Origin of the sequence: Clostridium neonatale, from assembly GCF_001458595.1 — a bacterium.
Lineage (GTDB): Bacteria > Bacillota > Clostridia > Clostridiales > Clostridiaceae > Clostridium > Clostridium neonatale.
On the sequence record NZ_LN890328.1, the window covers coordinates 1,384,117 to 1,845,489 of the forward strand.

Sequence of the window (461,373 nt, forward strand, 5' to 3'; positions counted from 1 at the left end):
ATGGCTTCTTTATAACTGCAGATGGAGAGTCGATTCAAATAATTCTATATAATTATCAACATTATTCAAAATTATATGCATCTGGTGAAGTATTCGATATGACTTTTAAGGATAGATATACACCATTTCCAAAAGCGAATACATTAAAAGTAGTTCTTCCACTTACAAATCTTTCGGAAGCTAGCTATCAATTAACAGAAACTGTTGTAAATAAGAACCATGGAAGTTCTTTTGATAAATGGCTTGAATTAGGAGCTCTGCCCTTAGAAAGTAAAACTGATATTGAATATTTAAAATCTGTATCACTTCCAAAAATTCAGAAAAAAATATTACATTCAGAAAATAACTCCTTAACAATAACTGCCGAATTGGAGCCTCATGAAGTACGTTTAATTGAAATTAAACCTCTTTATGAAGATTTAGCATAATCATTCATAAAATAATTTATATTATTAATTGCAAAATTAAATTGTATTAAATTTAATTTAGTGCTATACTTAATTCATGAAGAAAATAAAAATTTTAGAAAAAAAGGTGATTATTATGAAAGTTAAATTTCAAGAAAAATATAAATTATTTATTAATGGAGAATGGAGAGATGCTTCAGATAAAGCTACAATAAAAACTTACAATCCAGCTACTGGCGAATTTTTAGCTGAAATCGCAGATGCTTCAGAAAAAGATGTAGATGATGCAGTAAAATCTGCAAGAAAAGCTTTTGCTACATGGAGTAAAACTACCCCAGTTGAAAGAGCCGCTGTATTAAATAAAATTGCTGATATTATCGATGAAAATGCAGAATATCTAGCTACAATAGAAACTATGGATAATGGAAAACCAATTAGAGAAACATCAGGTGCTGATATTCCATTAGCTTCAGATCATTTTAGATACTTTGCAGGAGTTATTCGTGCAGATGAAGGCTCATCATCAATGATAGACGAAAATACTTTAAATTTAATATTAAGAGAACCACTTGGTGTTGTAGGACAAATAGTTCCTTGGAATTTTCCATTTTTAATGGCAGCTTGGAAACTAGCTCCAGTATTAGCTGCAGGAGACGTTTCAGTTTTTAAGCCATCAAGTAGTACTTCACTAAGCGTATTAGAGCTTATGAGATTAATACAAGATATTATTCCAAGTGGTGTAATCAATGTAATTACAGGTAAGGGTTCAAAGAGCGGTGAATACTTACAACATAATAAAGGAATTGATAAATTAGCATTCACAGGATCTACAGAAGTTGGTAGACAAATTGGACTTGCTGCTGCAGAGCGTATCATCCCTGCTACTTTAGAGCTTGGCGGAAAATCTGCTAATATCTTCTTTAGTGATGCAAATATGGACCTTGCACTAGAAGGAATTCAATTAGGTATTTTATTTAATCAAGGACAAGTTTGTTCAGCTGGCTCTAGAATCTTTGTACAAGAAGATTTCTATGATGAATTCATGGAAAAAGCAATTAGTGCTTTTGAAAAAGTTAAAGTTGGAAATCCATTAGATCCTAACACTCAAATGGGTGCTCAAGTTAGTGAAGCTCAACTTAAGAAAATTCTTAAGTATATAGAAATAGGTAAACAAGAAGGTGCTAAGGTAGCCACTGGTGGTGAAAGATTCATTGAAGGTGATGCTAAGAATGGATACTTTATGAAACCTACACTTCTTACAGATGTAACTAATGATATGAGAGTCGCTAGAGAAGAAATATTTGGGCCTGTTGGTGTTGTTATTAAATTTAAGACTGAGGAAGAAGTTATTGCCATGGCAAATGATAGTGACTACGGTCTAGGTGGTGGAGTATTTACTACAAACTTAAATCGTGCAATAAGAGTTGCTAGAGGTATAAGAACTGGCCGTGTATGGGTTAACACTTATAATACATTCCCTGCTGGAGCAACTTTTGGTGGATATAAAGAATCAGGAATCGGCAGAGAAACTCATAAAACTATATTAGAAGCTTATACTCAAAAGAAAAATATTATAGTTAATTTATCTGAAATCCCTGGTGGAATGTACGTAAAATAATATAAATTTTAAAAACTTACTTTTCACCAAATATATTCTTTATTATATTTATCATTTTGTGAATAATAATTTTATAAGTCTAATAGAAATGGCTGTTATTAACGGTTGATAAATCCGTTAATAACAGCCATCTTTTCATATTTTTTACGTTTTTAAACTTTTATAACTTTCTTGAAAATTTCATCTATATTATAAAAAACAGCTGATTTTATATTTTTTCTATATTTTATAAAATCAGCTTTATAACTAAAAAAGCAAATAAGACTATTTTAATTTAATCTTATCTGCTTTTCCTGCTTATAAAAATATTTAATTAAATAACTTTTCTATATCTACTTCAAACTCTTCTATAAGTTTAGATTTAACAACTCCAACTTCTGTTTTCACTATTGTTTGTTCATATACATTTTCTTTATTTAAAGAATATAGCATAACCGTGTTTAATATAGGATTAACTATCCAATATTCTTTTACTCCATATTTCATATATAAATTTAACTTAGTTACTAAATCATGTGATTGATTTGATGGACTTAAAATTTCTATTATTAAACTAGGAACTCCTATATATTTATCTTCAGTAAAACCACTTTTGTCACATATTACACATAAATCTGGTATTACCAGCCTTTCACCTTCTATGTCATCCCTTTTTAATACTATATGAAATGGAGCATGAAAAACTTCACAACTCTTTTCTTCTAAAATATTAAATAATTTTGCATGTAATTTACTAGAAATTCTCTGATGCTTTGTAGATGGAGATGGTGACATACATATTACACCATCAATATATTCTAATATCTCTTTACTTTGTTCTTTTATTTTCAAAAATTCATCATAAGATACAACAAGATTTTTTGCTAATGGTGCCATAATTATCACTCCTTTAAATAACCGCTCAAATATAATCTTTTCTATATTATATCCTATTTTTCATCTTTCTTAAAGTAAATAATCCACTGTAGCCATGACTATATCAATTACCTAGTATACCTTAAACTTATTTCTTTAAGATTTCTTGTTTATGTTTGAAGTGCTTCATCTGAATAATCATATTCTTTCCATATTTAAACTATAAACAGAAAATTTTCTACTATTTCTTCATTTTCTAAATTTTTATTATTTTCTAAGTTTTATCATTTTTCTTTAAAATCTAAACTTTTTATAAACATACTGATTTTTATAAATATATTAATAAAAAAGATAAATATAAATTTTTTCATTATTATCATCTTTTCATTAAAATATTTAAAATTTGCTGCATTATTATTATATTGTATATGATTCTTGAAAATTTCACGTTTCTTTATCATAATATATAAAATCAAAAAAAAGAACCTGCTTTTACACAAGTTCTTATTCATTAACTGCTTTTCATTGCTTAAAATATATCTAAGGCTAATCTCATTTAATATGCCAAAATATCATGAATATTATTTATTTAATTGTTCTTTGAATGTAGTTATATATTGTTTTATCGTATTACTATCGTAATTGTTAGATTCCATGAGATTTATAAAATTTGAACCTACAATACACCCATCAATAATATCTTTAAAGCCTTCTACATCTTCTGCATTTTTTATGCCAAATCCCATCATAACTGGTATTTTAGATACTTCCTTTACAGATTTCAAATAATTTATAACATCTTTATGGAAATCCGAATTCTGCCCTGTAACACCCATTGAAGAAACGCAGTAAACAAAACCTTTTGCATTTTCTACAATCATTGGTATTCTTTCTTTTGAAACTGGTGAAACAAGTGGTATTAAATATGGTGCATCTTCATATCTTTCTAAGAATTCATTTATTTCAAATGTTTCTTCGTATGGGAGATCTGGAATTATTATTCCATCAACACCACATTCAATAGATTTCTTAACAAAATTTTCAACACCATAATATAATATTGTATTGTAATATAACATAAATATTATAGGAACTTCGCAATCTTTTCTTACACCTGAAACTAAATCAAATGCTTTTTTTAAGTTTGTACCTTTTTGAATAGATCTATATGAAGCATCCTGAATCACAGGGCCATCAGCTATTGGATCAGAAAAAGGAACTCCAATTTCAATAATATCAATACCAGATTCATATTGAATCTTTATGATTTCACTGCTTCTTTTCATATCTGGAAGACCTGCTGTCATATAAGTGATAAAGGCTTTTTTATTTTCCCTTTTTAACTCATTAAGTCTCTTTTCGATTCTATTCATTTATAGCACCCCTGCTTTCCATATATTCTGCTATTGTATTAACATCCTTATCACCACGTCCTGATATACATACTATGACAATATCATCTGCTGTGAAATTTTTGCATAATATAGGAAGATAGGCCAGTGCATGTGAACTTTCAATAGCTGGTATAATTCCCTCCAATCTGCATAATTCTAAAAGTGCTTCCATAGCTTCTATATCAGTAACACTATCATATGTTACTCTTCCTATACTTTCAAGATAAGCATGTTCTGGTCCTACACCTGGGTAATCAAGTCCTGCTGAGATAGAATAAGCTAATTTGACATTTCCATCATCATCCTGCAATAGGTATGATCTCATCCCATGTAGTATTCCTACTTTTTTATCTGACATTGCAACTGCATGCTCTCCAGTTTCAATCCCTTTTCCAGCAGCCTCAACCCCATATAGTTTTACATCTTTATCATCTAGAAATTCAGCAAACATTCCAATTGCATTAGAGCCACCTCCACAACAAGCAACAACTGCTGAAGGAAGTCTACCCTCTTTCTCTAAAATCTGCTTTTTAGCTTCTCTACTGATTATGCTTTGAAATTTCTTTACTATTTCAGGATATGGATGTGGTCCTGCTGCTGTACCTAAAACGTAATATGTATCTTCAGCTTCTTTTGACCATGTTCTTATTGCTTCGTTTGTAGCATCTTTTAATGTATTGCTACCTGATGTTACAGGAATAACTTCTGCACCAAGCATCTCCATTCTAAGGACATTAAGTTTCTGTCTTTCTATGTCTTCTGTTCCCATATATATTTTGCATTCCATATCAAATAATGCAGCACCAGTTGCTGTTGCCACCCCGTGTTGTCCTGCTCCAGTTTCTGCAATTACTTTTTTCTTTCCCATACGTTTTGCAAGTAAAATCTGTCCAATAACATTGTTTATTTTGTGTGCGCCTGTATGATTTAAATCTTCTCTTTTCAAATAAATTTTAGGACCATATTTCTTACTTAATTTAGGAGCAAAGTATAATGGGTTTTCTCTTCCAACATATTCTTTCATATAATAATCATATTCTTCCCAGAACTTAGTATCATTTACCGCTTCATTATAAGTTGACTCTAATTCTTTTAATGTACTCATTAATGATTCTGATACATATTGTCCACCAAATTCTCCATACTTCTTATTCTGCATAATTTTCATTCCTTCCTTTAAATAAACCTTTATTTTATACTAATATATGGTATAATAAATTTCAATTAATGAAATTTATTTCACTCACATGTATAGAAAGGAAAATACATATGGCAATTTATGATAATAAACGTCTTGTTATAAAAGCATGCAAATTATTTTATGAGGATAATATGAGCCAAAAAGATATAGCTATTCACCTTGGAATTTCCAGGCCTCAGGTATGCAGAATGCTTAATTTTGCAAAAGAAAATCATATTATTGAATTCAATATAAATAATCCATATCATCAAGAATTTCAATTAGAAGAAAAACTTATGGAAAAATACTCGTTAAAAGAAGCTTTCATATTTAATTTTTCATATGAATCTACTGGAGAAGAAATTGATAAATTAGGTCAATGCTGCTCAGAACAGCTTGATAAATACTTTTTAGATAATTCTACTATAGGCGTAATGAGTGGACGTACAATAGCTTCCATATCAAACTATGCACACAAATTAACAAGAAATGGTTTAACCTTTGTTCCTTTAGTTGGGAATATGGGTTCAGAAGGTCACAGCTGGCATGCAAATACAATCGCACAAAGCTTTGCTGAAAGAACTGGTGGAAGCTACTGCGTAATGAATGCTCCTATTATTTTTCAAAACAAAAATACCTGTGATCTTATGAAGAAAGAGCCATCAATTTCTCGGATATTAGAAAAAGGTAAAACATGTAACATTGCACTTGTAGGTATTGGTGAAATAAATTTATCATCTACTTCTTACTTATGTGGTGCATTTTCAGAAAATGATGTCTGTGCACTAAATAATCAAAATGCTGTTGCATCTGTCTGTACTTCCTACATCTCAAGAGATGGCAAAATAATTGATACTGAATTAAGCTCCCGTTCTATTGGAATCTCTCTAGATGAACTTAGTAAAAGCACTGTTATTGCTATATCTACTGGAGTCGAAAAAGTTGAAGCCACAAAAGCCGTTTTAAAAAGTAATTATATTGACATTTTTATGACTTCTCAAGACATGGCACAAAAACTGCTTCTATAAATGATTAAAAAACAATGTTACTAAATTTTGATTATACATAAAGTATTTTCTTAAACATAAAATAAAAATAATCCCACTAAAATGAACTGCTCCCTGTCAAGTAGACAGGTGGCAGTTCAAAATCAAATACTCAGATTTTTCACGGGCTTTGTGGTAAGGTGATATGTCACTTTCATATCAGGCAACTTATTTTTTAGATTTTCTATTTTCTCATTATTTATGACTGCTTTTACATATAATTTATTCACTTAAAATAAAAATTCATTCTCCCAATCAAAATCACCAGCCTTTTCATAAGACACCGGCCAGTGACTGCACCATTTAGGAACATTAGGTTTTTCTACTCTCTCTATACTTGGAGTATAAGGCTTTATATCTACGATGCTACTATTATTCATTGCATCAATATAAGTAATATAGATTCTGCCATTATCATAATCAATATGTGTTATTTCTGTTATGGATAATGCTATTGGATTTGGCCTTTCAGGTGACCTAGTTGAAAAAATACCTAACCTTTCTGGAGCTTTTTTATATGGTTTCTTCACTTCAATAACTCTCCTGCTTTCATTATTATCACACTTATCAAACCACCAAAGTACATCAATATGAGAAAAATCTCCTAATCCTTGAATACCTCTTATATACTCCTTATTGATTTGAAGAAACATCTCTTCTCCTTCCACATTAATTTTACCAATTTCTTTTAATTCCATAATTTTTACCTCCTAGATATTTATCTTACAAAAAAATAATAGACCCTCACATAATGTAAGAGTCAACAAATTTTATTTTAATGGGATCTGTATTTCAGTCAGATATTCTTCAAGATTTTCAGTAACATCTGCACCCACATGACATATCTGCCTGGAAGGCTTATTTGCCATCTGCTCATTATGGCTTTCAAGATAATATGCTAGCATTTCATACGCTTTTGCTAAATTTTCATATGGTCCATATACCATTGCATAAGCCATTTTTTCTACAGCTTCAACTTCTCTATATATAAATCCATCTTTGTTTTCTCCTAATTTATCTACTATAATCCCAACTTCAACATCTACATTTTCATCTTTATGTTCAATATCATGATATATAGCTACATTATTGTACATGTCCTGTTTTACAGAAATATTTTCTTTACTTATAAAATTACATAACCTCTTCCATAAAACTCCCTCATGAAAATAATCCGGAATTATATCTCTAGCTGATAATATCAATATTTTATCAACTTTTTTAAAATTTATATTGCAATGAATCTTGAAATTATTGCTTGCTATTTCATTTATTGCATTATCTATTTTCATTATTCTCCGCTTTTCTATATCAATTTCCTTCTTAATTTCCATCTTCTTTGTTTCTAATTCATCTATTATATTTATTTCTTCATTTGTTAGTATCATATCTTTTATTTCTGATGTTGAAAATTTTGTATCCCTTAATAAAATTATTTTTTGAAGCAATGGTATCTGATCTGCAGAATACATTCTATACCCTGTAAACAAATCAATACTTGCTGGTTTTAATAATCCGATTTCATCATAATATCTTAACATTCTAATAGACACCTGAGTCAATTTTGAGAATTCTCCAATTTTAAACATAATCTCCTCCATACAGCAAACAAAATATTTCTGATATATTTCATAATTATACCATATTAGTATTATAAAAACCTTTTCTATATCTACAAACTAATTATGATTTTCATAGGCTTTATGGTGAAAACTAAGTTTAGCCTTTGAAATCTGCAAAATCGTTTTTTATGAATCTCCCCCCATTAATTATCTTACCACCATAGATTTTTTAACATTTATATATTCCATTTAAAAACAAATCAGCCTCTGCACTTCTTCTATTTACAAGCCCTGGGAGCACTTTTCCATCAGAACATTTAACATACCTTAAAAAGTTTTCTTTTATTATGGAATGATCTCTTATTTTATTTTTTATATTTCTCCAAAGAGTTGAGCTTTCAAGTGCTAATATACCGCAATTAAAAGCAAAGGATATTAATGCTTCACGCTCAAATCTGTTTAACATAACATTATTTACAGAACATAAAATATCAACTTCTTCTAAAAATGTCTTAACATCCTTTCTAAATTCTTCATATGATCTTTCCTTTGTAATAGTTCCAAGTCTTGTCACTTCATTTCTTGTACATCCAATTCCTATGGTTTTTACACCGCTTGGACAATAATACGCTTTAAGCATACATCCCTCAAAGAAAGCTACAAATTCGCAAAACTCATCTGAAACCTCACCTTTATTTGAAATACTATATTTTAAATCCTCCCCAAGCCATTTTCCATTATAATCAAACTTTTGATATTTATTATTTATAAAGAATGCTCCATTAGAGTACATAGCGCCTAAATTTTCTTCATTATTTTCTTCAAAGTAATACCATATATCTTTTAATTTAAGCCAGCCTGTACATATCTGTCCTTCATAAAATATCTTATTTTCATTTATTGTTTCTTCACTAAATGCATAGTACCAATTATTATCTCTTGTAGTTTGAAACCATCCTTTTACCATTCTTCCGTCTTTCTCTAAATAATACATTCTATTTTGTTGCAGAAGCTATAAAAAATCTTATGGAGGCCTCTACAAGAGATTCTTTCTTAAATGAGACATCAAGCCTTACTCAAGCCTAATTTTTAAGCATTTTACATTAGACTCTCAAAATTTTCTTGACTAATTCATGTAAGAAATCTCCAATGCGACTGTACCGGAGTCTATTTAAAGGAACTAAACTCAATAAAGAACAATTACTTGAATAAAAAATGCTCTGTAAAAAAATTTGCAGAGCAAGAGTCTTAAATTTATAAAATTCAATTTTAGGAGGAATATAATATGGATTATACTTTAACAATGACATTCTTAACTTCTGGTGGACAAAAGAGCACTTTTTCTATAAGTGGTATAAAACCTGATATTACTACTGATGAAATCAAAACTCTTATGAATACAATAATAGAAAAAAATGTTTTCTTTGCTGAGTCAGGCTCACTTGTAGCAATCTCAGCTGCTCAAGTAACTCAAAAGAAAGTTACTAAATTTGAAGTAGCATAAGTTATCTTAAGTCTCACTAATAATTGAAAATTTACATTAGAACTTTTAAAAAAGATGTAGCATAAATATTATCTTAAAGCTTATTCCTTAATATTTTATAAAAAATGACTGTATCAAATTATTTTTTGATACAGTCATTTTTATTTTGTCAAAAACAGATAGTTTTATATCTCTATACTATATTTCTTTTTACTTTAGCCAGCAGGTACAAATCCTGAAAGGTTCTCTTCCTGTTCTTCAAGGCTCATGTTAATATAAATTTTAAATTGTTCTCCATAATATGTTAAGATAATCTTTTTTCATGAAGCATGGCTATGTAGCATTAGATTTGTCAGAATATTAATCACAACATTATATATTTAACTTTATTGTATTTCTGGAGTTTCTTTATTAAACTTAGTTTTTAAGAAGCCAATTATAGCTGGCATTATTGATATAATTATTATTGCCATTATAACAATTGTGAAGTTATTTTTAACTGCTGGAATATTTCCAAAAAAATACCCAAGGCTTGATACTAATAATACCCAGCATATCCCCCCTATTGCATTAAATGATATAAAATTTTTATAATGCATTTTTCCTATACCAGCTACAAAGGGTGCTAAAGTCCTGACTATTGGAATAAATCTTGCAAAGATTATAGTCTTTCCACCATATTTTTCATAGAATTTATTTGTTTTATCTAAATGTTCCTGCTTTATAAGCCTGCCATTCCCAACTTTGATTATCTTATTTCCAAATCCTCTGCCTATTTCATAATTTACAGTATCACCCAAAATTGCCGCTATAATTAAAATAGCTACTAATATATGAATATTAAGCATTCCTATAGCTGCAAATGTTGCTGCTGCAAATATTAATGAATCCCCAGGCAAAAATGGGGTGACTACCAAACCTGTCTCTAAAAATATTATTAAAAATAATATTAAATATGTTTCAAAACCATAATTATTTATTACTAGCCCAAGATATTTATCAAGATGTAAAAATATGTCTATAACATAAGTTAATGTATTCATTTTTTCTCCTTCTCTTTCTAATTTTATAACTACCACATGGAATTTTATTACTTAAAATCTAAATATATTAATACACTTCCTATACTCTACATTTTACTACATAACCTGTAGGTACATTTCTTAAAGTTCTATTAATTTTTAACCTTTCTTTGATTTTTAAAATATTCTAATACTTTCCTCCAATCTAAATTTCTTTATGTTTATTACACGTATAAAATAAGAAAAGGTTGATATTTTTTATTATAATTATGCCTTATAATATTAAAATAGTGAAAATTAAAACTATCATATAGTCTATAACTAAGTTGAATATTATTAAATACTTATCAACTTTTTTAAATCTGCAACGTGTAATTAATTAGAAATGGGGGGGATGAAATATTGGATGAAACAAAGTTAATACAAAATTGCCAAAAGGGTGAAAAACAAGCTTTTAATGAACTTATTAAATTCTATTACCCTTATCTTTCTAAATTTCTCTTAAAGCTTACGAGTGATCAGGTTTTAAGTGAAGATTTATTACAAGAGACTTTTATGAAAGTTATTAGAAATATCGAAAAATTTGATATTTATGGCAAAGCTACTTTCTCCACATATATTCTAACAATTGCAAGGAACTGCTATATAGATTATTTAAGAAAAAATATAAATATGAACTTAGATATTTATGAATTAGATGTTGATGATGGTATTAATCTTGAAAATACCGTACTAAATCATATTGAGGTGTCTGAAATTCTCAAAGAAATGGATAAGCTTCCATATGAACAGGCAGAAGCCATAAAAATGAAGTATTTAGAACAGCTTACTCTAAAAGAAATCGCTGAAAAATTTAAAACAGAACCTAAAACCATAAAGAGTAGAATACATAGTGGAATAACAAAGCTAAATAAAATTTTGCATACAGGAGGAAAAAAATATGGATGAGGATTTGAACAAGTTACTACTAAATCTTGATAATGAAATTGAAAGAAAATGTTATCAGATAAAAGAAAAGAAAAAAGATGAAAAAGCAAAAAAACTATTTATGCTTGTCGCTTTTTTATTCTTAACTATACCATTTTTATTTGTTTTTATGGGAATTAATATTTTAATAGTTTGTTTTCCAGTTATGTTGTTTTTAATGATTTCTACAATTATTCTTTCACCGATTATATTAAGAATCTGAATTAAAATATATTCTACTTTTTATAATTTCTATTTTTATTAATACAGTACATCAAATTTATTATAAATATAATTTTATTACAAATTTAAATTTGTAAAATATATATTAGCAAAGGGGAGATTTATAAATGAAAAATATTGACAGACTTATCGATAAGCTTAATTTTAAAAAAATAACTGTTGCATATATAATATGTGCATTCATTGTTGGAATATTTTCTATTTCCTTTTTAGGGTATAAATTTAAAGAAAAGATTATTTTTGCCATAAATTATAACAAAATTAGTGAGAAATTTGAGGATAAAAAAATTGGAACTGATTCTATAACTGCTGATATTATTGACTTTGCAAATAAGTCAACTGATATTGCAGATATTTTAATAATAAATAAAGATAATAAGGTTTTATTCTCTGCTAAAAACTCACAATTCAATCAATCTGAATTTAATTTAGAATTATCTAAAAAAGATGAAAGAACTTCATATTTAACTTTAGCTAATGATTCTAATATAAACTTTAAATTGGTAAAATCCGAAGAACTTATTTTAAGAGCAGCTTTTCTTGGGAATGAAAAAGAAATAGAACATGATCATAATAATGAAATATTTTTTAGAGACAATTTTAATAATGAAAAGCTGTACTTATTAAGTTATAGTGCTAATAAAAGCACTGGAGATAAAATCTATTTTATCAGTGACATACATCCCATTCAAAATGCTGAAATGTATATAAAAATTGTCTGCGCTGCTGCTATGCTTTTCTTTATGATGTATTGGGTTTTACTTTCTATTTTCATATATCAAAATGCAAAAAAATCAAAATTAAGTCCTGCCTTATGGGGAATAATTACATTGTTCACAAACTTAGCTGGAGTCTTTGTTTATTTAATCTACAAGCAAAATAATCAAAGTTGCTTTAAATGTGGTGCAGTTCAAAGTAAAAATAATATTTATTGTATCCATTGTGGAACAAAAATAAGTAACACTTGTAATAAATGTGGCCACGTGGTAAACAAAGGAGATAAGTTCTGTAATAATTGTGGTAACGAACTTCCATCTGAAGAAAAGAGTGATGAATAATGGAAACAATATTAAATATAGATAACTTTATATTGGAATTTATTAGACTTAATATACAAAATAACATACTAGATAAGATAATGCCTTTAATCACAAAATTAGGAGATATGAGTATTTTATGGCTTATAATTTCTTTTATTTTTTTAATAAATAAGACATATAGAAAGTATGGAATATTAATAATAGCTTCATTGATACTTTGCATAGTTGTATGTAATTTAATTATGAAACCACTATTTGCAAGAGTAAGACCTTGTGATGCAAATAGTATAATGAATTTATTAATCTCTAGACCAAAAGATTTCTCATTTCCTTCTGGACATACTATGTCTTCCTTTGCAGCTGCAACTATAATCTTTAGTGCAAATACAAAATTAGGAGTAATTTCTCTATTAGTTGCTACGTTAATAGGATTTTCAAGACTTTATTTATACGTTCACTATCCATCCGATGTATTAGTTGGATTATTCATGGGAGTTTTCTTAAGTATATTTACATTATATATATCCAAATTAACTTTCATAAATAATTTATTAGCTATGCATAGTTAATAATAAATGTAATTCTGCCCATCTTCGGCTTATCTTTATTACAATATAAAATGTTTGTTCTAGACCTTACATGGTTTTATATACAAAATGGAACTTTATTATCTGTGGAAGTATATCTATAAATATATAGCCATTTTATCTATAGAATTTATTCCTTTAAGAGCATAAATTTATGTGATTAAATATGGTCTACCACATACCTACTTTTCTAAATCTAGTAATAGGTGTGGTTATTTAAATAAAGTATAGGAGGCAGATAATTAACATGTGCACAGCAATGACGCTACAATCAAAACAGTCGGAAAACTTTTTTGGCAGAACCATGGATTTTTCTTATGATATTGATCCTGAGCTTTATATTGTACCTAGATATTATGTACGGAACAATGCTCTTAACATGCATAAATCTTATAATCCCTATAGTTTTATAGGAATCGGACAGGAAATAGATGGAATCCTTGCCTTTTTTGATGGGGTGAATGAAAAAGGATTTGCAGCTGCAACATTATATTTTGCAGGTTATGCAAAATACAAAACTCAATCAAACTATATTGATAAGGAACCTATTTCATCTTTAGATTTTCTCGATTATATTTTAGGAAGATGTGGTTCAGTAAAAGAACTTAAAGAAATCCTACTAGAAATATGTATTGTAGGTTTTGAAGATCCAGTAACACATACAGTCGCACCTTTACATTGGATTGCCACAGATAAAAGCGGAGAGTGTATTGTTATTGAACAAACAGAAAAAGGTCTAAATATATTCCAGAATCAAATTGGAGTTATGACCAACAGTCCTGATTTTCAGTGGCATATGACTAATTTAAGAAATTACATGAATGTATCACCAACACAAGACGATGATGCATACTGGGGAAAAATTAATTTAAAACCATTTGGGCAGGGTGGAGGAACTATGCAGTTGCCAGGAGGTTACACGTCCCCAGAGAGATTTGTAAGAACAGCATATCAAAAAACGCATATTCAGACACCTAATAACAGTTTAGAGGCAATAAACGCATGTTTTCATATTATGGAAAGTGTTTCTATTCCAAAAGGAGTAGTAATAACAAATAGAGCTACTTATGACTATACAAAATATACTGCCTTTATTAATACAAATACTTGTGAATATTTCTTTAAAACTTATGACAATACCAATATTACAAGTGTATGCCTTTGGGAGAACTACAAAGATAGTGCTAAGCCAATCTCCTTAGGAAAGTTAAAACGTCAAGTTAAGTTTGAAAAAATACAAAAATGAAGTACTCATTCCTATTTGTAAATTGCTGCTTTTTAATACACTCCTTTTTTATTCTGCTATAAGATAAAGCTTTCTATAAATGTCTAAAAACTAAAATAAACCACGACCATATGTAAGCAGCTATTAAAGCTACATACTTATTTTCGTGGTTTTAATGGTGAAGGTGAAGCACAATTAACCTCTCTCCTATATTTAATTATCTAATTTTAGTAAAAGCATTATTTATGATACGATTCACCATATCAGTAATAGTTGATGTAAAGAAATCACTAAGTCACATTTAGATGATTATAACAACGATGGCTCGAATGAAAAACAAGAATTACGAAACATGAACTGTCACTTTAGATTGTGACGATTTGCCTTTCTTAGAAATAACCAGTTGGCTTTATTCTCCATCACCTATGACACCTCGTCCGCATATTAGTCTTTATTATAATTTCTAAGAAAATAAAAAATCACTACATTCTTTATAAAATGTAGTGATTTCATCCTTTTAGACTTTATATTAATTTGAATCCCATACCATCAGTAATGTAATCTAAGTATTTTATATCTGAATGTATTACACATCCAATAATATTAACTTTAGGCTCTATATCAAGGTCTTTTCTTGCTATTTCTAGTTCACCAGAATATCTTAGATATTCTGAATTTCCAATGGATATGCTACCTTTTCTGCGTTCCTTAATATTATCTGGCGAAAATACTTTTCCTTGGGAACTAAATTCACGAGATTCCTGAGATCTAATTACATATTCACTTGAATCAGGTCTCTCATGGTGAATCATATTTTTTACAAATGAATATTTTTCATATATTTTAGTATTTAAAGATATATATCCTTCTGAAAGTTCCTTTAATTTAGTATAAGCTTCATCAGTACTATCTATATCTCCAATTAAGCATATATCAGTTTCAGCATCTTTTATTAATTGAAGTATATTAAATAATACATCTCCATTTCTATGTTCTTCTACTGTTGGAAGCCCCATATGAAGAGGCCCCCTTAATTCTTTATCTCCAGATACAAAAGCCATTGTAGTAATTCCTAAGTTCTTTAATCTTTCATTAATTTTAGCAACCTTTTTTAAAGATAGCCCAGTTAATGGTTTAGGATAAAAGTTATGACATGCATAAAACTTTGAAAAATCAGCATTTAACTTTTTTAATTCGTTTATATCTTTATCTAGTAGAGTTGATGCATTAAATACAATATTAAAATCTTTTGATAATTCAATTATTTCTTCATAGGTAAATCCATAATCTAAACGCAAATGAGTTATGCTTGTTTCCTTGAGTTGTTTAAAGTTATTAAATCCAAGCTTCTTTAATGTTCTTGGTCCTACGTCTACTATTAAATTAATTTTATTAGTATTACATAGGTTTAATAACTTCTTTACTTCAGCTTCATAATTCTCTAAATTTTCTTCAGGAATATGAAGAGATGTAAACGCATATTTTGCATTATTTTTAACAGCTTTTTCAATTATAATTTTATTTCTTTCATATCCTGTCCCAAGATATATTGATATACCAAATTCATTCATATTAAGCACCTTTTTCTATTATTTATTTTCCATAAACATCATCAATTCTTTGGTGATCAACTCCAAAGAAGTATGTTAATATGAAGCCTCCTATATAAGCTCCTACCATAGCAATTATATAAAAAAGTTGTGTTCCAGGTACAACTATTAATAATCCAAACAATCCTGATACTCCTTGTGATACTGTACCTAAATGGAATAGTGAAGCTAATATTCCGCCAAGTCCTGAACCTAAACAAGCAGTTATAAATGGTTTTCCTAGAGGAAGAGTTACTGCATACATCATTGGTTCTCCGATTCCTAATATACCAACAGGTAATGAATCTCTAGTTAATTGTTTTAATTTTTTATTTTTTGTTTTTAGATATAATGCAAAACCAGCACCAACTTGTCCTCCACCGGCCATCATAAGAATAGGTAATAAATAATTTATTCCTTGTGTTGCTCCATTCGGATCATTTAGCATAGCATGAATTGGAGTTAATGCTTGATGGAGTCCAACTGCTACTAAAGGTAGGAATCCAGCTGATAATATATATCCTCCAACAACCCCTAATTTATCATATATAAAGTTTAATATTACGAAAATTCCTGTAGTTAAGAATGCGCCTAGTGGTTGAAGTACTAATAATGTTACTAAACATCCAATAATAACTGTTAATAAAGGGGTGAAAAATGTTTGAAGTATATCTGGCATGATTTTTCTAATTTGACGTTCTAATAATGCAAAAAACATACCACTTATAAGTGCAGCTAAAAGTCCACCTGCTGCTGGATTAAATACTTTATTTGTAAGAGGTAGTATTACTTCTGCATCATTAAATTTTGCTAAAAGGGGCATTGCTGCATTTGCAATTGACATAGCGCCTGCCATAGCTCCAAGAACTGGAGAGCCCTTAAATTCTTTAGCAGCATTCATACCTACAAGTATAGGTAAATAAGCAAAAAGTGCCCATCCCATTGTTCTTATACATTCATACCACCATTGCCCACTTAAAGAGCCATGTGAAGATACATTAATAACATTTGTTATACCATTAATAAGTCCTGCTGCAATTATTCCTGGAAGTAAAGGTACAAATATATTAGCAATTTTTCTTAAGAAGACTTGTACAGGATTTGTCTGCTTTGCTTTATTAGCAGCCTTATTTTCTCTTGCAAGGTCTTCTGCATTTACTTCATCAGATGTTCCAAGAGCTATACCTGTTAATTCAGAAAATTCTTGACCAACTTTAGTTACCTTTCCTGGTCCAAAAACAATTTGTAAGGTATCAGATTCAACAACGCCCATAACTCCTTCTACTTTTTTTAGATTTTCTAAATCTACTTTAGATGAATCCTTTAAAGTAACACGAAGTCTTGTCATACATGTAGCATTTCCATAAACGTTATCTCTTCCACCTATTAAGGTTAAAACTTCTTTAGCAATTCTTTTATAATCCATAAATAACTCCTTTCTGCTACTTGACTAAATATATAGTAAACGTTGTCGGTGATGAAAATAATTTTACCAATATATTTATTTTTCAGTAACATTTACAAAATTTATTTTATAATTTTATTATAGTCTCTCATATGGTATTGTCAATAATATTTCAATAAAAAATATTATATATTAAAATATTATTTTATTCCTAAAGTTATATGTATAAATTTTATTTTTATTCCTAAATATAAAAAATATAGATTTTTTAAAATATATATTCTTATGCATCAACATATATAAAGTACTGTATATCTATCAATTTATATTAAATTACTATACTAGTTTTAAATTTTATATAATATGAAATTTAAAATTAGTATTTTTCATAAATTTTCTCTTTTTGAAAAAAATAATTATTTTTTTATTTAATATATTGAAATTAAATTTTATTATTTATATAATAATAGCAAGGAGTGATGTTTATGAAAGTTGATTTAAATGTTCTTGATACAGAAACTATAAATGAAAATACTGTAAATATTGATACTATGAATACAAAAGACATTTTAACAACAATTAATTCTGAAGATAAAAAGATAACTTTTGCTGTAGAAAAAGCTATTCCAAGTATCGAAAAATTAATTGACTTAGCATATGAAAGAATGCTTCTGGGTGGTCGTATAATATATATTGGAGCTGGAACAAGTGGTAGACTAGGAGTTTTAGATGCTAGCGAGTGTCCCCCAACTTATGGTGTAGATCCATCATTAGTACAAGGTATAATTGCTGGTGGATATGAAGCATTATTAAAAGCTAAAGAAGGTGCTGAGGATTCATTAACTCTTGCTAAAGATGACCTAATTAAAATTAATCTAAATAAAAATGATACTGTTATAGGTCTTGCTGCAAGTGGAAGAACTCCTTATGTAGTTGCTGGATTAGATTATGCTAATGAAATTGGAGCTTTAACAGGAGCAATTTCATGTGTTCATAATTCCATAATAGGTAAACATGCAAAAGTATCTATAGAAGCTGTAACTGGTGCTGAAGTTATTACTGGAAGTACAAGAATGAAGGCTGGTACTGCTCAAAAGATGATTTTAAATATGATTTCTACATCTCTTATGATCAAACTTGGTAAGGTGTATCATAACTTAATGGTTGATGTTCAGCCTACTAATGAAAAATTAATAGAACGTGCTAAGAATATCATAGCTAAAAGCAGCGAATGTACTTTAGAAGAAGCAAATAAATATTTAATTGAAAGCGATTATAATGTTAAAATTGCAATTTGCATGGTTCTAACAAAGAAAGATAAAAATATATGTTCAAATATTTTAGCTAAAGAAAACGGTAATATATCTAATGCTATTAGAACAATAAAAAGTAATTCTTAATGTAAATTACAATAAAATTTGATACAATACATTATATAAAGATATATTTTAACTTAAGTGAGGTCTTAGTATGAGCTGTATTTATAAAATTAAAATTTGTGATAATCTAACCAAAAATGAAAAAAAACTTTCCACTTACATTTTAGAAAATGTTAATGAGGTAATTTATGACTCTATTCAGAGCATTGCATCTAAAACCAATACTTCCCCAGCTGCTATTATAAGATTTTCAAAAAAGCTTGGATATAATGGATTTAGTGAACTAAAAGTTGATCTTGCCAAAGATAACACCGATGAATTACCTTTATTTTCTGAAGAAATTTGTGCGAAAGATTCATTAAATACTATTGTAAAAAAGTCTATGACCTCCGATACTTCAACTGTCGAACAAACTTATAAGCTTTTAAAAATAGAAACTTTAGGAAATGCTGTTGAAGCAATGAAAAAAGCAAAAAAGATTTATTTATTTGGAATAAGTAGTTCTGGAATCTGTTGCTATGATTTAGCACAAAAATTATCTCGTATCGGATATGATGTAGTTTTCTTTAATGATTTTCATATGCAACTTGCTGCAACAACTTATATAACTAACGAAGATGTAGCGCTTGCTATAAGCTATAGTGGAAATACAAAAGAAGTAAATGTAGCTATGGAATATGCAAAAAGTCAAGGTGCGGCAACTATTGCAATAACTCAATTTATAAAAAGCCCATTATTAAAATTCTCAGATTTAGTTTTATATGTTCCTTCTCAAGAAAAAGATTTGAGGCTTGGTGCAGTTTCTTCAAGAAATGCATCTTTAATTCTAACTGATTTGTTATATTTAGGCATGATAAAAGATGATTTAGATGAATACAAGGATAATCTAATATCCTCCAGAAAATTGGTAAAGAAACTAAGAGTATAGTATATATTAATATTATGTAAGTATAGCCATTGCTTATGCTTAGCTATAAAAATTTGTTCATTTCATATAGCACGATTTTCCTTAATGATGAATATCATGTATCTGAAAGGAGATGATTTAGAAAATGCTATTAGACGGATTTGACTCTAGCAACAGCACACAAAATTTAAAAAGCAAATGCAAAAAATACTTATACTATAATGTTACTTTAATAATGTCAGATGGAAGCATATTTGATGGAATGATTGAAAATATAGATCAAGATCGTATTGTCATGTTGGTTGGCGAGGACGTAATTGATCTAGATGATGATGATGAATCTAATTATGATGGAAACAGACAGCATGGAAATGTTGGATTTCATCGTCGTCCACGAAGAAGATTTAGACGTTTTAGACGTAGATTTTTCCCATTCGCTAATGTGGCTGCATTAGAATTATTACCATTCTTTCCTCCACACCCTTATCTTTTTTATTAAGAAAAAGAGAGAGACTGTCGCATTAAAAAGTTTTCTACAATACATTGTAGAAAACTTTTTATTAGTTAGACAGCCTCTTTTATATATGAATTATTATTAGATTTTAACTATTACACCGAAAAATCATAATTTACTTATTATTTTTCAACCACATAATTGCACTATATGCATGCATAGCTGCTCCTGTAGGTAATATCTCTTCATTAAATACAACTTTAGGATTATGCATTGGCTTGCCATATAAAGCATTTTCCTCCTTTGTGCCTGCCCCTAACATGACATATAAACTTGGAACTTCATATGAATAAGAAGCAAAATCTTCTGAACCCATTCCTCCAGAGTTAAATAATATCACTGAATTTTCACCTACTAAATCCTTTATATAATCAGTAATTTCATGAGCTAAATTATTATCATTACTTAATGGAGGTACTGAAGATAATTCTATTAATTCAGCTTCTCCCCTAAACATCTTAGCAGTAGAAGTTACTATTTCATTCATTCTATTAAATATGAATTCACCTATTTCTTTATTTAAGCTTCTAATAGTACCTTCCATAATAACTTCTTTAGGTATTATGTTTGGAGCATCCCCTCCAGTAAATTTTCCTATAGTTATAACTGCTGATTCAGTAGCTGATATTTCTCTGCTTGTTATCTCCTGTAAACATATGTATATATGAGAAGCTATATTTATTGGGTCTACACCTAGCTCAGGCATAGCCCCATGACATCCAGTACCCTTTACAACAATTCTAAACCTGTTACACCCAGCTATACTAGTACCTAAGCCACATAATACTACATTTGAAGGTGTTCCTGAGTGGACATGCATTGCCATAGCTGCATCAACTTTAGGATTTGTAAGTACTCCTGCTTTTATCATCTTTTTAGCTCCAGTGAATCCTTCTTCATCTGGCTGGAATACTATTTTAACAGTTCCTTCTATTTGTTGTTGATTTTCTTTAAGTAATCTTGCGGCTCCTAAAAGCATTGCTGTATGCATATCATGGCCACAGGAATGCATACATCCATTAGTTGATTTAAAATTACATTCAGTTTCTTCACTCATTGGTAGTGCATCCATGTCAGCTCTTAATAAGAATGTCTTTCCTGGTTTAGGTCCTTCAATTGTTGCTACTATCCCACTTTCGCATATTTCTTCTGGATCATAACCAAACTCTTTTAACTTATTAATTACATACGTTTTAGTTTTTGACAATTCTGAGCCTACTTCAGGATTTCTGTGAATAGCTCTTCTATAACTTATAAGGTCATCCTTCAATAATTTAGCTTGATTCATTATTTCATTCATAACTCCACCTCATTTCATCTTAATTTTAAATATATTTTTTACTTTAATTTTAATATTAATTCATTAATATATTCAAGAGTTTCTATTAAACCATTTAATACAATGTGATAAACTAATCTTTTAATTTAATAATATTACTTAGCATATAATTTAAAAATTATTCTTATATATTAAATAACTTTTCATTAATATATTTTTATCATTTTTTAATTTTTAACTGCTTTCTTCATTTTTATTAAGAATCCGTTTTAAATCAATATTAATAAATACTATAAATAAAGTGAACATCTAAAAAAATGTCCACTTTATTTATAGTTTGTATAGTTTAACTGTTATTTAATAAATACTTTAATAAGTAATAAAGCTATCATTAACCATATTAATATGATTGGTATTGAAAAACACCATTTTTTAGTTTTCCCATTATTCCAGAGATTTTCTGCTTCATCTCTACATTTATTAAATATCTCTTTAGGTATAAATTTAACTGTTATTGCTATGAGTAGTGGAAGTAAGATTAAATCATCTAAAAAACCTATAATAGGTATAAAGTCTGGTATCAAATCAATAGGAGATAAAGCATATCCAACTGTAATTAAAGCAAAAACTTTTGCAATTATAGGTGTTTCTTTCTTTTTTAATGCAATGTATACAGCGGGTATGTCTAATTTTAATTTCTTTGCACTGCTTTTTAGATCTACCATCTTACTCTCCTAAATCTATATTATTGAAATCATTTATACAATATATTCAATATTATTTTCATCGCACCACTTAATAGCAATTTCTCTTTCTCTATATTCTCTATAATCATACCATTCACTTAAAAGATTTTTATCTTGAATTATTTTCCTTAAATCTTCTTCTTTTTCAATTTTATCTGGCATACTAATATCGCTAAAAGAATTACAAAACTCCATCATTATATTTAATTCGTATGACTCATCCTTTACAGGAAGCTGAATATAATCTTCTGGGTTCTCTTTTAAATCATGTAAATTAATTACAAGCTCTCTTTCCCACTCTTCAAGTTCATCAAGCCTTTTTATATCTTCTGCATTATAAGATGCTGTAGTAAAATCTTCTTTATAAATAATTACCCCAGTCTTTTTATTATAAAAATGATTTAATAATTCATTTTCAAATTCTATTGCCTCTATTACATCATTAAGTTCAACTTTCATTTTATTCTCCTTATATAAATTAGAAATGTTCTAATTTATAATTATACATAAAATTATAAACTAAGTCCATTTCCAAGATACTTAGTTTCTGCACAATTTATTCCAAGACTACGTGCTATCAAATAGCATAATTCCTCTGCTATCCAATTGCCTTTTGTTTGCTTTCTTGTGTTTTGATACGCATAATAATAAATACACCGCTAAGCATAATTAGAGCATTTCCAATTATATTCGCCATTCCATATGCAAATAGAATGATACTGATAACAGATATACTATACCCTGTTTCTTGACTCAGGTATTCTGATAAATAACTATAGACACCAAAGATTGAACCATTTAGCAACATTACACCTACAATCGAAATCCAAACATTCTTTTCTTTTAAAGCACCTAATTGTTCTCCATAAGACATCCTATGTTCTACTGGTGAAGTAGGAATAAACATGATGGTAGCTATTAATGCTAATCCATTTACTATTGCAAAAAATAACATAGCAATAGTAAGTGATGTTACATTAGCGATATAACTGTCAACAATGAGATTTCAGGCTGGTTAGGCAAAGATTTTGAAAAATTGAATGTTATTGCAACATACAATTTGATTTATAATGCTTCTTTAATGGTTGAAGAAGGAATAGGATATGCTCTATGTCTTGACAGACTTGTAAATACTACAGGCAATAGTCCTCTATGCTTCAAACCATTAGAGCCAAAATTAGAGGTTAATCTAGCAATGGTTTGGAAAAAGTATCAAATATTTTCACGTACATCAGAATATTTTTTAAAGTCTGTTAAGAATGAGATAGCACAATTAAAAAAATAAAGTCATGAAGCAAATTAAAATGTTCCCTAACTTGTAATGTGTTTATATTTATAATAGCTGATTGAAAAGAGCACTACTTTTTCTTTCCAGCAGTGCTCTTTTTTATTATTTACATATTCCCATTGTGTATGCCTTCCAGGCTATAGCCAATACATATTCATTTATTTATGTAATTTAAATTCCCAAAATAGTTTGTCCTTGATCCCTTGAAAAAATCCCTTCTGCTCCATTAATAAGATAAATATATGCTATTATACTTATTAGATTACTAATAATAATATATATATTAGGTGCAAGTGAATAATTAATCTCTTGATTCAGCTTCCTTTTATATAAAATATTATATTTAGCAATGGCTATTCCTGTAGATATTAATTGAGCTATAAAGAAAATATACACTGCTTTTAAACCTGTTTTATCCGCTCTTGCAGCTGTATTATTTATATTATCATTATAATATTGACTAAAAATCAGTTCAATACCTTCTAGTGATGATCTATACAAAAAAATATATCCATAAATATTAATATATATTAATAATATTTGTAACCCTAATAACTCTAAAGTTTCAATATCACTTTCGCTCATTTCATAAAAATTTTCTGAACCATTGTTACACTCATCATATGTATCTCTATTCATTTTTTCATCATAGTTATATTTTTTATTTTTCATAAAATTATTTCCTGAATTAATGCTCATATATTATAGTATTTATACTTTCATTATTGGCGCCAAAATTTAGCTTTTTTATTTAAGATAATTTTACAAACTATACAAATAAATTTATTCCTGAATCATCAGCAGCACCTAAATAAGATGCAACGCCTCCTATTTCTACACCATCAATAAATTCTTCCTTCTTTATTCCCATAAGCTCCATGCTCATTGCACAGGCAACTATTCTTACGCCCATATTTATTGCATTGGTTATTAATGTTTCTAAATCATCAACATTATGTTTTTTCATAATCTGTTTTATCATTGCAGGTCCCATACCCATCATATTCATTTTTGATAATGGTAATTTTTCTGCATTACTTGGAAGCATTATATCGAACATCTTTTCCATTGCATCCTTCTTTACTTTTGCTTTTTCCTTCTTCTTCAATATATTTAATCCCCAGAATGTAAAGAACATTGTAACCTCTTTACCCATTGATGCTGCTCCTGTAGCTATTATAAATGAAGCAATTGCTTTATCAAAATCACCACTGAATACTACAAGTGTAGCTCCATTTTTATCTTTAGTCTGAACCTGAGCAGTTTCTTTATTCTTTGTACCTTTTTGAACTATAGCAACGAAATTCTTATTCTTTTTATCAAATTCTGATTTTAAAAGAGTATTACCTGTCTTTTCACACCATGATTTTATATCTTTAGTGAAGCCAGGATCACTTGCTTTTACTTCAAGTACTTCTCCTTCATTCATTTTATTAATTTCTTCAAATACTCTTCTTATAGGTCCAGGGCATTGAAGTCCGCATGCATTTAATGTTACCTTTGCATTAATTTCACTTACATCTAAATCGTTAAGATTCATTACAGCTACCTCTTCTTTTATTTCTTCTTCTCTTTTATTGTTAAATTGATTTTTTATACTTTCCTCAGCTCTCTTTACATAAAGATAAGTTTTCATTCCTCCATCGATGTTTACTGCATTAATACCATAGGATTTTAGAATTCTGCTTGCCACATATCCTCTCTGACCAACCTGGCATGTTACATAGACATCCTTATCTTTTGGTATTTCATCTATTCTATCCCTAAGCTCTCCTAAAGGAATATTTATTGAATTCTCTAATGTTCCAGTAACAAGTTCAAATTCTTCTCTTACATCTACTATGATTGATTTATCTTTATGGAGTTCATCTATCTTATCCCATTCTATTACTTCTACTAAGCCATCAATTATATTAGCTGCATAAAATCCTAGCATATTTACTGGATCTTTTGCTGAATTATATGGTGGCGCATAACAAGGTTCAAAATCCTGCAAATCAAATACATTAAGATTTCCTTTAATTGCTGCTGCAATTACATCAATACGCTTTTCAACTTTATCCATGCCTACACCTTGTGCACCTAAGATTTTTCCGGATTTAGGATCAAACAGCATCTTAAATGCTATTGGAAAAGATCCTGGATAATATCCAGCATGAGAGCTTGGATGAATATGAATCGCTTTATAATTGATTCCTAATTTATTTAATGTTTTTTCATTGTTTCCAGTAACTGCCACTGTATAATCAAATACTTTGGCTACAGATGATCCAAGGCTTCCTTTATATGAAGATTCTCGTTTGCATATATTATCTGCAACTATTCTTCCCTGACGATTTGCTGGCCATGCAAGTGGTATCATTGCTGGCTCTTTATTTACAAAGTCTGTAACCTGAATAGCATCTCCTAATGCATATATATTATCTTTTGAAGTTTTCATATGATCATCTACTATGATTCCACCACGTTCATTAACCTTGATTCCTGCTTCTTTAGCTATTGAAGTTTCTGGTTTTACACCAATAGATAGTATTATTAGGTCTGTATCTATTTCCATACCACTTGATAGTACGACTTTTTTACCATTGTTTTTAAATTCTTTAACTCCATCATTTAAAATCAGATTAACACCATTATCTATTAATACATCATGAATAATATGTGCCATTTCTATATCAAGAGGTGCCATAACCTGTTTTCCTGCTTCCACAAGTGTAATTTCAATTCCTCTTTCATGAAGATTTTCAGCCATTTCAAGGCCAATAAATCCTCCTCCGATTACTACAGCTTTCTTCGGTCTTTCATTATCAACATAGGCCTTGATTTTATCTGTATCTGGAATGTTTCTTAATGTAAACAAGTTTTTACATTCCTGTATTCCAGGTATAGGAGGTTTTATAGGACTTGCACCTAATGATAAAACCAATACATCATAATTTTCTTCATAGACTTCATTGTTTTTAAGATTTTTTACAGTTACCTTGTTATTTTCCTTATCTATTTTTATTACTTCACTTAAATTTCTAATATCTATTTTAAATTTACTGCTCATTTCATCAACAGTCTGAACAATTAACTTTTCTCTTTCATTAATAACTTCTCCAATGTAATATGGAAGTCCACAGTTTGCAAATGATATATATTCACCTTTTTCAAACATTATTATTTCTGCATTTTCATCTAATCTTCTAAGTCTTGCTGCTGTTGACGCTCCTCCTGCAACTCCACCTACAATTATAATTTTCTTAGACATGCTATCAACTCCTTAAACTCTCGCTTATTATTTTAAAGTAAAATTTTTCTAATTTCATGTCCTAATTATAATCTGGGATTTGAAAGTTATCAGTGACATTGTCACATATAATTTATTATTTCTTTATGTGTGATAAAATTTATTATACCTTATATGTACTCCTCTATCCCAATGTATAGCTAACATATTGTTAATTTCCTGTAATCTTATTTATAAGATTTATTTGTCTGTATTCCAAAAAGGAATGCCCAAAGTTATTATTACTCTAAGCATTCCTCACTATTTTTACATTATTATAATATATAAGTTTCAATAAAGTTACTTCATATGAGCCATATATCCTTTTTGGGCTTAGGGCAGATTTTAATGAATATTCTTAATTAGAACATATATATTTTTTTAGAACATATATATTTTTAAAATATTTAATTACTACACTTAAATCGCTTTCTATCTGCATTCAATGTTATTATTTCCATTATAAAATTTATGATACGGTTCTCCATACTATAATCAAGTTATAATATTTTTATGGCTCTACTTCACATCAAGCAAATCCATAAAAAACATATATAAGGGAATAGCCAGTATCAGTCCCCATACTCCCATAAGTTTTTCTCCCATCAATAGCAAAAAAAATGTCATAAATATTGGTAAATGAGATTTGTCAGACATTAATTTTGGACTTATAACATAGCTTTCACATGCATGTATGATAATAATAAGAATTATCACTTCAATAATCTTTTTAATTCCACCAATCTGCAATGCTATAAGGCATAATGGAAACAATGATATTATTGTTCCAAAGACAGGTATTAAAGATAAAAATAATATCATAATACCAAGAGACATAATTTCAGGAAAACCTAAAAAATATAAACCTATCATTGATATAATTGAATTTATCAAAGCAACAGTTATCTGTACCTGCATGACTTTCCCAAAAGAATTCATAAATTTTTTAAATAAGTTTTTATATATTGTGTATAAAAAGGATACCTTGCTGCTATTGAACTTTCTACAATACTTTACCATAGCGTCCTTACTTAATAAAAACAATAAGCTTAAAATTAAAGAAGAAAATACTGTTATTGTTTCATCTTTAAATGTTAATATAGTTTTTAATATGTTATCTGTATTATCTTTAAAATAGTTAATAAAATATTCTGTATTTGACATCTTTAAAATATAATTGTTCATAAAATCATTATTAATCTTCATATTGTCAAGCAGTTTAAATAATTCACCATTTAATCCAAGCAATTCTTCAATTAATTTGGGAATATATATAGATCCTGCAGCAATAAATAACACAAGTATACCTGCAAGTACAATATATGTTATTATTTTTTTACTTATATTAAGCATTATTATTTTATTAACAAAATAATCTATAATTTTTTCTATCTGACACAAAATATATGAAATGATAAATGTTAATAACAACAACTCTCTAAATGGCATTAAGCATAACGCCCCTGCTATTAATATAGCCACTGCAAATATCTTTTTTGCTGCATCTGTTTTTAATAATTTCTGTATTTCCAATACATTTTCCCCCACACCTTATTCATCTTAATCTCTATCATAATATTAAATTATTTCATCACTCTAAACTTTATGTGATCTTTCATTTCTTATAAAGCTACTATGACAATTACTACGGCATTAATTCCCTTTTACTTATTCTATCATATTTTTGTTATTTTTTTAAATTATTATATATTTATATATTCTTTTTCCATTTTCAATTGTTCTATAAAGCTTTGGCATTTAATAAACTTAGCACTTCCAATGTTACTCTTACTTTTATCACAATGTATAATGATGTACATTTATGGTATCTTTGTATCATATCGATTAATGGGTAAGAATTATGATTCAGCCGTAATGGTAGCAGGTTTAACTGGGTTTGCAATGGGTTCTACATCAAATGCAATGGCCAATATGAATTCAGTTACTGAAAAATATGTATATTCAAGGACTGCATTCTTCATTGTACCAATAGTAGGATCATTATTTATAGACTTTATAAACATTGGAATTATCTATGGATTTATTAGTTTTCTTTCTTAGAGATATACATAAAATGTGGACACCTGTTCTTTCATAGTTGTATTTTCTAATACAAAAAAATTTTTCTAATATAATCTAAAAATCGTTTGACTGCAAGTGATGTTATCTTTTTATTTATCTAGTATTTCTATTTTTTGTTTTTATCTTTTAACTAAAGGAAATGCAATAACATCCTTTATTGTATTTGATCCAGTCAGAAACATTATCATTCTATCGATACCAATACCTAAGCCTCCAGTTGGTGGCATTGCTGTATCAATAGCTATAGCAAACTCTTCATCCATTGGACTTGCTGTTTCTAGGCCTCCTCTTAGTTTTTCAGCTTGGTCATGTAATAATATACGTTGTCTTAATGGATCATTTAATTCTGAATAAGCATTTCCAAGCTCTACCCCATAAGCATATGGCTCAAATCTTTCAATTAAATCTGGATTTTCCCTATGAACTTTACAAAGTGGTGATGATTCTTTTGGAAAGTCTATAACAAAAGTAGGTTGTATTAATTTCTTCTCGCTATATGCTTCAAAAAGATTTACTATTAATTCTCCTTTAGAAACTTCATTTATATTTAAACCTTCATTTTGTTCCTCAATCAAAAGAGAATTCTCTTTAATTTTATTGATAATTTCTTCTTTAGTTAAATTCTCTACATCAATACCTGTATCTTGTTTTACAAGATTACACATAGTTTCTCTTTTCCATGGGGCTTTAAAATCAATTTCTTCTTCACCATATTTTATTTTGGTAGAGCCGTTAATGGACATAAATACATATTCATATATTCCTTCCATAATTCTCATCATATCCTCATAATCCGCATAAGACATATAACATTCCATTAGAGTAAATTCTGGATAATGTGTTCTATCAATTCCTTCATTTCTAAAAGATCTTGCAAATGTATAAACTCTTTCTATTCCTCCAACAATAAGTCTTTTTAAATATAATTCTGGAGAAACATTCATATATACTTCACAGTCTAAATCATTAACAAAAGTTTTAAATGGTTTTGCTTCTCCTCCACCATATTTAGTATCAAGTACAGGAGTATCACATTCAATAAAATTCATATTATTTAAATATTCTCTAATTGCAGTAACTGCTTTAGAACGTTTTATAAATCTTTCCTTAACTTCTGAATTCATTATCATATCTAAAGATCTATGTCTTTGTTTTAAATCTGAATCCTGAATTCCATGATATTTTTCGGGAAGGGTTCTTATTGATTTAGATAACAATTCAAATTTGTTTGCTCTAATAGTTATTTCTCCAGTCTTAGTCTTAAATACATTTCCTTCTATCCCAACAATATCCCCAACATCAATTAATTTTAAAATATTATAATTTTCATTTCCAATTAATTTTTTACTAAAAAATATTTGTATATTTCCTCTTTCATCTACTATATTAGCAAAAGTTGCATTTCCCATTCTTCTAAGAAACATTATTCTTCCTGCTAAAGAAAATATCTCACCCTCATCAATAGTATCAAAATTATCACATATGTCTTTTGTATAAGTTTTTTTGCTATAATCGTAATTATAAGGATATGGATTTATTCCTAATTCATTAAGCTTATTTAGCTTTTTTATTCTTTCTGTTATAAATTCATTTGCATCTGTCATTATATTTTCTAATTCATCTAAATTTTCATATTGCTCATACATTTTTGTTACCACCTTTACTTATTTTATTGATTAATTTGATTCAAATAAAAAAACTTTCACCTCCAAGATTTCTAATCTTGAGGACGAAAGTTATAAATTCGTGGTACCACCTCAGTTTATGCATGCGTTGCCGTATACACCTCTTCAAGTACATCAAAAAACGAGATACTCTATACCTATAACGGGGTATTCCGTCACATCCTACCTCTACAAAGTAGACTCAGTGTGCAGCTCCAAGACCTTCTTCAATAAAAATCCATTGCTCCATTTCACCATGCAGAGCTCTCTGAAAATGAACTATTTTACCTACTCTTCTTTTCATTGCTTTTAATATATTTTATAATATAAGTTTGTTTTTGTAAATATAATACCTAAAAATTCTATTCTTAGTATTTATCTTCAATTAAATATTAGTATAATCACTTTCTATTCTCATATCCAATTTCAATAAATTTATAATTTACTTATGATACAATTCTTATTAATTTTATTATTTTATCAGCTTTAGTTAGATTTCCATTCATTATAATAGTTAATGGAAATTTAATTATTTAGAATGTTTGCATACATGTTTTACAACAAGTTCATATAATGTTTTAACAGGTGCTCCTGTTCCTCCCTTAGGTGTACAATCATTTCCATTATCTGTCCAAGAAGTTCCAGCAATATCTAGATGTAACCATGGCTTATCTTGTACAAACTCTTCTATAAACATACCAGCTGTAATTGTTCCAGCATTACGTCCACCAGTATTTTTTAGTTCTGCAAAGTCACCCTTATATAATTTTTTAAAGCACTTATCATTTGGAAGTCTCCAGAATTTTTCTCCGCTTCTCTTTCCTGCTACTAATAATTCATCATAAAAATCATCATTATTACTTATTACACCTGTTATTTCAGTACCAAGGGCTACTAATACTGCTCCTGTAAGTGTTGCTACATCTACTATTTTTTCTACATTTTCTTTTTCAATAATATAAGTAATAGCATCAACTAATGTTAATCTACCCTCTGCATCTGTATTTAGTACTTCTATATTCTTACCTGCCATAGACCCAATAATATCTCCTGGTTTATAGCTTCCACCTGAAATAGCATTTTCACAAGCTGCTACTACCGCTATTACATTCTTTTGTACTTTATTCTTTGCTAATGCTTGCATTGTGCCAATAACAGCTGCTGCTCCACCCATGTCACTTTTCATAGTGTCCATAGATGTTGATGGTTTAAGAGAATATCCACCTGTATCAAAAGTAAGACCCTTACCTACAAGCCCAATTTTTTCATTATTCTTAGGATTACCCATATATCTCATAACTATTAATTTTGGCTCATGAATAGATCCTTTTGCAACCTCTAAAAATGCCTTCATTCCTAATTTTTCTATTTCATTTTTATCTAATATTTCTACTTCAAATCCACTTTCTTTTCCAACTAAGGCTGCACGTTCTGCTAAAGTTTCTGGATATAATATGTTGGCAGGTTCATTTACAAGATCACGAGCTAAAATTACACCATCAATAACATTGCTAGCTTCTGCTATTTTTTCTACCATCTTTCCTGCCTTTTCCTTTGGTGCACCTAATATAGTTACATATGGATTATAGCTTTCTTTCCCTTTATTATACTTGCTAAACTTGTAGCCTGATAATTTCACACCTTCAACTATAGCTTTTGTAGTAGCACCTGTACATAACTCTTTAACTTTTATAAAGTAAATACCAAGGTTATCTACATTTAACTTTTCAGCTTGTTTCATAGCTTTAGCAATTGCATTTACAAAGTCATTTCTTTCTAGCTCTTCATATTTGCCTAATCCCACAAAAATCTCATAATTTAAATCATTAGTCGTTCTATAAAATATTTGTTCACTTTTTCCTTCAAATACTTTTTTTGACTTCAATCTTTCTAAAATCTTACTATCTGTTTGTTGATCTTCATATACAAAAGTAATAGTACATTGTAAACTATCAACATTTAAATCTTTTACTTCTATCATCTTATGTTTCTCCTTTATTAATTAATAATCATTATTATTAATTATTATAACATACTTTTAAAAATTTATTAAATGATTCGTACATATATTTTCTTTCATTTGTTTGAATTATTTTGATCTACATCTGCTAAAAAATCTCTTTAATATTATTTATACTTTTCTTTTTTATTACTTAAATAAAAAATTAATTAAATCATATATAGCTTTTATTTCATGAACTAAATATTTTTTTATTATCTAACTCCCATACAGTAATATCTTCATAAGGATTAGTCTTAGATAAAGCAATTCTTGTTACCATGCCGCTAAAAATAGTAAAGTTCTTTTCTAACTCTTGGAATGCTGCCATCAGTTCTTCCCTAGTCAGCTTTTTTGCAATAGTTGTATGGGGCATCCACTGAAATGGCATATAATATTTACTAATACATATATTTTCTACTAAAGATATACTTTCATATATACTAACTGATAAATTATGCAGATATTCATTTAAAATTGGTGCTAAAAATATAACAGATGACTTAAATAGTCCTATTGATCCCCAGTTTATTATTCCTATTTCAATATCTTTAATCCTTTTATCTAATATTTCTATGATTTTGTTTTCTTCAGCAGCTTGAAATGATGCAATAGTTATATGTGGTGGAACCTTTCTGTCAATCATAAAATTATTACCACTTTTAATTGCTACTTTATTTATAAATCCTTGTATTTTTCTTGATGCTTTATCATCAAAATATAGAGATACTAAATACATATTTTCCTCCACTCAACGAAAATTTCTTCTATAAACTTACATTATAGATAAAGGCACTAGATAATAGTCATATCTAATGCCAAACTTTTATTTCAACACTTTTGATTTTGTTAACTTGCTTTAAATCAGCATGTAAATGGGATATTAAAACTTTTGGATACTTTAGAAATCCAAATATATTTTTTAACACAAAATCAACTTTTGTGTCTAGCAAGCCTCTCATAAAATTTTACCTCACGTATTTTAATTATTTATATTATAGCCTATATACAAACAATCTTAAATAAGTTAATGCATGTTTGGCATACTACTAATAAGTTCAGGATTTATCATACCAAATATCATTGCAATATGTGAAACAACTAGAAATCCGCCAATAAGAATAAAGTGAATCTTCATCTTTTCATCAATAGTCTTATTTCTAAATATTAATCCTAATTCCATTAATGTAATTGGCAGAAGAAATATAACTCCTGCTAAATAAAATGCCACAGCTACCACGTCTATAGCTCCATGCCATCCTCCAAATTTAGTTAAGGGTATCACAACTGTTACTAATAAATAAATAAAAATACCACTGAAATATACTCCATCAAATATTCCTACAATCTTATTGAAAGTTCTTAATGTTCCACTTTTCTTTCTATCAAAGATTATGAAAAACTCTGATATTGTAAGAGCTTCTGCGCAAATTACAGGTATCGCCATAAAAATAAGTAGATTCCAAGGCTGATTATCTGCTAGTAAAGACATATAATGGGTCATGTTCATATCTATCACATCTCCTTAAAATATTACTAGTTCATTGTACAAACTTCATATGAATATTTTATGAAGAAACACAATTTATGGAAAAGATTCAAATTAGGTCTTTATATTATTTATCTAAACAAAATACTCTTGCCTACATTTTATTATAAGCAAGAGTATTCTATACTATATATTCTAAGTTAATATGGTATGCTTGGATGAAATCTTAATTATTTCTAGGCGAAATATGTAATCATTTTAAGATTTAATATCTAGTTTCCATATATTAATATCAATATCAGTTTTTCCTTCAGCAAAAAGACTGATTCCATTACTTTTTTCATCAGTAAATATTCTTGATGTAAATACTTCTTCTCCATCATTTACAAAAATTTCAACAGATGATATATCTACAAAAATTCGTAGCTTTAAGCTTTCATTTTTATAGTCGCACTTTCTTTCTCTACCATATTCTACTGCAAAATCTTTTCCTGATTTACTTCTATCTAAAACTAATTTATTATCTTTTATATCATAATAAAATACTGTTTCTTCATCTTTTCCTTTTCTTAATTTTATTCCTACACTTGTACCACTAATATTTCTAAAATCGCATTCTACTTCATACACTTTTCCATTGAATCCTTCAATGCCTACTTCTTCATTATCTAAAGCATATGATTCACTTCTTTTATTTTTCCTTAATCTTTCAAGCTCTCTTATTGGGTTTTGAATTAACTTATCACCATGTAACGTTAACTCCCTTGGTATAGTCAAGCAATGAGCCCATCCATTTTCATCGGTAGGATACTCTATTTCAGGTAATCCCATCCATCCAATTAATATATTTCTTCCATCATCACTTTTTGTAGTTTGCGGCGCATAAAAGTCAAATCCTCTATCAAGTTCTAAAAACTCTCCATGCTTAAATTCACAGTTATCAAAATTAATTTTATCTCCTACTAGATATCCCGATTGGAATATATTTTTATACTTATCCCCTTCTGGCTCTAATCCTTGAGGACAGAATATAAGAACACCTTTATCACCAAATTTTATATAATCTGGACATTCCCACATGAATCCATTACCAAAAAAGCTGCTTTTTATCTCACTTTTAAAGTTCCAATTTAATAAATCATCTGATTCATATACTACAACAGTACCAAGATTATTTTCTTTTCTTTCAGCACCTATTAAACAGTAATATTTATCATTTTCCTTAAATACTTTAGGGTCTCTGAAATTGTCAGTATATGACTCTGGAAGTTCTTCTATAAAAGGTTTCTCATTTTTTATTATTTTATTATCACTATCCATAACAGCCAAGCATTGGTAAGGGTGTCTAACCCATTCATCATTTCTTGTATTTCCTGTATAAAATAAGTGTAACTTATCATCTTTAACTATTCCACTTCCAGAAAAAGCACCATGACTTTCAAAATATTCTGTAGGAATTATTCCTACACCACAATCATTCCAATGAACTAAATCCTTTGATGATACATGATACCAATGCTTAATTCCATGAACAGGGCCTAGTGGAAACCATTGATAAAACAAATGATATTCTCCATTATAATAAGAGAATCCATTTGGATCATTTAATAACCCTGTTACAGGCTGAATATGGAACTCCTGTCTATATGGACAATTGTCAACCTTATTTTTTAACTCTTTCATTTCTTCATCTGTAGCTTCTAATATTGTTCTATATCTTTCTTTTCTTGACCATTCTTTCATTCAAATCTATCTCCTTATATTAAAATAATCACTTATAAACTAAAAAATATTTATATATTAATAGCGTAAAATAGAAGGTATTAGAATAATCTAATCCTTCTACTTTTTTATTTATTATCTTATGCTTGCTTCTTTTCATTCATAAACTTAGCTAGCATAATAGTAGAAATAACTGCAACAGCCATTGATATTACCATTCCTATTATATAGTTAACCATTGAATCTGGTCTTATTGAAATAATACCAGGCAGTCCTGCCGCTCCTGGAGCTAATGCAAGTACCTTTGTTAACATTATATACGCTGATGAAACTGCCGATCCTATCATTGCACCAAAGAATGGATAACGTAACTTTAGATTTACACCAAATATAGCCGGTTCAGTGATTCCAAGTAAAGCTGAAATACCAGAAGCTGATGCTATTCCCTTCATTTTATTATCATTTTTAAGAGTAAGTATTACTGCTAAAGCAGCTGCTCCCTGAGCAACATTTGACATTGCTGCAACTGGGAAAATAAATGATCCGCCTGTTGTTGCTATATCTGCAAGTAATTGAGTTTCAACTGCTGTAAAACTATGATGCATACCTGTTATAACTATTGGTGCATAGAAGAAACCAAATATAGCTCCACCTATTGGCCCTAATGTATCAATTAATCCTATTAACCCTGCTGTTATTCCATTACCTACTATTCTCATAACAGGTCCTATAGCTACAAATGTTAATAATCCAGTAATAAATACAGTAAATAATGGGGTTAATAAGTTATCTAAAACTGAAGGTATAATTTTATGTAATGTTTTTTCTGTTTTTGCTAACACAAAAGATGATGCTAAAACTGGAAGCACTGTTCCTTGATAACCAACCTTAAGGATAGAAAAACCTAATATATTCCAAGATGGTACAGTTCCTTCAAGAACAGCTGCTGGATAACTGTAACCATTTAATAAATCACCATGAATCATAAGCGCTCCTATACAAGCACCTAAGTATGGATTACCACCAAAAGCTTTTGTAGCTGAAAATCCTAAGAATATTGGTAAAAATGCAAATCCAGTATTAGCAAATGTATTAATCATTTCTGCTAAATCTTTAAACTGTGGATAAGCTTCAATTAAAGATTTTCCTTCTATAAATAATCCTTGTGAAGTTAATATATTATTTATACCCATTAATAATCCTGCTGCAACAAGTATTGGTAATACAGGTACAAATACATCTGCTAAAGATTTTATTAATTTTTGCAATGGATTTAATTTCTTATCTGCTTCCTTTTTTAATTCTTCTTTACTACCTTCACTTATATCTGCTAGCTTTATAAATTCCTTATAAACTTCATTAACAGTACCAGAACCTAAAATTATTTGAAACTGCCCAGAATTATTAAAATTACCTTTTACTATTGGCATTGCTTCAATTGCACTAATATTAATCGTGCTATCATCTTTAAGAACTAATCTTAATCTTGTAGCACAATGGGCTGCGCTAACTACATTATCTTTTCCCCCAATATGCTCTAAAATTTCTTCACTAATTTGCTTATAATTTTTACTCATGTTACTCTCCCTCCCATACAAAAATGTATTCTGTATGAATATGAATTTTTCTTTCGTGAAACGTTTCATTTTTCCTCGTTTAAATATTAATACGTTTTCAGATTATAGTCAAGTATTTTTTTGAAAATTAATTAGATTTCACTAAATAAATATATTTAAGTGAAATCTATTAAAACATATAATTATTATTTAGTTGTATAGCCCTTTATAAAATCTATAGGAAGAATTATTTCCTTTTTAACACTTTTCTTTTCAATAATATCTATAAGGGCATTGACAGATTCCTGTGCTATAAGTTCAATAGGCTGTCTTATTGTTGAAATTTTAAATTCATCTTTAGCACATGATCTCATTCCATCATAGCCAATAACCTGAACATCTTTTGGGATATTTATATTTAACTTTTCTAGTCTTTTAATAAAATCTAAAGCATAATTATCTGTTACAGCAAAAATCCCGTCAATTTTTATATTATCTTTAAAATTCTCTTCTATAAATTTATCTAACAAAATTTCAAATTCTTCTTGTGATCCAAATAATTCACAAGTATCATATGAAATATTTTTTGCCTCACAATATCTTATAAAACCTTCTTTTCTTTTTCTTGTTGCATTATCTATTTTAGAGCCTCTTCCTATATAGGCTAAATTCTTACATCCAGATTCAATTAATTTTTTAGCTGCTAATTTACCGCCGTTAAAATTATCACTAGAAATATATGTAATGTTATTTGAAAAATACCTATCAATACTTACAAATGCAATATTATCAGAAACATATTCATCTATATTATTATAAGTTATTGCAATAATTCCATCCATCTTGTTTTGCTTAGCCATTAATATATACTCAATTTCACTTTCTTTATTCTTTTCAGAATTACAAAGAATCATTTTCATTCCTACTTTTCTTAAGCATTTCTCTATGTTATAAGCTAATTCACTAAAAAAAGGATTCCATATTGTTGGCAAAATTACTGCAATAGTATTAGTCCTGTTAGTTTTTAAACCTCTAGCATAAATATTAGGTTCATATTTCAATTTTTTTATAGCATTTTCCACTAAAACTTTAGTTTCTGGTTTAACAGCTATATTATTTATAACTTTAGAAACAGTACCAACTGCTACTCCTGCTTCTTTTGCAACATCTTTAATTGTCGCCATACTCATATACTCTCCTGCTTTTTTTCTTATAATTTTAACATATTATCACTTTTAATTAAATACTATTGATAATTAATATTCTAATGCTTTCATTAGCTTTCGATAACAAATTTAATTCATCAATTTCACTTTCATAACCATTAATTTTTTTAAAATATATTACTTTAATAATGTTCATCCTCTTATCAGGAAATCATTGTAAGGAAAGTTCATCACAAATTGAGCAAGCCATTTCACGTACTTTATTATTTTCATTATTGCATGCATTTATAATAAGTGATTTATAACTTTCCTTATAGTTATTACGCATATAGCATAATACATCTACCTTCCATTTCCAAAGATCATCTGCTGATAAATAGAAAAATTTAGGTTGAACTTTATTACGATAAAAATCTTCTTCCATATTTAAAATATTCTCTGGGATTAATGAAGGAACTAATTCCTCAAGTCCAGAGAATTCTTCCTCGTCCTTCCATTTTCCTTTGTTCATAGGGCATGCATCTTGACAAATATCACAACCATAAATGCAATTTCCAAATGTTTTGCTTAACGGCTCATGTGGTAAATCTCGTCCACCAAAAGTTGTCAGAAAAGAAATACATTCTGTAGGTGACATAGTATATGGATCAGAAAGAGATTTTGTAGGACACGATGCTATGCAGCGATTACATGACTTTGGACACTCTACAACATTATTTGTTTCCTTTAACTCCATTTCTCTATCAGTTACCCATGCTTCAAGATGAACCCACGAACCAGACTCTGTGTATAAAAAGTTATTTCTACGAATAATACCAAGTCCCGCTTGCAAAGCTGCCCATCGCATCCCAACCACTCCAAATTTTTGGTTTGTCTCTACCTTTAATCCCAGTTCCTGCATATATTTTTCCAATGCACGATTATTCTGATATTCTTTTGTATTTTCATCCACACGTGTATCAAATAAATAAGCCTTAGCTATGAGCCCATTTAGCATCTCTGGAACTTTGTATTTTCCATATGCTACTGTAAGCACCACCACAGATTTTGCCCATGGATATATTTCTCTAAATTTAGCCAAACGCTGCTGATTTTCATAGAACATCTTTGATTTTGGAATTTTTTCAATACGTTCATTAAATTTTTCTGTATATCCATCCATTAAACCAATTGGAATAATACCACCTTTCTCATATCCCAATTCATAAGCCTTTTTTTGAATCATTTGCTCAATGGTATCCATATTGAACACCTCCTTTGATAAATTTAATTAAATAAATCTATTGTCACTACAGTATTCCCTATTCTCTTTCAACTACTAGAGCTGTTCCCTGGCCTCCACCAATGCATAGTGTCGCAAGTCCTTTCTTTGCATTCCTTTTTTCCATAGCGTATAGTAATGTTACTAAAATACGTGCACCCGATGCACCTATAGGATGTCCAAGTGCTATAGCTCCACCATTAACATTAACTTTACTCATATCTAAATTTAAATCTCTAGTTACTGCTATGCTTTGAGATGCATATGCCTCATTAGCTTCAATTAAATCTAAATCTTCAGGTTTTAAATTAATTTTATCTAAGGCTGCTTTAGTTGCATAAAAGGCACCATATCCCATTATTGCTGGGTCTAATCCAGCTGATCCATAAGAACTAATTTTAGCAAGTGGCTTTATTCCTAGAGATTTAGCTTTATCAGCACTCATTATTACTAATGCTGCTGCTCCATCATTTAAACCAGATGCATTTCCTGCTGTAACTGTACCATTTTCTTTAAGAATAGGTTTAAGTTTTTTTAGAGCTTCAATAGTATTACCAAACCTAGGAAATTCATCTTGTGCAAATACTATTTCACCTTTTTTAGTATTTATTACTACAGGAACTATTTCATCTTTAAATTCACCATTTTTAATGGCTTTTTCAGCTTTTTGCTGTGATAGAAGTGAAAATTCATCCTGCTCTTCTCTTGTTATATTCCATTTTTCTGCAACATTTTCTGCGGTTACTCCCATATGATATTCGTTGAAAGCATCCCATAAACCATCTTTTATCATTTCATCAACTAGTTCTCCATTTCCCATTCTCTGTCCCCATCTTGCATTCTTTAATAAAAATGGTGCACTAGACATGTTTTCCATACCACCTACTACAATAGCGTCTGCATATCCAGCTTTTATTATTTGAGCTGCTAAACTTACAGATCTTAATCCTGAACCACAAACCTTATTAATTGTAAATGCAGGAATTTCTACAGGTAATCCTGCTTTTACAGCTGCTTGTCTTGCTGGGTTTTGTCCTAATCCTGCTTGAAGTACATTTCCAAAAATAACCTCATCAACTTCCTCATGCTTTATATTTGCTCTTCTAACTGCTTCTTTTATTACTATAGATCCTAAATCTGTTGCAGGTACATCTTTTAAAGTTTTTCCATACGCTCCTATTGCAGTTCTTACTGCACTTACTATTACAACATCTCTCATATTTTTTAACCTCCTAAAATATAATTAATTTTCTAGTCTTTATACTAGATATAAATGACCTATAGAATTTAGTTCAGCACATATTATAAAAGCATTATCCAATCATATTATTAGTATTTCATAACCTTCATTGACATCTCTCAATCAATCTCTATTTTTTAGAACGATCATTCAATTAAATGTATAGGTATTCCTCTGCTTCCATAAAACAAACATGCTATCTAGCCATATTATAAGTGTTCAAAACAGGTTTACTTTTTTGTACTTCCTTAACTCTATGAATTTATTATATATTTTCTTGAACAACCAGTCAAGTATTTTTAAAAAAACAACAATTCACATTTTAGAATTGTTGTTAATCTAATATAGATAAAGTTGCTTCTATAATATTTTCAAATACTTTTCGATCGTTAAGTGTTTTTCCTAAAACTCTGATTCCTGTCCATGAATTCAAAAAATATTGAGCTAACATTGTAGCGTCCTTGTTCGCTCCTATTTCTCCTGTTTCTTGGCCTTGCAATAATAGTTCATAAAAAAGAGTTTCAATGTTCTTATAGTGCTCTATAGATCTTGTTTTTGCTTCATCATCACATGCTGAAAGCTCTACTGCCATATTAACAAATAGACATCCATGTTTACGAAACCTTTCATTATCAATAATCATATAAAATAAATTCTTTATAATTTCTTTTATGGATGATCCTTGTATTAATTGTTTTTTTATATTTCTCTCAACAATTTGTTGATAGCGTTTTACAGCTTCCATATACAGTTTATGCTTATCACCAAAAGTATCATATAAACTTTTCCGATGGATCCCCATAACATCTAAAAGGTCCTGAATCGAAGTTTTTTCATATCCATTGCTCCAAAACAATTCCATAGCCTGTATTAGTGCTTTATCTGTATCAAACTCTTTACTACGTCCCATTTTAGTCCTCCAAAAAATAATTATATATAAGAACTTTAAATATATCTTATAAAATTTCTCTGATTATATTGATTTAATAAAATTAGTATACAAATTCTATACTGCCTAGTCAAATATTTTATTTACTGATGATAAATAAGCCATTCTTATGTGATTTACTTATTTTGCACCAAATTATATCACATAGTGAATGGCTTATAGATAATTATGCATTTATAATTATCATATACTACATTTTAGTTTTTATGATACTTTTTATTTGATTCATACTTAGGTTCACAAGTTAAATGAACACCAAGTCTCTTAAATGTCTGCTCATCTACAGATGAAAGAATTACTGATGAATGTACATCACAGTTCTTTAATTTAGAAACCTGAGCTAAAGCAAGCTTTGCATCACTACTTGTAGCAGCACTTATTGAAAGTGCAATTAAAACTTCTTCTATATGAAGTCTAGGATTTTTACTGCCAAGGCAAGATGTCTTTAAATACTGTATTGGTTCAATTGCAGATGGTGATATTATTTTTGTACTATGATCTATTCCAGCAAGCTTCTTTAATGCATTTAAAACCATGGCAGCAGATGCACCTAAAAGTTCGCCTGTTTTTCCTGTGATTATTTCACCATCTTCAAGCTCTATTGCAACGGCTGGATTATTTGTAATTTTTTCACGCTCTAGTGCCATATTCACTACTTTTCTATCATATTTAGAAATGCCCATCTGCTTTAATAGTAATTCAAGTTTATAAACAGCATTTTTTGCATCTTTACCACGCTTTACATCACAAAGAGCAGTGTAATATCTTCTTATTATTTCCTGTTTTGAGGCTTGACAACATACTTCATTGTCAATTATGCAGTTTCCTACCATATTTACACCCATATCTGTTGGAGACTTATATGGACTTTCGCCTAAAATCTGTTCAAATATTGCATTAAGTACTGGGAATACTTCAATGTCACGATTGTAGTTAACAGTTGTTTTATTATATGCTTCTAAATGGAATGGATCAATCATATTAACATCATTTAAATCTGCAGTAGCTGCTTCATAAGCAATATTTACAGGATGCTTTAGTGGAAGATTCCATACAGGGAATGTTTCAAACTTAGCATATCCAGCCTTTACTCCCCTTTTATGTTCATGATAAAGCTGTGAAAGACATGCTGCCATTTTTCCACTTCCTGGACCTGGAGCTGTAACAACAACTAATGGACGAGTTGTTTCTATATAATCATTTTTTCCATAACCTTCATCACTTACTATAAGCTCTATATTTGATGGATAATCTTCTATTTTGTAAAGTATGTACGATTTAACATTTAATTCTTTTAAACGCGATCTGAATTTATCAGCTGCAACTTGACCACTGTATTGTGTAATAACTACACTTCCAACCATGAGTCCAACACTTGCATAAGCATCAATAAGACGAAGAACGTCTGAATCATATGTTATTCCAAGGTCCCCTCTTACCTTATTTTGTTCAATTGCTTCTGCGCTTATTGCAATTACTATTTCTGCTGAATCTTTTAAATTAAGAAGCATTTTTAGTTTACTGTCGGGCTTAAACCCTGGAAGAACTCTAGATGCATGATAATCATCAAAAAGCTTTCCTCCAAATTCCAAATATAGCTTGTCACCAAATTTTGCGATACGCTCTTTAATATGCTGTGACTGCATCTCTAAATACTTATTATTATCAAAACCAATTTTCATAAAAGGCTCCTTTTCTATAAAATGAATAATCATTTCTGTATATTTTATATGAAAAATTTCTATGAAACATATTATCATTTTGATGAATAATTTTCAACTAAAATTATTATATTTAGTTACAAATTATTCATATTTTTTTAATAAATCACTATATTTATAAAAAGACATGAGGAATGGTAAACTAAATCTAATTTTACTATTAAGGCTACTTTTTTACCATTCTTTCTTAAAAATCCTGCTAATGCTTTACCACCTTTTCCAAATCCAATAATAATTCCATCATATCTATTCATAATTTATCTTTCCATTACTACTTACTTTCAACTTTTAATATATGTTTAACATTTCAAATTTGCAGTAACGCTATGAATTAATCTCACTATTACTAAAAAATTATTATTTAAAATATCTTAAAATGTTTTTTAAATAATGTCTTTTAATCCTTCACTTTCAAATTCCTTTTCATTAAATATGCTTTACCATTTTTAAATTCTCCCAACTTTTGAGTTGTTATTTCTAACTTGCCTTTATTATAATCACTAAAATCTATGTGAACAATTAATCACTTTTTATTAACTACTTTGTAGTTGTCTAAAACCTAATTAGTATTTTAAATTGCATTTTTTTGAAGTCTATAATATTTACCATATAAAATCAAATGTTATTTTCATGCTTTATTCCCTAGGTATTCTTTTGACACTTCTATAACTTTTATTTCAAACTAAATCTGGATTTTATCATGTTTCTTTTTATTTAGATTTTAATTCTTTGTTCATATATCCTTACTTTATTTAAATACTTAAACAACTTTTACCATAAATAGCGCATTTATCTATAATTATATCTTTTTCCTCTTTAATATTTATATTTCTACATAAACTATATTACCAAATCAGCTATTATATGGTATTATATAATAATTAATATTTAACTATAAATTATTGACTATTCCAATAAAATTTAGACAAGCATACTAGGAGGATATTAAATGAAAAAAAAATCTAAAGAAAATTTAATTTTTAAATTTTTCGAAAAACAAATTAAAGACAAAAATATTAATCAAAAACTAAAAATTACATTTGTTTCTATTATGGCACTATTCATATTAGCAGTTATTTCATCCTTTATTGCATTACAAATTGTTGGGAATAAAATCAAGACATTTTATGAACATCCATTTAATGAAGTATCTTTACAATTGGAAATAAGAAAAGATACACAAGTGTTTGTAAAAAATGTTCTATTAGCAATAACAACAGATGATGAAACCAAGACTAAAGAATATGTTTCAGAAGCAAATAAATATAGTGAAAATGTTTCTAATAATATTGAAAAGTTAGAAAAAATTTTTTCTAATGAAGAGCTCATATCACAGTTAAAAGAAGATAGAGGAGATCTATTAGTCATAAAAAATAAATTGATTGAATTAGCAGCTGAAAACAAAAATGCTGAGGCCCTTAAACTTTATAATTCAGACTATGAAAAATCACTTGATAAGCTCCAAAATACATTAATTGAAATTGGAAATGAAGCAGAAAATAACGCAGTAAATACGTATAATGATTCTGTAAAAATAAAAAATTTAGCATTTATAATATTAATTTTAATTTCAACTATTAGTATAATAGCTTGCATTTATATGGCTCTTGTTTTAGTAAAACTTCTTACAGAACCAATTCTTGAGTTAGAAAATGCTGCAAAAAAATTAGAAAATGGATCACTTGATATTAATATTGAATATAAATCAAAAGATGAATTAGGAATTCTAGCAAACAGCTTCCGCAAAACATGTTCTTTCTTAAAAACTATAATTTTAGATATTAACAACATATTAGAAGAATTATCTAATGGTCACTTTAATATTACAAGCTCTTGCACTGATCAATACATAGGTGATTTTACAAGCACTAAAGATTCACTCGAAAAAATCGTAAAATCTTTAAATGAAACATTCTATGAGATAAAAGAAGCAACAATACAAGTAAAAGGTGGTTCAGAACAAGTTGCGCAGACATCTCAAACAATCTCAGAAGGAGCAACAGAACAAGCAAGTGCAATAGAAGAGTTAACTGCATCAATGGGTGAAATTACTGAAAAGGTAAAAAATTCAACTGGTCATGCTAAAAAAACAAATCAAATTGTAAATGAATTAGGTCTTCATATAAAAGAAAGCAATGAAAAAATGACTGAAATGGTAACTGCAATGGATGAAATAGAAGATTCTTCTAAGAACATTAAAGAAATAATAAATACTATAGATAGTATAGCAAAACAGACAAATCTTTTAGCTCTCAATGCAGCAATAGAAGCTGCGAGAGCTGGAGAAGCTGGAAAAGGATTTGCTGTAGTTGCAGAAGAAGTAAAAAAACTTGCAGAAGAAAGCTCACAGGCAGTCAAAGATACGGCAGAATTAATTGAAAGCTCAATAAAATCAGTGAATAATGGAAAAGAAATTGCAGATACAACAGCAGTTTCATTGGAAGATGTTGTTGAACATACTAAGGAAGCTGTACAATTAGTTGATAATATAACTAAATTATCAGAAGAACAGGCCATATCTATAGAACAAATAAATGGAGGAATAGATCAAATAGCTGATGTAGTACAGTCAAATTCAGCAATAGCAGAAGAAAGTGCAGCAGCAAGCGAAGAATTATCTGCTCAAGCAGAAACTTTGGAAGTTATGATTAGTAAATTTAAATTAAAATAATATCTTTGATAAATTAATAAAAGGCTCTGTAAAAAATTTTGTGTAAACTTAATAAAAATAACTCTTTCTTGGCAATAATTGAGATAACAAATTGTTACAAGAAGGAGTTTTTTTATATGGGAAATATGTCGAAAGAATTATTAAGAGAATACATCAAAGAACAGAATTCCAGTAGCATTGGTAGGTTTAAAAGAAATGTTTAGGGATGTATTGCAAGAATCATTAGAAGCTGAAATGGATGAAGCTTTAGGATATGGAAAATATAATAATATGGATAAAAATAATGATAATAGCCGAAATGGATATTCAAAAAAGACTGTAAAAACAGAACTTGGTCCTGTGCAGATTAATATACCAAGAGATAGAAATGGTGATTTTGAGCCTAAAATTGTGCCAAAGCATCAACGTTCCGTTAATGGAATCGAAGATAAAATCCTAGGTCTTTATGCAACTGGAATGACAACTAGAGACATTTCAGAACAGATAAAAGAATTATATGGTGTTGATATAAGTGCAGAAACTGTGTCAAACATAACAAATAGAATATTGCCATTGGTTTCAGAATGGCAAAATAGACCACTAGAAAAGACATATTCATTTATATTTATGGATGCTATACACTATAAAGTAAGAGAAGATAAACAAATTATAGTTAAAGCTGCTTATGTTGTAATAGGGGTAAATATGGATGGTGAAAAAGAAGTTTTAGGAATATGGATAGGTGCTAATGAAAGTAGTAAGTTTTGGTTATCTGTGTTAAATGACCTTAAAAATAGAGGTATTCAAGATGTTCTAATATTCTGTGTTGATGGCTTAAACAGCTTCAAAGAAGCTATCGGAGCTGCTTTTCCTTTTGCTAAAATACAAAGATGTATAATCCATCAGATAAGATTTAGTATGAAGTATATTCCTTATAAAGACAGAAAAGCCTTTATAGCTGACTTAAAAGGAATATATAGAGCTGTTAATGAGGAAGTTGCTATGGATAAATTGCTATCATTAAAGGAAAAATGGTCGAGTAAATATCCAAATGCAGTTAAAAGCTGGGAAGATAATTGGGATAATTTAAGTACATTCTTTGCGTTTTCTGATAACATAAGAAAGATAATCTATACAACTAATACTATAGAAAGCTTGAATAGCCAATTCAGAAAGGTAACAAAGACAAAACTAATATTTCCTAATGACGATAGTTTACTAAAAATGCTCTATTTAGCCGTTAAGCATGTAGCTAAGAAATGGACCAGAAGCTATTCAGATTGGGACCTAGTGATTAATCAATTAAAAATAGTTTTTAGTGATACACTTTCAAAAGATGCATAACAAAAGGACTCTAAAGTTAAGAATACTTAACTAATAAAGTCCCAATAAATATTTGCCCTATTGCATATTATCGCCATATTTTGGTTATAATATACAATATGAGTAATAGAAACAATATTGCATATTACTACAATTTCAGACGAAATTGTTTAATAAATTTTAAGTTAAAAATTTCGATTATTTTTAAGAAAAAGTTAGGAATACACAAAATTATTTACACCCTCTAATAAAATAAATAATAGTCATCATATATAGAAAGTTTTCTTACATATTAATTAATTCTAATTATTCATAAAAAAATAGCTTATAATGCAAAAAATTATATTCCATTTTTAAGGGAAATCGAGAATGATTTCCCTTTATTCATATTTTGTAAACTATATTAAATTATCGAAATAAATATAGCATACTAACTTACAACGTTAATTCAATATAATAATCACTATTCTAATAAGGTTTATTAAAAAACTTTCTCTATACAAATAGATCTTATATTATAATTTAACATTTGGATTTAAATATCTCTTTCTCTTTTCTGTCTTTCCAGCATAATTTATTGCTTCGCTTGAACAGCTCTGAATACATGCTAAACACAATTCACATTTATGATTCCAGACAGGCTTTCCTTCATTTATTGTTATATTATTTACTGGACATCTTTTTACGCATAAACCACAGCTTATACACTTATTATTTACAGTGAAATTTCTATCTGCTTCATGAAAATTTGCAACATCTTTATAAAAATGATTTGTGAATACACGGTCAATAATCAAATGGCTTTTTTCAATATCACTCTTTTTTCTATTCCTTACAAGGCTTGATATATTCTTAACCTTTTTCTCTTCTTTTTCAAACATTTTTTCTGAGTTTGTTTACTTTGTGCACCATAACCTATAATATAATTTCCAGGCATATTAATTAAAAATCCACCTGATAATATTCTATTTTTATCTTTCAAAATATCTTCGCACTGGTCAAGTGCCCTTCCTGGAGCTCCTCCATAATTAGCAATAGCATATATAAATGTATCATTTGAAACATTTAATTTGTTTAAAAAATCACAAATTATTAAAGGCAGTCCCAAGTTATATACTGGAAATACAATTCCTAATGTATCTGAATTTATATTTTCTCCAGAATATTCAGCTATCTTATGTGTTGTACAATCACCCAGCTCATTACTTAAATTCTCTGCTATCTGCAAACTATTTCCTGTTCCTGTAAAGTAATATATATTATTCATATGAACTCTCCCAATAATTAATTACGTTCTGTTAAGTTATATGAACATTTCTCTTCTCAATTGAAGTGAATACAATAAGTTTGTCTAAAACTAAATATTCCCCCTTGAAAGGAGAAGAACAATTAACAAAACAAAAATTAAATTTCCTCGCTGTCACTCTGACCAACTATATAAGTTTGACTTAGATAAGCAGGCTAATCAAAAATATCAATGTAAGAACTGTAAGAGGCAATTTGCTCCTAACTACATCAGTAACCGAGTTGCAAAAAGCTATCCTAAATGTCCAAAGTGTAGCAAAGCAACATACCTACACCACACTTATAAATATTATAATCGTTATAAATGTGGTAATAGAAAATGTAACCATATAATAGTACAACACCATAATTTAAATATTAATAATGCGTCTAGTCAAAATATAACCGGCACCCTTTCTATGAAATGAATGCGATTTCTATTACATGCTATACTCACAGCTTTAACCTTTTATTTTTTAATAATACATCCACAAGAGCTATTTCACACTTTCTATATACAACAGCAAGTATAAAAGTTTCTCATGTAACAATATTCAGTTGTCACATAAATTTACGCCTTTTTTCGAACAAAAAGCTGATTCATTTAAATCACAATTAAATTTGCAATCTGACGATTTGCACGCTGATGAAACAGTTGTATTTATAAATGGTGAACGTTATTATTTGTGATTGGCTATCAATTCAGAAACTCGTTTTATATTGGCATTTCACTTAACGAAATCACGCAGTGAAGATTCTGCTTTCACATTAATTAATGAAGCAAAAAAGTTTGGTGAACCTAGTAATTTTATAACTGATAGATTACCTTCATATAATCAAGCTGTAGCCAAAGTATTACCCAATACTAAACATATTCCTGTAGCACCAATGTCTAGCGATACGAATAACAATCTTATAGAGTCTTTTAATAAAACATATAAAGCTTGTTATAAAGCTAAAAAAGGATTTAATTCATTTGAAAAAGCAAATAACTTAATATACTTATTTATCTTTCATTATAACTTTATAAGACCTCATGGATCTCTAAACAGCCATACTCCAGCTGAAGTTGCCGGCTTCGCTAGCAATAGCAAGTCTAAAAAAATCATGGTTTGTTGCCGCTTAAATTAATTAATCAATATCTTTGATTAACCTGCAAAAAATCTTGTCTATTGCAGGTTTATTTGTCATGCAATAAATTGATCAAACTTATATAATTTTTAAAGATCGGGAAATTCTAAGAATTATTAAGCTATTTTTTCATAATAACCTAACAGAATCTTATTAAGCTTCGCATTTTTTATAAATTTTATAAATAAAGAGGCAACTAACATCATATTACTCAATTAGTTGCCTCCCCATTACATCATCTAAATTTTAATAAATGATACTTATGAAATTAATATGCTATATCTTTATAAAATTAAAATTTATCTAATCCAAGCTCCATTTGCATCTAATTTATAACCATAAATTACAGTATTATATGCCATTGATCCATCAGCATTTAAATAGTACCATTTTCCATTTACTTGCTTCCAGCCTGTTGCCATTGATCCATTAGTATTTAAATAATACCAAGTTCCGTTCACTTGCTTCCAACCTGTTGCCATTGATCCATTAGTATTTAAATAATACCAAGTTCCGTTCACTTGCTTCCAGCCTGTTGCCATTGATCCATTAGTATTTAAATAATACCAAGTTCCGTTCACTTGCTTCCAGCCTGTTGCCACTGATCCATCTACATTTAAATAGTACCAAACACCATTTATTTGCTTCCAGCCCACATCAACTGTTTCTTGTTGTGAATTTGAATTAGTATTAGTTACATTTGTATTGGCTTCATTTTCATTCTTATTTTGGTTTGATGAAGACGAACTTGATGATGAGCTTGAACTACTACTTGATGAGTTTTTTACAATCTTTGAAGTAATAGCTTCAAAAGTTTTATTGCCAACAGTAACCACTACTTTTATATATTTCCCTCCATCTTTTGACACTAGTTTATAGCTTTTATTTGTCCCAATTAATTCTGCATTATCAAAGTTTGTATTAGTTGATCTATACCACTCATAACTTACTGTTTCTGAAGTACTCACTGCACTTCCATTTTTATTTATTAGTTGTGCACTTAATGTATTTCCAACTTTCTTTGCTCCATCAATTATTACTCCTGTTGGCACTGATTGTTCTTCTGAATTACCGTTGCCCCCTTCTGATGAATCAGCTTCAAACACTGCATTTACATTTATATCTGCGCCTAAATTAGTGTCTGTTCTATCTGCATTAGTAACACCATCACTCCAACGTACAAAATGATATCCTGAATTAGCTATAGCTGTGACTTTACTTCCGCTCTTTCCGTAATCAACTGTTTGTGACGTATCTCCTTGAATAAATCCACCTTCTCCTGCTGTATACGTAAATGTACAGCTTTGTTGATTTGGTGTTTCTGTTTCAAATTTCCAATAATCCATATTAAATAAATTGATGTTTTCTTTACCAAGAAATTCAAAGAAGATACTATGAACTCCATTTATATTTTCAACTTTGCACTCTATCTCTTTCCAGTTTTGTTCACCACCTGTAGAATTTACATCAAGTGTACCAATCACTTTACCCTCTAAGCTGTCTAAATGTATTTTTATTTGTCCTCCAGCTCTTGATGCAACATTAGCCTTGAAAGTTGTTGTTGCCTCTTTTGGTACTGAACCAAAATTAGCATTTGCTACTGCAATCCAGTCGCCATTGTTTATATCTGTAACATTAAGATTAATACTTTTCACCTGACTGCCTGGTGCTGTGCAATCCTCTGTTGAGATTCCTGAATTCCAGCCAATAGTTTCTGCTTCATTTCTAGTATATGGATTAAGATTAGCTGTTTGTGGCACACCTTTCATATCTGCATCAACTACTTTAATTTTTCCACTATCATAATAGTTTACTTCGTTAATATGAGGAGAACGGTATCCCTTCGTACTACTTAACAATTCTCCACTAACAGTTTGTGCATGATATACTACATATTCTTTGCCATTATATTCGAAAATACTATGGTGATTGTTGCCTCCATATCCGAAATACTCTGCTGGATTCTTTAAGAAAGCTCCACCATAAGTAAATGGTCCCATCGGGCTGTCACTTGTCATATATGCAATTTGTCCAGCTCGCATATTATCTGGATGTGTTCCAGCAAAATTTAAACAATATGTGTAATAATATGTGCCATTATGCTTATGAATTCCACTATCTTCAAACATATATGGTGCATTAATTTCTTCTGCCGCACCTTCAATACTTGTCATATCATCACCTAATTTAATAACTCTAGCAGTTTTTGGATTTGCAATTTGTTCATCTGTTGGATTGTTCCCACCAGGTATTCCGCCTCCAAAATATAAATAGCCTTCTCCATCATCATCTACTAACACAGCGGGATCAAAAAGCCATACAACTCCATTTCCAACTCCATCTGTCCTTGAACTTACCAACGCTTGACCAATTGGGTCTGTCCATGGACCAATTGGACTATCTGCTGTAAGTACACCTATTCCACCTCCACCATTTGCAAAATAAAGGAAGAATTTATCTTCACCATTAATAACCTTATGAGTAGCAGCCGGAGCCCATGAACCACCTGCCCATTTTGCAATCCCATCTTTTCCTGCTACTGGAATGTAACCATGGTCAGTCCAATTAATCATATCATCAGAAGATATAACCAAAACTCTGTTAAGATTAGCAAATGTGTTTTCTTTAATGTTTCCATTATCATCATACATATACTCATCACTTGACAAATATACGTATACTCTTCCGTCATATACTATTGCATATGGATCTGCTCCTAATTTATGAGTTATAAGAGGATTGCCATATCCCGGAATTTTAGCAATTGCATCAGTACTTAAAGCTTTTAATGTAATATTAGATACCGCATTTTTAATATTGTATCCTGTATTTCCACCTTTAACATTAATATAATCTGTAGTAATTGTTTCAGTTATATCTGATTCAACGTAATTTGCAACTTTTAACTTAATGGTTGCAAACAATCTATTAGAAGTATTATTTTTATAATTTACTTCATTGCCAGATACATTTAATTTAAGCTGATTATTTGAATAGGTATATGAACAATTTCCTGTTATATTATCAGTATTAAAAATAACATCTGCTACTGATAAATCTTTTGGTATACCAAAAGATGCAGAAATATTTGTATAATTACCATTTGGCAATTCATCCATTGTTATTGGAACCTCAAAATCTACATTAGGAACTCCTAGAACATCTGAAACATTTCCAAGTTCTGCATTCAATGTATCATTGGAAGGAACTTCTCCTGTCATTTCGCCATCTAATCTAAAATAGTCAAAATCAACATAACCACCTGTTGTCTTTGTAGCATAATTAAATAATCCAAATCGATATCCCATAAAATGAGGTAAAGTATAAACTAATGACAAATCCTCCCCCATTTTGTTCCATTCTTTTCCATCTAAACTGTAATAGAAATACGCTTTATTAGTATTATTTTCATAGTTAAAGTCTATTTTCAAATATACTTTTTCTTGATCAAGAGGAATTCTTGCTATTTCTACTGGCTCACTTTCTTCAGAAGCATCATTTGTACTTCCTCGCATCATAACAATATATTTGCTGTTACCTTCCATTTTTACACCAACAGTTCCATAATAAAATTGGAATGCTGCTAATCCTGCATAATCACCATCTTTCATATTACTTACATCTATCGCAACGTCTCCTGAACATTGTGGTCCAAATGTTCTTTGCGTAAGTGTATTTCTTGCATCAAGAATACTTGTACTCTTTCTTCCTGTAGTAAGTCTTAAATATCCATCTCTATCTGTAAGTGACCAGTTATTGTTATCTGGATTATGATTCCACTGCCATACTAGTCCAAGATTAGAACCATTGTAATCATTTTCACCATCCTTAATACCTGATCCTCCAGTAGATACTGGCTCTAACAAAACATCATCAACATAAAAATCCATTAAATCATTAGTTGCATCCGGATTTGCTGTCCATGGAGTTTCTAAGAAAATATACGTATCTGTTGATGTATCTGCACCATCAGGAATTGTATATGTGCCTTCTATAACTCCCCACTCACCTTTAGTTATATTAGCCGATCCCATAACTTTTGTATCACCATTTGTATGAATTGTATAATTAAAGTATTTAGAATCTGGTCCATCATCATATTTTACTTTTGCTGAGAATTTATATTTTTCTCCAGCCTTAACTTTTCCTGAAAGAGGCTGTAATGGACCTCCTCCAGTTCGTGTTCTGTCATATACATGTACTACTCCATCATCATTCCATTTAACTTTGCCAGCCCAAGTACCTTCCCATGATTCTATATCACTGTCAAATTCGCCATTCTTAATTATATTTGCATCTACTGTCATATCTACGAATGAAACATCATCTACATAGAAATCCATTAAATCCTTGTTCTTATCTTGCTCTGGTGTCCACGAAGTCTCAATAAAAATAAATACATTGTCTGGATCTACATCTTCAGGCATGGTATATGTGCCACTTATTGTTCCCCATTCACCTTTTTTTATAGATTTCGATCCTAAATTTTTTCTATACCTATAATCGGGACCATTCTGCATAGTAAAATTAAATGTTCTATTATCAGGAGCAGAATCTAATGCATCATATTTAACTTTTGCAGAAAAATAGTACGTTTTACCTGCTTCTAATTTTCCAGTGAGATTTTGTTTAGGACCAGAAGTTGTACCCTTTCTATTAGAAATTTTTAAAACTGCTGTACTATTTGTATAAGAAGTTTTTAAAACTACGGAATCATCAGTTGTAGATGACTCTCCACTTTCATTAGCCTCCCAATTATGTGTTCCATATAAAACTACGGAATCATCAGTTGTAGATAACTGTCCACCTTCATTAACCTCCCAATCATCTATTCCATCATCAAAATCCCCGTTTTTTAACAACTCTTTTCCATCTGCTGGATCATCTAATACTAAGTCTCCGCCTTCTGAATTTTCATCATCACTTGTTTCCAATACAGTATGTGAATATCCTATTTTTTCTGATCCTTGATAAAATTCATCAGAGGAAACTATATTAGTTTTTGAAAGATCCAGTTTAATTCCTGTATCCTCAGGAACTTTACCATCTACTCCAAATATTGGCCATCCATCCTCCCATGTAACTGGAACAAGATACGGCATGCGTCCTACTGGACCAGAATCTCTAAACAACATTCCATACCAATCTCCATCTGGCGTATCGACAATTCCACCTTGAGCAATACCATTGTAATTTAATACAACCTTTCCTTCATAATCACCATCAATGCTATCGGCGCGGAAGCATAGCTCCTGACGACTTCCACCTGTTGGCCATGTTATAAGAAATACATAATACTTTCCATTTATTTTTTGAATATGTGCGCCTTCTGCTAGAAGTCCTACATTAGAACCTGCAAGCAAACTTGCATCTTTAATAATAGTTTTATCAAGACCACCTTCCTTTATTGCTGTCGCATCTGAAATGAGTTCAGTAATATGAATATCTCCAGAACCGTCTACCATATATACCCTGTCATCATCATCAAATAGCAACGACATATCATGAAAAAGACGATCAATAGTTGAATGTTTCCAAGGACCATTTTCTATATCTTCGGTTTGATATATATATGTTTTGCCTGTAGAATTAGATGAAAAAGCTATATAATAAGTTCCATCATGATATCTAAGACTACTTGCCCACGAACCTTCTCCATATTCATTTTCTCCATTAGTAAGAGTCTGTTCATCATCTCCATCAAGCACATCATAAACATAATTTACGATTTTCCAATTAACAAGATCATAAGATTTCATAATTGGAACTCCTGGATTCATGTGCATTGTAGTACTTGTCATATAATAGGCATCTCCTACCCTAATAACATCATTATCAGGTACATCTGCCCATATAAATGGATTTTGGGCCCTATCACTTGTTTCTGTTGCTAATACTGATATTGCTGGTACTAAGCTAAATGAAAATGTACTCGCTAATAAAACAGAACCTAATTTTTTATACATTATTTTCTCCCTCTTTCTTTTAAAAGTTCTTTCCAATAGTTTTCACAACCTTTTTACATTACTTTTCTTCCTCCTTTACTAAAACATATACTAATCAGTATCTTGCAGAATTCCACAATCATTGCTTTATCTAACTTTTTTAAAGTTAGATATTTATAATTTCCTCCATTATGTCAAAATATAATTGAAAAGAAAAAGTATAACAGAATGAAGGTAAACATCACGATTTCTATGAGAAAATCTAAACAATTAAACTTATTTGCTGAAATTCTTTAGCTAAGTTACCTTATATTCTAATCACATAACTAGTTTTATTAACTTAATTTCAATTAAGTTCTTCTATACAGTCTTTCTAGATATCGTTTTCAATGGTTCATAAAGTATCATTTATTTTATTATATATACTTATTTTAAAAAAGTATTTATAATATTCAGCACTTTTTTATACTTTTTGATACTTTTACATATAAATTTTATATATACCAAAATAGTTATAAATTCTCAGACATTCTCACATATATTTTATACTACTTGCATCATTTCATTAGTATTTTAAGTATATTTATTATTAATGTTTGTATTTAGTTATTAAGAATAAAATAAAAGGATAGCTGCTATGCATTGAAAGATTTTTATCGTTAACCTCCTCTCAATTATGACAGCTATCTTTTAAATTTTTCTATTAGCTTAAGTTTTATTAAACAATTTCCTCTATATCAATTATCCTATCTGCCCACTCTTCATAAAAAGCAGCTTCGGTAGAAACTAATACTACAGTTCCTTCATATGATATTAAAGCTTCTTTTAATGCCTCTTTAATATATAGCTCTATTTATTCACTTATTACATTCTTATTTGTTTTCACATTAGCTAACTATACCAATATAGTTAGCTAACATTTTTCAAAATTCAGTATTCCATTAAATATTATATTAAACACACTGTCCATGGCCTCATTGTATTTTTTATTATTATCATGAAGCATATTACTATCAAGCAGCTTTTCACTCATTACATCAATCATAAGAGCTGAAATAAATAAATCTGCGTTTTCTTTAATTTCGCCATTAGATTTTGCCTGCTGAAAAATTTCTCTAATTATATTTATTTTATAATTTCTAACTTCCATAAGCTTATTCCACTCTTTTTCATAGTATATTTTTATTTCACTGATTATTGAAGATGGCATTTTATATTTATGATAAGTATGAATAATCTTATTACATTTTTCATTTAATGGCATATTTTCATTAATTATATTTTCACAGCTCTTCATATCTGCATTAAATACTTCATTTATATATGTTTCTACAATTTCATCCTTACTATTAAAATATTTATATATTGTCTTCTTGCTTATTTTTAAATTACTACATATATCATCCATTCTGAATTTCCTTAATCCACGTTCTTGTATGATTTCACATGCAGCCTGTAATATTTTATCTCTCATTAAATCTCTCCTTTTTTACATATGTCTTTACAATAACAGCTCCTGCAATTCCTGCTATACAAAGTACAATAAATGAGTATATTTCACTTATTGACCATATTTTCGCAACTACTAGTGAGCCTATAAATGATCCAATATATTGAACGCTATTTAATATTCCATTGCCTGCTCCCCTATATTCATTTGCTAGCAAATCATTTCCAAGGTTTGATAATACAGTTGATATTCCAATATAACCACTCATAAATAACATTGTTCCAATTAATATTAAAATAAGTGATGATTTATTAAGATAAAATAACACTCCAACTGCAGTTAGTATAAAATTAATTATAAGAAATTTTATACTTTTTACATTATCACATTTCTTTACTACATTCTGAATTACAATTATTGCAATTATCACTGATGGCATAAATACCTTCCACATTCCATCAAGTCCTGTTATGTTTTCAAGATACTGTGGTATACAAAAAAATACGCCTGTCATTATAAAATTATTTAATAATCCTGCAATATTCAATGCATCAAAGCACTTGTCCTTAATCAGGATTTTCATTACATGCTTTGTTGATATATTATTATTATTTACATTTTTATTATCCTTCAAAAATACAGCTATTACAATGGATGCGCCTAAAATAAGCACGGCTGAATACATAAACATATTTTCTACACTTACAAATTTATTTATTATTGACCCCAAAGCAAAAGATGCTGCAGCTGCTCCACTTACCATCATGCTAATGATACTTAATGACTTAAGTCTTTCTTTAGAATTTGTACATACTCCAGAAACCCATGAATATCCTACAGCAATAACAGCTCCACTTCCTTGCATAGCTCTTGCAAATATTAAAGCATATATGTTATCTGCAAAATGTGCAATTACAAGACCTATAACTACCTGCATTAGACCACATAACATGACTCTTTTATTACCTTGCTTATCGCTCCAGATTCCATAAAATATCTGAAATACTGCCTGCATAAGCCCGAAAATTCCAAGTGCTACACCTGCTAGAACTGGTGTATAATATTTTAATTGTTTGCTGTAAGTACTTATAAATGGCATAACCATAGTCATTGCCATTTGACGCATACCTAACGCAAAGCCTAAAGTAGTAACCAATAATAAATTAGTATTTTTTATATTTTCCTTTTTCACAAAGCTCCCTCCATTTGTTTAGGAAACTATTTTTCTTTTTTGAGTTTCTAATAAATAAAATAATAGGAAACCATAATTAAACTTTCAGTTTCCTATTACAATAATATTCCAAAAGATGAAGGCTGTCAAATATATATTTAATTAAAATTATGATTTAAACTTATAATAAAAATTTCATCAATTTCATAAATATATGTATATTATCAAAAACTCATAAAATCAAATTTTACCATAATTTTATTTTTTTATTTTTTGCAACAAATAAAGTAAAAATCTGTTTTTTACGAATTCCTGCATTTCTTATATTTTTTATCCTTTTGACTATAGAATGTTCATCAATGCTAAACTTACACTTAAATAATTATCTTCAAAATTACTAATATTTTATCAGTAAAAAATTTCATTTGATATTTTTCCGCCAAACATTAATCATAGAAATTCTTAATTTTATCAAAAGAAAATAAAGACATCTTAAATCCTGAAGTTTTAATTATAGCTGAGATTTTGTTAAATATTTTCATAACTTCACATTCATAAAAATTATTTTCTTTATATTTATCATCATTTCCTTTTTCCGGATTATATTCTTCATCAATTATATTCCATGCAGTAATTTTATATTTTGTTCTATTTTTATAAAAGAAAAATTCATTACTCTCTCCATCACATGATCCATTATCAAGATTTTCAGGTATGCTTTCAATTTTACTTTCATTTATTATATTCAATATTTTTTCTACAACATCAGACTTTAATGTATATCGCTCTTGTTTTAAAAGTATATTTTGAACAACATATTCAGAATACTCTATCTTACCATCATAAAATATCTCTATTTTAAAACCTTCATATTGTCCATATTGACAGCATGCAGCATTTCCCAATCTATAAGAAAAAATTACAGTACGATCTATCATAATAATTTTCCTTTCAAATATATAATTATTGTTTCTAAACTAATGAAAATATGTATAATAAAGATAATTACCTTTAATTATACATATTTCTAATCCTTACCTCAACCTTATAACTTTTTTGATAAATGAACATGAGATATAGACGTATATTTTTACTCTATCCATTCCCATCCATCTCTACCAGCACCTAATTCAAAATGACATTTAACAATTCCTAAATCTAGTTTGCTATAAAATGCAGTTAATGCTTTAGCTCTTACTTTATTACCTTCTAAACTAATCAAAAACTTTTGCTGGTTCATTGCTGTTGGAGCTAACATTGCTGCCTCCATTCCTTTTTTAAACCAATCTGGCATTTCTCCATTGACTTTAGAGAGTTCTTCAATTGACTTACTTTTATGGCTTACGCCTTGATTTTCTCCATATCCTAAGGCTATTACACAAATAAGTTTTTCTCCTTTTTCTACTTTAATCATAGCCTTTGATTTGCTATATGTCATAGCCACCCAACATGTATTTAATCCTAACTCAGCAGCCTTAAGAACTATCTTTTCACCATAATAGCCACCTTTTTCTTGAAGTTTATCTTCCTTTTTGCCAACTATAGCAATATAGTTTTTTACATTACTAAATTTACCATAGTGCGCCATAAAACTATCAAAAGCCTTTGGTTCATCTGTGCATAATTGGATATGCATATGTCCTTCATTATTACATTCATCAATAATTTCCATGAGCTCTTTCTTAACGTCCTCATCTATTTTCTTATCAGTATAACTACGAACAGAATGACGTTTTTTCATTATTTCTAAAATATCCATAATCAATTCCTCCAAGTAATAATATTTATAATGTTTTTAAATTAAACCTTTTTTCATAGCTTCTCTTTCAGCATCACTTTTAAAGCAATCATTTTCTTTTGATACTTCTTCAATTATTTCATTGATATTATTCATTAACCCTGAAAGCTGTTTCCATACTGTATCACAAGCATTTACAAAGTAATAATTTTTAGTACCTTCTCTATACATACTTATAACCCCAGCATCCTTAAGTATTTGCAAATGGTGAGATACTGCAGGTCTTGAAAGATGTGTTTTCTTAGTAATTTCCCCAACTCTAATACCATGGGCATCACTTTCAAGTAAAGCTATTAACATTTGCTGTCTTGTTTCATCTCCTAATGCTATAAATGCCTTTCTACAAGCTTTAAAATCTTCAGCTACTTTCACTCTTCTCTCATAACATCTTTCCATTTCTACACTCCTTCAATTAAAATTCATCTTATAGTATTACTATTTTTTCTTTAACATCTGGATCATGAGTAGCAAATACGCCTACACATTCTTTTTTATGTGCCATATTTTTAACCCATTTTAAAGAAGTGATCATATCATCTTTATTAACTAAGGGGCCTGGCATACGAAGATTTTCCCATGAATCCTTAGCATATCCACAATCTCCTGTAAGCAAAATAAACTTATTATTATTTTTTACCATAACTACAATATTCCCTTCTGTATGTCCCTTAGCATCTAATAATAGTATTGTTCCATCTCCGAATACATCATATCCTCTATTAAATGGTCCATATTCAAGTTTATCCATTTTAAAAGATTCTACATTTACACCATTCCAAAATCTTTTAGCATATCTAACATTACCTTTATTTATTGCCTTCATTTCTTCCTCAGATATCATTATTTTATTAGCATCTTTAACTAAACCTAGGCCACTTGAATGATCACAGTCCATATGAGTGACAAATACATAATCTAAATCTTTAGTTTGTATATTCAGCTTTTTTAGCTGTTCATTTACAGCTTCTTCTTCAAGTAATTTAGGCTTACTTGCCATATATAATAATGGAGATAAATGCTTTATAGGATTAGTTCTAACATCACTATGCCATCCAGTATCGATTAATATTTTTCCATTTGGATGCTCTATTAAATATGCTGTAACAGGCAACCATATTCTTAATTTTTTACTTCTTCCTATACCTGTATATGCTATAGGATTTTTAGATACATCTCTAAAAGGTACTGCTGGATCAACACCCACTTCTCCACAGTTTAAAATATGAACTTTAATATTATTCATAATAAATTCACCTCTATGTTATAATTTTAAACTTTGTCTATTGGTCTAAACTTTATTCCTTAGTTCTAATTCTAATTTTTAGTTTATACTTAGTTTATTGGTTTATACTTTTAAACAATTATAGCATTAATTTTTTTCTGTGGTTCAATGGTTAAGAAAATCAAGACCATTACCTTTTTTCAAAAACTCCATTATTATTTCATATGCTTAACACTTGGAAAAAGGATGCTTTTTATAGCACCCTTCAAAGCTTATCTAATTATTTATTGTTTTCTTATATTCATAACTATTTTTTAATAGAATTCATGTTTTAAAAACATATATTGCATCATCACCAAATTTGAATTTAATGATATATACTAATTCCCTATAATTTATATAGATTTCTTATTATACTTTTTCATTCCAATCTATCTTTGGATAGCTGTCATTTTCTTCAATAAGTAATTCTGATAAATTTACAGATGCCAATTGGCTGTTAAATGCTTTAATTCCTAAATCAATAGTATCAATCACTTTTTTCTTACTTTGTTTAGTATGTTCATCATCATTAAAAACATGTTCAGCTAAATCTGATACATCAAAAGTGATTATATCCGTTTCAATTGCATTATATACATCATATAATGTTATTTGTTTTAACGACTTTTTTAATTGAAACCCGCCATCTTTACTAGCATTGGATGTAATTAATTCTGCTAAAACCAGTTTTCTTAGAATTTTCTTTAAATAAGAATCTGATACCTGCAAAATAGTACTCATTACATTACTTTTTACTGTTTGATTATCTTTTTGCAACCCTAGCATCAAAAGAACGTATATACCTTGTTCAAAACTTTTACTTATTTTCACAGCAAAACTCCATTCTTATCTTGTCAATTTAGTAATTAATTCATTAGCTACATCTTCTACACGAACAGGCTTTAATTTTTTAGAAAATACTCCTAAACATTTAAAAATAGGAACCATCTTTGCTAATGCGTCATTTCTATCTTTACCATAAACGACTGTAGGCTCTACATACTCCACTCTTTTTTTGCTTGATTGAAGCATCTTGATTATATCAGCTTTAATATCTGTAAAACTTTTAGGTCCTAAAACACCACCAATAAAGCCCATTTTATCAACATTATAGTTTTTAGCAATATTAAGCATTACTTCTGCTGGTTGTTTATTAATTTTGATAAGTTCCTTACTATCTTTTTCTGGACGACCTATAAAATCTATAATACATGCAATATCTTTAGGTAATACACTTGCTACAGAATCATAATCAGTTACATCAGCACATAAATTATGTATTCTTTTGTCCTTTAATTTATTATTACCTGTTCTCGAAATAATATAAAATTCTGCACTTGAATCTTTTTCTAACCACTGTCTTGTTACCTCTCTACCAATATATCCATTTCCCCCAAGTAGTACTATATTTTTCATGAAACATCTCTCCGATCTTTAGATTTATATTATCTATAGATATTATAAATCCATAGATATAAAATATCAATGGATTTATAATAAAAAATAACAAAACCTCTTTGAAATTTTTCTATTAGCTTAATTAATATTAAATCATTTCCTCTATATTAATAATTCTGTCTGCTAAGTCTTCATAAAAAGAAGCTTCATGAGAAACTAATACTACAGTTCCTTCATATGATACTAAAGCTTCTTTTAATGCTTCTTTAGAAGCTAAATCCATATGATTTGTTATTTCATCTAAAATCAAAAGATTGCATAAGGTAAGTGTAAGACGACAAAGTTTAACCTTAGACTGCTCTCCCCCACTTAAGCTTTTTATACTCTGCAAAGCTGTTTCACTTTTTACTCCACACTGTGAAAGGTGTTTTCTAATTTCATTTTGGGTCATTTTAGGAAACTCATCTGAAATAATTTCTATAGGATTCATTCCATCATTTTGCCATTTCAGATCCTGTTCATAATATCCTGGTTTTATATTCTCACCAAATTTAACTTTTCCAGCTAAACTTTTAATTTCACCAACAATGGTTTTTAAAAGAGTAGATTTTCCTATGCCATTAAATCCTGTTATAACAACTTTCTCTTTATTTTTTATACTAAAATTCATTTTAGGAAGAATTGCATATCTGTATCCAACTTCTAAGTTTTTAACGCTAAGAGCAATATTTGGAGTTGCCTCAGCATATTTAAATTTTATTACTGGCTTTAATGTTCTAAAGGATGGTGCATCAATTCTTTCAATTTTATCAAGCTGTTTCTGACGTCCTTTTGCCATTTTGGCTGTTGATGCTCTTACTTTATTCTTAGCAATATATTTTTCTAGCTTTTCTATTTCTCTTTGCTGCTCACTATATCTTCTTACATAATCCTCCTGTAATCTTTCTTTCTGCTTAAGAAATGTACAGTATCCACCATTATATTTTCTTATATCTTTATGGTCAATATCACATATACATGTTGTTATTTTATCCAAAAAGTCAAAATCATGAGATACTATTATAAAGGCTCCTTTAAAATCTTTTAAATATTCTGAAAGCCATTTAATATGCTCTTTATCTAAAAAATTAGTAGGCTCATCAAGTAATAATATATCTGGGCTTTGCAGTAGAAGTTTTGCCAGTATTACTTTTGCTCTTTGACCTCCACTTAATTTGTTTAGCTGACTATCATAACCAATTGCATCTATTCCAAGTCCAGTTGCTACTTTCCTTATAGAACTATCTATACTATAAAACTCCTTTTCTTCAAGGATTTCTTGATATAGTGCTGCTTTTTTCATAATATTTTCATTTATATTGCATGCCATTTCTTCATATGATTTATTTAATTTTTCTTCAATTTTATACAATTCATTAAATGCAGTCTTTAAATAATCATATACGCTGTAATCTTCAATTATTTCTGCATACTGATCCAAAATTCCTATATTTATATTAGGCTGCCACTTTATTTCTCCTTCATCTGGAATTGCTGTACCACAAATGATTTTAAGTAACGTACTTTTACCAGCACCATTTACTCCAACAATCCCCATATGCTCACCCTTATATAATTCAAATCCTGCATTACTGTATAGTTTCTTATCTCCATAAGTGTGTGATAAATTTTTTACTTCTAATAAACTCATTTTTCTTTCCTCCTATAATACAAAACAATATATTCTGCTTTCAGGTTTGGAATCTTTTGCACATTTTGAAATTCATATATTTAAGCATCATATAACTTATAAAGCATTAATATATAATTTTATAAAAAACAAAAAAGCAGAAGACTCAAAGTTTACAGCCTTCTGCTTAAGTGATAGCCCAAATTTTGCATTTGGATACTAGAACTTACTACTACATATGTATATAAGTAGTGAGTTTCATTTTAACACTATTATATGCTAAAATAAACAAAAGCTGAAAGCAGAGATACATTGCTTTCAGCTTTTAATAATATAATCATAAATCAATAAAAATTTCTACAACAAATAAAACATAGTAATATCCTATATTTTTAAAGTTATATACAATTTTTAATTCCTCAAAAGAGGATGATTTATGATTACGCTCCTCACAATGCATCTATCACTAACATTGATTGGAGCTACTGCCGAAGTCTTTGTCATTATAACTTTATTAGTATACATATAAATCACCCTCTTTCTTGTATTATTTATTTTATAATATACCTATCTTCTTTTTTTGTCAAACTTTAGAAATTAAAAAAGTGTCATTTTTATCACTCCATGATATTTTACTCACTATATAAAAAAATATAAATTCATATATTTTTCAATTTATATTTAATATTTAAATAATTTTGCTTTTTTATGAAATTCTATAATTTTTAACTTTTTATGATTTTCTTTAAAATCAAAACTTTTTTAAGTTTACTGCTATAATGGCTTTTAAAAATTAATTTTAAATATATAATCATTTTTATCTAAATCTATAAATTTTCTTCAATCTTTCTAACATTTCAAAAACTACAGGACACACACTTGCAGACTCAATAATACTAAGCAAGCTAAATAATCTTTCAGGTTTATTTGTAAAGGGATATTCTCTGCATCCTTCTGGTTTACAGTTTTCAATTTTACAAGTCCCATCTTTTTCATTTAAGAAACAGCATATTTTATCTTTTGATTCATAACCGTTGCCAGTAATTTTTATATATTTATTTATAACTTCATCTTTAGTTATTTTAAGTTCTTTAGCAACTGAATTTATATCACTTTCTTCAAATGTCATTACATATTCTCTGCAACAATTTCTGCATTTATTACAGTCATAATTTTTGAATAATTCATTATGAAGTTCTAAAAACTGCTCATCCAATTCATCTTCATCTGCATGTATTTTTAAATATGTTCTAAATCTATGGTTTTCTTTCTCAACCTTTTTAAATTCATCTTTTATCCTAGATGGTTCTATCATAACTTTTCTCCTTGATTTTTAATAAATAATATTATCAATACTATTAAAACATATTTTCATCAAAAAAACACTATTTGTGAGTACTGCACTAATTATACAAAAATAAATCGTCCTATTCTTCCATTATCATCTTGAAACGGTTGCATACATCCAACCAATAAATATATACAATAAATTACAGTTTAATAATTCCATATATGGTATAATATATTCAAAATATTTTTTAAACTAAATAACTAAATTATGAGGTGTTTTATGAAAAAAAGGTTAGCTACTTTACTACTAGCATTTATGTGTATTATCATATTAACAAGCTGCCAGCAAACAAAAGCCACTAAATTAACTTATAAACCATTTTCTGATGATGAACAATATTTACTAAGCTTAACTGACAATAAAATATTGATGTATGACTTAAAAAATCTTCCAACTGACAATAAGTATACTCTTACACTTACATATGAAGTATATAAAGATTCTAAAAAAATTAAAGATGAAATTATAACACAAGCTTATTATGATGGCTCTTCAAAGAAAGATACAAAAACTGAAACCATTGGAATAAATATTACTTCTGATAAAATACGCTGTATTACAGCTACTGATTCCGCATTCTATACTAACAAGCTTGATATTGATGAGGATTTATCTAAGTGTTCACAAGCATTGTTATCTAATGATGTAGATTTGCAGCCTGAGAAAGACGTCTATCTTTTCTATGCTACAACTTCAACACCCATTCAAGATAGTCTTACAGATGGAACGCCTGTAGATGAGAATAAGATAAATGAGATTGTCAAAGATAATGAACTTCATGCTTTTATTAAATTGAAGTTTGAAAAAAATTAATATCCTAATATAAACAACACAAGGCAGATAAGATTTTTATTCATAATCTTATCTGCCTTATAAAATCCACTTTCTTTTCATAACTCATATTATACTTCTTTTAAAGTACATTCAAAATCAAATTCAATTGCATTAGAACCTTTAAATAAATTTCTAATTTCAATATTCAGTTTATATATTATCTTTTTTACAAAATCACAATTTTTTAAATTTTTCTTATTTTCTTTAAAACTCAAACTTTATTCATTTTTATTAAAAATTTTACTTTTTATAAAATAACTTAAAAATCACTTTACTGTGTTTTTCCATAATGCATATTCATCTTAAGCCCATTTATATCTTCCATTGGATTTTCTAAAATACAGCCAAAACCATTTTCTAAACCTAAAATTCCATTAATAGCTAAACACAGCGCATCTAGTACATCATCAATCTTCTTTCTAGATTTCACATCATTTAGAAATTTACTAACAACCTTGTCTGTGTCTTCATAGTATCTAGACAATATATCTATTCTCCTATTTTGTCCTTCAATTTTAGTTTTGTTTTCTAAAATAGGCTTTTCATTATTTAATTTAGCAAAACACACTTCTGGATGCCCTTCAAGAAGTCTATTCTTCCACTTAGGATTTTTATTTAAAAATTCATCAACTTCTCTTATTTTAGAGCATACATTATATGATTGCTTGCTTAAGCCTACACCTAAAATGCTTCTATTTTTATTACATGCTTCTTCATAACTGTCTGAATATACAGCTTCTCTACATGGGACATTAAAAATACTTGAACTCTTTCCTTTTAAATATCTTCTAGCTGTACTTTCTGGTCTTACTTCATTAGTATTTTCCACAAGACCAATAGGCATATCTATAATCATACTGTCAGAATTACTATACCTTTCACAAATTTCATCTATTGTATTAAATTTATCTACTTCAAATGAATTTTCATTTAAAGCAACTGCCACCCATTTTCCTTTACATCCATCTATTCCAACACTTAAATATTTATTTAAATTATCCATTTACTACACCTCAGTCGTTTGGATTATCTTTTGATAGATTTTTAATTTTTCTATAAATTCTTCATTTTTTAGATTTTTCTTATTTTATTAAAAATCTAATTCTTTTTCATTTTTATAAAAAACTTAACTTTGTTATACTTTTAATAAAATATATCTAATACTTACTTCTGTTTTATTTTATCATAAATTTCACCAATAAATAAAAGGCAGATAAAATTCTTAAAATTATATCTGCCATAAAATTTTGATTAATTAATGCCACTTTTCAAGTAATTATATTGTCATAAAATAAAAGGAACCAAATACCGAATTCTTGCACAAAATAGTCATAATCTTAATGCTATTATTTAACAAGGATTGTATTTTGCTCTATGAATAGTATTGGCAATAATTCAGTATAGTATTCTCTATTCTCATAGAATACATTATATTTTCAAAAGAAGAGAACCTGTTAAAAGCAAGCTATCCTATAATACTTTAACATCTTCTGCTAAATGTTCGTATTCTTTTCTGATTCTTTCTCTAAATTTCTCTGGTGTATTATCTGTTATTATTTGTTTACCTGGTATAAGTCCCAATTGATTTACCAAAAATTTATTTAATGCTAGATTATACGTACTATCACCAACAACAGCATAGCTAGCTGGAAGACCCCACCAATACTCTGCATAAAAATCGCCAAATTGCTCTAAATATGAATAATAATTTTTTTCTTCAGATTGAATGAACTTTTGCGCTATTTCACTATCTATCTTAGCAAACTGTACTACTTCATTTAAAAACCTGCTTGTCTCCTTTGCCCCTATTGGTAATACTGGTACATGAAGATATGACTGATTATACTTTTTTTCTAATAACTTAGCTATTTTTACTCCCATCCATGGGGATATTACTAAGTTAAATTGTGCATTAGGTATCTTTTTCCATTCACTGACACCTGCACTTTCATTTCCAAATAAAATATTTACTTTAAAACCTGCACCTTCTAGTATTCTTTTAATTTCTCCTAAGTCACCACGCCAAAATGTATTTTGATATGGCAATTCACTCCACACATTAATTAACCCTTTCTCTTTAACATCTTTATTCTCTGCAAACTTATCTACATATTGATTTATAATTGATTCAACTATAATCTCATGTCCAATAAAATTATTTCCTTTAAATCCACCTGTTTCTGCATAAACTATATGAATATCTTGTTTTTGAAACTCTCCAACTACAGAACCAATATCATCACCAACAATTTCACCTATACATCCATTTAAAACTACAAATAATTCAGCATCTAATATGCGCAAAGATGATTTAATAAGTTCACGTAACCTGTTTTCTCCTCCAAAAATAACTTCTCTTTCTCCTGCATTTACACTTGGTGTAACTGAACCTCCTGCATATCCGCCACCTTGAAACCCATTATAAAAAGCTAAACTTGTATATTGTTTATCAACACATCCTGGCCCACAATGAGTTATAGGCATGGCATCTGGTATTGCTACCACACTATGTAATGCCCCAAGTGCACAGCCATATCGAACTTGATTTATAGAATTTGTTTGACCATTTACACATAAATTTTCTGACATAATAAAAATTCCTCCTCCAAATACTTATTCCAAATAACTTTCTATTAATTCAGGCTGTTTAGCAAAAATATATGGATCTTTTTGATCCAGCCACCATTTTTTATATGGAAGTTTTACGTGATCTTTTATATCATCATGAAATTTTTTATGTGATAAAATCTCTAATATGGTTTCTCCTAAATTAATAATTCCCTCATATCCAATTGCAATATGCTCATCTCCAAGAGGTGCTGCTGGTATACCTATTTTAGAAGCTAAAGGAGCTAATCCATTATGTCTTATTAACATAAAATCAGGTTTTGTCTCCTTAAGAAAAGCATAAAGCTGATATTGTTGTCTGTTACTTACGTTAAAATATTTCACATCACCATAATGTTCAATTAAATGTCCTAATGAATCTTCCCTTATATCTCCGCTATCATATACAGGATCATGATGAAATACCATAGTTCCATCTACTTCTACCTCAAGTTCTCTTAACACTTGAACTAATCCATGTGCATATGCTGAACCTGTTGCAACATATCCTCTTGTACCTTTTAACTTTTTCTTCAATTCTTCAATTTTAGGTTTGACTCTTTTATGTTCTTTTTCTATATACTTTTCAGCCAGTTCGCTTCTATTTGTAACTCTTCCAATCTCTCGTATCCATTCATCTGTTCCATGAAAACCATATGGCATTGGAGCCTTTACTTCTGGCACTCCAAATTCCTGTTCCAGTGCAGCAGCCATGTAAGATGATAATGTATAGCAAAAGCCAACTGTTGCAGCAGCTTCAGATAAAATTTCTAAGTCTTTAACCGATGCTAAATCAACAACATAATTTACCCTTAAATCCAGTTCCTTTAACATTGGTGTAAAAACATCAGATCCCCATAAATTTATAACATTAACTAAGTCCTCCTGCTTTTTAGGATTTTTCTTAACTATTTTTCTTAAAATTCCATGTTGCGTAGCATCAAATCCAGTGCTCCAATGTTTTGATCTAAATCCTTCACATTGAAGCGGAATAATTGGTATACCATATTCTTTTTCCTTCATATTAGCCACACTTTCAATATCTTCTCCTATAATTCCTGTTGCACATGAAGTTCCTATAAAAATTGCTTCTGGTTTAAATCTTTCATAAGCATCATCAATAGATTGCTTTAATTTATTTAATGCCCCAAACACCATATCATCTTCTTGTAAATTTGTATTTATTATTCTAATATTTTCAACTGGATGATTTCGCATGGCTAATCCATTTCTATATATTGAATTATATGGTACCTGGCCAGCACCACATCCAATAGGAGCATGCTGTATTAAAACCGCATTTCTTACGTTTCCTGCTTGACATTCTACCATTTGTTCACTACACACTGACCCTTGTGTAAATGGGCCTTTAGCCTCACAAAGCCTGCATCCTTTATTTTTGCCACATCCATCGCCCCTTCTTTCATATGAAGACTTCTCTGATAATTCCGAAGCACTTCCAGTCCATGCTATTATAGTTCCAAGTCGTTGCTCTCTGCTTTGAACTTCAGAAAGATTCAAATTTATTTTTTTAGCCATTTCTATCTCTCCTATACTAATTAATTTTATATTAATATTATTTATCAATATATTTTTACTGAAAAAGAAATAGCCTCCAGTTTTCTAGTCGACCATTTAAATCAAATCCTGTTAAATGCATATACTTTTTATGCTGCCAATAACTATTGTTTTCATGAGCTTTTCACCACCTTTCAAAACTATCTAAATCTTATCTTTTCATTTTTATCAATTTGGATAAGGACTCCATCCTGTATTTTTAATGTTAAAAAACCATATTTAAGATTTGATATTAAATCTTGTATTAATGTAATTTCGTCAGTTTTTAAAATTCTCTCATTCTTTAATACTTTAATTTCATTATTAACCATCTTTCTTTCCTCCAATCCTCATAATTAATGTTTATCACTTAAATAATGCAAAAGGGGATGATCTTATATTGTTAGATATAAAATCATCCTCTAGATTTCTAGTCAGATATAATCTTTCTTATTTAATTCTTTTATTATTCAGTAATCCTATTTCAATATTTAAAACTATCTTAATAAAAATTATTCTATTATTTGATCTTTAAAACTTTTTTACTTTTCCATATTACACTTCATTAACTCTTCTATATAAAAAAACTGCCTCCGCTAAAAGCTAACAGAGGCAGATAAATATCCACGATTCCACTCCGATTATTATACGAATAAGTACAACATCTCATTTATGCTGTAACAGGCATACCTGCTAAGACTACTATTACTTCACCTTAGATGCTCCCGGATGCACTTCCATTAATCTCTATTTAGAATTCCTTTCAGCTTGTTTAAGAATTCCTCTCTGAAAACTTTAACTAATGTACTCTTTCCATTCAACGCATTACTTTAATTCCTATCTTTTTAATATGATTTACTTTAGTATATTTTCTTTTTTATTTCTTGTCAATATATTCCTTGATAAAATTTTGAAATTATATCATTTTATTCTGAGATTCTTATGATTATATATTTTTTTAGGATTTTATTAATTTGATTACGTAAATATTTCAACTAAAAATTTTAATAAAAGAGGTTGCACTCAAAACAGTTTGATTCAACAGAAAGTATTGGACAAACAATTTTGCAAAAACCTCTTTCAAAGAATTTAATGCAATACTACTCATAATCAGAACCCAAATCTTGCGGATTCAAATCCGAATGTTTGAAATTCGGATCTTATCTTTTGTAGCAAAGCTAGCATAATCAGAGAGCCCAAATTTTGCATTTAGTGCGAATCATTTGCTAAGCGAGAAACATGAGAGCTTCATTTTCGTTATTTCACTCTAAACCCAGTACTATCTTCATTTATAGTGTATTTAAATAAACTTTTAATATCATGAAATATCCTTATCATTTTTCATGTTAAAGACTTCATCTTTATCAATTTGCAATTCCTCACATGCTCTATAAAAATCGCAACCATTCTCATCCATATACTTTGCAACATAACTATTGATATCAATTTGAGCATTTTTTAAATCCATATTATTTTCCCCCTAAATATTTTATTCATACTTCAAATCTACTAGTCATTTGTTATATATCTATATTATTAAAACGTTTTTAATAATATTCTTACTAAAGCAAAGAACTTTAATACTTCATATTTCTACATATAATTAAGATATAAAAATAACTAAGAAAAACTTTTATTGTTTTTCTTAGTTCATTTTGTCTAGTGTTATACAAATAACACTTATCTTACTAACATAATATATCTTTACATTTTGGAAGAATCACCAAGTATAGTTACTTTAACTGATTTACTTCCCCAATTATAGCATTCAGAAAGACTATTAAAATAGACATCTATCTTATTTCCTTTAACTGAACCGCCAGTATCTGCCGCAACAGCATATCCATATCCTTCGATATACACCATAGTTCCAAGTGGTATTATACTTGGATCCACAGATATTGTACTAATTCCATCTGGATCTCTTTCGCAGCTCATTCCAGATGATGTTCTTCCACCTCCAGTATAAGCTGTAGCTGAACATATTATTTCTTTATTATTTACAGTCACATTTGATGCCACTTGATGTGCTGGAACAAATGTAGCATCTCCTTCAGTGTCATAACTAGAAGATATGTTAGTAGTTGATGCTTGTACACTTATTAATGCATCATTTCCTCCAATAAGTGCAATTGAGTTAATTATTGCATAAGCTGCAACAATCTTTAATGTCATTACTTTCGCCTTTGTAATGTCAGAGAAAACTTTCCTCTTAAAATCTTTTGAATTTTTCAGCATTATTTTTTCTCCTTTGGCTAGTATTTAATTGTAAAATATACACATTATTAATTTATAAACAATTATGTTTTATATTTTACAATACTTTTCCTCCTTTGTAAACGTATTTCTATGAACATATTTTTTTATGACTCATTAATTAATAAAATTATTCACTTCTAAAATCCCCATTCAACCTGGATTTTTTCAATTAATCATAAATATATTTTTTAATAATATTAATACATTCTATTAATGAATACATATATTAAAATAATCATATTTTTACTATGTGTGTATTTTGAAAGGAGATAAAAATTGGTTAAAGTATATAATATTTCAATGAAAACTCCTATAGGAACTCAAAGTGGAAAACTTACTTTTGTAATAAATGAAAATTCTTTAAGTGGTACCATAATTGGCAATAATATTAGAAGCAGTTTTAATAATGGAAAAATATCAAATAATAATTTTGAGTTTTCAGGAACAATAAATAAAGGATTTCTTTATATATCATATTATGCTAAAGGAACTTTAAATAAAGATATAATTACTGGAACTGTAAAAACAAAGTATGGGACTTTTTTACTTGAAGGAAATATAATTAAGTAAAAAGATTATTCTTACTTAACTATATAAATAAAAAATAGCTCAAGGTAAACTTGAGCTATTTTTTATTTATTAAAGTTAATACATACTCTGGATCATGGTTAGATTGAATCATCATAGACTCTGTAGAATTTATTAATATATTAGATTTTACACTCTCCATAGCTTCATATGCCATATTAGTATCTCTTATTCTTGATTCAGAAGCCGATACATTTTCTGATGTATTATCTACTGATTTTAGTGAGTGCTGTAATCTATTTTGAACTGAACCTAGATCGACTCTTCTAGTTGATACATCATTTATGGCTTTTGATAAAGAACTTAAAGCTTTTTGTGCATCATCTTGAGTTTTTACATTTAACTTATCAATTCCTAACGAATCACAAGCTATGCTTTCTATTGGTTTAAAAGAAATTATAAAGCCTGGGTTTTCTCCAACTTGTATATCAAGTCTTTCTCCAGTAGTTCCATAACTTCCATCTAATACTTTTTTACCATTATACTCAGTATCTTTTGCTATTCTATCAATTTCTTGTTTTAGTTGTTGTACTTCTTTATCTGCTAAATTCCTGTCATCATCTGTTAAAATTCCATTTGAGGTCTGTATTGCTAAAGATGTCATTCTATGAAGAATGTCATGTACCTCTGTTGTAGCACCTTCAATAGTTTGCACTAATGCAATTCCATCTTGAGTATTGACGCTTCCTTGGTCTAACCCCCTAATTTGACTTCTCATTTTTTCTGATATTCCTAGTCCAGCCGCATCATCAGCAGCATAATTTATTCTCGATCCAGACGTTAACTTTCTGACTGCTTTAACATTATCTAAATTATTTTTATTTAGCGTCCTACATCCAGATAGAGATGCCATATTATTTTTTATTCTCAATTTAACCACATCCTTGTTATAAATCTTACCTTTATTATTTCTCGTATAAGTTAATAAAAACTTTATAAATGTTTTTAGGATATCATATTATGTTTTACAATATGATATCCTAGCTTATGAAAATAAATATATTCAATTAATTATCCTATTGAATATCCTGTAAACTTAAGTCCCCATATAATACCTATAAATGATAATGGAATTGTACTCATTATCATAAGTGGCTCTCTTAAATGACCAAACTGCATTACAAAAATTAAACAGATAATTACTAGTGCAAGTATTGATGGAGTTATCATTGATGTAAATGTACTTGACTGTTCTTATTTTTCTCCACCTATTTCAAGAGTGTATCTATTCGGAGGCTTGTACACAATGGCCTTCATCAACAGTTATATCTGTTATTGTCCCTGGAATCTCAAAAGACAATTTTACAGTTTTTGTAGACGTAATGTTTCCACTTAAGGAAATAATGTTAGAATGATTACTAGCACCAATTAACTGAGTTGATACTTTTCTTTCAGTTTTCAAAATAACCTCTTCTTCACTTCCGCATCCTGTCAAAAATACACAAGAAATTAGGGATATAATAAATATTTTTTCATTATACAAATCCCCTTTCCTTTCTACATATGTATAATAATTATTCCTTGTATATGAACTTTACAAGTGTATATTTATAATTTATACTGTTACTATAAAGTGTACAAGAGTCATTTTTTTGATTTTTGTATATAAAACTACAGAATAAGCTTTTTTGTATAAATCCGCTCCAAAATCAGCTTATTTTTTCATCATTATTTTAATATTATTAACTTTTTATTAAATTGCAGAGAGGATCTGATAAAATGAAACATACTCACAAGAAAGATGATTTAAGGATTAGGAGAACATACAAATTGCTCTCTGAATCACTTTTAGATTTATTGTCTGAAAACAAATTTGAAGATATTAGCGTCACTGATATTTGTGAAAAAGCTATGATTCATCGTACAACTTTTTATAAACACTTTGAAGATAAATATCAACTTTTAAAGTTTTGTGTTAAAGAATTTCAAATAAATTTTTCCAAAGAAAATAACTTTGATTATAAATTTAACAATTTAACTGATTATTATATCAATACTATGAAAAATATTTTAGAGTTTATAACATCTCCAAAGAATAAATCTCAGTTTGTAGCTTTACTTAAAAACAATCGTAATTCAATACAAACAATATTTCATGAAACAATAGTTGAAGATGTTATTTTAAAATTAGAAGATGTTAAAAAAAACGGAAATGAGTTCTCAGTCCCAATACCTATGATTGCAGAATTCTATGCAGGAGCAATAATTTCTGTAATAAGATGGTGGTTTGAAAGTGATATGACAATATCTGTAGAAGACTTAATAAGATATTCTACTTTTCTATCTCAAAAAAATCTTTTTATTAACAACTAGCTATATAAGTTATAATTATTACTACAAAATTTTATTGTAATAATAATTATAACTTATTAACTTATTGCATATTCTAGCAAATCAATAGCCTCATCTTTAGATAAATTTTTAGCAATAGATATTTCCTCAATAACTATTTTTTTTGATCGGTAAAGAAACTGTCCTTCTGTGGAATTTAATTCATGTTTAATCTTCAATTTTGTAAGTATATATATAACCTCTAAATAATTCTCAATTGTTCCTATTTTCATTTTTTCAATAAACTTTTCTTTTCTATCTTTATAATTGTAATCAGCAAATTCTGAAAAGTTAGCCAGCCTATTTGAAATATCCATTAAAATGTAGTCTATAGTATCGGTATCACTTATAAGTCTCACATGAAAATTTTCTACTTTATCTAATGGTAAAACAATTTTCATTGGATTATTTATGAGATGAAATTCATAGTAACTTTTTGTTTCTCCGTTAATTTCTTTTTCCTCTATACAATCAATTATTCCTACACCATGTTGTGGATAGAATACTACATCACCAATTTGAAACATATAAACACCTCACTAATAAAATTTTTTTCAATATTTAGTATCATCAATTTTTATAATTTTATTCCTTTTAGAATTATATTTACCTAAAATACATATAAAAATTATGATCTTTTCATATTAAAATAATTCAATATTTTTAATTCTGTTATTAGTTTAATGAGTATATATATGAAAATTCTATATTTCAAATTTATATTTTCATTCATCATATTTAAGATAAATCCAATAATGCATCACAACAAATAGCTCTTCTAAATCGTTAATATCATAATGCCTTTCCATCCCCCATACCTATTTTGTAAATTTGCATTTCTAATTATATTTTTTGCAGTATTCTTTACCTTTTTAAGTGATATGCATAATTTTTTATTCTTTTTATAAATTTAAAATTGTTAATATGCAAAAAAGAGTAGAATAGACTTCATAAATATTGAAATCTTATTCTACTCAACTTTAAAACTTTTATATAATTAACTAGACTTGTGCAGTAAATAGGAAAAATTTAAGCTACTAGTCCTAATTTGGCAATAGTAGACTGTAAATCAATCCCGTTATCTGCACATTCATGTGCAAAAGAAACTATTTTTACCAAATAGTTGTTTCGGAAGTGTAATATTACATCTCCAATATTTTTAAATTTATATAATTTTTCACATTTGACTCTGAAAATCTCAAGAAAAGTATACGTTAAAAATATCATGCTCCAATATCTATGTATTGATTTTAAAGATTGAATTTGAAATTCATCAAAACCAAGAGCTGTTTTATGATATCTATAACTTACTTCAATATCCCAACGCTTTTCGTAATATGAAATTATGGTTTTATTATCGAGTGAAACATCCGTACTTATAATGAATGCTGGATTATCAGATAAATCGTTTTTAGTCCAGCTTATAAGTACAACTACATTCTCAATATCATTAAGTTTTCCTTCATATCTATAAACATAGTACTTGTTATTACTAGCGGTAACTAAGCTAGTCTCATTAGTCCTAATGTATGAAGAAAACTTTTTGACATTTGTTTTAATGCCAGCCGGATATATTACTCTGTTAGATTTTATTCTCCCTATAGTGTGACAACCATTTATTAAACCGTGAAGCAAAATTTTTGCTGAAGTATACCATGAATCAACTAGTAAATAATTGTTTTTAGTTACAGGAGTGAATTCATTAATCAGTTCCATCGCAAGTTCATTTTTATCTAGAAATTTTTTAGATAGTTTTTTACTCGATTCCTTTCGGTGATATTGTCTAAAATCTAAAGGTATAGAATAATCATTAATCTTATAATGCGATGTAACTAAGCAGTGTGACCATTTAGGTTTATTGCCATCAGCATGTGAATTGTGAAAATCTAAGCCTTCAATTTTTTTAGTTGAAGTATTTTTCTTAGTTAAGGTATCATCAATGATTAGGAATCCAACATCACTATCTTCACAAGTGTTGGAAATTTCAGATATTGCATGAAATATGCGTTCTTGCGTAACATATTCATGATTCCATGAATATGAACTTAGGAACCTTGAACCAGTACTTCGATCTCTATTGCATGTAATTTTATTATGAACAGATGAAATAGTTTTGCTTCCTTCTGTTACAATAATTCCAGATACTATATTTACCATATGATTCTTTATCGCAGAAGAATATGGCAGATTTAACTCTGAAATATAGTTGATAATTGTTTCATTTTGGTTTAATATTGTTGTCAGCATATAAATCTCCTTAGATTTGGTTTCGCAACAATAAATCTAGCATGTTTGAGGTTTATATGCTACTTTTTTATTTAAAATTATACTGGTAAAATGTCAATAAAAATCCAATGGTAAATTTTCTCAAATTGATGCACAAGTCAAGTAATTAATAATTTTTTCTCCATATTGATGGGCTAAACATTATAAGCATTGGATAAATTTCTAATCTTCCTGCCAGCATACAAAAAGATAAAACAATTTTACTTAAAGGAGAAAACTCCGAAAAGTTTCCAATCGGTCCAACCATTTCAAGACCTGGTCCTATATTACTTATTGTTGCAATAACAGATGTTGATGTTGTTACCAGATCAAATCCATCTAAAGCTACAATAAACATTGCAATAAGGCTTATTATTATATATCCGCCTAAAAATAGAAAAACACCATGTATTGTATCTTCATCTATAACTTTTCCGTCCATCTTTACACTTTTTACTCTTTTAGGATGAAGTATTTTATCGATTTCTCTTTTAATTGCTTTAAATATTATTACTATTCTAACTGTTTTTATTCCACCACCAGTAGAACCTGCCATGGCACCTGCAAACATAAGCATAATCAGTATCATCTTACTTAATGTAGGCCATAAATTAAAATCTGCAGTAGCATATCCCGTTGTTGTTATAATAGATGCTACTTGAAATGATGAATCTCTAATAGATTTTGATATATCTCCTCCATTAAAATCAATAATATTTATGGCTATTAAAACTATTGATACCAATACCATAAGAATATAATATCTTAATTCTTCAGACTTTAATACATCTTTTTTATTCCCTTTAATCATTTGAAAATATAGTGCAAAATTAACACCAAAAAGTATCATAAAAATTGTAATAATCCATTCAACTGCTGGATTATTAAAAGCCGCTACACTTGCATTCATATTAGAAAATCCACCAGTACCTGCTGTTCCAACTGCATGAAGTGCTGAATCAAACCATGAAAGTCCAGCTATCTTTAAAAGAACTGTTTCGATCATAGTTAATATAAAATATATTACATATAATATTTTAGCGGTATCCTTTATTCTAGGAACTATTTTTCCTGGATTTGGTCCTGGACTCTCAGCCTTCAATAAGTGAATTGAATTATTTCCAAGTGAAGGTATAAGCGCAAGTATAAATATTAAAAATCCCATTCCACCTATCCAATGTGTAAAACTTCTCCAAAATAAAATTCCGTTTGGAAGTGATTGTACTTCTGTTAAAATTGTTGCACCAGTTGTTGTAAATCCTGATACTGTTTCAAAAATAGCATCTACAATTGAAGGAATGCTACCACTAAAAACAAATGGCAGTGCGCCAACAAATGAAATAGTAATCCATGTGAGTCCTACTGTTAAGAATCCTTCTCTCGCATACATTTCATTTTTTGTAGTCCTAACTTTACATAATGCTATTGCTATTGGAGACATGAGTAATATAGTAAATATAAATGATTTTACTTCAGCTTCCTTATAATAAAGTGAAATTACTATAGGTATTATTAATAATCCAAGTTCATATTTCAAAACATTTCCTATAATTTTCATGACCATTTTATAGTTCATTTTATTTCATACCTCCAGAAAAAATCCCGCTAAGACTTAATAAGTTTGCGTTTTGAGTGACTACTATAACCCTATCGTCAGGATTTAGATGATCATCTCCTGTTGGTATTATTATTTTATTATCTCTAACTATTGTTGCTATTAAACTATTTTCAATAAAACACATATCCTTTAATTTAACATCTATGTACTTAGTGTTATTACTAACTATAAATTCTATTGCTTCAGCTTTTTCATTACATATTTTATATACATTTTCAATAGGACATGTTTTCTTATTTTTTAAAGTTCTAACGTATCTTATTATTTTCCCTGCCGTAACACTTTTAGGACTTATTGTAGAATTTATTCCTACTGTTTGTGCTATTTCAGTATAATTATCTCTTGTTATTTTAGTTATTATATTTTTAACATCATTTTTAGATGCAAAAAGCGATGCTATTAAGTTATCTTCATCTCTTCCCGTAAGTGCAATAAACGCATCACTATCTGTAAGATTTTCTGACAATAATAAATCTTGATCCATTCCATCCCCATTTATTATAATTGAATCTGGAAGAAGTTCTGTAAGTTCTTCACACTTTTTCAAATCTGATTCTATTATCTTACTATGAACTCCTACTTCACTTATAATCTTTGCAAGGTAATAACTAATTTTTCCTCCACCTATTATCATGGCACTTTTTACACGCTTTTTATATTTCCCAAGTCTTTTGAAAAACTCTTGTATATCATTATGTTCCCCTATTACATACACTCTATCATCATTATGGAAAATATAATCTCCTCTTGGAATTAAGAACTTTCCATCACGTTCCACTCCACAAAATATTAAATTTCCTCTTATAAAATCTATCTCACTAATCTTTTTATTAATTAGTCCGCTACTTTCAGAAACATTAAATCCAACCATATTAACTCTATTGTTTGCAAAATTATCTATACTGCTTACTGATGGATATTTTATTAGTTTTGCAATTTCTGTAGCTGCTGCTTTCTCAGGATTAATAACTAAGTCTATTCCAACTGCCTCAGTTAAAAGTGTTATTTCCTCATCATATCCTGGATTTCTCACCCTTGCTACAGTATATTTTGCGCCTAATTTTTTTCCTGAAAGTGAACAAAGCATATTAAGCTCATCACTATTTGTAACAGAAATTAAAAGATCTGCTTCTCTAATTCCAGCCTCGTAAAGTACTTTTAAACTTGTACAGTTTCCTTTAATGCACATTACATCTAAATTATTATTTATTCTTTCTAGTGCCTGAATCTTATCATCAATAATTGTTACATCATCATTACCTTGTGACAAATACTTAGCTATATTATAGCCTACCTTACCCGCACCTACGATTATAATATTCATTTTCTATCTCCTTATTAAAAATCAACTTAATTATTTTTAAATTACAATTATACATTATACAACAAATTCTCTTAAAGTTAATACTATATTCTTTAAAATGTCTACAGTTTTCTACTTTTTATTAGATAATTAAAAATTCCTTTAATTTATTATTCCACTGTTTATATAGAATTATAACTATTTAACAAATCTATTTAATTTTTAACTCAGTAGATTTTATTTCTATATTAGCATATGATATAAAAAGTAATATTTTCAAGGTACAAAATGAGATACATTTTAAACAAAAAAGATTGCAAATTTCTAGGGAAAGGTAAAGAGGGTGAAGTTTATCTTACACCTGAAGGATACGCTTTAAAGATTTTTTATAAAAAGAAGAAAGCTAAAGAAGAAGTAAAATTATTAGAAATAGCATCAAAAAGTAGATTTTTCCCAAACGTGATTTTCATTGCTCAAAATATGATTTTAAGAGAATATATAGAAGGTATAAATTTAAAAGAATATATAGATTTAAATGGACTAAGCTATAATCTTTCTTGTGAAATTATAGATTTAGTTGAAAATTTTAAAAGTATGAAATTCACAAGAATAAATATACGAAATGCTCATATTTTTGTAGATAACCATGAAAAAATACACGTTATTGATCCAAGAAAAGTTTTTTCCAAAAACACACCTTATCCAAAAGATATAGTTAAAATTCTTGTAAAAAGTAATGTTTTTGATGATTTTGTAAAATATCTTTTAGATTATAAGCCTGAACTTATTAATTACTGGATTGCAGCTTATGACTATTATGTCTATAATTCAAAGAAAACATTACGTATTGATATGTATGCATGAAAATAATAAAAGCAGGTGACATTTCCTGCTTTTATTATCTTTAAAAATATATTTTTTTGTTGTCTCTTGTAAACGTAATAACTTCTAACACTTCATCTCAAGAATAATTTATTAACTAATCTTATCAATATTAAATAATTAAATTTTACATAAATAAAAGCTGACTTATTACCAGCTTTTTAATCATTTAAATTATATGTAATTATAACTGTTTAGACAAATCTTTTAATAATGCCACAGTTGAATTCAATTCTTCAAGTGATGCCGAAATTTGTTCAAGTGCCGCTGATTGGTTTTGAGAAACAGCATTAGTCTTGTCCAAATTATCATTAATGCTTTGTATAGATGTAGATATATCTTTTATTATTGTATCAATCTTATCAATAGATTCTTTTGAAGTATTAGAAAGTTTTCTTATTTCTTTCGCTACAACTGAGAATCCCTTACCATATTCCCCTGCTCTAGCAGCTTCAATTGATGCATTTAGTCCTAATAAATTTGTCTGACTTGAAATTCCTTGTATAATGCCTACAATTTGATCTGTATCTTTTGCATTATTGTTAGCTTCTATTGTTTCTTGAAGTAATTGGTTATTCATTATTGCTAAATCTTGTACGCCTGTATTTACCTCTCTTATACCTACTGATATTTGTGAAAGTGATTCAGTTAAATTGTCTATAATGCTAATCAACTGATTCTTTTTATTCATATTATCTATATTTTTATCAGCTATGTTTTCCATTCTAATTAGCTCCCCCTTTGTTTACCTTAAAATATTAATACAAGTAAATTATATCATTAATATCGTTTTTTGAATATTGTTTTTTGCCTATATATTCATAAATTTCTTTATCTTATTATATAATTATGACTTCTCTAATTATGATGTTTTATTTCCTAATAACATAAAAATTGTTATAATAATTTTCATAAAACAAAATGAGGTGGTTTTGTGATTTTTTCTAATTTAAAACTAAATAAAAATGAACCGATATATATTCAAATAAAAAATCATGTTATAGATAGCATAAATAAAGGTGATTTAAAAAAAGATAGTAAACTTCCTTCAACAAGAGAAGTATCTAAATTTTTAAGTATAAGCAGAAATTCAGTTATTGCAGCTTATGAAGAACTTGAAAGTGAAAATATTATTGCCACAAAACGTGGTATTGGAACCTTTGTGCTAGCTGAAGGTAGAAATAATAGTCATGAATACTTTATAGATTATTCTAAATCTTTTAACAAGTATGCTTATTCCTTAAAGCATCTAGACATAATAAAAAGTGAACTTCCATATAAAAAAAACATGATTTCATTTAAATCTATTGCACCTGATAGCAGTTTATTTAATTTAGATGATTTTAAAAGATGCTTTTTAGATGCATTTGCTTATGAAGGCCCTAATCTTTTAAATTACGGATATGCTAAGGGTTACAAGCCTCTTATTGATTATCTGTTCTCTTATATGGAAGATAAAGGAGTAAATTCTATAAATAAAGACATATTAATTACAAATGGATTTACAGAAGCTCTTCATATGATACTAAGCTCCTTAACAAGTACAAATGATATTATAGTATGTGAAAAACCAACACATAATACTGCACTTAAAATAATGAAAAGTCTTGGTCTTGAAATAATTCAAGTTGAATTAGATGCAGAAGGTATGAATTTAAAACAACTTGAGAATACATTAGAAAATAATAATGTAAAATTTGGCTATTTAATTCCTTCATACAATAATCCAACCGGTATCGTTACTAAAGTTAAGAGAAGAAAGGAAATTTACAACCTATTTAGAAAATACTCTGTTCCAATAATTGAAGATGGTTTTAATGAAGAACTTCTTTATTCTAGTTCTCCTATTGAACCAATTGCTTCACTTTCTGGAGAAGGAAACGGTGTTGTATATATTGGCAGTTTATCAAAAATTCTTTTTCCTGGACTTAGAATTGGATGGATACACGGTGATGCTCAATTAATTGAAACTTTGGAAAGCGTGAAACGTGGTATAAATATTCATTCATCCTTTCTAGATCAAAGTACATTTTATTATTACTTAAAAAATGGTTCTTTTAATAAACACATTAAAAATGTGAGAAAATATTATAAAGATAAATATAACTTAGTTATGGAAATGATCGAAAAACATATTCCTTATGAATCTGTTTTGGGTGAAGGTGGCCTTCATGTTTTCATTAAATTAAAAAATAATCTAAATGCAAGAGAACTTTTGGAACTTTGTTATAATGATAATGTTCTATTTATGCCTGGAGATATTTTTTATAAAGACTTTTATGACACTAATGGCTTAAGCATAGATGGTATTAATACTTTTAGAATAGGCTTTGGAAAAGTATCAGATGAAGATATAATTACAGGTATAAAAATTATTAGCAAAAATATACGCATCTTGGAGAATAATCTCACTAAATCTAGTGATAATAAATAAAAGAATTTTTAACTATAAAGTTCTTTTTAGAACCACTATTTTTATGAAATGAAAAATTAGTGGTTCTTTATACTTATTGTAGAATACATTAAAATAAACACGTATTACAAATTGCTGTTTTAAATTCAACAGCTTGAATAAGAGCTTAATAAAAAATTACTAATCAATAAAATTTTTAGAAGAATTATGACAATTGAGAGGCGATATAAATGAAAAACATATTTAGAGCTGCATATGCAGAAATTGATTTGGATAAAATAGCTTATAACATGAAAAATATAAAAAGATTAGCTAAAACTAAAGAAATAATGGCTGTTGTTAAAGCTAGCTGTTATGGTCACGGTGCTGTAGATGTGTCTAAAACTTTACTAGAAAATGGTGCTACAAGACTTGCCATTGCAGTTCTTAGTGAAGGGATAGAACTTAGAAAGAACAATATTACTGCACCTATAATGATCCTTGGTTTTACTCCATTATATTTAGGTGAAGATTTAATAAAATATGATATTGAACAAACTGTATATGATTTAGACTATGCTAAAGAATTATCTAATATAGCTTTAAAGTCTAATAAAAAAGCTAAAATTCATATTGCACTTGATACCGGTATGGGAAGAATAGGCTTTCTTCCAAATGAAAAAAGCTTAGAAGAAGTTAAAGAAATATGCTCTTTAGACGGATTGGAAGCTGTAGGAATATTTACCCACTTTTCTTCTGCTGACGAAGCTGACAAAGAATACACTCATATGCAATTTTCTAAATTTAAAGATTTTACAGATAAGTTGACTAAGATGGGAATAAATATTCCTTTAAAGCATACGTCTAACAGTGGTGCTATTATTGACTCACCTGAAACTTATTTAGATTGCGTAAGGGCTGGAATAATTCTTTATGGTTACTACCCTTCTAATGAAGTTAATTTTAAAAATTTATCATTGAAACCTGCTTTAACATTAAAAGCAAAAATTGTTCATGTTAAAGAATTAGATAAAGATATGTGTGTAAGCTATAACAGAACTTTTAAAACAACAAGAAAAACTAAAATTGCAACCATTCCAATAGGATATGCTGATGGATATTCTCGTGCTCTTTCTAATAAAGGAAAAGTTATTGTAAATGGAAAATTTGCACCTGTTATAGGGAATGTTTGCATGGATCAATTCATGATTGATGTTACAGATTGTGGTGATGTAAATATTAATGATGAAGTTATTCTTCTTGGTGAAGATGGTGATTTAAAATTTAATGCTGATGACATGGCTAAAATTCTTAATACAATAAATTATGAAGTTCTTTGTATGATAAAAGATAGAGTCCCTAGGGTTTATATTAAAGATAACAAAATAGTTGATATAAAAAACTGTATATAAATTTCTTATAAAATATTAACCAAAATAAGATGGCTGCAATGGCCTTGTATTTTGGTTATTTTTTAACATGTAGGAAAGTATAAAATTTTTATCATAGCAAAAGCCTTAAGAATAGATCTTTTCTATAACTTAGATAGTTAAATATGTTAAAAAATAAATTATAGTCTCGCAAAAGAACCCAAAAGCAAGTTTTGGAACCTTTTGCATGGGTAAAAAAAGTGGCTTCTTATTTAAAAATGTGTTTGAGTAATTGCTTATTTTATAGTGTTAGGGTTTATATTTTACGTATAAAGCGTGGCGAAGTCACTTTTTTTCTTTAGACCAGTTATACAAAAAAATTGAAATTTTAAAAAATTATTTTTTTAAAAAAGGTATACTTAATAAACCATTATTATTTTACGAATGATGGACAAGATAAAATCAAAAATTATACACTAAATAACTATTTCTAAATGTCTTTCTAGATATAGCTTTTTATGAGTTTCAGGTAGTCTGAGTTCGAAAGTTTTTTTATCTCTCAATATAGCAAAAAAATGGTTTATTAATTTGTGCATTATAGCACAGATAGCTATTTTCTTTGCTTTAGATGTAGTTAACTTTTTATAATATGCAAGTAAAACAGGATTAGCAGGGACTCCGTTTCGGAAACTTTTAATTGATGCAAGTGATAAATTATATAATACTTTTCTAGCTAAGTTGGAACCACGTTTTGTAAGTTTATTATGCGTGCTTGTGAAAGCACCAGACTGAGATACCGACGTGTCAACGCCTAGAAATGCAACAAGCTTTTTTGCATTTGAAAAGTTTTTTATGTTTCCGATTTCAGCTAAGAGAATTGTAGCACTTATTTGCCCTACTTCAGGATGCGAGCATAATAGTTCAACATTTTCCTTGAATCCTGGTATAATCACAGAAAATTTAAGGATTTCTTCTTTCAATTTATTAATAGCAGTTTTAAATGAGTAGATTAGATTAATGAAACAAACAATTTCTATTCCAAGACAATCTACAGGTAATTTTAATAATTCAGCTTCTTTAGCAAATTTAAAGAGTAAATTGTATCGTTTATCAGCCCATTCTGTAGAATGATTTACAGTTGATGTTATAAGAGTAATAACATCTGATTTAGTAGCAGATAAAAAATCAACATAGGTTGGATATTTAGATAAGAGAGCAAGCGGAACTGGACTAAATGCATCACTGAATATTTCATTAAATTTTGGAAATACTAAATTGAGTAATGAATTAACTTTCTTTTTGTATTGAGCAGCATTGCTAACTAAAGAATCATATTCTCGGCATAGTTTTTTCAATAAGAAAGTATTTTCATCAAAAACAGATTCAGTTGAAAACATTGGGGATTGTGCTAATTGCGCAATTCTCAATGAATCGACTTTGTCGTTTTTTACTTTTCGTATACTTTGTTTTGCAAAGTTCTTAGTATGTATTGGATTTATAATATAACACTTATAGCTGTTTTTACTGAAATAATTATAAAGTGGAATATGGTATAATCCAGTAGATTCCATAAAAATTTCAGGTCTTTTTGAAAATTGTTTTTCAACTTTCTTTAAAGTAATTAAAAGTTCAGTGAATCCTTTTAAATCATTAGTTATGTTTAATTTTTTCCCATAGGATTCCCCGCCGGGCATCAAAATAGTTATAACAGAAGATTTAGAAGATATATCTACTCCGACAACGAAGTTATTAATGAAATTATTCATAAATCATGTCTCCTTTAGCTTGAATAGAGGTCTCATTTAAATTCAATAGACTATATCCTCGTTTGTTATTCGGATAATTCTACTAATATTAAAAATCCAACCAGTTACTTATAGAATCTATTGAATGAGATGACAGTCTAAACAACGGGTATGCATATGCTCCCAGGAAATTAACATCAATATCTCTATTCAAATATTAAATTTTCACTAGTTAGACTTTCACCATATAGACTTAAATATTCGTCTATGGATTTAGTATTTTCAAATACGAGGAAATTATATTGACGGACAATCTGTGGATAAGTTATTAAAAAAAATATTGCAATAGACTAATGCATAGTTCCTAAAGAATAAAAAATAAATTATATGCGCCTGGCCTTTTCTTCGGCAAGCTCAGAAAATCCAGAGTGCGCTGAAAAAATCGACGGCTTAAAGGATTACGTTTTATAAAAGCTATTGTATTCTATTTGATTTGCATTTTTATAGAAGACTATATCATAGTCGCCTTGGCGATTTTTTATTATTACAATTTGTTAAAAATTTCATAAATTCTTAACAAATTGTAAAGCTTTAATATTATTTTTTCATTTGCAATCATACTGCATTAGTACTAAACTATTTAAGGCGGTTAAATACTAATGCGTAAAATATATTAAATTTTAATTGGAGAAATGTACTATGTCTAAAGAAAATACAAAAAGAATTCCTTATTTTGATAATGTAAAAGGTCTATTAATAACCTTAGTCGTTCTAGGTCATATAATTGAGCCTTTCTTATATATTCATAGTTTGGATTTTATTTATATATTAATTTATTCCTTTCATATGCCTTTATTTATTTTTTGTTCTGGATACTTTGCATGCAAAAATAATAAAAAAATTCTACATAATTTAATTTTTCCATACATTTTATTTCAATGTCTGTATATATTATTTGAAAGATATATATTACATAATGATGTTACTTTTACTTTTACAACTCCTTATTGGATCTTATGGTATCTCCTTTCAGTATCAAGCTTTAATATAATCATTCAGTTTTTTGAGAAAATTAATATTAAGGTAATTTTTATATCTTTTATAATTGGTTTAGCAGTTGGATATGATAACTCTATTGGACATTATTTGAGTTTATCTAGAACAATATCTCTTTTCCCTTTTTTTCTTTTAGGTTACTACTTCCGAATCAGCCGATTTGATTTTAATAAACTCAAAAAAAATAATAACATAGTTTATATTTCTGTTTTTTTAACATTTATATTTACTATATTACTTTATTTATTCTGTAATTCAATTGATAAAAATTGGCTCTTTGGCTCAAATCCTTATGAAGCTTTCAATTACAATTTCATAATAAGATGTGCTTCATATATAGTAGCCATAATCTTTTCTGTTTTTATTTTAATAATTTTACCAAATAAGAACATTAAGTTCATCACAAAAGCTGGGACGAACTCAATGTCAATATTCTTATTACACGGTTTTGTGATAAAGTTCTTACAAAAATATTTTAATTTTGGTATTTTTCATACAAACTTTAATATAATAATTGCAATGATCCTAATTACATTATTGGTTGTTTTGATTTTTTCCTCAAAACTTATTTCTAATTCTTTAAATAATGTTCTCTCTGTTGGGATTGCGCAACATAAATAATGTTAAAGAGGATACATCAGAATTAAGTGTTTTGATGTATCCTCTTTAACATTATTTACTTACATTAAATTTTTCTTCATCCGTAAGCGTAAAAAATTAACGGATAGATAAATGTAAACCTCTATTGCTAAAATTGACATAGATTTTAACAATGGAGGTTTATTTGAATGAGAGAAGAAAGAGTAAGAAGTGAAATCACTGTAGTTCCAGCCGATAGATCTAACATAATAATTGAAATAGGAGCAGCAAAAGCTGTTAATGCCCTTCCTAAAAGTCAATTAGGCAAAGCTCTTGCATATGCTCAAAATTTGTTGCCATATATGAAAACTTTTTTGACAAATGGATATCTTGAAATTGATAATAATGCAGTTGAAAGAGCTATAAAGCCATTTGTAATTGGCAGAAAAAACTGGATGTTTTCCAAGACAGCAAAAGGTGCAAAATCAAGTGTAGTACTTTATAGCATTACTGAAACGGCTAAAGCCAATGGCTTATCAGTGGAAAAGTATCTAGTATATTTATTTGGAATGTTTGCAAATTCAAAAATTAAGGAAAGGGACATACTAGAAAAATGTATGCCATGGTCTGAAAACATTCCATATGAACTGCGCGTTCAATGTCGTCAACTTAAGCAGTTTAAATATATAAATTAGAGTTATTTTTTTAAAGAACAGAGAATATAAGTTGAGAATGTGAGAATGTAGTAGATTTGTTTTACACAAATCTATCTACATTCCCTATAAGTTTTTCTGTTGGGTTTATTTTATCACTTAAATTATACTACCGCTACGTGTCGATTCTTTGACGCTTACATAATTACTTCCTTAATATTTCCCTTTAATTCAATAACTACCAGTGACCTATTATATTTTAAACCAAAACTTCACCCCAAATTCAGTATTAAGAGCACCAAATTCCATATTATGAAGTTCTAAAATATTTTTTACTATAGCTAGTCCAATTCCACTTCGTCTTTCACTGCGTTCTCTTGATTCATCTTCTTTATAAAACATATCCCAAATTAAATTTATTTTATCTTCACTTATATGCTCACCATCATTTTCAATAATCACAACTCTGTTTTCAATAGTAATATTTATCTTTTCTTTTGCATGATTCATTGCATTAGAAAGTAAATTATCTATTACTTGTTCAAGTCTAAAATAGTCACCTTCTATTTCATATATTTCATCACTTTTGTAATTTATTTTTATATTTTTATCATTTAATAATTTTTCGTTTTTCTTTAAAATCTTAGAAAATAACTCATTTATGCAAAAAGCTTCTTTTTTTAATTCATATGCTCTGGACTCAAGCTTTGATAAATCAAGCATTTCTAATACAAGTTTGTCCATTTTATCCGTTTCATCAATTATAACATCTAAATAATAATCTCTTTTCCTTTCAGAAATATTTTCTTTAATGCTTTCACTATATGCTTTTATTATTCCAAGTGGTGTTTTTAATTCATGAGCTATTGAACTTGTAAGTTCTCTTCTATTTTTCTCTAGTTGAATTTGTTTTTCATATATTTTGTATAAGCCCTTTGATAATATAATTGTTAAAATCCCTATTATGATAAATATAGATATATATAAGAATAATAGTTGTGGAAATATATCTTCTAATGGATAATATAATGACTCCACAGCTGTATAATATGTTTTTCCATTTAATCTTAATGTGTTTACTGTTTCATCTTTTATTTTAAAAAACTTTTTATTTTTATTGTACAAAAATAAATTACCATTTTTATCAGCCTGTTTAACTAGTTCATGCCCACTTGGTTCTTTTACTTGTGAATATCTTTTAAATAACTTATCATAAAAAGCATTTGATTCTACTTTTACAAATTTTTCGTCGCTATTTCTAAATTTTGATGCCATATTTGAACTTATATTAAGAGGATAATCAACTTCCTTATCGTATATTTTTAGTTTTTCAGCATTATCTATATCAAAACTATAGTTTTTGACTCCCCACCTAGATATAGGTCCATACATATCTTTTGATTCTTCTTTCCATTTCATTGCATAGATATATATATTTTTTGGAATTAATTCGCTTTCATTAACATACATATTACCTGTCTTTGCACCAAGCCAATAATCAATAAACTCATCACTTTCTGTCTTTTTCATTGTCTGCGTTTGGTCTTGAGACTCCTCTTCCTGCATCTTGTACAATTCTATTAATTCATTTTTAGAAAAATTCTTTTCTAAATCAATATATCGATATCTATTCCACACTCTAGAGCTATTTGTAGGTACATCTTCACTTATAAATAAGTATTCACCACTTTTTGCAAGTAAATTCCCTTTATTATCATACAAATATGCCTTTGAATAATTTTTTTGACTAGCCCAAAATAGACTATATGTCATACTTCGTCTTAACTCTGTCATCAAATTTATCTTATCTTTATCATATTCTTCTGCATTTTCTATGGCATTTGAATATTCATAATCATTTATATTTTCTATGATACTTGAATTCAAATTATTTACCATTAGAGAAATTTGTGAGTTATTTTTGTTTACTTTAATTTTATAATAAGCAACAGTCACTATGCTCATCATAACAACGTAAAATAACAAAAACATGCAGCCTGTTCTAATAAATATACTTTTAAATGTTTTATCAGCTTTCATCACTATTCACCTCAAATCTGTATCCAACTTTTATAATAGTATGGAGATATTTTGAAGCATGTCCTAAAGAATTTCTTAGCTTTTTAATATGTGTATCTAATACTCTATCATTTCCATCAAAATCATATCCCCAAAACTTTATAAGAAGTTGTTCTCTTTTTATAATTCTGTTCTTATTTAAAATAAAGTAGTAAAGCAGGTCATATTCCATCTTTGGAAGCTTTACTTCTTCATTATTTATAAATACCTTATTTTTAGCTATATCAACGCATATTTCATTTGCATATAGCTTTTCTTCATTATTTATGCCTTTATATCTTTTAATAAGTGTAATGCATTTAGCATATAAAATATTAAGTGAAAATGGTTTTGTAACATAATCATCTGCCCCAATTTCATATCCATACAAATTATCATCTTCCTCACTTTTAGCTGTGATAAAAATAATAGGAATATCTTTTTTATTGTAGATATTATCAATGTTTGTTCTGATTTTTTTGCATACAGAAAATCCATTTAATTTTGGCATCATAACATCTAAAAGAATTAAATCAAAACTATTTTCTTCAAACATGTCTAATGCTTCTTCACCATCATATGAACATATAACTTCACAACCTTTTGCATTAAAGTAGTCTTTTATAATTTCTTGCATTCTAATTTCATCTTCTACCAGTAAAATTTTATAGCCCATATTATGCCTTCCCCCTTCATATAAATATAATAATAGCATAATCTGTATTTTCTGTGTCCTTTTTGTATTTTCAAAATATCCTAAGTAAAATAATACTTAGGATATTTTGAAAATTTTTTTTTACATAAAAAAACTGCAGATATTATTGTAGCTTCAACATATAATTGAATATTTTACAACTTGATATCTGCAGTATTTCTAAATTCTCACCTTAATAAATTACTAACTTTCCATAACCCTTTGTATTGCATTAACAACCTTTTGATTTGCTAGCATTTATTTCAACTCTAAAATAATTCTGATTTATTCTTTCTATATTTTTCTGTATATCACTAAAAAAATCAATTTCTATGTTTATCATCATCTAATAAGTTTTTTTCATATTTTTTATTTTTCATTAAATTACTATTTTTGATGAGCCTTTTTGATTATAGAAATTCCATTCTGTATATAATATTCTTTTTACACAAATTACTTTTATCATAAATGTTACTTTAACCTTTTATATTGCTTATTTTTGAAACACTGTCTCTATCACTCATATGATTACTTCCCTATCTAGTATCTATTAAATTATTCTAGGAATATTCTATGTGCAATAGCATCCCATTCTAAATTTTATTCTAGTATTCCTAAATGTTCTAAAAGAATCTTTATTCCCATTAGAATTAAAATTATTCCACCTACAAGTTCTGCTTTAGATTTATATTTAACTCCAAAAATATTTCCTATTTTTACACCTATCATTGATAAAACTAAAGTTGTAATTCCTATGAATGATACTGCAGGGATTATGTTTACTTTAAGAAAAGCAAATGTTACCCCAACTGCTAATGCATCTATGCTTGTTGCTACAGCTAATATACTCATATTTTTGAAGCTTAATTCTTCCTCTTCTGTTTTGCATTCACTTTTTTCTTCCTTTTCTAAAGATTCTTTAATCATGCTAATTCCTATTAAACTAAGAAGTATAAAAGCTATCCAATGATCAATACTTGAAATTTTATCACTAAATTGACTTCCTAATATATAACCTATCATTGGCATACCAGCCTGAAATAATCCAAAATATAATCCAACTATTCCTGCTTTTTTGATTGTAACTTTCCTCATACACAGACCTTTACATATTGCTACTGCAAATGCATCCATCGAAAGACCTACCGCTAAAATAAATAATTCTACCACACTCATTTTTATAATGCTCCTTTTATGTATTATTTTATAATAAAGTTTCGTAAGCGACTTTAACTTAAATTATTATTATGATTCTATATACTTATCTATAAATATATTTTTATATTATAGATAAGTTGCACACTTTATATAATTCTCAAATTCTTAAAATATTATAATTCCACATAAAAAGAGACCTATCTATAGCCATATAAACATAAAAAGCTATAGATAAGTCTCATTATTTAAAATAAAACCAGATAGAATACATCTATCAGTATGTTGGTCTTATTACACATTCGTGCCAACTACTCCCTTATCATAAAGTTAATAATAATAAAATTATTGGTATATGTCAATATATTAATATATAATAGTTCACATAAGTTATATTTTAAGGAGTGAAAATTATGTGTAAAAATAAAATAGATGCTAAATACTTTATAGATAAATTAAATCTTAAACCACATATTGAAGGTGGATACTTTAATGAATGCTTATCATCTGAAGATAACTATAATGATAATCAAAAGCTTTGGACAAGTATTTATTTCTTGCTTGAACAAGGTGATGTTTCAAGGTTACATATCCTTGAGGAAGATGAGCTTTGGTATTATCATGCTGGAAATTCGCTTAATATATATATGATTTCTCCAGAAGGTAAACTTACAGTATCAAAGCTTGGTCTTAATATTGATAATGGTGAGACTCCACAAGTTTTAGTTCCAAAAGGTTATATATTTGGATCTATTATGGAAGAAGAAGGATTTTGTCTTGTAGGAAACATGGTTGCTCCAGGATTTATATATGATCATTTTAAAATAGTTAATCAAAAAGAATTATTATCACGTTATCCTGAACACAAAGAAACTATATTAAAATTAACTAAATCAGAATAGGAAAAATCCCTATGAACCTCTAGTTTGATTTTCATAGGGATTAATTAAAATTTATAATTAATTATTCTTAGTACTCTCTTAAATCAAAAATCTATTTTTATTATATATGTTTCAATTAGTTTTCTACATTTTGTATTCTGGTATTTACTTAGGCTGTAAACATCTTAAATGCAATTTTATTATTGAAACATATATATTAATTAAATATTTAAGGTCTACTTTTTCTCATATGCATTAAACATAGTATTTAATTAATTTTAAAGCTATTAATGGCATCTTGTAACTCTTCAGAATACTTTCTTAATTCTTCTGCAGAAATATTTAAAAATTCTGCTTCACTTAATTGAGAGTCAGCTGATTCTTGAACTTTTGAAGAAGCTTCTGCGGTTTCTCTTATTACATTTGAGATATTTCCAATAGCATATTCAGTCTCATTTTTTGTTTTTTCAATATCTTTAATACGCAATGAAATTTTTTCTATATCACTTGTTAAATCTTCTACATGATTTGTAATATCTTTAAAAGATTCTATTGTTTTTTGTAATGCCTCATCTTGAGAAATCATGATCTTTTCCGCTCTTTTTGCAGTATCTACAGTGTTTTGTGTAAGAGAATTAATTCCATTTATAATTTCACTAATCCTATTAGATGCATTTAATGATTCCTCTGCCAGTTTTCTAACCTCTTCTGCTACAACTGCAAATCCATCTCCAGCACTTCCCGCCCTTGCTGCTTCTATAGATGCATTTAATGCTAATAAATTAGTTTGCTCTGCAATTGAATTAATAGTATCTATAATACTTCTAATGAAAAATGATTCTTTTTCTAGGTTTTCAATATTCTCAATAACACTATTTGTTATTTTTGAAGTTTCATCAGATTTATTTACAAGTTCTTTAATTGTTAATATTCCTTCACTTACGATTTCTTTAGTCGTTGCTGCAAACTCAGATATTTTTATAGTGCCTTCATTTACATTTGTAATCTTCTCTCCAAGGTTCTCCATTTTATTTAAACATACTTTTGCATCTTCTACCTGTCGTCCTATTCCATTATCCATCTCTTCAATTATTCCTGTAATATCTTTAGATGATTCAACCAATTTAACTGATGCATTTGTCAATGATTTTGACGATCCTATAACTAAATTTGATACATCTCTAGTTTGATGAATTAATTTCTTTATACTTTTTAGCATTTCCATAATATTTTTAGATAATAAACTAAATTCATCTTTTCTCTTTGTACTACAATTAACAGTTAAATCACCTTCTGATACTTTCTTTACTGTATTAGTCACTTTATGTATTTCACGTCCAATCCCATTAGCTAAAATGAAACTAACAATAACTGCAATTAAAGTAGCAATTATAACAATTATAATTGTCATATTTTTTATTTCATCTGCTTGCTTTATGATTTCAGCCTTTGGGATTAAAGTAACTAACATACATCCAGTGTCTTCAACTTTATAATGCATGTAAAGATACTCTTCACCATTGTAATTTAGCTGGCGTATTCCTTTATATTCTTCACTTTCTAAAGAATCCTTATAATATTTTTGTCCAAAAAAATCATTAGTTCCATTTTCTCCTTCTGATGTAAATTCTCGTCCATCAGGTGTAACAAATGCACACTTACTGCCTTTAGGAAGATCTATACTTTCCAATGGCGCTATTAAGGATTCACTTTTTATGCTAACTATAAGAATACCAACAGACTTCATCTGATTATTCATAATTTGCCTGCTAATTGTAATACCATATTGTTTTTTAGGTATATTTAGCTCTTCATCTAAAAGATAATTATCACCTCTCCATATTGCGTTACCTTTCATACCACTCACTAGACTTCCATCTTCTGTACTTATATATTTTTCATACGCTTCTTTTTTTATCTGACCATTTGATGTTATTAATTGTCCATATGGCGATAAAACTGATATTGTATTAATATTTTTATCTGATATGGTTTCACTGATTGCTTTTCCATTAATCTCTAAGAATATCTCTTTTTCTATTTTAGGATCATTTTTATACAATCCACTATAATAATTGCGTACATCAGAGTAACTTGAAAATTGCTGAGACTTACTATCTGCTGTTTGGAATAGTATTTTATAAAAATCCCCTGTTTTTTCAATCATGTTCATATTTGCCTGCTTATAATTTTCAACTATTATTTCTGAAGCTTTTTTATATGAAAATATTCCAAAACTAATAAATAATATTATTGGTAGAGAATACGCAATTATTAATTTTACTCTAATGCTCCTTATGCGACAAGTTAATGAACCCATTTTAAACTTTTCTTCATGATTTTTGAAGTGTATCTTTCTTTTCATACAGAATTACTCCTATTTTGTAATAATTTAGAAAGGCCACAAACCTAAGAAAAAATGGCTTGTGGCTTTAGTATTACTTATATAATGGTCCGTAAGTTGCACATGCTTTATAGTCTGAAGCTTCTGGTGTCTCTGTTCCAAACGCTGCCCAGCTATGTGGTCTGAATATTCTATCATTTGATACATTATGCATAGATACTGGTATTCTAAGCATAGAAGCTAATGTAATTAATTCAGCACCAACATGTCCATACACTGTTACTCCATGATTTGCTCCCCAGTTAGCCATAACACTATATACATCCTTGAATGCGCCTTCACCTGTTAAGTCTGGTACAAACCATGTTGTAGGCCATGTACGATCTGTTCTTACATCTAATGTATTATGAACCTCATCTTCTAATACAGCGGTTTTTCCTTCTGCTATTTGAATTACAGGTCCTACTCCCTCTACAATATTTACACGAAGCATTGTTACAGGCATTTCAGCTTGTGTTTTAAAGTGAGAAGAGAATCCGCCGCCTCTAAAATATTCATAATTTGCACGACACCAATCTGTTGCATCTGTACAAGCATCAATATCACTTTCAGTCATATCCCACCATGACTTCATACAACCTTCACCAGATTCATTCTTAGCTGCTCCTGTACAGTCTAATGCAGTAGCTCCTGAATTTATTAGATGTATAAATCCTTCTGCTGCTGTTCCTTGTGGTCTCTTACCAGTTACTCTTTCACATGCATCTGCACTCCAGTAAGTTCTTACATCATGGAAGCAAGGTGCTTTATCTGAAACTAATGTACCTAATAGCATTGCCACTCCATTTAAAGTATCATTTTCAGTTGCAAATGGTGTTGGTCTCTTTGGTCCATTCCAGTCAAAAGTTGATGCCATAATAGCTTCCATGAAATCTCCATTTGGTAACCAGTCTGTCCACATTCTTTGACCTTGGAATCCTCCTGCAATAGCATTGCGTCCTAATGCTTCTTCATGCCATCCCATTTCATCTAATTTTGGATTTCCATACATGATATCTCTAACAACCATAGTCATTTTAGTGACAAATTCCCAATCTTTATCAGCTGGAACAACTTTAGATTTTTTAATTATTTCTGGAAGATCCTTTCCTTCATTACAGTCGAATCCTTCTTTACAATGTTCTTTAGTCCATGCTAACGCTTTTTCATATTCTTCTTCATCATAAATACCTAATGTAATACGACGAATTATTTCTGTCATATCTACCCACTCTGGTCTCATTCCTAAGTATTTTTGGAATAATACTGGGTCACAGAAAGATCCAGCTATCCCCATAGATACACTACCAATGTTAACGTAAGCTTTATTTTTCATCATTCCAACAGCAACTGCACATTTTGCAAATTTTAATATTTTTTCAGCCACATCTTTCGGAACAGTTTTATCGTCCATATCTTGAACATCATGACCATAAATTGAGAAAGCAGGAATTCCTCTTTGAGCGTGTGCTGCTAAAACAGCTGCTAAATATACAGCTCCTGGTCTTTCTGTTCCATTAAATCCCCATACAGCTTTTATAGTGTTAGGATTCATATCAAATGTTTCTGATCCGTAGCACCAGCAAGGTGTAACTGTTAAAGTAGCACAAATGTTTTCTGTCGAGAATTGTTCAGCACATCTTGCAGCTTCAGCACCACTACCTATTGTTGTTTCTGATATAATGCATTGTACAGGTGTTCCATCTGGATACTTCAATTGAGAAGAAATTAATTCAGCTGCTGCTTTTGCCATTCCCATAGTTTGTACTTCTAAACTTTCTCTAACTCCTCCCCATCTTCCGTCTATTGTAGGTCTAATTCCTATTTTTGGATACATCATAAATATTACCTTCCTTTTCATATAAATTTAAATTATTTATTTAATTATCATTTTTCAATTTAATTATGGTAAATAGATTTGTTTAATCTTATTTGGGTATATTTTTTATGGTATATATGAGTAAAGCTTTTTTTATTTTTTTGAATTCGTTTTCAGAAATTCTATTATACAGTGCTGTATTATTTTAATATCTAAATGATATCTAAAAATTTTTTATAAGCATTATTCCACTCTTCAACATTTTGTGGTTCATATACTTCAATATTTTGAGATTTAGCAATTATATCTCTCGCCCTTTGAAGCCCATCAATTTCTTTTGTAGCCATAAGCTGTAAAACTAAATTTCCTAAAACTGTAGCTTCTATTGGCCCCGCTACTACTTTTCTGCCACAAGAATTTGCTGTTAACTGGCATAATAGTCTGCTTTGAGTTCCTCCTCCCACCATATAAATCGTATCATAATGCTTTCCTGTACAATCTTCTATTTCTTCTAATGCTTTTCTATATTTTAAAGCCAAACTCTCATCTATACAGCGAACAATTTCTCCAATTGTTTCTGGTATAAACTGATTAGTTCTAGAACAATATTCTTGAATACGTTTAGGAACATCTCCTTGAGGCACAAATTCAGGTGCATCAGGATCTATAAAACATTTTAGCTCCTGTGATTTAGATGCTAACACTTCTAAATCTCCAAAGCCATATTCTTTTCCTTCTCTTATCCATTGTCTTCTAGACTCTTGAATGAGCCAAAGACCTATAATATTCTTTAAGAATGTGGTCTTTCCTTCATATCCGCCTTCATTTGTTATGTTATATTTTTCTGACTTTTCATTTATAATTGGATAATCTAGTTCTGTTCCAATTAAAGACCATGTCCCACAACTTAAAAAAATAAAATCTTTTTCTTCCGTTGGAACTGAAAGTAATGCACTCTGGGTATCATGTGATGCAACAGCTACTACATTTACTTTATCAACTCCAAGCTCTTTGCTTATAGAATCACTTAGTTGTCCAACAATTGTTCCACTTGGGACTATTTCCGTAAATATATCTCTAGGTATATCTAAAGCTTCTATTATCTTATCTGACCAAGTTTTTTTACCTGCATCTAATAGTTGACTTGTAGATGCAATAGAATACTCTGTACACTTTTCGCCAGTCAGCATATAAATAAATAAATCTGGCGTCATTAAAAGTGTTTCTGCTCTCTCAATTATGTCTGGTCTTTCTTTTACAATTGACAATAATTGAAAGGCTGTGTTTATCTCCATAAACTGATTTCCTGTAATCCTATAGAATTCTTCTTTAGATATTCTTTTAAAACTTTCTTCAAGCATGCCCTGTGTTCTTTTATCACGATAATGAATAGGATTTTCTAAGAGGTTTCCATTCTTATCTAAAAGACCAAAATCAACCCCCCAGGTATCAATACCAATACTATCAAATCCCCCTGAATTCTTTGCTTTTATAATTCCCTGCTTAATTTCATGAAATAAACGAAGTGTATCCCAATACATAACATCATTTACTGTAACAGGATCATTAGAAAAACGATGAATTTCTTCTAATTTAATAGTATCGCCATCATAAATTCCTATCATTGCGCGTCCACTTGAAGCTCCAAAATCAAATGCCAATATCCTCTTTTCCACAAACTCACCACCTTCTCAATTTATTATAAGATTATTTTACTAACAATATTTTATGTTTACCATTTAATATCTTACTTAGAAAGTATAATAATTTACTTTTTAAAATATATATTTACTTTGTTTTAAGCTTTACACCATTTCTCTCAAATGTATCATGCCATTCCTCAGATGGATTTGTATCTGTTGCTATATAATCAATATTTGAGAAATTCTCCATTTTAATAAATGATATTTTATCAAATTTAGCGCTGTCTACAACTAATATCACTTCTTTTGCAGCATTTATCATATGCTTTTTAATTTCAACATCAGCTTCATTGGAATCTGTAATTCCTATATTTTTATCTATTCCCTTACATGAGATAATGGCTTTATCAACATGAAAGTTATCAATCATCTTCTCAGTTTGTGGTCCAATAAGTGCTAAGGCGCCTTCTTTCATAAGACCTCCTGTTGATAATACTCTCCATCCTTTTTTATCAGCTAGTTCTATCATAACCTCTAAAGAATTAGTGATAATAGTTATATTTTCTTTATCGCGTATACTTTTTGCAATATATAGTGCTGTACTGCTGGCATCTAACATAATATGTTCTCCATCTTGAATCATATCTGAAACCAGCTCAGCAATTATCTTTTTTTGCTTAATATTAGTTTGTTTTCTAACGTTATATGGTAAATCTTCCTTTAAATCATCTACTAAAACTGCTCCACCATAAGTTTTCTTTGCAAGACCTTTTTGTTCTAATAAATCAAGATCTCTTCTTATTGTTTCCTCTGTCACTTTATAATACTTACTCAAGTCACCAACTAATACTTTCTTTTCTTCTCTTAATTTAGATAAAATTTCATTTCTTCTTTCTATCGCCAACATATTGATTTCTCCTACACCTTATAAAATAGTATTCCAGAGTCCTTCGTCTGGGTTTGCCATTATAGAGCTATCTAAAAGCATTCCATTTTTTCCAACTACAGCTGAAGCTTTTTTAATTGCAGCTTCTACAGCTCCTATATCTCCTGTTAACATAAGATAAGATTTCCCGCTCATTCCTCTGGCTATTCTTACTTCTATAAGCTCTACATCAGATGTTTTAGCTGCCTCATCGGCTGCAACTATAATTGATGATGCCGAAAAAGTTTCTAAGACCCCAAGGGCTCTCTTATTCTTAATTTCTACTGCTCCATAAATTGCTGGAAATATAGATTCATGTGGATTTCCTAAAAGAAAGCTGTCTATAAGTTTTTCACCATGAACATTTTTTGATGCTTCTATTGAAGCATTTACTGCACTTAATTCTCCACTGAATATGATAATATATTTTCCTGGACAGACTGTTTTAGCTTCTATTATAGATACTTTAGCAGTTTTCAGAATCATATCAGCAGCTTGAACTCCTGTTGATACTGTTAAGTATTCAACCATTCCAATTGCTTTTCCCATCTTTACCTCCTGCCCGCATTGTTACTGCAGTTAAATATTTATTATATTTATATTTTCAATCTGTCCCTTTTCATACTATAACTCTAATTATCTTCTACCTATTATAATATATTTTTCATTTACATCCAATACTATTCCAGCCATAGATGAATGACAAGGCACTGACAGACTATTTTCTTTAACCTTTGCAATTAGCTGACCTTCTTCTACAAAAGCTCCTTTTTTTACTACTGGTATAGAAGGTACTCCAATATGTTGACTTAATTTTATTTTTACTTGCTTTGTGCTAATTTCTTCTATGCTTAAAGGTGCTGCTCTATCATATTTCGAAAGACCTAGTCTTGCTGTTAAACGCTCTACTGATATCATTCTTGCTTTTCTTAATTCATTCATTTTAGAAAGCTTAATATCTTTAGGAGCTGCAATACCATTATTTCTTAATTGTGTTTTACATTCACTTATTAATATTTGAGGGGATAAACTCTGCTCACAAGCATACATTTCACAAATTCCACATTGAGAGCAGAAAAATGTATTTAAAGATGATTTTACATCTGCTTTATTAACAAACATAAGATTTTTCATTACTGTATGTGGTTCAATTGGATATCCAATCATATTTCTTGGGCACATTTCTGTACATCGATTGCATTGGCAACATACAGATTTTGCTTGTTTAACACTAATTGCTATATTTTGATTCTTTTTTCTAACTATATACTGATCTTGTGGTAAAACCAATATTCCATTAGATGTCTTTGTAATGACATCAATTCCTTTAGCTAACTTTCCAGTCATAGGTCCACCATGAACATATGCCGGATTCTCTATTGTTGATCCTCCTGCAAGATTTACTACTTCATCAAAAGTAATTCCAATTGGAACCTTTATTGTTTTAGGTTCATTTACTTCTCCAGCAATTGTTATATACTTATGTGTAACTGGCTTATTTTCAAATAATGCTTGATATATATTATAGACAGTTTCTACATTATATACGATAACCCCTACAGATAATGGCAATTTACCAGGCTCAACAATCCTTCCAGTAGATTCATAAATAGTGATGATTTCATCTCCCGCTGGATATATTTCAGGAAGGAAAGAAATTCGAGTTTTGGCATAGAATTTTCTTGCTTCTATAACCTCTTGTACAGCTTCTACTGTCTTTGCATAGCATTCTTTTGTTGCAATGACAACTTCTTTTGCTCCTACAATTTCAGCAATTAGATTTAATGCATTTACTATATCACTTGCCTTTAAAGCTAATAGTTGCTGATGAAGTTTAAGTAACGGCTCACATTCTGCACAATTTAATATAATAATATCAATGCCATCATTTAACTTTGCGTAAGAAGGGAATCCAGCACCACCCGCACCCACAATACCATTATTTTGCATAATTTCTTTCAATTCCAATATATCCATTGTACATCTACTCCAATCCTATTCCATCATCTATGATTCCAACAATTGCTGCATCAACTGGTGCATCTTCCATATTACATCCTATACGAGCAGCACTTCCAGTAGCTATAAGCACTATTTCACCTATTCCAGCTCCTACATTATCAACAGCAACCATACGATATTTAGTTGGCATATTGTCTATAGGCTCAACAATCATAAATTTTGATCCTACTAATTTATCATTTTTTCTTGTCGCTACTACACTACCGACAATCTTTCCCACTATCATTTTGCACCTTCTTTATACTTTAACAAGTATTCCATAAGCATCTTTAGAAACATTTGCTGCATTTGCTTCATCTGCATCAATATGCATCTCTAATGTAAAACTTTCATCAACGCGAATTAGTACATTATGAAATTCTGTTTCTCTATCATTATTTACTCTTACTGCAACAATATCTCCATCTTCTACTCCTGCTGAAATAGCATCTTTAGGAGACATGTGTATATGGCGTTTTGCTACAATACAACCTTCATCCAAATAAATTGTTCCTTTAGGTCCAACTACTGCTATAGGTGCTGATCCTTTTATATTGCCTGATTCACGGATTGGTGCTTTAATTCCCAGCTTAAAGGTGTCAGTTTGAGACACCTCTACTTGGGACTTACTTCTTGCAGGGCCTAAAACTCTAATATTTTCTATTGCTCTAAGTTTTGTTCCTACAATAGTAACTTGTTCATTTGCTGCAAATTGTCCACCCATTAAATCCTTCTTTTTTGTTAATTGATAGCCAGGTCCAAATAATATTTCAATATGCTCTTGTGCTAAATGAATATGTCTTGCTGACACCCCTATTGGAACCATATAATCCTTTGAAACTGCTTCTTCTTTTTCTAATGTCTCTTTAACTATTTTTGTAATCAATCCAAGGATTTTTTCGTCCACCTTTTCCACCTGCGCTTTCTAAGTACTATTTAATAGAAGGAAGTATTTTTTCTACATCAGTATGTGGTCTTGGTATTACATGAGTAGCAACTAATTCTCCTAATCTTGAAGCCGAATCTGCACCTGCTTCTACTGCTGCTTTAACTGCTCCTACATCTCCGCGTACCATAACAGATACTAATCCTGATCCTATCTTTTCTGTTCCAACTAATTCTACATTAGCAGCCTTTAACATTGCATCTGTAGCCTCTATTGCTGCTACCAATCCTCTTGTTTCTATCATTCCTAATGCTTGTTGTGTCATTCTTTTTTCCTCCTTATTATTTGACTTTTCTTTTTTGACTTCTTTATCCTGAGCCTTTTCTTTTACTTGCTCTTTATTATTTACTACATCAGTATTAACTTCTTCTGTTTTATCTGGTTTCTTACTATCTGCCATAATATAATACACCTCTTTGGTATTATTTTATTTTTTGTGCACTTAGTGCTACTATTCTTCTTATCTCTTCATGTGGATTAGGTATCACCGCATGAATACATGGCTTTAGCGCATTCTTTGCTGCTGTTTCTACTGCTTGTTTAACTGCCGCTACTTCGCCTTGTATAATTATTGTTACAAGTCTTCCTCCTAATTTTCTTTCCCAGGTAACAAATTCAACATCTGCTGTCTTACACATGGTATCTAAGGCAGTTATTGCAGCTGTTACACTTTGTATTTCGATAAAGCCTAATGATTTCATAGCATTCTCCTTTTCTTCAAAGAAGTTTGTTTATTTTATACTTGGAAGTATTTTTTCTACATCTGCATGTGGTCTTGGTATTACATGAACTGCAACTAATTCTCCTAGTCTTGCAGCTGCTTGACTTCCTACTTCTGTTGCAGCTTTAACAGCTCCAACATCTCCACGTACCATAACAGATACTAATCCTGATCCTATTTTTTCTGTTCCTATTAATACAACTTCTGCTGCTTTTGCCATTGCATCTGCTGCTTCTATTGCTGCTACCAATCCTCTTGTTTCTATCATTCCTAATGCTTCTTGTGCCATTTTAAATTCCTCCTAATTATTATTAATTTTATTTTTATATGAGTTTTAATATTTACTTTTCTTAATTTTTATCAAGTCCACTTATTCTTAACATCTTTTCTGTTGAATCTTCCGGTCTTGCAATTACGTACTTAGATATTACACCACTTACTCCCTTTGCTGCCTCTTCTGCTGCTTCAATGGCTGCTCTAACATCCTCTACACTTCCTCTAAATTTCACCATAATAATAAGTGGAACCGGAAGCTCATCTGCATTTGCAGGTTTATTTCTATCAAAAGTTTCAATTTTAACATTTGCAGCTTTACATCCAGCATCTGCTGCTACAAAAGCTGCTGTTAACCCAAATACTTCTATCATTCCTACAGCATTTGCCATATGTTTACTCTCCTATGTTTTATTGATTAATTATTGCAATCTTTAAACCTTTCATGGCAAGATTAGTCTCATGGCCTTCATTAATCTTATCTAGGGAATACGTATGTGTAATAAGTTTTTCTATTGGAAGTCCAATTCCTTTAGCTCTCTTTAAGAAATCAAAAGTTGTAGCATAATCTCTTAATGTGTATACCCATGATCCAACTACTGTTATTTCTTTAGAGCAAATATCAAAGTGTGGATTAATTGTTGCATCACCACCATTTATGAAGAATCCTAATTCACATAGTCCTCCACCATTTCTTATGAATTTATATATGTTTGCATGAGCTATTGGTGAACCTGTACATTGGAATGCAAAGTCAGATAAGTATCCACCAAATGCTTCTTTAACGCCTTCTGATAGGGCTTCATTTCCTTTATAGTCTTTGAAATTAACAACATTTCCAGCGCCTAATTCTTTAGCAAATTCAAGCCTTTTTTCTTCTCCATCTACTGCAACAATGTTTTCTATTCCCATTGTGCGTAATACAGCTATACAAATTAATCCAATTGGTCCACAGCCTTGTACTACTACTCTGCTGTTAAATCTTAAAATTCCTGTTGTTTTTGCTCTCTCAACTGCATGAATTAATACTGCACATGGTTCTATTAATATTCTTGAATATAAATCTAAATCGCTTACATTAAATATTGTTGAACCTCCACGTATTACAATATAATCTGCAAACCATCCATTTAAATGAACATCATCATCAGGAAGTAAACCATAAACATCAGCGCCACCAACATTTTGTTTATTTAAATCAAACATTGTGATTTCAGGATTATCCTTAAATATCATACAAGATACAACTTTATCTCCAACATTTAATGGTTTCCCTGCACTATCCTTTGTTACGTTTTTTCCCATTTTAACTATTTCACCAGTACCTTCATGACCTAATACTACTGGTATCAATCCAAATGGATCTCTTTTAAACTCATGAGCATCAGTTCCACAAATACCGCATCCCTCTACCTTTACTAAAATGTCATCATCCCCCAGTTCAGGAATTGGATATTCTTTTATTTCATAATGCTCTAATTCTGTAAGCATAGCAACACGACTTGTTTTAGGAATTGAATTAGCTGATTCATTACATTTACATGCTCCATTTTTGCATCCTGTACTTTCTGTTGCCATTCCTTCTAAAACTTGCTTTACAATTTGCTCTATATCAATATTAGTCATTTCTTTTCCCTCCTTTTATCTAATACATAAGCTATCTGACATAACACATCTTCTACGCTTTGTAAAAGTGTTTGCAGATGTTAATCCTTCTCCTGTTCTACTTGCTATTGTAAATGTACAGAAACCTTCTCCTCCAAAGCCAAGTGCTGCATATGAAGGTGCATTTTTAACTAAAATTGCAGTATCCATTGCTTTAGCATATTTAGTTAATGTGTTAACGTTTTTAGAATGTATATGTGCTGAATGCCTATTTCCATGTTCAAGCCATACACATTTTTCAATTGCATCATCTACATTTTTTGCTCTAACAACACCAAGTATAGGCATCATTAATTCTTCTGAAATTAATGGATGTTCCTTTTCACCTTCAAAAATGATACATCTTGTCCCTTCTGGTGCATCAACACCTATCATTTTTAATAATGTAGCAGCATCTCTGCCTACACATTTACGATTAAGGCCATTAGATGTTAATACAGTAGATATCAGCTTTTCTTCTTGCTCCTTAGAAATTATATAACCACCATTTTCTTTTAAATAATAAATTAATTCATCAATTATTTTTTCTACAGCTACAACTTCTTTTTCAGCTATACATGGAAGATTATTATCAAAAGTACAGCCATTTATTATATGTGCAGCTGCCTGTTGAATATCTGCTGTTTCATCTACTAATACCGGTGGATTTCCAGCGCCTGCACCAATTCCTCTTTTTCCTGATGAAAGTACTGCAGTTACTACCCCGGGGCCTCCAGTTGCTGCAATTAAAGGTATGTCTTTATGTTCCATCATTATATTACTTGTTTCTAGTGTTGGTTTATTTAATGAAACAACTATATTTTCTGGACCTCCAGCTTCAATTGACGCTTCATTTACAAGTTTAACTGCAAAGTTTGACACTTTTACTGCTGCTGGATGAGCACAAAATACAACTGTATTGCCACCTGCAATCATTCCTATACTATTGCACAAAATAGTTTCACTAGGATTCGTACAAGGTGTTATTGCACCTATTACTCCAAATGGCCCCATTTCAACTAATGTAAGCCCTCTATCTCCAGACCATGCTTCTGTTTTAATATCTTCTGTTCCTGGAGTTTTTTCTGCAAGAAGTTGATGTTTTAATATTTTATCACCAACGTTTCCCATTCCAGTTTCTTCTACAGCCATTTTTGCAAGAGTTTCAGCATTTTCTAATGTCTTCTTACGAATATTATTTATAATCTTTTCACGAAAATCCAATGGCATTTTTTGCATTACTTTTTGTGCTTCTTTTGCTGCTCTTATTGCATCATTCATATCATCAAATAATCCAGGCTCTTTACTTTCATTTTTATTTACACCTAAATTTGCAATTACATTTTCTATAATTGACTTGATCTGCTCTTCATTTACTGACATAACATAACCTCCTCTAAGCATTTCTGTCCATATTCTGCTAGTGCACTATCTTGTTCTTCTGTTCCTCCACTAACACCTAATCCACCTATTAACTTTCCTTTATAAAAAAGTGGAACTCCGCCACCAATAATAACTACTTTTCCTTCATTAGTAAATTGAATTCCATATAAAGAACATCCAGGCTGGCTTAATTTTTTTAGCTCTAATGTGGACATTTTAAGTGCCACTACAGTATATGATTTATTTAGTGCAACATCATAGCTAGCAATATATGAATCATCCATGCATTGAATCGCAATTGGCCTTCCAGCCTCATTTGATATAGCTACAACTACTGATACACCTATTCTTTTTGCCTCTTCTTTTATCTTTTCTGTTAGAAAAATTGCCTTTGACAAATTCATCTTAGGAGTTATAAATTTATTTATAGTTTCTTCTACCATGCTTTGTACATAGGCCTCATTCATCTTGTTTCCTCTTTTCTAAACTCTATCTAAGATTTAATTGATCCATTATTTTCTTTGTAATTTCAGTCACTAAGCCTTTATCAGATTCATTATGAGATTTACATGATCCACCACAAGTATGACAACTTGGCTTTCCTGATAATGTATTTGGACATAGATTTGCAGGATGCTTTCCTGTCATTCCAAATTGACGTCTTATTTCATATAATTTTTCAACTTGTTCCTCTGATAATTCCTGTGGACCTCCTAAGTGCTCAGAAATATATAGTAGATTAGCATAGAATTCTAAAGATTCCATCTTCATATAAGCTGCCTCTAATGAATCCGAGTAAGTTAATGCTCCATGATTTTCTAAAAGCACTGCATCAAAATATTGTAGATATTCAGATACTGCATCAGGAATTTCCTCAGTAGAAGGTGTTCCATATTTAGCTATTGGCACACATCCTAATGCAATTACAGCTTCTGGCATAATAGGTTGTGTTAAAGGTCTTCCTGCAATTGCAAATCCTGTTGCATACATTGGATGTGCATGCACTACTGATTTAACATCTGGCCTTTCTTTATATACTCTTAAATGCATTTTTATTTCTGATGAAGGCTTAAATCCCTTATTTGCAAATAATATGTTTCCATCTATATCAACCTTACAAATAAATTCTGGGGTCATAAAGCCTTTACTTATTCCTGTTGGTGTACATAAAAACTCATTTTCACTAATCTTAACAGAAATGTTTCCATCATTTGCTGCTACCATTCCGCGGTTATAAATACGTTTTCCAATTTCGCACATTTGTTTTTTTATTTCAAATTCATTCTGCATTTTTTTCCTCCTTATTTTTAATCAGCTATTTTAAATAACTAACCAGTTCATTAATTCCTTCTCCAGTAACGGAGCTTACTTTAAATATCTTTTTGCACCCAGCTAGTTCAAGCCATCTAACCGCTTGTTTAATCTTGGCATTTTCTTTATCTATTTGTGTTACAATTCCTATGACTTCTCTACTTGCCATGCTTACAATATTAGGTGCAAATAGTGTAAAAGGTTCTATTGCCGATGCCATAAGCGCGATTATATCTGCTTCATATGAATATATAGCAAGTGCTCCTCCAAGCATTTTTGTCTGTATATATTCTCCTGGAGTATCTATAATCCAGTCTGCATAGCTCACAGCCTGAGTCTTTTCATATCTACGCTTTTCACCACTTAATACTTGCTTTAATGTTGTCTTACCACATTCACTTCGTCCTATTAAAATTACTTTTTTCATACCTATGTCCTTGTAATATTGCAGATTGTAAAATTTAATGTTTCTTTGCAATATTCTGTTAATGCTTTTAATCCTGCATCAACTTCTGAAATTGTACCTGTTATAATTAATGTTCCACTGAATCTATCTATAAACCCTATCTCTATTCCTGCTGCTTTTAATGCAATATCTCCAGCAATAATTGATGTCTCTGCTGGACTCATTGTGACAATTCCAATTGCAGATTTTGTATAATCAATTTTAGGATCTAGTCCTAGTTTTTTATATAATACTTTATCTGGATTCGCAATTACATGTGCCAATGTAATTTGTTTACCCGGTACAATTTCTTGAATTATTCGCATTCTATCTTCTAAGGAGAATTGATCCATATTAAGCCTCCTTGTTATTTTGACTTAACCCCCAATTTTTCCATTTAGCCCTACATTGTTCACTATTTCAAGTAGCTCTTCCATCTTTTCTGGTGTAGGCGGTTCTATATCATCAAGTAAGTAATTTCTATCTAATCCTGTATACTTGTCCCTTCCAAGTCTATGATAAGGCAGTAAATGTAACTCTTTTACGTTATTTAATGTTTTTGAAAACTTCGCAATATCCAAAATATCTCTTTCTGAATCATTAAAGCCTGGAACTACAGGAACTCTAATGGTTAAATTGGACCCATATTCTGAAATCTTTCTAGCATTTTCCAATACTTTAGAATTATCTCTTCCTATATATTCTTTATGCTTTATTGGATTCATATGTTTTATATCCATTAATACATAATCTATTTCAGGCAAAAGTCTTTCTATTATACTGAAATCTGCTGCTGCTGTTGTCTCTATCGCCGTTGTTATTCCAACGTCTTTACATCCTTTTAGCAATCCATACGCAAAATCTGGTTGAAATAAACATTCTCCTCCTGAAAGAGTAACGCCACCACCGCTTCTTCTATAATATGGACGATCTTTTTCTATTTGCTTTATTACTTCTTCAACTGTAATATCTTCACCTATGCACTTTAATTTTCCATCCACTTTCATTTCTTGTATTGAGAATTCTTGTGACTCTGGATTACAACACCATCTACATCTAAAAAAACATCCTTTCAAAAATATAATGGTTCGTATTCCCGGTCCATCATGTACAGAAAACTTCTGTATATCAAATATTCTCCCTTTTGTTTTCAAGTAATCATTTTCCATATAATTATTTATTTCCTTAAAAACCAATTTGCTCTGTACGATTAATAATATCGTCTTGAAGTGATCTTGAAAGTGATGTAAATAAAGCACTATAGCCGGCTACTCTTACAACAAGAGTTTTATATTCTTCAGGATTTTTTTGTGCATCTAGTAATGTTTCTTTGCTTACTACATTAAATTGAATATGACTTCCCTTTTGGTCAAAATATCCTCTAATAAATGAAACAAAGTTTTCCAAGCCAGCTCGTCCACTCAATGCTGATGGATGAAACTTTTGATTAAATAAAGTTCCATTTGATGCAATTGAATGATCTAACTTTGATACAGAGTTTGCTGCTGCCGTAGGACCTTTGACATCCTTTCCTGCTGATGGTGAAACTCCATCTGCTATAGGTTTATGTGCAAGTCTTCCATCTGGAGTTGCGCCTGTTTGACCACCAAGTGGAACATTAGCTGATACAGGATACAATCCAGCTTGGTATTGACCTCCTCTTGGATTCTTATATTTTTCTAAAGGTTTTGTGTAGGTATATGCAACATCTCTTGCAAAACTATCAACTTCAGGAATATCATTTCCAAACTTAGGTATCTTATCAATTTCTTCTAGCAGTTTATCATACTTATTCTTCTTATCTTGAGGTATTCCTATACTATGTTCAACTATAGTTGCAATTTTAGATATTTGTTCTTCATTAACTTTAATTTTTTTATTTAATAATTCTCTTACTATGTCTTTTGTAATATGTTCTATTTTATTAATTGAAACATCTTTACCATAGTTATTACGTAGAGCTTCTCTATACTCTTCTAATGTTAATAAATGTTTATCAAAAACAAGTACCTTTATTGCATATAAGGAATCAGCCATATTTGCTATTCCAAATCCTTGTGGACCAGTAAAATTATATACTGCACCACCTTCTTGTACAGATTTTCCTTTCTTTATGCAATCTTCTATCATACAAGAAAGATATGGAAGCGGGCAACGATCTCTATGCGCCATATCTATAGAATTATCTGCATTGACTAATAATTCTATACAATAATTCATTTGTTTTTTATATGCATCGTAAAATTCATCAAAAGTTTTCATTTGACTAATATCACCTGTAGGTACTCCTACCAATTCACCATTATCCATGCCATTTTCAAATACTAATTCTAAAGGTCTACACATATTAAAGAATGCTGCATCATGCCATCCTTCTGTTTTTCCTGCTTTCTGAGGTTCAACACAACCAATAATGTTATATTCCCTAGCATCTTTTAAAGTTAATCCTCTATTAACTAGCGATGGTATAATAACTTCATCATTATAGTAAGCAGGTAGTCCTATTCCAGTCCTAGTTAACGTTGCTGCTTTAATAAGAAAATCCTGTGGTGTTTTGTTCCAGACTCTAACAGATAGTGAAGGCTGAGGTAACATTATATGTAATGATGCCTCTATGCACATATAAGACAGATCATTTGTAACATCTACACCTTCTCCATCTTGACCTCCAGCAATCAAATTTTGAAAAAGACCATATCCTGCAAACCCCTCTGCTGAACCTGCATCTCTAACTTTATTAAGTTCATTTAGTTTCACCCAAATGCAATCAATAAGTTCTTGTGCTTCTTCTTTATTTATTGCTCCACTTTTTATATCCGCTTCATAATATGGATACATATATTGATCAAATCTTCCTGGTGATATAGAATGTCCACTTGATTCTATTTGAAGGAGCATCTGAACAAACCAAAAAGATTGACATGCTTCATAAAAATTTCTTGCACCTTTTTCAGGCACTCTATCACAATTTTTAGCTATTTTTTCAAGCTCTTTTTTTCTTTTTTGATCATTACATTTTTGTGCAAGTTCTTTTGCAAGAACCGCATATCTTTTTGCATAGTTGATTACTGCATTACAACTTAAAATAACAGCATTCAAAAAATGACTTTTACTAGCATAATTCATATCTGAAACATTACATCTTTCTAGTTCATCTTTCGCTTCTTTTATAATACCTTCATAACCTATTTCTAAAATTTTGTCATAGCATACCGTTACATGTCCAACACCATTATAGTAATAATTTCCTGGTGTAAAAATATTATGCTCAATTGCTTTTATTGCTTCTGGAGCCATATATGATGTAGCAAGCTCGCTTGTAGTTTTGCCTTTCCAATATCTGTAGATATTTTTTAAAGTTTCTTTAGTTTCTTCTGAAATATAAAATGGATCAGCAGCTCTTTTTTCGATGGTATCAAACTCATCTTCAAGCCAGGAAAACGAAAACTCTGGAAAGACTTGACATCCTCTTGGTGATTTTGTAGAACTTCCTACTATAAGCTCATTATCTCTAATTACTATTGGTATATTTTCTAATATATTTGCAAATGCTTCTGCACGTCTTGTAATAATTGGTTTTCCTTCAGTTTTTAAATAAGAGTCTGTAATTAATACTGCTCTATCAGATTCAATTTCAGGCATTTTTTCAAATAGTGCATTTACTAGCTTGTCTATTCGTGGGCTTTTGGGAATACTATAATTATCCATGTTTTCCTCCTCCCTATTTTAGGTTTAATTGTTCCATCACCTTCTTTGTAATTTCTGCAATTATATCTTTATTAACTTCTTCACTTTCTACATGTTTATTTAATATTGCTTCACCTGGATGTCTTCCTGTTAATCCATAAGATTCACGCATGTTGCAAAGTTTTCTTACTTCATCTTGTGGTAATTCATTAGGACCTCCAAGTTGTCTTGATATATATAGTAATTGTGCATAAAATTCTACCGATTCCATCTTATGATATGCTCCTAGTAATGAATCTCCATAAGTTAATGCACCATGATTTTCTAATAATACTGCATCATAATTTTGTAGATACTTAGATACTGCATCTGGTATTTCCATTGTTGATGGAGTTCCATATGCCGCTATTGGAACTTCTCCTAATGCAATTACTGCTTCTGGCATAATTGGTTGATTAAGAGGTATTCCTGCAATTGCAAATCCTGTTGCATACATCGGATGTGCATGTACTACTGATTTTACATCTGGCCTTTCTTGATAAACACGCATATGCATCTTTATTTCAGATGATGGCTTAAATTTTCCATTTCCTTGAATTAGATTTCCCTCTTTATCAACTTTACATATATAATCTGGTGTCATAAATCCTTTGCTTACACCTGTTGGAGTACATAAGTACTCATTGTCACTAATTTTCACAGAAATGTTTCCATCATTTGCTGCAACCATTCCTTTATCATAGATCCTTTTCCCTATCTCACAAATTTGTTTTTTTATTTCATACTCTGATATCATATTGTTTCCTCCTTAAATCTTGTACATTTTATGTTTAAACTTCTAGCTTGTATCTTTTATTTTGTTGTTTTTATTTGTTTTATTTCTGTTTAATTGGATTATATCACTACAAAACAAGTAAATCAACTAAAACTTTATATATTTTTGTATTGTTTTTATTGGATTCTCTGTTATTTCGTTAGATATGTTTATAATTTCCTTACTTCCATGAATCATAGCACAGCTATAATCCGCTATTAATAGCATCTCCTTATCATTATCCTGATCTCCAAATGCCATTATTTCATCTTCTTCACTTAAAAAAGACTTTTTAATCTGCTTCACTGCCATTCCTTTATTTACTCCTTGGCCTGTAAAGTCAAGCCATTCTTCTCCATAATAGGATATATTGAAATCTTTGAAAGATTCTATTATCCAAGGCTTATCAATAATTTGTCTATTCTTTTTGTATACAGAAATTCTTAATGGATCTTCTGGCAGATCATCAGCATATTTTATCTTCATAACATTTCCTTTTACTCGATTTAGATATCTTAAATATGATTGATTTTTTGATGTGGTATACAATGTATAAACTCCGGATATTAAGCAATCATATCCATTTTGTTCTAATTTATTTACAAGATTTACGGTCTTATCTTTTTCTATGCACTTTTTATTTAATATCCTTCCACGGTAAGTAATTAGCGCACCATTTTCGCAAATTAAAAATATAGAATCTTTTGTTTTTTTCATAAATTTGCTTAATTCCTTGTATGAACGTCCGCTTGCAATTGCAAAATAAATATTTTTCTCTACTAATTTTTTAATTGTATATATTGTTTGTTCATCAACTTCTTGTACTCCATGTGGCAATAATGTTCTATCAAGATCACTTACCACCAATTTAATCATGTTTAAACTACACCTTTTGTTAATAAGATGTTTGCATAAACAGCCTTTTCACCTGTAGCAATAACTGCGTAAGCTTTTTTCGCACGCTCATAAAATTCAAATCTTTCTATATATTCTACATTTGGTCTATTATCATGATGTTTATCTAAAATAGAGTTATATTCATCCCAAATAACTGGAACAATAGTATCTCCTTTAACCACTTCCATTAATCCAAATGGTGCTTCACTATATTTAATATCAAGTGGAAATAATTCTAAAATTGCATCTAATAATTCTGGAACCCCATGGCCATCTGATCTTACTACTTTTTTACCACATGTTTCTGAAGGGAAATTTCCATCAGCAATCACTATAGTATCTCCATGTCCCATTTCCATAAGAGTTTTTACTAGTTCTGGTGATAATATTTTAGGAATTTTATTTAACATTATTATTTCTCCTTTCAAAAAGGCTTGTCACTTTTGAAGTGACAAGCTCAAAACATAATATATTTATTTTATGTTTGATTCATATTAAATTAAACACAATTTATTAGTCATATAAGTTTGGTGCAATATTTTTGTCATCCATGTTTTTAGCTGTATACCATTGACATCCTGTATCAACATCGGAAACTGACTCACCTTTTGCTGCTTTGACAGCTAATTCAACAGTGTTACGTCCTATAGAAAGAGGATCTTGTGTTACTGCACCTGCTAATGTACCATCTTTTACTGCACCTTTTATTAATGCACCAGAATCAAAAGCAACACCAATAACATCTTTATTAAGCTTATTTAAATTTGCATTTGCATTTACTAAAGCTTCACCAGTAAATTGATTTGAAGCATAAATACATATTGTATCTGGTTTATTTAATAAATTGATACCATCAGTTGTAGCTTGTTCAGCATTTACTGTTGCTGGTACTGCTACGTCAATTATCACATCTGGATTAGAAACTTTATTCATCCATTTATCATGTCCTTCTATGGAAACTACCTTACCATCTGCTTCTATTAAAGTTTTTATCTTATCAATGAATCCAGATCCACGATTTACTATAGATTCAGATGTTGCATCTTGGTTCATTACACCTATTCTTACTGTTGAAGTAGCACTTGCAATCTTTTCTTTAACTAGCGGATAAGTATTTTCTGCTGCTAATTCACCTGCTTTATAGTTATCTGTAGATGCATTTGCAAAAACTGCACCTTCTGGAGCACCTGGTACACCAGAATCAAATCCTATTATTGGAATTCCAGCATCTTTAGCAGATTGAATACTTTCTAAACATGCTTCAGTACTTAAAGCTGCAAGTCCAATTGCATCCGGTTTTAAATTAATAGCATTATTTAGCATTTGTACTTGATCTGCAATATCTGATTCTGTATTTGGTCCTACAAATTCAATTTTTGCACCAAGTTCAGCCGCCTTCTCATCAGCACCTTGTTTAACTGCTTGCCAGAATTGATGTTGGAATCCTTTAGATACTAAATATACATACAATTCACCATCTGCTGACTCCTCTGTTGCTTTTTCAGGTGCTGCTGATGAATCTTGTGCTGGTTTTGAACCACATCCAATCATCATAGACCCAAGTATTGCTGTACAAAGCATTAATCCTAATAATTTTTTTTTCATAAACCTTACCTCTCTTATCTTTTATTTTTTTTTCTTCTATTAATAACATCCGCAAATACGGCTGCAATTAAAACAAAACCTGTAATAAATTGTTGGTAATGTGGTTGCAATCCGATTAAAGGTAGGCCTGTCTTTAATACTGACATAATAAATACACCTATTAAAGTACCTGCTATTGTTCCATATCCACCACTCATAGAAGTACCGCCGATTACTACACCTGCTATAGCATCTAATTCAAATCCTGCACCACCGCCAGGTAGCATTACAGAATAAGTAGCAGCATATGCAACACCAGCTATTCCTGCAAAAGTACCTGAAATTACATAAGCTAAAGTTTCCCATTTGACGACGTTTACACCAGAAAGTCTAGTTGCTTCTTTGTTACTTCCAAGTGATAAAATATAACGTCCTGGTTTTGTTTTAGTTAAAATTATTGACATTACAATAGCTAAAACAACTAGTAAAATGAAACCTGTTGGAATAATCAGTGAGTCTTGTCCACTTCCTATAGTCATTTTAAATATCTTACGATACCATCCATCTGCTGAAGCTGCTTGTGGCCATGTTACACTTTGAGCCTTTGTAAATATAGAGCCTAAACCTTTTGAAATCATCATTGTACCTAATGATGCTATAAATGGTGGAAGTCCCATAATTGATACCATTAAACCATTACATAACCCAAAGAACATGCCTATCAAAATACCAATAATTAAACATAACCAAATTGGAAATCCACTATTAACAGCAAGTGATCCAGCTATTAATGATGAACATACTAATACAGTACCTATTGAAAGGTCTATTCCTCCGGTTATAATAACAAACGTAACACCTATTGCCATAAATCCAATATAATATGAAGCATCAAATATACTTACTAAAGTTGTGAACTGACGAAATGCTGGACTCATTAAAGAAAAGAATATAAATAGCGCTATCAGTGCTAGAATTGCAATCAATCTTTGAGTTCCAATTGCCTTTACAAATTTATTATTTAATATTGATTTTTTTAGTGAATTTTCTTTCTTTTCCACGTTTTTATCCTCCTAGAATTGATTTCTTAATGTTGCTGCATTCATAATAGATTCTTGTGTAGCTTCTTCAATTGGTAATTCTCCTGTTTTTCTTCCTTCATTCATAACAATTATTCTATCACTCATTCTAAGAATTTCTGTTAATTCAGAAGAAATCATAATAATTGATTTACCTTGAGCTACGAGTTCATTCATTAAAGTATATATTTCGCTCTTTGCACCAACATCAATACCTCTTGTCGGCTCATCAAAAATTAATATATCGCAGTCTTTTATAAGCCACTTTGCAATAACAACTTTTTGTTGATTCCCACCAGATAATGTAACAACAGGAGTTTCTACTGATGCCGTTTTAGTTTTTAATTTTTCTGCATAATCTTTAGCTACGTCTTTTTCTTTTTTCTTATTTATAAATATCCCATTTACAAACTTATCTAATGATGACATTGTAGAATTCTCAGTCACTGTTTTATCAAGAACTATTCCATATCGCTTACGATCTTCTGATAAATATCCTATTCCTGAATTAACTGCATCCATCGGGCATTTGATTTCTACTTTTTTACCATTTACATAAATAGTTCCACTATCTATCTTATCTGCTCCAAATATTGCTCTTGCTGTCTCAGTTCTTCCTGATCCCATTAATCCTGAAAAACCTATGATTTCACCCTTTTTTAATTCAAAGCTAACATTCCTTACACTTTTGCCAACATTTAAATTTTCTACTTTTAAAACTACAGGTGCATCTTTTGGTACATTACTCTTTTCTTTAGGATCTTCATAAATTGTTCTTCCAACCATCATGCTTATTATTTCTTCTTTCGTAGAATCTTTTGTTATAATTGTACCTACATATTCTCCATCACGCATTACAGTAACTCTATCAGTAATTACATTAATTTCATCCATCCTATGAGAAATATAAATAATTCCAATATCTCTAGATCTTAAATCTCTAATTATTTTAAATAACTCTTCGATTTCAGATTCTGTTAATGCAGCAGTAGGTTCATCGAAAACGATTACCTCAGCATCTTGCGAAATTGCCTTAGCAATCTCGCACATTTGCTGCCTGCCAACTGTAAGATTACCCATAGTTTCACTAGGATCGATATCAATATGTAGTTTATCAAACAACTTTTTAACTTCCTGATTCATTTGGTTATCATTGATAAACTTACCATTCATCATTTCTCGCCCTATAAAAATATTTTGAGCTACTGTTAAGTGATTCATCATATTTAATTCTTGATGTACGATAATAATCCCAGCTTCTTGTGCTTCTTTTGGACTAGAGAACTCAACCTCTTTTCCTTTATAAATTATCTCTCCACTATCCTTACTATAAATACCAGTAAGAACCTTCATTAATGTTGATTTTCCTGCTCCGTTTTCACCCATAAGGGCATGTACTCCAATAAAAGATTTATCAATATCTTTCATTGTTAATATAGTCTCCCCCACAGTATCACCTTCCATTTCTTATTTGCATTTCTGTTTGGTATGTTTAAAGTATAGCACCATTTTTATCTTTATTTAATTGAATATATTACAAAAAACAGTTAAAATAATACTATTTTTTATTTGTTTTTATTCTTATTCACTTTTAAATAAGGTATAATATCACACAAACAAAATAAATCAATCATTTTGTATTTCTCTAAATTGACGCCCTATAAAAGGAAATAGAATCTTTTGATTTTCTTCAGTATACATATCCTCTTTTGTAATTAGTTTTGATCCACAATCCAAATATTTAATATAATTTTCACCTTTTATTATCTTAGCTGCTTGTTCAACTCCAAAATATCCCATATTAAAAGGCTTTTGTATTACAATTCCATTAAGAACGCCTTCTTCCAATAGTTTTACTTCTTCTAAAGAATTATCAAATCCCATTATTCCAATCTTTTTTTCTAATCCAAGTTCTTTAACAGCTTTTGCTGCTCCCATGCATGAATATTCATTTAAAGCTGCAATCATATTAATATCCTGATGTTCCTTTATAATTTCTTTAGTCAAGTCATAAGCCTTATCATATTTAGATTCGCAATACACCACTTCTATGATTTTATCTTCATATATTTCAAGTCCATCTCTAAATCCATTTTCTCTTTGAAGTGCTGTCGATGACCCTTTAACATGGCTAACTATGGCTATTTTTGTATCATTATTTATGAAGTTTCTCATGTAATTCCCCATTTTTTGCCCTGCAATAAAATTTCCTGTTGAGACAACACTATCTGCAATATCAGAATTAATTTCAGAATCAATTAACACTAGTTTTATGCCTTTACTCTTTATCTTCTCTGCCATAGGTGTTGTTTCTGTGTAATTTGATGCCGAAAGCAAAATAGCCTGTGGTTTTTTTTCAATAGCTTTTTCTATTAGTTGATTTTGCTCTTCATAATCAGATTCATCTTTTGGAGCCCATATAGTTAAATTAACGTTATATTCTTTTGCTGCCATCTTTGCTCCCGAAAGTAACGCCATCCAAAATTCATTATTTTCATCAATACTTTTAGAAATATATATCATATTTAATGGTTTTCTATTATCAATGGTTTTAACAGAAAATAATATTATGAAAATTGCTAGTATAACTAATGCAATGACTCCTCTTTCTAATATCTCTTTCTTACTCTTCATAAACACTTTTCCCCTTTTTCGGAATTTTTATTTTTACAGTGGTTCCCTTTAGAGGTTCACTTTCATAAACTAGTCCATATTCCTTTCCATAGCTTAACTGTAATCTCATTTGTACATTATTAACTCCTACACCATTAGATTTATCATTTTTCTTTTTAGAATCAAATATACTATCAAGCTGATCTTTATTCATACCAATTCCATTGTCTTTAACTAAAATTTCAACATCGTTATCATAATCATATCCTTCAATTAATATCATCCCTTTACCTTCTTTATATTTAATTCCATGATATATAGCGTTTTCAACTATTGGTTGTAATACTAGCTTAATTATGTCAACATAATATATACTTTTTTGAACATCTATCTTAAATTCAAGCTTATCTTTATACCTCATTTTTTCAATTGTTAAATAACTTTTTACATAATCTATTTCTTTTTCTATAGTAGTAATTTCTTCTTCATTGCTTATACTTTGCCTTAATAATTTTGCAAGAGATGATGTCATAACTACAACTTCTTTTGTTTTATTCCCTTCAGCCATCCATATTATAGAATCTAACGTATTATAGAGAAAATGGGGATTGATTTGAGATTGCAAAGCCTTCAATTCACTTTTTCTTTTTTGCTTCTGCTCCTGTATATTTTGTTCCATTAATTTTTTGATTTCGGCTATCATAATATTAAAAGAATTACTTAAGCTCCATATCTCATTCTTATTAAAAACTTCTATATTTACATTTTCAAAATTCCCCTTTTCAACTTCTTTCATAGAATCTCTTAAAACTTGTAAAGGTTTAGTTATTTCTTTAGAAATAACTATCGAAATCAACATAGCCAATCCTAAAATAACACTTGTAATAATCCCATACACAGCCTTCATTTCTTTATCATTTTTTATTAGTTCATCCATATACGCAACACCAACAACTGTCCATCCAGTTTTGGGAGATTTGCTAAATGTATATACACAGCTATCTCCTTTTACATCTGTAACAAAATAATTTTCCTCACTACTCATGATTTTTTCTATCTTTTCACTCATAAGTCCACTGTATATAAGCTGTTGCTTAGGATGATATATAATATTTCCATTCTCATCTATAATAAATACATATCCCTTTTTTCCCAAACTATTTTTTTCACATAAATCACTTATTGCATTATAATTTAGGTCAATAAAAAAAACGCCTTCTTGTTCATTAGTATAAGGATTTATCAATGTTCTACATAATGTAATAACCCATTTATAATTATCCTTAATTACATTTTGAACATGTGAAGACGAAACAAAAGTATCTCCATTTCTTAAAACAGCATTTTTATACCACCCATTATCTTCTAAAGATACAAATTCTGAAAGCTTATCTTTACCATCATTTATAATATATTTATCATTCTTATCAATAATTGCAATATTGCATATATCTTCTCTAGTTTCTCTTACAGTTTCGAATAGTTCTAAAATTCTTTTGTTATTTATTTCATAATTTACACTTGAATCATCATCAAACAAGTAAGATTGTACTGCACTATTTTTTGCAACCAATGTAGAAATGTTATCCATGGATACAATATACGAATCTATATCATTATTTATTTGCTTAATAATTTTTGTAGTATAATCTACTGAGTTATTTCTTGCTATCTTTTCCGTATAGTTTAAAGATATAAAGCTGATTAATAATAACGCACTTATAATCAGTGTTGAAAATAGTAATAATATAGATGTTCTAATATTTAAATACTGAAAAACTTGTAATGTTTTCATTTTTCTTTTCATGTTATTTTTTCCTCACTTCCTTTACATATTCTTTTGGGCTTTTTCCAGTTGCTTTTTTAAAAGCTATACTAAAGTAATGAGGATCTCTAAAACCTACTTTTTCTGAAATTTCATAATTTTTTAGGCTTGTGTTTTCTAATAACTCTTTTGCTTTTTGCATTCTAGTCCTCATTAGCACTTCCATAAAAGTATCTCCTGTATAATTTTTAAATATTGTGCTAAAATGGCTAATACTGACGCAAACATATGAACATATCACATTTAAATTCAAATCAAAATCACCATAATGTTTTTCAATATAATCAAGTGCTAACATAGCTTGTTTATTTCCATCAGAATCTCTTTGCTTATACATTTCATCACATGACATATAACAAAACTCCTTTAATATTAACATAGCTTCTCTTAATGATCTTGATTCTGTTATTCTAGTTATAACTTCTTCTTTCTTTCTATATATAAAATCATCTGTCAAATTATATGTTCTTAATAAATCGCAAGCTTGTGAAACGATTTCAAATAAATACAAGCATATTTTATTTTTTCTTATGTAAGCATTTTTTAATAACTCTTGTATTTCTATAATTTTTTCTTCTATTTGTTTTTTCTCATTTAATTTAATTCCCAAAATCACCTTATCAATTACGTTATCTAAATTCACTGAACCATTTAATTTATTCTTTAATTTTTCTCTATCAAAAATTTGATTTTCATCCCACAAATACCTATATAAAAGTAGCTGTTCTGCATCTTTATAAGACTTATGTAAATCCGATAATGAATAAACAATTTCTCCTACGCTTATTGTAATCGTTAACTTTAATACTTTGAAAACTTCTTCTTGAATCTCTTTAAATATAAGATTAATTTTATCCTCAAATTCTCTCGAATGGTTTGTCCATAGTAAAATTAATCCTTTGTTATTATCTCCTTTACATACTTCTCCTGCATTATACTTTTTTATTATCTCATCACTTATGTTATATATTACAAAAGATTTCATTTCACCTTTTTTGATTTTATCTTCATTTGCATTATATAAATCAGAATAGATATCGATTTCAACAATTGCAACTCTATATTCTAGATAATCCATTTGAAGCCCATATTCTTCAATGTCTTTACGACTTTCCTCTTCTATTTCATTTCCCATAATGAGCTTTTCTATGATCTTAGATTGTATCAAAATTCTATTTTTAAAATAACTTTTATTAAGTTTATCAAATTCTGCTTCAACTTCTCTTTTCTTATCTAGATTTTTCTTTAAGTTACCTAGTATTTCAGAAAGTTCATATGCAGTAACAGGTTTTGAAAGATATTCTGATACACCATATTTAATTGCCTTTTTTGCATATTCAAATTCATTATAACCACTAAAAATAATAACATTAATTGGTAAATGATTTTCATAAATATATTTGCTTAAATCAATACCATCTATAAATGGCATGCAAATATCTGTAATAACCACATCAACTTTATTTTTTTTAATATACTCTATTGCTTCTTTGCCATTTTCACATACTGACAATAATTCATATCCAAGTTCATTCCAGTGAATATTCTCAGCAATTGCCTCTCTAACTAAAACCTCATCATCTACTAACAATAACTTATACATAAATACCTCCTAAGGTCTGTATTAATAATTTGTTATTCTTATAATACATTTCATATAAATAGGTGTCAATTCGCAAAAGGCAAATTTTATGAAAAAAACTTCATCACTAATTTAAAATTAATGATAAAGTTTTTACGTTTATTATTTATCAAAGTTCATATTTTGGAGTAAAGCTGCAAATGGATTATCACTCATAGATTCTTTTTCTGCTTCCTTTTGCATCTTCTTCATGTACTTTTGTACATCTCTCTTATCTACTTTTCCTGATTTATCAAATCTCTTTTTAAATACAGATGCCTTTTCTCTAAAGTTACAATTTGAACCTGGGCATACGTAAATTGCACCTTCTCCCTGTCCTCTAAGCTCAAGTTTTTTCTTACATTCAGGACATCTTGCATTAGTTGTTCTTGATACACTTTCTCTATATCCACATTCTCTGTCTTGACAAACATTCATTACTCCATTTTTACCTTTAACTTCTAATAAATATTTCCCACACTGAGGACATTTCTTTCCTGTCTTATTATCATGAACAAATCTATGACTATCACCTTTTACATCTTCAACAAGAGCAATTGTGTAGTTTCTCATTTCTCTAACAAATTCATGGCCTTTTTCTTTTCCCTTGCTTATTTCATCAAGTCTCTTTTCCCATTTTGCAGTAAGAAGTGGTGATTTTAACTCATTTGGAACTAATTCAATAAGCTGTTTCCCTTTTGATGTAGGTACTATTTCTTTGCCTCTTTTTTCAATAACAAAAGAACTATATAGCTTTTCTATAATGTCAGCACGAGTTGCAACTGTTCCAAGTCCACCTGTCTCATTTAATGTTTTTGCTGCATCTTTTCCTACACTTATATACTTTTGTGGATTTTCCATTGCAGATAAAAGTGTACCTTCATTAAATCTTGCCGGTGGCTTTGTTTGAGATTTCTTTGAGTTTACTGAATTTAATGATATCTTATCACCTTTATTCATTACTGGTAATATTTGATCCTTTAAATCTTCTGAAGAATCTTCTTCTACAAGCTCTTTATCATAAACTTTTTTAAAGCCTTTACTTTTTATAACTTTACCTTTAGCGATAAATCTTTCACCATTTGCATTTAATTCAATTGTAGTTTGAATATATTCAAAAGGTGGAAGCATAACACTTAAAAATCTCTTTACTACTAAATCATAAACCTTTCTTTCTTCTGAACTTAAACTCGAAAGATTAGGTCTTTCTTCTGTTGGAATTATTGCATGGTGATCGCTTACCTTTGAATCATCTACAAAACTTTTATTCCCAGTTATTTTAGTTTTAAGTAATTCCTGTGCTACTAATCTATATTCACCTGTAGCAACTGCATTCAATCTTTCAGGAATTGTTGCTACAATATCACGAGTTACGTATCTTGAATCAGTTCTTGGATAAGTTAAAATCTTGTAATTTTCATATAATCTCTGCATAATTGATAAAGTCTGCTTAGCAGAAAAACCAAAAAGCCTGTTACAATCTCTTTGAAGTTCCGTTAAATCATAAAGCGCTGGAGAATATTGTTTCTTTTCTTTTGAATCTACACTAACTACTTCAGCATTAGCTTTATTACATTTCCCTATGACTTTCTTTGCAAATTCTTCATCAAAAATTCTTCCATTATTATCTTTGTTAACCCAATTGAAAGTAACATTGTTCCCCTTACCTTCTATTGTGTAATAATCCTTTGGTATAAAGTTTTTAATTTCTTCTTCTCTTTGTACAATCATAGCTAATGTTGGTGATTGAACACGACCTGCTGATAATTGTGCATTATATTTACATGTAAGTGCTCTTGTTACATTAAGACCAACAACCCAGTCAGCCTCAGCTCTACACTGTGCTGCCTCATAAAGATTTCTGTAAGCATCCCCTGGTTTTAAATTATTGAATCCTTCTATTATTGCTTTGCTTGTTTGCGAAGAAATCCATAATCTTTTAAGTGGCTTTTTAACTCCTGCTTTTTCAATTATCCATCTAGCAACTAGCTCCCCCTCACGTCCTGAATCTGTTGCTATTATGATTTCACTTACATCATCTCTAAGCATTTGCTTTTTAACTTCATAAAATTGCTTTGATGATTTCTTTATTACACTTAGTTTCATATACTTTGGAAGCATTGGTAAAGTGTCCATGCTCCAATTTTTATATTTTACATCGTAACCTTCTGGTGATTGTAGTTCAACTAAATGGCCAAGCGCCCATGTTACAATGTATTTATTGTTTTCTATATAACTTCCTTTATTGTTATTTACTTTCAATACCTTTGCTATTTCTCTTCCTACTGAAGGTTTTTCTGCAAGTATCAGTGATTTTCCCATATTACGTTTCCTTTCATGGCTGTAACTAAATCATTCTAAATTTAGTTTTATACTTCATTATTTTTCTATGAATCTACTTTATTATACCATATAAAACAAAGCTAATGTTCAGTTCATTAAAACATCAGCTTTAATTCTATTTCATTGTAACTCTAAATTATAAAAAAGTAGTATCATCTTTTTCATATATTATCATTATAATCAAGTATCGCTGTATTAAAATACATATTAATCTACTTTGCTAAAATCTAAACATGTGCATTTTTCGATGTTCTCTTCAATAATCTTTGCAGCAACATTAATCCATCCATTACATTTTTCCATAATTATAGAATCACTGCTAATAACATTTTTCAGCTTTTCTAAAACCACATCTGCATTATTTACAAGTTCAACTTCTACATCATATTCATATTTATCTAACAATTCTAATATTCTGATTTTTAATCTGCCTGAATTTGATACAGGCGAATCAAGATAAAATACAGCTTTTTTAATTTTAAGCTTCTGTAAGTATTCTCCTATTAAATTAATTGCTCTATCTGTTTTATCAATTAACTTATATGTACCTCGAAGTCCAGCTAAATCTCTTATTGTACCATCCATACATTTTATTAATGTTGAATTTGATAGCGCAACTTCTAATGTAATTATTAAATTAAATCCATCAACATATACAGTTTGGTTTTCCTCTAAATTTGTTATTTCTTTTTCTTTTCTAAGCTTTAATTCCTCTTTTGAACATGTTGATCTTACTAAGGCTAGCCTTTGCCTTTCAGAAAGTAAATAGTGATTTCCAACAAAGGTTGAAACTTTTTTCAAGTGATATCCTCTATTTAAAAATATATAAATATCCTTTTGTGCTTCTTTTAATTTTATAAGTGATTCTTCATTGAATTCATTAGCATCAGTGGTTACATATCCTCTTTTAACGATTTTTTTATCCATATTCATATCCTTTCATATATTTAAATGTTATATTATATACAAATATAGTTTATATATTGAATATTTTAACCATGTACTATACATAATTATTATATTATTATTTTGTAACAAATGATACAGACTTTTAGCACTAACTTAATGTATCATACATAATATATTCTAAATTAAAGGAGGCTCAACTATGAGTTGTGGTTGTGGAACAGATAAAAAAGATGGAAAAGCGATTGTAGATAGAGTAAGAGAAAAAGGAAAAGAAGATATGAATTTATCTACTCCTCATATAATTACTTGTTCATGTGGAAAAGAGTTTAAAATGAATACATTTGTAGATACATGTCCAAATTGTAAAATGACATATGGAGTTACTCCATGTTCTCAAGGTGATAAGGAAAATATAAAACCTGCTGGAATTAATTATTAATATAAATAAAGATATATATAGCTTATATGTTAAGTTGTATATATCTTTATGCTTAAACGGAAGTTGCTAAGTACATTCCTCCAAAGATAAATACTGAAGTTATCACTAATACCAATATAAATCGCAATATGATCATTTTTTAGAAATACTAATCTCATCTTCATCTATTCCAAGATCTTCTATTCCTGATAATACATAATCTGCATATTCTGAATTTCTATCAATATACCATTTTATTATACTTAAAATCTAAACCTAGTACACTCTTTCCTAGTTTAAAACATCTTTTCCTCTTAAAATTATATATTATACATTCAAAATTTTTACTTCATATAAATTATCTATCTCTACTGTTTTAGGTACATACATATAGTAATCTTGATCATTTCCCAAATCTAATCTAATTAATTTTACTTGTTGCTTTCCCCATAAATTCTTTATTGTTTCTATATAGTCTTCTAATTCTTCTTTATAATCCAATTGTAAAATGTGTCCTTCATCTACTAACACATTTACAATAATAAATCCTAATAAATTTTTTGTAGCATTTTCTTTTATATAATCTGAAACATCAAACCATATGTCTTGTAAGTTATATTTTTCCCAAAACTCATTATCTTGAAGTTTATTATAATCTTCTATAATACAATTTACCTGCTTTCTAAATTTATTTGGGATAATCTGTTCTAATTCATGATTATTACTGATATATTCTTCTATCTGCTCTTTCTCATTTTCTTCTATAATATTTAACTTATTAATATTAAATTTCATTTCATTTTTATAATGAGCTAAATCATATGGATAATGAATATTATCTTTTAAATTGCTATCATCTAGTTCAAGCATTTTAGCTAAAGCAGCTGTTTCAAAACTCCAAAAACCAAGATAACCAGGTTCCTTATGTGCATTTCTCCATTCATAATCATAATGTCCTTTAAACCACTCGTCATTCATATATTTTATCAATCTTTTTGAAGCTTCTTCCCTATCTTCAAATGATAATTTTACTATTTCAACTACTTTTTTATAAGGATTTTCTTTTTCAAAGCACATCTCTTCAGGATCTTCATTATCCAAATATCCATCCAATAAGAATTGTAATACAAAATCCTTAATAGACTCTCTTTTTACACATTCTTCAACCTTTCTCATAAGATCTTTAGGGACTTCTAGTAAAATTCCTATTCCTACAATCCATAAGAGATATAGATACCCAATTTTCTTTTCTTTTATATTTATCAAAGCTTCTACAGCCTCATGCCAAATATTATCAAACTCTTCAAGTAAATCACCCTTAGAATACATTGCACGTATCTTATCAATGCATTTTACAACAATGCTTTTATATTTATTATCAAGAACTTCTAAATTGCTTATTGGATATCTCCTCACTCCATTGAGTATATCATTTTTAATTTCTAAAATATCTTTATTATTTCTCAAAATTCTTTTATTGATAATTATTATGTCTTCTTCTAAATCTTTTATATCACAATAGTTATCTCGCATTTCTTTGACTCCTTTTCCTTACTATTTAAGGCCACTCTCCTATTATTTTTCCATTTGAATCAAGCTTATATGTTGTTACTTTCCCAGTTTTATCCACCTTTGATAATACTCTCTCTACTTAACCATTTTCTAATGCCTCTTCAATTGTTTCTGCTAACTCTTTATCATTATCTACTGCTTTTAATATTCTATTTTTTCCTGTTATCCAATCATCAGACATTTGTAAATTATCTTTAGTATTTCCTAATTTCGAACTTCTAAATTTTGCTTCATCAATTACATACTTTATATTTGAATCAGGATTCATATTCTCATATAATCCATCAATCCCCTTTACAATTTTATCATTTGGACCTTTTGGTGCTTCTCTTCCAACTGATTTTAAATCATATCCTGCATCTTTTAAACTTTGGTTATTAATAAGATTATCATCTGCTATATGCTCACCATAATTACCTTTTTGTTTTGTCGTAGCACTATCTAAATCTAGATCATCAAATTTAGTTTTCCCACCACCTTTAGCATCATCAACGATCTTAGAAATAGCATCCTGAATCTTAGTTGATTCTTCTTTCACAGGAACTGTCATTCCATCTGGTGCTTGTGCTAATTTTACTGGTGCAAATACATCATCAAGCTTCTTGGCAATATTCATAAGGACAGATTCATTCTTGCTTAATACTTTATTAACTGCATTTTTTACATACTTAGATGCACTCTTTAAAGCTGTTCCTGCTGTTGCTGCAATAGCAACTGCCGATACTGTAACAACCGCTACTACAGCTAGTCCTGCAATAACTCCTTTAGCTAGTTTCCCCCAGCTAAATCCATTCTCTTCTTTTTTTCCTCTTTTTTCACTAGCTCAGGCTTTTTACCTGCCCTTGGTTCATAATCAAATGGTACATATGTTTCTCTATAGCTTCCATTCTTTATTACATCACCCCCTAAAAAGTGCATATCAGTTTCTATTGAAAATCCATTACTGCTTTTTGACTTTAATACAGATACTTTACTTTCTCCCTTAACTGTAACAGTCTTGGGTCTTTTTATTACTATTTCATTATCTGCATTAAGTGTTAATTTTTTAGGACTTGTTAATGTTACACCCTTTTTATCATCAAAGCTTATACTAAGTGGCTCTTTACTTCCACCAGTTATATTTATTGCTCCTGGTGTCATTTCTAATTAAAAATAGGCAAGATTTCATTTGATTAATTCATCTTACCTATTATGTTAATTTATTTACTATATTTTATTTCAACAAGATAGTACTCCCTGTATTTCAGCCATAATTGTTATATGAACTTCATAATTTACTTTTCTTAGATTATCAACATTTTCTTTTCCACCTAAACTTAGTAAAGGTTCATATCCAAAACACTCATTATACGCTGGTTCCCCATACTTCTCGACAGCTTCAAAATATGGATTCCATTGCAATTCTTCTTTACAATCTTCATCAAAGAAAAAGTCCCATTCTATTTCTCTATCTACCCATAATCCCTTTATTCGTTGATGTCTATAATCTGCAATTACAAAACTGCCTCTATTGTTACATGTAATAATATCTCCCATACCAGTTACAAAAATAGGAATATCACCAAATGGCATAATATATGTTTCTTCTAATAATTCTTGAACATCATCCGGATTTATTATCTTTAGATAACCATTAAATGTTGTGCCAAATCCATACTTTTTCCATATCTCTACAACATCGTCCCCAACTTTGTCTCTATATTTGTTAATTATATCTTCACTTACTTTTTCATATAATTTAAAATCACTAAATACTTTCTTCATATCATCATTCATATCATTTTCCTCCACATGATAATTTAATATTTAAATAGATTTTTTCTAAATCTTTTTCTGATAAATTATTATCCTTAATATATTTTCTTACTTGCTTTTCAATATCATCTGCTCTTGATTTCCATTGAGATCCTATCGAATAATTTATTCTCTTATCTCCCATTCCAGTTACATTTAGAGGATTACCACCAGCAATTTGGTCTGGATCATGTAAAGCAGCTTGAGTTTTCATCCATTCATCAGCTTTTTCTTTAGCTTCTTTACGTGTTAATCCTTGATCTTTATATTCTTTGATTTTTCTATTTAGTGCATCGTCTCTCACTAACTTTTGCTGAGTATTTCCTTTCGGATCTCTCCCACTAGGATTTTTCTTTCCTGCCTGCTTTTGTTCTTTTAGTCTAATTAAATTCAGGAACGTCTATTGCATTATTCATTCGTTTAGGTTCTAATTTTGACGTATTTTTAACATCCTTAAATTCCTTACCAAATCTCTTCAAGGCATCATCAACATTACCTAAATTACTTCCAAGTACCACTGTTTTAGGTCCATTTTGCATATTCTTAAATGCCATTTTCGCAAATTTAGCATTTTCTGATAATGCGTATGATATTTTATTTGTTGCTTTCTTAACATATGGAGATGCACCCTTTATAGCCTTTCCACCATAATGGAATAATCCTCCTGTAGCTGCTCCAATACTTGCATCTTGAGCAACTGTCCACCAATTAACATCTTCTCCATTAAGCTTTTGTCTTATAACACTTTCAAATGCATTACTTATTCCACCTAATGCCATTTTTCCACCTAAACCTGATGTTTCCCATTGGGCCAAATATTGCTCCTGACAGTGCTCCTACAAAAGACTCCCTGGCTGCTGTTCCCATATAATCCGTTATGTCAGTTTTTTATCCGAATAAGCAATGCTTCCAACTGCTGCTACTCCTCCAATTGCCCCCCATAAGTATTCCACCTATAGCTAGTGCCGCAAATCCTGCAGTTGCTGCTACAGCTAATCCTGCTAAAACATTTTTTGCAAGTTATCCCTAGATGATTCTTTTTTCTCTTATTTACACAGCAGACCTTTTTATTATCGAATATTAAAAATCCTTATATAGTAAAATAGCAAGTAATCAAAAATGATTATCTGCTATTTTTATATTTATTAATATTATTTTTTAAGATAATACTCCTTGCACTTCACACATAATAGTTATATGAACCTCATAATTTACCTTCTTTAAATTTTCAATACGTTCTTTTCCACCTAAACTCAATAAAGACTCATACCCAAAACATTCATCATACTCTGGCTCACCATATTTCTTTATTGCTTCAAAATATGGATTCCAGTGCAAGTATTCTTCATGAAAATCTTCATCTAAAATAATATATTTTTCCTTTTATCAAAATAAAAAAGATCTTAGCGAAGAATATATCTTCACTAAAACCTTACTTAGTAAATTTGCTAAGCTTCACTCTAATGTGCATTAAATAATACTAAACCAAAATTATATTAATCCTCTGGTACAAACAATCCATTAATAAAGTCATTGAAATTTTTTGCAACTAAACTCATATACTTATACGAAGGAACATACTCATCTTCATTAAATTCTTCCATATCTAGACTCCAATAATAAATTGAGCCTATATTATTTCCTTTAATACAAATACATATTTTATTTTCCATAGGATCAGCTCCTATTGCCAAGAAATCCGAGTGAATTAGTCCTTCCATATTAAATTCTTTATAAATATTAACCAAATTAGGTTCCTTTTCTGCAGATAATGGAAATAATAACATTAACGACGATGTATGAATTTCATCTGCTGTCTGAAATCTTCTGATATTTGGTTTTCCACCATTGCTTTCTAGTAAAAATTTCTTATAATCTTCTGGTAAAACAATGTTATATTTTAACTCGAACTCCCTTATTTTTTCTGTATTTGTTGGCTTAAAACTATATTCAAAACTTATGCTCATACAACCTCTCCTTCATTTAATTAAATTTATTAAATGATTTAATTAAACTAGACATCCTGAATTATATTTTCCTATATCCAACAATACCATTTTTAAGGTTTTCCCCTCCACCAACAATTATAAATTTATTTACCATTTAAATTTCTAACATTGTCCTGAACTCATTTCTTCTATATGTTATTTTAGTTAAACAATTCATTAATACGATTAAATCCACCTTCTTCTATAATATAAATACTCATGTAAGAGCATAAATTAATAACTTAATTCTTTGATATATATTCATTAAGCAATTCCTTTGAATACTTATCTTTCGGAATATAGTTAAATTTTGTATAAGCCCAAACAATCTCTCGTAATGAAGGTATCATTTCTTTGAAAATATTCTCATTATATGAAAACTCTACACTAAATTTACCTTCTTCGCTTACATTCCAATACATTTGTACCCAATTTTTTTGATTATTTTTTATAAAACAATCATATATTTTTATCATGATATCATTCGCTTCTATTAATAAATCATCAAAGATTTCTTCAGATACATTGTATTTATCTGGAATGTCAAAAGCTCTTTGAATAAAATTATTATCATCAACAAAATAAAATGTAATATTATAAGTCGATTTATTTTTTTCTACTTCTCCTAAAAAAAATATTTTTTTCCATCCAGTTGGTATCATAGATACTATGTGATTTACTAATTCATTATATAATCTATCTAACTCTTTTTCCATAATTCGTCTCCTATCAATTATCTATAATTTTTATGGTTTTCTTTCCATCAATCCAATATTTAACTATATATCTTGTTGGCCTTGATGAACCGTTAAATTGAGGAACAATATCAACCTTAACTGTACTTTTATTTGCTTTAGCTTTTGCCCACTCCCTTTCCATATTATACCACTCACCACTGCTACGATTAATTTTTGCATCTTGAGGTAATAAGTTATCAATATCCCCAGATCCTTTAAATTGATTTCCAAATAAATGACCACCATCATCCGTTGGTAATCTGTCTTTCCCACCAACTTTTCTTTGTGCATAAGGATTTCTTTTCCCTTTTCCAATAGCTAAATTATCTGTATGAGCATGTACAATATTACCACTAGCATCTGTCTCATATGTATAGCCATTTGAATCAGTATATTCAATCTCAGGTTTCAATTCTTTTCTGCCATTTTTTCCTTTAGTAAATTGTTCTCCATAATTGACTTTAGTTTTCCCCCCACCACCTTTATCATCATCAATTAAGTCTTCATTAAGCGATTTGTCCCCTGCACCACTGTTAGAATTACTCATATTATAAATAGAGCCACCTGCAATAGCTATAGACGCTGCTTCTTTAACTCCTACAATGGCCTCGCCTGAATATGATAACACAGGAACAACCATATTAGTGTTTGCTATTTGCATATTTCCTATTGAAATTCCACCCATTCCTTTTTGGGATATATTTCCAATCGATTTTATGCCATTAGCGATTGTTGCCACATTTAGAACATATTCTCCATACTCATATGCATTCTTATAAGGTGCTAAATCTTTAAAGAATTGATGTACATAATTTGATGCATTGTTTAACATCTGACTAGTTTGATCAGCTGATATTTGATAACTAGTATTATTACGTGTAAAAGGAAGATATTTTGATGCTTCATTCAATAAGCTCACTGTTCCCAAAAAAGTTTGAGCTGTCCAATCTGCTGCTGAACAAAGTTCTGTCTTCACCATATCGGTAGCACCAGTCACCGCTCCACGAAATCCTGACTTAACAACCTCTAAATAATCAACTTCTTTATTAGCTGACTTTTGAGAATCAATACTATTCTTTGCTCCATTATAAGCTCCTACAGCTGCACTCGCTGCTATTGCTCCTAATGCTATTGCAGCTACTGTTGCTGTTGCTCCAAATGTAAATATTGATGCAACTATTGCTACTGTTGCAACTGCAGCAAGCGCAAGTTTTCCCCAGCTGAATCCCTTTTTCTTTTCTTTTGGTTTTTCAGGCCCAGGCTTCTTACCTGCCTCTGGCTCATCATCAAAATCTTCATATGATTCACTTGAGCTTCCATTTTTTATTACCTTCTCAGATAAAAAGTGTAAATCTGTTTCTAATGAGAAACCACTTTCTGTATTTGTTTTTTGGGCATTTATCTGACTTACACCATTTATTTTAACATTTTTAGGTGTCTTCATTATTATCTCAGAATCTGCACTTAAATTTAGTTTCTTGGGACTTGTTATTGTTATTCCTACATTATCATCAATACTTATGCTTATTGGTGATTTACTTCCACCTTTTATGTTTAGTGCACTTGGTGTCATCTCAACTTCGCTGCCATGCTCTGTTCCAAAGTATCTTTTAGTTGTATCTGCTGTCTTCTCACAGCTACTTCCATTATTTCTTACACATCCCGATACTAATGGTTCATTACATGTTTCATCTGAAAAATATAACTTTGCACTTGTTCCAACTATAGGCATACTATACATAGTATTTCCTGTTGGTGGTGCATACTTAAACCATGCTGCTTCACTTTCACCTTGATCTTTGTCAATATCAAGTTTAAGCTTCACTTCTTCTCCTTGAGTAGCTAATACTTTTCCCTCAATAGAAGCTCCAGATATTAGCGAATTATATATTTTAGTCTGCCATACTCCATTTTTTCTGCAAAGCTTGTACTTATATATTATTTCATCTTGATATTTACAAGCTACATATTCTGTTACATATACATCCTTCTGCTTGAAATAAATATTATCTCCTAACTCATATCTTTCTCTGCTATTTATTTCATAATAAATTTTAATAATTGTTTCTACCTCGTAGTTACTCTCTACTAGAAAGTTCTTATAACCTACTACCTAGAATCGTCGTAGATTGCCATTGAATTCAACTCCCTAAATTCATATAGACTTATTTAAAAATCCTACTTATATCTGGATTATTCTTTTTCAATTTAAAACTTTGAATCTTTGTTAATGGTGGTATAAACTTAATATTCTTTGCTTTAAATTAAGATTTTTTAATTCTTCTCTATTTTCTAAAATTCTATGTCCATCATCGTCAAAGAAAATCATTAATGCAGTTCCTAAGTCACAATTGCTATTATTTATTATATTATAGGGAATCTCAAAACCATTACCACAGTTATAATTTCCTGCTATTATATGCAATAACTCAAAATCTGTTATATCTTTAATATCATCCATAGTATCTTTTTTATTTTGGCTGTATAAAAGTTTATATACATAACAATAATCCCTAAATGTCGCATCATTATAGCTTTTTTAAATTTTATACATCTTTTAATATTTGCTTCTTATAATTAAATAGTTACTAAATTATCATAAGTTACTGAAATGGACTATCATAAAGCCATCCTAAATATGGTTCTCCAACATAAACCATATCCTTCTTGCTAAAATTATAAATCAATGCTACACATTTAGTTGCTACAAAATAAGGAAGAATTTCTTTCCAGCATTTAAAGATTACATTTCCTTTTTGATTTAACAACTCTTTTAATTCTTTACCATCATCTTCCGTCAATACTATATTAAAAAGCTTCTTTCCTTTAGCTTCTACCAAAAGATAATCTTTATCATTTTGTATGACATATGCTCCTCCTTTCATATATAAATCCATTACTACAATTTCCCTATATAGAAGTTTTAACATATCTGTATCTAGAATTAACTGAGATTCATCTCCTAAATTAATTATAGCTCCTTTATTTTCTGTCCTTAATATACTCCTAATTATACTTATTGCATCAATTTCAATAATATTATTAATATCTAAATATTGCTTAGCTTCAGTTAGTACCTCTTTACTAGTAGCTATTACTGTATATTCATTTTTATTCAACATAACTTTAACCGGTGACTTTTCAGAATTACATGCACAATAATATATAATTGCTTCCCTTGACAACATTTGTAATAAATTCTGTAAGGATTCATGTTTTTTACTTATTTCTATAATTCTATTTCTAACATTATCATTATACATTTTTATACCTCACCTTTATAATTTCAATTAACAGTAAAGTAAACTTTTATAAGCTTAATATATTTTTATCTTCAAATATTCTATCCGCCTCATTCTTTTTTATCCATTTATGATATACTGAACGTTCTATGAATTCCATATTTAACTTAGATCCCACTTCATTGTTGCTAGTATAAATCAATATACTAGCATCTTTTTCTGCTATAACTTGAAACTTATATCCTTTATAAAAGCAATTAGTCTGTATATAGTATATCTCTCCAACATCCTTTCTTTCTATAATTTTACATCCTATCTTACTTTCATCCGATTTCAGTTTAATAATTTTATTCTTTTTGTCATAATCAATAACTTCATACTGCTTTCCCATATATAATGTATATTTACCTAATAACATAACTAATTCCTCTCAATTTATTTTATTTTTACGAACTTACCATCTACATACTTGGCAATTAATTCTTCAATTCCTGTTTCACTATTTACCCTGTACAATTCCGCACCTTCATTAGGCTTCAGATATTGCATTGTATATTCAGGAATAATATTATCATTCATGTCCTTAGTAAATCCATGCCCTGTAAATGGATCTGGTGATGTATCAAATCCACCAGCTGGTGCTTTCGCACCTACTCGCTCCATAGTTGGTCCATATGGTATATCTATTTTGTCTACCGAATCAGTTTTAAATCTTATTACACCATAATCCTTATCTACCCCTACGTTAAATGGAGTATTTTCATACCCTAACGCTAGCCCATCATAAACCTCTTGTAATTTACTTAACTCTTTAGTATCTTGAGCTTTAGTTATAAATCCACCTACTGTATTCCATGGATCATCATCTTTTATATAATTATCTATTTTTCCACCATCAATTACTTTTTGTAATGTTGTATCACTGTTAGGCGCTGGAACTTGTTCTCTTATCTTCATCATAATTTTTCTTTGTTCATCAGTGAGCTCAGAGGCACTTTTCATTCTCATTGAATTAAATTCGTTCAAAGTAATTTTCTCATTTTTTAATATAGTTGATAACTCATCCTGGGATGAATTCATTTTACTTATCTTGCTTTTTGAAAAATTATTTTTCCCACCACCTTTAGCATCATCAACGATCTTAGAAATGGCATCCTGAATCTTAGTTGATTCTTCTTTCACAGGAACTGTCATTCCATCTGGTGTTTGTGCTAATTTTACTGGTGCAAATACATCATCAAGCTTCTTGGCAATATTCATAAGGACAGATTCATTCTTGCTTAATACTTTATTAACTGCATTTTTTACATACTTAGATGCACTCTTTAAAGCCTTTCCTGCTCCATGCAATAATCCTGCTGTTGCTGCACCTATAGCCCCATCAAACAATGTCTGACCTAGACTAAATTCACCTTCAATAGCTTGATTAAGTAAACTATCAGCCATTCCGGTAATACCACCAAAGGCCATCATTCCACCTAAACTTTCAAATGCTCCAAACGGGCCAAATATGGCTCCAGATACTGCTCCAACCAGTGCATTTTTTATATATGTGCCTAAGCTACTTTTCTCCCCACTTATTGCATCACCGACTGCTGTACTAAGTACTGATATTGCTGCTCCAACTGCTGCTCCAACTAATACTGCTCCTACTCCAAATGTAGCTACTGAAACTGCAACTGCTGCTACTGCCACTACAGCAACAAGTAAGCTCCCCCAGCTGAATCCCTTTTTCTTTTCTTTTGGTTTTTCAGGCCCAGGCTTCTTACCTGCCTCTGGCTCATCATCAAAATCTTCATATGATTCACTTGAGCTTCCATTTTTTATTACCTTCTCAGATAAAAAGTGTAAATCTGTTTCTAATGAGAAACCACTTTCTGTATTTGTTTTTTGGGCATTTATCTGACTTACACCATTAATTTTAACATTTTTAGGTGTCTTCATTATTATCTCAGAATCTGCACTTAAATTTAGTTTCTTGGGACTTGTTATTGTTATTCCTACATTATCATCAATGCTTATGCTTATTGGTGATTTACTTCCACCCTTTATGTTTAGTGCACTTGGTGTCATCTCAACTTCGCTGCCATGCTCTGTTCCAAAGTATCTTTTAGTTGTATCTGCTGTCTTCTCACAGCTACGTCCATTATTTCTTACACATCCCGATACTAATGGTTCATTACATGTTTCATCTGAAAAATATAACTTTGCACTTGTTCCAACTATAGGCATACTATACATAGTATTTCCTGTTGGTGGTGCATACTTAAACCATGCTGCTTCACTTTCACCTTGATCTTTGTCAATATCAAGGTGAAGCTTCACTTCTTCTCCTTGAGTAGCTAATACTTTTCCCTCAATAGAAGCTCCAGATATTAGCGAATTATATATTTTAGTCTGCCATACTCCATTTTTTCTGCAAAGCTTGTACTTATATATTATTTCATCTTGATATTTACAAGCTACATATTCTGTTACATATACATCCTTCTGCTTGAAATAAATATTATCTCCAAGATTATATCTTTCTCTCGTATCTATTTCATAATAGAAATAATCTGTATCATGATAGCCTTCATCATATCCACCTGCCTTATAAAATGCTTTTAAATCCTTACAGGCTTTATATTGTATATTATCTTTTATTTCATAAGTTTTTCCTTTGCTTCTTCCAAAATAAAACAGATTATTTATGCTAATTATATCACAATATATTTCCGAATTTAACTCACTACATATTCTCTTTAAAAAATTCCAGTCTGTTTCTTTATATTGAAAAATAGGCTTGTTTATCTTTTGACTACATCCAACACTTTGAATAAATCCTTTTTCACTATAATTCTTTAAAACAGATGATATAAGTTCATCATATGTCATATTAATATTTTGAAATGATCTACTTTTTTCTTTTATATCAAGCTCTGAGGTTTTTGATATTCCCTCTATTTCTACATAATAGTTTCCATTCTCATTAGTTGTTTTTATGGCCTTTGTTAATCCATTAAATAATACTGCACTTTTACTTTCATTTACTTTATTAATATCTACTTCTTTATCATTACTTTTGCTTTCTTTTTCTTCATAAACTGTTATCTCATCTTTAGTTGAAGCTTCTATAGAATACTTAAAATTAATACTTTCATCTATTAAACACTTTAAATATAATCTTCCATGTTCATTAGGTCTATTTATAATTTTAATATCTTCTACATGCAATAATTTGTAAGGACTTTTGATCCTTAATGCATGAACTTCACCCATTAAAGTTGCTCCTCCTTTATAATCTTCATTTATTATTTATTCACTTACGATTCTAGTAAATAATTTACTATCTTACTCTTCCTGTCCTGTAGTAACAAAAGTTATTTTTCCACCATATTTACATACTAAATATGAATCTGTTGTTAGTGCTGCTTCACCTCTAACTAATGTCTCTTCTTTTGCTTTCATCCACTCTTTTAATATTTCTACTTGACATTTTTTGCCTATAGCATTATTACCATTCATATCTATTACGGCAACATCTCCATCTCCTGCTGGGCAATCACCTGAACATACACCAAAATACTTTATGTTTTTGCCTACTACATTATCCTTCTTATTCATCATAGGTTTTTCAGTTGCATATGACCCATGGCTATTAGGAAGGTTTATATGTCTTTCGTTACTTCCTTTATTGCATACCATCTTAGCTCCACGCACAATATAATATTTTTCATCAGACATCAAAATCACCTCATTTATCGGACTTCTAATCTTTCTAAACATATTCCCTTTGGCTTTCTTCTAAGTATACTTTCAGCAACATCTAATCTAACTACGACTAAATTTTTGCTGATTTCCTTTATCCTAAATATCTTTTTTTCTTGAATTTTTTCTTTATCCAGAACTATCTTTTTGTATATAGTTTTATTAGCTCCTAATTCTGATTTTTCATTAAGAGCTTCAATATCCTCCAATATCGGAAGATAATAATTTTCCTGTCTGTTTCTCTTAGCATCTATAAGTGGAAGAGTTTTTATAATCATTTCTGGGTCATATTTAAAAATTACATTTATGAGCTTTTCTGAAATTAAAAATATCTGCTTGTCCAATATATCTATATATTCACATCTTTCTTCTGCATCTACTTGAAATATGACAACATCATCAATTTTATGAGAATTTTCTCTATTTATATTCTTTACATTGACCTTATAAAATATATCTCTAAGCCTTGGAGTGTTAGTATATCTTTCATCTTGTTTTAATAAAAAATAATCCATAAATTTCTCCTATCTAAGGTTAATTATCTTCAATTTCTTTTCTATTTTCTTCATATATTATTTCTGTCTCATCCATAAATTCGCCAACAAGTATTTTCAAGTTACTGCTTTTTTTCATTTCCTTATATGAAGGTAAATTTATGAACTGTTCTTTAACCATATCTTTTAAAAACTCAGCACATAAAATATGATATTTATCAGCTTCATCCAAAATAATATATTCTATATCCATTTCTGTTATAGTTCTGCCGTACTCCATTTTTTTATTCTTTAATAGTGATTCAAGTTCAAATAAAGTACTGTACAAAAAATCCAGCTCAATATTTACTGAAGATTCTTCCTTATCTAAAAACCAGTTTTCATCATAAAAATCAATTCTAAACTCTCCTCTTCCTTCAAGGATACTTGTCCTTAATAATGAAAAATAGATATAATTAACTTCACCTTTTAAATTCTTTTTCTGCATGTCTATGCACTTCTTACATATAAAATCAAAATTCTGTCTTAATTTAAAATCAATTTCCTCTTTATTATCTCTATAAAATTCATCATTTTTAATAAACTCATTAACCCAGATATCATCAACATACTTCTTTTTGAATTCTTGTAATACTTCTTCTTTATTAGGATACTTAATCATAATTATTCAATCTTAACCTTTCCACCACTCATTGTTACATCATCTTTTATACTTAGGTTTGCTGAGTTTTGAGTTAAATCAACGCCTGATTCACCTTTTATTAATACCTTTGCTTTTCCGTTTATTTCTATATCATCTTGAGCATCTAATATTATTTTCTTATCACTTATTATTTCTATTCCTCCATCATCAGTCATCTTAACCATCATGCCACTTCCACCAATTATATTAACTGAACCAGGCTCCATAATAAGTTGCTTCCCATACTTAGTTCCAATGCTTTTTACAGATGGATCACTTCTCTTTTCAGTATCCCTGCTTTTTAAATTAACAGAACTTATAGCATAGGCACTTTTTTCTACATTGTCTGGGAAATATAATCTTATTGCATCACCTTTTTCTGGCATACAGTACCATCCTGTTCCATCCTCTGATGAATATACTGTTGAGTATGGGAACCATCTTGCAGTACTTGAATCTTGTTTTCCATCTACTTCTAAATTAACCTTTACAACATCATTCTTTGTGTCTAATATTGTTCCGCTAAGAGAAAGTCCCACAATTTGATTATTGTAAATTCGCCTTATCTTCATTCCCTTTTCATCTCTTAGACTATATTTATTGGAAAAAATGCTATCATGCATTTCGATTTCAGTTTCATATACATAAAGATTTCTTCCCTTAAAAGTAACAGAATCACATAAATCTAACATTTTATTAGTAATTACTTCATAAGTTATTAAATTTATATCATCTAACCCACTTACGCCATTTCCCCCTTTTATTTTGTATTCCTCAATTCCTTTTTTTATTGAATAATTGAATTCTTCTAATGAATATGCCTTAAGCATTCCTGTCTTTCCTATTGAATACTTTATATCTTCTAATTGACATTCAGGAACTACCCATGAATTAAAATACGATGCTAATCTTTTAATAAATTCCCAATCAGTTTCTTTATATTGAACAACAAAAGTGTCAATCTTTGATGTTTCTGTTATATTATCTACAATACTGATATTTTTGTAGCTGGAGTTTACAGTATTTATGATATTTCTATATGTGCTGCTTTCATTTTGGAATGTACGATTTTTCTTATTAATATCCATTAAAAACGTTTGACTTAATCCTTGTATTTCTAATGTTTTTATGTCATTACTTGAATTAATACTTATATTGATAATAATTCCTTGAAATAAATCTTTAACATTATTTTTATCATCTTTTAGAGAAACTTTTATAAAACTCTTATCATTTGCTCCTTCAACATATTTATCGCCTTTTACTGAATCAATTATTCCTTTAACATAAAGTTCTGCATGTTCATTTATCTTGCGTTCTATTCTTAAATCTGTTATTTTCACAAATTCATAATTTGATATTATAATGTCTCCATATGTATAAACATAATCATAAGCCATTGTTTATCATCCCCTTAAACTTTTTTACCATATCTTTTATAATAAAATTACTCTTCTCTAATTACTCTTACTCTCTTTAATACTTCAAAAATAACATCTCTCCACTCTTTATACTCTCCATAACGACAGCTAAAAGTCCCCATGATTGTTTTTTCTTCAAATTCTAGAAAGAACATAAAATTATATAAGAAATCATCTATAGCTGAACTTTTAAATTCAAAATATCCAATGTTTTTTTCATTTGCTTCAAGTATTCCATCTTCATAAAAAACATTAGCTGGATTTGTTTTTTTTATTATCATAATCATTCCATCTTTAAGCTCACACACTTTATCCTCTGTTAAAGGACTGTCAATAATATTTAAAGTAAATGTAATGCTTCCGTCTTCATTGCATTTAATTATCTCAGGCCTACCTTCAGATGGATATTTAAGCTTTCTTGCTTCTAAAGGCATGTCCTTAAAATCCTTAGGAATATATAATAGAACTCTTTCTTCATAAAATTTCATTTGTTCAAACTCATAATATCTATTGCTTATTTTTATAGGTCCTGCTGTGATATCTTTTTTTTGTTTTTTCTTTTCAGCCTCATTTAGAAAATCCAATATTTTTTCGTCAATATTTTTATTCATAAATAACCCTCCTTATCCATTTTTAAAATTACCTATATATATTTATTTTATAATTTTCCATATATATTTTCTATTTTTTCTCCCTAATGGTATTTTTTCTACTGAACGGTAATTTATGTGCATTGAATTCAACTCCTTTATCTCCTAGAAATTCTATGAATGATTTTATATCTCCAACATAACTTTCTATTGTTTTAGGACTTTTACCATCTTCAATTAGACTTATCTTAAAATCTTCTATTACTTGACACATTGTTATTACTCCTCTCAATTTTCTTAAATAGAAAAGAGTTAATGCTTCCTTGATTAGAAACATTAACTCTGCTATCAGATTTATAATATATATTTATCATTTATTTTAAATTCAGTTGATTTATCCATTATTTACAGCTTTTCAATTTGAATAGTATTCTTCTTCACATTTTATGAAATCGCTGTTTTTATCTGTCTTATCGTTGCTTTTTGATATGTTTATATTGATTGAAGTATTGTATTTTTTAATTATCTATTCAATTTTATTATTTATTGATTGATTATTTATTATAGTTTCTTCATTGAGTATTACTTTAGTTCTTATTTGATTAGTTATTATTTCTATTACTCAATTATTTATTATTAATTCTTTATTCTTGTTAGTTATTATTTATCTTTTCTTCAACTTCTTCTATTTTTATTGAAATAGATTTTTTATCTATTTCAATTCTTATTTTTCTTTAGGTTCTTGTTCTCCCTATCCCTCCGTCGCTCTTTCCAAGTCCCGAGTTCCTATTTCAAAGTTCCATTATTTATCTGTTTTATCTTTTCAATTCTTTTTATTTTTGAGTGGAATTGATTTTTCTACTACATAATTTATTGTTGTTTTTGCCCCTCGATTTCAAATGAAATTAAGAACATTAGAATTTCCTTGCCTTTCAGCTTACAGTTGTTTTTACTCCTACTTATCTTGGCTTTTTTAATATTTCAGTAAATGAAAAAAAGATTAATGCTCCAATTATTAAACATTAATCTTTTTAACTTCTTTCACTACATTATTTAGATTATGCAGTCTTTATTTTTATTTCCTTGATTGATTTAACTACATTTTAGAACTATTATTTTTTATGCAGTTAATTGTAATATTTTTTGCAGTAAGTATCATACCTTGAATATATTTTTTATATTTTTTCCCCTGTTAATAAAGAAATTGTTTCTTCCCCTAAATCTGTAACAATATTTACTTTATTATTTTCAATAGAATACTCATTAATCACATCAGTAAAATATCTCCAATGCTTATTACCTTCTAATGAGAAACACATAATCTCTAATTCAAAAATAGCTACTATTTTATTTGAATTAACCCATGATGCAAATTCATAAAATAATGAATCTGCACTAATTATTTTATTTTCATTATTACTAATATCTATTATATGAACTTCTTTATTAAATCCAATTAATAGTTTATCATCCACATATTTACACTCTGGTTCTAATCCATGTCCCTCTGTAATAACTCCAACTGTAAATCTTACTCCTTCACTTAAATTAACTTGAAAGATATATCCCCCACCTTCTACTTCACTATTTTCACCTAATAATAATTGATTCGAATCAAACTTTCGTAAATATTCTATCATTTCTGACTTACTTTCTACATTGAATTTTAAAATTTCCATACTCCCCTCCATCATTGTTTCACAAAACTTTTCCAATCTGATTTAAATATTTCAACTGTTATTAATCTATCTCCATCCCATACAGATTGCATCTTTGCAACACCATTTGGTCCTGTTAATAACGATTCCTTCATAATTCGTCCGTTCTCTTGAAGAATTCCATTAGTTGTATTATTAAAAGATTAATGCTCCATTACTGAAACATTAACCTTTTTAACTTCTTTCACTGCATTATTAATATTATGATATGAGATAAATTGACTAAATCTATTAGTCTCCTTAGTTCCTTGTAATATATATTTTATGCATTCAAATTAGTATTATTTTGAATCTATTTATACACTTAATAGAATATATTATTCTATTACAAACTTTCTTAAAAAATCCTCTAACACTCTTTTCGTTGCATTGCCTGTAATATTAATCTTTTTTTCCACTTCTATTACAATTTGTGGATTCTTCTTAATAAATGAATGTCCTAATTCATTGTCAAATGCTCTTAATGCATCTATACACATTTCAAATAATTCTTCATCATCAATAAGAATCAACTTACATATTATATTCAACTCTTCCTCAATCACTTGGTTATCAAGGCAATATACTAGTTTCTTTTGCCAATCTAAATCTTTCTTTAATACTTCATTCGATAATTCTTGCCAATCATCATTAGAAAATTGATTCAAAATATCTTGTGCAATAGAAAATCCATCATCATACCATGAATCAACTGTTGTTTCCTCTAATAATAATTCATCTAATTCATTATACATTTAATCACCTCTTAATTTATTTAAAACCCTGATGGTTTTGGTGCATTAACCTTTCCAGTTGGATATCCAGATATTACATTATCACCAATTTTTATAACATCAATTTCTACACCATCAATAATTTGTCTATGCCATGTAGCTCCATCCCTTTGCCTAACTGAAATAGCAGGAGATTCACCAACATTTTTTATACTATCTATAATTTTTGAATCATTCCATGAATCAGGAAATACAGTGCTTTTCTTAATTTTTGATATATTTCCATCTTGCAAATCCTTTATAAATTTTACATTTTTAGTACTATCTGGATTTATTGATAACTCTTCAACAGAAAAATTACTATTATTGTTATTGATACTTGAAGAATGTCCACCAATAACCTCATTTTTAGTAGGTGATTTACGTTGTCCTTCTAAAATCTTCTTTTCCATCTCACTACTGATTTTAGTGTTATGGTTACCTACCCCCTTAATTGCTTCACTACCACCCTTGACATCGACTCTATATACCTATATTTATTCAGCAGTTTTCATCTTATCTAAAAAAATCAACACTGCTCTAAGCCATTTTTCAATCGCTTTAAATTTTACCATATTATGTTTGTATTTACTATTTTATCTCGCCAGTTTCTTTAACTTCTGGCATTACATATTCAGTCTTATTCTTTAACATCCCATAGATTATATTAATCAGTCTTCTTGATATTAAAATTAATGCTTGTGGCTTACTTTTTCCCCTCTTAAGCTGTTTCTGAAAATAAGCATAAAAACTTGAATTACGTGGCGTTCCTTTTGATGATACCTGTACCATCTGTATTGCAAGAAAATAAATAATAGCCTGTAGCTTTCTATTTCCCTGTCTTGATGGCTTATCTGTTCCTTTTCCTGCTGATGAAAAACATACTGGTGCTATTCCTGCAAACTTTGCGAGCTTATCTGCATTAGGGAATCTTTGAATATTACCTATCTCCGATAATAAATTTGCAACTGTAATATCATTTACTCCTGGAATAGTATTTAATGTACACTTAAATTCTGGCAGAAACTCGCTAATGACTTTTTCTGTTTCTGCTATCTGCTCATTATAATGCCTTACATCTTTAACCAGACTCACAGTCATATCATCACAAATTTTCTGATACTTTCCATCAGTATTACCATCAGCTTTTACTGCATCAATTATCTTTTTGCATGTATTTAAAGAACACCGATTATGACTCACTGGTATAAGTTCTTTTGCTAATTCTTCAGCCATTGCACCCTCAAGATACTTTGGTGAAGGATAATGCTCCCAGAAATATAATGCAGTTGGTCTGCCAATATCCGAAAAGAACTGCTTATAGCTCGGATAAGAAACACATATACGTTCATGCAGTTGGTTCTTTAAGCGAACCTGATGAGTTTTTAAATTTGCACGTCTGTTTACCAGCTGACTTAATGTCCAGTATTTATCTTCTGGAATAGCATCTGGAAGTTTGTCCAGTTCATTTATGGCAACTTTTGCTACGCACTCAGCATCATAACTGTCATTCTTTTTATACTGTACAACACTTTTTCTATATGCATATGATAATGCTGGATTAACATCTTTTACAATATATCCTTTTTTAATAAGCCATACTGCAAGTGCTCTACCATATCCATAAGCATTTTCAAGTGCATATACTGCCTGCTTATTATTACTATATTTTTTTACTTTGTTTACTAACTTTGAAAATTCAGATGGCTTGTTAATAAACGTAATCTCTCCAAGTTTTTTATTCATATAATCCATTATAACAGCTGTATGCTGTTCTTTATGAAGGTCTAAGCCAACATAAATATATTCTTCTTTTTTTATCATATTTTCTCCTCCTAAATTCTTTAATTTAAAAATACAGGCAACCTCAACTATTAAACCAGTATCATCGAATTACACACAATGCAACGAGTCGGCAAGGGTGGCACAGCCAATCTATCTCATCATTATAGGATTTAGGACATTCCTGCAGAATGCAGGAATACTTTGAAGACTTACGAATTGCTTCAAAGATTGTGTGTGATGTTAACTCTGAATATTCTATTATTCAAGTAATTTTTTAGGATACTTTATCCTATATTTTTAGTATACAGATTTTAGGTTTTATGGCTTATAATATCAATCTGATAGTATAATATGTAACTCAAAGGCTTAGCTGACTTCTCATTTTTCCGCATATTCCAACTTACCTGCCAAATAACAGAATGTCAGATAGTAATTTTTCTCTTAAATTGAAGTATGCTTGTCAAGTGTTTTTTTAAAAAAATAATCAAGATTAATATAAAAAATATATCATCTTGATTATTAATTCCTATATCATATTATTTTCTTCATAGCCTTTAACTTTTCTATAAAAAGTAGATGGTTTTAAATTCATCTGCTTCATAAATTCTGTTGCTGTAATTTCTTCATTTTTCCACTTCTCATAAAAAATATTAAATTTAGCTTTATCAATATTAATGGGCTTACGACCTTTATATTTTCCCTGTTCTTTTGCTATTGCTTCCTTCTGTCTTTGCAGTATATATTCTCTCTCAAGCTGTGCAACTGCACCAAAGATTGTAAGCATAAACTGTCCTGCTGGCGTGTCAGTATCTATACTTTCTTTTTTACTTATAAATGCTATCCCTTTATCTTTTAATATTTCCACTATTTCAAGTAGGTCTTTTGTATTTCTTGCAAGCCTGCTTATACTTTCAACCACAACCGTATCACCTTCTCTTATGAAATCAAACATTTCTTTAAGCTTTTCTCTGTCACTTATGTTTTTTCCACTTACTTTGTCTATATAAACTTTCTCTACTTCTAATTCCTTCATTAGAACTTCCTGCCTTGCAGTATTTTGTTCAGCCGTTGATACTCTTACATATCCTACTCGCATTACTACCCCTCCTCACATGATTTTTACTAAAAGAAACATAATCAAAATAACTGTTTATTATTTCTATTCCTTTAGAGCCATTTTATATTTTGATATATACCCAAATATAAAATATAAGCCATATGAAAGCATAATATAATACAATAAAGCCTTTCACACAGGCACACCCTAAAGAAAGCCTATATGAAGCCATGTACCCCATTTGTAACAATATAAAATCGACAATACAAAATATATAAAACTATTATCCTCTAGACATCGTTTAAATGCATATCCTTGTTCTTTGCTAAATATTGTACTAGCTTAACCTTTTCTTCTAGATATCCACCTTCTGAATTATTGAGAATCTCAACAATATATGATAATTTCTCCACACTTAACTTTTTTATGTTAAAATCCCAAGTCCACTTAACAAATACTTTCAAAAACTCTAACTCATCTTTCAGTTCTGAAATTTCATATTCTTTATGACATGGATACTTACGTATTCGTTTTAATGCATCATACATAATCATATCATCTGCCCATCTTTCATACCTAGCTACCACCAAAGCATTTCTTACATGCTTTACATCTTGTATAGTTCCATTTAAAATTTTATTGATTTTATCATACCCAATCTTATCTCTAATGCTATCGCTGGCACGTTTCAATATTAAGTTACAGTTTTTAGGACTTCTCCCTGTATTTTTTACCCATACCTTAACAGGTGACTTATAATACATCTCAATTTCTTCCTTCTGCTTAAAATTTCCATCATACCAACAAAAGCTTTCAATGTATTGCTCCAAATCAACTAATGCATCATATCTCAATTTCGTTTCGTCACTATTGTCTCTTTTAGCCAAGTCTCCATAAGCATTACGTAACTCTCTAAATATGGTCTCCATCAATAATACCTCCTTCTTAAAAACTTCAAAAAATGTTTCCTAAAAAATGATGAAGCTTTTTGTTAAACCTTTTTTGAATTCCTCTTAATATACTTTCATCTCTAAATCCATAAGTAAAAGATCTATAAAATGAAAAATTACTCCTAAAAATAGAAATTTACTTCTTAACTGATTACTCATATGAAATAAATAGTGAAATATTATATTTCAAAATTAACTTCACAATACCCCATTAATGATTACTTTTTTGTAATATCACATACTAGCTCGATATTCCAAACATTTCAACTTAAAATTTATTTTTTACCAAAGAAAAAAAACACAGCTTAAACAAACTGTGCCTCTTCTTTACTAATTAGTCCTCATACATTGGAAATTTGCAAACTTCTTCTTTTTTAACTACTACTTGTGCTGCTTCACCAATAGCTTCTAACAAACTGTAACTTACCACCTGAGATTTAGATGCTTTTGTAAGTTTTTTGATTATAGTTGTTTCTTTAAGACTGATACCATTAATAAGCCTAATTAATTCTTAATCCACCTTTCCGTCAATTATATTTACTGCTGGATTATTAATAGAAATAAATGTCGCTCTATACTCTGCAGTAACTTGATTTATTATTTCTCGAAAGTCTTCTACTGTGTTAAAATCAGTAATGCTATTGGCTACAATTATATCACCACTTGATAAGTTCAAAGAAATATCATCTACTATACTATTAGGGTGACAAATTATAACCTCATTCTTGAAAGCATTTGTTTCTATAACACCATTGTATAAAACAAAAATTCTCATCACTAATCACTTCCTTTTTTATTATTTGTAAATAATAAAAAATGGTTACCTACATCAAAACAAAACTTATAATACAAAATCTTTATCGGTAACACCTATTATTAATAAAAGTTTCATTTTTAATTAACTACTCATATATTTTTTATGAGTTTACAAATACATGCTTTCTAGCTTTAATACCCCCTATATTAGATTAAATTTAAATTGCATGTACTATACAATTCTTTCTTATAAATTTGATACAGCAATATCACATAGTAAATTTCAAATTCAAATCTCTTATTTATAAATCAAAAATTTTAAAATCTGCTCATTCTATAGCTCTCGCTAAAAATTCTTAGCTAATAACAAAGCAGACTTGATATCTATAAAAAATATCAAGTCTGTCATCTGTACCAAAATTACATCAAAACTCTAAAATAAAATGTATGTTGAATAAATATTAAAACTTCATTTATTAGCTCTGAATTTTATTTTGTGCTGAATATAAAAGAAAACGACACAGCCTTTAAAACTGACTGTGCCGTTTTCTTAATATTTAATTAAAATCACTTTCACTCATACTGTTAACTGTATTTCTAATTACTTCTTGGAATTCTTTTTCCTTCTCTTCGTTCTGCTTTTTAAACTCTCCATCAGTTAGTCCAACAGTGTCCTTATATTGAGGAAGTAAATAATAACTTACATGTTGAGTCATATTCTCTGGTATAGGTTCGGTACCTGCCATATATAAATAGCTTCTTTTAGCTTTAATTTTACCTTCTTTCATTAACTTGATAGCTTCTGATACAGAAATCTCTCCATTAACATTATCAATAAAAGTATTACCCATAACATTATATGCTAAATCTTTAACACTTCCTTGCTTAGAGCCATCTGCACCATAGTAACTACCTGCATAATTTGAATAAGTTATCATTCCACCATACATGTCAAAATAATACTCTTTTCCACCATCTGTAAATGTTGTATCTGTTAGTCTGAAATGAGTTTGTCGGTCAAAATAGTACCAATCGCCTGATATATTAGTCCAACCTGTTGAAAATTGCCCATCTTTAACATAGGCTACTTTGTATGGATCTCCGTTAACTATATTCCAACCATCTGTCAAATTACTAGTATTTAACGATGCGATATCTCCATTTTTTACATCTGGAATAGTACCATCCTTTCTTATTGTATTTGTGTCAAACGACCTAGCATAAACAGGTGAAGTAAGTACCCCAGCTAATAGAAATACACCTACACCTCTTACTAATAACTTTTTTATACTTTTCATTAACAGTCCTCCCATTTTACCATTTAATATCATCTTTAGTGAAAGACTGTGGATTCTTAAAGTATGCTATCATAACAACTTTATTATCCATTGTTAAATAGAAAGTTAATTGATACTTCTGACCATCTTCTATATATGTTAAATCTATTGCTTGCATTGCCTGTAACTTAGACCATGCTGGGCAATTATAACATAAATCATAACTATTAATTTGTTTACTTACTTCATCACTATGAATTGCTCTTATAATTCCTTGTGTTGCATATGTTTTTCTAATGTCTGATATCGTATCGCCTAATTTTATCCCCTTACTTGTCTTAAAATCTTCATCTTTACCATCTTCCCAATAAATCTGATAAGCATATGAATATCCTTTCTCTTTTGTATAGTCTATAAAGTTTTTGGTTCTATTCTCAGAAGCATTATTAAAATCTGACCTTGATAATGTAACGTCATTACTGCTGGCAGTTGAATTTTTCACACCATCATTGCTTGTACTACTACTGCTAATCCATTGTCCATCACCATTTAAGTAATATCCATCTATGGTTGTATTACGTGCCATATAACCACTTGAATAAAAATAGTACCACTTTCCATCAATTTCTCTCCAGCCTTTAGCATAAGACTTACCTTCTGTATACCACCAGCCAGTATTATCCTTTTTCCACTCTGCGTGTGCATTTATTGGCACTCCAATTATAATTGCTGTAGCCAATAAACTTGTTAATAATCTCTTTTTCATTGCTATCTCTCCTTTGTAATATAAATAAAAAGAGCTCAGCCAAATAACATAACATTATCAAACCGTAGCTCTATTACTGCGATTTTCTCAAGAATACCCCTAATAGCAAAGTAACCAAACTCTGCCACTAGGAATACTTTTGAGAAAACAAGAACAAGGTGCAGAAGTATGCGTCCACACTAATACACCTTGTCATAAATTTATATTACAAAGTCACAAACTTAAGGCTACTGTATAAACACTTCCACTATTGAAATTATATATTAATTTCGTTATAATGAATGTGTGTATCGCAGACTTTGTCTGTATCGTGTGATGCTAACCCATCATGCCTTGTCTCCAACTATTGGCGTAGTTGGAGATGGTACACCCTTTTTATTATTCTTGTTTATCTCAATAACAATTTTAGCATACACAAAAGGTAATATCAACTTTAAAATACATAATACTCCAGCAATTCTTTATATCCTCTATATTTTCTATAATAATCACTAACTTCAATATCTTTATTAATAATATGTGTATCTCTATACCTTCGTACTATTTTCATAATGATATCCACTATATCATTATCCTTACCTTCATTATTACTCTCTATATGTAGAATAATGCTTGTACTTCAACTCTTTCTTTTTATTTCTTCTCTTTAAATAATTTTATAACTCATGTATACAATTATTATACTTTATCTAATCTGTTACTATAAATTAATCATGCTATAGCCTATTTTTATAGCTTTATTAACTATATAATCATCTTATTCAATACTAATTTCTATATATTCTAAAGTGCTTCTGTAATGTAAAATCAAAGTAATTTGTACTTTATTACAATATCTTGTTTTAATTAATTTCTAACTTATTTATTTATCTAACATAAAATCGTATATTGCAGAAATCATCCTTTTTCTTATTCAGATATCGCTTTTTTTATAAATATTTCAAATAAAATACTGCCTCTGACTACGTTTTTTATATTGTAGTTCCGCTAATTTAATAAATATCTTCCTCTTTAATACTGGTGAACATGATTATTTTCATGTCGTCAGTATTTTTTACTTTTCAAGATGTTTCTCAAAAACAGTGAGTTAGATTTATACCTTTTGTTCTTAGGAGATATAAATCTAAATATTAAAAAAGAGTTACTAATATTTATGTCAGTTACCCCATTCTTATATGTGACATTTCTAAATCTCCTTAAGAACCAATTTTAGTACTTAAGGAGGAAACAAAAGGTGTATAAGAAAGATATAAAAATAGAAGTCAACAAAATTTTGTGGGAGAGAATGATAAACAAGGTTAAAATGGACTTTAAAAGGTCATATGTTCAAACTGATTGTCTGTTAATAGTCATGCTTCTTTCACTATATAAGAAAAATTCAACTGAAAGGTCACAAGATAATCTATATCTTGCAATAAAGAAGCCAGACGAATTATCGGATAAAAACTATATTGATAAAACAATTGCTGTGTATGATGAGTTGCTTAATCTTATGATTGATAGTAACGATAAGCTTACTTATAGTCAAGTAATAGAACTTGCTATTGCTGATTATCTAGTACTTCCATTATCATTATATACTGACAATATTTCACCACTCTATAAAATTATCGGTTCAAAAAATAATACTATGCAGAAAGCTACTGCTACAGCTGTAGAAAATATGAAACTTAAAGCTTCCGAAATGACATTAATTGATGGATGCTGTGCAACTGGTTCATTATTTTTCGGATTAGACACCTATAATTGGAAAGGTGTAACCCTTAATGATATGAACCCTTTAAGAACCAACTTTCTAAATGTATTAAAAAAAGAACCATTAAAGCTCATAAAATTAATACTTGATACTGACCTTACATTCATTAATCAACCAGATACCAAAAATCCTATACTTTCAAAGTATAAAGCTAATCTTAAGGCTTATAAAGAAAAGCGTAAAAACTACAAAAAAGTTGACTGCAATGTACAAATTGCATTTGAAATGCTTATAGTTCAATGTATTGATAAGCAATATGTAGAGCAAAAAAATGATATTATTAATCGTACTTTAAGGTTTCTTCCAGCTTCTATAAAACTTCAAAATGCTACAATAACACAAAAAGACTGTCTTAGATATCTAGAAAATGATACTGTTAAAAAACTAATATTACTCGATGTTCCTTATATGGGGTCTGAAAAAGAATGTGGTATTAAAGATTATAACTATAAAAAATTTCATAAAAAAGTGGCTGATTTGTTATATAAAGCTGAATACCCCTTCATATATTATTGTAGGAGTTCTGCTCCTAAATCTGATAGAAGCAAGTCTCAAGAAGATAAAGCAAATATTATGAAAATGAAGCTTGGTCAATACTTCTTAAATAAAGGCTATTATTTTCAAAAAGTACATCTTGAAAAAGATACTGAACTTATGATTTCTAATGTACATTACTCAGAATCGCAATTTTTATGGAATAATTTTTCTGAGAGCTTATTGTAAAATAAGCCAACAGTCACTTATATGTGGCTGTTAGCTCTATATTATTTATAATATTCGTATCTGTTTAAATTTTTTAATTCATAAACTAATCATTTCCAACTTACACGGTATTTTTCTTGTAAAACTGAGTCCATATTATTATCAACTAAAAAAAAATATATTTCATCCAAAAATTTGTCTTTGTCATTCTTGTTAATAACAAAATGTTTATCAAAGGTGGACTCACCTTCAATAGAAACATCTTCTATTGATGCCAAACTCAAATCTTCTCCAAATTCCCATACTAACATAGGTATTGTTAAATTGAAGCCTTTATAATTCATATATACTTCGTCTTTGTCATTCTTTTCATAAACTTTAATTTTCAAATCGATATCTCTGTTTATATATAACATGAACTTTTGTTTATCTATACTATTCCATAACATACACATTCCTCCTCTAATATGTGTCAAAATATTCATCATATAATCCAGTACACGCATCCATTCCTGGATTTCCTTTTGTTGCTGATTTAATAATCTGTTCTGGTGTTTTACCACTTTTTATTAAGTTTTCATATGAATTCTTTTCTGCCCTAACCAATGCAGCATTATATCCATCAATATTTTTGATATTACCATTAGAATCAATATATGCTTGTATTCGTGATTGATTTCTATATTCATTTACCGCTCTAGCAACATCTTCTGTACTCGCTCCTTCTGAAAACATATTTGAAACCATTTGCTGTGCCGCACCTTCATTTCTATTATGATAAGCTATTCTATCTTGTCTATACCCTTCCACTGCAATTGGGTCATCCCATTCTCCTTTAACAAATGAAGCTAAGCTACCATCTTCGCTAGGTCGATACCCATACACTGCATTAGGGTCTTCTATAGCATCTTTTAGAACCTTAGGATTATCTGATGGATTATGTTTGTACTTGAATCCAAAATTAGTTTTATTGCCACCCTTTTTAATATTTCCAGCCCCACTACCAGCAACAGCCTTTGACATTCCACTTTTAGCTACTATACCACAAGTTATTCCACCTTCAAAGAGCATCCCTACGGTAAAATCTGCAGCTAGTTGTGCATACTGTTCATTAACTTTTGGATCAAACCCATATTGTTCTGTAGAAATCAAGTATACTTTTTTATTATACTCTACAAAATCATTGGGTGTCTTAAAATAATCATTTAATGCATTCTTCTTATATCGCCATGGTGCATCATGTACTATCTTTCCTTGAATTTCTTGCGCAGTAAAATCAAGATTTTTATTATAAGCTCGTTCAAACATTGATTTCTTATATAAGTTATAATTATAGTCAACATCAATTGCTCTCTTATATCCTCCTGGATTATCTGGCAGAAACTTAAACTGTCTAGCCCCTCCAGTTCCAATATATCCCTCAGCCTTCGCTGTGCCAACATACCATTTTCCATCTAATCCTTTTACTTTTACCTTCTGACCTTCAATATAATTGCCAGCTCTATTATATACTGGTAAATTGGCAACATTAATTGCTCCATTTGTCTGCTTTTTCCCTGTTGGTATTACTGCATTATTATACACTGTTGTTCCTGTGGCTGCTATAAGACTTTTTTGCAAATTTCCCATATTCTTATTTATCGGCTTTGTTTGATTTTGTATTACCGTTTTCTTACTTGATTTAGTTCCATTTATTGCTAATGTAAGCCTATTTTCCGCTTTCTTTACTATAGGTGAGCTTTTTATAGCATTTTTTACTTTTCCGATTACTCCTAATGCAGCTTTTTCACTGGAACATTTCTATTTACTTTCATCAAACCATATTCATCCAATACATCAATAGTGTCTTCATCCTCTATCACAATTATTGGTCCAACATATTCAAGGTTGTAAGTTTGCCAATCATCTCCTACTATATCCTTTTATATGTCTTCAAAATAGGAAATCAGTTCTTATTTCATTACTTCCGAAACATTGTGTAGTTGCCTAATTTCCTCAAATGTATATATTTTTATCATTCTTTTCTCCTCCTACAATAAGCTTACAGTCCCCATTTTTTCTTCTCTGCTACTGTTGATGTAAAATGTTGCAGTAGTATCTACACTGCTATGACCTGCTAGTTTACTTACTGTTGAAATTGGTACTCCTCTATTAATTAACCTTGTACATAAAGTATGTCTAAAGGTATGAGGTTTTAATTTATTTATCATTCCTATCTCATTAGTTAATCTTTCAAGCATTGTGTTTATTGCATCCCTTTTTAATACTCCTCTTTGACCTATTACTAGATATTCTGAATCTTTTACACTGTAATCTCTATCTTTGATGTATTCCTTTATTCCATCAGCTAAATCGAATTTTAATGGTACTTCTCTAAACTTTCCTCCCTTACCATAGATTTTTATTGAGTAGTTTAGAAAATCAATGTCCTTAATCTTAATGCTACATAGTTCACTTACTCTAACTCCTGTGTAAAGTAGTAACATTACAATTACCTTATTTCTTTTACTTACTTTTGACTCATTTTGAATGTAAAACAATATCTTCTCAACCTCCTTATCACTGTAAACTTCCACTTATTTCTCCTACCCGTAGGCTATCTTTACTCTGTCTTTAGAATTTTCTACAACTATTTCTTTCATCTCACCAATTCCTACTAGGTATCTATTTAGTGCATGAATGCTATCTATCTTTTTATTGATAGTTGCTATCTCGTAGTTACTTTCTACTAGAAAATTCTTATAGCTTACTACGTAGAATCGTTGTAGATCACCATTAAAATCAACTCCTTTACTTCCTAGAAATTCTATGAAAGCCTTAATGTCTCCATATAGCTTTCAATGGACTCTTACCATCTTCAATTAGACTTAACTTGAAACTCTCTACTATCTCATTCATTGTTATTACTCCCTTCAACCTTCTTTAACAGTTTTCTTATCCATTTATCTGTGTATCCTAATTTCTTAGCTAATTCTTTGCTATCGCTTACGGATTTGCCTTGAAGTTCTTTTATTGAATAAGCTTTAGAATGTAATCTCATAGAAAATTTACTTGTTGACCTTTAAAATATTCATGTATTTTTATAGTTACTTCTAACCCCAGTAATTCAATTAGTTCTTCATATACTCCATTGAAATCTGATTTATCTATACTCAATCCCTCCCTCTTGAAATAGAAAAAGAGTTAATGCTTCCTTAATTAGAAACATTAACTCTCTTATCAGATTTATAATATATATTTATCATCTATTTTAAATTCAGTTGATTTAGCCTTTATTTACAGTTTTTCAATCTGAATGCTACTGTTTTTTACATTCTCCTAAATATCTATTTTCTAATGCCTTATCGTTGCTTTTTAATATAGTCTAGTGATTGATGAATTGTATTTTCAGCTATTTATCTCATTGAATGATTTTATTATTTATTAATTGGTTATTTAGTTAGATTTTCTACCTTGATTATTACTCTATTTCTTCATTGATTAGATTTTCTTTAACTGATACATTTATTATCTCTTACCTATTAATTACTTAATTATTCTTTATTCTGATTAGTTCTTATTTATCATTTCTTCAATTTCTTTTATCCTTATTATTATTTTAAATTGAAATAGATTTTTATTTATCTATTTCAATTCTTTTAAGTCCTTATCCCTCCTCCTCCCGTTACAATTTCCTAGTCCCGAGTTCCAAGTCTCTAGTTATTCTACTCAGCTATCCTATTTATATGTTTTATTCTATCAATTCTTTTTATTTTTTAGTGATTTTCTATCTTTTATCCTAGATATATTATTGTTCTTAATTCTATTAACTTTTAAGTGGAATTATTGAACCTAGGATTTCCTAGCTTATCAGCTTATGTTAGTTTTTAACCCTAGTTATCTTAGCTTTTAAAATTATTTCATTTCAAGAAAAAAGGTTAATGCTCCAATTGCTGAAATATTAACCTTTTTAACTTTTTTCACTACATTATTAATATTATGCTATGAGAATTATTCAGGATTCTATTATCTTTATATACACTTTTTAAATATTTATTTTTATTCAGTATAAACTCTTCTAATTATGAATCTAATTTTATGCTGTTAATTAAATATCTATATAGCTAATTTAATTCTATTCAAAATAAATTGGTTCCCTACATTCACCTACTACACAATCAAGCATTTCTTCAATATTTTCACCATCTTTACATAGAAGACCATCAGTATATCTATAAAATGTTCCACTTTCTGTCATAAGCATAAGTAAATTTCCCCTATTCGCTATTCCTATTGGATAGACAACATCATCGATATCATATTCATCAAATATACCTCTAAAATATTCACTATCCAAATTATTTCCAATAGCTTTAATCGGATTAAATTCAATCACCTCATCAATGTCAATAGCTTGCATTTTTCTCTTAAATTTTATTTCTAACATACCATACTGTTTCAAAAAAGCTCGTATCTTTTGAGGCATGTCAATACTTTTCTCTTTAAATATTTTTTCTATTGAATCAATATTAACATTTCTTTCATTTGTCCAACCAGCTTGCATCAATCTATCCAATGTGATATTTTCCATAAATCTCACTCCTTAATATTATTTATTTGGCATACCAAAACCTTTAAAAGTTATTTTACAATTTGCACACGGTTCTGCATAAGCTCCATTATTAAAATATTTTGTATTCAAGAAAATATTATCTATATTTGCTCCATTTCTCAATGCATTATTTGTAGCATATACTTCTGCACAATTATCTACACTCCATAATTCGTAACTATTTCTTTCAGCATATGGATTACTTAAATCATTTGCTGCTAATGATTTTGTATTATCTATTAAGCTTTGTAATTCTGGTTTTAATGTATTTCTAGATGGATTAAACTTATTTGCTCCATTATATCCAAAAGAAATATCTCCTGTATTCATATCTACTGCCGCACTTATCTTTGCAGGTTTATATGCTCCTCCTCCTGGTTTTGTTATGCCAGAATTCTTTATAAAGTTTATTTGATTATCTAATGCTTCATTACTAATTCTTTCAGCTACTCCAGTCCAATGTTTATCATATCTAGCCACTTCATCTGGAGACATTAAATCTCTAAAACTTGTATATTTAGGGTTACTTACCCCCTTAATTGCTTCACTACCACCCTTTTTAATATTTCCAGCCCCACTACCAGCAACAGCCTTTGACATTCCACTTTTAGCTACTATACCACAAGTTATTCCACCTTCAAAGAGCATCCCTACGGTAAAATCTGCAGCTAGTTGTGCATACTGTTCATTAACTTTTGGATCAAACCCATATTGTTCTGTAGAAATCAAGTATACTTTTTTATTATAATCTACAAAATCATTGGGTGTCTTAAAATAATCATTTAATGCATTCTTCTTATATCGCCATGGTGCATCATGTACTATCTTTCCTTGAATTTCTTGCGCAGTAAAATCAAGATTTTTATTATAAGCTCGTTCAAACATTGATTTCTTATATAAGTTATAATTATAGTCAACATCAATTGCTCTCTTATATCCTCCTGGATTATCTGGCAGAAACTTAAACTGTCTAGCCCCTCCAGTTCCAATATATCCCTCAGCCTTCGCTGTGCCAACATACCATTTTCCATCTAATCCTTTTACTTTTACCTTCTGACCTTCAATATAATTGCCAGCTCTATTATATACTGGTAAATTGGCAACATTAATTGCTCCATTTGTCTGCTTTTTCCCTGTTGGTATTACTGCATTATTATACACTGTTGTTCCTGTGGCTGCTATAAGACTTTTTTGCAAATTTCCTATATTCTTATTTGTTGGTTTTGTTTGATTTTTTATATTCTTATTTATCGGCTTTGTTTGATTTTGTATTACCGTTTTCTTACTTGATTTAGCTCCATTAACTGCCGAGATTAGATTCTTTTGGGCTGTTTTTCCTATTTGCTTTGCTTTATTTTCTATTTTATTTACATTTGTTTTAACTGTTTGTACACATTTTTTTACATTTGCTTTTGCTCCATTTATTGCTGATGTAAGCTTCTTTTCTGCTTTCTTTACTATTGCTTTTCCTTTATTTACAGTACTTTTTATAGCGCTTTTTGCTTTTCCAATTGCTCCGGATGCAGCCTTTTTTAATGAATTCATATTCATTAATCTTCACCACCCATTCCTACTACATTGTGGTTAAAGACATATGATTCTCTAGCTCGTCCATTTTCATAGACTACTCCTTCTGCTTCTGTATAACAGTCTCCTTCAAGTAAAATAGAGCTTGAACTTTTTTTCTTAACGAGCAGCTTACTTTCAGCTTTTATTCTTACTTTCTTTCCTTTTATTTTTATTCTTCCATCACTATTTACTTTTATATCATCAGAATTTCTTATTTCAACTCCATCATCATCATTGAATATTACATACATATTCTTTCTATGAAATTTTATATCTTCCGGCAGTATATCCATATGATTTCCCTGCTCAGTTACAAAATATCTATTATTTACATTTGAAAATTTGGAATATGTATCTCCATTTTTTCTTACACATCCACTTACTACAGGTATTTCATATTCATTTGAAAAATACAACATTGCATGTTCATTTACAATAGGCATTGCATACATTATGGATCCTGTTGGTGGTGCAAATCTAAACCAATACTCTCCGTCTTTTCCATCAATGTCTAACTTTATTCTTACTTCTTCGCCTCTTCTTTCCTGTATTTTTCCTTCTAGTGATACCCCATTTAATTTTTCATTATGCATTTTATTCTGCCATACACTATTTTTTCTACATAATTTATAGGTAAAAATCATTTCTCCCTGAATATATTCTCCAACATATTCTTTAACATAAAATTCCCTATTATTAAATGTTATTTCATCTCCAACAAAAAATATACTTCTTGACGTAATTGTATAATAAACATAATCTATGCTGTTTACCTTAAATTCTTCTGATAAGACTTCATTATATATTTTTATATCATTTGATATCTTATATGTTGTTTTATCTGAAAGATTATGTTTTCTTCTAGAAGTTTTCCCAAAATAAAACATATTACCAATATTGATTATATCACAATTAATCTGCTCTCCAAACATGCTTGCCATTCTTTTTAAAAACTCATAATCTGTTTCTTTATATTGAAATATTGGTTTATCTATTTTCTTTTTTCCATCACTACATTGAACAAAATCAGCTTTTCCATAATCTTTTAATACTTCTTTTATAAGATCATCATAACTCATATTTTTATTTTGAAATGAATGTGATTTTTTCTTTATATCAAGAATTATATCCCCACTTAAAGCCTCTATTTCAAGATAATATACACCATTACTATTTATTGTGTTTACTTTTGATATATATCCTTCAAATAATTTTTCTTCTTTATCACTTTGTTTTTCATATAACCTTACTTTATCATTGGTGGAAGCTCCAATAGAATACTTAAATTCCATACTATCATCCAATAAACATTTTACATATAAAAATCCATGTTCATTCCCTCTGCAAATTATCTTTGCTTTTTCTATTTTCAGTATTTCATATGGACAGTCTATTCTAAGTTTTTTCCACTCTTCCATTCTCTTTATCACCTCTCCTTATTTTTATTGACCACTCGTTATAAATCTTATAATTCCCCCACAATTTGTAAACATTATTGAATTTGTTGTCAGTGCCGGATTTCCGCTTATTAATTTATCTTCCTGAACATCTGTCCATTGACCTGGTGACACAACACATGGTTTTTCTGTAAGAATACATATACCAAATGTACTTATATTAGCTGTTGTATTATCTGTCTTATTTAAAATGGGGACGTTGTCAACATAACTTCCATGGCTTATTGGTATCTTTATATTGCTTGGACAACTTCCACAACTACAGCACATTACTGCTCCTCGAACTATATATTCTACTCCCATACTCTTTAACTCCTATTCATTTTTTATTCAACATTTAATCTTTCTAAATAAATTCCATCATAATTTCTTCTTAATATGCTTTCTGCTGCATCAAGCCTTACAACAATTAAAGTTTTATCACTTTCTTTAATTTTGAAGATTTTTTTGTTTTTTATCTTTTTCTCATCTAAAACGATTTTTTTTACAATTGTCTTATTTAAATTAAATTCGCTTTTTTCATGTAAAACTTCAAATTCTCTAAATATAGGCAAATAATAAATATTTTGATTTTTTCTTTCTTTATCAATTAAGCAGACTCTTTTAAAAATTATATTTGTATCATACTTTTCAATTATTTTCTTTAATTTTTCTGATATTAAAAATATTTGTGTATTTAGAATATCTAAATATTCTGTGTCCTCGTCTGCATTGACAAAAATAATATTGTTATCTTCAATTTTATCTTCATTTAACAAATTAATATTTTTATATGGTATAGTTTTATAAACTTCCTTTAAACTTGGAGTATTTGAGTATCTTTTATCCTGCTTTAGTAAAAAATAATCCATTATACTGTTTCCACCTCATTTTGTTCTTTTGAACCATCATATAAAATAACAACGTCATCCATATATTCACCCGCAAAAAATATTATTTCTTCATCCTTATCAATATTTTTATATTCATCACATTCCATAAATTGATTTATTAATTGTGCTAATATCTGCATTGCAATCCCATTATATTTATTACTTTCCTCCAGTTTTATTTTTTCAATATCCATTTCTCTTATTGCTCGTCCATATTCTTTTCTCTTATCCATAAGTTTATTTATATATTTAAAAAAATATTCATATATCCATACAAAATCCATGTCTGAGCTACATTCTTCACTATCTAAAAACCATCTGCCATCAAAAAAATCAATTCTCCAATCCCCCTTACTTTCTAGTATGTTAGTTCTAAGAAATGAAAAATAAATATATTTCATCTTTCCCTTCAAATTTTCTTTTTGTAGTTTTTCAGCTTTTTGGCAGTTTTCTTTAAAACTTGATAAAAGTTCATTTTCTATAATTTCTTGATTATTTTTAAATTTTTCAGATATTGTAGAGAGTTCATTATTGAATCTATTTTTAACATATTTATCTTTAAACTCCTGAAGGAACTTTTCTTTATCTTCTTGAATTATCATTACTTCAACTCCTATCAGCATAGGTTAATTATTAAACATAATACTATTTATTATTAAATTAATTGTTTTTACTGTGCATTGATCTTAAATCCATCCATTGTAATATCATTATCAATATCAATGCTTGCTGAAGCTTGGATAAGTTTTACTCCATTCTTTCCTATAATAGTAACTTCATCACCATTAATTTTTATTTTTTCTCCTGTCATTGTTATGTTTTTATCTGTATCTATTATGATTCCTTTTTCATCATTTAATATCATAGAATTTCCACCAGAGAAAATATCAATTTCTCCTGGCTTTAAAAGTATTTTCTTCCCGTACTTGGTTGATAAACTCTTATGATCTGGATTACTTCTCATAGCCTCATTACGACACTCTAAATCAACTGAGCTGATTACATATGCATTCTTTTCATCATTATCTGGAATATACATTCTTATAGCATCTCCAATTTCTGGCATACAGTACCAGCCTGTTCCATCTGGTGACGAAAATACTGTTGAATAAGGAAACCATTCTGTGTTAACTTTTACTGTATTAGAATATGAATCTATTCCTAATGCAACTTTAACAATATCTTTTTTTACTGAAACAATTTTTCCTTCTAAAGATACTCCTTTTAATTTTTCATTGTAAATTCTAGGTATCTTCATTCCATTTTCATCTCGCAGCATACATGTAGTGGTTAGAATTCCATTTATAGCTTCTATTTCACATTGATATACATATAAATTTCTATTGTTAAATTTCACCTTTCCATATAAATCTAAAATCTTATTAGTAGTGATTTTATAATTTAGAAAATCTGAATCATTAATACTAGATACTCCTTCAGCTGATTTCAATTGATATTCATTTATCTCTTTACTCATTGAATAGTTAAAATGCTTAAGATCATAAATTCTTCTTAAATCCGGAACTCCTATTGTGTACTTTATTCCAGACATAGTACATTCAGGTATTATTACTGCATTAAAATGTGATGTTAATCTCTTCAAAAACTCCCAATCTGTCTCATTATATTGCACAACCATTTGTTTAATTGCTTTTCCATCAGAAACATTATCAATCATATTTGCATTACTATAACTACTTTTTACTTTTCTAAATATCTCATTATATGTAGTCTTATTTCCTTGAAAACTTCTACGTTTCTTCTTTATATCCATTAAACATGTATTTCCTAATGCTCTAATTTCTAAGCTTTTTACCTCTTGTACATTGTCTAATGATATACTAGTAACCATTCCATAAAACAAATCCTCAGTTTCATTCTCATAATTTTTTATTGATACTTTTATTTCTGATTTATCATCTGCACACTCAACATATTTATCTGAGTTTTCATATTCCTCTGCTATAATTCCCTTTAAATAAAGCTCTGCATGTTCATTAGCTTTACGTATTACTTTTAATTTTGATATTTCTTTAAACTTATATGGTTCAATTAAGACATTTCCTAGTGTATATGCAAATTCCTCACTCATATTTTTCCACCCCTTATATATCACATATTATTCTTTTTGACTTTTATTGTATTAATCATTTGAAATATAACATCATCTTTCCATTCTCTCATATCTTTATAGTCACAAGAAAAAGTCCCCATGAAAGTTTCTCCCTTAAATTCAAATAGAAATGTAAAATTATATAAGTATGCATCTATTGCTGAACTTTTAAAATCATAATATGCTATCTTTTTAGAATCTATTTCTAATATTCCTTCATCAAAAAAAACATTTGATGGATTAAGTTTCTTAGTTATTAAAACCATGGTTTCTTTTAAATCATCAATATATTCATCCTCTAAAGGATTATCAATAATTTTGAATGTTATAGCAATGCTTCCATCATCATTACACTTAATAATATCTGGTCTATCTTCTGATGGATACTTAAATCTTCTTGCTTCTTCAGGCATATCAATAAATGTATTAGGTATATACATTTTTAATGCACCATCAAAAAATTCACTTTCTTCAAATTCATAAAAATTATTATTTATTTTTACTGGTCCTTCACAAATATTTTCTCTAAGTCTTTTTTCTTCTATTTCATTTATAAAGTCTAAAATCTTTTCATCCATTCTTTTTTCCATCTTATATTCCTCCACATACAAATTAATCAATCAATATCTTCTTATACCCACCTCTTCCATGTCTATTTCTTCCACCTGTATTTTCTCTTTCTCTCTTTAAAATATCTAAAAGATAAAAATACATTTCCTCATTAGAATAGTTTCTATTTTCTATTTCAAGCTTATGACATAAGTAATCTAGTATAATTTCTTTTTCAATTGTTTCTTTTGCTTGGATACACATTGTTCCGAATATTATGTCCCATGGTTCAATTGAAGAGCATCTTAATATTTCACTTCCATATGATCTTAATATTATTGGATCTAGTCCAGCTTCATCATTACCTGAATGCAGAGAATAAATAACATTTACTGTATCATATTCCGTGCTTAAATCTTCAAATCCAGTATAATGAATTCTTAAATGTGCACCTTCTCTAAGGAAAAATCTGCAAAGTTCCATTTCATCTTCTTTTAGTTCTACATTTTCATCTAAATAAATCTCTGTACTATTTTCTATAAAATCCTTACTTGTTTTTTCATTTAAAAATCGAATTTTAAGAATCAAAAGTTTGTTATTACATTTATATTCAACTTCTTTGTCCTCATCTAAAAAATAAATAACATCATTATGCTTAATAATTCCTCTTTTTACCATTAAAGCTTCATCCTTAACATCTATTTCACATCCACATATTATTCCATCACAATATGATTTGAAAATTATATCAATAAAGTTTCTTGGATAATCTCGAAGCTCATTAAGCATTTCTGTTTTTAAAAGTCTTCCTGCTTTAAATAATGGATACTTATTCTTAAACACTGAACCCTCCTTATGTTGTTTACTTTATTTCTTCTCATCGAATTGTTTTTCTGCTAAGAAAAACAGATGAAATACTAAAATCCACCTGGATTTCATCCTTCATTGTTCATTGTAAATTGTAAATTGTACATTGATTAGTTATTTCCATCAAAGAAATTCTTCTCCCATTTATCATTTTCAAAATAGAAGAATTCCTCTTTTCCCATATATAATTCATGATTTTGTCTAAGTATGGCCACAACACAGAAACCCCAAAGCTCTTTTTCTGCCCATACAAAGAACTTTATTTCATTATTCTCAATATTATCTGTCTCTGCCTGTTTTATATGTGGATACCTTTCTGTAATTGCTTTTGCATTTGTAATTTCTAACTCTTCATTATTAAACTTATAATCATATTCATATTTAACGTTATTATTGTTATCTTTTAAATAAAGTTTTAAAAGTATTCTATCCATGAATCTAGAAACAAAGCCTCTATTTATCTCATTATTTTTTATAAGAGTAATTTCTTCTCCACTATGGGTAAATGCTGTAATAACATATGGAAGAGCACATGTATTATTTTCTATTTGTATATCTGCATATCCAAAATTCTTAGAATGAAGATATTTTAACGTTCCTTTAAGACAACTAAGCTTTAAATCATAATCCTCATAAGAATCCTTTTTACTTTTATTTATTTCAATAATTCTGCCTGGAATAAATTCCTTTAATGCATCCTTAAATATATCTACCTGACATGACTGTCCTGTAAGCTTTATTAATGAATAATCATAAAGCTCATCTTTTTCATATAAGCTTTCTAAGAATTTTTTTATTATTCCATAAACATCACCTTTAATAAGTGTATTGATTTCATACGTTGTTATAGTCAATCTTGGTGCCTCTTTTACTACCTTTAATACATCATCTTGTCTATAAGAAAGCTTCCATTTATCAAATATAATAAAAGTACTGTCCTCATTATCCTGAAGTTTATTGTCTTTAATTATTTCTGGAGCTAAGTATATCTTTATAAGCTCAGGTCTTGTAAAAAATATTTTTTTAACTTCTTCAGCTAAATTAAATAAGAAGTAATAATTGTTTCTTACCTTACAATAGTCCTCTTTATTCCTAGTCTCATATAATTTAAATTTATTTGGAATTATATTTTCTGCTTTTTCATATTCTTTATCTAAAGTTTCATATAATTCTTTTATTCCATATTTATCTATACTTCTAAAAATATCTATTTTAAACTCATCAATTAATGCTTTTTTAACTTCTTCATAGTCTTCCTTAATCAAAGCCTGTGCCATAAGTATTTTTAAAAACTGCAGTATTCTAAATGTAAGATTGTTTCCACCGAAATCTGTATCTCCATTTTCATAAGAAGTTTCTATATTTATTTTGTAAGAAACTCTGTTATTTCTTATACTAAAAGCAGCACCAGAAAGATCTGTCGTTCCCCCTCCGCAGTCTATAATAAGTGCTTTATACTTTTCACCCTGCACATACTTATTTCTATCAATTAAGTCACTTATAGTGTTATAAAGTACGCCAACACTTTCTTCAAGCATGTTTTCACTTTGTACATTATAATTGCTTAATACATCTTCAAATAATTTATGGAATTTATACTTTTGTTTTGTAGGACAAGATATGTAAATGTTCTTAAATTTACACTTAAATCTTTGATTTGCTAAAGATATGACATATTCCAAATATGCTTTTATTATTTGCTTTCTTTTTATTAAGGTGGTTTTTCCATGAATATCTATGACTTTTTCATCTTTTTCAAAATCACTTATCCATCTTTTTATATCATAAAAAACAGTTAAACTATCATCTACATACCTTTTCTTTGATGCTGCCACTGCATCATATCCAAATATATACTTTATTTCATTATTATTTTCATTAATATATTTAACACCTACTATACTTGGTATTAATGGTGACAATGTATAGCTATCTTTTGTTGTATCTAATAGTTTTACAAGCTTTACTTTTTCATCCTCATATAATTCATATTTTCTTTCTTTAATTAAATTTTCATTTAATCCATTAAAGACTTCTTTATCTATGTAAATACCTGCTGTAGTATTTGATGTACCAAAATCTATTGCAAGAGGCATACTTGTCTCTTCTAATTGTTTCAATTCAAATCTAAGAAGTGGAACTTGTGAGTATTCTATTTTTATATCATTATTTATATTTTTTCCTTCATACACATCATAAAGAAGCTCTGATTCTTTTTCTTTAAAGAATAATAAGTTATAAAACTTACTTTTCCCTTCTCTTGCTTCTACATCTTTTCCTTTAACAAGAAAATAATTATATCTGTTATTTTCTTTAACCTTTTTAATATTTAATATTGTGCATATATTAAACTCACTATCAGCTAGAATTACATTTCCTTCACTAATATCTTCACTAGTTTTAATCTCATAATCATCATAAATTTCTATTGATAAATTCTCATATACTATTATTTTTCCAGAGTAGTCTATGATACTGCTTACTACTTCTCTTTTAGATGATTCTTTAATAAAATTCTCTATATTATTAAGTCCGCCTTCAGTATAATTATTAATTAATCTATTATCCTTTTCCCCTCTATACTTAATAATAAGCTTTATTAGTTCTTCTTTATCAAGTGGATCAACTATGCTTTTAACTAACTTTTCTCTAGTACATATCTCTCTTAATTGAAAAGTAGTCATAAGAAGTAAATCTTTTTCTTTATAAGTTTTTGATTCATTTTCTTCTATTTTACTTAGTTTATATGTGTATAACCCCATGTTTCTCTTCTCTCCTCCTTATCTACTCAACCATTACTATTTCATCAGATTTCATTACATTTTCTTCACCAATTATTCCAAAATGCTTATCCCAAAATAAAAAACTATTCATATTTACAGGTAAAAATGTATCTACTATTGCATTTATCTTACCTTCAAAAGTCTCATTTTTATATTCACTTAAATAAATGTAAATATCCTTTGGTGCATCTTTGCTCAAATATATTGTGCTGTATTTAAATATTTTAACTAACACTTTATTGAATAATTCTAAGGATGTTCCTGTCTTATATAAGGTTATTAAACTATTTAAAAATATGTCTTTTTCTTCTTTGTTAAAAAAATCTATATTTGTATTCAAGTCTTTTCCAAATACATTTTTCCTTATATCCTTTAATAAAAACATTTTATAAAATTCATTTTTTGAAAGACCACTTTTTAAATCCATCTCTCCTAAATAATGAATCAATATATCAAAGAGTGTATTTCTAAGTTCAATATTCTCTTCAAAATTACTATCAAATAGCTCCTGAAATATTTCTTGAAATCTATAAAACGAGTTTATTTCTATTTGTTTGTCTCTTGGAATATCTGTAAAATTAATCTCATCAAATGCTATTTCCATATATGGGCTGCATACTTTTGCCTGCTTAAATCTAATCTTTTCCCTGTCAACATTTTGTTCATCAGCTTTTAAAAAGATATCATAAATGTAATTCATATTAATCGCCCTTCACATTTATATTCTGGATAAATAAATTGAACTTCACCTACTAAAAAGCTTAAAATATCATTATTTAAATAATCAGTCTTATTTCTAGGTTCAAAATATAATACTAATGCTTTTTTTACATTGTCTTCTCTTATTTCATCTATTATAAAATCATTTGCATCATATATTTCTCTACTCTCTTCTTTAAGTAAATCTTCCACAGTCACATCTTTAAATATTAATTTTTCTGAAATTTTAAATGAGGCTATAAGCCTTTCAATTTCACTTTTGCTTTTTATCATATATCTATTATTAAATAAAAATTTATTTGAAAAATTTATGTTCATATAGTTATTCATAATCTCATATTCATAAGCTCTAATCTTATCTTCCTTATAATTAACTATTTTATATATGCGCCATGTTACTGGATTTGATATTTTTGATGTAAGTAAAATAGAATCATCTTTAAAAGTTACATAATTTATTTCTTCATCACTCGCATTAACTAAATAGCCACTATCTTTTCCTTCTTTAGCTAAAGAAATATTATGTTCATAATTAATCTTATCTATACACGGTACTGGAAATCCGTTGCATTTCATCTTTATATTTTTAACATTCCATATTGGCACCATATCATATTTTATATATTTACTGTATTCTTCAAAGTCTATATCAATTTTCATAATACTTTCATCTTTTTCAAATTCACCTTCATAACTAACAAGCATTACTTTTGCTATTTTATTAACATATGGCATATTAAGTGTTTTCCACCTAATATTATTATTTATAAAAGCTTTATATAAGTTACTTATTTTATTTTTATATTCACTGTTTTCTATTACTTTAAAATAAGCTTCATGTGTTCCTTTATTTGTTGTTATAGTACCTTTAATTTTTAAATTACTATTTATAAATTTCTTAAAAATACAATAATCACATTTTAAAAATATACTGAATAATTCATATGTCTTATTGTTACTTAAAGTTCCTAGTAAGTCTTTAATGTCATATGTCTTTTCTTCTTTGTCCTTCTCAATCATTGGAAAAAATATTTCATCTGTTATATCCAGTTCATTTCTTCTAATGATTGTTGAATATATGTTATATTTTTCTTCTACATATTCCACTTCATCAAAGACTCTTTCCTCTAGCTGTGCATATTTTTCATTTGAATATTCCTCGAGGGAAGAAAAAACACTCATCATTATTTTCTTTAATATGACCTTGTCATCTAATTCCTGTATATCATTTAACTTTTCATATATCCTATTCATTACTTTCACCACTGCTTTTCTCACCATTACTTGCTAATTGCTTATCTATTCCTTGGAGCATTTCATCTATTAATTTAACTTCTTCGTCTAATCCAAGCTGTGTATATATATCCTTTGATAATAGATATAGGACCTTTGCTGATTCTTTATCATCCTTAACAATTCTTGCATTGGCTTCTTTCAAATACTCATCTGCCTCATTTTTGAGATCTGCTTGCCCCTCTATTCTTTTATCTATAAGAGCCATTTTTTGATCAAGCTCATTTGCTAAAGAATAGTACTCATTTTTCTTAAAACTCTCTTTAGCTAAAGCATAATACATTTTTGCATTTACATAATCTCCAGAAATATAATTTTCATCACCTTTTTTTCTTAAATCTATAGCTTCATTTAAAGCATCTTCTTGCTCTTTTTGTAATTCTTTTTCTTCATCCTTAGCCTTTTCCTCATCTTCCTTTGCTTGTTTTTCTTCTTCCTTTTTTGCAGCAGCTTCTTCCCCTCGCGTATCATATATTTCTTTAAGTTTATCTATTGCTTCTTTCTTTTCATCTTTTAAATAATAATTACTAGCAAGTCTTTTTGCCTCTAGATAATTAGCTTCTGATTCCGCGGTTTTACCTGCTTCTAATTGGGCATCAGCTAATTCTAAAAGATCAGATACACTGATGCAGGTTTTTGCTATATCAATTTTCTTTAAAATATAGCTTTTTGCTATATCGTCAATATCTTCACCTTTTTCTAAAGCTAATAAATATTGATCTAAAGCTTCTTCAAATTTCTTTTCTTCTAGCTTTTTATCACCTTCAATTATTATTTCTGTATATTTACATCCAGCATCTATTTCTTTTATGTCATCTTTAAGCTTATATTTACTAGCAATTTTTAAAGCTTCATCATATTTTGAATTTGCTTTTTCAATATGATCATTTTTTATGTACTCTTCTGCTTCTTGTACATAATTATTCATATTTATAATTTGTTCTTTTTTCTTATTTTGTTTTATGTTAAATACAACCAATCCAACTATTATAACTAGAAGTATTGGAATTGCTGCCATTATAATTTTCTTTATTAATGCTTTTCTCTTTGGATTTATGTATGCCTTTTCTACATACGTAACTGCAAAAGTATAGTTTTCTAATTCTTTAAGTTGCTTTGATAAAATCATTTCTTCAACTCTATCAACAACTTCTTGTGGCTCTTTTGCACCTTCAAGTGCATCTTCTATTTCTTTTTCATCACAATTTTCCCATATACCTTTTGTAAGTAATGTAAATACATCACCATCATTAAGTTTTAATTTTTTTGAAATAAATGGTGAGCTTATTTTATTTTGACCTAAATAACACGATAAATTATTTCTTTCTATATGCCTAGCTGCTTTATCTAGTGGAATCATATAATCATCAAGCATTTCTTGTGTTAAAGATAAATCTTTACTTTTTTCCTTTAAATATCCATCCTTAAAGAAATAAAATCTCGAGTTTCCTATAGAAACATATCTAACTTTACTATAATTTGTTATAGCTATTGTCATAGATGCCTTAAGTCTTACATTTCTTCCACTATTTAAAATTTCATCATTTACTTTATTTAGATATCTTTTTATTATGGCTTTATTCATTGTAGGTCTTAATGTAAATAGTCTTATAAATTCTGTTACTGCAATTTTGCCTGTTTCTATTTCTGTATCTTCATCGATTCCATCACTTATTACATAACATGCCATTTTATCAAGCTCTACGAATGCAAAATAATCTTTATTTTGAAGATAACTTCCCTCTTCACTTATAAAGCTTGTCTTAAATTTTGAATTTAATTTTCTCATTTGCCCTCACCCTAACCTAATTTATATGATATTATCTAATTCACTCAAACCGCATAAAATAAGCAAATTCCTAAGCAGAGAGCCCAAATCTTGTATTTGGTGCGAATCGCTTACTCAGCGAACGTATGTGAGTCGAGTTTCCTTTATATATTATTAAAGTATTCTATCTACCCCTCATAAAATAAGCATATTCTTGTATTCTTGTATTCTTGTATTCTTGTATTCTTGTATTCTTGTATTCTGAGCATTTTATCTTTATTCATATAGTAATTCAAGTAATTCTTACTTTATTTTTTGTACTTTCATTATTACTATGCTACCGTTTTTATTAATTCTTCCATGCTTATTTTCTTCCGTTTCTAATATAATTTCATTCAAAGCAATATCTAAATGCTTTTTATTTTCTGATAATATATTCTCAAGATTAACCCATCTTATATTTTCATAAATTCCTTTACTCATAATAAGAATCAAATCATTTTTTTCTAGTTTAATATTCTCCATTTCTATTTTTGAATTGTCAAAATTTTCTTGTCCCAAATAATACAAAATCTTTTTATTATTTAAAACTTGAAGTGCTTCTATTCTTTCAATTTTTCCCTTGTAATATTCTCTTTTAGCAACCTCATTAATGCAATGACTCTCATTTAATTTTATAAGTTCATTCTTTCTAAAAAGTGCTAGCATTACATTTCCTAAAGATGCATAGTATAAATTTTCTTTATCAATAATTATGCTTAAGTTACTCGTCCCGCCTTTATTTTTTTCCACTCTTTTAATTATTTCATGATTAACTTTATTAAAAGATTTGTAAAAAAAATAGTTTATTTTTTCATTGCTATATTCATCTAAGAACATTTTTTCTATTGTTTTTACAGAAGCAATGCTTGATATTCTTCCTGCTTCATTTTTTCCAAGGCCATCTGACATAGATACTAAAGTAGCATCTTTATTTTTAGCAATATCAAAATAATCCTCTTGTATTTCTTCATCTCCAGTTTTTGAATATGTGAATATCCTCAGTTTTTCTTTTTTTAAAAAATAAAATAATATCTGCTTTAGTATTAATAACATAGATAATACTATAAACAATGCAAGTAGCATGAAATATACACCGTGTTCATCTATAAATAACATATAAATTACCTCTGTTCTTTATCTTGCCATTCAAAATGTTCTCCACAAAATGGAACAAATAAAAATTTACTCTTCCCAAGCTCTATTACATCATAAGCAGTAAGTTCTGTTGGCATATAGACAGGTTCATTATTTAAATATGCAATTCCTGTAGACTCTCCTGGTAAAAGCACACTATTTTTCTTTTTAGAGTCATATACAACAACTGCATGATTTCTAAGAGCTACATAATTGTCGCCTATTAGTTGTATGTCCATGTCATCTGAACGTCCTATAAAGTTCTTTCCACTTTTTATTTTGTAATCTTTTCCTACTCTAGAACCATCTATACATACAAGCCACCCACAAACTGGATCTACTTCTTGGTAAAGTAAATCAAATTCAACCTCTTCTTCACTTGGTAAAGATTCGGCCTGCTTTTCCTTTTTACTTGTATCTAAGTTGCAATAAGGGCATATAGACCCATAACGTCTTTCACTAAACATATGTCCATTTTTGCATCTGATTAATGCCATATATATTCCCCCCTATTTAAGTAATAATTTAACTTTAGAAATAAAAATAATATCTCCTTTTTTAACAGTGCAAGGAGTATTCTTAACAACTCTATATTTTTTTCCGTCTTCATTTTTTTCTATACATACTCTGCTTTCTACTGATAAATCTTCAATATACCATTTTCCTGAAGCATAATTTAAAACAGCATGATTATCTTCAATGAATTGAGAATAAATAGATGAATTTAAATCTATAAGCACATCATTTTCTCTATTACTTTTCCCAATCAAAAATGATACTTTATCAGCAATAGACCATTTTTTTATGATTTCATTTTCCTCATTTATAAGTTCAATCGTATTTATTATGTCACTATCTTTAATATTTCTCTTATGCATGATTATATATAAATAAGTAAAAATTATAATTCCAAATATGACTAATAAACTTAAAAGTGTTATTTTAAGTTCTTTAGATTCTATATTTATATAAATTATTGTGAAGATAAGTGTTAATAGTATTCCTATAAATACATTTATCAATTGAATGCTTAGCATTAGTTTATTTTTATAATTATTCGCCAAAGTAACTCACTCCATTACTTTTTAATATTGAAAAAATTGTCAAAAATACTACTTGTATCAATCGGGTTGTTATTTTTCTTTTTTAATTTACTTTTATCAATATCATTACTTTTTGCATTAAATCCAAAGAAGCTCTCAAAATATTGATTTAAATTATTTATTGCATCACTTTTATCATAATTCTCAGTACTATTATTACTATTTTCTGATTTCTTATTTTCATTTTTCTTTTGATTAAATTGCTTACTATTTCTTTTTCCATCATATTCTTCTCTTGAAGATTCATTACTAAGAACTTCATATGCTTCATTAACTTCTTGAAACATTCTAAGTGCATTTTCATTTTCTTTATTTCTATCTGGATGATAATTTTTAGCTAAGCCTCTAAAAGCTTTTTTAAGTTCATCCTTATTAGCTGTTTCAGAAACCCCTAAAATCTTATAATAGTCCTTCATCTTACCACTCGCTTCTCTTAATAATTATTAGTGTTTTATATATAAAATCTTTACTTTTTTCTAAATTCTTTAGTATACTATTACTAATGATACTGAAGGTTATTCAATTGATTGTGATTAATTTCTAATAATGCCTATGCAGCATATTACCCTGGTAAGAGTTTAATATGCTACATAGTAGTTTAGTCTGGTTTTATGTTATTAATTAATACATAAAACCCCAAATGATACATGCTTTTATGCAGATTGCATTAAGCGCTATATCCACCTTCGATTGTCACTGCAGTTAGCTTGTCTTTCTTTTGTCTAGCTACAAGTGTAAATGTACCAATTCCTTCAGTATCACCAAAGTTTTCTTTGTAATCTACAACAAAAGCATTAGGGTAAGTAATTTTTCTTATAATTTGATCAGCAGAAATAACTTCAACAGTTATTTTTCTATAACAATCTGCTTTTTCTGCTGGTACTAATGACCAAAGTCCCATTTGTCTTGTACTATCAAATGGATCTCCATCCACAGCTGTTAATATTTTCCCAGTTATAGTTATTGTACTTCCAACATCTTTTGAACGAGCATTGCTGTCTTTTGGAGTATCTGTAGTAACTTTTACAGTTTCAACGCTTTCGATGCTTAAATCAATTGTTTCTGCACCTTCAATTTTTACTCTAAATCCCATTTTTTATACCTCCTATTCTTCTCCAAATCCACCTTCAAATTTTACAAGTGCTGTCTTGTCCTTCTTTTGCTTTGCAGTCAATTTAAAAGTACCGATTCCTTCAGTATCACCGAAGTCCTCTTCATAATCCACTACGAAAGCATTTGGTAATGTCATTTGTCTTACAACTTGTGATGCTGCAATAACATCCACCTTTATACTTCTATAGCAGTCAGCTTTTTCTGCTGGTACTAATGACCATTGAGCCAATTTAATAGTACTATCAGCAGCTTCTCCACCTACTGGAGTTAAAATTTTTCCTGTAACAACTAATGTTGTTCCTTGATCTGTTGAACGAGCATTTGAATCATCTGGAGTATCTGTTTTGAACTCTACAGTTTCAATACTTTCGATACTTAAATCAATTGTTTCTGCACCTTCAACCTTTACTCTGAATCCCATCTTGCCATCTCCCTCTTATAAATTTTTTATAATTAAAATAGACATATTTAATATCTATTAAAATTAGCTAGCTTCACTTCTAGTGATCTCTACTTCTAAGTTCTTTATATTTCCATTAAATACAAGATCTATATTGCATGTACCATTTTTATCATTTATAACAAAATTTATATCATCACCATCTTGTATAATGGCATTAATAAATTCTTTATTTGACACCCATTTGCTCTTTACACTATTTGGATTATTACTAAAGAATTTAACTATATTATCTTCTTTAAAATCATTAGTATAAAATCTTAGCATTCTCTCTATATAAGTTGTAACTAAAGTCTTATATATTGATTCGAAATCATTTCCTGCTGCTTGAAGACTTCTTGCCTTATAAACAGTAATTTGCTTTATATCTTTTCCTTGGAATTTAGCATTTTCTGATGAAAATACAAATCCAAAGTTTTTCCTATTTATTGAGTTTTTGATTTCATTTGTAAATCCTGATATTTCTTTAGCTAAAGTTGATGTAACTCTTAATGAATTATCTGCCGCTTCAATATCAAATCTCACGCCTGGATAATCATAAAATACATTTCCATAATACTCTCTAAGGTATTCTGGGCACTGATATGCCGCAACTATTCCTGCTGCAATATATGAGCTACCTATATAAACTCCCTCTATCCATAATTTAAAGATGTCTTCCTTTGCTTTTGATAATTCTGCACTACCTTCTTCACCCATAACCATTTTGCTATCAAGAATTACCCCTGATTTTTCTTTTGGTATTATAGTAAAATTAGGCACACATGGAATTGCAAACTCACTATAATCTTGTCTCATAAGTGGTGCACATCTATCAATGAACCTATCTATTCCTGCTGTAGCAACATGATTAAATGTAGTATCCTCTCTTGGCTCAAAGCTAAAGAATATTTGTACCCTATATTTTTTTACTGTATCTAGTAGTAATGATAAATCTTCCATACTATTTGATTCAGTTTTTTCAATTTTCTTATTTCCCTTGAATCTTTCTCTTTTAGCACCATTTTTACTTTGTGATTCTAGCTCAATTGATGGGACTATACCAAACCAAATGGCATTATCAAAATCATTTTTATCATTAACAGTGCTAAGATATGCTTCAAGTCTTGGTAAATTAGCACTATTCACCAATCTATTTAGTTTATTGTTTGTTACAAGCAAACTTGGTTTCATACCTTTATTTTTTGTCTTATATTGTTCAAAAAACATTTTTACACCAACAATTTTTTCTATAAGAGGTTTAACTGTTTTTATAAAATCATCTTTTGAATTTTTATAAAATTCAAGATATGTATTATAGTTTTGAACTTCACGCCCTACATCTATTGTGCTTACCATTGTAGATGCTAACGGACAAAATGTTCTTACAACTAAGCTCTTTACATAATCAGATTTTGTGTCATTTACAGCCTCATAATCATCTTCAAATGCCTCAATTAATCCTGCATTCTTATTGTCATCTATTGCCACTAATGATGTTTCTTCACTCTTTGGTGCTTCAAGAACCTTAAGTTCTCCATCTTCACCCATACTTAATACTCCAATTTGTAGAGCTTCTCCACCATTTTGATTTTCATCTTGTCCAAGAAGTAATCTTGTCTTTATATCTTCAATTGCAAGCGGGAGCATTGCCATTATATTATTATAATTTTCGCTTGCATTATCAAATAGTGTGTTTAGTTTATCGCCTAAATCTAGCTTACTTGGATCTTCATCATCTAACTCATCATATTTAGAATATACATATTGAATTTCTTTTCTAGATTGTTTTATATCATCCATCACTTTTTTTGGAGATATCATATCTAGTAAATTTTCAAATTTAAAATCCACATTAGCAATTCCTTGTGCTCTTTTTGTGTCTATCAATGTGAATAGCATTTTCAAAAAATCATTTGACTGATTTATTGGTATCTCTGTTATAAGGTTCTCAGGTAAGTTCCCTGGTTTTTCTAATGTGTATATGACCTTTTGATTATTTGCATTGTAAAAAGAATATACAACAGGCGCAAACTTATCTAAAAATTCATCAAAACTTTTTACTAAGAACAAATCATTGATTTCCTTTATTTTTTCATCACTTAAACTGTTTATTCCTTCTGTTCCCCCAATTACTGATATTAAATCTAATTTTTCTGGATTGATCTCTTCAAATAAAATTGTTCTATTAGTTTGTTCAATTACATCCATATTTTTATTCCTCCCAAAAAATAACAATATCTTCTCTTTAAATTTTACAATATATGCAAATATCTTGTCACGTTTTTTGTCCGAATGGTTTTTTTTCTCCCCAATGGTGCCTTTTTCTTTCCTAACGGTAATTTTTAGCCCGAGCGGTTAACTTTAGACAAAAAAGATGCCCAAAATATAAATTTTGAGCATCTTAGACGAACTTTATCACTATATGTTGTTATATAAATATATATGTTTTTTAATCTCCTTTTCTCTTCTTCTGCTTACCTTTAGTCTTTCTTTATTTTTCAAAATAACTTCTGATTTATCAAACGATAATATATTCTTACTATTTACTATACATAACCTATGTATCAATATAAAATTATCTTTACTAAATTTTTCAACTATAGAATTGAATTGTACACCAATTATTCTAAATACATTAGTTTCTGTCTTTAAATACACTTTCTTATTTACAGATTCTAAATAAAAAATATCCTCTACATTAATATTCATTGGTCCTATATCAGTCTTAAAACTATATACACCAATTCTTCCCTGAATAATTTCATGCATAGCTTTTAAAAAAGTATTTTCTAACTTTAATTTAAGTTCCTCTTTATTTAATACTGTAAAGTTATTATATATATCTTTATTCTCACAATTATCTTCTAAATTCATAACTATAATTTTTATATCTTCATTGTACTTTTTTATAAGATCTAATATATTTACTCCTTTTAAATCAATTAAATTTCCTTCTAGCAGTAAAATATTGCATTCACCATCTTCAGCACAACTTCTTAATAAATCGATATTATTATCTACAATATTAATTTGAAATTCTTCTCTTTTATAATTTCTATATATTATTTCTTCTAAATACATATTTACAAAATCTAATCCCGCATCTTTATAGCAAATTGTAATACTTGTCATTTTCAAATTCCTCCCATAACATAACAACCATAACCGATTATACATACGATTCTTTCAAAATACAAGTGTTCATTTTCTATAGATTTGTAATAAAAAAATGCTATATTATGTCTATTAAAATCTTTTTTTGTATATATGTCGTTATATCAAAATTCATTCTAAACTCTTATTTTTCATGCTTTTTCTATATATAACCATGCATATTTTTCGCATTTTGTTATCTTGTCGAAAAATAATATTTTTTAGTTGAAACTTTTTATATATAATCAATTAAATGCAGTTCTGCTATTCTATGCCTACACTTAATGAAAAAAGTCAAATCTATATATCTCACACAAATTTAACTTTTAAAAATTATTATCCTATTAATCATAATTTTCCAATTTGTTTTTTTCAAAGCATTTCATATATGCCACGATTAATTTATCTAAACATTGGCTAACATATACTACATCTTCATAGTATATTAAATAATTTTGATCTGCGCACATACTATTTAAAATACTTCGAAGTTCTTCCATTTTACAGCTCAATTTGGATAAATCATTTTTTTCTACATTTTTAACTTCTACTAATTTATCAACTTTTCTTTTTATTTTTTCTTTAAAAAGCTTTTTATCTATTTCATCAAAAAAATTAGTTCCATCTATTTTTTCATTTTCCGTGCAGTATACTCCAAAATTATAATTTAAATTAATATTTATATTATTGTAATTAAATAATTTAGAATTTAGTTTTTTTAATATTTTCTCAGATAAATCTATTGCTCTATTTTTATTAACATTCTTTAATTCAATAAATAATTGGTTGTCGTTATATCTTCCAATCCAAGATATCTCTTCAATATTTATATTATTAACTATATCACATATATGCAAAATTATTTTTTCTTTAATATGAATTCCAAACTCCTCTACTATGGTCTTAAAATTATCTACTTCTATGTTTATTAAAGATAATGGATATTTTTCAATTATGCTACTGTTCACATCTACTGGTAATCTTTCCTCTATATATTTTCTATTATACAGTCCTGTTGAGCTATCTATAATGATTTTCTCATTTAATTTATCTATTACATCATCAACGCAAAGACTCAATTCTTGACTACCTTTTGATATATCTTTCAAAACTTCTAAAACGTATAACTCTCCATTTAAATATATAGGTGTTACAATTATGAACATAACCTTAGTAAAACTACTCTCTATTTTCACAAATGTATCTAATTCATTGTATGCTCTCATAGAAATACAATTATCACATATCTCTCCGTTCTTCCAGAGATCATAGCAATTCCCTTTAAACTGTTCTATTTTTGTATTCTTTATGTTCAATACTTTTTTATTAAGAGGATTAACAATTCTAATATTGTCATATATGTCTTCAATAAGTGATAAATTCTTTTTTACATCTTCAAACAATTCTTTCATATCTTTATCTCTCCTCCCATAATAATATATATTTTCATAAATAATATATAAGAAGACTCTCTATATATTATTTATCGTAGCTTTTTGTAAATATTTAAACAAAAAGCCACTTTTAACTAATTATGTAGTTAAAAGTAGCTTTTCAAATTTTATTTATTTTAATTATCATCTCTTTTAATGCACTTATTTTTTGTACTACACTTATCATATCCACAATTACACTTTCCATTTTTAGAATTAAACATAGATTTAATAAGTATAAAGACAGCCAAAATTACTATTATAGATGTAATAACTATTTCTATCATATGCAGCACCTCTAATTTAAAAATCTTATATCATAAGTATAACATTTGTATAATTAAGCTTCCAACATTAAAAATTAAAAATGATACTATCCATGCAACTGTAAGTTGAAAAAACACAGAGAATACTGTTAATTTACCACCGTATTCTTTTTTCATTGTTCCTACTGTTGAAATACATGGTGTGTATAATAGTATAAAAGCTAAAAATGAATATGCAGTTAAACTATTAAAATGTGCAGTAAGAACAGTTTGAAGATTTCCTGAAAAAATAACTTCCATAGAAGATAAAACTGTTTCCTTAGCTAAAAGTCCTGATAAAAGTGCTACAGCTGACTGCCAGTTTCCAAATCCTAATGGTTTAAATATAGGTGCAATAACATTTCCTATGCTTGCAAGTATACTATCATTAACTTCTTCTACCATTCCACTTAAATTAAAGTTAGATAGAACCCATATAACAACGCTCATTGCAAATATCAAAGTACCTGCTTTCTTTAAAAATTCTAATGCTTTATCAGCAGTTACATTAAGCACAGAAGAAAACTTTGGCATTTTATACTCTGGAATTTCTATTATAAATGGTTCCTCATCCTTCTTAAAGTATGTATTTTTAAGTAATATTCCAAGTAAAAAAGCTACAACTATCCCAAGTAAATAAAGTGATGCTACAACAAGACCTCTATGATTTGTAAAAAATACTGCCGCAAACACAGTATACACTGGAAGTCTTGCATTACATGACATGAATGGTACTAAAAGAGCTGTTAATTTTCTATCTTTTTCACTTTCTAAAGTTCTTGCTGTCATTATAGCTGGAACTGAGCATCCAAATCCTATTATCATAGGAATAAATGCTTTTCCTGACAGTCCCATCTTTCTCATAAGCTTATCCATCATAAAAGCAACTCTAGCCATATATCCGCTATCTTCAAGTAATGTAATACATATAAAAAGTACTAAAATAATAGGTAATAATACTAGTATTCCACCAACACCTGCAACTATTCCATCTACAATAAGTGACCTAAACCAAGGTGAATTATTAGAAAGCAATTCTGAAATAAATGGTATTAAACTATTATCTAATAAATCTGAAAGTAAATCAGAAATGGGCTGTCCAACCCATGAAAAAGTTAATTGGAACATTAGTGCCATAAGTAAAATAAAAATAGGATACGCAAGTACTGGATGAAGTACATATTTATCTAATTTTTCTGTAAATGTTTCTTTGTTTTTTAAGTTTTCTGTCACACATTTATTTAATATTTTTTCAATAAATTCATACGCTTCTTTTTCACTTTTAAAATCATATTTGTTAATTTCATTATCTTTTTTAAAGTTACCATCTTTTAATCTATCTTTTATTTTATCTATACCTATATTTTTTCCTGCAATTATTGGTATAACTTCTACATTTAATTCTTTCTTAAGCTTTTCGTAATCTATTACGATTCCTTTGCTATCACATATATCTATCATATTAAGTGCCAATATAATTGGCTTATCAAACTTTTTAAGCTGAGTAGTAAGATATAAATTTCTATTTAAATTTGATGCATCTACAATATTTAGTATTACATCAACATCACCTTCTTCAAGAAACTTCTTTGATACCTTTTCTTCATTTGAAAATGTGTCCATAGCATATATTCCTGGAAGATCCACTACTTTAACATCTTCAAAAAATCCCTCTTTTTTATCAACAGTTACACCTGGCCAATTTCCTACATACTGATTGGATCCAGTAAGTGCATTATATAAAGTTGTTTTCCCAACATTAGGATTACCAAGTAAAGCTACATTTGTCATTTCTTAAATCCCCTTTGTTTTGCTACCGATATATATTCAGCATCTTCTTTTCTTATAGCTAAATCAAATCCTCTAAAATTCACTATTATAGGATCTCCAAGCGGCGCACATCTTTTATATTCAATTGTTGTTCCTTCTATGCATCCTAAAGCAAGTAATCTCTTCATAAGTTTAGCATTCCCATCAATTGATAATATAACAGCCTTTTCTCCAGGTTTCAAGTTGCATAAATTCATGATGACTCCCCCAAATGAAATTATTTATCACATAAATAAGAATATCATTACTACTATAATTTATCAATATTCATTTTGTTATATTTATAATAAATATATTATTTCTTACACATAATGTTTTAAAGGTAACTTTAGTTTATGTATATTATAAAATACACACTTTATGATAATAATATTGATATTTATAATAAAGTTTACTTTTCATAATATATATGTTGAAAATCGAAATCTACATTAAATGTACAGTACGTATACTCAAGTATTGAATAAATCATATTGCAACATATATAAATAAATTGCTTTCTAAAAATCAAAAAACCAAGAATTAATTCCTGGTTTTTCTTCTCATTCTTCATGCCCATAGTATTGTATAATTAGGTTAGAAATGTCCGTTTCCCATAGTTGAAAAATACTTAATTTGCTTGACCTTCTTTACACAAAATATTCTATCAGCATATAAATTTAATGTAACTACCCTAAAAGGTAGTTTTTATTAAAAATTTAATTTTTAATAATTTTATTATATAATTTTAAATTCTTTTGCGACAGAAATGGCCATAGTCCTATTTTTCACATTAAGCTTACTGTAAATATTCTTTGTATGAAACTTAACAGTATCTATTTTTATATTTAAATATTCACTTATTTCACTATTAGACATACCATTAGATATTAAGTTTATTATTTCTTTTTCAGATTTTGTTAATTTTATTTTTTCATCTTCAGAATATATTTTTTTACTTAAATATTTAGGATACATTCGTGCAAATTTTCTACTTTCAGTTAATATTAATTTTATATATTCTAAGTCAATACTTTCATCTCTTTTATCATATTTTATATATTTATTAATAACTTCATAGACTCCATCACCTTCATCAGCATAAATTCTAATAAAATCATATGGCTCTGTTATCTTTAGCGCTTCTTCTATTTTATTAAATGCTAATTCTTCTTCTAATCTATTTAATGCAATGCTCTGTAATATTAAACATTCTGCCATATTCATATTGTGCTTTGCTTTTTTATTCAATTTATATAATATCTCTAAAAACGCTATAACCCGTGTATAATCTTGCATAGCAATAAGAACTCTAGCTTTAGTAAAATATTCATACATATTTATAGATAAAAATTTCTTTTCTGTTTGCTTATTATAATTTATTAACCAGGTCTTAGCTTCCTCTATATTTCCTATTAATAGATTATATCTTGTATATGCAGCATTCAAATTATTTGATATATTACAATCCTTACATCTTTCTACTTCTTCTTTAAGACTATTAAGTATCATATTGGCATCATTAATATTTCCACTTGCTATTTGAATCTTTAATGTTAAAATCTTGCTTACAAAAATAAACTCTAGATTGCATGATTCCTTATAAAAAGCAGTATTATCACTTAACTTTAATGCTGCTTCAATTATATTATTCTTTTCATAATCAATTTCAGATAATGCAATATTTACTGCTGAATAATAATTATTATGATAAATATATTTTAATATTGCATTAGATTTTACATTATCTTTATCATATTTAATCCACCAAGAACTTGTGTCATTCATACCTTTTAGTATACTTGGGAAATTTGCTGTTGGTACTACATTAACAATATGATCATCATTAATATTTCCCCTTTTAATTTTATCTTCCCATATTTCTTTTACATAAATGCTATTATTCTCTTGAAGCATAGCATATAGCAATATTAACCTATCTTCAATAACTTTAAGCTTATTAAAATATTGTTCTTTATTTTTTGACCTATTATATTTTGTGAGAACTTCTTTTCTTAAATGTTCTAATTTTTTTATCCATTGTCTACCTTCTTCAAAATTATAATGAATTATTTCAAACATAGCTATAAAACCACATATAGATGAATTCTTTTCCATTAATTCTTTAGATACTTTTATTAAATATTCTTTAATTAAGGTAAAATTTTCTAGAAAGTTAGCTTGATCGCAAAACTTTTCCAATGCACGTACTTCATCTTTTTCTAACTTGGCCTTTGAATAAGAATATGCCGCTTCTATAAATTGATTATTTTTTTCATAACATTTACCCATTTCTATATATGCTAAAGTAAATTTTTCTCTATCAATATAATCATATTTTTCTTTTATGCTACTTTTGAATAACTCTTTAAAAATATATTTTTTATCTTTTTTTAAAAATACAATTTCTTTCAAAAGTTCTTCTATGTTTTCATCTTTTGTTATAAATTTAGCCTGTTCTAATGTTACTTCTGGAAATAATGATATTATAATTAACTGTTCTTTTCTTTTTTTGCTTAATTTGTCCCAAATGTACTTATCAAATGCTTCCTTATAATATTTACTTTCTACAAATTTTTTATAATCTAGGGTATTATCATTTAATTTGAAGTACATCATCCCCAAAATCACTAATATAGGTACCCCACCAGTTAATTCCAAAATTATTTTAATATGCTCTTCTTTAAAAGTATTAATATTATTCTTTTTAAATAATAACTCTATTTCTTCTTTTTTAAATAATAGATCTTTTTTTGATACTATCCCAATTTGATTTTTTATCATTATATTAATAAATTCTTTTGGTATCTTCTTTGAACTTATGAATATAAACTTACAGTTATCTCTTGAGTTTTCAATGTAATATGATATTTCTTCTAATATATTTCTTTCATAAATACGGTTAAATTCATCAAAAATAATTACTTTTTTTCTTCTGATATCTGTATTTAATACTGATATTAATTCTTTTTCAATTCCATTTATATTATCCTGTTCTTCGCATTCATACCAAACATAATGCTCCAGATAATTTTTTGAATAGCTCATAACAGATTTAGTTTTTCCAATACCTAATGATCCATAAACATATAGTACTTTATTAAATTTTAAATTTTTATCGATTATATTATTTACTCTTTTTCTTTCAATATCTTTTTCATTAATTTTTGCATAATCAAATAATCTTTCAATCATTTTTATCTCCCAGTTACCTTAAATTTCCACCAAATCATTATGAGAGGGTATTGCTATTACCAAATAACAATACCCTCTCATAATTTAATACATATTTAATTTTCATTTCCTTTTATATGTACATCCATTTGGTTATAAGGAATACTTATTTCTTCTTCATCAAACTTCATTTTCACTCTTTCTAGTAAATTAAAATGAACAGTCCAATAATCTTCTGTTTTAGTCCATACCCTTACAACAAATGTTATAGCACTATCTCCATGTTTAGATAACGCAACAAAAGGCTTTGGATCTTTTAAAATAAGTTCCTCTGTATTAATTACTGAAAATAATGCACTCTTGACTTTACTTATTTCTTGCTCATAACCAACAGTAAAATTCAAATCAACTCTTCTAGTATCTTTACTTGTATAATTCACTATACTCTTATTTGCCAATTCTCCATTTGGAATAAGAATCTGCTTGTTATCAAAAGTAACTAAGTGAGTATAAAATATTCCTATTTTCTCTACTGTTCCTGTATGATCTCCACTGTCAATTAAATCTCCAACATTAAATGGTCTAATTATAAGTATTATAACTCCACCTGCAAAATTTGAAAGACTCCCTTGAAGTGCCAGACCAATTGCAAGACCTGCAGAACCTACAAGTGCAACTAAACTACTTGTTTTTAATCCTACATAATCCATAACTATTAGTATTAAAAGTATTTTTAAACTTATGCTTATTACTCCATCTAAAAATGAGCTTATTGTAGGATCAATGTTTCTTTTTTCTAATATAGCGTTAAATATATTTACTGCTCTCTTGACTAATTTCCAGCCTATACTTAAAATAAGCAGTCCTATAAGTATTTTTACTCCACTTGAAAACATCCAAGTTTGCAAAGCTATAAACATCTGCTCTAATAAAATCATCTTTTCCTCCCTTAAGTCTAAATCATATTGTCATAAATGATTATATATAAGAATTAATACTATAGTCTAGTGTTAATTTTTACTTTAGCATTATGTGACAATCGTTATCTTTCTATATTATCTCCTTCATAGGAAATAATTCCACCTGCTACATTAATAACATTGTAACCTTCTTCTCTAAGCATATAACAAGTACTTGCAGTTCTTGCTCCTGACCTACATATTAAATAATATTCTTTATTCTTATCTAGAAATTCATCTGGAGCATCTAATAAATCCTGCATTGGTATGTTTATTGCTGTTTTTAACATTCCAGATTTACATTCATAAGGTTCTCTTATGTCAATTAATTCTATATTTCCTAATAAATCATCTATCTCACTTACATTTATGTTTTCTCTTTTTAAATTGCTCATTAAAAATTTCTCCTTAGTTTCTTTATAAAATTTTAAATCCATATAACCATATAGTATAAGTAAAAACTTTAAATATTGTATTTTCCCATTTTCTTTTATGTGAACTCATTTCTATTAATGCACATTTCATAACAATTCCACATTTCACTTGAAGCTTTAAATTTATTTTTAATTAATTTATATTTTTTAAAGCCTGCTTTTTCGTAACATTTTATTGCACTTTTATTAAAATCAAATACTCCAAGCGTTATTTTGTTTAACCTTAAGTTTTCAAACCCTATTTTTAAAATTTTAAAAATTGCCTCTTTGCCTATTCCCTTTCCTCTATATGTTTCATCGCCAATTAATACACGACATATTCTTCCTATTGTTCTTCCTTCATCTGAAATCTTAAGTTCAATTGTCCCTATCATTTTATTTTCTTCTGAAACAATTTTATATATAAAAACATTCTGGCTTTCTTCTGCCTTTCTTAAATAATATTTCAGCTGATTGATAGTTAATGGATACGAATATAGATTTCCAGACCACTGCAATAGAAAATCTGATGTTGTGTTTTCATTCCATTTAATTATATTTATTAAGTCTTCTTCCGTTATTAATTTAAGTTCTATCATTTTTCACCACTATTACTTTAATATATTCATTATTCTTATTAATTTTATTATTATAGCTAGTATAATAAATAATTTAAATGTAAACATAATTTTATTTTTATTATATTATGTTGCAATAATAAAACTTCATTTAAAATTTCATATTCACTTTTTAATTTTCGTTCATTTCTATATATTTTTAATGGAAGAGTCTTAATATTATTGTTTTTATGCAAAAAATTTATAAATAAAAAGAGACATCACAATAAGTATATGTACAGATTAATTTTAATCACACATAATTTTATAAAACAGGTATTATGATATCATCTTTTTATGTAACTTATATTAAATTCTATAACTTTTGTTGTGCTCCAAAGAACTCATAATGAATATCCTCTTCACTTACACCAAGTTCTACAAGTGCACTATTTAATGCTTTCATAAATGGTGGTGGTCCACAAAAATAAAATTGAGAATTTAAATCTAAATTATCTTTTATCCAGTCTTTAGTCACAAATCCCTTAAAATCATAATCTTTACCTAGTATTTCATCATCATTTGGATCACTGAAAAATACATAATGTTTATTTTGACTCATTTCACACAAAGCCTTTACATCATTTGCAAATGGCTGCATTTGTGAATTTTGAACTGCTTCAATAAATGTAATATTTTTTATTTTATTTACACTATCATAAAACATTGATAATAGTGGTGTTATTCCTATTCCTGCTGATACAAGCACTATTGGCTTATCCTTCTTATGTTTTTCTAAAGTGAAAAGTCCAGCCGGCATCATGGCTTCTATTAAATCTCCCACATTTAAATTATCATGAAGGTAATTACTTATGAGTCCATCTGGAACTCTTTTTACACTTATTCTATAAATATCTTCATTTGGTTTCATTGATAAACTGTATGTTCTTGTTACGCCTTTATATTTAGGATCATCAGTTTTTATTGTAAAAGGTAAAAATTGTCCCGCCTTATGCTCTACAAGCTTACTTCCATCTTTAGCTTTAAAGTAAAATGATGTAATATCCTCTGTTTCTTTTACTTTGTCAACTAAGACCAATTCTTTTTTCCCACTCCATGGTTTTCCTGGTTCCTTATTACTCATAGTCCCCGAATACTTTTCCATTATGTCTTCTATATTTGATTTATCCATACCATATTCCTCCAGTTACTTTATATAATATATTTTACATCAACATATTTTATTATTCAATAATAATTACTATCAATTATCATTAAATATGATATCTATTTCTATATTTAATAATATTCTTTGGTAATCATTTAAAATATATTCTTTGAAAAATATTTTAATTTTGCAATATCTATTATATCGATAATAACATACTTTTCAACTAATGTTTCTTTATACAAAATCCTTTTTTTTAACTCATGTTTCCTTATATAAAATCATTATAAATTGAATTTATATATATTAATGATATAATAAATATTAATTATACTAAATACTCATTGGGGGAAACTTATATGCTTGATTTCAGATTTGATACTTTTTTAACTTTATGCAAAGTTAAAAATTACACAGAAACAGCAAAACTACTTCATCTTACTCAGCCTGCCGTATCACAACATATAAAATATTTAGAAAAAACATATAATTGCAAACTTTTTTCTTATAAAGGAAAATCATTGAGTTTAACTCCTAAAGGTGAAATTTTAAAATCCTTTGCAATGTCACTTAAAGCAAGCTCCGATAAAATTAAAAGTACACTTGCCATGGAAGATGATATATATCATTTGAAATTTGGATCTACATTAACAATCTCTGAATATACAATGAAACCTATAATATCTCAGGTACTTTTAGATAATCCAACTATAGATTTGACTATGGAAGTAAACAATACAAAAATACTTCTTGAAAAACTTAAAGACGGTAAATTAGATTTTGTTGTACTTGAAGGCACATTTGATAAGCTAGACTACGAATCAAGGATTCTTTCTTTAGAACGATTTATTCCTATCTGCTCTCCAAATAATAAACTTGTTAACAAAGCTATTGAGTTCACTGATATTCTTAATGAACGTTTAATTACACGTGAATATGGTTCAGGTACAAGAAATATACTTGAGCACATATTATGTGATCATAATCTATCAATTACATCATTTAGAAATTTAACAAAGATAGGTAGTATTAATATAATAAAAAACCTTGTTCAGAACAATTTTGGAATCACTTTTCTATATGAACAAGCTGTTTACGAAGAAATTAAACAAGGTACTTTATGTGAAGTATCTATAAATAATTATAATGTTTCTCGTGAATTCAATTTTGTATTTTTAAAAGACAGTCTTCATAAAGAAGAATACCTTAAGTGGTTTGATTATTTCTATAGAATAAAAAAATCGCCAAGGCGACTATGATATAATCTTTTAAAGAATACAAATCCAATAGAATACAATAACTTTAATTTAAAAAATAATTTGGCCATCGATTTTTTCAGCGCATTCTGGATTTTCTGAGCAAGCCTGCGAAAAGGCCAGGCGCATATAATTTATTTTTTATTCTTTAGGCACTATGCATTGGTCTATTACAATATTCTCAAAAATAACTTACTCACAGATTCTCCTTCAATATAATTTCCTAAAGAATAAAAACAATCTTGCATATTAACAGGAGTAAGCTTGCTCCTGAATATACAAGATTGACATAATATTATATTTATTCTATAACTTCTAAAACGGGTCTGTATCCTACAGTTTTATAGCTAACATCTTTATTTACATAATTGAAATATGTATTAGAATAAAAACCTCTTACTACACATTTATCTTTACATTCATTTTGTGTTAATGAACAGAAGTCATACCAGTTCCATAATGTATTGTTATCTCCATATAATTTTTCAGATTTATTCTTGTCTCCAGATGCTGTATCAAAACCATTTGATACAGGTAATCCTGGTATATTATCTACATTTACTATATATTTATTCCATTCATTCTCTTCATTGTCCCTCTTTTTGTCTCCACCTTTTAGTAATCTTAAAAGATATCTTGTATTGTCAATAACAACAACCTTACCAAAAATTAAACCTTGGTTATTTAATTCGTCATAAGATATACTGCTTAAAATGTTCCTATCACATATAAGAAGTTTTTTTCCTTCATGATTTATTTCAACCCAACGAAGATTATATGAATCGTCTTTATCTGTATCTTTTATCTCTATCTTTTCTCCATTATACTCAGTAACATCTTCATAATTAATCAAATCCAGTGGACATATTATTTTTCCACCATCTAAATATAATGATCCAAGTTTTCTTATTTTTCCTGTTTCATAAGTTGTTCTTTGTATTAATTTTTTAAATTCTTTTTTCTCTTTTCTCTTTTTATTTAAAATACTTCCTCCAACTACTGCAATTGCAGTAAATAATGTTCCTGCACCTATTAATGCACCTTTCTTCTTATTGTCCATTTTTTTCCCTTCTTCCTTTATCATATATTAATTTATTATAAAGAATCAATATAAAATTCTTTCATATCATCTAATCTTAAGCAGGCAAGCTTCCCACCAGCCTCTTTTCCAAAACAGTAGCCACAATCAATATATATAGTACCTTTTCTATGAAGTATTTTCACATCCTCCATCTCTTTAATATTTTCATCTATTATCTGTACTGGAGTATGACCACAAATCATAGTAAAATTCTTATACTGTTTTTCATGTCCTATATTATCTCTCCCCCATAAACATGTAACTTCAGTCTGATTACTTAAAAATTCATTTAGGGATAATTCATTAAACCCATCTGGAAAATCAAGACCAGCATGCACTAAAATATAATTATCTACAATTCTTATAAGAGGCAGAAGTTTTAAATAATTATAAAACTTTTTCTCATAGTCTAATCCTCTATTTTTTAATTCATTATGTGTACTAAATCCACCATTACGATACCAGAGTTTTTCGTCATTACTGATGAAATAATTCATAAAAAGCTGTTCATGATTACCACGTATCAAACTTATATTAGGATGTTTTACTATATAATCTACTATATCTAATGGCTTTTCACCTCTGTCTAGTATATCTCCCAATATGCATAAAGCATCATTATCACTAAATTTTATTAAATTTAGCATTGATAAAAAGGCATCATAACAGCCATGGATATCTGACATAACATATTTGCTCATAATATCATACCTCTTTTTTATATAAGAAATATCACTCTAACAAACATAATAATATCTTATTATTAAAATTTCTATACATTTATTATATCAAAATAAACGCCTATACTAAATGTTTTTTACAAATAGTATGGCATCATATTTATCTTTTATTTATGTTTAAATCTTTAAATTTATTAAATTTCATTAGAATGTCATCATTTTCTTTAAAAAACATGTTTAGCATATAGATATCTCTTACCGTCTCAACACTTATGGCATGTTCTATAAGTTCTGTTTCTTTGAGCACTTTATCTTCACATCCCAAATATATAAGAAAGTTTTCTATTATGTTATGTCTGTCCAATAAATATTTTCCAATTACCTTCCCCTGCTCCGTTAATATTATCATCCCATATCTCTCGTATTTTATAAGACCAAATTCGCCTAGCTTTTTCATCATTTTAGATGCCGATGAATCACGTACATTAAGCATTTGAGCTATTTTATTTAGCCTTACAAAATCTTCATTTTTAGAGCACCTATATATCATTTCCAAATAATCCTCCATTGACGGAGTCAAAAAATTCTTTTTAGAATTAATGCTCTCATATCCTCTATATGTGTGAAAATCCATATTGATTTTTCACCTCCATACAATATTTTTTATTTTATGTGTCATTTATACAAATTAACGCATAAGTTAGACTAGAGAAAGATTTTTTCTTTAAACTTAAACTAATATATTAAAAGGAGATAAAATTATGGAAGCAAATATATATACACCCAATCAAAGTACTCTTAATTTAATTAAACTTGGAACTAAATGCAGGGTTGTTGAACTAACTGCTACAGACCATATAAGAAGACGCTTTTTAGATCTTGGTCTTATTAATGGAACTGAAGTTGAAGCACTAACAAAAAGTCCATCTGGTGACCCTATTGCATATCTTATAAGGGGAGCAGTCATTGCAATAAGGTCAGAAGATGCTTCAAAAATAGTTGTTGAAACACTTTAACTCATGAATATAGGTAAATGCAAAAGCTTTATCCATATTCATAAGTATAAATGGACTATAGTTATGCAAGAATATTGTAGTTAACCAGCATAATGATAACATTAGTAAATATACAAATTATTATTGCATAACTTCGATTTTACTTTTTCTATATATAATAGATATTCTATATATAATAGATATTTTTAAGATTCTATTATAATACCTAATTTATATATTATTTATTATTAATTTATAAAGGAGTTTAAAAATGGGGTTAACAAATCAGTCTACTGGTACAAATGCATTAGATAAAGATTTGAATATTATTCGTACTTCTGATAATAAAATAATAGCTCTTGCAGGTAATCCAAATGTAGGTAAAAGCACTATTTTTAATAGCTTAACAGGACTAAATCAGCATACTGGAAATTGGCCTGGAAAAACTGTTACAAACGCTACTGGAAAATGTATTCATATAAATAAAGACTTTGTATTAGTTGATATTCCAGGAACCTATTCTCTTATGGCACATTCAGCTGAAGAAGAAGTTGCAAGAGATTTTATATGCTTTGGAAATCCTGATGCTACTATTGTTATTATGGATGCCACCTGTCTTGAAAGAAATTTAAATCTTGTTCTTCAAACACTTGAAATAACTAACAATGTAATTGTCTGTGTTAACTTGATGGATGAAGCAAAAAGAAAAGGCATATTAATAAATATTGAGAAACTTTCATCTCTTTTAGGAGTTAGCGTTGTAGGAACTAGTGCTTCAATTAATAAAGGTCTGGATAAACTTATGGATGAGGTATATAACATCACCTTTAATAAAGTCTTACAAATGCCAATAAAAATGAAATATGATACACCTATTGAAAAAGCTCTTACCATGATTCAGGAAAAACTTCTGCCTTACTTAAAAGGCAAAATCAACACAAGATGGACAGCTCTTAAGTTACTTGAAAATGATGAAAGCTTATTAAATTCGTTAAATGATTACTTAGAATTTAATCTTTCTGAAAAAGAAGAGATTTTACATTCAATAAACAAAGCTAAGGAATACTTACTTTTACAAAATATAGATACTAACACGCTTAAAGATATGATTGTATCAACACTCATAAAAAAATCTGAAGACATAAGTAAAAATGTAGTTACTTTTTCTTCTGATGAGTACAATGCTACAGATAGAAAAATTGATAAAATTTTGACTTCCAAAATATTTGGGATACCTCTAATGATTTTACTTCTTGGAATTATATTTTGGATTACAATTGCTGGTGCAAATGTTCCTTCTGACATTCTTGCATCTGGACTATTCTGGGTACAAGACAGGCTTACAGAATTTTTTGTTTTTCTTGGAACACCGCCTTTAGTTGAAGGAATTTTAGTACAAGGTATATATAGAACACTTGCATGGGTTATATCAGTTATGCTTCCACCAATGGCAATATTCTTCCCACTTTTCACACTTCTTGAGGATCTTGGATATTTGCCTAGAGTTGCTTTTAACTTAGATAAATACTTTAAAAAAGCATGTGCCTGCGGTAAACAAGCCCTTTCTATGTGTATGGGTTTTGGATGTAATGCTGCTGGAATAGTAGGATGTAGAATAATTGATTCTCCCCGTGAAAGATTAATTGCTATAATTACAAACAACTTTGTTCCTTGTAATGGTAGATTTCCTACTCTTATTGCAATAATTACAATGTTTTTTGCCAGTTCATTTGTTGGACCATTTAAATCATTATTTTCAGCAGTAATTTTAACATGTGTAATTCTTCTTGGAGTTTTTATGACATTTTTAATTTCAAAACTTTTATCAAAAACAATACTTAAAGGACTTCCAACTTCATTTACACTTGAGCTTCCACCTTATCGTAAACCACAAGTTGGTAAAATTATAGTAAGATCAATTTTTGATAGAACTTTATTTGTACTTGGAAGAGCTATTATGGTTGCTGCTCCTGCAGGTCTTGTCATTTGGATCATGGCAAATATAAATATTGGATCTTACAGCATATTAACTCACTGTGCAAATTTCTTAAACCCATTTGCACACCTTATTGGATTGGATGGATATATATTAATGGCATTTATCTTAGGATTTCCTGCAAATGAAATCGTAGTTCCTATAATAATAATGAGTTATATGGCTACTGGAAGTATGGTTGAACTCGAAAATACAGAGCTTTATAATTTATTAATTCAGCATGGATGGACTTGGCTTACAGCTGTAAATGTTATGCTCTTTTCTCTTATGCACTGGCCATGCAGCACAACATGCCTCACAATAAAAAAAGAAACCCAAAGCTTAAAATGGACTGCTGTCTCATTTTTAGTCCCTACTGCATGTGGAATAATAATCTGCTTTGCATTTACAACCATAATCAGATTACTTGGACTTGCATAACATAAATAAGGTATGTAGAATCATGGTTTAGTGGATAACAACCGAAATTCAATATATGAATAAGTGCATCTTTATCTCCATAGAACCCGAATAAAATAAGCGAATTCTTAGGAATTTATATTCTGATATGTATATATTGATACCTTTTAAAAAATGATGAAATATTAACTTTTTAAATCTTTAATATGTATAAATAACTATTCCATAGTTTAAAAATGCATTTATTTACAAAAATAATAATGCGGTGCTTATAATTTAGATGGAACAAAGAAATAAAGACCTTATGTTGGGCGGTGTCTTGCATTTAAAAATAAAGCTTTAGAATTCTTCATGTAGACTTGTTCCACAATTGTTTGTCCGATGCATATTAAAGGAAACATCTTCATCGGTAGATGAAGATGGGCTATACTGCTAAGTTCGTACCTCACTAAGCATTATATGCCTTGGAGCAAACATTTGTGGATGCAAGTCTGCATGTTTGAATTCTTAGCTTCATTTTTGTAGCAATCGAGCACAACATAAGGGCTTTATTTCGGTTGTTATTCACTAAATTCTGATTCTACGACCTTTATTTTAAGGAAATACTATTTTAAATGTAGTTCCATTTTCCTCATCACTTGTTACCAAAATCTGTCCTTTATGTAATTCTACTATTTCTTTTGCTATGGATAATCCTAGTCCATATCCACCATTTTCTCTTACTCTAGACTTGTCTACTCTGTAAAATCTTTCAAATATATGTTTTTGTTCTTCTTTTGGAATAGGTACAGCACTATTATTTACCCATAGATTTATTTTGTTTTGATTTTTATTTAAATTTATTTTTATTGTTCCTTTTTCACTACAATATTTAATTGCATTATCAATGAGTATGACTACTAATTGCTTTATTTGATTCTCGTTTCCTGTAAAAAAAATATCTGAATCTATATTACTTTCAAGCTTCTTATTATTTTCAAAGATTAAAGATTCAAATGGAAGTATAACACTCCATACAAGGTCACTTAAATTTATTTCTTTAGATGATATTAAATTTTCTTTATAATCTAATTTTGCTAAAAACAATAAATCATTAACAAGCCCTCTCATTCTTTCACTTTCTAATTTTATATATTCTATCCACTTTATCTGACTAGATATTGTTTCATTTTTATGTGATAATAAAATTTCTGAATTTGCAAGAATTGTTGTAAGAGGGGTTTTCAATTCATGTGATGCATCAGCAATAAATTGTTTCTGTCTGTTAAATGCGTCTTCTGCTGGTTTTATAGCCCATTTGCTTAAAAATATACTAATAATAAGAAATGCCGATAAGCTTAAAGCTCCAACTAGAATGGATGTGGTAATTAGTGAATTTAATGTATCTATTTCTTCGCTTCTATCAATAAATGCTATTTCTAATCCATTTTCATTTTTATGCTTTAGATACCTTAAATCCTCATTTATAATAATTCCATAATTTTTCTTACTATCTACACAATCTGAAACTATTTCCTTTAATGTTTCTTCATCTACTATTTCTATATTTTCATCTATAATATTAATAATTTTGTTTTCATTATTTAATTCAACTAAGAATGTCAATTTATTTAAGGGAGATTGTGAAGGTATATTTATTTTTTCTCCACCTATTTTTCTCTTCCTATTTTCATCATGTCCTTTTTCTTCTATAACTCTTTTTAGAATACTATTACTTGTATGACTTAATTTATTATACGTAAATGCATAAACTCCAATAAAAGTTATAGCAAGCACTATTGATACTAAAACCATATTTATAAGTATAAATTTCTTTTTTAACTTGTCTATCATTTCTTAGTCCCCTTTAAATGATAACCAACTTTTCTTATTGCTTCTATTGATATTTTCGATCCTAAAAAATTAAGCTTCTTTCTTAAAAAAGATATATATACTTCTACATTATTATCTTCTGCATCAGATTCAATTCCCCATACCTTTTCTAATAATTCTTCTTTGCCAACAGCTCTATTAGAATTACACATAAGAATTTCAAGTATCTCTGATTCTTTTAAACCTAAATGTATAGATCTATCATTACAAAAAAGTGCATTGGTAGACTTGTCTAATTTTATATCTTCATATGAAAGTTCATTTAATATAACCTCACCTTGTCTTCTAGATAATGCCCTTACTCTAGCTAGAAGCTCTTCTTTTGAAAAAGGTTTTGTAAGATAATCATCAGCACCACAGTCTAATCCTCTAACCTTATCTCCTATTTCATCTTTAGCAGTAAGCATTATTATAGGAGTTTTTACTTTATTATTTCTAAGTTTTAAAACAATATCAAATCCATTCATGTTTGGAAGCATTACATCAAGTATTATTACATCATATATTCCACTAGCTGCATAATCATATCCTTCTTCACCATCATTGACTATATCAACTACATATTTATTTTCTTTCATAATCTCACCTAGTACTTCTGCAAGTCTGATTTCATCTTCAACAATAAGAATCCTCATAAGCTAACCTCCTAGTTTTATCTTTTATTGTTTAATAATATTATTTTACTATTTTTTCTTTAAAATAGCCTTAAATATTTTTCCATTTAACTATACAAAAGCTAGGTTTAAAATAGAATTACTTAAACTTCACATTTTAAATCTAGCTTTGAATGCTATTATTTTGTTTTTGCTTTAGTCTTACTTTTTGAAGTAGTCTTTGATGCTGGTCTTGCAGTTGTCTTTGTTGTAGTTTTATTTGTACCCTTTGTAGCCTTTGTCTTTGAAGTTGTCTTTGGAGTTGGTTTTGATTCAGCTTTTACTTCTATTGTTGCCTCTATTTTACCCTCTGGCTTTTCTTCTATTTCAACCTCTGATTTTTCTTCTATCTGTGGCTTTGATAAATCTTCTATCTTTGGTTTATATAAATTCAATATCTCTAATGCTTTATCTAAATCTCCCTCTGCATTCAAGATACCTTTTGAAATAGCATCAGCTGGATTTAACTTTTTATCAACAATTTCTAATAAATCACTAGATGAAACATTTAATATTACATTTCTATCATAATATTCATAAGGCTCTATAGATAAAGTTTTATCTTTTACTTCTAAATATAGTGTTCCTCCCTCTTCATCTCTTAAATCTACTTGTGCTGCTACTACTCCTTCTACATTACTTGCGTCAGAATCCTTAAATCTTTCTTTTAGTTCTTTTACAACTTCTTCTTTATTCATAATCCCCATCCTCTCAAAATCCCATTTAATTTATTAATATATTTATATGGTACTATAATCACCAACTTTTTACAATATATGTTTTTATTCAATTCATAGTAAATAATTATGTTAACATAATATGTTACATATTGTTAATGAAAATAGTTTAATTTCATTTATAATAAAAATATATTTACTTTTTTATAATTAATACCTGTCTTACAAAATAAATTTTGAATTATTACATCTTTATTATTTGACCATAAAATCTGGTATGCTATAATTAACATTAAATAATACAATAATTGTAGGAGGAAAAATTTTGGAAAACAAATTACGATTAACACATAAATTTGCATATAGTTTTTTTAACTTTGATGCATATAAAGATTTCATAAAAGAAGGATTATCTAAATCTATACTATATATATTTATAGTATCTGTAATATTCTCTTTTTTTGTGAATTTTAACTTAACTAATATAGTAACTGACAAAGGTGTTGAAATAAAAGAAGTACTTTCAAGAAATATCCCTAACTTTTATATAAAGGATGGTAAATTTCATTTAGACTCTACAGAACCAGTAGTTTATGAAGATGAATCCGGAATGGCATACATACTAGATACAACTGGAAAAAACAATGCTGCTTTATTAAATAAATATGATTTAGCTTTAATTGTAGATCAAAATAATGTTAAAGTAAAAGTAGATTCTAATATAGTAAATGCTTCTTCAATTAATATGGTTCCTGATCTAAATAAAGAAGATGTTTATCCTTTAATAGACTTTTATGTTAGTCTATCAATAACACTTTTATTTTTATTTGGTCCTATATTTTCTTTCATCGGAAAATTGCTTTCAGTATTTATTATAATAGGTCCTATAGCATATTTAATTAATAAAATTCTTAACACAGGATTAAATTACACTAAATCTTGTATAATTGGTTTTTATGCAATTACTCTTCCAATGCTTTTAAAAACTTTACTAAGCGTGGCTGGGATCAATTTATTAGGTTTTTCTGTTATCTATTATAGTACAGCTCTTGTTTATGCTGGATTTGCTTTAAGTAATATAAAAAATTCTGAAAATACTAATATGAATATAGTATAAGTAATAATTAACAATAAACAATTTTCAATAATCATATATTGATGATTTTCTTCTTAAAAAATCATCAATATATGAAAATAAGAGAGCTTTAGAAAAATTCTAAAGCTCTCTTATTTTTAATATTATTCTAAAAACATTTTTAAATCATCTTCCACATTTGTTATTCCACCAATTCCAAAGTTCTCTACTAAAACTTTTGCAACATTTGGTGAAAGGAATGCTGGAAGTGTTGGTCCTAAATGAATATTTTTCACTCCAAGATATAATAATGATAATAATACTATAACAGCTTTTTGCTCATACCAAGCAATGTTAAATGCTAATGGCAATTCATTAATATCTTCAAGTTCAAATACCTCTTTTAATTTTAATGCTATTAAAGCAAGTGAATATGAATCATTACATTGTCCTGCATCTAATACTCTTGGAATTCCGTTAATATCTCCAAGTTCTAATTTATTATATTTATATTTTGCACATCCTGCTGTAAGAATTACTGTATCCTTTGGAAGAGCCTTTGCAAAGTCTGTATAATAATTTCTTGATTTAGCTCTACCATCACATCCAGCCATTACAAAGAATTTCTTTATAGCTCCAGTCTTAACTGCTTCTACAACCTTATCAGCTAAAGCAAATACTTGAGCATGAGCAAATCCTCCAATTATTTCTCCTCTTTCAATTTCAGTTGGAGCTTTACATTTTTTAGCCATTTCAATTATTTCTGAAAAATCTTTATGTCCATTTTCATCTTTTTCAATATGCTTGCATCCTATAAATCCGGCTGCACCTGTTGTGAACATTCTTTCTTTGTATGTTTCTCTTGATGTTGGAGGAACTATACAATTTGTAGTCATAAGAATTGGTCCATTAAAACTTTCAAATTCTTCTTTTTGCTTCCACCACGCATTTCCGTAGTTACCTACTAAATGTTTATATTTCTTTAATTTTGGATAGTAATGCGCTGGTAACATTTCTGAGTGAGTATAAATATCTACTCCAGTATCTTCTGACTGCTCTAATAATTCTTCCAAGTCTTTTAAATCATGTCCTGATACTAAGATCCCTGGATTTTTGCCTACACCTATATTAACCTTGCTTACTTCAGGATTTCCATAGCTTTCAGTATTGGCTTTATCAAGTAATGCCATACCATCTACTCCTACTTTTCCTGTTTCTAATGTTAAGGCTACAAGTTCATCTACGCTTAAAGAATCATCTAATGTTTTAGCTAAAGTATTTTGCATAAATATATTTACATCTTCATCATCATATCCAAGTTCATTTGCATGCTTTAAGTATGCTGACATTCCTTTTAATCCATATATAATTAATTCCCTTAAGCTTCTTATGTCCTCATCTTTTGTAGCAAGTACACCTACTACTCTTGATTTTTCATCTAATTCTTCTCTTGTCTTACCATTATATAATGCTGCATTTGATAAATTTTCTTTATTTTTAAGCTCATTTAATAGTTTTTCTTTTATACTTAATGTTTCAAATACTCTATTATAAAATATTTCATCATCAAAATTTGCATTTGTAATTGTAGTAAATAAATTTAAAGTTATATAATTGTTTATTTCAAAAGAAACTTTCTTTCCTTCTTCTCTTAATTTAGTTGTTACTTCACTTAATCCCTTAGTAACATATACTAATAGATCCTGCATTCTTGCTAAATCTGGACTCTTTCCGCACACTCCAAATTTTGTGCATCCGCTGCATCCTGCTGTTTCCTGACATTGAAAGCAAAACATTTTGTTCTCCATAATTAAAATCTCCTTTAACTTCTTATTAATTTATATATTTTTATTTTTGTTAGGACTTACTTTATAATGAGATTTTATACCGAAAACAAAAAAGAATCTGTAACATTTGTTACAAACCCCTTTAATTAAATAAAATATCTTCTAGCTCTTCAATATTTAATATTGTTATTTTATTTCTGCTAAAGTTAATTAATCCTTCATCTCTAAGCTTAATTAACTCTCTAGATAGTGATGGTCTCGGTATACCTATATCATTAGCTATTTCTTCTTTGCTGTATTTCAATTTAATTTCTTCATTTTTTTCATTCATGTACTCACATAAAATATAATCAACAACTTTTTGTCTAACAGATTTAAGAGAAATACTTCGTATCTTATTATTAAGAATTATTATTTTCTCACTTAATAACATCATAAAATTTTCCATAAGTTTATTTTCCACAGAAAATAATTTTATAATTTCATTTTTTGTTAAATAAAGTACCTTACAATCACTAAGTGCTATCACTGTTGCTGGATATTTATTTACTTTAGAAAATAATAACGCTTCTCCAAAAACATCACCGTCTTTAAACTTGCTCATAACTATACTTTTTCCATTTGGATATATACGTTCTATATTTATTGTTCCATCAATTATAAGCCCAATTGCACTGCATATTTCTTCTTCTTGGAAAATAACTTCACCTTTTTTATAAGAAACTATTGAATATTTCAAATTACCTAGTATCTTTAACATTTTAGTTTTATCTACATTATTAAATAATTCATTCTTTTCTAGTTTTTTTATAATTTCTTCCATAGCATCTTTCTCTTTTCATTTTTAATATTATTTAATGTTATATAATTTTATATATCATATTTAACTATGTTTGTTAATATAAATTTTTTATATTTTTCTTTTTATTTATCATGTTAACCATTAAATTTATATCATCATATATATTAAAATCATCATCATCTTTTTCTTTAGAAGTTTTATTACTATTTTTAGGTGATATTTTTATATTGCTTATAAACATATACTTTCCTTCTTTTATATATGTATTTTTTCTTCCATTTTTATAGCTTATCATCATTTCCATATCTCTTCCCCCTAAAATAAATTAGAACATTTTTTCTAATGCAATAAAAAAATCGCCAAGGCGACTGTGTAACATTTTCCTCTCAAAAAATAAATACATTAACAGTCAATGACTTTAATTAAAGGTCTTATGAGCCGTCGATTTTTTAGGGCATTCTGGATTTTCTGAGCTTGCCGAAGAAAAGGCCAGGCGCATATAATTTATTTTTTATTCTTTAGGTACTATATATTAAGTTGTTACAATATTATCCACAAGTTATACTGTAATATAATTTCCTAAAGAATAAAAAAATAGTATAGATATAAATCCATACTATTTTATATTTCTATATAATATATGCTGTCTTAATAAATATATTCCATAATATTTATTAATTATTATCTATACAAATCTCCTGATAAGCATTTTAATCTTTTTATGTCTTTTATTATATATTTTTTACCATCCTTTTGTAATACATTATCTACACATAGTTTGTTTAAAGTTCTATTCAGATGTCTATAGCTTGTTCCAAGCAGTTCTGCAATCTCACTATAACTTTCTTCAAAAGCAAATTCTTCATAATTTTCTTCACTTACAAAAGCATATATATAACTAGCTAATCTGCTTTCTAAAGAACATAATATTGTTATTGAGTTATTATTACTTGAATCACTCAGCTTCTCACTTAAGTATTTACATATAAATAGTAAAAACTTTGAATCCTTTGAAAGCTTAGCTCTTGCTACATCAAAATGAATTCCTATTGCATAAGTATCTTTTATAGTCTGAACACTGCAATCAGCAATATTATCACGAACAAATTCAATATCACCTATTATTCTAAATGGCTTGTAAAATGAAATAAGCAAACTCTTACCATTAGCCAAATTTTTAGAAACCTTAGCTTTTCCTCTTACAAGAAAAAATATATTATTTAATTCTCCTCCTTCTTTACATATGTACTCATTTTTATTCCACATATATAAAGACATATATTCTGTCATATCTTCAGTAAATAATTCATTGATTTTATATTGAATTATAAAATTTTCTAAAAGTTTGATGTTTTCTATTTTTTTCATATTTAATTACCTAAAACATATTTTTTTGATTATTATCTTCAAATAAAAATTCATCTATTATATTCATTATTTCTAGCCTAATTGAATCGTCATGTTTTGCTATTTCAAATGCTTTTTTTAAATTATTTTTTTCATATGATTCGTAACATTCAGTTTTTAAATAACTTTCAACAGCATGCATTAATTCTATATCTTTATAGATTTTCTTACAATTTATTTTCTTATTTTCGTTATTTAAATTTTTGATTTTTCCTTTCATAGGATAATCTCCTTTACTATAATTCTATCCGAACTTATATATATTACCACATATGTTTTATTTTGTGAATATATATTAAAAATATTTAAAACATGACATATGTCCTATTTAAATTGCAAATAATAAAATAAACTATATTTGTGATTTTACTATATCATAATAAATTTTAAAAGGAGAACTTATGTATAATATTTTATCATTATTAATCGGTATGCTCATTGCAGTTATGATTGCTTTTAATGGAAGATTATCTTCTACAATGGGAACTTACTCTTCCCTATTACTTATTCATATTATAGGATATATTTTTCTTGTTATAATAATGTTAATCAAAAAAATAAAAATACCATTTAAAATGAATCTGCCATTATACCTTTATAGTGCTGGTGCTATGAGTGTTTTTACAGTTTTATTTAACAATATCAGCTTTCCCAAAATAGGAGTATCTTTGCCTGTATCCTTAGGGCTTCTAGGGCAAATTTCCACATCATTAGTTTTTGATTACTATGGTCTTTTAGGAATGCCAAAGATACATTTTAACAAGAAAAAACTAATTGGATTTGCCGTTATAATAGTTGGTATTGGCATTATGACATTTATTTAAGTTAGGAGGATATAGATGTTTTATATATTAATTTCCATGCTTGCTGGCGTTATTGTTGTAGTTTCTAGAGTTCTTAATACAAGACTATCAGAAAAAATAGGATTAATCGAATCTAGTTACTTTAATTATCTAACAGCAGCATTAACATCTCTTATTTTATTTATTATAATAGGAGAAAAATTATCTTTAAGCTCTTTGAACGGGATACCATTTTACGCTTATTTAGGTGGTTTCTTAGGTGTAATTATCGTTATTTTAAATAGTGTAGTAACTCCTAAAATGCCTTCATTTTATGTAACATTGTTTGTATTTACAGCTCAGCTTTTTACTGGAGTTGCTATAGACTGGATGATTGAAGGTGCTCTACCTCTAAATAAGATAATTGGTGGTTTATTTGTAGTCTTAGGTTTAGGTTATAACCTATATATTGATTATTTAGATAATAAAAAAGCGTAATAAATATTTTCACATTACTATTTACAATAATAAAATTATCTATAAATAGTAAACTTACCTTACATGTTACTATTCATTATTAATTAAATTTGTGTTTATATATTTGCTTAGGATATTTACTTGACTTTTTTTAATAGTATCTATACTATACTTAATGAAGCTATATTATTTCTAATTTAATATACTATAGCTGTCTTATAATATATTTGGAGGTAATAATAATGGCTTTAAACAAAAGTGAACAAAATAATTTCTGTTATGATAATGCTGATAAAAGTAATAAAAACTTTAGATATAATAATTTTTTCAAAGCTAAATGCTATGCTTGTGATTTTTCTAACTCACATTTTGAATACGCAAGTTTTAGAGGTGCTCACTTTAAAAAATGTAATTTCTTTAGAGGAAATTTTACTGGTGCAGAATTTATAGGCTCTAATTTAAAGGGTTCTAAATTTAAAGAAGCAAAATTCAGTAATACAATATTTGAAGGTGCAAATTTAAATGGTGTAGATTTTAATGGTGCCAAATTTAATAAGACTATTTTTGTAGGATGTGATTTATCTTCTTCTAAAAACTTGAATCTAAATCATCCTGAAATAAGAATATTTGATTCTATGCCAGAATTAAATATAAGTGATGAGTTAAAAGATGCCATTAATGTTGCTATGGAAAATGAATATGTTAAAAGATCAAGAATCTTTGATACAAAAGATGGAGATATAAATGGACTAACATTTATGCTTTTAAGTGAACTTTTTGATGAAAAAACATTAATTGAAGGTATGCATTATTTAAAATTTGAAGTAGATAAGGATTTTTATACTCTTAGTTATGTAGTTAAACTTATTAATGAAATGAATTTTTAAAAGCTAAGTTTATATAATAACTATTCTAAATAAAATCTATCATTAAAATAAGTATTTGAAAGAGAGAAAATAAATGAGATTTGAAAAATTAGAAAAAACAATAAATAAGCTTGATAAAGATATTGAAGCTTTAAGACGATCTAAAAATTATTTAAGCAATATAGATGAAATTAATGAAATTATGGATGTTTTGAATCAAGAAAGACAAGTCTATGCAAATGAACTCTATGCTGAAGATTCTATAGTTTATTACGAATGTATAGAAGAAATTAAAAATCTAATTAATAAACAATTAGGAAAAGATGAACAAATCAAACTGTTAGATTATTTAAAAGAAAAGCATGGAAGAAAATCACCAAACGTAAGTAAAGATAGCCATGGCCTTAATGCTTGGCTTAAATTTCTTAATGTTCAATGTGAATGGACTGCGGTTCCAGAAAAAGATTGGGCTTACTTAGTTATAACTGGATATACACCTAAAATCAATAATTAAGGTGTTCTTTATGAATTCATTACTACTTTTTACATAGAAAAAAAGTTTTGCCACAAGACAATAATGATTGTGGCAAAACTTTTCTTATTATCTTCTAAACTGCGAGTTCCTTTACTTTACATTACCCTCCATTCTATTTCCTCTTCCCATTCCTCCATTTTTGTTCATGCCTCCGCCATGAGAATTGGATACTGTAACTCCCTCTTGAGTTGCACTTGTTATAATTTCTGAAATAGAAGTACTTATAACTTCTGTCCCTTTAGTATAATTACTATTTTTATATAATCCATTTTCTTCATTTCCGCCATCTACACTTCCGCCAGTATAAACCTTATAGTTTGAACCTTTCTTTAAATCTGGAGTTGATATTATAAATGAAGCAAATTTTTTATCTGGTGCAATTGTTATTACTTCATTTCCATCTTCATCTTGAATTCTTACCAGTGTATTAGCTTCCTGATCACTTAAAGTTAAATTAAGAATATATTGTGTAGATGTGCTGCTTGGAGTTTGAGCCATACCTGTACTTCCAGTCGCAACTAAGATTCCACCAGTTATGTTAAATTCCTTATCGTAATCTAATGCTCCATTTCCACTATTTGTAGGACCATATACTATTACAGTGCCGCCACTCATATATATTGATCCATTTGCATCAAGACCATCGCCATCTGCATCAACTACAATATATCCACCATTGATATTTAATACACCAGTACCTGAAGATTCTCCACCCATTGGTCCTCTTCCGCCTTGCATATCTCCCGTTGATGGTTGAGCTTCTTTTTGTGCATTATTTCCATTAGCATTAATAGCCTCTCCAGCATTCATTTGTGGCATATTATTGGTATTTTGCGTCTGATTCTGATCATTTGATTGTCCTAGTTCAGGCTTTTCACCTTCACTGTTTGGCATACCCTCTTGCATATTTGGTGCATTATTCTCGTTAAATTGTGGTTTTTCACCTTGCATTCCTTCTTCAGATGGCTTTGTTCCACCCATAGGTCCTCCTCCTTGAGGTGCACCCATTTCTTCTGATTCAGAATCACTTCCATCTGATGCATTTATACCATCATCGCTGGCTTTAACGTATATTTTACCATCGTTTATATTTATTGTTTTTCCTTCAATACCTTCATAAGATTTGTTTACATTTATAGTTCCACTATTTATTTCAATCAGTGTATCAGCATGTATACCATCATCTCCAGAAGATAAGTTAAATGTTCCTCCATCTATTATTATAGTATCATTTGTATGTATAGAATCATCTGCTGAATCTATATTAAAAGTTCCATTTTCAATTATAATTTTACTGTCCGCTTTTATACCTTTATGGCTATCAGATATTGTGCTTTCTTCTGCTGAGCTATTTTCAGAAGTTTGCTCATTATCATTTGAATTGCTATTGTCTGTTTGAACATTTGTTGAAGAATCTGCATTTGCTGTATCCTCTTCACCAGGTTTTCTCATCTCATTCATTCCTCCTGGCGGCATTTCATTGTGAATTTCACCATTTTCACTTCCACCACCAGAATTTATAGTTATGTCACCATTTCTTATATAAACATTATTTTCACCTTGAATACCATCATTTCCAGATGTAATATTCATTATACCACCTTCAATTAATACATAACCTTTCTCAGTATTTTCATCACTATTAGATTTCATACCATCTTGGCCGCTATTTATAGTTATGTTACCACCTGTGACAACTAAAGAATCTTTTCCTTTGATTCCGTCATTAACAGCATTTACTTTTATATTTCCGCCTTCTATTTTTAAATCATCTTTTCCTGTTATTCCATCATTATAATTACCTTCAACAGTTAAGTTTCCACTGCCAACAAATGTTAAATTATCTTTGCTATATATGGCAGCATCTCTTTTATCATTTTCATCTTCTAATTCATAATTTGCTCCATCTCTTATATAATTTTCTGTGTTATCAGCCAATGAAATTACAGTTTTTTCTGCTTCTTTAACATAAATTGCTGATGTATTTGAACATGTTATATCCACACCATTTAATACCAAATATACTTTTTCAATTTCACTTGCTGCAACAATTATCTGTCCATCTTCTAATTTACCACTTAAACTGTACGTCCCTCCACGATTAATAGTAACAATGTTATTATCAACAGTTACGCCATCACCATCTACGTTTATATTTTCACCTAATTCTATATATGTATCTACTTTAGGAACAGTTTCACTTTCTCCTGCTGAAACTGTTATTTTAGAATCTACAGTTCTCGCTGTTATATTATTTGTATTTGAACATCCAGTTAATGCACTTATACATAAAGTTAACGCCACCAAAATGCTAATAAGCTTTTTCTTCATAATTTCCTCCTATAACTTTCCCTATTTAATGTTGTTATATCTCATTACATTAAACCTTGAGCAACAAAAATATCATTCTTCTTTGTTATAGGATTATATTATCATCCTTGTCTTAATTTAAGCTGAACGGTAATTAACTATTTGCTTAATTAAATAATTAAATAATTAAAAGACCAATATCTCTTTTATATTTAGAAATATTAGTCTTTTAATTCTACATATTTATTTCATCACTATTTATTTTTTCTAGTACCAAAGTACCTATACCTTCTCCTTCAAGCGTATCTTGAAGTTCATATACTTCTTTAAATTTTAAAAACACATCATCTCCAAGCTGAATTGTATGTCCTGCTTCTATATGTACATCACTTTCATAAATATAATAAAATACATCTTCAAATATATCATAAATTTCTTGAGTTTTTTCAAAATCGCCATAAAAAGCAAACTCATTAACGCCAAATAAATTATTTCCCTTGGTAGTAAACCATACTCCATCATTATGTGGTATCTTTAGAAAATTTCTATATATCATCATAGCTGGTGTGTTTGCAAATTCTTTCAACTCTTCATCTTCTGCCATTCCTTGTATTAAACTTGGTGTTACTACATTCCAGCTGTATCCATTAGCTAATCCTAAAAATCCATGTTCTAAAAAGCCATATGATAATTTGTAATACAAATTTAAGATATGCATCATATCATTGCTCTTCCCCTCATAAAAAGCTATAATATGATAACTATGTTTACTCATGTCTTCTAATTCTTCTCTTTTTCCATAAGCACAATCTATTGTATAACTACTTATTTCTTCTGGCACTTTCGAGTCGATTCCTACAAGTTTAAAATTCTCATCATTTATTGTTATATTGCAGTATAAAGCTCCTTCAGCATTTAATCCTAATATAGGAGTAACTTCAACTTTGTCATTATCAATTCTTTTAATCCTATCACTTATGTTTTTCTCATTCATAATAAGTTTTTCATTAAATAATAAATACAAAGCAAATGAATTTTTCTCTTCCTTATTATTAAACATTATTATCCCCCCAGCTTATAATATTTTTTATATTATCTCTAATCAATTATATATGATAAATAAGTGAAAAGATATGGTAAAAAATCAAAATTCCCCTGTTAAGGAAATTTTGTAATAGTATATTCTTCTAATTTCCACTACTTAACAGGGGTAATCTTATTCTTTAATTCATATTTTATAACTTGTCTATACAATCATTATACATTCTAATTTTGTTTTATTGGCTATAATGCTTGGTTATGTACGAGCCTAGCATTATATCACATCTTCATCTACTGATGAAGATTTTTCATTTTTTATATAATATATAAGAATATACTATTGGAACAAATGCTATTATTATAAGTACAACAAGCATAATAGATTCAAATCCTATAAATGATGATATTGTAATAATGAAGCCTCCAATAACCCATAAATATCCTGATATTTTATGAGTCTTATTCCAAACTTCTTCATTATTAAGAGTCCATGGGGTTTTAATTCCTACAGTATAATTTTGCTTACACTTTGGAAGATAATTACCTATTATCATAATAAGTATTCCTAGTCCAATTGATACATACATTGAAATATTAATCTTGATTCCTACTGCATTTGCAATAATACTACTCTGCATAAGTACAGATAATATTGGAACTGTCCACTTTCCTATAATTTTAATTCTTTTCGAAGCATTTGCTTTTTTAGGATCATTATCTATAGTAAAATTACTTATAAAATTTATTACTAACATGATAAGTGGCAATCCAAATGCTGCAAACATCTTAGAACTGTATCCATCTGGCATACCATTAAAGCCAAAATGTGTTGCTACTTGATCTGGCAAAGACTTGTAAAATATAGTTGATATGAAAAATGGAATTAAGCATATTATACTAGTTATAATCATAGTTCTACTAATTATCTTTTTCATTTATGTTCCCTCCTTTAAATTGCGAAAACCATAGCATAACCTCTTCAAATACAGAAATATTTATTTCATAGTATATAAAATTTTTATATTTACTTTCAATTATTAAATTTGCTTTTTTAAGCTGTGATAAATGATATGAAATTGTCGCATTTGTCATATTAAAATTTGATGCTATTTCCCCTGCTGACATTTTTTTATCTTTAAGCATAACTAAAATTTCTCTTCTTATTGGATCAGAAAGAGCTTTAAATGTATCAGCGAATCCCATGTAACCCCTCCTATAATCTATTTTGAAATATATCTAAATAGATTATAGGATAATATAAAACAAAAAGCAATATCTATTTAGAACTTTTTCTAAATAGATATTCTATACAATTATATCTTGTAATATATAAAAATCTGCTTTAAAATACTTATACACGATTATTTAAAGGAGAAAACAAATGAAAAAGAAATTAATTATAATACTATCAGCCATTTTTGTTGTCTGTGCAATATTATTTATGACTAATTTTGATAATATAAATTCAGATAAAATTAATAATAGTATACCTGAAAGCAGTGATAGTAATACTGAAGATGAAAAAGAATTAGAAACTGATTCTATAAATACAAATAGTGACCTTGTAGAAAACAATACACCATCTATAATAAGAAATAATGATATAATAATAAAAGATGAATCCTTCATTACTCAGTTAGATGATATATTTATAAATTTAGATGAATACATTGGAAAAACTCTTAAAATCCAAGGTATTGTTAAGGTTATAGATGATTCAAATTTTAGTATAATACGTTTATATGATATGGCTCATGATGATCATACTCATGAAGTATTTGTTGGAATTGATGCAAATTATTCTGGACAGATTCCTCCTGAAGATACTTGGGTTGAAGCATCTGGGATAATAGGCAAACAGTTTAAAGATGGAAAAGAGGAACCCGTTTTAAAGATTCAAATTATTTCCAATATAGAAGCTGGTCAAGAAAAGGTGACATATTAAAAATAAGAGCTATTGTGAATTTATGCAAATTACAATAGCTCTTATTTTGTATTTATTATGTTATATCATTCTATCTTATATCTATATCTTTTAAAAATTATTTTGCTCTCTCTCTTTTTGCAAGATATGGCATGATTAATCCTAATAGAATTAAAACAAATGGTGTTATTATATTAAGAATTAATTGGAATTTATCTTCTGAATACATACCACCTATACATGCAAAAGCAGTAAATGCAAAACACCAAACTCCAAATATAATACCTACAATCTTATTTTTTACAAAGAAATACTCTCTGCCAAATTTATCTCCTGCCTTTTTAAGTGCAATATATGCTACAAATACCCAAAGATAACGTAGTGGCATACATACTGCATTTAGCTTTACAAGCCATTTAACCAAATCATCAACATTTCCTATACCGAAAGCTGGTACTATGATTAAAATTGAAACAATAACCATTACAAGTTTTTGTCCATTTACATATGCACCATGTTTATTTTGCTTAAACATAGCTTCTGGTATAAATCTCTTATCAGCACTATCAAGAAGCATACGAAGTGGTGCATCAATTGATATAATAAGTGTAGATACTTGCCCAACTAAATTTGTAAGAGCATAAATTACAACAAAGAAATTACCTACATGATAATATTCTCCTAATCTTTGGAATGCATAATAAGCACCATTAGTCATTAAATCATTTGGAATGTTATTCGAATCAAACATCATTCCAAGAGAGATTGTTCCTAAGATAGCACATACCGCTACCATTATTGCAAGTGTTATCATTCCTTTTGAAAAACCTTTTGCTGGATCTTTCATTTGATTTACGTATGGAGATATTTTTTCACATCCACCAACTGCAAATACTAAAATAGATAAACTTGTAAAGAATTTTACATCAAATGTAGGCATAAATGTTTTTACTGACCAATCAATTGAATTTAGCGGTGCATTTGTTATAGCTGGTGCCGCTATCATCAATAATATAAATAAAATTGACATTATAAACATAGATGAACCTGCAAGTGTTGCTAATTTCTTTAATGGGTTCAGCCCTTTTGAAGCAATATAAAGTCCAATTAAGAAAATTGCTAAACAAATTCCTTGCATAAGGACAGGGTTCATATCACTAATTCTTTTATCTTGGAATATTGCCCAGCTTGTGGCAATCATAACCCCTTGTGGCTTTTGTGAAATATAAGGCATATGAACTATCCAGTATGTCCAACCTGCATAATATGCTATTTTAGGCCCTATTGTTTCATTAATCCATGAGCTAACTCCACCACCATGTTCTTTAAATGCTGAACCTAATTCTCCTACCATAAGTGCATATGGTACAAAATAAATAGCAAATATTATAAGCCATGCTACAATAGCTTGTAAACCATTGTATTCAGAAAACCCATTTATAACATTTCCAAATCCCCATACAGTTGAGAACGCCATAAAGGCCAATGTATACCACATTATTTTTTTATTATTATTTTCCGACATTTTACCCCTTCTTTCATTTTATTATTTTTTAATTTTCATTTTAAAATTTTAACATTTTGTTTATGATCTAGCTATTTATTGCATTTTACTAATTGATATTTCATAAGCATTTTAAGTATCAATAAAGCAAATTTAGTAACTATTTTTTATTATAATTAAAACTTAATATTAATAATTACTATATTTTTATAAATAATTATGCACTAAAAATATTTATATCAATGATAATTGAAAAATTTATTACATCTTATATAATTAATTAAGTGATGTAAATAATGTATGCATAATATATGGAGGACTTTATGAATGTTCAAAATGTTATAGATATTGCTCTTACAGCAGGAGAAATATTACTTGAAAATGGTGCCGAGAATTATAGAATTGAAGATACTGTCTCAAAAATATGTAAGTCATATGGATTTAATAGTGAATGTATTGCTATGTCTAACGGTCTTTTACTTCTGGTTGAAGATTGTAATCTAGAAAAAATAACTTCTATGAAAAAAATTAAAGAAAAGCATGTTGATTTATATAGGATAGAACTTATAAATTCTTTTTCAAGGAAGCTTGAAAAAAGCTTACTAACATATGAAGACGCCAAAAAAAGTTTAGAAAAAATTAAAAATGCTCCAAACTTTACTCTTAATGTTCGAACAATGGCAGCATGTATGACAGGCTTTATATATACTTTATTCTTTAATGGCTCAATTTTAGATGGACTTATTGCAATAATAGTATGCTTAATTACTTATATAGTATTTGAAAAGATATCGAAGCTTGGGTTCTTTCAATTTTTAGAGTCTTTTTTAGCCGGATTGCTTATTGGCGGACTTAGTATGTTTTCCCACACTCTAATTTCTAGTGTCAATTCTCATAATGTAATTGCTGGTTCAATAATGATTTTGATTCCTGGTGTTATATTAACAAATGGAATTAAGGATATCATTTATGGAGACTTTTCTGCAGGGTGCTCTAAGTTTTTTGAAGCTCTGCTTATAATTGTAGCAGTTGGCGTTGGAATTGGTACATCATTATTTATTGGAATTAATACATTATAATTATTTTTTGAAAGGATAATATAGAGTTATGTTAATCAAAATGACTTTTCTTGCTTTTTTAGGAAGCGTTTTTCCCGTCATATTATTTAATATTGATAGAAAAAAGATTCTTTGGTGCGGACTAGCTGGAGCCCTTGGCTGGATTGCTTATAGCATATTTTTAACACTTACTAATAGCTCAGTTTTTGCTTCATTTTTTGGTGCTTTTGCTGTTAATTTTTATAGCGAAATTATGGCTAGAATAATTAAGACTCCTTCTTCTATGTTTTATGTTCCGGGAATTTTCCCAATCGTTCCAGGGTTTACTGCTTATACTACTGTCATAGCCTTAGTTCAAGGTAATTTTCCTGAAGCTCTTCATAAAGGAATATTGACTTTGTCCATTGGTTTTGCTATAGCATTTGGAATAATGCTGTCTTTTACTATATTTAAAATTTTACATAATATTAAATTAAGAAAATTATAATTATAAAAAGCTACCATACAAACACATATTCGTATATAATGTTTTTATAATCATATACTGGTTTTATAAAATATTATACAAAACGAAAAGGAGAAAAGAAATACATGAGCGGAAAAGAACATATGACAATAGGAACTAGCGCAGCAATAGGTTTAGTAATCGGCCTTGTTTTCTTAGGAAATATGACTTTAAATTTTAATATGATTGTTTTAATAATTGGAGGAATAATAGGATCATATATGCCTGATATAGACAGTCATAAGTCAACTGCAGCGCAAATTTTCAATAAAGTTTTAACAATAGCTGTAATCATAATGAGCATATTTTATTATTGTGGAATCAAATTTCAAATGTCTTATATATATAACCTTAATAAATTTTTAAATCTTAATATTGAAGGTATAGTTTTATTTTGCATATTAACAATCTTAGGTAAGCTTTCACCTCATAGAATGTTTACCCATAAATGGCTTGGATTATTATTATTTTGTTTAAGTACTTATCTTATGGGAAACGAATTTTTATCTGTTGGATTTACTATGGGATACATTCTTCATATAATTGCTGATAGAATAACTAAAAACGGCAAATATTTAAACTTCTTCCAATTTAAACTTCCACTTAAAAATTCACGAAATAAATTTACAATAAGCTGGTAATTATTCAATGCATAATGCATTATCCATGATTCACAATACATAATTAATAACCAATAAGCTTTGTTTTTATACTACTTTAAACATAAAAAGAAGGACTGTGGCACCAAGAAAGACCACAACATATTCTGTCAAGTTCAAAAACTATAACAGTATATTGTTGCCGAATTTTTTAGCGCTATAGCTCCCTCTTTATTTTTTATTTAATCCATAAATTTATTTTACATCTCGTCTACAATATAACTTTGAAGTTATATTGTATGATATTACTGTAAATATTGCAACTGCTATCAAAGTTAAAATCATTAATGTTGATTCACTTATATTAATGTTGATACTAGAAATTAAAGTCACTAGTGTTGGGCTAAAGCATACTGGTGCTATTGCTAAAATTGTAATAATAAATCTAGCCTTTTGAAATCCAACAATAATACCAACTGGAACTGTTACTGTATTAATAACTACGCCTATTAATAATACAGACATTAATAATGTGCTTAATGTAATTCCTTCTAAATTTTGCATATTAAATATATTCACTATATTAAATATAATTAATGTTATAATCATGACCAATACTATGCTTATAAAACCATAAATATATTTTGATAATATATATTTTTTAGGGCCCACTGGCAGTGAATGAATTAAATATCCCATTTTACTTTTATCTTCATAAGCAATAACACTATAGTTTACTGCCATTAGTATCATTCCACCTGCAAATGCAATAAAAGTTGGTTGTGTAAATATTGTTATAAAACCAATGACTACTACTAATAAAATATAATTTTTTACAGCTAATAATGAATACCATTGCATTTTTATTAAATTATTTAATTCTCTCATTATTCTCCTCCCCTTTTGTGTAATAAAGTAATATATCCTCTAAAGAGCATCTTTCATATACTACTTCTTTACCGAATAATTCAAACGCTTTTTTTCTTCCATATATCATTCCCTCAAAACCAAAAGAATTATTTTTGATTCCTATAAATTCTTCTTTAATTTCTTTATCAAATAATTCTTTTTTCCCTTTTACGAGAACATGTTCTTCTAATATTTCATCTTTCTCACCTTTTAATAATATTTTTCCTTCATCAATCAAAACTATATAATCAGCACATTTATCTAAATCACTTGTTATATGCGTTGAATAAAATACACTTACATTTTCTTTTTCCATAATCTCTTGAATCATCTCTATAAATTCATTTCTAATTATTGGATCCAAATTTGCAGTGGGCTCATCCATAATAAGAAGTTTTGGATGATGAGCAAAAGCTATTGAAAGTTCAAATTGTTTTTGCTGTCCTTTAGATAAATCCTGATAACATTTATTTTCATTTAATTTGAATTTTGAAATATAAGTTTTATATACTTGTTCATCCCAGTTAGAGTAAAAATTCTGTATGCCTTTTTTAATATTTTTAAGTTTGCCTTCTTCTAAGAATCCTGAAACACCCCCTATATACGCAATATCTTCTTTTATATATGGATTTTGCTTTATATTATATCCTAATACTCTTACTTCACCTTTATCAGTTTTTACCATGTCTAGTATACATTTTATTGTTGTTGTTTTTCCTGCTCCATTTGGTCCTATAAATCCTGTTATATATCCTTCTTTTATTTCCAATTCCTCTATATCTAAAATAAAATTATCATATGATTTTTTAAGTTTCTTAATATGTATAGCTCCCATATATGTTATACCTCCTCATAAATACTCTTGAAAATTTCTATACATTCCTCTAAAGTCAATCCAAAAGATTTAGCTGTGATTATGATTTCTTCCAATTTACACTCCATTTCAGATAATGCAGCTTCTTTCAATCTATCTGCATTGGCATTTGAAACAAAAGTTCCTTTTCCTACAACCGTTTCTATATATCCTCCCTTTTCAAGCTCTTCATAAGCTCTTTTAGTTGTAATTATGCTTACCTTAAGTTCTTTTGCTAATGTCCTTATTGATGGAAGAGCTTCCCCTGCATTTAGATTTCCATTTAATATCTGAGTTTTAATTTGATTTTCTATTTGCTCATATAATTTAATTGGTGATGAATTATTAATTATTATATCCAAATTTTCACCTCCGTATATAAAGTGTATATATATTATATATACACATATTATCACCGCTATATACTTAAGTCAATATATTTCCAAAGTTTTTCTTAAAAATTATATCTTAGTTTATATAAAACAAAAGCTTACGTACTATAAAAAATTAGTCGTATGTAAGCTCACATCTATATATAATGACATATTATTCATTAGATCTCCGTCAATAAAGAAATCTAATGTATGACATAACCACTAGAATTCATTTTACGTTTCTATTGATAATTGGCTTAAAGTGGAATATATTTATGTATATACCCTTTCTATACTTTAAAAACTTAATAAGTATTATAAAATAACTGTCTAAGGGGGATTAAAAATGAAAAAGAAATACTTATTCTTTGATATCGATGGAACATTAACTACTGTTAATCCTGGTGGAATAATTCCAGAATCCACATTAAATACAATAAAAAAATTAGAGAAAAATGGACACTTTGTTGCAATTGCTACTGGACGAGCTCAACATTCTTCTCTTACCTTTGCTAATGAAGTATGCATTAATAATATTGTAAGTGATGGCGGTCATGGATTGACTTTAGATGGTAAACTTATAGATATAGAACCCCTAAATATCGATTCAGCTTTAGAAGTGATTGATATAATGCTCTCTAATAGTATTAAAACTTACGTTTCAATTGATAATAGCAATCATTTATATACCAATATATGTAATTCAACTTTAAACCACTATTCCACTATAATAAGTGATCCAAACTTTGATTTTCACAAGCAAAAAAAGATATTTAAAATATTTTTAGAAATGACAATAGAGCAAGAAAAACAATTCAAAATACTTGATACTGTAAGCTATGTAAGATACCATCCAGACTCTATAATCATAGAACCTGATGATAAATTTAAAGGAATAACAAGCATGATGAATTACTTAAATGCTCCACTTGAAGACATTGTTGTTTTTGGTGATGGAAAAAATGATTATTCCATGTTTCAAAAAGCGCCTTTTTCAATTGCTATGGGTAATGCCATCGATGAACTTAAAGAAATTGCTTCATTTGTTACAAAATGTAGCAATGATGATGGCATTGAATATGCATGTAAGCATTTTGGCTGGATTGATTAATCTCAATCCAGCCAAAATTCAGTTCATGTATATTTTGTTATCTTATCCAAGCACCATTAGATCCTAATTTATATCCACCTATAGTTGTATTTTTAGCCATTGCTCCTGATGATTGTAAATAATACCATCTGCCATCAGTATCTTTAAACCATCCTGTTTTCATTCTTCCAGCTGAATCTAAATAATACCACTCTCCGCCTATATATTGCCAGCCTGTTGCCTTAGTTCCATTTGAATAAGTATAATACCAAGTATTATTTACTAGCTGCCATCCATATTTAGAAGTTGCTGTTGTTGTATCTGCTGTTGTATTTGATGTAGTTCCTGGAGTTGTATATACAGTTTGTGCTGATCTATTAACCGCTACTGTATAAGTCTTGCTTTCTCCATCTTCATCTTGAACTTTTACTGTTACAGTGTTATTTCCGACATTTAAATTTACAGCTTTCTTATAATTTTCAGATGAGCTTACAGTTGTTCCATTTATGGTTACAGTATTATCACTATCAACAGGTATAGCTTGTACAGTTAAAGAGCTTGTAGTATTTCCTACTCCTAAATTATATGTAGTAGTATTTTTATTAAAGCTTATACTTGCTCCTGCTAATGAAAGACTTGATAAAGCTACTTCATTATCATCTTCGTCGTCATCATCACCATTATATTCTACTTTTACTTTATATTCTTTATAATCTGAACTTGAATAGTCTTCATCTTCATCATATTCATCATCATATACTCTTATTTTTAACGTAGTATTTCCTGAATCTAATTTAATTTCATCATCAACTTCATATGCAGTGCTTCCTTTAAAGATTCTAACATAATCATCATCAGCATCTACATCTATTTTAACTTTCCTAGTGTCACTTTCTGCATAATATGTTTCATCTTCTTCTGGTTCATCTTCTAGTTCATCATCATAATCATCATCTTCATAAAGATCTATATCGTCACCATCTTCATCTTCCATTTGTATTTCAGTTAATTCATTATCGTCATCATCTTCGTCGTCATCATCGTCATTATATTCTATTTTTAATTTATATTGATTATACTCAGAGCTTGAATAAGTATCATCTTCATCATATTCATCTTCATATACTCTTATTGTTAAAGTTGTTGTACCACTAGAATCTAAACTGATACTATCACCAACTTCATATTCAGTGCTTCCTTTAAATATTCTAACGTAATCCTCATCAGCACCATCAACATCTATAGTGATTTTTTTTGTATCACTTTCTCCATAATATGTTTCACCTTCTTCTGGTTCATCATATTCATCATCATAGTCTTTATCTTCATAAAGGTCTATTGTATCTCCATCAGCATCTTCCACGTCTATGTCTGATAGCTCATCAGCATCATCTGATGATGCATAAGCTTTTGTTGTAAATAAGTTAGAATTTGTTAGTGGCCCACATGTTGCAAAAGTTCCTGTTGCAAGTGAAAAAGCTATTATTTTTTTTATATTTTTATTCATATTATTACTCTCCTCCATCTTTTGATGTTAAAATAAAATTTCTATATAGTTTTAATTTACCAAATTAACCTTAATTTAAGCTGAATAAATTATATATATATTGGAGTATTAATAAAAAGTTAACAATATAAATAAGGGACGTAGAATCAGAGTTTAGAGGATAACACCCGAAATTCAATATATGATAGGCTCGATTGTAGGGAAATTTCAGCTAAAAATTCTAATGGCAGAGGCTGTACCCAAAAATGTTTGCTCCAAAAAGCAAGTGTTTGGACAAACAATTTTAGAACAGCCTCTGCCAAAGAATTTAAAAGCTGAAATTTCCAATACAATACTACGCCTATTCATATATTGAATTTCTTTGTTTTTCTCTAAAATCATATATACCCAATTTATTTTAATTATGATTAATGCTTTTTATATTCTATGCCTTAAGGTATATCTTCTAATCAATAGAGGTAACTTATGAAATTACCTATAAAAATCACCTTAACCAGCATAGAATAAGCAAATTCGTAAGAATATATATTCTGATATTTATAAACTGATACCATTTTTTAAATGATAAAATATTAACTTCTTAAATCATTAACATCTATAAACAACTATTCCTTAATTTAAAAATGTATTTATGTATAGCAACAATAATACCGATACTATGAATTTAGATTAAACAAAGAAATAAAGCTCTTATGTGTGCGGTGTCTTGCATTCAAAAATTGAGCTTTAGAATTCTTCATGTAGACTTGTTCCACAATTGTTTGTCCAATTTTACATTGGAGCAAACATTTGTGGGTGCAAGTCTACATGTTTGAATTCTTAGCTTAATTTTTGTAGCAAGCGAGCACCACATAAGAGCTTTATTTCGGTTATTCACACTAAACTCAGTACGTCCTTTATTTATTTTGTAGAATAACCCACATATTTCATTTAAAATTTATTTTTGATAATACATAGGTCATGAATCTGTTTAAGGCTATAAAATTTATATAGTATATTGTTAAAATACTGATAACTACACCCAGTATAGCACCAACTAGCACGTCTGATGGATAGTGAACATATAGGTATAATCTAGAAAATGCAATTAATACAGCCACTATAAATGAAATTATCCCCATCTTAAAATTTGCATTAGCAATTATTGTTGCAGCAGCAAATGAAGACATTGTATGTCCTGATGGAAAAGAGTAATCACGTGGTTTTGAAATAAGAAGATTAATTTTATCATTTACATGACAAGGTCGCATTCTTGCACATAATAACTTTATTATTATATTTCCTATTATAACGCAAAATAATAATGAAAATATTATCATTATACCATCATCATGATATTTATTAGTTATCAAAAATGTAAGTGCTACAGCCAGCCATAACATACCACAGTCACCTAACCGTGTGATTATTGGCATTACCTTATCCATCTTCTCATTTTTTATATTTAATCTTATATATTCTAATATTTTTTCATCTATATTTTGTACAACTCTCACTATAAATCAAATTCCCCAATCTTCTAATATATTTCTTTTTTATTCTACAATGTTAACATACATTTAGTCTAGTCATATCTTGTTAAAAATATATATTATGATTAATTTATACTTTCATACTATATTTAAATAAGAATTTTTATAAATAATCTACCTTAATTAAATATTAGTTTCTATTTATTCTATCCATTCTTTTTGATAATTAATCTCAAAAATAGATAGATAATATATAAAACACAAAACACATCTTAATATTATAATTCTTAAAAATAATTATAACATAAGATGTGTTTTTTTAATAAATTAATGTATTTCTATCATTTCACCTATCAAGTACCTTATCAATCAAGCCATATTCTTTTGCTTCATCTGCTGACATAAAATTATCTCTGTCTGTGTCTGTCTCAATTTGCTCAATGCTTTTTCCTGTGTTTTCTGATAAAATTCTATTTAATCTTCTTTTATTGCTCAAAAGCCAATCAACCATAATTTTCATATCAGTTGCCTGCCCTTTTGAACCTCCAGATGGCTGATGTATCATAATGTCTGCATTTTTAAGTGCATATCGCTTTCCTTTTTCTCCACCTGCAAGTAGAAATGCTCCCATACTGGCTGCCATACCAACACAGATAGTTGAAACATCACATTTTATATACTTCATTGTATCATAAATTGCAAATCCAGCTGTTACTGATCCTCCTGGACTGTTTATATATAAATGTATATCTTTATCTGGATCTTGTGATTCTAAATATAAAAGCTGCGCAACTATTAAATTTGCAATATCATCATTAACTTCTCCACCTAAAAATATTATTCTATCATTTAAAAGCTTAGAATAAATGTCATAACTTCGTTCTCCTCTGCTTGTTTGTTCAACTACATATGGTATTAAACTGCTCATGTTATACCTCCAAAAAATATATTAAACCTTAAAAGTTAAGCTGCCATTTTAAGAGAATCTGATTTATATGGACCATTTTTTCTAATAATCTTGTTATCATATAAATTTTCATGTGATTTATATTGATTTTCATAATAATTAAATACTTCTTCAATATCAATACTTAATTGTTTAGGTTCAAAATTCTTTTTAATTCTATACATCTGTGGTGAGCTTTTATACATTTTTTTAAAGGCCAATGTAAAAGCTTGTTGACTTTCATATCCGGAAATTAATGCTATATCAATAATCGACTCATCAGTATAAACCAGTTTTCTTGCTGCTTCTGTAAGTCTTCTCTTTTGAATATATTTATGGATTGTTTCACCAACTATTTTTGAAAAAATTCTATGCAGATGAAATTTTGAATATCCAGCTTTTTCTGCTATTTTATCTAAGTTTAATTCATCATTAAGATTTTCTTCTATATAGTCAACAACTTTTTTTATTGTTTCCAACTCAAAATTCATGTATTCCACTCCTTCCATATATTTAATTATATCCATATGTATAATTGAAGTTTTAATGTATATTGCTATTTTTAAGTTTTGATGCTTTTTTAAGAAATATTCAAAATATAGTTAATTTTAAATATTCTTAAAAAGTTCAAAATTTCATAAAAGCTTGTTTTATAAAATAATTTTTAAGAAAATTTTCCAATACTCAATTTTTAATTATTTAAAATTACTCATCTTTTAGATATACATGTTAACTCCATTTTCTTTAAGATAATTATGATATATTTTATAAAATGGCATTACTTCTGCAACTCTTCTCCAAAAATCTTTAGAATGATTTCTAAAATCCATATGACACATTTCATGAACAACTATATAATCTATAACTTCAAGTGGAGCCATGCTTATTCTCCAGTTAAAGAATATTTCATTTTTAATATTAATACTTGCCCAACGTCTCTTTTGCTCCTTAACCTTTATACCAGCTACTTTATCTGTAAATTTATATGAATATAAATCAATTCTTTGAGCAACAATTTCAAACGTTTTTTCTCTGTACCATTTTTCTAAAGTTTTTCTTAAAATTTCTTCATTATATGTATTTGTTTTAATTTCAAAATAAAAACACTCATTTTCTTTTTTATTAATATTTTCAGAATTATTGCTTTTTATATCAATTTCCACTTTTTTAAATTTTTCATCATAAATAAGTTTTATTGGACATTCTCTTCCTAAATACATAAATGTGCTATTATCTTTAAATTCACGCTTTATAATTTTACTTTCTGATTCTTTTATTTCATTTTTTTTAGTTATTATCCAATCTGCCTTTTTTAAAACAAACTCTAAAATATATTCTTTATTTAATTTCATTGGTGATATTACCTTAACATCACCATTCTTTTCTATTCTAATACAAAGGCTTTTTCTTTTTCTCCGTATTAATTCAAATTCTATAATTTCATTTTTAAATTTTATATTCATTTTTAATATCGCTCCTAAATTTAAGCTTTATAATAATTATATCATGGCTATAAATTTTCATAAAATGTGAACCTATCTAAAAATTTCATAATTATATTCAATTATGAATATTATTCTAAATCTAATCCCCTATAAAAGTATAATAAATATTATTTTTTCCAAAAAAATTCACTAACTACTTTTACTTAAAGTATGTTATACTATAACAGGCTTTTAAAAATTAAAATCTTTCATATGTAAAAGTATGGGCCACTTATTCAAACTTTTTACATATACACTTATAGCATTTAAATTTTACAAAAGCTAAAAATCAAAATTATACGAGATTTAAATTTTACAAAAAAACTAGATTATCTAATAGATAGTCTAGTTTTTTTGATTTAAATTAAAAGAATATTCATCTAATTCAAACTTACTTCATATTATAAATTAAGATACTTTTTATATGTGTTGTTTTAATATAATAAAATTATCAAATAATATAAATTAATTATCTTAATCATGTAATAAATAAAATTGCTCACAATCATATCTTAAGCTTTCTAAATTTAATAAAGGAGTTGATTGTTATGGGTTCTGTAATGAAAGTTAAACCCCTTGGCACTGCTTTTGTAGATAGCAGTCATGCTACTGAGAATTTTTCTGATTTAAAAAAGACACTTGCTGGAAGTTTTCATGAGACACCTTCTAATCTAATAATGTACAAGACATTATTAACATTTGATTTATCTATGGTTTATTTTCCAATTGAATTTGCTCATTTATGTTTATATGTAAAGGATATAAACACTGATTCAAGTTATTATTCAAATAATAACTTATGTTTCTACAAAAACATGAATCCTTTCGATATAAATACAGTTACATGGAATACTACACCTGAAACTTCTGATGTAAATCAAGTTTTAGTAGATGAAAATAGTGTTGGAAGCTATATAAAAATAGATGTATCACGATTTGTTAATAGCTGGATAGATACAGGTAATAATTATGGAATGACAATTGAATCCCATAATTACTATACATCATTAATAAAATTTGCTTCTTTAAGCTCAAATAATCCACCTTGGCTTCTTGTTCAATATAAAGATAGTACCTATTCATACACCCAACCAAATAATAAATATCATAGCAATAGATAGTCTAACTTGAACATCCCAACATAAATAAGGGACGTAGAATCAGAGTTTTGTGGATAACAACCGAAATTCAATATATGATAGGCTCGATTGTAGGGAAATTTCAGCTAAAACTTCTAATGGCAGAGGCTGCACCCAAAAATGTTTGCTCCAAAAAACAAGTTTTTGGACAAACAATTTTGGAACAGCCTCTGCCAAAGAATTTAAAAGCTGAAATTTCCAATACAATACTAGGCCTATTCATATATTGAATTTCTTTGTTTTTCTCTAAAATCATATATACCCAATTTATTTTAATTATGATTAATGCTTTTTATATTCTATGCCTTAAGGTATATCTTCTAATCAATGGAGGTAACTTATGAAATTACCTATAAAAATCACCTTAACCAGCATAGAATAAGCAAATTCGTAAGAATATATATTCTGATATTTATAAACTGATACCATTTTTTAAATGATAAAATATTAACTTCTTAAATCATTAACATCTATAAACAACTATTCCTTAATTTAAAAATGTATTTATGTATAGCAACAATAATACCGATACTCTGAATTTAGATTAAACAAAGAAATAAAGCTCTTATGTGTGCGGTGTCTTGCATTCAAAAATTGAGCTTTAGAATTCTTCATGTAGACTTGTTCCACAATTGTTTGTCCAATTTTACATTGGAGCAAACATTTGTGGGTGCAAGTCTACATGTTTGAATTCTTAGCTTAATTTTTGTAGCAAGCGAGCACCACATAAGAGCTTTATTTCGGTTATTCACACTAAACTCAGTACGTCTTTTATTTATTCTATGATACAGTGCATCTTTTTATCGGCTTCATCCCAAGGCACAGCATAACCAGCACCATGAGAACAAAAAACAGAATTAGATGTATATTCCTTATCTGAATTTTTATCATAAGATATTTCTTCTATTACTTCTTCAATATTATGGCAAATATCATATCCATCATAAATATAATTTATACTGCCTTTTCCTTTTGTGTATGCTATAACCTCTAAATAATAATCCATGAAGGTTGATACAGGGCCTCTCCCTTCTATAATTACCTTATCTTCATAAGTTTTAGGTGCATAAAATTCACCACTTAATTTTTGAATGTCAGCAATTGCCCTTCCCATATACTCTAATGGTATTTCTAATATGAACTTATAATATGGTTCAAGGAGAATATTTTCTGCTTTTTCTAAACCTTGCCTTATAGCCCTATATGTTGCTTCTCTAAAATCTCCACCACAAGTATGCTTCAAATGTGCACGACCATTTATTAATGTTATTTTAATATCTGTAATTGGAGATCCTGTTAAAATACCTTTATGATTTCTTTCAAAAACATGTGTCTTAATTAAATTTTGATGTCCTATATTTAAATTATCTACATGACATTTACTTTCAAATGTTATTTTACTATTTCTTTCTGCTGGCTGTATTTTAAAATGAACTTCTGCATAATGTCTAAGAGGTTCAAAATGACCACTTCCAATAACTTCTGTGTTTATGGTTTCTTTATATAATATTTTACATGGACCAAACTCAACATCTATATTGAACCTGCTAGCCATTAACTCTTTAAGAACTTCAAGCTGTATTTTTCCCATTATATGAACTTGTATTTCTTTAAGAAGTTCACTATATTCTACATTAAGTGCAGGATCTTCACCTTCTAATATTCTAAAAAACTTAAGCACATCTTTAGGATTTAAAGTTTCATCAAATAGAACTTTAGATTTTAATGTCGGTACCATTAAGTAATTTACTTTTCCTTTAAATTCACCAATTTTATCTCCTGGTATAGCATTACTTAAACCTGTTAACGTAAAAATGTCTCCAGCTTTTATTATATCTACTGGCTTAAATTTATTTCCATTATAAATCTTTATGTTATTTACCTTTTCTTCAATTATTTCATCATCATTAGATTTGTTTGAAATATAAGAAATTTCATCTTTAACTTTTAAACTTCCTTTTATACACTTAATAAAAGTATTTCTTGTATTATTAGAATCATATCTTACTTTATAAACAACTCCAGAGAATTTTTCATTTTCATACTCATCATAATTTGTTATTGAAAGTTTATCTATTGCATATAAAAATTCTTCTATGCCTTCATTATTTAAGGCTGATCCTCCAAAAGCTAAGAATACTCTTCTATCTTTTATAAGTTCTTTTAATTCTTTCTCATAAATATTATTATCATATTCACCATTTAAATATTTCTCTAAAAGTTCTTCATCCTGCTCACTTATAAATTCAATTAATTCTTCATTAAAATTAATGTATTTACCATTATCATGCGTTATATCTATATCTTCTTTAGCTATAAAAAAGATATCCTTAGATAATTCTCTATGTATATCTTTTATGATACGTTCTTTATCATATCCTGCTCTATCCATTTTATTTATAAATATAAAAGTAGGAACATTATTTTTTTCTAGCAGATTCCAAACAGTTTTAGTATGCCCCTGAATTCCTTCAACACCACTTAAAATAATCACTGCATAATCCATAACATTTATTGACCTTTCCATTTCACAAGAAAAATCAATATGGCCTGGAGTATCAATAAGATAATATGTTGAATCATTTAAATTAAAAATTGCTTGCTCTGAAAAAACAGTTATTCCTCTTTCTTTTTCAATTTCATGGTTATCTAAAAATGAATTTTTATGATCAACTCTGCCTTTATTTCTAATGCTTTTTGTAAGATATAGTACCTGCTCACAAAATGTAGTTTTACCGGCATCTACATGTGCTAAAATTCCTATTGTCTTTTTCATAAAAATCTCCTCTTTAAGTTATGTTTAAAATCTTTATTTTTAGTATATCATATTTCAAATTATTTTCTTCTACATTCTAATTTCTAAAGAATAAAAAAATTGCCAAGGCGACTATGCCATAATCTATTTATAAAAAATGAACTAAATAGAATACAATAACTTAAATTCAAGAAAATCCTTTAGCCGTCGATTTTTTAGCGCATTCTGGATTTTCTGAGCTTGCCGAAGAAAAGGCCAGGCGCATATAATTTATTTTTTAACGTATTGAACTATATAAGTTACAGAAAAGCTCTATTCTTAAGGCTTTCTCTATGATAAAAATTTTATATTTTCCTATATGTTAAAAAGATGCCTCATCATCTTGAGGCATCTAGGGGAAATAAATATTTAAAGGGTATTATGAAGTTTAGTTATGAGATAATTAATATAATATATTATAAAATTTAACTATAAAATAATTAAATAGTATAAACATTGACTACTTCTTCTAATTTTTCTGAGAGCTTTGATTCTTCTTGTACTTGTAAAATAATATCTTCTACCTGAGTTCCAACTTCATCTACATTTTCAATAATAGCCTGAGATTTACTTGATGTTTCAAGGGCTGTCTTACTTACTACTTCTATTCCTTGACTTATTTGATTTATAACTTCATTTATAGATTTACTAACATCCCTTACATTTTGTGACATTGCAGTTATAAGTGTAGAATCTTCTTCATAGCTTTTTGCAGTTTCTATAAGTAATTTATAATCTCTATTAACATCTACCTCTAAAAATGAAAGCAATCCCTTACTTTGTTCACTTAAATTATCAAAAGCCTGCTTTACATCTTCTATTATTATTTGAATTTTCTTTACGTTATCTCCACTTTCTTCAGCTAGTTTTTTGACTTCTTCTGCAACTACTGCAAATCCCTTACCTGCTTCACCAGCTCTGGCAGCTTCAATTGCTGCATTTAAAGCTAAAAGATTAGTTTGCTCTGATACACCTGCAATAGCTTCTGCCATAATTTTAATTTCATCAACTATTTTTCCTTGTTCTATAGCTTTTGTTACATTATTAATTTTTTCTGAATATATATTCTTTGCATTTTCTACTGCTTGTTCACCTTGAATTCTTACTTTAACAGCTTTTTCCTTTATATTTTCTGCTTCCTTTGCATGATTTTCTGCAACATTACTGAGGTTTTCCACTTTATCTTTTATTTCAGAAGTAGATGCATTAACTTCCTCTGATACAGCAGTTAATTGTTCAACTTCATTAGCTATTGTTCTTGTTGCGGAATTCACTACTTCCATTTTGTTATCTATAGTATCAACTAATGAACTTACTTTAGTATTGGATTCAAAAAGTGAAAAAGAACTTTTATGAATATCATTAACCATATTTCTATTTGCTTCTATAGCATTATTTAAACTCTCAATAACTTCTGAAATCTCTTTATCATATTTTCCATTAAGTTTTGCAGTTAAATCACCTGCTTTAATTGCATTAGCAAATTTATTTAATTTTTTTAATGGTCCTACAACAGATTTGCTTATAATTATAGCTAATATTATAGCTATTAAAATAGCAACAATTGAAATAGTAATAGCCTTGCTTGTACAATTGCTAACTGTTTCTTCCACCAAGGTAATTGATTTTCTCATATTTTGTTTTGTCATAGTTTGTACTGCTGCATTATTAATTATACTCTGAATTTCAGTTAATTCTTTTGTGACATTTTTCAATTGCAAAACGCAAACGCTTGCAATTGAGAGCATAAAAATTAGTAATATTAAATAACTCGCAATAATCTTGCTCCTAATAGTTAATCTTTTATTTTTCATAAACATCACCTCTCAACGAATTATGTTTAACTACTTGTATAAGAACTTTTTGTAAAACGTTATCATAATTATAAATCACTTATCTAATATTTTCTATACTATTTATGAACAAATTCACTTTTTGTATATTCTTACAAAAAATGAATTATATTTTTAATATTTTTGCTGTATAGAATAATCTTAATTTAATAAAAAAGATTCCAAAACTTGCTTTTGGAATCTTTTTGGGGACTATAATTTTTTTTAACGCATTGGACCTATCTAAATTAAAGTTCTTGACTCAATTTAGATTTTTCTTATTAAAATCTATTATTTTTTATATAGGTACACTATCAAAGCTATCACCTGCAAGTACAAGTGTATCACCTGCTTTTATCATAGTTGCACCTTTAGGGTGTAGAATTTTACCATCACGCTTTATCATTACTACAAGAACTTCGTCTGGAATATTAGCATCCATTATGGTCTTATTTGCACATTTACTCTCTTCTGTAACCTGTTTCTCAAATAATTGAGTGCTCATTTCATCTTGATAATCATTAAAGGTCTTTAACACTATAGTTTCATCATCAACAAGATCTAATTTTCTTGCTATTGTTGCAATCAACGTACCTTGAATAGAAACTGAGAATAATGCTATAAAAAACACTATATGGAATATGTCACTTTCAAGAAATGCTTTATGAGTAACTGCAAGTATAGCGAAAACTATTGATGCTGCCCCTCTTAGCCCTACCCATGATATAAATAATTGTTGTTTGATTGGTACTTTAAATGGTGTCAAAACAGCAAATGTTGAAATTGGTCTTGCAACAACAATAAGAAATATTGAAATTAAAAATCCTGGCACTGCAACATATTTTAACTGAGAAGGAAAACTTAATAATCCAAGCATAAAGAATAAGGTAATCTGCATAAGCCATGATATACCATCAAAGAACTTTACAAGACTCTTTTTATTATGAATCTTGCTATTTCCCATTATTATTCCAGCAATATATACACTTAAGTATTCATTTCCCCCAAGCCATTCACTTAATGAATAAGATAGAATAGCAATGGCAATCACAAATATTGGATACAATCCTTCAATTTCAAATTTTATATTCTTTAAAATATATGCCCCAATCTTTGAAAGTATAAATCCAACTAGTACACCAAATACTATTTGAAATACAACTGTCTTTAATAAAGATCCACTATTCCCACCTGACATAAGAGTAAGAAGCGTAATTGTAATCAGATAAGCACACGGATCATTACTTCCGCTTTCTACCTCTAAAATAGATGCTAATCCTCCCTTTAAATTCAATTTTTGTGAACGTAATATTGAAAATACGGATGCTGCATCAGTAGATGCAACTACTGCGCCCACAAGTAGCCCTTCTAAAATAGTAACTTTAAGAACTAAAGTACAAAATAATCCTGTTACTACAGATGTAATTATTACACCAACTGTTGACATTAATAATGCTTTTGGAAATTCTGGCTTGGCCATTTTCCAATTAGTACAAAATCCGCCATAAAACATTATGAACAATAATGCAAATGAACCTACTTTTCCTGCAAGATTATAGTCACTGAACTGAATTCCTACAATTCCTTCACTGCCAAACAACATGCCTAAAATCATGAATATTAATAGCGATGGAACTCCAAATTTATATAATGCTTTAGTTGAAAAGATACATATAAGAAGCACTAATGACATTAAAATCATCGTTATTGTCATACTCATAGTCATCTTCTTAATCTTCCTTTCTTTGATAAATTAATATTGCATAATAATTGAATTTTTTATTTTAAATTCTTTCATTTATAATTAATATAACATACTATACATTTTTATGTCAATTTATAAAATGTTAATATTTATATTCTATATATGTATTTTTATTTAATTTATTAGCATTATTTAACTTATTTAAGTTCTAAAAGTACTATACTGCTTTTACTCTTTCTTAGTCTGAAAAAATTATAACTTTTTCTTTTCTTAATTGCATTAATATTTTTCAAATAAATATATTTTTAATATATATCTAGTTATAGACATAAAAAAGAGAGATATTTTATATCCCTCAAAACAATTGCAACATTTTCCTTGCACTCCTGCATTTCCATGTAAATCATGAAAAATCTATTAATATTTTTCAACAAATCATACAAAGTTAACAATATCAAAAAACCTGTCATACCCAATAATAGTATGCTTAAATATATTTTTTGCATTTTCTTCGTATATTAAAGGATCATCCATAGCCGTACTAAAATGCGTCAACAGTAGCTTCTTTACATTTCCACACCTCGCCAATGTTGCTGCTTCTTTAAAAGTCATATGTTTATTTTTTATTGCTTTTGGTAAGTCTTCATCTAAGCCATATGTTCCTTCACATATAAAATAATCACTTTCTCGTATAAAATCAACCATTTCTTCTGTTGGCCTGCTATCTGTTATAATGTTAATTTTAATGCCTTTCCTATCATCGCCTTTAACAAGATGTGGTTCATATAAAATGTTATTATGTAATACGCTTTCACCATTTTGGAGAGTATTCCATAGGAATTTAGGCACATTATTTTCTATAGCCTTTTCTACATTAAACTTAGGTTTTCTTTTTATATAAAAATTATATCCTATACATGGTGCAGAATGATCAACTTCCAACGTTGAAATTACTATATCATTTTTTATATGCTCATTATCTATATATATTTCTTTTTTTGGGTTTTCAATTACTTCTATTTCATAAGGAAGATATGGCACTATTACTCTTAATCCATTTACTGCTTCAGTTATACCTTTTGGACCAATAATTATAATTTTCTCTTGTCTTCCACTATTACCTATTGTTCCAAGAAGTCCTGGAAGACCAATTATATGATCACCGTGAATATGAGTAATACAAATAACATCTATGCTTTTAAAGCCACTATTACACATTCGCATTGACACTTGTGTTCCTTCACCACAATCGACTAGAATTTTTCTTCCTCTATAAGTCAATAATATCGCTGATAAAAACCTATTAGGCATTGGCATTCCACCACCTGTGCCTAGAAGAGTTAAGTCCACCATATCAAACCTCTCCCTTTTAATCTATTGAAAATATCTTATTGTCTCTAGTAAATACTAATTCATTACTCTTAGATAATTCTTCATTGTATTCATATCCTTCAACATCAAATTTCTTTATTTCTTCAATTGTTTCAATTTGATTTTTTATTATAAACGAGCTCATAAGCCCTCTTGCTCTTTTAGCTTTAACTGTTACTATTTTATATTTATCATCTTTTAATTCTTTGAAAGCTATATTTATAACTTCAACGTCCTTAAATTCACTTATTTTTTCAATAGACTTAAAATATTCATTTGATGCTAAGTTTATAATTTTCTTTTCATTATGACTTTTAAGTTCCTCATATAATCTATTTATAATTTTATCATTCCAAAATTCATAAAGATTTTTATACTCATTAAACTTTAATTTTGTTCCCATTTCTAATCTATAAAAATTAATTCCATCAAATGGTCTAAGCACTCCATATAATCCACTTAATATTCTAAGATGATCATTAGCATAAAAATAATCTTCCACATTGTAGCTTCCTATATCAAGGCCTCTATAGGCTTCACCTTTAAATGCTAGTGAACATTGAATAGCATTATCTAAGCTTTCATCCCATTCTTGAAATTTTTCTTTATTTATAACTGCCAATTTGTTACTTATTTTCATAAGCTTTTCTAAAGAAATAACATCATAAGTCTTTAATTCTTCTACTAAACTTCTTGCTTCTTTTATAAAATATGGACTAGTCATTGGTAAATCATTATTTTTTTTATTAAAATCCAGCGTTTTAGCTGGAGAAAGTACTACTAACATCAGTTTCTCCTATTCTCTCTTTTATATAATTAATATTAATAATTTTCTTATTAATATTATACATTATTAATATTTAATATCAATTAACAATATTTTTTCTTAACACAAATTACTATATTATTTGTAGCCATTGAGTGGAATACTAAAAATGAAATATTTTTAAGGAGATGATATGCATGAAAAATAATAACAGTAGAGATTATTCCAAAAAGAGTTATTTAAGAAATGGTAGTAAAACTCAAGGACAATATTCAAAAAGCAGCTTTAATACTACAATTGAAGCGCCTGGTATAAACGAAAGCGGTGCAGAAGCTAAAAAACGTGGTTTTTAAAGCTTAGATTTTTTAACTCATTTTAAATATATTATGTAATATTAGAGTTTGGTGGATAACAATTCAAATCCAATATATCATATGCTATATTTTAGGAAAACTTAATCTATAAAAGATGTTTTTCCTAACACTTCATTTAATAATATTAACAAATGAGTTTAAATGAAACAAAGAAATAAAGCTCTCACGTGCTGCAGAGTCTTTGCATTTGGTGTAAATTGCTTAACTCAGCAAGAAACTTGAGAGCTTTATTTCGATTATTTCTCAATAAACTCTGATGTTACATTGTTTTAATTTAATTATTTAACATTTTTAGTAAGTCTTCTACAGTATGTTTGGCTTGCTTAGGTAAACTATCTAAAGCCTTTTGTCTTTGAGCTTCATTATTCATTTGCATTATTCTTAGCACTTCCTGTTGAAGTCCTGGAATCCTATTTAAGTCAGCAACCGCTTTGTTAAATCTATTAGCAAAGTTCGGATCTTGCGCTATTCTTCTTTGGAGTTTCATTATTAATTGATAGCCATTCATTTTCTTATTTGGCCTCCCATAAAACAACATTACTATATATTTTATATTATTCATTTATTTAATAAAGGTTCATGTTGTTTATAGAATAATAAAAGGAACTGCTTTAAAGTAATCCTTCCTTTGAATGCAGTTCCTAAATTGAAAATTGCAATATACATTTTAAATGTATGCTATTCCATATTGTTCTAGCCTCTTGCTAATTTTATTTATTTTATGTGGATAAGCCGTACCCACACTATTTCTTAATATATTTACCTTTAAATTAAGTTTTCTAGCCCCTTCTGCAGTCTTAGCTATGCAGCAGCTTCCATCGACACCTACTAATTCTATGTGTGTAATACCTTTTTCATTAATAAACTTAACTAAATTTTTGTTTTTAAATGCATTTTGAGTTTGTTTTTCAAAATAGTTTTCTGAAACTATTTTTATTTTTGCGTCAATTTTAGCGCCAAAGCTGCCTGAGATTCCATATTTAGCAAACTTCCTGTAAAAAAAGTTATTCGGAAAAACTGTTGTCACATAGATAACCTCATAATTGTTTTCTTCATAAAAAGATATTCTTTCATTAATATTGTTTATCAGGTCATCAACATCATCGTAATCAAATTTCTCCTTATTCCGCTGATCTCCAATGAAATCTTCTTGAGCGTCCATAACTAAAAGTGCTTTATTCATTTATTCCCCCATCTTCCTTTTATCAAAATTATAATTTTAGCTATGTCTATATTTTATATTAGTTTAAAAATTTGTCAACACATTTGGAATTTTACCCCAATTGTGCCGGCTTAAAAATTGCAACTAGATTTTGTATAGAATTATTATTACTAATATATACTTTATTTATAGTCTTAATAGGATGAGAATATGACATTCCTTCATTATATATTTGCCTTATTGCATTTACTATATTTATATCTTCACCTGTTATTGCATTTATATCATATCCCTCTAAATAACTCCATATTGCAATTTGTGTAGCAAAATATGCTTCATTTTCATTTTTCACATTTAACTCTTCTGGATCTTTGCTCGGATATCCAGCTGCAATAATGCTGCTTATTTCTTTTTCTGCATCTCTCTCTAATATAAAAGTATGATTTGCTGGATATCCTTTATCAATTTCCAAACAATATAAAATTATATTTTCATTCTCTGCATATATTCTTTTTGCATTAATATCATATCTTCCGTATTTAACTTGAGCTATTTTGCTTTTTTCAGTATTTACTAATATTTTTTCTGGAAGTTTATTTGTATATGCACCTACAAAAATATTTAATAACATTACTCCTAAAGCTATAATAGTTAAATTTTTTATTTTTCTATTTATTTTCATAAATAAGTCCTCCTAACATATTTGAATAATGTTAGTTTGGACTTTATAGTTTCTTTTATTCATAATATAGTATTTTAAAATATTATTTTATTATAAGCTCTACTGGACAGTGGTCTGACCCCATGACTTCTGTATGTATTTTAGCGCTTTCAAGCCTATCTTCTAAGCACTTTGAAGTTAAGAAATAATCAATTCTCCATCCTGCATTGTTTTTACGGGCATTGAATCTATATGACCACCATGAATAAACACCTTCTGTATCAGGGTAAAAATATCTATAAGTATCAATAAAACCTGCATTTAAAAGATCAGTCATCTTTTCTCTTTCTTCATCTGTGAATCCTGCATTTTTTCTGTTTGATTTTGGATTCTTTAAGTCTATTTCCTTATGAGCTACATTTAAGTCTCCACATACTATTACTGGTTTATTTTCTTCTAATGATTTTAAATATTCTCTAAAGACATCTTCCCATACCATTCTATAATCAAGTCTCTCAAGTGCCGCTTTTGAATTTGGTGTATATACTGTTATAACATAATATTCATCAAACTCAAGAGTTATAACTCTTCCTTCTTTATCATGGTCAGCTATTCCAAGACCATATTTTACACTTAAAGGCTCTTCCTTTGTAAAAATAGCTGTTCCAGAATATCCTTTCTTTTCAGCATAGTTCCAATAACTTTTATATCCTGGTAAATCTAAATCTATCTGACCTTCTTGAAGCTTACTTTCTTGTATACAAAATATATCTGCATCTACTTCTTTAAAAAAGTCTAAAAAGCCTTTTGTTACACATGCTCTTAAACCATTAACATTCCATGAAATTAATTTTTTCATAATTATAAAATCCTCCTAAAGTAAAATAATAAAATAAAATTTATCATAATAATTATATTTAATAATAATTATTATATCACATAAATTATCTTCTTAAATATAATAATTAAGAATAAATAATTATGGGCTATCGCACAAAGTTTTCTACATATAGTAATGAATGATTAAATTTAAATATTATATCTTACTATGCATAATAATTAATGCGACAGACCCTTAAAGTTTTTTAAGAATAATTAAAAGCCCCTTCATTTTTATCTTCTAAAGTTTTTATCATATGGTAAAAAAGATTATTTACTGGTGTACTAATACCCAATTTACTTCCAAGGTTCATTATTGTTCCAGAAAACATTTCAACTTCTGTTTTTCTTCCTGCTTCAATATCTTGAAGTAGTGATGTTCTTGCATTTGGATTAATTTTCTTTAAAACTTCTCTTTGATCAAGTATATCATTTATAGATAAATCAATACCGAGTTTTTGTGCAATTTCAAGCACTTCATTCATGGCAGCTTCTCTTACATAGTTTGCATGTTCATTGCTGTGCCATGCTCCAAATGGAATTCCTAGAATTGCTGAACTTTGATTTTCAGAAACATTACACATAAACTTTCTCCATATTGCTCTAATCATATCTTTAGGAATCTTATATTTAATACCTGATTTATTAAATAAATCACTTATGGCCTTTACCCTTTCGCTTATAACTTCATTTTTCTTTTCTCCAAATTCCAAACAAGAAATTTTAGGATTATACGTTACAACATTGCCCACTTTAGTAACAGCTGCTCTTGTGACAGTATAAAGCATTTTATCTTCGCCGTATACATTTGCAACAATTTCTTCACTTTCAACTCCATTTAATAATGACATGATGATTGTATTATCACCAATTTGATTTTTAATGTCTTTTAATGCACTTTCCAATTGCATCATTTTAGTTATAACAATAACTAAATCAGCTGGATTTGTTTTTTCTTCTGGTGTGACTACCCTAAAATTATTTAATACCCCATTAATAATAATTCCTTCATTTTCTATACGTTCTTTTCTTTTTCCATCAGCAATTACTCTAAAATTATCATATCCTACTGCTTTCACTAAATTTTCTGCCATATAGCATCCAATAGCTCCAAGTCCTATTAAAGATACTGTTTTTATTTCTTTCACAGGAATCTTCCCCCCCCTTTTAATCGTAAATATTATATCAATTATAACACCTTATTTATAAAACAAACCATAATCAACCAATATATAGAAATATAATTAATTTGCAAATATAAAAGAGTGGATATGTTAAATAATAATCCACTCTTCTATATTTATAATTTATAGTTTATATTAAATTTTATAAAATTATTACAAATAATACATTTATCTATTTAACTGATTATTCTTATAATTTTCTTATTATATCTTAATTATCATTAGAAACATATCTATTTTTTATATTATTATATGCTGATTTAAAGTCATCCATAGAAACATTTTCTTTTTCAGATTCTAAAGCATTAACAGCTGCCATAAAGACTATATCCTTTATATCCGCTCCACTTATGCCTTCAAATTCATCTGCTAGTACATCAAATGTTACCTCTTCATTTAATGGCATATTTTCAGGAGTATGTAATTTAAATACCTCTTTTCTTCCTTCTTTATCCGGCATTTTAAATTCTATATTGCTTAATATTCTTCTCTTAAAGGCTTCATCATAATTAGCTAAAAGATTAGTTGTAAATATAACTACTCCTTCAAACTTTTCAAGTTCTACAAGCATAACACTCCTTGTTATGTTAACTCCATAATCTGCCGATTGGCTTATATTAGTTAATCTTTTTCCAAGAAATGAATCTGCTTCTTCAAAAACTAATACAGCATTATCCGTTTTTGCCATATCAAATGCTTTTTTAATATTTTTAGGAGTTTGTCCGACATATTTCGATTCAAGATTTGCATAATTTATGGAATATATCTTTTTATCCATATATTTAGCAACAGCTTCTGCCGCCATACTTTTTCCTGTTCCTGGAGGTCCAAAGAAATTAAATACTATAGATTTTGGAAAATTATTTTTATCTCCAAATCCCCATTCTCCATATAATTTTTCTGCATGCTTTTGTATATTTAAAATGTTCATTATTTGCTTTTTTTCTTTTTCACATAAATATATATCATCTAAACTATATTTAGGAAGATATACATCAACAAATTCTTCTTTTAATGGAGTTTCTTTTAACTCTTCATTCTTAGGAGTTTTATTAAAATTATTAATTAATTCTTCATCATTTGCTATAAGTATTCTTTTTCCAGTTGGATTATATTTTGAACTGTTATTTTCAACTGCTTTATTAATTTCACTAAAAAGCCTATCTACATTATCAACATCAAGCATAACTTCTCTGTCATCTTCCATCTTAAACTTGGCATCTAATATTGTTATTCTTGCATTTTTATATTTTCTTGTAATTGATTTTGTAAATACCTTTTCCTTTGTTAAACCAAACATATCCTTTTCCTTTCTTTAAGTTATTACCTAATTATATAAGAAATTATTTCATATATAATTAATACCTATTATTATTTCATTAATTTTCTTATATATGAATAATATCACGTAATATGTATATTATCCACTTGTATATTTTTGAAATTTAAACTTAGCACTTTAAATAAAGCGCGTACTGAGTTTACGTGGATAACAACTGAAATTCAATAAATAACTATTACTTAATTTAAAAATGCATTATTTAAAGCAATAATGTTAATACTATGAGTTTATATGAAACAAAGAAATACAGCTCTTATGTTCGGCGGAGACTTGCATTGAAAAATGAAGCTTTAGAATTTTTCATCAATGATTGTTCCAAAATTGTTTGTCCAAGGTATATTAAAGGAAACATCTTCATCGGTAGATGAAGATGGGCTATACTGCTAAGTTCGTACCTCACTAAGCATTATATGCCTTGGAGCAAACGGTTTTGGGCGCAATCATTTATGTTTAAATTCTTGACTTCATTTTTATAGCAAGCGAGCTGAACATGAGAGCTTCATTTCGGTTGTTATCAACCAAATTCTTATTTAACGTGACCTTCTTGATTTATTATTAGATTTTAATGTATTTTTCTTTTTACTTCTGCCAGAATCCAAACCTTTGCTTTTTGATGATTTGCCTGACTCTAAATTTCTGCCTTTAGTTTTTTTATTATTTTCTTGAAGATTTTTTGACTTATTTCTAACATCATTATTGCTATTATTTTTTCTTTTAGCCAAACTCTTCTGACTGTACTTATTATTTGAATCAAATTTATCTCTTATAAGACACTTTGGTCCATCTCCAATTAAATCTGTTCTTCCTGCTTCAGTTAAAGCTTCATAGACAAGATTATAATATTTAGGATTTCTATATTGAAGAAGAGCTCTCTGCATTGATTTTTCATGTTTAGTTTTTGGAACATACACTTCCTTCATTGTAATTGGATCTATTCCAGTGTAATAAATTGTAGTAGATGGTGTTCCTGGTGTTGGATAAAAATCCTGAACCTGCTCTGGATGATAATTTATGTCTCTTAAATATTCAGCCAGTTCAATTGCACATTCAAGAGTGCTTCCTGGATGAGAAGACATTAAATATGGAACTATGTACTGTTTCTTTCCAAGTTTCTTGGTTATCTTCTCAAACTTTGCAACAAACTTATCATAAGTATCGCCACTTGGCTTACCCATATATTTTAGTACTTCTGCACTTACGTGTTCTGGTGCAACTTTAAGCTGACCACTTACATGATGCTCAACAAGTTCTTTAAAGAATGTATCATCTTTATCAGCCATTATGTAATCATATCTAAGTCCAGAACGAACAAACGCCTTTTTAACTCCTGGAACCTTTCTTATACTTCTAAGTAAATCTAAATATTCACTATGATCTACATCCATGTTCTTACATACAGATGGAGATAAACATTCCTTACCTTTACATGCGCCAAAAGCTAACTGTTTGCTGCATGCTGGCTGTCTAAAGTTTGCTGTTGGTCCTCCAACATCATGAATATATCCTTTAAAATCTTTTAGTTTTGTAATTTGCTCTACTTCTTTTAATATTGATTCCTTACTTCTGCTTTGAACTACTCTTCCTTGATGAAGTGTTATTGCACAGAATTTGCAATCACCAAAGCATCCTCTTGAACTTACAGTACTAAATTGTACTTCTTCAATAGCAGGAACTCCTCCCTTACTTTCATATGATGGATGATATGTTTTCATATATGGAAGATCATAAACCGCATCTAATTCTTCTCTATTTAACGGCGGCTGAGGTATATTTTGAACCATATACTTATTTCCATGCTTTTGAACAATAATCTTACCTCTTACACTATCCTGTTCTTCATATTCTATTTTGCTTGCTTTAGCATATTTTATTTTATCAGATACAACTTCCTTATATGATGGCACTTCTATGTAACCTTCATGAATGTCATCTAAACTTTCAGTTAAATAACATGTTCCCCTTACATATGTTATATCTTTTGCACGTACTCCATTTTTTAAGCTTTCTGCTACTTCAACTATTGGTTTTTCTCCCATTCCATAAATTAAAAGATCTGCTGTGCTATCAACAAGCATTGATTTTCTAACTTTATTTTCCCAATAATCATAATGTGCAAATCTTCTAAGACTTGCTTCAACTCCGCCAATTACTATATCTATATCCTTATAAGCTTCTCTTATTTTATTACAATAAACGATTGTTGCTCTATCAGGTCTAAGGCCCATTTTTCCGCCCGGAGAATACATATCTTTTTCTCTAAGCTTTTTGGCTACTGTATAATGATTAACCATTGAATCCATATTACCTGCATTTACTAAAAACGCATACTTTGGTCTACCTAGTCTTTGGAAATCATAAATATTATTCCAGTCTGGCTGAGGTATAATACCAACCTTATATCCATGAGCTTCTAAAACTCTTGATATAATTGCTGTTCCAAAGCTATGATGATCTATATAGCTGTCTCCTGTAACTATAACAAAGTCACATTCATCCCAGCCTCTTTCTTTCATATCTCTTCTACTTATTGGTAAAAACTTTTTTTCAGTTAACATATTTGCACCTACTTAATTTTCTTGTGTTTTTCTTTAAAGATTATAACACAAATACATAAAAAACTAATATATAAAATACACTTCCAATATATTTTTAAATAAAAAAGGTAGTGATATAATTCTATATCATCTACCGCATTATGAAAGATATACATTAATAAAAAACATGTTCTGGCTTTATTTATTCTTTTTATTTCTAACAGGAATAAATTCTGAAGTTTTATCATTTGGATCTATATATGTATAATCTCCCTCCTCAGTTTTTCTAAGTCCTAAAGATGCCATTTTCTTTTTTGTATTCTTATATTTAGTAGTCATATTTCTATTTCTCCTTTTCGTTTTCAAAATATTTCCAAGGAAATACTTAAAATATTAGTTAATCTTCTTTTCAAATTGAGAATTATATAAATTAGTATAGAAGCCATTGGCTGCCATGAGTTCTTCATGATTTCCCTGCTCTATTATATTTCCATCCTTAACAACTAAAATACGATCTGCATTTTTTATTGTAGATAGCCTATGGGCAATAACAAAACTTGTTCTGCCTCTCATAAGGTTATCCATAGCATTTTGAATTTTAAGCTCTGTCCTTGTATCCACTGAACTTGTAGCTTCATCTAAAATTAGTATTTTGGCATCAGCAAGTATTGCCCTTGCTATTGTTAAAAGCTGCTTTTGACCTTGGGAAATATTTGTACCTTCCTCGTTTAATACCATGTCATATTTTTCAGGAAGAGATTCTATATAATCATCAATTTCAGCACTCTTTGCTGCCTTAATAACTTCTTCATCACTTGCATCTAATCTTCCATATCTTATATTTTCTTTTATACTTCCATTAAAAAGCCATGTATCTTGAAGAACCATACCAAATAATTTTCTAAGTTCACGTCTGTTAAAATCTTTAATATTTATTCCATCAATAAGTATTACTCCACTATTTACATCATAAAATCTCATTAAAAGTTTTATAATCGTGCTTTTTCCCGCGCCAGTTGGTCCAACTATAGCAACCTTTTCACCTTTCTTTATTTGGGTCGTAAAGCCTTTAAGTATTATTTTATTTGGAATATACCCAAACTCAATATTTTCAAATGTAACATTTCCCTTTATATTTTCTATAGACCTCGGATTACTTACAATCTGTTCTTCTTCATCTTCATCTAAAAATTCAAATATTCTTTCTGAACATGCTGCAATTGACTGTAAAAGATTAGATACCTGGGCAATCTGACTTATTGGCTGAGTAAAGTTTCTGCTATACTGAATAAAGGATTGAATATCACCAACGGTTATTTTTCCTTTAATAGTTAAATACCCTCCTAAAATTGCTACTGCCACATATGATAAATTTCCTACAAACAGCATTACTGGCTGCATAAGACCCGATAAAAATTGTGATTTCCATGCACTTTTATAAAGCACTTCATTATCTTCATTAAATCTTTTTATTTCTTTTTCTTCTGCATTAAATAGTTTTACTATATTTTGTCCTCCATAAGTCTCTTCAATTTTGCCATTAACATGGCCTAAATATTCTTGTTGGAGTTTAAAATATTTTTGAGACTTTTTAACTATAAATGAAATTAAAAATAAAGAAATGGGTACAACCAGAAGTACGGCAAAAGTCATAGCCACATTTATAGATAACATCATAAAAAATATTCCTATTATTGTGCTTATAGAGGTTATTATCTGAGTCATGCTTTGGTTTAAACTTTGATTTAAAGTGTCTACATCATTAGTTACTATAGATAAAACTTCACCATGAGTACGCCTATCAAAATAACTCATAGGCATTCTATTTATCTTTTCACTCATTTCTTTTCTCAGCTTATATGTAAACTTTTGAGATATTCCGGTCATTATAAATCCTTGTATAAATGAAAATAGTGCGCTTAAAGCATATAAAATTATAAGTGTTAGAAGTATTTTATTTATCTTACTGAAATCAATACCTGCACCTCCAGATATTTTACTCATAAGGCCGTTAAAAAGTTCTGTTGTAGCATTTCCCATAATTTTAGGGCCTAATATAGAAAATATTGTACTGAAAATAGCAAATACAATAACTAATATAATACCTACTTTATATACACTTAGATATTTCATTAAATCTTTCATAGTTTTTTTTAAATCTTTTGCCTTTACACCTGGGGCATTACCTCTTCCCATACCCATAGGTCCCATTCCCGGCATATGTCCTTGTCTTTTGTTATTATTACTCATCTTCAAGTTCCTCCTTTGAAAGTTGTGATAAAGCTATCTGCCTATATGTTTCACAATTTTTCATAAGTTCTTTATGAGTTCCACGTCCTACTATTTTTCCTTTATCTAAAACAAGTATTAAATCTGCATTTAATACAGTACTTATTCTTTGAGCTACTATAATTGAAGTACTTCCTTTAGTTTCTTCTTTTAATGCTTTTCTAAGGGCAACATCAGTCTTGTAATCAAGTGCTGAGAAACTATCATCAAAAATAAATATTTCAGGATTTTTAGCAATTGCTCTTGCTATAGATAATCTCTGCTTTTGACCACCTGATACATTGCTTCCACCTTGTGAAATAAATGCATCATATTTTTCTTCTTTACTTTCCACAAAGTCTGTAGCCTGAGCAATTCTTACAGCTTTCTTCACTTCATCAGCATGTGCTCTTTCATTTCCATATTTAATATTTTCTTTTATGGTTCCTGAAAATAAAATTGCTTTTTGAGGAACAAATCCTATTTTTTCTCTAAGTTCATGCTGACTTACATTTTTAATATTTACACCATCCACTAATATTTGTCCTTTAGTAACATCAAAAAGTCTTGGAATCAAATTTATAAGTGTAGACTTCCCACTACCAGTACTTCCTATTATAGCTATTGTCTGACCTTTCTTTGCAGTAAATGAAATATCACTTAATGTTTCCTTATCTGAACCTGGATATGTAAAACTCACATTTTTAAATTCAACAGATCCTTTTTTGCTTACATGAAAGTTTTCTGGTCTTTCTGGATCTAGAACAGTATTATCTATGCTTAACACTTCACCTATACGTTTTGCACACACCATAGCTCTTGGAAGCAATACAGAAACCATTGAAATAAGCAGAAATGCCATAACTATCTGCATTGTATATTGTATAAATGCCATAAGATCTCCAACCTGCATTAGGCCTTCATTTATGTTGCCTGAACCTGCATAAACAATAAGTACAGTAATACCATTCATGATAAACATAAGTGCAGGCATCATTACAATCATAATTCTATTAACAAAAAGGTTGGTTTTAGTTAAATCTATATTCACGCCATCAAATCGCTTTTCTTCATGTTCTTCAGTCTGAAATGCTCTTATTACTGGGATACCAGTTAGTATTTCACGGGAAACACCATTTAATTTATCAATTAAAATTTGAACTTTTTTAAATCTTGGCATAGCCATTCCAAAAAGACTTCCAACAACCACAAGAATAGCTACGAGTGCTACTCCAATTACCCAGCTCATGCTTTTATTTGTATTTAAAACTTTAATAAATCCACCTACGCCTAGTATTGGTGCATAAAATACCATTCTTAAAAGCATTACTAAAAGAGTTTGAACTTGCTGAATATCATTTGTTGTACGTGTTATTAATGATGCTGTAGAAAATTTATTGAATTCGTTGCTTGAAAAATTCACAACCTTTCTAAATACATCTTTTCTTAATACTTTTCCAAGCTTTGCTGCTATTCTCGAAGCAAGTAATACTACTAAAACTACACTTATCATAGATAAAAATGCAAGACCAAGCATTTTTACACCAGAAGCTAATATATAATCACTCTGCATAGAATCTATATCTATACCAACTGCTATATATTCATTTCTTACATATTCAACTCCAACTTGAGAAATTAAAGAATGTGGAATACTATTTAATGAACTATTTATTTGATCAATAATAATATCCAATTGTTCTTCTGGCAGCATTTGAAGTAACTCATATATGCTTAATGAATTATTCTCAGTATCTGTTAATAAATTTGATGATATATTATTTCCTATACTTTTTGCAAATTCTGAATCACTTTCCAAAGAATAAATCATAACTACTGGTCTGCTAATTATATTACTTAAGTTATTCTCCTCATTTTTATCTAAATTTTTCTTTATATATAATGGTTCATTTTTTAGTGCTGGATACTGAGAAACATAAGTGTTATATTCCTTCTCTGATAAGTTTTCTTTTGATATTTCCTTATAGCTATTTTCTAAAATATCTTTGTCATCATTTTTTAGAAATAACTTTATTTTATAAAATTGACTTTCTCTAATAACTTCTGGGACTAAATTTTCTATTCCACCTTGCTGTATACCTATATTTACTATTTTTGAAGTATACTCTGGAAGAGAAAGATCACAGGTTGCTTGTATTATTAATAATATAATCACTAAAATTATTGCGCCTATTGATTGTTTTAAATATTTTATCACCTTTGACATAACCTTCATCTTTCCTCTCTTGTATTTATGAACAAAGTTTAATATATATACTATCTTGTGTTAATAAATACAAGTTATTCTTAATATGTTGATGAAAATTATTGTATTCATAGTAATATTTATATTAAATTTTAGAGCTATTCTTATAATTTAAAATTTATAGATATCTGCTTTCTAGAAAATATGATAAAAATAAAAAAATGCTAAAATAATTCCTTATTTCAGCATCTTCTCGTATTATTTTAATTATTAAAGACAGGTAAATTTCCTAAAGCAATTACATCACTGTTACTATCATCATTTCCTTCAGTAAGTATAGAAACCTTGCCTACCACTTCAGCCCCAGCTTCTTTTGTAAGCTCTTTGAGTTCATTTATAGATTCACCAGTAGATACAACATCATCAACTAAAAGCACTTTTTTACCTTTTAAGTATTCTACATCAATTCCATCTAAACATAAAATTTGTTCATCTTTAGTAGTTATGGATTTCACTTTTCTAACTATAGGATTTTGCATATATGATTTAATTGACTTTCTTGCAACTATGTATTTTGGCATATCCATAATTCTTGCAAGCTCCTGTGCAAGTGGAATTCCTTTAGCTTCTGCTGTCACAAAAATATCAGCCTCTGGTAGTTTTTCTTTTAGTTCTTTTGCAGCTGCACAAATAAGTTCTGTATCTCCAAGAACTACAAAAGAAGCTATTGATATTTCATCATTTATTTTTATAACTGGCAATTCTCGTTTAACTCCTGCCACTTCAATTGAATAATGCTTCAAATTAATCTCCCCAATCCATATATCTATACATTAATATTATTAAATAAATCTAATATCCACTTTCTAAATCTTACTACATCTATCTTAGTGCAAAACTCAGCATTTTTTTCTTTACTATACTTGCCATCAAAATCAACTATCATAAATCCTTTTGTGTATTCACCATCAACTTCTATATCTATAAAAGCTTCTTTACTTTCAAACAAATCCGGATTATCTAAGTATGCAATTGTTGTTAAGTCATGCATTTGAAGATCTCCATTTTCTATACTTCCATCTCTATAATGTTTAAATAATGAATAACACATTTCTCCAGCTTTATTCATATTCTTTAATTCATTTATAGTAGGCACATCTAATGTTGCAGTAGATGTTACATCTAATCCACAAACAACTATCTTTATGCCTGCTTTAAAAACAATTTTAGCTGCTTCAGGATCTGCATATATATTAAATTCAGCAGCTGGAGTAACGTTTCCCCTACCTGATGATCCACCCATTACGACTATTTTTTCAATATTTTCTTTCACTTCTGGGTAAGCAAGAAATAGTGTAGCTACATTAGTTAAAGGACCTATTGTAACTAATGTAATTTTTTCATCACTTTCTTGAATTATTTCACGCATAGCTTCTACAGAATTCTTTTCATATACAGACCTTTTTGGACTTTTGAAGTCATAACCATCCATTCCGCTTTCACCATGAATATGCTCTGCATGCTCACATTCTTTTATTAATGGTCTTGAAGCACCTTTTGAAACTTTAATATCCTTATTAAAAAACTCTACTAATTTTAATGCATTGTTTGTTGTATTTTCAATTCCAACATTTCCTGACACTGTAGATATTAATTTTATGTCTAATCTATCACATGCAAAAGCTGCAGCAAGCGCTACTGCATCATCAATTCCTGGATCTGTATCAATTATTACAGATGTTTTTTTAATCATAAATTTCCTCCTAAAAATAAAAAGCCTTTTTCTTAAATCTAATTATACTATTAACAATATAATTAACAATTGACAACGCACACAAAATGAATGTTGTGCATTGTCAATCTAATTATCGACTATTATATTAACTTTTATATTATTTTATTAAGTTACCTTGTTCTCCTGAAACCTTAATTTCACCTGCTTTAAGTTTTTCTTGGACTTCGCTTACAACTTTTATTGTTTCATCACTAAGATTTGGATTTTCAGCTGGAATTCCTACGCCATCATTTGTTACGTCAAATGTTAAACTTTCTCCACCTGGGAATTTACCTTCTTTATATGCCTTAGCCATATCGAAAGTTGCTGTATCCACTTTCTTAATTGCTGATGTTAAAACTATTGATTTACCATCCTCATAAACACCATCATTGTATTGGTCAGAATCAACACCAATTACCCAAACTTCTTCTCCACCATTAGCTCTAGTTTTAGCTTCAGTTATAACTCCAGCACTTACTCCACCAGCTGCTGCAAATATTGCTTTAACACCTCTGTCATACATCTGAGCTGCTATTTGAGTACCACCTGCGACATTAGTGAATGTACCCTCATAAACTACATTTTCAGGTTTTATTGTCGTATTAGTTCCTAAATTTTCATTAGCATATGCAACACCTTGTTGGAATCCCCAGTTAAATCTTTGAACATTAGGGTTTTCCATTCCGCCTATAAATCCAAGATCCCCTTCTTTTAATTGTACTGCTGCTGCAACACCAACTAAGAACCCTGCTTCATGCTCTGAAAACATAATAGAAACTGTATTTTCTCCTACCAAGTAATTTCCATTACCATCATTTGGAGCTCCATCTATAAGTACAAATTTAGCGTCTTTATATTTCTCTTGAGCCTTATATATTGCTGTTTCAAATTTAAATCCCGGTGTTACCATAAATTTAACTCCAGCATCATAAAGATTACCAAACTCTTTTAAATAATCTGCTTCTGTCTCACCAACAGGCTTTAAATATTTGATTTCAGCTCCTAATTCTTCTTTAGCTCTTTCAAGGCCTTCCCAAGTTCCTTGGTTAAATGATTTATCATCTATTGAACCTGTATCAGTAACCATACCTAATTTTACAGAATTAGATGTATCTGATGACTTGTCTCCTTGAGAAGTATTACTATTTGTGCTTCCACATCCTGCAAATAAAGATATAGCTAATACTGATGTAGCTATTAGTGATAAAAGTCTTTTTTTCATTGGTTTTCCTCCTAAAAATTAAAAATCTGCTTTAATGTTAACAATGAATTTTCCCTTTGCTTTTCGAACTTTTATTATTTTTTTATTTATATAGTTCGTGTTTCTCGAATTTATTATATTTTATACCAGTTTTTTTGTCAAGTTTTGATAAAATATTTTTATAAAGTATTCATATATTGGTTTTAGTTAATATATTTTCTATAATTTAACTATATGTGTACGAATATTAAATGTAATCTCATTTCTATAATCTAACTATGCGTATACCAATATTAAATGTAATTTTATATATACTACTTTTATCACTTTTATTAAAAAACTATTGGCCATAACAAAACTTTAAAAAGTAATATATAACTATCATATATATCCCTACATCTGCAATTCATAAAAAAAATCTATAAGTTGACTAATTCTTTAGGCATTCTTTTTCTAATTTTAGGAAAAGGATTAAGCAACTTATTATGAAAATTCACCAAGAATATACATTTTTGAATAACAAAAATAAGCATAAACTGTACACAATACAATTTATGCTTATTCACAATTTAATTAATGCTATATTTAATGTTTATATCTATGTAATATATACTACATTTTAGTTTTTAAATGAATGTATTGGAGCTGGAATTCTTCCACCTCTTGCTGTAAATAATTCTGACGACTTACCATTTACCTTCATAACAGGCGCTCTACCTAAAAGTCCTCCAAATTCAACCATATCTCCAATAACACATCCTGGAGCTGGTATAATTCTTACAGCTGTAGTTTTATTGTTTATAACTCCTATTGCAGCTTCATCTGCAATCATTGCTGAAATTGTAGATGCTGGTGTATCTCCTGGAATTGCAATCATATCAAGTCCAACTGAACATACACAAGTCATCCCTTCTAACTTTTCTAAGTTTAATGATCCACTTATAACTGCCTCTATCATACCGGCATCTTCTGATACTGGAATGAATGCACCACTAAGACCACCAACATGGCTACAAGCCATAACACCACCTTTTTTAACTGCATCATTAAGCATAGCAAGGGCTGCTATAGTACCATGTGTTCCAACTTGTTCAAGTCCTATCTCTTCTAATATTTCTGCAACAGAATCTCCAACTGCTGGTGTTGGTGCCAGTGATAGATCAACTATCCCAAAAGGAACTCCAAGTCTTCTTGAAGCTTCATTTGCAACAAGTTCTCCCATTCTAGTAACCTTAAATGCTGTCTTTTTAATCATTTCTGCAACAGCATCAAAAGATTGTCCTCTAACTTGTTCAAGGGCTCTTTTAACAACTCCTGGTCCACTAACCCCAACGTTTATTATTTTTTCTGCTTCTCCTACACCGTGGAAAGCTCCTGCCATAAATGGATTATCTTCAACAGCATTTGCAAATACAACTAGCTTTGCACATCCAAAACCATGCTGATCTTTAGTAAGTTCTGCTGTTCTTTTAATAATTTCTCCCATGTCTCTTACAGCATTCATATTTATTCCTGATTTTGTGCAACCTACATTTACAGATGCACACACTTTATTTGTAGTAGCTAATGCTTCAGGAATTGAATCAATTAAAATCTTATCACCTTTAGTACATCCTTTTTGAACTAAAGCTGAAAATCCCCCCAAAAAGTCTATTCCAAGTGTTTCTGCTGCCCTATCTAAAGTTTGAGCAAATTTAACATAACTTGTATCATTACTTGCTCCTGCAACTATTGACATAGGTGTTATTGAAACTCTTTTATTTACTATTGGAATACCAAATTCAGTTTCAATTTCACGCCCTACTTTAACTAAGTTTTCAGCAGACTTAGTAATTTTATCATATATCTTCGTTCTAGCTTTTTCTCCATCACTGTCTATACAATCAAGTAATGATATACCCATTGTTATAGTTCTTACGTCAAGCTTTTCTTCCTCAATCATTTTTATTGTTTCTAATATGTTGTTAGTATTCATTATAGCCCTCCTATTATAGTGAATGCATTGATTTAAAGATTTCTTCTTTTTGAACCTTTACTTCAACCCCAAGTCTTTCACCCTCAGCATTTAATCCTGCCTTAACTTCTTCGAAGCTTACATTCATTTCCTTAATATCAAGTACCATAATCATTGTAAAGAATCCTTGCATTATAGTTTGATTAACATCTAGAATATTTATTTTATATTCTAACATTTTATTGCTGATACCTGCTATAATACCAACTTTATCTTCTCCAATTACTGTTAATATTGCCTTCATGCCTATCGCTCCATTTCTTTATTTATTATGTAATAATACATTTATTCTATAATTTATATGTTATTTTGTCAATTTTCACCTTATGTTTTAAACGCTATTTTCTCCCTATATGTTTTCCAATATAATTTATTATTAATAATAATTTACTTATAAAATATGTAATAAAATTTTAACAGAATGTGCATAATAAAATATAGTTCTTAAATTTTAGAAGGTAGTGATAATTTTGGCATATAATGCTGACATTTTAGAAGCAATAACTAAATTATCAGTAGAATTTAATAATAAATTAGATAATTTATATTTTGAATTAAATAGTGTTAAACAAAGCATATCGGTCTTAAATAGTAAAGTTACGGATGTAATTTTATCAATAAATAATACAACCAGCGAAATTAATAATATTATAAAAAATATAGATGAGTGTAACAAATCAAATCTTTCTCCAAAAGAACTTTACATGCTTTCTAGTGATTTAAAATTTTTAGTTCACAAAATGCAAGATACGGAAAAATATTTATTTGATATAAAATATTTTAATGAGCATAATAAATAAAAGGTTGATTTATAAATAATATCATTATCAACCTTTTATTCTCTAATATATATTAATTTGAAATTATTTTTACTTTCTTAAGTTCAAATGTTTTTAGGGAATCTACCTCTTTCTCATCTTTAATTTTCACTTTACCTGAATTTATTTTTTCTATTATTTTTTTATAATCATCTTTTGTAAAATTTTGAAACCTAGATGTCTCCATAGGTATTCCAACCCCATTATTTTGTGAATCTAATGTTACAATTTCTCCGCCATTGAATTCGCCTTTATAGTATTCATCTAAAGTAGTATAAACAGAGTATGAAAGTTCTTTCATTGCACTTGTTATTATGCATTTTGATTTTTCAGACTGATCCACATCAACTCCTATAACTTTTTTATCTCTAGTTTCTGCTTCAATAGTAATAGAGTTTACAATTCTACCACCACATGCAAAAATAGCTTCTGTTCCCGAATCATACATCTCTGCTGCTGTAGCTTGAACATCTCTTGTAGCATTAAAAGTTCCAGTATATAAATAATTTATTTCAATATTATCTACTCCAATTTCTTCTGCGGCATAATCTGCACCTTGTACAAAACCATAACCATATCTTATAACAGCTGGTAATTCCATTCCCCCCATAAATCCAAGTTTTCTATATCCATCCTTCACAGCCGAGTATCCTGCAATAAATCCTGCTTCTTGTTCTGCATAGTAAATGCATTTAACATTTTTGCCACATGTCCTATCTGTCATATCTTCATCATGAGGGCTTCCATCTAAAATCACAAAATTTACGTTTGGATATTTATTTTGTGCTTCAAAAATTGCTGTTTCAAAATAATATCCAGGGCAAATTACTATTTTAGCACCTTTTTCAATAGCAAAATCAATAGACTTTATATATTCTTCTTTTGTTTTACTAGCAGATGGATAATATTTATAAGTAACTAAGTTTTCTTCTCCATATTTGCTTATCCCATTCCATGCTCCTTCATTAAAAGATCCATCATTTACATTTTGAACATCTGTTATTAATGCTATTTCATATCCTTTACCATTTTGGCATCCACATAATAAAATGGTAATTGCCAATATACATAAGAATAATATTTTTTTCATTTATGCATTCCTCCAATCAAATTAATACTTGAATATGTCGATTTCTTTTTTAAGCTCATATGCTTCTTTTAATAGTTTTTCACTTATATCTGCACCACTCTTGGCACTATTTAAATTGCTTTCTGTTATTTTAGCTATCTTATCTATTGACATATTTACAAATTTAATATTTTCTTCCTGTTGTGTATAAAATTCTGACTGGCTATGAATATATAAAACGAAATCTTTTAAAGTTTCAATTAATTCCATAAAAAATGTATTTATTTCATCTACTATGTCTTTTCCACATTTTACATTATTTATAGAATTTTCTATAAGCTCTTTTGTTGAATTTGCAGCATTACTTGATTGATTTGCAAGATTAGTTATTTCACTCGCCACAACTGCAAACCCCATGCCTTGCTCTCCTGCTCTTGCTGCTTCTATTGCTGCATTTAATGCTAATAAATTTGTTTGGCTTGCAATTTCATCAATAGCTTGAATAATCTTTTGTATCTGCATAGATGAATTTATTATCATATCCATTGCATTTACTAAGTTACTAACTTGCTTCTTACTTTCTTTTTCAATCTTAATTTCCATCTTATCGATAGTGATATTTTTTTGCTCTGATTCACATGCCTTTTTACTAATAATAGAACTTAAATCACTTATTCTCATTATTATTTCTTCAACTTTTTGATTTTGATCATTTGCATCAGACGCTAAATTATTTGAGTTCTCCGACATATTATCTGAACTCAATTTAACCCTTTCACTTGTTTCATTTATCTTTTTTAATGTATCGCCAATTATACTTATAAATTTAGAAAAAGATATTTTTATATTTTTAAAATCTCCTATATACTCCTTACTTAAATTAAGCCTAAAATCTCCATTTTCAAGTAATTTCAAGTTATTTGTAATATCAAAAATTATCTCATTAATATTTATTATTGTTTCTCTTAAATGTTCTGATAAAACTTCCATTTCATCATTCGATTTTATTGTTGGAACTGGAGTAGTCAAATCGCCTTTTGATAATAAATCAATGCGCTTAATACATTTTTCAATATTTTTAGTTATTATGTCTGTTATTTTAAAAGATATTTTGCTTCCTGCGATAATTACTAAAATCATTAAAAATATAGTTATCACTATTCCTAAAAGATATGGTCTACACATTTCATAGCATGAAATAGACGTGTTTAAACTCCAGCCATCAGTTTCAGAAATTGGCACATATGCAGAAAATCTCAAACCATTATAATTGCAAAACCCTATCCCGTTTTTCCCTTGAGCCATGGATTCTGTAATATTTTTCATTCCTGGATATATCTTTTTTTCATTATAAATATCTTTTATATTCTTCTCATTTAAAACATAGTTATAAAATTTATATGCTACATAGTTTCCGTCATTATCTAATATATAAATTTCATCATCACAATCATCATCAATATTTTTTATTAAATCTGTAAGAAACGATGCATCAATGGCAATTATAATTGTACCTGAATAATTATCGTCAACAATTATAGGGTAAGCTATTGAAACAAGCTTTTTCTTTTTATCATTACTATTAAAAAGATTACTTATTACATAATTAGATGTTTCTTTGCACTTATTCAATACTTTATTATCTTTCTCATACCCTAATAGTGACTTATTAGAAACATCTATATAATCAGCATATTCAAGATCATTGTTCTTTACATACTTATTCAAAATCAACTCTTTTTCTTCATTTGTTGATGTATTGCTTAAAAAAACATCATCAACTGTTATGTTATATGCAATTTTCACATAATCATTAAGTGTATTTGTAATATCCATGGATGTAATCCTAGCTTTGTCCATTAAAGAATCTTTTGTACTTAATATTGCACTGCATATATTTACCACAAAGAATACAATACCTAAAAATAAAATACTTCTATATAAAATTATTCTTGTTAATAATTTGAATTTACTATTTAAGGTTTTCTTTTCAAAAACTTTTTTAATAATCCCATCCATAAAACATCCTCCATAAAAGTATATTTATATAAAATACATTTAAAACAAAAAGAATTCATTTATCATCAAATACTGGATAAATGAATTCTTCTGTCTAAAATGAAATTTTTTCTTTACTACTTCCAGCTATTACGAATATTTTAAATTAATCATCTAAGGAAAAATATAAAAATACTCAAGATTAATTAAGCATCTTAATAACTTTATCAACAACATTTTCTACAGTAAAACCAAATTGCTTAAATAACTCATTTGCATTTCCTGATGCACCAAATGTATCAAGTGAGATTATCTCTCCATCTAAACCTACATACTTATGCCATCCAAATGAAGTTAATGCTTCAACTGCAACTCTCTTTCTTACACAGTTTGGAAGTACACTTTCCTTGTAATCTTCATCTTGTGCATCAAATAATTCGAAACACGGAATACTTACTACTCTTGCATCGATTCCTTTAACTTCTAATTCATCTGCTGCTTTATATATAAGTTCTACTTCTGAACCTGATGCCATTAAAATAACATCTGGAGTTTCTTTCTTAGATTCTTTTATTATATAACCACCTTTTAATGCTCTCTTTGGACATCCTTCATATAGTGGTAGTTTTTGTCTTGTTAACACTAATGATGTTGGTGTTTCCCCATTAGTTACAGCGTAATACCAAGCGGCTGCTGTTTCTTTTGAGTCGGCTGGTCTAAATACTGCCATATTAGGCATACTTCTAAGTGCTGCTAATTGTTCAATTGGTTGGTGAGTTGGGCCATCTTCTCCTACCCCAATACTATCATGAGTTAAGACATATGGTATTGGTAATTTCATAAGAGCTGATAATCTCATTGCACCTTTCATGTAATCACTAAATACAAAGAATGTTGAACAGAATACCTTAAGTCCACCATGAGCGTACATACCGTTAGTAATGGCTGCCATTGCATGCTCTCTTACTCCAAAATGAAGATTTTGTCCACTTCTATCTTCCGCTGAGAAGTCTCCCTTGTCTTTCATATAAGTCTTATTTGAAGGCGCTAAATCTGCTGAACCTCCCATTAAATTTGGAATTATATTAGCTAATCTATTTATAACTATTCCTGACGATTCTCTTGTAGCCATTTCTTTATCAAAGCTCCAGAATTCATCATTGTTTAATAATTCTTCTTTATCTATTTCATTCTTCATCCATTTAGTATATTCATCTGCTAATTCTGGATAAGCTTCTGAATATTGTTTAAATAATTCATGCCAGTTTTCTTCTTTCCATACACCTTCTCCAATATACTTGTCCATATTTGTATACACTTCGTCTGGTACATAGAATGCAGGTTCTAATTGCCATCCTAGATTTTCTTTTAATGCTCTTATATTTTCTTCTCCTAATGGCTCACCATGTGCTGATGCCTTACCTTGTTTGGCTGGGCATCCATACCCTATTACATTCTTCACAATTATAATTGATGGTCTTAAACTGTCTCTTTTTGCATCATCAATTGCATTTGAGATTGAATCTATATCATTTCCATTTTCAACTTTGATTACTTGCCAGCCATACGCTTCGTATCTCTTAGCAACATCTTCTCTAAATGCAATATCAGTATTACCTTCAATTGAAATATTATTTGAATCATAAAGTACAATTAATTTTCCAAGACCTAATGTCCCAGCAAGTGATGAAGCGTCTCCTGATATACCTTCCATAAGGCATCCATCACCAACAATTGCATATGTGTAGTGATCTACAATATTAAAATGTTCTTTGTTGAATTTTTCTGCAAGGTGAGCTTCTGCCATAGCCATACCTACCGCATTACATATACCTTGTCCAAGAGGTCCAGTTGTTATTTCAACACCTTTTGTATGACCGTATTCTGGATGACCAGGAGTTAAACTTCCAACTTGTCTAAAGTTTTTAATATCTTCAATAGTTACTCCATATCCAAATAAGTGTAATAAAGAATATTCAAGCATTGATCCATGCCCTGCTGATAAAACAAATCGGTCTCTGTTATCCCAGTCTGGATTTTTTCCATTATGATTCATTTTTGTCCATAATGTAAATGCCATTGTAGCTGCTCCAAGTGGAAGACCAGGATGTCCAGAATTTGATTTTTGTATAGCATCTGCTGATAAAACTCTTATTGCATTAATAGATAATTCATCTAATTCTCTACTCATTGTTATCCTCGCTTTTTATTTATTTTATTTTTTATTAATCCAAAATATATAGACTCATCTTTTTGGGGTCATCTCAAATTAATATATTAATTTGAGATAAAAATTTATTTGCACACTCTAATCCGCATAAAATAAGAAAAGTTCCTTATTGCAGCATAGCTGCTCTTTGGCATATAATTCTTGGTTAGGTACGATCCTAGTAGTATAGCCCATCTTCATCTACTAATGAAGATGTTTCCTTAAGTAATTCCTTCTAATTCCCATTAAATAAGCAAATTCTTATATTCTTATATTCTTATATTCTTATATTCTTATATTCTTATATTCTTATATTCTTATATTCTTATATTCTTATATTCTGGGCATTTTTTCATTCTTCAAATATTTGTGCAATAAATTTCTTTTATTTAAAATCTGCTACGTTCATACTTTTAACTATCGTACTTTCTAATTATTCAATTTTTAAATGAAACTCACTATTCACATCCGTTCATAGGAGTAAGTTCGAGCAACCAAATATAAAATTTGGGCTCTCACTTAAATTTATTTATCTCCAAATGCAGCCGCCCAGTCCGCTTTAAATTTTTCAAGTCCTTGATCTGTTAATGGATGCTTTAACATTTGCTTAACTAATTCATAAGGTACTGTTGCTATATCTGCTCCTGCTTTTGCAGCTTCAATTACATGAATTGGATTTCTTACGCTTGCTGCAATTATTTTTGTTTCTATTCCATGTATTGCAAATATTTCTGCTATGTCTCTTACTAAATCCATACCTATCATTGATATATCATCTACTCTTCCAAGGAACGGACTTACATATGTTGCTCCTGCATTTGCTGCAAGTAATGCTTGTGTTGCTGAGAATATTAATGTTACATTTGTTTTTATTCCCTCGCTTGCTAAAACTTTAGTTGCCTTTAATCCTTCACCTGTCATCGGAATTTTTACAATCATATTCTTGTGGATTTTAGCAATTTCTCTTCCTTCTTTTATCATGCCTTCAGCATCTTCACTTACTACTTCTCCACTTATTGGTCCATCCACTATTTCAGTAATTTCTTTTATTACTTCATTAAAATCTCTTCCTTCTTTTGCTACAAGTGATGGATTTGTTGTTACTCCACAAATTACTCCCATTTCATTTACTTCTTTAATATATTCTACATTTGCTGTGTCTAAGAAAAATTTCATTTTTATTACATCTCCTATATATTTAGATTTTTTAATATTAGTTTTCTAAGGATTACTCTAAATAGGGGCTCCAATCAAGATTTAGATTATCCTTAGAAGTTAAAACAATATATAAAAATATATTTACCCTATTATAATTATTTAGACATATTACACTTACTAGTAATGTTTAATACTAACGAACACCTTTTTCATAAGGTACTCCATCTGCCTTTGGAGCAACTGAACGCCCTACAAACAAAATTAATACTACAATTGTTAATACATATGGAAGCATTGCTAATATTTCTGAAGGTATAGCAAAGTTTCCTCCACCTAAAACAACAGTTAACGCTTGTGCAAATCCAAATAATATGCATGATCCATATGCACCATGTGGTGTCCATTTTCCAAATATAACAGCTGCTAATGCAATAAATCCTTGTCCACTAATTGCAGTTGGAGTAAATTGAGGAATAATTGCAAGTGTCATTGATGCTCCACCAAACCCTGCTAATATTCCTGATACAATTACACATAAATAACGAACTTTTTCAACATTTATTCCTAATGTATCAGCAGCTGCTGGATGCTCTCCTACTGCGCGAATACGAAGTCCCCACTTTGTCTTATAAAGTATAAACCACAATATTACAGTAAATAATAGTGCCAAAACAACAGTTATATCAACATTTAAATTTTGAAGTAAAGGATTTGATACATCTTTGCCAAATAACTTAGGTAGTTTATTAGATACTGGCTTAGTCATAGTTGCACCATCAAAAAACAATCTGCACAAAAACAATGCAAAACCAGCTCCAAGTAAATTTATTGCAATACCTGATATAGTTTGGTCAGCCTTAAAGGTAATAGCTGCTACAGCATGTAATAATGAAATTACTCCCCCAGATATTCCAGCTGCAACAAATCCAATCCATGGATTTTTAGTATAAAATCCAACTGCTGCACCTACAAAAGCACCAATAGTCATCATTCCTTCAATTCCTATATTAACAACACCAGCGCGTTCTGAAATAACTCCTCCTAAAGCTCCAAAAATTAATGGTGCTGAATACATTAATGTAATACCTATTAGTAACAAGATACTATTTAACATTTCTTTTCACCTCTTTTTAATAATCTGTCAGCTAAAACAGGCACCATTTTAGTTAATGCTACAAAGAATACGATAGTACCTATCATTATATTTATAATTTCTGATGGAGCACCTATTGCCGATTGAACAGATTGACCACCATATAACAATCCTCCAAATAGTAATCCTGCAAAAATGCATCCAATTGGCGAACTTCCAGCAATTAATGCAACTGACAATCCATTGAATCCGTTATTTTCAAATGCCGCCATTGTAGATAATTTATGCGGTGAAGTACCTGTTATAGCTAAAGCTCCAGCAAGTCCACATAAAGCACCAGCTATTACCATAGCTTGTATTATATTTTTATCAACATTTATCCCTGCAAATTCTGCCGCATCTCTATTTGATCCAACTGCACGTAATGCATATCCTTTAGATGATTTGTAGAGTAATACCCATATAACTATTGCCATAATAACAGCTACAATAATCCCAATGTTAACGTCTGTTTTAATCATAATATCAGACAGCCATTTATGCTGAGAAAAGAATTTTATACCTTCTTCTGTTGTCTTATAATTTCCAAATATTGTTGTAAATCCAGATTCATTTATCATATATGTACTAGTCGAATCTGGTTGATGAAAAGTTTCTGATCCTACTACAAAGTTTGATAGATACAAACCAATCCAATTAAGCATTATACTTGTTATAACTTCATGGATACCAAACTTAGCTTTTAATAATCCTACAATTCCTCCAAATATAGCTCCAGCTAACATACCAGCTAAAATTACAACTGGAATTTGTATAATTGCTGGTAAGTTTAGCTTAATTCCAACAATAGTTGCTGCTATTGTACCTGCAATATATTGTCCCTCAGCTCCGATATTAAAAAGACCTGTCTTAAATGCAAACGCAACACTTACACCGGTTAAAATAATAGGAGTAGCTTTTATTATTGTATTTGATATATATTTGGGTTTTGATAAAATGCCTTTAAATAATGCATTAAATGCTTCTATTGGATTATATCCAGCAATGCAAAGTACTACAGATGCAACTATGAATCCACAGATTATTGCAATAAATGTTGATGTAACTGGCTTTTTAAGAATTTTCACTAACTTTTCCATTTTGCTTACCTCCTGCCATTAATAACCCTATGGTATTTTCATCAACTTCGCCTTGTTTAAATGTATCAACAATGCTTCCATCATAAATTACAGCTAATGTATCTGAAACATTCATAACTTCATCTAATTCCAATGATATTAGAAGTACACCTTTTCCTTTATCTCTTTCTTTTACTAGAGTTTTATGAACATATTCAATTGCTCCAACATCTAAACCTCTTGTTGGCTGAACAGCAATAAGTAAATCAGGTTCATTTGCTACTTCTCTTGCAATAATAACTTTTTGTTGATTACCTCCTGATAAACCTCTAACAGGTAATTCTTCACAGTGATCTGGCCTTATATCATATTGCTTAATTGTTTCTTTTGCATTTTCTAATATTTTATCTTGGTTTAAAAATCCGTTTTTACAATATTCTTTACTATTGAACTTTTCAATTATCATATTTTCAGCAACAGTGAAATCAAGTACAAGTCCACGTTTTTGTCTATCTTCATGTATTGTTGCTACCTTATGTTTAATAACATTTTCTGGAGTAGTATTTTGTATTTCTTGTCCATTTATTTTAATGGTACCGCTTTCAGATTTTACAAGACATGTAATTGCTTCAACCAATTCTTTTTGTCCATTACCATCAATGCCTGCAATACCAACAATTTCTCCTCTATGCACCTTGAGTGATAAATTTTTAACTGCTTCAAGTTTTCTTTCATCTTTGACAGTTAAATTATTAATTTCAAATACAACCTCTTTTGGCTTTGCCTCTGTTTTATCTACAACAAGCTTTACCTCATGTCCAACCATCATATTAGCAAGATCTTCTTTTGTTACATCACTGACTTTAACAGTATCAATGTACTCACCTCTACGAATTATTGTACAAACCTCTGATGATTCTTTTATTTCTTTAAGTTTATGAGTTATTATGATTATTGTTTTGCCGTCTTCAACAAGATTATGCATAATTTTTATTAAATCTTGTATTTCTTGTGGAGTTAACACTGCTGTTGGCTCATCTAGTATTAATAATTCTGCTCCACGGTATAATGCTTTTAATATTTCTATACGTTGTTGCATTCCTACTGAAATATCTTCAACCTTAGCATCTGGATCTACTTCAAGTCCATATTTTTTAACTATATTAACTATTTCTTCACGTGCTTTCTTCATATCGGTTACGCCAAATTTATTCGTAACCTCACTACCTAAAATAATATTTTCAGTTACTGTAAAATTATCTACCAACATAAAGTGTTGGTGTACCATGCCAATTCCATGTTCAATTGCTATACTAGGATTTTTTATATCTACTTTATTTCCATAAAGATAAATTTCACCTTCTTCAGCTCTATATAAACCATATAGAATGTTCATCAATGTACTTTTACCAGCTCCATTTTCTCCAAGAAGAGCATGAATAGAACCCTTTTTTATATCAAGATTAATATTATTTAATGCACAGAACGAACCAAACATCTTAGTAATACCACGCATTTGTACTGCATATTGTTGGCTAATTTCCATAGCAAATCCTCCTTTAATATGGGGTTACCTCAAATTTTATGATAATATTTTGAGGTAATCCCTAAACATTATTATAATAATGGTTTAAACAGTTTTTAATTATTTACTTACGTTGTTTAAATACTATTTTATTTAATGTATTCATCGTAAGTTTCTTTATTATATGGTGGTACTATTGATCCATCTTTAATCTTATCTTCTACACCTAAAGCTGCTTTATAAACTTCTGGATCCATATTTTTATTTTCAGTTGGTATTCCTACTGCATCTTCAGTTAATCCATAAGTATATGTCTTTCCACCTATTTTTTCACCATTCATAGCATCAGTAGAAAGTTTTTCAACAGCAACATTAACTAATTTTAAAGCTGAAGTTAATACATTATCTGGCGCTAAATAAGCTTGGTCACAATCAACACCAATTGCAAATTTATTATTTTCTTTTGCAGCTTCAATTACTCCAACACCAGCTCCTCCTGCAGCATGGAATACTATATCACATCCTGAAGAAAACATTTTATTAGCAATTGCTTTACCCTTTGAAGCATCCGAGAAGCTTTCTGCATATTGAACATCTACTTGAATGTCTTTTCCAAGCTCTTTTGCAGCATACAATACACCGGCTTCATATCCATATTGGAATTGGTCAATAATTGCACTATTTATTCCTCCAACAAATCCTACTTTATCAGTTTTTGTTGTTTTACCTGCAATATATCCAACTATAAATGATGGTTCTTGAGCTCTAAACATAACGCCTGTTACATTAGCCGGAGTTTCATCGCCATAAGAATTATCAACAATTGCATAGCTTACATCTGGATTTGTGCTTGCAGCCTTAAGTACTGCATCAGACATTGCAAATCCAATCCCCCAGATTAAATTATTTTCACTATCAACAACCTTGTCTAAGTTAGTTGCATAATCTGATTCTTGCTTTGATTCTAAGTAACTTACTTTGCACCCAGTATCTTTTTCAAAGTCTTGTAATCCTTTCCACGAAGATTGGTTAAAAGATTGGTCATTTACTCCACCAGTGTCTGTTACCATTGCAACTTTAAAGTTTGATTCGCTCTTTCCTGCATCTGAAGATTTATTGCCAGACCCGCACCCCACTAATGTTCCCATTAATATTCCTGACATCAATAATGCTGTAATTTTTTTCATAAAAATTCCCCCTAAGTATTAATAATATTTTTTTATTTTTATTTTGCTATTTCAAGAGCAATTTCCATCATTTGAGTAAAGCTGTTTTGTCTTTCCTCAGCTGAAAGTGATTCTCCTGTTAATGGACAATCTGAGATGGTTAATAAGCATAAGGCTTTCTTTCCTGCTTCAGCTGCATTCATGTATAAAGCAGCTGCTTCCATTTCTACTGCAAGTATTCCCATGCTGATCCACTTTTCATTTGCAGTTTTATCAGCACAATAAAATGTATCAGATGATAATATATTTCCTACAACAGCGTTTATATTCTTTTCTGCTGCTACATTAGCAGCATCTCTTACTAATTCATAACTTGCTATAGGCGCAAATGTTCCTGGAAGATTATATTGCATGGCATAATTTGAATTTGTAGATGCTCCTAAACCGATTACAACATCACGTAATTGAACCTTTTCTGATAAACTTCCTGCTGTACCTATACGTATAATATTCTCTACATTATAAAAATTAAATAATTCGTATGAGTAAATTCCTATTGAAGGCATTCCCATACCTCCACCCATAACAGAAATACGTTTTCCTTTATAAGTTCCAGTATATCCAAACATATTTCTTACAGTATTAAATTGAACAACATCCTCTAAGAAATTTTCTGCAATAAATTTTGCTCTTAACGGATCTCCTGGCATTAATACAGTATTCGCTATTTCTCCTAGTTTAGCTCCGACATGTGGAGTTGGTGTATTTGTCATGATTCTTTCCTCCTAAATGTAACTTTTACTAAATTATAATTTTAAGTTTATATTTAAACTTTCAAGTAAATGTTTACTTTAAAAGTATAAATAGCTTGTCCCCATTAGATTTTTGTGCTTCTTTAAATCAATAACTAACTCAGTTTTAAAGTTTTATTGTTTAAAGTGTACAATATTTTTTCTTTAAATATTTCTGACACTTTCTGTATAACTGGACCGCCTATAAATGCTGCAATTATTGTAACAGCACCTATCCTTCCTCCAAGTATAAAGCCCATTGTCAATGATGATAAATCACAAATCACCTTAGCTGTTTTATACTGAGAATTTATTTTGTCTCTAAGTATCATTGATATAGCTGTAAATGGATCTACCCCTATATTTACTGATATAAATATTCCAAGCCCTGTAAACAACATTGAGCAGCCTAAACCTGCAGTTAAAATTTTAATAATTAAAGTATTCTGCAGATTTAAAAGATTATAAAGCTCACTTCCTATTGAGACAAATGTTCCCATAGGTATTGTATATATGAATGTTCCAACATTTATATACTTTCTATTTATTAAAAATATTAATATTATAAGAGTATAATTTACTACATTGGTTACTAGTCCAAGCTTTTCTATTGGAAAGCCTAGACTACATCTTATCCCATCATATAATATGGCAACAGCATCGTTACCAAGCATTGCAGCTGAATTTAATGCAATTCCAAATCCTACAAGAGCAACACCTACTAGTCCTATAAGCATTTTTTTTATAGAATTTTTTTTATCAGGATTACTGATATTAACTTTCCTCTTTTTCATTAAATACATTCCTATCTTTAACTTTCAATTTACTATTACTTAAAAAGCTTAAATTAATTTTTCTAAAATAGATTTACCTATGCAATTTTCTGGCATTTTCAAATCAAAATTATTAGTTATTGTTGCGCCAATTGCTGCAAATCCTTCATTTACTTCCATAAGCCCATTTTTCTTCATAGATGGAGAATACGCTAAAAATGGAACATATTCACGTGTATGATCAGTACCTGTATATGTTGGATCATTTCCATGATCTGCAGTAATTATCAATAAATCATCCTCTTTTAGCTTATTTAATACTTTTCCTAAATTAGCATCGAATTTTTCTAATTCTTCTGCATATCCAACTGGATTTCTTCTATGTCCCCATAAAGCATCGAAATCAACTAGATTAACAAAACATAAACCTTTAAAATTTCTATCCATTATTTCTAATGTTTGTTCCATTCCATGAACAGAGCTTTTTGATTTATTGCTTTCTGTTATTCCTTCTCCATCAAAAATGTCACTTATTTTTCCAACAGATATTACATCATATCCATTTTCTTTAAGAACATTTAAAGCTGTTTTTCCATATGGTTTTAATGCATAATCATGTCTATTGCTTGTACGTTTAAAATCTCCTTTTTTACTTCCAACATAAGGTCTAGCTATTACTCTTCCAACTTTCCATTCATTCTTTAGTGTGAGTTTTCTAGCTATTTCACAGCATCTATAAAGCTCATCTAACCCAAAAGTCTCTTCGTGTCCACAAATTTGAAGTACTGAATCTGCTGAAGTATAAACTATCATATCACCAGTTTTCATTTGATGTTCTCCAAGTTCATCTAATATTTCAGTTCCACTGGCACTCTTATTACCAACTATCTTATGTCCTGTCTTATCTTCAAGTTCTTTCAAAAGTTCATCTGGAAAGCCTGTATCGGTAAAAGTTTGAAATGGTGTTGTAATTTTAAGCCCCATCATCTCCCAATGACCAGTCATTGTATCTTTACCTGTACTTGCTTCTTTCATTTTCATAAAATATCCTATGGGCTTTTCAACTGGACTTACACCTTTCATTGAGTGTAAATTTGCTAATCCCATCTTTTGCAGATTAGGAATTTTCAAATTATCAATTGATGCTGCAATATGTCCTAATGTATCTACTCCAATATCTCCATATTCTCTTGAATCATCCATTTCACCTATTCCAAGTGAATCTATAACAATTGTAAAAATTCTATTATATTTAGACATTAATTGTTCTACCTCCTATTTCCATACTCTTTATATTCAAACTTCTAATATTAAATTCTGTCTTTTATTTAAAATTGGCATATTTACCCTTGTTTTTTCTCCAATTATTTTTGTATTATCCTATTACAAATCATCTTTTCCAAAAGCATATGGGAGTAATTCTTTTATATTGGTAACCTTTTGCATTTTGCGGTTTGATAAAATTATTGGTGTTTCTTTCTCTATAAGTTCATCCAATACTTGCCTACATGCGCCACAAGGAGTTGCTAGAGTTTTTCCTTCACATACAATTGCTATGGCTTCAATATTTTCTTTTCTATAACCATTTGAATATGTTTGGAATATTGCATTTCTTTCAGCACAATTTGTTAATCCATAAGATGCATTTTCAATGTTTGCACCTATAAAATGCTTTCCATCTGTAGTTAAAACACATGCTCCAACTCTATAATTTGAATATGGAACATATGCATTTTCTAATGCATTAAAAGCTTTTTCGATAATTTCTTCATACATTGTCCATACCTCTTTTCTAATATGCTTTTTAATTTAATGCTTTACTTTGTTTCTTTATCAGTTTTTATTAAATTTCTAAGTCCTTCTATTGCAGTTTTTACTGCTAAATCAGTATCGTGTATTTGTATATTTTCAAGTCCTGCTTTTTCACGTTCTTGATTTGCAATCACTAAAAATACTGAACCTACTCGTACTTTTCTATAACTTCCAACAACAAAAAGTGCTGCTGATTCCATTTCTGATGCAAGACATCCACATCTTAACCAAGCATTCCACTTATTACTTAATTCATAGCCTACAGGTTTTGTTTCTGGTGAATGTTGTCCATAAAATGAATCTTTGCATTGTACAACACCAACATGGTAATTTTTATTTAATCCTTCTGCTGCTTTAATTAAAGAATTCACAACTTTATAATTTGCCACAGCAGGAAATTCAATTGGCGCATATTCCTTACTTGTTCCTTCCATTCTTATTGCACCTGTAGCAATGACTAAATCCCCACCTTTTACATCTATATCCATACCACCACATGTCCCTATTCTTATAAAAGTATGAGCTCCACAATTAGCTAATTCTTCAAGTGCTATTGCCGCAGATGGGCCACCTATTCCTGTAGATGTTACACTTACTTTAGTTCCATCTAAATAACCTGTATAAGTTACATATTCTCTGTTATCAGCAACTAATTCAGGATCATCAAAGTATGATGCTATCTTTTTACATCTTTTAGGGTCACCAGGTAATATTACATATTCCCCCACATCACTTTGTCCAACGTTAATATGATATTGCTTACTTGGATCTTCTGAGTAATTCATATTTACATCTCCTTTAATAGATTACGTTTACAACTTGTTTATTTTATTGTTTCTTGTCTACACATAAATAGTAGCACATACAGGTTTTGTATGTCAATCCATAATTATAAAAAATAGAAAAAATCTTTTTTCTAATCATTTGAATCCATATTTTTAGCCATTTCTATCAGTTATATAAAAAAATAACACTATCAAAATCCAAATATTCATATTATAATTATAAATATAAACGAGTATTTTACTTGTCTAGACAAGTACATGTTAATTTTATAAAAAACATATACTTACAGAAAGGTGTGCTATAGATGAATAGTTTCAATTTAATTGGAAAACCCAAAGAATTACGATATGTAACTGTATATAACAAATTGTTTAAAATGATAACTGAAGGATTTTTTCCTGAAGATAGTAGATTACCATCTGAACCCGAACTAGCAAAATCATTAGGAATAAGTAGAACAACATTAAGACAAGCACTTGCATTATTACAAGATGATGGATTAATAAAAAACATACGTGGAAAAGGGAACTTTATAGTTAAATCTACACCAAATAAAAATGTTGGTTTAGAAAAAATGACACATCCTGTACATAAATGCATGAATGATGATATTGATGATATTGAAATTAAAACTCACATAGAACCATCAAATGAATATTTTAATAAACTACTTGAAACAAAAACAGTAGCTGTAGTTATAGTTGATAGGTGGTATAAATCGCAAGGCAATACAATAGCTTATTCATTTTCTGTATTGCCAATAGAGACTATTTCAAAATATAACTTAGATTTAAATGATTCAAACACAATATTAGAGTTTTTAGAAACTCATATATACAGTATAGCAAGTAATATCATGCTAGAAATTAAATTTTCAGCAGCTGGCAACTTTGCAGCTAAATCACATCCAATCTTATCTGATCATGAATTTTCGTTATTACAAGAAACAGTTTTTGAAAATGATAGTTCGCCTATTGTTTCTACCAAACACTATCTTCCTATAAAATTAAGTTCATTAAAAATAAATATTACTCGATAAAAAATACCAGAAGAAGTACATAAAAATACCTTCTATCTGGTATTTTTAATAGTAAAACTAATTCATTTTAGTACCCAAAATTGAAGCTAGTGTTGCATTTTCAATGTCTTATCTAAATCACGAATTTAACTTTTCACTTAACACAATTATTTACAAAAAAATAAACAGCCATTAAGACTGCTTATTTTTAAATATTATAATTAATCCCATTCTATAATTAATATTTTTAATTCTCCCTCTTTTAAAGATACTTTATATCCATTTGTAATAAGCCAAGCCGCTAAATCAGTAATAATATTCTTTCTTACTTCATCTCTTTTGCTTATTGCAAAAACTGCGGAGACTTTATTTAAACCTGCTTGTTTACTTTGTTCTATGTTTCTTAAAATAATGTTTTTATTCTCATTTAGGTTTTCTTCATATTCCCCCACAAAATTACCTCCTGTTAAATTTCTAACACTAAATATAGTTAGTCATGGTTTGATTACTATATATTATGATTTAGAGATTTAACATATAACTAAAAAAGTTATTTTTTTATAGGATTAATTTTTATTTTACAAAGTATTCTTCATCTTTATTTAAGTTAATTCCTCTGTGTTCTACTGCCGTTGAAAATACAATTTGTGTTTCTGTGTTTCCAAACTTTTGTATTTCATTAATAAATGCATCTAGTTCTTCTGTTGTATGATACGCCACCTTAATAAGCATAGAATATTTTCCTGTGACACAGTTACATTCCAATACATTGGGACATGATTTTATAAATGGATAGAAATCTGGCTTTTGTTTCGGTGACACTTCTAAATTAATAAATGCTTTTATATTATATCCTAGTTTAATGGGATTAATATTCGCTGTATATCCAGTTATAATTCCAGCTTCTTGTAGCTTTTCTATACGTGATGACACTGCTGGTGTAGATAAGAATACCTCTTCTGCTAAGTGTTTGAGTGGAAAACGTGCATTCTTTTGTAATAATTCAATAATCTTTAAATCAATTTTGTCCATGATTAATTCCCCCCTTTTTAATAAAAAAAGCGCATCAATATAAACTATTGATACGCATCTTTGCGAAATATAAAATTGTGTTTAATGTTCAGATTTAATTTTATAAATAACTTTTCAAAACTTATTTATAAAAATTAACTTTGACACTGTTCTATATTTATATAATAAAGTCTTTACACATTTTTTTCAAGTTTTTTTTACTTATTTATAAAAAAATTAACAGCAATGATTTTTATATAATCCATAACAAATCTATCAAATCTTTATTTTATTAAATGAAATTCCTTAGTTACCATATATATCAGATATATTTTATTTCTATTTTTAAGCAATATCGAATATTAACTATTATTTTAGTATTAATATTCGTATTTATATTCTAAAGTTATTTTATTTTTTATTTAAAATTATTAAAGTTTATTAAATTATTTTTATGGTTTTATTCATAATTACTTTGAATATATTTACATCAATTTCAAACAATGCTAATCTTCAATTGTCAGATGAAAACAAAATAAATTATTGATTTTTATTTAGATTTAAGAAAATATAAATATTAGTTAGAAAAGAGGATTTATTATGAAAATAAGAAAAGAATATGATTCAATAGGTAGTTTGAATGTCCCAGAAAATGCTTATTATGGAGTTCAATCATTAAGAGCAAGTAAAAATTTTTCTATAACCAATAAAAGACTGCATCCAAAATTTATAATAAGCCTTGCAGAAATAAAAAAAGCTTGTGCCATAACAAACAGAAATGCTAGTCTTCTAGACTCCTCATTAGCAACTGCAATTATAAATGCATGTGATGAAATAATAAGTGGAAAACTTCATGATGAATTTATTGTAGATGCAATTCAAGGAGGTGCCGGAACATCTTCAAACATGAATGCAAATGAAGTTATAGCAAATCGTGCAATTGAACTCCTTGGCGGCTGCAAAGGTGATTATTCAATTATTCATCCAAATGATCATGTGAATATGGCTCAATCTACTAATGATGTTTTTCCAACAGCTGGTAAACTCACAGTTTTAAAATTACTTCCAGATGCAATAAATGAACTTCAACGTTTATATAATGCTTTAGAATTAAAATCCTTAGAATTTAATAATATAATTAAAATGGGTCGTACTCAACTTCAAGATGCTGTTCCAATAAGACTTGGTCAATCATTTCATGCTTTTGCATCAGTTATCAAGCGTGATATTAACAGGCTTACAAAAGCCAAAGAAGAAATGCTTATAGTTAATATTGGTGCTACAGCCATTGGAACTTCAATAAATGTAAGTTCTGAATATTTATATAATATAGAAAATAACTTGAAGAAAGTAACTGGTTTAGATATAAGACAAGCATCTGATTTAATTGATGCAACTCAAAATCTTGATGGATTTGTAAGTGTCTCAGGAATATTAAAGACTTGCGCTGTTGATCTTTCTAAAATAGCCAATGATTTAAGATTATTATCAAGCGGTCCTAAGACTGGAATTGGTGAAATTTCTTTGCCAGCAATGCAAAATGGTTCATCAATTATGCCAGGTAAAATAAATCCTGTTATTCCAGAGGTAGTATCACAAGTTGCTTTCAATATAATAGGAAACGACTTTACAATTACAATGGCAGCTGAATCTGGACAATTAGAATTAAATGCATTTGAACCAGTATTATTCTATAACTTATTTGAATCAATAGAAACATTAACAAATGCTGTAATGACTTTTGTAGATAATTGCGTTTCTGGAATTACCGCTAATGAAGATAGATGTAAGGAACTTTTAGAAAGCAGTGTTGGAATTACTACTGCACTTTGTCCTTACATTGGTTATAAGGAATCTTCTTATATTGCAAAAACTGCATTAAAAACTGGAAAGACAGTTAAAGAAATTGTTCTTGAAGAGGAGCTTTTAACAAAAGATCAAATTGAAGAAATATTAGATCCAGTGTCAATGACACAAGTAAAAATATCTTCTGCAGAAAAAGCTATTACAGTAGAAGAAAAATACGCCATATAATGAAGTTGTATTTTAAAGTATTTAGTTACTTTAAAATACCCCTCTAATTAATAAATTGAGGTTATATTAAAACTGACTAATCATTTTAATATAGCCTCAAATTAATATAACCTCAAAAATTTATAAATCAACTTAATTTATTTTACTTTGTATCATATTATATAAATAAATTGATAATGTTCCTAATATTATCCCTATAACAGCGCCACTTGCCACATCTGACGGATAATGTACATATAAGTATAATCTTGAGAATCCTATTAATGTACTTAAAATAACTGCACATATTCCAGCCTTTTTATTCATATAGTAAAGAACTACAGCAGGCGCAAAAGAACACATGGTGTGTCCAGATGGAAACGAATAATCTAAAGGTTCTTTTATAAGAAGTCCATCAATTAATGGCTTAGAATTAAACGGTCTTATTCTTGCAACTAATGGCTTTAATGTTAAATTACCAACTATAGCGCATAACAATAATGCTATAAACAACATTATTCCATACTTTCTATATCTTTTACTTATCAAAAGACATATACCTATAATAATCCATATTATTGACATGTTTCCAAGAGAAGTTATAAAAACCATGATCTTATCTAATAATGTATTCTTAATGTTTTCCTGTATAAAATTTAAAATAGAAAAATCTATTCGCGTTATGGCATCAAACAAACAATATCACTCTTTCTTATATTCTAGTATGCATAAGTCTAATTTCCATTAACCTCTGTAAGACTTATAAATTTTTCTATGTCATTTTCAATTGTTTTTAATGAAGATCTCCAGAAATCTATATTATTTATATTAATATTCATAGATTTCGCTACATCTTCTAAATTATTCTTTCCAGTAATTGAAAGTAACTTTTCATAATCTGAAGAAAAACTACTTCCTTTTTTTAAGTATTCTGCATATAATCCTCTAGCAAATAATAATCCAAATGCATACGGAAAATTATAATAATTATAATCAGCATCATAATAATGCGGTTTCCATGCCCACATATATGGATGTAAATAATTATTATCAAGACCATCTCCATAAGCTTCTTTTTGAGCTTTAATCATAAGTTCTTTTATTTCTTCAACAGTTAAAGAACTTTCCTTTCTCTTATGAAAAACTGACTTTTCAAATAAAAATCTTGAATATATATCTACTATAACTTGCGTACAATCACTTATTTCTGTTTCCAAAATTGTAAGCGCTTCTTCTTTAGTTGCCTCTTTTAATGCTGCTTTTTTTATTATTGTTTCGCAAAATGTTGAAGCTGTTTCAGCTATTGGCATTGGGTAATCGGAGTTTAATGTACTTTCATCATTTAAACATTCCCCATGAAAACCATGACCAAGCTCATGAGCAAGCGTAACAACATCACCAAAATTTCCTCCAAAGTTAAGTAAAAATCTGCTTTCCTTTAAGAAATGTATGTTTTCACAAAAAGCACCACCAACTTTTCCTTCCTTCGGCATAACATCTATCCAGCTATTATAAATAGCTTTATGTGCAAAATCTCCCAAATTATCACTAAAGGTTCTAAAATTCTTTTCTACAAATTTACATGCTTCTTCATAACTAAACTTCATATCAGCTTTACTAACTGGTGCATATAAATCATAAAAAGGTAATCCATTCTTATATCCTAAAACTTCACCTTTTCTTCTTAAATACTTTCTAAATATAGGTAGATTTTCTTTAATGGCATCAAGCATTGCATTTAATGATTGTTCACTTAAACGAGATTGTTTTAAAGTCATGTAAAGTGGTGATTCATATCCACGTAAATTAGAAATTGCGATTACTTCTCCTTTTATACCATTTAAAGCAGCTGCAACACCTTCTTCAACTTTTTTATATGATGCTATTTCAGCTTCATATGCTTTTTTTCTAATTTCTTCATTATCATCATAAGCCATGTTTAAAACAACTGTTAAAGGAAGACTTTCCTTTTTTCCGTCTTTATCAATATCCACCATTAAATTAGATATTAAATTATCCTTTAGCTTTGACCACGCATTAGATCCAGTGTTTTTCATACTTGCAATTATTTTTTCTTCTTTATTGGTAAGTAAATACTTACTTTCTTCAACTATTTCCTTTAAAATATATTCATGTTCTTTAAGTAATCCTGATTTATTAATAAGGTCATCTATATTTTTTATATTACTAATATATCTCTTTATCTTTGTCTCACTTTCAACAATTTCAGTTAATTCATTATCTAATATATCACTATACTTTAATGCTTCGGTGTTCTTTGTATTTACACTTAAGCTCAAGTTTACATATATGCTTAATTTATATGATAAATCTTTAAATGTAGTAAACTTCTTTATATAACTTTCAAGATTATCTATATCACTGTACTTTTCTAATTCACAGCTATAATCATTTATTTCATTTATCATATCCTTTAATTTTAGTATATCTTTTTTGAACTCATCACATTCAAATGATGTATAAAGTTCTTTTAAACTCCAATTTAAATTCATTTTTATTCCTCCAATTTTATATTTTTTAAATTATTTGATTATTATAATTTGCTTACAAAAATTTTCTATATTGTATATTTATTATTATAATTATATAATATAGAAAACAACTGTTAAAGAGGGGGTATTTTATGTATAAAATGAAAGATGAATTTAAAACAAATATTGAAATTATTGATCAGCAACACGAAAAACTATTTGAAATAACTAATGAAGCTTACATGCTACTAACTAATAATTTTAAACTCGATAAATATGATGAAATAGTAGGCATCCTTGAATCTTTAAAGGATTATACCCAATTTCATTTTGAAACTGAAGAAAAATATATGGAGAGTATAAATTATAAAAGGCTATTTAGTCATAAAATAGAGCATGATTCTTTCATAAATAAACTAGAGAATCTTGACTTAACTCATATTGATTCAAATCAAGATGTCTCAATTAAAGAACTATTGCAATTTCTTAATGACTGGCTAATAGATCATATACTTCAAAATGATAAACTTATTGGGGAATCTTAGTTTTATATTCTTTATGCTATACATAGCAAATCAATAAGTAAATTTATTACTATTTCCTAACTTTTTTAATTTTTAACCTTTTACTTTTACAATATACCAGATAAAATGTTTTAAAGAACAAACTTCAAAAAAGAACTGGGATTTATAAATCTCAAATCCTTGATTTTTTAAATACCAGTTTCAATCAAAATATAATAATTACATCAAATCCTTATATAAATATAAGACTTACATAAACAACTAAATAAATCCTAATAGCTCTAATATCTTCTCACCTATATTTCTTTCTTTCCCTTTATAAGGATAACAATGAATATGAATTGCAGGATTAAAATTTAATTCTATTATTCCATAATTAGAATCTTCTTTTCTATAATCTTCGATTATCATATCAACACCACATACTTTCGCTCCTACTTTTTGTGTTGCCTGAACTGCTATTTTCTTATATTTATCTAAAATATCATCTGTAAAATCTATGCTATCTCCACCTGTGCTTATATTAGAATTTTCTCTCAAGTATACAATTTCCTCTTTCTTAGGAATATAGTCAAAGTTTTTATTTTGCAGTCTTAAAAAGGTCTTTTCAATATCACCTAAATTTATTTTTTCAAGCGGTGTTCTGTATTTATATCCCCTCAAAGAATCTTTATTTTTTTCTTCAACTAGTTCTTTTATATTATGAATTCCATCACCTTTAACATTAGCTGGCACTCTATGAAGTATTCCACAGACTTCATCACCTATCACTAAAAATCTAAATTCCATTCCCTTTATAAATTCTTCTACAAGAACAGTATTATCACTAGAAAATGCTATTTTTAAAGCTTTAATTATATCATCTTTATTACTACCTTCTTTGAAAATACTTATTCCAATACCAAAATTAGTTGATTTAGGTTTTATAACTATGGGTTTATTTATAAAATTATCTAAATGGTCTAATGCCTCATTTATAGAATGGAATTCATATCCACTTGGCACTTTTATATTATTATCTTTTAGAACCTTTTTGGTTACACTTTTATTTTCCATAATAAGAACTGTAACATAATTATCCTTTGAGGTTTTTGTAGCTTGTTTTACATACTCTCTTCGTCCATCAAACTCTAAAGATATAAAGTTTTCAGCCCTATCAATAACCTGAGGCGAAATCCCCTTCTTTATTGCTTCCTTCATTAATATCTGAGTAGATAACTCTAAATCTTCATATCCCTCTAAGTTAAATCTTTTTTCAAAAGCTTCATGTTTATACATTTCTGATAATATCATGTTTGAATTTATATATCCTTTTTCTTTAATGTTTTGCTTTATTTTATAAGCTGTAGTATTTTTATGGTTTAAAATTTTATTATATATTTCTTTTAATACTTGTTCTTTACCTAAACCTAAGATTGAATTCATATTTGATATTTCATCTAATATTTCTAATGCATAATTTTCTTTAGTAATGTCTTTTCCGTTCTTTTTAAGAATTATATTGTTCATTCCAAATAAACTTATCTTATCAGCATTTTCCAATGCCTCTTCCTGCCAAAGATCATATTGTTCTTCATCTTTTATAAGTGCAAACAAATTAAATAATTGTAGAAAATATAAATCATCTAGGCTTATTCCACTCTTTTCAAATGGATTTATGTCTATACTTCTAAATTCCAAATAATTTATTCCATCATGTTCTAATGAATTTAATAAATTCTTTTCATCCTTTGCCTTAAGCCTTATAGACGAATACAATTCCTTATAACTGCGAATATATTGATCATTTATATATGATTTTAAACTATTTACATATGCATTAACACTATCATAACTTGGATATAAATTTTCTTTATTTCTATATCCATATTTACTATTTCTATAAGATATTATGCTATCGCAATATTCTTCTTTTATACATGCCTCATCATCTATACTGTTTCCAAGCAAATAAATTAAGAGCCATCTATATCTTATAAAATTTCTTGCAACCTTTAAATAAATTTCATCTCTAAATTTTTTATAGTCACCGTTTATATTTAGCTTTTTTGACTCATATAATTTTTTTATTATATTTTCATCAAAAGAAAAATTATAATGAATTCCACAAATAAGCTGTTTTCTTCCTCCATATGTTTTTATAAGACTCTTTCTATATTCAGCGGCTCTCTTTCCTTCCTCACTGTCATCATAAGTTCCTATTGGTATTTCATCATTATTTTCTATTAAGCAAGGCATAGATTGTGGCCATAAATATTCATCACCAATTTCCACTGAAACAATATCATATAAGATATTTAAAAAATTATGAACTTCCTTCATATTATCTAAAGGAGGAGTTACCATTTCTATCTGGCTTTCTGAAAAATCAATTGTTATATATTTATTTTTCAGTTTATTACCAAACCCTTTGGGATGTGTCTTTTTTGAAAGCTTTCCATCATTATTTACTCTTAATGTTTCCCTTTCTATGCCATACTTTCCTTTTAATAATTCCCCACTTTTAAATAAATCTTTTAATATTTCTATCATTAAATTTACACCTCCTCAATTCTTTAATAATTTCTAGATTAATTATCATATTTTTTTATTCTTCTTTGCATATAGGCTCCTTCACATTCTTTTTATTATTGTCGCAAAATAATTGTTTTAATGACTCTATTAATTCTATACATTTTTTTGAACTTAATTTATAATAATTCCAAGTTCCTTTTTTGTTACATTCAACTAAACCACAATCCATTAACACCTTCATATGGTGTGATAATGTTGGCTGAGTAATATCAAAATTTTTTAATATTTCACATGCACATTTTTCATTACATGATAAAATCTCTATTATCTCAAGTCTGTTTTGATCACTTAAAGCTTTAAAAATTCTCATTTTATCTTCATAATCTAAACTCATTAAATATCCCTCCTAAATATAGATGATCATCTATATTCAATATAAGTATAGATAATCATCTATATTGTGTCAAGAATCTTTTTCCATTATTCATTTATTTAATAATTTTTTATTCTTTAGGAAATTATATTCAGGGATAATCTGTGGATAAGTTATTTTTAAAAATATTGCAATAAACTAAATGCATAGTTCCTAAAGAATAAAAAATAAATTATATGCGCCTGGCCTTTTCGCAGGCTCGCTCAGAAAATCCAGAGTGCGCTGAAAAAAATCGACGGCTTAAAGGATTACGTTTTATAAAAACTATGTATTCTATTGGATTTATATTTTTATAGAAGACTATATCATAGTCGCCTTGGCGATTTTTTTATAATTGTATTTTTATAAATGAAATATTATACTAAAATAATACTTACTACATGACTTTAGGAGGACATCAAATGCGGAAATTACTTAGCCAAATGCGTCAAGCAATAAATGATTATAACTTAATAGAAAATGGTGATAAGATTGCTGTTGGTTTATCTGGCGGTAAAGATAGCCTAACACTCCTTCATCTTTTAAATGAATATAAAAAATTTTCACCAGAGGATTTTGAACTTATAGCAATTACTTTAAATCCTGGTAAAGTCGATAATTTACCACTTCATAAATTATGTAAAGATTTAAATATAGAATTTCATGAAATTCAAACAGATATACAAGAAATTGTATTTGATATAAAAAAAGAAAAGAATCCATGCTCTCTTTGTGCCAAACTTCGTCGTGGAATTTTACATAGCACAGCAAAAGGACTTGGCTGTAATAAAGTTGCTTTAGGTCATCATAAAGATGATGCAATAGAAACCCTTATGCTTTCATTATGTTATGAAGGCAGGATTAACTGTTTTTCACCTAAAACATTAATGGATAAAGATACAATAACATTAATTCGTCCTATGGTTTATATTGCAGAAGCCAGCATAAAAAATGTAGCAAAAAAATATAATTTTCCTATAATAACAAACCCATGTCCTGCTGATAAAAAAACTAAACGAGAAGATATAAAAAATTTAATTCATGAGCTAGATGGAAGAATGCCTGGCTTTAAGAAAAACTTATTTGGTGCATTAACTAACTCAAAAGAACTTTTTATTTGGGATAAAGAAGAAATCAAAAAGCAATAATAAATTTGAAAGGCTTGGTGGCTATCTATTATGAAAGTTTTATTCTTAAAAATCACTTTAAGGGCTTCATATGTTCATTCTTTAAAAGAAAAGAGAATGATAATAAGAAGTATAACTCAGCGATTGAAAAATAAATTTAATATATCCATAGCAGAATGTGATACTCAAGATATTCATACAATAATAAACATAGGTATTGTAAGCTTATGTGAATCTTCATCACAAGTTGATTCAAAAGCTGAAGATATAATTAACTTTATTGAATGTAATACAGATGCCGAAATCATAAATATAGAAAAAGATGAAGATATATTTTAAAATGATTATTAAAATTTAATAATGGACGTACTATCAGAGTTTAGTGGATAACAACCAAAATTCAATATATGATATGTTCGATTGTATGGAAATTTTATTTCGATTATTTCACCTTAAACTCAGTACGTCCCTATATTATTTACTATCATTATTATACATTTTAAACAAGTAATATATATTGGTAAATGATATTATTAAGTTTACTATTGCTACAGGATATGATTTTATTATAAATCCATATACAGTGAACAATATTGCTCCAGATAAATTAATAAGCCTAAGTTTGACTATATCTTTCATAAACATTGATATTCCAATTAATATGGAGGCCAGATATCCCACATATTCAATCCATGCTACATTATTCATAAATACACCTCTTCTTTATTTATTATCTTTAGTTTGTGATTTTAAGATGATTTTATCCTAAGTGTAAATATATAATATATTCATCACATGAAATATCTTTATTCATATATTAATATATAATAATATCTTGGAGCTCAAACTATGAAATATATAAATGGAGTACTTTCAAAATTTAGAGGAGAAAAAACAAAAACACTCTTTACAACATCTGAAGCACGTGAAATAGCACATAAATTAAACATTGACTTTTCTAAAGAGAAATTTGATCTGAACCAATTTACAATGGGACTTAATGTTGAATTAGAACATGGAACTAAATTTCCTAATACTAATGTAACTAATGATGATCCAATATTAACTGGTAAAATCGCTTTGGCACATTTAATGGAATTTCCTGACTATTATACTAGATTAAAAAAATTAGAAAGCGAAGCATCTGCTTATTGGAAAACAAAATAAGAAGTTTTTAATAATATAAAAGTAAATACAATAAATAATATAGATACCTAGTTGTTTATAATTAAATATTTGTGTCTATAATCTAAACAGACATAATATATTCTAAACCTCAAAAAGGAGATAACTAAATTAATAGTTGTCTCCATTTTATTATGTAATAAATTATACCTCATTATTGCTATCTCCTTAAAATTATTTCAATTCAGATAATTTAAATAAATTTTACTTTTATGTTATATAATTTCTTTTAATTTATAATCTTTAAATATAAAATAAAAGTCGGCTAAAGAAATTAATCTCTAACCGGCTTTTATTGTCTTCTAAGATTCTATAGGTTGTATTAAAGTTAAATTTTGAGTAATTTTTGTAATTACATTATATATCAAATTTATACAATATAACATATTTTTGAACACATTTTAACACTTTTAACAAATTGTTCATTACTATATTTTTAATTATATACTTTTGGAAATTGAGGCTTTTGAATTTCATTATAATAATATTTCCAATAAATCTTCAGGTTTACTAACTATATACGAAGCCCTAGCCTGTGTAAGTTCAACAACATCGCCATATCCATAAAGAACACCTATAGCTTTAATATTATTTTCCTTAGCCCCTATAATGTCGTGTTCTCTATCCCCTATCATTATAACTTGTGATAAATTTAAAACTTCATTATCATTTAATGTGTTTCTAAAATTATCTAATGCATATTTAATTACATCACCTTTTTTTACTCTTGTTTCTTCAAAATCAGCTCCTGCAATTATAGTAAAATATTTGTCCACATTAAAATGTTCTAATATTTTCTTTGCATGAACTTCTGGCTTTGATGTTGCCACAATTAATTCTTTACCACTCTTCTTTAGAGCCTTTAATACATCAACAATACCATCATATAGTGAGTTTTCAAACATTCCTTTTTCTTCATAGTATTCTCTAAATACTTTAATGCCTTCTGTTGCCTTTTCTTCATCAAAATTATAAAACTTCATATAAGAATCCCTTAGTGGAGGACCAACAAACTTCTTTAATTCATTAATATCTTCTACATTTATTCCAAAATGCTTTAATGCATATTGAACAGCTTTTGTTATTCCTTCTCCTGAATCAGTTATTGTTCCATCTAAATCAAATAATATATACTTAAAATTATTCATGATATATTCCTCCATAAACTTATGTCTTTAAGTATTATATCATGAATTTCCTATTTATTAATATCATATATTAAACTACTTTTGATTCTTAAACAAACTAATCCCACTTAAAATGCAAATTAATATTAAACAAAATAATTCAATCCAATTCATTACATTCCAAAAATCTCCTCCAAGTACTATGCTTGGAGAAGTATTAAATTCATCTACATATATGCCAAGATTGCAAAATAGTTTTAATGAAATTATCAAAGAAAAAATGCCTAATATAAATATAATCATATTAAAAAACTTATCCTTCAAGATTATAATTCTCCTTCTCTTACTGAAAATAAATCCACTTTAATTCTTTTCTATACTTTTATATGCATTATATTTAGCAATATTAAAGCTCTGCCATTTATTATTATTTTCTAATCTTTTTTCATATTTATATAACATATAATCTGCATCTGAATCATATTTTCCCATTTCTAACAATGGTTTAACAGCTGATACACTAAGGCTATCAAATGAATTTATGGTATCTACATTTTTTTCTATATATAAATTAGCATTATATCTACCTATTACATAATCTATATTGCAGTAATTTAATCCAATAAACATAGCAACAAAAATAATAAATACATTTTTTAATAAGTTAAATTTTTTTGAATATATTTTTATACAAATACATACCAAAATAACTGAAAGTAATATTAAAAACCACGCTGTATATATTCTTAAAATTGTTAAACCATAAGCACTAATATATAATATCATTTTGGAAAGTGCAGAAATAACAAGAAACAAAGTGAATATCGTAATAAAAGTCATATATATATTCAAGACCTTTTTCTTTTTTATACTTTTTTTATCTTTTACAAACAAATCTAATAAAACCACAAAAGCCACATTAATCATTGTTAAAGGAATGCATTCAAAAAATCCTCTTCGCGCATATTCAGAGAATGTATAATCTTTAGGTAATATTCCTTGAAAAGCAGAAATAAAATATGTCAATTGTGAAAAGCAAAATAAAATATATATAGCACATATTATTGATATAACTGTAATTGCAATTGTAAAATCTAATATCTCTAAATTATAATTATCACTTTTCAATATTTTTTCTTTTTCATAATGAGTAATTCCATAAATAAAACTATACATAGGGAAAAATATCATAAATAATGTTATTAATCTTCGTAATATTTTTGTAAATACTTTAAAGTTTATATTCATAAAAATGTTCTCTATTATTCCTGTAAATGCAGCATCACTTCTCATTAATAGCGGAACAATTATTATAGTCATGAACAATCCAATGAACAGCCCTAAAGATACCTTAAAAATACGATTCGCTTTTTCTTTAGATATGCTTTTAAAATCTTTTATAACATTCATACACTTAAAAATATTTACAAATGGATACAACATCCCTACTTCATATATATTAATGAACCATTTTAATGAATATTTTTCACATGAATTTATACTATAAATATCTGCTGTATTTAATATAATTAAGATCCATAAAAATAAAATATTTAATATTTTTAAAACTAAATTATCAAATAATAGAAAACAGAAACCTGCCATTATTATAGGAAGAAATAACATATTTTCTTTTATATCAATTTTTATATTTTTCCTTTTAGCCTGAAGAAAAATAAATACATAATAAATAACTATATATAAAGGAACTGCTATTCCAAATCCACCAAATAAAAATAACTCGTTTATTGACACTGCTAATATTAATGTCCAAAATAATATAGTCTTTTCATTATATTCCACAACCATCACTCCTCTTTCACATATTCAAGCAAGTCTCCTGGCTGACACTCTAACGTTTCGCATAATGCTTCAAGTGTTGAAAATCTTATTGCCTTACCTTTGTTATTTTTTAATATAGAAAGATTTGCTAGTGTTATTCCAACTTTTTCAGATAATTCATTCATGCTCATTTTTCTTTTTGCTAGCATTACATCCAAATTAACTATTATAGCCACATCCATCCCCCTCTCTATATTGTCAATTCATTTTCTGTCTGTATTTCAACTGCAAGTTCTACCAATTTGAACAATATTGCTGACACAAGTGATATCATAAACGCTCCAATTGTAATTGTAAAAACGCCTAATGTTAATGCCATAAAAATGCACATGTATATATAACATATAAAAATTCCAAGTGAACATATGCTTATAACCTTTAAACTTGATACACTACTTTGGGAGAATGGAGTTCTATTAATAATATTCTTACATAGCTTAAGTGTCATAAATAAAATTGCCAATGCTAATACTCCTGTAATATATAAAATTATTGATAATTCCGTATGATTTACTAGTGAATAGAATGTACTACCCTTAAATATTATAGGAATTATTTTAGGAAGTCCTATAAGAAGAATTAACATTATTATAATTCCAACAAAAACCACCCCATATAGTGCTCTACTTAATATATTTGCTTTCATATCCATTAAAAATCACCTCTTCCACATTATAGTTTATACAATTATGTTTTTCAATAGTTTTTTATCGAAAAACAATAAAATTTTATTGAAACATGATATTTTATAGAGGTACTATACAATTTAAATATAGGATGTACTAAGTTTAGAGTAAAATAACCGAAATAAAGCTCTCAAATTCGGCTCGCTTGCTACAAAAATGAAGCTAAGAATTCAAACATGCAGACATTGTACCCACAAATGTTTGCTCCAAGGCATATAATGCTTAGTGAGGTACGAACTTAGCAGTATAGCCCATCTTCATCTCCCGATGAAGATGTTTCCTTTAATATACCTTGGACAAACAATTGTGGAACAAGTCTACATGAAGAATTCTAAAGCTTCCTTTTTGAATGCAAGTCTCCGCCGAACATGAGAGCTTTATTTCTTTGTTTTATCTGAACTCATAGTATCAACATTATTGCTCTAAATAAATATATTTTTAAATTAAGGAATAGTTATTTATACATGTTAAGAATTTAAAAAGATAATATTTTATTATTAAAAAAATATTATCAATTTATAAATATCAGAATATAAATTCTTACGAATTTACTTATTTATTGAAGAATACACACACAGCTTTTTGCAGCTCCATAAATTATTAAAATTGATTGAAAGCTATATTTTTAGGCATGGACTATTCCTAAAAACATAAATTAGATGTCTATTATTTTAGAGAAAAACAAAGAAATTCAATATATGAATATGCGTAGTATTGTATTGAAAATTTGAGTTATTAAATTCTTAGACAGAGGCTGTTCCAAAATTGTTTGTCAAACACTTGTTGTTGGAGCAAACATTTTTGGGCACAGCCTCTGTCTGTAGAATTTTCAACTCAAATTTTCCTACAATACGAGCATATCATATATTGAATTTCGGGTGTTATCCTCTAAACTTTGTACGTCCCTTATTTATGTTGTACAGAATCACCTTATTATAATTTATTAATATTTTATTGCCTTCTTTAATAAATTAGTTGAATCTTCTATTGATAATTCTTTTGCATAAGAAATTTCTTCAATTAGAGAATCTTTAACATTTTTTAAAACCTGCTTTTCTGCTGCATTTAATTTACTATTTATTTTAACTTGAGTTAAATCATATATAACCTCTAGAGTACCTCTTAGCGATCCTGATTTTACCCTTTCTGAATTAGCAGCCATTCGCTCTTTTGATGTATATTCCTTATATTCATTCTTCTCTGACATAGCATTATTAATACTTTCCAATCCTCTATCTATAGCCTCTGAATCACTTACTAATCTAAGGTTTGATACATAAGCTCTACTAACTGGTAAACTTAATATCATAGTATTATTAAAAATTTTTATTTTATAATAATCTTGCTTTTCACCTTTAAATTCTCTTTTTTCAATGTCACTTATTACCCCTATTCCTTGGCTTGGATAAACCACCTTATCTCCAATGTTAAACAAAAAAATCTCCTCCTAAATTGCATGATATATCTATTATATCATATTTAGATTTTTTTTGCTAATTTTTAATTTTATCACGCTGATTTATTATAGTCAATATTTTTTATTATATATTTACTATTCAATTTAAACTGAATAATTATTGTATATATTTAAACTTAGGTCTAAACAAAAATACTAATTCTCTTATTAAATTTCAATATATATATTCCAATAAATAATCTGTATGCAATTTAAGAAATCTTAAAAATATTTCAACAGTAGTTGCCAATTGTATATTGTAAATTGTTAATTAGAACTTATATATTATATAAACTTAAAATCTATAATTATATATATGTTGCAATTACTTTTCTACATTTTATATGCTGGTATTTACTTATCCTGTAAACATCTTAAACGAAATTTTATTATCTCAACATATATAAAAAGAAATATGAATATTTCGAAACTAATATAAATATTCATATTTCTTAAAATAATTTTTAAAAGCACTTTTTTAAAAGATTCTTAAAATTATACTATAAACACATTTCTAAAATTTTGCGTACGTCACCTTCATTTAATGGAACATAAGCATAAGCTAAACCACCATGCGAAACAGCAGCTTTTGCCATATTATCAAAATATGTTTCATCTATGTTAAGTTCTTCTAATGTCATAGGAATACCACAGTCTTTAAAGAATTTTTCTGTTGCATCTATTGCTTCATTAGCAAGAGCAAACTTATCTTCCTTAATAGGCATATGCCATACATTTACTGCATATTCAACAAATTTATCTAATGTATTTTCACTTAAAATATATCTCATCCATCTTGGAGTTACTATGGCAAGACCAACACCATGTGTTATGTCATAAAATGCACTTAATTCATGTTCTATAGGATGACAGCTCCAAGCCCCTTCTTTTCCACTTCCACAAAGTCCATTAAGTGCCATTGAACTAGCCCACATTAAATTTGCACGTGCTTCGTAATTTTCAGGATCTTTCAAAGCTATAGGACAATACTTAATACAAGTTTGTAATAATCCTTCTGCAAATTTATCTTGAACGAAAGCATCAGTTGTTTTACTAAAATATTCTTCAAATACGTGTGACATAATATCAGCAGTTCCAGCTGCTGTTTGAATACTTGGTAATGTGTATAAATATTCTGGATCACAAATAGAAGTTTTAGGTATCATATTCCATGAAGATGTACCTAATTTTTCATTGGTATCCATTTTAGATATAACAGCAAATTGATCCATTTCTGAACCTGTTGCTGCCATTGTTAAAACTGTTACTATTGGAAGTACCTTATCTATTTTTGATGGTTCTTTCACTAAGTCCCAAGTATCACCTTCATAACTTACTCCTGCTGCAACGACTTTTGAACAATCAATTGTGCTACCACCACCTACTGCTAATACAACATCTATATTGTTTTCTCTGCAGAGCTCAACACCACGTCTTACTGTTTCAATTCTTGGGTTTGGTTCAATACCATCTAGCTCTACTATATTAAAGTCCTTTAATAGCTCCTTTATTGTTTTATAAATGCCATTTCTTTTTATACTTCCACCACCATAAGCTAAAAGCACATTTTTACCATATCCTTTTAATACCTCTGGAAGATTGGAGATTTGTCCTTTACCAAATAGCATCTCAGTATAAGCATTAAATTTAAAATTAACCATTTCTATTCCTCCCATTTTATATAATAATATTCTTTATAAATATAGTATAACTCTTAAAGGTATATCCAGGTCAATATAAATATGCTATATATTTGAAATTTATTGTAAATCACTAATATTTTCTTGCATTTTAAGAGTTGATTCAATAATATAATATTTTTTCAAATGCTATCCTTTTGCTTCTATCTTCTAGATAAATTACCCCACAATATTTAAAACCATTTTTTTTAAAAAATTTTTGCATTGATAAATTTTCTTCATGTGTATCGATCTTTATACTCATTATATTTTTATTTTTGCACATCTCTTCTACACTTTTTAAAATTAGACTTGATAAACCCAAACCTTTATATTCGTTATCAATAGCTATTCTATGAATTACAGCATATTTATCATTACTTATCCAATTCCCCTCATATATAAAATCATATGTTCTTTCTTTATCAAAAGATATTGCCGCTGTTCCAACAATACTATTGTCTTTTACTAAAACATAACCTATTTTATTATTAATATCAGCAAGTATGGTATCTTCATTGGGATAGTTATTTTGCCATTGATCTATACCTTTTTTCTTAAAATAATTTTGTGCTTGATGTATTATTTTCATTATACTTTCAATATCACTTTTTGATGATTTTCTTAATTCCATGCTATTCCCCACTTAACTTTTGTTATTTAATTTGTACCTTAACATATTACTACATTTTTAATATTCATTATAGTAATTATACAAAATTCTTAAGCAGTTCAATATTATAAATTTATAAATTTATTTTTTTGAGTAATTTTACGTTTCTCCTAAGTTTAAATCTATTTCTATTTCTATTAACTATAATATAGAAATAAAAATAGATTGTATATTTTTAATCAAATCATCTTATCTTTATAAATTAAATATCTGTGATTTTATATTCTGGATGCTTATATCTTTTCTTTCCTATAGTTTTATCTGAAAAATTAATTGCTTCATTAGGACAACAATTTATACACTTCATACACAAAATGCATTTTTTATTATCCCTTAATATTTTTCCATCTTCTAATTTCAATGCATTAACAGGACATCCTTTCACACATGACTGACAGCATGTACATTTGTCATTGACATCAAAAGGTATTGTTCTTGTACTTAAATCAAAGAACATTCCACCAATAATATATGATTTAAAATATGACTTTAAATTTAAATAACTGGTTCTTTTATAAGTTTTCTTTATATCAATTATACTTTCACATATCTTTTGAATTTCTTTTCCAGCTTCCTTTACTCTTCGTTCTTCTTCCTCTTTTGGAAGTTTATTTTCTGCAACTGTATAATTCCCTGGCATAAGAATATTATAACTACCATCTAATGATAATTTAATTTTATTTAGGCATGAATTTAATACATCAGGTGCTGCTTCATAATCTCCTGCACAAGTAGATATGGAATATACATATTGATTATCATAATTCGTAAATTTCAAATCTTTTATAAAATTTGTAACAATTTTAGGTGGTATGAATCCATGTATTGGATAAACAAATCCTATATTTTCATGATCCTCTAATGTATATATAAATTCCTTATTTTTTATAGCCATAGGTATTGATATACATTTCTCATTTAACTTTATAGCTGCATTTTTAGCAACATATGCCGAATTTCCTGTTCCACTAAAATAAAATATCATTTTTATTCTCCTTCCTTAATTCCAATATATTTTTTACTTTTCTTTTTAAATAAATTTAGAAACATTATTAGTATAATTGAGATGATCCAAAAATCTCCAGCAATAAATTTTATAGATGTAAATGTACTTGATAAGAAAACTAAATAATTTATTCTGGCTGGATAGTTAAAAAGTATTATGAGCAAAAATAAATTTTCAATCATATCACAAGCTGCTCTTAAAAGCGCAAATCCAAAAATTATTTTATATCTTTCTTTTACCTTCCTTACAATTATTTTAGTTAAATCATATTGAACATAGCAAAAAGAAATTATGAAAATAAAATCTACAAAAAGTAGTCTTACATAATGATGTATTCCCTGTTCTGTAAGTGCACTTAGAGCAGAATATACATAATCGCTGCTATATTTAAACATCATATCAAATATCTCAAAACTACTACTGTATTTTTTTAGTCCTATTTCTCCAACACTAGTTGCTTCCATTAAAAATAAAGTAAATGCAAAAGATACATAAATTATGAATTTTAAAAATTTGTTATTAATTTTAATCATCATATCCTCCTTATAGTTTGTCTATATTCATTCGTTCTAGATATTAGTGTAACATCTATAAAATCTATTAATTATCTAATGTTATCAATTATTATATGCAATATTTACATCTAATAATAATCGATATATTGACAAATTCTCATATTTTTAATACCATTTTAGTATACCACCGGTTTACTTGTATACCACAAGTATACTCTTTATCAAAATTTAGTCAATAGGAGATTTTTATGGATAATATATCTAAAAGAGAAAAAGAAAAGATTCAAAAAGAAAACGAGATAATAGATGCTGCTGAAGAATTATTTTGTTTAAATGGATTTGAAGGCACATCAATGAATGATCTGGCAAAGAAAGTTGAATATACAAAAAGAACAATTTATAAATATTTTACATGTAAAGAAGATTTATTTTTTGCAGTACTTTTAAAATCTTATGTTAATATGGTTAATTCTATCAGTTCCTCTATAGATGACAATTCGACTGGCTTTGAAAAAATCAAATCTTTTTATCATAGCTTTAATAATTTTTCAAGTACGGAGTCTAATTTAATAAAATTGATGGGTATGATTGGAATAGCAAAGCATAAGAATGATGAAACAGATATGCCTTATAAAACAAAATTTTATGAATTTAATAAAAAATTATTTTCCGAAATTTATAAATTATTTGAGGAAGGAAAACGTGATAATAGTATAATACAAGAATATGAAACTTCTAAACTCGTTTTTTCATCTATATTTACTATGACAGGATTCTTTCTTATGCTTTCTACATCAGGAGATTCTTTTACAGAATCTTTTAATTTAGATAAAAATGATTTTGTGGAATTTACTATAGATTTTTTAACAAACTCCTTTAAAAACTAATTCAATATACTAAAAATATTAAATTAGTTTTTAAAGGGCATAAAATCAGAGTTTAGTGGAAATTAACCGAAATTCGATATATGAATTTAGATGAGGCAAAGAAATAAACCTCTTATGTGATGCTCTCTCAATGTCATCAACTTAAGAAAATATAAAACAATACTTGCCAGTAGGCAGAAAATTTGCAACCTCGCTATGGATATTAAATCTATAGCGAGATTTGATTTTATTAAAAATATTAGATTATTATCACAAATTTTAAGACAAGCAAACAAATTTCCTTGCAAAAAATTAATAGAACCCACAAAATGTTATAGACTTTTGTGGGCTTATGGTGAAAACTAATATTATTTTTTCTTAAATATTGATTTTATTGACCGCTTTAACACATCAAAGAAACTTAATGAAGAAACTATATGATCTGCATCTACATAATTTCTAACAGTGCGAAGTACTCTTTTTGCATCTTTAGAAGCAAAGGTATAAGTACCATTTTTCTTTGTGCGGACTGCATATCGTGGAATCCACTTGCCTTTAAACAATATAGATACAATTACATAATCAACCTCTTCCCAGGGAATTTGAATGAATTTGCGAGGATCACGAGAATTATAAAACTCAAAACCTTTATCTCCAATCATTATTTTCCCATAGTCTGTAAGTCCCGCAAAAGATGTGGCATCAATTGCAAGGTCCACTTTTGTATTAAGTGATTGAACCATCTATCCTACCTCTTTTCTGATTATAAGTACTTTTATTTATATTATACATTTTATATCAATTATCATAAAGCTCATTAATATCAACTATATTTTACTTATTCATTTAATCAATATTCCAAAGATTATTTTTTTGTTTATCATGAAATTTTGTGATAAATAATAATTTACATCACTTATACGGCCTATTTACTTGGTTTTGAATAAAGAATTGATGTTTAAAAAGCACCTTTTCACAAAATTCTGTGATGAACCTTTTTTATTCTTCAGGAAATTATTCCTATGAATAATCCAGGATAAATTGTAGAAATATTACAATAAACTAAATGCATAGTTCCTAAAGAATAAAAAATAAATTATATGCGCCTGGCCTTTTCTTTGGTAAGCTCAGAAAATCCAGAGTGCCCTGAAAAAAATCGACGGCTTAAAGGATTACGTTTTATAAAAGCTATTATATTCTATTGAATTTATATTTTTATAAAAGACTATATCATAGTCGCCTTGGCGTTTTTTTTATTTTATATTAACAAAGCCTGAGCTAAAAGCCCAGGCAAAACAAAAATGTTACATTAATCCAATTAAGTGGAATACAATACCAATTAAGAATAATCCAAGGATAATAATAATTGGAGATACTTTCTTCTTAAGTAACCACATACAAATTAGTGTGATTAATAATCCTGCAAGACCAGGAATTAATGAATCTAAGTTATTTTGTAATGTTGTAACTTTTTCCGGAGTTAATGACATACCAGATGCTTGTTGCATTAGAGCTTGTTTTATACCTTCTGCTCCAGCTGGTAGACTACTCCAGTCAATGTAAGCACCCTCACTTAACTTAACTGATGATACTACTGGAGCAAAGCTTACAGATACCCATCTGTTAACCAATGATCCTAATATGAACATACCAAGGATGGATGCTCCTTTTGTAATATCTTGTAATATACCACCAGATAAATCCTCGGTAATACGAGATCCTGCTTTGTAACCAAACTCTTGTGTATACCACATAAATGCCATACGGATAATATTCCAAGCGAAAAAGTAAATAAATGGTCCAAGTATATTACCACTCATAGCAAGGGAAGCAGCTAATGCCCCTAAAATCGGCTTAACAGTAAACCAGAAAACTGGATCTCCAATACCAGCTAAAGGTCCCATCATACCAACTTTAACACCTTGAATAGTTATGTCATCGATTGGTGCACCATTTGCACGTTCTTCTTCTAAAGCTAATGTTACACCAATGATTGGTGAAGCTACATATGGGTGAGTGTTAAAGAATTCTAAATGACGTTTTAATGCATCTGCTCTTTCTTCTTTAGTCTTGTATAATTTTTTGATTGCAGGAATCATTGCAAATGCCCATCCACCGTTTTGCATTCTTTCATAGTTCCAAGAACCTTGAAGGAAAGTTGAACGCAACCAAACAGAAATACGATCTTTTTTTGTTAATTTTAATTCTTTTGCCATTTTATGTCCTCTCCCTTCTTAGTATCTATCAATGAGATCCCCGACTGGATCTCCTGTATTTGAGCTTCCGCCATTACCTGAACCACCTTGTTTAGAAAGTGCCAAGTAAACAAGAGCTAAAGCAACACCTATTGCACCAAGTCCGATAAGTGTAATTTGTGAAACAGTTGCTAATACAAAACCGATTGCAAAGAATGGCCATACTTCTTTTGTAGCCATCATGTTAATTACCATTGCGTAACCAACAGCTACAACCATTCCACCACCGATTGCTAAACCATCTGTTAACCAAGCAGGCATAGAATTAAGTAATGAACTAATTGGAGCAGCTCCAATTGCTAAAATCAAGGCTGCTGGAATTGCAATACGTACACCTTGCATACAAATAGCAATAACATGCCATATTTCAACTTTTCTCATATTTCCTTGTTTAGCGGCAGCATCCATGAAATGTACAAACGCTGTAGCAATAGTACGACAAATAATTGTTAATAATAAACCTGCAACTGCTAGAGGAACAGCAAGAGCGATTGCTGAAGCAACTCCTGCTTCACCTTGTCCTCCAAGAACTAGAATGATTGCCGATGCAACTGATGCAAGCGCTGCATCTGGTGCTACAGCAGCACCGATATTTGCCCAACCTAAAGCAATCATTTGAAGAGTACCACCTAAGATTAGGCATGGTACTAAATTACCTGTAACTAAGCCAATTAATGTACAAGCAACTACTGGTTGATGAAAATGGAATTCATCCAAGATACCTTCTACACCAGCTAGAAATGCTACAATAATGACTAATATAATTTGAACTATATTCAAATCCATAATTGTTATCCTCCTTCTTTATCTAACTTTATCTAACTAAATTATTTTTGTTTATTTAATTCTTCTTGTGCCTTTTTCATAATTTCATTCATATTACCTTTTGAATCACTTGGCACTTTACGAACATCAAAATCAAGGCCAGATTTTTCTAAATTCTTGAATGTATCAATGTCGTTCTGATCAAAAGCAAGCACTTTGTTTGGTTGAACCTTACCAATAGAGTGAGCCATTGAACCAACATTAATTGTCTTTAAAGGTACTCCACCTTCTACAACTCTAAGTACATCTTGTGGGTTTTCAAAAAGAAGCATTGCACGTTGCCCACCAAAATGCTGATCATCTTTTGCCAGTTTAATCATATGATCAACTGGTACAACATGAGCTTTAACTCCTGGAGGAGCTGCTTGTTGAATTAGATTTTTACGAAGCTTGTCCCTTGCTACTCCATCAGAAACAACAATGATTCTTGTAGGATGCATAGCCTTTGTCCAAGCTGTTGCTACTTGACCATGAAGTAGACGTGAATCAATACGAGCCAAAACATACTCAAATGATCCAGGTGCACCTGAATTAGACTGTGCCGCTGAATCTCCAGAAGCATTGCCAGCATCAGCTGGTTCTAATTCTTCAGGCTTAACTTTGACTCCTTCTTTAGCGGAGTTTGTGATATAAGCCGCAATTTCGTGTGCAGATTCCATTGAAATACGTGCACCATAAGCTTCAATAAGCATTGGTAAATTTAATCCAGCTACAATTGCCCACTTGTCTTTATGTTCTTCAAATAGACCATTAGCCTGATTAAATGGTGTACCTCCCCAGAGATCAACTAAGAATAAGACTTCATCTTGGTTGTCCAAGGATGCTATTGCATCTTTCATTTTTGCTTTAAGATCATCAGGTCCTTCACTTGGCATTAATGTAACAGCTCTAACATTTTCTTGTTCTCCGAAAATCATTGAACCAGACTGCATTATACCTTTAGCAAATTCTCCGTGACTAGCAAGAATAATTCCTACCATGTTTTATACCTCCTATTTTTTTATTTGTTACCAAAACAAAAAAAGACATAAACACTCGGAAATAAAATAATACAATAGTTGTTTATATCTCATCACATTTTTGTACACTGAATTTAATCATGTAAAATAGTATAATACCTAAATAGTAATGTACAAAACGTGTAATATTATAAACAAATATTACATTTATTCTATTATTTTCCTCATGCTTATGCCTGATCGAATCAGTAACACGCTAAATATTGTTTTTTTATTGCAGCCCTTTAGGATCTCTCATTAAATTTCTCCTTCTTGACTACGTTTCCATTCTATCGCTTTTTTAACTCCATGTCAATACATTCTACATATTTTTGGTTTTTAAGTAGTTTATTGAGAGAATCATCATGGTTTTTATGACTCATAAAACATTTCCTTTTCTATTATACTAACCTTAAATAAGGGACGTAGAAAGTTTAGATTGGAATAACCGAAATAAAGCTCTTATGTGTGGCTCGCTTGCTACAAAAATGAAGCTAAGAATTCAAACATGCAGACATTGTACCCACAAATGTTTGCACCAATGTAAAATTGGACAAACATTTGTGGAACAAGTCTACATGAAGAATTCTAAAGCGTCATTTTTGAATGCAAGACACCGCCAACATAAGAGCTTTATTTCTTTGTTTCATCTAAATTCAGAGTAGTGGTATTATTGTTGCTATAAATACATTTTTAAATTAAGGAATAGTTATTTATATATGTTAAAGATTTAAAAGGTTAATATTTTATCATTTTTAAAAAGATATAGATTTATAAATATCAGAATATATATTCTTACGAATTTGCTTATTCTATGCTGGTTAATGTGATTTTTATAGTAACTTCATAAGTTACATCCATTGATTAGAAGATATACTTTAAGGCATAGAATATAAAAAACATTAATCATAATTAAAATAAATTGAGTATATATGATTTTAGAGAAAAACAAAGAAATTCAATATATGAATATGCGTAGTATTGTATTGGAAATTTCAGCTTTTAAATTCTTTGGCAGAGGCTGTTCCAAAATTGTTTGTCCAAAAACTTGCTTTTTGGAGCAAACATTTTTGGACGCAGCCTCTGCCATTAGAATTTTGGTACTCTATAAGTGTAGATACAAATCATAAATATATGATTTAACATCTGCACTTATTTTAATTTATAATAAAGGGAGTAATTTGGTATGACGACTTTAGAATTGGGTTTTAACATCCGTAGCTAAAACTGTCAGCCATCCCTTATTATAAAGATTCGATTAAGCAGGTTGAAACCGTACGGCTTTCGTGTAACTAACCAAAATGAATTGTAATAAGTGTGGGTGGATTAAAATTACAATAATTTTTTAGGAGGATTAACATGATTAGTGTTGGAATTGATGTTTCAAAAGGAAAAAGTACAGTATGTATATTGAAAGAATATGGTGAGGTTATTAGTGAACCACATGAAATAAATCATACTGAAGCTGATTTAAAAGCATTAGTTGAATCTATTTCTGAATTAAATGAAGAAACTAGAGTTGTTATGGAAGCGACCGGTGCATACCATTTGCCACTACTTACTTATCTTAAAAATCATGGTATATTTGTAGCCGTAATAAATCCATTAATTATGAAAAAATATTCTGCTATAGGATTAAGGAAAGGTAAAACTGATAAATTAGATTCTATCAAAATAGCTAATTATGGAATTGATAATTGGTTTAAATTAACTGACTATGAAGCAACAGATGAGGTGTATTCTGAATTAAAATTATTAGGTAGGCAATATTCTCATTATATAGCTATGAGAATAGAGAGCAAACTTGTACTAAGTAATCTATTAGATAGAACAATGCCAGGAATTAAAAATCTATTAAAAAATAGATCCGATAAGCCAGAGAAAGATAAATTAAATGATTTTGTTAAAGAATACTGGCATTACGATAATATTACCAAGAAAAATGAAAAGCAATTTATAAATAGTTATTTTAAATGGGCAAAAAATAAAGGATACCATCAAAGTGAAACAAAAGCAAAACAGATATATGCTTTAGCACAAGAAGGCATCCCTACACTATCTTCTAGTACCCCATCAACCAAAATGTTAGTATTAGAAGCTGTTCGAGTTCTTAGCGAAATAGATAGAACTCTATCTATGATATTATCACAAATGCAAGAATTAGCAAGTAGTTTAAAGGAATACAATGTTGTTAGAAATATGCCTGGAGTTGGAGATACATTGGCTCCACGCTTAATTGCTGAAATCGGTGATTTAAAACGCTTTTATAATAAAAAGGCTTTGATAGCTTATACGGGTATTGATTCACCTCCTTTTGAGTCGGGACAGTTTGTTGCAAACAAACGTCGTATTTCTAAAAGAGGTTCTGCATTATTACGAAAAACTGGATATGAAATTATGAAATGTATCAAAAGTGCCAAACCAAAGGATGATCCTATATTTTTATATATGTTAAAAAAAGAAGCAGAAGGAAAACCTAAAAAAGTTGCTAAAATTGCTGCATTAAATAAGTTTCTAAGAATATACTACGCTAGAGTAAAAGAAGTCTATAATACTTAAATTTAGATAGTATCTATATCTAAATTAAACAGAATTTCTGTTTAATTTATTTGTCATGCAAAAAATATATAAAAAACCTGCTAAAAAAAACTTGATTTTTCTTAGCAGGTTTTAGCTGAAATTTCCCTACAATCGAGCATATCATATATTGAATTTCGGTTATTTCCCACTAAACTCTGATTCTACACAATATATTTATTTCATGTAAAATAACCCTGTTTTTCATAATATCTAATGATTTTTATCGATATCTAAAATTGTTTGCAATAATACATTAGCACCTTTCCAACATTGTTCAATAAAATCAATTTTTTTTGTACGTGGAACAAGTATCATTGCAGTGGGAATAATATCAGAAATAAATTTCGAGTTATATTCACAATCACTATATATTTTCGTACTTGTATATCCATACTTTTCTATATTTTTCTCAATACTCTGAATAAATTCTGGATAAAAAATTTTTTTGTCATTAAAGCCTTCAATAATTCCCATATCAATATCTTCTTTTTCAAGGTCTCGCCCTTGCTCTATGGCAACCTCTATAAATCCTATATATTTTTCTGAATTCACTCTATTGTCAATTGTACCCATATATCCACTTGCTTCTAATGCTTCCTTAAATGTAACTCCTTCTGAATCTATAGAATCTATCATAACGCTCTTCTCAAATTTACCACAAATAACACCAGATGCCATCAGAGGGGGATAAAAACGCGCACCTTTTGTATTTGTCCATACAACAAGTGTTATTGAATGTCTATGAGGTATTTTCTCTTTTACAATTGTTTCAATAGCTTCAAGAGCCGCTAGAACACCTATTGTTTCATTAGAATCTTCTTCTTTAGCAGAATCTAAATGCGAACCAGTTATTATTGATGAATCAAATAAATCACCTTTAAGTGTAGCATAAATATTAGCCATGTCATCTGTTTGTATCTGCATTCCGAGGCTTCTGCATCTTTTACATAACTCTTCTCTTGCCTCTAACTCTTCAGGTGATAAAGACAGCCTTGTTATTCGATCATTCCCTGTATCTCCAAATTTATTAAATATTTCTATTTTATCAGCCATTCGTTCTAAATTTGTTGTTAGCATCTCTCAATCCTACAAAACTATTGTTTTACAAATCTTATTTATTAGATTTGTAAATATTATTTCTTCGGGAGTCTTTTCCCTGGTTTAATAGCTTCCGCTGGACAAATTGTAACACATAACTGACATCCTACACATTTATTAACTATGAGAACAGGTTTATTATTTTTTTCACTTATTTTAATAGCCTGATGTCCTCCATCATAACAAGATAAATAACAGCGACCACATCCGATGCATTTTTCCATATCAAGTCTTGGATAACAAATACTATCTCTTTCTAACTTATCTGCAGATACAATATTAGGCAATGCTTTTCCAATAATATCATTTACACTTTTATAACCATTTGAAACTAAATATAATTTTAGTCCATTTATTAAATCATCAATAATTCTGTACCCATATTGCATTACTGATGTTGTTATCTGTAAATTTTCGCATCCTAAAGCCAAAAATTCACATGCATCTTTCCAAGTTTCAATCCCCCCCATTCCGCTTATAGGAGTCTCTTTTAATTTATCACACTTTTTCATTTCATTTATAAAACGTAATGCAATAGGCTTTACAGCTTTTCCTGAATATCCACCTATACTTGTTTTTCCTTCTACACTCGGTTCTGATTCAAAGTTAGTTAAATTTACATTCATAATACTCTTAATGGTATTTATAGCAGCTATCCCAGTTGCTCCTGCTTCCATTGCCGCCATTGCTGGCACTTCCATGTGTCCAACATTAGGTGTCATTTTTGCTAAGATTGGAAGCTTTGTCCCTTTTCTTGTTGCTTTTGTATATATGGCTACAAGTTCTGGATTTTGTCCAACATCAGATCCTAATCCTTCTCCCACCATTTGTGGACATGAAAAATTACATTCAATTATATCAGCACCTGCTTCAGTCATTATTTCTGCAAGCTTTGTCCATTCTTGTTCATTTTGTCCCATAATTGATGCTACTATTACTTTTGTTGGATAATTCTTCTTTAATTGTTTTATGAATCCTACATTTTCTTCAAGAGTATGATCTGATATTTGTTCAATGTTCTTAAATCCAACAAATGGAACATTTTCTTTAGTTAATGCTGCAAATCTTGGTGAGACTTCTTTAGGTACAAATAAACCTATTGTTTTGAATGCGACACCTGCCCAACCCATTTCAAATGCTTTTGCTACCATTTCATAATTGTTTCCAACTACTGATGAAGAAAGAAAAAATGGATTCTCACAATGAACATTACAGAAATCTATTGATAAGTCAACTTCTTTTTCTTTTATCTTAGTTTCATCTGAAATATTTTTCATTATTCTATCAATTTGTACAGGAGTATTTAGTTTTCCTTTTAAACAAGCTTCCTTACATGGTTTATCTTCACAAGTATCACAAGGAAGTACATCTGGCAGTTTATTAACTGCCCCTGCCTTATTTTCAAATCGCAGTGAGCGTATAATTTTATCCACTTCTACCATGTAGGGGCAAGCTTTTGTACAAGGTGCATCTCTGCAAAGTAAACATCCTGCTACATCTTCTCTTAAAGTAATATCCTTATATAAACTGCTCATCTTTATGCCTCCTAATATTAGTAATTTTTATTTTCTGCCTTCTCTCTTCACAAATTCTCCAAATCCTGGCTTTCCAACAAATTCACCATTATCATATACTAAATTTCCACGCACATAAGTCATTACTGGATATCCATGAAGTTTTTTACCTTCCCAGATTGTATGATCATAATCTGAATGCATATTATCTACTGAAATTGTAAATTCCTTTTCAGTATCATAAATAACAATATCAGCATCCTTTCCTACAGATATTGAACCCTTTTCAGTACATCCAAATATTTTAGCTGGATTAAAAGAACATAATTCTACTACTCTGTTGAAGCTTAACTTACCTTCATTAGCTGCTGATAGCATATATGGATATAGATTTTCTACACCTGCACATCCATTGGGAATCTTTGTAAAATCATCTTTTCCCCAGTCTTTTTCGTAGCTTTGGAATGGACAGTGATCTGTAGCTACTGTATCAATTGCACCTGTCTTTAAAGCTTTCCAAAGTGCATCTTGACTTTCTTGTCCTTTCATTGGTGGCGAACATATAAAGTTTCTTCCATCTTCTCTTTTATAAACATCACATGTAAATTCCAAATATTGTGGACATGTTTCAATATATATATCATTTCCATCCATTTTAGCTTCAATTGCAGCTTCTAACCCCTCCTTGTCTGCCATATGAACCAAATACAATGGTGCATCTACTGATTTTGCCCAGTGAATTGCTCTTTTATCTGCTTCTGCTTCTACGAATTCTGGTCTGCTTAAATAATGATACCAAGCTGAAGTTTTTCCTTCCTTTAAGAACTTTTCAATATTTAAATCAATTACATGTGGATTTTCTGCATGGATATTTGTAATTGCCCCTGTTTCTTTAGCTTTTAAAAGAATTTTAACCAAAGTACCATCATCCACCATCATTCCTTCTTTTTTATAAACTAAGAAACATTTAAAGCTTGTTACACCATAATCTACAGCATCTTTAAATTCATCTAATATAGCTCCACCATTTAAATCTGTTATACAGCAATGGAATGCATAATCTACACACGCCTCTTGGTCACACATTTCTTTTCTTGCTTCAATTGTTTCAATTATTCCACTGCCTTTTCTTTGCATTGGATAATCAAAAACTGTAGTAACTCCACCACATGCTGCTGCTCTTGTCCCTGCAAGATAGTTGTCTGCTGATACTGTACCTCCAAATGGCATTGCAAGATGTGTATGTGCATCAATTGCACCTGGTAAAACAAGCTTTCCTAAAGCATCTACAACATTTGCTCCCTCTTCATTAAAAGCAGTTCCTATTGCACTTATTTTTCCATCCTCAACTAATATATCAGCTTTATAACTCTCAGATTGTGTTACTATTGTTCCATTTTTTATAATTAATTTCATTTTATATTCTCCTCCCTTAAATTCATTTTGCCCCCTAAATAACTTCTATTTTGTAGCTTCATTCCAATACTTTGAAGTAAATGTTGTATCATCAACCACTGGATCACCTGCTAAGTCTTTATTGTAAAGTTTTAAGAATTTAGCTGTCTGTTTAACAGCATCCATATCAATTTGACCAATTTTACTTGAATCAAATCCTTCTGGTGATACTAACTTTGCAACTTCTTGTGCCATGTAAGTTTGGTGTTCTAAAGAAACTGATTGATCTACATCATAAACAATCTTTCCTGCTGCATCTGGATCTTTACATGCATCCTGCCATCCTTTAATTGAAGCTCTTAAAAATCTAACCAATACATCTTCATTTTTAGATGCCCATTCAGAATTAACAAATAAGCAATCTTCAAGCATTGCAACATCTTCATCATTCATGTCAATTACATTTAAATCATCTTTTGAAATACCATTTTCAAGTAATAAACCAAATTCATTATAAGTCATAGCTGATGCTACATCTATTGAGCCTTCTTGTACTTGATCCATTGTGTAATCTTGTTGTACTAGTTCTAAGTCTGAATTTTTATCTAACTTATATTTTTCTAAAAGTGCAAGAACTTCATATTCATTACCACCAAACCAGTTACCAACTTTCTTTCCTTTTAAATCTGCTGGTGAATTTATTCCTTTATCTTTCTTAGATACTAATAAAAATCCTGATTTTTGAAATGGTTGTGCTACTTCTTGAAGTTCATATCCTTGAGCTTGATATGTCATTAAGCTTGATACCCATGTTACACCAATATCAGCTACGCCATTATAAACATTTTGTTCTGGAATTATATCACTTCCACCTGGAAGTATCTCAACATCAAGTCCTTCTTCTTTATAGTATCCTTTATTTGCTGCCACATAATATCCCATGAATTGAGACTGTGGAAGCCATTTTAATTGAAGTTTAACTTTGTCTAATTCCCCGTCTTTCTTTTCTGTATCTCCACTTTCTTTAGTTTCCGTTTGAGTACCTTGTGCATCAGAAGATTTTGAATCAGAAGATCCACATCCTGCAAGCATCATAACCATCATTCCTGCTGCTAATAGCATAGATAATATTCTTTTTTTCATAATATTTCCTCCTTTTTAAATAAACATAATTTATCGTTGTGAAGCATGCCATTTAATAGCTTTGCGTTCTACCAATGTAATAATTAAATAAAGAATAATTCCAACTATAGCTGCCATTATTATGTATGACCAGCCCATTGCCATCATTCCTTTTCTCAAATTGTCTTTTATTCCAAAACCTATTCCTGATGTTGATGCCGCAAAGTATTCACTGATCATAGCTGCCATAAGTGCAGATGCTGCATTAATTTTTAAAGCTGTTAATATACTTGGAATACAATTTGGAAGACGAAGTTTAAAAAATTTAGTCTTAGTATCTGCTGCATATGAATCCAAAAGATCCATTGCAAATGGTCTTAGATTATTCAGCCCATCATAAGCATTTATTGCCATGGCTGCCATACACACAACTGTTACAACTCCAACTTTTTGTCCAAAACCATTTTCAAACCATCTATTCATAATAGGTGATAATGCTACAATTGGAATTGCATTAAATGCTGATATTACTGTAAGTCCTGTATATCCCCATTTTGGAAATAAAGTAGCTATTACTGCAACTATAAATCCAATAAAACATCCTAAAGCAAGTCCTGTTAATGCTCCTGAAACTGTAATCATAGTATCAGACAATGCTTTTGCAAAATTTGTATGCAGTGTTTTTATAATCATAGATGGCACAGGTAATTGAAACGGCTTAAACCCTAGCAAATCATGAATAATTCCTACCTGCCATATAGCAATAATTAATATTCCAAAGCCTAAAGGCCATAATACACTTTTTATTTTTTCTGACATTTGCTCTCACTCCTTCTTACGCTGCTTCTTTTCTCCATGGCATACATATCTTTTCTAAAAATACTATTATGAAATAACTTAAAATTCCCATAAGAGCACTTGTAAGCACAGAACTCCAAAATACATCCTTTGCTCCTGAATATAATGAATAAAGAAGTTTTACTCCAATTCCTCCACTTGATCCAAGCATGTCTACTAAAATTGATGCTGTTATTGACATTGGTGCTGCTATCTTTAATCCTGCAAACAAATATGGAAGACAATAAGGAATCATAAGCTTACAATATATACTTGGTTTCTTTGCTGCATATGAATATAAAAGTTCCTTCTTTTCACTTTCCACACTATTTAATCCACTGAGCATATTTACTGAAACCGGGAAAAATGTAATGTATCCAGATATTATTATTCTTGATAAATTCATATCTTTAGCGAGTGTAAATATAATCGGAGCAAGTCCAAGTACTGGTATCATTTGCGAAACAACTAAATATGGAAGTGCTATTTTCTCAGCAATTTTTGATAAGCTCATAATAATTGCCAATACAAATCCAACTAATGCACCAAGTGCAAATCCCATGACTGCTCTTGAAAGAGTAAGACCTGCTGCACTCATTAAATCAGAAAAATTCTGCATTAAAGATATAATAACCATATGTGGATATGGAAGTTTTGCCTCTGCCATTGGGTCCTGTAATACACCATCTAGAAGGAATGCTATAAGTTCCCAGAGAACAAAAATTCCAACAGCCCATACTGTATTAATCATATATTTTTCTTTCTTACTATTCATTCTTATACCCCCTCAAAGCTGTTTCTTATCTTGGTAATATAATCATAAAATTCAGTTGTTTGCTTTGATTCCATATCTCTAGGTCTTGGCAGATTTATATCAATTACTGTTGAAACCCTTCCTGGATGTGGTGAAAGAACAACTACCCTATCTGATAAAAATACTGCTTCTGAAATATTATGAGTTACAAAAATTACTGTTTTGTTTGTTTTTCTCCATATCTCTAAAAGGTCAACATGCAATTTTTCACGTGTAAATTCATCTAATGCTGAAAAAGGTTCATCCATAAGAAGAATTTCTGGATCAATAGCAAGAGCTCTTGCTATACCAACTCTCTGCTGCATACCACCACTTAACTCATAAGGATATCTTTTTCCAAAGTCCTGAAGTCCAACTAGATCAAGCATTTTAGTAACTTGTTTAGTACGCTCTGCTTTCTTCATCCCCATAAGTTCCATTGGCATACATATATTTCTTCTTATTGTTCTCCAGTCATATAAAACTGGATTTTGAAAAACAACTCCGTATTTCTTTTTAAGTCTTATATCTCTTGGAGTTTCTCCACGTACTGTAATTTTTCCCTCTGTTGGCTGGAGAAGATCAGCTATTATTCTAAGCAATGTTGTTTTTCCACATCCTGATGGACCTAATAAGGAAATAAATTCTCCTTGTTTAATGTCTAAATTTACATTCTTAAGAGCTGTAACTGGTTCACCCCCATTTTTATTTGGATATTTCATACTTAAATTTTCTATCTTTATTTCTGTTTTATTTTCTATATTTTTTGAGAAATCTTTTTCTTCAAATTCTATTTCCATATTATTCAATGTAGTATTCATTAATAATTCCTCCTTTTCCAAAAGCTCTGAGTTTAACTCTAAATCAAAGGCAACTTGGCATATAACACTTAGCGAAGATTGAGCTTAGTGGTATAGCCCTCCTAGGCATATAATACTTAGCGAAGATTGAGCTTAGTAGTATAGCCCTCCTATGAACGAATGTGAATAGGAGTTTCCTTTTATACAAGTTTTATCAGGGGTTCCATCAGTAGCTTATTGAAACCTCTGATGAAGCTTTATTTTTTATAAAAAAATGACGCAAAACTCACATGTTTTGCGTCATTGCAAAATTATTTTATTCTTTAAGAAATTATATACATTGAGAATCTACGTATAAATTATTTCTGATAATATTCTAATGAATTAATATATAGTACCTAAAGAATAAAATATAAATATATGCGCCTGGCCTTTTCTTCGGCAAGCTCAAAAAATTCAGTATGCGCTGAAAAAAATCGACGGCTAAATCATTTCATTAGTTAGATTTATTGTATTCTATTGGATTTGCACTTTATATAGAATCACTTCATAGTCGCCCTGGAGATTTTTTTATTACCATAAATTTTCATATATCTTTACTAAATCTTCTTTAGTGACCTCTTTAATTGTATTTGATGGACTTCCACTATCCATTGCATCTTGTGCCATCTTATCTACAACTTTATCAAATTCATTTTTATCAATTCCATATTCCTTTAAAGTTGGAATTTCAACTATTTTGCAAAGTTCATTAAGTTTTTCTAAGAACTTTTCTGAAGCTTCTTTATCGCTATCATTTTCATCGGCTGCATTTATAGTTCTTCCTATATCTGCAAATCTCTCATATGCTCCATCTAGTACATAAGATAAGCATTCTTTTATAAGTATTGCGTTAGAAACTCCATGAGCTACATGAAAAAGTGCTCCTATTGGCCTGCTCATTCCATGAACTATTGTTACAGATGCATTATTTATACATACTCCTGCTTCAACTGCTGCAAGTGCCATTTCTTCTCTTGCTTTTTTATTGTTACCATCTTCATAAGCTAGTGGAAGATACTTAAATATTCTCTTTATTGCTGCAAGTGCATAAGTATCTGTTAATGGATTTGCTTTTCTTGAGGTATAGGCTTCTACTGCATGTGTAAGAGCATCCATACCAGTTGCTGCTGTAACTTTTTTAGGTGCAGTTATTGACAATGTATAATCAATAATAGCTAAACTTGGCAATAAACTTTCACCTTTTAAAAGCATTTTTATATCTTTTTTTGAATCTGTTATAATTGTAAACTTAGTAGTTTCAGAGCCTGTCCCAGCTGTAGTTGGTATTAATACTAATGGTGGAAAATCGCCTTCTATGGTTTTTCCCATATAATCTGAAATGTTTCCATCTAAAGTAGTCATTGCTACAATTGCTTTACCACTATCTAATGGACTTCCTCCACCTATAGCTATACAAAAATCACATCCAGTTTCCTTAAAAGCTTTAACACCAGCGTCAATCATAGTATCTGTCGGTTCGCCTGTAATATCATTAAACACTTCATATTCTATTCCAATGCCTTCTAAACAGTCTGTTAATAATTTTACAGTTCCCATCTTAGTTACAATTTTTCCAGTTACAATGAATGCTTTTTTACCAAGCTTTTTTAAAATTGATTCACTGTCTTTTAATGCATTTTCCCCAATAATAGTGCGTCCTGGCAAACTAAATTCGTATGACATATTGTTCTCCTACTTTCTAAAAATAAATCTAGTTAATTTATTTCATAATATATATGTTGAAAATTGAAATCTACACTATAACAACGTGATGTATATCTAATTTATGAAGGAATCATCTTGCAACATATATAATATAACAATTTCTAAATCATTATATATTTAAATAAATTTCTCATCTATAATTTTAAGCACTTCATCTACTTTAGCAAGTTCTTCTACTAATTGTTCTTCTGTAATTATTAATGGTGCTGCTATAAGTACCATATTTTCATGAGAATATGTCATAAATTTTCTTTCTTTAAGCATACCAATTATTTTTCCCATTATTCCATCAGGGTCTTTACCATATGGAACCATTGGTTCTTTGGTTTTCTTATCTTTTACAAGTTCTATTGCTGAAAATAATCCAATATATCTTACATCACCAACACATTTATATTTTTCTTTGAATTCTTCTAATTTCTCTCCAAGCACTTTTCCTACTTTATTAACATTCTCTAAGATGTCTGCTTCTTCATAGTAATTAACACATGCAACGCCAGCTGCACAAGCTAAAGGATGTCCACTATAAGTTAATCCACAAGATAATAAATTATCATCAAAATAAGCTGCAATTTCTTTACTTACTACAACTCCTCCAAGTTGAACATAACCACATGTAACTCCTTTTGCAAATGTTACAATATCTGGTTTAACATCAAAGTTCTCAAAGGCAAACATTTTACCAGTTCTACCCCATCCAGTCATTACTTCATCACATATGATTAGTATATTGAATTCATCACATAATGCTCTTACACCTTTAAGATATCCTTTAGGTGGAATAATAACTCCATTTGAACCTGTTATTGTTTCCATTACTATTGCTGCTACACTGTCTGGTCCTTCATATAAAATTTGTTCTCTAAGTTTAGCTAAATAATATTTTGTTGCTGCTTCCTCAGATTCAAATTCTATTGCTTCTCTATATACGTATGGATCAAAGAACTTAACGAATCCTGGTATTCCTGGCTCAAGAGCATATCTTCTTGGTTCACCTGTTAAATTACCAGCACCAAATGAAGATCCATGATAACTTCTATAACGACTGAATACTTTTGATTTTCCAGTAAACATTCTTGCCATTTTTACAGCATTTTCATTTGATTCTGCTCCTGCATTTGTAAAAAATACTTTTCCCATATTATCAGGCATTAGCTCTATTATTTTTTTTGCAAGCTTTGCACGAGATTCTGCACCATAAGATGGCCCTACAAAACAAAACTTATCAACCTGCTCTTTAATTGCATCTCCTATTTTCTTATTTCCAAATCCTAAATTCATATTAACTAGTTGAGCTGACATATCAGTATATCTATTTCCATCATAATCCCAGAAATAAATTCCATCAGCTTTTTCAACTGGAATAGGATCAATATTTCTTTGCTTACTCCAAGATTGTAAATTATATTTTTTTAATGTACTTTTAATTTCTTCACCATTCATTTTTATCCACTCCCATCAAATAAAAAAACGGAACTTATTTTTTATAAAATAAGCTCCGTTGCTTTGCTTCTTTATTTTCTTGTTTTCTATAATCATATTATATACTCCAGTGCTTATGTGTTTCAATGAATAACTGACTAATTATATATGTGCAGCTGCACATATATAATAAAGGACATAATATCAGAGTTTAGTTTTAAATAACCGAAATTCAATATATGATAGGCTCGATTGCGTAAATATTTCAGCTAAAACCTGCTAAGAAAAATCAAGTTTTTTTTAGCAGGTTTTTTATATATTTTTTGCATGACAAATAAATTAAACAGAAATTCTGTTTAATTTAGATATAGATACTATCTAAATTTAAGTATTATAGACTTCTTTTACTCTAGCGTAGTATATTCTTAGAAACTTATTTAATGCAGCAATTTTAGCAACTTTTTTAGGTTTTCCTTCTGCTTCTTTTTTTAACATATATAAAAATATAGGATCATCCTTTGGTTTGGCACTTTTGATACATTTCATAATTTCATATCCAGTTTTTCGTAATAATGCAGAACCTCTTTTAGAAATACGACGTTTGTTTGCAACAAACTGTCCCGACTCAAAAGGAGGTGAATCAATACCCGTATAAGCTATCAAAGCCTTTTTATTATAAAAGCGTTTTAAATCACCGATTTCAGCAATTAAGCGTGGAGCCAATGTATCTCCAACTCCAGGCATATTTCTAACAACATTGTATTCCTTTAAACTACTTGCTAATTCTTGCATTTGTGATAATATCATAGATAGAGTTCTATCTATTTCGCTAAGAACTCGAACAGCTTCTAATACTAACATTTTGGTTGATGGGGTACTAGAAGATAGTGTAGGGATGCCTTCTTGTGCTAAAGCATATATCTGTTTTGCTTTTGTTTCACTTTGATGGTATCCTTTATTTTTTGCCCATTTAAAATAACTATTTATAAATTGCTTTTCATTTTTCTTGGTAATATTATCGTAATGCCAGTATTCTTTAACAAAATCATTTAATTTATCTTTCTCTGGCTTATCGGATCTATTTTTTAATAGATTTTTAATTCCTGGCATTGTTCTATCTAATAGATTACTTAGTACAAGTTTGCTCTCTATTCTCATAGCTATATAATGAGAATATTGCCTACCTAATAATTTTAATTCAGAATACACCTCATCTGTTGCTTCATAGTCAGTTAATTTAAACCAATTATCAATTCCATAATTAGCTATTTTGATAGAATCTAATTTATCAGTTTTACCTTTCCTTAATCCTATAGCAGAATATTTTTTCATAATTAATGGATTTATTACGGCTACAAATATACCATGATTTTTAAGATAAGTAAGTAGTGGCAAATGGTATGCACCGGTCGCTTCCATAACAACTCTAGTTTCTTCATTTAATTCAGAAATAGATTCAACTAATGCTTTTAAATCAGCTTCAGTATGATTTATTTCATGTGGTTCACTAATAACCTCACCATATTCTTTCAATATACATACTGTACTTTTTCCTTTTGAAACATCAATTCCAACACTAATCATGTTAATCCTCCTAAAAAATTATTGTAATTTTAATCCACCCACACTTATTACAATTCATTTTGGTTAGTTACACGAAAGCCGTACGGTTTCAACCTGCTTAATCGAATCTTTATAATAAGGGATGGCTGACAGTTTTAGCTACGGATGTTAAAACCCAATTCTAAAGTCGTCATACCAAATTACTCCCTTTATTATAAATTAAAATAAGTGCAGATGTTAAATCATATATTTATGATTTGTATCTACACTTATAGAGTACCAAATTCTACTGAAACAGGTTGTACCCAAAACCGTTTGCTCCAATAACAAGTATTGGACAAACAATTTTGGAACAACATCTTTCAAAGAATTTAAAAGCTAAAATATTTAATGCAATACTACGTCTATTCATATATTGAATTTCTTTGTTTCATCTAAACTCATATCACAGTAAATGCCGTTTAGAGCATCTTTATGGGCAAAAACCCTAATTTTTATTTACATAGATAATATTTTTTATTCATACATTGGGTATATTTTATTACCATATTAAGGTTCATAAATCTTCTGTAACCCGCAATAAATAAGTAAATTCTTAAGATTTTTTAAATTTTTCTTTTTAAATTTATATATTGATAAAATGGAATATACTTAAGAATAAGAAAATATTAATCTTTTACTTTTTAATATATTTAAATATTTAATGCTTAATTCAAGAATATATTTGTTTAATTATAAATTAACTGAAAAAATTTTTTAGTAAGAGAAAAATAGAGCTCTCAGATTCTGCGGAGTCTTTGCATTCAAAAAATGAACTTTAGAATTCTTACATCAATGATTGTTCCAAAACTGTTTGTCCGATTTTACATCGGAGCAAACGGTTTTGGGTACAATCGTTGATGTTTGAATTCTTAGTTAATTTTTTGTAGCAAAGCGAGCAGAACTGAGAGCTCTATTTCGGTTGTCATCCACTAAACTCTAGTTTTACGTCCTTTTTATATAATGTCTTTAATATAAAATGATAAATATAATCTAAGCTTATCATCTAAATTCATTAAATTACATCCTATGATTTTTTCTATCTTTTTAACTTGATTGTTAACTGTATTTCTATGAATATACTGCTTTTCTGCAACACGACTTTGGCTTCCATTGTTCTCTAGATACATGTACAAAAAATCCATTAGATCTGTATTATTTTCTTTATCATACTTCTCCAATATTCCTAGGGTAGTATCATAATATTCCCTTAAAACACTCTTCTCTTTTGTGTTTAAAAGTACTTTATAAATATCAAGTTTATCATAAAATATGACTCCATTACTTTTCTTTTTAGCCATTTCTAACGCCAGTAATGCTTTATTAAAATTCTCTGCCTGAAATTCAATTCCATTTTGATTCTTACTAATTCCAATATTAATTTTACACTCATTCTTAGCTGATTGTTCACTCTTTAAAAAAGTGTTTAGAAAATTATCAATATCATGATCGCTATAGTTTACAAGAACTAGCATCCAATATTCATTATATGAAAAACATATATACAATTCATGAATACTTCTTGCTATTCTTTCTGAGCACTTTTTTATTCTGCTAGTAACAAATTCATTTGTTTTTTTATTCACAAAATCAAAAGACATAGCTATAAAGCAAAAATTGCTGTCCCTTTGATATCCATATCTCTCCATTTGTAATATTTGTGTCTGCAGATCTCCAATTTTAAAAATAATATTCTTAATTGTTGTAGCAAGGCTTATTTCCACTTGTTCCTTTTGCATGATACGATAACATATATCTCTTGTTACATCTACCATTCTAGTTTCCCACGGCATAGAATAAAGTGGCATCTTAACTTCATTACAAAATTCTATTACATCTTTTGATATTGTTTTAGTATATGGTCCTATGTTTACAACAAATGCACTGGTCCTTGATTTATATAGCTTTTCTGCATACTCTAAAAGCCACTTTTCATTATTATTTAGAATCCCTGAAGTAAACACAACTTCATTGCCATGAAGAAATTTACTTACCTCATCATTTTCAATAATATGTACCCATTCTACAAGATTATTAAGGCCCTTTCTTCCGGCTAATAATTTCATTTGATATAAGATTGTCGCATTTCCAAATAATTTTCCCACTGTAATCGCCATATTAATTACCATTATAAAAATTACATAAACCTAACATATAGATTATTTCTTATAGAAATTTATTTTTAGGTTTAATTTTATAATGTCCCCCTTTCATTATTAATAAAATGCTATATATTTATATATTCAAAAAAGCAATAAACATTTTCTCATGCTTACTGCTTATTAATAATTGGTTACAAAAAATTATTTAGCCCAAGAAGCAAATACATAATTAAATTTTTTCTATAGGTTCATCACACTCTTTATATATTATTATCTTTTTCTTAATTTCATACATTAATATAATTACGAGTATAGTTATTATAACGAACTGAATTATACTTAAAACATTCAAGTCTACCATCTAAGACGCTATCCTATAATTTAAATTTATATTATAATACAATCTTATCCAATATTGGTTATCCAGTGATTATACTTTCATATGATTTTCTAAAGAACAAAAAAAGGACAAAGGCTCTAAAAAACACCTTTGTCTTATAACACATATTACTATTTTAAGTGGTTATTGTCAATAACTTAATATTATGAATAACTAAAATTATGAATTTAATTTTTAATTATTCTGCATCAGCTTTTAAAACTGCATTAAGCATTACTGTTGCACCTTCAGTACAATGTTCTGGTGTTGAATATTCTGGCTCACAATGTGATAAGCCATCTTTTGATTGTACAAATATCATTGTAGTTGGAAGCATATATGCTGCAAATTGAGCATCATGCCCTGCACCAGAGTGAATATATTGATGTTTAATTTCTGCTTCTTCTGCTGCTTCTTTAACGTATCCTACAAGTTTTTTATCCCAATATGCAGTATCTCTATTCCATGCCTTTTCTACTACACACTTACATCCTGCCCATTCTTTCTCTTCACAGCTCTTCACAATGCTCAATACTTTTTCAAGTGCTTTTGGATCTTCATGTCTTGCATCTATTGAAAAATCAAAGAAATCTGGAATAACAGTATGTACACATGGATGGCATACAACTTCACCTGTTGTATAAACCAACTCAGGTACCCCAAGTTTATCAACTTCATCATGTATATAGCAAAGTGCCTGTGAGGCTGCATAAAATGCATCTTTTCTTTTTGTCATTGGAAATGTGCCTGCATGAGCTGCTTGTCCATAAAGCTTCACTCTATAATTAAACATTCCAAGTACACAATCAACAACTCCAATATCATTTCCTGCGTCTTCAAGAATTGGCCCCTGTTCTATATGAGTTTCAAACATATATTTATATTTTTCTTGATTTATTCTATACTTCTTGTCTCCTTTAAAACCTGATTTTTCTAGGGCTTCACCGAATGTTTTTGTTGAATCAAGTATACTCTTAGAATTCATCATATCTTCATATTTAAATTTAGCTCTTATATCTTCTGGTAAATAATCATAACATACAATTCCTGAACACATCATTGCAGGTGGATATAAAGAACCTTCTTCATTTGTCCATATCATAGCTGTAAGAGGATGCTTATGTGGTATGTTTTGATCAGCAACTGTTTCAAGTACTTCCATAGCAGACATAACACCAAGGATACCATCATAGTTGCCACCATTTTTTACTGAATCGACATGTGATCCCATTACAATTCTTTTTGCATCTTTATCAGTTCCAGGAAGTGTTGCATACATATTTGCTAAATCATCTATTTCAATTATAGCTCCAATAGCTTCCATTCTCTTTTTAAATTCTTCTCTAGCTTGAATAGCTTCAGGCGATAGTGAATATCTTGTTATTCCCCCATGACCTGCATCTCCAAAAGTCGAGAATGTTTTAATCTTATCTGTCATTCTTTCTAAACTACATTTATACATCTTTCAAGACCTCCTTAGGTAAATACAATTTTAAAATAAGCCAAAAAAAGCAATGAAACTTATCAACATAAATAAGCTTCGTTGCTTTTTCGTATATAATATTAACTATATTTATTATAATCTTAATTTCATTTATGCTTCAACAAATCAGTGCACATATTTAGATGTGCAAATGCACATTACTATAATTCAAACATCCATATAAATGCTCAAATTTATATAATTACTATAATTAATAATCTATTTTATATCTGCAAAAATTTCATGTATATTCCCATCCGAATCAGCAAATAATGCTGTTCTTTGATTCCAAGGCATATCTTCTGGAGCATGTATTGCTCTTGCTCCCATAGAAATTAATTTTTTAAATGATTCATCTACATCCTTTGAGTTTTCACATGGAAAAGCCAGCTCAAAAGCCTGCCCAATTGATGATTTATTGTATTCTCCGCTATAGTCATGCATAGTATCTCTTGTGCATATTGCAAATCGCACACCACTATTTTCAAATTCAACATAGCCACCAAGATCACTTTTAATTTTAAATCCAAGAACATTTTTGTAAAAATCTTTCATATTCTCTATATCATCCGTCCAAATTGTAATAAGATTTATTTCTGCCTTCATTATCTTAACTCCTTTAAATAAATTTCATAACTTTTTTAAAGATATTATATTTCAATTCTTTCAAAGTTTCTTAATAACATCATCTTCTCAATTGCTTTATATGATTTCCACCAATTTTCACTAATTGCAAACTCCTTAGGGTATTTCTCATTATTATCAAACCAAGACCATGTTATGTTCCAAACATTATTTTCTGGTCTTATTTCTATTAAATAATCCAGTTCTTTTTGCATAATATCTTCATTTTCCTTATAAAAAATGCTGTCAGGTGAGATTATATATCTAGAGGGAGTGTCAACGTAATACTGCCATTTTGACATATCTCTTTCTATTGAATCATTCACAAGTTTTTTAATTTTCATTAATGATATATCGTAGTCAAAGTATTCTTTAAGTGTAGTCTCTTTTATTGTGTCTAATAAAACGCAATATCCGCCAATCCCCATTTCACCAAGGTTCTTTTCTGTATTCAACTTATTAAGAAGCTTCTTTCCTATAGATAATGCCCTTTTATATAGATTGCTTTCAGAATTACAATTTTTTAAAATAAAGCTTACGATTTCTGCGCTTAAACCTATGCTTTGTATTCTGCTTTCTTCACTGCTATATGTCATCCATGGCGCATGTGCATAATTATCATTTGATGGAATAGTAAAAAACCAGCCTTCTTCATTACAGTCTTCTGTGTTTTCTAAATATCTTAATATACCTTTGTAAATTTTATGATCAAGATTTATAAAGTCTATATGTTTTAATATGTTAATTGCATATAATGTTGTATACGGGGATGAATTTGGATTCAAACTATCAGCTTCAAGTGCATTTCCAAAACCACCATCTTCATTTTGATAAAAAGTTAATGCTTCTACCACATCTTCCTTATTTCCATTTTCAAAAAAATACTTCCATAAACTTAACTCAATTGTTCTTGCATTGCGATATATCCAAGTTCTGATTTCTTCATATGATTCTTTATTTATGATCTTCATTTTCTTTCCTCCATCCACACCTTATTTCTTCTCTTTTTTCTTCTTTGGTTTTGGTAATGGTAAGTTTTCACAAGTTAGAGCTACTATTTTTGTAAGAAACTCTTTATCTTCTAAATTTTCAATAATATATGATGGCTTTGCACCTTTATAGGCTGGTCCTTTATCACAATTAGAAAGCAAATTTTCTGCACCTTTTGTTATTTTCAAGTAAAATGTATTATCACATATCAGTCCTATAACCTTTTCATTGCAGTATATACAATACTCTCCCATCATCTTTCTATATCTTATATTTCCTGCATCACTTATCTGACCACACACATATTCCACAAATTCCTCGCTAGATGCCATAACACTTCCTCCTTAGCCTTGTAATTTTATAATATTCTATTCTTTTATTTTTGTATTGAAAAAAAACGACATTTACACATTTTTTATATACATAATGAAACCATTATAAGTTTTAATTTATTTATTTTCATATGCATATTTAAGTGCATTTATAGGCGTTAATGAATGATATTTTTTAAATGTATTTATTAAATGAGATTGATCAGAAAATCCATATTCATGCACTGCATCCTGCATATTATTTATTCTATTATTAACAATATCAGTCCATAAAATCTGATATCGTACTAAATCTTCAAACTTCTTAGGACTTGTCCCAATATTTTCTTTAAATAGCCTTTGAAGCTGCCTATCACTTACAGACGAATATTCACAAAGATCTTTTATAGATACCCTTCCCTTTGTATTTATTATTTTGTATACAGCATTCATTACAACTGCATTTTCACGTTTCTTATTAAGACGCTTCATTAACACTTGTTCTGTTATGTCTATTTTCTTATGTATATCTAGGTTTTCGCTTATTCTTTCCTGCAGTTCCTTCTTCAAATTCTTAAAATAAACTTCTATATCTATAGCAGAATTTAAACAATGTTCCATACTATCATCTGCAAAGAGAATTACTGCCCATGCATAAAATCGTATTCCAAAGGTGCTTATTTTTGATGTGCTGCTTTCATTTATGGAAATAAAGAATTTATCCTGTATTCCAGAAAATATATTGCTGCTATAATTCTCAGTATGATTAGTATTTATTATTATATCCATGCATATGTCTGGAATTACTAAATCATTTTTTAATTGATAATATTCACTTGTAGAAATACTTTCACTCGTCCCCCAATAACAGCATATATATGGTGCTAGTGCAGGACATGGCGAAATTTCTGTATACATTTTATTATTGCGAAAAGGATTAGCTGTAATTGGTCTATATATTTTTGATAAATCCACTTATATAAACTCCCTTCTTATATATTCTCCAAGTTAATAACTTTACTTTTTCAGTATATAATCGGAAACTCCTATTCACATTCGTTCATAGGTGGCTATACCTCTAAGCTCATTTATTCGCTAAGTGGTATGTTCATATGATAATTTTAACATAAATAACATAATCAATAATATTCTAAAATTAGACTTTATTGATCTATAGTATAAAACATTTGAAATACATTTCATTATTGTATCCATACATTTTACAGATGTATTATCATATGATAATTTAGTATAAAAGTAAAGGAAACTCCTATTCACATTCGTTCATAGGAGGGCTATACCACTAAGCTCAATCTTCGCCAAGTGTTATATGCCAAGGAAACTCCTATTCGCGTTCGTTCATAGGAGGGCTATACCACTAAGCTCATTCTTCGCTAAGTGTTATATGCCGCAGAAAGGATATTGTTTATGAAAAATAAATTTGTTTATACTCCAGGACCTACTTATGTAAGAGAAAATGTCAGACTTGAGAGAGCTGTCACTACAACAAATCCCGATGTAGATGTTGAATTTGTAGAATTTTATAAAAATACATGCGATAAAATCGCTAGCATTCTGCATACAAAAAATCCTGTATATATATTAAGTGGTGAAGGAATTTTAGGGCTTGAAGCAGCTTGTGCTTCACTTACTGAACCTGGTGACAGAGTTCTTGTTATTGACAATGGAATCTTTGGAAGAGGATTTAAAGATTTTGTAGAGATTTATGGTGGGCAAGCAGTTCTTTTTGAAAGCAGTTATACAAATACTATAAATATTGAAAAATTAAAGGCTTTCCTTGAAAAAGATCACAACTTTAAATATGCAACAGTTGTTCATTGTGATACTCCAACAGGCGTAATGAATGATATATCTAAGATTTGTCCATTACTTAATGAATATGGAATATTAAGTGTTGTTGATTCTGTTGCTGGAATGGTTGGAGAAGAAGTAAAAGTTGATGAATGGAAAATTGACATAATCCTTGGAGGTTCACAAAAAGCCTTTTCAGCACCTCCAGGACTTACAATAGTAGGATTAAGTGAAAATGCACAAAAAGCAATAGATAATAGAAAGCTTCCTGTACCAGGCTTTTATTGTAATCTAAATATATGGAAAACTTATTATGAAGATAAGTGGTTTCCATATACAATGCCAATAAGCGATATTATGTGCCTTGATACTGCTGTAAATAATATCTTAGATGAAGGCCCTGAAAATGTAGTTTTAAGACATAATACTACTGCTACTGCTGTAAGAAAAGCTATTTCAGAATTTGGTCTTCAATTATTCTTAGAAAATGGATATTCAAATAATATAACTGCTGTTAAAATCCCCAAAAGCATTGGAGCATTAAATTTAAAAAGTCACATGGAAAACAAATATAACACTTTAGTTACTACTACTTTGAAGCCATATGAAAATGAATTATTAAGAATCGGCCATATGGGGGAAAATTCTCACTATGATAGGACAATTTTTGTATTAAATGTTCTTGATAAAGCAATTAAAGATTTAGGTTTTGAAAGTGATAAAAATCTTGTAGTTCTATTTAACAAGTATTATGAAGGAAATAGATAAAATACATATGTTTAAATAATAAAATTACATTTAAGATGTTTACAATCTAAGTAAATGTCAGGATACAAAATGTAGAAAACTAATTGCAATATATATAATAAGCAAAATATTAAATTAAATAATAATATAAAAGGTGGGCTATATTTATGGAAGCAAATAAAGAAAGAAGTAAATTTTCAACTAAAGATCTAGTAGAAACTGCATTATTAACAACATTGGTATTTGTAGCAACTGCATTTATCAATATCAGACTACCAATTCTCTCAAGTGGAGGGTTAGTTCATTTAGGAAATGTTATTTTATTTGCAGCCGCAATTCTTTTTGGAAAGAAAAAGGGTGCAATAGCTGGTGCTGTTGGAATGGCAATATTTGATTTATCATCAGGCTGGGCACTTTGGGCACCTTTCACATTCATTGTAAGAGGTATTATGGGCTACATAGTTGGGGCAATTGCATATAGCAATAATAAAAATGGAGATAGCTTTTTATTTAATGTTTTAGCTGTAATTGCATCTGGAATATGGATGATTATAGGCTACTATATTACTGAAGTAATTTTATATGGAAACTTATTGACTCCAATTGCATCAATCCCTGGAAACATAACTCAACTTGCTGTTGGACTAGTTCTTGGATTGCCTTTAGCTAAAATACTAAAAAGATATACTCGTTATTTATAAAATATATAATATCAAAGTTTAATCAAAAAACAGAAATTCAATATATGAATACTGGTTATATTCATATATTGAATTTCTGTTTTAAATTTCTATTTTAAACTTATACGTATCTTATTGATTTTCGCTTAAATTATTTGCTATAGAAATATCATTTTCTAAAAATTCATCTATATTATTTTTAAAACATTTTGTTAATATTTTTAGAACCATTCCAACACATATGGCTGAAATAACTGTTCCTTCCCTAACGCTTCCAAGTTTATTTAAAGATATATAACACGTAACAGCTGAAATCACAACCATTGTTACATCAAATCCAATTTTACATTTTGAAAATTCTATTTTAGTTTTATAAGATACTGATTGCATGATTCCTTCACATGCTAATGGAACTAAATCACTGGACATATATAATAAAATTCCAAGTGAAACACATATTATACTAATAAATAAAAATATAATTCTAAATAAATAATTTGATGGATCAGGCAAAAAAGACATTAAATTATTTGAAAATGTTGTAAAATATCCAAAAGCTACGCCTACAAAAACCTGAAGAAGATTCTTTATTTTAAAATCTTTTCTTAAAATTAATATTTGTAATAAAACTAACATAATATGAAATAATATAGTTGCTCGTCCCATTTCTATTCCATATATTAGTGTTATAGTATATGGTATTGTACTAACAGGGGATACTCCTAAGTTAGATTTAACAGACATTCCAATGCCTATTGTCATTATAAATAATCCTAAAAAATAAATTGTAAATCTCTTAATTGTACTATTCATTATTTGCTTCTCCTTTTTACTCTATATTTTTCTATATCTAAACTACAATAATACTTATTTATTCTATCAAAAATAAATATATTAAAATGTTAACTAGTTAACATTTTAACAAAAAAGATATATATTTATATATAGAGCATTTAAAAAGGGGGGATTTTCTATGTATAACATTAAATCATTAATAAAATCAATTTCTATGGATGAAATGTGTAGCTTGTTTGAAAAATCCAAACCAGCTAAAGTTTATAAAAAAGATTCACATTTATTTCATCAAGGCGAAAAAGCCGACTGCTTTTATTTTCTTAAATCTGGAGCTGTAAAAGTATTTTCCATTTCTCCTGATGGTCATGAAAGAACTGTTTTCGTCCATAGAAAAAAAGGCATATTTGCGGCATCTTCCTTTTTCAGTGATGAAATAAGGCGCTCTTCTGCAGTAACACTCAGTAAATCAGAAATTATTTTAATAGATAAAAAAATGGTAGATACTTATATAACACAAAATCCAAAGTTTGCTTTATGCATTATACAAGATATGTCTATAGATATAAACCTTATGTTTGATCAAATCACTTCTACAAGCTTTTTGAATTCTAAAGAAAAGGTTGCTTCATTTATTGTAAATTGCATTGATAATAATAAATATTCCATAAGAGATGATATGGTATGCTTAAATATTGGACAAGATGATATGTCTAAATCACTTGGATTATCTCGTCCAACTATAAACAAAACTTTATCTTATTTTCAAAGAAATGGATGGATCAAAACCCAATATAAATATATATTAATTTTAGATTATAATGCTTTAAAAGCATATTGCACAGAAAAGCTTTAATATTGATTAATTTATGTTTTTCAAGACTAAATAACGGTTTTATAGATATATTCACTACTGTTTAATCAATGCTTAAAATTACCATTTACTTTTCGAAAAATTGTGTAATATCAGATGTGGAATATATATCTAACAAAATTGAATATAACAACAGAATTTTTTGTGGATATTTTTTCTTATTGATACTATATTTTCACTTCTGAATTAGGAGCTATTGAAAATATAAGACCAATTAAATTGATCAGCTTCATAAATCTTGAAGAGATTAGCTTTTATAACTCTTTTAATTTCAATTAGTTTAGTTTTTGTTTCAATTAATGGTTCTATAAGTTTAAATATAGCGAAGGTCATAATCCCAGTGATTATCTGAATCATCACTGTGTTTAATGATCGTCCTACAAAAGTTTTAAATTTTAGATGTTGTTTTATCCACTTAAAAAAAGTTCTCTTTACCTGTTTTATCTACAATTTTTATAAGTCGGTATTCTTGTTTTGTTTGATAAGTATATTTAGATCCAATCTTTACTATTTTGTCACAGATTATTTTAGTTCCTACATCTAAAAGATGTTCATAACTATGACTTATTTTTAAGTCCTTGATTTCTGTAATTACTGCATTATGCTTTAATCTAGTTACAAAATATTTTTCGTCTTTAGTGTATTGATCAAATTTTTCATAATCTAAATACCCCTTTCTATATCTCGTGTACATAATTGTACACAGAGGTAATTTATTTATTTTATACATATGGTGTTAGTATAAAAGTGTAAACACGAACAGATAGTTTTTAGTGATATAATATAAAGGAAGTATCTGCAATGGTAAGGAAAGTTAGAAGTTATACAAAAGAATACAAAAGTACAATTGTTGATCTATTTAACAGTTGGAAAACTTATGCTGAACTCAGCGATGAATATGGAGCGCCAAAAACAACTATAAGACAATGGGTTAATAAAGCCAATAATACCGATAATGATAATATGCCTAGTGAAAAAGATGTTGATATTAAAGTTCTGCAGAAAAGAATGGCTAAATTGGAACAGGAAAATGAAATATTATACCAAAGGCTAGCAGAGCCAAAAAGCACTCTTCATATTCCTAACAACAAAATAGAAGAAATCCATAAATTTATTGATGATTATAAGGGCTATTAAGGATATCCTTATGACAATGCTCCAATGGAATCTTTTCATTCCTGCTTTAAAAAAAGAAGATAAAAGAATGAACAAATATATTGATTTTAATGATGCTAAGATATCAACTTTTCAGTATATTGAAAGTTGGTATAACAGAAAAAGAATTCATAGTAGAATTCGATTTATGACTCCACAAGCTTATGAAAATCTTATTATAAAGTCAACTTAAAAAACTAAAAAATGTGTCTACTATATTGACATAGATCCACACATCGTTGTCTAGATGTGTTAACCACAATGGAATTTCACAAGAAACTGCTATTGGTAGCATAAAAATATTGCTCAGTTTAGACTGGACAACACAAAAACTTTGTATTTTTTCAATTGTCTACTTGACGGGATGCACACCATTTAGTGCGACATCCCCATTTTACTATTATATCAAATATTTTTTTATCAAATATACAGGTGTACACCCCCATGCATGACAATAACTGCTTACAATAGAATTTCCATATGGTGAATAATCAGGCTTATCTGGATCAAACGCCTCCCAAAAAGTATCCGCACCCATTTTTATCATCTTTCCCCAGTAAGATTTAATTAAATTTATTGCTTCATCAGTCATACCTGCTATAAATAATGCTTCTGCAACATGATGATACATATATGGTGTTGCTATTCCTTTAACTGGAAACAATTCTTTAACAGCCACTTCCATAATTGTATGACTTTCTTTTTCTGACATAACTTTGGCAAGAATCATCCATACCTGACTTGCTATATTATATTCTTTATTTTTTCCTGATACAAAAAGATGTCTTCTTTCATCATATAATTCTTTTCTCGAAAAGCTAATCATACTATCTAAAATTTTCTTATATAATAGCAAATCTTTTTCTCTCATCATTTCTGCTAATGATATAAACTGTCTTAATGCATATATACAAATTGCTTGTCCTGCTGTATCCTTATCAAATTCATTTGACCAGTCAACAAATACAGGATATTCATCAGTAATCTTTAACCTTCCTTTTTCATCAATTTGCTTAAGTGTAAGATCTATCTGTGTTTTCGCAACCTTATATAAATCATGTAAAACTTCTTTATCATCCGGATGAGCATTTATATAATCATAAAGTACTGATATAAAAAACAAACTATAATCAAGCAAAAATGTATCATCTGGCTGTATTTTAGGTTTCACAAATACATTTGCAGATATCTTTCCTTCTTCTGTTGGCATAGCACCAAACAGATAAAGACATCTCTTAACAATATCTTTGTTATCAAATGTAGCATAACCTGCTAATGCTTGCAATCTAAGATCTCCAATCCAAAGTCTTCTATCACGCTTTGGTCCATCTTCAAATACATCCTGCATACATTCTGCTAATGTTCTTATACTTACATCACATATATTTTTTAATTCAGTATCATTTACTGAATTATTTTTTAACTTTGAATAATCTGCTGAAGTTTCTGAACATACTTCAGGATTAAAAAAAACAGTAGCATATTTAGGAGATGTGTCCATAACTTTTATTTCTACATATCTAAAACTGTAGCGACGTGGTAGTCTTAATTTCTTAGGTAGTTCATCAAGATGTATATATTCCTCCTGAATCCATGATCTGCTTAGCCATCCATCATAATCTGAAGATTTTTCTGCAAGTTCTGCTGGAACTTCCGCAAATTTAATACGCAGAAATAATGGTGCATCCATTGGAGATCCTGTATAATCTAAGTCAATTGAAAAATATCCTACATAGTGATTTCCAAAATCTAAAATTATTGAATCATCCCTCTTTAACTTATATGATGATAAATTTTTTATATCTCTTTGACTTTTTTTTATTCCATATCCGCCAAGTTTTTTATCATCATTAATAAGTTCAGCAATACACTCTGGTTTCACTGTTTTATGCTTAATTTCAGGCGTATTTTCTTCTGCCTTAATTAACAATTTTTCATCGTGTTTAAATTTAACATCATTATTTATTTGAAATGTAAATGCCATAATACCACCTACTTATTAGTTCTTTCTTTTAAATATTTTTTTTGCATAAAGATCATAGTAAAACCTGCTAAAGCACTTACTACAACAATGCCTGAGAATCCAAACATAGTAGTTCTTATATGTTCTGGAAGAACAAGGACAGGAGTTATAAATGCAAACAAACCACAGCATAATCTTGAAAAACCATTAATAAATCCTTGTAATGCTGCACGATTTTCTGATGGGAAAGATTCTTGAGTCCAAACTTTATAAATTGCTTCTCCAGCAACCGGATTACCTAAGTTATAGCATCCAATGCAGATTACTATTGTCCACAAAGCACTTCCGCTTAATGCCATTCCAATCATTGCACAAAATTGAATTAATACCCCAACTGCAAAAGCTTTATTACGATATTTACTACCTGCTACTGATGCAAATATACTTGTTGTTATTAAACTAATAATATTTAATACAATTCCAGTACCAGTTGCAAAACTCTGAGTAGCATTAGCCTTCACTAATGTATATGTCTGAAATTGTCCCCATGTATTGGCTAATAAATTCCAGCATACATAAAAGACAATTATACAAGTAAAAAAGCTTAAATATTCTTTCTTTTTATTTCCAAATAAAAGTTCTTTTATTGAAACTTGTTTTTCATTACCTTCTGCATTTTCTCTCTCTTTTTCTCTATGTCTTTCGCCTTCTTCATGAAGAACTTTGAACTTTAATGATGTGCTTCTCCATACAAATGTTACTACTGCTATTAATGCTAAAATTGCAAACATAACTCTTGCACCAATCGCTCCAGTCATATGTGATACTACAAATGAACATATATAAGACATAAATACGCCTATCTGCCAGAATATCTGCGTAGATGAAACCAAGCTTGCAGATATTTTTTTATCAGGTGCATCATGAGATACTACAGTCAGACTTATCGGAAGATCTGCACCAGAAGCAAAACCTGTAATAATCAAACCAACAAGTAAAGTATAAAAATTAGGTGATAAAACAGCAATAACAGCACCTATTGCATAAAATAAATTCATCATGTTAAATGCTGGAATTAACCCAAATATATTGGTAAGCTGGCCGGCAAACAAAGAACCAAAAGCAATTGCAAACGTTAAAGCTCCTGATAAAATTCCAACTGCACTATTGCTCAAATTTAATCCATTCTGCCACACAGTTATTGTTGCAGATAATCCTACAATAATTCCTGAACCAAGCATTGAACCGATACCTGCTCCCAACACTAAAGTACGATATTTTCTTGGCACACTATTTTTTTCATTCATAAAATAATTCTCCTTTTTATCTTTCTTCTTCAATAAATTCTTTAAAATATGTTTCAAAATTTTTATTATCTTCTGTTTGAATATAAATTGGCTTTTCCATATCAAGACAAAATATTCCCATAATTGACTTTGCATCTACAAGATATCTTTCTTGTGCTAAATCAATATTGCCTGGATAATTGCAGCATAATCTATTAAATTTCTGAACATCTTTAGTAGTCATTGATTTAATTTTTCTCTTTATCATCTATAATTACTCCTTTAATAACTATTGATTATGGCGTTTTTCAATTTCCTCCTTTATCTCTGGATATTTCTTATCTAAATCATAAAAACTCATTGTAATAATAGAACATATTAATAATATTATTGGGATATATATATACATGACACGAATTGCTAAAACAGCTTTTGCTCCCTGAATCAAAGCATCACTATTATATGAACCCCATGCAAGAAGAACTCCTCCAATTCCTCCTGACACTGCCTGTGCAACTTTTCCTAAGAAGCCATTAACAGCAGATAGAGAACCAGATGCATCTATTCCCGTTTTCCATATACCATAATCTACTGGATCAGCCTGCATTGAAAAATAAATACTTTCTTTAGCACCATACCCTGCTGCAGTAACTAAAGCACCTATAATAATTCCAATATAATTTACACCTGAAATCCAAATAAATATAATACCTGTAAGCTGAATTAAAGCTGCTGATATATAAAGATTCCTTTTTCCAAGTTTTCCTGCCAAAAATGGAACAAAAAAATTTGCTATCAAAGGAACTACAGACATTATGCTTGCTACAGTTATTGATAATTCCTTGCTTCCAACTACAGACTTATAGTAATAGACCAATGCAGCTGTTTGCATAAAATAGCCTGTCCACATAAATAAAATATTAATAGCAAAGATAACCCATGGCTTATTTCTTATTAATGATTTTAATGTATCACCTAAAGTTACATGTGGTGATATTTGTGAAACTCTTTCTTTTACATTTGCAAATGTAATCCAGAATAAAATACATCCAGCAATACCAAATAATATCATTACAAATCTGAACCCAAGTGCCTCATTGCTTCCTCCAAAAAATTCAACCATTTTTAATGCCATTGTACTTACAATTGTTGCTCCAAGAAATCCAAAAAACTTTCTTGAAGTTGAAAGTGCTGTTCTTTCTTTTGAATCCGCTGTAAGGCTTGGCAATATTGAAGCCATTGGAATATTAACTATTGTATATGCAAAAGACAAACCTATATAAGTAATGTAAGCATATACTAACTTTCCATATTCTGAAATATCAGGCACAGAAAATGCTAAAATTGCAAACAATGCAAAGAATGGACCTCCAAATAAAAAGTATGGACGTGATTTCCCCCATCTTGTGTTAGTGTTGTCAATCCAATACCCGACAAGCAAGTCTGCTCCTCCGTCAATTAATCTTGCTATAATAAGCATTGTTGCCAAGGAAAGTGCATTTAATTTCATTACATCTGTGTAAAAATACATCAGATATAACGTTATCATCTGCCATATCAAATTAGCAGCTAGATCTGATATCCCATATCCAAAACGCTGCCGCCAAATTTGAAATTTAACTTTGTCTTCTATTTTCATATTCTCCCTCCCATTAATTTCTTACAGATTAATTTTATTAAATTATTTATAAAGTAGCTATTGATTATCTTAATCAATTTTATTGATATTTTTTAAACATATTGTTACAATTATGCTATTAAGGATGGGGTTAAATTGACAAAAAATGAGATTCTTTTTCATTTGCAGGAATTCAACAAATTTTATTTTGTCTGCTATATTTTATATTCTCTCTCCCATTAATTTCTTACAGATTAATTTTATTAAATTATTTATAAAGTAACTATTGATTATCTTAATCAATTTTATTGATATTTTTTAAACACATTGTTACAATTATGCTATTAAGGAGGGGTTTAAATTGACAAAAAATGAGATTCTTTTTCATTTGCAGAAATTCAATAAAGATGAACTTTTTTATCAAAAATATTATAACGCTCAAAGTCAACAATGGATGTTCGATAAATTTTTAGAAGAACAGAATACTTCTGAACTGATTAAACGTCAGCTTATTGTTCCCGAATTATCAAGTTCTTTTAACCCAACTAGTTATCTTGCCAAGGATTTTTTTGAAAATGATAATACAAATTGTATTGTATTTAGCAAACATAACAGATTTACACCTCCATTTACTCATTATCATGATTTTTATGAAATGATATATATTTTTGAGGGTGCATGTACTCAGAAAATAAATCTGGATAGTATTTCATTGAAAAAAGGCGATTTCTGTATTATTACACCTGGTACACGTCATTCAATCAGTGTATTTGATCCCAGTCTGGTAATTAATATTTTAATCAGAAAAAATACATTTGAAGACATATTCTTTAATTTAATACGTGAAAACAATACAATTTCATTTTATTTTAATCAGACATTGCATTCTGATTTATATAATGATTATTTAATTTTTTCTACCGAAAATGATGCAGATATACAGGATCTTATTTTAGAAATGATACTTGAATTTGAAAATCATAAAAAATACTGTGATTCTATTTTGAACAGTATGATGATGATTCTTTTTTCTATTATACTAAGAAAATATGAAAATACAGTCAAAATATCTCAAGAAAGAAAACATTCAGACATAAAATCCATAGAAATATTAACTTACATAGAAAATAATTATCAGAATATTACTCTGCAGGAACTGGCCGATCACTTTCATTTCTCTATACAATATTGTTCTAGGCTTTTAAAACAAACTACAGGGCAGACTTTTTCTAAAATTCTTCAAAGCATAAGATTTAACAGAGCAAAAACTCTGCTTAAAACTACTAATATATCAATTGCAGATATAAGCACACAGGTAGGTTTTCAAAACCCAGAACATTTTAACCGATGCTTTAAGAAACTTTTTAAAATAACACCTGGTGAATACAGAAAAAATAAAATATGAAAAATTAGATGTCATGCTAGTTTTCTATGCATGACATCTAATTTTATTTAATCAATTTCATCTTTTCTAGATAACTTCTTAATTTGTCTATATCTCTTTGTATAGTCTTTTCATCAACATTATATTTATCAACCAATTAACTTGCTCTGTTTTAAGCCAATTTTTATTCCGTATTTTCAGTATATTGAAGGAAGAATAACAGCTTAATTTTTGACGAATGATACATTCTAAAATTCAAAAAAACTGCCCACCAACTTTAGATGGACAGTTTCTATTATAAATTCCTTATTCTTTTTCATTCATTAATCCAAGCTTATCAAATATAATAAAGCTAAGATTTAAAATAATTGCCACAATTGTAGCCAATCCCATTCCTGTAATTTCAAAACTTCCCATTGTAAGCGTAATTCCACTTATCCCAACAATAAATATTACTGATGAAAGTATTAAATTTCTTGATTTAGAGAAATCTACTTTTTCTTCTATGAATGTTCTTAATCCTGATACTGCTATTGTACCAAACAATAAGAAACTAACTCCTCCAATAACTGGTGTTGGAATTGTTCTTATAAGTGCTGACATCTTACCAGAAAACCCTAAAATTATTGATATTAATCCTGCTCCACATATTATATAAACACTATATATCTTTGTTAATGCCATAACTCCAATGTTTTCTCCATAAGTTGTAGTTGGTACAGAACCAAACATTCCTGAAACAATAGTTGATAGTCCATCTCCAAGAAGTGATCTATGAAGTCCTGGATCTTCCAAAAAGTCCTTCCCTACTATACTACTTGTAACCTTTAAGTGTCCTACATGTTCTGCTATTACAACAAAGGTTGCAGGTAATATTGTAAGTATAGCATTTATGTTAAAATGTGCAATTTTTATGTTTGGAAGTACAAAAAAACTTGCGTTGCTTACTAGTGAAAAATCAACTATTCCCATAAAACATGATGTAATATATCCTACTATTACTCCTATTAACAGTGGAATAACTTTTAAGAATCCTCTTAAAAGAACATTGCATAATATTACAGTTAATAGTGTTACCATTGATACAATAACCCATGATACATTTAATGTAGGTGAATTACTTCCTCCAACTGGAAAACCAGCCATATCTGCTGCAGTGCCAGCAAGTTCTAAACCTATTAGTGTAATAATTGAGCCCATAGCTGCTGGTGGAAATAATTTATTTATCCATCCAATACCTATATACCCTACAATAATAGCTATAATTGAAAATACTACACCTACTAATACAAAGCCTCCCTGTATTGTTTGAAAATCATAGCCTTGACCGTATAGGAGTAATACTGGAGATATAAAAGCAAAACTCGAACCCAAATATGCTGGAATTTTTCTTTTTGTTATAAACGCATAAAGTAATGTACCTATACCGTTAAAGAATAATACAGTGGTAGGATCAATATTAAATAATAGTGGTACAAGAACTGAAGATCCAAACATTGCAAACAAATGTTGAATACTTAATGGAATTGCCTTAAGTAAAGGAATTTTTTCATTTACTTCTATAGAGTCATTTTCATCTTTTAAAATTTCATTATACATAATAATATCATCATCCTTTCTTAGTTTCGCTGAACTAATTTAAAAGTACCATACCAAAAATATCACTAATCTACACACTTTGTCAATGTTTTTGATATATTTTTTTCATTTCTATAATAAAATGTAGATAATTTTAAAGGAAACTCCTATTCACATTCGTTCATAGGAGGACTATACTACTAAGCTCGAATCTCGCTAAGTATTATATGCCAATGCTTTTAGGTTGTGATTTTTTACAAGCATCAATTTTATATAAAATAAAAACTTGTTAAGATGTAATATTACAATTATGCTCTTAGCAAGTTTTATTTTTATAAATTTAAATTGAATAAACTCTTCAAACTCCCAATAAATAAGCAAATTCGTAAGAATTTATATTTATTTGTGTATAAAATGCTATATTTATAACTATCTAGATTTTTATCTTTATGAGTGCATAGAATCTTACATTTATAAGTTAATATCTTCTATCCTTTGTAGGATTTTAACTTCATAGAAGTTTTCATTTTAAAAATCAAATGTACATTAAATTAATTATTTTTTCTTCTAAAGTTGAAAAATCCAAAATCCTTAGTTTGAAACCATATATATTATGTAATAGATTAATAAAGCACGAAAGGATTTGATATGTATGGCAAGAAAAAATTATATAAATCTTTCCAAAAGTGATTTTGATATTGATGATAATGAATACTTGTTTACTTTTACTGATGAAGCAATAAGCGATGGGAAATGCCTTGCACAATTTACTTTTGATCCTGATGAAGACTTATCTTCTAATGATGCTACTTCGCCAATATTAAAATTAAGTGCAACTAATAATACTAATAATTGTTCTTTAGCAAACTCTAATACTGCAACTACCATAAATAATAATAATGATAATATTGCTGCTATCACAAATAATAACGATGCTGGTAACATAAAAAATTCTAATATTATTAAAAATACAGCTAACCAAATTATAAATTCTACATCTGACAGTACTGAAATTTCCAGCCAAAATATTTCTCAAAATAAATATATGCAAATAAATACTTATGCAGAAAAACTATTTGATAACCGTACAATTTCCATTCCTAATGGTGCTGCTCCTCCTATTAATGGTGAAACTCCAACTATTAGAAGATCTTATATCTTTAGAGCTTCTACCATAAGAAAACTAAATGAATTAAAAAGTATTCATCCTGATATTAATGCTTGTGTCAGCACAATTGTTGATGTTGCACTTGAACATTATTATACCTATATAACAAAGCAAGGCGGCAGCCAATAACCATAATGTGTAAACTTTCAAATTTCATGCAAGATTTCCTTAAAAGCTATTTTTAAACCATATATCTTATTTGAGCAAGCAAGAAAGGAGGAATTTAAAATGGCAGTAAACAAAATTATTGATTCAACTTCTCTAACAATTGAAATTCAAAATGGAGTAGATAAAAGTGGTGATCCAACCTACTCAAAGAAGACTTTTCCTAATGTAAGAAACGATGCTGATGCACAAAGTCTTTATGATGTTGCTGAAGCTATGAAACTTGTTATTGATGGCGGCACTAGAGACACATTAGTAAACGTAACTTCAAATCTCATTAACTCTTAATAAAGAAACTTCTAAAAATTTATTGAAAGGAGGTTTAACTTATGGAATATATTTTAAGTATGAGCTTTACAACTGAAGGTGGAAAATCTACCAGCTTAAATCTTAGTGGCGTTAAAACTACATTAACTAAACAAGAAGTGTTTACTCTTATGGACTTAATCATAGAGAAAAATATCTTTGTTGTTAGTTCAGGTGCTTTGATTACAAAAAGTGGTGCTAAATTTACTGAAAGAAAAGTTACAAAGTTTGATGTAGCTTAAAACTCAATCATTAAGGGGCTGTCACATTAAGATGATCAATTACAATATGTTTCATTATAATTAAAAGTCGATAGATACAACATATTGTGAATTTTACTTTTTGTGTGACAGCTCCTTTTATATACAATTATATAGAAAGTTTTGAAAATTAAGCACAGTTTAAAAAATTATTATTGCTTAGATAGGATTTATACATAAATTCTTTGGGATATATATTTCTAAGAATTGAAAATTTATAGGAGGTTAACTTTATGGAATTTAAAGAATTGATAAGTTTAATAGGAAATCTTGGCTTCCCTGTAGCCATAACTGCATATCTTCTTGTAAGGCTTGAAAAGCAAATTAATAGTCTTGCCTCTTCAATTAACAAATTAAACACAATAATTTCTGCAAAGCTTGGTGTTGTTATTGATACTAATGAAAATTCTGCCTCATAAAAAAATAAATAATATAGATATGGACAGTAGATAGATTTGTTTTTATGCAAAACTATTTACTGTCCTATTTTAGCTACATTTTAATTTAAAGAATTGTATAAAATCAGATTAATCGCATAAACACTATATTTATTAGTAATTTAGCAAAAGTTTATAAAGCATTTTGCCACTTGCTTACCACTAACAAATGAGCATTAATACAAAAAAATTTTAACCAAAAAGCCCCCTGTATAGTAACAGAGGGCTTAACTTTATTTATTCTCTTACAACGGAAATTCTCTGCTGTACATGATTTCCATTTACAGCTTCATCTACCATAGCGATTGCATAATCTGCATAGCTGATAATGCTTTCTCCTTTAGCATTAAGAGTCAATTCCTCTCCACCTAAAATATATTTACCTGTTCGCTCTCCATCTGCTTGGAAATCACCAGCAGGACTGATGTATGTCCACTTCACATCATTTCTGGTACGAAGTTCTTCTAACGCCTTACCCATATTTTCAGCCAGTGGTTTAAACACATCTGGGAAATCAGCTCCGTCCATAACCTGTTCAGTATGCTCTGAATTAACATAAAGACTTCCTGCGCCTCCGACTATTAAAAGTCTTGTTTCCTTTCCACTTATAATGTCACATAGGTGCTTTAAAGACGTACTGTGCTGTGGAAGTGTCTCTGGTGTCCATGCTCCGAAAGCGTCAATCACAACATCAAAGTTCTCCAAATCAGAAGCAGTCAAGGCAAACAAATCCTTATGAATGACTTTTTCTGTATCTGAATGATTTTCACCACGTACAATGGCGGTCACATCTAACCCTCTTTCTATAGCTTCTTTAACAATCAATTTTCCTTCTTTACCATTAGCACAAACAACTGCAATTTTCATAATCAATAACCTCCTTATAAAATTCAACTTGTTATTTACTGTTTGTATTATTATAATATATCCGTAAGGAAATATTGTAAAGTAAGCACTTTTTTGTGCCATAGTTACCTAAAAGATACTATTGAAAAAGGAGATTGGTGTAAATGAAAAAAGAATTACCTGAATGTCCAGTTGAAACAACTCTTATGTTGATTAGTGAACGCTGGAAAGTTTTAATAATCAGAGATTTATTAGATGGAACAAAACGTTTTGGAGAATTAAAAAAATCTATTGGTAACATATCACAAAAGGTTTTGACTGCTAATCTTCGTGCTATGGAGGATAGCGGACTTCTTACAAGAAAAGTCTATCCCGAGGTGCCACCAAAGGTTGAATATACTTTAACTGAAACAGGATATAGTTTAAAACCAATTTTAGATGCTATGAAAGAATGGGGAGTAGTATACCAAGAAAACAATGCTAAATAATCAATGTATAAATATTGCATAAAAGTAGACAATATTGAATATATAAATGAGCTATTAGAACATATTGATTTTAGTTTTGATGAAAATATACTAATATTTTTAATACCATTTAAGCAAGATATAAAGTAGATATGGACAGTAAATAGATTTGTTTTTATGCAAAACTATTTACTGTCCTTAATTTTTGATTCTTTTTCTAGAAGATTACCTAGGATTATATATACTCATACCATTTGTCTTTATCACACTATTATACCAGTAAAAACTCTTTTTCTTTATTCTTCTTAAATTTTTAAGATCATCATCAGTTCTGTCTACATAAACAAGACCATATCTTTTAGAAAATCCTTGTCTGCCGCTTAGTACATCAATAAATGACCATGGACAGTATCCCATAAGATCGACACCTTCATCAATTGCTTTTTTGCACTGCATCAAATGAGATTTTATATAATTGATTCTGTAATCATCATTAATTACATCTCCTTCTTCTAAAACATCTGATTCTGCATAACCATTTTCAGTAATTAATATAGGCAGATTATATCTGTCATAAATTTTTCTTAGTGTAAGCCTTAATCCAACAGGATCTGTTCCAAATACCATCCATTCTGAAGTCTTTAAATTATCGTTATCTACAACTTCAAATGCATCAGATTTAAAAAATGGTGGAAGATTTTCATTTTTCTCTTTTCCTGGTGCCTTTACACAAATGCTGAAATAATAGTTACAGCCAATAAAGTCAGGTTTTGAAGATTTTAATATTTCCTTATCACCCTCAAGGATTTCAGGCTGAATATTTCTTTCTACAAGATAATTCCATACATACTTTGGATATTCACCTTTAACGCATATGTCAAGAAGCATATAGCTTAATAATTGTTCTGCATTAATAGCCGCTACTGAGTCTTCAGGCAATGATGTTTTAGGGTATGCCAGCTGAAAACAGCATACAGGTCCTATTTTAGCATCTGGTATAATTTCATGACAAAGCTTTATTGCCTTTTTTTCAGCTATGCTCATATTATATGAAATCTGATAAGATAATTTTAATTCATTATCTGTCTTCACACCTCTTGTTCCGCTAAAATCAGGATTGTACATATCCATAAGTTGCTCATTTATTGTAACCCATGTTTTAACTCTGTCACCAAAATGCTTAAATAAAGTTTCTGCATATTTTACATAATAATCAATACATTTTCTGTTTGCCCATGCACCAAATTCTTTTGTAAGTGCATCTGGAACATCAAAATGATAAATTGTTACAACTGGTTCAATATTATGAGCTATAAGTTCATTGATTAAATTATCATAAAACTTAAGTCCAGCTTTATTTACCTTTCCGCTTGCATCAGGATAAATTCTTGACCATGAAATTGAAAATCTGTATGCCTTTAAACCAAGCTCAGCCATTAAAGCCACATCTTCCTTATATTTATGATAATGATCACTTGCTATTTTTGTATCAGTTATTCCCTTTGGAACTTTGCGCACATCAACTGATGACAGACCTTTTCCATCTTCTAGATATCCGCCTTCAACCTGAAATGCAGATGTAGATGCTCCCCACAAAAAATTATCTGGAAAACTACTTTTACTCATTACTTTCACCTCTTTAGTATTTCTAAATTAATTTTCTTCACCGTCTACTTCTTCTTTTAAAGCCTGATTATCTAAGATTTTGAAGAACGGATAATATATAGCTGCTGACAGCATTATTACAAACACTTCAAATACTGATAATTTCCAGCTTCCCTGCATTAATCCTGAAAATATTGGCGGTGTACTTGATGGAATCATTAAACCTATTGGTGCAGGTATTATTCCTAATCTGATTGAGAGATAAGCAAGCATTAAAACTATTAATGGTGTAATTAAAAATGGTATAAATATTACAGGATTAAGTATTACCGGCATACCAAATACTACCGGCTCATTTATGTTAAACAATCCACAAGGCATTACAATCTTACTAAATGCCTTATATCTTTTACTTTTTGCACAAAAAAACATAACAATTACAAGTCCTATTGTAGTACCAGATCCACCAAGTGTTGTCAAATTATATAATCCAAAATTATAAATATAAGGAACCTGCTTTCCTGCTGCTACAGCTGCTGTATTTTCACTTATATATCCCATCCATATTGGGAAAAATAATGGAAGTGTTGCATAAGATCCATGCACTCCGAAAAACCATAAAACCTGTGCAAGTATTACAAGAACAATAAATGTTGGTAATGAACATGCCATGCTTTGTAAAGGCATCTGTATTAATGAATATATAAAATCATTTGCTGTTTCAAATTTTGTAAAAGAAAATAATATTCTTACTGCTGAAAATACTATTAATATAGTAAATGCCGGTATTAATGCAATAAATGCATTTGACACCTGTTCAGGCACACCTTCAGGCATTTTTATTGTCCATTTTTTATCAACAATAAAGCAGTAAATTTTTGTAGCTACAATTGCAACTATTAATCCTAAAAATATTCCCTTAGGTCCAAGATATGATGTATTTATAAAAACATCAGCTGAAACTGCACCTTCTTCCTGAATTTCCTTTAATGGAATAAGAACTAAAAATGATGCAATTGAAATCAATACATTATTAAATGAAAGTTCTTCATGGTCAAATATCTTACAGGCATTATAAGAAACACCTATTACCATATATATGGCCATTAAATCTGTAGTAATCTTAGGAGCAAACTGAAAAAGTTGCTTTATGCCTGTCATTGTTATAAATGACTGATATGGTGCCCAGCCTATACTTCCAAGAAGTGAAAATATAGAACCTACCATAATAACTGCCATTAAACTCATACTTCCTGTGCTTAATGATTTTAAATACTTGTTATTTCCAATTTTAGCTGCAACAGGTACAAATTTATTTTCCATAAACTGCATAAATTTATTATTACTCATTTCATTTTTCTCCTTTATTTTTTGTAATTAATAATTGATGGAAGTTCATTTAAATATTTTTTTAATATAGTCTGATCATAACCATTGTTTTCAGCTATATTGCCATAAAATCTTCCGCTTGTTTTTAATGTTCTTGCAAATGTTTCTTTATCTACACTTGCAAGACCAAAAGTAGGATTATAAGTACCCCATTCCCAGTTGTCTAAAAGAGTCCAGTGAGAATATCCAATCACATCTGCTCCCATTTCCATTGCTTCTTTTAAGGACTGAAGCATTGCAGCAATATATACAATACGATATCTGTCATCATTTACTGCAATTCCATTTTCAGTAATAAGTACTGGCTTATCCTTTAATCTCATAAGCATATGTATCATAATTTCAGGACATATTTCATCACTAAAAAATGGAGTTTCAATTGGCTTAAAAGTTGATGCCTTATAATGATCTGTAAGTGTCATTTTTTTATGGCCATCTATTATCTGTCTTATATATGTATTAAGTGACCAAAAATCACATGTTCCTTTTACTTCAGGCACATATTCTGAATCTTCAAAAGGCATTGTAATTTCACCAGTTCTTATTGCATGAAAGAAAAATTCATTTTCCATATAATCAATATAATCTGCCATAAGACTATCTAACTTATCATTATATCCTCTCTTAGGAAACTTCACTGAATATGAATGAGCTGAACTTACCGGTTTTTGAGAATATTTCTTTATTATATGGTATCCTCTTGCATGATAACGTATCATATTTATTCTTTCTTTTACTGAATATTCAAAAGGTAAATTAAGCTCATTTAGTACTAACCAGAAATCAACATATTGTGCTACCTTTGGTACAACATATTCAAGATACTTTTCAAAGTATTTTAAATTATCCAAGGTTTTAAACGCATCTTTCTTATGAAACCACACAGGATGCGATACGTGATGCATAGTAAGACAAACCTTAATGTTTTCTTCCTTTAATCTTGAAAGTACATTTATATAATGATTTAAAGCTTCTTTATTAAATTTTCCTTCTTCAGGCTCTATTCTGCACCATTCTATTGACATTCTATAAAGGTTTAAATTCATATCTTTTAATAATTTAATATCATCTTCATATAATTCATAGCTGTTACATGCTTTTTCAGGCATTTCATATGGAATTCCGCCTAAGGCATACTGTGGTGCATAATTTTTATCATCATGGTATGAACAATTATTACCTTCTATCTGCTGCCCTGCAGTGGTTGCTCCCCATAAAAAGTTTTCAGGGAACTTTATTTCTGGATATTGAAATATATCTAACAATTAAATCACTCCTTAAATTTTCCTTGTAAATTTAATATAACATGAAAACAACTACATAGCCCCTTCAAAAAAGCTTATCAGTTTTCACAATACAAAATGTTTTTCAAATTCTGAAAAATATATATTATTTCATAAAAAAAGAACTGTAACACTAAAATATAGTGTACAGCTCTATTTTTTGGTGGAAATATTACATCTTAATTATTTACTAAATAATGTACAATATCTGAAAATCAGCATTTCAGTTAAATAAAGTGCCAATTCCCTTCCTTCATTATTACTATTTGATTTTCCACATACAAGTATTTTATCCGCAATATCTGCAAGCTTTGAATTAACATTCTGAGTAATAACCACTATCTTTACATTATTATTTTTTAATGCTTCTATAATTTCCATGTACTTAAAAAAATAACTACCTTCAATTGAAGTAATAATTGCCAGTGATTCACTGTCTAAATTATGTGCACACTCCAGCTGCTTTTCATAATAAGGATAAGTTTCTATATATTTTCCGGTAAGAATAAGCCTTCCCTGAAGATGTTTTCCAACACTATATGCAAACTGACTTGCAAAAAAAGCTACCTTTTCAGTTTCATAAATCTTTTTTGCAATATAATCAATATCATCATAATTTATATTATCCAATACATAATTCATATTTTCCATTAATGAATTAGTATAATTTTTAAATGCAGCTTTGATATCTTCACGACCAGTTGTCAAAAGCTCTCTTGAATAATCGTTTTCTAAAGAAAATTTAATATTGGAAACGGTTTTAAACTCGCTAAAATTGCTAAAACCAATCATTCTGCAAAATCTCGATATAGTAGCTGGCGAAACATAACATAACTCTGAAATCTCAGTTATATTCATTTTTTTTACTTTATCAAAATTATTCAGCAGTGTTAATGCAATTTCATAATTAATATCTTTTTTGGGTGCATCATTAATATACTCAAGCAACCTTAATGTTATAGAACCCATAGCTTTATATTCATTCATATCCTATCCTTTCATAAATTACACAATAATAACATCTATTTTATTTTACTAATGCTATAATTTTATGTCAATTATTATAATCATTCTATTATAAAATGCAATATTATTATAATACTTACAATTATACTTTTAGAAATATAGATGAATGCTTATTTTTATTGCACTACAACTCAAAAAGTGATACAACACATCTAATGTTATTTATAAAAAAGCGTATTTATAAATAACATTAGAATTCTATAAAAAGTTCCAAACTTTTTAGTAATCAATTTTAAAACTCCTAATCAATGGTTTCTATAAATTCTTCTAACATTCCTATTATATATTTTAACTTAGTTTCTTTTAGTTCATCTATTGTTTTATCTACAATGCACTCAATCATGAAATCTTTTTTTTGTAATTTTAATTTTTTTGTATAATCATTTATTTTCTTTCTAGAACTTAAATAACATTCAATGTCACTTTGAATACATTCACTACATCTTTCAAACTTTCTCCATTGAGTTTCATACCTCAAATTGTGAGCTTCTATTGCTTCTATTTGATTAGCCTTAAACTTATCATCAAATTTTTCTAAAAAATATTTAGGTTGATACCACTGAGAAATAACTTTCTCATTAACTTCGTTATTATATAAGCATTCTGTATAATGACCATATTGGCATTCATAACATTTTATTGTTTTTTCTATATCGTCAGAATCAATACTAACTTCTGATAATAATTTTTCATCAATAAAGAATGATTCTAATGAGTACTGATTTAAAACTCTAACACTTTTCCGTATTTTTTCTTTTATTTCTTCATCTATTTCATTATTTCTATTATTTATAATTTCATTTATTAATTCTTCTCTTCTAATACTTGGTTCTTTTGCATCAGCATCTCTTACTATTAATGTAGGTATATTAAACTTATTATTTATTAATATTTCTGCATTTGCATAAAACTTCAAATCAGTGCAATTACCTGCATCTATTACATTAAGTTTATTACTCAATCCATCTTCAATTTTATTTAATAAAATTTCAAATATCTTTTTATCATCTTTACCTTCTACAAATATTATCCCTTTATTAGCAAGGATATCATCTGACTTTATCCCTAATTCTTCTATAACAATTTTAGGATCGATATCTTCTACGATTGCACTACCTCCATTTTTTTTAACTAATTTTATTTGTTGTTTTGATAATTTACTTACAGTTATGGGGGAATGAGAAGTAAATATTACTTGGTTAGTCTTTGATATAGTTATCAGGGTATCAATCATTTTACGTTGTAACGTTGGATGTAAGTATACCTCTGGCTCTTCTATTAATAATATGTACTTAGATGTTTTACTAGATATCTCAACATACGTTTCTAATATTGATAATATTATCATACTTTGATAGCCTGTCCCACAATTGAGAATATCACTATCAACCCCAGTATTTATATCTTTAATTCTAGTTGTATAAGTTGTTCCCTTTGATATATTGACATCTGAATCAATAATTACTCTATACTCATTATTACCTATAGCTTGATTATAAAAATTAGTTATTTTTTCACCTAAAGATTCGCACCTTACTTTTGTTTCTTTTGATATAACCTTATTCAATTCTTTATAAGATATATTTTTTCCATCTATCTCTATATTGGTTTGAATTTCATCATCTAGCATTTGAATTAACTCTTTTAAATATGAATTTGTTCCTGCTGTACTCTCATTTTTAGGGTCTCTTATTGCTGGGATAACTTTCATTTGCGGTAATAATGCTTTTAAATCTGTTTCGCTTAGTTCTATTTCGTCATCTATATAAAATTTCTTCGTTACATTTTTTCCTTTTTTAGCAACTAATTTTACCGTAAAATTTTCATTTAATATCTTATATTTATTTAAAGTTTCAGCTAAATATTGAACTCGTGTATTTTCTATGTTCTCACGTTCTTTTTTTAATTTATTAATTTTAGCAGCAGTGGGTTGGTCTCCTAACTCCATTTGTAGTTTTTCCACTTTATTAATTTGTTTTTGTATTTTTTCTCCAAAAATAACCTCTTCTAAATATGTACTTGTAACACCTTTGAAACATATTTCTATCTCTATATCATTTTCATTTCCCTTATGGAAATCCATAATAGAAATGCTCTTCTTTACACTTGGAAATATACATTGTACTGCATCTAAAACTGCTGACTTACCAGTATTATTTTGTCCTATTAACGAAAATAGATTTTTGTCAATATATATATCACCAGAATCCAAAAATGATTTATAATTTTTAATTCTTATTCTGTCTATATGCATGCTATAACCTCCTCTGTAATTTGAATGTAAATATTGATTATATGTATCCGAACTCTAATCCTTCAATTAACCTTTTAAAACTTTTTTTGTCAGATAAATATTTTCCTATTAGCATCAATATATATCCATTTTTATATAAATAGCATTCTTTTTTATTGCATCTATATAATGTATTTTCATATAAATCTGCTAATGTTCCATCATAGTTTATTACAAAATCGTTCTCATCACATGAGTCAAACTCTAAAAAACTATGTTTCTCTAAAAATTCTATTGCTGTAAGAAATCTTTGTTCTTTTATTATTTCATCATCTACTAATTTATTCATTATTGATTTTATATCTATTTTATCCTTTTTATTATAGTAATTTATTATTTTATATAGCACTTTTCTTGTATCTTTATCTAAATATTGCAATTCATTTAATGCCATTTCTATATCTTTTTTCTTATATTTAAACCAATCATAATTTTTAATTATCCATGAATAAATTTCTTTTATTCTATCTTTATCAAACTTAACATCCTCGTAATCAAAATCTATTTCTTCAACCTCCAATTTTTCAAGGTTTTTCTCTATCCACTTTTCATGTTTCTTTTTCATATCTTTAAGAATATCAATCGTATATTTTTCAGGATTATCATCTATTATATGATGATGTTCTTCACACATTAAAATTAAATTATCGTATTCATCCCTATCTTTACTACTTAAATTACTTTTTCCACGTGGTCCATCAACTTTCTTTGCCACAATATTACATTCTTCTCCCGTTATTGTATGATGTTTCTCATCAACCTCCAAGCTCAATGGTTTTCTACATGTTTCATAATTACATCTATTTGCAGACTTTCCCCATAATAATTTTCTTGTTTTACCAGTTATACCCATTCAGTAACCTCCATTTTATTACTAATGTTTAATCTCAACAAATGTTCTTTTACCTTATTGGCATATGTGTTTAAGTAACTTCCCATTATAGACATAACATCCACTTCAATTCACAATCTATATAATGTATTTTATCACATAATATTACAATTATATTATATTTTTCACTTTTTATATCTTAATTTGCTAATATTATTTCATTTAAACAAAAAAATGGACTCATTTCTGAATCCACAAATCTTAATCTTCCATGATAGCTATCATATTTATTCTTTTTTAACATATATCTAAATTATCATAAATTTCTATTCCATATTTCTCTATTTGTAATTTTATTTCTTCATTAATACTATCTAAAAATACTATATCTAAAGAATATACTCCAACAAGTTCGTCTAATTCCTCTGCTATAGTACCTTTATACTTTTTATCACATAGTATACCTAAATCTATATCTGAATTATATTTATAGTTTCCCTTTGCTCTTGACCCAAATAAAACTACCTTTTTCAAACTTTTCTCTTGCTTTTTCAATAACTGTATGTAATTTCCCTTTTAATAATTCCTTTTGTATTAAAATCTTTATAAAATTTTAAAGTCATTGACTTTCCATTCTCAAAAGGATAATAAACTTTAATTTTTCCATCAACAAGTAAATAATAGTATTGAGCTTATAGAAATTCTAAGCAAGTCTTACAGACTTGCTATAGTAACTAATGGACTTACCTTAGTTCAAGATAAAAGAATCAGAAAATCTATTATAGCAAAATTTTTTGAGACTATAGTAATATTAGAAGAAATATTAATATCAAAACCAAACCCTGTGATTTTTGAACATACTTTAAAAAATATAAATTTCTTTGATAAAAATAAAGTTTTGATAATAGGCGATAGTTTAAGTTCCGATATACAAGGTGGGATAAACTCTGATATAGATACCTGTTGGTATAACCCTAACAAAATTATAAATGAAACATCAATAAAACCTACCTATGAAATCTCTAATTTTGATGAACTTAAATCTTTGCTACTTAATTCATAAAAGTATTTATAAATAATAGTAAAAAGATATAGAGCTAAATCTTATTCTATATCTTTTTAAATATTTGATAAGCTGTGCTCAGTTAATTATGATACGTCTCTCCGTATCATAATTAACTGATAATGTTTTTTATGAGGGTGTAAATAATTTTGTGTATTCCTAACTTTTTCTTAGAAATAATCAAAATTTTTTACAGAGCCTTTTTTATATTGAAAAAGGATACCTTTTTCAGTATCCTGAACCGACCCCAAAAAACCGACCTCCAAATCATTAGATTTTTGGTCTAACTTTTTGGGGTCGGTTCAGGATGAGGTGACCCCAAAAAGTCTAACTTTTTGGGGTCACCTCATCCTTTTTAGTCCTTTAATTATTTTGAACTCTCCTAAGCATATTTATTTCCTTTTCTGTAAGTCCTGTAAGATTGCTTATTGCTTCGTTATCTAGTCCCATTTTGATTGCTTTTATTGCTGTATCTGTTGCTTGTTCTTCTCTTCCCTTTTTGATTCCATCTTCAACTAGCATTTCTCCAAGCTTTGTCATACTTATCTCCTCCTTTACTTTTTCCAAATCTTTTCCGTCCAAAAACTTGTCTGCAAATGCATATAGCATTGATTCAACATCATATCTATATTGATTATCTATTTTCTTTACAAGTCTTATAGATTTTATTATCTTATCAAGTTTGCTTAGCTTTCCACTCATTATAGGTGTAAATGTTAATGCAATCAAATCTTGCTTTGTTACCTCAACATTATCATTTATTTTTTCTTCAACTTCTTTAATTACAATATCACCATCTCTATCATACATTGATATTGTTTTTACATTATATTGATTTATTCCTGTTTCTAATACTGCCTTTGCATTTTGAATTCCATTAGAATATACAACATAATAATATTATATTTATTAAATATCTCTAATGCTTCACTACTAGTTATATGGTGATTATATGCAAATCCTTCAACTGCTTCTATTATCAATAAATTCATATCATTTTCTAAGCTTGTCAAATTACATTCACCTCTCTATTTCTTCAATTTACTATCTATATTATATCCAATAAAATTAACTTAATAAAGAATATCTTCTTAATCAACTCTGGAATCTTAATAAATAAGAATTCTGCTAAACTTACTCAAAGAGTTGTTACTAAGTATGAAGTTACTTAGTTTAAACATGAAAAAAGCTGTCATTTTTATGGCAGCTTTTTTAATCCAATAATCTAAGGTTTATCATTTGTTAAATGAAACAAATTAGAATTTATAAGTACAACATCCACATTAGTAAATATGTAACATTCGCTTGTAATAACTAAAACAATTCTATTATTGCATTTATCTTGTCTTTGCTTTTTACTGTAATAATATGTTTATCTGCATATTCTGAATAATAGCATTTAATATTTTCTCCATATACTATTTCTTTTTTATATACAATCCTCACATTATCGAATATTTTATTTTTATAAATATCCTGTGGTAGAATTTCATATGCCATATCAAGATAGCTTAAGTTATGCATATGATTATTCATATCAATATCTCTTCTCTGAACAGAATATTCTTTTTCAAAAATATAATCTTCATATTTAATCTCTTCAATTTCTTCAGAAAATACCATTTTATCATTTTCTGACTCATATAAATCTGCAATATCTTCTGTAAGTCTTATAGGTCTTCTTCTTATTGTATCAATAAAAAGCCATCTTGATGTTCCTATTACAATTACATTTCCGTCTTTATCCCTAAGCTGAAAATCACGATAAGCACATAGTCTTTCTATTTTTCTTGACCATGTTTCTGCTTTGATCTCTTCATTATATTCAGGTCTTTTTATAACCTTCATCTTCCAGTCCAAAAGCATCCATACTCTTTTTTTGCTTTCAATTTCAAAAACTCCATATCCTACAGATGCTGAATGAAGTCCTCCTACATCTTCCATTATTGCAAGAAGTGCTTTATTAGTTGCTTTGTTATTAACTCCTATATCTTCTAAACCAATTTTGTAACTACTACTATATATCATAAATTTTTCACCTTTCTATTGCATTCATATGATTCTATAAACCAAATGACATTTTATCTCTATATGCAATTTTACCATATGAATTATAATTTCCCAAATAGAAAGGATATATCTTATTTATCTATAATTCCAAATTATAGGATTTGCAGAGCATAATTGACAATAAAATTTATGTAATCTACAATATACTTAACTATTTAAAATAAATATAAAGAAGGTTGTTAAAAATGAAATATTTTATAGTTGAAGGTATAATAAAAAATTCTGATTTAAGTAATGAAACTATAATGAAAGAACATATGGCTTATTCTCAAAAAGCAATGGATGAAGGATTAATACTAATGTCTGGACTAAAAGCTGATATAAGTGGTGGACTATTTATTATGAAATCAGAGTCTCTTGAAAGCGTAGAAAATTATCTAGCTAATGAACCATTAAAAGTTCATAATTTACAGGACTACAAAGTTACTGAATTTTCACCTCACTACTTTAATGAATCTCCAAATGTATGGTTTAATAAGTAGTTAAAAATCTAATACAGTTTATGTACTTGTAGAAACAATAGCATATAATTTCCAAAGTAACACTATGAGTTTTAAACTACCTAAAAAAACTCCAGAAGGATATAAATGGTTTATTCATATAAGTGGACATGAACAAAGAACAGATTGACCAGTAATTTTTCATGCATTTGAAGATGAAACTTATAATTATAATTGGGAAAATGGAAAGACTTATAATTATGAATTTAAAGATAATCCACTGATTAATACTGGTTTTGAAATTGGACTTATGAATATAAAAACACAGCAAATTGAAAATAAAATTTCTGTAATATTAAATAGTGATGGAAGAAGGTGTAAATATGGACAGTAGATAGATTTATTTTTATGCAAAACTATTTACTGTCCTATTTTTATGTGCATTTTTATTTATAATATAGAAATTATATTTATTTATAAATAATCAGTACTATATATAATTTAATATTTTGTGATTAATTCCATTACTAATTTAAAATACAAAAGCCCACATAGAAATTATCTACTTATTCTATATTTCGTACTTTTTTCATTTTTTCACATGATATATTATTACTTTTTTACCAAACCATTTTACCAGTTTTATCTAATTTATANGATGGAAGAAGGTGTAAATATGGACAGTAGATAGATTTATTTTTATGCAAAACTATTTACTGTCCTATTTTTAGGTGCATTTTTATTTATAATATAGAAATTATATTTATTTATAAATAATCAGTACTATATATAATTTAATATTTTGTGATTAATTCCATTACTAATTTAAAATACAAAAGCCCACATAGAAATTATCTACTTATTCTATATTTCGTACTTTTTTCATTTTTTCACATGATATATTATTACTTTTTTACCAAACCATTTTACCAGTTTTATCTAATTTATATCCATTTATTGTTGTATTAGCTGCCATAGATCCATCTGAATTTAAATAATACCAGCTTCCATCTGAATTTTTTAACCATCCTGTTTTCATAGATCCATCTGAATTTAAGTAATACCATTTTCCATTAACATTTGCCCATCCTGTTTTCATAGATCCGTCTGAATTTAAATAATACCACTTTCCATTAACATTTGCCCATCCTGTTTTCATAGATCCATCTGAATTTAAGTAATACCAATTTTCATTAACATTTGCCCATCCTGTTTTCATAGATCCATCTGAATTTAAATAGTACCACTTTCCATCTGCATTTTGTAACCATCCTGTTGCTTTAGTACCATCTTCTTTATTATAATACCACTTTCCATCTGCATTTTGTGACCATCCTGCTGCTTTAGTACCAGCTTCTTTGTTATAATCCAAGCTTCCATTATTGTCTTTAACCAATTCTGTTTGTATAGTTACATGAGATTTACCACTATCTAATGAATTATTACTGCTACTATGTGATCCAGAACTTGAAGAGCCTCCACTTGAGGAACCTCCTTTTGAACCACCAGAACCAGAACTTGTACTAGATGATTTAAGTTTAGAAATATTCCCAACATAATCAAATTCCTTACTTTCACCATTTGTTGATTCTAACTTAATATTTAATGTAAATCTTCCTTCTTTTGAATAGGTTGCTTTAACCAACTTAGAATCTGTAATAGACACAGAAATACCATTAGGTAATGTTAATGAATTTAAAATAGATACTATATTATCTTTTGTTGTAGTATTTGTGTAAGTAATTGAATCTAATTTTGCTTTAACTAAATCATATGCTGTATTTAAAGTAGCACTATCATCATTAGTGTTATTATTATCTGATGATGTTCCTGAAATTCTTCCAACAACTGCTGTGAAATACTTTTTGGCAGTTTTTACACATACCCCTATATATTTACCTATGTCATTTTTGCTAATTTGATAATCTTTATTTTTACCAATTAAATTATTGAAATCTGAATCTAAATTATCAAGTCTATACCACTTATATTTTACAGCTGCATCTGTAGTGAATTCATTACCATCTTCATCTAAAAGATTAGCAATTAAAGTTTCACCTTCTTCAGGTACACCACTTATTTCAAGTGTTACAGCTGCTCCTGTTGTTTCATGTTTATTTTCTCCAACTATAACATTTATACTAGCTTTTAAGTTTTTTGGATTTGTTATACCTTCAGGTAGTGATAATGTTCCAGTTAGTCTATAAGTATTTGCTATATTTCCATTATAAGAATCTACATTCCAAGAAACTGCAGCTAGTGATGGAGTATTATCTTTACTTAACATAACAACAACTGTCTTAGGTAAGGATACCTCTTGTATAGGCGTACCATTTGCCACTCTTATATCTTCTAATTTTGAAACGCTTGTTACTGTTGCCGTTATCGGCGGTTTTTCTTTTACTGCAACATTAATACTTGCTTTTACACCATTAGGATTTGTAATTCCATCAGGTAATGTTATTTCACCTTGTAATTTATATTCCTTTGCAACATTTCCATTATAAGAACGTGTATCCCAAGTTACAGCTGCTGATGTTGTAGTCTTATCACTTAAAATAATTTCTACTGTTTTAGGTAAGTTTAAATCTTCTACAGGTGTTCCATAACTTACACTAAGAGTATTAGTTACTGAACCTCTTATTATTTTCGTCTCCTCAGGTGCTTTATCAACTACAACATTTACACTTGTTTTAAATTTGTTTGACACATATGTTGTATTAAGTAATGTTACTGTTCCATTTAAATTATAAACTCCAGGACTTTTTTTGTAATTACCTGTATCCCATTTAACTGCTGCACTTGTTGTAAATGAGTCATCTATTGTTACATCTAAAGTTTTTGGTAATGATAAGTCTTTTACAGATGTACCTTCAATAACATTTATATCTTTTACCTCAGGAATGCTAACATTAACTTCATTTACCTCTACATCACAACCATTTAATTCTGCTACTGCAATTGTATCTCCGTAAACAGTTTTAACTGATCCATCTAAACGAGACGTCAATATCCATTTACCAATTTTACCTTCTGAAACATTTTGAAGTTCTAATGTACTTTCTAAATATTTATCAGAACCTACATATTCATCTGCTCCAATTACGAAAGAATAATATTTGAATCTTCCATCATTAGCTTTAACAGAATAATTAGCAGTAGTTAATGATGCCAAATTTAATTTGTTAATTCTTAAATTCTTATCTCTAGTAATGTTTGTTTTACTTACATCTAAGTTTCCTTCACATTCATTACTAACAAAATAAAATTCAAGATTCTTTAAATCAGTTATATCTAATGTATTTACATCATTAGCATATATCCATCTTAGTGCAGATGTATTAGCTTCTCCTGTTGTTATATTTTTAATATTTGAATCTCCATACATTAAATTTGAAAGAGAGTTCATATTACTAATGTCTATATCACTTAAATTTGTTTTTGATAAATTTAATGATTCTATTGATGTGAATTTTGAAAAATCAAAAGAAGTTATTGGATTACAACTAATATCTACCAATTTTACTTGTGCTAAATTATCTAATGTTAAGTTAGACAAATTACTATTTGCTAATCTTAACTCCTCTAAATTATTACAGTTACTTACAGATATACTTTTATAGTTATCACTTTTACCAAATCCATCTTTTACAGTAAAGTTACCACCTAGATGCAATACCTTCAGAGATTGGCAATTATTAAATCTTATGTCTCCATTTAATTGCAACCCTCTCATGTATATTTTGTACAATTCTTTTACATTATCAGTATCTTTCCATATAATTATTGGACGTGCATTTAAATAATTATTAACACCATCATTAGGATCATTTTCTTGAGCCTTTTGAATTTCACTAAGAAATTCAGATTCGTCCATAAATAAACTATCTATGCCTTTTTGATTAAGTTCTATTCCACACTTCTTAGCGTTTGTTATACCATTTGAATCTGTTTAAGATAGGAATGCAACTAACTGTTGATAATCAGACTCATTATACCCTTCTGGTGTCCCTATACTAACAGTATCAGCCATAGCTATTAGTGGCTGATCATTAATAATATTAATACCAGCTCCCATACTAGCTATACTTGTTACTACTAAAGCTTTAGCCACTAATTTTGTGTTTTTTTACTCAAATAATACATTAATCATCCCCCTAAAAATCAAAATAATCATTATTTTTTCATTATTAAATTTATATTTCCATATATAGAGAAAATTAAATAATTACCCACTTTTGTCCTACTCTCTATTTAAAAAAATGTTTATTTAGAAATTGATTTTAGCATTATTTTTTAATATTCTCAACGAAACATTATTCAATTATGTTGTTTTTTGGAAAAATATTGCTAATTTTTTGTGTATCTTCACCCTTTCCTTAGAGAAAATGCCCTTCTTCTTTATTTCGATATTGTCTGCATTAATCAATCTGTATTCCATACTAATCAATTTTAACAATAGAGGTTTACATTTATCTATCCATTAATTTTTTTACCTTACTGTTAATTTGCTAATATTACTTTATTTACGCAAAAATGGACTCATTTCTGAGTCCATAAATCTTAATCTTCCATGATAGCTATCGTATCTATATATTTTTAATTTCTATCTAAATTATCATAAATTTCTATTCCATACATACTACAACTTCTCCATTGATACCTTATTTAAAAGTTCTTCTACAGCATCTATATATCTTCCTACTATATTATTTTTTATCTCTTCATAATCTTCTTCATTATATATAAGCTGTTGAATTTCTTGCAAGTAGTATATCGTTCCAAACAATCATATCTTCTATCAAGCCCTCTTTAAAAGCATGTTTGTAACATCCCCTAGGATTATTTCTCTCAAGTCCATCCTCTTTAAAGATTTTAGATAATAATTTCCATGTTAAGTATTCTAAAGTTTCATACTTTTTTATTATAGAATCTCTATATACTTCTAATATTATTTCATCTGCATTTTCTAATCCCTCAAATAATCTCATTTCCATATCTTCATAATATATAAATACAATGTAACTCTCCTTCTCTTTACTTACATGAATCTATTGACTACACTCATTTTAACTATATTTCTATTATAGCCGCAATTATTATAAAATGCTATTTCATTAATTAAAAAATTTTCATCTTAATTATATAAAAAAATAAGATAGGCTTTTAAAACCCATACTAATAACTTTTATCTCTTAATACCTTAACTTCTTCTATGTCCAATCCAGTCTTTACTGCAATTGTTTCATCATCCAAAACATCTAATAAATTGAATATATAAAAAGAATGTAGTAGATTTATTTTACACAAATCTACTACATTTCCCCAAAATATCAACAATACATTGCCGTATTATCTCTAGTATTTTAACTTTTCTTTAAGAATTATTTTTTATTCTTAAAGAATAATATACCTGAAATTGCAGCTGCACCTATTACAGCACTATAACCTAATACTGTAGCAATTGTATTATTTTTATTTACTTTTTCTAAATTTTCACTTACTTCTAATTTTTCGCTTGTTCCTTTATCTTTAGATGCTTTTGAATCATCTGCTGCTTCTGAATTTTCAGATTCTAAATTATCTTCTATTTCTTCATCATCAGATTCTTTTGAATTCTCAGTTATTTTTGTATTTTCTACTGCTCCTGTATTATTATTAAGGCTTGCACTTCCATTGCTAGTACCTGAGCCATTTTCGCCACTTAAGCTTTCATTATTTCCACCAGTGCTTCCATTTCCGCTATTTGAGCTTTCATCATTTCCAGCAATGCTTCCATTTCCACTACTTGAGCTTCCACCATTTCCTCCGGTACTTCCATTGTCAGCACTTGAGTTTCCACCGTTTCCACTACTGCTTCCATTGTCACCGCTTTAGCTCCCACTATTTCCACCAGTGTTTCCATTTCCGCCACTTGAACTTCCACTATTTCCACTAGAACTTCCATTGCTACCACCAGTGTTACTTGAATTATTATCTGATTTTAGCTCATTTAATCTAGCTTTCAATNCGGTACTTCCATTGTCAGCACTTGAGTTTCCACCGTTTCCACTACTGCTTCCATTGTCACCGCTTGAGCTCCCACTATTTCCACCAGTGTTTCCATTTCCGCCACTTGAACTTCCACTATTTCCACTAGAACTTCCATTGCTACCACCAGTGTTACTTGAATTATTATCTGATTTTAGCTCATTTAATCTAGCTTTCAATTGGCTTGCATTACTTAAGTAATTATTCACCTTTATTTCCATGTATATATCTACATTGCTATTGCTATTAAATAATCCAATAGCTCTTATATTTCTTAACTTATCTAATAATCCAACTTCTTGAGTAAGCTTTAACTTATAAACTGTAAAGTCTCCCTTAGAATATATATCTTTTATAACTGGGTTTAAATTATTTATACTCTTTAAGAATTCATCTAATTTATCTACAGTTATATTTCTCATTTCAAATTCTACTGGGGAATTTTTTGATCCATCAGTACTTCCTACTATAGGTAATAAGATGTTAGTATCTACTATATCTTTAATATATGAAGGCATTTCACTATCATTTTGGAAATCAACTACATTTATTGTAAAACTATCTGATTTGTTGCTTCCATCTTTAGTTGATGCTGTTATTGTTGCTTTCCCTTCTGATCTAGCAATGATTTTAGCACTATTTCCAATAACCTCTATTTCAGCCACATTTGAATTACTTGTTGACCAATTTACATCTTTCACATCTGCATCTCCATTAATAGATGCAGTTACTGTTTTTTCATTTTCTAAATACATTTTAGAGAACTTATTGTTTATAGTTATGCTTTCAACTAAATTTAGCTCTCCTTTAACTGTTACAGTTATTGTTTTTGTTGTTATTGCGTCAGTGCTATCTTCAACACTATATGTAACTTTATATTGGCCCTCTTCATTTACATTAACAGTATTTTCAATAACTTCTATCTTATTTATAGTTCCATCTTCCTTGTCAGATGCAGTTACGCCATCTAATGGATTGAAAGCTGTTCCTAGTTTTATAGTCTTATCAGTTGCATATATTTCTGGCGGATTATTTATTCCAGTTTCATTTGAAATTACAACCACTTTACTTTGTGCCCTAGATGTCTTACCTTTACTATCAGTTGCAGTATATGAAACTTTATACTCTCCTGGAATATTAACACTTACATTACTGTCAACCTTTAATTCTATATTTTCATCCTCATCTATTACTGTAACCCCTTCTCTTGGATCAAAGCTATCACCAACCATTAAATTATGGTCTTTAACACCTAAAATAACTGGTGCTTTATTTGCATTTACAGTTAGAGTTATTGTTTTTTCGGCTTTATTCTCATACTTATCTATAGCAGTATACGTTAATTTATATTCAGTAGTTGTCTCTGGATCTAAATCAAGTTCTTTATCTACTGAAAGATTAACTTTAAGCTCATTCTTTTTACCGTCTTCTGCTTTGACATCTTCCATTGGATTGAAAATATCTCCTGCATTTAAAGTAATATCCTCTAATTCTTTACCACCTTTAGTTATAATTGGCTCTGTCGTAATTTTTTCTTCAATTACCCCTACTTGTATTATTAATTCTTCAGATATTTCACCATAACTATCTTTTGCCACAGCTTCTAAATTATATACTCCTGGTGTAGTTTCTGAAAATTCTGTTATAACATTACCTTCATACTTAACTTCTAATGATACGGCATCATCTTCATCATCATCATTCATTGTTATTCCTAAGTTTTCAGCTGTTAACTGAATCTTTTGTCCCTCCATAAGCTGAATAGATCTACCATCTGAGCTTATAGTTGGATTAGAGTTCATAGATATTTCTTCTTTAGAATAATCTACCTTCTTACTAACATATTCTTTATTAGCATCACTTACATACTTATACTCTACATCATCATTTGGAGTTATTGTGTATTTACTTGCAACTTTATTTTTGCTTAAAATACCTTCTACCATTTCACCTAAATCTAAATTAAATATACCTTTTGATTTAGATTTTAGATCTATATCAAATACATCTACTTTATTGGCATTCTTAGGAATTGAATTATCAGCTGTTATTAAAACATCAATGGTATTTTTATCTTTATCATATGTATAATCTGTTAATATTTTATTTGAATTACTTTGATCTTCATTAGTATTTACTATAGTTTCTATTTCTTTTGAAACTAAATCATGTATACTATTTTCTCCATCTTTTAATTCTGCTCCATCTAGCTTTATACTAAATTGAAGTGACCTTGGTATCTCTTTTATATTATCTATAGATACCCTAGCAGTATCATTATCTACTTTTTCTACTACTAATTTTAAATTGTCTGTTGTATCAGAATTTATACTCTCAAGAATTTCAGGTGTTGCATAAACAATCCCAGCTGTTGATGCTGCTACTAGACCTGATACTAATGCAGTTTTTGCTGACAGCTTAATCTTTTTCATCTGTTTTTTTCCTTTCTCATCTTAATAAAAGACTATCTCAAAAGAGATAGCCTCTTTTTAAAATTATTATCTATTCTCGTATGCTTTTTTCATAATATCATTATTTATTTCTACTACTTTATCATATGAAGTAGATAAAGCTCTTGTCTTTCCACCATTTAAATCAATTGATGGTAATCTATCTAACGCTGGTAAATCAAGTAAGAAAGTATCACTTACTAGCCTTTGACCAACAGGCTTACCTGACCCATCTAATTTATTGTATCTATATAATTCAGCTTTTATAGCTTTTCCTTCTATATTGTTTTCTCCATTTATTATCTTATTTTCTTGTTCTGGAGTAATCCAATATATCCAGTTACCTTCCGCAACTTCACCAAGTGGTGAATCCTTTGGTAAAGTAGCCAATAATATAGCTTGTGATTCTATTGCAAAGTTTTTATCATTTTCATTTATTACTAGAGGAACATTAAATGCTGGATCTCCTTTGTATTCACCAGTTATTATTATTGAACCTGCTGGTATTGATTTACCTGGTGCATACGTATATTCTGTATTTAATCTACCAACACCATTTCTATAAACTTTGTCATTATTATCTATTCCTATTTCTATATTATCACCTGTAGGTCCTAATATATCTAATTCTGCTATAGAAATAGTTTCAGCTCCTTTAGCAACTAATTTTACATATTGTGCATCATATGCCCATAGTTGAGTATTATTATTATCTCCAGCTTCATTAAAGTAAATTGTATTTTCTTTAGTAGTATCAAAAGTTCCTGAATGAGCCTTAGTCCATGACTTTCCGTCTTTACTTACATAAACTTCATATTTACTTATTGGTGAATATGTAGTCTCTGTATTTCTCTTAAAGAAATTCATTAGAGAGAACTTCTTCTCTTGAACTGGTCCTGGAGTATACTTGAGTCCTACAACAGACTTACTACTTCCCATATCAACTGTTACATATGGGTCTCCACTTGCTACTCCGCCATTTTGATCAGTTGCCTTTGATGCATTATATACTGTTGATACATCATTATCTTTTATTTTATTAATTTCTCCATCTTGAACTTGGCCATGTCCAGTATTCTCATCTGAAACATCATTAGCACTTCTTGTATTTGTATCAAATATCCAATTGTTCTTAGCTATGCTTCCATCATGATTTACTTTTACATTTCCAATTACAGTTTCCGATGTTACATTTAAGTCATAATCATATGCTCTAACTTTGTATTCAAAAGCTCTATTATTTACTGAATCTATAACATCTGTAAAGCTAGTTGCTCCGTTTTTGCCTTCTTTATCTCTTTCAACAAATCCAACTGGAACACCTTTGCTTCCTGTTGATGTTGCTTCTTTTCTTATTATTTCATATCCAAGTATCTTATCTGCATCCTTGTTTACACTTAAATTTAATGGAACTTCTTTTTGATTTAAGTAAGTTTTTTCGGTTATTTGAACTCCATTTTTATCAGTTCCAAAAGCTCCATTTACTTTAGTATCTTTTGCCATAGTAATTGCACTCATATTATTATTTTCCATAGCAGCTAATCTTTTTCTTCTTGCTTCATCATTTAAATAGTAAATTGCTTTATTCTCTACTGGATATTTTTTACTATTTAAGTATTCATTAGTATTTTTACTCGCAACTAATCCCCACTTTTCAAAGAACGGTCTTAAGTCTTTACCAGCCGCATCTGATGATCTCATTATAAATGTTTGAGCTGTAAAATCTTCACCTTTTTCATCAGGCGCTTTTCCCTTATTTCTAGTTTCTCTATATAATTTAGCATAGAATGTATCATTACTTAAATCATTATCAGTATTCTTATCTAACATTGTGTAAGTATAATCATTATCATATGCCAAATGTAATTGCCAGAACATTCCCAGCCTAGTTAATCCATCACTTGCAAGACCTACACTTCCTGATGTTACTTTATCATATACCTTTTTATAACCATCTGATAACTCTATTCTAGATGAATCTATATCATCGAATGTTTGGCTTATAAGAGCTAATACGTTATTAGTAGTTTCTGCATAAGTCAATCCTGGTCTATCATGAACATGACCAATTTCATGATTTATACCCCATCCAAATAAACTTCCTTCATCTTTATTCACTAAATTTCCATTAACATCAAATTTAAATGGTACACCTTGCATCATTGCAGGAGTAGATCCATATCCTATACCAACATGGTGTCCTGAAGCATACATAAATGCTCCTGTAAACATTCTTTGATACTTAATATTAATACGGTTTCTAGGTGCTCTATTAGCATCAAAGTATTTATTTTCACTGTCACTTATTTCACCATTTCCATCTAAATCTATTGCTTTTTCAAGTAGACCTTGTTGCGCATAAGAAACCTTCATTAACTGTTCCCAAGCAAGTAATGTATCATAAACCCTATTTACCTCGGCCTCTTCATTTCCAGATAACCCTGTTTCTATTCCTTTAAGTATTTGATCTGCTGGAAGTGAAAGTATTATTCTTTCACCTTCTATTTCAGTACTATTTAAAATAGAAGTTTCTGGATCGTATGTATAAATATTATTTGCATTATCTTGTGCTGTTGCAGATTCAGGATATCTATTTGGTAAGGCACTTACATAAGATTTTAATTCTCTAATATAAGTTCTTATAGCTTGTTTTACTTCAGCTTCTTTTGTTGTATCATCTATCATATTATTCACATTTAAATGTGGTACTCTTGTACCGCCACTTACACGTACTTGTGCATGTTCTGTGTCTTTAAAATTAGAATCGTAGTTTATATATAGATTTCCACCTTTTTCATAATTCATTTTAAAAGATGAAGTTGGAATTGTTATTTCATTCTTACCAACTGTTAATTTTTGATTCCAATTAGTAATGTAAGTTCCAGATTCTCCATAGTGCTGAGTTATTGCAAGATTAAACTTTGTATCTTTTCTATCTGAACCAATATAAATTGTTACTTTATCTCCTGGTTTTACAGCGACTCCTAATGCTTGCCAGTTATTGCTTTGACCTATTGTTTGACCCTGATTAAGGATTGAAGCATCAAGTTTTAAAATTCTATCACTTAACTTAACATCATCAAGTAAATCTTGTGCTCTTTGCAAGTCTTCTAGAATTTCTTTTTGATTAAAATGATATTCCATATTTACCGGATCTATAGTCTTAGCTCTTTTTGTAAGTTCATCTATCATCTCTTGAGTAACATCATCTTTTATGGATAATTTTAAATCATCTGCAAATAAATTATCTACATCCTTTTCTAAACTATCATATTTATAGAATTTAATTTCTGATATATTTGCTTTACCAGAACCTACACCTGCATATACAGATATATTAACTTGTACTTTTCTTGCTGTTATAGGCTCATCTAATTTTAAAGTCGCAACTCTATTGTTTAGATTCACTTTTGCTGTTTTGTATTCCCATGCTTCTGTTTCTTCATTCCATATTCCAATATTAGCTAAATACGGCTGGGAATTTATATCTAATCTAGTTATTAAATTTATTGTATCAAGTGTATACTCTTGATCAAATGTAATTATAGGACCTCTCTTACTATAGTTAGATGAATCCCAATCATCTAATGTCCATGCAGTAGAATAATCATTATCAACAACGCTGTCTTCATCATCAGATTTACCACTTGGAAATTCAATCTTTTCTATATGATTAGTTAATTTATTTTCTCCATTTAATGAATTGATAAGATTATAGTTAGTAGTTATTGGAGGTACTAAGCTAGTAGTAGAACCTAGATAACTGTTAGATAAACCACCAGTTCCATGATGATTAGTTGCTGTCATCATTATTTCATAAGTAGTTGTGTCTTTTAACCCACTTATAGTATAATTTGTAGCTCCTATTAATTCATCTTTATCCTTCTTTTGATCTGGTTTTAAATCTGCTACTCCATCTGGTATCTCATTGGTTAAGTCACTATCTTCATAATCTTTATTTGTATCATTTGCTTTTATCCATTTCTTAGTTCCAATTTCTCTATAATATAAGTCATAATCTTTAGCTTTTTTGTGAGATGCCCAGCTAACATTAAGAGCTTTATAACCGCCTTCAATTTTTATACCTTCTGGTCCTTCTGGAGCTGTTTCTGGTATAACTTGAAGCTCTACTATAGAGTCTGCTCCAAACTTGCTTCCATTTTCTGCATCTTCGTTACTACTTAATTCTCCAGTTACAGAGTTCCATCCTTGTGGATTATAGTTTGCATCTACATTATCTGGCTTTCCATCTTTATCATTTTCATTATTTGTTAAATTAGTATCTCCAATTGAGCTTGCACTATAATCTTCCTGTTCATCCTTGTATCCACTTTTCCAATCTCCAGATGTTGATTGTATACTAACTCTATAAATAGCATATCCCTTTACTTTTTCTATTCTTAAAGTATTTTTACTTGTTTTATAGGTACTTGTACTTACTACTTTTTTACCATCATCATCAAGCTGTTCAACTTTAATTTCATATCCAGTTACATTTGGTACATGCTTCCAGCCCAGTGTCATGGACTCTTGACCTACTTGCGTTGTACTTGTAAAATTATCTATAACTGGTACATTCATCTTAGGCTTTGGTATTTCTGTATAAACATTATTTAAAAACTCAACTTTTGATATTTCCGTTAAATTCTTATTTCCTCTACCACCAGTAACTTTTATAGTTATTTCACTTACAGCAACTTGACCCTTTAAATCTATTTCTATAACATCTACATTACCCTCAGAAGTTTTTCTTGTTAAACTTGTCGCCTTTGAATTCTTAAATTTAAATTCTAAATCGCTTCCATCACCATTAGGTATAATTATGCTTCCTGCACTTGGTGCATTCTCACTTGGAGCCTCTATAACTAACTTTTCAACATAAGTCTCTGATCTTTTTGAAGCTCCTAAGTTCAGTGATAATAATATAGGATTCTCTTCACTTATTTCTTCTCCCTTAGATATTAGTGAAACTCCAGCTCCATTATTTTTTAATATATCCTTTATATTACCTTCTACTTCTGCACCAGCAACTTCTACTTTTGCATTTTCTGGATTCACAATAAGATCTGTATCTAGTATTACTGGTTCTTGTTTTTCTTTATTCATATTTTGATGAACATAAGTTAAATCAGTTATATCAACTTCTCCATCTCTATTTAAATCATAATCACTATCTGATACATCAATTTTCATCTTATTCATTATGTAATTTTTTATACTATTTTTTGACTTATTTTTAATTTTATTTTTTAAGATATTATAATCTGTATCCGTAACCATGTCGCTTCCATCAACATTTCCTGCTAGAAAAACTCCTGGATAATATACTTTCGTTTCATCATCTATAACTATCTTTTTATCACTTGTTCCAATTAAAACTCTCTTAGAAGAATCCTGTATTTTTATATTATCTACCAATACAGTTTCATATCCCGCTCCAGATATCTCAAGTGAGTATGTTCCTAATGGAAGTTTATCAAAAGTTAAGTGATAAAATTCTAAATCTGTAGCTGAATCTTCTATCTTCTTTCTTTTATAATCTAGAGCTTCTAATTCATAATTTATGCCTTGAGATTCTGTCTTCCCAGCCTTAACAGTATCTGAACCTAGCTCAACCTCAACTCCATCTTCACCTGTACCTTTTAATTTTACTGATATCTTTGTTTGATCAGACGTTGTAAACTTTATAGGAAGAGAAAAGTTTAAATCTAGCTCTAGTTTACCTTTTGCTTCATAATTCTCTGCATCGTCTACTATATTTTCAATAACTTCTTCATCTTCAGTTATTTCACCAGCATCACCCTCTGCTGTTATCTCATCATTAGTAATATCTCCATTTTCTGTAGTTTCTCCACCATTACTAGTGTTATCACCTTCTACAGTTTCTTTACCATTAGAAGTATCTCCATCCCCTATAGTTTCTCCACCACTAGTAGTATCTTCACCTTCTGTAGTTCCTTCACCATTACTAGTGTTATCTTCTTCTTTAGCTACTTCATCACTAGAAGTTCCATCCCCATTTGTAACTTCTCCGTCATTAGTAGTATCATCACCTTCTGTAGTTATTTCATCATTAGAAGTCCCATCCTTATCTGTAGTTTCGACACCATTACTAGTATCTACATTTTCAACTACTTCATCTTTTGGTGATTCTGTTAAAATATCATTATCACTTTTTTCAGTTGTCTGTGATACATCTTCTTTAATAACATTAGTTTCTTTAATGTTATTAATATCTTTTGCAAAAGCAACGTTTTGCATCTGACTTGCAATCAAAGTTACTGCAAGTGTAGTTGATATTTTTCGTTTCATCCCTTAAATCTCCTTTACTATGTATATACATGAATGTAAATTAATAGTTAAATCATAATAATTATTAATACATACATGTTACTTGCACATAATTATTATAGTGTTTTTGTTACACATTTCAAGTTAATTTGTCGTTTTTTGCATTTTTTTTTGGATTTATATAGTATTACTATATAACTTTTCATATTCTTAATTTTTAAATTATTTATTTTGGGCATAAATTTAACTTCAAATAATTTCTATGCACCTCTTTTTTAATCTTAATCATAGAATATTATATTTATAACAAAAATGAACTCATTTCTGAGTCCATCAATCTTAATCTTCTATAATTAAACTATTTAATATCAATTACTTATTTCAACTCTTCCCAAGCTTCCTCCTACACTTCAAACAAACACCTTCCCCTTCAAACTTAACAACCTCCTTCTCATTTCCACAAAATATGCATCCTTCTTTATACTTTCTCAAAATAACTGTATTATTAATTTTAATAATTTCTATAGGATCATCCTTTCCAAAGCAAAGTAAATCTCTAATCTCCTTTGGTATTACAATTCTGCCTAATGGATCTAAATATCTTACAATTCCTGAATTACCCATAAATACCCTCCATTACTTCAATCTATAATTATTTCTAATATCATTTTTTATTTCTACAACATAATCCTTACTCATTTCATATATACGAGATCCTATTCCTTCATCAAATTCCAGCATTTTTTCAATTGTAAATTCACTGCTCACAATAATAGGAAGAAAGTTTAGATATCTATAATTTATTATCTCAAACATTATATTTACATCACTTTCATTAAGTCTCCCTTTAAACAAATCATCAATAAGAAGTACCTCACAAACCTGATATTTTAATATCGTAGATGCATATTTTTTCTCATCAATTACATTTTGCTTTATTTTAGTAATAACATCTCTATAAGGCATATAAACTGTTCTTATCTTTGAATTTAATAGATTTAATGCAAGTGCAATGCTTAAATGTGATTTTCCACTACCAACCTGTCCACATAATAAAATGCTATTTCTTCTGCTATTTCTGATTTGTTCAAAGTCATTAAAATATGCACTGGCTGTATCTTTAGCTAACTTTGAGGTTTCATTCCAAACTTCAAAGTTAGAAAACTTAAACCCGACCATCTCTGGGTTTATTCCACATGATTTCCACTCCATCTTATTCTTTTTAATTTTCTGACAATCACAAGCTCTTGCAACTGGCTGCATTTTTTCCTGTGGTATAAGAATCCATCCAGTATCTTTACATTTACAACATTTATATGAGAATAGTTTCTGTCTTTTTTCGTTCTTCTTCTGTAAGGACTCTTGGTTTCTTCGGCTTGAATCCTGCAAATTCATTCTTATTCTGTTCATCACCTTCTCTATTGAACCTTCCTCCATTCTTATGACCCCCTTCTTTTTGGTTTAAGTTTGGATACCCATCCCTTTTCCAATTTTTAAGTATTCCATTTATATAATTAAAATCATACTTTTCCACTTCTATGGATTTATCAATAGCATTTTTCACATTATCTACACCATGCATACATATAGCAAGTCGAAGTTTTCCATAATCAAGAGTTCCTATTTTTCCTGTTATGGTCTCATAGTACTTAGTAAGCTTTATACAGTTTTCACTTAATTCACCATTTAACTTTTTATTACTAATATTATCAATCTCACTCTTTTTCTCATTCTTTGTCTGTGTCTTATTCTCTATCTTATCTGTTACAGTAACATTACCTGCTGTTACTGTAACATTACTTGTTGTTACATCATCATTACTTAAAATGTTATCTTTTAAAATTTCAATATCACATTTAATATTATCTTCTTCTACATATTCCTCTTTATGTTCATTTATAGTCTCTACTTCATCATTTTGAGTCTTTAGATTTTTCTTTTTTTCTTCTTCAAACTTCTTTTTAGCTCTATGTTTTGCAACTCTTTTATTTGTTTCTATTCTCTGCTTTTCAAGTGCATCAACATTCTGATACTTTGTCCAATTCTTTACCACATAAAATTTATCTTCTGTTAATTCAATCATTTGAAGCTTTATTAATACCTTCATAGAAAGTTTAACCTTTTCATAAGGTTTATTAAATTCTATAGCAAGGGTTTTAAGTGTATATGGAATATCTTCATTAATATATAGATAACCACCATCATTTACTATTCCTGCTAAACATAAAGTTCTAAACCATATGCCTTCTATAAAATCCCCCTCATCATGGTCTGCAATTATCTTCATCTTTGGATCATTAAATATATTAGTTCTAACCTTAAACCATCTTTCTTCAGCCATAATTTTTCATCTCCCAATCATGGAATTTTTTAAAATGCATTAGTCCATCAAAGTTTGGAATCATATTCATTTTGTTGCATATAAAAATATAATATCTAAATATATCAAAGTTCAAACTCAATACCTCCTTTAAATATAATCAATACTCTTTAAATTTGTTATCTCTATTGCATCTGCTTACTTCCAAACTTTCTTTTCGTTTACGAAAACTTTCTTTTCGATTTCGGAATTTTTCTTTGCGAATATAATTTATAGATTTATTTTGTATGTCATATTTAAAATCATTATGGACTTTATTAAACTCTATCTCGCTTTTCTTCAATAATTATTCCCCTCTCATACTTTCTATTTTATTTACTATTCCCTTTTATTAAATTGTAAATTAATCCCATTTATTTGTAAAGTATTTTTTATATTAATTTCATTTAAGAAAAGTCATCTCAAATTATTATTTCTATAAGTAAAATACATGTATAACTTATATATAACTTAGATTTCTACTTCTACGCATTATGTGAGTGCTATAAATATTATTTCCATTTTTTTCTATTTTATAATTTACATTTTTGTAAACTTATCTTATAATTATACATAGGAGGAATAAATATGTTTAGTAAACGATTGGAAGAGTATAGAATTAAACTTCATTTAAAAAAGAAAGAAATGGCTGATAGTTTAGATATCAGTGAAAGTTATTATAGTTTAATAGAAAATGGTAAAAGGAACCCTTCAAAGGCTGTTATAGAAAAACTTGTAGTTATCAGTGAACTTCCTGAAGAATATTGGATATATGGAATAGATAAAGACAATTATATAGATGTAAGAGATGATTTTAAATCTTTAAAAAAGGCTTTAGATACTGTTGCTGAATGGACTTCGGTTACAGAATCCAGCCAAATTTTTGATGATGATAACAATCCCAAAGATCCTATTGGGAAATTATTAATTTCTGCTTTTAGAGCTGATCTTGATCATATTTTAGCAAAAAGGAATAAATAAAGGAAACTCCTATTCACATTCGTTCATAGGAGGGCTATACCACTAATCTCATTCTTCGCTAAGTGTTATATGCCTATGCTGGAAATAAATCATTTTCTACTTTGACTAATTGTATATATTGTAGCTATCGCATAAAAAAATTAACCATAATATATTCTCCTATAAATTTAAATATGGAAACTCATATTCACATTCATTCATAGGAGGACTATACAACTACGTTCATTCTTCTCTAAGTAGTATGCCCAAGACAATATATTATGGTTTTTCTTCTTAGTACAACAGATTAATTATTTATAATTAATAAATTATAATATTGATACTAAATATAAACTTTCTTCAAAAATAACTGTGCCTCAGCTTTTCTTCTTTTAACTAAGCCTTGCAATACTTCTCCTTTAGAAGATTTAACATATCTTAAAAAATTTTCAGTGATAATGCTGCTTTCTTTAATATTATGTTTTATATTATTCCACAATGTTGATTTTTCAAGTGTATTAATACCACAATTAAAAGCAAATGATATTAGCGCTTCTTTTTCATACTTATCTAATATCACATTATTTTTTCTGCTTAATTCAGTTAATTGATCTAAAAATACCTTAGCATCTTTCTTAAATTCTTCATATGCTGCTTCTTTTGTAATCCTGCCTAAAGTGGTTACTTCTTTTCTTGTACATCCAATTCCAATAGTCAAAATTCCACTTGGACAATAATAGGCATTAAGTCTGCATCCTTCAAACTTTCCTATAAAATCGCATAACTCATTTGATATGATGCTCATACTTTCATCCTGCTCTTTATCTGCTTCAAAAGACCAAACACCATTATAATCAAATTTATGATATTTTTCTTTTATTTTATAAATTTTATCACAATACATTCTGCCAAGTGTCTTTTCATCATTATCCTCAAAGAAATACCATTTATCATTTAATTTAAGCCAGCCTACACATATTTCGCCTTCATAAAATTTTCTTTCATTATTTATTTTTTCTTCTTCAAAAGCATAATACCAGCTGTCATCTTTAATTGTTTGAAACCATCCTTTAGTCAGTTTTCCATCCTTCTCTAAATAATACCAACGATTACTTGTTTTAACCCAAGTAGTATTTAATTTTTTATTTTCTTTGTAATAATACCAATTTTCTTCTTCATTAATCCAGCCTTCTTTCATTACACATACCTCCTATATTTTTTCATATAAGATATATGGTTTTGAAATTCATATTAAGGATATTTTATATAAAAAATCGCCAAGGGGACTATGATATATTCGTTCATAGGAAATCTATGCCACTAAGCTCATTCTTCGCTAAGTGGTATATGCCTGTTAATTATATTATGAAGTTCCCCTTAAGCCCCAATAAATAAGCAAATTCGTAAGAATTCATATTCTTAAAAATAAGAGTACATTAGTTATTTAGTTCTTCTAATTTTTAATACATTTAAATACAAAAACTTAAATTTATAAATATCTTTCTTTTAATAATTGTAAAATCTAATGTTTATAAATATACCTCTTCATGAAATTTTATTGCTTTTCTCATTTCATAATTCCTTAATCCTGTATAAGAATTCCATAGTATTTTAAATATAAAAAAATATCACAATATTCATTTATTATCTGAATAATATGATATTAAAATATTTATTAAGCCTTATCTAATTACAAATTTGAATTTACATTAATTTCTTATTTTCTATTACTAAAACTACTTTTTATTTTTATTTTTTTCAATTCTTGCAACCCAATAATTATCATATTCTTTTCTATCCTGTGTTCCAATCATTTTATTTTGCCATTTAAAAAATCCCATATTTTCTAATGCTTTAATTCTTTCTGCTGCCTGTGGAATCGACTTTGTTATAATTTGACTACAATCAAAAAAGATATATGCCTGTATCAAAATTAAAGGCTGAATAATATACTTACTCTCATTTTGTAGAAGTTTTTATTGCTAAACATAAAGCCTTCCTATCAGTAATTATTGTATATATAATTAACATAGTCAGCACACCTAAATTTATAAATAGTAAGACCAGCTACAAGTTCTCATAGCTGGTCTATTTTCTAATTCATTATTTGCTTTTTTATCTCTTTTATCTCTTCAATTGAAAGTCCTGTACCTTCTGCAACTATATCCTCTGTCATTCCCATTTTTAATAAATTAATTGCTGTCTTTCTTAATATTTCTTCTCTTGCCTTTTGTTCATAATATTTTTGCCTTATTTGATCTACAGTCATACGCACAGCACCTCCTCTTTCCTTCTTATATTCTTCATATTTATTTTCTAATTCTTTATCCTGTATTAAGAATAGATATTCAAGAAAATCTGCCAAAGCTTTTATCTGTTCTTCATTTTTGACCTTATCATATTTTATTAATTCTTCTGCCATTTCTATTTTTGCATTATAAATATCTCTATCATGTGGTTTTGTTTTAAGCAAAACTTTTGCCATCTTAAATACAAGCTTTAATGGATTATCATCATTAATTTTATTTAAATCAAGTTTTTCTACATCTATTGTTCTAAAGTTATATGTTAAGATTTCATCTTCTATTTTGGGAACCTTGTAAACATAGCTCTTATCTTTTCCACGTTCACCTTTATAAGTATAAATTGCAGCTGCTATTACTTCACTTTTATCTTTATTCTTATATCTGAATTTATCCCAGATGCGATAAAAATATCTAAACATCCTCTCTCCAAAAACATCTTCGTCGCTACTGTAGCTTTGCACTTCCACATGGATAAATAAAATCTTGCTATTTTTATCCTTAAGCCTTACTTTTATAATTTTGTCCGATATTATTTTCTCCGAACTATCCTTATCGAACATTTCTCTCTGTATCTCTGCAAGTTCAAGATCAAGACTTTCTGTGCCACACGCCCAGTCTATATCATCAAATATCTCTGGAAACAGAACTTCCACCACTTCTACTTCAAAGGCCTCAAGAATTGTTTTCCATGCTGCATCATAATCATGCTTCTTTAACAATGTTTCAGCCTCCTGTTCCTTATTATACTTACATTATAGTCCATTTATTAATTTTCATAAACTATTATTTTATAAAAAAATATACTTTAAAAACACTGCCCCCAATAAATAGACATATTCTTATATGGTAATATTCTAATATTTATATAATTGTTGAAGTATATATAAAAAGAAATTTAACAAATGGGAATAAATAAATTTAATAGTTAATTTTTGTACCTCTTCATCCCGCAATAAATTTTGATTAACTTTATTCCCATTTAACTTAAAAAAAGTTATTCCAATTTCATTATATTCTACCTCTATAAGCTCTAATGTTTTTCACTTCAATAGTTATATTTTCATTTGCTGTATGATATATCACTGTTCCTTCACTACAATTCATCAATTCTCTTGTCATACTTTGAGTTGGATTAAATGCTGTTGGATTCTCTGCATTAGGTATCAAATTATAATAAGCATTTATAGAAGCTACTAATTGATTATCTACATTGTCAGCTACATCTGTATAAGCTTATGACGCTAACTTAGCTACATTCTCTTTTACAGTACTGTCTCCCAAATACTTAGTTGCAAATACCTTATTTCTTAAACTATCTATAATAGTTGTATTACCATTTCTATCACCTATTGAATCTACAGATATACATCCACTCTTACCATTAATGCTATTCTCTGTTACTGTCTTAATATTGAATAGTTCATCAAAAGCTTGTCTGAATCCTGTATTGAATGTTTTTAATCGATCTAATTGTATCCATGTGTTTTCCTCTTGTTGAGTTCCTTTTACATCAATCGTGTAATCTGGTTGATTTAACTCTATTGAAATTTCTTGCCCTCCATCTATCATTTTTATCATATCACTCGAGTTAATACTACTACAGCCAATCATTTGCACTGGTATAGTTAATATTATGATTGACATACATAACTTCTTAACATTTATAAATTTTCTTTGCATTATCAATTGCCCCTTTTGTTATTGAGAATAATTAGATTTTTTTACATTTAATCCCAATAGAAACAGCATTCTAACATATTTATATTATTTATTCAATATAAAATATTATAGGTTAAAAGTTACTCTTTAAGTTTTATTTCAACAAGAAAAAGCTTTAAAGAAATTCAAAATTCAATTTCTTTAAAGCTTTTTATCTGTAATTATAGTAGCATTGTCTATAACTATAATTTATCAACTTTTCAATGTTAAAATGGTTTTAACAATTCTTCAACTGACGCAACCTTTTTAAAAGGAGCAAATTCTCCATATACTCTTGCTACACTTTGAAGGTTTGTACTTCCTATCATGCCTAATTGAAAATCACATTTTCTATTCTGTTTCATAATTTTAATAGCTTCTTTTGAATCTAACTCTATAACTCTTGTCTCTCCAAGCCCACGTTTTCTTGCATATAGTAACATTGTCATATTTGCTCACCACCTTTAATCATAGCTTATACTATTTATAACTTCATAATAATAATCTATAAATGAATCTAATCCTACAGGAGATAAAGGAATATTATCTACCCACTCACGTAAATTATTTGAATATTCTATAGCATTTTCTTCATAAGATTGTTTATATATCACCTCATGGGTATATCTCTGCAAAAACCAATCTTTCCTTGTCCAAAACTGTACTTCAATAGGATAACATTTCTTGTTATTCTTAAAATACAAATGTATACCTCTATATCCATCTGATTTATGATTATCATAAAAATTAACTACATCAACTATATAGTGTAATTTATTAGATAGACAAATTATATTATCTATTTCACTTTTAAGCTCATCAACTGTTATATTAGTAATTATTCTTATTGCCCAAGGATCATTACATACTTCAACTAATCTTCTTCCAGACTCTAAATTCTTATTCCATTTATATCTCAAAGAATCTTCAGCTTTGTATCTATCTATTATCTCATTTCCATCAAAAACATTTTTGGATATATAATCATCATATTCTTCTCTATCATCAATTATATGTTCATGGTAATTTAAAATATCAGTATAGACATCATCAAAATCAAACTGTTTTATAGACCTTTTTAATGATGGGAATTCATTATTAATTTAAAATCCTTTAACTAAATTATCAAATATCCTCAACAATTCTCTTCCATCATCTCTAAATATTTTACTCACTTTACATTCTCCATAAACAAATCTTATATTTAAATTATTATCTTATATGTATTATAGTATACCATCTATTACAATATTGTGAAAAGGACTTTTACGTATTATTTTTATAATGATTATAATGTGGCTATTTCTCTAGCTACACAGGTAATTATAACGATTTATAAACAATTTATTCAGTAAGATGTTAAACTTCTCTTTTAAGTTTCCTCACCCCTGGTTTTATATTCTCTAACATATTCAATATAATATAAAAGCCTCTTGATATTAAAAAAAGAGCCTATAAAAATAAGCTCTTTAATATTATTTTATCACTTGAAGTTTTACACTTAGTTTTAATATTGATAGAATAACCCCTTTATTTAAATAAGTTCAATTTATTTATACATTTATATTAATGAAGTTTTGGATAAAAATAGAAAAATCAATTTTTATTTATCCTTGATAACGAATTCTTTCAACTAATGTTTCCTTTTTAAAATTATGACTTAATGTAAATGATAATATAATTTGAAGAATTAAGATTATTGCAATCATAACTAAAATTGGGATAATAGGAATGTGATAAACATTCATTCCAAATATTCCTTTTCTTTTAGCAAATGAAAATAACATATAACCAAGAGGTAATCCAACTATAAGTGAAATAAAAATACTTCCAATTGTAAAAATTAATCCTTGAATTTGTAAACTTAAATTTAATTGCTTATTTGTCATTCCCACTGCTTGTAATACTCCATATTCCTGCTTTTTAGTTATTATATTAATAATAATTGTATTTGCAAGATTCATAAATCCAATTAGGCCTAAGATTCCAACAAATAAATAACATCCAAGTTTCATCATAGTACTTGCAAATTCAGCTAGTGCTAATTCATCATGATAAGTTTTAAGTTTAATATAAGAAGTATTTTCAATTAAATCTCTAAGTTGATTTTCAACAACTGAAACATCATTTTTATCACAATCAACCCAAAGGTAGCCAAATGAAGAACCAGAAGGGTGTAAGCTATTATATACTTCTTCAGGCATAACAAGGTAAGTATCAGAACTTGCAAAAGCTCCTAGAATATTTCCTTGATAGTTTAAGATTTCAGTTCCATTATCTATTTGGAAAGAAATTAAATCATTTAAGGAATAGCCATCTGATTCCATCCACATAGACCAGCCAAAGAAGATATCTTTATTTTTTACAGCTTCATCATAGTCCATTAAACCAAGATCGCCTTCAAAGCGCATATTTTCAAAATCGTTTTTATTTACAATAGAAATTACTTGTTTTACATCATCAATATTTACAACAGCAATTTCCCTAGTAATAACATCCTTAACTTCTGGAATTGCTTTAATTTTAGCTATTAATGATTCATTTAATGGATTATTTTTTAATATAGAATCTAAGTTATTTTCAGGATAAGCTTCATCCCATTCAAGGGAATAATCAAGCTTTAATTCAAACTGACCATTATTTAATCCTTTTCTTGCTTCATATTCTGTATCAATATTTCCAACAAAATTTGAAATTATTACAAATAATACACAAGATAATCCCATTGTAAGAATAGTTGTAAGAGTTCTTTTTTTATTACCTAAAATATTTGCCATTGCCATTGAAAAAACAGTGATATTTTTTTTGCCTTTTCTAATTCCACAATTTTTAATAGTTGAATTTTCAAGATATCTTGTTGCTTCAATTGGAGAGATACGTGCAACTATTTTCATTGGCTTGCGAAGTGCAAGTATTACTGTAAGTAATGAAATAATAATAGTAATTAACATTAATGGTATTGAAAATAAAGGAACTTGTATATTTTTAACACTAGTTTCAAGTAAATTTCCTTGTTCTATTAACCATGAAAAACTTAACTTTGCAATAAAAAATCCAATAATTAATCCAAGTGGAATTGCAATTACTGATAAAATTAATCCTTCTTTTAAAATAAGATACTTCATTTGTTTTTTTGTAGCACCTAATGCTTTTATTTTTCCATATTCCTGTATTTTTTGAGCAATACCAACTTGGAAGATATTATAAATTACAATTACAGCAAGCAATATGATTATTAAAGATGTAAATCCACAAAATAAAATCATTTCATAGCTTGGGTCTAGCATCCAAGATAAGTAATAACTATTTATAATTAAATTATTACTATTTATTCCACAAGATTTAGCGATACTTGTAAGAACATCATCTATATTATTCATTGAAACTTTTACTGAATCATTTAATGTAAAATAAACATTATATTGTTTATAATCATTTGAAATTTCATTTTCATAAAATGCTGGAGAACAAAAAACAACATAAGATGAAGAAATTTGATAGTTTTCTCTATTATATAAAATACCACTTATTACAAATGACCTTTCTGTATATTCCTTTGACATTCCAGAACGATAATATAACTTTGTTTCATCACCAACTTGCACATTATTATATCCTTGAGATTCAAAAAAAGCTTTACTTCCAGCAATTTCATTTTCCTTTTCAGGATAAGCTCCAGCTTCAAGTAAATATTCTTTATTATATGGAAGCATTTTACGAACTGATGAATCTGTACTTACAAAACTACCTTTTTCATTTCCTTTTAATATTCCAGCAGCAGACATAATTCCTATATCATCAATTTCAGCTCTTCTATAAATTTCTTGTAATTGTTGGTTATTTACAGATAAAAACAACCCATAATTACTTCCATAATGATTACTTGCATTTTTCTTTTGAAGTCTAACAAAGCCATTTGCAAAGGTGCTAATAATAGTAAGTAGGGAAGTAGTTAATAAAATTGCAATTATTATAAGAATACTTCTAGTTTTATTTTTTTTATTATTGCTTAATGCAATTTTTGTAGTTGCATTCAACGAAAATCTACCACCTTTCCATCTTCAATTATTAAAATACGATCTGCTACTTGTGCAATTTCATCATCATGAGTAATCATTACAATTGTTTGCCCATATTTTTTTGCAGTCATTTTTAATAATGCAATTACTTCATCACTTGTTTTAGAATCAAGATTTCCTGTTGGTTCATCTGCAAAAAGGATATCTGGCCTTGTAACTAAGGCTCTTGCAATTGCAACTCTTTGCTGTTGTCCTCCTGAAAGTGTATTAGGTAAGTTATGAATTTTATTTTCAATTCCTAATGTTTTAATAATGTCATTTACAAATGATTCATCTACCTTTTTACCATCTAAGCCTAATGGTAATACGATATTTTCCCAAACATTAAGTGCAGAAACTAAGTTAAATGCTTGAAAAATAAATCCAATTTTTCTTCTTCTAAAAATAGCAAGCTGATCTTCTTTCATTTTATAAATATCTTTTCCAGAAATGATAACATTGCCTTTTGTTGGCATATCAAGGCCACCAAGCATATGAAGTAAAGTACTTTTTCCAGAACCAGATTTACCTACGATTGTTATAAATTCACCTTGATTAATTTTTATATTGACATTGTTTACAGCTTTTACTTGATTTTCTTTTGTTCCGTAAAACTTACAAAGCTGATTTGTTTCTAAAATTATACTCATTAAAGTAACCTCCATTTAGTCTTTTCTATTTTATCTTAACAATGTAATCTTTCAATTTGATTTCAAAAATGAGTAGAAGTCTTACAGTTTTGTAAGACTTCTACTCACTTTCTGGCAATTGAATTACAAATGTACTGCCACAGTTATTATTTGTATTTTTATTATTTCCTAAATTAGATGATACAGTAATTGTACCATTATGATTTTCAATAATTTTTCGTGTAAGGAATAATCCTATTCCAGATCCATTTTCATTGCTTACAGCATTCATCTTTCCCCTAAAGAAACGCTGAAATATTTTATGATATTCTTCTTTTGGTATTCCAATGCCATTATCTTTAATTTCTATACGGATAAAGCCATTTCTTTTTTGAAGATAAACAAATATTTCAGAATTATCAGGGCTATATTTTATTGCATTATCTAAAACATTTATTATTGCTTCACTTAACCATTTCTTATCCTGCATAATTTTATAATATTCTAATGAATCATCACAATTAAAAATTAATTCAATATTTTTTTCTAATGTTTTTGGATAAACACGGTTAATTGCAGTTATTATTGTATCCAAGATTGGAAGCTTATTTTTTTCAATTTGAATTAAGCCAACTTCCATTTTAGAAATTTGAAGTAATGATTGTAATAATGTTTCTAAACCATCTAATGCATTTCTGCATCTTATAGAAAATTCCATTTGTTCTTCTTTACTTAAATTTTCATGAAGTAAAATACTAAAACATGTATCTAAAGCTGCTACAGGTGTTTTTAACTGATGTGAAATATCAGAAACTAATTCCTTTGTTCCATCTCTTTCTAATTTTGCTTCTTCTTTTAATAAGTTTAAGTGATTTCCAATAGCATCAAGCTGATATTTTATTTTTTCTAATTCATTTGATTCATCATCATTTAATAAAATTGATAAGTTATTTTCTCTAAAATTGATAAGTGTTTGTTCAATTTCTAATAATATATTATTTTTTTTTTGAAAAACTGATTTTTGCCATAAAGCAAGAAAGAAACTTAAAATTCCTAATAGTAAAAAAGAAACTAATGCTGTTATAATACAATTTTGTTGCAATTGTTTATATAGTGCATTTTGATTATTTTTTAAGTAACCATATTGTTTTAAAATTTCTTTCCCATTTTTAATAGATTCAAGATTATGCCCTTTTAAAATTTCAACAGCTTTATTAATTGAATTTTGGGGTTCATAGTTATTTGATATATTATTTTCAGTAGTAATTGATAACATTTGAGCTATAATATCAATATTGCTATTATAATTTTTATAGTAAAAGCAAGTAGTTAAAATATTTATAAATAACCATGTTAAAAGAGAAATAATAATTAAATTTATAATAGATTTAAATTTTCTTTTTTTCATCATATATTTTCAACTTCCTGATTCCATATATAACCTAAGCCTCTAATGTTTTTTAAATAAATCGGCTTTGCAGGATCATCTTCTATTTTTTCACGCAATCTTCTAATGTTAACAGCAACAGTATTATCATTTACAAATTCCCCATTTATATCAAATATATTTTCTAATATTTGATTTTTTGAAAGAATTTGCTTTGGATGCTTTAAAAATAAAATTAATAGTTTCCATTCAGTTTTTGTAAGTAAAATTTCTTCACCATTTAATGAAGCTTTCATTTCATCAAGATGAATATATATATTTCCTGAAATTACTTTATTTTGCTTTTTATTAATCATTTTACGCTTTAAATAAGCATCAATTTTTAACATTAGCACAGATAAGCTAAATGGTTTAGTAATATAATCATCTGCACCAGCTTCATAACCCATTACTTGGTCTATTTCTTGATCTAATGCAGTTAAGCAAATAACGTATGTTTGAAATTCTTGTCTCAGCCACATAATAAAATCTAGTCCATTTCCATCAGGAAGGTTAATGTCACAAACAGCAAGGTCTATAGGATGTTTTTTTATTAATTGTTTTGCTTCAAAAATAGTTTCACAGGAAAATACGGTATTTCCTGATTTTTTTAAGGAAAATGTAATTCCTCTGTTTACACTTTCATCATCTTCAAGTACTAATATATTTGCCATAATATCTCCTAAAAGTTTAAACTATATTTTTTATTTGGAAATTTAATAATAGCTATATTTTAGCATAAGAAAAATCGTAAGGATATAATAAAGTTATATTTAGTTCAAGAACTCCTAGACAACACATAGGGGGTTAGAAAAAATTTACTACAAATCCCATTGAATATTGCATTAGCTATTTTACAACACTCATAACCAGTCATATCCTTCTCACTATCACAAAAGGCACATTCAACTAAAATTGCTTTCATCTTAGTTTTATTAAGTACAAATAAGTCCTTTCTATACTTAACTCCTCTATTCTTTAATCCAATCTTGCTTAACTCATTAAGTATGCTGTTTCCTACTTCTTCTGCAATTCCACTACCATAACATAATACTTCTGCACCTTCTCCCCTCCCCGCATTATGGTGAATTGATATAAAGAAATCTACATTTCCAGTATTAGCAGCTATGCACCTTTGATTTAAAGAGTCATAAAGGCTAATTGCACTCTTTGGCATACAATTAACAACATTAATTCCTATTGCTCTAAAGTTTTCAATAAGAGCTTCACCAACTAACTTATTTAATTCATCTTCTTTCCTAATTCCTACAGCTCCACCATCAAAGCTCACATTATGACCAATATCAATTGCTATAGTTTTTAAATTAATACCTTCATTACTCATTACCTAACCTCCATCAAATTAATATCACTTTTTTACATTTACATATAAGATATACACATTTTAAAAAAGCAGCTATGCTGCAACCAAAAACTATTCACCTATTAAAAAAATAGCTATGCTGCAACCAAGATCTTATTTGCTTAAAAAAGCAGCTATGTTGCACTAAAAAATTATTTACCTTAAATATAAGTAAATTTCTATTTCTACATAAGATATATGCCTTTAACACATATATACTATATATAGAGATATTTTTTATTCTAATACAACATATTGATATTTCTATGAAATAAGCCTAATTATAAGGAGGTTCACATGGATTATAACTATATCGAATATCTAGTAAAAAAATCTAAAGATGGTGATGAAAAATCTAAAGAAAAACTAGTAGAACAATTTAGACCTTTTATACTTAATCTTTCTAAAGGGACCTTTATTGATGGATATAATCTATATGATATACCAAATGAATGTTATAAAAATTTATTTAAATGTCTATCTCAATATAAATTAGAAAATCATAGATTTGTTGCTTATGCCACTAATGGAATTAAAAATAATTTAAGTGATCTTATTAAAAGATGCAAAACTAGAAGCTCTACTGTGGGAAATGATGCTCTTCCTTTTTCACAGGATTTAGAAGAGAATTTAATTGATGATGATAATTTAGAAGAGGGACTTTGTAATAAATGTGATATTGAAGAATTAAGACACGCTATTAATAATTTGACTGAAGAGGAAAAAGAACTGGTTCAATTTATTTTCTTTGAGAATAATACTATTAGAAAATATGCTTATCTAAAAAAGCTTTGCTATTCTACTGCTCACATGAGAAAGAGAAGTGTTTTAAAGAAGATTTATAAATACATTAATGATAATAAAGTTATTCATTATTCATAAAAAAATCAAGGTATATTGCAGATACCTTGATTTTTTTAATTAATCTTAAAATATTGAATAACATATTAGAAATTCATTTGTATAATACTTGTAATATCTGTCAATATTATAAATACATGATAACCCATTTAAAGAGAGATAGCATATAATCCCCCTGCTATCTCTTTTTATTATTAGGCTCTGTTAGATATATTTGTTGATTTATAGTAATAATAATAGGTAGTTAAATTTAAACTACCTATTGCTTGTCTATTTAATAACTTTAGATATATAAATCCATTAATATTTCATCATAATAATCACCATTAATATTAAAGAAATTTTTATGAACGCCTACTTCTACAAATCCATGCCTTTTATACAGTTTAATGGCATTATGATTATCCTCTTTAACACCAAGACTAATATTCTTTATAGATTTATTATCTTTTGCAAATTTTATTAACTGCTCTATAGCAAAACTACCAACTCTGTTTCCCCAATATTCTTTTATTACTGAAATTGCGAGTTCACTATTATGACCTATTCTTTGTCTGTTCTGACTACTTATTTGAGAAACACTCACAATTCTATTATCAATTACACCTAACAACATAAGAGAGTTTTTATCTTTATTAATATTTTCGATATATGCTCTCTCTTGTTCAATTGTAAGTTTAAACTCACCTTCTCCAAAAAGTAAATTATTACTTTCTCCACCAACAGTATTCAAATATTCAATAATATCGTTAGCATCGTCTACTGTTGCCTTTCTCAAGATTAATTGTGCTCCATTCTTCAATTCAACTTTATCAATAATATTGTCAATATGTTTTATGTTCATAAACTCAACCCCTTTGAAAATTATTATAACTATAACACCAGCATAAATATATAATATTATATACAAATTTAGGCATATTAACAACTTTTTGTTGCGTAAACAAGAGTTCTGTTTTTATACGCTTGGATTCGAGTATCTACAAATGGTATTACACTATGTATAAGCATGTTTTTTGTTCTTATTATTTCTTTATCATCATTAAAACTTTCAAGCCATTTATACCAAGCCATATAATTTGATAAAAACTTACTTGATACACCTTTAAATCTATACATCCAAATCTTTAGTTTGCTATGCAAAGAGTTGATGTGATTTATATGATATATACCATTCTTTATAATGTCCTCTCATTATTCTTTTATGGTCTAATGAAAGGTTCTTAGCAAATTGAATATACGACTTATGGCTATCTGTACAGATGATTGAATTATTGTCTATACGACCTTTGTATAGACTTTCAAGGTCGTAATGACTTATTCTCCCTGTACATATTGGTTCTAATATAATATTACCATTTCTATCTATAGCAGTTGCTATGCAAACTTGCTCATTACTAATACCACGCTTTTTAATTTGCTTACCTCTTTTACGAGAAGGTCTTGGCATTACAAAGCCACTTTTCTTATGGTTGCCTTTATAAGATAACGGAATAAAAGTTTCGTCCATTTCAACTACACCGTCTACATCACCAATTCCCATAAACTCTCTTATACAATCAAGTATTTTATGCCTCATATAAAAAGATGTTTTAACACATACATCAATATTTTTAGCATTTTTTCTTATGGAAAGTCCAAGTATCATACCTTTTACATACTCAATCCATTTTTCTAAAGGTAGTTTAGTGCAAGACAAAGCAGATTTAGTTAAATCGTTGAATGACTTATTACAAGTCTTGCATAAATACCTTTGTTTATCTTTCAATTTACCATTTTTAACAATTGAGGTTGACTGACAGTGAGGGCAGACCTCCCCCTTACTAAATCTCGACTCTTTAAAATCATTATTAAGGGAGCCTTTTAAAGAACCAAGCGTAAGCATTTCTCCTATATAATTAAATAATTCTTGTAATTCATAATCACCAAGGGTAGTAATATCTATTTTAATACTTGAAACACTTGCCATAAATCCACCTCAAATTATATCTATAGTTATATTATAACCTATATCCCATCAATTTAAACACTAAATCAACATAATTATTTAACACAGCCTATTATTAAAAACTAAAGCTACTCACAACTCTAGTATTATTATTCACATATTCATCAACAACCTTATCAATACCATTACAAATACCATTAAGGCTACACCCCTGGCACTTCTTTAAAATTCCTTCTTCTAATATAGAGCAACTAAGCTCATCGTCTAAAGTAGAATTTCTAATTGCTAAAGCTATTTGCTTTTTATCAAACGCCTCACTATTTTCATCCTTCATTTTAATTTCATCTTTAACCATTTTCTAATCCCTCCATAATTTATTGCAGCTTAAAAAATTTATTACATGAAAATTTTCTAGCCTTCATTATGGATATATGTTTTATTCTATAAAATACTATTCTAATAAACTCTAAAATCTTATAGCCTCTCATTATTTTAGGCTTTAAAAGATCCTAATTGCACTTCGTTCCCTTTTTAAAGGTGCATATTCTTAAGAATATATATTCTTCACCATATTTATTCTAAAGAATATTTATGGTTTAGAATATTACCATACTAGAATATTTACTAAATAAACATATATCTTAATTGAAAAATAATAAATGAAGGAGATTTAAACTTATGGCCAATAAAAGAAATACTAAATTACCTAAAAATGATTTCGCTCCTGAAGAGGATCTTGATATATGTGGATTTAGTTCTGATGAAAAAATTCCTGGTACTTGTATTGCTACTTTTTCTTTTAATGATAATTCTTCATATGAAGTTAATGCAGCTCCTATAATAGCTAATACTAACATTGCTACTCCAGAAGTTAAAAATAACTTTAAGAATAATGATAATAACATTAAAAATAATTTATTTAATGATAATAGAAGAACTCCCATAGTAAATGGATGTGCTCCACCTATTGATGGTGAATTTCTTGCTGTTAAAAGAACTTATATGTTAAGAGCTTCTACTGTTAGAAAAATAAATGAACTTAAAAGTATTCATCCTGAATTAAATACTTACGTTAGTACAATTGTAGATATAGCTATAGCTCATTACTATGACCATATAGTTAATGGTGATGGTATACAATAAACTCTAAAAATAAATTAATCTATTCTTTAATCATCTACTGTCAATCATTCATTAAAACCATATATCCAATGTAGGAGGTGATTATTTTATGGAGATTAATGAATTAATGAGCTTGATAGGCAACGTAGGCTTTCCAGTAGCAATTAGTGCATATTGTGTGACACGTTTCTAAGTGAAAAGCTTAGACATTAAAACCTTTAGTTTTAATAGAACTAATATTTTTCATGAGTAGAATGATGGAGTAACATCCTGAAATGCTCTCGTTAATACTCCGATTAGCAATTTATTGGATAAAAAATAAGTTGTTAAAAGCTCGGTGAAGTCGGCTGAAAGCTACCGAAAAGAATTGTGGATTATACCCAACTAACGAAATCTGCCCAGAGGTGGGTGGTGTAGCCCATAGGTCGGATGCCTATAAAATATCTATGGTGAGAATAGCAATTAATTTTGCAGACAAACTTTCGATTGTACAAGTCTAGACGCTGAATATGTAGAAATACATATGGTATTAATATACCGTGTATGTGGATTAGTAAAATTGGTAAGTATGAACTTCCATATAGTGTTACAGGCACTATCAAGTACACAGGCTTAAAGAAAGCACCTAAAGATATATGTACAGGGATAAATATTGGAACGTGGAAAGCTACAAACGCAGAGGCGTTTATCAGCCGATGAAGCGGTGATATCGAAGAACTATAAGTATCTTTATTGTAGTGAGAGTAGAGGCATAGTACCTATGAAACAGTGATAATAAGCTGTGGAGGGATAGCCTCAAGTCAATTTATAAAACAAAAGTTTGTTAACGCAATCAATGTAGATTCGAGTATGATTAAAGAAGGTCTCAGAAAGGAGATATTAACTATATTGGATTCTCATAAAATAAGAAAGAAACAAAAACTAAGAAACTCAGAATATTATAATATGACAAATATACTTGATAATCTTTATGCTAAAAGTACAGATGGTGAAGTTTTTACTAAACTCATGCCACTTATATTATCAAAACAGAATATTATGCTTGCCTATAGGAATATAAAAAAGAATCCTGGAAGTAAAACACCAGGTGTAGATAAAAGAAACATAGAAGATGTAGCAAAACTATCTACAGAAAGCATAATTAATATAGTACGTAAAAAACTTACAAACTACAATCCCAAACCAGTTAAACGTGTTGATATTCCTAAACCTAATGGCAAAACAAGACCACTAGGTATACCTTGCATAATGGATAGAGTTGTACAACAATGTATACTGCAGATTCTTGAACCAATTTGTGAAGCAAAATTCCATGAAAGAAGCAACGGTTTCAGACCTAACAGGTCTGCAGAACATGCTATCTCTCAATGTTATAGAATGATACAATGTTATAATCTACACTATGCAGTTGACATTGATATTGAAGGTTTCTTTGATAATGTAAATCACAAAAAATTGCGTCGGCAATTATGGACACTAGGAATACAAGATAAAAAGCTTTTATGCATTATAACAAAAATGTTAAAAGCTCCAATAATAATGGCAAATAAAAGTATTGTATTTCCTTCTAAAGGAACGCCTCAAGGTGGCATCTTAAGTCCTCTACTTAGTAATATTGTTCTTAATGAATTAGATTGGTGGATAACTAATCAATGGGAAAATATGAAATCCCAAACAAATTATAGTTGTAATTCTTCTAAATTTAGAGCACTACGAAGGACTAAGCTTAAAGAAATTTACATTGTAAGATACGCAGATGATTTTAAAATTTTCTGTAGGAATTATAATGATGCTCGACGAATATTTATTGCTACCGAAAAATGGTTGATTAAAAGACTATCATTGAAAATAAGTAAAGAAAAATCTAAAATAGTTAATCTAAAGACAAAATACTCAGAATTCCTTGGCTTTAAGATTAAAGCAATCAAAAGACGGAATAAGTATATCGTTAAATCGCATATTTCAGATAAAGCTGCCAAAAACATTGCAGATACTCTAAGAAATAAAATAAAAGATATGCAAAGATGTAAAAATAATATTCAATCAAGAAACAATATAAATCTGTACAACTCATATGTATGGGGTGTTCATAACTATTATCAATACGCCACACTCATTAGCAACGATTTTGGTAAAATACAGTTTCAAATCAAAAAAATACTTGAAAACAGGCTAAAGAAAAGACTTCAAAAGAAGGGTTCAATAAAAACAGGGTATCTTAAGGAAAAATATGGACATAGTGCTCAAATACGCTTTGTTGATGGATATCCCCTTACACCTATAGGATATATACGGAATGCAATTCCCAAATATAAAAAGAAAATAATTAATGACTACACTCCTATGGGACGGAAAGAAATACACAATTCTTTAAAAGTTGATATAAGCATTATTCATCAACTTATAGTAGAAGAAACAACTAATGAAAATGTTGAACTTTCTGATAATATAATTTCTTTATACTGTGCACAATGTGGCAAATGTGCTATTACTGGAGATGTACTAATACCAGGTGAATTCATCTGCCATCATAAACTTCCTAAAGAGCTTGGCGGAGATGACACTTATAAAAATCTTATACTTGTCAAAAATGATGTACATTCTCTAATACATGCAACAGAAGATAAAACAATTAATGAATATATGGATCTATTAAACATAACTAAACCAATGATAAATAAAATAAATATTCTAAGAAAAAAGGCTAAACTCGAAACAATTAGTATTTTATAAGAATTCTGCGTTATAACAAACTTTACTTTTAAATTGATGGAACGCCGTGTGAGGTGAAAGTCTCACGCACGGTGTGGAATGGGGGAAAAACCGGAGATTGCTTCAAAGGTTTACCTATCATTATTACTTATTCGCTTAGAGAAACAAATGACTGCCCTCTCAGCTTCGATTAATAGGCTAAATACCATAATATCAACAAAACTTGGAGTTGTTATTGATAGTGATGATTCTAATAAGGTTGCATGAAGAAAGGCAATAAACATTCAAACCTAATGTTTATTGCCTTTTGCTTATATTCTTTTAAATTTAGTTAGTGTTTCTCTCATCATATAATCTATTAATCCAAGAGTTTTCCTTCCAAATAAGAATACTTTAAATACTCTGGATTACTATAGTACACAGAAGAGTTAAAATCAGATATTTCATCACTTATAAATGACTTAAATACTTTAAATAAACTATCTGCTATACTATCTTCTTCTGAAATTACGTCTATTATTAATCTCTGATATACTTTACCTATTGCTTGAACACTTGGAACATTATATTTACATAATCCCACAGAATCAAAATCACCTACTGGAATATTAAAATATTCTATTATCTCATCTGAAACTTGTTCATATGAGAGGCAATGATTAACTTCTGCAAGGTCTAATTGCCTATCTAATTCTTTCTTGCCTAACAACTCTACAATAGATGATCTTTTATTTTTAGTCTTTCTACCTATAAATTCAATAAGTGAACAAACGTAAAATAAATTGTTTTTTTCAATATCATTCATTAATAATTTCACCTCTTTCAAAAGTAAGACAATCAAGAGCTTTTAAAGTATGAAAACTTATTTGATGAGTAGGATACTCCCTATTTCTTTTCGCACATTTTTTAGCTTGCTCAAAATTATTTGTGCAATAGAATCCCCATGAAAAATCTTTAGTATACTTACTTTTTCTTATCTCTGGAAATTCAACAATCTCACCCGAAGCATGATATAACATAAAACATCCACCTCTGTATATAATTTTTTAGTTATATAAATCCACTTAAATTTAATATCATATTTATAAGGGTTAACCTTTTTAAAAGTTTAATTATGTGCTTTCAATAATTAATTTTACCATAAATTAATACTTTATATCTATTTAAAACATAATTAACTGTCTTTTACGATATTCTAATGCAGTTTATATCAACAACCTTACATACAATCATTTACGTCTTAATTTTAGGTAGTTGTAATATATATTCTGAATCATCTACAAATGTTAGCTATTCAAAAGAAAGAAGCTCATTAAACATATTAGCAATTTCTAAACCAACTCTAATTCTTTTAGAATTTGATGCTAATATTCCTCTCATCAAAAGGAGTTAAGATGGACAAAATAAATCTCTCTCTATTTCAGCAATAATCTATGATTTAAAAGTCGATTTATTAAGTCCATCTTTTGTAATCAAATAACGTCACTTCGCTCCTAAGGAAGAATTGGACAATCTTTTGTCCAATTCAGTTTGTTATATGAAAGAGCACTAAGTGCTCTTTTGTGGCTACGCCACCTTATTCTCTTTTAATCTGATTTATACATACCTTTAAGTTATTAATGTTACCTCTAATATAATTTCTATAGTTATAGTTATAGTTATAGTTATAGTTATAGTTAACACTTTCATCCTTTACTTTTATTAATATCATATTATTTTTAATAGTTAATTTATAACTACTATATATACTACACTCCTATATTTATCAATTACTATTATTTCCTCTGGTGCCTAATCCATCACCCAAAATAGTACAGGATATTACCTGATATTCCTAAGTGCCTTAAAGTCTTTCGGCAAGCTCAAGCCTTTAATTCCCCAAGGACTATCTAGGATTAATCTAGTCCTATGTTTTGGTACCCGATGGGGCACATGTTATAACTTTTAAATTTAATTTTAATCTATTAATTTCATGTAAGTTAAATGCTTTTATTTTATGTGCATCATTTTAAAACATTCACTTCGTGAAGTTTAGTTATAGATGTCATGCCCACCCTATTTTATTTGATTTGAAATTTTGAAGAGGTAAAGATTTCATTACAAATTCGCCTTTCGCAATCCTTTAGCATAATATTTATTTCCTTTCGAATTGCACCCAAAACGAAAATATTAGCTAATAAGGATTACTGAAAGGCTTAGATGTCCAGTCGCTCCTTCTTAGCCCTTTAATATATAAAAATTTACATTTCCCACTTTGTACTGAAAAGTAAATTTTTCATATACAGGACTACAGAAGGAGCTATTGCCCACCCACCATGATTTTATATTTTTTTATTTCATAAGGTATAGATTTAATTATTAGGCTTTGTTAGCAAATTTATTGCTATGCTCATAATAAAACAGGTAGTCCAATTTTGAGCTAGCTGATGATTCATGATTTATGAAGAATGCGTACTAATAATTATACTTATTAACTTTAGTCATTGCATCTTCTCCTCCAAGCAGTTCCAAAGATTAATGGATTCTTCCTTCGGCACCATAGCTGATTATCGGAGTATTATAATCATAAACAATGAGATACTCTTGATTCCTTGGAGGGGTGTCGCCGACATTGCCGACAAAACCCACGCTAAAGTAAAAGGTGGTGAAAAGTAGCTATCTTACCCACTTTAAGCCATTTTATTGAATTGAGTTCATCAACTCAAAGAAATATTTTGACTCTTGGGTTTTATAAAGATTGTACCAGGAATCTAGGGTTTGCGGTAAGAATACATCTAGAATTTTCAATATATGCAAAGCAAATTCAAGAGGAGCTATTCCAGAAGCAGTAATCAAACTTCCATCAGTTACTACACATTCCTGCTTATAATGCATCTCTCCATCATAGTTTGGACAGACCATTTTAAGATACCCCAGGTCATTGCTTGTATGATCTCGTTGATCCAGTACTCCCCCCATAGCAAGTCCTATTGTAGCACCACAAATTGCCCCTACAACAATACCTTTCTCTAAATACTTTTCAGCCATTCTTATAATGGGAGCATGAATTGCTTCTGTCCATGTATTCCCCCCAGGTAGAATCAAAGCAGCAGCATCTTTAACACTACACTCCTTAAGTTCAATTTCTGGCAATATTTTCAGACCTCCCATTGTAGTAATAGGGGTCTTGGTAATTCCTACAGTTACTACTTTTAGCGGCATTAATCCCTTTTTGTAGTACCTTCCCGAATTGATTTCAGTGATTAAATAACCTATTTCCCAGTCTGCCATTGTATCAAATACATAAAGATATACTGTATTCTTCATTTTCTATTCCTCCACATTCATTTTATTGTTGCTATTTGTTACAGGATGGTCTCAAACTCCTTCTCGATCTATTATATATTGTCTTCACTGACAAATTCAGTCAGTGAAGATAATGGGCCATCAAATCTCTAAGAATTGCTGCCATAGCATCTTTAAAACTATTTGGTTCAAGCACCTTTATTGATTTACCATATTGAAGTAGAATATGAGGAACATAGGTATGGATTGAGTCTTCATCCATTAAAAAATTAGCTCTGCATTCAGTTCGTTCTATCAGATGATATCCTAAAAACCAATGTGCACAAAGGTCATTCAATGCTTCTGATTTGCCCTCAATTACTAAAGTGCAAAGTCCTACTTTGCTTTCCACATTCGATAATAAGTTTTTTGTAAAAAACTCACGTGCCGAAAAACCTTCAGGACGCTTAAACGAATTTTTAGTGCTTATAATATTTACTATTCTATCTACCCTAAAACTACGAATTTCATTCCTAAGATGGCAAAATGCAATAGCATACCATTTATTGTTCCAGTAAAGCATCCCATAGGGGTCAACAACCCTATGCTGGGGATGCCCTTCATAACCTGCACAGTATTCAATTTCCATAGAGCATTCATTAGCAACAGCTTGCTCAATCTCCTTTAATATAGGTTTGACAGCTGGATCGCAAATACGACTCACTACTTCAAATCCGACTAAATGACGATTAAGAACTTTTTCTTGTTCTTGATTCGAGAACATCTTTAACTTTGATGTTGCACTATTTAGTGCTTCCATAAAAGGATATCCTGCTTCCATTGCAAAAATGGCAGCATGTAAAAGTGATTTTTTCTCTTCAAGGTCAAAAAACAGGGGTGTTCGGATAAAATTGTTAAGCAAACTATATCCGCCGTTATGACCAGGCTCCGATATTATTGGAACTCCACTAACACACAATGCATCCATATAACGATAAACTGACCTTATGTTTATTTCTAACCTTTCGGATATTTGCTTTGCAGTTATTTTTGTACCTGAATTCAGCATCCATAAAATTGCTAGCATATTATCATTTTTTGACATAATGCGCCCCACTTCCCTAAATTTTTAATAGTATCATTTATAAATAAATGTAATGCACCTCATTGCCAAGACATATTTTTCTCATATTTAAGTTAGTATCTTTGACACCTTTGTTTGTTAAAGTGAATCAATGGGGACAGTTCTTTTTCTTCATAATATATAAACTAATACTAACTATAGTTAAGTCGTCATAAATTACTATTATAAATCAATTATAACATGTATTTTAAATATCATATTGTTCAAATTTCAAAGAACAAGTTTTTATTAATCAGTACGTCAATACCTCTTATATTTTTTCATATAGTATACATTATTTTAAAATTCATATTAAGGATGTTTTTATTATTTTAATATGCTGTTCTTATGTTAATTATATTATAAAGTTCCCCTTAAGCCCCAATAAATAAGCAAATTCGTAAGAATTCATATTCTTAAAAATAAGAATACATTAGTTATTTAGTTCTTTTAATTTTTAATACATTTGAATACAAAAACTTAAATTTATAAATATCTTTCTTTTAATAATTGTAAAATCTAATGTTTATAAATATACCTTTCCATGAAATTTTATTGCTTTTCTCATTTTATAATTCCTTCATTCTAGCTAAATATTTCCCAATAAAAATATCACAAAATTCATTTATTGTTTTGAATAATGTGATATTAAAAGCTATTTATATTTTAAGAATATTATCTAAGAATATTATCTAAGCATATTATCTAAGCATATTTATAATTCATGATAAATGGGTTTCATTTTTTCAAATGTACAAATTTTTTTAAATCCAATTTCTCTTAAATTTTCTTTTAATGTTTTTATATGCGCTCCTAAATCTTCTTTTTTATGAGAATCACTTCCTATTGTGATGATTTTACCACCTAATTCATAGTAAAGTTTTAAAATGTCCCGTGAAGGCATGAGGTCATCAAGCTTATATCTGATTGATGAAGTATTTAATTCTATGCCTTTCCCATCTTCAATTATATATTTTAATATCTCTGTAATAATATCTTTATGTTCTTGAAATGCATCATAACCATCTTTATTATCATAACGCTTAAGCATATCCATATGTCCAATAACACTATAGTTATGATAATTTCTTACTATATCATATAATTCTTTATAATAATCATTATAATATTCTGGCTCACTGCTTCCTTTTTGGAATTCATAAGTCCAAAATTCTCTGTTATTTACTTGATGAATAGAAAGAATAACAAAATCAAAATCATATCTATTAAATAGTGATTTATATTGATTAATTGTATGCATTTGTATACCAAATTCCATTCCTTGTTTAATAATTATTTGATTCCTGTATTTTTCTTTTAATCGTGCAATTTCTTTAAAATATAAAAGATAATTTACATTAGCAATAGGCCTGTCTCCATCGTACTTAATATTATCTAGTTGATCCCAATCTAACTTAACACCATAACCTACATGATCAGTAAAACAAATTTCATTCATTCCCATTTCTATTGCATCTTTCACAACGTTTTCCATTATATATTCAGAATCATCACTAAAATTTGTATGCAAATGGTAATCACAAAACATAATCTCCATCTTTTCTTATTTACATATACTTTCTATGCCATATTATTCTTGTACTATTTTGAATAGTATGTAATATTTAAAACTATCTAATAGTCTACAAATTGAAATTTATCCATTTCAACTTATCTTCAAACTGAACACAATAAAAACCAAAATCAATCGAAAAACTTCCCCTTATAAAAATTCTCATTTCCAAGTTTCTTTGCCGTCAACCTGAAAATAACGCAACCATCTGGACATACAATATCCTTGCTATATTTTCCATTGCCGCCGATGCTCTCTAAATCTCCGCCACTTCTGACAGCCTCCATGATTGGAAACATAATCATCATTACTTTGGAGCAAATCCCCTGTCCTTCTGTATTTACAGGACAGCCATAGGTGCAGGTATACTTATCTCCGACTTCCTCGCCGTTTCGGCAATACCGCTCTGTGTGATCACCGCGAAGAAATCCTATTACCTCAATCTCAAATTCATATTCCTCATCATACCATTTTTTCATAATTACCCTCCAGTCGAGTAGACTAACACCTCACAATGTAAGCCCCTCACAGAATCCGTACGTGCGGCTTTCCCGCATACGGCTCCTCATAATAACATTCACAGTTAAAATAATTTAAAATATATCTTTGGCTTCGCTAAAGGATAGTATTTCAGCATTTCTGTATAACCATCCCAGTTATAGCTTTTCATATCACTTTGCCTATTCAGTGTCTTGCATAGAAATTGCTGTACTCTATGTAGAAAATTTGTTATCCTCTTACCATTAAAGGAGGTACCATAGTACCTATAATGCCCAATCAATTTGAGATTTAATGATTTTATCATTTCCTTAACTGGCATAGTTCTATTCTCGTAAAGCCACTTTTTAGTGTCTTTCAGCTTTTGTTTAAATTTCTTCCTACTTGTTTGTAACATTACACATGGATACCCTCTGCGACTTTTCCCACAATAAAACGTAAATCCTAAGAAATCAAATGTTTCAGGTTTACCTTCTCCCCTCGCTTTCCGGTTACTTTCTGCAAATTTACCGAACTCCAGTAATCTGCTTTTGCTATCCTCCAGCTCTAAGTTGAATTTCCCCATTCTTTTCTTGAGTTCGTCATAGTATTTCTCAGCTTCCCATTTGTATTGAAATCCTGCTATAAAATCATCTGCATAAACTGTCAGAAAACTATCACCCTTTGTTTCTTTTGTAATAATAAACTTATACCACAACATCAAAACGTTATGCATATAAATATTTGCTATTATTGGGCTTATGATATTCCCTTGAGCAGAGCCGTCTGTACTTTCATCAAATACACCATCAGTTATTACTCCCGCTTTCAAGTATTTCTTAATCAACCATAGCAGATTTGGGTCTTTTATGTATACTCCCAAGAATTTCATTATCCATTCATGATTCAAGTGGTCAAAGAAACCTTTGATATCCGCATCAACAATGTAATTTATTTTTCCACTATACATTCTGTTATAAACTTCCTTTATAGCATCATGACAACTACGTCTCGGTCTGAAACCATGCATATTTTCCAAGAATTTTGGTTCATATATTGCTTCCAGTATCTTCTTTATTGCAAGTTGTACAATCTTATCTTCATAGGACGCAATTCCTAATGGTCGCATTTTACCATTACCTTTCGATATAAATACTCTTAATGATGGTAACGGCTTATATGACTTGTTCTTTAACTGTTTTACTAAGTTAGATATATTTTCTTCTAGATTTGCTCCATACTTTGCTTTTGTTAATCTATCAATGCCAACTGCCTTGTTTCCATCTAGCTCTTTGTGGCACTGTCTAAGCATATCATCATTAATATGATGATATAGCGAAGTAAATTCTGGCTTTCTAGTATTTGCTGATATTTCTGCTATTCTTTCTAATTTTGTTCCCATTATTTCTCCTGTCCCTGAGTACAGATAATGTGTCCTCAGAAAGATTGTTATTATGTAGTCCCCTTCCCTCCACTGGCATTACCCAGTCTCAGCAGTACTATGAGACTATCCGACTGCCTGTCGTTCGTTTGACATTCTCCGTTTTATTGTTGTTTGTCATACTTATTATAAAGAAACGACAGGCTCTCCCCAGTTGATAATTAACCATAGTGTAAAGCATGATTGGCCCTTTGACCCCGTAGTGCCACATAGTTCTTGCCATCTTGACCTATGTGATGTTGCCTTCCGCAGTAATTAATACGTCGGCCATCTAGATTAATAAAATTTCGAGGCTCAATAGCATTTCAACCCTACTTTCTCGCTGTCTACGCTTAGCTCCCACCATTACTGATGACAACTCAAGACTCGCTATTGCTGGTTGGCTAGACCTTATTCAAACAGGATTTCCACCTGCTAGGTTAATTACCCTTAGCTGGGCGCACAATTACAATTTATCTTTTAGCATTAAAACTATTTCCATTCAGCCTCATAAAACAAACTAAACTTAACAACTGAATGATGTTCTTGTCCACTTATACTGTAATAAACATTGTATAGATCCTCTCTAATACTTAGCCTTTCTATGGTTCCTACTTCTCCCCCAATACTACAAATATGTGCTGTTATCTTTTTATTGCAAGCTATTGGTCTCCAACATATTTCATATATAAGTAATACTATAATTGTTAATATTCCTATAATCTCCATCTTTATTTCTCCTGAAATTTTGAGTTTTTATTGTTCTTCATAATAATTTAAAAATCTACTTTTATATTCATTCATATTATCAGCATTATCAAAAACAATATCTATATATTCATCTAAGCAGTATCTGAACACTATTTTTTCATTTAATTTAACAATATAATAATCTGCTAATCCTTTATAATTTTTTCCTAAATCCTGTTCTGTTAAGTGCCTGATAAGTTTGTTATAACTTAAATCATTTACTTTACACTTTAGATAATAATGCTTTATTTCTATAACTTCATTTTCAATTTCTATATTTTTACTAATTAAATTTAAAGTTTTTAATGCATTTTTATTCCTTATATAACTTTTAATTTTTACAAAGTCATATACAAAATCATCGCTGTAGGTATTAGCAATAAACATAATTTCATCTTTATCATCAAATATTTCTTTAAAAGTTTCAATACACCGTTTATTTACTGTATCTATATATATTGGATCACTTGTTTTCTCATAATCAATATCCTTTGATAAATTTAAACAAAGTGTATATTTGTTATTTTTCCATATGATAGGATATATCTTAAAATCATTTAAAATATCTGATATTGTATTCACCATATATATTCCTCCCATTGATATTCACCACTTTTTTCCTTTATTTACATTCTATCATCTTTTAATTTTTTTACCATAAAAATTCTTTATTTAAACATTTTATATTTGGACACAAAATTGCCATATTACACATATATAATATAATCATAAAGTGATTTAAAAGTTTTTCATTATTATCCCTTATTAAATATAGAATTAGTATAAAGAGTAGCTTTCCCCAAAGCTGCTCTTTATATTTTCTAAATTGAATTTTATGGTTCTAATTCTTTCAAGAAAAAACGTAATGCCATTACTGTTTTAGATATTTTGTTTTAATTATTCAATTTTTAAAGATCACTATATTTGATTACTACATTAAATATTTTGGCTTTTAAATTCTTTGAAAGAGGTTGTTCCAAAATTGTTTGTCCAACACTTGTTGTTGGATCAAACTATTTTGGTCACAACCTCTTTCATTAGAATTTTTATCTGAAATATTTACGCAATCGAGTATATCATATATTGAATTTCGGTTTTTATCCACTAAACTCAGTACCTCCATTGTATCTTATGTAATTATTTGTAAAACTAGAGCAAAAACCTTAAAACACTTTTTTAAACCATATATACTATATATAGCTATTACACTTTGCTATAAATATATCTGTTTTAAGGAGACCTTTATGGATTATCTATACATTGAAAATCTAGCTGTAAGATCTAAAGCTGGTGATAAATATTCAAAAGAACTTCTTTCCCTTGAATTTCGCCCTTTTATAATAAGCATTTCTAAAAAAACTTTTATACATGGATATGATATTGAAGATATTCAAAGTGAATGTTACAGTATTCTTTTTAAATGTATCGCTTTATATGAACCTTCATATCATAGATTTGTTGCCTATGCTGTAAATGGTATAAAGAATAGTATCAATGCACTAATTGAAAAGAGTAAAAACAGAAGTTCTGCTGAAGGTAATGAAGCTCTTACTTTATGTAGTAATCTAGAATATGTTCTAAGTTCTAATACTCAAACTATAGAGGAAGCTCTTTGTGAAGAATCTGATTATGAAAATCTGTTTTTAGCTATTAATAAATTAAATTCCAAAGAAAAATTCCTTATTACTGCTGTTTATTTTAGAAGAAAAACTCTAACAGAGTATTCAAAACTTACTAATATACCTTACTATGATATCATTACCATTAAAAATTCTGCTTTAAAAAAGCTTCTTATTTATCTGAATAATTTTAATCGCATATAGATATATAAGCCTATATATACTTACATTTTAATAGTTACTACACTCCTAAAGCAATATGGACCTTGGTCAATATTGGGCCCCTTCTCTTATTTCAATTATAATTTATTTTCAAAATGTGTCCATAAAACTATGCTAGCACCAATATGGTATTATAATATTAGTAAATTAATTTTAATAAGGAGTGATTTTATATGAATATAGATAATGTACTTGTTCTATTACCTTTAGATGATGCTCAAAAAAATAAACTTGAAAATAAATTTGATAAAATAAATTTTATTTACAAAAATTCCAGTGATATCACTAGTAATTTAGTGCAAGATATAGATGTAATAATAGGTAATTCACCTCCACATCTTCTAAAAGATGCACATAAATTAAAATGGCTTCAACTAAATAGTGCTGGTACAGATAGTTATATAAAAGATGGAGTATTAAGTGAAAATGTAATTTTAACTAATGCAACTGGTGCATATGGACTTGCTATTTCTGAGCATATGATAGCAGTTCTTTTAACCATATTTAAAAAGTTAAACATATATAGAGATAATCAAAAAAATCATATATGGCGTGATGAAGGAATGGTTAGATCAATCTATAGCTCTAAGGTTTTAATAATAGGCCTTGGGAACATTGGAGAAGAATTTGCTAAAAGAGTAAAAGCATTTGGTGCTCATACAATAGGCGTAAGAAGATCAAATTTAAATAAGCCTGATTTTATTGATGAATTATATTTGATGGATAAAATTGATGAGCTATTACCTGAAGCTGATGTTGTAGCACTTAGTCTTCCAAATACAAATGAAACATATAAAATGTTTTCAAAAGAAAAACTTGATTTAATGAAAAAAAATTCTGTACTTTTAAATGTAGGAAGAGGTAATGTTTTAGACACTGAAGCCTTATGCGATGCAGTAAAATGCGGTCATCTTTTGGGTGCCGGATTAGATGTAACAGATCCTGAACCACTTCCTAAAAATCATAGAATATGGGATATAGATAATATAATAATTACGCCTCATATTTCTGGTGGATATCATATAAAAGAGACACTAGAAACCATTTTAGAAATAAGTATACATAATCTGAACAATTTATTAAATGATGAAAAATTAATGAATATTGTAGATTTTTCAACTGGATATGCAAAAAAATAATTTGCTAGAATCATATAACATAAACTAAATATATTAACATTAAAAAAATGGCTGCGCCATGCTCATTCAAAGAAAGATTTTTTAAATTCTAGAAATTAAACCATAGGGAAATACGTTCTCTATGGCTTTTATATTTATATTTTTAATTTTAACACTTCATTAGGTAAATAATCCTGCCCCTTCTATGATTTCCTGTTCCATAAATAAGCTTAAAACTGCTTCGTTATAATCACTTAACTTTTGTGATTTCTTTATTTTTTTATCATACTTTTTATTATCTGAAAATATGTGAATCATGTACTCCCATAATTCTTTCATTCTAAATATTGCATTTTTATCTTCATTAAATAATTCTATATATCTATTTAAAAGTTCATCATGAAAATCTTTTAATACTTCTTTATTTATATTTTGCTATTTCTTTTGCCTTATCTATAAGTTCTAATTTATATGGTTCTGACATATCTGGGAATCTTGTTCCAAGTCTTTCATCATTAACTCCAATTAAAGGATTATCTCCAAATAAGTTTATAAAATCTTTAATTAACATTAATGTTCCTGGTTCAAAACTTGTATTTATACCACCACATGCGTTTGTTACAATTATTTTTTCTATTCCTAATTGCTTCATAACATAAACAGGATATGTTACTTATTTCATTGTATATCCTTCATAATAATGAAATCTTCCTTGCATTAATAATACTTCTACATCATTTATTCTTCCAAATACTAATTTTCCTTCATGGCCTTTAACTGTAGACACTGGAAAATTCGGAATACTTTCATATGAAATATCTTCTTTATCTTCTACTACATTAACTAAATCACCTAATCCAGAACCTAATATTACAGCTATTTTAGGCTTTCTATTTACCTTTGATTTAATAAATTCAACTGATTCCATTATTTTATCATACATACTTTTTCCTCCACGTTATATAATCTTTTATAGCCCCTCTTCCTTTAGTATATTATAATCAATTTCTAAAATTATGTTTATTCATACATGCTTTAATTATAATGTTGTTTAACTTTTTATGTCTGCTCAATCTACTCTATCGACATAAATCGAACTTAAATTATAGAAACTACAAAATAACTTGTGATTGTTCTTATAATGTGATATCCTTGAAAATTGTTAGCTTTGTTTATGAAAGCAGAAATTAAAATACGGAGGATAATCATGGAAAATATAAATGAAAGACAAAATCCATGGGCATTATTGCCAATTGGAGTGTTTTTAGTTATTTTTTTAGGAGTAGGTTTTTTAAGTAAGGATTTTTATACAATGCCTGCTATTGTAGCATTTTTAATTGCATTATTAGTAGCTTTTCTACAACATCAAAAACATGGATTTAATAAAAATATGAAGGTTATTTCACGAAGCATTGGAGATGAAAACATTGTAACAATGTGTCTAATCTTTTTAGCATCTGGAGCCTTTTCTGGTGCAGTAAAGGCTGCAGGTGGAGTAGAAAGTACTGTAAATTTAGGACTTAGTATTATGCCTTCAAATATTGCAGTAGTTGGTTTATTTATAATTGGATGTTTTATTTCAGTATCTATGGGAACTTCCATGGGAACAATTGCAGCCATGGCACCAATTGGAGTTGGGATTAGTGAAAAGACTGGAATTCCATTACCAATTTGTATTGGAGCAGTAGTATGCGGAGCAATGTTTGGAGATAATCTATCAATGATTTCAGATACAACAATTGCAGCAGTACGTACACAAGGATGTGAAATGAAAGATAAGTTTAAGGAGAACTTTATTATTGTTTTGCCAGCAGCTATTATAACAGCAATATGTTTTTTTGTAATTGCTGGAAATGAAACATCACAAAATTTTGGAAGTTTAGATTATAGCTTTATTAAGGTAATGCCTTATTTTCTTGTGCTAATTGGTGCATTAATAGGGATTAATGTATTTGTAGTACTCATTAGTGGTACTATCTTATCATTGATTGTTGGATTATCAACTGGAGCAATGAACTTTTCAAATATGTTTGTATCTCTAGGAGATGGAATAACTGGAATGTATGATATTACTATTATATCTATTATTGTGGCAGCAATTGTAGCAATTGTAAAAGAATATGGAGGAGTAAATTATATCTTACATGTTGTAAAAAAGAGAATCCGTGGAAAACGTGGTGCAGAGTTTGGTATATCTATTTTAGTATTATTGTTAGATTTATGCACAGCTAATAATACAGTGGCAATTGTAATGGCAGGGCCAATTGCAAAAGAACTCAGCGATGAATTTGAAGTATCGCCAACTCGTGCAGCATCTCTTCTAGATATATTTGCCTCCTTAGGACAGGGTATAATTCCATATGGGGCACAATTGTTATCAGCTGCTACTTTATCTAGCTTGACACCAATTGCAATTATGAGATATCTGCCATATCCCCTTTTAATGGGCATTAGTGCAATATTATTTATTTTGTTTAGAAAGAGAAAATAAAATTAATAGTCTAATTTTTTCAATTAACAAATTAAACATAATAATTTTTTGCAAAAGTTTATGTTTCTATTCATACTAATGAAAATATTGATTCATAAAAGAATAAATATTATAAATAAGGATAATGGATATATTTGTTTAAACAAATATATCCATTATCAAAAATATAAATTCTAAAACAACTTCTTCTTTTAAAAAATATTATATGTCCAACTTCTTAGGCTGTGCAATCAAAGTAATTTTATAAATTAGCTTTAAATCAATTCTTCAACCCTTGCACCAATTCTTTATGGCTCGCATATTGGAGCAAATCTTTCAACAACGCAAGAGGAAGGTCATTTTACATAAAATTATTTTTAATTATATTCTAAAGTGACTTTACATAAATATTCTTAGATAATTCTCTAAGTTTGTTTATATCTAATATATATATTTTTTTATCACCACATTTTATAATTGATTTTGATTCCATTTCTTTAAGAGTTCTATTCAAATGTCTATATGTTGTACCTAAGAATTGGGCAATGTCTAAATATGATGAATTCAAAATTATATAATTTTTGTCTGTAAGATGTTCAACTAAATAACTAGCTACCCTATTGATAAGTGGATATACAAAATTATATGAGCTATTATTAATAGTTCCATAAAGTTTTTCACTCAAAGAATCTACCAAATGGTGTAAAAGTTTTACATTATCAAAATGCTTTTTTCTAAGTATAGTAGAAAGTATTGCTATCAAAAAAGTATCTTCTACTGCATCAATATTACAAAGTATAGGTATACCTTTTAAAAGTTCTAAATCTCCTATTGTATTAAAATCTTTATAAAACTTTAAAGTCATATAATTTCTTTATCTAGCTTAGCATCTTTAATAGCTCCAATTACTACTCCATGAGCTCCTAAATCCTTGCATAACTGTACATCATATTTCATTATTTCAAGTTCTTCTTTAGTATAAGTAAAGTTTCCTCAACGAGGTCTTATTATAACCATTACTGGTATATCTAATTTTTCTACTGTCTTTTTAATTGTTCCATAACTTGGAGTAGTTCCATCCTCCATTAAGTTGTCACAAAGCTCTATTCTATTTGCACCTTTTTCAGCAGCTAAGACAGCCTCATTATAATTTCCAACACAAGCTTCAAATATAGTCATATTATTCCCTCCAAGATAATTATTTTAGTGTGTCTTAAATCTCAAAAATATATTCATGGGACCTGGTCCATTCTCTTTTTTTTAGAAAAGTCCAGTTCATCTATTTTATCAAAGTTAATACAATATTAATAATAAAGTCCTTCTTTATCTTTATTAAATTGACTATTATAAAGCTCTGCATAAAAGCCATCTTTGCTAAGCAATTCATCATGTTTTCCACTTTCAACAATTTTGCCATCTTTAAGAACGATAATTTTATCTGCATTTTTTATAGTACTTAGCCTATGAGCTATTACAAATGTTGTTTTACCATTCATCAAATTTAACATTGCTTTCTGAATTGCCATTTCTGTACGGGTATCAATAGATGAAGTTGCTTCATCTAGAATTAAGATAGATGAGTCCGTTAAGCTAGCTCTTGCAATTGCTAAAAGCTGTCTTTCACCATGAGACAAATCCCCTCCGTTATCAGATAAAACAGTATCATAGCCTTCAGGTAATTGCATAATAAAATGATGTGCATTAGCAAGTTTTGCTGCCTCTTCCACTTCTTCATCAGTAGCATTTAATCTTCCGTATCTTATGTTTTCTCTAACAGTTTCTGAAAACAAAAAAGTGTCTTGTAATACTATTGATATATATTTTCTTAGACTATCTCTTTTAATACTATCAATATTTTTACCATCAATAATGATTTTTCCACTATCTATATCATAAAACTTAGTCAATAAATTTATTATTGTAGTTTTTCCTGAGCCAGTAGGTCCAACAATTGCAATTAAACTACCTTTTTCTCCTTCTAAACTAAGCCCATCTAGAATCATCTTATCTTTATTATATGAAAAGCTCACATTTTCAAAAGAAACTGTCCCTTCCATACTTTCAATCTGCTCTGCATTAATACTATCTTCTTCTTTCTCTTCTTCTATAACTTCAAATACTCTCTCTGCACCAGCTAAAGCACTTTGTATTGTGTTAAAAATATTGAGGATATCATTAATTGGTCTAGTGAAATTTCTCATATATATGATAAATGTAAAAATTATTCCTACAGATATACTTCCTTTGCCTTGTACAATTAAATATCCTCCACTTACGGCTACTATTAAATAAGATAAGTTATTAATAAAGTTGTTTACTGGACCCATAATTCCTGAAAAAGCTTGAGCATAGATTGCACTGCTTGTTAGTTTTTCATTTATTTCATTAAAATTATCTTTAACCTGTTCTTCTTCTGAAAATAACAATGTTGTTTTTTGACCTGAAACCATTTCTTCAATATAACCATTTAAATCACCTAGATTTCTCTGCTGTTTAATAAACAATGGCTGAGTTTTAGTTGCAATTATTTTAGTGATAATTATCATTAAAGGAGTTGTCACAATTGTTACACATGTAAGAATTGGACTTAAAATTAGCATAGCTATAAACATTCCTACTACATTAATAATTCCTGAAAAAAATTGTATAACACTTTGTGATAAAGTCGTATTAATATTATCAACATCATTGGTTAATCTACTCATGATATCACCGCTGGAATGCGTATCAAAATATTTTAAAGGCAACTTTTGAATATTTTTAAATAAGTCCTTTCTAATATTAGAAGCAGTTGTTTGTGCAATATAAACCATCAACCTATTTTGAAAAAAAGTTGTTATACTGCCTACCAAATATATTATTGCTAATATAATACAAATGTTTCGCAATCCGAGCATGTCCCTTTTTTCAATAAAATTGTCTAAAGTATACCCATTCATTCTAGTGCCTATAATATTTATTACTGTACTTATAAAAGATAATAAAAATATTAAAGATATTACCGTTTTACTACTACCAATATATTTTATTAATTTTTTTATTGTTTCTGATGGATTTTTGAGTTTAATATTTTCTAAGTGCCTACCTGGACCACCATGTCTGCCTGGCATTTGTATACTAAATTCCTTTAAATTAGCCAACTTTAATCACATCCTCACCAAATTGCAAAATTGCAATGCTTCTATATATTTCATTATTTTTTATTAAATCCTCATGTTTTCCAATAGCGTTAATAGTACCATTATCAAGAACAATAATCTTATCTGCATCTGCAATAGCTGATATTCTTTGTGCAATAACAAACATAGTTTTATTTTTCATTCTCTTTTTTATGGAATTTTGAAGTTTAGCTTCTGTTGCCATATCTAAAGCGCTAGTGGAATCATCCATAATAAAAATTTTACAGTTCCTATTTAAGACTCTAGCTATGCAAAGACGCTGTTTTTGACCACCAGAAAAATTTTGGCCTCTTTGCTCTACAATACTCTCATAAGCGTTTTCTTTTTCCATTATAAATTCATAGGCTTCAGCTTCTTTAACGCTTTCTTCTACTAAATCTCGGTCTGCTTCAGCACTTCCAAATTTTAAATTTCGTTCTATTGTTCCTGAAAATAATGTATTTTCTTGAGTGACAAAACCAATATTCTTTCTAAGTTCTGCAAGATTTAAATCTTTTACATTTACGCCTCCAATTAGTATTTCTCCTTCTGTTGCATCATATAGTCTAGAAATCAAACTAACTAAAGTACTTTTACCAGCACCTGTACCTCCTATTATGCCAATTTTTTCTCCTTCTTTTACTTGAAAATTTATATTTTTTAAGACATAATCACTATCTTCATTGTATTTAAAGCTTACATTTTTAAATTCAACATCATATTTTTCTATCTTAATTGTTCCATCATTATTATTTATAGCTGGAACTATATCAAATATCTCATTAATTCTATCTGCTGATGCCTTCGCACGTGAAATATTTATTACAATGCTTACCGCCATAATCAAAGCATTCATTATTTGAATTATATAATTTATAAAAGCCATAATGATACCTACTTGTATTAAGCCGTTATTTACCATTATACCGCCAAACCATAATACACTTATTACTGCAAAATTCATTACTAATGTTACAATAGGCCAAAGCATCATATTTATATTCTGAGCATTTATACTCTCACTATTTAAACCATTATTTGCATCATTAAACCTGTTAAACTGTTTGTTTACTATATTAAAAACTTTGATTACCTGCACCCCTAAAATATTTTCACGCATAACCACATTGATATTATCTATTTTTTGCTGAACAGATAAAAATAATGGAAATGATTTTTTCATTACTATAACAACTGAAATTAATATAATTGGAATTGCTATTAAAAATATTATGGAAAGCATTGGACTAAGAATATAAGACATTATAAGCCCACCAATACATAGTAGCGGTGATCTTATCATTCCTCTCAAAAGCATTGTTACCATATTTTGAATTTGCATTACATCATTGGTTAATCTCGTTATTAATGATGATGGTTTTAAATGATCTATATCTGCATATGATAAGGTTTGAATTTTATTAAATAATCCTGTTCTTAAATTTTGACCGAGCTTCATAGATGCTATGGAAGTAAATACTGAACAGCCTGATCCACCTATTAGTCCAAGTATGGCTACAATAAGCATTTTTTTACCTACAGTTAAAATGTAAGTTGTATCATTATTTACGAGGCCTATATCTATAATATTTGCTAATAATGTTGGCTGAAGCAAATCCATAGAAACTTCTAAAATCATCATTATAGGTGCTATTATTGCACAAATAACTGCTGATCCTTTTAAAAATCTTAACAATAGTTTAATCATAATCTCTCTCATTCCTTTCTAAACTGTTTTCAAATATAAAAATAGGTATTGTGATGATTCTTCTTTAATAACAGGCAAATACCATAATAATTCTTCATGCTAATTACTATTTACAGTGTCACTCTGGAATGTAGCAATCTCATAGTGACACTGTAAATAGTAAATATTAAAAATTATATTAAGAAAACAACTCCTTGCTATTTTCTGCTCATTTGTATTTGTTATTTTATAATCCTGACTAATCTTCAATAAAATGCTTATGATGATCTTTATGACCATGACAATGGTGATGGTGCATATTCTTTTCACAATGTCCTACTTCATCAGCTCCATTTGTCATCTCAAGATTTTCATTAATTTTATTAACCATCTCCAACATTTTTTCACTTTCTTCTGTTGTCAGACAGTTAAAAATTGAAGCTGATAATTTATCATTAACCTGGTTAAAGCCTTCAATTGCATTTCTACCTGCATCAGCAAGGTAAACATGCATCACTCTACGATCTTTCTCATCGCTCTTTCGTACAATAAATAAATGTTGTTCTAAATTACTTAACATTTCTGTTAAAGATGATGGACGAATATCCATCATATCTGCCAAGTCACGTTGTATTATTCCATCATTTTTTGAAATCAAAAATAATAACCTGATCTGTCCTCTGTTAAGGCCTTCTATTGGTGGCATTATACGATGTCTACTTCTGTGCATCTGTCTATTTAGACGCTGCAGCGCATTATATAAATTATTTGAAATTGTATCTGACATATTAAATTCCTCCTATTTTGGTTACTTATTTATAATTGATTAGGTACCTAACAATTTGATTATAATTGACGGATTTTCTAATGTCAATAATTTATTTAGGTACCTAATTATATTGCTTAGCTATATGAATACTTCATATTGGCATTTAAATACAGTTATAACTTATATTTTTATAGCCTATATTATAATACAATATCTTTTATTAAAGGTAATCTTTTAAGCCGTCGATTTTTTTCAGCACATTCTGGATTTTCTGAGCGAGCCTGCGAAAAGGCCAGGCGCATATAATTTATTTTTTATTCTTTAGGTACTATATATTATTTTTAAAATCTAATCCAACATTAGTTGTCCACAGGCTATTCTGCAATATAATTTCCTAAAGAATAAAAAATACTAAGTAATCATAATTTAATATAATTGCTTAGTATTTCTTCTATTCTTATAGATAATTAAAATTACAGTTCTTAATTTATAAACTCAATTAAAATGTTATTACCTTCTATAAAAGTGGTTACGCCATATCAAAAAAGCTTACTTGATCACTTTCTGAAAGATCATTTAAACATCCAAATTTTCTAAGTAAATCTGTAGCTGAGTTTCCTATTTTAGCTCTCTTTTTCAAATTATCTATTGAACTTATAGGAGTATCTTCACGAACAGCATTATATATAGATTCTGCTGCCACATTCCCCATACCAGATATACTATTTATTGGTGGTCTTAATCCATCCTCTTCTACCTTAAATTTAGTTGCATCTGATTTATATAAATCAATTGGCAAGAACTTAAAGCCTCTTTCATACATTTCTAAAACTATCTCTAAATCATCATACATATCCTTATCTTTTGGTGCAGCATCATTTCCCTGCAGGCTGATTTCCTTCATTTTTTCTTTAACTTTTTCTTTTCCAAAAATCATAAATTCTGCATCAAATGCTTTTGCTCTTATTGAAAAATAAGCTGCATAATATGCCTTTGGTATATGAACCTTAAACCAAGCAATTCTAAAAGCCATCATAACATAAGCTGCTGCATGGGCCTTAGGGAACATGTATTTTATCTTTTTACATGAATCTATATACCATTCAGGTACATCATGTTCTCTCATTAGCGCTTCATATTCTGCCCATTTTTCTGGATCTTTTAATGCTTTACCTTTACGAACAAGCTCCATTATTTTAAAAGCAGTATTTGGTGGAAGTCCTTTTTTAATTAAATAAACCATAATATCATCTCTACAACATACTGCATCACTGATACTTGTTATTACTCCTGAATCAATTAAATCCTTAGCATTTCCAAGCCATACATCAGTACCATGAGATAATCCTGATATACATAATAAATCCGAAAATGTTGTAGGAAGTGTATCTAAAAGCATTCCTCGAACAAACTTAGTTCCAAACTCAGGTATTCCAAAAGTCCCAACTTTTGAATTTATCTGTTCTGGTGTCACTCCAAGAGCTTTTGTTGATGAAAATAGTGACATTGTTTCCTTATCATCAAGATGTATCTTTTGTGGATCAACTCCTGTAATATCTTGAAGCATTCTTATTACCGTAGGATCATCATGGCCAAGTATATCGAGTTTCAAAAGATTCTGATCAATAGAGTGATAATCAAAATGTGTTGTTATAATATCTGACTCAGGATCATCTGCTGGATGCTGAACTGGACAAAATTCATATATTTCTCTTCCTTTTGGAACAACTATTATTCCTCCTGGATGCTGCCCTGTTGTTCTCTTTATTCCTGTACATCCTTTTGATATTCTTGTTATTTCAGCTTTATTAGCAGTTTTATTTCTTTCTTCAAAATATTTTTTTACATATCCAAATGCTGTTTTTTCAGCTACAGTACCTATTGTTCCAGCTTTAAATGTTGTACCTTTACCAAATATAACTTCTGTATATTTATGTGCCTTTGCTTGATATTCTCCTGAGAAGTTTAAATCTATATCTGGTTCTTTATCTCCATTAAACCCAAGGAAGGTTTCAAATGGAATATCCATTCCGTCTTTATCTAGATTTTCTCCACACTGTGGGCAGACTTTATCAGGTAAATCAAATCCATTTTTATATCCATAATCCGTAAAATCTGAATACTTACATTTTGGACATCTATAATGCACTGGAAGAGCATTAACTTCTGTTATACCTGTCATATATGCAACAACAGACGAACCAACAGATCCTCTTGATCCCACAAGATATCCATCTTCATTTGATTTCCACACAAGCTTCTGTGCAATAATATACATTACCGAGAATCCATTTTTTATAATAGAATCTAATTCTCTATCAAGTCTATCCTGAACAATCTTTGGAAGCGGATCACCATATAGTTCATGTGCCTTTCCATAAGCAATATCCTTTATTGTCTGCTCACATCCATCTATATGCGGTGGACATTTTTCTGGTGAAATTGGACTTATTTGTTCACACATATCTGATATTTTGTTTGTGTTTGTTACAACAACTTCATATGCTTTTTCTTCTCCAAGATATGAGAACTCTTCAAGCATCTCTTCTGTTGTTCTTAAATATAATGGTGCTTGATTATCTGCATCTTTAAATCCCTGACCGGCTTCTAATATACGCCTGTAGATTTCATCTTCTGGATCCATAAAATGAACATCCCCTGTTGCCACTACAGGCTTATTAAGTTTTTCTCCAAGTCTTATTATTTGTTTATTTATTTCTTTTAAATATTCCTTATCTGGCACATTCCCATTTCTTATTAAATAATCATCATTGCCAAGAGGCTGAATTTCTAAATAATCATAATCTTTTGCTATATTTTCGATTTCCTCATCAGATTTTCCAAGTAATATGGATTGATAAAGTTCTCCTTCACTGCATGCACTTCCAAGTATTAAACCTTCAGAATATTTCTTATACATACTTTTTAATATACGTGGTTTTTTGTAGAAATAATCTAAATGTGAAAATGATACAAGCTTATATAAATTTTTTAATCCAGTATAATTCTTTGCAAGTATTATTGCATGATGAGTTCTAAGTTTTTTATATGCTACTTTTTTAGATTCTTCATCTGAAGCATATTCTTCTATATCTTCAAGGGTTAATGCTCCTCTTTCCTTTAACGTGTCAATCATCACATTAAATACCTTAACAGTAGTATCAACATCATCTAATGCTCTATGTGCAACCTCTACCTTTATGCCAAGATTTTTAGCTATTCTTCCTAATTTATAAGTTTTATAATCAGGAAATAAATCATGCGCTAAAGTCAATGTATCTAAATATGTGAAATCAAAATCATGCCCTAAAACTTTTGCATAATGCTTTAAAAATCCAATATCAAAGTCCGCATTATGAGCAACCAAAACAGTATCTTTAATAAAATCAAGCATTTTAGGGAATACCTTATCTATTGTTTCTGCATTCCTTACCATATCATCAGTTATGTTAGTAACTTCAACTACTCTTTGAGGAATAGACTTTTCAGGATTTACAAAAGTACTAAACTTATCAATTACTTTTCCATCTTGAATTTTCATTATTCCTATTTCGGTAATTTTCTCAAGCTTTGGAGAAAAACCTGTAGTTTCAAGGTCTAGCACACAATATGTTGTATCAATGCTCTGCCCCTTTATGTTGGTTACAGCTGGCTTTTTATCTGGTGCTAAATAAGCTTCTACTCCATATATTATTTTCATATCTTTATTATCTCTTCCAAGCAATTTATGTGCCTCAGGAAATGCCTGCACAACACCGTGATCTGTTATAGCTATAGATTTCATGCCCCAGCTCATAGCTCTTTTAATTAAATCTGTAGCACTTGTCATAGCATCCATTGTGCTCATTTTTGTATGCATGTGAAGTTCTACTCTCTTAACTTCTGAGTTATCTTTTCTTACGGTTTTCTTTAATCCATTTGTCTCAATTATGATATTAGCAATAATCTCAATTTCCCCTGAAAATTTGCTATATCCAGAGTTGCCAAAAAGTCTTACACCTTTAGCTTTTTTAAGTCTTGATAAAACTTCATCACTTTTCTCTGGCTTAAGGAAGGACTTGCAGCTTATAGAACTTGAATTGTCATATAAATCAAAAGAAACTAGAATCTTTCCACTTCTAAGTTCTTTTGTTTCCATGTTTGAAATTTCTCCCTCTACAGCAACCGTTCCTTCATATGGTGAAATATCAGTAATTTTAATAACTGGCTCTTTAATATTTGCACTTCTTCCTAATATTAAAAATGGATTATCCTTTTTGCCTTTATCTTCTTTTTTTGATTCACCTTTTGAATCACCTTGGTTAAATGAACCACTTTTAGAATAAGGATTTCCCATAATCTTCTCAACTGGCTTTGATTGCGGAGTTTTTGGGGATGATGCATCAGATTTAAGTTCATTTTTGATAACAGCAATTCTCTTTTTATGCTCTTCTTCATTTAATTTAAATAACTCTTCATCTGTTATATCATCAATAAAGTTTATTGTATATGATTTTCCATACATATTTCTTAAAACATCTTGAATTTCCTTGTCATAATTTAATTCCTTAAGCATATGTGATACAACAATCTTAAAATTAAAATTTATTTTATTATCTTTTATTTCATATTCACAGCTATTTAATGCTGCTTTTAATAAAGGATGCTTATCACCAAACCTAGTCATTATATTTTCAAAAGTTTCTTCTATTGGTTTCTGCTTTACTTCATCTGTATACATAATGGTTATCTTAGAATCATTTAGGACAAATCTCTCTTTAATAAAATTATTAAGTCCTTCAATTTCACTAAATTCAATATATTTATCAGAAGTAATCTTCAGCTCTAAAATCTTGCTTTTTTTCTTTAAAACAACTCCATCTACAATTGCATTGCTTATGTTAAATCCCGCTTCATAGTCACTAAAAACTTCATTTATCCTTTTCATTATTCTTTCAAACCTTTCTTACAAATGATCTTTTAGTATCTTTATATTATATAATTAATACTATAATTTGTCATATTATAAAAATAATCATAAATATACATCTTTTTAATAAATACTCCATTTATCTCTCTATATGTATTTCCTTCAACATTTAATACATTTTTGGCATGTATATATTTTTATTTGGTAGCATATTTTCACACTTGATTTATATAGCTTTATGGTTTAGAGTAATTAATGTTGAATAGAAAAAATCAATACTAAGTGCAGAGAGGTCTTGCTTTGCTATGTAAAGTGAAGACCATGAGAAATTTAAGCATACAAAAAACGATTTTTTATTTTTATTCAATAATTTCTAACATAATAATAAATGGAGAACATAAAAAGATGACAATAGAATTAGAAAAATACTACAATAAATTTTGTGAAGATAAAAGATTAACAAGAAGACATGGACAAGTTGAATATATTACTTCCATGAAGTATATTCATGAATATCTAAAAGATAAGGGAAATGCAAAAATCTTAGATGTTGGTGCAGGGACTGGTAGATATTCTGTACAACTAGCTAATGAAGGATATGATGTTACTGCCATTGAGCTTGTAAAGCACAACCTAGGTATTCTAAAATCAAAAGGAAGTACAGTAAAAGCAATGCAGGGGACAGCATTAGATTTATCAAGATTTCAAGAAAATACTTTTGACATGACATTGGTGTTTGGACCAATGTATCATTTGTATAAATTTGAGGACAAAGTAAAAGCGCTACAAGAAGCAAAGAGAGTAACTAAATCAGGTGGTGTTATACTAGTAGCATATTGTATGAATGAATATAGTATATTAACATATGGTTTTAAAGAAAATCATATTCGTGAATCTATTGAAAATGGTAAAGTCAATGAGGGTTTTCACGTTATATCAGAACCAGAAGATTTATATGATTATGTAAGGATTGAAGATATTAATAAGTTAAATGGTGAAGTAAAACTCCAAAGGATAAAGCTAATTGCAGCAGATGGACCTGCTAATTATATGAGACCTGTTTTGAATTCTATGGATGAAGATACTTTTAAGATTTTTATTGATTATCATCTTTCAACTTGTGAAAGACAAGATTTGCTGGGTGCAAGCGCACATACCTTAGATATTTTGAGAAAGGAATAAGAAATATAATATTGGGCTTTCTACAAAATGGTTTATTAGAGCATAGCATATTAATCCACCAAGAACCTTGGCAAGTTTATTAAAAATAAACTGAGCCAATTTCTAAGCTCGTATAAAAAGGCTTAAAACAAATTTTAGGCTTATCTTTAATATTCACTAATTTTTCTAAACATAAAGAAAATATAAAAAGGAGATAACTAAATTAATAGTTGTCTCCTCATTATTTATATGGAAAGTAGCTTTTAGGGATAAACTACTAATGAACCCTGTATTTCATATATTTATTTCTATAAAACACTTACCTTTTTAATACATTTCATTCACCATTTTTCTTATTTGATAACTAAAAAAGTTGTGATAAAATTCACAACTCTAAAGTTCAAAAATTATCTTCTATTTCTATTATTTTGATCTTTTCTTGCTCTTCTACAAGCTGGACATCTAACTGGTTCATTATCAAAACCTTTTTCTTTGTAGAATTCTTGTTCTCCTACACTGAAAATAAATTCTTCGTTACAATCTTTACATACTAATGTCTTATCTGTCATATTAAATTCCTCCTTATTTATTAAAGATCAATATTAATTAATATAATTCTCTAATCAGGAGAAATCTACAACTAAAAAAATCTTTTAACTTAATATGTTATAATTATAACATTAATAATATCTAATTGCAAGCTTTTTTATTTTATACGTGGTAGAAGGAATTCTTTAAAGAAATATCTACTCATATACATTCGTATGTATATGAGATTCACACCAAATCACATATTAGCGTTCTCTACTTAAGAATTTACTTATTTATTGTAGTATGTAACTAAAAAATAATTTCTACATACTTACGGAAATCAGTATTTTCAGGTATAATATATACTAAAAACCATAAATAGCATTAATTATGAGTTTAAAGAAAACAAAGAAATTCAATATATGAATACCCGACTCATATTCATTCGCTGGGTCAGCGATTCACACCAAATCAAAGATTTTGGTTCTCTGCTTATGCGTAGTATTGTATTGAAAATTTGAGTTATTAAATTTTTAGACAGAGGCTGTTCCAAAATTGTTTGTCCAACACTTGTTGTTGGAGCAAACATTTTTGGGCACAGCCTCTGTCTGTAGAATTTTCAACTCAAATTTTCCTACAATACAAGCCTATCATATATTGAATTTTGGTTGTTATCCACTAAACTCTGATTCTACGTAATTTATTTAATAATCTTCTTAATATCAGACACTATCAATTCTTCAGTTAAATGATATCTTTCATATAATTCATCTAGTGGAACTTTATCAGTAAATTCTTTTTGTGCTCCAAAATTTAATACCTTCATATCTTTATCACCATAGAATCTTGAAATCTTTTCACCAAATCCTCCATCAAGTACTCCATCTTCTAAAGTTATAACTAATTTATGATCTTCTAATAAGCTTGTTAATAAGTTTTTATCTATTCCGCTTATAAATCTAGGATTAATTAATGTAGCATTTATTCCTGTTTCTTTCTTTAATTTTTCCTTTACTTTCTTTCCCAAATGATAGAAACTTCCAAGTCCTATGATTGCTACATCTTTTCCTTCTTCAACTTTTTCATAAGTATTTATATTACTAAAATCTGGTTTAACTTCAATTCCTGTTGACATTAGTTCTGTATTTGGAACACGTATAGCAACTGGACAGCTTACTTGTTCTATTCCCCATTCCATCATTGCAAGATATTCTTCTTTATTTGTTGGCGCAAGATAAACTATGTTAGGTATATTACATATTAATGGTATATCAAATATTCCAAGGTGAGTAACATCTCCCCCTGATATTCCTCCACTATAAACCATAATAAGAGCTGGATTATTATTTATAGCTAAATCTTGTGATAATTGATCATAAGTTCTTTGTATAAATGAACTCATAAATCCTAGTACTGGCTTTCCACCTTGTGATGCTATTCCAGATGCAAGAGCCACTGCATGTTCTTCAGCTATTCCTACATCAATATATTGATCTTTAAATTCTTCTCTAAATGAAAGTAAATTAACTACGCCTGGAGTTGCTGCTGTAATTGCTACCACTTTCTTGTCTTCTTTTGCTTTTTTCATTAAAAACTTTTCAGTTATACTTCCATAAGTGTCTTTCTCATCAGATTTTATTAAAGGTTCTTTTGTTTCTAAATCAAAAGGCATAACCCAGTGGAAAGCTTCCTTATTCACTTCAGCATCCTTGTACCCTTTACCTTTTATTGTTTTAATATGAACAATAACTGGATGATCTATATCTTTAACTTTTGAAAATGCTTCTACAAGAGACTCAATATTATTTCCATCATTAACATAATAATAATCAAATCCTAATGCTTTAAAAAAGTTATTTGAAGCCGTTCCATTAGTTTCACGAAGCAGTGCTAAATTTTGATAAAGGCCTCCATAGTTTTCTGCTATTGACATATCATTATCATTTACAATTATTATTATGTTCTTTCCAGATGCTGATGCATTATTTAAACCTTCATAAGCCTCTCCACCACTTAAAGAACCATCACCTATAACAGCTATAATATTTTCATTTCCACCTTTTACATCTCTAGCTTTAGCAAGTCCACATGCTAAACTAACTGAAGTGGATGTATGCCCTACCGTAAAGAAATCATGTTCACTTTCATTAGGTTCAGTATATCCAGTAACAGTTTTATATTCATCCGGATTTATAAATGCATTTTTTCTTCCAGTTAAAATTTTATGTGGATATGATTGATGAGATACATCATATACTATTTTATCTACTGGTGAATTAAATACATAATGAAGAGCAACTGTTGCTTCAACCATTCCTAAGTTTGGTCCAAAATGTCCTCCTGTTGTACTTACTTTTTTTATTAAAACCTCTCTTATCTCATTAGATAATTCTGTTAATTCATTACCTGTAAGACTTTTCAAATCTTTTGGTCCATTGATTTTGTTCAAAATATTTAACATTCTAGTACACTTCCTTCACTCTTATAATCAACTTCTAACTTAGTGTAGCACTTGAAGTTAACTCCAAGTCAAGTATTTTTTATCCTCATTAATTTTTATCTGCATAATAAACCTCAATATAATTATAAAATATAGTAATATCTTTATTGTTTTGATTAGTATACCACATTATAATCATATTATAGTACAACGTTCCTATTAGACATGCATGTTATTTAATAGTATTATAATTATGGAAGAAGGAATTTTAATGATAATAATTGCTATTATAGCCACAATAACTGCTTACATCATTAAAGGTATGTGTGGTTTTGCAAACACATTAGTTTTTAGTTCAATTATGAGCTTTACAGCTAACAATATTAATATAACTCCCACTGAACTTTTACTTGGATATCCATCAAATATATTTATTGCTTATAAACAACGAAAATGTCTTTCAAAAAGAATATGGCTTCCATTATCACTTTTGGTTATAGCAGGAATAATTCCCGGAGCTATATTTTTAAAAACGGTAAACACTCAATTTCTAAAAATATTTTTTGGTCTATCGATAGTTACTATATCATTAGAAATGTTTTTAAGAGAAAGGCAAAAAGAAAAAAATAAAAGCTCCAAAATTGTACTAACAATAATAGGAATAATATCCGGCATTCTTTGTGGATTATTTGGCATTGGTGCATTTCTTGCTGCATACGTAAGCAGAACTACTGACAATCAAAATGAGTTTAAAGGTAATTTGTGCATTGTTTTCTTAATTGAAAATACATTTAGAATCATTTTGTATATATTAACAGGAATTATAAATCTAACCATATTAAAAGCTGCATTATTGCTTATTCCTTTTATGGCTATTGGATTATATATTGGCAGTGTATTATCTAATAAAACAAGTGAAACAGTCATAAAAAAAGTTGTTATCATGCTTCTTATGCTCTCTGGTGTTTCACTTATTATAAATAATATAAGTCATATTATTTAGTCACTTATTTATAAATTCATAAAATATAAATATTAGATACTTTTCTACACAGCTATTTCTTAGAAAATTCTCATATATGACAACAGCTTCTTAGAACATAAAAAAATCGCCAAGGCGACTATGATATAGTCTTCTATAAAAATGCAAATCCAATAGAATACAATAGCTTTTATAAAACGTAGTCCTTTAAGCCGTCGATTTTTTTCAGCGCACTCTGGATTTTCTGAGCTTGCCGAAGAAAAGGCCAGGCGCATATAATTTATTTTTTATTCTTTAGGAACTATGCATTAGTCTATTGCAATATTTTTTAAATAACTTATCCATATTTATATATTCTTTTATACATTCAAAATTCAGAAATAATTTCAAATCTTATTATATATTATTCATAGAAATAATTATAAATATTAATTGGTTGAAAAATAATAACCTCATTTCAATAGACATCATATTATAAAGTAATACTATATCTATTAAAACAAGGTTTATTTTTATCTTCTCAAAGTTAACTCAATAATATTAATTATTATATTGAGGTTCTTCTTGCTTTACAAAGTCTAGTCTTGATTGAATTTGTTGTTCTACACTATCCATTGTAGTTGCAAGTTGATCAAACATTTGTTTTGCTTCTTGATTATCTGTATCTAAAGAAAATGTCTTCATATCTGCAGCTAATCCTTTTGCACTAGCTAATGCTGTCTCTAGTTTAGTTCCTGTTGGCATAAAAATCCCTCCTTCAATGTAAATCTATTTTTTATTGCAACTATATTTTTGTTCATAATCAATTTAAATATTCAACTTATCATAATGAAATATCTTCCTTAAATAAATATATCCTATATTTATTTAATTTAGTGTATATAATTTCTATTAATAAGTATAATAAACCTTAACTCTTCTTATCCTACATATCCTTGGAAATTTTCTTTAACATTTTAAATAAATATTTACATTGTTATATGAATTAAAACTAATATTACTGGTTAAAGTAAGTTAGTAAGCAATTTAAACTATAAAGGAGACTTTTTTATGACTGCTATTTCAAAAGTTAAAGAAACATTAGCTACACTAAAAGGAGCTGAAGCAACTTTAGAAATGTATTCATTACAAGAACGTGATAAAGACGCTAAGAGAATTTACAATGAAGCATCTAAAGAAATACATAAAATCAAAGCTGATTTAGAAAAGAGAATAGGATTTATGGAGTTTGAGGAACCCCAATACAAAGGCAACTAAGTGAGGTGACATATGAATACTTGGTTAATAATATTATTTAATTCAATCGTTTTATTTTTTTTAACTTTAATTATAACAAAATATATAAAGAAAAAAACCTTATCAAGAGCTACTCCATTTGACTTCATTTCTTATGCAGTCATTGCAATTATAATTTCTCTAATATCTTTAAATATAGTTCCTAATATTTATTTTGGATTAATTACATTGGCTGTTTGGGCTCTTATGCCTCTTATTTTAGATTATGCTTCTATGAAAAGCAAAGTAATCTACAATCTAATAAATGGCAAAGAAAGAGTTTTAATAAAAAATGGCAAGATAATGGAAGATAACTTATCTAAAGAAAGAATTACAGGCGAGGAGTTTTTACAAGAAATGCGTTCAAAAAAAGCATTTAACTTAGCTGATGTAGAGTTTGCTGTAATGGAAACAAATGGAGAAATTAATGTTAGTTTAAAAGCTGATAAAAAGCCAGTAACTTCCTATGATTTAGGAAAACAAGTAGCATCTAAGGCTGAACCACAAGCAGTAATTTTAGATGGGAATATATTAAATGAGGGTCTTACTAATGCCGGATTAAATCATGATTGGCTTAAAACTCAATTAGAAATAAAAGGTGTCACACTTGAAAATGTTTTTCTTGGTCAAGTAGATTCTTCTGGTGATTTATATGTGGATCTTTTTGACGACATGATACAGGTGCCAAAAACACAAGTTAAAGAAATGCTATATGCTAGTATAAAGAAAACTCAAGCAGATTTTATTTCATTTTCTTTAGATTGTGACGATAAAGATACAAAAACTATGTACTCAAAAAATGCTGAAAAATTAGAAGAGATAATAAAAAAATTAAAGCCATACTTATTACGTTAGAAGGTGAATATATGTCAAATATGAAAAAGAAAAAAATGACTGCCACTCAGCAGGAATATGATAAATTAGTAAATAAAATAGAACCTAAAAGGCCTATTTTTAAGAATTGTATAAGAGCATTTCTTGTTGGAGGTACAATATGTACAATCGGTCAAATAATACAATGGATTTGTATGAACTATTTTAGCTTTGATGAAAAAACTTCAGTATCTCCAACTTTAGTTGTTTTAATATTTTTCGCCGCTTTATTTACTGGTCTTGGAATTTTTGATCATTTGAGTCAATGGGCAGGATGCGGGACTGCAGTTCCTATCACAGGCTTTGCTAATTCTATAGCTTCTGCTTCAATTGAGCATAAAAGTGAAGGATTTGTACTTGGGGTAGCTGGAAACATGTTCAGCCTTGCAGGTGCAATTGTTGTTTATGGAGTTTTTGCATCTTTTATAATTGCTACAATAAAAATGACAATAACTTGGTTAGGAGCGATGTAAATGCTTAAAGGACATCAATCTTGGATTTTTAATTCTAAGCCTACAATATTAGCTTCTGCAGCTGTTGGCGGACCATTTGAAGGCAATGGTGCTTTAGCTAATGACTTTGATATAATTGGTGAAGATTTATGGTTTGGGCAGGATAGTTATGAAAAAGCTGAAAAAACTATGCTTGAGCATGCCTGTCAAAGAGCAATCCAAAAATCAAATTTAAGAAAAGACGATATTAACTTTTTTTTAAGTGGAGATTTAATGAATCAAATTATTTCCAGCAGTTTTGCTGCCAGAACTTTAGGAGTTCCTTATTTAGGAATATTTGGAGCCTGCTCTAGTTCTATGGAAGGTTTATCATTGGCAGCCCAATTAATAGATAGTAATTCTGCAAAATATGTTGTAGCTGCCGCAAGCAGTCATAATGCGGCAGCTGAGAAACAATTTAGATATCCTACAGAGTATGGAGTACAAAGACCACCTACAGCTCAATGGACAGTAACAGGAGCTGGTGCCTGCATCCTTGGTCCAAATGGTGATGGTCCTAAAGTAACTTCTGCCACTATAGGAAGAGTTGTAGATATGGGTATTTCTGATCCTTATAATGTTGGTGCTGCCATGGCTCCAGCAGCTGTAGATACAATAGAAGCTCATTTTAGAGATTTAAATATTGATGCTTCTTATTACGATCTTATTGCTACAGGTGATTTAGGAAAAGTTGGTCATGAAATTGCCAATGCTTTATTTGAAAAGCATGGAATAAATATGCCCATAGACATATTTACTGACTGTGGACTATTAATATATAAGAAAGAACAACCAAGCTTTGCTGGTGGCAGCGGATGTGGATGCTCTGCTACTGTAACTTATGGACATTTGCTTAATCGTATGCGAAAAGGTGAATTAAAGAAAATGCTTATTGTTGCAACAGGAGCATTAATGTCTCCTATATCTTTTCAGCAAAAAGAAAGCATACCTTGTATTGCTCATGCTGTTTCTATAGAAATGTAAAAAGAGGTGTTATAAGTTATGGAAAAATTTATTTTTGCATTTATAATAGGTGGTCTGATATGTGTTATTGGTCAACTTATAATGGATATTTTAGAGATTACTCCAGCACACACAACATGTACATTAGTTGTAATAGGAGCAATCCTCGGAGGATTTGGACTATATGATCCTTTAGTTAAATTTGCAGGTGCAGGTGCATTTATACCTATAAGTAGTTTTGGAAATACTCTTGTGACAGCAGCTATAAAAGAAGCAACTGAGACTGGCTTTATAGGAATATTTACTGGAATGTTAAAGACAGTAAGTGGCGGAGTTTCTGCTGCAATAATCTTTGGCTTTCTTGCTGCTATGATATTTAAACCTAAGGGGTAATAATAATTTACAATTGGCAATATATATTGCCAATGAAAGTCTATTATCTATAACTATTTATCAAATGCTTTTTCTTATTACCAAAATACATTTAAAAAGCCAGAACTTAAATTCAAATTCTAGCTTTTGCTCAGCAACCATATTCTACATATCTGTTTTGTATTTAATATATCAATTAGTTTTTAAAATACCTTGATAAATTATAAAAATAATATTCTATAAATTTATTCTTAATAAAATACAAAACGAACTTGACAATTATATTAAAAAAAACTAAAATCTTATTGTATGAGGTGTGCAAATCATACAATAAGATTTTGTTTTAACAAATTAAAATGTGCGTTTATTAATTTGTTAATGAGGAGCATTTTTTAAGGTTACGCGATGTATTAACCTTTATAACTTCTTTGTTGTGTGCTGACAAAGAAGTTTTTTATTTATTGAAAATATATTTCAATTAGAATGAGTATTATTTTAATTGAAAACAATTCTCATTTAAAATAATACCTTGTTATCTTATTTCTGTCAATATTTTTTATAAAATTTTCTTAATTTTTAGCTCAAATACTTCTCTCTGCGTGTCCCTTTTAACAGCAGTTCTAATAATTTTCTTTTTCTTCTCCTGTTTTGGCAATGCTCCAATTGAAAATTTATTCTTTCTTTCAATTTATATATCTTTTGAAAAATACAGTAATCCATTCGCTCAAATATTTTTTTAGTGCAAACAAATATATAAACTATATTTATAAATTATTCAGTTAAAGATTAAAATATTTTATTATAACCTTATGTATGAAAACTCCACTTTACAGTAAGTTAAATAAAAAATGATTAAACTATTCATTTATTAAAATTAATAGTTTAATCATTTTATTTTTATGATAATGCAACATCTAAAATCATCATAATTACAAACCCTATAGAAAATCCTATTGTTCCAATATTGGAATGCTCACCTTGAGAAGCTTCTGGAATTAATTCTTCAACTACAACATATATCATTGCTCCTGCTGCAAATGATAAAAGATATGGCATAAAAGGTGTTATTAAACCAGAAAACATTATTGTAACAATTGCTCCTATTGGTTCTACCACTCCAGATAATACCCCATAAAGAAATGCCTTGTTTTTACTTAATCCTTCACTTATTAGTGGCATTGATATTATTGCTCCTTCTGGGAAATTTTGAATTGCTATTCCTATTGAAAGAGCAAAAGCTCCTGCAAGAGTTAATAATGCGCCTTCATTCAAAGCACCTGCAAAAACAATTCCAACAGCCATTCCTTCTGGTATATTATGAATAACAACAGCTAAAACAAGCATTGTTGCTTTCTTTAAATTATTCTTCTTTATTCCTTCCGGCTCATTACTATTTGAATGAAGATGTGGAATCAGCTTATCAAGCATTAGTAAAAATAAAATTCCAACTAATACTCCAACTGCTGCTGGAATAAATGATAGTTTTCCCATATTACTAGACATATCAATTGCAGGGATTATTAATGACCATACCGATGCTGCAATCATTACGCCAGAAGCAAATCCAAGTAATGCTTTATTTACAAATGGATTCATTTCTTTTTTCATTATATAAACACATGCCGCCCCTAATGATGTTCCTACAAATGGTATTAATATTCCTACTAAAGTATTCATATGTTCCCCCCTCTATAAAATATATTTTTATATAAATTCACAAAAATCATGATTGCTAAATAATTTATTTAGCTTAAATAATCGTAATAATTAATAATAATTCTTACTAAGATTTTATATTTTTAGCTTTTGTTTGTCAAGAAACTTAATTTTATCCTTACTATTTCAATTTTTCCAAGAGGTTATGAGACTTAAAGTTATATTTTTATTGCTTCTACATTATATGATATTATGCCAGTATTATTCTCTCCTTAATCTTTACCATATTTTCTCTTTCCTCACTAGAAAATTCATCTAAATATGCCTTAAAATAATCATGCCATTCTCTTTCCAAGCCATATACATCAATATATTTTGAAAGCATGATTATCTCCATATTATTTAAAGAATTGAAATATACTACATATTCATCATCAAATAAGCATTCTGAATCAAGCACATCATTTAAGTCAGCTAAGCTTTTAACCTTACTATTAATAATTTCTATCTTTTCTTCTAGATCTGAGCATTCTCTAATTTGCTCTACCACTTTTCTAAACTTTTCATTACTCATTTTTTCTTTATCAATGTATTCAATTATTTCTTCTTCATTTTCTTTTGCAAAAGATACGAAAATATTTTGCAGCTTATCAAGTTGTACTCCTTCATATATGGAATAAGTCATTTTATTTACACATTGATCAATATAATCTACTAAATCATTATTTCTAATTACCAAAATTCTTACACCCTCTTTTCCACACCTTAATAATAATCCTTTTATCTCCTCTTTAGATAATTTTTTTAATTTATCCTTTATTATTTCCCTATCATGCTCGGAAATATGAAGATTTTTAATTTCTTTATTACATATAATTAATCCAAGACAGTTGGTAAGTACAATTTCAAATATATTGAAAAGAAGAAGCTCAGAATTTTTATCATATCCTTTTAAAAGCTTTTTGATATTATCTTCATCAAAATTAAAACAAAATTCATTTTCCAAGTTCAGCCTTTCTAAATAATTTCGCATATATTCAACACCAACATAATCTTTAAGCTCTATTGCAAGCTGATAATCTATAGAACCTGGTGATTCATGTGCTCCAAAGAAATCATCATACTGTTTAAAAAATATTGAAATTCCATAGTTGGCAGTATCATCATAAGAATAGTTACCCACTTTAAGCTTATTTTTCTGAATTCTTTTTAATAAGCTTCTACTATATTCCACATTAGCTTTAATTATTATATTTCCTTTATTCAGCATATCATCTATTGATTCACTTTTTAATTTTTTAAGGATTTCATCCACCCTTTCAAATTGTTTTAAATACACACTTATTGTATAATTTATACATTTAAAAAGATCGTCTGCAGTTTCTAACATTACTGAGCTGCTTTCATCTTTTGTATAATACTTTAATAAAGTCTGTAAGCTTTGTAATCTTTCAAAATATATTTTTTCTACCTCTTTATCTTCTATTAACCTTTTTTCATAAGCTTTGGATAAAAGGTCATTTAAAAAGCATTCTTCACTTAAATCTTCTCTCTTTATAATCTCATACTTTATGATGTTTTCTGCATATTTAATAATATCTTCTTTATCTTCTATAATAATTTTTTCATTACTCAAAGTTTCTCATTCCCCTTCATTAATAAATACTCAAAAGACATTTAACAAGCATCTTAGATATTGGCATTTACCAGTCCTTTTCACCATTAATATTCTTATAATCTTTCACACCATTTCTTATATTATCAGCTATTGTATATAACACTTTTCCTTCTAAAAGTTCTAATGAGCCTTGGCAGTAATTATCAAAATACTCTTTCATTATTTCAATTAATTCATCATCTCCTATTACATCTAATGTTTCATTTTTATAGTTATAAAAAATCTCTACAAGTTCATTTATTGTATCGCTATAATTATATTGTGATATATATGGAGAGTCACAAAAATTCATAATAATTTTATCTATTATTTCACCATTGAACTCTAGTCTTCCAGTCTTAGCAAGTGCTACTTTTCTTGTATTAATAAGTTCTTTTACATCTTTTTCAGTAAGCTGTAATCCATATTCACGTGTCTTTTCATTACATTCAATTATTTCATCATGAATCTTACTTTCTATTAGTTTGTTTTCAAATGAAATTAGATTTTTATCCATTTTTTAAACTCCTCCTAAAATATTTTCAAAAAATATTGACTTTATTTTTTATTTATGTTATGATTAATTATATAAATATATTTATTTATAATACGTTATAATGTTCAATTATATCACTAACAATGTTATTGTCAATGTGTTTTGTATCTTAGAATTAATGAGGTACTATTTTTTTGCGCAAAAAAGGATATAATGTAACTAAAACGTAGTTACATTATATCCTTTTAATTATTATTTTCCTCTAAAAAATATATTTTTCTTTTAAAGTTCATATACCTATAACCTTCATATAAAATATATTTTCTTAAAATGTTATAATAAAATTTAATTTTATATTTCTTCAATGATTTTTTCTACCCATCTGCATAAATCTACAGATGCTTTTTTAGCTGTTTCAACAACTCTTTCATGGGAATGTTTTACTTTTTGTATCCCTGTTGCCATATTTGTAATACATGCTATTCCAAGTACATCCATACCTAAATAGTTAGCAGCAATTGTTTCAGGTACTGTTGACATACCTACTGCATCTGCTCCCATGCCTCCAATCATTCTTATTTCAGCAGCAGTTTCATAGTATGGTCCCATAAATCCTGCATAAACACCTTCTGCACAATCTATGTTAAGTTCTTTTGCTATTTCTTTTGCTTTATTAATAAGCTCTAATTTATATGGCTCTGACATATCTGGGAATCTTGTTCCAAGTCTGTCATCATTAACTCCAATTAAAGGATTATCTCCAAATAAATTTATAAAATCGTTAATTAACATTAATGTTCCTGGCTCAAAGCTTGTGTTTATTCCTCCACATGCATTTGTCACAATAATCTTTTCTATGCCAAGTTGTTTCATAACATAAACAGGATATGTAACTTCTTTCATAGTATATCCTTCATAATAATGAAATCTTCCCTGCATTAACAGCACTTCTACATCTTTTATTCTTCCAAATACTAACTTTCCTTCATGGCCTTTAACTGTAGATACTGGGAAGTTTGGAATATCCTCATATGAAATATATTCTTTGTCTTCTACAACATTAACTAAATCTCCAAGCCCGGAACCTAATATAACACCTATTTTAGGCTTTCTGCTTACCTTAGATTTAATAAATTCTACTGATTCCATTATTTTATTATACATGTTTTTTCCTCCAACTGATTAATATTTGTATGCCATCCGTCTACATTATAATAAACATATCATATTCTGTCTATTCACTTTTTTATATACTATAATATACACTCAAACTATCAATCAAAGAGATTTCTCACAACATTTTATGGATTATAATATTTATTACTTCTAAATATTATGGCGAATAACTTCAACTAGTTTGAATTTTTTATCTTCATATTCATATTTAAAAATACAGCAGTTAGTAAATCCCTTTCTTAATTCTTCTATTGGATCCTGCCACTCTGTTAAAAACTGTAGGCAGGCTCCAGCATGAGATACAGCAAGTACTACTTCATGATCTTCTTTTTCCATAATTTCTGTACATGTTTTAACCATTCTTTCTCTTACCTGAGCTCTTGATTCTCCACCATAATCAAGAAAAAATGTTCCAAACACTTCTTTGTTTTTGGGATTTAAATCTTCACTTTCTCCCTCAAATATACCAAAGTTCATTTCTTTTAAACCTTTTAATCTTGTATAAGGAATACTGTTATCTGTAACAATTTCTAAAGTATCACAACATCTTTCAGAAGTTGAGCTATATGCATGATCTAAAGGAATATCTTTAAAATATTCTCCTGCAACCTGAGCTTGTTTAATTCCAAGCTCTGTAAGTGGAGAATCACAAGCACCTTGAATTTTTCTTCTTAAATTAAACAAGGTTTGTCCATGTCTCATTAAATAAAATGTTTTTTTCATATTTATCATCCTCCCTTAATGTTTATGCATATTAATGTTAAATCTTAGAGTTAACTCCATGTCAACAGTTTTTATTGAAATTTATGTTCCTTAATATATGGATTCTTATAAAATGAATATGCAAGCTGTATACACATAAAGCACCAGATAACTGGTTCACATATAATAACGCCAAAGTATTCAAGACTTGGTATTAATAAAATAACAAATAATATTTTCCCTAATAGCTCAATAATACTTGAAACTAGCGGAATAAGTTTTTCTCCCAATCCTTGTAATGAGTTTCTTAAATTTAAAAGAATACCCAGAATCCCGTAAAATGGTGCATTTATTATTAAATATTTTGCTCCATTGTATATAACAGTACTTTCAGTAGATCCTGATAATATTTTTACCATTGTTGGTGCTGCAAAAAATAAAAATACAGAAATTATTATCCCCCAGCAAATGACTAGAATATTAGCATATCTTACTGCTTTTCTTATTCTATATCCTTGATTCGCTCCTTTATTTTGAGAAACAAAAGTTGATAAAGCCATTGAAATAGTCATACCAGGCATCATACAAAAACTATTAAGTTTACGTGCTGCAGTATGTCCAGCAATGATAAGATAGCCAAAGTTGTTGATTGCGGTTTGCAATATAACTGTTCCTGCAGATACTATAGACATCATAAATCCCATTGAAAATCCTTGCCCTAATAATTCTTTATACAATTCTTTATCAAAAGCAAAATGTTTTTTAGATGGTATAAGAATTGGAGCTTTTTTGTATATATAGATAACACATAATAGAGCTGAAATCCCTTGTGCAATAACAGTTGCAACAGCTGCTCCTTTAATGCCCATATTAAATTCTGTAATAAATAATATATCTAAGACTACATTAATTATTGAAGATATAATAAGAAATACTAATGGCATAACACTATCTCCTATTGCCCTTAATAATCCTGCAAATAAATTATATGCAAACATAACACCAACAAATATAGTTATCACATATATATATGAATACGATTCATCTATTATATTTTCAGGTGTATTTAATAATTCTAATAATGAATACAAAAACAACTTTGATACTATCATGATTACAATAGTTACCAAGATTCCAATAACTATGGACCCAGCTACAGATTTTTTCAATAAATTTTCATCATTTGAACCATAAGTTCTTGCAGTTACTATACTAAGTCCATTACCTATACCTAATGCAAAACCAACTAGTAATTCATATACTGCTCCGCAGGCTCCTATTGCAGCTAATGATGTATCCCCTAAGAAATTTCCTACAATCATTGTATCCATTGTATTATATAATTGCTGAAATATAGATGAAATAAAAATCGGTACTGCAAAAATTACTAATGACTTTAATATGTTCCCCTTTATTAAATCAACTTTTAAACTAAACATAATACTTCTCCCTTAAAAAATAATATTTAAATTTATAAATAATTGCACAACTTATGGTTTAACTGTTGTCTGAAACATTTAAATTTATACCTTTTCATACAACTTTTCATGTTAGCACCATTTACTTAATAAAAATCGCCAAGATGACTATGATATGATCCTCTATAAAATATAAATCGAATAGAATACAATAACTTTAATTAAAACAATCATAAATCAAGCCGAGAATTGCATGATTCCCAGCTTTTAATCTTTACACTATTATAAACTACTTTCCCCAACTTAAAACTCCTGTTAATTCTGCTTCTTCATATCTGCTAATCTTATGGTTTAAACGTTCTAAAGTTTTCTGCATCTCTTTTATTCTTTCTATAAGCTTTTCACGTTCCTCAACAAGTAATTCTTTTCTAGCAGTTATAGTTGAATCTCCTTCTTGATCAAGTGCTACATATTCAATTAAAGTTTCTATTGGCAGTCCAGCTAAACGCATGCATTTAATAAACTCAATCCATTTACAAGCCTCTTCTGTATAGTCTCTTATCCCACTTGACGTACGGTTAATATAAGGTATTAATCCAATACGTTCATAGTAACGAAGAGTATCTTGTGTAAGTCCATACTTTTTACTTACTTCTGAAATTGTCATTTTTATATTCCTCCCATCTCTTTGTTAATTATATAAAATATTTTTGCCTCAACACCAAAATGTGTTCTCGACAGAATTAAGATGTCAATGCACGTTTATTACATTCTAAAAAAATTCTTGCTTCATATTGTCAAGCACAGTTTTTAGTGTTGAGCCATATTTTTATATAAAGTAATTTCAATAAGATTATCAAAATACAAATTATTTGCTTTTGGTTTCATCTTTTTCATCATTACTACTTATACTAATTAAATAAATTTATTATTCCTTCTATAACATATCACTTGAAGTGGACTCAATGTCAAGCTTTTTTTATTTTTTAGGAAATTATATTTGGATATAACCTGTGAACGAGGTGTCCCTTAAGGGTGTAAATTATTTTTGATAATATCATAGTAACTTAATATTATTCTTCCATAGCCTTAATCTTATCATATAAATATTCATTAACCTTCAGAAGATTTATAGAATTAAAAAAATCATCCAAATCATTAAACATAGCCCTTTTATACTCTTCTTTTGGAATTTCAATACATAATTGCCCTAAATGAGAAAAGGTAAGCTCATTGCCAATTTTACCTGCCTCTTTTCCTAATTTCTCTACGAAATAATTTCCAAATAAAATCCCCAAAGCTCCCATTCCTACAATAGAAATCTTATTAATTTTCATACTTATTCACCTCTTAATTTTAAAAGTTATTTCTTAATAATCTAACTAATTATAATTTCCAAATTCCCAAACAAAGCTTTATTATGTGAGCTAAAATCTTTGATATTCTTTCATTATATCATAACACTTCATTACATACCTTAAACAAAATACATGGAACTAAAATTTAGTGAACAACACCGAAATAAAGCTCAGATTTTCAGCATTATTAATATTATATATAAATACATTTTTAAATTATAGAATAGTTATTTAAACAAGTTAATATTTTATCATTTTTAAGAAGGCAACAATATATAAATATAAGAATATAAATTCTTAAGAATTTCCTTATTTTATGCGGGTTAAGGTTAATTTTTATATGTGCCTTAATAATTTTCTGCATTAATTGAAACTATATTTAAAGGAATAAAATAACATTAATCATAACTAAAATAAATTAGGTATTTATGATTTTGGAGAAAACAAAGAAATCCAATATATGAATATGCGTAGTATTGTATTGGAAATTTCAGCTTTTAAATTCTTTGGCAGAGGCTGTTCCAAAATTGTTTGTCCAAAACTTGTTTTTGGAGCAAACATTTTTGGGCACAGCCTCTGTCATTAGAATTTTTAGCTAAAATTTCCCTGCAATCGAGCATATCATATATTGGATTTCGGTTATTATACACTAAATTCTGATTCTACACAATTTATTTATCTTGGACAATATTATAATGATTTACTTATAACTTCATCATTGATTCTATCAATTAATTCTTTTAACTCTAAGCTTCCTTCATCACCATTTTTTCTGCTACGTAATGAAATCTTCTTTTCATTTTCTTCCTTTTCACCAATAACAATAATATAAGGAACTCTTTCATTTCTAGCTTCTCTTATTTTATAACCTATTTTTTCATTTCTATAATCCATTTCAACTCTTATTCCATTTTTCTCTAATTCATTTTTAATCTGTTCTGAATAATCATTGAATTTATCTGATATAGGTAATACTTTTACTTGAACTGGTGCAAGCCATGTTGGAAATTTTCCTGCAAAGTGTTCTATTAATATTCCTATAAATCTTTCTATACTTCCGAAAATTACTCTATGGATAACTATTGGTCTATGCTTTTCCCCATCACTTCCAACATACTCTAACTCAAATCTTTGAGGAAGCTGGAAGTCAAGCTGAATTGTTCCACATTGCCATGTTCTGCCTATGCTGTCTTCAAGATGAAAATCTATTTTAGGACCATAAAAAGCTCCATCGCCTTCATTAACTATAAAATCTAAATTTAATTCTTCTAAAGCACCTTTTAAAGAATCTTCTGCTAAATTCCATTCTTCATCACTTCCCATAGAATCTTCTGGCCTTGTAGATAATTCCACATGATACTTGAATCCAAATTTTGAATATACTTTATCAATAAGTTCTACAACACCTTTTATTTCTGATTTTATTTGATCTGGAAGCATGAATATGTGGGCATCATCTTGTGTAAATGCTCTTACTCTCATAAGTCCATGAAGCGCTCCTGAAAGTTCATGTCTGTGCACTCTTCCAAGCTCTCCAACTCTCATTGGAAAATCTCTATATGAATGCGCTTCTGATTTATATACAAGCATTCCACCTGGACAGTTCATTGGCTTAAGTGCAAATTCTTCTCCATCAATCATTGAAGTATACATGTTTTCTTTATAATGATACCAGTGACCAGAAGTTTCCCATAATTTCTTATTAAGCATAATTGGTGTTTCAACTTCAACATAACCTGCTTCATAATGAAGTTTTCTCCAGAAATCAATTAATGTATTTTTAAGAATTACTCCTTTAGGTAAAAAGAATGGGAATCCAGGTCCTTCTTCTGCAAATGTAAATAGCTTTAATTCCTTACCAAGTTTTCTATGATCTCTCTTCTTAGCTTCTTCTAAGTTATGAAGATAAGTTTCAAGGCTTGTTTTATCTTTAAATGCCACACCATATACTCTTTGAAGCATCTTATTCTTTTCATTACCTCTCCAATAAGCCCCAGCTACGCTTGTAAGCTTAAATGCTTTTACATACTTTGTTGATGGAATATGTGGTCCTCTACAAAGGTCAACATAATCACCTTGCTTATATAATGATATCTTTTCTCCTTCTGGAAGATCATTAATAAGCTCTACCTTATATGGTTCATTCTTTTCTTCCATTAACTTCAACGCTTCTTCTCTTAAAACATCCATTCTTTCAAACTTTAAGTTCTCGTTAATGATATTATTCATTTCTTGTTCTATTTTTTCTAAATCTTCAGTAGTTAATGGTTTTTCTATATCAAAATCATAATAAAATCCATTTTCTATTGAGGGACCTATAGCAAGTTTTGCATCTTTATAAAGTCTCTTTACAGCTTGAGCCATAATATGAGAGATAGAATGTCTAAGCACTTCAACAGCTTTTTCATTATCTGTTGTTAAGATATTTACCTCATCATTATCTTTTAACTTATTGCTTAAATCAACTAGGGTATTGTTTACTTCTCCTACTATTGCATTTTTACCTAAATTCCTGCTTATTAAATTTGCAAGATCTAAAACACTTGAATTTTCTTCAACTTCTCTTAATGATCCATCATTTAATTTTACTTTTATACTCATTTTTCTATCTCCCTTCTAATAATTTATTATCAATTTTTTTCATTACTTCAAAATATAATTAATAAAATTATTAGTAATAATAATATTTTTTTAATTTTAATATAACAAAAAAGCATTCGTCCCAAAAATCTTGGGACGAATGCTAAACATCCATGGTTCCACCCAAATTGAATTAAAAAATTCAATTCATCTTAACTGTTTCTTAACGGTTCTACTAACCGATGACATTTCGCCAAATTTAGATAAACTTCTTATTGCATAAATTATATAAATTCTTGTATGTAATAAAATCTCACTAAATACTCAGCTAATCAGTCATAGCTCCAGGGTAGTTTTTCTTATAGTCATATTTAAAAATGCTCTCAGCCGGTGGCATTTTCTCTCTAAAAATTGTACTCTATAATACTTTTCCCTTTCATTGCTTATTTTATATTTAACTTTAAAGTTATGTGCACTTAACTTTATATTTGCATTATATTCCTTTTAATTTTAATTGTAAATAGTTTTATACAATTAAAACTGCTTTTTATGTTTAAGTAAAAATAAAGAAAGAAGCATCTATATTCATTGAGCTTCTTTCTCTACTTTGCCTACATTTTAAAAATATATAAACTTATATACCAAAGTTAAAATTCAAAGCAATACCCAACATGCCGTTGCTTACATATTCAATACCTGCTCCCTGCAGGTGGGTTAAACTCAACTTACCTCTTATAATCTTCTGCTGCAATTATGGACAATCCTTAATTACAAATTACTGAAGCCCTATATCCATAAGTATATTGTAAATCCCGAATATATTATGTAGGTTGAATATAATAAGCTATTCGTACATCTCAGGTTACTGTATCTCTATTATATCACTTTTTTCTCTTTATTCAATATGAATATTTTGGATTGAAAACATTTTAATTATTTTATTATAATTACCTAATTAAAAATTCTCCGAAAGTAAGCTTGCTCTTTTTATTGCCTCATTAATTTTACCCTGAACATCAGCACCAATAACATCCATATTTTCTAGTGAAATAGTCTCTATATCTGTAATTCCAAAGAATCCTAATATAGTTCTTAAATATCTTTCTCCCATTTCATATGGTGAGTTTGTATAATCTCCACCTCTAGCTACTACATATACTGCCCTTTTATCTTTTAAAAGTCCAACTGGGCCTTCTGCAGTGTATTTAAATGCTATTCCTGTAACACTTATATAATCAATATAGGCTTTCAATATTGCTGGAATGCTTAAATTCCACATTGGCGCCGCAATTATATACTTATCTGCCTCTGCAAATTGATATGCATATTTTAATATTGGGTTATTCTTACTTTCTTCATCTTTAGGTCCAAATAATTTTCCTAAATCATCCGGTCTTAAAAAGTCTATACCTTCTTCATATAAATCTAAAACTATTACTTCATCTTTTGGATTATTCTTTTTATATTCTTCTAAAAATTTATCAGATACCTTAAAAGTTCTTGATTCACCTTCATTTTTTATGTCTGCTTTAATATATAGTACTTTACTCATTTTTCTTCCTCCTGTTAACTTTATCTAGTCTATATAATATAATTATTAAAATTCTTCTATTCCAAACTTACCATTTCTAAAATCTTCATAAGCTTGATATATTTCTTCTGTAGTATTCATAACAAATGGACCATGTGAAGCAATAGGTTCATCTATTGGTTCTCCACTTAATACAATGAAGAGACTTTCCTCTGTTACTGACTCAACTACAATATTACCTTGTACATTATCAAACAAAATAAAATCTTTCTCTTTAGCTTCTGTATCATTATTTATTTTAACCTCACCTTTTAATACAAGTATTCCTGTGTTAAAATTGCTTGGTTCACTTAAAATAGTCTTTCCATGATTTTTTAAATTTACATTATAAAGATTTATTTTAGTAAATGTACTAGCTGGCCCTTTTACGCCATTGACTTCTCCAGAGATAATGCTAATTTCTCCTTGATTATTATCAAGCTTTAATATGCCCATATTTTCTTTTAATAAAGTTTGATATTTAGGCTCTGTCATCTTTTTATCTTTAGGCAAATTAACCCAAAGTTGAATCATATGCAAAGTTCCACCTTTATTATTGAATTCTTTTTCATGATATTCCTTGTGCAAAATTCCTGATGCAGCAGTCATCCACTGAACATCTCCTTGCCCTATAATCCCATGATTTCCTTTATTATCGTGATGTTCAACCTTTCCCTCATAAGCAATAGTCACAGTCTCAAAGCCACGATGAGGATGAGCCCCAACGCCACGAATATTAGATGACGGTTCATAATAATGTGGTGCATGATAATCTAATAATATCATTGGAGATAAACGCTTCATGTCATTTATTCCTACTGGTAAGTATTGTGATACCCTAAATCCATCTCCAACCATATGAAATTCTGGTCCTCTAAATATCTTTTCTATAGTTCTTAAATCTTCCATAATACTCTCTTTTCTATTTATCACTAATTAGTGATAAAATCCTAAAAAAATTTGTTTTTATTTTTATTCTTAAATAATTATATGTTTTTAAATTTTTTAAGTATGCTTTTTAGCATAACTTTCTCTTCGTCATTTAAAATTTGAAAAATATTGCTAATATTCTTAATATGTTTAGGTAAAATTTCCTCTATAAAATCTTTACCCTTTTGAGTCAATGATATTATGCATGATCTCTTATCTTCCGGATCTGCATTTTTTTTTATTAATCCATCCTTTTCTAAATTTTTTATTACTACTGTTATATTCCCAGATGTGGTTAATATCTTTTCTATTAACTCATATATCTTTAAGTCACCTTTATTATATAAAGCTTCTAATACTCCAAATTGAGCCGGAGTAAGTCCGCTTTCTTTGATTGTCTGGTATTCTTTTTTATGAATTTTATGTTCTGCTCTTGTAAAAACAACCAAAGTAGATAAATCTAGTTCATTTTCTTTAATTAACTTTTTTATATCTTTCATGAGCTTAATATATCACTAATTAGTGATATTGTCAAATCATCTTACACAGCTACATATAGAATGTGCATTTATATAAAAAACATAAATTTATAATTTTCCTTACAAAAAAATTGCCAAGGCGACTGTGTAACCTTTTCCTCTCAAAAAATAAATACATTAACAGTCAATAACTTTAATTAAAAGTCTTATGAGCCGTCGATTTTTTTAGCGCATTCTGGATTTTCTGAGCTTGCCGAAGAAAAGGCCAGGCGCATATAATTTTTTTGTTCTTTAGGAAGCTTACATTAATTCATTACAATAATTATCAAAAATAACTTATACCATCAGGGGGCACCCCGTCCACAGATACAAGATAATATAATTCCATAAAGAACAAAAAGCAGGTTAACTCATTCCCGCCTTTTAATATATAATCTCTGTTAAAATTATATAATCTATTTAAAATATTTCACTTTTATACTATTAATCAATGTTTATTATTTAAATCCTCTTAAATTATTTTCTTCTATATTTAAATCATTAAACATCATTGATACAACGGCTTCATATTCATTCGCTCTATTTGCTTTTCTTATCTTCTTTGCATATTTATCACGTTCTGCAAACATATGTATCATATAGAACCAAAATTCCTTCATCTTAAATAGTACATTTTTATCTCCTGAAAGAATTTCTTTATACCCAGTATAAACTGCATCATGAAATGCTTTTAAGGTCGCTTTATCAGCTGCTTTATTATTTTTAATTTCTCCTATTAATCCTGGATTTGCAATAATTCCTCTTCCAAGCATAATACATTCTAAATTTGGACATTCGCTTATCAATTCTTTATATTGGCTAACATTAAAAATATCACCATTATAACAAACTGGATTTTCACTTGAAGATAATGCTTCCTTAAATATTTCCCTATTAGGTTTATTATTATAAAAATCCTTTTGTATTCTTGGATGAACTATAAGCTCTTCTAAGGGATACTTATTAAATATTTTTATTAATTCATAGAATTCATTTGGATCATCTTTACCTATTCTTGTTTTTATTGATATCTTTGCATTTGACTTTGAAAATATTTCGTCTAAAAATCTATCCAGATCTTCTCTTTCAGAAAGAAATCCTGATCCTTTATGCTTAGCAACAACTGTACCTGATGGACATCCCAAATTTAAATTAATTTCATCGTATCCAAAATCTTTTAAAGCATTTACTGTACGAATAAAATATTCAGCATTATTTGTAAGTATTTGAGGTATTATAGGCAGCCCTTCATTATGTGCTGGTAATATATCATTTAATTCCCTTGTAGTAAAGCCTTCATTACTAGTTGGCGAAACAAATGGAGTAAAGTATTTATCAATTTGTCCAAATAAATTATGATATGCATTTCTATATATGTATCCAGTAATACCTTCCAGTGGTGCAAAATAATATTTCATAATTATAAAACTCCTCATTATATCTTGTGTAATAATTCCACATATATTTTATCTATTAATAATACTTTTGTATAGTATATAAAACTATTACACATAAAAGTAAATTATAATTCCTTTTTTAGATATATCATATCAACCAATTGCTTCCCACCTTCAAATATTGGATTGTCATAATTATCAATGAAAAACTTCTTAACTATATGTGATTCAATAAATCCACATTTTTTATAAAATGGTAATGTAAGAGGACTATCTCCTGTTCCAACATACATAACATCACATTTTTCCTTATAGTATTCAAATATATATTGAATTATTTTTTTCCCATATCCTTTTCCATGATATTTTTCATATGTTGCAATATTTTTTAATTCATATATTCTATCCTCTTCCTTTGTTACTACACATATACCTTTTAAATCATCATCGTATAAAGCAAACATATCTCCTCTATTTAAATATTTATCAATCATATCTTCCTGTTCATCTGCTAACAATAACAAATCTAAAAATCTTTTTCTATCATCTTTTATATACTCTACTCTCACTACTTTTAACACCTCTTTATTCATGATTATAAATAAAAATTTCTGCTATAAATATAAGTATAACAGGCATCATATCTAATGAACTACAAATATATATAATTTTCAACCTAAATTATAAGTTCTAGCAAATTAAAATAGTGTATATAAATCAGACATTTATTAACTAACTTATATACACTATTTATATACACTATTTATAATATCAATATTTTATGCTAAAACTTTTCCTTCTGGAAATACTTTTCTAAATATAAATCTAACAACTGGTCCTGCAACAATAAGTTGCACTGGTAATGCCATTATGAAATTTATCGGAATATTCTTTAACCAAGTAATAAATAGATTACTCCAGTCGCCTGATTGTATTGTTACTTCTAAAGCTCCATACATAGACATAATTATTACCATAGGTATCACCATGCATGAAGAAACTGTAATAATTTTTCTTAAAGTTGAACTATCAGGCTTTAATAAATACTTAAATGCAACCATTTTAGCTACTCCTGAAACAATAAACCAATCACAAAACATTGCAAAAACATAAGCAATGGGCATTCCCATCCACGCAGCCTTTATCACATCAACTGAGATTTCTCCCATATGTAAGCTAATATTATATATACTCATCCAAAGTACCATAAAAAAACACATCATTACTGTATAAATTAAACTTTCTCTTTTATTTTGCGGCATTAAAATTCTCCTTTATAAATAAATAATTTATCTCGAGACAAACCCTATTATACATATTATTTTTTGTTTGTGTAAGTATTTTTTTATTTATATTTAAATTATTTATATTTTAAGACCTATATTTTGTTTTTAAAATTTTAAATTTACATATAATAAGGCCTCTACAACTTACTTTCATAAATTATAGAGGCCATATCTTAATATTATTGAGATTATGGGTAATTTAAATTTTTTATAAGATCTACTATATATGATCTACTTATTCATAAGTAAATCATATATTATATCCTTTAACTTTATAATTAAATTTTATGTTAATATTATCAAAGATATATTTAATAATATTACTTATTTTCCTTGTAAGTATTCATCAATAGCTGTAGCAGCTTTCTTACCAGCACCCATTGCAAGTATAACTGTAGCTGCACCTGTTACAGCATCTCCACCTGCATATACACCTTCTTTACTTGTAAGTCCAGTTTCTTCTTCAGCTATTATACATCTTCTCTTATTTATTTCAAGACCTTCTGTTGTAGAAGATATTAATGGATTTGGTGATGTACCAAGTGACATTATTACAGTATCTACATCCATAGTAAATTCTGATCCTTTAATTTCAATTGGACTTCTTCTTCCAGAAGCATCTGGTTCACCAAGTTCCATTTTAACGCATTTCATACCTTTAACCCATCCCTTTTCATCAACTAAAATTTCTGTTGGATTAGTTAATGTATCAAAAATTACGCCTTCTTCTTTAGCATGATGTACTTCTTCTGCTCTTGCTGGAAGTTCTGATTCACCTCTTCTATAAACTATATGTCCTTCTGATCCAAGTCTCACTGCAGTTCTTACAGCATCCATAGCAACGTTTCCGCCACCAACTACTGCAACTTTTCTACCTGCCCTAACTGGAGTTGAATACCCCTCTTCGGCAGCCTTCATTAAATTAACTCTTGTTAAGAATTCATTTGCTGAAAGAACTCCATTTGCATTTTCTCCTGGAATTCCCATAAATCTTGGAAGACCTGCACCAGAACCTATAAATGCTGCTTTAAATCCTTCATTATCAAATAGTTCATCTATAGTAATAGTTCTACCTACTATTACATTAGTTTCTATCTTAACACCCATTTTTTTAATGTTTTCAACTTGCTTTGCAACAACCTTTTCTTTTGGGAGTCTGAATTCTGGGATACCATATTCTAAAACTCCTCCTGCTTTATGAAGTGCTTCAAATATAGTAACATCATATCCCATTTTAGCTAAGTCTCCAGCGCAAGTTAATCCTGATGGACCTGAACCTATAACTGCAACCTTCATTCCATTTTTAGGTGATGTTTCACTTAAATCTACATTATATTCTGTAGCCCAGTCTGCTGTAAATCTTTCAAGCTTACCAATTGATACTGGATCTCCTTTAATTCCTAAGACACATTTTCCTTCGCATTGTTTTTCTTGAGGACATACTCTACCGCAAACTGCTGGAAGTGAACTATATTGTGCAATTTCTTTTGCAGCACCTTCAAAATCTTCATCTTTAACCTTTGCTATAAATGCTGGAATATCTATAGATACTGGACATCCCTGTCTACACTTAGGATTTTTACAATTTAAACATCTTTCTGCTTCTTTTACTGCTTCTTCTTCATTATATCCAAGGCACACTTCTTCAAAGTTAGTAGCTCTAAGCTTAGGATCTTGTTCCCTTACAGGTACTCTTATCATTCTTTCCTTCATCTCCATTACTTATCACCTCCGCATCCGCAACCACCATGGCTATGAGTGTTTCCTTCTTCTTTCTTTAATTGAGCCTTACCTTCTTCTGTCTTATACATTGCTTGTCTTCTCATTGATTCATCATAGTCTACTAAATGTCCATCAAATTCAGGTCCATCAACGCAAGCAAATTTAACCTTTCCGCCAACAGTAACTCTACAAGCTCCGCACATGCCTGTACCATCTACCATTATTGGATTTAAACTTACTGTAGTTGGTATTCCCAATTCTTTAGTAAGCATAGATGTAAATTTCATCATTATCATAGGTCCAATTATTACTGCATGATCATATTTTTTTCCTTGATTATTAACTAATTCTTTAAGCATATCTGATCCTGTTCCTTTAAATCCATATGATCCATCATCAGTTGTTACATATAGATTTCCTGAAACCTTCTTTAATTCTTCTTCATATATTAATAAGTCTTTATTTCTGCTTCCAAGTATTACATCAACATCTATTCCATTCTCATGCATCCATTTTACTTGTGGATATACTGGTGCTGCACCAACTCCACCTGCTATAAAAATAATCTTCTTTTTCTTTAGTTCTTCTATATCTTCTTTAATAAATTCACTAGGTTGACCAAGAGGTCCTACAAAATCACAAACATTTTGTCCGACTTCATATGTAGCTAATTCTTTAGTTCCACTACCTACTGTCTGAAATACTATTGTGACAGTTCCTTTTTCTTTATTATAATCTGCTATTGTTAAAGGAATTCTTTCACCTTTTTCATCATTTTTTATAATAATAAATTGCCCCGGTTTAGCAGACTTTGCTACTCTTGGAGCTTCTATATCCATTAAAAATATATTATTTGTAAGCTCTCTTTTACTAACTATTTTATACATTTATGTTCCTCCTAATTTTATAAAAGCTCTTTTTCTGGAGTTACTAATATCTTAACATGTTTTTTCTTTTCTGGGCCTGTTAATGCACCAAAACCTTCTTCCACTATATCATCTAAATATACTTTCTTAGTTACATATCCTTCTGCTTTTATTCTACCATCGCTCATTTGAGCAATAATTGCTGGGAATTCATGTCTATATGCTAATGTTCCAATAATTTTCTTTTCACTAAATACTAGCTTATTAGGATCTAATTTAGCATCACTTTCCCATATACTTGTTATAACTAAAGTTCCCTCAAATTTTATACTATCAATACCTGTATCAATACCTATTTGAGCTCCTGTAGTTTCAAATGCAACATCAACCCCTACTCCATTTGTAAGTTTCTTAACTTCTTCTACTATATTTACTTCATTTGGATCTAATACTACATCTGCACCGGCTCTTTTAGCATATTCTTGTCTTATGGATTTTCTTTGTAATACTATTATTAATTTTGCACCAGCTGCTTTTAAGCATTCTATAGTTGCAAGTCCTATTGGACCAGAACCTAAAACTAATGCAGTATCTCCAGTTTTAAAGTTTCCTACTCTAACTGAATGTAGTGCTACTGTCATTGGTTCAACTAAAGCAGCTTGTTCATAAGACATTTCATCTGGTATTTTGTGTATGAATTTTTCTGGAAAAACTGTATATTCAGCAAATCCTCCGCCACTTCCACAAAGACCATGGAATCCTAAAGAGGAACATAAATTATATTTTCCTTCTAAACATGCTGGACACTTACCACACGCAACAATTGGCTCAACTATTACTCTATCTCCAGCTTTAAAATTAGTTACATTCTCACCAACTTCTACAACATCTCCTGAAAATTCATGTCCTAAAACTACTGGAGCTGTTGTTCCACTTAACGGATGTGGTTGTCCCACTGGTATAAATATTGGTCCTCCTAAATATTCATGTAAGTCTGATCCACATATTCCACACCATTTTACTTTAATTTTCACACCATCACTTGTAACCTTAGGTTCTTCGATTTCTTCCACTCTAACATCTTTCTTTGCATACCATAAAGCTGCTTTCATATAAAAACTCCTCCTAAAAAATAATTTGTTAATTAATTCACATATATTATTAGCAAAATCCATACCAAAAATATTATAAATTAAAATTTCTTTACGCTAGATTCTCAATATAATTGGTCTTACCTTTATTTTAAAAATAAAATATTATAACTTTATATTCTTTCTGTAAAGAAAAATGTATCAAAACGATACATTTTAAATTATCATTTTGATACACTATTATTATTTTTATCATTTTGATACATATATTTCATATTTTTTTATCTTTCTATACAATGTGGCTCTTCCTATCTTCAATAATTTTGCAGCCAATTGAAGATTACCATTGCATTTTTCTACTGCATATTTTATAGCACTTTTTTCTACTTCCTCAAGTGGAACTATTTTTATTTCTTCATCTATGACTTTTTCCTCATTAATAGTTTCATCTATATGATTATAATTCAAAGTGTTTATGTTCATAAATTCATCTTCACTTAGATAATAATCTCTTTCAACAACATTCTTAAGTTCTCTTATATTTCCCTGCCAATCACATTTTTTTAATTCATTCATGTATGTCTGACTAACTTTTATAGCTTTACCAATATTTTTAGTATTTAAGTTTTGAATAAACTCATTTACAAGTAAATCTATATCATCTTTTCTCTGTCTTAAAGGAATAGTTTTTATCTCTATTACGCTTAATCTATAATATAGATCTTCTCTAAAATTTTTCTTACTTATTTCTTTTTTCAGCATTCTGTTAGTTGCACCAATCACTCTCACATCTAATTGTTTCTCATGTGTTCCACCGACTCTTGTAATCTTCTCATTATCTAAAACTCTAAGAAGCTTACTTTGAATATCTAATGGTAATTCACCAATTTCATCAAGAAAAATTGTTCCTCCATCTGCTAATTCAAATTTTCCTGGATGTCCTTCTTTAGATGCTCCTGTAAACGCCCCTTTTTCATATCCAAATAGTTCACTCTCAACCAATTCACTCGGAATTGATGCACAATTCACAGCAACAAAAGGTCCTTTTGAACGCTCACTATAGTTATGTATTGATTGTGATATTAATTCTTTACCAGTGCCACTTTCTCCTTGAATCAATATATTACAATCACTTTTAGCAGCTTTTTTAGCAATAGTTATCATTTTCTTCATTTCTTCATTATTTGTAATAATGTCTTTAAATTGATATTTAGCTTTATATCCTGCAAATTTATTTACTAATTTATGTATCATTTTAACTTCTGTAAAAGTAATTACCATACCATTATTATTGCCCTTTACATTCAATGGAAATACATCTATAACACATTTTATTATTTCATTATTTATGGAAAAATCACATTCTAGATTATTTAAATATTCACTTTTTTCTTTAAGTATTTTTTCAAAATCAACACCATTTAAAACTTCACCAATATTCATATTCATTGCTTCTTCTAATGATATGTTTAGAATTTTTAGTGCTCTGCCATTTATACGCTTTACTTTCATATATTCATCAGTAACTATCATGCCTTCTGATATTGAATCAAATGTTACATTAAGTAATTTATATGAAATAGCTAATTCCATCTGTTTTTGTATTGATTGAGCTGCTGCAGTAACTATTCCTAATGTATGCGAATTAGCATCGCAATACTTTCCAGACATATTTATACATCCAATTAAATTGTCATCTTCATCATGTATTGGTGCTGCAGAACAAGTCCATGAATGTTGATTTATTCCATAATGTTCTGCCCCTATGGTTTGAATTGGCTTATTGAGATATAAAGATGTTCCTATAGCATTTGTTCCAACTATATTTTCTGCCCATAGCTCACCTTGTAAAAAATTCAATTCTGTTGCCCTTTCCATTATATCTTCGTCACCTATTACATCTAATATATACCCATCTTTATCTGTTAAAAATAAAGCAAAGCCTGACCCTCTAACCATACTATAAATACTTTCCATAATAGGCCTTGCTACTGAAATAAATTCACTATTTCTATTAATTAATTCATTTATATTAGAATGTTTTACATTTCCTTTCCCGTTATAAGGATCAACCCCATGATTAATGCACCTTATCCATGAATCACCAATCTCATTTCTAACTTTAGGACTTACTTTTTTAGTTAAAATAAAATCTCTCCATGCTTTAGCAATAAAATCTATATAATTCTCCATATTTATTTCTCCAATGCTTATATAAATTACTGATTATATTGGGTTAATTATACCATATTACATAAATAACAAACTATATTAAGAACTATGTACTATTTTCTTAATAAACGAAAAGGATGCTGAAAAAATCAACATCCTAATTTCATATTTTATCTGTACTTAATTTCTATATTCAAACCGTAATTTGCATATTTAACTTTATAATACTAACTGTAAGTTTTTTTATTAAACTTATTTTTCATCCAAAATTGTATTGTTACAAATACGCCAACTAATATTGTAACTTCAGCTTCTAATAAAGGAATACTAACGTAATTAATATTACAATAATCCTTTTATATCTTTTGCTATATCTATAGGTTCTATTCTTGATTCATATCTATTTATAACTTTTCCTTCTTTATCAATCAAAAACTTTGTAAAATTCCACTTTATACTATTGCCAATAAGATATTCTGGATAATTTTCCTGTGTTATTGAATATAGTAATTTATCAGTAGCATTATCTTTATCAAACCCCTTAAATGGACACTCGTTCACTAAATAAGTAAAGATTGGATCTGCATTTTCTCCTCTAACATCAATTTTTTCTGATAAGTTAAAGTTCACACCATAATTTAATTGACAAAATTTATTTAAATCATTATTGTTTTCAGGTGTTTGGTTATCAAATTGATTGCAAGGAAATCCTATTATCTCAAGCCCTTGATTTTTATATTCATCATATATCTTTTGTAGGCCTTCTAGTTGTGGTGTAAATCCACATTTACTTGCTATGTTTACAATTAATAATACTTTGCCTTTAAATTCTTCAAGTGATCTTTCCTTTCCACTTATATCTTTAAATTTATAATCATATATACTCATACTTCATTCACCTCATCTTAATTTAATTATAAATAATTTATCTAAATTTAATTTAATTCAATTAATTCTTTTAAAAAATACTTAAGTATTTGTAATTAAAGATCTAAATTTGCCAAAAGAGATTATATGGTTTTATTATTTATCTCTATAATATATTTAGAATTAATCATAACTGATTTTCTAATTTTATTTCACCATATATTATAACCTGATCTTTTTTCGCAATTTAATTTTTCTAAATTCAATTTAACTCAACTGATTTATATCTTTATTATATAACATTTTTTTATTTTGTCAATAATATATTTTGCTAACCATATATAAATCTCTTTGAATATTTTAATCAAATTCCTACAATATTTATCTATAGAATACTCAACTTCATTAGAAATTTTTTCTAACTATTAGCTTATATTCTTTCAATTCTCAATTGCTAAATAAGAGTTTTTTCAATATATACTTTATAATAATTTTTACTTCTTAAAACCTTTTTGTTCAATTTGATAAACTATATAACATTCTTAATTTCCACAACTAAATCCGTATATATCAATAAAATTAAAATATTATTCTTTTAATTTTTAACTGACATAATTTTGTCACATATTATATATATAATTTAAATCATAAAGAGGTAATAAATATATAAATAATCCCCTTTATTTATATAATTTCATTTTCATTATTATTCCCTTATAATAATTTTTTATATCAGCTTATGTCCCCCTACATAAGCTGATATTTTATTTTAAAATAAAATATAATATTAAATAATTCATCTAACTGTTAATTTGTATATTATTATCCTTAGCATATTTTATTGACCATATACAAATCTCTTTGAATATAGGGAGTAAATCAGTGCAATATTCAGCCATAGAATATTCAACTCTAGGCGGAACTTCATTATATACTGTTCTAATTATCAGCTTATCTTGCTCAAGCTCTCTTAATTGCTGAGTAAGTGTTTTTTCAGTTATACTACCTAATAATTTTTTTAATTCTCCAAATCGCTTAGTTCCATTTGATAAATGATATAAAATTCTTAGTTTCCATTTTCCACCTATCAGATCCATATATATGTCAAGAGAATAAGAATACTCCTCTTTTAATTTACTCATATAAAAGCCTCCTAAATATCAATACTGTCTTTAATGATAGTATATATCAAAAATGTGCGTACTTGTAATAAATAATATCACATCCTAAAATAAATTCATAAATATATTTTAAAGGAGCAGGTGTGCATGTATAAAGTAGATATTGAAAAATGCATTGGTTGTGGACTTTGCATAAAAGATTGTTTTGTTAAAGATATTGAATTAATTGATAATAAAGCAAATATAAAAAATGAAAGATGCATGAAGTGTGGACATTGTGTTGCAATTTGTCCAAAAGGAGCTGTATCAACAGATACATATAATATGGATGATGTTAAAGAATATAGTGAAATTGACTTTGATATAAAGCCAGATACTCTTTTAAACTTTATAAAATTCAGAAGAAGTACTCGAAACTTTAAAGAAAAAGATGTTGAAGATGAAAAAATCCTTAAAATAATAGAAGCTGGAAGATTTACTCAAACATCAACTAATAGCCAAGATGTATCATATATAGTGGTTAAAGAAAACATTGATAAATTAAAAGAAATGGTATTTGTTACACTTAATAATCTTGGAGAAAATATTATTAAAAATTTAAATGAAGAAACAATAGTGTTTAAACGCTATGCCGAAATGTGGATAAATATGTACGACGCATTTAAGAAAAATCCTAAAAATGATAGCATATTTTTCAATGCACCAAGTGTAATTTTAGTTGTTTCAAATAATCCAATTAATGGAGCATTAGCTTCTTCTAATATGGAGCTTGTAACAAATGCTTTAGGTCTTGGTACATTTTTTAGCGGATTTTTTGTAAAAGCATCTGAAGAAAATCCTGAAATTAGAAACTTTATTGGATTAAAAGAAAATCAAAAAGTAGTTTCTTGTATGGTAATTGGCTACCCAAATGTAACATATAAAAGAACTGCCCCAAGAAAAGATGCTGAAATTTCTTGGAAATAAAATTTTTCTAAAATTTATATGTTATTAGCAGATTATTATTTAAACCGCTTTAACAAAAATGTGTAAATCATTTTTTGATTTACACATTACTACTATTCTAAATGCTTACTTTAATTGTTTTGCTTACATGACAGTTCTTCTACTTCAAGTTTTATAACTGCTGTAGCATCAACAATTCTTTCATTAAATTCCCAATCTGATTTTCCTGAATAACGTTTCATCATAAGATTAAATATCTTTATCTTTTCATCTATATCTGTAATTAATGAAATCTCACCTGTTCCAATTACGCTTTTATATTTAAAAGAATGATTGCATGGGTTTTCACTTGGCTTAAACATACCGTCAGTATCCAGCTCAAAACCTGCATACTTATTTTTATTAATTAAAGTTATTTTTCTTCCTACTTTAGCACCATGAAAATAAAAAAACTGATTGTCTCCTTCATGTACATAAGCAAAGTTTAAAGGTACTATATATGGCTTATCTCCATCTATAAGAGCTATTCTACAGCACTCACATTTTTCAATTATTTCATCTATTTTTACTGGATCTGTAACTTGTCTATCCTTCTTTCTCATGTTCTTCTTCCTTTCTAATTATTGGTATTATATTTATAACATTATAACATATATTGTAAGAATTCTATTGGCATTTTTCTATTATTGCTTTTAATTATTTAGCTTAATAAAATTACATAATACCAATTTTCATCTATTTCATTATGTTATTCTTTCTATTTATTAAAAATTGAAGAATAATGCTAAACCAAAAAACTAATAATCATGCATACTATTCCTGAAAACAATAATGAGATCCTGCCTATCCCATTATTCACAATTATTTTAACATCATTCTTAGTTTTTTCATTTTCCATTCTAGTAATTTCAAGATTTGCATTGCCTGAATATTGAGCATTACTTTGTCCCATTGATTTTATGGATAACCCTTTAGGATTTCCACTAATAGAAGCAAATCCACCCAATACTACAAATATTATTGATTCTATTAATAATACATCTTTTAGAATATAGCCTTTAACATTTACTAATATAAACGCAATAATAAATAAAAAAGCACTCAATAACATGGATAAAATAATAAACGTTCCTATTGATTTTAATAAAGATTTACTCATACTCTCCCCCTTTCATTAAATTTATATTGTCTCCTAGTATAATTAAGCATGGCCATATAATATATGATCTGAACCATAGAACATGCTATTATGATTATTTATCATATTTACAATATTATTATTTAAAAATTCTGGCATTAATCTTATTTTACTTAACTTATCTATATTAATCCATTCACTATCAATTTGCATATCATCTATTTCTGTTGGTTTTATCAATATATTATCCTTCAATTTGCAGACAAAAATATGATACATCTTATGTGCATATTCTGGATATATTTCTCTTATTTTGGGATCATCACATATTTCTTCATATAATCCTGAAAATCTTAATGGAACAATATTATATCCTGCTTCTTCAAGACATTCTCTTATAATCGCATCATGTAAGGTTTCATATTGGTTTTGTCCTCCACCTGGAAGAGAGTAATAATATCCATTATTTTCATCAAAACATCTATTTAATAAAACTTTATTGTCATTTATGATGATAGCTTTTACTGTACTCCTAATACTCATTTTTTCTCCTAACATAAAATACAAAATTCTTTCTAGATATAGAATACCAATATTTTACCCAAAATTCAAAATTCTTTTATTCATGTAACTTTCTATATAAAGTATATTTTTAAATACTATTACTAATAAATATTGTGAAACATAAAATAAGGCTGCTAAATTAAAGCAACCTTATTTGTGTGTGTTAAATTAATTAATTTATTTAATTTTTCATTCACTTTTATGTTCCACAGTAAGTTTTATAAGGACAGTTTGTAGGCTTAGGTAACTCAGAATAATATTCACTTACATTAGAGTAATCGTAAGGACTATTAATAGCCTCTAAAAGTTTATTCATAACTGTATAATTATTATTATTCACTGCCGCAGATAAAGCTTCCTCGACTCTATGGTTACGTGGTATTACAACTGGATTATTCTTTTTCATTAATTCTATTGAGTCTTCCATTGATTCATTTTGTCTCTTTAATCTTTCCTGCCATAACTTATACCAGTCTTTAAAATCTTCTTTACGAAACATTTCAATATTATTTATATTACCTAATGTTAAATTAAGAAAAGTATTTGTATAATCAGCTTTGTATTTCTTCATAAGATTTAAAAGAGTTTCAATTATATGTTCATCTTTGTCTTCTTCATTAAATAATCCAAGCTTTTTCCTCATTCCAGAAAGCCAATTATTTTTATATAAGATTTCAAATCTTGATAATGATTTTTCAGCAATTTTTACAGCTTCATCTGTATCATCATCTAATAATGGTAGTAATGTTTCTGCAAATCGTGCTAAATTCCAAGCAGCAATTTTCGGCTGATTACCATATGCATATCTACCATAAGTATCAATAGAACTAAATACGGTGTTTAGATCATAAGTATCCATAAATGCACAAGGACCGTAATCAATTGTTTCTCCACTAATAACCATATTATCAGTATTCATAACTCCATGAATAAAACCAACAAGCTGCCATTTTGAAATAAGCTCTGCCTGCCTTTTTATTACTTCATTAAGCAAATATAAATATTGGTTTTCACTGTTTGATACTTTTTTAAAATGTCTGTTTAATGTATAATCTGCTAAAGCTTTAACATCTTCTATGCTTCCATAATTTGCAGCAAATTGAAATGTTCCAACACGTATATGGCTTTTTGCTATACGCGTTAATACTGCACCTTCAAGCTCTGTTTCTCTTATTACACTCTCACCTGTAGTTACAACTGCTAAACTACGAGTTGTTGGAATGCCTAGCCCATTCATGCCTTCACTTATAATATATTCTCTGAGCATTGGTCCTAAAGCTGCTTTTCCATCTCCTCCTCTTGAATACGGTGTTCTTCCAGATCCCTTAAGCTGAATATCAAATCGCTGTCCATCTTTTGATATATATTCTCCCAAAAGAACTGCTCTTCCATCACCAAGCATTGTAAAGTATCCAAATTGGTGTCCAGCATAAGATTGTGAAATTGGAGTTGTTCCTTCTAAAACTTTATTTCCAGAAAGTATGTCTATCCCATCTTTTCCCTTTAAAAAATCTGCATCTAATCCCAAAACATCAGCAAGTGAATCATTGAATATAATAAGCTTTGGAGATGATATATCATTTGGATTTTGAATAGAAAACATTTTTTTCGGAAGGTTTGCATAAGTATTTTCTAATTTTAAATATTTATTTTGAACTGTATTTTTATTTTTCATTTCTCCTCCTTCTCTATTTTAATAAAACTATAAATTTATAAACTATAGTTTTATTAAATTTATAGTTAGTTTCTTCTTGTAACCTATTATTATTCTAATTAACTGTAATTTTTTCATTAAAATAAAATTATATTTAGAAATTTAATACTTGATATCAACATAATAAGAAATTTGAAATAAAATTATTTTAATTATTTCTTCTTTCTTTAATGGAAATTTCATTTTCTGATTAATAAACTTTTTATCAATATTAATTATTAATTACTATTTATTCCATTGTAGATATTATATCACATTACAAATATACACTATCCAATTTTCAAACAATATTATTTTTATTAATCAATAAATCTTAATTCATTTTGATATAAATAACATGTATGTTATAAACGTTAGAATATAAGTAATACAAGTTTAAAAAGTTTAGTGTATAAAAATTATGTCAATAATATTTATTGATTATTATTTCTATAAATTCTTATTTTTCCAAGTGAGATATATAAACTTTTAAATTATGATACAATATTTAATATAAAATATACGAGCTTTATAAAAGGAGGAAATATATATTGAATGATATTTTTAAAAAAGAATACAAAATAAATATTTTTAATGTTGATTCTGAGCATAAATGTAAATTTTCATCTTTAGTGGATTTCTTATGGGATGTAGTTATATCCCAATCTGATTATTTAGGAGAAACTAAAGAAGGCTTTGTTCATAATCAATGTATATGGGTACTTTTAAAATATGATATAACTATATATGAATACCCTAAATTTAGAGATACAATAACTGTTGACACTAGGGTCTTAGGTACAAAAAAGTTCTATGGTTATAGACAAAATACTATAAAAAACTCTGAAGGAAAAGTTATCGGTGAAGTTTTTTCAACAGCTATATTAATAGATTTTGAAAAAAGACGTCCTATGAGAATATCCCCTGCCCAAAGTGAAATATATGAACTTGATGGAGAATTAGATGAAGTGCCTCCTTTAGATGATATTCCTAAAATTCAAAAAGAGGACTATATAAAAGACTACCCAGTTAGATATAGTGATATAGACTCTAATGGACATGTTAATAATGTAAAGTATATGGAAATGGCAATAGATACTTTACCAAGATCTATTTTGAATGAATATGAATTATATAATATTAAAGTACTATTTAAAAAAGAGACAACTGATGGAGATACATTACATATTTCATCTGAAGTAATTGATAATGATAATGACAATATTATTACTATTCATAATATCACAAGTGATAATGGAACTCTCCTTACAAATTTACAATTTATATGGAAGAAAAAATAATATATCTTTGTTAATTGCTTGAAAATATATTATTTTGATAATATATTTATATTTGGTAACATGTTCTTTACTATGTACTAATAAAAACTCATGAAATGAGAGGTCATTATATGAAAAAGAAAGATATATTAGAATTAAAAAAACGTTTAAAGAAAGATTATTGCACCTTCACAAAAATGTGTGGTTGTTATGTTAGCGGAGAAAAACATATTATTTTAAAGTTTAGGGAAACCTTTTTAAACTTAGATGAGGATGAATACTTTAAATACTTAGAAATTGCTAAAAAAGTACTGTCTGGTTCCATTGGAAATAACATTTTAGAGCTTAACTTTCCAGTTGGTGAAGACCTTATAAATGAAAAGCAAGTTTCCCTTATGCAGCTAAAAAGAAGTCAATTAAAGGATGATGCTCTACTTAACAGTTTTTACAAATCCATTATAGATAATTATGATTATACAGGTAATTTTTTGATCCTTATTTTTCATGATGCTTACGATGTTATTACTAAAACTAATGATAATGCAAAGTTAGATGAATCTGAAGAAGTATATGAATATGTATTATGTGCAATATGTCCTGTTTCACTTTCAGCTCCTGGTCTTAGATACTTTGAAGAAGAAAATAAAATAAAAGCACGTATTAGAGATTGGATAGTTGAAGCACCAATTAATGGCTTTGTTTTTCCTGCTTTTATTGATCGTAGTTCAGATGTTAACTCCATTATGTATTACACAAAAAATGCAAAGGATACACATCCTGAATTAATGGAAAATGTATTAGGTTGTTATTCAAAACAAACTGCTACTATACAAAAAGAAACGTTCCAATCAATTATTAAAGATTCGTTTAGCGCTGATGAAACCAAGGCTGAGAAAATTTTTATGGAAGTACAAGAAAATCTAAATACTATGATAGATGAATACAATGAAATGTATGATGATACAGATTCTGAGCCTAAAAGCTTAACAAAGAAGGATATACAAAACCTTTTAATAGAAAGTGGAGTTCCAGAAGAAATTACTACTAAGATTGAAAAATCATATGAAGAAAACTTTGGTGATGATCTTCCTTTAGCAGAACATTTAATTGATCCAAAGATACTTAAAGCGAATGAACAAAGAAGAAGAGAACAAATACTTGAAAAACAAGTAGAAATATTACAAAATAAGCTTGAAAGAACAAAAATAAATGTTGAAACCAATTCTGAAAAAGAAGAAAAACACGAAATTGAATCGGTACAAAATTCAGATAAAGAGACTTTAGATACAATATCAAACTCACTAGATGAATCTTTTCCACAATCAGACAATATGCTTGAAGAATCAAATTCTGATATAGATTTAGAAACAGCCTCTGACTTAGATTTAGAAAAGAATTCTGATATAGCTTTAAACTCAGTATCAACTGAAATAAAACCAGAAAAACATTCTGATCCAAACTATGATATTATTCTTCAAGTAAAACCTGAAAAATTAGATCAAATAAAATCACAGATAATTGATGGTAAAAAATATCTTGTTATTCCTGTTGATGAAGATGAACAAGCAAATGTCAATGGTATTGATACTTTGATTTAATTTATTATAAATTATATTTTCTTATTATTTATAATAAGAACTTCACTAAAAAACAATATATATAATTATTATAATAATTTAATAGTTTCTTTATAAGACCTACGATTATTCTCGTAGGTTTTATAATAAATATCCTACCTCCTTATACATCTTTAACTACTAACTCTCCTTTTAGATAGTATCTAACTTTTTAGTTAGTTCTATATTTTTTTATTACATTGTTATATATTGGTAATATAAAGACTATAAATAACTATATAAATTTGTGAGGTGTTAAAAATGAAAGTATTGCTTATTAATGGCAGTCCTAAAGCTAACGGCTGTACTTATACAGCTTTAAGTGAAATTGCTAATGAATTAGAAAAGGAAAACATAGAAACAGAAATCTTTCATATTGGAAATAAGCCTATAAGAGGATGCATAGGATGTGGTGGCTGTTATACTACTAACAAGTGTGTATTTAATGATGATGTCGTAAATGATGGGATTGAAAAAGTAAAAAAAGCTGATGGAATCATATTGGGCTCTCCTGTACATTATGCAGCAGCTTCAGGTGCTATAACATCATTTTTGGACAGGCTGTTTTATGCTTATGGCGGTAAATTTCTTGCACATAAACCTGGAGCAGCAATTGTAAGCTGTCGTAGAGGAGGTTCAACTGCGGCTTTTGAACAGTTAAATAAATATTTTACTATTTCTAATATGCCAATTGTATCTTCTCAATATTGGAATATGGTTCATGGAAATACCCCTGAAGAAGTAAAACAAGATTTAGAAGGAATGCAAACAATGAGAGTTTTAGGTCAAAATATGGCATGGCTTTTAAAATCTATTCAATCTGGTAAAGAAGCTGGAATAAAGTTACCAGAAAAAGAACCTAGAGCAATGACTAATTTTATACGCTAATATACAAAACTATGGTAATATTTAAACTTCGCTTAAAGAAGGCTCAGTGTTAATATGACTAAGCCTTCCCATTTATATATTGATTTTTTTAGTTAGATACTATCAAAAAGGAGAGTAAAGAAATGGATAATCATTCTCCTTTAACTTCTTTTACATACTCCCATGTGTTCCCTTCATCTTTTGATTCATACAAAGCTTTGCATCCTCCATTATAATCTCCATCAGATCCTTGTCCAATTAAAATTTCACTCTTTCCATCTTTAATGTAAGGCATTTCTGGCAAGTCAAAAGGCTCATAACTTTCTCCATTATTTAATGTTACTTTTATACTTTGAAAATCCACTTTCTTATATGATAAGCCGCCATCTTCTGTTCTATATAGTTCTCCATTACTACCGCCGCTATGAGATAAGCATAAAAATCCAAGTTTTTCATTTAAAAAAGTTATTCCTGATGCTACTCCGATTGCCCCTTCAAATGGATCTTCATTTATTACTTTCCATGTAGCTCCACCATCAGCAGTGGTATTTAATGAATAAGATCTACTTCCTGATGCAGCAGCAGTTACTTCTAAACGATAACCAACCTTATCTGATAAATAAAATTCATCTATACCGTTATTTGATTTTTTAGTACTCTTTTCATTGTCTTTCACTGCTAAAGAATCTGATTTAATATTATTTAAATCATCAGCCAAAATATATCGAACAGGAATATATACATCTTCTTTACCTGGTACAAATACAGAAACAGCATTTCCTATTATCTCTGATGAAGGATTTGAAGCCTCTTTTGTATTTCCATTTCCATTAATATAAACAATTCCATCTGTATTATATCCAAAACTTCGCTTACCATAATAAAGTATGCCATATTTATTTTCATTCCATTTTCTCACTGTTTCTTTAAGTGGAATAACCTTCATTGTGTTAATTAATGGTTGCAAGCTTTTGTCTTTATTATAATCTGCATTTACATAGCCATTTAAAATTATTATTATATTCTTTGATTTATTTTTATCATAAGTAATTAAATAACTTTCTTCTTTGCCATCATCATCTTTTCCATAGAGATACGCATTAAAAGATGTAATTGTTCCATTAGATTTAAAGTCAAGACTAACACTATCAGAAACATATAACTCTTTAGGCATCTGTATCTTTTTATTAATATCTGTAAAAATACCTTCTATTCCATTTTCATATATATTGTTATTTTCAAAACTTATAGTCTTTTTATTCTTCAAATCATTTAAAAACCAAGAAAGTTTTCCATTATAATTTATTGCGCTATTATATATTTTTGCTCCATAAAATAATGTTATAACAATCATAATAATTATAGCTATATAATGCCATATAACTTTATAAATCGAATTACCTTTTACGCCTGACTTCAATGTACCACTTTCATCAAACTCATTTTCCTCTACAATCTGTTCTGAAACAGTTCCATTCCTTTTCACAATTTTAATAATAAAAATCACAAGATATGCCAAAAAGAATATCATACAACCAAGTAACACAATAATATTCTTACGTATTCTTCCATATTTACATAAAGTATATAATTCATAAAAGAAAATCCCATATATAGCTATAAATATTGGGTTGCTCAACATTGATATAAATACTTGTCTTTTCATAATTTGTTTATATTCTTTCATTTCAGTCTCCTTCCCATTTTCCTTTTCTAATATATATGAATTATACAACAAATTTACAAGGAAAAATTAAAATATAGCCTTACCAAATAAATTTATTTGGTAAGGCTATTTTCTTAATGACTATTCTATAATTATTTGACATTTCTTCTCTTAAAAAACTTTTCTAATCCCATTCTTACTTCCTCATCATCAATATTAGGAACTTGAACATTCTCTTCAAATCCATCCATTTCTACCCCATCAAAACAATATAATTTAATCAACAAATTTCATAAAGTTTCTATTTCTTCCTCTATAAAATTTTTAAAAATATCAGCCATAAAATTAACAGTGCCATCTCCTTCCGCACTTAACCATGATATCCATTCCTATATCACTTACATGCACATTAAATAATTATTTAAGTTTTATATAGTGCAAACACTTACTTGATTACGTCCATTGGATTTGGAATTGTACAAAGCCTTATCAGCATGTTCAATAAGTTCGTTTTTTGAGTACTGTATTGAAGATGATTTTGTTGTAATTCCTAAACTTAAAGTGACATAAGCTGATACATCAGAAGATTTATGTGCTATCTCTAGTTCTTCTACATTTTTTCTAATAATCTCTGCTATGATTTTTGCGCCCTCTTCATCCGTTTCAGGTAAAATTACAGCAAACTCTTCGCCACCATATCTTGTTACAAAATCTAATGGACGTTTGACACTTAAAGAAATAGATTTCGCAACATTAATTAGGCAATCATCCCCTTTAAGATGTCCATAATTATCATTGTAACCTTTAAAGAAATCTATGTCAGCCATTATTAATGAGATTGGCTTATTTAATCTAGTACAACTTTTTATACTCATTTCTATATAATCATCAAAGCTTCTTCTATTTGGTATTCCAGTAAGGCCATCTAAGGTTGAAAGACTCTCTAATTTAAAATTAGCTTCCTGCAGTTCTGATAATTCCTTTACTTTCATCTCTAGTAATCTAGCTTGTTCTTCTATCATTTTCTTTTGGTTGTAAAGTTCTAGAAATACCTTAACTTTGCTTTGTAACATTATTGGCTCTATGGGCTTAAAAAGGTAATCAACAGCTCCTATTTCATATCCTTTAAATATACATTTCTGTTCTTTACTTATTGCTGTCACAAATATTATAGGTACATAGCGAGTTTTTGAGTTCATTCTAATATATTCTGCTGTTTCAAATCCATCCATATCTGGCATTTGAACATCAAGTAATACTAATGCAAATTCATAATATAACATTAAACTTAAAGCTTCATTTCCTGATGTTGCTTTTATAATATTACAATCTATATTCTCAAGTAAGCTTTCTAAGACAAGCAAATTTTCTGTCCTATCATCAACAATTAAAATATTAACATCATTTTTGTTTTTCATTTATATTCACCACTAATTCAATTAATTTATTTCTGATTTCATCTAAAGTAAGTATATAATCCACTTCTACAGCCTTTATAGCAGTATTTGGCATAAAAATTGACTCTGCTGTGCCTGGATCTTGTACTATTATGATTCCACCAAAATCTTTTATCTTTTTTAGCCCTTTACTACCATCACTACTTGCTCCTGTTAATATAATCCCAATCAGTTCATCTCTATAGACTTCAGCTGCAGATTCAAAAAGAACATCAATGGCAGGCCTAGAGTGATTTACTTTTGGATCAACTGTAAAGGACATAGTTTCATCTTTTTCTACTAATAAATGATAATTAGCTGGGGCAACATATACATTTCCTAAAAGTATTTTTTCCTTTTCATCAGCTTCTTTTACATTTATATTACATACATCATTAAGATGTTTAATCATATAACCACTAGAATAATTACTTAAATGCTGAACAATCAATACTGCTGCTGGAAATCCTTTTTTTAAAGGCTTTAATATTTTTTCTATTGCATCTATGCCTCCTGCTGAAGATCCTATAACTATTGTTCTATACTTCATTTTATCCTCTCCAATATGTAATCATATTTTATAAATATAAAATTTCAATTAAACAATATATTTTTTACGATAAATCTTTTCACTTTCACTAATAACATCAAAGTTATGACGATTTTCTGAAAATATAATACTTTCTTTTATACCTAAACAGAGAAAACATCCATTACATAAACTATCATAAAACAAATTAATTACAGAATTTTGCAAATCCTTATTAAAGTATATAAGCACATTACGACAAATTATAACGTGCATTTCACCAAATACTCCATCAGTTACTAAATTATGTTCTGCAAAAGTAATTTTCTTTTTAAGTTCCTTATTTATAATAATTGAGTCATATTTTTCTGTATAATATTCTGATAAAGATACATTTCCTCCAGCTTTTTGATAATTTTGTGAATATTCATCAATAAGATCAATATCATAAATACCCTCTTTAGCTTTTTGTAAAGCTGTAGCATTAAAATCAGTAGCATAAATTTGTGTTCTTTCATATATGCCTTCTTCCTTCAGCAAAATTGCCATAGAATATACTTCTTCTCCAGTAGAACATCCAGCATGCCAAATTCTGATAAATGGGTAAGTTTTTAATATAGGAATAACATTTTTTCTAAAATTTTTATAAAAACTTGGATCTCTAAACATTTCAGTCACATTAATTGAGAAATCGGCTAATACTGATTTAAAAAAATCTCTGTCATAAAGAATTTTATATTGTAACTCAGAAATATTACTTAGTCCAGATTTAGATAGACTTCTAATGATTCTTCTTTTCATATGAGCAGTGGAATATTTTCTAAAGTCATACCCATATTTTAAATAAATTCCCTCCAATAATAAAGATACTTCAATATCTTCACTCTCAATTTTTTCTTTCACTTGATCACTATTCATTTATACAACCACACCTTTAAAAGTGAAATTAGTTTATTAATATCTACTGGTTTTGTCAAATAATCATTGGATCCAGCCTCAATACATTTTTGTCTATCTTCTTTCATTGATTTGGCCGTTATAGCAATAATAGGTATATTATCAAATTGTTTTTCTTTTCTTATTTCTTTCATTGCAGTATATCCATCCATTTCAGGCATCATTACATCCATTAAGATTAAATCTATAGTATTTATTTCATAAAGTTTTTTTATTCCCTCTGATCCATTACGTCCAACAACTACATTCATTCCTTTTTCTTCAAGAGCACTTGTTAATGAAAAAACATTTCTCATATCATCATCAACAATAAGTATATTTTTATTATTTAATAAATTTTCTTTTTCTTCACTAAATTTAATATTTTTAAAGTTTTTATTATCAATATTAGAATCTACACTATGAAAAAATAAACTCACTTCATCAAGAAGTCTGTCAATTGAATTATTACCTTTTATGATAATACTCTCAGTATATTTATTTAATTTATCTTCCTCTTCTTGCGTGATATTACCTTCTGTATAAATTAAAATAGGGAAATTCACTAAATTTTCTTCTTTCAATTTATTAACAAGATCAATTCCATTCATATCTTTCAGATTTAAATCTAATATCATACAATCAAATTGCTCATCTTTTAATAATTTATATGCATCTAATCCACTTTCTAAGGTAGTGATCTTGAATCCTCTTTCATTTAAATTATTATATATCATATTACTTTGACTTTTATCTTCGTCAACAATAAGTAGTTTCTTAGAATCGTTAGATAAGCTTGTCTCTATTTTATCAAACAAATTATAAAGTTCTTCTAAGTTATATGGCTTTTTAATATGCCAAACCAAATTTTTCATTTTATCATATGAATTTTTATCTTCTTTCCATGAAATTATGTGAATTGGAATGTTTTTTGTATATTCTAAGTTCTGCAATTTATCAACTACTCTCAGCCCGCTATTGTCTGATAACCCACTATCCAATAAAATCGCGTATGGATTATATTTTTCTGCTAATTTTATTGCTTCATCACTATTTTTCTCAATTAAAACCTTATAATTTTTTTTATAAGCTAATTCGGATAATAAAGTCGAAAACTGCTCATCATCTTCAATTATTAAAAGAAGCTTTTCATCTTCTTTTTTACTTTCGTCATGCTCATCTTTGGTGAACTCATTAATATCATTTTCTAATATTATTTTTTCTTCCAAATTGTCACGATAATTTTTATCAATACCCGAATATTCCTCTTTATTTAACTTAACTTGTTCCATATTATCATTATCTAAAAATACTAAGGTAAATTTACTTCCTTTTCCTTCCTCACTTTTCAAATAAATGTTTCCTCCAAGTAAACGAGCAAGTTCTCTTGAAATAGATAACCCTAGTCCTGTTCCTCCATATTTTCTGCTAATTGTTCCATCCACTTGCTTAAAAGCCTCAAAAATTAAAGTTTGTTTATCAGCAGGTATACCTATGCCTGTATCTATGATTTCTATACTTATTAATTTATTAACATTTTCCTCAATTTTATAATTTTTAATATCCTCTTCTTTAGGTATGCATATATTCATTTTTACATAACCAGTCTCAGTAAATTTAAATGCATTAGACAATAAATTATTTATTATTTGTTGAAGTCTTTGCTCATCAGATATTATTTTCTCAGGTAATCCATCTTCAATTTCTATATTAAAATCTATGTTTTTTTGCAAAATTATTGGAGTAAATAAACTTTTTGTATTCTCAGCTAATTCTGCTAAATTCACTTGGTCAAAATTTATATCTATTTTACCAGATTCAACTTTAGACAAATCCAAGATATCATCAATAAGCCTAAGAAGATTTTTACCAGAAGAATGAATAGTTTTTGAATATTCTAATTGTTTTTCTGTTAATGGCTCATTAGCTTTTTTATTTTCTAGTAATTGAGAAAGAACTATAATACTATTTAAAGGAGTTCTTAATTCATGAGACATATTAGCTAAAAACTCAGATTTGTATTTATTAGCAATCTCTAACTCCTTAGCCTTTCCTTCAATTTCATGGTTTGCTTTCCTTAAAAGTTTATTATTTTCACTTATATCTCTCTTTTGCTGTTCTAATTTTTTAGTTTGCTCTTCAAGCTCCTCATTTGATACTCTTAACTCTTCCTGCTGAGTTTGCAGATTCATTTCAGACTGTTTTAGAATCTTAGCTTGCTCTTCTAATTCTTCATTATTTTGTCTTAATTCCTCTTGCTGTACTTGTAATTCTTCTGCCTGTACTAAAGTCTTATTAAGAAGTACCTCCATTTTTGTTTGTGCTTTTGTTAAATTTATACTTGTAGCTATGTTTTCACTAACTTGTTCAATAAATTTTAATTGTACATCCGTAAATTGATTAAATGATCCTAGCTCTATTATGCATTCTATTTCCTCGTGATACATACAAGGAGCAATTAATATGTTCTTGGGAACTGCCTCTCCAAGGCCAGAAATAATTTTCATATAATCAGCTGGTACATCTTGTACTAAAACAATCTTGTCTTCTAGAGCAGCTTGTCCAACTAATCCTTCACCTATATTAAATTCATCAGGTGAACCTTCTGAACTATTATAAGAATAACTTCCAAATACTTTAAAAGTGTTGCTATCCGTTTTAACATAAAATCTTCCAATTTGCATATTTAAATATCTACATATGTATGTAATTATACGAGAACTTAATGTGTTAATTTCTCGTACACCTCGCATTTCTTCATTTAGCTCTGCTCTACCAGTTGTCAGCCAGCTTTGGTTTCTATTCTCAGAAATTAATTCCTTAAGCTTAGTCATAAATATATTAAAATATCTAGCCATCTTGCCAATCTCATCTTCTGAATTACTCATTAGCCTAGCTTCTAAATTAACTTCTCCTTCTGCTATTTCTCTAAAAGTATTTGTAACAACTTTTACAGGATTAACAATCATCCTAATAGATAAACTTGCTATAATAATTGCTGCTATAGTCGCTAAAGCTCCTCCTGTTAGCATAATAACTCTTGTTTCTTTCTCCATTTTAATGAGATCCGCATTTCTGTTCTGCAGTAGCCTTTCTTCTTCATTATTAATATCTCCAAGTATTGAACGTAATTCATCCATCATGTTTTTTCCATAACCTGATTGAACAATAGCAATCAAATCTTCTAATTTTAACTTTCCTGAAGAAACTTCTTTTCTCTTAGCTATTATTATGTTTTTTTCCCATTCAACCCATTCTTTATATTTATTATTAATATTATATAACCTTTGTTGTTGTTCAGAGTTATCTTCTGTAAGTTGCTTGAGTTTATCATAGTGATTTTCATAAGAAGAATTTCCTTTATTAAATGGTTCGAGAAAACTTTCATTCCCAGTAATAACGTATCCTCTTGCTCCTGTTTCCATATCTAATAAACTCATAAGAAGGCAATCTGACTCTTGAATAACTTTATATGTATGAACATTCCATTTGACTGCTTCGGATTCTTTAACAAAATTTATATAGGTATTGCCAATAACCGCCAACATTATTAAAATAATGATTCCAAAGCCTATGAACATTTTTTGGCCTATACTTAACCGCCTTATAATCAATATATCAACCCCTTTTAATAATTTATTTAATTTTTATAATAAGTTTATTTGTATTTATATAAGTTCCAATAAAATTACTTCATATGAGCCATATATCCTTTTTGGGTTTAGGGCAGATTTTAATGAAGATTCTTAATTAGAACATATATATCAGTAATTTCATTAATATATAAATAAATACTTATGTATAATTAAAATCTAGTATATATTTCCTTATTCATAAATTTTCACATATTTTCTATCATCAAAAACGCCAACAATCTTGATTAATTGTTGGCGGGTTGCACTACTAGTTCAAAATCCTCAAAGTGCCCAAATAAAGAGAATTTATCATTACTTCCAGATTTATTATGTTTTCATAGAATTTATATATATAATATTCTAATAACTCCATATATTCAAGCATATTTTGATAAAAAATATAATTATTTGCATTAAAATATGCATCTAAGAATTTCATTAGCAATTAACTTTAGCACTTGTATTAATTATCAATTAAAAGAATTCTTATTTGTTTTTTGGTGAAAATAAATGAGAATTCTTTATTTATTTATATATGGATTTAGCTGTATTTGAATATCTATATTATTTTCATTCAAAAAAGCATTAATTTTTCCATTCATTTGTTCTGTTAGTAATTTTACAATTGATAATCCAAGTCCTGTTGATTTACCTCGTGATTTCTCAGCAAAATAAAATTTATCAAATAAATTGTCAATATTAATTTCATTACTATCTGAAATAGGATTTTTAAAAGATAAAATTATACTTTCATCTTTAATGAAAATATCAATAACAACATCTCCATCGGAATAATTCAAGGCATTTTTCATAAGATTTTGGATAATACGATTTATCTTTTCTTCATTACCAAGCACATATATGGGGTCTTCTGTATTAAATTCCACTTCCATATGTTTTTTTTCAAATTGCTGTACATAATCAACAACATTATTTGCTATACTATTTGTCAAATTAATCTTTGTGAGATTAATTTCCAATCTAGATATCTCAAGATAATACAGATTAAGTAAAATTATTTTTTACTTAATCTGTATCCCATTCCCCATACTGTTTCTATGTATTCTTCAGTTTCATTTATACTTCTTTTCCTCCTTATTGGTAGACCAGTCTATATGCTTTTTGACGTCAAAATAAAAATGCATTGTTCCTATGACAAGTGGTATGACCATAGGTACAACGCATTGCTTATTTAAAGTATAGCATAAATTTTTTTATTGGTGTAATACCCAAATTTATTTTTTTCTTATAATTGGAATTTAACATTACAAAAATAGAGTTTAATAAAAACTTTGTATATTCATTCTTAGGATTTTATAATTCTGGTGTATTCTGATCTTTAATTCTAAAAATTCCCCACATACCAGATTCTATATCCCATTTTATAACACCTGATCTATATAAATAATCACCTGGTATCATAGATGCTCCATTTATTAACTCAATATTAAATACGTTTCCTACACTCATGGCTCCTTGAGCTGATATAATATTTGTAAATGGATCATCTGGCTGAGCTTTCCATTTATGACCATGAAGCACGAAACAAGTATTTCTTGGTTTGTCTGCTGGCATTAGTAGTCTTATAATAACTCTTTCTCCTGGTGATGCTTCAAATATTGGTGTAGCTGGATCTTCATGAACTACAGAACTAAATACATTTGCTATATCTGATGCATCTGGGTTATCTCCTAATCTATTAAAAAATCTTTCTGATCTATAGTTAAATCCTTTTTCTCCTCTATCTTCAAAATCCACTGGTTCTGGCTGCCCATCTTCACCAATTTCTCGATTAGTCTCTATTAAATTACCATCTACGTCTAAAAGCCTTATACCATTGTGCATAAAAATTACAAATTCTCTAAATGCGTTACGTCCATCTTCAGATATAGTTGCTTGATCTCCATAAATATCATCATTCTCTATTTGTGCTTCTTCTGGTTCTATTATTATTGCTCCAAATAAACCATGATATCTGTGATTCCTTATATCTGTAAAAGATGACAATAAGCAAGTTCCGTATTCCTCATCTGCATACCATAAATAGGTTTTACTATCTCCTGGCTTTACAGTTTGTTCTAAATTATTATACCCTACATTTACGCCACTATCAGCTATTGGATTAAATCCTAAAAATTGCGGACTAATTCCTACTCTCATAGATGGTGTAACTACTTTATCAACTGGTACTCCAGGAAAAACTTGATATGGTATTGGTTTAGTGAAACAATTAGTTAATTTTACTTTTATATATTCACCCTTATTTGCCCTTAATATCAATGGTTTTGGTTCCATCTTTCCACTTAGTATATCATCCTTGTACTCATATGGCACAAATAATAACCCATCAGGATCATGGTCTTCAAAACAATTGTATAAGATATCTTTTTGTATTGCCGCTATATGAAACTCTCTAACCTTTTTTTCTTTAGAAGCATCCATTTTATTTGAACATTCTTCAGATGAGTTTATAGGCAATAAATTTTTAGTTTTATTTTTATAGGCTCTTATTATTCCCCATAAACCTAGCCATAAATCATCTTGACCACCAAAGTAGTAAAGATAATCTCCTCCTTCATAATCATCTTTTATTCTTATATTAAATGCTTCTGATATTCCTATTGTTTGCTCTTGAACTAATGGAGATCTTTTATCAGTTATTTCTTTTCTCCACTTCATTCCATTTATATTAAATGCATGTTGTTCTTCTTGAGCTCCATCTAATAATCTTATTACAATTTCATCTCCAGGATACGTTTCTAGTATTGGTGTCACTGGATCATCATGAATTCTAGAGCTGAATACATAAGCTGAATCCTCACCATTTAATTTTTCCTTTGTTAATCTTTCTCTTAATGGCTCACACTTATAATTTATGCCCATAACACCTGGATCATCATGTGATCCAGGAAATGGAGGTTTATTTAATGGATTCCCTTTTTTATCAAATAATAATGCAAAATCATGGACAAATAGTCCAAACTCTCTGAATTTTCTTCCTGAAGGTGTTTCTATCACAGCTTTTGTTCCATATTTTATTCGTTTGCCTGTCTTTGGATCATAATATTTTGATCCTTTTGGTTCTATTATAACTGCTCCAAACACTCCATGTTGTTGATGTGAATTTGGATTGAAATGATCATGGAAAAAACACGCATTTAATTCTTCATTAGCATAATATCTTTCTACTAAGGTTTCTCCATAAAAAACAGAAGCTATATTATTATATCCATTTGCACCACCATCTGAAGCTATAACATCAAATTTCACTAAGTGAATGTGAAATCCTACATTATCAGTTAAAGTTTCTAATTGAAAAGCTGTTTTTGGTAGTGTTTCTGGTAAAAAATTGGTGGTTCTAACTTCTATACAATCGCCTTTATTAGCTCTTATAACTAAAGGTTCTACATCAATACATCTATTTTCTACTCCTGCTACATATCTCTTAGCTAATTCCTCTTTATTTTCATTTGTTACCTTGCACTCTGTGTATTCTTCTATTTGCTCTTTTGTAACATAAAATCTTCCATATGGGTCATTCCATCCTGATTTGTTGTATACTAATTTTGCTTGTAATACAAATAGTTCAAAAATAACATCTGCCTTTTTACATCCACACTTATCTTTTTTATTAGGACAAGGTTGGGTGTATAAAGCTCCTTTAGTAAAATTATCTGCAAAATTATCAAACTCCAACTCAGTTGGACATATTTTATTTCCTCCCTTTTGGTTTATTATCCCTAAAGGTGGCTGCTTTGGTCTTTCTCTAAATTTTCCGTTTATAAAATTAGGATACCCTGGATGATCTAAATCCTTTGCAGGAGGTGGAGTTCTATCTGGAAGTGGTTTTAACTTTTTTATAATAGTTCCATCTGGATACAATGGACTTATTACTTGGCCATTTTCAAGTACTACATTTTCACCAGTTTCCAATCTATCAAATACTCTCCATAATGACCACATTCCTTCATGAAAATGAGGATATAAATGACAATGCCATATATGATCTCCTATAGATCCGACTAA

Annotated in this window: 425 protein-coding genes, 9 pseudogenes, 1 riboswitch and 3 other annotated features (2 of these 438 cut by a window edge); of the genes and pseudogenes, 87 read left to right on the plus strand and 347 right to left on the minus strand. The window is 28.6% G+C overall.

Features of this window, described 5'->3' with window-relative positions; translation table 11 throughout:
- Positions 1 to 428, plus strand: the final stretch of a protein-coding gene (locus BN2920_RS13180; RefSeq protein ID WP_058295461.1) for a GH39 family glycosyl hydrolase. It extends 2,098 nt beyond the left edge of the window; the window shows 428 of its 2,526 coding nt (coding positions 2,099–2,526); its start codon lies off the left edge, out of view; its stop codon occupies positions 426 to 428.
- 115 nt (positions 429 to 543) lie between these two features.
- Positions 544 to 2,025, plus strand: a complete 1,482-nt coding sequence (locus tag BN2920_RS13185) for an aldehyde dehydrogenase family protein (RefSeq protein WP_172437809.1) — start codon at positions 544 to 546, stop codon at positions 2,023 to 2,025.
- A gap of 309 nt (positions 2,026 to 2,334) precedes the next feature.
- Here the strand turns inward: BN2920_RS13185 and BN2920_RS13190 are convergent, their stop codons facing one another.
- The 3 genes from BN2920_RS13190 to trpB all read right to left on the minus strand — a co-directional run bounded on the left by BN2920_RS13190 (position 2,335) and on the right by trpB (position 5,433).
- Complete coding sequence (locus BN2920_RS13190; protein WP_058295462.1) at positions 2,335 to 2,901, minus strand: Uma2 family endonuclease; 567 nt, start codon at positions 2,899 to 2,901, stop codon at positions 2,335 to 2,337.
- A gap of 560 nt (positions 2,902 to 3,461) precedes the next feature.
- The gene (gene trpA, locus BN2920_RS13200) at positions 3,462 to 4,253 is read right to left on the minus strand and encodes a tryptophan synthase subunit alpha (protein ID WP_058295464.1); all 792 of its coding nucleotides are present in this window, start codon (positions 4,251 to 4,253) and stop codon (positions 3,462 to 3,464) included.
- A complete protein-coding gene (gene trpB / locus BN2920_RS13205) occupies positions 4,246 to 5,433 on the minus strand; it encodes a tryptophan synthase subunit beta (RefSeq protein WP_058295465.1) in 1,188 nt (395 codons plus the stop codon). The genes trpA and trpB overlap by 8 nt, the downstream gene beginning before the upstream one ends.
- Positions 5,434 to 5,543: 110 nt before the next feature.
- Between trpB and BN2920_RS13210 the strand changes: the two genes are divergently transcribed.
- Positions 5,544 to 6,482: a sugar-binding transcriptional regulator gene (locus BN2920_RS13210; protein ID WP_058295466.1), complete on the plus strand. Its 939-nt coding sequence runs from the start codon at positions 5,544 to 5,546 to the stop codon at positions 6,480 to 6,482.
- A 248-nt stretch (positions 6,483 to 6,730) separates the two neighbouring features.
- On the opposite strand, the gene tsaA is transcribed toward BN2920_RS13210, so the two are convergent.
- From tsaA to BN2920_RS13225, 3 genes are all read right to left on the minus strand, one after another.
- Positions 6,731 to 7,198: a tRNA (N6-threonylcarbamoyladenosine(37)-N6)-methyltransferase TrmO gene (gene tsaA / locus BN2920_RS13215; RefSeq protein ID WP_058295467.1), complete on the minus strand. Its 468-nt coding sequence runs from the start codon at positions 7,196 to 7,198 to the stop codon at positions 6,731 to 6,733.
- Positions 7,199 to 7,270: 72 nt separating this feature from the next.
- Complete coding sequence (locus tag BN2920_RS13220; protein ID WP_058295468.1) at positions 7,271 to 8,089, minus strand: MerR family transcriptional regulator; 819 nt, start codon at positions 8,087 to 8,089, stop codon at positions 7,271 to 7,273.
- A 202-nt stretch (positions 8,090 to 8,291) separates the two neighbouring features.
- Entirely contained in the window at positions 8,292 to 9,056 is a 765-nt protein-coding gene (locus tag BN2920_RS13225; protein ID WP_083498789.1) for a lysozyme, read from the minus strand.
- Between the two features lie 291 nt (positions 9,057 to 9,347).
- Here BN2920_RS13225 and BN2920_RS13230 point away from each other — a divergent pair, with 291 nt between their 5' ends.
- Positions 9,348 to 9,566, plus strand: coding sequence for a DUF2922 domain-containing protein (locus BN2920_RS13230; RefSeq protein WP_058295470.1), 219 nt, complete (start codon positions 9,348 to 9,350; stop codon positions 9,564 to 9,566).
- Positions 9,567 to 9,931: 365 nt separating this feature from the next.
- On the opposite strand, the gene BN2920_RS13235 is transcribed toward BN2920_RS13230, so the two are convergent.
- The gene (locus BN2920_RS13235; RefSeq protein ID WP_058295471.1) at positions 9,932 to 10,588 is read right to left on the minus strand and encodes a DedA family protein; all 657 of its coding nucleotides are present in this window, start codon (positions 10,586 to 10,588) and stop codon (positions 9,932 to 9,934) included.
- A 381-nt stretch (positions 10,589 to 10,969) separates the two neighbouring features.
- On the opposite strand from BN2920_RS13235, the gene BN2920_RS13240 reads away from it, so the two are divergent.
- The 5 genes from BN2920_RS13240 to BN2920_RS13260 all read left to right on the plus strand — a co-directional run bounded on the left by BN2920_RS13240 (position 10,970) and on the right by BN2920_RS13260 (position 14,649).
- Complete coding sequence (locus tag BN2920_RS13240) at positions 10,970 to 11,515, plus strand: RNA polymerase sigma factor (protein ID WP_058295472.1); 546 nt, start codon at positions 10,970 to 10,972, stop codon at positions 11,513 to 11,515.
- The gene (locus BN2920_RS13245; protein ID WP_058295473.1) at positions 11,508 to 11,756 is read left to right on the plus strand and encodes a hypothetical protein; all 249 of its coding nucleotides are present in this window, start codon (positions 11,508 to 11,510) and stop codon (positions 11,754 to 11,756) included. The genes BN2920_RS13240 and BN2920_RS13245 overlap by 8 nt, the downstream gene beginning before the upstream one ends.
- Positions 11,757 to 11,883: 127 nt before the next feature.
- On the plus strand, positions 11,884 to 12,834 hold the full coding sequence (locus BN2920_RS13250; RefSeq protein WP_058295474.1) for a zinc ribbon domain-containing protein: 951 nt from the start codon (positions 11,884 to 11,886) through the stop codon (positions 12,832 to 12,834).
- A complete protein-coding gene (locus tag BN2920_RS13255) occupies positions 12,834 to 13,385 on the plus strand; it encodes a phosphatase PAP2 family protein (protein WP_058295475.1) in 552 nt (183 codons plus the stop codon). Before BN2920_RS13250 ends, BN2920_RS13255 begins: the two co-directional genes overlap by 1 nt.
- Positions 13,386 to 13,650: 265 nt before the next feature.
- Positions 13,651 to 14,649, plus strand: a complete 999-nt coding sequence (locus BN2920_RS13260; RefSeq protein WP_058295476.1) for a linear amide C-N hydrolase — start codon at positions 13,651 to 13,653, stop codon at positions 14,647 to 14,649.
- A 503-nt stretch (positions 14,650 to 15,152) separates the two neighbouring features.
- Here BN2920_RS13260 and BN2920_RS13265 read toward each other — a convergent pair.
- The gene (locus tag BN2920_RS13265) at positions 15,153 to 16,199 is read right to left on the minus strand and encodes a MupG family TIM beta-alpha barrel fold protein (RefSeq protein ID WP_058295477.1); all 1,047 of its coding nucleotides are present in this window, start codon (positions 16,197 to 16,199) and stop codon (positions 15,153 to 15,155) included.
- A 22-nt stretch (positions 16,200 to 16,221) separates the two neighbouring features.
- A complete protein-coding gene (locus BN2920_RS13270; protein ID WP_058295478.1) occupies positions 16,222 to 17,643 on the minus strand; it encodes a PTS transporter subunit EIIC in 1,422 nt (473 codons plus the stop codon).
- A 464-nt stretch (positions 17,644 to 18,107) separates the two neighbouring features.
- Here BN2920_RS13270 and murQ point away from each other — a divergent pair, with 464 nt between their 5' ends.
- From murQ to BN2920_RS13285, 3 genes are all read left to right on the plus strand, one after another.
- Positions 18,108 to 19,022, plus strand: coding sequence for an N-acetylmuramic acid 6-phosphate etherase (gene murQ / locus BN2920_RS13275; RefSeq protein WP_058295479.1), 915 nt, complete (start codon positions 18,108 to 18,110; stop codon positions 19,020 to 19,022).
- A 70-nt stretch (positions 19,023 to 19,092) separates the two neighbouring features.
- Positions 19,093 to 19,929, plus strand: coding sequence for a MurR/RpiR family transcriptional regulator (locus BN2920_RS13280; protein WP_058295480.1), 837 nt, complete (start codon positions 19,093 to 19,095; stop codon positions 19,927 to 19,929).
- 124 nt (positions 19,930 to 20,053) lie between these two features.
- Positions 20,054 to 20,407, plus strand: coding sequence for a hypothetical protein (locus BN2920_RS13285; RefSeq protein ID WP_058295481.1), 354 nt, complete (start codon positions 20,054 to 20,056; stop codon positions 20,405 to 20,407).
- 130 nt (positions 20,408 to 20,537) lie between these two features.
- On the opposite strand, the gene BN2920_RS13290 is transcribed toward BN2920_RS13285, so the two are convergent.
- The 4 genes from BN2920_RS13290 to BN2920_RS13305 form a co-directional block, all read right to left on the minus strand.
- Complete coding sequence (locus tag BN2920_RS13290; RefSeq protein ID WP_058295482.1) at positions 20,538 to 21,722, minus strand: M20 metallopeptidase family protein; 1,185 nt, start codon at positions 21,720 to 21,722, stop codon at positions 20,538 to 20,540.
- Between the two features lie 332 nt (positions 21,723 to 22,054).
- Positions 22,055 to 22,426, minus strand: a complete 372-nt coding sequence (locus tag BN2920_RS13295) for a YkvA family protein (RefSeq protein WP_058295483.1) — start codon at positions 22,424 to 22,426, stop codon at positions 22,055 to 22,057.
- 33 nt (positions 22,427 to 22,459) lie between these two features.
- The gene (locus BN2920_RS13300; RefSeq protein WP_058295484.1) at positions 22,460 to 22,906 is read right to left on the minus strand and encodes a hypothetical protein; all 447 of its coding nucleotides are present in this window, start codon (positions 22,904 to 22,906) and stop codon (positions 22,460 to 22,462) included.
- Positions 22,907 to 23,045: 139 nt separating this feature from the next.
- Positions 23,046 to 23,402, minus strand: a complete 357-nt coding sequence (locus BN2920_RS13305; protein WP_141443136.1) for an MFS transporter — start codon at positions 23,400 to 23,402, stop codon at positions 23,046 to 23,048.
- A 105-nt stretch (positions 23,403 to 23,507) separates the two neighbouring features.
- Between BN2920_RS13305 and BN2920_RS13310 the strand changes: the two genes are divergently transcribed.
- Complete coding sequence (locus tag BN2920_RS13310) at positions 23,508 to 23,732, plus strand: type 2 periplasmic-binding domain-containing protein (RefSeq protein ID WP_353797255.1); 225 nt, start codon at positions 23,508 to 23,510, stop codon at positions 23,730 to 23,732.
- A 174-nt stretch (positions 23,733 to 23,906) separates the two neighbouring features.
- Here BN2920_RS13310 and BN2920_RS13315 read toward each other — a convergent pair whose 3' ends face one another.
- The 3 genes from BN2920_RS13315 to BN2920_RS13325 all read right to left on the minus strand — a co-directional run bounded on the left by BN2920_RS13315 (position 23,907) and on the right by BN2920_RS13325 (position 28,539).
- Positions 23,907 to 24,407, minus strand: a complete 501-nt coding sequence (locus tag BN2920_RS13315) for a hypothetical protein (protein WP_058295486.1) — start codon at positions 24,405 to 24,407, stop codon at positions 23,907 to 23,909.
- 97 nt (positions 24,408 to 24,504) lie between these two features.
- Positions 24,505 to 26,988, minus strand: a complete 2,484-nt coding sequence (locus tag BN2920_RS13320; protein ID WP_058295487.1) for a CoA-disulfide reductase — start codon at positions 26,986 to 26,988, stop codon at positions 24,505 to 24,507.
- A gap of 537 nt (positions 26,989 to 27,525) precedes the next feature.
- On the minus strand, positions 27,526 to 28,539 hold the full coding sequence (locus BN2920_RS13325; RefSeq protein WP_058295488.1) for an AI-2E family transporter: 1,014 nt from the start codon (positions 28,537 to 28,539) through the stop codon (positions 27,526 to 27,528).
- Between the two features lie 102 nt (positions 28,540 to 28,641).
- Between BN2920_RS13325 and BN2920_RS13330 the strand changes: the two genes are divergently transcribed.
- Positions 28,642 to 29,067 (plus strand): sodium/glutamate symporter, encoded by a 426-nt coding sequence (locus BN2920_RS13330; protein WP_268259196.1) that lies wholly within the window; start codon positions 28,642 to 28,644, stop codon positions 29,065 to 29,067.
- Between the two features lie 140 nt (positions 29,068 to 29,207).
- Here BN2920_RS13330 and lysS read toward each other — a convergent pair whose 3' ends face one another.
- The 13 genes from lysS to BN2920_RS21440 form a co-directional block, all read right to left on the minus strand.
- On the minus strand, positions 29,208 to 30,734 hold the full coding sequence (gene lysS / locus BN2920_RS13335) for a lysine--tRNA ligase (protein ID WP_058295490.1): 1,527 nt from the start codon (positions 30,732 to 30,734) through the stop codon (positions 29,208 to 29,210).
- A gap of 76 nt (positions 30,735 to 30,810) precedes the next feature.
- Positions 30,811 to 31,065, minus strand: a binding site (T-box leader).
- 216 nt (positions 31,066 to 31,281) lie between these two features.
- On the minus strand, positions 31,282 to 32,733 hold the full coding sequence (locus BN2920_RS13340; protein ID WP_058295491.1) for a leucyl aminopeptidase: 1,452 nt from the start codon (positions 32,731 to 32,733) through the stop codon (positions 31,282 to 31,284).
- 211 nt (positions 32,734 to 32,944) lie between these two features.
- Positions 32,945 to 33,490: a 2'-5' RNA ligase family protein gene (locus BN2920_RS13345; RefSeq protein WP_058295492.1), complete on the minus strand. Its 546-nt coding sequence runs from the start codon at positions 33,488 to 33,490 to the stop codon at positions 32,945 to 32,947.
- Positions 33,491 to 33,563: 73 nt separating this feature from the next.
- Positions 33,564 to 33,713, minus strand: a complete 150-nt coding sequence (locus BN2920_RS21435; RefSeq protein WP_157065780.1) for a hypothetical protein — start codon at positions 33,711 to 33,713, stop codon at positions 33,564 to 33,566.
- A gap of 65 nt (positions 33,714 to 33,778) precedes the next feature.
- Positions 33,779 to 34,261, minus strand: a complete 483-nt coding sequence (locus tag BN2920_RS13350) for a DUF6803 family protein (protein WP_058295493.1) — start codon at positions 34,259 to 34,261, stop codon at positions 33,779 to 33,781.
- Between the two features lie 237 nt (positions 34,262 to 34,498).
- Positions 34,499 to 35,983 carry a glycoside hydrolase family 32 protein gene (locus tag BN2920_RS13355; protein WP_058295494.1) on the minus strand — a complete coding sequence of 495 codons (1,485 nt, stop codon included), beginning with the start codon at positions 35,981 to 35,983 and terminating at the stop codon, positions 34,499 to 34,501.
- 119 nt (positions 35,984 to 36,102) lie between these two features.
- Entirely contained in the window at positions 36,103 to 37,539 is a 1,437-nt protein-coding gene (locus tag BN2920_RS13360; protein WP_058295495.1) for a sucrose-specific PTS transporter subunit IIBC, read from the minus strand.
- Positions 37,540 to 37,724: 185 nt separating this feature from the next.
- On the minus strand, positions 37,725 to 38,702 hold the full coding sequence (locus tag BN2920_RS13365) for a LacI family DNA-binding transcriptional regulator (protein WP_083498791.1): 978 nt from the start codon (positions 38,700 to 38,702) through the stop codon (positions 37,725 to 37,727).
- A gap of 193 nt (positions 38,703 to 38,895) precedes the next feature.
- Entirely contained in the window at positions 38,896 to 39,927 is a 1,032-nt protein-coding gene (locus BN2920_RS13370) for an epoxyqueuosine reductase (protein ID WP_058295497.1), read from the minus strand.
- A 58-nt stretch (positions 39,928 to 39,985) separates the two neighbouring features.
- Positions 39,986 to 41,164: an acetyl-CoA C-acetyltransferase gene (locus tag BN2920_RS13375; protein WP_058295498.1), complete on the minus strand. Its 1,179-nt coding sequence runs from the start codon at positions 41,162 to 41,164 to the stop codon at positions 39,986 to 39,988.
- A gap of 355 nt (positions 41,165 to 41,519) precedes the next feature.
- Positions 41,520 to 42,095 (minus strand): TetR/AcrR family transcriptional regulator, encoded by a 576-nt coding sequence (locus BN2920_RS13380; RefSeq protein WP_058295499.1) that lies wholly within the window; start codon positions 42,093 to 42,095, stop codon positions 41,520 to 41,522.
- 236 nt (positions 42,096 to 42,331) lie between these two features.
- A complete protein-coding gene (locus tag BN2920_RS13385; RefSeq protein WP_058295500.1) occupies positions 42,332 to 43,816 on the minus strand; it encodes a DUF1846 domain-containing protein in 1,485 nt (494 codons plus the stop codon).
- Positions 43,817 to 43,953: 137 nt separating this feature from the next.
- Positions 43,954 to 44,109: a hypothetical protein gene (locus BN2920_RS21440; RefSeq protein WP_198157512.1), complete on the minus strand. Its 156-nt coding sequence runs from the start codon at positions 44,107 to 44,109 to the stop codon at positions 43,954 to 43,956.
- A 695-nt stretch (positions 44,110 to 44,804) separates the two neighbouring features.
- Here BN2920_RS21440 and BN2920_RS13390 point away from each other — a divergent pair.
- Positions 44,805 to 46,526, plus strand: coding sequence for a methyl-accepting chemotaxis protein (locus BN2920_RS13390; RefSeq protein ID WP_058295501.1), 1,722 nt, complete (start codon positions 44,805 to 44,807; stop codon positions 46,524 to 46,526).
- A 116-nt stretch (positions 46,527 to 46,642) separates the two neighbouring features.
- Positions 46,643 to 47,849 (plus strand): annotated as a pseudogene (locus BN2920_RS13395) (IS256 family transposase).
- A gap of 494 nt (positions 47,850 to 48,343) precedes the next feature.
- Here the strand turns inward: BN2920_RS13395 and BN2920_RS22625 are convergent.
- Positions 48,344 to 49,095 (minus strand): annotated as a pseudogene (locus BN2920_RS22625) (EFR1 family ferrodoxin).
- A 121-nt stretch (positions 49,096 to 49,216) separates the two neighbouring features.
- On the opposite strand from BN2920_RS22625, the pseudogene BN2920_RS13405 reads away from it, so the two are divergent.
- A pseudogene (locus BN2920_RS13405) lies at positions 49,217 to 50,238 on the plus strand (IS6 family transposase).
- 304 nt (positions 50,239 to 50,542) lie between these two features.
- On the opposite strand, the gene BN2920_RS22145 reads toward BN2920_RS13405, so the two are convergent.
- The 11 genes from BN2920_RS22145 to BN2920_RS13460 all read right to left on the minus strand — a co-directional run bounded on the left by BN2920_RS22145 (position 50,543) and on the right by BN2920_RS13460 (position 66,253).
- Positions 50,543 to 56,209 (minus strand): family 43 glycosylhydrolase, encoded by a 5,667-nt coding sequence (locus BN2920_RS22145; protein ID WP_230132285.1) that lies wholly within the window; start codon positions 56,207 to 56,209, stop codon positions 50,543 to 50,545.
- Positions 56,210 to 57,101: 892 nt separating this feature from the next.
- Positions 57,102 to 57,662, minus strand: a complete 561-nt coding sequence (locus BN2920_RS13415; RefSeq protein ID WP_058295502.1) for a TetR/AcrR family transcriptional regulator — start codon at positions 57,660 to 57,662, stop codon at positions 57,102 to 57,104.
- Positions 57,652 to 58,830 carry an MFS transporter gene (locus BN2920_RS13420; protein ID WP_058295503.1) on the minus strand — a complete coding sequence of 393 codons (1,179 nt, stop codon included), beginning with the start codon at positions 58,828 to 58,830 and terminating at the stop codon, positions 57,652 to 57,654. The genes BN2920_RS13415 and BN2920_RS13420 overlap by 11 nt, the downstream gene beginning before the upstream one ends.
- Positions 58,831 to 59,255: 425 nt before the next feature.
- Positions 59,256 to 59,747, minus strand: a complete 492-nt coding sequence (locus tag BN2920_RS13425) for a hypothetical protein (RefSeq protein WP_058295504.1) — start codon at positions 59,745 to 59,747, stop codon at positions 59,256 to 59,258.
- 152 nt (positions 59,748 to 59,899) lie between these two features.
- Positions 59,900 to 60,568 (minus strand): nitroreductase family protein, encoded by a 669-nt coding sequence (locus BN2920_RS13430; protein WP_058295505.1) that lies wholly within the window; start codon positions 60,566 to 60,568, stop codon positions 59,900 to 59,902.
- A 36-nt stretch (positions 60,569 to 60,604) separates the two neighbouring features.
- Positions 60,605 to 61,003, minus strand: a complete 399-nt coding sequence (locus BN2920_RS13435) for an ArsR/SmtB family transcription factor (protein WP_058295506.1) — start codon at positions 61,001 to 61,003, stop codon at positions 60,605 to 60,607.
- A 28-nt stretch (positions 61,004 to 61,031) separates the two neighbouring features.
- Complete coding sequence (locus tag BN2920_RS13440; RefSeq protein ID WP_058295507.1) at positions 61,032 to 61,850, minus strand: N-acyl homoserine lactonase family protein; 819 nt, start codon at positions 61,848 to 61,850, stop codon at positions 61,032 to 61,034.
- Between the two features lie 390 nt (positions 61,851 to 62,240).
- The gene (locus BN2920_RS13445; protein WP_058295508.1) at positions 62,241 to 62,702 is read right to left on the minus strand and encodes an RrF2 family transcriptional regulator; all 462 of its coding nucleotides are present in this window, start codon (positions 62,700 to 62,702) and stop codon (positions 62,241 to 62,243) included.
- Positions 62,703 to 62,717: 15 nt separating this feature from the next.
- Entirely contained in the window at positions 62,718 to 63,287 is a 570-nt protein-coding gene (locus BN2920_RS13450; protein WP_058295509.1) for an NAD-dependent epimerase/dehydratase family protein, read from the minus strand.
- 130 nt (positions 63,288 to 63,417) lie between these two features.
- Positions 63,418 to 64,959, minus strand: coding sequence for an ABC-F family ATP-binding cassette domain-containing protein (locus BN2920_RS13455; RefSeq protein WP_058295510.1), 1,542 nt, complete (start codon positions 64,957 to 64,959; stop codon positions 63,418 to 63,420).
- A 796-nt stretch (positions 64,960 to 65,755) separates the two neighbouring features.
- Positions 65,756 to 66,253, minus strand: a complete 498-nt coding sequence (locus BN2920_RS13460; protein WP_058295511.1) for a YkgJ family cysteine cluster protein — start codon at positions 66,251 to 66,253, stop codon at positions 65,756 to 65,758.
- Between the two features lie 255 nt (positions 66,254 to 66,508).
- Between BN2920_RS13460 and BN2920_RS13465 the strand changes: the two genes are divergently transcribed.
- Entirely contained in the window at positions 66,509 to 67,102 is a 594-nt protein-coding gene (locus BN2920_RS13465) for a hypothetical protein (RefSeq protein ID WP_058295512.1), read from the plus strand.
- 89 nt (positions 67,103 to 67,191) lie between these two features.
- On the opposite strand, the gene BN2920_RS21795 is transcribed toward BN2920_RS13465, so the two are convergent.
- From BN2920_RS21795 to BN2920_RS13485, 7 genes and pseudogenes are all read right to left on the minus strand, one after another.
- On the minus strand, positions 67,192 to 67,338 hold the full coding sequence (locus BN2920_RS21795; protein WP_159116456.1) for a hypothetical protein: 147 nt from the start codon (positions 67,336 to 67,338) through the stop codon (positions 67,192 to 67,194).
- Between the two features lie 56 nt (positions 67,339 to 67,394).
- A complete protein-coding gene (locus BN2920_RS13470) occupies positions 67,395 to 68,126 on the minus strand; it encodes a DUF429 domain-containing protein (protein ID WP_058295513.1) in 732 nt (243 codons plus the stop codon).
- 479 nt (positions 68,127 to 68,605) lie between these two features.
- Positions 68,606 to 69,712: pseudogene (locus tag BN2920_RS13475) on the minus strand (nitrogenase component 1); the annotation flags it as partial.
- A 24-nt stretch (positions 69,713 to 69,736) separates the two neighbouring features.
- A complete protein-coding gene (locus tag BN2920_RS13480) occupies positions 69,737 to 71,269 on the minus strand; it encodes a nitrogenase component 1 (RefSeq protein WP_058295514.1) in 1,533 nt (510 codons plus the stop codon).
- 179 nt (positions 71,270 to 71,448) lie between these two features.
- The gene (locus BN2920_RS21060; protein WP_083498795.1) at positions 71,449 to 71,619 is read right to left on the minus strand and encodes a YezD family protein; all 171 of its coding nucleotides are present in this window, start codon (positions 71,617 to 71,619) and stop codon (positions 71,449 to 71,451) included.
- A 273-nt stretch (positions 71,620 to 71,892) separates the two neighbouring features.
- Positions 71,893 to 72,117: a binding site (T-box leader), on the minus strand.
- A 488-nt stretch (positions 72,118 to 72,605) separates the two neighbouring features.
- Positions 72,606 to 72,755, minus strand: a complete 150-nt coding sequence (locus BN2920_RS21800) for a hypothetical protein (protein WP_172437810.1) — start codon at positions 72,753 to 72,755, stop codon at positions 72,606 to 72,608.
- Positions 72,756 to 72,991: 236 nt separating this feature from the next.
- On the minus strand, positions 72,992 to 73,525 hold the full coding sequence (locus BN2920_RS13485; RefSeq protein ID WP_058295515.1) for a 3D domain-containing protein: 534 nt from the start codon (positions 73,523 to 73,525) through the stop codon (positions 72,992 to 72,994).
- Between the two features lie 297 nt (positions 73,526 to 73,822).
- On the opposite strand from BN2920_RS13485, the gene BN2920_RS13490 reads away from it, so the two are divergent.
- Positions 73,823 to 74,116 carry a hypothetical protein gene (locus BN2920_RS13490; RefSeq protein ID WP_058295516.1) on the plus strand — a complete coding sequence of 98 codons (294 nt, stop codon included), beginning with the start codon at positions 73,823 to 73,825 and terminating at the stop codon, positions 74,114 to 74,116.
- 55 nt (positions 74,117 to 74,171) lie between these two features.
- Here the strand turns inward: BN2920_RS13490 and BN2920_RS13495 are convergent, their stop codons facing one another.
- From BN2920_RS13495 to BN2920_RS13500, 3 genes are all read right to left on the minus strand, one after another.
- Complete coding sequence (locus BN2920_RS13495; protein ID WP_058295517.1) at positions 74,172 to 75,005, minus strand: flagellin N-terminal helical domain-containing protein; 834 nt, start codon at positions 75,003 to 75,005, stop codon at positions 74,172 to 74,174.
- 140 nt (positions 75,006 to 75,145) lie between these two features.
- Positions 75,146 to 75,304 carry an efflux RND transporter permease subunit gene (locus BN2920_RS21445; protein WP_141443134.1) on the minus strand — a complete coding sequence of 53 codons (159 nt, stop codon included), beginning with the start codon at positions 75,302 to 75,304 and terminating at the stop codon, positions 75,146 to 75,148.
- Between the two features lie 55 nt (positions 75,305 to 75,359).
- Positions 75,360 to 75,617 (minus strand): efflux RND transporter periplasmic adaptor subunit, encoded by a 258-nt coding sequence (locus tag BN2920_RS13500; protein WP_058295518.1) that lies wholly within the window; start codon positions 75,615 to 75,617, stop codon positions 75,360 to 75,362.
- Between the two features lie 236 nt (positions 75,618 to 75,853).
- Between BN2920_RS13500 and BN2920_RS13505 the strand changes: the two genes are divergently transcribed.
- Positions 75,854 to 76,447 (plus strand): TetR/AcrR family transcriptional regulator C-terminal domain-containing protein, encoded by a 594-nt coding sequence (locus tag BN2920_RS13505; RefSeq protein ID WP_083498797.1) that lies wholly within the window; start codon positions 75,854 to 75,856, stop codon positions 76,445 to 76,447.
- Positions 76,448 to 76,503: 56 nt separating this feature from the next.
- Here BN2920_RS13505 and BN2920_RS13510 read toward each other — a convergent pair whose 3' ends face one another.
- From BN2920_RS13510 to trkA, 4 genes are all read right to left on the minus strand, one after another.
- The gene (locus tag BN2920_RS13510; RefSeq protein ID WP_058295520.1) at positions 76,504 to 76,992 is read right to left on the minus strand and encodes a CarD family transcriptional regulator; all 489 of its coding nucleotides are present in this window, start codon (positions 76,990 to 76,992) and stop codon (positions 76,504 to 76,506) included.
- A gap of 502 nt (positions 76,993 to 77,494) precedes the next feature.
- Complete coding sequence (locus BN2920_RS13515; protein ID WP_058294124.1) at positions 77,495 to 78,712, minus strand: IS701 family transposase; 1,218 nt, start codon at positions 78,710 to 78,712, stop codon at positions 77,495 to 77,497.
- Between the two features lie 145 nt (positions 78,713 to 78,857).
- Positions 78,858 to 80,306 (minus strand): TrkH family potassium uptake protein, encoded by a 1,449-nt coding sequence (locus tag BN2920_RS13520; protein ID WP_058295521.1) that lies wholly within the window; start codon positions 80,304 to 80,306, stop codon positions 78,858 to 78,860.
- 1 nt (position 80,307) lies between these two features.
- Entirely contained in the window at positions 80,308 to 81,672 is a 1,365-nt protein-coding gene (gene trkA, locus BN2920_RS13525; protein ID WP_058295522.1) for a Trk system potassium transporter TrkA, read from the minus strand.
- Positions 81,673 to 81,939: 267 nt separating this feature from the next.
- Here trkA and BN2920_RS13530 point away from each other — a divergent pair, with 267 nt between their 5' ends.
- Entirely contained in the window at positions 81,940 to 82,515 is a 576-nt protein-coding gene (locus BN2920_RS13530) for a hypothetical protein (protein ID WP_058295523.1), read from the plus strand.
- A gap of 202 nt (positions 82,516 to 82,717) precedes the next feature.
- Here the strand turns inward: BN2920_RS13530 and BN2920_RS13535 are convergent, their stop codons facing one another.
- On the minus strand, positions 82,718 to 83,257 hold the full coding sequence (locus tag BN2920_RS13535) for a methyl-accepting chemotaxis protein (protein ID WP_058295524.1): 540 nt from the start codon (positions 83,255 to 83,257) through the stop codon (positions 82,718 to 82,720).
- A gap of 210 nt (positions 83,258 to 83,467) precedes the next feature.
- Here BN2920_RS13535 and pdxR point away from each other — a divergent pair, with 210 nt between their 5' ends.
- Together pdxR and alr are read left to right on the plus strand one after the other, a co-directional pair.
- Positions 83,468 to 84,967 (plus strand): MocR-like pyridoxine biosynthesis transcription factor PdxR, encoded by a 1,500-nt coding sequence (gene pdxR / locus BN2920_RS13540; RefSeq protein WP_058295525.1) that lies wholly within the window; start codon positions 83,468 to 83,470, stop codon positions 84,965 to 84,967.
- Positions 84,968 to 85,176: 209 nt separating this feature from the next.
- On the plus strand, positions 85,177 to 86,337 hold the full coding sequence (gene alr, locus BN2920_RS13545; protein WP_058295526.1) for an alanine racemase: 1,161 nt from the start codon (positions 85,177 to 85,179) through the stop codon (positions 86,335 to 86,337).
- 434 nt (positions 86,338 to 86,771) lie between these two features.
- Here alr and BN2920_RS13550 read toward each other — a convergent pair whose 3' ends face one another.
- On the minus strand, positions 86,772 to 88,061 hold the full coding sequence (locus BN2920_RS13550; RefSeq protein WP_058295527.1) for an IS110 family RNA-guided transposase: 1,290 nt from the start codon (positions 88,059 to 88,061) through the stop codon (positions 86,772 to 86,774).
- A gap of 678 nt (positions 88,062 to 88,739) precedes the next feature.
- On the opposite strand from BN2920_RS13550, the gene BN2920_RS13555 reads away from it, so the two are divergent.
- Both BN2920_RS13555 and BN2920_RS13560 read left to right on the plus strand, forming a co-directional pair.
- Positions 88,740 to 89,717: an acyltransferase family protein gene (locus tag BN2920_RS13555; protein ID WP_058295528.1), complete on the plus strand. Its 978-nt coding sequence runs from the start codon at positions 88,740 to 88,742 to the stop codon at positions 89,715 to 89,717.
- 167 nt (positions 89,718 to 89,884) lie between these two features.
- The gene (locus BN2920_RS13560; protein WP_058295529.1) at positions 89,885 to 90,370 is read left to right on the plus strand and encodes an IS66 family transposase; all 486 of its coding nucleotides are present in this window, start codon (positions 89,885 to 89,887) and stop codon (positions 90,368 to 90,370) included.
- A gap of 210 nt (positions 90,371 to 90,580) precedes the next feature.
- Here BN2920_RS13560 and BN2920_RS13565 read toward each other — a convergent pair whose 3' ends face one another.
- The 3 genes from BN2920_RS13565 to BN2920_RS13575 form a co-directional block, all read right to left on the minus strand.
- Positions 90,581 to 92,368: a sensor histidine kinase gene (locus BN2920_RS13565; RefSeq protein WP_058295530.1), complete on the minus strand. Its 1,788-nt coding sequence runs from the start codon at positions 92,366 to 92,368 to the stop codon at positions 90,581 to 90,583.
- Positions 92,358 to 93,062 carry a response regulator transcription factor gene (locus BN2920_RS13570; protein ID WP_058295531.1) on the minus strand — a complete coding sequence of 235 codons (705 nt, stop codon included), beginning with the start codon at positions 93,060 to 93,062 and terminating at the stop codon, positions 92,358 to 92,360. Before BN2920_RS13570 ends, BN2920_RS13565 begins: the two co-directional genes overlap by 11 nt.
- 618 nt (positions 93,063 to 93,680) lie before the next feature.
- Positions 93,681 to 94,256 carry a manganese efflux pump MntP gene (locus BN2920_RS13575; protein ID WP_058295532.1) on the minus strand — a complete coding sequence of 192 codons (576 nt, stop codon included), beginning with the start codon at positions 94,254 to 94,256 and terminating at the stop codon, positions 93,681 to 93,683.
- A 392-nt stretch (positions 94,257 to 94,648) separates the two neighbouring features.
- Between BN2920_RS13575 and BN2920_RS13580 the strand changes: the two genes are divergently transcribed.
- The gene (locus BN2920_RS13580) at positions 94,649 to 95,137 is read left to right on the plus strand and encodes a cupin domain-containing protein (RefSeq protein ID WP_058295533.1); all 489 of its coding nucleotides are present in this window, start codon (positions 94,649 to 94,651) and stop codon (positions 95,135 to 95,137) included.
- A 247-nt stretch (positions 95,138 to 95,384) separates the two neighbouring features.
- On the opposite strand, the gene BN2920_RS13585 is transcribed toward BN2920_RS13580, so the two are convergent.
- From BN2920_RS13585 to BN2920_RS13735, 31 genes are all read right to left on the minus strand, one after another.
- Positions 95,385 to 97,481: a methyl-accepting chemotaxis protein gene (locus BN2920_RS13585; RefSeq protein ID WP_058295534.1), complete on the minus strand. Its 2,097-nt coding sequence runs from the start codon at positions 97,479 to 97,481 to the stop codon at positions 95,385 to 95,387.
- 73 nt (positions 97,482 to 97,554) lie between these two features.
- On the minus strand, positions 97,555 to 99,360 hold the full coding sequence (locus BN2920_RS13590) for an L-fucose isomerase (RefSeq protein WP_370468871.1): 1,806 nt from the start codon (positions 99,358 to 99,360) through the stop codon (positions 97,555 to 97,557).
- A 170-nt stretch (positions 99,361 to 99,530) separates the two neighbouring features.
- Positions 99,531 to 100,994: a rhamnulokinase gene (locus tag BN2920_RS13595; protein WP_058295536.1), complete on the minus strand. Its 1,464-nt coding sequence runs from the start codon at positions 100,992 to 100,994 to the stop codon at positions 99,531 to 99,533.
- Positions 100,995 to 101,106: 112 nt separating this feature from the next.
- Positions 101,107 to 101,868, minus strand: a complete 762-nt coding sequence (locus BN2920_RS13600; RefSeq protein WP_058295537.1) for a DeoR/GlpR family DNA-binding transcription regulator — start codon at positions 101,866 to 101,868, stop codon at positions 101,107 to 101,109.
- A gap of 18 nt (positions 101,869 to 101,886) precedes the next feature.
- On the minus strand, positions 101,887 to 102,435 hold the full coding sequence (locus BN2920_RS13605) for a BMC domain-containing protein (protein ID WP_058295538.1): 549 nt from the start codon (positions 102,433 to 102,435) through the stop codon (positions 101,887 to 101,889).
- Positions 102,436 to 102,522: 87 nt separating this feature from the next.
- The gene (locus BN2920_RS13610; RefSeq protein ID WP_058295539.1) at positions 102,523 to 103,863 is read right to left on the minus strand and encodes an SLBB domain-containing protein; all 1,341 of its coding nucleotides are present in this window, start codon (positions 103,861 to 103,863) and stop codon (positions 102,523 to 102,525) included.
- Between the two features lie 7 nt (positions 103,864 to 103,870).
- A complete protein-coding gene (locus BN2920_RS13615; protein WP_058295540.1) occupies positions 103,871 to 104,134 on the minus strand; it encodes a EutN/CcmL family microcompartment protein in 264 nt (87 codons plus the stop codon).
- Between the two features lie 12 nt (positions 104,135 to 104,146).
- Complete coding sequence (gene pduL, locus BN2920_RS13620) at positions 104,147 to 104,794, minus strand: phosphate propanoyltransferase (protein ID WP_058295541.1); 648 nt, start codon at positions 104,792 to 104,794, stop codon at positions 104,147 to 104,149.
- Positions 104,795 to 104,819: 25 nt separating this feature from the next.
- Entirely contained in the window at positions 104,820 to 105,098 is a 279-nt protein-coding gene (locus BN2920_RS13625; RefSeq protein ID WP_058296921.1) for a BMC domain-containing protein, read from the minus strand.
- 157 nt (positions 105,099 to 105,255) lie between these two features.
- Positions 105,256 to 105,534: a BMC domain-containing protein gene (locus tag BN2920_RS13630; protein WP_058295542.1), complete on the minus strand. Its 279-nt coding sequence runs from the start codon at positions 105,532 to 105,534 to the stop codon at positions 105,256 to 105,258.
- A 30-nt stretch (positions 105,535 to 105,564) separates the two neighbouring features.
- Complete coding sequence (locus tag BN2920_RS13635; protein ID WP_058295543.1) at positions 105,565 to 105,843, minus strand: BMC domain-containing protein; 279 nt, start codon at positions 105,841 to 105,843, stop codon at positions 105,565 to 105,567.
- Positions 105,844 to 105,904: 61 nt separating this feature from the next.
- On the minus strand, positions 105,905 to 106,219 hold the full coding sequence (locus BN2920_RS13640) for a BMC domain-containing protein (protein ID WP_058295544.1): 315 nt from the start codon (positions 106,217 to 106,219) through the stop codon (positions 105,905 to 105,907).
- A gap of 19 nt (positions 106,220 to 106,238) precedes the next feature.
- A complete protein-coding gene (locus BN2920_RS13645; protein ID WP_058295545.1) occupies positions 106,239 to 107,453 on the minus strand; it encodes a zinc-dependent alcohol dehydrogenase in 1,215 nt (404 codons plus the stop codon).
- Between the two features lie 15 nt (positions 107,454 to 107,468).
- Positions 107,469 to 108,854, minus strand: a complete 1,386-nt coding sequence (locus BN2920_RS13650; protein WP_058295546.1) for an aldehyde dehydrogenase family protein — start codon at positions 108,852 to 108,854, stop codon at positions 107,469 to 107,471.
- Positions 108,845 to 109,321, minus strand: coding sequence for a GlcG/HbpS family heme-binding protein (locus BN2920_RS13655; RefSeq protein WP_058295547.1), 477 nt, complete (start codon positions 109,319 to 109,321; stop codon positions 108,845 to 108,847). Before BN2920_RS13655 ends, BN2920_RS13650 begins: the two co-directional genes overlap by 10 nt.
- A 22-nt stretch (positions 109,322 to 109,343) precedes the next feature.
- The gene (locus tag BN2920_RS13660) at positions 109,344 to 110,144 is read right to left on the minus strand and encodes a class II aldolase/adducin family protein (RefSeq protein WP_058295548.1); all 801 of its coding nucleotides are present in this window, start codon (positions 110,142 to 110,144) and stop codon (positions 109,344 to 109,346) included.
- A gap of 25 nt (positions 110,145 to 110,169) precedes the next feature.
- A complete protein-coding gene (locus tag BN2920_RS13665; RefSeq protein WP_058295549.1) occupies positions 110,170 to 110,592 on the minus strand; it encodes a EutP/PduV family microcompartment system protein in 423 nt (140 codons plus the stop codon).
- A 2-nt stretch (positions 110,593 to 110,594) separates the two neighbouring features.
- A complete protein-coding gene (locus BN2920_RS13670; RefSeq protein ID WP_058295550.1) occupies positions 110,595 to 110,963 on the minus strand; it encodes a BMC domain-containing protein in 369 nt (122 codons plus the stop codon).
- A 24-nt stretch (positions 110,964 to 110,987) separates the two neighbouring features.
- Positions 110,988 to 111,779 carry a glycyl-radical enzyme activating protein gene (locus BN2920_RS13675; RefSeq protein WP_058295551.1) on the minus strand — a complete coding sequence of 264 codons (792 nt, stop codon included), beginning with the start codon at positions 111,777 to 111,779 and terminating at the stop codon, positions 110,988 to 110,990.
- Positions 111,780 to 111,795: 16 nt separating this feature from the next.
- The gene (locus BN2920_RS13680) at positions 111,796 to 114,318 is read right to left on the minus strand and encodes a glycyl radical protein (protein WP_058295552.1); all 2,523 of its coding nucleotides are present in this window, start codon (positions 114,316 to 114,318) and stop codon (positions 111,796 to 111,798) included.
- Positions 114,319 to 114,331: 13 nt separating this feature from the next.
- Positions 114,332 to 115,093 carry a class II aldolase/adducin family protein gene (locus BN2920_RS13685; protein WP_058295553.1) on the minus strand — a complete coding sequence of 254 codons (762 nt, stop codon included), beginning with the start codon at positions 115,091 to 115,093 and terminating at the stop codon, positions 114,332 to 114,334.
- Between the two features lie 126 nt (positions 115,094 to 115,219).
- Positions 115,220 to 115,987 (minus strand): Cof-type HAD-IIB family hydrolase, encoded by a 768-nt coding sequence (locus BN2920_RS13690; RefSeq protein ID WP_058295554.1) that lies wholly within the window; start codon positions 115,985 to 115,987, stop codon positions 115,220 to 115,222.
- 2 nt (positions 115,988 to 115,989) lie between these two features.
- Positions 115,990 to 116,418 (minus strand): RbsD/FucU family protein, encoded by a 429-nt coding sequence (locus BN2920_RS13695; protein WP_058295555.1) that lies wholly within the window; start codon positions 116,416 to 116,418, stop codon positions 115,990 to 115,992.
- A gap of 103 nt (positions 116,419 to 116,521) precedes the next feature.
- Positions 116,522 to 117,613, minus strand: a complete 1,092-nt coding sequence (locus BN2920_RS13700) for an ABC transporter substrate-binding protein (protein ID WP_058295556.1) — start codon at positions 117,611 to 117,613, stop codon at positions 116,522 to 116,524.
- A gap of 14 nt (positions 117,614 to 117,627) precedes the next feature.
- Positions 117,628 to 118,653, minus strand: a complete 1,026-nt coding sequence (locus tag BN2920_RS13705; protein WP_338132747.1) for an ABC transporter permease — start codon at positions 118,651 to 118,653, stop codon at positions 117,628 to 117,630.
- A gap of 12 nt (positions 118,654 to 118,665) precedes the next feature.
- Positions 118,666 to 120,120 (minus strand): sugar ABC transporter ATP-binding protein, encoded by a 1,455-nt coding sequence (locus BN2920_RS13710; RefSeq protein WP_058295557.1) that lies wholly within the window; start codon positions 120,118 to 120,120, stop codon positions 118,666 to 118,668.
- Between the two features lie 177 nt (positions 120,121 to 120,297).
- Entirely contained in the window at positions 120,298 to 121,305 is a 1,008-nt protein-coding gene (locus tag BN2920_RS13715) for a substrate-binding domain-containing protein (protein WP_058295558.1), read from the minus strand.
- A complete protein-coding gene (locus BN2920_RS13720; RefSeq protein WP_058295559.1) occupies positions 121,295 to 123,091 on the minus strand; it encodes a cache domain-containing sensor histidine kinase in 1,797 nt (598 codons plus the stop codon). Before BN2920_RS13720 ends, BN2920_RS13715 begins: the two co-directional genes overlap by 11 nt.
- 1 nt (position 123,092) lies before the next feature.
- Complete coding sequence (locus BN2920_RS13725) at positions 123,093 to 124,712, minus strand: response regulator (RefSeq protein WP_058295560.1); 1,620 nt, start codon at positions 124,710 to 124,712, stop codon at positions 123,093 to 123,095.
- Positions 124,713 to 124,853: 141 nt separating this feature from the next.
- Positions 124,854 to 127,052, minus strand: coding sequence for a DNA topoisomerase III (locus tag BN2920_RS13730; RefSeq protein WP_058295561.1), 2,199 nt, complete (start codon positions 127,050 to 127,052; stop codon positions 124,854 to 124,856).
- 228 nt (positions 127,053 to 127,280) lie between these two features.
- A complete protein-coding gene (locus tag BN2920_RS13735) occupies positions 127,281 to 128,000 on the minus strand; it encodes a DUF434 domain-containing protein (RefSeq protein WP_058295562.1) in 720 nt (239 codons plus the stop codon).
- A 181-nt stretch (positions 128,001 to 128,181) separates the two neighbouring features.
- Between BN2920_RS13735 and BN2920_RS13740 the strand changes: the two genes are divergently transcribed.
- Positions 128,182 to 128,421 (plus strand): hypothetical protein, encoded by a 240-nt coding sequence (locus tag BN2920_RS13740; RefSeq protein WP_058295563.1) that lies wholly within the window; start codon positions 128,182 to 128,184, stop codon positions 128,419 to 128,421.
- A gap of 306 nt (positions 128,422 to 128,727) precedes the next feature.
- On the opposite strand, the gene BN2920_RS13745 is transcribed toward BN2920_RS13740, so the two are convergent.
- The 30 genes from BN2920_RS13745 to BN2920_RS13885 form a co-directional block, all read right to left on the minus strand.
- Positions 128,728 to 129,933 (minus strand): PoNe immunity protein domain-containing protein, encoded by a 1,206-nt coding sequence (locus BN2920_RS13745; RefSeq protein ID WP_058295564.1) that lies wholly within the window; start codon positions 129,931 to 129,933, stop codon positions 128,728 to 128,730.
- Between the two features lie 118 nt (positions 129,934 to 130,051).
- Positions 130,052 to 130,588 carry a hypothetical protein gene (locus BN2920_RS22150; RefSeq protein ID WP_242868377.1) on the minus strand — a complete coding sequence of 179 codons (537 nt, stop codon included), beginning with the start codon at positions 130,586 to 130,588 and terminating at the stop codon, positions 130,052 to 130,054.
- Positions 130,589 to 130,740: 152 nt separating this feature from the next.
- Positions 130,741 to 131,112, minus strand: a complete 372-nt coding sequence (locus BN2920_RS13755) for a hypothetical protein (RefSeq protein WP_058295565.1) — start codon at positions 131,110 to 131,112, stop codon at positions 130,741 to 130,743.
- Positions 131,113 to 131,190: 78 nt separating this feature from the next.
- Positions 131,191 to 131,748, minus strand: coding sequence for a T6SS immunity protein Tdi1 domain-containing protein (locus BN2920_RS13760; RefSeq protein WP_058295566.1), 558 nt, complete (start codon positions 131,746 to 131,748; stop codon positions 131,191 to 131,193).
- A 1-nt stretch (position 131,749) separates the two neighbouring features.
- Entirely contained in the window at positions 131,750 to 132,160 is a 411-nt protein-coding gene (locus BN2920_RS13765) for a polymorphic toxin type 15 domain-containing protein (RefSeq protein WP_083498801.1), read from the minus strand.
- Entirely contained in the window at positions 132,147 to 132,581 is a 435-nt protein-coding gene (locus tag BN2920_RS13770) for a hypothetical protein (protein ID WP_058295568.1), read from the minus strand. Before BN2920_RS13770 ends, BN2920_RS13765 begins: the two co-directional genes overlap by 14 nt.
- Before the next feature lie 343 nt (positions 132,582 to 132,924).
- A complete protein-coding gene (locus BN2920_RS13775; protein WP_083498803.1) occupies positions 132,925 to 133,137 on the minus strand; it encodes a T6SS immunity protein Tdi1 domain-containing protein in 213 nt (70 codons plus the stop codon).
- 125 nt (positions 133,138 to 133,262) lie between these two features.
- Positions 133,263 to 133,733, minus strand: coding sequence for an SMI1/KNR4 family protein (locus tag BN2920_RS13780; protein WP_058295570.1), 471 nt, complete (start codon positions 133,731 to 133,733; stop codon positions 133,263 to 133,265).
- A gap of 263 nt (positions 133,734 to 133,996) precedes the next feature.
- Positions 133,997 to 134,470, minus strand: coding sequence for an immunity protein YezG family protein (locus tag BN2920_RS13785; protein ID WP_058295571.1), 474 nt, complete (start codon positions 134,468 to 134,470; stop codon positions 133,997 to 133,999).
- A gap of 13 nt (positions 134,471 to 134,483) precedes the next feature.
- Positions 134,484 to 136,316 carry a DNA/RNA non-specific endonuclease gene (locus tag BN2920_RS21065; RefSeq protein WP_083498805.1) on the minus strand — a complete coding sequence of 611 codons (1,833 nt, stop codon included), beginning with the start codon at positions 136,314 to 136,316 and terminating at the stop codon, positions 134,484 to 134,486.
- 402 nt (positions 136,317 to 136,718) lie between these two features.
- A complete protein-coding gene (locus BN2920_RS13795) occupies positions 136,719 to 136,952 on the minus strand; it encodes a DUF4274 domain-containing protein (RefSeq protein ID WP_083498807.1) in 234 nt (77 codons plus the stop codon).
- Between the two features lie 142 nt (positions 136,953 to 137,094).
- Positions 137,095 to 137,754, minus strand: coding sequence for a hypothetical protein (locus BN2920_RS13800; protein ID WP_058295572.1), 660 nt, complete (start codon positions 137,752 to 137,754; stop codon positions 137,095 to 137,097).
- Positions 137,755 to 137,800: 46 nt separating this feature from the next.
- Complete coding sequence (locus BN2920_RS13805) at positions 137,801 to 138,151, minus strand: hypothetical protein (RefSeq protein WP_058295573.1); 351 nt, start codon at positions 138,149 to 138,151, stop codon at positions 137,801 to 137,803.
- Between the two features lie 17 nt (positions 138,152 to 138,168).
- Positions 138,169 to 140,994: a hypothetical protein gene (locus tag BN2920_RS22540; RefSeq protein WP_338132748.1), complete on the minus strand. Its 2,826-nt coding sequence runs from the start codon at positions 140,992 to 140,994 to the stop codon at positions 138,169 to 138,171.
- 72 nt (positions 140,995 to 141,066) lie between these two features.
- Positions 141,067 to 141,501 (minus strand): DUF4280 domain-containing protein, encoded by a 435-nt coding sequence (locus tag BN2920_RS13815; protein ID WP_276325919.1) that lies wholly within the window; start codon positions 141,499 to 141,501, stop codon positions 141,067 to 141,069.
- Positions 141,474 to 141,998 carry an imm11 family protein gene (locus BN2920_RS13820; RefSeq protein ID WP_058295575.1) on the minus strand — a complete coding sequence of 175 codons (525 nt, stop codon included), beginning with the start codon at positions 141,996 to 141,998 and terminating at the stop codon, positions 141,474 to 141,476. The genes BN2920_RS13815 and BN2920_RS13820 overlap by 28 nt, the downstream gene beginning before the upstream one ends.
- A 19-nt stretch (positions 141,999 to 142,017) precedes the next feature.
- Positions 142,018 to 142,638, minus strand: coding sequence for a hypothetical protein (locus BN2920_RS13825; protein WP_058295576.1), 621 nt, complete (start codon positions 142,636 to 142,638; stop codon positions 142,018 to 142,020).
- 2 nt (positions 142,639 to 142,640) lie between these two features.
- Positions 142,641 to 144,059 carry a phage tail protein gene (locus tag BN2920_RS13830; RefSeq protein WP_058295577.1) on the minus strand — a complete coding sequence of 473 codons (1,419 nt, stop codon included), beginning with the start codon at positions 144,057 to 144,059 and terminating at the stop codon, positions 142,641 to 142,643.
- Positions 144,060 to 144,106: 47 nt separating this feature from the next.
- Positions 144,107 to 144,691, minus strand: coding sequence for a hypothetical protein (locus BN2920_RS13835; RefSeq protein ID WP_058295578.1), 585 nt, complete (start codon positions 144,689 to 144,691; stop codon positions 144,107 to 144,109).
- Positions 144,692 to 144,761: 70 nt separating this feature from the next.
- Positions 144,762 to 144,944, minus strand: coding sequence for a site-specific integrase (locus BN2920_RS13840; RefSeq protein ID WP_058295579.1), 183 nt, complete (start codon positions 144,942 to 144,944; stop codon positions 144,762 to 144,764).
- A 901-nt stretch (positions 144,945 to 145,845) separates the two neighbouring features.
- The gene (locus tag BN2920_RS13845) at positions 145,846 to 146,349 is read right to left on the minus strand and encodes a hypothetical protein (RefSeq protein WP_058295580.1); all 504 of its coding nucleotides are present in this window, start codon (positions 146,347 to 146,349) and stop codon (positions 145,846 to 145,848) included.
- 11 nt (positions 146,350 to 146,360) lie between these two features.
- Positions 146,361 to 146,483, minus strand: a complete 123-nt coding sequence (locus BN2920_RS22400; RefSeq protein ID WP_268259205.1) for a hypothetical protein — start codon at positions 146,481 to 146,483, stop codon at positions 146,361 to 146,363.
- A 222-nt stretch (positions 146,484 to 146,705) separates the two neighbouring features.
- The gene (locus BN2920_RS13850; RefSeq protein WP_058295581.1) at positions 146,706 to 147,122 is read right to left on the minus strand and encodes a hypothetical protein; all 417 of its coding nucleotides are present in this window, start codon (positions 147,120 to 147,122) and stop codon (positions 146,706 to 146,708) included.
- Between the two features lie 20 nt (positions 147,123 to 147,142).
- On the minus strand, positions 147,143 to 147,553 hold the full coding sequence (locus tag BN2920_RS13855; protein WP_058295582.1) for an EndoU domain-containing protein: 411 nt from the start codon (positions 147,551 to 147,553) through the stop codon (positions 147,143 to 147,145).
- Between the two features lie 178 nt (positions 147,554 to 147,731).
- A complete protein-coding gene (locus BN2920_RS13860; RefSeq protein ID WP_058295583.1) occupies positions 147,732 to 148,964 on the minus strand; it encodes an IS110 family RNA-guided transposase in 1,233 nt (410 codons plus the stop codon).
- A gap of 487 nt (positions 148,965 to 149,451) precedes the next feature.
- Entirely contained in the window at positions 149,452 to 150,021 is a 570-nt protein-coding gene (locus tag BN2920_RS13865) for a recombinase family protein (RefSeq protein ID WP_058295584.1), read from the minus strand.
- A gap of 251 nt (positions 150,022 to 150,272) precedes the next feature.
- On the minus strand, positions 150,273 to 150,911 hold the full coding sequence (locus BN2920_RS13870) for a hypothetical protein (protein WP_058295585.1): 639 nt from the start codon (positions 150,909 to 150,911) through the stop codon (positions 150,273 to 150,275).
- Between the two features lie 532 nt (positions 150,912 to 151,443).
- Positions 151,444 to 151,710, minus strand: coding sequence for a hypothetical protein (locus BN2920_RS13875; protein WP_141443129.1), 267 nt, complete (start codon positions 151,708 to 151,710; stop codon positions 151,444 to 151,446).
- Positions 151,711 to 152,245: 535 nt separating this feature from the next.
- Positions 152,246 to 152,986 (minus strand): hypothetical protein, encoded by a 741-nt coding sequence (locus BN2920_RS13880; protein ID WP_058295587.1) that lies wholly within the window; start codon positions 152,984 to 152,986, stop codon positions 152,246 to 152,248.
- Between the two features lie 16 nt (positions 152,987 to 153,002).
- A complete protein-coding gene (locus BN2920_RS13885) occupies positions 153,003 to 153,731 on the minus strand; it encodes a hypothetical protein (protein WP_058295588.1) in 729 nt (242 codons plus the stop codon).
- Between the two features lie 1,234 nt (positions 153,732 to 154,965).
- Between BN2920_RS13885 and BN2920_RS21810 the strand changes: the two genes are divergently transcribed.
- Positions 154,966 to 156,210 (plus strand): hypothetical protein, encoded by a 1,245-nt coding sequence (locus BN2920_RS21810; RefSeq protein WP_172437811.1) that lies wholly within the window; start codon positions 154,966 to 154,968, stop codon positions 156,208 to 156,210.
- Positions 156,211 to 156,299: 89 nt separating this feature from the next.
- On the opposite strand, the gene BN2920_RS13895 is transcribed toward BN2920_RS21810, so the two are convergent.
- The 34 genes from BN2920_RS13895 to BN2920_RS14050 form a co-directional block, all read right to left on the minus strand.
- A complete protein-coding gene (locus tag BN2920_RS13895) occupies positions 156,300 to 156,638 on the minus strand; it encodes a hypothetical protein (protein WP_058295589.1) in 339 nt (112 codons plus the stop codon).
- Positions 156,639 to 156,651: 13 nt separating this feature from the next.
- On the minus strand, positions 156,652 to 157,818 hold the full coding sequence (locus tag BN2920_RS13900) for a hypothetical protein (protein WP_058295590.1): 1,167 nt from the start codon (positions 157,816 to 157,818) through the stop codon (positions 156,652 to 156,654).
- 401 nt (positions 157,819 to 158,219) lie between these two features.
- Positions 158,220 to 158,765: a tyrosine-type recombinase/integrase gene (locus BN2920_RS22155; protein WP_242868379.1), complete on the minus strand. Its 546-nt coding sequence runs from the start codon at positions 158,763 to 158,765 to the stop codon at positions 158,220 to 158,222.
- Between the two features lie 314 nt (positions 158,766 to 159,079).
- Positions 159,080 to 159,229 carry a hypothetical protein gene (locus BN2920_RS21450; protein WP_157065781.1) on the minus strand — a complete coding sequence of 50 codons (150 nt, stop codon included), beginning with the start codon at positions 159,227 to 159,229 and terminating at the stop codon, positions 159,080 to 159,082.
- 1,074 nt (positions 159,230 to 160,303) lie between these two features.
- The gene (locus BN2920_RS13910; protein WP_058295591.1) at positions 160,304 to 160,759 is read right to left on the minus strand and encodes an SUKH-3 domain-containing protein; all 456 of its coding nucleotides are present in this window, start codon (positions 160,757 to 160,759) and stop codon (positions 160,304 to 160,306) included.
- Between the two features lie 18 nt (positions 160,760 to 160,777).
- On the minus strand, positions 160,778 to 162,331 hold the full coding sequence (locus BN2920_RS22160; RefSeq protein ID WP_242868381.1) for a hypothetical protein: 1,554 nt from the start codon (positions 162,329 to 162,331) through the stop codon (positions 160,778 to 160,780).
- A complete protein-coding gene (locus BN2920_RS13920; protein WP_058295592.1) occupies positions 162,331 to 163,767 on the minus strand; it encodes a type VI secretion system Vgr family protein in 1,437 nt (478 codons plus the stop codon). Before BN2920_RS13920 ends, BN2920_RS22160 begins: the two co-directional genes overlap by 1 nt.
- Positions 163,768 to 163,791: 24 nt before the next feature.
- Positions 163,792 to 164,109, minus strand: coding sequence for a DUF4280 domain-containing protein (locus tag BN2920_RS13925; protein ID WP_058295593.1), 318 nt, complete (start codon positions 164,107 to 164,109; stop codon positions 163,792 to 163,794).
- Positions 164,110 to 164,132: 23 nt separating this feature from the next.
- Positions 164,133 to 164,657: an imm11 family protein gene (locus BN2920_RS13930; protein WP_058295594.1), complete on the minus strand. Its 525-nt coding sequence runs from the start codon at positions 164,655 to 164,657 to the stop codon at positions 164,133 to 164,135.
- Entirely contained in the window at positions 164,657 to 165,280 is a 624-nt protein-coding gene (locus BN2920_RS13935; protein WP_058295595.1) for a hypothetical protein, read from the minus strand. The genes BN2920_RS13930 and BN2920_RS13935 overlap by 1 nt, the downstream gene beginning before the upstream one ends.
- Positions 165,281 to 165,348: 68 nt before the next feature.
- The gene (locus BN2920_RS13940; protein ID WP_058295596.1) at positions 165,349 to 166,770 is read right to left on the minus strand and encodes a phage tail protein; all 1,422 of its coding nucleotides are present in this window, start codon (positions 166,768 to 166,770) and stop codon (positions 165,349 to 165,351) included.
- A 20-nt stretch (positions 166,771 to 166,790) separates the two neighbouring features.
- Positions 166,791 to 167,381 carry a hypothetical protein gene (locus tag BN2920_RS13945; protein WP_058295597.1) on the minus strand — a complete coding sequence of 197 codons (591 nt, stop codon included), beginning with the start codon at positions 167,379 to 167,381 and terminating at the stop codon, positions 166,791 to 166,793.
- Positions 167,382 to 167,403: 22 nt separating this feature from the next.
- Positions 167,404 to 168,183, minus strand: a complete 780-nt coding sequence (locus BN2920_RS13950) for a hypothetical protein (RefSeq protein ID WP_058295598.1) — start codon at positions 168,181 to 168,183, stop codon at positions 167,404 to 167,406.
- A 134-nt stretch (positions 168,184 to 168,317) separates the two neighbouring features.
- On the minus strand, positions 168,318 to 170,969 hold the full coding sequence (locus tag BN2920_RS13955; RefSeq protein ID WP_058295599.1) for an acetate and sugar kinases/Hsc70/actin family protein: 2,652 nt from the start codon (positions 170,967 to 170,969) through the stop codon (positions 168,318 to 168,320).
- A gap of 22 nt (positions 170,970 to 170,991) precedes the next feature.
- The gene (locus tag BN2920_RS13960) at positions 170,992 to 171,690 is read right to left on the minus strand and encodes a hypothetical protein (protein WP_058295600.1); all 699 of its coding nucleotides are present in this window, start codon (positions 171,688 to 171,690) and stop codon (positions 170,992 to 170,994) included.
- The gene (locus BN2920_RS13965) at positions 171,687 to 172,964 is read right to left on the minus strand and encodes a hypothetical protein (RefSeq protein WP_058295601.1); all 1,278 of its coding nucleotides are present in this window, start codon (positions 172,962 to 172,964) and stop codon (positions 171,687 to 171,689) included. Before BN2920_RS13965 ends, BN2920_RS13960 begins: the two co-directional genes overlap by 4 nt.
- Positions 172,957 to 174,792 (minus strand): PP2C family protein-serine/threonine phosphatase, encoded by a 1,836-nt coding sequence (locus BN2920_RS13970; protein ID WP_058295602.1) that lies wholly within the window; start codon positions 174,790 to 174,792, stop codon positions 172,957 to 172,959. Before BN2920_RS13970 ends, BN2920_RS13965 begins: the two co-directional genes overlap by 8 nt.
- Positions 174,793 to 175,074: 282 nt before the next feature.
- On the minus strand, positions 175,075 to 175,929 hold the full coding sequence (locus tag BN2920_RS13975) for a PP2C family protein-serine/threonine phosphatase (protein WP_058295603.1): 855 nt from the start codon (positions 175,927 to 175,929) through the stop codon (positions 175,075 to 175,077).
- A 5-nt stretch (positions 175,930 to 175,934) separates the two neighbouring features.
- Positions 175,935 to 176,444, minus strand: a complete 510-nt coding sequence (locus tag BN2920_RS13980) for an FHA domain-containing protein (protein ID WP_058295604.1) — start codon at positions 176,442 to 176,444, stop codon at positions 175,935 to 175,937.
- 12 nt (positions 176,445 to 176,456) lie between these two features.
- Positions 176,457 to 177,011, minus strand: a complete 555-nt coding sequence (locus BN2920_RS13985; protein ID WP_083498809.1) for an FHA domain-containing protein — start codon at positions 177,009 to 177,011, stop codon at positions 176,457 to 176,459.
- Positions 177,012 to 177,025: 14 nt separating this feature from the next.
- Complete coding sequence (locus BN2920_RS13990; RefSeq protein ID WP_058295605.1) at positions 177,026 to 177,466, minus strand: DnaJ domain-containing protein; 441 nt, start codon at positions 177,464 to 177,466, stop codon at positions 177,026 to 177,028.
- A gap of 251 nt (positions 177,467 to 177,717) precedes the next feature.
- The gene (locus tag BN2920_RS13995) at positions 177,718 to 178,143 is read right to left on the minus strand and encodes a hypothetical protein (RefSeq protein WP_058295606.1); all 426 of its coding nucleotides are present in this window, start codon (positions 178,141 to 178,143) and stop codon (positions 177,718 to 177,720) included.
- Positions 178,144 to 178,155: 12 nt separating this feature from the next.
- Positions 178,156 to 178,584, minus strand: coding sequence for a hypothetical protein (locus BN2920_RS14000; protein WP_058295607.1), 429 nt, complete (start codon positions 178,582 to 178,584; stop codon positions 178,156 to 178,158).
- 63 nt (positions 178,585 to 178,647) lie between these two features.
- Positions 178,648 to 180,813: a hypothetical protein gene (locus BN2920_RS14005; RefSeq protein WP_058295608.1), complete on the minus strand. Its 2,166-nt coding sequence runs from the start codon at positions 180,811 to 180,813 to the stop codon at positions 178,648 to 178,650.
- 210 nt (positions 180,814 to 181,023) lie between these two features.
- Entirely contained in the window at positions 181,024 to 181,737 is a 714-nt protein-coding gene (locus BN2920_RS14010; protein ID WP_058295609.1) for a LytTR family DNA-binding domain-containing protein, read from the minus strand.
- A gap of 365 nt (positions 181,738 to 182,102) precedes the next feature.
- A complete protein-coding gene (locus tag BN2920_RS14015) occupies positions 182,103 to 183,170 on the minus strand; it encodes a diguanylate cyclase (protein ID WP_058295610.1) in 1,068 nt (355 codons plus the stop codon).
- Between the two features lie 158 nt (positions 183,171 to 183,328).
- Complete coding sequence (locus BN2920_RS21455) at positions 183,329 to 183,478, minus strand: FeoB-associated Cys-rich membrane protein (protein ID WP_097919302.1); 150 nt, start codon at positions 183,476 to 183,478, stop codon at positions 183,329 to 183,331.
- 30 nt (positions 183,479 to 183,508) lie between these two features.
- The gene (gene feoB, locus BN2920_RS14020; RefSeq protein WP_058295611.1) at positions 183,509 to 185,287 is read right to left on the minus strand and encodes a ferrous iron transport protein B; all 1,779 of its coding nucleotides are present in this window, start codon (positions 185,285 to 185,287) and stop codon (positions 183,509 to 183,511) included.
- Positions 185,284 to 185,523 carry a FeoA family protein gene (locus tag BN2920_RS14025; RefSeq protein ID WP_058295612.1) on the minus strand — a complete coding sequence of 80 codons (240 nt, stop codon included), beginning with the start codon at positions 185,521 to 185,523 and terminating at the stop codon, positions 185,284 to 185,286. Before BN2920_RS14025 ends, feoB (BN2920_RS14020) begins: the two co-directional genes overlap by 4 nt.
- Before the next feature lie 520 nt (positions 185,524 to 186,043).
- Positions 186,044 to 188,500, minus strand: a complete 2,457-nt coding sequence (locus BN2920_RS14030; protein WP_058295613.1) for a helix-turn-helix transcriptional regulator — start codon at positions 188,498 to 188,500, stop codon at positions 186,044 to 186,046.
- A 95-nt stretch (positions 188,501 to 188,595) separates the two neighbouring features.
- Positions 188,596 to 189,417, minus strand: coding sequence for a mechanosensitive ion channel family protein (locus BN2920_RS14035; protein ID WP_058295614.1), 822 nt, complete (start codon positions 189,415 to 189,417; stop codon positions 188,596 to 188,598).
- Positions 189,418 to 189,521: 104 nt separating this feature from the next.
- Positions 189,522 to 189,833 carry a rhodanese-like domain-containing protein gene (locus BN2920_RS14040; protein WP_058295615.1) on the minus strand — a complete coding sequence of 104 codons (312 nt, stop codon included), beginning with the start codon at positions 189,831 to 189,833 and terminating at the stop codon, positions 189,522 to 189,524.
- Positions 189,834 to 189,928: 95 nt separating this feature from the next.
- Positions 189,929 to 190,450 carry a GNAT family N-acetyltransferase gene (locus BN2920_RS14045; RefSeq protein WP_058295616.1) on the minus strand — a complete coding sequence of 174 codons (522 nt, stop codon included), beginning with the start codon at positions 190,448 to 190,450 and terminating at the stop codon, positions 189,929 to 189,931.
- A 334-nt stretch (positions 190,451 to 190,784) separates the two neighbouring features.
- The gene (locus BN2920_RS14050; protein ID WP_058295617.1) at positions 190,785 to 191,600 is read right to left on the minus strand and encodes an FAD-binding oxidoreductase; all 816 of its coding nucleotides are present in this window, start codon (positions 191,598 to 191,600) and stop codon (positions 190,785 to 190,787) included.
- 335 nt (positions 191,601 to 191,935) lie between these two features.
- Between BN2920_RS14050 and BN2920_RS14055 the strand changes: the two genes are divergently transcribed.
- Positions 191,936 to 192,835 carry a LysR family transcriptional regulator gene (locus tag BN2920_RS14055; protein WP_058295618.1) on the plus strand — a complete coding sequence of 300 codons (900 nt, stop codon included), beginning with the start codon at positions 191,936 to 191,938 and terminating at the stop codon, positions 192,833 to 192,835.
- A 298-nt stretch (positions 192,836 to 193,133) separates the two neighbouring features.
- On the opposite strand, the gene BN2920_RS14060 is transcribed toward BN2920_RS14055, so the two are convergent.
- The 3 genes from BN2920_RS14060 to BN2920_RS14070 all read right to left on the minus strand — a co-directional run bounded on the left by BN2920_RS14060 (position 193,134) and on the right by BN2920_RS14070 (position 195,233).
- On the minus strand, positions 193,134 to 193,892 hold the full coding sequence (locus BN2920_RS14060; protein ID WP_058295619.1) for a hypothetical protein: 759 nt from the start codon (positions 193,890 to 193,892) through the stop codon (positions 193,134 to 193,136).
- Positions 193,893 to 193,927: 35 nt separating this feature from the next.
- Positions 193,928 to 194,614 carry a metallophosphoesterase family protein gene (locus BN2920_RS14065; protein WP_058295620.1) on the minus strand — a complete coding sequence of 229 codons (687 nt, stop codon included), beginning with the start codon at positions 194,612 to 194,614 and terminating at the stop codon, positions 193,928 to 193,930.
- 139 nt (positions 194,615 to 194,753) lie between these two features.
- Positions 194,754 to 195,233: a metal-dependent transcriptional regulator gene (locus tag BN2920_RS14070; RefSeq protein WP_097919301.1), complete on the minus strand. Its 480-nt coding sequence runs from the start codon at positions 195,231 to 195,233 to the stop codon at positions 194,754 to 194,756.
- Between the two features lie 121 nt (positions 195,234 to 195,354).
- On the opposite strand from BN2920_RS14070, the gene BN2920_RS14075 reads away from it, so the two are divergent.
- The gene (locus tag BN2920_RS14075; RefSeq protein WP_058295622.1) at positions 195,355 to 195,609 is read left to right on the plus strand and encodes a FeoA family protein; all 255 of its coding nucleotides are present in this window, start codon (positions 195,355 to 195,357) and stop codon (positions 195,607 to 195,609) included.
- A 250-nt stretch (positions 195,610 to 195,859) separates the two neighbouring features.
- The gene (gene feoB, locus BN2920_RS14080; protein ID WP_058295623.1) at positions 195,860 to 198,004 is read left to right on the plus strand and encodes a ferrous iron transport protein B; all 2,145 of its coding nucleotides are present in this window, start codon (positions 195,860 to 195,862) and stop codon (positions 198,002 to 198,004) included.
- Between the two features lie 573 nt (positions 198,005 to 198,577).
- Here feoB (BN2920_RS14080) and BN2920_RS14085 read toward each other — a convergent pair.
- The 3 genes from BN2920_RS14085 to BN2920_RS14095 form a co-directional block, all read right to left on the minus strand.
- Positions 198,578 to 199,816, minus strand: coding sequence for a sensor histidine kinase (locus BN2920_RS14085; protein ID WP_058295624.1), 1,239 nt, complete (start codon positions 199,814 to 199,816; stop codon positions 198,578 to 198,580).
- The gene (locus BN2920_RS14090) at positions 199,813 to 200,490 is read right to left on the minus strand and encodes a response regulator transcription factor (RefSeq protein WP_058295625.1); all 678 of its coding nucleotides are present in this window, start codon (positions 200,488 to 200,490) and stop codon (positions 199,813 to 199,815) included. Before BN2920_RS14090 ends, BN2920_RS14085 begins: the two co-directional genes overlap by 4 nt.
- A 158-nt stretch (positions 200,491 to 200,648) precedes the next feature.
- Positions 200,649 to 201,206 carry an SCP2 sterol-binding domain-containing protein gene (locus BN2920_RS14095; protein WP_058295626.1) on the minus strand — a complete coding sequence of 186 codons (558 nt, stop codon included), beginning with the start codon at positions 201,204 to 201,206 and terminating at the stop codon, positions 200,649 to 200,651.
- 304 nt (positions 201,207 to 201,510) lie between these two features.
- Here BN2920_RS14095 and BN2920_RS14100 point away from each other — a divergent pair, with 304 nt between their 5' ends.
- On the plus strand, positions 201,511 to 202,302 hold the full coding sequence (locus BN2920_RS14100; RefSeq protein ID WP_058295627.1) for a DUF1189 domain-containing protein: 792 nt from the start codon (positions 201,511 to 201,513) through the stop codon (positions 202,300 to 202,302).
- A gap of 122 nt (positions 202,303 to 202,424) precedes the next feature.
- Here BN2920_RS14100 and hcp read toward each other — a convergent pair whose 3' ends face one another.
- The 5 genes from hcp to BN2920_RS14125 all read right to left on the minus strand — a co-directional run bounded on the left by hcp (position 202,425) and on the right by BN2920_RS14125 (position 206,476).
- Entirely contained in the window at positions 202,425 to 204,068 is a 1,644-nt protein-coding gene (gene hcp / locus BN2920_RS14105) for a hydroxylamine reductase (protein ID WP_058295628.1), read from the minus strand.
- 121 nt (positions 204,069 to 204,189) lie between these two features.
- On the minus strand, positions 204,190 to 204,870 hold the full coding sequence (locus tag BN2920_RS14110) for a Crp/Fnr family transcriptional regulator (protein WP_058295629.1): 681 nt from the start codon (positions 204,868 to 204,870) through the stop codon (positions 204,190 to 204,192).
- A 73-nt stretch (positions 204,871 to 204,943) separates the two neighbouring features.
- Complete coding sequence (locus tag BN2920_RS14115; RefSeq protein WP_058295630.1) at positions 204,944 to 205,153, minus strand: hypothetical protein; 210 nt, start codon at positions 205,151 to 205,153, stop codon at positions 204,944 to 204,946.
- Between the two features lie 377 nt (positions 205,154 to 205,530).
- A complete protein-coding gene (locus tag BN2920_RS14120; protein WP_058295631.1) occupies positions 205,531 to 206,217 on the minus strand; it encodes a helix-turn-helix domain-containing protein in 687 nt (228 codons plus the stop codon).
- Between the two features lie 10 nt (positions 206,218 to 206,227).
- The gene (locus tag BN2920_RS14125) at positions 206,228 to 206,476 is read right to left on the minus strand and encodes a hypothetical protein (RefSeq protein WP_058295632.1); all 249 of its coding nucleotides are present in this window, start codon (positions 206,474 to 206,476) and stop codon (positions 206,228 to 206,230) included.
- A 181-nt stretch (positions 206,477 to 206,657) separates the two neighbouring features.
- Between BN2920_RS14125 and BN2920_RS14130 the strand changes: the two genes are divergently transcribed.
- The 4 genes from BN2920_RS14130 (at position 206,658) to BN2920_RS14145 (ending at position 208,895) form a co-directional block, all read left to right on the plus strand.
- Positions 206,658 to 207,080 carry a DMT family transporter gene (locus BN2920_RS14130; protein WP_058295633.1) on the plus strand — a complete coding sequence of 141 codons (423 nt, stop codon included), beginning with the start codon at positions 206,658 to 206,660 and terminating at the stop codon, positions 207,078 to 207,080.
- A 15-nt stretch (positions 207,081 to 207,095) separates the two neighbouring features.
- The gene (locus BN2920_RS14135; RefSeq protein ID WP_058295634.1) at positions 207,096 to 207,536 is read left to right on the plus strand and encodes a DMT family transporter; all 441 of its coding nucleotides are present in this window, start codon (positions 207,096 to 207,098) and stop codon (positions 207,534 to 207,536) included.
- A gap of 221 nt (positions 207,537 to 207,757) precedes the next feature.
- Positions 207,758 to 208,402, plus strand: coding sequence for a pentapeptide repeat-containing protein (locus BN2920_RS14140; RefSeq protein ID WP_058295635.1), 645 nt, complete (start codon positions 207,758 to 207,760; stop codon positions 208,400 to 208,402).
- A 73-nt stretch (positions 208,403 to 208,475) separates the two neighbouring features.
- Entirely contained in the window at positions 208,476 to 208,895 is a 420-nt protein-coding gene (locus tag BN2920_RS14145; protein ID WP_058295636.1) for a hypothetical protein, read from the plus strand.
- A gap of 111 nt (positions 208,896 to 209,006) precedes the next feature.
- Here the strand turns inward: BN2920_RS14145 and BN2920_RS14150 are convergent, their stop codons facing one another.
- From BN2920_RS14150 to BN2920_RS14165, 4 genes are all read right to left on the minus strand, one after another.
- Positions 209,007 to 211,247: a carbohydrate-binding domain-containing protein gene (locus BN2920_RS14150; protein ID WP_058295637.1), complete on the minus strand. Its 2,241-nt coding sequence runs from the start codon at positions 211,245 to 211,247 to the stop codon at positions 209,007 to 209,009.
- A 214-nt stretch (positions 211,248 to 211,461) separates the two neighbouring features.
- Positions 211,462 to 212,286 (minus strand): DUF4261 domain-containing protein, encoded by an 825-nt coding sequence (locus tag BN2920_RS14155; protein WP_083498816.1) that lies wholly within the window; start codon positions 212,284 to 212,286, stop codon positions 211,462 to 211,464.
- Positions 212,287 to 212,575: 289 nt separating this feature from the next.
- On the minus strand, positions 212,576 to 213,202 hold the full coding sequence (locus BN2920_RS14160; protein WP_058295639.1) for an SdpI family protein: 627 nt from the start codon (positions 213,200 to 213,202) through the stop codon (positions 212,576 to 212,578).
- Positions 213,186 to 213,470 carry an autorepressor SdpR family transcription factor gene (locus BN2920_RS14165; RefSeq protein ID WP_058295640.1) on the minus strand — a complete coding sequence of 95 codons (285 nt, stop codon included), beginning with the start codon at positions 213,468 to 213,470 and terminating at the stop codon, positions 213,186 to 213,188. Before BN2920_RS14165 ends, BN2920_RS14160 begins: the two co-directional genes overlap by 17 nt.
- A gap of 178 nt (positions 213,471 to 213,648) precedes the next feature.
- On the opposite strand from BN2920_RS14165, the gene BN2920_RS14170 reads away from it, so the two are divergent.
- Positions 213,649 to 214,212, plus strand: coding sequence for a TIGR03943 family putative permease subunit (locus tag BN2920_RS14170; protein ID WP_058295641.1), 564 nt, complete (start codon positions 213,649 to 213,651; stop codon positions 214,210 to 214,212).
- 97 nt (positions 214,213 to 214,309) lie between these two features.
- Here BN2920_RS14170 and BN2920_RS14175 read toward each other — a convergent pair whose 3' ends face one another.
- Positions 214,310 to 215,716 carry an amino acid permease gene (locus tag BN2920_RS14175; protein ID WP_058295642.1) on the minus strand — a complete coding sequence of 469 codons (1,407 nt, stop codon included), beginning with the start codon at positions 215,714 to 215,716 and terminating at the stop codon, positions 214,310 to 214,312.
- Positions 215,717 to 216,018: 302 nt separating this feature from the next.
- Between BN2920_RS14175 and BN2920_RS14180 the strand changes: the two genes are divergently transcribed.
- The 3 genes from BN2920_RS14180 to BN2920_RS14190 all read left to right on the plus strand — a co-directional run bounded on the left by BN2920_RS14180 (position 216,019) and on the right by BN2920_RS14190 (position 217,899).
- Positions 216,019 to 216,774 (plus strand): threonine/serine exporter family protein, encoded by a 756-nt coding sequence (locus tag BN2920_RS14180; RefSeq protein ID WP_058295643.1) that lies wholly within the window; start codon positions 216,019 to 216,021, stop codon positions 216,772 to 216,774.
- A 28-nt stretch (positions 216,775 to 216,802) separates the two neighbouring features.
- On the plus strand, positions 216,803 to 217,240 hold the full coding sequence (locus BN2920_RS14185; protein WP_058295644.1) for a threonine/serine exporter family protein: 438 nt from the start codon (positions 216,803 to 216,805) through the stop codon (positions 217,238 to 217,240).
- Positions 217,241 to 217,344: 104 nt separating this feature from the next.
- Entirely contained in the window at positions 217,345 to 217,899 is a 555-nt protein-coding gene (locus BN2920_RS14190) for a metal-dependent hydrolase (protein WP_058295645.1), read from the plus strand.
- A gap of 213 nt (positions 217,900 to 218,112) precedes the next feature.
- Here BN2920_RS14190 and BN2920_RS14195 read toward each other — a convergent pair whose 3' ends face one another.
- The 3 genes from BN2920_RS14195 to BN2920_RS14205 are packed head-to-tail and all read right to left on the minus strand — an operon-like array spanning position 218,113 to position 219,981.
- Positions 218,113 to 218,745 carry an ABC-2 transporter permease gene (locus tag BN2920_RS14195; protein WP_058295646.1) on the minus strand — a complete coding sequence of 211 codons (633 nt, stop codon included), beginning with the start codon at positions 218,743 to 218,745 and terminating at the stop codon, positions 218,113 to 218,115.
- Positions 218,729 to 219,601 (minus strand): ABC transporter ATP-binding protein, encoded by an 873-nt coding sequence (locus BN2920_RS14200; protein ID WP_058295647.1) that lies wholly within the window; start codon positions 219,599 to 219,601, stop codon positions 218,729 to 218,731. The genes BN2920_RS14195 and BN2920_RS14200 overlap by 17 nt, the downstream gene beginning before the upstream one ends.
- A 5-nt stretch (positions 219,602 to 219,606) precedes the next feature.
- Positions 219,607 to 219,981, minus strand: a complete 375-nt coding sequence (locus BN2920_RS14205; RefSeq protein ID WP_058295648.1) for a GntR family transcriptional regulator — start codon at positions 219,979 to 219,981, stop codon at positions 219,607 to 219,609.
- Positions 219,982 to 220,339: 358 nt separating this feature from the next.
- On the opposite strand from BN2920_RS14205, the gene BN2920_RS14210 reads away from it, so the two are divergent.
- Positions 220,340 to 221,104: an HAD hydrolase family protein gene (locus BN2920_RS14210; RefSeq protein WP_058295649.1), complete on the plus strand. Its 765-nt coding sequence runs from the start codon at positions 220,340 to 220,342 to the stop codon at positions 221,102 to 221,104.
- Positions 221,105 to 221,141: 37 nt separating this feature from the next.
- Here BN2920_RS14210 and BN2920_RS14215 read toward each other — a convergent pair whose 3' ends face one another.
- The 5 genes from BN2920_RS14215 to BN2920_RS14235 all read right to left on the minus strand — a co-directional run bounded on the left by BN2920_RS14215 (position 221,142) and on the right by BN2920_RS14235 (position 226,471).
- A complete protein-coding gene (locus BN2920_RS14215) occupies positions 221,142 to 222,590 on the minus strand; it encodes an N-acetylmuramoyl-L-alanine amidase family protein (RefSeq protein ID WP_058295650.1) in 1,449 nt (482 codons plus the stop codon).
- Between the two features lie 926 nt (positions 222,591 to 223,516).
- Positions 223,517 to 224,086, minus strand: a complete 570-nt coding sequence (locus tag BN2920_RS14220) for a phosphatase PAP2 family protein (RefSeq protein ID WP_058295651.1) — start codon at positions 224,084 to 224,086, stop codon at positions 223,517 to 223,519.
- A 322-nt stretch (positions 224,087 to 224,408) separates the two neighbouring features.
- Positions 224,409 to 224,990, minus strand: a complete 582-nt coding sequence (gene clpP, locus BN2920_RS14225; RefSeq protein ID WP_058295652.1) for an ATP-dependent Clp endopeptidase proteolytic subunit ClpP — start codon at positions 224,988 to 224,990, stop codon at positions 224,409 to 224,411.
- A 35-nt stretch (positions 224,991 to 225,025) separates the two neighbouring features.
- The gene (locus BN2920_RS14230; RefSeq protein WP_083498818.1) at positions 225,026 to 225,499 is read right to left on the minus strand and encodes a helix-turn-helix domain-containing protein; all 474 of its coding nucleotides are present in this window, start codon (positions 225,497 to 225,499) and stop codon (positions 225,026 to 225,028) included.
- Between the two features lie 225 nt (positions 225,500 to 225,724).
- Positions 225,725 to 226,471 (minus strand): M48 family metallopeptidase, encoded by a 747-nt coding sequence (locus BN2920_RS14235; protein WP_058295653.1) that lies wholly within the window; start codon positions 226,469 to 226,471, stop codon positions 225,725 to 225,727.
- A gap of 569 nt (positions 226,472 to 227,040) precedes the next feature.
- Between BN2920_RS14235 and BN2920_RS14240 the strand changes: the two genes are divergently transcribed.
- Positions 227,041 to 227,613: a DNRLRE domain-containing protein gene (locus tag BN2920_RS14240; RefSeq protein ID WP_058295654.1), complete on the plus strand. Its 573-nt coding sequence runs from the start codon at positions 227,041 to 227,043 to the stop codon at positions 227,611 to 227,613.
- A gap of 793 nt (positions 227,614 to 228,406) precedes the next feature.
- Here the strand turns inward: BN2920_RS14240 and BN2920_RS14250 are convergent.
- The 5 genes from BN2920_RS14250 to yaaA all read right to left on the minus strand — a co-directional run bounded on the left by BN2920_RS14250 (position 228,407) and on the right by yaaA (position 236,120).
- Positions 228,407 to 230,407 (minus strand): GTP-binding protein, encoded by a 2,001-nt coding sequence (locus BN2920_RS14250; RefSeq protein ID WP_058295656.1) that lies wholly within the window; start codon positions 230,405 to 230,407, stop codon positions 228,407 to 228,409.
- A 458-nt stretch (positions 230,408 to 230,865) separates the two neighbouring features.
- Positions 230,866 to 232,239 (minus strand): methyl-accepting chemotaxis protein, encoded by a 1,374-nt coding sequence (locus tag BN2920_RS14255; protein ID WP_230132134.1) that lies wholly within the window; start codon positions 232,237 to 232,239, stop codon positions 230,866 to 230,868.
- Between the two features lie 316 nt (positions 232,240 to 232,555).
- The gene (locus BN2920_RS14260) at positions 232,556 to 233,971 is read right to left on the minus strand and encodes a potassium/proton antiporter (RefSeq protein WP_058296926.1); all 1,416 of its coding nucleotides are present in this window, start codon (positions 233,969 to 233,971) and stop codon (positions 232,556 to 232,558) included.
- 426 nt (positions 233,972 to 234,397) lie between these two features.
- The gene (locus BN2920_RS14265) at positions 234,398 to 235,315 is read right to left on the minus strand and encodes a ribonuclease Z (protein ID WP_058295658.1); all 918 of its coding nucleotides are present in this window, start codon (positions 235,313 to 235,315) and stop codon (positions 234,398 to 234,400) included.
- A 16-nt stretch (positions 235,316 to 235,331) separates the two neighbouring features.
- Positions 235,332 to 236,120 (minus strand): peroxide stress protein YaaA, encoded by a 789-nt coding sequence (gene yaaA / locus BN2920_RS14270; RefSeq protein ID WP_058295659.1) that lies wholly within the window; start codon positions 236,118 to 236,120, stop codon positions 235,332 to 235,334.
- Positions 236,121 to 236,296: 176 nt separating this feature from the next.
- On the opposite strand from yaaA, the gene BN2920_RS21815 reads away from it, so the two are divergent.
- Complete coding sequence (locus BN2920_RS21815) at positions 236,297 to 236,452, plus strand: hypothetical protein (RefSeq protein WP_097919300.1); 156 nt, start codon at positions 236,297 to 236,299, stop codon at positions 236,450 to 236,452.
- 295 nt (positions 236,453 to 236,747) lie between these two features.
- Here BN2920_RS21815 and BN2920_RS14275 read toward each other — a convergent pair whose 3' ends face one another.
- The 15 genes from BN2920_RS14275 to BN2920_RS14340 form a co-directional block, all read right to left on the minus strand.
- Positions 236,748 to 236,981: a hypothetical protein gene (locus BN2920_RS14275; protein WP_058295660.1), complete on the minus strand. Its 234-nt coding sequence runs from the start codon at positions 236,979 to 236,981 to the stop codon at positions 236,748 to 236,750.
- Positions 236,982 to 237,140: 159 nt separating this feature from the next.
- Entirely contained in the window at positions 237,141 to 237,656 is a 516-nt protein-coding gene (locus BN2920_RS14280) for a cysteine hydrolase family protein (protein ID WP_058295661.1), read from the minus strand.
- A gap of 91 nt (positions 237,657 to 237,747) precedes the next feature.
- The gene (locus tag BN2920_RS14285; RefSeq protein ID WP_058295662.1) at positions 237,748 to 238,317 is read right to left on the minus strand and encodes a thioester domain-containing protein; all 570 of its coding nucleotides are present in this window, start codon (positions 238,315 to 238,317) and stop codon (positions 237,748 to 237,750) included.
- 82 nt (positions 238,318 to 238,399) lie between these two features.
- Positions 238,400 to 239,155: an exodeoxyribonuclease III gene (locus BN2920_RS14290; protein ID WP_058295663.1), complete on the minus strand. Its 756-nt coding sequence runs from the start codon at positions 239,153 to 239,155 to the stop codon at positions 238,400 to 238,402.
- A gap of 226 nt (positions 239,156 to 239,381) precedes the next feature.
- Positions 239,382 to 240,323, minus strand: a complete 942-nt coding sequence (locus BN2920_RS14295) for a ketopantoate reductase family protein (RefSeq protein WP_058295664.1) — start codon at positions 240,321 to 240,323, stop codon at positions 239,382 to 239,384.
- A gap of 247 nt (positions 240,324 to 240,570) precedes the next feature.
- A complete protein-coding gene (locus BN2920_RS14300) occupies positions 240,571 to 241,659 on the minus strand; it encodes an ATP-binding protein (RefSeq protein WP_058295665.1) in 1,089 nt (362 codons plus the stop codon).
- 572 nt (positions 241,660 to 242,231) lie between these two features.
- On the minus strand, positions 242,232 to 244,256 hold the full coding sequence (locus tag BN2920_RS14305; protein ID WP_058295666.1) for a YgiQ family radical SAM protein: 2,025 nt from the start codon (positions 244,254 to 244,256) through the stop codon (positions 242,232 to 242,234).
- A 177-nt stretch (positions 244,257 to 244,433) separates the two neighbouring features.
- Positions 244,434 to 244,574, minus strand: coding sequence for a hypothetical protein (locus BN2920_RS21820; protein ID WP_172437812.1), 141 nt, complete (start codon positions 244,572 to 244,574; stop codon positions 244,434 to 244,436).
- A gap of 54 nt (positions 244,575 to 244,628) precedes the next feature.
- Complete coding sequence (locus BN2920_RS14310) at positions 244,629 to 246,485, minus strand: ABC transporter ATP-binding protein (RefSeq protein WP_058295667.1); 1,857 nt, start codon at positions 246,483 to 246,485, stop codon at positions 244,629 to 244,631.
- Positions 246,478 to 248,730, minus strand: coding sequence for an ABC transporter ATP-binding protein (locus BN2920_RS14315; RefSeq protein WP_058296927.1), 2,253 nt, complete (start codon positions 248,728 to 248,730; stop codon positions 246,478 to 246,480). Before BN2920_RS14315 ends, BN2920_RS14310 begins: the two co-directional genes overlap by 8 nt.
- 242 nt (positions 248,731 to 248,972) lie before the next feature.
- Positions 248,973 to 249,512 (minus strand): phosphoribosyltransferase family protein, encoded by a 540-nt coding sequence (locus tag BN2920_RS14320; protein WP_058295668.1) that lies wholly within the window; start codon positions 249,510 to 249,512, stop codon positions 248,973 to 248,975.
- Positions 249,513 to 249,535: 23 nt separating this feature from the next.
- Positions 249,536 to 250,462 (minus strand): ribonucleoside hydrolase RihC, encoded by a 927-nt coding sequence (rihC, locus tag BN2920_RS14325; RefSeq protein WP_058295669.1) that lies wholly within the window; start codon positions 250,460 to 250,462, stop codon positions 249,536 to 249,538.
- A gap of 139 nt (positions 250,463 to 250,601) precedes the next feature.
- Positions 250,602 to 251,708, minus strand: coding sequence for a BMP family lipoprotein (locus BN2920_RS14330; RefSeq protein ID WP_058295670.1), 1,107 nt, complete (start codon positions 251,706 to 251,708; stop codon positions 250,602 to 250,604).
- 598 nt (positions 251,709 to 252,306) lie between these two features.
- Positions 252,307 to 253,662, minus strand: a complete 1,356-nt coding sequence (locus BN2920_RS14335) for a PFL family protein (RefSeq protein ID WP_058295671.1) — start codon at positions 253,660 to 253,662, stop codon at positions 252,307 to 252,309.
- Between the two features lie 13 nt (positions 253,663 to 253,675).
- Positions 253,676 to 253,945 carry an ACT domain-containing protein gene (locus BN2920_RS14340; protein ID WP_058295672.1) on the minus strand — a complete coding sequence of 90 codons (270 nt, stop codon included), beginning with the start codon at positions 253,943 to 253,945 and terminating at the stop codon, positions 253,676 to 253,678.
- Between the two features lie 226 nt (positions 253,946 to 254,171).
- Here BN2920_RS14340 and BN2920_RS14345 point away from each other — a divergent pair, with 226 nt between their 5' ends.
- Positions 254,172 to 254,501 carry a hypothetical protein gene (locus BN2920_RS14345; RefSeq protein ID WP_058295673.1) on the plus strand — a complete coding sequence of 110 codons (330 nt, stop codon included), beginning with the start codon at positions 254,172 to 254,174 and terminating at the stop codon, positions 254,499 to 254,501.
- 52 nt (positions 254,502 to 254,553) lie between these two features.
- Here the strand turns inward: BN2920_RS14345 and BN2920_RS14350 are convergent, their stop codons facing one another.
- From BN2920_RS14350 to udp, 13 genes are all read right to left on the minus strand, one after another.
- Positions 254,554 to 255,609, minus strand: a complete 1,056-nt coding sequence (locus BN2920_RS14350; RefSeq protein ID WP_058295674.1) for a BMP family lipoprotein — start codon at positions 255,607 to 255,609, stop codon at positions 254,554 to 254,556.
- Between the two features lie 21 nt (positions 255,610 to 255,630).
- The gene (locus BN2920_RS14355) at positions 255,631 to 257,607 is read right to left on the minus strand and encodes a methyl-accepting chemotaxis protein (RefSeq protein ID WP_058295675.1); all 1,977 of its coding nucleotides are present in this window, start codon (positions 257,605 to 257,607) and stop codon (positions 255,631 to 255,633) included.
- A 181-nt stretch (positions 257,608 to 257,788) separates the two neighbouring features.
- Positions 257,789 to 259,777: a transketolase gene (gene tkt / locus BN2920_RS14360; RefSeq protein ID WP_058295676.1), complete on the minus strand. Its 1,989-nt coding sequence runs from the start codon at positions 259,775 to 259,777 to the stop codon at positions 257,789 to 257,791.
- Positions 259,778 to 260,320: 543 nt separating this feature from the next.
- Positions 260,321 to 260,971 (minus strand): fructose-6-phosphate aldolase, encoded by a 651-nt coding sequence (fsa, locus tag BN2920_RS14365; RefSeq protein WP_058295677.1) that lies wholly within the window; start codon positions 260,969 to 260,971, stop codon positions 260,321 to 260,323.
- A 175-nt stretch (positions 260,972 to 261,146) separates the two neighbouring features.
- Positions 261,147 to 262,067, minus strand: a complete 921-nt coding sequence (locus BN2920_RS14370) for an ABC transporter permease (protein WP_058295678.1) — start codon at positions 262,065 to 262,067, stop codon at positions 261,147 to 261,149.
- Positions 262,061 to 263,185 (minus strand): ABC transporter permease, encoded by a 1,125-nt coding sequence (locus BN2920_RS14375; protein WP_058295679.1) that lies wholly within the window; start codon positions 263,183 to 263,185, stop codon positions 262,061 to 262,063. Before BN2920_RS14375 ends, BN2920_RS14370 begins: the two co-directional genes overlap by 7 nt.
- Positions 263,160 to 264,710: an ABC transporter ATP-binding protein gene (locus BN2920_RS14380; protein ID WP_058295680.1), complete on the minus strand. Its 1,551-nt coding sequence runs from the start codon at positions 264,708 to 264,710 to the stop codon at positions 263,160 to 263,162. Before BN2920_RS14380 ends, BN2920_RS14375 begins: the two co-directional genes overlap by 26 nt.
- 128 nt (positions 264,711 to 264,838) lie before the next feature.
- Complete coding sequence (locus tag BN2920_RS14385) at positions 264,839 to 265,876, minus strand: BMP family ABC transporter substrate-binding protein (RefSeq protein ID WP_058295681.1); 1,038 nt, start codon at positions 265,874 to 265,876, stop codon at positions 264,839 to 264,841.
- A 38-nt stretch (positions 265,877 to 265,914) separates the two neighbouring features.
- Entirely contained in the window at positions 265,915 to 266,628 is a 714-nt protein-coding gene (deoD, locus tag BN2920_RS14390) for a purine-nucleoside phosphorylase (protein WP_058295682.1), read from the minus strand.
- A gap of 134 nt (positions 266,629 to 266,762) precedes the next feature.
- Positions 266,763 to 267,440: a YczE/YyaS/YitT family protein gene (locus BN2920_RS14395; protein ID WP_058295683.1), complete on the minus strand. Its 678-nt coding sequence runs from the start codon at positions 267,438 to 267,440 to the stop codon at positions 266,763 to 266,765.
- Positions 267,441 to 267,488: 48 nt separating this feature from the next.
- On the minus strand, positions 267,489 to 268,679 hold the full coding sequence (locus BN2920_RS14400; RefSeq protein ID WP_058295684.1) for a phosphopentomutase: 1,191 nt from the start codon (positions 268,677 to 268,679) through the stop codon (positions 267,489 to 267,491).
- Between the two features lie 123 nt (positions 268,680 to 268,802).
- Positions 268,803 to 269,195, minus strand: a complete 393-nt coding sequence (gene cdd / locus BN2920_RS14405; protein ID WP_058295685.1) for a cytidine deaminase — start codon at positions 269,193 to 269,195, stop codon at positions 268,803 to 268,805.
- A gap of 41 nt (positions 269,196 to 269,236) precedes the next feature.
- A complete protein-coding gene (udp, locus tag BN2920_RS14410) occupies positions 269,237 to 270,016 on the minus strand; it encodes a uridine phosphorylase (protein WP_058295686.1) in 780 nt (259 codons plus the stop codon).
- 305 nt (positions 270,017 to 270,321) lie between these two features.
- Between udp and BN2920_RS14415 the strand changes: the two genes are divergently transcribed.
- Complete coding sequence (locus BN2920_RS14415; protein WP_058295687.1) at positions 270,322 to 271,056, plus strand: GntR family transcriptional regulator; 735 nt, start codon at positions 270,322 to 270,324, stop codon at positions 271,054 to 271,056.
- Between the two features lie 200 nt (positions 271,057 to 271,256).
- Here BN2920_RS14415 and BN2920_RS14420 read toward each other — a convergent pair whose 3' ends face one another.
- The gene (locus BN2920_RS14420) at positions 271,257 to 271,487 is read right to left on the minus strand and encodes a hypothetical protein (protein WP_058295688.1); all 231 of its coding nucleotides are present in this window, start codon (positions 271,485 to 271,487) and stop codon (positions 271,257 to 271,259) included.
- Between the two features lie 121 nt (positions 271,488 to 271,608).
- The gene (locus BN2920_RS14425; protein WP_058295689.1) at positions 271,609 to 272,067 is read right to left on the minus strand and encodes an Lrp/AsnC family transcriptional regulator; all 459 of its coding nucleotides are present in this window, start codon (positions 272,065 to 272,067) and stop codon (positions 271,609 to 271,611) included.
- Positions 272,068 to 272,646: 579 nt separating this feature from the next.
- On the opposite strand from BN2920_RS14425, the gene BN2920_RS14430 reads away from it, so the two are divergent.
- Positions 272,647 to 274,080: an aspartate ammonia-lyase gene (locus BN2920_RS14430; RefSeq protein WP_058295690.1), complete on the plus strand. Its 1,434-nt coding sequence runs from the start codon at positions 272,647 to 272,649 to the stop codon at positions 274,078 to 274,080.
- A 132-nt stretch (positions 274,081 to 274,212) separates the two neighbouring features.
- Here BN2920_RS14430 and BN2920_RS14435 read toward each other — a convergent pair whose 3' ends face one another.
- The gene (locus tag BN2920_RS14435) at positions 274,213 to 274,755 is read right to left on the minus strand and encodes a phosphatase PAP2 family protein (RefSeq protein ID WP_058295691.1); all 543 of its coding nucleotides are present in this window, start codon (positions 274,753 to 274,755) and stop codon (positions 274,213 to 274,215) included.
- 38 nt (positions 274,756 to 274,793) lie between these two features.
- Positions 274,794 to 276,572 (minus strand): M3 family oligoendopeptidase, encoded by a 1,779-nt coding sequence (locus tag BN2920_RS14440; RefSeq protein ID WP_058295692.1) that lies wholly within the window; start codon positions 276,570 to 276,572, stop codon positions 274,794 to 274,796.
- A gap of 131 nt (positions 276,573 to 276,703) precedes the next feature.
- On the opposite strand from BN2920_RS14440, the gene BN2920_RS14445 reads away from it, so the two are divergent.
- Positions 276,704 to 277,096 (plus strand): bacteriohemerythrin, encoded by a 393-nt coding sequence (locus tag BN2920_RS14445; RefSeq protein WP_058295693.1) that lies wholly within the window; start codon positions 276,704 to 276,706, stop codon positions 277,094 to 277,096.
- 240 nt (positions 277,097 to 277,336) lie between these two features.
- Here the strand turns inward: BN2920_RS14445 and gshAB are convergent, their stop codons facing one another.
- Positions 277,337 to 279,607, minus strand: a complete 2,271-nt coding sequence (gshAB, locus tag BN2920_RS14450) for a bifunctional glutamate--cysteine ligase GshA/glutathione synthetase GshB (RefSeq protein WP_058295694.1) — start codon at positions 279,605 to 279,607, stop codon at positions 277,337 to 277,339.
- Positions 279,608 to 279,662: 55 nt separating this feature from the next.
- Positions 279,663 to 279,983, minus strand: a complete 321-nt coding sequence (locus tag BN2920_RS14455) for an ArsR/SmtB family transcription factor (protein WP_058295695.1) — start codon at positions 279,981 to 279,983, stop codon at positions 279,663 to 279,665.
- A gap of 440 nt (positions 279,984 to 280,423) precedes the next feature.
- On the opposite strand from BN2920_RS14455, the gene BN2920_RS14460 reads away from it, so the two are divergent.
- Both BN2920_RS14460 and BN2920_RS14465 read left to right on the plus strand, forming a co-directional pair.
- Positions 280,424 to 281,149 (plus strand): tRNA 2-thiocytidine biosynthesis TtcA family protein, encoded by a 726-nt coding sequence (locus tag BN2920_RS14460; protein ID WP_058295696.1) that lies wholly within the window; start codon positions 280,424 to 280,426, stop codon positions 281,147 to 281,149.
- 30 nt (positions 281,150 to 281,179) lie between these two features.
- Positions 281,180 to 281,467: a DUF503 domain-containing protein gene (locus tag BN2920_RS14465; protein WP_058295697.1), complete on the plus strand. Its 288-nt coding sequence runs from the start codon at positions 281,180 to 281,182 to the stop codon at positions 281,465 to 281,467.
- A gap of 135 nt (positions 281,468 to 281,602) precedes the next feature.
- Here the strand turns inward: BN2920_RS14465 and BN2920_RS14470 are convergent, their stop codons facing one another.
- A complete protein-coding gene (locus tag BN2920_RS14470; RefSeq protein ID WP_058295698.1) occupies positions 281,603 to 281,836 on the minus strand; it encodes a YgjV family protein in 234 nt (77 codons plus the stop codon).
- Positions 281,837 to 281,977: 141 nt separating this feature from the next.
- Here BN2920_RS14470 and BN2920_RS14475 point away from each other — a divergent pair, with 141 nt between their 5' ends.
- A complete protein-coding gene (locus tag BN2920_RS14475) occupies positions 281,978 to 282,295 on the plus strand; it encodes a DUF5661 family protein (protein WP_058295699.1) in 318 nt (105 codons plus the stop codon).
- A 494-nt stretch (positions 282,296 to 282,789) separates the two neighbouring features.
- Here BN2920_RS14475 and BN2920_RS14480 read toward each other — a convergent pair whose 3' ends face one another.
- The 10 genes from BN2920_RS14480 to BN2920_RS14525 all read right to left on the minus strand — a co-directional run bounded on the left by BN2920_RS14480 (position 282,790) and on the right by BN2920_RS14525 (position 291,318).
- Positions 282,790 to 283,464: an HAD family hydrolase gene (locus tag BN2920_RS14480; RefSeq protein ID WP_058296928.1), complete on the minus strand. Its 675-nt coding sequence runs from the start codon at positions 283,462 to 283,464 to the stop codon at positions 282,790 to 282,792.
- 72 nt (positions 283,465 to 283,536) lie between these two features.
- A complete protein-coding gene (locus BN2920_RS14485) occupies positions 283,537 to 283,764 on the minus strand; it encodes a hypothetical protein (protein ID WP_058295700.1) in 228 nt (75 codons plus the stop codon).
- Positions 283,765 to 283,803: 39 nt separating this feature from the next.
- Positions 283,804 to 285,243: a DUF4153 domain-containing protein gene (locus tag BN2920_RS14490; protein ID WP_172437813.1), complete on the minus strand. Its 1,440-nt coding sequence runs from the start codon at positions 285,241 to 285,243 to the stop codon at positions 283,804 to 283,806.
- 5 nt (positions 285,244 to 285,248) lie between these two features.
- Positions 285,249 to 285,458 carry a helix-turn-helix domain-containing protein gene (locus tag BN2920_RS14495; protein WP_058295702.1) on the minus strand — a complete coding sequence of 70 codons (210 nt, stop codon included), beginning with the start codon at positions 285,456 to 285,458 and terminating at the stop codon, positions 285,249 to 285,251.
- A 14-nt stretch (positions 285,459 to 285,472) separates the two neighbouring features.
- A complete protein-coding gene (locus BN2920_RS14500) occupies positions 285,473 to 285,934 on the minus strand; it encodes a DUF2975 domain-containing protein (RefSeq protein ID WP_058295703.1) in 462 nt (153 codons plus the stop codon).
- Between the two features lie 977 nt (positions 285,935 to 286,911).
- Positions 286,912 to 287,403, minus strand: a complete 492-nt coding sequence (locus BN2920_RS14505) for a CarD family transcriptional regulator (RefSeq protein ID WP_058295704.1) — start codon at positions 287,401 to 287,403, stop codon at positions 286,912 to 286,914.
- Positions 287,404 to 287,924: 521 nt separating this feature from the next.
- Complete coding sequence (locus BN2920_RS14510; RefSeq protein WP_058295705.1) at positions 287,925 to 289,085, minus strand: iron-containing alcohol dehydrogenase; 1,161 nt, start codon at positions 289,083 to 289,085, stop codon at positions 287,925 to 287,927.
- Positions 289,086 to 289,227: 142 nt separating this feature from the next.
- Positions 289,228 to 289,737, minus strand: a complete 510-nt coding sequence (locus tag BN2920_RS14515; RefSeq protein WP_058295706.1) for a GNAT family N-acetyltransferase — start codon at positions 289,735 to 289,737, stop codon at positions 289,228 to 289,230.
- A 241-nt stretch (positions 289,738 to 289,978) separates the two neighbouring features.
- Positions 289,979 to 290,761 carry an EFR1 family ferrodoxin gene (locus tag BN2920_RS14520; protein WP_058295707.1) on the minus strand — a complete coding sequence of 261 codons (783 nt, stop codon included), beginning with the start codon at positions 290,759 to 290,761 and terminating at the stop codon, positions 289,979 to 289,981.
- Between the two features lie 2 nt (positions 290,762 to 290,763).
- The gene (locus BN2920_RS14525; RefSeq protein WP_207644376.1) at positions 290,764 to 291,318 is read right to left on the minus strand and encodes a hypothetical protein; all 555 of its coding nucleotides are present in this window, start codon (positions 291,316 to 291,318) and stop codon (positions 290,764 to 290,766) included.
- Positions 291,319 to 291,545: 227 nt separating this feature from the next.
- Here BN2920_RS14525 and BN2920_RS14530 point away from each other — a divergent pair, with 227 nt between their 5' ends.
- The gene (locus BN2920_RS14530; protein WP_058295709.1) at positions 291,546 to 292,184 is read left to right on the plus strand and encodes a TetR/AcrR family transcriptional regulator; all 639 of its coding nucleotides are present in this window, start codon (positions 291,546 to 291,548) and stop codon (positions 292,182 to 292,184) included.
- 347 nt (positions 292,185 to 292,531) lie between these two features.
- On the opposite strand, the gene BN2920_RS14535 is transcribed toward BN2920_RS14530, so the two are convergent.
- From BN2920_RS14535 to BN2920_RS14550, 4 genes are all read right to left on the minus strand, one after another.
- Positions 292,532 to 292,906: a DUF956 family protein gene (locus BN2920_RS14535; RefSeq protein WP_058295710.1), complete on the minus strand. Its 375-nt coding sequence runs from the start codon at positions 292,904 to 292,906 to the stop codon at positions 292,532 to 292,534.
- Between the two features lie 561 nt (positions 292,907 to 293,467).
- Complete coding sequence (locus BN2920_RS14540) at positions 293,468 to 294,379, minus strand: PTS system mannose/fructose/sorbose family transporter subunit IID (protein ID WP_058295711.1); 912 nt, start codon at positions 294,377 to 294,379, stop codon at positions 293,468 to 293,470.
- Positions 294,380 to 294,397: 18 nt separating this feature from the next.
- A complete protein-coding gene (locus BN2920_RS14545; protein ID WP_058295712.1) occupies positions 294,398 to 295,204 on the minus strand; it encodes a PTS mannose/fructose/sorbose transporter subunit IIC in 807 nt (268 codons plus the stop codon).
- A 41-nt stretch (positions 295,205 to 295,245) separates the two neighbouring features.
- Positions 295,246 to 296,223 (minus strand): mannose/fructose/sorbose PTS transporter subunit IIA, encoded by a 978-nt coding sequence (locus BN2920_RS14550; RefSeq protein ID WP_058295713.1) that lies wholly within the window; start codon positions 296,221 to 296,223, stop codon positions 295,246 to 295,248.
- A gap of 999 nt (positions 296,224 to 297,222) precedes the next feature.
- On the opposite strand from BN2920_RS14550, the gene BN2920_RS21940 reads away from it, so the two are divergent.
- Both BN2920_RS21940 and BN2920_RS14555 read left to right on the plus strand, forming a co-directional pair.
- Complete coding sequence (locus tag BN2920_RS21940; protein ID WP_207644377.1) at positions 297,223 to 297,384, plus strand: hypothetical protein; 162 nt, start codon at positions 297,223 to 297,225, stop codon at positions 297,382 to 297,384.
- 216 nt (positions 297,385 to 297,600) lie between these two features.
- Positions 297,601 to 298,800 (plus strand): IS110 family RNA-guided transposase, encoded by a 1,200-nt coding sequence (locus tag BN2920_RS14555; protein ID WP_058293047.1) that lies wholly within the window; start codon positions 297,601 to 297,603, stop codon positions 298,798 to 298,800.
- Between the two features lie 231 nt (positions 298,801 to 299,031).
- On the opposite strand, the gene BN2920_RS14560 is transcribed toward BN2920_RS14555, so the two are convergent.
- From BN2920_RS14560 to BN2920_RS14635, 16 genes are all read right to left on the minus strand, one after another.
- Positions 299,032 to 299,898, minus strand: a complete 867-nt coding sequence (locus BN2920_RS14560; RefSeq protein WP_058295714.1) for a hypothetical protein — start codon at positions 299,896 to 299,898, stop codon at positions 299,032 to 299,034.
- A gap of 56 nt (positions 299,899 to 299,954) precedes the next feature.
- Positions 299,955 to 301,454: an NAD-dependent dihydropyrimidine dehydrogenase subunit PreA gene (preA, locus tag BN2920_RS14565; protein WP_058295715.1), complete on the minus strand. Its 1,500-nt coding sequence runs from the start codon at positions 301,452 to 301,454 to the stop codon at positions 299,955 to 299,957.
- Between the two features lie 27 nt (positions 301,455 to 301,481).
- Positions 301,482 to 302,849, minus strand: a complete 1,368-nt coding sequence (gene hydA / locus BN2920_RS14570; protein ID WP_058295716.1) for a dihydropyrimidinase — start codon at positions 302,847 to 302,849, stop codon at positions 301,482 to 301,484.
- A 45-nt stretch (positions 302,850 to 302,894) separates the two neighbouring features.
- Positions 302,895 to 303,971: an ABC transporter substrate-binding protein gene (locus BN2920_RS14575; RefSeq protein WP_058295717.1), complete on the minus strand. Its 1,077-nt coding sequence runs from the start codon at positions 303,969 to 303,971 to the stop codon at positions 302,895 to 302,897.
- Positions 303,972 to 304,001: 30 nt separating this feature from the next.
- A complete protein-coding gene (locus BN2920_RS14580; RefSeq protein ID WP_058295718.1) occupies positions 304,002 to 304,769 on the minus strand; it encodes an ABC transporter permease in 768 nt (255 codons plus the stop codon).
- Positions 304,770 to 304,785: 16 nt separating this feature from the next.
- Positions 304,786 to 305,562, minus strand: a complete 777-nt coding sequence (locus BN2920_RS14585) for an ABC transporter permease (RefSeq protein ID WP_058295719.1) — start codon at positions 305,560 to 305,562, stop codon at positions 304,786 to 304,788.
- 2 nt (positions 305,563 to 305,564) lie between these two features.
- The gene (locus BN2920_RS14590) at positions 305,565 to 306,401 is read right to left on the minus strand and encodes an ABC transporter ATP-binding protein (protein WP_058295720.1); all 837 of its coding nucleotides are present in this window, start codon (positions 306,399 to 306,401) and stop codon (positions 305,565 to 305,567) included.
- Positions 306,402 to 306,953: 552 nt separating this feature from the next.
- Entirely contained in the window at positions 306,954 to 308,105 is a 1,152-nt protein-coding gene (locus tag BN2920_RS14595; RefSeq protein ID WP_058295721.1) for an iron-containing alcohol dehydrogenase, read from the minus strand.
- 159 nt (positions 308,106 to 308,264) lie between these two features.
- Complete coding sequence (locus tag BN2920_RS14600) at positions 308,265 to 309,590, minus strand: aminotransferase class III-fold pyridoxal phosphate-dependent enzyme (RefSeq protein WP_058295722.1); 1,326 nt, start codon at positions 309,588 to 309,590, stop codon at positions 308,265 to 308,267.
- Between the two features lie 363 nt (positions 309,591 to 309,953).
- Positions 309,954 to 311,153 (minus strand): IS110 family RNA-guided transposase, encoded by a 1,200-nt coding sequence (locus BN2920_RS14605; protein ID WP_058293047.1) that lies wholly within the window; start codon positions 311,151 to 311,153, stop codon positions 309,954 to 309,956.
- A gap of 974 nt (positions 311,154 to 312,127) precedes the next feature.
- Positions 312,128 to 313,288, minus strand: coding sequence for a PucR family transcriptional regulator (locus tag BN2920_RS14610; protein ID WP_058295723.1), 1,161 nt, complete (start codon positions 313,286 to 313,288; stop codon positions 312,128 to 312,130).
- Positions 313,289 to 313,851: 563 nt separating this feature from the next.
- Positions 313,852 to 315,114 carry a Zn-dependent hydrolase gene (locus BN2920_RS14615; RefSeq protein WP_058295724.1) on the minus strand — a complete coding sequence of 421 codons (1,263 nt, stop codon included), beginning with the start codon at positions 315,112 to 315,114 and terminating at the stop codon, positions 313,852 to 313,854.
- Between the two features lie 240 nt (positions 315,115 to 315,354).
- Positions 315,355 to 315,741: a VOC family protein gene (locus tag BN2920_RS14620; protein WP_058295725.1), complete on the minus strand. Its 387-nt coding sequence runs from the start codon at positions 315,739 to 315,741 to the stop codon at positions 315,355 to 315,357.
- Positions 315,742 to 315,785: 44 nt separating this feature from the next.
- A complete protein-coding gene (locus BN2920_RS14625; RefSeq protein ID WP_058295726.1) occupies positions 315,786 to 316,730 on the minus strand; it encodes a hypothetical protein in 945 nt (314 codons plus the stop codon).
- Between the two features lie 21 nt (positions 316,731 to 316,751).
- Positions 316,752 to 317,081: a TfoX/Sxy family protein gene (locus BN2920_RS14630; RefSeq protein WP_058295727.1), complete on the minus strand. Its 330-nt coding sequence runs from the start codon at positions 317,079 to 317,081 to the stop codon at positions 316,752 to 316,754.
- A 117-nt stretch (positions 317,082 to 317,198) separates the two neighbouring features.
- Positions 317,199 to 318,035, minus strand: coding sequence for a helix-turn-helix domain-containing protein (locus tag BN2920_RS14635; RefSeq protein WP_058295728.1), 837 nt, complete (start codon positions 318,033 to 318,035; stop codon positions 317,199 to 317,201).
- A 453-nt stretch (positions 318,036 to 318,488) separates the two neighbouring features.
- Here BN2920_RS14635 and BN2920_RS14640 point away from each other — a divergent pair, with 453 nt between their 5' ends.
- Both BN2920_RS14640 and BN2920_RS14645 read left to right on the plus strand, forming a co-directional pair.
- A complete protein-coding gene (locus BN2920_RS14640; RefSeq protein WP_058296929.1) occupies positions 318,489 to 319,640 on the plus strand; it encodes a pyridoxal-phosphate-dependent aminotransferase family protein in 1,152 nt (383 codons plus the stop codon).
- A 146-nt stretch (positions 319,641 to 319,786) separates the two neighbouring features.
- The gene (locus BN2920_RS14645) at positions 319,787 to 320,320 is read left to right on the plus strand and encodes an ECF transporter S component (protein ID WP_058295729.1); all 534 of its coding nucleotides are present in this window, start codon (positions 319,787 to 319,789) and stop codon (positions 320,318 to 320,320) included.
- 111 nt (positions 320,321 to 320,431) lie between these two features.
- On the opposite strand, the gene BN2920_RS14650 is transcribed toward BN2920_RS14645, so the two are convergent.
- Positions 320,432 to 321,112, minus strand: a complete 681-nt coding sequence (locus BN2920_RS14650) for a YczE/YyaS/YitT family protein (RefSeq protein ID WP_172437814.1) — start codon at positions 321,110 to 321,112, stop codon at positions 320,432 to 320,434.
- Positions 321,113 to 321,272: 160 nt separating this feature from the next.
- Here BN2920_RS14650 and BN2920_RS14655 point away from each other — a divergent pair, with 160 nt between their 5' ends.
- Positions 321,273 to 321,947: a Crp/Fnr family transcriptional regulator gene (locus BN2920_RS14655; protein ID WP_058295731.1), complete on the plus strand. Its 675-nt coding sequence runs from the start codon at positions 321,273 to 321,275 to the stop codon at positions 321,945 to 321,947.
- A gap of 433 nt (positions 321,948 to 322,380) precedes the next feature.
- Here BN2920_RS14655 and BN2920_RS22165 read toward each other — a convergent pair whose 3' ends face one another.
- Complete coding sequence (locus BN2920_RS22165; protein WP_242868384.1) at positions 322,381 to 322,659, minus strand: hypothetical protein; 279 nt, start codon at positions 322,657 to 322,659, stop codon at positions 322,381 to 322,383.
- A 107-nt stretch (positions 322,660 to 322,766) separates the two neighbouring features.
- Here BN2920_RS22165 and BN2920_RS14665 point away from each other — a divergent pair, with 107 nt between their 5' ends.
- Positions 322,767 to 323,102 (plus strand): transposase, encoded by a 336-nt coding sequence (locus BN2920_RS14665; RefSeq protein ID WP_058295732.1) that lies wholly within the window; start codon positions 322,767 to 322,769, stop codon positions 323,100 to 323,102.
- 16 nt (positions 323,103 to 323,118) lie between these two features.
- Positions 323,119 to 323,313 carry an IS3 family transposase gene (locus tag BN2920_RS21825; protein WP_268259422.1) on the plus strand — a complete coding sequence of 65 codons (195 nt, stop codon included), beginning with the start codon at positions 323,119 to 323,121 and terminating at the stop codon, positions 323,311 to 323,313.
- A 207-nt stretch (positions 323,314 to 323,520) separates the two neighbouring features.
- Here BN2920_RS21825 and BN2920_RS14675 read toward each other — a convergent pair whose 3' ends face one another.
- The 4 genes from BN2920_RS14675 to BN2920_RS14690 are packed head-to-tail and all read right to left on the minus strand — an operon-like array spanning position 323,521 to position 328,008.
- The gene (locus BN2920_RS14675; protein WP_058295734.1) at positions 323,521 to 325,104 is read right to left on the minus strand and encodes an alpha-L-rhamnosidase-related protein; all 1,584 of its coding nucleotides are present in this window, start codon (positions 325,102 to 325,104) and stop codon (positions 323,521 to 323,523) included.
- Between the two features lie 8 nt (positions 325,105 to 325,112).
- Positions 325,113 to 326,390 carry an MFS transporter gene (locus BN2920_RS14680; RefSeq protein WP_058295735.1) on the minus strand — a complete coding sequence of 426 codons (1,278 nt, stop codon included), beginning with the start codon at positions 326,388 to 326,390 and terminating at the stop codon, positions 325,113 to 325,115.
- Positions 326,391 to 326,406: 16 nt separating this feature from the next.
- Positions 326,407 to 326,637 (minus strand): hypothetical protein, encoded by a 231-nt coding sequence (locus BN2920_RS14685; protein ID WP_058295736.1) that lies wholly within the window; start codon positions 326,635 to 326,637, stop codon positions 326,407 to 326,409.
- 21 nt (positions 326,638 to 326,658) lie between these two features.
- Positions 326,659 to 328,008 (minus strand): MFS transporter, encoded by a 1,350-nt coding sequence (locus tag BN2920_RS14690; protein WP_058295737.1) that lies wholly within the window; start codon positions 328,006 to 328,008, stop codon positions 326,659 to 326,661.
- Between the two features lie 340 nt (positions 328,009 to 328,348).
- Here BN2920_RS14690 and BN2920_RS14695 point away from each other — a divergent pair, with 340 nt between their 5' ends.
- Positions 328,349 to 329,392, plus strand: coding sequence for an AraC family transcriptional regulator (locus tag BN2920_RS14695; RefSeq protein WP_058295738.1), 1,044 nt, complete (start codon positions 328,349 to 328,351; stop codon positions 329,390 to 329,392).
- Between the two features lie 285 nt (positions 329,393 to 329,677).
- On the opposite strand, the gene uraA is transcribed toward BN2920_RS14695, so the two are convergent.
- Entirely contained in the window at positions 329,678 to 330,970 is a 1,293-nt protein-coding gene (uraA, locus tag BN2920_RS14700) for a uracil permease (protein ID WP_058295739.1), read from the minus strand.
- A gap of 631 nt (positions 330,971 to 331,601) precedes the next feature.
- On the opposite strand from uraA, the gene BN2920_RS14705 reads away from it, so the two are divergent.
- The 4 genes from BN2920_RS14705 (at position 331,602) to BN2920_RS14720 (ending at position 333,267) form a co-directional block, all read left to right on the plus strand.
- Positions 331,602 to 332,246, plus strand: a complete 645-nt coding sequence (locus BN2920_RS14705) for a hypothetical protein (protein WP_058295740.1) — start codon at positions 331,602 to 331,604, stop codon at positions 332,244 to 332,246.
- Between the two features lie 99 nt (positions 332,247 to 332,345).
- Positions 332,346 to 332,570: a DUF1659 domain-containing protein gene (locus BN2920_RS14710; protein ID WP_058295741.1), complete on the plus strand. Its 225-nt coding sequence runs from the start codon at positions 332,346 to 332,348 to the stop codon at positions 332,568 to 332,570.
- A 41-nt stretch (positions 332,571 to 332,611) separates the two neighbouring features.
- Entirely contained in the window at positions 332,612 to 332,830 is a 219-nt protein-coding gene (locus tag BN2920_RS14715; RefSeq protein WP_058295742.1) for a DUF2922 domain-containing protein, read from the plus strand.
- 251 nt (positions 332,831 to 333,081) lie between these two features.
- Entirely contained in the window at positions 333,082 to 333,267 is a 186-nt protein-coding gene (locus BN2920_RS14720; RefSeq protein WP_058295743.1) for a YvrJ family protein, read from the plus strand.
- A 255-nt stretch (positions 333,268 to 333,522) separates the two neighbouring features.
- Here BN2920_RS14720 and BN2920_RS14725 read toward each other — a convergent pair whose 3' ends face one another.
- Positions 333,523 to 334,152: an NAD(P)-dependent oxidoreductase gene (locus tag BN2920_RS14725; protein WP_058295744.1), complete on the minus strand. Its 630-nt coding sequence runs from the start codon at positions 334,150 to 334,152 to the stop codon at positions 333,523 to 333,525.
- Positions 334,153 to 334,295: 143 nt separating this feature from the next.
- Here BN2920_RS14725 and BN2920_RS14730 point away from each other — a divergent pair, with 143 nt between their 5' ends.
- Positions 334,296 to 334,619 carry a winged helix-turn-helix transcriptional regulator gene (locus BN2920_RS14730; protein WP_058295745.1) on the plus strand — a complete coding sequence of 108 codons (324 nt, stop codon included), beginning with the start codon at positions 334,296 to 334,298 and terminating at the stop codon, positions 334,617 to 334,619.
- Positions 334,620 to 334,622: 3 nt separating this feature from the next.
- Positions 334,623 to 334,748 (plus strand): hypothetical protein, encoded by a 126-nt coding sequence (locus tag BN2920_RS22405; RefSeq protein WP_276325920.1) that lies wholly within the window; start codon positions 334,623 to 334,625, stop codon positions 334,746 to 334,748.
- A 75-nt stretch (positions 334,749 to 334,823) separates the two neighbouring features.
- On the opposite strand, the gene BN2920_RS14735 is transcribed toward BN2920_RS22405, so the two are convergent.
- The 7 genes from BN2920_RS14735 to BN2920_RS14765 all read right to left on the minus strand — a co-directional run bounded on the left by BN2920_RS14735 (position 334,824) and on the right by BN2920_RS14765 (position 343,581).
- The gene (locus tag BN2920_RS14735) at positions 334,824 to 336,224 is read right to left on the minus strand and encodes a glycoside hydrolase family 1 protein (RefSeq protein WP_058295746.1); all 1,401 of its coding nucleotides are present in this window, start codon (positions 336,222 to 336,224) and stop codon (positions 334,824 to 334,826) included.
- Positions 336,225 to 336,251: 27 nt separating this feature from the next.
- A complete protein-coding gene (locus BN2920_RS14740; RefSeq protein ID WP_083498820.1) occupies positions 336,252 to 337,553 on the minus strand; it encodes a PTS sugar transporter subunit IIC in 1,302 nt (433 codons plus the stop codon).
- A 14-nt stretch (positions 337,554 to 337,567) separates the two neighbouring features.
- Complete coding sequence (locus BN2920_RS14745) at positions 337,568 to 338,857, minus strand: family 1 glycosylhydrolase (RefSeq protein ID WP_058295747.1); 1,290 nt, start codon at positions 338,855 to 338,857, stop codon at positions 337,568 to 337,570.
- 201 nt (positions 338,858 to 339,058) lie between these two features.
- Complete coding sequence (locus BN2920_RS14750; RefSeq protein WP_058295748.1) at positions 339,059 to 339,862, minus strand: MurR/RpiR family transcriptional regulator; 804 nt, start codon at positions 339,860 to 339,862, stop codon at positions 339,059 to 339,061.
- 280 nt (positions 339,863 to 340,142) lie between these two features.
- Positions 340,143 to 342,155 (minus strand): ATP-dependent nuclease, encoded by a 2,013-nt coding sequence (locus BN2920_RS14755; RefSeq protein WP_058295749.1) that lies wholly within the window; start codon positions 342,153 to 342,155, stop codon positions 340,143 to 340,145.
- A 37-nt stretch (positions 342,156 to 342,192) separates the two neighbouring features.
- Positions 342,193 to 343,047, minus strand: coding sequence for a hypothetical protein (locus BN2920_RS14760; RefSeq protein ID WP_058295750.1), 855 nt, complete (start codon positions 343,045 to 343,047; stop codon positions 342,193 to 342,195).
- Positions 343,048 to 343,323: 276 nt separating this feature from the next.
- Complete coding sequence (locus BN2920_RS14765; RefSeq protein WP_307993377.1) at positions 343,324 to 343,581, minus strand: nucleotidyltransferase family protein; 258 nt, start codon at positions 343,579 to 343,581, stop codon at positions 343,324 to 343,326.
- A gap of 121 nt (positions 343,582 to 343,702) precedes the next feature.
- Between BN2920_RS14765 and BN2920_RS21085 the strand changes: the two are divergent.
- Positions 343,703 to 344,089 (plus strand): annotated as a pseudogene (locus tag BN2920_RS21085) (HAD-IA family hydrolase); the annotation flags it as partial.
- Between the two features lie 363 nt (positions 344,090 to 344,452).
- Here BN2920_RS21085 and BN2920_RS14770 read toward each other — a convergent pair.
- The 3 genes from BN2920_RS14770 to BN2920_RS14775 form a co-directional block, all read right to left on the minus strand.
- Positions 344,453 to 344,899, minus strand: coding sequence for an RpnC/YadD family protein (locus tag BN2920_RS14770; protein ID WP_058295752.1), 447 nt, complete (start codon positions 344,897 to 344,899; stop codon positions 344,453 to 344,455).
- A 38-nt stretch (positions 344,900 to 344,937) separates the two neighbouring features.
- Positions 344,938 to 345,102: a DUF3791 domain-containing protein gene (locus BN2920_RS21460; RefSeq protein WP_141443081.1), complete on the minus strand. Its 165-nt coding sequence runs from the start codon at positions 345,100 to 345,102 to the stop codon at positions 344,938 to 344,940.
- Between the two features lie 301 nt (positions 345,103 to 345,403).
- Positions 345,404 to 346,117 (minus strand): acyl-[acyl-carrier-protein] thioesterase, encoded by a 714-nt coding sequence (locus BN2920_RS14775; RefSeq protein ID WP_058295753.1) that lies wholly within the window; start codon positions 346,115 to 346,117, stop codon positions 345,404 to 345,406.
- 227 nt (positions 346,118 to 346,344) lie between these two features.
- Here BN2920_RS14775 and BN2920_RS14780 point away from each other — a divergent pair, with 227 nt between their 5' ends.
- Positions 346,345 to 346,641, plus strand: a complete 297-nt coding sequence (locus BN2920_RS14780; protein ID WP_058295754.1) for a YciI family protein — start codon at positions 346,345 to 346,347, stop codon at positions 346,639 to 346,641.
- A gap of 871 nt (positions 346,642 to 347,512) precedes the next feature.
- On the opposite strand, the gene BN2920_RS14785 is transcribed toward BN2920_RS14780, so the two are convergent.
- The 12 genes from BN2920_RS14785 to BN2920_RS22415 all read right to left on the minus strand — a co-directional run bounded on the left by BN2920_RS14785 (position 347,513) and on the right by BN2920_RS22415 (position 363,826).
- Positions 347,513 to 350,476: an Ig-like domain-containing protein gene (locus BN2920_RS14785; protein ID WP_058295755.1), complete on the minus strand. Its 2,964-nt coding sequence runs from the start codon at positions 350,474 to 350,476 to the stop codon at positions 347,513 to 347,515.
- Positions 350,477 to 350,551: 75 nt separating this feature from the next.
- Positions 350,552 to 350,713, minus strand: a complete 162-nt coding sequence (locus BN2920_RS21465; RefSeq protein ID WP_157065782.1) for a hypothetical protein — start codon at positions 350,711 to 350,713, stop codon at positions 350,552 to 350,554.
- Between the two features lie 528 nt (positions 350,714 to 351,241).
- Entirely contained in the window at positions 351,242 to 351,367 is a 126-nt protein-coding gene (locus tag BN2920_RS22410; RefSeq protein WP_276325921.1) for a hypothetical protein, read from the minus strand.
- A complete protein-coding gene (locus BN2920_RS14790) occupies positions 351,339 to 351,596 on the minus strand; it encodes a nucleotidyltransferase substrate binding protein (RefSeq protein ID WP_242868387.1) in 258 nt (85 codons plus the stop codon). Before BN2920_RS14790 ends, BN2920_RS22410 begins: the two co-directional genes overlap by 29 nt.
- A gap of 181 nt (positions 351,597 to 351,777) precedes the next feature.
- Positions 351,778 to 351,939, minus strand: coding sequence for a hypothetical protein (locus BN2920_RS21830; RefSeq protein ID WP_172437907.1), 162 nt, complete (start codon positions 351,937 to 351,939; stop codon positions 351,778 to 351,780).
- Positions 351,940 to 352,303: 364 nt separating this feature from the next.
- On the minus strand, positions 352,304 to 352,462 hold the full coding sequence (locus BN2920_RS14795) for a hypothetical protein (protein WP_207644378.1): 159 nt from the start codon (positions 352,460 to 352,462) through the stop codon (positions 352,304 to 352,306).
- 10 nt (positions 352,463 to 352,472) lie between these two features.
- Positions 352,473 to 355,061: an immunoglobulin-like domain-containing protein gene (locus tag BN2920_RS14800; protein WP_058295757.1), complete on the minus strand. Its 2,589-nt coding sequence runs from the start codon at positions 355,059 to 355,061 to the stop codon at positions 352,473 to 352,475.
- Between the two features lie 66 nt (positions 355,062 to 355,127).
- Entirely contained in the window at positions 355,128 to 361,391 is a 6,264-nt protein-coding gene (locus BN2920_RS14805; protein WP_058295758.1) for a M60 family metallopeptidase, read from the minus strand.
- Between the two features lie 360 nt (positions 361,392 to 361,751).
- Positions 361,752 to 361,994, minus strand: coding sequence for an AbrB/MazE/SpoVT family DNA-binding domain-containing protein (locus tag BN2920_RS14810; protein WP_058295759.1), 243 nt, complete (start codon positions 361,992 to 361,994; stop codon positions 361,752 to 361,754).
- Between the two features lie 12 nt (positions 361,995 to 362,006).
- Entirely contained in the window at positions 362,007 to 362,633 is a 627-nt protein-coding gene (locus tag BN2920_RS14815) for an ATP-binding protein (RefSeq protein WP_058295760.1), read from the minus strand.
- A gap of 49 nt (positions 362,634 to 362,682) precedes the next feature.
- On the minus strand, positions 362,683 to 363,711 hold the full coding sequence (locus tag BN2920_RS14820; protein WP_058295761.1) for a phage replisome organizer N-terminal domain-containing protein: 1,029 nt from the start codon (positions 363,709 to 363,711) through the stop codon (positions 362,683 to 362,685).
- Positions 363,704 to 363,826, minus strand: a complete 123-nt coding sequence (locus BN2920_RS22415; protein ID WP_268259234.1) for a hypothetical protein — start codon at positions 363,824 to 363,826, stop codon at positions 363,704 to 363,706. The genes BN2920_RS14820 and BN2920_RS22415 overlap by 8 nt, the downstream gene beginning before the upstream one ends.
- 491 nt (positions 363,827 to 364,317) lie before the next feature.
- Between BN2920_RS22415 and BN2920_RS14830 the strand changes: the two genes are divergently transcribed.
- The gene (locus BN2920_RS14830; RefSeq protein WP_058295763.1) at positions 364,318 to 364,710 is read left to right on the plus strand and encodes a helix-turn-helix transcriptional regulator; all 393 of its coding nucleotides are present in this window, start codon (positions 364,318 to 364,320) and stop codon (positions 364,708 to 364,710) included.
- 322 nt (positions 364,711 to 365,032) lie between these two features.
- Here BN2920_RS14830 and BN2920_RS14835 read toward each other — a convergent pair whose 3' ends face one another.
- The 12 genes from BN2920_RS14835 to BN2920_RS14885 all read right to left on the minus strand — a co-directional run bounded on the left by BN2920_RS14835 (position 365,033) and on the right by BN2920_RS14885 (position 376,151).
- Positions 365,033 to 365,887 carry a lysozyme gene (locus BN2920_RS14835; protein ID WP_058295764.1) on the minus strand — a complete coding sequence of 285 codons (855 nt, stop codon included), beginning with the start codon at positions 365,885 to 365,887 and terminating at the stop codon, positions 365,033 to 365,035.
- Positions 365,888 to 366,425: 538 nt separating this feature from the next.
- Positions 366,426 to 366,620 carry a hypothetical protein gene (locus BN2920_RS14840; protein WP_058295765.1) on the minus strand — a complete coding sequence of 65 codons (195 nt, stop codon included), beginning with the start codon at positions 366,618 to 366,620 and terminating at the stop codon, positions 366,426 to 366,428.
- A 164-nt stretch (positions 366,621 to 366,784) separates the two neighbouring features.
- A complete protein-coding gene (locus tag BN2920_RS14845; RefSeq protein ID WP_058295766.1) occupies positions 366,785 to 367,714 on the minus strand; it encodes an Rpn family recombination-promoting nuclease/putative transposase in 930 nt (309 codons plus the stop codon).
- A gap of 289 nt (positions 367,715 to 368,003) precedes the next feature.
- Positions 368,004 to 368,162 (minus strand): hypothetical protein, encoded by a 159-nt coding sequence (locus tag BN2920_RS21470; RefSeq protein ID WP_157065784.1) that lies wholly within the window; start codon positions 368,160 to 368,162, stop codon positions 368,004 to 368,006.
- 66 nt (positions 368,163 to 368,228) lie between these two features.
- The gene (locus BN2920_RS14850) at positions 368,229 to 368,675 is read right to left on the minus strand and encodes a hypothetical protein (protein ID WP_058295767.1); all 447 of its coding nucleotides are present in this window, start codon (positions 368,673 to 368,675) and stop codon (positions 368,229 to 368,231) included.
- Positions 368,676 to 368,920: 245 nt separating this feature from the next.
- Positions 368,921 to 369,142 carry a hypothetical protein gene (locus tag BN2920_RS14855; protein ID WP_058295768.1) on the minus strand — a complete coding sequence of 74 codons (222 nt, stop codon included), beginning with the start codon at positions 369,140 to 369,142 and terminating at the stop codon, positions 368,921 to 368,923.
- A 15-nt stretch (positions 369,143 to 369,157) separates the two neighbouring features.
- On the minus strand, positions 369,158 to 369,796 hold the full coding sequence (locus tag BN2920_RS14860) for a nucleotidyltransferase family protein (protein WP_083498822.1): 639 nt from the start codon (positions 369,794 to 369,796) through the stop codon (positions 369,158 to 369,160).
- 504 nt (positions 369,797 to 370,300) lie between these two features.
- The gene (locus tag BN2920_RS14865) at positions 370,301 to 372,730 is read right to left on the minus strand and encodes an ABC transporter permease (RefSeq protein WP_058295770.1); all 2,430 of its coding nucleotides are present in this window, start codon (positions 372,728 to 372,730) and stop codon (positions 370,301 to 370,303) included.
- Positions 372,727 to 373,401 (minus strand): ABC transporter ATP-binding protein, encoded by a 675-nt coding sequence (locus BN2920_RS14870; RefSeq protein WP_058295771.1) that lies wholly within the window; start codon positions 373,399 to 373,401, stop codon positions 372,727 to 372,729. The genes BN2920_RS14865 and BN2920_RS14870 overlap by 4 nt, the downstream gene beginning before the upstream one ends.
- A 100-nt stretch (positions 373,402 to 373,501) precedes the next feature.
- Entirely contained in the window at positions 373,502 to 374,791 is a 1,290-nt protein-coding gene (locus BN2920_RS14875) for a sensor histidine kinase (protein ID WP_058295772.1), read from the minus strand.
- Positions 374,788 to 375,480, minus strand: coding sequence for a response regulator transcription factor (locus BN2920_RS14880; protein ID WP_058295773.1), 693 nt, complete (start codon positions 375,478 to 375,480; stop codon positions 374,788 to 374,790). Before BN2920_RS14880 ends, BN2920_RS14875 begins: the two co-directional genes overlap by 4 nt.
- A gap of 104 nt (positions 375,481 to 375,584) precedes the next feature.
- Positions 375,585 to 376,151, minus strand: coding sequence for an N-acetylmuramoyl-L-alanine amidase (locus BN2920_RS14885; protein WP_058295774.1), 567 nt, complete (start codon positions 376,149 to 376,151; stop codon positions 375,585 to 375,587).
- Positions 376,152 to 376,466: 315 nt separating this feature from the next.
- On the opposite strand from BN2920_RS14885, the gene BN2920_RS14890 reads away from it, so the two are divergent.
- Complete coding sequence (locus tag BN2920_RS14890) at positions 376,467 to 377,051, plus strand: sigma-70 family RNA polymerase sigma factor (RefSeq protein ID WP_058295775.1); 585 nt, start codon at positions 376,467 to 376,469, stop codon at positions 377,049 to 377,051.
- A gap of 262 nt (positions 377,052 to 377,313) precedes the next feature.
- Here the strand turns inward: BN2920_RS14890 and BN2920_RS14895 are convergent, their stop codons facing one another.
- From BN2920_RS14895 to BN2920_RS14905, 3 genes are all read right to left on the minus strand, one after another.
- Positions 377,314 to 377,874 (minus strand): GNAT family N-acetyltransferase, encoded by a 561-nt coding sequence (locus BN2920_RS14895; protein ID WP_058295776.1) that lies wholly within the window; start codon positions 377,872 to 377,874, stop codon positions 377,314 to 377,316.
- A 77-nt stretch (positions 377,875 to 377,951) separates the two neighbouring features.
- Positions 377,952 to 378,999 (minus strand): IS1595 family transposase gene (locus tag BN2920_RS14900; RefSeq protein ID WP_097919238.1). Its coding sequence is split into 2 segments (ribosomal slippage): positions 377,952 to 378,203 and positions 378,205 to 378,999, totalling 1,047 coding nucleotides; the frame shifts between segments, so codons are not numbered across the junction.
- Between the two features lie 94 nt (positions 379,000 to 379,093).
- Positions 379,094 to 379,333 (minus strand): hypothetical protein, encoded by a 240-nt coding sequence (locus BN2920_RS14905; RefSeq protein ID WP_058295777.1) that lies wholly within the window; start codon positions 379,331 to 379,333, stop codon positions 379,094 to 379,096.
- A gap of 323 nt (positions 379,334 to 379,656) precedes the next feature.
- Between BN2920_RS14905 and BN2920_RS14910 the strand changes: the two genes are divergently transcribed.
- From BN2920_RS14910 to BN2920_RS21840, 4 genes are all read left to right on the plus strand, one after another.
- Entirely contained in the window at positions 379,657 to 380,121 is a 465-nt protein-coding gene (locus BN2920_RS14910; protein WP_058295778.1) for a hypothetical protein, read from the plus strand.
- Between the two features lie 522 nt (positions 380,122 to 380,643).
- Positions 380,644 to 380,799: a hypothetical protein gene (locus BN2920_RS21835; protein ID WP_172437929.1), complete on the plus strand. Its 156-nt coding sequence runs from the start codon at positions 380,644 to 380,646 to the stop codon at positions 380,797 to 380,799.
- 69 nt (positions 380,800 to 380,868) lie between these two features.
- Positions 380,869 to 382,833, plus strand: a complete 1,965-nt coding sequence (ltrA, locus tag BN2920_RS14915; protein ID WP_479680402.1) for a group II intron reverse transcriptase/maturase — start codon at positions 380,869 to 380,871, stop codon at positions 382,831 to 382,833.
- 78 nt (positions 382,834 to 382,911) lie between these two features.
- On the plus strand, positions 382,912 to 383,079 hold the full coding sequence (locus BN2920_RS21840; RefSeq protein WP_172437816.1) for a hypothetical protein: 168 nt from the start codon (positions 382,912 to 382,914) through the stop codon (positions 383,077 to 383,079).
- A 91-nt stretch (positions 383,080 to 383,170) separates the two neighbouring features.
- Here the strand turns inward: BN2920_RS21840 and BN2920_RS14920 are convergent, their stop codons facing one another.
- The 9 genes from BN2920_RS14920 to BN2920_RS14960 form a co-directional block, all read right to left on the minus strand.
- On the minus strand, positions 383,171 to 383,617 hold the full coding sequence (locus BN2920_RS14920; protein WP_058295779.1) for a hypothetical protein: 447 nt from the start codon (positions 383,615 to 383,617) through the stop codon (positions 383,171 to 383,173).
- The gene (locus BN2920_RS14925) at positions 383,610 to 383,831 is read right to left on the minus strand and encodes a DUF3990 domain-containing protein (protein ID WP_058295780.1); all 222 of its coding nucleotides are present in this window, start codon (positions 383,829 to 383,831) and stop codon (positions 383,610 to 383,612) included. The genes BN2920_RS14920 and BN2920_RS14925 overlap by 8 nt, the downstream gene beginning before the upstream one ends.
- A gap of 1,660 nt (positions 383,832 to 385,491) precedes the next feature.
- Positions 385,492 to 386,118 carry a type 1 glutamine amidotransferase family protein gene (locus BN2920_RS14930; protein WP_058295781.1) on the minus strand — a complete coding sequence of 209 codons (627 nt, stop codon included), beginning with the start codon at positions 386,116 to 386,118 and terminating at the stop codon, positions 385,492 to 385,494.
- 100 nt (positions 386,119 to 386,218) lie between these two features.
- A complete protein-coding gene (locus tag BN2920_RS14935; RefSeq protein ID WP_058295782.1) occupies positions 386,219 to 387,181 on the minus strand; it encodes a helix-turn-helix transcriptional regulator in 963 nt (320 codons plus the stop codon).
- A gap of 733 nt (positions 387,182 to 387,914) precedes the next feature.
- Positions 387,915 to 388,730 carry a histidinol-phosphatase HisJ family protein gene (locus BN2920_RS14940; RefSeq protein WP_338132749.1) on the minus strand — a complete coding sequence of 272 codons (816 nt, stop codon included), beginning with the start codon at positions 388,728 to 388,730 and terminating at the stop codon, positions 387,915 to 387,917.
- Between the two features lie 173 nt (positions 388,731 to 388,903).
- Complete coding sequence (locus tag BN2920_RS14945; protein ID WP_058295784.1) at positions 388,904 to 389,251, minus strand: TIGR04076 family protein; 348 nt, start codon at positions 389,249 to 389,251, stop codon at positions 388,904 to 388,906.
- A gap of 104 nt (positions 389,252 to 389,355) precedes the next feature.
- Positions 389,356 to 390,651 carry a group II intron reverse transcriptase/maturase gene (gene ltrA / locus BN2920_RS14950; protein ID WP_058295785.1) on the minus strand — a complete coding sequence of 432 codons (1,296 nt, stop codon included), beginning with the start codon at positions 390,649 to 390,651 and terminating at the stop codon, positions 389,356 to 389,358.
- 510 nt (positions 390,652 to 391,161) lie between these two features.
- The gene (locus BN2920_RS14955; protein WP_058295786.1) at positions 391,162 to 391,398 is read right to left on the minus strand and encodes a hypothetical protein; all 237 of its coding nucleotides are present in this window, start codon (positions 391,396 to 391,398) and stop codon (positions 391,162 to 391,164) included.
- A 27-nt stretch (positions 391,399 to 391,425) separates the two neighbouring features.
- Positions 391,426 to 392,004: a DUF3885 domain-containing protein gene (locus BN2920_RS14960; RefSeq protein ID WP_058295787.1), complete on the minus strand. Its 579-nt coding sequence runs from the start codon at positions 392,002 to 392,004 to the stop codon at positions 391,426 to 391,428.
- Positions 392,005 to 392,663: 659 nt separating this feature from the next.
- Here BN2920_RS14960 and BN2920_RS14965 point away from each other — a divergent pair.
- Positions 392,664 to 393,242 carry a sigma-70 family RNA polymerase sigma factor gene (locus tag BN2920_RS14965; RefSeq protein WP_058295788.1) on the plus strand — a complete coding sequence of 193 codons (579 nt, stop codon included), beginning with the start codon at positions 392,664 to 392,666 and terminating at the stop codon, positions 393,240 to 393,242.
- Between the two features lie 191 nt (positions 393,243 to 393,433).
- Positions 393,434 to 394,399, plus strand: coding sequence for a D-2-hydroxyacid dehydrogenase (locus tag BN2920_RS14970; protein WP_058295789.1), 966 nt, complete (start codon positions 393,434 to 393,436; stop codon positions 394,397 to 394,399).
- 159 nt (positions 394,400 to 394,558) lie between these two features.
- Here the strand turns inward: BN2920_RS14970 and BN2920_RS22635 are convergent.
- Positions 394,559 to 394,807 (minus strand): annotated as a pseudogene (locus BN2920_RS22635) (diguanylate cyclase); the annotation flags it as partial.
- 4 nt (positions 394,808 to 394,811) lie between these two features.
- A pseudogene (locus BN2920_RS14975) lies at positions 394,812 to 395,321 on the minus strand (purine-nucleoside phosphorylase); the annotation flags it as partial.
- A gap of 264 nt (positions 395,322 to 395,585) precedes the next feature.
- Between BN2920_RS14975 and BN2920_RS14980 the strand changes: the two are divergent.
- Positions 395,586 to 396,869: a Na+/H+ antiporter NhaC family protein gene (locus tag BN2920_RS14980; protein WP_141443116.1), complete on the plus strand. Its 1,284-nt coding sequence runs from the start codon at positions 395,586 to 395,588 to the stop codon at positions 396,867 to 396,869.
- A 367-nt stretch (positions 396,870 to 397,236) separates the two neighbouring features.
- Here the strand turns inward: BN2920_RS14980 and BN2920_RS14985 are convergent.
- The 6 genes and pseudogenes from BN2920_RS14985 to polC form a co-directional block, all read right to left on the minus strand.
- Positions 397,237 to 397,713, minus strand: a pseudogene (locus tag BN2920_RS14985) (Crp/Fnr family transcriptional regulator); the annotation flags it as partial.
- 5 nt (positions 397,714 to 397,718) lie between these two features.
- Positions 397,719 to 398,027: pseudogene (locus BN2920_RS21095) on the minus strand (copper homeostasis protein CutC); the annotation flags it as partial.
- A 125-nt stretch (positions 398,028 to 398,152) separates the two neighbouring features.
- Positions 398,153 to 399,988, minus strand: a complete 1,836-nt coding sequence (locus BN2920_RS14995; protein WP_242868389.1) for an ABC transporter ATP-binding protein — start codon at positions 399,986 to 399,988, stop codon at positions 398,153 to 398,155.
- Positions 399,981 to 401,714 (minus strand): ABC transporter ATP-binding protein, encoded by a 1,734-nt coding sequence (locus tag BN2920_RS15000; protein ID WP_058295792.1) that lies wholly within the window; start codon positions 401,712 to 401,714, stop codon positions 399,981 to 399,983. Before BN2920_RS15000 ends, BN2920_RS14995 begins: the two co-directional genes overlap by 8 nt.
- Positions 401,715 to 401,952: 238 nt before the next feature.
- The gene (locus tag BN2920_RS15005; RefSeq protein WP_058295793.1) at positions 401,953 to 402,480 is read right to left on the minus strand and encodes a MarR family winged helix-turn-helix transcriptional regulator; all 528 of its coding nucleotides are present in this window, start codon (positions 402,478 to 402,480) and stop codon (positions 401,953 to 401,955) included.
- Between the two features lie 511 nt (positions 402,481 to 402,991).
- Positions 402,992 to 407,392: a DNA polymerase III subunit alpha gene (polC, locus tag BN2920_RS15010; RefSeq protein ID WP_307993442.1), complete on the minus strand. Its 4,401-nt coding sequence runs from the start codon at positions 407,390 to 407,392 to the stop codon at positions 402,992 to 402,994.
- A gap of 384 nt (positions 407,393 to 407,776) precedes the next feature.
- Between polC and BN2920_RS15015 the strand changes: the two genes are divergently transcribed.
- On the plus strand, positions 407,777 to 408,553 hold the full coding sequence (locus BN2920_RS15015) for a class I SAM-dependent methyltransferase (protein WP_058295795.1): 777 nt from the start codon (positions 407,777 to 407,779) through the stop codon (positions 408,551 to 408,553).
- Between the two features lie 386 nt (positions 408,554 to 408,939).
- Here BN2920_RS15015 and BN2920_RS15020 read toward each other — a convergent pair whose 3' ends face one another.
- Entirely contained in the window at positions 408,940 to 409,101 is a 162-nt protein-coding gene (locus tag BN2920_RS15020) for a zinc-ribbon domain-containing protein (protein WP_058295796.1), read from the minus strand.
- A 662-nt stretch (positions 409,102 to 409,763) separates the two neighbouring features.
- Entirely contained in the window at positions 409,764 to 411,524 is a 1,761-nt protein-coding gene (locus BN2920_RS15025) for a 1-deoxy-D-xylulose-5-phosphate synthase (protein ID WP_058295797.1), read from the minus strand.
- 250 nt (positions 411,525 to 411,774) lie between these two features.
- On the opposite strand from BN2920_RS15025, the gene BN2920_RS15030 reads away from it, so the two are divergent.
- On the plus strand, positions 411,775 to 412,506 hold the full coding sequence (locus tag BN2920_RS15030; RefSeq protein ID WP_058295798.1) for a sulfite exporter TauE/SafE family protein: 732 nt from the start codon (positions 411,775 to 411,777) through the stop codon (positions 412,504 to 412,506).
- 519 nt (positions 412,507 to 413,025) lie between these two features.
- Here BN2920_RS15030 and BN2920_RS15035 read toward each other — a convergent pair.
- Positions 413,026 to 413,229, minus strand: coding sequence for a DUF1657 domain-containing protein (locus BN2920_RS15035; RefSeq protein WP_058295799.1), 204 nt, complete (start codon positions 413,227 to 413,229; stop codon positions 413,026 to 413,028).
- A gap of 306 nt (positions 413,230 to 413,535) precedes the next feature.
- On the opposite strand from BN2920_RS15035, the gene BN2920_RS15040 reads away from it, so the two are divergent.
- From BN2920_RS15040 to spoVAE, 5 genes are read left to right on the plus strand one after another with little or no spacing between them, the layout of a single operon-like run.
- Positions 413,536 to 413,742, plus strand: coding sequence for a DUF1657 domain-containing protein (locus BN2920_RS15040; protein WP_058295800.1), 207 nt, complete (start codon positions 413,536 to 413,538; stop codon positions 413,740 to 413,742).
- Between the two features lie 12 nt (positions 413,743 to 413,754).
- Positions 413,755 to 414,615, plus strand: a complete 861-nt coding sequence (locus BN2920_RS15045; RefSeq protein WP_058295801.1) for a DUF421 domain-containing protein — start codon at positions 413,755 to 413,757, stop codon at positions 414,613 to 414,615.
- Between the two features lie 11 nt (positions 414,616 to 414,626).
- Positions 414,627 to 415,106, plus strand: a complete 480-nt coding sequence (gene spoVAC / locus BN2920_RS15050) for a stage V sporulation protein AC (protein WP_058295802.1) — start codon at positions 414,627 to 414,629, stop codon at positions 415,104 to 415,106.
- Positions 415,107 to 416,108 carry a stage V sporulation protein AD gene (spoVAD, locus tag BN2920_RS15055; protein ID WP_058295803.1) on the plus strand — a complete coding sequence of 334 codons (1,002 nt, stop codon included), beginning with the start codon at positions 415,107 to 415,109 and terminating at the stop codon, positions 416,106 to 416,108.
- Between the two features lie 18 nt (positions 416,109 to 416,126).
- A complete protein-coding gene (gene spoVAE, locus BN2920_RS15060) occupies positions 416,127 to 416,480 on the plus strand; it encodes a stage V sporulation protein AE (RefSeq protein ID WP_058295804.1) in 354 nt (117 codons plus the stop codon).
- Between the two features lie 876 nt (positions 416,481 to 417,356).
- Here the strand turns inward: spoVAE and BN2920_RS15065 are convergent.
- From BN2920_RS15065 to BN2920_RS15165, 21 genes are all read right to left on the minus strand, one after another.
- Positions 417,357 to 418,136 (minus strand): ZIP family metal transporter, encoded by a 780-nt coding sequence (locus BN2920_RS15065; protein WP_058295805.1) that lies wholly within the window; start codon positions 418,134 to 418,136, stop codon positions 417,357 to 417,359.
- A 229-nt stretch (positions 418,137 to 418,365) separates the two neighbouring features.
- Entirely contained in the window at positions 418,366 to 419,751 is a 1,386-nt protein-coding gene (locus BN2920_RS15070) for a DUF6179 domain-containing protein (RefSeq protein ID WP_242868393.1), read from the minus strand.
- A 67-nt stretch (positions 419,752 to 419,818) separates the two neighbouring features.
- A complete protein-coding gene (locus BN2920_RS15075; RefSeq protein WP_058295806.1) occupies positions 419,819 to 420,289 on the minus strand; it encodes a DUF6323 family protein in 471 nt (156 codons plus the stop codon).
- Positions 420,290 to 420,619: 330 nt separating this feature from the next.
- The gene (locus tag BN2920_RS15080) at positions 420,620 to 421,432 is read right to left on the minus strand and encodes a purine-nucleoside phosphorylase (protein ID WP_058295807.1); all 813 of its coding nucleotides are present in this window, start codon (positions 421,430 to 421,432) and stop codon (positions 420,620 to 420,622) included.
- A gap of 162 nt (positions 421,433 to 421,594) precedes the next feature.
- On the minus strand, positions 421,595 to 422,167 hold the full coding sequence (locus tag BN2920_RS15085; RefSeq protein ID WP_058295808.1) for a histidine phosphatase family protein: 573 nt from the start codon (positions 422,165 to 422,167) through the stop codon (positions 421,595 to 421,597).
- Positions 422,168 to 422,238: 71 nt separating this feature from the next.
- A complete protein-coding gene (locus BN2920_RS15090; protein WP_058295809.1) occupies positions 422,239 to 423,585 on the minus strand; it encodes an MATE family efflux transporter in 1,347 nt (448 codons plus the stop codon).
- Between the two features lie 268 nt (positions 423,586 to 423,853).
- A complete protein-coding gene (locus tag BN2920_RS15095; RefSeq protein WP_058295810.1) occupies positions 423,854 to 424,231 on the minus strand; it encodes a MerR family transcriptional regulator in 378 nt (125 codons plus the stop codon).
- A gap of 406 nt (positions 424,232 to 424,637) precedes the next feature.
- The gene (locus BN2920_RS15100) at positions 424,638 to 424,901 is read right to left on the minus strand and encodes a hypothetical protein (protein ID WP_058295811.1); all 264 of its coding nucleotides are present in this window, start codon (positions 424,899 to 424,901) and stop codon (positions 424,638 to 424,640) included.
- Between the two features lie 711 nt (positions 424,902 to 425,612).
- Complete coding sequence (gene thrS, locus BN2920_RS15105; RefSeq protein ID WP_058295812.1) at positions 425,613 to 427,523, minus strand: threonine--tRNA ligase; 1,911 nt, start codon at positions 427,521 to 427,523, stop codon at positions 425,613 to 425,615.
- A 128-nt stretch (positions 427,524 to 427,651) separates the two neighbouring features.
- Positions 427,652 to 427,951, minus strand: a binding site (T-box leader).
- Positions 427,952 to 428,457: 506 nt separating this feature from the next.
- Positions 428,458 to 429,054: an FMN-dependent NADH-azoreductase gene (locus BN2920_RS15110; protein ID WP_058295813.1), complete on the minus strand. Its 597-nt coding sequence runs from the start codon at positions 429,052 to 429,054 to the stop codon at positions 428,458 to 428,460.
- Between the two features lie 45 nt (positions 429,055 to 429,099).
- Positions 429,100 to 429,981 (minus strand): pirin family protein, encoded by an 882-nt coding sequence (locus BN2920_RS15115; RefSeq protein ID WP_058295814.1) that lies wholly within the window; start codon positions 429,979 to 429,981, stop codon positions 429,100 to 429,102.
- Between the two features lie 77 nt (positions 429,982 to 430,058).
- Complete coding sequence (locus BN2920_RS15120; protein ID WP_058295815.1) at positions 430,059 to 430,502, minus strand: MarR family winged helix-turn-helix transcriptional regulator; 444 nt, start codon at positions 430,500 to 430,502, stop codon at positions 430,059 to 430,061.
- A 476-nt stretch (positions 430,503 to 430,978) separates the two neighbouring features.
- Complete coding sequence (locus BN2920_RS15125) at positions 430,979 to 431,938, minus strand: tRNA dihydrouridine synthase (RefSeq protein ID WP_058295816.1); 960 nt, start codon at positions 431,936 to 431,938, stop codon at positions 430,979 to 430,981.
- A 104-nt stretch (positions 431,939 to 432,042) separates the two neighbouring features.
- Positions 432,043 to 432,510: a GNAT family N-acetyltransferase gene (locus tag BN2920_RS15130; protein ID WP_374116997.1), complete on the minus strand. Its 468-nt coding sequence runs from the start codon at positions 432,508 to 432,510 to the stop codon at positions 432,043 to 432,045.
- Positions 432,511 to 432,696: 186 nt separating this feature from the next.
- Entirely contained in the window at positions 432,697 to 433,179 is a 483-nt protein-coding gene (locus tag BN2920_RS15135; RefSeq protein ID WP_058295818.1) for a DUF2798 domain-containing protein, read from the minus strand.
- Positions 433,180 to 433,527: 348 nt separating this feature from the next.
- Positions 433,528 to 434,922: an NADPH-dependent glutamate synthase gene (gene gltA, locus BN2920_RS15140; protein ID WP_058295819.1), complete on the minus strand. Its 1,395-nt coding sequence runs from the start codon at positions 434,920 to 434,922 to the stop codon at positions 433,528 to 433,530.
- Positions 434,922 to 435,812, minus strand: a complete 891-nt coding sequence (locus BN2920_RS15145; protein ID WP_058295820.1) for a sulfide/dihydroorotate dehydrogenase-like FAD/NAD-binding protein — start codon at positions 435,810 to 435,812, stop codon at positions 434,922 to 434,924. Before BN2920_RS15145 ends, gltA begins: the two co-directional genes overlap by 1 nt.
- Before the next feature lie 17 nt (positions 435,813 to 435,829).
- Positions 435,830 to 436,903, minus strand: coding sequence for a 2,3-butanediol dehydrogenase (locus BN2920_RS15150; RefSeq protein WP_058295821.1), 1,074 nt, complete (start codon positions 436,901 to 436,903; stop codon positions 435,830 to 435,832).
- A gap of 231 nt (positions 436,904 to 437,134) precedes the next feature.
- Entirely contained in the window at positions 437,135 to 439,075 is a 1,941-nt protein-coding gene (locus BN2920_RS15155; RefSeq protein WP_058295822.1) for a sigma-54-dependent Fis family transcriptional regulator, read from the minus strand.
- Positions 439,076 to 439,396: 321 nt separating this feature from the next.
- Entirely contained in the window at positions 439,397 to 439,942 is a 546-nt protein-coding gene (locus BN2920_RS15160) for a glutathione peroxidase (RefSeq protein WP_058295823.1), read from the minus strand.
- Positions 439,943 to 440,721: 779 nt separating this feature from the next.
- The gene (locus BN2920_RS15165) at positions 440,722 to 441,063 is read right to left on the minus strand and encodes a winged helix-turn-helix transcriptional regulator (protein ID WP_058295824.1); all 342 of its coding nucleotides are present in this window, start codon (positions 441,061 to 441,063) and stop codon (positions 440,722 to 440,724) included.
- A gap of 126 nt (positions 441,064 to 441,189) precedes the next feature.
- Between BN2920_RS15165 and BN2920_RS15170 the strand changes: the two genes are divergently transcribed.
- Positions 441,190 to 442,008: a nitroreductase family protein gene (locus BN2920_RS15170; protein WP_058295825.1), complete on the plus strand. Its 819-nt coding sequence runs from the start codon at positions 441,190 to 441,192 to the stop codon at positions 442,006 to 442,008.
- A 110-nt stretch (positions 442,009 to 442,118) separates the two neighbouring features.
- On the opposite strand, the gene BN2920_RS15175 is transcribed toward BN2920_RS15170, so the two are convergent.
- From BN2920_RS15175 to BN2920_RS15190, 4 genes are all read right to left on the minus strand, one after another.
- Complete coding sequence (locus tag BN2920_RS15175) at positions 442,119 to 442,589, minus strand: pyridoxamine 5'-phosphate oxidase family protein (protein WP_058295826.1); 471 nt, start codon at positions 442,587 to 442,589, stop codon at positions 442,119 to 442,121.
- Positions 442,590 to 442,771: 182 nt separating this feature from the next.
- Entirely contained in the window at positions 442,772 to 443,146 is a 375-nt protein-coding gene (locus BN2920_RS15180) for a hypothetical protein (protein WP_058295827.1), read from the minus strand.
- A gap of 42 nt (positions 443,147 to 443,188) precedes the next feature.
- On the minus strand, positions 443,189 to 443,668 hold the full coding sequence (locus BN2920_RS15185; protein WP_058295828.1) for an NUDIX domain-containing protein: 480 nt from the start codon (positions 443,666 to 443,668) through the stop codon (positions 443,189 to 443,191).
- 220 nt (positions 443,669 to 443,888) lie between these two features.
- The gene (locus tag BN2920_RS15190; protein WP_058295829.1) at positions 443,889 to 445,364 is read right to left on the minus strand and encodes a protein adenylyltransferase SelO; all 1,476 of its coding nucleotides are present in this window, start codon (positions 445,362 to 445,364) and stop codon (positions 443,889 to 443,891) included.
- Between the two features lie 569 nt (positions 445,365 to 445,933).
- On the opposite strand from BN2920_RS15190, the gene BN2920_RS15195 reads away from it, so the two are divergent.
- The 3 genes from BN2920_RS15195 to BN2920_RS15205 all read left to right on the plus strand — a co-directional run bounded on the left by BN2920_RS15195 (position 445,934) and on the right by BN2920_RS15205 (position 449,166).
- Complete coding sequence (locus BN2920_RS15195; protein WP_058295830.1) at positions 445,934 to 446,683, plus strand: acyl-[acyl-carrier-protein] thioesterase; 750 nt, start codon at positions 445,934 to 445,936, stop codon at positions 446,681 to 446,683.
- Positions 446,684 to 446,793: 110 nt separating this feature from the next.
- Positions 446,794 to 448,260 carry a DUF4317 domain-containing protein gene (locus BN2920_RS15200; RefSeq protein WP_058295831.1) on the plus strand — a complete coding sequence of 489 codons (1,467 nt, stop codon included), beginning with the start codon at positions 446,794 to 446,796 and terminating at the stop codon, positions 448,258 to 448,260.
- Positions 448,261 to 448,539: 279 nt separating this feature from the next.
- Positions 448,540 to 449,166 carry a flavodoxin family protein gene (locus BN2920_RS15205; RefSeq protein WP_058295832.1) on the plus strand — a complete coding sequence of 209 codons (627 nt, stop codon included), beginning with the start codon at positions 448,540 to 448,542 and terminating at the stop codon, positions 449,164 to 449,166.
- A gap of 130 nt (positions 449,167 to 449,296) precedes the next feature.
- Here the strand turns inward: BN2920_RS15205 and BN2920_RS15210 are convergent, their stop codons facing one another.
- The 8 genes from BN2920_RS15210 to BN2920_RS15240 form a co-directional block, all read right to left on the minus strand.
- On the minus strand, positions 449,297 to 450,832 hold the full coding sequence (locus BN2920_RS15210) for a WD40/YVTN/BNR-like repeat-containing protein (protein WP_058295833.1): 1,536 nt from the start codon (positions 450,830 to 450,832) through the stop codon (positions 449,297 to 449,299).
- 131 nt (positions 450,833 to 450,963) lie between these two features.
- The gene (locus BN2920_RS22420) at positions 450,964 to 451,098 is read right to left on the minus strand and encodes a hypothetical protein (RefSeq protein WP_276325922.1); all 135 of its coding nucleotides are present in this window, start codon (positions 451,096 to 451,098) and stop codon (positions 450,964 to 450,966) included.
- Positions 451,099 to 451,239: 141 nt separating this feature from the next.
- A complete protein-coding gene (locus BN2920_RS15215) occupies positions 451,240 to 452,229 on the minus strand; it encodes a GGDEF domain-containing response regulator (RefSeq protein WP_058295834.1) in 990 nt (329 codons plus the stop codon).
- On the minus strand, positions 452,213 to 452,797 hold the full coding sequence (locus BN2920_RS15220) for a chemotaxis protein CheB (protein ID WP_058295835.1): 585 nt from the start codon (positions 452,795 to 452,797) through the stop codon (positions 452,213 to 452,215). The genes BN2920_RS15215 and BN2920_RS15220 overlap by 17 nt, the downstream gene beginning before the upstream one ends.
- A 48-nt stretch (positions 452,798 to 452,845) precedes the next feature.
- Positions 452,846 to 453,694, minus strand: a complete 849-nt coding sequence (locus tag BN2920_RS15225; protein ID WP_058295836.1) for a CheR family methyltransferase — start codon at positions 453,692 to 453,694, stop codon at positions 452,846 to 452,848.
- Positions 453,691 to 457,326 (minus strand): response regulator, encoded by a 3,636-nt coding sequence (locus BN2920_RS15230; protein WP_097919273.1) that lies wholly within the window; start codon positions 457,324 to 457,326, stop codon positions 453,691 to 453,693. The genes BN2920_RS15225 and BN2920_RS15230 overlap by 4 nt, the downstream gene beginning before the upstream one ends.
- A 266-nt stretch (positions 457,327 to 457,592) precedes the next feature.
- Positions 457,593 to 457,675, minus strand: a riboswitch (cyclic di-GMP riboswitch).
- A 193-nt stretch (positions 457,676 to 457,868) separates the two neighbouring features.
- Positions 457,869 to 458,300, minus strand: a complete 432-nt coding sequence (locus BN2920_RS15235) for an ATP-binding protein (protein WP_242868395.1) — start codon at positions 458,298 to 458,300, stop codon at positions 457,869 to 457,871.
- 361 nt (positions 458,301 to 458,661) lie between these two features.
- Positions 458,662 to 461,373, minus strand: partial view of a multicopper oxidase domain-containing protein gene (locus BN2920_RS15240; protein ID WP_058295839.1) — the 3' portion only. The gene runs 1,092 nt beyond the window's last position; 2,712 of the gene's 3,804 nt are visible here — the last part of the coding sequence; its start codon lies beyond the right edge, outside the window — the gene reads right to left on this strand; the stop codon is at positions 458,662 to 458,664.

Excerpts from the sequence above, each read along its gene's own strand:
- BN2920_RS13185 (WP_172437809.1), top strand. The coding sequence starts at position 544 with ATGAAAGTTAAATTTCAAGAAAAATATAAATTATTTATTAATGGAGAA.
- BN2920_RS13190 (WP_058295462.1), bottom strand. The coding sequence starts at position 2,901 with ATGGCACCATTAGCAAAAAATCTTGTTGTATCTTATGATGAATTTTTG.
- trpA (WP_058295464.1), bottom strand. The coding sequence starts at position 4,253 with ATGAATAGAATCGAAAAGAGACTTAATGAGTTAAAAAGGGAAAATAAA.
- trpB (WP_058295465.1), bottom strand. The coding sequence starts at position 5,433 with ATGCAGAATAAGAAGTATGGAGAATTTGGTGGACAATATGTATCAGAA.
- BN2920_RS13210 (WP_058295466.1), top strand. The coding sequence starts at position 5,544 with ATGGCAATTTATGATAATAAACGTCTTGTTATAAAAGCATGCAAATTA.
- tsaA (WP_058295467.1), bottom strand. The coding sequence starts at position 7,198 with ATGGAATTAAAAGAAATTGGTAAAATTAATGTGGAAGGAGAAGAGATG.
- BN2920_RS13220 (WP_058295468.1), bottom strand. The coding sequence starts at position 8,089 with ATGTTTAAAATTGGAGAATTCTCAAAATTGACTCAGGTGTCTATTAGA.
- BN2920_RS13225 (WP_083498789.1), bottom strand. The coding sequence starts at position 9,056 with ATGTATTATTTAGAGAAAGACGGAAGAATGGTAAAAGGATGGTTTCAA.
- BN2920_RS13230 (WP_058295470.1), top strand. The coding sequence starts at position 9,348 with ATGGATTATACTTTAACAATGACATTCTTAACTTCTGGTGGACAAAAG.
- BN2920_RS13235 (WP_058295471.1), bottom strand. The coding sequence starts at position 10,588 with ATGAATACATTAACTTATGTTATAGACATATTTTTACATCTTGATAAA.
- BN2920_RS13245 (WP_058295473.1), top strand. The coding sequence starts at position 11,508 with ATGGATGAGGATTTGAACAAGTTACTACTAAATCTTGATAATGAAATT.
- BN2920_RS13250 (WP_058295474.1), top strand. The coding sequence starts at position 11,884 with ATGAAAAATATTGACAGACTTATCGATAAGCTTAATTTTAAAAAAATA.
- BN2920_RS13255 (WP_058295475.1), top strand. The coding sequence starts at position 12,834 with ATGGAAACAATATTAAATATAGATAACTTTATATTGGAATTTATTAGA.
- BN2920_RS13260 (WP_058295476.1), top strand. The coding sequence starts at position 13,651 with ATGTGCACAGCAATGACGCTACAATCAAAACAGTCGGAAAACTTTTTT.
- BN2920_RS13265 (WP_058295477.1), bottom strand. The coding sequence starts at position 16,199 with ATGAATGAATTTGGTATATCAATATATCTTGGGACAGGATATGAAAGA.
- BN2920_RS13270 (WP_058295478.1), bottom strand. The coding sequence starts at position 17,643 with ATGGATTATAAAAGAATTGCTAAAGAAGTTTTAACCTTAATAGGTGGA.
- murQ (WP_058295479.1), top strand. The coding sequence starts at position 18,108 with ATGAAAGTTGATTTAAATGTTCTTGATACAGAAACTATAAATGAAAAT.
- BN2920_RS13280 (WP_058295480.1), top strand. The coding sequence starts at position 19,093 with ATGAGCTGTATTTATAAAATTAAAATTTGTGATAATCTAACCAAAAAT.
- BN2920_RS13285 (WP_058295481.1), top strand. The coding sequence starts at position 20,054 with ATGCTATTAGACGGATTTGACTCTAGCAACAGCACACAAAATTTAAAA.
- BN2920_RS13290 (WP_058295482.1), bottom strand. The coding sequence starts at position 21,722 with ATGAATGAAATAATGAATCAAGCTAAATTATTGAAGGATGACCTTATA.
- BN2920_RS13295 (WP_058295483.1), bottom strand. The coding sequence starts at position 22,426 with ATGGTAGATCTAAAAAGCAGTGCAAAGAAATTAAAATTAGACATACCC.
- BN2920_RS13300 (WP_058295484.1), bottom strand. The coding sequence starts at position 22,906 with ATGAAAGTTGAACTTAATGATGTAATAGAGGCAATAGAATTTGAAAAT.
- BN2920_RS13305 (WP_141443136.1), bottom strand. The coding sequence starts at position 23,402 with ATGTTATTTTTTGCAATAGTAAATGGATTAGCATTAATAGCTACCATC.
- BN2920_RS13315 (WP_058295486.1), bottom strand. The coding sequence starts at position 24,407 with ATGAAAAATAAAAAATATAACTATGATGAAAAAATGAATAGAGATACA.
- BN2920_RS13320 (WP_058295487.1), bottom strand. The coding sequence starts at position 26,988 with ATGTCTAAGAAAATTATAATTGTAGGTGGAGTTGCAGGAGGAGCGTCA.
- BN2920_RS13330 (WP_268259196.1), top strand. The coding sequence starts at position 28,642 with ATGACAATTACTACGGCATTAATTCCCTTTTACTTATTCTATCATATT.
- lysS (WP_058295490.1), bottom strand. The coding sequence starts at position 30,734 with ATGTATGAGCAATATGAAAATTTAGATGAATTAGAAAATATAATGACA.
- BN2920_RS13340 (WP_058295491.1), bottom strand. The coding sequence starts at position 32,733 with ATGATAGAAGTAAAAGATTTAAATGTTGATAGTTTACAATGTACTATT.
- BN2920_RS13345 (WP_058295492.1), bottom strand. The coding sequence starts at position 33,490 with ATGTATTTAGTATCTCTATATTTTGATGATAAAGCATCAAGAAAAATA.
- BN2920_RS21435 (WP_157065780.1), bottom strand. The coding sequence starts at position 33,713 with ATGAGAGGCTTGCTAGACACAAAAGTTGATTTTGTGTTAAAAAATATA.
- BN2920_RS13350 (WP_058295493.1), bottom strand. The coding sequence starts at position 34,261 with ATGAACATGACCCATTATATGTCTTTACTAGCAGATAATCAGCCTTGG.
- BN2920_RS13355 (WP_058295494.1), bottom strand. The coding sequence starts at position 35,983 with ATGAAAGAATGGTCAAGAAAAGAAAGATATAGAACAATATTAGAAGCT.
- BN2920_RS13360 (WP_058295495.1), bottom strand. The coding sequence starts at position 37,539 with ATGAGTAAAAATTATAAGCAAATTAGTGAAGAAATTTTAGAGCATATT.
- BN2920_RS13365 (WP_083498791.1), bottom strand. The coding sequence starts at position 38,702 with ATGGCGACAATTAAAGATGTTGCAAAAGAAGCAGGAGTAGCAGTTGGT.
- BN2920_RS13370 (WP_058295497.1), bottom strand. The coding sequence starts at position 39,927 with ATGGATACCATTGAGCAAATGATTCAAAAAAAGGCTTATGAATTGGGA.
- BN2920_RS13375 (WP_058295498.1), bottom strand. The coding sequence starts at position 41,164 with ATGAGAGATGTTGTAATAGTAAGTGCAGTAAGAACTGCAATAGGAGCG.
- BN2920_RS13380 (WP_058295499.1), bottom strand. The coding sequence starts at position 42,095 with ATGGGACGTAGTAAAGAGTTTGATACAGATAAAGCACTAATACAGGCT.
- BN2920_RS13385 (WP_058295500.1), bottom strand. The coding sequence starts at position 43,816 with ATGAAAATTGGTTTTGATAATAATAAGTATTTAGAGATGCAGTCACAG.
- BN2920_RS21440 (WP_198157512.1), bottom strand. The coding sequence starts at position 44,109 with ATGAATAGATATGATGGAATTATTATTGGATTTGGAAAAGGTGGTAAA.
- BN2920_RS13390 (WP_058295501.1), top strand. The coding sequence starts at position 44,805 with ATGAAAAAAAAATCTAAAGAAAATTTAATTTTTAAATTTTTCGAAAAA.
- BN2920_RS22145 (WP_230132285.1), bottom strand. The coding sequence starts at position 56,209 with ATGTATAAAAAATTAGGTTCTGTTTTATTAGCGAGTACATTTTCATTT.
- BN2920_RS13415 (WP_058295502.1), bottom strand. The coding sequence starts at position 57,662 with ATGAGAGATAAAATATTACAGGCTGCATGTGAAATCATACAAGAACGT.
- BN2920_RS13425 (WP_058295504.1), bottom strand. The coding sequence starts at position 59,747 with ATGATAGATCGTACTGTAATTTTTTCTTATAGATTGGGAAATGCTGCA.
- BN2920_RS13430 (WP_058295505.1), bottom strand. The coding sequence starts at position 60,568 with ATGGATATTTTAGAAATAATGAAAAAACGTCATTCTGTTCGTAGTTAT.
- BN2920_RS13435 (WP_058295506.1), bottom strand. The coding sequence starts at position 61,003 with ATGGAAAGATGTTATGAGAGAAGAGTGAAAGTAGCTGAAGATTTTAAA.
- BN2920_RS13440 (WP_058295507.1), bottom strand. The coding sequence starts at position 61,850 with ATGAATAATATTAAAGTTCATATTTTAAACTGTGGAGAAGTGGGTGTT.
- BN2920_RS13450 (WP_058295509.1), bottom strand. The coding sequence starts at position 63,287 with ATGAAAAATATAGTACTACTTGGGGGAAATGGATATATTGGTAGAGAG.
- BN2920_RS13455 (WP_058295510.1), bottom strand. The coding sequence starts at position 64,959 with ATGAGTTTATTAGAAGTAAAAAATTTATCACACACTTATGGAGATAAG.
- BN2920_RS13460 (WP_058295511.1), bottom strand. The coding sequence starts at position 66,253 with ATGATAGAACCATCTAGGATAAAAGATGAATTTAAAAAGGTTGAGAAA.
- BN2920_RS13465 (WP_058295512.1), top strand. The coding sequence starts at position 66,509 with ATGAAAAAAAGGTTAGCTACTTTACTACTAGCATTTATGTGTATTATC.
- BN2920_RS13470 (WP_058295513.1), bottom strand. The coding sequence starts at position 68,126 with ATGGATAATTTAAATAAATATTTAAGTGTTGGAATAGATGGATGTAAA.
- BN2920_RS13480 (WP_058295514.1), bottom strand. The coding sequence starts at position 71,269 with ATGGCTAAAAAAATAAATTTGAATCTTTCTGAAGTTCAAAGCAGAGAG.
- BN2920_RS21060 (WP_083498795.1), bottom strand. The coding sequence starts at position 71,619 with ATGGTTAATAATGAAATTAAAGTATTAAAGAATGAGAGAATTTTAAAA.
- BN2920_RS21800 (WP_172437810.1), bottom strand. The coding sequence starts at position 72,755 with ATGGATTTAAAAAATGCTCAAATTGATATCAATAGTTATGTTGCAAAG.
- BN2920_RS13485 (WP_058295515.1), bottom strand. The coding sequence starts at position 73,525 with ATGCTGAAAAATTCAAAAGATTTTAAGAGGAAAGTTTTCTCTGACATT.
- BN2920_RS21445 (WP_141443134.1), bottom strand. The coding sequence starts at position 75,304 with ATGATAACTCCATCAATACTTGCACTAGTAATTATCTGTTTAATTTTT.
- BN2920_RS13505 (WP_083498797.1), top strand. The coding sequence starts at position 75,854 with ATGAAACATACTCACAAGAAAGATGATTTAAGGATTAGGAGAACATAC.
- BN2920_RS13510 (WP_058295520.1), bottom strand. The coding sequence starts at position 76,992 with ATGTTTCAAATTGGTGATGTAGTATTCTATCCACAACATGGTGTAGGA.
- BN2920_RS13515 (WP_058294124.1), bottom strand. The coding sequence starts at position 78,712 with ATGCTGACAACAATATTAAACCAAAATGAAACAATTATCAACTATATT.
- BN2920_RS13520 (WP_058295521.1), bottom strand. The coding sequence starts at position 80,306 with ATGAACTATAAAATGGTCATGAAAATTATAGGAAATGTTTTGAAATAT.
- trkA (WP_058295522.1), bottom strand. The coding sequence starts at position 81,672 with ATGAATATTATAATCGTAGGTGCGGGTAAGGTAGGCTATAATATAGCT.
- BN2920_RS13530 (WP_058295523.1), top strand. The coding sequence starts at position 81,940 with ATGAGATACATTTTAAACAAAAAAGATTGCAAATTTCTAGGGAAAGGT.
- BN2920_RS13535 (WP_058295524.1), bottom strand. The coding sequence starts at position 83,257 with ATGGAAAACATAGCTGATAAAAATATAGATAATATGAATAAAAAGAAT.
- alr (WP_058295526.1), top strand. The coding sequence starts at position 85,177 with ATGAAAAACATATTTAGAGCTGCATATGCAGAAATTGATTTGGATAAA.
- BN2920_RS13550 (WP_058295527.1), bottom strand. The coding sequence starts at position 88,061 with ATGAATAATTTCATTAATAACTTCGTTGTCGGAGTAGATATATCTTCT.
- BN2920_RS13555 (WP_058295528.1), top strand. The coding sequence starts at position 88,740 with ATGTCTAAAGAAAATACAAAAAGAATTCCTTATTTTGATAATGTAAAA.
- BN2920_RS13560 (WP_058295529.1), top strand. The coding sequence starts at position 89,885 with ATGAGAGAAGAAAGAGTAAGAAGTGAAATCACTGTAGTTCCAGCCGAT.
- BN2920_RS13565 (WP_058295530.1), bottom strand. The coding sequence starts at position 92,368 with ATGAAAGCTGATAAAACATTTAAAAGTATATTTATTAGAACAGGCTGC.
- BN2920_RS13570 (WP_058295531.1), bottom strand. The coding sequence starts at position 93,062 with ATGGGCTATAAAATTTTACTGGTAGAAGATGAAATTAGAATGCAAGAA.
- BN2920_RS13575 (WP_058295532.1), bottom strand. The coding sequence starts at position 94,256 with ATGAGTGTGGTAGAATTATTTATTTTAGCGGTAGGTCTTTCGATGGAT.
- BN2920_RS13580 (WP_058295533.1), top strand. The coding sequence starts at position 94,649 with ATGTGTAAAAATAAAATAGATGCTAAATACTTTATAGATAAATTAAAT.
- BN2920_RS13585 (WP_058295534.1), bottom strand. The coding sequence starts at position 97,481 with ATGAAAAGAAAGATACACTTCAAAAATCATGAAGAAAAGTTTAAAATG.
- BN2920_RS13590 (WP_370468871.1), bottom strand. The coding sequence starts at position 99,360 with ATGAAAAGGAAGGTAATATTTATGATGTATCCAAAAATAGGAATTAGA.
- BN2920_RS13600 (WP_058295537.1), bottom strand. The coding sequence starts at position 101,868 with ATGTTGGCGATAGAAAGAAGAAATGAAATTTTATCTAAATTAAGAGAA.
- BN2920_RS13605 (WP_058295538.1), bottom strand. The coding sequence starts at position 102,435 with ATGGGAAAAGCAATTGGAATGGTTGAATACTTAACAGTATCAACAGGA.
- BN2920_RS13610 (WP_058295539.1), bottom strand. The coding sequence starts at position 103,863 with ATGGATATATTGGAATTGAAAGAAATTATGCAAAATAATGGTATTGTG.
- BN2920_RS13615 (WP_058295540.1), bottom strand. The coding sequence starts at position 104,134 with ATGATAGTGGGAAAGATTGTCGGTAGTGTAGTAGCGACAAGAAAAAAT.
- BN2920_RS13625 (WP_058296921.1), bottom strand. The coding sequence starts at position 105,098 with ATGACACAACAAGCATTAGGAATGATAGAAACAAGAGGATTGGTAGCA.
- BN2920_RS13630 (WP_058295542.1), bottom strand. The coding sequence starts at position 105,534 with ATGAAATCATTAGGCTTTATCGAAATACAAAGTGTAACAGCTGCAATA.
- BN2920_RS13635 (WP_058295543.1), bottom strand. The coding sequence starts at position 105,843 with ATGGCACAAGAAGCATTAGGAATGATAGAAACAAGAGGATTGGTAGCA.
- BN2920_RS13640 (WP_058295544.1), bottom strand. The coding sequence starts at position 106,219 with ATGGCAAATGCTGTAGGAATGATAGAAGTATTTGGGTTAACAGCAGCT.
- BN2920_RS13645 (WP_058295545.1), bottom strand. The coding sequence starts at position 107,453 with ATGACTAATATTGATATAGAGCAAATTGTAAAGCAAGTTTTAGAAGGA.
- BN2920_RS13650 (WP_058295546.1), bottom strand. The coding sequence starts at position 108,854 with ATGTCAGTAAATGAAGAGCAGATCAAGTCAATTATAGAAAATGTAATT.
- BN2920_RS13655 (WP_058295547.1), bottom strand. The coding sequence starts at position 109,321 with ATGAATGAGGCCTATGTACAAAGCATGGTAGAAGAAACTATAAATAAA.
- BN2920_RS13660 (WP_058295548.1), bottom strand. The coding sequence starts at position 110,144 with ATGCAGAATGAATTTGAAATAAAAAAACAAATGTGCGAAATTGGAAAA.
- BN2920_RS13665 (WP_058295549.1), bottom strand. The coding sequence starts at position 110,592 with ATGAAAAAAGTAATTTTAATAGGACGAAGTGAATGTGGTAAGACAACA.
- BN2920_RS13670 (WP_058295550.1), bottom strand. The coding sequence starts at position 110,963 with ATGGATCAATTCTCCTTAGAAGATAGAATGCGAATAATTCAAGAAATT.
- BN2920_RS13675 (WP_058295551.1), bottom strand. The coding sequence starts at position 111,779 with ATGGAAAATGATTACTTGAAAACAAAAGGGAGAATATTTGATATACAG.
- BN2920_RS13680 (WP_058295552.1), bottom strand. The coding sequence starts at position 114,318 with ATGGATAATTATAGTATTCCCAAAAGCCCACGAATAGACAAGCTAGTA.
- BN2920_RS13685 (WP_058295553.1), bottom strand. The coding sequence starts at position 115,093 with ATGATATCAGAGTATGAAATAAAAAAACAAATTTGTGAGATAGGGAAA.
- BN2920_RS13690 (WP_058295554.1), bottom strand. The coding sequence starts at position 115,987 with ATGATTAAATTGGTGGTAAGTGATCTTGATAGAACATTATTGCCACAT.
- BN2920_RS13695 (WP_058295555.1), bottom strand. The coding sequence starts at position 116,418 with ATGTTAAATAAAATTCCTAAAATATTATCACCAGAACTAGTAAAAACT.
- BN2920_RS13700 (WP_058295556.1), bottom strand. The coding sequence starts at position 117,613 with ATGAAAAAAAAATTATTAGGATTAATGCTTTGTACAGCAATACTTGGG.
- BN2920_RS13715 (WP_058295558.1), bottom strand. The coding sequence starts at position 121,305 with ATGAAGAGTAAGAAAGAGATATTAGAAAGAGGAGTCATTGCATTAGTT.
- BN2920_RS13720 (WP_058295559.1), bottom strand. The coding sequence starts at position 123,091 with ATGAAAAGAAAAATGAAAACATTACAAGTTTTTCAGTATTTAAATATT.
- BN2920_RS13725 (WP_058295560.1), bottom strand. The coding sequence starts at position 124,712 with ATGTATAAGTTATTGTTAGTAGATGATGAGGTTTTAGTTAGAGAGGCA.
- BN2920_RS13730 (WP_058295561.1), bottom strand. The coding sequence starts at position 127,052 with ATGGGAAAATCACTGATACTTGCAGAAAAACCTTCAGTAGGAAGAGAA.
- BN2920_RS13735 (WP_058295562.1), bottom strand. The coding sequence starts at position 128,000 with ATGGATAAAAAAATCGTTAAAAGAGGATATGTAACCACTGATGCTAAT.
- BN2920_RS13740 (WP_058295563.1), top strand. The coding sequence starts at position 128,182 with ATGAGTTGTGGTTGTGGAACAGATAAAAAAGATGGAAAAGCGATTGTA.
- BN2920_RS13745 (WP_058295564.1), bottom strand. The coding sequence starts at position 129,933 with ATGCGAGATAACTATTGTGATATAAAAGATTTAGAAGAAGACATAATA.
- BN2920_RS22150 (WP_242868377.1), bottom strand. The coding sequence starts at position 130,588 with ATGAATATTGCCAAGAAGCTTGATGATGTATTTGCACCAGTAAAATTA.
- BN2920_RS13755 (WP_058295565.1), bottom strand. The coding sequence starts at position 131,112 with ATGACACCAGGAGCAATAAATATAACTGGTGGAAGTAAAGAGCCACTT.
- BN2920_RS13760 (WP_058295566.1), bottom strand. The coding sequence starts at position 131,748 with ATGAATGATGATATGAAGAAAGTATTTAGTGATTTTAAATTATATGAA.
- BN2920_RS13780 (WP_058295570.1), bottom strand. The coding sequence starts at position 133,733 with ATGAGCATAAGTTTTGAATATAGTTTTAAGCCAACAAATACAGAAAAA.
- BN2920_RS13785 (WP_058295571.1), bottom strand. The coding sequence starts at position 134,470 with ATGGAAAAAGAGTTAGATAGATTATATAATGAATTAGTAAATCACATA.
- BN2920_RS13795 (WP_083498807.1), bottom strand. The coding sequence starts at position 136,952 with ATGGATGATATTAAAGATATAACAGATTTTGAGTTATTGCATATAATA.
- BN2920_RS13800 (WP_058295572.1), bottom strand. The coding sequence starts at position 137,754 with ATGTATAATGATAATGTTAGAAATAGAATTATAGAAATAAGTAAAAAA.
- BN2920_RS13805 (WP_058295573.1), bottom strand. The coding sequence starts at position 138,151 with ATGTTATTAGGTAAATATACATTATATATGGGAAAGCAGTATGAAGTT.
- BN2920_RS22540 (WP_338132748.1), bottom strand. The coding sequence starts at position 140,994 with ATGGGTGAAGTTCATGCATTAAGGATCAAAAGTCCTTACAAATTATTG.
- BN2920_RS13815 (WP_276325919.1), bottom strand. The coding sequence starts at position 141,501 with ATGTTTAGAAAGATTAGAAGTCCGATAAATGAGGTGATTTTGATGTCT.
- BN2920_RS13820 (WP_058295575.1), bottom strand. The coding sequence starts at position 141,998 with ATGGATTATTTTTTATTAAAACAAGATGAAAGATATACTAACACTCCA.
- BN2920_RS13825 (WP_058295576.1), bottom strand. The coding sequence starts at position 142,638 with ATGATTAAGTATCCTAATAAAGAAGAAGTATTACAAGAATTCAAAAAG.
- BN2920_RS13830 (WP_058295577.1), bottom strand. The coding sequence starts at position 144,059 with ATGGCTTATGATTATGTTTATACATATGGAGACATTATAATATCAAAT.
- BN2920_RS13835 (WP_058295578.1), bottom strand. The coding sequence starts at position 144,691 with ATGAATAAAAATATTGACGAAAAAATATTGGATTTTCTAAATGAGGCT.
- BN2920_RS13840 (WP_058295579.1), bottom strand. The coding sequence starts at position 144,944 with ATGTGTCAAGTAATAGAAGATTTTAAGATAAGTCTAATTGAAGATGGT.
- BN2920_RS13845 (WP_058295580.1), bottom strand. The coding sequence starts at position 146,349 with ATGGAAATTTTAAAATTCAATGTAGAAAGTAAGTCAGAAATGATAGAA.
- BN2920_RS22400 (WP_268259205.1), bottom strand. The coding sequence starts at position 146,483 with ATGAAGGAATCGTTATTAACAGGACCAAATGGTGTTGCAAAGATGCAA.
- BN2920_RS13850 (WP_058295581.1), bottom strand. The coding sequence starts at position 147,122 with ATGTATAATGAATTAGATGAATTATTATTAGAGGAAACAACAGTTGAT.
- BN2920_RS13855 (WP_058295582.1), bottom strand. The coding sequence starts at position 147,553 with ATGGAAAAGAAGATTTTAGAAGGACAACGTAAATCACCTACTAAAAAT.
- BN2920_RS13860 (WP_058295583.1), bottom strand. The coding sequence starts at position 148,964 with ATGATAAAAAAAGAAGAATATATTTATGTTGGCTTAGACCTTCATAAA.
- BN2920_RS13865 (WP_058295584.1), bottom strand. The coding sequence starts at position 150,021 with ATGCGAGTAGGATATGTAAGAGTATCAACGGCTGAACAAAATACTGCA.
- BN2920_RS13870 (WP_058295585.1), bottom strand. The coding sequence starts at position 150,911 with ATGGAGACCATATTTAGAGAGTTACGTAATGCTTATGGAGACTTGGCT.
- BN2920_RS13880 (WP_058295587.1), bottom strand. The coding sequence starts at position 152,986 with ATGAAAAGTATAAAAAAGTTATTAGTAAGAGGTGTAGGTGTATTTCTA.
- BN2920_RS13885 (WP_058295588.1), bottom strand. The coding sequence starts at position 153,731 with ATGAAAAAGAGATTATTAACAAGTTTATTGGCTACAGCAATTATAATT.
- BN2920_RS13895 (WP_058295589.1), bottom strand. The coding sequence starts at position 156,638 with ATGTTATGGAATAGTATAGATAAACAAAAGTTCATGTTATATATAAAC.
- BN2920_RS13900 (WP_058295590.1), bottom strand. The coding sequence starts at position 157,818 with ATGGGAAATTTGCAAAAAAGTCTTATAGCAGCCACAGGAACAACAGTG.
- BN2920_RS21450 (WP_157065781.1), bottom strand. The coding sequence starts at position 159,229 with ATGAGATTACATTCTAAAGCTTATTCAATAAAAGAACTTCAAGGCAAA.
- BN2920_RS13910 (WP_058295591.1), bottom strand. The coding sequence starts at position 160,759 with ATGGAAAATATCACATTGGATAGATTGATGCAAGCTGGTTGGACAAAT.
- BN2920_RS22160 (WP_242868381.1), bottom strand. The coding sequence starts at position 162,331 with ATGAATATGAATTCATTAAAAAAGGCTGCATCCGGAGCAATTGGAAAA.
- BN2920_RS13920 (WP_058295592.1), bottom strand. The coding sequence starts at position 163,767 with ATGGAAGAGTGGAAAAAACTTAGAATAGACTGTCCATATGAAATACTG.
- BN2920_RS13925 (WP_058295593.1), bottom strand. The coding sequence starts at position 164,109 with ATGGGAGTAGAATATATAGTTCGAGGAGCAGTAATGTGCTGTAGTTGT.
- BN2920_RS13930 (WP_058295594.1), bottom strand. The coding sequence starts at position 164,657 with ATGGATTATTTTTTACTAAAGCAGGATAAAAGATACTCAAATACTCCA.
- BN2920_RS13935 (WP_058295595.1), bottom strand. The coding sequence starts at position 165,280 with ATGATAATTCAAGAAGATAAAGAAAAGTTCCTTCAGGAGTTTAAAGAT.
- BN2920_RS13940 (WP_058295596.1), bottom strand. The coding sequence starts at position 166,770 with ATGAGTGAGGAATTTGCATATACACTAGGAAATGTCTTAATTGAACCA.
- BN2920_RS13945 (WP_058295597.1), bottom strand. The coding sequence starts at position 167,381 with ATGGAAAAAAGAATGGATGAAAAGATTTTAGACTTTATAAATGAAATA.
- BN2920_RS13955 (WP_058295599.1), bottom strand. The coding sequence starts at position 170,969 with ATGGGGTTATACACATATAAACTAAGTAAAATAGAAGAAAATGAATCA.
- BN2920_RS13960 (WP_058295600.1), bottom strand. The coding sequence starts at position 171,690 with ATGAATTACATTTATGATATCTTTTTAAAAGCTGATGAACAAAATGTT.
- BN2920_RS13965 (WP_058295601.1), bottom strand. The coding sequence starts at position 172,964 with ATGAATAGGATATATGAAAAGTTAAATGATATACAGGAATTAGATGAC.
- BN2920_RS13970 (WP_058295602.1), bottom strand. The coding sequence starts at position 174,792 with ATGAGAAAATTAAATTCAAAATTTAAGACAAGCTTTATAAGTGAAGAG.
- BN2920_RS13975 (WP_058295603.1), bottom strand. The coding sequence starts at position 175,929 with ATGTTATTTATAGATGAACACGGTGTATATTTCATGCTACTTGCATTG.
- BN2920_RS13980 (WP_058295604.1), bottom strand. The coding sequence starts at position 176,444 with ATGGCATTAATCAGATGCAAAAATGGACATATGTTTAGTGAAAGACGT.
- BN2920_RS13990 (WP_058295605.1), bottom strand. The coding sequence starts at position 177,466 with ATGAAGGACTATTATAAGATTTTAGGGGTTTCTGAAACAGCTAATAAG.
- BN2920_RS13995 (WP_058295606.1), bottom strand. The coding sequence starts at position 178,143 with ATGGGATTTAGAGTAAAAATTGAAGGTGCAGAAACAATTGATTTAAGC.
- BN2920_RS14000 (WP_058295607.1), bottom strand. The coding sequence starts at position 178,584 with ATGGGATTCAGAGTAAAGGTTGAAGGTGCAGAAACAATTGATTTAAGT.
- BN2920_RS14005 (WP_058295608.1), bottom strand. The coding sequence starts at position 180,813 with ATGGATGTAATTGAACAAACTAATAGAACAATTTTATTTGAAGAGATC.
- BN2920_RS14010 (WP_058295609.1), bottom strand. The coding sequence starts at position 181,737 with ATGACAAGTATTACAATTTGCTATAAAGATGCGGGATTAGATTTTGTA.
- BN2920_RS14015 (WP_058295610.1), bottom strand. The coding sequence starts at position 183,170 with ATGAAAGAATTGTTTGAAGATGTAAAAAAGAATTTATCACTTATTGAA.
- BN2920_RS21455 (WP_097919302.1), bottom strand. The coding sequence starts at position 183,478 with ATGATAGAAATAGTTATTACATCTATAATAGTAATTTTGGCTGTCTTT.
- feoB (WP_058295611.1), bottom strand. The coding sequence starts at position 185,287 with ATGACAAATGTAGCTTTACTTGGTAATCCTAATGTTGGGAAAACAACT.
- BN2920_RS14025 (WP_058295612.1), bottom strand. The coding sequence starts at position 185,523 with ATGAATTTATGCAACTTGAAACCTGGAGAAAAGGCTGTTATATTATCA.
- BN2920_RS14030 (WP_058295613.1), bottom strand. The coding sequence starts at position 188,500 with ATGATTGAAAGATTATTTGATTATGCAAAAATTAATGAAAAAGATATT.
- BN2920_RS14035 (WP_058295614.1), bottom strand. The coding sequence starts at position 189,417 with ATGATTTTATTAGAGCAGATGTTTATAGCTTTGCAAACTTGGATGTTT.
- BN2920_RS14040 (WP_058295615.1), bottom strand. The coding sequence starts at position 189,833 with ATGAGCAATTTAAAAAGAGAAAACATAAATGTAAGTGAGATAGATGAT.
- BN2920_RS14045 (WP_058295616.1), bottom strand. The coding sequence starts at position 190,450 with ATGATAGAACTTAAATTAATAACGGAAGAAGACTTAATAAATATAATT.
- BN2920_RS14050 (WP_058295617.1), bottom strand. The coding sequence starts at position 191,600 with ATGGATAAATCAAATATAGAAGACATAATGGAAAAGTATTCGGGGACT.
- BN2920_RS14055 (WP_058295618.1), top strand. The coding sequence starts at position 191,936 with ATGCTTGATTTCAGATTTGATACTTTTTTAACTTTATGCAAAGTTAAA.
- BN2920_RS14060 (WP_058295619.1), bottom strand. The coding sequence starts at position 193,892 with ATGGACAATAAGAAGAAAGGTGCATTAATAGGTGCAGGAACATTATTT.
- BN2920_RS14065 (WP_058295620.1), bottom strand. The coding sequence starts at position 194,614 with ATGAGCAAATATGTTATGTCAGATATCCATGGCTGTTATGATGCCTTT.
- BN2920_RS14075 (WP_058295622.1), top strand. The coding sequence starts at position 195,355 with ATGGAAGCAAATATATATACACCCAATCAAAGTACTCTTAATTTAATT.
- feoB (WP_058295623.1), top strand. The coding sequence starts at position 195,860 with ATGGGGTTAACAAATCAGTCTACTGGTACAAATGCATTAGATAAAGAT.
- BN2920_RS14085 (WP_058295624.1), bottom strand. The coding sequence starts at position 199,816 with ATGATAGACAAGTTAAAAAAGAAATTTATACTTATAAATATGGTTTTA.
- BN2920_RS14090 (WP_058295625.1), bottom strand. The coding sequence starts at position 200,490 with ATGAGGATTCTTATTGTTGAAGATGAAATCAGACTTGCAGAAGTACTA.
- BN2920_RS14095 (WP_058295626.1), bottom strand. The coding sequence starts at position 201,206 with ATGAATAAAGAAGAAGTTGTAAAAGAACTAAAAGAAAGATTTAAGGAT.
- hcp (WP_058295628.1), bottom strand. The coding sequence starts at position 204,068 with ATGGAGAACAAAATGTTTTGCTTTCAATGTCAGGAAACAGCAGGATGC.
- BN2920_RS14110 (WP_058295629.1), bottom strand. The coding sequence starts at position 204,870 with ATGGAAGAAATTATAAAAAAACTAGAAAAGAATGAATTATTTAATAAT.
- BN2920_RS14115 (WP_058295630.1), bottom strand. The coding sequence starts at position 205,153 with ATGGAAATGATGATAAGCTATAAAAATGGAAGAAAAAATACATATATA.
- BN2920_RS14120 (WP_058295631.1), bottom strand. The coding sequence starts at position 206,217 with ATGAAAAAAATAGAAAACATCAAACTTTTAGAAAATTTTATAATTCAA.
- BN2920_RS14125 (WP_058295632.1), bottom strand. The coding sequence starts at position 206,476 with ATGAAAGGAAAAATCAAAAATTTAAATAACGAAAATAAGAAAATAAAT.
- BN2920_RS14130 (WP_058295633.1), top strand. The coding sequence starts at position 206,658 with ATGTATAATATTTTATCATTATTAATCGGTATGCTCATTGCAGTTATG.
- BN2920_RS14135 (WP_058295634.1), top strand. The coding sequence starts at position 207,096 with ATGTTTTATATATTAATTTCCATGCTTGCTGGCGTTATTGTTGTAGTT.
- BN2920_RS14140 (WP_058295635.1), top strand. The coding sequence starts at position 207,758 with ATGGCTTTAAACAAAAGTGAACAAAATAATTTCTGTTATGATAATGCT.
- BN2920_RS14145 (WP_058295636.1), top strand. The coding sequence starts at position 208,476 with ATGAGATTTGAAAAATTAGAAAAAACAATAAATAAGCTTGATAAAGAT.
- BN2920_RS14150 (WP_058295637.1), bottom strand. The coding sequence starts at position 211,247 with ATGAAGAAAAAGCTTATTAGCATTTTGGTGGCGTTAACTTTATGTATA.
- BN2920_RS14155 (WP_083498816.1), bottom strand. The coding sequence starts at position 212,286 with ATGTTTAATAATAAGGAAGAGAAAAATTCATTTGCTTTGTATTTATTA.
- BN2920_RS14160 (WP_058295639.1), bottom strand. The coding sequence starts at position 213,202 with ATGAAAAAGATAATTAGTAGAACTATGATTATAACTAGTATAATATGC.
- BN2920_RS14165 (WP_058295640.1), bottom strand. The coding sequence starts at position 213,470 with ATGGGATTCGCTGATACATTTAAAGCTCTTTCTGATCCAATAAGAAGA.
- BN2920_RS14170 (WP_058295641.1), top strand. The coding sequence starts at position 213,649 with ATGAAAAAGAAATTAATTATAATACTATCAGCCATTTTTGTTGTCTGT.
- BN2920_RS14175 (WP_058295642.1), bottom strand. The coding sequence starts at position 215,716 with ATGTCGGAAAATAATAATAAAAAAATAATGTGGTATACATTGGCCTTT.
- BN2920_RS14180 (WP_058295643.1), top strand. The coding sequence starts at position 216,019 with ATGAATGTTCAAAATGTTATAGATATTGCTCTTACAGCAGGAGAAATA.
- BN2920_RS14185 (WP_058295644.1), top strand. The coding sequence starts at position 216,803 with ATGTTAATCAAAATGACTTTTCTTGCTTTTTTAGGAAGCGTTTTTCCC.
- BN2920_RS14190 (WP_058295645.1), top strand. The coding sequence starts at position 217,345 with ATGAGCGGAAAAGAACATATGACAATAGGAACTAGCGCAGCAATAGGT.
- BN2920_RS14195 (WP_058295646.1), bottom strand. The coding sequence starts at position 218,745 with ATGAGAGAATTAAATAATTTAATAAAAATGCAATGGTATTCATTATTA.
- BN2920_RS14200 (WP_058295647.1), bottom strand. The coding sequence starts at position 219,601 with ATGGGAGCTATACATATTAAGAAACTTAAAAAATCATATGATAATTTT.
- BN2920_RS14210 (WP_058295649.1), top strand. The coding sequence starts at position 220,340 with ATGAAAAAGAAATACTTATTCTTTGATATCGATGGAACATTAACTACT.
- BN2920_RS14215 (WP_058295650.1), bottom strand. The coding sequence starts at position 222,590 with ATGAATAAAAATATAAAAAAAATAATAGCTTTTTCACTTGCAACAGGA.
- clpP (WP_058295652.1), bottom strand. The coding sequence starts at position 224,990 with ATGAGCAGTTTAATACCATATGTAGTTGAACAAACAAGCAGAGGAGAA.
- BN2920_RS14230 (WP_083498818.1), bottom strand. The coding sequence starts at position 225,499 with ATGAATTTTGAGTTGGAAACAATAAAAAAAGTTGTTGACTATATAGAA.
- BN2920_RS14235 (WP_058295653.1), bottom strand. The coding sequence starts at position 226,471 with ATGAATATAAAATTTAAAAATGAAATTATAGAATTTGAATTAATACGG.
- BN2920_RS14240 (WP_058295654.1), top strand. The coding sequence starts at position 227,041 with ATGGGTTCTGTAATGAAAGTTAAACCCCTTGGCACTGCTTTTGTAGAT.
- BN2920_RS14250 (WP_058295656.1), bottom strand. The coding sequence starts at position 230,407 with ATGAAAAAGACAATAGGAATTTTAGCACATGTAGATGCCGGTAAAACT.
- BN2920_RS14255 (WP_230132134.1), bottom strand. The coding sequence starts at position 232,239 with ATGAAAAATAAAAGATTAACTATTAGGAGCAAGATTATTGCGAGTTAT.
- BN2920_RS14260 (WP_058296926.1), bottom strand. The coding sequence starts at position 233,971 with ATGACAATAACGATGATTTTAATGTCATTAGTGCTTCTTATATGTATC.
- BN2920_RS14265 (WP_058295658.1), bottom strand. The coding sequence starts at position 235,315 with ATGGTGGACTTAACTCTTCTAGGCACAGGTGGTGGAATGCCAATGCCT.
- yaaA (WP_058295659.1), bottom strand. The coding sequence starts at position 236,120 with ATGTTAGTAGTACTTTCTCCAGCTAAAACGCTGGATTTTAATAAAAAA.
- BN2920_RS21815 (WP_097919300.1), top strand. The coding sequence starts at position 236,297 with ATGAAAAATAATAACAGTAGAGATTATTCCAAAAAGAGTTATTTAAGA.
- BN2920_RS14275 (WP_058295660.1), bottom strand. The coding sequence starts at position 236,981 with ATGAATGGCTATCAATTAATAATGAAACTCCAAAGAAGAATAGCGCAA.
- BN2920_RS14280 (WP_058295661.1), bottom strand. The coding sequence starts at position 237,656 with ATGAATAAAGCACTTTTAGTTATGGACGCTCAAGAAGATTTCATTGGA.
- BN2920_RS14285 (WP_058295662.1), bottom strand. The coding sequence starts at position 238,317 with ATGAAAATAAATAGAAAAATAAAAAATTTAACTATTATAGCTTTAGGA.
- BN2920_RS14290 (WP_058295663.1), bottom strand. The coding sequence starts at position 239,155 with ATGAAAAAATTAATTTCATGGAATGTTAATGGTTTAAGAGCATGTGTA.
- BN2920_RS14300 (WP_058295665.1), bottom strand. The coding sequence starts at position 241,659 with ATGTTTGGTTTAACAAAGGAAAAGGTATTTACAAAATCAATTACAAGA.
- BN2920_RS14305 (WP_058295666.1), bottom strand. The coding sequence starts at position 244,256 with ATGTTAACTGAAAAAAAGTTTTTACCAATAAGTAGAAGAGATATGAAA.
- BN2920_RS21820 (WP_172437812.1), bottom strand. The coding sequence starts at position 244,574 with ATGACTACTAAATATAAGAATACAAAAAAGAAAATGGCATCTTTAGGA.
- BN2920_RS14310 (WP_058295667.1), bottom strand. The coding sequence starts at position 246,485 with ATGAGTAATAATAACAAAAGACAAGGACATATGCCGGGAATGGGACCT.
- BN2920_RS14315 (WP_058296927.1), bottom strand. The coding sequence starts at position 248,730 with ATGTCAAAGGTGATAAAATATTTAAAACAATCAATAGGCGCAATAATT.
- rihC (WP_058295669.1), bottom strand. The coding sequence starts at position 250,462 with ATGATTAAAAAAACATCTGTAATAATTGATACAGATCCAGGAATTGAT.
- BN2920_RS14330 (WP_058295670.1), bottom strand. The coding sequence starts at position 251,708 with ATGAAAAAAAGACTTTTATCACTAATAGCTACATCAGTATTAGCTATA.
- BN2920_RS14335 (WP_058295671.1), bottom strand. The coding sequence starts at position 253,662 with ATGAATACTAACAACATATTAGAAACAATAAAAATGATTGAGGAAGAA.
- BN2920_RS14340 (WP_058295672.1), bottom strand. The coding sequence starts at position 253,945 with ATGAAGGCAATATTAACAGTAATTGGAGAAGATAAAGTTGGTATTATA.
- BN2920_RS14350 (WP_058295674.1), bottom strand. The coding sequence starts at position 255,609 with ATGAAAAAAATATTATTCTTATGTATATTGGCAATTACCATTTTATTA.
- BN2920_RS14355 (WP_058295675.1), bottom strand. The coding sequence starts at position 257,607 with ATGGATGGGATTATTAAAAAAGTTTTTGAAAAGAAAACCTTAAATAGT.
- tkt (WP_058295676.1), bottom strand. The coding sequence starts at position 259,777 with ATGAGTAGAGAATTAGATGAATTATCTATTAATGCAATAAGAGTTTTA.
- fsa (WP_058295677.1), bottom strand. The coding sequence starts at position 260,971 with ATGAAATTTTTCTTAGACACAGCAAATGTAGAATATATTAAAGAAGTA.
- BN2920_RS14370 (WP_058295678.1), bottom strand. The coding sequence starts at position 262,067 with ATGTTAAATAGTATCTTGTTACTAATAGGTATTACATTAATGTATTCA.
- BN2920_RS14375 (WP_058295679.1), bottom strand. The coding sequence starts at position 263,185 with ATGGAAAAGTTAGTGAAAATTCTTAAAAAGCCAGTTACATCAACATTT.
- BN2920_RS14380 (WP_058295680.1), bottom strand. The coding sequence starts at position 264,710 with ATGGAAATTAGCCAACAATATGCAGTACAAATGCGTGGTATTACTAAG.
- BN2920_RS14385 (WP_058295681.1), bottom strand. The coding sequence starts at position 265,876 with ATGAAAAAAATTACAGCATTATTGATGTCAGGAATATTAATGGGAACA.
- deoD (WP_058295682.1), bottom strand. The coding sequence starts at position 266,628 with ATGACAAATACACCAACTCCACATGTCGGAGCTAAACTAGGAGAAATA.
- BN2920_RS14395 (WP_058295683.1), bottom strand. The coding sequence starts at position 267,440 with ATGAAAAAGAGGAAAGTTAATATCAGTAATCCTGATAAAAAAAATTCT.
- BN2920_RS14400 (WP_058295684.1), bottom strand. The coding sequence starts at position 268,679 with ATGTCTAAATATAATAGAATTTTTACAATTGTTATAGATTCACTTGGA.
- cdd (WP_058295685.1), bottom strand. The coding sequence starts at position 269,195 with ATGTATGAAGAAATTATCGAAAAAGCTTTTAATGCATTAGAAAATGCA.
- udp (WP_058295686.1), bottom strand. The coding sequence starts at position 270,016 with ATGAATTACTCAGAAGATCCAAGTAAGCAATATCATATTAACGTTGGA.
- BN2920_RS14415 (WP_058295687.1), top strand. The coding sequence starts at position 270,322 with ATGAATAGTTTCAATTTAATTGGAAAACCCAAAGAATTACGATATGTA.
- BN2920_RS14425 (WP_058295689.1), bottom strand. The coding sequence starts at position 272,067 with ATGGACAAAATTGATTTAAAGATTATTGAATTATTACAAAAGAATGCA.
- BN2920_RS14430 (WP_058295690.1), top strand. The coding sequence starts at position 272,647 with ATGAAAATAAGAAAAGAATATGATTCAATAGGTAGTTTGAATGTCCCA.
- BN2920_RS14440 (WP_058295692.1), bottom strand. The coding sequence starts at position 276,572 with ATGAATTTAAATTGGAGTTTAAAAGAACTTTATACATCATTTGAATGT.
- BN2920_RS14445 (WP_058295693.1), top strand. The coding sequence starts at position 276,704 with ATGTATAAAATGAAAGATGAATTTAAAACAAATATTGAAATTATTGAT.
- gshAB (WP_058295694.1), bottom strand. The coding sequence starts at position 279,607 with ATGATAGAAATATTAAAAGATTTATTTAAAAGTGGGGAATTATTAAAA.
- BN2920_RS14455 (WP_058295695.1), bottom strand. The coding sequence starts at position 279,983 with ATGAGTTTAGATTATGAAGATAAAATGAGAATTTTTAAAGCTTTAAGT.
- BN2920_RS14460 (WP_058295696.1), top strand. The coding sequence starts at position 280,424 with ATGCGGAAATTACTTAGCCAAATGCGTCAAGCAATAAATGATTATAAC.
- BN2920_RS14465 (WP_058295697.1), top strand. The coding sequence starts at position 281,180 with ATGAAAGTTTTATTCTTAAAAATCACTTTAAGGGCTTCATATGTTCAT.
- BN2920_RS14470 (WP_058295698.1), bottom strand. The coding sequence starts at position 281,836 with ATGAATAATGTAGCATGGATTGAATATGTGGGATATCTGGCCTCCATA.
- BN2920_RS14475 (WP_058295699.1), top strand. The coding sequence starts at position 281,978 with ATGAAATATATAAATGGAGTACTTTCAAAATTTAGAGGAGAAAAAACA.
- BN2920_RS14500 (WP_058295703.1), bottom strand. The coding sequence starts at position 285,934 with ATGGATATGAAAGCAAATATATTAAGTAGAGCACTATATGGGGTGGTT.
- BN2920_RS14510 (WP_058295705.1), bottom strand. The coding sequence starts at position 289,085 with ATGGTTAATTTTAAATTTAATGCTTATACTGAGATGCTATTTGGTAAA.
- BN2920_RS14515 (WP_058295706.1), bottom strand. The coding sequence starts at position 289,737 with ATGGAATTAAGAAAATCATCAAAAAGTGATATTGAAAGTATAATGAAA.
- BN2920_RS14520 (WP_058295707.1), bottom strand. The coding sequence starts at position 290,761 with ATGATATTTTATTTTAGTGGAACAGGAAATTCGGCATATGTTGCTAAA.
- BN2920_RS14525 (WP_207644376.1), bottom strand. The coding sequence starts at position 291,318 with ATGATGATTAAAATTAATAACAAATTTTTAAAATTCATAATTTATGTA.
- BN2920_RS14530 (WP_058295709.1), top strand. The coding sequence starts at position 291,546 with ATGGATAATATATCTAAAAGAGAAAAAGAAAAGATTCAAAAAGAAAAC.
- BN2920_RS14535 (WP_058295710.1), bottom strand. The coding sequence starts at position 292,906 with ATGGTTCAATCACTTAATACAAAAGTGGACCTTGCAATTGATGCCACA.
- BN2920_RS14540 (WP_058295711.1), bottom strand. The coding sequence starts at position 294,379 with ATGGCAAAAGAATTAAAATTAACAAAAAAAGATCGTATTTCTGTTTGG.
- BN2920_RS14545 (WP_058295712.1), bottom strand. The coding sequence starts at position 295,204 with ATGGATTTGAATATAGTTCAAATTATATTAGTCATTATTGTAGCATTT.
- BN2920_RS14550 (WP_058295713.1), bottom strand. The coding sequence starts at position 296,223 with ATGGTAGGAATTATTCTTGCTAGTCACGGAGAATTTGCTAAAGGTATA.
- BN2920_RS14555 (WP_058293047.1), top strand. The coding sequence starts at position 297,601 with ATGATTAGTGTTGGAATTGATGTTTCAAAAGGAAAAAGTACAGTATGT.
- BN2920_RS14560 (WP_058295714.1), bottom strand. The coding sequence starts at position 299,898 with ATGCTAACAACAAATTTAGAACGAATGGCTGATAAAATAGAAATATTT.
- preA (WP_058295715.1), bottom strand. The coding sequence starts at position 301,454 with ATGAGCAGTTTATATAAGGATATTACTTTAAGAGAAGATGTAGCAGGA.
- hydA (WP_058295716.1), bottom strand. The coding sequence starts at position 302,849 with ATGAAATTAATTATAAAAAATGGAACAATAGTAACACAATCTGAGAGT.
- BN2920_RS14575 (WP_058295717.1), bottom strand. The coding sequence starts at position 303,971 with ATGAAAAAAAGAATATTATCTATGCTATTAGCAGCAGGAATGATGGTT.
- BN2920_RS14580 (WP_058295718.1), bottom strand. The coding sequence starts at position 304,769 with ATGTCAGAAAAAATAAAAAGTGTATTATGGCCTTTAGGCTTTGGAATA.
- BN2920_RS14585 (WP_058295719.1), bottom strand. The coding sequence starts at position 305,562 with ATGAATAGTAAGAAAGAAAAATATATGATTAATACAGTATGGGCTGTT.
- BN2920_RS14590 (WP_058295720.1), bottom strand. The coding sequence starts at position 306,401 with ATGAATACTACATTGAATAATATGGAAATAGAATTTGAAGAAAAAGAT.
- BN2920_RS14595 (WP_058295721.1), bottom strand. The coding sequence starts at position 308,105 with ATGTCATACGAATTTAGTTTGCCAGGACGCACTATTATTGGGGAAAAT.
- BN2920_RS14600 (WP_058295722.1), bottom strand. The coding sequence starts at position 309,590 with ATGAATGGTGAAGAAATTAAAAGTACATTAAAAAAATATAATTTACAA.
- BN2920_RS14605 (WP_058293047.1), bottom strand. The coding sequence starts at position 311,153 with ATGATTAGTGTTGGAATTGATGTTTCAAAAGGAAAAAGTACAGTATGT.
- BN2920_RS14610 (WP_058295723.1), bottom strand. The coding sequence starts at position 313,288 with ATGGCGATTACAGTGGGAAAATTATTTGGAAATGCGACAATCTTATAT.
- BN2920_RS14615 (WP_058295724.1), bottom strand. The coding sequence starts at position 315,114 with ATGTATAAATGTAGTTTAGAAAGAATGACAGATAAGATTAAAACATTC.
- BN2920_RS14620 (WP_058295725.1), bottom strand. The coding sequence starts at position 315,741 with ATGAAGGCAGAAATAAATCTTATTACAATTTGGACGGATGATATAGAG.
- BN2920_RS14625 (WP_058295726.1), bottom strand. The coding sequence starts at position 316,730 with ATGAAGATCATAAATAAAGAATCATATGAAGAAATCAGAACTTGGATA.
- BN2920_RS14630 (WP_058295727.1), bottom strand. The coding sequence starts at position 317,081 with ATGGCATCTAGCGAGGAATTTGTGGAATATGTGTGTGGTCAGATAAGT.
- BN2920_RS14640 (WP_058296929.1), top strand. The coding sequence starts at position 318,489 with ATGAAAAATAAATTTGTTTATACTCCAGGACCTACTTATGTAAGAGAA.
- BN2920_RS14645 (WP_058295729.1), top strand. The coding sequence starts at position 319,787 with ATGGAAGCAAATAAAGAAAGAAGTAAATTTTCAACTAAAGATCTAGTA.
- BN2920_RS14650 (WP_172437814.1), bottom strand. The coding sequence starts at position 321,112 with ATGAATAGTACAATTAAGAGATTTACAATTTATTTTTTAGGATTATTT.
- BN2920_RS14655 (WP_058295731.1), top strand. The coding sequence starts at position 321,273 with ATGTATAACATTAAATCATTAATAAAATCAATTTCTATGGATGAAATG.
- BN2920_RS22165 (WP_242868384.1), bottom strand. The coding sequence starts at position 322,659 with ATGTACACGAGATATAGAAAGGGGTATTTAGATTATGAAAAATTTGAT.
- BN2920_RS14665 (WP_058295732.1), top strand. The coding sequence starts at position 322,767 with ATGGTAAGGAAAGTTAGAAGTTATACAAAAGAATACAAAAGTACAATT.
- BN2920_RS21825 (WP_268259422.1), top strand. The coding sequence starts at position 323,119 with ATGCTCCAATGGAATCTTTTCATTCCTGCTTTAAAAAAAGAAGATAAA.
- BN2920_RS14675 (WP_058295734.1), bottom strand. The coding sequence starts at position 325,104 with ATGGCATTTACATTTCAAATAAATAATGATGTTAAATTTAAACACGAT.
- BN2920_RS14680 (WP_058295735.1), bottom strand. The coding sequence starts at position 326,390 with ATGAATGAAAAAAATAGTGTGCCAAGAAAATATCGTACTTTAGTGTTG.
- BN2920_RS14685 (WP_058295736.1), bottom strand. The coding sequence starts at position 326,637 with ATGATAAAGAGAAAAATTAAATCAATGACTACTAAAGATGTTCAGAAA.
- BN2920_RS14690 (WP_058295737.1), bottom strand. The coding sequence starts at position 328,008 with ATGAAAATAGAAGACAAAGTTAAATTTCAAATTTGGCGGCAGCGTTTT.
- uraA (WP_058295739.1), bottom strand. The coding sequence starts at position 330,970 with ATGTATAATGAAATTTTAAAAGATGAAAATGACTCTATAGAAGTAAAT.
- BN2920_RS14705 (WP_058295740.1), top strand. The coding sequence starts at position 331,602 with ATGGCAAGAAAAAATTATATAAATCTTTCCAAAAGTGATTTTGATATT.
- BN2920_RS14710 (WP_058295741.1), top strand. The coding sequence starts at position 332,346 with ATGGCAGTAAACAAAATTATTGATTCAACTTCTCTAACAATTGAAATT.
- BN2920_RS14715 (WP_058295742.1), top strand. The coding sequence starts at position 332,612 with ATGGAATATATTTTAAGTATGAGCTTTACAACTGAAGGTGGAAAATCT.
- BN2920_RS14720 (WP_058295743.1), top strand. The coding sequence starts at position 333,082 with ATGGAATTTAAAGAATTGATAAGTTTAATAGGAAATCTTGGCTTCCCT.
- BN2920_RS14725 (WP_058295744.1), bottom strand. The coding sequence starts at position 334,152 with ATGAAAATTGCAGTTGTTTGTGCTAATGGTAAAGAAGGAAAATTGATT.
- BN2920_RS14730 (WP_058295745.1), top strand. The coding sequence starts at position 334,296 with ATGAAAAAAGAATTACCTGAATGTCCAGTTGAAACAACTCTTATGTTG.
- BN2920_RS22405 (WP_276325920.1), top strand. The coding sequence starts at position 334,623 with ATGTATAAATATTGCATAAAAGTAGACAATATTGAATATATAAATGAG.
- BN2920_RS14735 (WP_058295746.1), bottom strand. The coding sequence starts at position 336,224 with ATGAGTAAAAGTAGTTTTCCAGATAATTTTTTGTGGGGAGCATCTACA.
- BN2920_RS14740 (WP_083498820.1), bottom strand. The coding sequence starts at position 337,553 with ATGAGTAATAATAAATTTATGCAGTTTATGGAAAATAAATTTGTACCT.
- BN2920_RS14750 (WP_058295748.1), bottom strand. The coding sequence starts at position 339,862 with ATGAATGAATATAAAGCTATGGGTTCTATAACATTAAGGTTGCTTGAG.
- BN2920_RS14755 (WP_058295749.1), bottom strand. The coding sequence starts at position 342,155 with ATGCATATAGACAGAATAAGAATTAAAAATTATAAATCATTTTTGGAT.
- BN2920_RS14760 (WP_058295750.1), bottom strand. The coding sequence starts at position 343,047 with ATGGGTATAACTGGTAAAACAAGAAAATTATTATGGGGAAAGTCTGCA.
- BN2920_RS14770 (WP_058295752.1), bottom strand. The coding sequence starts at position 344,899 with ATGTATGATAGAGATGGTGATATTGTAATTAAAGAAGTTGAAGAAAAA.
- BN2920_RS14775 (WP_058295753.1), bottom strand. The coding sequence starts at position 346,117 with ATGATATATAGTAGTAGTTACAAAATTGGTTTAGAAGATATAGGAGTT.
- BN2920_RS14780 (WP_058295754.1), top strand. The coding sequence starts at position 346,345 with ATGAAATATTTTATAGTTGAAGGTATAATAAAAAATTCTGATTTAAGT.
- BN2920_RS14785 (WP_058295755.1), bottom strand. The coding sequence starts at position 350,476 with ATGGACGAATCTGAATTTCTTAGTGAAATTCAAAAGGCTCAAGAAAAT.
- BN2920_RS14790 (WP_242868387.1), bottom strand. The coding sequence starts at position 351,596 with ATGGAAATGAGATTATTTGAGGGATTAGAAAATGCAGATGAAATAATA.
- BN2920_RS14795 (WP_207644378.1), bottom strand. The coding sequence starts at position 352,462 with ATGGAAGCAGTAGTGGAAACGGTGGAAACTCAAGTGCTGACAATGGAA.
- BN2920_RS14805 (WP_058295758.1), bottom strand. The coding sequence starts at position 361,391 with ATGAAACGAAAAATATCAACTACACTTGCAGTAACTTTGATTGCAAGT.
- BN2920_RS14810 (WP_058295759.1), bottom strand. The coding sequence starts at position 361,994 with ATGGGTAATTCAGGAATTGTAAGATATTTAGATCCATTAGGCAGAATT.
- BN2920_RS14815 (WP_058295760.1), bottom strand. The coding sequence starts at position 362,633 with ATGCAGCCAGTTGCAAGAGCTTGTGATTGTCAGAAAATTAAAAAGAAT.
- BN2920_RS14820 (WP_058295761.1), bottom strand. The coding sequence starts at position 363,711 with ATGGCTGAAGAAAGATGGTTTAAGGTTAGAACTAATATATTTAATGAT.
- BN2920_RS14830 (WP_058295763.1), top strand. The coding sequence starts at position 364,318 with ATGTTTAGTAAACGATTGGAAGAGTATAGAATTAAACTTCATTTAAAA.
- BN2920_RS14835 (WP_058295764.1), bottom strand. The coding sequence starts at position 365,887 with ATGAAAGAAGGCTGGATTAATGAAGAAGAAAATTGGTATTATTACAAA.
- BN2920_RS14850 (WP_058295767.1), bottom strand. The coding sequence starts at position 368,675 with ATGCAAAGAAAATTTATAAATGTTAAGAAGTTATGTATGTCAATCATA.
- BN2920_RS14855 (WP_058295768.1), bottom strand. The coding sequence starts at position 369,142 with ATGACAATGTTACTATATGCAAGAAAACGTGGGCTTGGAGAGACAAGA.
- BN2920_RS14870 (WP_058295771.1), bottom strand. The coding sequence starts at position 373,401 with ATGAGTATAATTTTAGAAACAAATCAGCTTTGTAAGTTTTACGGAACA.
- BN2920_RS14875 (WP_058295772.1), bottom strand. The coding sequence starts at position 374,791 with ATGATGAAAAAAAGAAAATTTAAATCTATTATAAATTTAATTATTATT.
- BN2920_RS14880 (WP_058295773.1), bottom strand. The coding sequence starts at position 375,480 with ATGGCAAATATATTAGTACTTGAAGATGATGAAAGTGTAAACAGAGGA.
- BN2920_RS14885 (WP_058295774.1), bottom strand. The coding sequence starts at position 376,151 with ATGAGTAATGAAGGTATTAATTTAAAAACTATAGCAATTGATATTGGT.
- BN2920_RS14890 (WP_058295775.1), top strand. The coding sequence starts at position 376,467 with ATGGATTATAACTATATCGAATATCTAGTAAAAAAATCTAAAGATGGT.
- BN2920_RS14895 (WP_058295776.1), bottom strand. The coding sequence starts at position 377,874 with ATGAACATAAAACATATTGACAATATTATTGATAAAGTTGAATTGAAG.
- BN2920_RS14905 (WP_058295777.1), bottom strand. The coding sequence starts at position 379,333 with ATGGTTAAAGATGAAATTAAAATGAAGGATGAAAATAGTGAGGCGTTT.
- BN2920_RS14910 (WP_058295778.1), top strand. The coding sequence starts at position 379,657 with ATGGCCAATAAAAGAAATACTAAATTACCTAAAAATGATTTCGCTCCT.
- BN2920_RS21835 (WP_172437929.1), top strand. The coding sequence starts at position 380,644 with ATGTGGATTAGTAAAATTGGTAAGTATGAACTTCCATATAGTGTTACA.
- BN2920_RS21840 (WP_172437816.1), top strand. The coding sequence starts at position 382,912 with ATGGGGGAAAAACCGGAGATTGCTTCAAAGGTTTACCTATCATTATTA.
- BN2920_RS14920 (WP_058295779.1), bottom strand. The coding sequence starts at position 383,617 with ATGAATGATATTGAAAAAAACAATTTATTTTACGTTTGTTCACTTATT.
- BN2920_RS14925 (WP_058295780.1), bottom strand. The coding sequence starts at position 383,831 with ATGTTATATCATGCTTCGGGTGAGATTGTTGAATTTCCAGAGATAAGA.
- BN2920_RS14930 (WP_058295781.1), bottom strand. The coding sequence starts at position 386,118 with ATGAAGAATACAGTATATCTTTATGTATTTGATACAATGGCAGACTGG.
- BN2920_RS14935 (WP_058295782.1), bottom strand. The coding sequence starts at position 387,181 with ATGTCAAAAAATGATAATATGCTAGCAATTTTATGGATGCTGAATTCA.
- BN2920_RS14945 (WP_058295784.1), bottom strand. The coding sequence starts at position 389,251 with ATGAAAAAATGGTATGATGAGGAATATGAATTTGAGATTGAGGTAATA.
- ltrA (WP_058295785.1), bottom strand. The coding sequence starts at position 390,651 with ATGGGAACAAAATTAGAAAGAATAGCAGAAATATCAGCAAATACTAGA.
- BN2920_RS14955 (WP_058295786.1), bottom strand. The coding sequence starts at position 391,398 with ATGGAGATTATAGGAATATTAACAATTATAGTATTACTTATATATGAA.
- BN2920_RS14960 (WP_058295787.1), bottom strand. The coding sequence starts at position 392,004 with ATGGTGAATACAATATCAGATATTTTAAATGATTTTAAGATATATCCT.
- BN2920_RS14965 (WP_058295788.1), top strand. The coding sequence starts at position 392,664 with ATGGATTATCTATACATTGAAAATCTAGCTGTAAGATCTAAAGCTGGT.
- BN2920_RS14970 (WP_058295789.1), top strand. The coding sequence starts at position 393,434 with ATGAATATAGATAATGTACTTGTTCTATTACCTTTAGATGATGCTCAA.
- BN2920_RS14980 (WP_141443116.1), top strand. The coding sequence starts at position 395,586 with ATGGAAAATATAAATGAAAGACAAAATCCATGGGCATTATTGCCAATT.
- BN2920_RS15000 (WP_058295792.1), bottom strand. The coding sequence starts at position 401,714 with ATGATTAAACTATTGTTAAGATTTTTAAAAGGATCAGCAGTTATTTGT.
- BN2920_RS15005 (WP_058295793.1), bottom strand. The coding sequence starts at position 402,480 with ATGTCAGATACAATTTCAAATAATTTATATAATGCGCTGCAGCGTCTA.
- BN2920_RS15015 (WP_058295795.1), top strand. The coding sequence starts at position 407,777 with ATGACAATAGAATTAGAAAAATACTACAATAAATTTTGTGAAGATAAA.
- BN2920_RS15020 (WP_058295796.1), bottom strand. The coding sequence starts at position 409,101 with ATGACAGATAAGACATTAGTATGTAAAGATTGTAACGAAGAATTTATT.
- BN2920_RS15025 (WP_058295797.1), bottom strand. The coding sequence starts at position 411,524 with ATGTTAAATATTTTGAACAAAATCAATGGACCAAAAGATTTGAAAAGT.
- BN2920_RS15030 (WP_058295798.1), top strand. The coding sequence starts at position 411,775 with ATGATAATAATTGCTATTATAGCCACAATAACTGCTTACATCATTAAA.
- BN2920_RS15035 (WP_058295799.1), bottom strand. The coding sequence starts at position 413,229 with ATGCCAACAGGAACTAAACTAGAGACAGCATTAGCTAGTGCAAAAGGA.
- BN2920_RS15040 (WP_058295800.1), top strand. The coding sequence starts at position 413,536 with ATGACTGCTATTTCAAAAGTTAAAGAAACATTAGCTACACTAAAAGGA.
- BN2920_RS15045 (WP_058295801.1), top strand. The coding sequence starts at position 413,755 with ATGAATACTTGGTTAATAATATTATTTAATTCAATCGTTTTATTTTTT.
- spoVAC (WP_058295802.1), top strand. The coding sequence starts at position 414,627 with ATGTCAAATATGAAAAAGAAAAAAATGACTGCCACTCAGCAGGAATAT.
- spoVAD (WP_058295803.1), top strand. The coding sequence starts at position 415,107 with ATGCTTAAAGGACATCAATCTTGGATTTTTAATTCTAAGCCTACAATA.
- spoVAE (WP_058295804.1), top strand. The coding sequence starts at position 416,127 with ATGGAAAAATTTATTTTTGCATTTATAATAGGTGGTCTGATATGTGTT.
- BN2920_RS15065 (WP_058295805.1), bottom strand. The coding sequence starts at position 418,136 with ATGAATACTTTAGTAGGAATATTAATACCATTTGTAGGAACATCATTA.
- BN2920_RS15075 (WP_058295806.1), bottom strand. The coding sequence starts at position 420,289 with ATGGATAAAAATCTAATTTCATTTGAAAACAAACTAATAGAAAGTAAG.
- BN2920_RS15080 (WP_058295807.1), bottom strand. The coding sequence starts at position 421,432 with ATGTATAATAAAATAATGGAATCAGTAGAATTTATTAAATCTAAGGTA.
- BN2920_RS15085 (WP_058295808.1), bottom strand. The coding sequence starts at position 422,167 with ATGAAAAAAACATTTTATTTAATGAGACATGGACAAACCTTGTTTAAT.
- BN2920_RS15090 (WP_058295809.1), bottom strand. The coding sequence starts at position 423,585 with ATGTTTAGTTTAAAAGTTGATTTAATAAAGGGGAACATATTAAAGTCA.
- BN2920_RS15095 (WP_058295810.1), bottom strand. The coding sequence starts at position 424,231 with ATGACAATTTCAGAAGTAAGTAAAAAGTATGGACTTACACAAGATACT.
- BN2920_RS15100 (WP_058295811.1), bottom strand. The coding sequence starts at position 424,901 with ATGAAAATTAATAAGATTTCTATTGTAGGAATGGGAGCTTTGGGGATT.
- thrS (WP_058295812.1), bottom strand. The coding sequence starts at position 427,523 with ATGAGTATAAAAGTAAAATTAAATGATGGATCATTAAGAGAAGTTGAA.
- BN2920_RS15110 (WP_058295813.1), bottom strand. The coding sequence starts at position 429,054 with ATGAGTAAAGTACTATATATTAAAGCAGACATAAAAAATGAAGGTGAA.
- BN2920_RS15115 (WP_058295814.1), bottom strand. The coding sequence starts at position 429,981 with ATGGAAGATTTAAGAACTATAGAAAAGATATTTAGAGGACCAGAATTT.
- BN2920_RS15120 (WP_058295815.1), bottom strand. The coding sequence starts at position 430,502 with ATGAAAGATATAAAAAAGTTAATTAAAGAAAATGAACTAGATTTATCT.
- BN2920_RS15125 (WP_058295816.1), bottom strand. The coding sequence starts at position 431,938 with ATGAAATATTATTTTGCACCACTGGAAGGTATTACTGGATACATATAT.
- BN2920_RS15130 (WP_374116997.1), bottom strand. The coding sequence starts at position 432,510 with ATGAATAAAGAGGTGTTAAAAGTAGTGAGAGTAGAGTATATAAAAGAT.
- BN2920_RS15135 (WP_058295818.1), bottom strand. The coding sequence starts at position 433,179 with ATGCCGCAAAATAAAAGAGAAAGTTTAATTTATACAGTAATGATGTGT.
- gltA (WP_058295819.1), bottom strand. The coding sequence starts at position 434,922 with ATGGAGATGAAGGAAAGAATGATAAGAGTACCTGTAAGGGAACAAGAT.
- BN2920_RS15145 (WP_058295820.1), bottom strand. The coding sequence starts at position 435,812 with ATGTATAAAATAGTTAGTAAAAGAGAGCTTACAAATAATATATTTTTA.
- BN2920_RS15150 (WP_058295821.1), bottom strand. The coding sequence starts at position 436,903 with ATGAAAGCAGCTTTATGGTATGCAAAGAAAGATGTTAGAGTGGAAGAA.
- BN2920_RS15155 (WP_058295822.1), bottom strand. The coding sequence starts at position 439,075 with ATGGAGAATTATATAGATTTTATTGCTAAAGCATGGAGAGATTTTATT.
- BN2920_RS15160 (WP_058295823.1), bottom strand. The coding sequence starts at position 439,942 with ATGAGTATATATGATTATAAATTTAAAGATATAAGTGGAAAGGAAAGA.
- BN2920_RS15165 (WP_058295824.1), bottom strand. The coding sequence starts at position 441,063 with ATGAGTAAATTAAAAGAGGAGTATTCTTATTCTCTTGACATATATATG.
- BN2920_RS15170 (WP_058295825.1), top strand. The coding sequence starts at position 441,190 with ATGTATAAAGTAGATATTGAAAAATGCATTGGTTGTGGACTTTGCATA.
- BN2920_RS15175 (WP_058295826.1), bottom strand. The coding sequence starts at position 442,589 with ATGAGAAAGAAGGATAGACAAGTTACAGATCCAGTAAAAATAGATGAA.
- BN2920_RS15180 (WP_058295827.1), bottom strand. The coding sequence starts at position 443,146 with ATGAGTAAATCTTTATTAAAATCAATAGGAACGTTTATTATTTTATCC.
- BN2920_RS15185 (WP_058295828.1), bottom strand. The coding sequence starts at position 443,668 with ATGAGTATTAGGAGTACAGTAAAAGCTATCATCATAAATGACAATAAA.
- BN2920_RS15190 (WP_058295829.1), bottom strand. The coding sequence starts at position 445,364 with ATGAAAAATAAAAATACAGTTCAAAATAAATATTTAAAATTAGAAAAT.
- BN2920_RS15200 (WP_058295831.1), top strand. The coding sequence starts at position 446,794 with ATGAAAAAGAAAGATATATTAGAATTAAAAAAACGTTTAAAGAAAGAT.
- BN2920_RS15205 (WP_058295832.1), top strand. The coding sequence starts at position 448,540 with ATGAAAGTATTGCTTATTAATGGCAGTCCTAAAGCTAACGGCTGTACT.
- BN2920_RS15210 (WP_058295833.1), bottom strand. The coding sequence starts at position 450,832 with ATGAAAGAATATAAACAAATTATGAAAAGACAAGTATTTATATCAATG.
- BN2920_RS15215 (WP_058295834.1), bottom strand. The coding sequence starts at position 452,229 with ATGAAAAACAAAAATGATGTTAATATTTTAATTGTTGATGATAGGACA.
- BN2920_RS15220 (WP_058295835.1), bottom strand. The coding sequence starts at position 452,797 with ATGAAGTATAGAACAATAGTTATAGGATCTTCAGCAGGAGGCATAGAT.
- BN2920_RS15225 (WP_058295836.1), bottom strand. The coding sequence starts at position 453,694 with ATGAATAGTGATCAAGTGAAAGAAAAAATTGAGAGTGAAGATATTGAA.